Origin of the sequence: Heyndrickxia sp. MSNUG (assembly GCF_049532715.1) — a bacterium.
Classification (GTDB): Bacteria; Bacillota; Bacilli; order Bacillales; family Cytobacillaceae; genus Mesobacillus.
Map to the genome: position 1 here is coordinate 1,856,932 of NZ_CP150978.1, position 461,373 is coordinate 2,318,304.

Sequence of the window (461,373 nt, forward strand, 5' to 3'; positions counted from 1 at the left end):
GATGAGGTATTACAATTATCGGACCGTATTGCCATTGTTAACAATGGAGAACTCGTAGGTACAGTAATCGCTTCTGAAACGAATGAAAATGAAGTTGGTTTGATGATGGCAGGCGTGGCTAAGGAGAGAAGCATATGAGACATACCATCGTATCATTAATTTCCATTATTTTAGGACTGATAGCCGGGGGAATCCTGATGCTTTTCATCGGCAGCAACCCGATTGAAGGATACACCTATTTGCTTCAAGGGGCACTGAAAAATCTTGAACGTATCGGGAATACTCTTGCAACTGCTACTCCTTTGATTTTCACTGGTCTTTCCGTTGCTTTTGCCTTCCGTACAGGACTTTTTAATATCGGTGCGTCAGGCCAAATGCTGATCGGCGGATTGCTGGCTTCAGCGGTAGGATTAACGTATGATCTGTCTAGGCCGGTTCTGCTCCTTGTCATGGTCATTGTTGGTCTGATTGGTGGAGCATTATGGGCATTCATACCTGGATTGCTTAAGGCAAAGTTTAACGTTCACGAGGTAGTTTCAACGATCATGATGAACTGGATTGCCTACTGGACAGTCTATTATGTCATTCCTTCTTATTTTAAAGGTGAATTCCTTGAAACTGAATCTAAGACATTAGCAGATTCAGCAACGCTGAAAGCACCGTTCTTAACAGAAATGTTTGCTGGATCTTATATTAACCTTGGTCTTTTCCTTGCAGTTATTGCTGTTATCATCGTATCGTTTATCATTAATAAGACAACTTTAGGTTTTGAACTTAAGGCTGTTGGTTTTAACAGACATGCTGCTGAATATGCGGGTATGAAGGTGAATCGCAATATCATCTTATCAATGCTGATTTCCGGGGCACTTGCTGGCCTTGGCGGTGTTGCATTATACACGGGTAATGCTTCAACGATCCAAATAGGGATTCTTCCTGCGCAGGGATATGACGGCATTGCCGTAGCCCTTCTTGGTGCTAATAACCCAATTGGTGTATTTTTTGCCGCTATTTTATTCGGTATCCTTTACTCAGGTACAGGCTTTATGAATGCCATGACTGAAATCCCGCCTGAATTGGCGAATACGATCATCGCGATCATTATTTACTTTGCCGCAACAAGTGTAATGATTGAGCGTTTGTTGAACAAATTCATGAAGAATAGATCACATAAAAAAGAAAAAAGTGGTCCTGTAGTCGAGAAGGGAGATTCCTAAGATGTGGTCAATTATAGAACAAATATTTCCTTACGCGATTATCTTTACAATACCTCTTCTTATTACAGCCTTAGGCGGTCTTTTCAGCGAAAGAAGCGGTATTGTTAATATTGCACTTGAAGGGTTAATGGTCATTGGTGCTTTTTCAGCCGCACTATCGATTCATTATATGAGTGACGTTATTGACAACAACACTTTGGTTCTTTGGCTTGGATTGCTTGTTGCCGTTGTTGCAGGGGTACTCGTTTCCCTCCTTCACGCTTTTGCGAGTATAAATTTAAATGCTAACCAGATCATAAGTGGTACTGCGATTAATATGATTGCGACTGCACTTACGATTTTCCTCGCAAGGAATATTACTGGAAGTGGAAACATCAGGATCACGAGCGGTTTTTCACCGTCAAATGTTCCTTTCCTTTCGGATATTCCTGTTATCGGTGATTTATTTTTCACGAAGACATATCCAACCACATGGTTTGTCTTGCTAATCTTATTCGTTAGCTCATTCGTTTTATATAAGACAAGATTTGGTCTTCGTTTAAGATCATGTGGAGAATTTCCTCAAGCTGCTGAAGCAGCCGGGATTAACGTTAGAAGAGTCCGTTACAGTGGCGTACTTATCTCGGGAGCGTTTGCCGGATTGGGCGGCGCATTGATCATCGTTACCTATGCAGGTGAATTTACTGGAACTGTTTCTGGCCTTGGATTCCTTGCGCTCGCTTCATTGATCTTTGGACAGTGGAAACCATTTGGTGTGTTGGCTGCTACATTCTTCTTTGGCTTTGCTAGTACAATTGCTAACGTATCACAGGTAATTCCAGAATTGGCTGTCATCCCGCCAATCCTATTGAAGATTTTCCCATATGTGGTAACATTGATCGCATTGGTCATCTTCTCTAAATCGTCACAGGCACCAAAGGCTGTCGGTGAAACATTTGATAGTGGAAAACGGTAATTACGATTACGACACAAACAAAGTAGAAAGAGGCACCTGGATCCCAGGTGCCTCTTTTTTGATTTGCCCATGAATAATTTCCATCATTTTATCTCAAATTAAGAAGTTTTGAACATATTATTTTTAGTAACTTTAAAACTATTATGATAAAATAAAGGGAAAGTTGGTTAAAAATAACAGCAGTAAGAGGTTAAATTAAATGAAACTTTCTTTATATATGGATGACCGTGAAACGGAGAAAATCTTTTCATATTTACGCTGGATCTTTCTGGCTGTCGGTCTGCTTGTGTTTTATTATCCGCCGCTTGCAGACAGACTTAATTTTACAAAAGAAACTTTTCCATTACTGCTGCTGGTTGGATTTGTATACATGGCAGCGGCCCAGATTGCTCTGATTAAAATTGCCCCCGGTAACCAGTACCTTAACTTACTGGCAAAGGCTGGTATCTTATTCGATTATGTTGCACTAATGTGGCTGTTGTTCCTGACAAATGGAGTCATGTCACCGCTTTTTCCAATCGCCTATTTGCTTGTCATGCATGCAACAATTTACTGGAGGACAATGGGAGCAATCATCTCATCTGCTGCTTTGACAGTTGGTTATTCTGCCATCTATATGGCACAGGGCCAACATGAATTTTTTACGACCTTTGTTTTTATTCTTAATATATTTTTTATATGGGTAGTCGGGGTTTTCGGATCAATGATCGTCATTAGGGAAAGAAAGCACTTTAGGCAAAAGGAAATTTTCCATGAACTTATGTTCACTGATTATTTAACTGGATTGTACAATCACCGCCATTTTCAGGAGCAGTTAAGGATCCTAACTTCATCACGACAAAAATTCATGTTAGTGATGGGGGATATCGATCATTTTAAACAAGTCAATGATCAATACGGCCATTTGACCGGGGATGAAATCCTGAGGAGGATAGGTGGGGTGTTCAAGGTGCTTGCCGAAAAGCATGGTGCACAGGCGTTTCGATATGGAGGAGAAGAATTCGCTTTTCTGTTACCCGAATTGAGTAGTAAACAGCAAATCAGCTTTTTTGATGCCCTCTATTCTACTCTTGATACAAATACATTCAGTGAAGAATGCGTATCTGTTACAATGAGTTTCGGCATCGTATCATCAAAAGACCAGGAATTACCCGATAAGCTTCTCGGATGCGCGGATCAGCTGCTTTACAGTGCAAAGGCGGCTGGCAAGAATCAAGCGAAGTTTGAGACGGGATATACATATTATTATTCAGCAGCTAATGCTGAAAGTGCAGCGGCAACTCAATAATAGGCTTCCCATCCGGGGAGCTTTTGCTGTATTTGAAAGGCCCAAAGTATCACCAATTTGGCTATTGCTTGAATTAGACAAAACGTGAAAGGTATAGTTAGAGTATATTTATAGGAATATTAAATATAGGCATCTCGACGTATACATAAAAAAAGATAAATGTTTTGTTTGCTTAAAAAAGTTAAGAAGAGTGCTGTAAGGCTTTATATGGCGTTAAAAATAAAGGAGGATTTCTATGGCTGTCATTTCAGAATCAATCAAAGATATGAAAGGCTACAAGCTCCATGTAGTAAAAACAGAAAAGTTCAAGACCAATACAATCGTCTGGAAGATGAAATCACCGCTCACAAGCGAAAACGTTACCAAGCGTGCTTTGTTGCCATATGTGCTGCAAAGCAGCTCTAAAGCATATCCAACAACATCAAAGCTTCGTTCCTATTTAGATGAGCTTTATGGCGCAAATTTATATGTAGATGTTTCAAAAAAGGGTGAATACCAGGTGATCAGCTTTTCACTTGAAATTGCCAATGAAAAATTCTTAAGCGACCCTGAACCTTTGCTGAAAAAGGGGATGGAACTAATAGCTGAAATCCTGGTGAATCCACTCGCGGAAAATGAAACATTTGACAAGGAAACTGTTGAAAAGGAAAAGCGGACATTAAAACAGCGTATCCAGGCCGTGTATGATGATAAAATGAGATACTCCAATTTCAGGCTTGTTCAAGAAATGTGCGCAGGGGAGCCATATGCACTCCATGTTAATGGTGAAATCGATGATATTGCTGAGATTAATGAGCAAAATCTTTATTCTTACTACAAACAGGCTTTTGCAGAAGATGAGCTTGACCTTTTTATCATCGGTGATGTAAATGAAGTTGAAGTACAATCCATTGCTGAAAACCTGCTGAAGTTTGAACAGCGCACACCGAAAATAGTAGAAACAACTCCGTCAGCAAATGTCGAAGAAAAAACAGTTAAAGAAAAAGAAGATGTGAAACAAGGGAAATTGAATATCGGTTATAGAACAAATATCTTCTATGGTGATCACGATTACTTTGCCCTTCAGGTGTTCAATGGAATTTTTGGCGGTTTTTCACATTCCAAGCTGTTTATAAATGTTAGGGAAAAAAATAGCCTGGCATACTATGTAGCAAGCCGCCTTGAGAGTCACAAAGGACTGATGATGGTGATGTCCGGAATCGAGTTCAATAATTTTGAACTGGCAGTGAAAATCATCCGAGAACAAATGCAGGCTATGCAAGCAGGTGATTTCACCGAACAGGAAATAGAGCAGACAAAAGCCGTCATTGAGAACCAGATGCTTGAAACATTGGATACAGCAAGAGGGATGGTAGAAGTTCTTTATCACAATGTCGTGTCAGAACAAAAGGTCAACCTTGATGACTGGCTCACAGGAATGGGCAAAACCACGAAGGAAGAAATCGTCGAAGTAGCCAACAAAGTGAAAATGGATACCATCTACTTCTTAACTGGATTGGAGGCGGATAAATAATGGATAAGATTATTTTTGAACAGCTTCAGGAAGAGATGTATTATGAGAAACTGGATAACGGACTGGATGTATACATCCTACCTAAAAAGGGCTTCAATAAAACGTATGCAACATTCACGACCAAATATGGTTCAATCGATAATCATTTCCTGCCGCCAGAAAAAGACGAGTTTGTCAAGGTACCCGATGGTATTGCGCATTTTTTAGAGCATAAATTATTCGAAAAGGAAGATGGGGACGTCTTCCAACAATTCAGTAAGCAAGGTGCATCGGCAAATGCTTTCACTTCTTTTACAAGGACAGCTTATTTGTTTTCAAGTACTTCAAACGTTGAAAAGAACCTGGAGACTCTGATCGATTTTGTTCAAGAGCCCTATTTTACCGAAAAGACCGTTGAAAAGGAAAAGGGAATTATCGGCCAGGAAATCACCATGTATGACGATAATCCTGACTGGAGACTGTATTTCGGGTTGATTCAGAATATGTACAAAAATCACCCTGTCAGCATTGATATTGCAGGGACGATCGAGTCGATCTCACATATTACCAAGGATATGCTTTATGAATGCTATGAGACCTTCTACCACCCGAGCAATATGCTTCTGTTTGTTGTCGGCCCGGTAAGCCCTGATGAAACAATGGGCATGATCAAGGGTAACCAGAGCAAGAAAGAATACAAAAATAAACCAGAAATTAAGCGTGAATTTGATGAAGAACAGGCTGGAGTAGCAGAAAAGAAACAGGTTCTCAAAATGAATGTCCAAACCTCAAAGTGTCTTGTGGGCATAAAAGCTGCCGATACAAATCAGGCTGGCAAAGAGATGCTTAAAAATGAACTGGCAACAAATGTGATGCTCGACATTATATTTGGGAAGAGCTCAGAGAACTATACTGAATTATATGGTTCTGGGCTGATTGATGATACATTCTCCTATGACTACACGCAAGAGCAAGGATTTGGCTTTGCGATGGTGGGAGGCGACACGAACGAACCGGACCTCCTTGCTGAGAAGCTTGAAGGCATGCTAATGGACGCAAAATCAGGTAACATGCTGACAGCAGACAGTCTCGAGAGGACAAAAAAGAAAAAATCGGTGCGTTTCTCCGTGCAGTTAACTCACCTGAGTATATTGCCAATCAGTTTACCCGCTATGCATTTAATGAAATGGATTTGTTTGAGGTTGTTCCAGTCCTTGAAAGTCTTACACTGGACGATATTAAGCAGGCTGCTGATAGCTTGATTGCGGAAGAGCGCCTGACTGTATGCCAGGTCGTTCCCAAAGAGAAATAAAAGCTTGTTTCAGCAATGTTGGAAGAGCATAATAATGTCTATGTATGCGCCGGTGCTGTCCGGCGCATTTTCAATTAGAGAATTAAGAGAGGAACATTAGAATGAAAAAGTTCGCATTAGTAACCGGCGCAAGCGGCGGGCTTGGGCAGGCTATTTCTTTGAGGCTTGCAGAAGCAGGTTATTCGCTTTACCTACATTACAATACCAATGAAAAAGGAATACAATCAATACTTGATCAGCTCCAACATTATCCAGGTGAATATATCCCTGTCAAAGCAGATTTAGCTTCAAAAACTGGATATACCGATTTGGCAAGAAATGTTTTTTCTTTGGATGCTATTGTTCATAATGCAGGGAACGCTGTGTATGGATTGCTTGAGGAATTGGAAGAAAACGCAGCTGAGCAGCTGATACAAATCCACGTTACATCCCCGCTTCTGCTGACAAAAATGTTAATACCTAAATTGGTCCGAAAAAAAACGGTGGCATCGTCATTGTGTCTTCTATTTGGGGACAGACAGGAGCTGCTTGTGAAGTAGCCTATTCAATGGTAAAAGGAGCACAAATTTCTTTTGCAAAAGCATTGAGTAAAGAGCTGGCACCCTCCGGTATCAGAGTGAACGCTGTTGCCCCGGGAGTGATCTCAACCCCAATGCTGAGTGACTTTACATCAGATGAGATTGAGGCCATGGCGGATGAAATTCCAGCCGGAAGACTTGGAGTACCCCGTGAAGTGGCAGAGAGTGTTGAATTCCTGCTCTCAGAAAAGTCCTCTTATATAACAGGCCAAGTATTGGCTGTTAATGGAGGATGGCACACATAAAAAGATTTTGTGACAAATTTTCAAAAGGTCCAGCTTGATGAATAATTAACGTCTTACGTATGCAAAATAACGTTGTACTATTTTAGACAAGGAGGTTGTCAATATGTCCGTACTGGATAATTGGAATCAATGGAAGGATTTCTTGGGAGACCGACTTAATCAGGCTGATGACCAAGGAATGAACAAAGAAGTCATGGGCGACCTTGCCTACCAAATAGGGGACTATCTTGCTAAGAATGTGGATCCAAAAAATGAGCAAGAAAGAGTTCTATCAGACCTTTGGTCAGTAGCAAGCCCTGATGAACAGCATGCTATTGCAACGATGATGGTAAAGCTAGTACAAAATAACGGAACCAAGTAATATATGCTTGGTATTGAGAGAGGGGAGATTGAGTTCCTCTCTTTTTTTATTGGCTCAGAAAAAGCGCATGAACAATTTCCTAACGCCAGTCTGCCTTGCTAAGGAGATGCTCGAGTTAGGTTGTAACAGGATACAGGACGTTATGTTGACAATCCAAACAAAAGGAACATCAGCTTTTAAAATCTGGCTTGTTTTTCCTTTCATCTTCAACCAAAATCATATATTATAGAAGCTAGATAATTCATGTCAAAATGTGTCGCAAAAAATAGCAGAGGAGGACAATGATGGAGAAAAAAGAATGGTACTTGGAATATGAGATTGTAATCAACCGTCCGGGACTGCTTGGCGATATTTCTTCTTTGCTTGGGATGCTATCAATTAACATTGTTACGATCAATGGGGTGGATGAAGGCAGACGCGGGCTGTTGATGCTTGCTAAAGACGATGACCAAATTGAGCGATTAGATTCAATTTTAAATACAATGGATACAATAAGAGTAATCAAGATCCGACAACCAAAGCTTCGCGACCGAATGGCAGTCAGACACGGACGATATATCCAGAGGGATGCGGATGATAAAAAAACATTCCGGTTTGTAAGGAGTGAGCTTGGACTCCTCGTCGATTTTATGGCAGAATTGTTTAAGCAGGACGGACATAAGCTCATAGGGATTCGTGGGATGCCGCGAGTTGGCAAAACGGAATCTGTTGTTGCTTCAAGCGTTTGCGCGAATAAAAGATGGCTATTTGTTTCTTCAACCCTGCTGAAACAAACCATTCGCAATCAATTGATTGAAGATGAATACAATGCTGAAAACTTATTTATCATTGACGGGATTGTTTCTACAAGAAGGGCTAATGAACGTCATTGGCAGCTGGTCAGGGAAATCATGCGGCTTCCGGCGGTAAAGGTAGTGGAACATCCGGATATTTTCGTACAAAATACGGAATACACATTGGATGATTTTGATTATATTATTGAGCTTCGCAATGATCCGAACGAAGAAATTGTTTACGATATGGTGCAGAAAAACCACATGTTTACTGATTCTGATTTTGGAGGATTTGATTTTTAACAGTATTGGAAGGTGTTATCGTGACTGAGTTAGGAAATATTTTAAAAGAAGCACGTGAAGCAAGAGGCCTCAGCCTGGACGAGTTGCAGTCCATCACGAAAATACAAAAGCGCTACCTAATTGGCATCGAAGACGGGAATTATTCTATGATGCCAGGTAAATTTTATGTCCGCGCCTTTATCAAACAGTATGCCGAAGCAGTAGGACTGGACCCAGACCCGTTGTTCGAGCAGTATAAAAACGAGATTCCCAATACATACAATGAAGAGCTACCTGAGCAGCTTTCGCGGGTCCAGTCTCGGAGAAGCATTTCACCAGACACCTCTAAAATCTTGGATGTACTTCCCAAAATTTTAATTGGTATATTTATAATCGGTGCCATCGCATTAATCTGGTATCTGATTGTCCAGAATGCTGGTGATGAAGCGAAAGAGCCATCAACAACTGAAAAAGGGAAACCTGCGTTAGAAGAATCAGAAAAAATTTCTGATGAGGGCAGCGGAAACGATGAAGCGGATCAAGCTGGTGACGTCGAGGATGAGCCTGCAGACGAGGAAACAGCGCCTGAAGAAACGCCTGCCCAGGAACTAACAATGGTCACTAATAGCGGCAGCAATACAACTTATGAAGTAAAGAATACAAATAAATTTGTTGTGAAGATCGTTTCATTAGGACAGACGTGGGTTGGGGTTTCAAATGGGACAGGCAAGACAGTATTCCAGGAAACGCTGGTAAAAGGAAAGAATGAGAACAAATCAGTGGATTTATCAAATGAAACGCAAGCAATTATTAATGTCGGATATGCGCCAGATACGGAAATTTATGTGAATGACCAAAAGCTGGAGTATGCGGTTTCCCCGCAAGAAGACATGACACAGAAAATTATCATCAACTTTGTGAAATAATTCTTATTGAACCTAAAGTAAGTTTGAACCGCCCGTATGGACTTATGTTTATACGGGCTAAAATTATAATGGATAGTAATTTTATCTACATATTGCATACAAAAGCGGAATGCAGATATCTGTAATTTGCTATTTTTCATCTTGGAGGATAAAGAATATGAACTTGCCTAATAAAATTACGATTTCACGGATTTTTCTTATTCCGTTATTTCTAATCGTGATGATTGTACCTTTTTCGTGGGGGGGAATTTCTCTGCTTGGTACAACAATGCCAGTTACCCATCTAATTGGTGCACTTATTTATATTTTTGCCTCAGTGACTGACTGGGTAGACGGTTATTTAGCCAGAAAACACAACCTTGTCACGAACCTGGGGAAATTTTTGGACCCGCTGGCAGATAAGCTGCTTGTCTCTTCTGCGCTTATTGTCTTAGTAGAACTTGGCTATGCAGCTGCATGGATCGTCATCGTGATCATCAGCAGGGAGTTTGCCGTTACCGGCCTTCGCCTTCTCCTCGCAGGGGGCGGTGAGGTTGTAGCAGCTAAAATGCCTGGCAAAATAAAGATGTGGGCCCAAACTGTCGCCATCTCTGCATTACTGTTGCACAATATCATATTCGAAGCGTTTTCTATTCCATTTGCGGACATCGCTTTATGGGTAGCAATGTTCTTTACAATTTGGTCTGGGTGGGACTATTTCGCGAAAAATAAGGATATTTTCAAGAACTCAAAATAATGGCAGCCATTGGGGGATTATGGAGATGAATGCTGAAATTATTGCGGTAGGATCTGAATTGCTATTGGGGCAAATCGTCAATACAAATGCTAGATTTCTGTCAAGGCAGCTAGCTGACCTCGGAATAAATGTTTTCTATCATACTGTTGTGGGTGATAATCCCGAGAGGCTGAAGCAAGCCGTGAAAGTAGCTCAAGAACGTGCCGAATTCATCCTTTTCACCGGAGGACTAGGGCCTACTAAGGATGATCTTACAAAAGATACGATTGCTGCACAGCTTGGGAAGCAGCTTGTAATGGATCAGGAAGCAATGGTATCAATTGAACATTATTTTAAAAAGACAAACAGGGAAATGACAGAAAACAACCGAAGGCAAGCACTAGTGATCGATGGATCGATTATTTTGAAGAATGATAATGGTATGGCTCCTGGAATGTTTCTAACAACTGAGAATCACAAATACATGCTTCTCCCTGGTCCGCCATCCGAGATGGAACCAATGTTCACAAAATATGGACAGGAAGCGATTGCGGGCATGTTTGGCAGGCAGGCAAAAATCGAGTCCAGGGTGCTCCGTTTCTTTGGAATTGGAGAGGCGGCACTTGAAGCAAAGATTGAGGATCTAATCGATGCCCAAAGCAATCCAACGATTGCACCTTTAGCCGGGGACAGCGAAGTGACATTAAGGCTCACTGCAAGAGATGATACCTCTGAAACAGCTCAAACGCTCATTGACAGAGTTGAAGCTGATATTATGGCACGTGTTGGCGAATTTTTTTATGGTTATGACGAAACTTCACTCATGGCTGAACTTTCGAAGCTTCTAAAGGAAAAAGATTTGACTTTAACAGCAGCTGAAAGTTTGACTGGAGGTATGTTCCAGCAGGAACTCACTTCTATTCCTGGGGTGAGCAGCATTTTCAAGGGTGGAATCGTTTGCTACTCAAATGAGGCCAAAATTGGATTAGTGAACATCCCGCCAGAAACCATCGGAACTTTTGGTGCCGTAAGCAGCGAATGTGCAAAGGAACTTGCAGTTAACGCAGCTTTAATCTTAAACGCAGACATAGGAATCAGTTTCACGGGCGTTGCAGGTCCAGATGAATTAGAAGGCCGCCCTGCAGGAACTGTATATATTGGGATATCGATAAAAGGCCAGCCGGCATATGCAGAAAAACTTCAGCTTGGCGGATCCAGGAAAGCAATCAGAACGCGTGCAGTAAAGTATGGCTGTTTTTTATTGCTTAATAGATTGGCAGGAACACGGAAGCGATGAGCTCCGTGTTTTTTTATTAATTAGGAAATTATAAATTTTTTCAGGTGTGGATTACTCAAGGCGGATTTGCTTAATCCAGCTCCAGCGCCTAGCCCCTCGAGTCGCTTCGGTCCTCCCAATGAAGTCAAAGAACGACTTCACTGGGCGGCCCTCCAGCGCTTGTCGGGGCTGACCAAGGCGCTTGCGCTTTTTGTTCTGGGCGTGAAATAGACAGATTCTTTTTGGAAATGGTGTTTTCAGTGGATTGGCAATTTGAAAATTAGTAAAAAAAGATATAGAAAATCAGTTTTGCCTAATTGAAACTGATGAAAAAAAACGAATAAATGTTCGATTTTTTGATGGACAAACTGCTATGAAAAAGGTATAGTAATAGTAGGAATTAAATAAGAGATTTGCGGGCAGGCAGAATGCCAGTTCGTTTTTATATAAAAGGAGGAAAATTGAGTGAGTGATCGTCAAGCCGCATTAGATATGGCGTTAAAGCAAATTGAGAAACAATTTGGTAAAGGCTCAGTTATGAAATTGGGAGAGAAGACTGACACTAAGATTTCAACTTCTCCAAGTGGCTCGCTCGCATTGGATGTTGCTTTAGGAATAGGCGGATATCCTCGCGGACGTGTTATCGAAATATACGGACCAGAAAGTTCAGGTAAAACAACAGTTGCGCTTCATGCGATTGCAGAAGTACAGGCTAACGGCGGACAAGCTGCGTTTATTGATGCAGAACATGCTCTTGATCCTGTATATGCTCAAAAGCTTGGTGTTAATATCGATGAACTTCTTCTTTCACAGCCAGATACGGGTGAACAAGCTTTGGAAATTGCTGAAGCACTTGTTCGAAGCGGAGCAATTGATATTATCGTTATTGACTCTGTTGCTGCACTTGTACCAAAGGCTGAAATTGAAGGGGAAATGGGTGATTCCCACGTAGGTCTGCAAGCTCGTTTGATGTCTCAGGCTTTGCGTAAGCTTTCTGGTGCTATCAATAAATCTAAGACTCTTGCCATTTTCATTAACCAGATTCGTGAAAAAGTCGGTGTAATGTTCGGTAACCCTGAAACAACACCTGGTGGACGCGCATTGAAGTTCTATTCAAGTGTACGTCTAGAAGTCCGCCGTGCCGAAACATTGAAGCAGGGCAATGATATGGTAGGTAACAAAACAAAGATTAAAGTTGTTAAGAACAAGGTTGCTCCTCCGTTCCGTACAGCTGAAGTTGATATCATGTACGGCGAAGGAATCTCTAAAGAGGGCGAGATCATCGATATTGGCTCAGAACTCGATATCGTTCAAAAGAGCGGTTCATGGTATTCTTATAATGAAGAACGCCTTGGACAAGGAAGGGAAAACGCGAAGATTTTCCTTAAAGAGAACCCGTCCATCCGCCTTGAAATCCAGAAGAAGATCCGGAATCACTATGGCCTTGATGGAGAATTTACTGTAACTGAAAGTGAAGAAGACCAGGAAGAACTTGAACTGGATTAAAACTCTAGCTTGAATATTAACACAAGGTCTCCTGTAACCAGGAGGCCTTGTTTGGTTTGTTTTAAACAGGATGTGTAAAAGCTCATTGTTGAATTTAGTACTCTGTTGATTGGATTGGGAGGTGAGATACTTGTCGACAACAGTATCTCTTTTCCTCCAAGCAGTATTGATTCAAGGAGCCTATTCAGTGTCATGAAAGATGATTGAGTAAGTCCCAGCAAGTGACCAGAGCAGAGGACCCTTCTGGCACTGCTGCCGAAAGCGAGTGCTTGGAGTGTAAATCAACAGCCAGCTCAATCAAAGTATCTGGATAAAAATTAGAAAAAAAAGAATAATGAATAAAAAGGTTTAGAATCCTTGGGGGACAAACCCTTGACAATAAAATTTAGCAGCTTTACAATTAAAAATGTATATTTTACATTTTCATGGTATTAAAAACGTTTAAAAGCATTAGAGCTGTATGTTGATGCTTGAAACAATGTACATGCCGACACTTTAAAAAACGTAACACAAGTTCATAGCAAGAGGAGGTGAAAATGATGGATCCTATTATTTTGATCATCTCCATTTTGCTTGGCCTATTCGTCGGTGCAGTTGTTGGCTATTTTTATCGTAAATCCGTTGCGGAAGCAAAAATTGCAGGTGCCAGAAACGCTGCTGAGCAGATTATCGAAGATGCGAAGCGCGGAGCAGAGGCTATGAAAAAAGAAGCCCTGCTAGAGGCTAAGGATGAAAATCACAAGCTGCGCACTGAAGCAGAGCGTGAAATTCGTGAGCGAAGAAATGAACTGCAAAAACAAGAAAATCGTTTATTGCAAAAAGAGGAGAATCTTGACCGTAAAGATGAGACGTTGAATAAACGTGAAAATCTTTTAGAGAAAAAAGATGACGCTCTTTCCAAAAGACAACAGCATATTGAAGAGATGGAAAGCAAAGTGGACGAGATGGTACGAAATCAGCAGGCTGAACTAGAACGCATCTCGGGCTTAACGCGTGATGAGGCTAAATCCATCATTTTGGAGCGAACTGAGCAAGAACTTGCTCACGACATTGCACTAATGATTAAGGAAAACGAAAACAGGGCGAAAGAGGAATCCGATAAAAAAGCTAAGGAAGTTCTTTCACTAGCCATCCAACGATGCGCAGCTGACCATGTTGCTGAAACAACTGTGTCAGTCGTAAACCTTCCGAATGACGAAATGAAGGGACGCATTATCGGCCGTGAGGGACGGAATATCCGTACCCTGGAAACGTTGACGGGAATCGACCTCATTATTGATGACACTCCGGAAGCAGTAATCCTATCCGGTTTCGATCCAATCAGGCGTGAAACAGCCCGTTTAGCTCTAGACAAGCTAGTTCAGGACGGACGTATTCATCCGGCTCGAATTGAGGAAATGGTTGAGAAGGCACGCCGTGAAGTGGATGAGCACATCCGTGAGGTTGGGGAACAAACAACCTTCGAAGTGGGCGTTCACGGACTGCATCCAGACTTAATCAAAATTCTTGGCCGTTTGAAGTATCGAACCAGCTACGGACAGAATGTTCTAAAGCATTCAATGGAAGTAGCGCAGTTGTCCGGCTTACTTGCTGCTGAGTTAGGTGAAGATGAGACATTAGCTCGCCGTGCAGGACTCCTGCATGACATCGGAAAGGCGATCGACCATGAAGTAGAAGGAAGCCACGTAGAAATAGGAGTGGAACTTGCTACTAAGTATAAGGAGCATCCTGTTGTCATCAATAGTATTGCTTCTCACCATGGCGATACTGAGCCAACTTCGGTCATTGCAGTACTCGTTGCTGCTGCTGATGCATTGTCAGCTGCAAGGCCTGGTGCCCGCAGCGAAGCGCTTGAAAACTACATTAGACGCCTTGAAAGATTGGAAGAGATTTCTGAATCATATGAAGGAGTCGAAAAGTCGTTTGCAATTCAAGCAGGCAGAGAAATCAGGATTATGGTTAGACCTGATCAAATTGATGACTTGCAGGCTCACCGCCTGGCCCGTGATATCCGTAAGAAAATCGAGGAAGAGCTCGATTATCCGGGGCATATCAAGGTTACAGTCATCCGTGAGACTCGGGCAGTTGAATACGCAAAATAAAGCGGTGCTTTTGCACCGCTTTTTTTATTTGATGTTGATGTTCTGTTTATACGCCCGCTTATAGATTTACTTAATGATATGTGAGTATGATACAATTTGATTTATACAGCTTAAATTTGAGACAGGAAAGGGAATTTTGATGCGGATTTTATTTGTGGGAGACGTAGTAGGTTCTCCAGGACGAGATATGGTAACCGAATACTTGCCTAAATTGAAAGAAAAATATCGGCCGACTGTGACCATCATCAATGGTGAAAATGCGGCAAGTGGAAAAGGGATAACTGAAAAGATTTATCGTCAATTTCTTGAAGAGGGAGCACAGGCTGTAACGCTTGGAAACCATGCCTGGGATAACCGTGACATTTTTGAATTTATTGATAATGCGAAATATCTAGTGAGACCTGCCAATTTCCCTGAAGAAGTACCAGGAAAGGGCATTGTATATTTAAAGATTAATCAGGAAGAACTTGCGATCATCAATTTACAGGGGAGAACCTTTTTAACCCCGATTGATTGTCCTTTTAAAAAGGCAGATGAATTGATTGCAGAAGCAAGGAAAAGAACGCCGCTGATTTTTGTGGATTTCCACGCTGAGGCAACAAGTGAGAAGCAAGCGATGGGCTGGTACCTTGACGGTAAAGTATCAGCAGTTGTAGGAACGCATACTCATGTACAGACAGCGGATCAGAGAATCCTGCCTAATGGTACAGCATTTTTATCCGATGTGGGCATGACGGGGCCATATGACGGCATATTGGGCGTCGAGAAAGAAGCTGTCCTAAGAAGGTTTTTGACAAGCCTTCCCACGAGGTTTGAGGTGGCGAAGGACGGTCGCTCTCAGCTATCTGCTGTCTTGATTGACCTTGACAAGAAAACAGGCAAGGCAGTGAAGGTACAAACGATCCTTGTCAATGATGACCACCCATTCTATACGTAATGAAAAGAATTAGTTTTTACGACTTTCTCCGCAGATTTTTTATTGCGGGTCATATGTAGGCTTCCTCCTGAATATAGTAGCAGTGGAACAAACAAACCTGGATGTCCTCTTATGGCATCCAGGATCGGGACAATATAAGGAGGAGCCAGGAATGGAAATATTAAAAGTTTCAGCAAAATCTAATCCTAATTCTGTAGCTGGTGCGCTTGCTGGAGTACTGCGCGAAAGAGGCGGCGCAGAAATCCAGGCGATTGGAGCGGGTGCATTAAATCAGGCCGTAAAGGCAGTAGCAATCGCAAGAGGGTTCGTAGCACCTAGCGGCGTCGATCTAATTTGCATCCCGGCATTTACTGATATCCTGATTGATGGCGAAGAACGAACGGCAATCAAACTGATCGTAGAACCCAGGTAACTCTGGCGGAAGTCCGTCATAAAGATAGAATTTGGTTTTTTAAAAGACTTATATGGTTCAGATAATCTGCCTGTTTGCTTTTGCAAGCAGGTTTCTTTCGTTTTTTGCCGTATTATCAATATAAATAGGAGGAGTTCTTATGAAAATATTCGATGCTCACTGTGATGTGTTATATAAGTTATTTATGAATCCAAACCTCGATTTCGGCAGTTCAAAGGAGTTGCAGGTAAATCTGGAGCATTTGATCACTTCAAAGACCAAAGTTCAATTTTTTGCCATCTATGTCCCGGAATCGGTCCATCCTGATTTAAAATTTCAGGCAGCGCTTAAGATGGCGGACTTATTTTACGAGAAGGTCCTCTCGACCTATCCGCAGATGAAGCTCGTAAAAAGCAAAGAGGAAATACGTGAGTTGGGAGAAAATGAAATAGGGGCGATGCTGACGCTGGAGGGCTGTGACGCAATCGGACAGGATCTGTTGAAGTTGCGAACATTGCTGAGGCTGGGAGTCAGAGCAGTGGGGTTAACATGGAATTATGGGAACTATGTTGCAGATGGTGCGTTGGAAGAACGAGGAGCAGGACTTTCAAGATTCGGCAAACAGGTAATAAAGGTGTTAAACGACACAAATACGGCTTGCGATGTCTCCCATCTATCAGAGCGAGGGTTCTGGGATGTAATTGAAACGAGCAGGTATATGTTTGCTTCACATTCCAATTGTCATTCTCTTTGTCAGCATCCGCGAAACCTGCGGAATGACCAGATCATGGCATTAATTGAACGAGACTCAGTAATGGGACTTACATTTGTGCCGGAATTTTTATCCGGAACTAAGGAAGCTGTATTAGATGATGTTCTCCGTCATCTGGAATATGTATGTTCATTAGGAGGAGAGAACCATGTGGGATTTGGCTCTGACTTTGACGGTACCGAATTTTCGGTTACAAAGCTAGCTAAAAACAACCAATACGAAAACTTATGGAATGAATTGCAAAAATACTATTCTGATATACAAGTAAAGAAGTTTTTATTTTCGAATATGGCGGAGCGACTTCCTTGGGGAAACGGTAAAACTCAATAGCATCAAGGGGTTTGCCTGTTTTTTAGTTAAAAGCGGAAGGCGATGAACTTATAATATTTTAATAAATAAAAAAATATTCATATTTTCGTCAATATTTCCTTATAAAGGGTTGCTTTTTTTTTCACATAGGTCTAGAATTGTAAGCGTTTAGTACCATCCTTTTGCTAGATTTCAGATGCGATTTTGTTTGAAAACCGTTAATTCTAGTGAATGACTAGGAAAAGTGCTACACTTAATAACGAAGCGTTTTTACATATTTTTTTACGTATCTAAAGGGGTGTAAGAGATGATCAATCAACTTTCATGGAAAGTTGGCGGACAGCAGGGAGAAGGAATTGAATCTACCGGGGAAATTTTCTCTATTGCATTGAACCGTCTAGGCTACTACTTGTATGGCTACCGTCACTTTTCATCACGTATCAAGGGCGGGCATACAAATAATAAAATTCGAGTAAGCACTACAGAGGTTCGATCTATTTCTGACGATTTAGATATTCTTGTAGCCTTCGACCAAGAAACAATCGATGTTAACTACAAAGAATTGCATGAGAATGGCGTAATTATTGCTGATGCTAAGTTTGACCCAAAGAAGCCAGAGGATACTCAAGCTGCGATGTATGCGGTTCCATTTACGGAAATGGCTACTGAACTGGGAACATCTCTTATGAAAAACATGGTTGCCATCGGTGCGACTAGTGCTATTTTAGACTTGGATATCCAGGTTTTTGAAGAAGTCGTCCAGGAAATCTTCGGACGCAAAGGACAACAAGTTGTCGATAAAAATATGGAAGCCATCAAAGCGGGCTACGAATATACGAAACAACAATTAGGCGATTCAGAGACTATGCAGCTTGAAAAAGCGGATGGTCAAAAACGCCTATTTATGATTGGTAACGATGCGATTGCACTTGGTGCTGTGGCAGCAGGCTGCCGATTCATGGCTGCTTATCCAATCACACCTGCATCAGAAATCATGGAATATTTGATCAAGAAACTTCCTGCTCTTGGCGGAACAGTTATCCAGACAGAAGATGAAATTGCGGCCGTTACGATGACAATTGGAGCAAACTATGGTGGCGTGCGTGCGCTTACAGCTTCAGCAGGTCCTGGTCTTTCATTGAAGATGGAAGCAATCGGTCTTTCAGGTATAACTGAAACTCCGCTTGTTATTGTTGACACTCAGCGTGGCGGTCCATCAACAGGTCTTCCTACTAAACAGGAACAATCCGACCTTATGGCAATGATTTATGGAACTCACGGTGAGATTCCTAAAATTGTTATGGCTCCAAGTACTGTTCAGGAAGCTTTCTACGATACAACAGAAGCTTTTAACCTTGCAGAAGAATATCAGTGCCCGGTTATTGTGCTGACTGACCTTCAGTTATCATTAGGAAAGCAGACTGTTGAACCGCTTGAGTTTGACAAAGTTGAAATCCGCCGCGGGAAATTAGCTACAGAAGCACTTCCTGAAATTGATGACAAGGGTTACTTTAAGCGTTACGAAGTGACTGAAGATGGTGTATCACCACGTGTCGTTCCAGGAATGAAGAACGGTATCCACCATGTTACTGGTGTTGAGCATGACGAAACTGGTAAACCTTCAGAATCTGCAGCGAACCGTATTGCCCAGATGGATAAGCGTTTCCGCAAGATCAGCAATCTGAAGTTCGATACTCCAATCCATAAAAACGCTCCACATGAGGAAGCTGATCTATTGATCGTAGGTTTCAACTCTACACGTGGTGCGATTGAAGAAGCAATGGGTAGACTTGAGAAGGACGGTTTGAAAGTAAACCACGCACACGTGCGCCTGATCCACCCATTCCCAGCTGAAGAAATGATGCAGCTCGTTAAATCTGCAAAGAAGGTTGCAGTTATTGAAAATAATGCAACAGGACAGCTGGCAAACATCATGAAGATGAATGTGGGAAGTCACGAGAAGATCACCAAGATCCTCAAGTATGACGGAAATCCATTCTTGCCGCAGGAAGTCCACACAAAATGCAAGGAGTTGTTCTAGGATGGCGACTTTTAAAGAATTTCGCAATAATGTAAAACCAAACTGGTGCCCAGGCTGTGGTGACTTCTCTGTACAGGCGGCAATTCAGCGTGCAGCAGCGAATGTTGGACTAGAGCCAGAAGGTTTGGCCGTTATTTCAGGTATCGGCTGTTCTGGCCGTATCTCCGGATATATTAACTCTTACGGATTCCACGGGATCCATGGTCGTGCCCTTCCTATCGCGCAGGGCGTGAAAATGGCGAACCGTGATTTGACAGTTATCGCTTCAGGTGGAGACGGTGATGGATTCGCGATCGGAATGGGACATACTGTCCATGCGATCCGCCGTAACATCAATATTACTTATATCGTTATGGATAACCAGATTTACGGTTTGACAAAGGGACAAACATCCCCTCGTTCTGCTGCTGGATTCAAGACGAAATCAACTCCAATGGGCTCAATCGAACAAGCGATTTCTCCAATGGAATTAGCATTGACAGCTGGCGCTACATTCGTGGCACAAAGCTTCTCAACTGATCTTAAGGATCTAACCGCTCTTATCGAAGCAGGAATCAATCATGAAGGTTTCTCTTTAATCAATGTATTCAGCCCGTGTGTAACTTACAATAAAGTCAACACATATGACTGGTTCAAAGAAAACCTGACAAAGCTTAGCGATATCGAAGGATATGATCCATCAAACCGCGAAGCTGCAATGCAAACTTTGATGCAGCATAATGGACTTGTAACTGGCTTAATCTATCAAAACACCGAGCGCAAATCATACCAGGAGCTAGTAAGCGGCTACTCAGAAACTCCGCTTGTAAATGCAGACCTTAAGCTTGATCAAGCTCACTTTGATAAGCTAGTTGCAGAATTCATGTAATTAAATTGTCTCTAAATTCTAAGAGGTACTTAGAATGGACAATTTTAGACCCCAATCATTTGATTGGGGTTTTTATTATCGTTTATTCGTGACAAGCATCACACCTAAAGATAAATTGTTGAGGTAATATTGGATATTAGACAGGCATTTTTCTAAAGGAATGCTGTATTTCCAGTGCCTACTATTGTTTTCATTGATTGAAGAGTTTATACTATTATAATGTGTATATTTAATATTTTCAGGGTTTCAAAATTCATTAGCCCTGTTTTTAAAAATGCGGCAGTGTTCTGGTGTTACCCTCCAGTGCCGGACCGTTTTTAGTCTGAATGAGCTGCTAATAATACCCTTATTCATAGCAGCGGATTAAAGCAATTCGTAGCGGCTCAAATCGCTCACGCTTTTCTAACGAAAGGGGATCTACAATGAACGAGAAACAACGCTTGGAAAGCCAACAAGTACAAAATGCTGATTCTTCGGACAAAAAATCCGATAAGGATTACAGCAAGTACTTTGAAACAGTTTATACAGCTCCTTCCTTGAAGGATGCGAAGAAACGAGGCAAGGAAGAAGTATCGTATCATAAGGACTTTGCCATTCCTGAGCAGTTTCATGGAATGGGCCATGGGCGTAAGTTCTACATCCGCACGTACGGGTGTCAGATGAATGAGCATGACACAGAAGTAATGGCAGGTATCTTCTTAAACCTTGGTTATGAACCGACTGACACGGTGGAGGACGCAAATGTCATTCTTTTAAATACTTGTGCGATCAGAGAAAATGCTGAAAATAAAGTTTTTGGAGAGCTTGGACATCTAAAACATTTGAAAAAAGAAAAGCCCGACCTCCTGTTGGGTGTTTGTGGATGTATGTCACAGGAAGAATCAGTCGTTAATAAGATTTTAAAAACATATAACCAGGTTGATATGATTTTTGGAACACATAATATCCACCGTTTGCCAAACATCCTTCATGAAGCATATATGTCGAAGGAAATGGTAATTGAGGTTTGGTCTAAGGAAGGGGATGTAATTGAAAACCTTCCTAAAGTTCGCCGGGGCAATATTAAGGCATGGGTTAACATCATGTATGGATGTGATAAGTTCTGCACATACTGCATCGTTCCTTATACTCGCGGCAAGGAACGCAGCCGTCGTCCAGAAGATATCATCCAGGAAGTACGCCAGCTTGCTGCACAGGGCTATCAGGAAATTACCCTGCTAGGGCAGAACGTAAACGCGTATGGCAAAGACTTTACTGATATGACGTTTAGTCTTGGTGACCTAATGGATGAAATCCGTAAAATTAATATTCCTAGAATCCGTTTTACAACAAGCCATCCTCGCGACTTTGATGATCATTTGATCGAAGTGCTCGCTAAAGGCGGTAATTTGATGGATCATATCCATCTGCCGGTACAATCAGGTTCCACTGATGTATTGAAGATTATGGCACGTAAATATACACGTGAACAATATCTTGAGCTAGTCCGTAAAATTAAGGCAGCAATCCCTAATGTTACTATGACTACAGATATAATTGTAGGCTATCCGAATGAAACCGACGAGCAATTTGAAGAAACAATGTCCCTTGTTCGTGAAGTTGGCTTTGAAGCAGCATATACGTTCATTTATTCTCCAAGGGAAGGAACACCTGCTGCGAAGATGCAGGACAATGTCCCGATGGAAGTAAAGAAAGAGCGTTTGCAGCGGTTGAATGCACTTGTTAATGAGCAATCTGCACAGTCCATGAAAAGATATCAGGATCAGATTGTTGAAGTACTGGTAGAAGGCGAAAGCAAGAACAACCCTGATGTCCTTGCTGGCTATACAAGCAAGCTGAAGCTTGTGAATTTTGTCGGTCCAAAAACAGCGATTGGCAAAATTGTGAAAGTGAAAATTACAAATGCAAAAACATGGTCATTAAACGGGGAAATGATCGAAGAATTTGAACCAGTTGAGGTGAAGTAAGTTGGCTAAATACAATAAAGATGACATTATCAAGCGTTCAAGAGAAATAGCATTAATGATTGCTGAGACGGAGGAAGTTGACTTTTTCAAGCGTGCAGAAGCTCAGATTCACGAAAATGAAAAAGTAAAAACCATTATTTCTTCTATCAAAGGTTTGCAAAAACAGGCTGTTAACTTCCAGCACTACGGAAAAACAGAAGCTCTACAAAAGACTGAAGAAAAAATTGCTTCCTTAGAGCAGCAGCTTGATGAAATTCCAGTTGTACAAGAATTCAAGCAATCACAAATGGAAGTAAATGATCTGCTTCAATTAATTGCTACAACGATCTCAAACACCGTTACAGATGAGGTGGTTGCTTCAACTGGCGGAGACGTTCTTCGCGGGGAAACTGGTGCAGCGATCAAAAATGGTGAGAGCTGTGGCAGCGGCTGCAGTCATTAAACAATTAAAATTTTATTGGAACATGGCATCTATACAAGATAGATGCCATGTTTTTTTATGTTCTTGCCTACACTTTTTCATCAATCGGGAACATTCACCGCGAATGGGCATACAATGAACTATGCCTAAGTTTTTACTAGCTGTTCTAAAATTAATCGCACACTAGTCTAATATCACGCATAGGATGAATTGAAAAAGATTGAGGAGGTTTCGCTCGCAATGGGAGATTACAGAGAGATTATCACGAAAGCCGTCGTAGCGAAAGGACGCAAGTTTACACAGTCCAATCATACGATCAACCCAGCGCATCATCCGAGCAGCATTCTAGGCGCTTGGGTCATAAACCATAAGTATAAAGCAAAAAAGGTCGGGAAAACGGTTGAAGTGAGTGGGTCTTACGACGTCAATATCTGGTACTCATATGATGATAATACAAAAACAGAAGTAGTCACAGAAAAAGAAACATACTGCGATGTCATCAAGCTAAAATACCGCGACCCAGATTGCATGGATGACCACGATGTACTTGTCGAGGTGCTTCAGCAGCCTAACTGCATCGAAGCAGTCATCTCGCCAAATGGAAATAAGATCATCGTGCATGTAGAGAGGGAGTTCTTGGTTGAAGTGATCGGAGAAACAAAGGTATGCGTTCTTGTTCATCCAGGAGGCTGCGACTGTGACGATGATGAATGGGGCCATGGTGTCGATGACGACGAGTTCGAAGACTTGAACCCGGATTTCCTTTTAGGGACTGAAGAAGAATAACATCGAACTAGGAAGCTCGCACTTCCTAGTTTTTTTTATTCTTGACATAGGAATTATCTTTTCTGGACTGATGAAATCGTCAAGTTAAGGGGGTGGCCCCTCGATGAGTAGCAGTAGCAGATTTCTTGATAAGATGTTTTTTTGTTTTGTGGTGTGTTAAAGGTCAATGTTTCCTTTTGGCATTTATTGAATGAGCAGAGGGTAGTGGGATCTTCCGTAGTGCTTACACATTTCCAAAGTGCATAGACAGATGAGACGCAGAATTGCAAAGTCCTACATAATTACACTTGCGCCGCAAAAAAGCGAATACATAGAATGAAAATGTACAATGAAGGTTTAACACAGCCTCTTAGCCTTATAGTAAAAAATAATTATTGCTTTGTTGGTAATATTCCAGCGTTTAAGTAAAGGAATGCACTAAATAAAGACGAATTAGATAATTAGCAAAAAATGTGGGTGGAGGAGATGAAATGTGGAGGTACAATTTACTGTACCATGGTTTACTTTTGATGAAAATCCGACTTATCCATTGCCAGAAAACTATAATTATTGGGTGCCATTGACTCAATATTATTTAAAGAAGACTAACTTGATTGAAATACATTGCTGGAATGAGGAAAAAGAAATTTTGACTGAAATAAATTCCTTATTCGGTGCGGTCATTAATGTGGAAACAAACTTAACAATATTTAAATTTAGTAAAAATAGAAAAATAGAAGATTATTTGACGCAGCAGTATAAAGTAGCTGAAAAATTCAAATGGTTTACGGTTAATTTTTATAGTGGCAGTAACGTAATCTTCCATTCCGGCCATTGGGCTACAGAATTTGTCGTTTTAGACCCAGGGAAAGCTGATATGGATTTTATAAAAGCAGTCACTCCGAGCGATACAAATTTCCTTCAGTACTAAAAAGAAGTATAGATACAGAATCTAAATCAAGCTTCGTATACTCAAGAGAAACTCTATTCGAGAGAGAGGAAGAAGTAACAGAATGAACATTTTCGGTTTCAAAGAGGATGACGTGGATTATATTTTCAGGCCTGGTGTCTATGGTTTGATTTTCCATGAACATAAGGATAAAATCGCCGTAATTCAAACGGATGATGGCAATTATTTTTTGCCTGGCGGAGGCCTGGAAAACGAAGAATCACATGAACAATGTCTCTTACGAGAAGGTATTGAAGAAATGGGTATGACACTCGAAATAGGATCGTTTATTGGCAGCGCCCTACGTTACTTTTATTCAGCAAATGATAGGAGTTACTATTTAAGTGAGGGGTATTTTTACTTCTGTAATATATTAGGAAAGTCAGGGGAGCCGACAGAAGGAGGACACTCCCTGAGGTGGTTGGAACCAGCTAAGGCTATGAATTTTTTGTTTCACGAACACCAAAGTTGGGCAGTAGGCAAGGTTTTGAAAAAGGATGTATAAAACATACAAATTGATTATCTTTAAGAAGCGGTCCGACAGTTTCAACATGGATGATGAGCCCTTTTCATTGGGAAAATTAAATAAACCAAATTACCTCTTCCAATGGGTCACTGCTTAATGTTAAGGTAAGCTTAACATCCCCCTCGAAATAAAATTTGTTTGACTCAAGGAAAATATGGGAAGATATTTTCTAGAATAGTCAATGATAATGAGGGCGATTATGAATAACAACTTTGAATATCTAATTTTTAGTGAGGAACTTAGACGGCTGCATATTGAATATCAAAGGTGTAATGATGTCAGGATCAGGAACGAAATCTCTAAAGACATCGAACTATTGGAGAATGCGATCAAAACGATCTGAAAAAAGTAAATTAAGCAGGAGATTTTTCTATGAATAAACTTTTAAATGACCAAGACTTCCTTCAATTCTGCGAAACTGCCTTGCCAATAGAAGTGGTGGAGAAACTAACAAATAACAATATTCGCGGGCTTGAAAATATAGCTCTAAGATCCATATCGACACGTAAAAAGCTGCCGGCCAATGTCGTCAATGTTTTATTGGTATACTTCTATAGCGCATTCGCTAATCAAGTATACAATCGGAATGATTTAGCAAGATTATACGATTATTGGGCATCAAACGAAGTTAGGACGATGCAGCAGGCAGTAGAAATGACGAACGAGAATATAGAGCAAGTATTGAATTCTTTAAAATAATTTATTTTGTAAACAGGCTGATTCTAAGCCTGTTTTTTTTGATTAGGAAATTATAAAATTTTTCAGGTGTGGATAACTCAAGCCGGATTTGCTTAATCCAGCCCCCGCGCCTAGCCCCTCGAGTCGCTTGTCCAGTGTCGCCTCCTAGAAACTCCGAAACTTCAACTCCGCCGGCAGAAGCAAAAAACGCTTCTTTGTCGGAGTCTCCAGTTTCTGCGTTTCTGGGCAGTCGGCTATACATTTCGATTTCGGTCCGCCCAATGAAGTCAAATAACGACTTCACTGGTCGGCCCTTCGACAGACACGATGTCTTAGTGCCGACGGTGCCACAGGACGTGGCGGGTTTCGTCGGCCAGCGCTTGTCGGGGCTGACCAAGGCGCTTGCGCTTTTTGTTTTTGCAGGGATAACTTGTTTCTTATAGAAATAGTAATTTAAAACGAGCAAAGGGGGCCGATTATATGGAAGGGGACTTTCAAATAAGATTAGCAGCAAAAGAGGATACAAATGACGTAATTGCTTTTCTTAAAAAGATTGCTCAATGGATGGAAAATAACAAGATTAATCAATGGCAATATCTTTTAAGCGGAGGGGATGATGAGGAAATTAAAGAAGCCATTTTACATAAGGAAACGTTTATTCTATTGAAAGAGGATAACGTGATCGGAACTTTTACAGTTTCCAGCCGCCAAAGTGAGTGGGACCACCATGTTTTTGGTTTCGACTTCAATTCTGAGTCACTCTACTTGCATAGACTTGCCATCAGTCCAGAAAATATGGGCAAGGGGCTGGGAAAGGAAATAATAGATTGGATTCATAAGAATGTTAAAACTGAAAAAAAATACATTAAGCTTGATTGTGTTGCCCATAATCGTAAATTAAATCAGTTTTATAAGGATAACGGCTTTGAATATATTGGAGAAAAAGATCAGCATAGTAAATATCAAAAGCCCTTTACTAATCAAATAACCTAATTTTATTGGACCTTTATCAGGTCTTTTTTTATGAAAACATTCACTCAATGTTAATAAACGCTGCGATATTAGGAGAAGTATCGAGTTAAAATGGAAGGGTAAAGAGAGCAGAAGAAATTGTAAGCGAAACGTGGGAGAGGAAGAAAATGAATGTATTGATCATCGACGACCATGAAATTGTGCGAGACGGACTAAGCGTGCTATTAGAGCAGTCGTTTTGCATCGATGAAAGAATTTGTGCATGTGATGGTTATGAGGCGCTAAAGGCTGCTGAACAGTTTCCAGCTGACCTAGTGTTGCTTGAAGTTTCGATGCTAACACGATTCGATGGTCTGAGTACATTAGATAGATTGAGAAAAATACTGCGGGAGGCCAAAATTGTTATATATTCATTGCATGATGATATTGGATTCCAGAAAAAAGTATATGAGGCAGGAGCGGATGGATATTTAATTAAGCTGCATAACCGGGACGAACTTGTTCAATCACTCGATCGGATTTTAGCTAATCATAAGGTATTCAATTCGCATGAATTAAACGACGATAGTAGAGTTGAGCATTTTCGGCAACTCGATTTGCCGATCACCAAGCGGGAACAGGAGGTCTTCATCTTGACGGTCATGGGCTTTTCACAAAAAGATATTGCTGAAAGACTCAGTATTTCCGTCAAAACAGTCGAAAACCATCGCCAGAAAATCGGTGAAAAGCTGAAAACACATAAACGTTACGAGTGGGTCCAACTCGCACGTAAATATAATGTCTTCCAAAACTAACAAGCAGGACTGAAAAAGTCCTGCTTTTATGCGTTAAAGCACCGGGGGTCAGACCCCCGGCACGGTGACGCTTTGGTGCGGTGATTGGGGATTGGTAATACTTTTTAAGGGTATTCTATCGAAAATTAACTTTTGTCGAGTTATAATAGATATTTAGAGTATAAGATCGAATTATAGTGAATGTTGGAGGATAATATGGCTACATATACCCCTATGATAAAGCAATACCTGCAAGTTAAGGCAGACTACCAAGATGCCTTTTTATTTTTTCGCCTTGGCGATTTTTATGAAATGTTCTTTGAAGATGCACTGAAAGCATCTCAAGAGCTTGAGATTACTCTTACCAGCAGAGAGGGTGGCGGAGAGGAACGGATTCCGATGTGCGGAGTGCCTTACCATTCTGCTCCAAATTATATTGAACAGCTTATTGCGAAAGGATATAAAGTAGCAATATGCGAACAAACCGAAGACCCTAAAACAGCAAAAGGTGTTGTGAAGCGGGAGGTTGTCCAGCTGATCACCCCCGGTACGATGATGGAAGGCCGCGGACTTACAGATAAAGAAAACAATTTTATCGCGTCTGTTTCCATTTTCCCTGGAGATAAGTATGGATTTGCCTGCAGCGATCTGACAACTGGAGAAAGCAGGGCCACGCTTTTAACAGGAAACATCGAGGAACTGATCAATGAACTGACAATGTCCGGTGCAAAGGAAGTAGTCATTGAAAGCTCGCTCTCTCCTGAAATCGAAAAAAAGCTGAAGGAACGTTCAATTCTTGCTTTATCGATAGAGGATAACACGGAACTTAACGAATCTTTCAAGGAGCTTTTTTCAGAGCTTGAAGGTTCTGAATTAAGAAAAACAGCATCAAGATTATTCAATTATTTATTCAGGACCCAAAAACGCAGTCTGGATCATTTGCAGAAAGTATCTGTATACAAAGTCCAGCAATTTATGAAAATAGATTATTTTTCAAAGCGAAATCTTGAACTGACCGAAACAATCCGTTCCACTGCCAAAAAAGGCACGCTTTTGTGGCTGCTGGACGAGACGATGACGGCTATGGGCGGAAGGATGCTCAAGCAATGGATCAACAGGCCGTTAATCGAACAAGAGGATATTCGCCGCAGGCAGGGAATGGTCGAGCTGTTTGTAGGACAATTCTTTGAACGGCAGGAACTAAGAGAAAAACTAAAAGAAGTATATGATCTTGAAAGGCTTGCCGGCAGGGTTGCTTTTGGCAACTTGAATCCACGGGATCTGATGCAATTAAAAAGGTCGTTATTACAGGTGCCTTCTTTAAAGCATATTTTACAGAGCCTTCCACTTGAAGAAGCAGCCCGTATGTCTGATCGCTTAGATCCTTGTGAGGAAGCCGCGGATTTGCTCGAGCAGGCTATCGTTGATAATCCTCCTATGTCTGTCAAGGAAGGCAATATCATACGGGATGGATATGATGAGCAGCTCGATCAATACCGGGATGCAAGCAGAAACGGAAAAACATGGATCGCGATGCTCGAGCGCCAGGAGCGTGAGAAAACGGGCATTAAATCCTTGAAGGTCGGCTACAACCGAATCTTTGGTTACTATATTGAAGTGACACGCGCCAATCTGCATTTGCTTCAGGAAGGCCAGTATGAACGGAAGCAGACCCTCTCGAATGCCGAGCGATTTATCACTCCTGAACTGAAAGAAAAGGAAGAATTGATTCTTGCAGCCGAGGAAAAAAGCGTCGAACTTGAGTACCAGCTATTTACCGGCATCCGCGAAACAATCAAAGAATATATCCCAAGATTGCAGGGACTTGCGAAAGCACTCAGTGAATTGGACGTCCTGCTTGGATTTGCCGAGCTTAGCGAACAGCGTCGATATGTAAGGCCATCGTTTTCTGTCCACAGGAAAATTGTCCTCAAAGATGGCCGTCATCCTGTAGTAGAAAAGGTTATGAATGCCCAGGAATATGTTCCAAATGACTGCTCTATGGATTCGGAAAGGGAAGTTCTCCTTATTACCGGGCCAAATATGTCTGGTAAAAGTACGTATATGCGCCAAATTGCGCTTACGGCAATCATGGCGCAAATAGGCTGCTTCGTACCTGCATCTGAAGCAGTGATGCCAATCTTTGACCAGGTATTCACGAGGATTGGTGCGGCGGATGACCTGGTATCAGGACAGAGTACGTTTATGGTCGAGATGCTTGAAGCGAAGAATGCGATTACGAACGCTACGGAAAACAGTTTGATTCTGTTTGATGAAATTGGCCGTGGAACATCTACTTATGACGGAATGGCACTAGCCCAGGCAATGATTGAATATATCCATGATAAAATTGGCGCAAAGACGCTTTTTTCAACGCATTATCATGAGCTGACAACGCTTGAAAATGAGCTGTTGAAATTGAAGAACGTCCATGTAAGCGCAGTTGAACAAAATGGGAAGGTTGTTTTCCTTCATAAAATCAGGGAAGGCGCAGCAGATAAAAGCTACGGAATTCATGTTGCCCAGCTAGCTGAATTGCCTGCAGAGCTAATAGAGCGTGCTGCAGAAATCCTGCAGATCCTCGAGCAGACAGACGCTCAAATTTCAACTGAACTTCATGGACAAAGAAGCTCAGGCTATGGAACACCGGTTAAGACTGAGGAACTGCAGGAATCTCAGAGGCTTCAGATTGCTGAAACAGCTGCCGCTGCCCAGCTGTCGTTCTTTGATGAAGACCCAATGCCTAAAAAAGAAAGTACAATTAGTAAAAAGGAAAAACTTGTACTTGATAAATTAACGGGGATTGAAATTCTTGATATGACTCCGCTTCAGGCGATCAATGTACTGTATGAATTGCAGAAAAAGCTGCGCAGTTAATGAATAAAATGGAAAGCTGGAGGTGGAAATATGGGGAAAATCATTCAACTCGATGATGCATTATCAAATAAAATCGCAGCCGGCGAGGTAGTAGAGCGTCCTGCTTCTGTCGTGAAGGAATTGCTTGAAAACTCGATCGATGCCGGCAGTACAGTAATCGAAGTCGATCTTGAAGAAGCGGGGCTTGCGAGGATCAGGATTACCGATAATGGGGATGGCATTGAAGAAGACGATGTTCTTACAGCCTTCCAGCGCCATGCGACCAGCAAAATCAAAAATGAGAACGACTTGTTCAGGATCAGGACGCTTGGTTTCAGAGGAGAGGCTCTGCCAAGTATTGCATCTGTTTCTAGATTGGAAATGAAGACCTCAACAGGGGTCGAAGGAAACAAGATTACGATCGAAGGCGGCAAAGTAGACTCGCTTGATAAGGCGGATGGCCGCAAAGGAACAGATATCACGATTACCGACTTATTTTTTAACACACCGGCTCGCTTGAAATATATGAAGACAATCCACACGGAGCTGGGGAATGTCACGGATGTCGTAAACCGGCTTGCACTTGCTAATCCGGATATCAGCTTCCGGCTCGTCCATAATGGCCGCCAGTTATTAAAGACTGCGGGCAATGGAGATGTACGACAGGTACTCGCAGCAATCTATGGAATCAATATGGTTAAAGCGATGGTCCCGATATCAGGAGAATCACTGGATTATAAAATCAGCGGATATATCTCCATGCCTGAAATAACAAGGGCATCAAGGAATTATATTTCAACTATGATCAATGGCCGGTTCATTAAAAACTATGCACTGGTAAAAGCCATTCAGGAAGGGTACCACACATTGCTTCCGATAGGAAGATTTCCTGTGGTCCTGTTGAATATTGAAATGGATCCACTTTTGATTGATGTTAATGTCCATCCATCAAAAATGGAAGTGCGATTGAGCAAGGAGCAAGAATTGAATGAGCTGGTTTCCAGGGTTATCAAAAACGCATTTAAAACGAAGGAATTGATACCAGCTGGCTTCATAGCTCAAAAAATTGAAAAGCCAAAGTCGGAACAGACATTCATGGATCTTGACCACCTCCCTTCTTCTGAAAAAAGTACACCTAGTACTCATTCAAACAGCATGATTGGCAATGGGCACATCATCGAAGAGAAAGCAACTGAATTAAGCCAGCGTTATACAGCTGCAGAACAGAAGGATTTCACTAGAACTGATGGTCCAGACTGGCGGAATGCTTTTATAGCCGCAGAACCATTAATAAGGCCGGAAACGAATGAAAGGGAACAGAGCATTCAAGGAAATGTGCTGGAGAAAGAGGCACCTGCAGGAGAAACAGAAATAAACGTTTCTCCCGTTTCAGGACTGGGTTTGGAGGTCCATTTGGATGAGCCTACCTTTACAAAGGCTGAAGGCAATCCCTCCCGTGTCCCGCCTCTTTATCCTATTGGCCAGATGCATGGCACTTATATTCTTGCTCAGAATGAGCGTGGCCTTTATATAATTGACCAGCATGCTGCCCAGGAGCGGATTAAGTATGAATACTTCCGTGATAAGGTAGGCCAAGTTGCGACAGAGCTTCAGGAAATGCTAGTACCAATCACACTTGAATATTCTGCTGATGAATGCATTAAAATCAATGAACATCAGCAAGAACTTGAAAAGGTCGGAGTCTTCCTTGAGCCATTTGGCTACAATAGCTTTATCGTGCGCTCACATCCCCAATGGCTGCCGCGCGGGGAGGAACAAGAGCTGATTGAAGATATGATTGAACAGCTGCTGGCGATGAAAAAAGTAGATTTAAAGAAGCTGCGCGAAGAAGCAGCAATCATGATGAGCTGCAAGGCATCGATAAAGGCAAACCATCATTTGCGGAACGATGAGATTCAGGCATTGCTCGATGAATTGCGGCGATCTTCTGACCCGTTCACATGTCCACATGGAAGGCCAATCATTGTACATTACTCCACTTATGAAATGGAAAAAATGTTCAAGCGTGTTATGTAAAAATAAACTCAAATGCAGTGCTTTCATCCATGGGAGCACTGCTTTTTATTTTTGTGTAAATTCAAAAAATGGATAGTAGAAAGCTGATTTAAGCAGTATATTTAAAGTAGAAGAGAAGAATGGAGGTGCTCCATTGTTTGTTTTTTCGCTATTATTTGCCATCATGCCAATTGTCATTATTATTTTCTTCGTAGCTTTTGCAATGAAAAACAAAGAAAAAGGGGGAGAGAGTGTGGTCAGGCATCTATATATTTATCTCGTTTTATTCGCAACGTTAATGATGGTCATTGGCGGAGGTGTATCAATTTTTATGGCAACAGCCGACCTAGTCAGTCCATCTGGCTATTATCAGAGCTATACAGAATATAAACAAATGAATCAAAATGGGAAAATTGAAGGTTCAAAAACTGAATTGAGTGAAAAAGAACTTCGCAGCAACTATGATGATTATTTAAATGAAGAAAAGACTCGTCAGAAGGATCGTGCCCTTAACCAAATTATAAAAAGTCTTGGATTTATCGTCATCCCGCTGCCAGTATTTTTATATTTTAATAAACTTCGTAAACAGCAGGTGGAATAGTTAAATTGGCGCTGTATCTCCATAGTGGTACGGTGCCTTTCTATATAAGCTGCCAAACAGGATTCTTCTAGCAATAAGCCGAATTAATAATCTTTAGAATGATGGAAAAGGAGAGACATATAATTGCTTAAACGTCCATTAATTGAAGAATATCCCGAATATACAAGAAGCTATATTTCTTTAGTTCCAGATGGAGATATAACAGATATTCTTGCTTCACAGTCGGATAACACTTACACACTACTTTCAAACCTATCAGAAGCAGAAGCCAATTTCCGGTATGCTGAAGGAAAATGGTCACTAAGTGAAGTCGTTGGCCATTTAACCGATACCGAACGGATAATGGGGTACAGATTGCTGCGTATTTCTAGAGGAGATCAGACCGTGCTACCCGGTTACAGTGAAAATGACTATGTAAAAGAGGCGGCCTTTCATTTGCGGTCCCTTACAGATCTGCTTGAGGATTATAAGTTAGTCAGAAGGTCTACAATAAGCTTAATGAAGGGTATACCTCAACATGCATGGGAGCGGATAGGTTCGGCTAATGGATATGAAATTACAGCGAGAGCACTTCCTTTCATGATTGCAGGACATGAGCTTCATCATATGAAAATCATTAAGGAAAAATATTTAAAAGGTGACAGTGTTAAAGGCTGATGTTGGTATTTTGCTCCTGTTGATGGGAGGGAATGGTACTTGATACCTCGAAAATGCTACCGCATTTCCTTCGTGAGTGGGTAATTTTGAAGGTTCTTTTCTAAGCCCTGCGGGATCAGCGGCCACCGCGTAAAAAGCGAGAGCCTGGTGTAAAAATTAACAGACTAATAGAATATAGCCTGATATGGGAAGCTGACCTTCACAAATTTGCATGTAATTATGTATGTTTAAACAGCAAAAAACTCGTCCTAAAAAGACGAGTTTTTTCACGCAGGATTATCTCACTGCTGGCTGAAGCTTATGAATGTACTGAAGCGCTTTTCCAGTACCGATTGCAACAGATTCCAAAGGATTTGGAGCGATATGGACAGGTACGACCATCTCGCCGCCTAACCAGTCCTGAATACCATTAAGCAATGCTCCGCCACCTGAAAGAATAACACCGCGGTCTACGATATCACCACTTAGTTCCGCCGGGCAATCTTCAAGAGTTGCACGGATTGCTTCCATAATATGAAGAAGGGATTCCTTTATGGCATCTCTGATTTCATATGAATTAAGCGTAACAGTTTTCGGAAGACCCGTTACAAGGTCACGGCCGCGAATATCCATTTCCATCATTTCATGGTCAACGAGCGCATAGCCGATTTCCATCTTGATTTTTTCGGCTGTTCTTTCACCAATTAAAACATTATACTCTTTGCGTACATATTGAATGATGTCTTCGTCCAATCTGTCGCCCGCAATACGAATCGAATGGCACGCTACAACACCGCCATAAGAGATGATCGCAACCTCGGTAGTACCGCCGCCGATATCCACGACAACGTTTGCTACAGGCTCATCAACAGGAAGGCCTGCTCCAATTGCTGCCGCAACAGGTTCTTCGATTAGATGCACCTTTTTTGCGCCTGCATTTCTGACTGCATCCTGAATCGCACGACGTTCAACACTAGTTGACCCAGAAGGTGTACAAACAACTACATCTGGTTTGCGAAGACCAAACCCGCCTGTTTTGGCGGCCTTCTTCATGATATGCTTAAGCATTTCTGTCGTCACGTCAAAGTCCGCAATCACTCCATCCTTCAAAGGTCGGATTGCGACAATCTTTCCAGGAGTTTTCCCGATCATTTCTTTCGCTTCCTTGCCGACAGCAAGAACGTTTTTTGTTTCAGTATCAATCGCCACAACAGAAGGCTCATTTAGAGCGATTCCTTTATTTTTACTATATACAAGTGTGTTGGCTGTTCCTAAATCAATTCCAATTTCTGTAGTAGATAACATTCGTTTTCACCCAGTTCTCTATAAATTAGTAAATCCATCATAGACTTCTACTAAACTACCATGAATTTGGGGGTGAAAGGGCTTTTGTTACGTAAACGTTATCTAATTGTAAAAGTACAGGAAAATTTATTCAAAAATTCTAGATTTAAGAATACAGTTGCTAAGTTAGGGGTATAATGCATAGATGTTCAACTGCTTTCTATTTAATGGTAAGATAAGATTATATGTTGGGGCAACAACCCAACAGCTTCAAAGAAAAGGCAGTGTGAAGTTTTTTGAATCAAAAACAGAAATTGATTGTGTTAATTGGGCCGACAGCTGTCGGTAAAACCAAGCTGAGCATCGAGCTAGCAAAGAAATTTAATGGTGAAATCATCAGCGGAGATTCAATGCAGGTTTATAAGGGCATGGATATCGGGACCGCCAAAGTCACCAATGAAGAAATGGAAGGTATTCCTCATCATTTGATTGATATTAAAGAGCCGGATGAAAGTTTTTCAACAGCGGAATTTCAGGAACTAGTCCGTACGAAGATTGACGAAATCAGCTCAAGAGGAAGGATTCCAATGATAGTCGGCGGCACGGGGCTTTATATTCAGTCCGTCATTTACGACTATCATTTTACAGATGCTCCATCAGACCTGAGCTTTCGCAATATGCTGGAAAAAGAAGCCGAGGAACATGGCCAAGATTATTTGCATGAAAGGTTGAGGGCTGTTGACCCGGAAAGTGCTTCGCGAATTCATCCGAATAATCTCCGACGTGTGATCAGGGCGTTAGAAATCATTCATTGCACAGGAAAAACAGCAGCAGAGCTTCAGGAGAAACAATCCCCAGAGTTATTGTATGATACTGCCATTATTGGTTTGACGATGGATAGGGAATTACTCTATAATCGCATCAATTTACGCGTCGACCTAATGCTTGAGCAAGGTCTCCTGGAGGAAGTTAAATATTTTTACGATCAGGGGCTGAAAGACTGCCAGTCTATCCAGGCAATTGGCTATAAAGAGCTTTATGATTATTTTGCTGGTAAAATCGACCTTGAAACGGCGGTTGAAAATTTAAAACAAAATTCACGCCGCTATGCAAAAAGACAGCTAACATGGTTTCGAAACAAGATGAATGTGGAATGGTTTGATATGTCAGTGTCAAATGATGCTGAAAAAAAATTCGCTGAAATTTCTAAGTTCATTGAAGGAAAGCTTGAGATAAGAGCGAATACATAATAATAGAGATAAAAGAGGAGGATCCGCCCATGAAACAAGTGAACATTCAGGACCAATATTTAAACCAGTGTCGTAAAGACAACATTAATTGTACCGTTTTCCTATTGAACGGATTTCAATTGAGGGGCCAAATTAAAGGTTTCGATAATTTTACCGTTCTTTTTGAATCTGATGGAAAGCAGCAACTTGTATATAAACATGCTATTTCAACCTTTGCCCCACAAAAGAACGTCCAAATCGATTATGAAGGTCAAGCTTAATAATAAAATGATCAGGAAACCCGCCAATGGCGGGTTTTTCTTTTGGAGAGGGACAGTTGAAGCTTAAGGTGTTGAATTCGAATACAACTTAAAAATTTATTGGAAAAAGATTAAAAAAACTTTTAGGGCATCAGAATGATTTTAAAAATGAATTCCTACTTACTGGAATACATATAAATATATGAGTATTTCTTGGGAAACCGCAGATTCTGACAAATGGAGAAAATTGCTGTGGCAATATGGCGTATGGTAAATAATCAAAAAGTTACTGAGATAAAGTACAAAGATTATACGGCATCCCTAATTTAAATTATGTAAAATTCTATCCTAACAGGGCATATGCCTTATAGTAGGCAAAACGGAAAGATCAAATAGGTAAGTATACTGTTTCGAGAATGAGAGGTGAAATCTTTGGACCAACCGCTTCGAAAGAAAAACAACGGTCAAATCAGTATTGTTTTGAACGCACAGAAAAGGAAAACATTAACGAAAGAACTGCCTGATTCGCAGCTGGTTCCAAAGTCGATCCCGCAAGAGCATGCTGCCTTGAAGGATATTGAGGAAGAGCTCGGGACGCTTGTTGGCATGGAAGAAATGAAACGAATGATTAAAGAAATATATGCCTGGATATATGTGAATAAAAAACGAGAAGAATTGGGGCTGAAAGCTGGCAAGCAGGCTTTGCACATGATGTTCAAGGGGAACCCGGGAACCGGCAAAACTACAGTAGCGAGAATCATTGGAAAGCTGTTCCTGAAAATGAACGTCCTTTCAAAGGGGCATTTGATTGAGGCTGAAAGGGCCGACCTTGTGGGGGAATATATCGGGCACACAGCACAAAAGACACGGGATTTGATTAAGAAATCAATGGGAGGCATTTTGTTTATCGATGAAGCCTATTCTCTTGGCCGTGGCGGGGAAAAAGACTTTGGCAAGGAAGCAATTGATACCTTGGTGAAGCATATGGAGGATAAGCAGCACGATTTCATTTTAATCCTAGCCGGATATTCTCGGGAGATGGAGTACTTTTTGACGTTGAACCCAGGATTGCATTCCAGGTTTCCTCTTGTCATCGATTTTCCAGACTATTCAATTGACCAGCTGATGGAAATAAGCCAGCGGATGCTAAAGGAAAGGGAATACAGTCTAAGTCATGAGGCAGAGCGAAAACTTCGTGAGCATCTCGTTGCAATAAAATCTACACTTGGTCCCGCAGCTTTTTCGAATGGTCGGTATGTACGCAATGTGATTGAAAAATCAATCAGAGCACAGGCTATGAGGCTGCTGATGCAAAACCAATATGACAGGCATGAATTAATGACTATCCGCAGCAATGATCTTGTTTTTTCAAATGATTAAAAGACATTGGGGTATATGAAACTAAAAGGGTTATTCCAAAAAGATTGTTGTTTAAATGAGCTAATTAAACTCAATAAAGTATAGGAAAACAGCCATCTCAAAAAAAAGTAGCAAATTATTTAGTAAGTGAAAATAATGTCAGCAGCTATTGTTGACATTATTTTTCGTATTTGTTAATATACCCTTAAGGGTATATAAAATATGATAATCGGGGGAGTTTAAATGAACAATATTACAGTTTACACAACAAATACTTGTCCTTATTGCACAATGTTGAAGAATTTTTTAGATGACAAGGGAATTGCCTACAAGGAAATTAATGTTCAGCAAAATCCAATTGAAGCTCAAAAGCTTGTAGACGCAACTGGTCAAATGGGAGTACCTCAATCAAATGTTAACGGTCACTGGGTTTTAGGTTTCGATCCTAACTCAGTTATGGCTCATTTGAAATAAGATAATCAGTAAAAGGATTCCAGCAAAAGTGGAATCCTTTTTATTTTGAAATGAGTACCTCTTCCTGCCACATCTGGTACAAATAGATCAATAAAGCAAAGATAACAAAAAGGGTGAAGCGGCCTAATGGGGTAATGTTATGAAGCTGGTAAATTCCCAGCTTCTCCTGAAATAAATAATGAATAGGAAAGATCGCAAACATAAAGTCAGCTACTATGTTTGTTATTAGATATTTCCAGAAATACCCATAAGTATAATAAAAGATCCAAATAGTCACAATTAAAAAACCGCCAAATAAACCTGATACGAATAATGGCTTAAGTAAGGGGATAATCGTAACTTTAATCTCCCAGTGTTTTTGATTATAAGCAAACACATTATAAACCGTCATCAAAAGGGAGGCGAAGATGGCAACCGGCATGTATCGTTTTATTCCTTCTTTTTTTAAGAAAAACAAAGTAAACCAGGGAAGTATGAGCATGCCCCATAAAAATACTTTATTAAACAAAATCAGGTCCTCCCTATTGGATTGGTTTGTTTTAGTATTTCTTGTCATGAAGTTTTTATCCATTTGCTGGGTGTAAGTCTTAGTAAAGTTCATCGTGAAAACCTTCTTTGTTTAACCGCCATTTAAAGCCCATTTGAAGTGTTTTTACAGATAAGAAAGGAACAGGAGTGTATGTTTCAATAATATTCGACCTATAAAATGTCACTTTTTTTTGCTCTTAGGTTTTGGTTATGTTTATTTTGGGTAAAAAGAATCGGGGTTTCACTACTTAATTCTTATAATTAGGGAGAAAATAACGAAGCTTATTAAAAACTTCGTGCTTTACATAACATACATAGATAGATAAAGGAGTTCTTTTATGGGGTCTGAAATGAATTATAAAATCGGTGGTATTGATTTTGGCTGGGATTTAGATAAGGGAAGATTCATATTTGAAGGTGAGGATGCTGTCCTTTTTTGGATTTCGTCAGCAATGAAGACTTTTTTTGATACAATTGAAGAAATTTCAGGGGAAGAGGCTTCAAATCTTGTGTTTGAATCCACTGGATTCCGGCAAGGACTTGTTGTGGGACAATACTTTGAGAGAATTAAGGAAATCAGTGTCTCAGAAGCAGCAGACATGATCACCACCACTTACGCTTCCGCAGGCTGGGGTCTTACACGGATAGAAGATTTGAATTTTGAATCGAAAACATTTACAGCGATAATGAGGGATAGCTGGGAGCATAAAGTGAATGTTGCTCAGGGGAAAACAAAAGGGGGAGTTTTCTTCCCGCCCATTATGCGGGTGTATTTACCGGTCTTTTTGGCACGACAATTTGGTATAAAATCAAGCAGCACCAGCTTGAAGGACACGAATACAGCATCATTGAATATTTCCCTTCAGACATTAAAATATCAGAAAATATTCATCAGCTTGCACGTAAAAAAGAGTCAGAACAAATCAGACAGCTTGAAGGCCTTGTGGAGGAAAAAACAGCTGAATTAAAAGAACTGGTTAACAGGCTTTCCTCTCCAATCATCCCTGTTCTTGATGGAGTAGTAGTAGTTCCTTTGATCGGAAAGTACGAGGAGGATCGCTCTGAACAGCTTATCATTAATACATTAAATAAACTTCCCTCGCATAAAGCGAGCTACCTTGTTCTTGATTTGACAGGTCTGGATCAAGAAATCGGGCAGCATACTGTCAGTCTGATCGAAAAAATTGGCTCAGCAGCGAAATTAATAGGAACGAAAACGATACTTGTAGGCATCTCATCCGCACTTGGAATTGCCATTACTCAATCAAGTATCAACCTCTCAAAGTTTGATTGCTTCCAAACCTTGCAGCATGGCATTCATTATGCGATTGGTCAGATGGGGCGGAAAATAATATAAAGAAAAAAGGCTTCGCACTGAGTGTGAAAGCCTTTTTTGGTTCTTTTTATATAGCGGTGCTTCAATCCAGTCCAAGTTTCCTGACAGGCAGGTGCCATTTGAAGGTGTAAGACATGACACGGAGTGTGGTGATGACTAGAAACAATCCGTACAATTCCACAGCTTGATCAGCCATTCCCAGGCCGATGACAAGGCCAGCAAGTACGGCCCAAACAGCATAAATTTCGGCTTTCAATACAAGTGGTTTACGGCCTGCGAGCAAGTCACGGATGATCCCGCCGCCGCTCCCTGTGAGCACGGCTGCGACGATGACTGCACTTAAAGGGTGGCCCATGTTAGAAGCATAGATGGCACCTTGTATCGCAAATGCAGCCAACCCTATTGCATCAAAGAAATTGCCCCATCGCTGCCAGTGTTTTAACAGGTTGCTTGGAAAGATAAAAACAATCGTAATGGATAGTAAGGCTAGGTTAAAAAACAGCCCCTGATCCCATAAAGCTGATACAGGGACGCCAATCAGCAGGTTTCGGATGGCCCCGCCTCCAAACGCAGTCACAATTCCCAATATATAAACTCCGAAGATATCATATTCTTCTTCCATCGCAATAATCGCACCGCTGATCGCGAATGCTACTGTTCCAATCATGCTGAGTACTTCCCATGTCATTTTATCCTTTTGCTCCTCTTGAGAAAATAATCTTTTAATACTAAAATAGGAAAATGAAAACATATTGATTTTATCACTTTCCTCCCGATTTACAACCACTTTAGCCCAATATTGCAAAATTTTTGTTTACCTATAATATTTGGTATGATGTTTTTAGCTATATAATGAAAGAAGGGTGTTATTTGGAACGAGAAAATGTACTTGAGAAAGTAATTCTTGTAGGCTGTCAGACGGCTGATGAAGACGATCTCCACTTTCAATATTCAATGGAAGAACTTGAATCTCTCACTGAAACAGCGCAGGGGACGGTAATGGTGCAGGTTGCCCAGAAACGAGTTAAGGTTCATCCGGCTACATACATAGGAAAAGGAAAGGTAGAAGAACTTCAGGCGCTGGAAGAGGAACTTGAGCCCGACATAATTATTTTTAATGACGAATTATCTCCAAGCCAAAACCGAAATCTTTCTGCCGGGTTAAAAGCAAGGGTAATTGACCGGACACAGCTGATTCTTGATATTTTTGCCCAGCGAGCTCGCTCAAAGGAAGGGAAGCTCCAGGTTGAGCTTGCACAGCTTCAATACCTATTGCCTCGTCTTGCCGGAAAAGGGATTGAAATGTCACGGCTTGGTGCTGGTATTGGAACGAGAGGGCCAGGGGAGACGAAACTGGAATCCGATCGCCGACATATCCGCAGAAGGATTGATGATATCAAATCGCAGCTTGCTGTAATTGTTCAGCATCGCGATCGCTACCGCGAACGGCGCAAGAAAAACAAAACGTTCCAGATTGCACTTGTTGGTTATACGAACGCCGGGAAGTCAACGCTGTTTAACCGGCTGACAGAAGCAGATTCTTATGAAGAAAACCAATTGTTTGCGACGTTGGATCCGATGACGAGAAAAGCGATTTTACCAAGTGGTTTCACAGCCTTGCTGACAGATACTGTTGGGTTTATCCAGGATCTGCCAACAACTTTGATTGCCGCTTTCCGGTCGACTCTTGAAGAAGTCAGGGAGGCAGACTTGCTGTTGCATGTAGTCGATATGTCCAATCAGGATTATTTTTCGCACGAACAAACAGTAAATAAATTGCTTGAGGACCTCGAGGTTCATCATATTCCGCAAATCACTGTTTATAATAAACGGGATATTGTACACCAGGATTTCGTCCCGAACGCAAAAAACGAAACTGCTTTTATCAGTGCATTCAGTGAAGAAGACAGGAAAAATCTGCTTGCGAAAATGGAGCAAACCATTATCGGCATGATGGAATCATTCCATGTTATTGTTCCTTCAGATGAAGGCAAGCTGCTGGCGCAGCTGAAAAATGAAACGATCCTGCGAGAGCTTTCTTTTGATGAAGAAAAGCAGGGGTATGTTTGCAAAGGATTTTCTTTGGCTGACCATCAGATTACCGGGCAGCTGAAAAGGTTTTCTTTATAAATCTGAATATTATTTAAGTATTAAAATAGATAGGGGATCAACATGTTTACACAGCTGAAAAATGGTCATAAGCTGCAGCCGCTCGTAAGTGAGATCGAGCAGCAGATTGCCGGAGTGCATAAGAAAATAGATGAGCGAATTGATACGAATCAATTCAGAGTACTGCAAAGCTTCCAAAGTAACCGAGTGAGCGATTCGCATTTTATCCCTACGACAGGCTATGGTTATGACGACGCAGGCAGGGAGACGCTTGAAAAAATTTATGCAGAGGTCTTTGGCGGGGAAGCTGGGCTGGTCCGCCCGCAAATCATTTCGGGAACACATGCGATTTCTATTGCACTGTTCGGAATTCTTCGACCTGGAGACGAACTCTTATATATTACTGGCAAGCCGTATGACACACTGGAAGAAATCGTTGGCATCCGTGGCACAGGGAATGGATCTTTAAAGGAATTTGGCATTTCCTACAATACTGTCAATCTGACAGATAAAGGGGAAATAGATTGGCAGGCTATAGAGAAGGCGATTAAGCCAGAAACTAAGATGATCGGGATCCAGCGTTCAAAGGGATATGCGACAAGGCCATCGTTCACAGTTTCGGAAATTGGTGAAATGATAAAGTTCGTAAAAGAAATCAAAAGTGATGTTGTCGTTTTTGTTGATAACTGCTATGGAGAATTCGTCGAGGAGCTTGAACCATGCCATGTGGGTGCTGATTTAATGGCAGGATCATTGATAAAAAACCCTGGAGGCGGCATTGCTAAAACAGGCGGGTATATCGTAGGGAAGGCAAAATACGTGGAGTCATGCTCTTACAGAATGACCTCACCCGGTATAGGGGCAGAGGCTGGCGCGTCGCTTTATTCACTTCAGGAGATGTATCAGGGATTTTTCATGGCCCCGCATATTGTGGCGCAGGCTTTAAAGGGTGCAGTTTTTACAGCTGCGTTGCTTGACCGCCTTGGAATGAACTCATCGCCAAAGTGGGATGCTCAGCGTACTGACCTGATTCAGTCAGTCCAGTTTGATGATAAGGATAAGATGGTTGCTTTTTGCCAGGCGATCCAATTTGCTTCACCAATTAATTCTCATGTTACCCCATATCCTGCTTATATGCCTGGATATGAAGATGATGTAATAATGGCAGCTGGTACATTCATCCAGGGAGCAAGTATTGAGCTGACAGCAGACGGCCCTACCAGAGCCCCGTACGTTGCTTATGTCCAGGGGGGACTGACCTATTCGCATGTGAAAATGGCTGTTTGCCTGGCGATTGATTCTTTAATAGATAAAGGTTTAATTAATTTAAAATAGGAAAATATACAACAGGACAGTTTGATTTAAATGTCCTGTTATTTTTTTGTGAAATTTCATGTCAGATAATCTAACATATGTTTGACAACATATCTTACATTGAATATAATGAGATTATCTTAAGAGGGAAGGAGGAGAAATCAAATGGGCGGAAGCGAAATTCGCCGGAATATGCCGCTATTCAGTATCGGAATTGTCATGCAATTAACAGATTTAACAGCAAGACAAATCCGTTATTATGAAGAGCACGAATTGATTTCTCCGGCAAGAACTGAAGGCAATAAACGGCTCTTTTCCTTAAATGATATTGATAAGCTTCTTGAGATCAAGGATTTGATTGATCAGGGAGTAAACATGGCAGGCATCAAGCAAATTTACAATGTGAAACAACAGACAGCCATAAGTGCTGCTGAAAAAAAACAAGCAGAGAAAACAAGGCGGGAACTTTCGGATGCCGATTTGCGGAAATTGTTGCGCAAGGAGCTGCTCCAGGCAGGCCGTTTCAACAGATCATCCAACAATGGAGACATGTCGAGGTTTTTTCATTAAGTACTTTTCGTATTCATGTAGGCTTTGCATGATAGTATTCATAGATAATGGCCAAAAATTTTGCGAAAAGCAATCATTTAAAATCTAGGAGGAAATTAAGAATGGCAAAGTACACAAGAGAAGACATTGTAAGATTATCAAAAGAAGAAAATGTAAAATTCATTCGTTTGCAGTTCACTGACATCCTAGGAACAATCAAAAATGTGGAAATTCCTATAAGCCAGCTTGAAAAAGCGCTTGATAATAAAATGATGTTCGATGGTTCTTCAATCGAAGGCTTCGTCCGTATTGAAGAGTCTGATATGTACCTTATTCCTGATTTAGATACTTGGGTAGTGTTCCCTTGGACTGCTGAAAAGGGTAAGGTTGCCCGCTTAATCTGTGATATCAACAATTCAGACGGAACACCATTTGCAGGTGACCCGCGTGGAAACCTTAAGCGTATTCTAAAAGAAATGGAAGAGCTTGGCTTCACAAACTTCAACCTTGGGCCAGAACCAGAATTCTTCCTTTTCAAGCTGGATGCAAATGGCGAGCCAACACTTGAGCTAAACGACAACGGTGGCTACTTCGACCTTGCACCAACAGACCTTGGTGAAAACTGCCGTCGTGATATCGTTCTTGAACTTGAGGAAATGGGCTTTGAAATCGAAGCATCTCACCACGAGGTTGCTCCAGGACAGCACGAAATCGACTTTAAATATGCAGATGCTTTAACAGCTTGTGACCAGATTCAAACGTTCAAACTTGTTGTAAAAACAATCGCACGTAAGCACGGCCTGCATGCTACATTCATGCCAAAGCCATTGTTCGGTGTGAATGGTTCAGGAATGCACTGCAACATGTCACTATTCCGTAACGGCGAGAATTCTTTCTACGATCCAAGTGATAAAAAGCTAGAACTTAGTGAAACAGCTTACCAGTTCATCGCTGGAACACTTAAGCATGCATCAGGCTTTACAGCTGTTACAAACCCAACTGTAAACTCTTATAAGCGCCTTGTACCAGGCTATGAAGCACCTTGCTATGTAGCGTGGTCTGCAAAAAATCGTTCACCATTGATCCGTATCCCGGCATCACGCGGACTGAGCACACGTGTTGAGGTTCGAAGCGTTGACCCTGCAGCAAACCCATATCTTGCTATGGCAGTATTGCTAAAAGCCGGTTTGGACGGAATCAAAAACAAATTGACTCCTCCAGCTTCAGTTGACCGTAACATCTATGTGATGAACAAGGAAGAGCGTGTCGAAGAAGGCATCGACGATCTGCCGCCAACATTAGCTGCAGCTCTTGACCAGCTGAAGAAAAACGAAGTCATCTGCTCTGCTCTTGGTGAGCATATCCTTGAACACTTCATTGAAGCAAAAGAAATCGAATGGGATATGTTCCGCACGCAAGTTCACCCTTGGGAACGCGAACAATATATGAGCATGTATTAATAAATAGAAAGAACTCCTTGAATTCCTTCAAGGGGTTCTTTTTTGATGCAACTGGCAGGTGAGGAGAATATCTGGACACAAACAAAAGATGGCTTTTTTTTTACTAAAATTGAAGGCCAATCAATACGTTTTACATGTTATTATCAAGGATTCCTTACACTTACATTGATTGAAATTACAGTCACTACACTGGGATACATAAACGCTGCGAAAATCAATGGATTCCCTACGCTTCGTGACATAATTGCTACGTAAGTCTTCAGTTTCTCTATGCCTTGCTACATAATCACTACGAAAGTCTTCAGATTACCTACGCTTTGCTACATAATCGCTACGGAAAAGCCCGGATTCACTCTGATTTTAACGAGAATCACTACTTTACCCATTAGCTGGTAAAAAGAAAGGAGTAAATATTAAAATTTTCAGAAAAATAATTGACTTTTTACTGTATACACGGTATCTTTGTTTTAAAATATATAACACATTTATTGTGTTACGGTAATATAACGTTATATAAATAAAATTTTATGTAATGCAGGGGGCGAAATCTTGATTTTACATGAAATCGAAACAAAGAGCCGTGAGTTTATTGAAGAAATTCAACTTCAGAGGCTTAGAGCTACCTTAGAGAAAGTTGCCCAGTGTGTGCCTTTTTACCATGAGAAGTTTGAAAAAGCCAATTTTTCTCCAGAAATGCTTAACAGCTTGGAAGATTTGGAAGCGCTTCCGTTTACCGAGAAGCAGGATTTGCGTGATAACTATCCATTTGGATTATTCGCAGTGTCGCAAAATGAGATGGTAAGGGTTCATGCTTCATCTGGAACAAGCGGAAAGCCGACAGTCGTCGGCTATACTCAGAATGATATTGAAATGTGGAGTGAGATTGTTGCCAGGGCAATCGCTCTTGCAGGCGGGGAGCCAGGCAAGTTCCTTCATAATGCATATGGATATGGACTTTTTACCGGAGGTCTGGGGCTTCACTATGGAAGCGAAAAGTTAGGAATGGTGACGGTTCCTGTCTCTGGAGGAAATACCCAAAGACAAATCATGCTGATTGAAGACTTTAAGCCTGAAGTCATTTGCGGAACGCCATCCTACATTTTAAATATTGCCGAAACGATGGAAGAGATGGGGAAGGATCCGCGGCAAACATCATTAAAATACGGCATATTTGGCGCAGAACCTTGGTCTGAAGAAATGAGAAAAACTCTTGAAGAAAAATTGAATATCAAAGCTTGTGATATTTACGGTTTGAGTGAAGTCATTGGACCAGGTGTCGCAAATGAATGTCACGAAGCACAGGCAGGTCTGCATGTTGCAGAAGATCATTTTTACGTCGAGGTCATTGATCCTGAAACGATGAAACGGGTACCTGATGGTGTGGAAGGGGAGCTCGTTTTCACGAGCCTTACGAAAGAAGCTTTTCCGATCATTCGCTACCGTACTGGGGATATTGCATCGCTGACCAGGGAGAAATGCAGCTGCGGCAGGACGACCGTGAGAATGTCGAGGGTTAAGGGACGAATCGACGACATGCTGATTATCAATGGTGTCAACGTTTTCCCATCGCAAATTGAACACTGTCTGCTGACTGTTCCAGAACTAGCTCCTCATTATCAGATACAGATTTTACAAAAGCGGACCTTAAAAGTGCTTGAGCTGCATGTTGAGATGAATGACGAATTTTTCACAGCAATAGGCGAAGATCCTATTTCTGACACCGTGTTTGTTCTTGAACAAAGAATTCAAGCATTGCTTAAAAGCCAATGTCTGATCTCTATAGAAGTTCGTGTGCATCGCCCGAAAACGATTCCGCGTTCGGAAGGCAAGGCAGTCCGGATTGTCGATAAAACGAAAGAACCAATCGGAACATAATTGTGAAGGAGGCCAACAGCATGGTAAATCCAATTTCCTATGACCAGCTTTCTGAGGAAGCGAAGTATTTGCATTTCATGGAGCGGATTGAAGCTGGCGAGAAAATTGAAGCAGATGACTGGATGCCAGATGAATACAGAATGACGCTGATCAAGCTGATTTCGATGCATGGCATCAGTGAAATAATGGGTGCTCTCCCAGAAAAGGAATGGGTTCCTAAAGCCCCTTCATTAAAGAGAAAGCTGGGTATCATGGCGAAGGTGCAGGATGAGATGGGCCATGGGCAGCTGCTTCTGCGCGTCGCGGAGGATTTGATGAAGCCACTTGGAAAGTCGAGGGAGAATATCATTCAAGACTTGCTTTCTGGTGACTTGAAATTCCATAACGTCTTCCACATGGAAGCAAAAACATGGGGGGACGCAGGGCTGATAGGCTGGCTGGTCGATGGTGCTGCGATCATTACACAGACGAATATGCTGGATGCCTCCTATGGACCATATGCGAGAGCATTGAAGCGGATCTGCGCTGAAGAGGTTTTTCATGCACAGCACGGTGAGGCAATCATTATGGCACTCGCTGAAGGAACGGATGAGCAAAGAGCAATGATCCAGGATTCCATTAATCGGTGGTGGGAAGCATTGCTGATGTTCTTCGGGCCAGGAGACGCTACAACAACCGGAACATCAAAACAGGATACAACAATTAAATATGGAATCAGGACGAAAACAAACGAAGAGCTCCGCCAGGATTTCTTCACAAAGTATATACCAAGAGTCTTATCACTTGGCTTGAAACTGCCAGATGAAACGATGCATTTTGACCAGGAAAGCGGATTGTGGAAATACAAGCAGCCAGACTGGAGCAAATTCAAACAAATCATCAAAAACAACGGACCAAAATCAAAAGAACGGCTAAGACTAAGAGAAATCTCATACAGCAACAACAAATGGGTAATCGACGCACTAAGCCAATAACGCATTAACGTAATGGGGGTCAGACCCCCAACAAGTTAATACGGTGAAGCGCTGGGGGTCTGACCCCCGGCGCGGTGAAGTGTTGAAGGGAAGGGGAGAGTTGGATGTCTGGGAAGGGTTTTTACCAGGAGTTTGAGGTGTTCAGCAAGCGGACGGATACTTCGCCTTTGCAGTACCAGTTTTCGCTGCTGGCGCCGAACCATGAGTTAGCGCTTGTGATGGCGCAGGAGAATTTCATGAGGCGTGAGCCGGTGGCGGATATATGGGTTGTCAAACGGGATGATGTCCGCAAGATGACGCTTGAAGAACGCCAGACCTTGCAAAGGCTGGACAATAAAGATTACCGGAATACTAAGGGCTATGGCTATCTGAAAAAGAAATGGCGTCATTATGAACAGGGCATGCTTGATGAACAAGAAATTATGTCATGGGGAGGGAAGCAGGAGAAATGAAATGGACACTTGAAGATGCTATGAAAGATGAATCTTACCGCCAGGCAGCGGTAGAGCTCCTTTTCCAGCTCGCTGATGATGATTTCATCCTTGCTTACCGTGGTTCTGAGTGGCTTGGGCTTGCTCCGCACATTGAGGAAGATGTCGCGTTTTCTTCAATCAGCCAGGATACCATGGGACATGCGGCGATGTTTTACCAGCTTCTTCACAATCTCGGGGCAGGTGATCCAGACGAACTCGCTCATGCCAGACCGGCAGCAGACAGAAAGAATGCTATTTTGCTAGAAAAAGTGAACGGACCTGGCACCTACTTGACTGAACCGCATTATGACTGGGCGTTCGCTGTAGTCAGGAACTATTTTTACGCACAAGCTAAGAGGGTTAAAATTGAGTCGCTAAAGAACTCGTCCTACCTGCCATTGGCAGAGGCGGCTGTAAAGGTGAACATGGAACTTTACTACCATCTGCTGCACTGGAAAACCTGGTTCTCTCAGCTTGTCAGCGCAGGTGGTGAAGCAAAGACGAGAATGGAAACAGCGATGGCGACTGTTTTTGAGGAACTTGACGGCCTGTTCTCCTTTGGAACCAAAGGCAATGAGTTTACACAACATAATTTAATAGAATCAGAGGAAGCCCTGAGAACTAAATGGGTGCAAATGATGTCACCTGTTTTCGAATCACTTGACCTAAAGCTGCCAGAGAAATTCGGCATGAAGAGCGGCAATGGACGGAATGGTGATCATACTTCAGAGTTGCAAGATGCACTGGATACATTAGGTGAAGTGTATAAAATTGATGCGGCAGCAAGCTGGTGATGGATGATGCTAAAAGATAAGGTCATGGCGGCGCTACAGTCAGTCAAGGATCCAGAAATCGACAGTGTATCGATCATCGAACTGGGGATGCTTGAAGAACTGGAAATCTCACCAGATAGAGTTTTGATAAAACTATTGCCGACTTTCATGGGATGCCCAGCTTTGGACATTATAAAGAAAAATGTAGTGAATGCAGTCGAGGCAATTGTAGAAATCAAAAAGGCCGAAGTCCAGTTCGATTTTCACCCGCCATGGACTTCAGACCGGGTATCAGATATTGGCAGGGAACGTTTGAAGGAATTCGGAATCGCCCCTCCGCCAAGGCATATTGCTGAAACTGGAGAATGGCAGGCGGATTGCCCTTATTGCAGTTCGACTTACACAACGCTGGAAAACCTTTTTGGTCCTACAGCATGCAGAAGCATTCTATATTGCAAAGCCTGCAAGAATCCCTTCGAGGCGATGAAACCAGTATCTACTTTGATGTGACAAGTTTGTCTAAAAAATAAACTAGTATTTCACATTAAATGATTAATAGCTTCAAGAATTACAGCATATATTCACTTTGGTGAAAAAAAGGTTTTTTATTAATGGAACAAGGTTTAACTACTAAAAAAACACGTATGAAAAGGGAGAGATTTTTTAATGGTAAAACTAATCGCACTTTACAAGCATCCACAAGACAAAGAGGCATTTGACAAGCACTATTTCGAAACGCATGCTCCACTGACAGCGAAAATTCCAGGACTTCGTAAAATGGAAGTAACTCGTATTGTCGGCAGTCCAATGGGCGGAGAAGGCAAATATTATCTAATGTGTGAAATGTACTATGATGACCATGAAGCATTAAAAGCTGGAATGAAATCACCTGAGGGTAAGGCTTCTGGAAAGGATGTAATGAGTTTTGCTGGTGATCTGGTCACATTGATGATCGGTGAAGAGCAAGATGAATAGAAACTATGAACTGATCGAAACCTCTGTCAAAGGGGAGATTGGACTCATTGAGCTTAATCGCCCCAAGGTTCTTAACGCGCTGAACAGGCAAATGGTTTCAGAGGTCCTTTCTGCGATGGAGGATTATGATAATGACGCTGCAATCAAAGTCATTTTTTTAGCAGGCAAGGGCAGGGCGTTTGCAGCAGGTGCTGATATTGACGAAATGATGGATGCCGATGCTATCAGCATGGAAACGCTGAACCAGTTCACCGATTGGGATCGTCTAGCGTGGATCAAGAAACCTGTGATTGGAGCGGTACATGGCTTTGCTCTCGGCGGCGCTTTTGAACTGGCACTTTGCTGTGACATGCTGTTTGCTGCTGAAAATGCAGAATTCGGCTTTCCGGAAGTGAACCTTGGCGTTATGCCTGGTGCCGGAGGAACTCAAAGGCTGACCAAGCTTGTCGGGAAAACAAAGGCGATGGAGTGGATCCTCAGTGGAAAGCGCATTTCTGCAAAGGATGCACTGCAATATGGCATTATCAATGCGACTTTCTCTGAGGAAGTCTTGATGGAAGAAACTCTTAAATTTGCATCCACGATAGCGAAGCAGGCCCCTATTGCAGTGAGACTGATTAAAGAATCAATCTTAAAAGCAGTTGATTATCCTTTATATGAAGGCATGCAATATGAGCGTAAGAATTTCTATATGCTTTTTGCTACAGAAGACCAGAAAGAAGGCATGAGGGCTTTTAAGGAAAAAAGGAAGCCGGAGTTTAAAGGGAAATAAGGGGGTACATAGCTGTGTTTGAAACCGTTTTGTATGAAGTGCGGAATCAGGTAGCCTACATTTCCCTGAACCGCCCTAATAAATTGAATGCCTTCACTGAACAACTAAACAAGGAAATCCAGATCGCAATCAAGAATGCTTCTCGGGATAAAAGTGTCCGTGCCCTTGTCCTGACTGGATCTGGCAGAGCATTCTGTTCAGGTGAAGACCTGTCTGGTGTTTCTGAAGATATGGACCACGGGGAAGTACTTAGGAAGCGATATAACCCAATGCTTCTTGAGCTTGACCGTTGTGAAAAACCGGTAATCGCAGCTGTTAACGGAGTTGCGGCAGGTGCAGGAATGAGCCTTGCTCTTGCATGTGATTTCCGTATTGCCTCAGAAAAAGCTAGTTTCGTAGAAGCCTTTATCCATGTTGGCCTGGTACCAGATGCCGGAAATTTATATTACCTGCCTCGGCTCATTGGTCACGCAAAAGCAATGGAGTTAGCCGTTTTTGGTGAAAAGGTTCCGGCTGAAAAAGCAAAGGAGCTTGGCCTTGTATCAGAGGTCATTCCACTGGAAGAGTGGGACGAAAAGGTAGCAGCTTTTGCAGAAAGACTTGCCAACATGCCAACGAAGGCCATCGGATTAATAAAAAGAAGCCTGAAAGCAAGCTGGCACTCCAATTTCGAAGAGTTTTTGGAAAGAGATGCCCAAAGCCAAAGAATCGCAGGACAAACAGCTGACCATACGGAAGGCGTCCAATCATTTCTGGAAAAAAGAAAACCAGTTTTCAAAGGCGAGTAATAAAATTAATCAATCTACTAAAGGAGATGGTACGCGTGACAACAGTTAAAGAACAAAAATTCGAAACAATGTCAGTTAAACGCGAAGCATATCAGCTGATTATTAACGGAGTTCGCCAGGACAGCACGAACGGCGAAACATATAAAGTCTTTAATCCGGCAACAGGTGAAGAGGTTGCTACAGTTGCGAAGGCATCCAAGGAAGACGCTGAACTGGCAGTACAGGCTGCAAGAAATGCTTTCGATTTTGGAAAGTGGCGCCATTTCCCTGTTAACAAGCGCTCTCGTACTTTGAATAAAATTGCTTCGATCATGAGATCCCGATTCAACGAGTTGGTAGAGTTGGAGATTCTTGACACAGGTAAATCTCTTGCTGCGGCTCAAGGGCAGGTCATGCAGGCAATTGAAGATTTCGAGTTTTACGCTGGTGCAATTGTCAGCCACCGCGGTTCTGTCAACAGTATGCCAGGAGCTTTCCAGAACATCACCGAAAAAGAACCTGTTGGCGTATGTGCACAAATCATTCCTTGGAATTATCCATTAATGATGGCTGCCTGGAAAATCGCTCCGGCAATTGCTGTTGGATGTTCGGTTATTGTAAAACCTGCATCACTGACACCTTTAACAGCAATCGTTCTTGGTGAAATCTGCATTGAAGCTGGGGTACCTGAGGGTGTCGTAAACGTCATTCCAGGATCAGGTTCAGAAATTGGAAACTACCTTGTTGAACATGAAAATGTAGATAAAGTAGCTTTCACCGGTTCAACGCCAATCGGAAAAGATATCATGGCAAGAGCCTCTCAAACTCTTAAACGCGTAACACTGGAGTTAGGCGGAAAATCTCCAAGCATCATTTTTGATGATGCAGACATAGATGCTGCGGTAGATGGATCATTGTTTGGAATCTTCTATAACACTGGCCAATCGTGCGAAGCGCGCTCCAGACTGTATGTTCAAGAGAAAGTTTACGATGAATTCATGGAAAAATTCGTCGCAAAAACAAAGCAGTTGAAGCTTGGCAATCCGTTTGATAAAGAAACCCATGTCGGTGCTATTATCAGCGATGATCAGCTAAATGTAATCGACGGCTATGTAAAATCGGCACAGGCAGAAGGAGCAGAAATTTTAACAGGCGGTAAAGCTGCTACTCTTGAAGGCTATGAAAATGGCTACTGGTATGAGCCGACAATCATCGCTGAAACAAACCACAGCATGAAGGCTGTAAAAGAAGAAATCTTTGGGCCAGTAGTAGTTGTCATGAAATTTAAAGATGAAAAAGAAGCTGTCAAGCTTGCGAATGACAGTGAATATGGTCTCGGTTCAGCCATCTGGACGAAGGATTATGGACGTGCGACAAGAGTGTCTAAGCTAATCCAGGCTGGTATTGTTATGGTCAACTGCCCATTCTCTGCATTCCCTGGAACACCATTCGGCGGCTATAAGCAATCTGGTTTTGGACGTGAGCTGTGCATTGAAACGCTTGATCTATATACTGAAACAAAGAGTATTGTCTCTTACTATGGCAGCCGCCCGCTAAACCCGTTTAATCTGTAAAAACGTGGCGAGCACTCATTATTGCGGGTGCTCGCCTTTGATTTTCAGGCATAAATAAAACTCATTGGAGATAGTATTTCAAGTGTTTAAGTGGAGCGGAAAACAACAGACAGGTATAGCAGAGTCAATTTTTTAAAAAAGGAGGACAAATATAATGAAGAAACTCGTCGTAATCGGTTCTGGCGTCATGGGCAGAGGCATCGCCTATGTCAGCTGTTTAGGCGGCTTTGATGCAGTTTTAATCGATGTAGAAGAAAAGCAGCTGCGCAATGCAGAACAGGAAATCAACAGCATTTTTGAAAAAGGATTGGCGCGGGGAAAAATTACTGCAGATGATATGGAATCAGCAAAATCAAGACTTAAATACTCAAATTTTCTTGTAGATAACGTCAAGGATGCTGATTTGATCATTGAAGCGGTACCGGAAAAAATGGATATCAAAAAGACGATTTTTGAGGTCATCGACCAGCATGCACAAGCACACTGTCTGTTCGCATCGAACACATCGACGATGAGTCCCACTGAGATCGCATCTTTTACCAAGCGTCCTGAAAAAGTGATTGCTATGCACTTTTTCAACCCAGTCCATAAAATGCCGCTCGTTGAAATTGTCCGTGGCCTTGAAACAAGTGATGAAACAGCAGAAGCCATTAAGCAGGCTGCCATCCAAATGGGCAAGGAAACTGTCACCGTCAATGAATTCCCAGGGTTTGTGACAAGCAGGATCAGCGCGCTTGTAGGCAATGAAGCATTTTACATGCTTCAGGAAGGCGTCGGGACACCGGAGGAAATTGATAAGGCAATCAAACTGGGGCTAAAATTTCCGATGGGCCCATTTGAACTAGGAGATTTAGTGGGATTGGATACTCGCCTCAACAATTTGAAATACCTGCATGAAAAGCTTGGTGAAAAATACAGGCCTGCACCGCTCTTGGAAAAATACGTGAAGGCAGGCCGGCTTGGCAGGAAAACAGGCCGAGGCGTTTACGATTATAGAACTTCGCCAGAAACAGCTGGTTCGACTAAGTAAAGGAGGATGACGATGAGAGAGGTTGTAATTGTTGACGCAGTCAGGACTCCGATTGGTAAATACAACGGCAGCCTGCGCCAGATCCGTCCTGATGATTTAGGGGCAGTTGTCATTAAGGCACTAATTGAGAGAAACCCTGGCGTTCCTCCAGCAGGAATTGAAGAAGTCGTGCTTGGGAATGCAAACCAGGCAGGTGAAGATAACCGCAATGTTGCCAGGATGTCAGGTCTTTTGGCTGGCCTTCCAGTAGAGGTTGCTGGGACGACCATCAATCGTTTGTGCGGGTCGGGGTTAGATGCGGTAAACTATGCGGCCAGGGCAATTTTAGCCGGAGAAGGTGACATCTTCATCGCAGGAGGAACCGAAAGCATGACACGAGCACCATTTGTCATAGCAAAGCCGCAGGCAGAGTTTCCAAGAGGAAATATGGAGATGTTCGACACAACGATTGGCTGGCGATTCGTGAATGACAAGCTAAAGGAAATGTACGGTACGGACAGTATGCCGGAAACAGCCGAAAACGTTGCGAAAAAGTATGATATTTCCCGTGCGGCTCAGGATGAGTTTGCTGCTGAAAGCCAGCTTCGCGCACAAAAGGCTATGGATGCAGGGCGATTTGAAAACGAAATTGTCCCTGTTATATATGCGGATAAAAAGGGTAATACAATGATCATAGATCGGGATGAGCATCCGCGACCAGGTACGACAGCGGAAAAATTGGCAAAGCTGAAGCCGCTCTTCAAGGATGGAACGGTCACTGCCGGCAATGCATCCGGTGTAAACGATGGTGCTTCTGCATTACTGTTGATGAGCCGCGAAAAAGCAAACGAACTTGGAGTGAAGCCGCTGGCCCGTTATGTTGTTTCAGCGACGGCAGGCCTGGAGCCATCACTTATGGGAATGGGGCCGGTTTATGCTGTGGAAAAAGCGTTAAAACGAGCGGGATTATCTGTTGCAGATATTGACCTTATCGAGCTGAACGAGGCGTTCGCCGCCCAGTCACTCGGCTGCATCCAGGAACTAGGGCTCGACCAGTCACGTGTCAATGTCAACGGTGGTGCTATCGCTTTTGGCCATCCGCTCGGCGCAAGCGGTGCAAGGATATTAACGACTCTTTTGTATGAAATGAAAAAGCGGGATTCCAAATACGGTCTTGCGACAATGTGCGTTGGAGTAGGCCAGGGAATTGCAACGATTATCGAAAATATAGGAGAGAACTAAATGAAAAATATCAAATTCCAGAAAGAACAGCATATCGCTTATATTACGATCGATCGTCCTGAATCACTAAACTGCTTTAATTTTGAAACGCTGCAGGAACTTGGCAGTGCAGTAGAAAGTCTGCACACCGATCCTGATGTCAGAGTGGTTATTTTTACAGGAGCTGGAGACAAGGCATTCAGCGCCGGTGCAGATTTGAAGGAACGGAAAAATCTCTCAGAGGCTGAAGTACGAAGAAATGTGAAGAAAATCAGAGATGTATTCAGTGCGGTTGCTGAATTGCCTCAGCCAACAATTGCAGCAGTAAACGGTTTTGCATTTGGCGGCGGATTCGAATTGATGCTAGCATGTGATTTTAAAATCGCAGCAGAAAATGCCTTGATGGGCATGACTGAAGTGAGCTGGGGAATCATTCCAGGTGCTGGTGGAACACAGCGGCTATCAAGGCTGATCGGCGAGATGAAGGCGAAGGAATTGATTTTTACAGCAAGGAAAATTTCTGCGGAAAAAGCTCTTGAGCTTGGGATTTTAACTAATGTCGCAGCCAAAGAAAATGTCATGCCAGCTTGCAAAGAACTAGCGGAAGAAATCCTCCAGAATGCACCCATAGCAGTAAGGCAGGCGAAGTATGCGATCCAGCATGGCAGCAGCACTGATCTGCAGACTGGGCTTGCAATTGAGTCAAAGGCTTATGAGGTAACAATTCCAACAAAGGACCGCGTCGAAGCATTAAATGCTTTCAGTGAAAAACGCAAGCCAGTTTTTACAGCAGAATAAAAAAATCCATAGGGAAAATTTCCTATGGATTTTTGCTATTCAAGCAAATTGTTTTTGCAAAATAATGATAATACTGTAAAATGTTCTATAACGGATTTTATCCGTTCAACTAAAAAAACGAGGATGACATAAGCTTGAATACTAGATCAATGATTTTTACACTTTATGGTGACTATATATCCCATTATGGGAGCAAGATTTGGATTGGCAGCTTGATTAGGCTGCTTAACGAATTCGGGCACAACGATCAGTCTGTCAGAGCCGCCATTTCCAGGATGAACAAGCAAGGATGGGTCCAGGCTGAGAAGATTGGCAACAAGAGCTATTACTCGCTGACTCCCCGCGGCCAAAAAAGGATTGATGAAGCGGGTAAGCGTATCTTTAAGCTGAAGCCTGAAGAGTGGGATGGCAAATGGAGAATCCTGATGTATACGATTCCTGAGGAAATCCGGAATGTCCGTGACGAGCTGCGGAAGGAATTAATCTGGAGCGGATTTGGTTCAATGTCAAACAGCTTTTGGATCTCTGCCAACAATCTCGAAAGGCAAGTAAATGATTTAATAGAAAAATACGAGATTAAGCAGTATGTTGATTTCTTTGTGGCAGAATACAATGGTCCCCATGAAAATCAGAGATTGGTAGAAAAAAGCTGGGATTTACATGAAATCAATGCAAAGTACCAGGATTTCATCAGTGAATACAGCCAAAAATACATCATCGATAAAAACAAGATCCAAAAGGGAAGCATGTCAGACGCAGAATGCTTCGTGGAGCGGACAAAGCTTGTCCATGAATACAGAAAGTTCCTGTTCTTCGATCCGGGACTTCCGGAGGAGCTTTTGCCTGAAAAATGGCTCGGAAGCCACGCAGCCTCACTTTTCAGCGAATACTACAAGGAGCTGGCCGAGCCCGCATCCCGTTTCTTCGAGTCTGTCTTTAAAGAAGGCAATGAAATTAAGCACAAAGCCGTTGATTATGATGTAATGGACCATCCGTATATCATGGAATAATGATTAGAGGCATAAACCTGCTTGGGTTGTGTCTCTTTTCTTTTTTTTACAGGCAAAATCGTCATTGTCATATAAAGGGGCAGATCATACGGGTTAAAGAAAACAATAAACGCCCAATAACAATCCAGAGTGAAAAATTCGAAGCGTGATGATATGTGAAAGGGCACGAGAACAATTGGAAGAGAAAAACGCTCGCAGAGTTGTTATAGGAAGAGGTACGAGAACAAATGCAAGAGTAAAAATCGGTGCCGAGTTGTTATGGGAAGGGGTCCGAGAACAATTGAAAGAGAAAAACCGGTGTCCGAGTTGTTATGGGAAGGGGTCCGAGAACAACTGAAATAGAAAAATCAGTGTCCGAGTTGTTATGAGAAGAGACACCAGAACAATTAGAAGAGAAAAATCCTTACAGAGTTGGTTTAAGTTCAGAAGTATCCACAAACCTTCAACACTCCAAAATGATCATCAAAAATGTACTCGTCAAAGGGAAAAATCAATATATATCGAATATGTACAAGTGTAAAAGGAGGAGTGAAGAATGAAAAAAGTTTTAGCGCTCATTTTCATTCTGTTCCTAATATCAGGCTGTAACGGTTTAAATTTGCCTGGTAATGCGTTTAATGGTAATCCATCAGCTGAGGACATCCTGGCTGACAACCCAGATGCGGATATTTTTGTCATGGATGATTACGTTTTTTCCAAGGCTGAGCATGTAGAATGGGTAAAGCAGCAGGAATATGAATTAGGTGAACAGGTTGGTGAAATTACCAAACAAACATCTGATTCATGGCGTTTTAAAGAAGGCACGGCTAGTAAACTTCCAGTTGGAACAAAAATATACGAAACGGATGCTCCGTTTTATATCGCAATTGTAGATGGAGAAGAAAAGGCCTATATAAAACTAGTAGAGGGTTAAGACCTGACGTGCGTCTATTTTTTCATCAAAATAGGACAATGTACGTTCGATGAAGAAGTATGATTTTTAAAACAATTTTATAAGGTGGATGTTTTATGGAATTCAGAGAAGTAACGAAAAATGCGTTTGTTCTTGTCGGCTACAGTGCGGCGGGCAAATGGGGAGCTGAAATGGATTATCCTATTCCAGATTTATGGGGAAAAGCTGAGAGGTTTATTAAAGATGAGAAGGCAGATAAGATTGTTGGAGTTTGCCTGCCTCCAAGGAGCGATGATTATTATTATACTTGTGGCCTCGAATTTGCAGAAGTCGATTATCATAAAGTCGAAAGCGGAATGACTCTGCATACATTTCCAGCACATAAATATGTAGTGTTCAAACATACTGGCCCTTCTGCAGAAATACCGAGTACATACGGGAAACTATGGGAAACATTTGACCGTGAAGGATACAAGATCATGAAAGGAATGCCAGAAATAGAGGTTGTGGAAGCTGGGATGTTTGGAAAGGAAGACTTGGCGGAATACGAGATGGAAATCTGGGTTCCGGTTGAATCATAGGAAAAAGCCTGAAATTTCTTCAGGCTCTTATTTAACGAAATAAACTAAACCCTCTTTAAGTGCTCTCGGTATTCCTTGCCCTTTTGGACATATGTATCGATCGATAACTGAATCAACTCCAGATCTTTTTCGCCAATTTCCCTGACGACCTTTCCAGGTGCTCCAACTACTAAGGAGCGCGGTGGGATTTTCTTCCCGGCAGGTATCAGAGTATTAGCTCCGATGATACATTCCTCGCCAATTTCTGCGCCATCAAGAATTGTCGAGCCCATGCCAATGATGCATCTTTTTCTGATGGTGCAGCCATGAAGAATGGCGTTGTGGCCAACGGTCACTTCATCTTCAATGATCAGAGGAGAACCTTCATACAAGTGGCAAGTGACATTGTCCTGAATGCTGCAGCTTTCCCCGATAGCAATCGTATCCTCATCTCCGCGCAAAACAGCATTGAACCAGACACTTGAATTTCTGCCAATTTTCACGTCGCCAATAATATAGCTCCCTGGTGCCTGGAACACAGTTTCATCAACTGAGGGTTTTTTATCCAGATAAGAAAGAATCATGTAACCACTCCTTTTCTTTATTGTCTAGCTGCAGCGCCTAGCCCCTCGGGTCATACGCCGTCTCTCTACAGAAATCAGGATTTCTTGCGAGAGCCGTCTTATGCCTATCGGGCTTGCCTAGGATGAGCTGACGTCGATGTTGCCACAGGCGGTGGCGTATTTAGTCGACGTTCCTTTATTCAAGGCGCTTTCGATTTTCTAAATTGTCTTAATTTTAAAATTAGTATAACATTATTATAACGAAGGGGGAATTTTTGTGAATGGTATTACTTCTGTTCTGGGCATAAAATATCCAATCATCCAGGGTGGAATGGGGAATATCAGCAATGCTGCTTTAACCGCTGCTGTTTCAGAGGCGGGTGGTCTTGGTACGATTGGTGCTGGAACGATGTCCGCCGATGAAGTGGAAAAGATAATGGTGGAAACAAAAGCCAGGACATCCAAGCCATTTTCTGTGAATGTGGCATTAAGTGTATCTCCTAATGCGGTGGAAGTGCTGAGACTTGCTGTCAAACATAAGGTTTCTGTTGTAACCCTTTCAGCAGGCAATCCAGCACCATTTATTCTAAAACTGCATGAAGCAGGTATAAAAGTGATTGCTGTTGTTGCTTCAGTAAAACAGGCGAAGAAAGCGGAAGCAGCCGGAGCAGATATTTTAGTAGCTGAAGGATATGAGGCTGCAGGTATCAATTCAAATCTTGAAACTACTACTCTGGCACTTATTCCGCAGATTGTCGAACAAGTTAACATACCTGTAGCTGCAGCTGGAGGGATAGGGGACGGCAAAGGTCTTGCTGCCATGCTGGCATTGGGAGCTTCTGGGGTCCAAATGGGAACAAGATTTATCGCTACCAGGGAAGCTCCATTTCATGAAGCCTATAAGCAAAAATTATTGCAGGCAACCGATCATGAAACGGTCATTGTGGGGAGGTCTGTTGGAAGAATCCGCAGGCTGTTGAATACACCATACGCAGAGAAGCTGCTTGAGGCTGAAAAGCAGGGAATCACCGCAGATGAGTTTGCTGAGCTGACTTCGGAAGAACTGCATAAAAAAGGTGCGCTCGAAGGGAATACAGAGCGAGGTTTCATGAATGGCGGACAGGTCTCCGGATTGATTTCCGATATACCAACTGTTCAGGAACTGCTGGATCGCATGGTTAAAGAGGCGAAGGAACGGCTGCAAATTTCACTAGAGTTAATATGAATGATTAAGCATGCTTCGAAAAGGGGCGTGCTTTTTTTGTCTATGAAAAAAGTTTTTATTATTTTCGTAAAACATATTGCTAGTTGAGCCAAGTGATGGTTTAATTAATAATTAAAAATCGAAACATACTAAATGTTCGGAATATTATTGACACTATTTTTGCCCGGTGTTAATATAACGTTATATTTACGGTATCTATAGTGAATATCATACGTTTTGAAATCGTTTTCAAATACTTTCCAAGTTTAGTACAACTCATGCAAAAACTGTTTCAAAATTGGTGCGTTCCGGCTGCCTGCAAGTCTTAAGTCTACATAGTAGTTTTTGCCGGTTTATAAAAATATCAAGGGGGATCTTTATGAAAAAATCATTAAAAGCTATTTCTCTTGTCTTAGCCAGTGCCCTATTAATGGCTGGATGCGGAGGAAAGGAAGCATCAAACGGCGCTTCTGACAAAAAGCAGTACAAGATTGGGTTGACGCAATTTGCAGAGCATCCATCACTTGATGCTGCAACAGAAGGGTTTAAAAAAGCTCTTGAAGATAAGGGATTCAAAGAGGGCGACAATGTGAAGTTTGACTTCCAGAATGCACAGGCTGATATGAACAATACAGCAACGATTGCAAACAATTTTGTCGGCGACAAAGTAGACCTCATTTTTGCAAACGCAACTCCTAGTGCAGTTGCAGCACTTAATGCAACAAAAGATATACCGATTATCTTTACTTCGGTAACGGATCCTGTAGGTGCAGGTCTTGTCGAATCATTTGATAAGCCAGGAGACAACATTACTGGTACGACCGATAATCATCCAGAAGCAACTAAAAAGACGATTGATTTTATGACAAAGGAAGTCGGGGCGAAGAAGATCGGCGTCATCTTCAATGCTGGTGAGCAAAACTCTGAAGTCCAGCTGAAAGAGGTCAAAAAACTGGCTGAAGCAAATGGTGCGAAGGTTGTTGAAGCGTCTATCTCAACATCTGCTGAAGTAAAACAGGCAGCTGAATCTCTCGTTGGCCGTGTAGATGCCATTTATGTACCGACTGACAATACAGTCGTTTCTGCTCTTGAATCAGTCATTTCTGTTGCGAATGGAAAGAAGATTCCTTTATTTGTAGGAGAACTTGATTCCATGAAGCGTGGAGCGGTTGCGGCAAGCGGATTTAACTACTACGACATCGGTTACCAATCAGGGCTGATGGCTGCAGAAATTTTATCAGGCAAAAAGAAAGCATCTGAAATTCCTGTTGAGCTTCCTGATTCATTGACACTGACAATCAATAAAAAAGCAGCTAAGGAACAAGGCGTCGAAGTGAAGGAATCTTGGGGAGAAGACGCTGAGTTTTACGAAGAATAAGAGAAAGGATGATACATCTTGTTTACTGCAATATTCGGAGCATTTGAGTCAGGTATCATTTATGCGATTATGGCTCTCGGCGTATATTTATCCTTTCGGGTACTAGATTTTCCAGATTTGACGGTTGACGGCAGTTTCGTAACAGGAGCTGCGGTTGCTGCCATTATGATCGTGAACGGAGTAAATCCATTTGTTGCGACAATGACCGCGCTGATTGCAGGCTTCATCGCTGGCTGTTTAACTGGCATTATCCATACAGTCGGAAAGGTCAACGCACTGTTGTCAGGTATCCTGATGATGATTGCCTTGTATTCTATCAACCTCAGAATTATGGGTAAATCGAATGTGCCTTTGTTAAATACAGATACTGCAATGACTGCTGTAAGAGACTTTTTCGATAAAACGGGCATTGATTCATTTTTCAACGGTATTCTGACAGCAGCTGGACTTGGTGACAGCCTGCCAAGAACATGGGGAATCCTTTTGTTCATGGTGATTGTAACTTTTGCTCTAAAATTCATTACCGATGCATTCCTAAAAACTGAAATCGGTTTGGCCATTCGTGCTACAGGTGATAACAAAAGGATGATCCGGAGCTTTTCTTCCAATACGAACTTAATGATTATTCTCGGCCTTGGCCTTTCGAATGCGATGGTTGCTTTTTCTGGAGCATTGATTGCCCAGCAAGGGGGCTTCGCGGATGTTGGGATGGGTATTGGGATGATCATTATAGGCCTTGCTTCTGTTATTATTGGTGAGGCACTTTTCGGGACAAAATCGATTGCAAGAACTACACTGGCTGTCATCGGCGGTTCGATCATTTACCGAATCGTTGTAACGCTGGCACTAAGGGTAGAATTCCTTGAGCCAGGAGATATGAAGCTGATTACAGCAGTCATTGTTATCCTTGCGTTGACTGCACCTAAAATGATTGATAGCTACAAAGAGAAAAAACGGAAGGTCAAAAGGCAGCTTGAAGGCTTGCAAATGGTAAGCTTACCTTCTGAAGGAAAGGGTGAGGCTGGTGCTGCACTTAAATCAGATTCATAGAGTCTTTAACGAAGGTACGCCAGACGAAAAGATTGCCCTTGATAATATCAATCTCACTTTGAAAAAAGGGGATTTTGTTACGGTAATCGGAAGTAACGGCGCCGGTAAATCAACGTTGATGAATATCATTTCCGGCGTAATGCTGCCTGATCATGGGCAAGTATCACTGGATGGAAGAGATGTCACGTATATGTCTGAGTACAATCGCTCAAAAATGATTGGCCGTGTATTCCAGGATCCGATGGCTGGTACCGCACCAAGCATGACAATTGAGGAGAACCTCGCAATTGCCTATTCAAGAAACAAGCGCCGTTCACTCGTGCCGGGTGTGACGAAAAAGCGCCGTGAACTATTCAAAGAAGTACTGGAATCACTGCACCTCGGTCTTGAAAATAGGCTGAATGCTAAAGTAGGATTACTGTCTGGAGGAGAGCGGCAGGCTTTGTCACTGCTGATGGCGACATTTACAGAGCCATCGATTCTCTTGCTTGATGAGCATACTGCAGCCCTTGATCCATCCCGTGCTGAGCTGATCACGAATTTAACAAAGGAAATTGTCCACAAATACCATTTGACGACTTTGATGGTCACGCACAATATGCAGCAGGCATTGGATCTTGGCAATAGACTCATTATGATGGATAAAGGACAGATTATCTTTGAAGTGAATGAGGAACAAAAGGCAAAGCTGACAATCGAAGACTTGCTCAATGAATTCCAGCGCATTCGCGGAACGAAGATGGCAAGCGACCGGGCATTGCTCAGTTAACAGAAGAAGGATTAAGCAGCTATATGGCTGCTTGGTCCTTTTTTTGTTCACTTTTCAGGAAGGCTCTGTTAAAGCTGAATGTTGATTTTAAACCCTGTTGATTGTAGTGGAAGGCGCGTAGACTCCTCCGAAAATGCTAACGCATTTCCATCGTGCGTGGGCAGGTTCTAGGAAGCAAATCAATGTCCTGCCGGCTCAGCGCCAGCCCCGCGGAAAGCGAAGCGCCTGGAACGTAAATCAACAGCCTTGTTTAACAGAGCCTTCAGGAAAAAGGAGAAAATTATATCACGATTACTTTTGAGAAAATACCAAAATTTCTTACAATTTATTGACCGTTTATTTAACGAAATGTTATGATAACGTTAAATAAACGTTATACATATTTACAACTTGGAAAGGTGGGATATGATGCACGATGGCTTAACAGCAGGGCAATCGGCCACCATCAATGTCATCGTTACATCAGAAATGTTTGCTAGCTTTGAAGGAAAACTTATTCACCCGGTATACTCTACAGTATCAATGGTCTATCACATGGAATGGGTCTCAAGAAAAATTATCCTTCCGTATTTGGAGGATCATGAAGAAGGGATGGGCGGAGCAGTGACTGTGAAGCATATTGCCCCATGCATTGAAGGTGCAGAGGTATTGATTACTGCGACTGTTACTGATGTGCATGCGAATATCATTATCACGAACGTGAAGGCTGAAAGCCGTGGTCGGCTCGTTGGGGTTGGAGAAGTGAAGCAAGTCATCCTTTCAAAAACGAAAATAACTGAATTGTTAACAGGAAGCTAAAAATTTTTGCACTAAAATGAAAGCGCTAACACGGTTTAACGGAATAAAGGGGGAAAGAGAAATGGATATGTTTGAACAAATCAGGGAGCACGAACAAGTTGTATTTTGTAATGATGAAGCAACAGGGTTAAAGGCGATTATTGCGATTCACAGTACAAGGTTAGGACCTGCCTTAGGCGGATGCCGCATGTATCCTTACAAAACAGTCGATGATGCATTAGAAGATGTGCTGCGCCTTTCAAAGGGAATGACCTATAAATGTGCTGCTGCAGATGTAGATTTTGGCGGAGGAAAAGCGGTGATTATCGGTGACCCAACTAAAGATAAGAGTCCGGAGCTATTCAGGGCATTTGGACAATTTGTTGAATCGATCCAGGGCCGTTTTTATACAGGTACGGACATGGGAACCGATCCAGAAGATTTTGTTCACGCATTAAAGGAAACAAACTGCATCGTAGGTGTGGATGAAGTATATGGTGGCAGCGGGGATTCTTCCGTTCCGACCGCACAGGGCGTTATATATGGATTGCAGGCAACCAGCAAAGCACTTTGGGGAACGGACGATTTATCCGGAAAAGCCTACGCGATCCAGGGTTTAGGGAAGGTTGGCTACAAAGTGGCAGAATACTTGCTTGAGAATGGTGCCGATCTATTTGTGACAGATATCAACCAGAAGGCAATCGACCAGATTGTGATGAAAGCCGGGGAAATGGGTGCAGGAATCAAAGTAGTAGGCAGTGATGAAATTTACTCCCAGCCAGCTGACATATTCATTCCATGTGCAATGGGAGGAATTATTAATGATGATACAATCCCGCAGCTTCAAGTCAAAGCAGTTGTTGGATCTGCAAATAATCAGCTGAAGGAAGTGCGTCATGGCCTTGTTCTTCAGGAAAAGGGGATTCTTTATGCTCCAGACTATATCGTCAATGCCGGGGGCTTGATCCAGGTAGCCGATGAACTCTATACGCCTAATAAAGAGCGTGTCCTGCAAAAGACAAAAGCGATCTATAATTCCCTTTTGAATATATACAGCCAGGCTGAACGTGAAGGAATCACAACAGTAGAAGCGGCTAATAAATTCTGTGAAAACAGGATTGAGGCAAGAACGCGACGCAATAGCTTTTTCTCTCATATGAAGCGTCCAAAATGGGCAGTGAGAATGTAATAGATTCATAGTATTTTCAAATAGACTTTACAAAAGGGTGAGCCGATGGATAATCTTTTTCCGATTTTTCAGGTAATGGATCAAAACGGAAATATCGTGTCCGAGGAACATAAATATTTAGTTACAGAGGAGCGTGTGAAGAAATTCTTTTCAGAAATGATCAGGATCCGTATGTTTGACCGAAAATCAATCAGCCTGCAGCGCCAGGGAAGGATCGGTACGTACGCTCCATTTGAAGGCCAGGAGGCTTCTCAGGTGGGTACAGCGCTTGCGCTGAAAAGTGATGACTGGATGTTCCCGACATATCGTGACCACGGCGCGGCGATGGTTTTTGGCCATTCACTAAGAAACATTTTATTGTTCTGGAATGGACGGAATGAAGGCTGCGTGCCGCCGGATGGTAAAAAGATTTTCCCTCCGGCTATACCGATCGCAACACAGATTCCGCATGCTGCGGGTGCAGCGTTTGCAGAAAAACAAAAGGGAACGAAGAATGCCGCAATCTGCTATTTTGGTGATGGTGCGACTTCCGAGGGCGATTTTCATGAAGGCTTGAATTTCGCAAGCGTCTTTAAGTCTCCTGTTGTTTATTTTAACCAAAATAATCAGTATGCGATTTCTGTTCCAATCAGCAAGCAGATGAATTCCGCAACGATTGCCCAAAAGGCGATTGCTTATGATATCCCGGGTGTAAGGATTGATGGGAATGATGTATTTGCCGTTTATCTTGAAACAGAGAGAGCACTTGAACGTGCTCGGACCGGGGAAGGTCCTACATTGATCGAATCGGTGACGTGGAGATATGGTGCCCACACGACAGCTGATGATCCGACAAAATATCGAGACCAGGGAGACAGTGCCGTTAGGCGGATGGAAACAGACCCTTTACTTCGACTTGAACGCTGGATGAAAAATGAAGGCATATATGATGAAGCATGGGTTAAGGATATCGAAGCGAAAGCGAGTGCAGAAATTGATGCTGCTGTCCAGGAAATGGAGGACTTCCCGTCAGCCGATCCTGCAGTGATTTTTGATTATGTATTCGAAAAACCGACATGGACGATTGAGAAGCAAAAGCGGGAATATCTTGAGCTGATCGGTGGTGAAGCGAAATGAATACAGCTGTTCAATCAAAGACATTAACGCTCGTTCAGGCTATCACGGATGGTCTTGATACGATGCTGGCTGAAAGCAAGGATGTCATTCTTCTAGGAGAGGATATCGGAAAAAATGGCGGAGTGTTCCGCGCTACAGACGGACTTCAGGAGAAATACGGTGAAGAACGTGTGGTCGACACTCCATTAAGTGAAGCCGGCTTTGTCGGAGCAGCAATCGGCATGGCAGTGAATGGCTTCCGTCCTGTCGTTGAAATTCAGTTCCTTGGTTTCATTTATCCTGCATACGAACAAATCATGACCCACGCATCAAGGTTGAGGATGCGCACATTGGGCCATTTTACAGTGCCGATGGTCATTCGCGCTCCATATGGTGCAGGAGTTCGTGCTCCGGAAATCCATTGTGACAGTACTGAATCACTTTTTACCCATATGCCGGGAATAAAGGTCGTATGTCCATCAAACGCTTATGATGCAAAAGGTTTGATGATTGCGGCGATTGAAGATCCGGACCCTGTCTTGTTCCTTGAACCGATGAGGAGCTACCGCTCTTCCAGGGATGAGGTACCTGAGGGCAAGTACATCGTGGAAATCGGGAAGGGCAAGAAGCTTACCGAAGGAGAAGATGTCACCGTCATCGCATGGGGAGCAATGATACCTGTTGCCATGAAGGCAGCTGAAGATATGAAAAATAAAGGGATCGACTGTGAAGTGCTTGATTTAAGGACTCTTTATCCAATTGATAAAGACCTGGTCATTGAGTCTGTCCAAAAGACAGGTCGCACAGTCATCGTCCATGAAGCACACGCGACCGGAGGAACAGGCAGCGACCTGATTTCCCTGATTAATGATGAAGCTTTCCTTTATCAAAAAGCTCCTGCAGAACGGGTGACCGGCTATGATACGCCCGTGCCTTACTTTGGATTCGAAGACCATTATCTGCCGACCCCGAAAAGAGTCGCAGCTGCAATTGAGAAAGTGATGAAGTTTTAGGAGGCGTGCCAATGGTTGAAGTTAAACTCCATGATATTGGGGAAGGGATGACGGAAGCGGATATTAACTGTTACCTCGTTAAAGCTGGTGATTTTGTTAAGGCTGATGACCCCTTGGTTGAGGTTCAGACAGATAAAATGACCGCGGAAATCCCTGCTCCTAAATCAGGAATAGTAAAAAAAATCCTTTTAAGCCCAGGTGAAACCGTAAAGGTTGGAACCACGCTATTGATTATGGAGGATATGCCTTTAAACGATGCAGAAACCTCTGTCGAAAAGCTTGATTTGAAGGATAGCCATATCAAAGCAGAAGCTCAGCCCAAGCAAGTACTGAATTTGCCGAATCAGCCTATGAAGGGTGTTTTACCAGAAGGTGATAGCAAGAAGCCAAATCGTATTTTAGCATCACCTTATACGAGGAAAATTGCCCGGGAAAATAACATCAATATATTAGATGTTGCCGGTTCAGGACCTGCCGGGCGAATTGTTGATGAAGACATCTTTACTTTTATTAAAAGAAGAGATTCAAAGGTTGCGAACCATTCGGAAGCTGCTTCTGAATTATACGTTCCGAAGGTTTCAGAATATGGTTCCGAAGCAAAGGTTCTGAATGATTCGGAGGTTGGTTCTGAACTGACTAGGAATGAGGTTTCGAAGCCTTCAGAAGCACTTCATTCTGATACATTGCCATTTAGAGGCCGAAGGAAGCAAATCGCGAAGAAAATGGTCCAGTCACTTTACACGATTCCGCATTGCACTCATTTTGAAGAGATCGATGTAAGTGATCTGATCAGCTTCAGGCAGGAACTTAAGGAAGTGGGACATTCGATTTCGGCCACTGCTTTTTTCATCAAAGCCTTGTCAATCGGCTTAAAAGAATTCCCTGTATTCAATGCGAAACTTGATGAAGAAAACGAAAGCATCCAGCTTTTGCGTGAGCACCATATCGGAATCGCGGTCGATACCCCTGATGGACTGATCGTTCCAGTCATAAGGAATGTTGAGCAGAAAAATGTAAAGCAAGTCCATGAAGAAATGAAGAGGCTGACAAAGCTTGCATTAGACGACAGGCTTACGGTCAAGGATATTTCTGGTGGAACTTTTACGATCAGCAATGTTGGACCGTTTGGCGGAAGCATAGGTGCGACACCGATTATCCAGCATCCGCAGACAGCTCTCGTTTCCTTCCATAAAACAAAGAAGCGTCCGGTTGTGACTGAGCAGGATGAAATTGCAATCCGTTCGATTATGAATCTATCAATGGCGTTTGATCACCGGGTAGCGGATGGGGCGACAGCTGTTGCTTTTACAAACCGCTTTGCCCAGCTGATTGAAAATCCGAAAATGATGCTGCTGGAGTTGATGTAAATGGTCGTGGGTGAACTTGCACATGAAAAAGATCTAGTCATCATTGGCGGAGGACCTGGCGGATATCATGCGGCAATCAGGGCAGCGCAGCTTGGAAAAGATGTCACTTTAATCGAAAGAGACCAGCTTGGCGGCATTTGTTTGAATAAGGGCTGTATACCTTCGAAGGTGATGGCCCATGGCGCTGAAAGGCTAATGGCTGCCAAGCAAGATGCGATGCTTGGTATTGAATCTTCCGGGCTGCATTTTGAGATTCAAAAGCTTCGAAGCTATAAAGATCAAGTCGTCAAGCAGCTTCGTGATGGAGTCGAAGCATTATGTAAGGCGAATAAAATCGAAATTGTGAAGGGCAGCGCCTTTTTCCTGTCGGATGATAAAATCGGCGTTGAAAATGAAGACAGCTATGAGGTTTATCGATTCAACGAAGCTATCATCGCTACTGGAGGTACTCCAGTGAACTTGGACGGTGTACCAGGTACTGATGAGAGAATAATTGATATCTGGTCCATCGCCGATCTCGCTGAAGTACCGGAAAACTTCATTGTGCTTGGAAATGACTGTATCGCATTGGAAATGGCGATGGCGTTCCAGGCATTTGGTTCAGACGTCACACTCGTTTTAAATGAAGGAAAAGAGGGTTTTTCATTCGACTCAAGCATTAATAGAGAATTGAACAGAGTGTTAAAGAAGTCTGGTATCTCAATTGTTAAAGGCTTCTCGTTTGTTGGAGTCAAATTAACAGAAGAGGCAGTTACGGTTAAACTTGAAGGATCAAAGGGTCATAAAACGGTTGAAGGCAGTCATTTGTTTTATTCTCTTGGGGTCAAGCCTCAAATCGATCACTTGGGTTTAGACAGGCTTGGAATGAAAAGATCCGCAGACGGTTTTATTTTAACAGACCAAACAGGCCGGACCTCGATCGAGAGGATCTTTGCAATCGGCGATATTACAGAAGGACCACAGCTTGCAGTCAAGGCAATTAAACAAGGCAAGGTGGCTGCGGAGACAATTTGCGGCAGACCTAGTGAATATGACCTTACTTTTATTCCACATATTGCACGGACACTACCGCCGATTGCCTGTGCTGGGTTGACTGAGCAGGAAGCTGAGCTGCAAGGATATGAAGTTGGCGTTGGTGAATTTTCAATGTCTGCCAACGGGTTCGCGACGATTCTTGGTAAAAAAGAAGGCCTTGTGAAGGTAGTCTTTGATAAGGAAAGCGATTTGCTGTTAGGCGTCCATTTGATCGGCAATGGTGCAGTTGAATTGATTTCAAACGGGATACAGGCTTTGGAGATGGCAGCGCGTGATGAGGATATAAAGTTCCCGTCATACCCGCATCCAAGCATAAATGAAGCATTGCTTGAAGCTGTTGAGGCGTTTAAAGGGGAAGCGATTCACTGCGTGCCGAAGAAGCAGAAGATGAAGGTGTAGAGTTGTTTTTTAGAGACTGACCTTGTAGCAGGTTTTTCCCTGGGGATTTGGCTGTCCAACTAATCATTTCAATTTGTAAAAAAGATCTAACTAGTTAAAACCTGCTCAACAAGTAATAAATTCGTTTCTACTGGTAATAAATCCGTTCTTACTGGTAATAAAATTGATTTTACTGGTGATAAATTGAATGCAACTGGTAATAAACCAAATATAGTCTAGGATCAAGCCAAGTTTTAACTCAATAGATTAACATTACACTTATCCGAAGATTCCATCTGGAGAAAAAAGCACTTCGAGTAATGAAAAAACGACTGCAGCTAGTGTGTAAATCAATCAAACTGGTGAAAAAAGCTCTCGATTGGTGAAATGTTAAAAAAAAGATAAAAAAGTATCTCTTTTACCAAAATCAACTCGCTTTTCTCAATAATTTGAAATGATTAAATAATAAGCGGTCATTAACCTGATTCATGGTCGATCTTGTCACCTACGATAAGTTTCCTTCACCGCGTAAAAGCATTATAGCTTTACATCGTGTTCTTGAGAGCATGGCAAAAGTTAATGTAAAATAATTTTTAATATTATAAATATTTTAATTGGAGGTTTTAGGATGCAAGAGAAAGTAATGGTTTCTGGCCAAACGAATGAAGATTTTTTTCCTGTTAAGGATGTAGATTATCTAGAACTTTATGTAGGGAATGCAAAACAGACGGCTCACTTTTTCCAGACAGCTTTTGGCTTCAAGGTTGTAGGATATTCGGGGCTTGAAACGGGCAATCGTGAAACGACATCGTATGTCCTTCAGCAGCGTAAAATTCGCCTTGTGGTGACGGGCACTTATAGTGACTCCTCTCGTGTTGCTCAGTTTGTAAAAACTCATGGCGACGGCGTTAAGGATATTGCGTTGGCAGTTGATGATGTCGAAAAGGCTTATCAATCTGCAGTTAGCCGAGGCGCGATTGAAATCCAGCCTCCGCATGAGCTTTCAGATGAGCATGGCACTTTGAAAAAGGCAATCATCGGAACTTATGGTGACACGATCCATACACTTGTTGAAAGAAAAGATTACAAAGGATTTTTCATGCCAGGATTCGTAGAGCATGAATCGAAGGTACCTTTCGAGGATGCTGGCTTCATCGGCATTGATCATGTTGTTGGCAATGTTGAGAGAATGGAAGAATGGGTTAACTATTATGCAAATGTCATGGGCTTCAAGGAAATGAAGCATTTCACAGATAAGGATATTGTGACTGAATATTCAGCGCTTATGTCAAAGGTTATGCACAACGGCGGAAGAATCAAATTCCCAATCAATGAGCCGGCTGAAGGAAAGCGCAAGTCACAGATTCAGGAATACCTTGAGTTTTACAATGGTCCTGGCGTTCAGCACCTTGCCATCCTGACCGAGGATATCGTCAGCACTGTATCAACTCTGCGCAAAAACGGCGTAGAATTCCTAAGCACTCCTGATTCTTATTACGAAATGCTGTCAGAGCGCGTTGGGAAAATTGATGAAGAAATCGATAAGCTTAAAGAGCTTAGCATTTTAGTAGATCGTGACGATGAAGGCTATCTGCTGCAAATTTTCACTAAGCCAATCGTAGACCGTCCAACCTTGTTCATCGAAATCATCCAGCGTAAAGGCGCAAGAGGATTTGGTGAAGGAAACTTCAAAGCCCTATTTGAATCAATCGAGCGTGAACAAGAAAGACGCGGCAACCTTTAAAGCCGGAACAAAAGGGGGCAATCGCTCCCTTTTCGTCTTATTAAAGAGTGCTATCAAATTAGGGGGATTAACATGAATGTAAAAGCACGAGCAGAGCTAGAAGGAATTACACCATATGCCCTCGGCCAGACAATAGAGGAAATCAAAGAGCAATATGGAATCACCACAGTAAGAAAGTTATCCGATAACGAGAATGTGTATGGTACTTCACCATTGGTCCGACAGGCGATCATTCAAGAAACAGCGAATCTTTGCTTGTATCCGGATGGGTTGACCTCGAAGGTAGTTGGAAAATTATCCTCACATTATCAAATAGAACCTAAGCATTTTCTTGTATCAAATGGTTCAGAGGAAATCCTCAGACTTCTTACAAGAGCGTATATCGATAAAAATGATGAAGCCGTAATGGCTGAGGTGACTTTCCCGCGTTATAAAACGAATGTGTTGATCGAAGGCGGTAAGGCTGTCACCGTGCCAATGAAAAATGGCAGGCATGACCTTGAAAAAATGCTGGAGGCAATCACTGATAAAACAAAATTGGTATTTGTCTGCAATCCGAATAATCCAACAGGAACGATCGTGGCCAAACATGAGCTGTTGACTTTTATCGACAGTGTTCCTTCTAATGTATTAATCATCATGGATGAAGCTTATTTCGAATATGCAGATTCAAAAGACTATCTTGATACAATGTCACTGCTTGGTCAATATGAAAACCTTGTGATCCTCAGGACTTTTTCGAAAATTTATGGTCTTGCAAGTCTTCGCATCGGCTATGGAATCATGCATGAAAAAGTAGCAGGGGAACTTCATAAAGTACGTGATGTTTTCAATGTTAACCAGCTGGCGCAAGCGGCAGCTGTGGCTGCCCTCGAAGACCAGAAATTTGTAAAAGAATGCTCAGCTAAAAATAGCATTGAAAGAGATTTTTTGAGCGCTAAATTCAAGGAGCTGAAAATTGACAGTTTCCCATCACAATCGAACTTTTTATATGCGTTCACGAACAAACCAGTTATCCAGAAACTTACTGAAAATGGCATACTTGTGCGCCAGATGCAATTGCCTGGCTATAAGGAAGCGTTCAGGATTACGCTCGGAACTCATGAGGATCATGAATTCATTTTGCAAGTTGTCGGCCAGCTTTTTCATGAAAGGGCGGTGTAGGCTTTGGAAATCAAAACGGACTCCCTTGAATGGAGAGACGCGTATAAACTGCTGCAGGGCTCAATTCTTCCTCGGCCGATTGCTTTCGTATCAAGCCTGGATGAGAACGGCAATGCCAATCTTGCTCCATTCAGTTTTTTTACTGCGATCAGTGCCGATCCGATGATGGTCTGCTTTTCGCCGATGAGAAGAGGGACGGATGGCGCGAAGAAAGATACGTTGAAAAATATTGAAAAGACAAAGCAATTTGTCATCAATATTGTCGGTGAGGAATTCGTTGGGCAGATGAACGAGTGCGCGACAGAGTTCTCTTCAGAAGTGGATGAATTCGAAGCCTCAGGTCTTACAAAGGAAAAGAGCGCAGCAGTCAAGGCGCCTAGGGTCAAGGAATCTCAGGTGCATCTCGAATGTGAATTGGATCAGGTCCTCCATTTCGGCGGGGATCATGCAGGTGCCGGAAGCCTGGTAATTGGCAAAGTGATTCATGTCCATGTGAATGACGATTTATATGAAAGCGGCAGGATTAACTCAGAAAAATTAAACCCTGTCGGCAGGCTTGCTGGTGCTACTTATACACTCCCTCTGGCAAAAACGTTTGAACTGCAAAGAAAATAGGTGATGTCATGAAATTCATTACGTTTATGAAAAAAGATGGCTCGGTCAGTGCGGGCTGGATTATTTCCAGAAATATGGCAGTGGATATGCACGAAGCCTCAAATGGCACATTGCCGGATAATATGCTTGCCTTCATAGAAAACCATGGAAAGTACATGGAATATATTGAACAATATAAAGGGTTAATTGAAACGGGGAACGGCTCTTATCCATTGGAGGATGTCTCGTTAAAAGCTCCGCTGCCAAATCCAAAAAGCGTCCGCGATTTTTACGCGTTTGAACAGCATGTAAAAACGGCACGTGAGAACCGCGGCCTGGAGATGATTCCAGAATGGTATGAGATTCCTGTATTTTATTTTACCAACCACCTTGCAATCAAGGGGCCAGAAGAAGAGATCAGAAGACCTAGGGCCTGTGAATGGCTCGACTATGAGCTTGAAATTGCCTGTGTCATTGGCAAGGAAGGGCGGAATATCAAGGCTGAGGATGCTGAACAGCACATATTTGGCTTTTTTATCATGAATGACTGGAGTGCCCGCGATTTGCAAAGGAAGGAAATGACCGTTGGACTGGGCCCTGCAAAAGGGAAGGACTTTGCGACGTCCTTTGGTCCATATTTGATTACAAAGGATGAACTTAAATCGCTTAAAGATAAAAAGGGCTATGATCTCGAAATGACTGCAAAAGTAAATGGCAAGGTGCTTTCAAAAGGGAATATGAGGGACCTTTACTATTCCTTCGGAGAAATGATTGAGCGCGCTTCTGCAGGCACGACCCTTTTTCCTGGGGAAGTCATCGGATCTGGTACTGTCGGGACTGGCTGCATTCTGGAGCTTGGAACGGATGTGCACCGCTGGCTTGAACCAGGTGACGAAGTTGAACTAGAGATTACTGGACTTGGTGTCCTGAAAAATAAAATCATAGAAGATTAGAAGGAAGGTGTTTTCATGTATTACCGCCAGCTTGGAAAAATCCCGAAGAAACGGCATACCATTTTCAAAAAAGAGGATGGTTCGCTTTTCAGGGAGCAAGTGATGGGAACGAAAGGATTCTCTGGATCTCAATCAATCCTTTATCATCACCATATGCCGACAGAAGTTGCGAAAAGTGAATTGATCGGCAGTTATCTTCCTGAATATGAAGAGCAGGAATCTTTGAATCACAGGCATTTTTTAACCGATCAAATCACGAAAACCGGGGATGCCCTAAATGGAAGGGAGTATATTCTCGGTAATGATGATCTGTTGATTGCAACTGCGAATATCACGGAGCCGATGAAGCAGTTTTACCGCAATGGTGATGGGGATGAGATGCTTTTCATCCACCATGGTTCGGGACAGGTGGAAACAATGTTTGGAACATTGGACTACCGCCCTGGCGATTATGTTGTGATTCCGATTGGAACCATTTATCGAGTTGTGCCTAATACAGCGGAACTCACCAAGGCTCTAATTGTTGAATCGTTCAGCCAGATTACGACACCTCGCCGCTACCGGAATGAATATGGGCAGCTGCTTGAGCATAGCCCGTTCTGTGAACGTGATATCCGTGGACCTGAGACGCTTCAAACATTTGCGGACAAAGGCGAGCATGAAGTCATTACCAAGACACGCGGATATCTTCACCGCCACGTTTTGAACCACCATCCGCTTGATGTAGTTGGCTGGGATGGCTATCTGTATCCATGGGCCTTCAATATCGAGGATTTTGAGCCAATAACGGGACGGATCCATCAGCCCCCGCCAGTACATCAGACATTCGAAGGCAATAATTATGTTATTTGTTCATTTGTACCGAGGCTTTACGATTACCATCCAGAAGCGATTCCGGCACCTTACTACCACAGCAACGTCAACAGCGATGAACTTCTGTACTATGTGGAAGGCAATTTCATGAGCCGCAAAGGAATCAAGGAAGGATCGATCACTCTGCACCCAAGCGGAATCCCGCATGGCCCGCATCCTGGTAAAACAGAAGCGAGCATAGGCAAGAAGGAGACGTTGGAGCTTGCTGTGATGATCGATACCTTTAAACCGCTAAAAACAGTAAAGCAAGCGAAAGATATTGAAGACGAACAGTATATGTATACATGGATTGAAAAATAATTCATAATGCGCACACCCTTAAGATAGGGTGTGTATTTTTTATTCTGGAATTGGTTATTTTCACCTGAACGGAGGGAAATCCATAAATAAACCATATTATCTTTGGAAACACTAACAAAATCCATTTCGGTTTAGGAGGATTTGACAGTGACTTTATCTATATTTGCCTTAGGCGGCATTAATGAAATCGGCAAAAATATGTATGTTGTTCAGTATGATGACGATATTTTTGTCGTCGACTGCGGTGGTAAATTTCCGGATGAAAGTTTGTTAGGGATTGATTTAATTATCCCGGAATTAACCTATCTTGAAGAAAATAAAGAAAAAATCCGTGCTCTTATAGTGACACATGGGCATGAGGACCATATTGGCGGGGTTCCATATTTCTTTAAAAAATTAAATGTTCCTATTTATGCGACTGATTTTACATTAGGACTAATCGAACTGAAATTAAGCGAACATAGGCTTTTAAGAGATACTGAACTCATTAAGGTTCATTCTGATTCAAAGATCGATTTCGGCCAGGTCAAAGTTTCATTTTTCAAAGTTAGCCACAGCATTCCAGATTGCCTGGGAATTGTATTCCACACACCAGAGGGAAATGTTGTACATACGGGAGATTTCAAATTTGACCTGACACCAGCAAATGATGAGCAGTCTGAGATTCATAAAATGGCCCAAATCGGGACGGAAGGCGTAACGGTTTTATTATCAGAAAGCACAAACGCAGAACGGACAGGATTGACACCATCGGAACGGATGGTTGCAGGCCATCTGGAAGAAGCATTTATGAAGGCGGACGGAAAAATCTTTGTTTCTACTTTTGCATCGAATGTAAATCGTGTACAGCAGGTTGTTGAAGCTGCAATCAAGACCAACAGAAAGCTTGCATTACTTGGCCGGAGCATGGTGAATGTTGTAGATGTCGCAATCGAACGCGGATACTTGTATGTACCAGAAGGCATGCTGATTGAGCCAAAGGTCGTCGACCAACTGGATCCTGAAAAGGTAGCGATTTTATGTACGGGAAGCCAGGGTGAACCAATGGCTGCTCTTGCTCGGCTTGCGACCGGTAATTTCCGCGATGTTTCCATTTACCCTGGTGACACAGTGATCATGGCAGCTTCCCCAATTCCAGGAAATGAAAAAGATGTATCGCGAATTATTGATAATCTTTTTAAACTAGGCGCTAAGGTCATATACGGTTCCGGCAGCACGACAGGAATGCATGTTTCTGGCCATGGCTACCAGGAAGACTTGAAGCTGATGCTTACGTTGATGAAGCCGAAGTATTTCATCCCGATACACGGGGAGTATCGTATGCTGCATCATCACCGCTTGCTGGCTGAATCGGTCGGAGTGGAGAAGGGAAATACTTTTATCATAAAAAATGGTGATGTAGTTGATATAGAAAATTCAACTGCGAGACAAACTCGCAGTATTCCAGCTGGGGATACGTATGTAGATGGTGTAAGCGTTGGTGATGTAGGGGAAATTGTCCTGAGGGACAGGAAACAGCTGTCTGAGGATGGTATGCTCGTCATCGTGTTAACACTGAGCAAATCAGAACGGAAAATCATTTCAGGACCTGATACCATCTCGCGTGGATTTGTCTTTGTTAAAAACTCAGAGGATTTAATGAGAGAAGTAAACAGAATTGTCACTAAAACAGTTACGGAAATGCAGGAAGATAATATATACAGGTGGAACGTAATCAAGCAAGGAATCAAGAAAGCAGTTGGCCAGCATATATTCCAGCAGACAAGAAGAAAGCCGATGATCCTGCCGATCATAATTGAAATATAATATGAATTTCCAAGTCCACATCGAAAATGATTTGGACTTTTTTTCTTACCATGTTGTTATTGGATTTGCTACGTATATGGTCGATGCGAAACTCAAAAGTCTAAATAAACACAGCATTAAATTAACATAATTTAAATAATGTCTTTGGTGTTGACATAACACTAAAAGGTGTTACAATTTCATTATGACACTAAAAGGTGTTATTAAAATTTGGAGGTTTTCAAATGCAAACATTACCTGAAATCCGCAAGACGGTTTTACTCAATGCACCAATTGAAAAAGTATGGAAAGCGGTTGCTACATCTGAAGGGATTGCTGGATGGTGGATGCCAAACACATTTTCACCTGAACTGGGCAAGGAATTTATTCTTCATGCAGGTCCATTCGGAGATTCTCCTTGCAAAGTAACTGAGTTGGATCCCCCAAACCGTTTAGGCTTTGACTGGGGTAAGGATTGGCATCTTGTATTTGAATTGAAGCAGATTGATGAAAAAACGGAATTCACTTTGATTCATTCTGGCTGGGATCCTGAAAAGGCTACTGAATTCGGACAGCCTCATTCAATTGTTCAGGGTATTATGGACAGTGGCTGGGATAAGATTGTGAAAGAAGCGCTTCCAGCCTACCTGGAGGCGTAGCATGGGTGCCGCTGAGGCAAAGCATGATGTCTTTCAGGCAATAGCTGATCCAACCCGCCGCAAAATATTAAAATTGCTCGCCGACCAGGAATTGCCGATCGCTTCCATAACTGATAGCTTTCCAATCACTCGAACCGCTGTGAACAAACATCTTTTTGTTCTGTCAGAAGCAGGGCTGGTTTCGAGCAGGAGGATTGGAAGGGAAACTCGTTTCTCACTTCAGCCGGAGCCGCTGCAGGAATTAAAAGAATGGTTATCCTTTTTTGAACTTTATTGGGATAACAAACTTACTGCACTGAAGAACTTCGTAGAGTCTGATGAATAATCGAAAAAGGAGCTAGGTGAATATGGAGAAAGTAACCCCGTTTTTAATGTTTGAGGGTCATGCTGAAGAAGCGATGAAATATTATACTTCCTTAATAGAAGACTCGGAAATTACCAGCATTGCACGATATGGTGCTGAAGGACCTGGCAATGAAGGAAGTGTCATACAGGCTACCTTCACTCTTAAAGGACAGGAATTCATGTGCATAGACAGCAATATTTCGCATGCATTTACCTTTACACCGTCGTACTCCATGTTTCTGACCTGCAGCAGCGAACAGGAAATTAATGATCTATATGAAAAATTATCCGAAGGCGGAAGCACCTTGATGCCTCTTGGGGATTATTCCTTTAGTAAGAAATTTGGCTGGATCGTGGACAAGTTTGGCGTTTCCTGGCAGCTTACTCTCCCATTTTAAAAGTAAAGCATGGAGTCATCTCCATGCTTTTTTTGTGCTTTCATACTTAACAAAAGTTGAGATAAAGTCTACACTATTAACATTGATTCTTTTAAGTTGTTTTCTCATGACTTTTCAACATGATTTATATCACCTGCTTAATCGATATTTAGAAAAGAGTTTAAATAAAATAAAGCATCCTTTGGAAGGAGCAGACCATGGACATAAAATTAAACCATAAAATGATAAAAGATTTGTGCGGAACTGTTTCCTTCAAGCGTGGGGATGCTTTTTTTCGTGCAGATAAGGTGAAATTTGTAAAATATACCCATGATCAAGTGGAAGCGACTGTAACAGGTGCGGATGAATTCCATGTCACTGTAATAGCCAATGAAAATGGTGGATTTGTCACTTCTTGTACTTGTCCAAAATTGGCTTCCGTGAAAAATGAATGCCAGCATACCGCAGCTGTTTTATTGGCTATAATGGATCAACAAAAGCAACTCCCTACAGCTGCTCCTTCTTATCATGATTCATTAAATGGACTTGCAGATGGCCTGCTGTCAATTTTCAGTGAGCAGCCACGCAGGTCCAGCGGGCACCAGCTGCATTTCGAAACAAGAAAAGTGTTAAATGCAGAGTTCCTATTACAGCCGATTGAGACTAGCGACAAGCAAAGCATCATGAGTATTTCCATGAAGATTGGTTCTATAGCAATAAAGGGCATAAGTGCGTTTTTAAAGGGTGTAAAAGAAGGGCATGTGTATCCACTTTCAAGTTTGTTCACATATGATCCAATGCTGCATTGCTTCCAAAATGAAGCGGATGCCATCATTCAAAAGTTGATCCATGTTGCAATGGATTCCGAGTCATTGCCAAATGGCATAGAAAGAAATGATGAACATTTAGTAATAACGCCTACTATATGGACTCAACTGCTGCCTTTGCTAATAAAGGCACCCCATATAAAGCTTGTGCATAATGGTGAAATATTTGATGGACTTTCTGTAACCAAGGGGAAATTGCCATTAACATTTAATTTTGAAATAACAGAGCAAAAGGATTATCGCCTGAAAATAAAAGGAATCAAACTGCTTACAGTAATGAACTCATATGATTCTGTTTTATTTAATGGCCAGGTTACACAGCTTGAGACTGCTGATTGTGCCCGTCTGTTTGAGCTAAAACAGATGATTTTGACAACAGGTACGGAACAGATTCCGATTACGAAGGATCAAATCGGATTCTTTGTTGAAAAAGTGGTTCCTGGTTTGAGAAGACTAGGTGAGGTACAAATTAATGGCGATATCTCGAAGCAGTTTATGAAAACACCGCTGGCTGCGAAATTGTACCTTGATCGTGTAAATAATCGCCTGCTTGCGGGACTGGAATTTCACTATGAGAATATCGTTCTCAATCCATTTGATGGCAGGGAACCAAAGACAGGATCATTGTTGGTCAGGGATACGGAGAATGAAGATTTAATCCTTGAAATGATGGAAGAGAGTTCGTTTGCAAAAACGGAAGGCGGATATTTCCTGCATAATGAAGATCTTGAGTATGAGTTTTTGTATCATATGATGCCAAAGCTTCAGAAGCTAGTGCAAATATACGCCACCACTGCGGTGAGGAATCGGATATTCAGGGAACCAGCACGTCCGCAAATCAGGGTCAAAGTGAAAAAAGAGCGGACCAACTGGCTGGAGTTCAAATTCGAAATGGACAGTGTCCCGGAGAGCCAGATTCGTGAGCTTTTGGAAGCACTTGAGGAAAAACGGAAATATTTCCGCTTGCGTAATGGTTCCCTGATGTCACTTGAGACAAGGGAATTTGAAGAAATCCAGCGCTTTTTAAAAGCTGGCCCCATCCAGAATGAGGACCTAGAAAAGGGCTTGAACCTCCCGCTGATCCGGGGAATGCAGGTCCTTGATTCAGTCGATGATCAAGCTGTTTTTATGCTAGAGGAATCATTCAAAGAATTTTTAGCCGAAATCAGTCTTCCAGGAAGCAATAAATTCAAATTGCCAGAAAAACTTGATACGATTTTGCGGGATTATCAGAAAGAAGGATATCAATGGATGAAAATTCTCGCAAGCTATGGCTTTGGCGGGATCCTTGCCGATGATATGGGACTGGGAAAAACATTACAAAGCATTGCTTACATTGCCTCAGTGCTTCCAGATTTAAAGAAAAGGAAGCTCCCAGTATTGATTGTTTGTCCATCATCTTTGACGTATAACTGGCTAAGTGAGTTTATGAAATTTGCCCCGGAAATTCAAGCTCTTATCATGGACGGAGAAAAACAAGAACGGGCAAAGCTGTTTAAAGAAATTAACGAAGTGGATGTTGTCATCACTTCATACATGCTTTTGCGCAGGGACATTCATGTATATGAAAAACTGTCCTTCCATACGATCTTTTTTGACGAAGCGCAAGCCTTCAAGAATCCTGTTACTCAGACGGCCAAGGCTGTACTTAAGTTGCAGGCTGAACATCGCTTCGCTCTCACGGGTACTCCTGTTGAGAATTCAATAGAAGAATTGTGGTCTATATTCCGGGTTGTATTCCCTGAGATCTTTAAAGGGTTGAAAGAGTACAGCCATTTGCCAAGAAAAACAATCGCACGGCGGATCCGCCCCTTTTTACTGCGGAGGATAAAGGAAGACGTTCTTGGAGAGCTGCCGGAAAAAGTAGAGTCCATTGACACGGCCGAATTGCTGCCTGAACAGAAAAAGCTTTATGCGGCATATCTTGCGAAGCTTCGCCATAAAACCCTGAAGCATCTGGATAAAGATACAATCCGGAAAAATCGGATTAAAATCCTGTCTGGCCTGACGAGATTAAGACAAATTTGCTGCCATCCCGCTCTGTTTGTTGATGGGTATAAGGGGAGTTCAGCTAAATTTGAGCAGCTTCTTAAAATCATCGAAGAAGCAAGACTTTCTGGCAGAAGAGTCCTTATTTTCTCGCAGTTTACAAAAATGCTTGGACTGATAGGGAAAGAGCTGACATACCAGGGCATACCCTTTTTTTATCTGGATGGGCAAACTCCTTCTGAGGAACGAGTGGAGACATGCAATCGATATAATGAGGGAGAGCGGGACTTTTTCTTGATTTCGCTGAAGGCTGGCGGGACCGGTTTGAATTTGACAGGTGCCGATACAGTGATTCTCTATGATTTATGGTGGAACCCAGCGGTTGAGGAGCAGGCTGCAGATCGTGCTCACCGGATGGGTCAAAAAAATACAGTACAGGTAATTAAGCTCATTGCCAGGGGTACAATCGAGGAAAAAATGAATGAACTTCAGGATCGAAAAAGAAATATGATTGAAGAGATTATAGAAGAAAAGGGTACGGCAGCACTGACTGAAGAAGATATCCGGGAAATCTTGATGATTTAGAGCTCATAGAGAGTTGTAACTTTAAGAATAAAGAAAATAAGCCGATAATAATTCTGATATTCTTTTAAAGACTGAATGCATAAAGAGGAGAGATTTTATTGGCTAATAAAGGATTAAATGTGGGGAAACAGGCGCCGGATTTTACTTTGCCTGGCACGAACAATAAACTATATACATTATCAGACTACAGTGAGCAGCCGGTCATTCTCATTTTCTTAAGGGGAACGTGGTGACCGAATTGCCGGAATCAGCTGGTCCAGCTGAACGAATTTTATGATGTTTTAATGGAAAAAGGGATCCAGATCCTGGGGATTGCCGGACAGAACTTAAATGGAATTCAGGCATACGTGGAGAAGGAAGGAATCAAGATACCGATCCTTTCGGATGAAAAAAGAGCAGTCATCAAAGAATACGAGGTATTCGTCCCAATTAAATGGGATAGCTTCCGAATCGCGATCCCAAGTACATACGTTTTGGATAAAAACCATACAATCCAGTACAGTTATATTGGAGATTCTCAATTTGACCGTCCTGCGGTAGAAGAAATTATCCAGATAGCCAAAAATCAAGAGGCCACATCTGAAGGATTAGAACAAGCTGCAGATATGAGCCAAGCTTCGGTTTTTGTTGGAGCGATGAAGGAGACATTCAACGACATCGTTTTCTCGACCCAAACAATCAAGCAAAGCGTTAACCACAATTTATCTTCAATTGACGAGCTGGCTGCTCAGTTCGAGCAGAACAATGAGGCACTTTCACAATTTTTCTCTGTCTTCGAGCAGATGGAATCCAAAATAAATACGTATAGTGATACGATTCGCAGAGTGGTAGAGGATACGTCGGCTATCTCTGCCGATAATAAACAGGCTTCAGCGCATATGGCACAGACTTCTGAATTGCTTAAGGAGCTTGTGAGCCTGACGCAAATGGTAGGCAGCATCAGTTCAACGATTTCTGGGATTGCCGCGCAGACGAAAATCCTGGCCCTTAATGCATCAATCGAGGCAGCACGTGCCGGTGAGCATGGAAAAGGGTTTTCTGTAGTGGCAAAGGAAGTTGGAAAGCTTGCGACTGCATCAGCCGAGGCTTCGCAAGATATTTCAGCTCAGCTCAATGGAATCGAAACTAAAATTAACTCGAGCTTCGATTCATTTAAGGATTTTGATGGTTTAATGCATCAAATTGATGCCAAGGTTCAAGGTCAAAACAAGGAATTAAATGATGTATCTTCAGGAATCCGGTCCATTCGCAATGAAAGCTCTGAGCTTGCTGAAAGCCTTAGAAAGATGACAGAACAGCAGCAGATGCAACAGAAAAGGATTTTGTCTGTTAAAGAGCAGGAGTATACAATTGCGTCTGAAATAGAAGGAATCCACAAGGACATAGAGGAAAATAATAACCTTCTCCTAGAATTGGATAAAAGGGTTTAAGATTTATTGGCGGAAAATCATTTAGTGAACTTGAATTAATCGATAATTTTTCTCCAAAAACCCCCTTGTGCTATACAAGGGGGTTAACTTGTTTCTTTTAACTTACATCATTTTTTCAATATCAAGATAATGCCTTAGGGTTTGTTGCAGTGTTCCTCTTGTCTCTGCCTTCTGGACAAAGTTAATTCCTGTATGGATCATATTTCTCACTAGCTCAGGACGCATTCCTGTAATCACAGCCTTTGAGCCCATCATGTTGATGCCATTCAATACTTTTTGGAAATGGTCAATGACGTTTTTTTCCATGTCAGCAATACCGGATAGATCCATAATCAGAGTTTGGACTTTAAGACGGGAAATATCCATAAGGACTTTTTCTTCGATAATCTGCATACGATATTCATCAATCATGCCAATCAAAGGCAATACTGCCACTGAAGTGCTGATTGGAATGATCGGAACAGATAAATGTTCAACTAATTTCCTCTGAGAGTTCAAAAGCTCATCCTTATATTTGGTATAGCTCAGGAAGAATGTATTTAAAAATTGGTCAACCTGGTCGTTTATTCTCTTTTCCAGCTCGAAGAAATCGTTTTTATCACTAAATGTCCCGTTCATAATTTCAAACTGATTCAAAAATTGCCATAATGTACGTCTGATTGCCTGTACCCATTCCAATTTGAAGGCAACAGTCAAGGAATGTTCTGCCCAAGCAAAGCCCTCTATCTCAGCAAAAGCAATTAAACTTTCTTCATCCTGTTCTACAATATATCCCACTAATTTTTCAGCGTTTTTTAATAGGTCGATGTTGCCTCTCTGCAAAATATCATGGATTTTGGAAGCTACATTAACAGCTTCTGATAATAACTTCTTTTCGAAAATTTCCCTGTTAGCTCTAATGAATTCGATTACATCATCTTTTTGAACATAGGTAGCTTCGGCTTCCATTATGTGCACTCCTTAGAAAAAATCAATTTTATAAGTAAATGAGGAAATATTAGTTTACACCATCAATATAAGGAAAACCTTCCTGTAAGCTACTTTAGCAAAGCCCGTTCGCAAATTCAAATATTTGCAGGAGCCATGATTTAAAATAGTAGTTTGGAAGGAATTCAGCTGTCTTTCAGCGAAATGAAGAATGAATAAATTATATCGTAAATTTAGGTGGAATAAAAATGATACTAACTGTCAACGTCGAAAAGATCATTTCCAGGGATTGTGACGATGTCTTTGAAGCCATATATAACCCAGCACAGATGCGCCATTATTTTATTTCAAGCGGCAGCGGCAAGCTAGAGGCCGGCAAGGAAGTAATCTGGAGATGGGAGGATGTTGGCGCTGAATTGGCCATTAAAGTTTTACAGGCAGACAAGGAAAGGAAAACCATCGAATTTCATTGGGATGCAAGTGGAAGTGAAACCAAGGTTCAAATCATATTAGAGCAAGCTGGGAAGAAAACAGTTGTCAAAATACATGAGACAGGCTGGGAAAGTAACGAGGAAGGGATTCAGCGTTATGGACAGCAAATCCAAGGATGGGTTGACATGGTTACATGCATGAAAGCTTATTTGGAGTTTGGAATTAATTTAAGGGCAGGCAAAGTAGTTGAGGAATGAATGAGTGGTTATTTTTATATTGATGTAATCTCGGTCGGCCACGATTAAGGAAAAATAGTTAAAGATCTTGTAATGAACTTGATCTGCTGGGGATGGTTTCATCTAAAAAGAGAATAGAATGGGAGATTTTAAATGAAAGTCACACTTAAACCAATTACAAAAGAAAACTGGGAAGAAGCCATCGATTTAACCGTTAAGGAGGAGCAGAAGCATTTTATCGCTTCAAATTTATATTCGATTGCGGAAGTCCAGTTTCTTGGAGATTTTAAAGCATCGGGAATTTATTATGATGAAAAGATGATTGGGTTTGCGATGTATGGCATCGACCCGGATGACAATAATTTTTGGATTTACCGTTTAATGATTGATCAGGCATATCAGGGTAATGGTTTTGGAGCAGCAGCAGTAAAATTAATTGTCGAAGAGATTAAGAGCAACAACTCAGCTTATATTCCTTTTATCATGATTGGCTACCATCCAGAAAATGAAGGGGCACGGTATGCATATAAAAAGGCTGGATTTGTTGAAACTGAAAGGGCACCTTGGGGTGAGCAGCTTGCTGCGTATAATTTAGGTGAATCAATAGTATCAGCGGAATAAGATGCAGGATATAAAGAAAGCCAGCATATGGTTTTTACCAAGCTGGCTTTCTGTTTTAATTATGAAGCTTTATTGATAACAGATGAAGATTTTCCTGGTTTGAAGACGCCTTCCCATTTTGCAATGACAATTGCAGCAAGAGAATTTCCCACGACATTCACAGCAGTTCTTCCCATATCTAGGATTCTGTCAATACCTGCTATGAATGCCAAGCCTTCAACAGGGAGTCCTACTGTACCGAGTGTTGCTAAAAGAACGACGAAGGAGACACCAGGAACTCCGGCAATCCCTTTTGAGGTCACCATTAATACAAGCATTAAGGATACTTGCTCACCGATACTCATATCGATACCGTACATTTGGGCAATAAAAATCGCAGCCAGTGCCTGGTACAGTGTGGAGCCATCCAGATTAAAGGAATAGCCAGTTGGAATGACGAAAGAAGTAATATGCTTAGGTGCTCCTTCTTTCTCCATTTTATCCATAATTCTTGGCAATACCGTTTCGGAGCTTGCCGTCGAGAATGCTAAAATTAATTCATCTTTTAGAGTTAAAATTAATTTAAAGATGTTGTAGCCTGCGATTCTAGCTACAAGGCCCAGCACACCGATTACAAAGAAAATCATGGTTCCATATACTGTCAAGACCAGTTTGCCGAGAGGAATCAAGGATTCTAGGCCAAATTTAGAAACAGTTACACCAATTAGGGCAAATACACCGAATGGTGCGAACTTCATGATTTGGTTTGTTGCATAGAACATTGCATCAGCCGTTCCCTGGAAAAATGCGATAACAGGCTTTCCTTTTTCACCAATTGCAGAAATCCCTAGTCCAAATACGAGGGAAAAGAAAATGATTGCCAGCATGTCGCCTTCTGCAATCGCTGCAATCGGATTGGTTGGCACGATCTCAACCAATGTCGTAATCATCGATTTTGTTTCCTGCGTTTCCGCAGTATTTACATAACTAGCAATATCGGTTTTATCGAGTTCGCTCATATTTACTCCAGCACCTGGATGGAATACATTTGCAGAAATGAGCCCTACGATAATCGCAATGGTAGTGATGATTTCGAAATAAAGGAGCGTCTTACCGCCAATCTTTCCTAACTGCTTAATGTCGCCGACACCCGCTACAGCCACAATGATACTGGCGACAACGATCGGTACGACGATCATCTTAATCAAACGGAGAAAAATATCTCCAATTGGCTGCAGGTATGTAGCAACCGCAGGATTTCCAAAGAATACTGCCCCCGCAATAATACCAAGAACCAGTCCGATAAAAATTTGACCAGCTAAACTGATTTTTTTCATCTGTATTTCCTCACCTTCTGTAAAATTCTATGCTGAAAAAGCAATTGGCAAGGGAAACATGATTTTTTCCTCCGCAAAAAAAGACACTTTGGGTGCCTTTTACAGAGTATTCTCCTCTGTTCCCTTAGTCGCTTACGAGGTTAGCTGCCGGGTTAGGAATTGGAAACACAAATCCCCTTCGTAAAGAATTCACCCCTGGCGGAAACCGCCGATTGGTTCCCCCGTTCTTATAAAAGATTAAGCGGTAAATATATTGAATTTATATTATATCAATATTATTAATATGTAAATGTTAATTGATTTCCAGAGTATAGTTTTCTATTGAAGAATTAGAAATCATTGGGTAAGTTTGATATTCCTTATGTGTACTTTGAAGGCAGGAAACATTTAAGCATCCGCGAGATGGCGGTTGTTGCTGACTGTGTAGATAAAGTCGATAGGAAGAGAGAAGCTGAAGCGAGAGGTATAGAGGCTTAATTACGGGTGAAAATCATTTATATTGATAACAAATATGCTAAAAAGATATATTAGCAGAAAATAGATTATGTATGAGAAACAAATATTTCTCTGATTTGGCTATCCCACTCAGCTCCAGCGTATTTATTGAAAAAAACATGGATGAAAGTCAGGTTTGTAGGTGGACTCAAGCTACTAACTGTATTGATTCAACAGGAAAAATGGTGACTTTAAGATCTCTTAATAAAATGGTTCTGTTAAAGCAGAATGTTTATTTATAAAGCCAGTTGATTGTAGTGGAAGGCGCGTAGACTCCTCCGAAAATGCTAACGCATTTCCATCGCGCGTGGGCGGATTCGAGGAAGCTATTCAGTGTCCTGCGGGCTCAACGCCAGCCCCGCGGAAAGCGAAGCGCCTGGAACGAAAATCAACAGTCAGGTTTAACAGAGCCAATAAATACTAGATCTTTTTCAGCAGCCAGCTTTGTTCCAGCCAATCAAAAGTACGTAAAATAAATAAAAATTTGTCTACTAGGAGATATGGAAAATGAATAATCAAGTATATTTGGTCAAACCAACAGTTGAAATGGAAAAGGAATATTTAGATTTTTACCTTGAATGGAAGGAAAGCGGGGAAGTGATGATTCCTTGGGTGATTGAAAAGGATCCAACTGATTTTCATGGCATGATCGAGTTTTTGCGGAAAAGTGAGAAGGGTGTAAATCTTCCAGAGGGCTGGGTTCCAGACTCTACTTATTGGCTGGTAAATGGAGAAAATCGGGTCTTAGGAGCAGTGAACATTAGGCATGCACTTACAGAAAGACTATTTAATAGCGGCGGACATATTGGCTATGGAATCCGACCGTCTGAACGCCGCAAAGGCTTTGCAACTGCAATATTATCATTAGCATTAGAAAAGACAAGGAAACTAGGGATTGATAAGGTCCTAGTTGTCTGCGATGCGACCAATATTGCATCAGAGCGGACAATTTTAAAAAATGGCGGTCAACAGGATGTGAGTTTTACAGAGGAAGATGGCAATATTGTCAAACGGTATTGGATAGAACTTTGATGGCCAGCTGTCAACAGAAGAAAAAACGAGGCGAACTGCTGAAAAAATGAGTGCAATTGGAAATAAGCGCCACTTACTGGTGAAAAAGAAATATTTTTCGGATTTCCTAATTATAGTTCCAACTGGTTTTTGGCATGACAGGAAGAAGTAGCGAGCAATATTTGCAGGATTCATAATGAGTCCACATAAGTAGGCAATAGTTATCGTGAACATGATATTTGCTTAATAAAAAGGAGAATTTTAATGCTGTTTCAAAGCGGAAAGTTAAAAGTGCGAGAATTAGAAAATAAGGATGCTGCTTTATTGGCTAAGTGGCTTTTGAATCCAGCAGTACTTGAGTTTTACGAAGGACGAGATTGTTCTTTTGATTTGGAAAAAGTTAGGGATGTGTTTTTTACATCCGATTCTGGTGAAACGCGATGCATTGTTCTATTTGAGGACCAAGAAATAGGCTACATTCAATTTTATGAATTGGCAAAGTCGGACTGCTATAATTTCGGTTTAGACATATCTGATATCATATACGGAACAGATCAATTTATTGGGGAACCGGAATATTGGAACAAAGGTATCGGACAGATCTTAATGCGCTCAATGCTTGACTATTTGCTGGGTCAAAAAGGAGCGGACCTTGTCGTTGTCGATCCGCAAACCTGGAATGAAAGGGCAATAGCCTGTTATGCAAAAGTGGGTTTCACAAAGTACAAACTCTTACCAAAACATGAATGGCATGAAGGAGAACTTCGGGACAGTTGGTTGATGCAATATAAAGCAAAAAAATGTTAATTTTCCTGTCCAGAATTTTTACCAGAAAGTATGTGTGTAACTACGCCGGAAAACGAGCCTAAAAACGCGCTGCCAATTATATCGGACGGATAATGATGTCCAATCCATATCCTTGAGAATCCTGTTAATCCAGACATGCTGAACATGAAGATTCCCAGTGTTCGATGATACAAGAAAATGGTTGTAGAGACAGCAAAGGCGAGCAGTGTATGTTTGCTTGGGAAGGTTGAATCCATCTTTGAGGGGATGAGGATTCCCACGCGTCTTTTCTTAAAAGGCCGGGGTTTATAAACAAATAACTTAAATAAAAAATGGATAAATAATGCATATAAGATTGAGCCGCCTGCTTCAACAGTTAGTCTCTTCTTAAATCGGTTTTTGATCAAAAATACAACTAATAGCGAAATATATAGATAGCGTATTCTATTAGAAATGAGAATCATCAATTTATCAACGATCCAATTGTGTCCTGACAGCTGATTGATTAACTGAAATAGTCTAAGGTCCATAGGAGAACTCCTTAAGGTTATTTTAGTTATTTTTTCCGCTAAGATATGAAACATGTATGGAAATAACCTTAAATAGCTGGATAAATCAGGATAACATCTAAAGTTTTAGGAGGGGGCGAGCAATGGAGCAATTATGGAATTGAAAAGGGTAAAAGACATTAATGAAAAACTGATCTTATCGCAAAATCATAGCAGCCAACTATTCAAACATACAAAAAGGCTGGAATTAGTGAAAGACATAATCTAACTTTTAATTTTTGTGAATCCATAGGAATTGAAGATAGAAGAGGATTTTTTGAAGAGGTTTAAAACTTTCCCAAGTTGATTTTCACCAAAAAAAAATCAAGCACTCGTGTAGCTGCTTGAACAATAATGCAGCAAACTTCTTTCTGTCATGCTGAGGTATTGGTTTTTTCATTGCCGATATCCTCCGCGCCTCGGTTACTGTTGTCTACTCTAAACAATTCAAGCCCCCTTAGTAATGCATCTCCACCAAAGCCAGCCATAATTGACATCAAAAATACTCTCAAAAGTGAATCAGCCTCTGACGATACTACGAGTAATGCAGCAGTTAAGGACCCCGTAAGAATTTCTTCTAAAAAACCAAGATAGATGAACTTCTTCGTTTTTCTGGGCATGATGATCTTGCCTCGTTTTCTTACATGGCCCGTCAATCCTACAAAACCACCAATCAACATTGCGAAAATAATGTTTTCTGACATTCTTCCTCACACTCCTAAAGTCTAAATTTTTGTGGCTGACCTTAGGTAACTCTTGGTGTATTACTATTATACATATTTCAATAGGAGAAAAGCATGTGTAAATTTAACGAATTTTCAGTACATTAAAATTAGTAAAATCTATGTGTAACTTTTTCTGGTAATGCTTTTTTAATGTAATAATTGGACGTCCTGAAAAAGTTACAGGTCCTTAGACTCAAAGGAGGATTTAATATCAGTTGAAGAGAAGATGTATAAAACAAAATATAAAGGAGCCAAACATGTTCATAATTAATGTTGAGGGTGCCATATTTCGCAACGGAAAGTGGCTTATCATTGAAAGAAGTCAAAAAGAGAAACACGCAGGAGGCCAATTATCATTAGTAGGCGGTACTGTGGAGAAGGAGGGCAATACAAAGGGCTTACTTGAAAGAACACTAAAAAGAGAACTGTATGAAGAAGTCGGAGTTACGATTAAGGAAAAAGTTCAGTACGTTCGCAATACAACTTTTATGCTTGTGGACGGTAAAGAAGTAATGGATTTTGTATTTCTTGCTGAGATCGAGTCTGGTGAACCTTTTGCCAAAAGCACGGAAGAAGTTGAAGAGGTATTATGGCTTACAGCCGATGAAATTTATGTCCATCCAAAGTCACCAATCTGGCTGAAGGAAAGCATTCAAGAGGCTGAGGTAATAAAACATAGCAAAAAAGCAACAAACCTTTAGCTGCCTGGTTAGGCAGCATTCTTTATAAAAAGGAAATATAAGCCATTATAGAGAAATATTATATTAATAGTGTCTGCTAGCGTAATTCATAAGAAAATTTAGTGGTGAAAGGTGAGGGGTGCTGCAGTGGATGTAATGCAACAATTCACATCACTATTCAAGTCAGTAAAACGAGGAGAGCGGTTTGTTTTAGGAATTGATGGCTTGAGCAGGTCAGGGAAAACAACATTTGTTAAAAGGCTCGGCAAGGTATTAGAGAACCTGAACATTCCGTATCGCATTCTGCATATAGATGATTTCATTGTAGATAGCTCAAAACGTTATAATACCGGCAAAGATGAATGGTATGAATATTATTCTCTCCAGTGGGATGTACTCTGGCTTAAAGAGCATTTATTTGAAAAACTTCCTATTTCGGATACTCTATTTCTGCCTTTTTATAATCATGAAAAAGACCAGCAAGAATTGAAAGAGGTAGGGCTGAAAGATGCATCAGTGGTTATTGTAGAAGGCGTTTTCCTTTTAAGAGAGGAATGGAGAAGTTTATTTGACTATACTATATTTCTTGATTGTCCAAGGGAAGTCAGGTTTTCCCGTGAAAATAGTGATACACAACGAAACCTTCAAAAATTCGAACAGAGATATTGGAAGGCAGAAGATTATTATTTGGAGACCGAATCACCGAAGGACAAGGCGAATTTTATTATTCCCTTTCAGCTATTATAGAGTAACTTGAGATAGCATCAAAAATAAAGCCGAATTTTGAGGATATATTTACGTTTCAAATGAGTTTAAATCAGTGTCAAGAATCGTCGGCGAAAAGCTAAATGAGTTGGAAGCGCTGGCATGCTGGATGTCAGCCGTACAGAATTATAAGCAAAAAAACTTAATAGATTAGCAGGGTGATGAATAATTGGGCTGGAAGAATATATTTAGTTTTACTAAAAGTCAGGCGAAGAAAGTGAACGCAGAAGAATTAGCTATTCAGTCAGGATTTACAGAAGAAGTGATAATCGTTATAAAAAGGATTGCAAAAACAGATTTAAGGTCTTTTTATAGTAAAGATTTATATTCAGAAGGTGCTGCCAAAGCAATTGGATTATTCTTTAATACTAAAGAGGAAACTGCGGAAGGTCAGCTTTATAAACTGCAAACAGAATTAAAGCCATTGGGCGCCTTAGCATTTATAACTGAAAGGGAAAACAAAAAAGCCAGTGTTGCGATTGTAATGGGGAATGACCAGTTTGACATCCTTAAAATCCAGCAGACGAATGGAGAAAACTACGACATTAGTAATAATGATGTAGTAGTTAAATTGAAGGAGTGGCATAAGCGATATTGTTTTACCATTATTGGGGCGGATTATGATTGGGTCGAAGTCGATTTTTCCGAGTTTCCTACGAGTAATGACTTGCGGCCTTTCGCAAAAGAATTGTATGAATTTTGCCCAGACATCGTCGATCAGGGAACTGGGAGTATAGATGGTTTTATTGAAGAGCTGAAAGAATATAGAAGATTGGTTTTGTGGTGGGATTAGCGGTGTGAGAAAAATAACAATAAAAGGTCATAAGCGCTGGTTATTCATTTCTATTGCTTTGGGATGGATAGGAGTTTCAATTACACCCTTCTTTGATTCCGTTCCTGTTACTGCAGAATATGATTTAACCAAGCACAAGCTGGGTTATCCCTTGCCGATAATTGAACAGCATACATCGTTAACGCCTTTAGATGATGCGATTCCGTTTCATTTGGGCCTGGTTAATCCACAAGAGCATCCAACTTCCCTGCTAATAGGAAACTATTCATTGCAGGTCATTTTAGCAAGTATCATCTTTTATATTTTAATTATGATTTTTGCATATTTAATTAGAAATTATAGAAATTGAAAATGGGTAAAAGGGTGGCGGGTAATTTGAGTGCTAATTTTCTAGCAGAAAAATTTAGGGATTTCGCATTGAATGAGTGTAGAAATTCAAGTCCTTTATATGAATTCCTGGCAATGAAAATAGCTGAGGATAGGGAAATTCTTGACCTAGCTTCAAAAGCAAGGGATGGTCAGCCTATTCCGAATCTGCTTTTTGGGGCAGTTCACTATCTATTGTTAAAAGGTAATGAGCATGAATTAAGAGATTTCTATTCAAGTCTAGTAAAAAACCCCCGAGAGTTAGACGAGTCCTTTGAGTATTTCAGGGATTTCTGCATACAAAACTCCGTAGATTTGAACGAAATACTAAAAAGCAAGATTGTGCAAACAAATGAAGTCAGAAGGTGCTCCTATCTTTATCCAGCTTTTAGCTATATATACAGAAACACTCAAAGACCTCTGGCTTTAATTGAAATAGGCACAAGTGCCGGGCTTCAGCTCTTAGTTGAGAAATACAGATACTCGTATGGTACTGAGCAGAATTATGGCTCTGAAGATTCAAGTGTACATATTTCAGCTGAAATAAGGGGTGAACATTATCCTTTAGATCAGTTAGGCAAATTCAAGGTGGCTTCTAGAATAGGAGTGGATCTTCATATAAATGATGTATCAGATGATGAAGATTTTTTATGGCTTAAAGCCCTGATCTGGCCTGAACATCAGGAAAGACGCGAGCTTTTCGAAACGGCAGCAAGCTACGTAAGGAATAACCCTGTGAAATTGATCGAGGGTGATGGAGTCGAAGTACTCAACAGCCTTTCAAACGATATTCCGGATGATCAGATTATTTGTGTGTTCCATACTCATGTTGCCAATCAAATGCCTTTGAAAACGAAGGAAAGACTCCTTCAGAACATAAGAAATATCGGAGAGAAGCGGGACATTTTCCACCTTTATAACAATATTCAGGACAGGGATCTGCACCTTGATTCCTACCAGAATGGAAAAGAAAGCTTAAATAAAATAGCAGAAACTGAAGGACATGGCAGATGGTTTAAATGGCTGATGAGGGAATAGTTCAGTAAATTTTAACCAATGGAGGGTTTATCATGATGTTAAACGCGAGTATGATTTTCTGGACACTGGTTAGTGTGGCAGGTATTTTATTTGTTATCGGTATAAGAAACAAATCGTGGAAAGCATTTATGTGTAGTGGAATCACCATTTTTCTGCCTGCCATCTATTTCTTTGGGGCAGAGAATTGGTTCTTGCTGCTCGGATTCGTGCCCTTGATTCCGCTTGGGATTGCTTTTATCATAGCAAAATATCGTATAACAGATTGAGGTGGTTTTGTGCTGGAGACAGAACGATGCGTGCTTTTTGATTTAAAGCGTGCTGATTTTAATGATATTAAAAAACTGTATTTTAACCATGATGTCAGAAAATATTTAGGCGGCATTGTTGATGAAGCATATTTGCTGAAAGCTGCAGAAGTTATGCTTGAAAATGAGGGAGAATCTCATTTCTGGGTAGTAAGAGAGAGAATTTCTGATTCATTCATGGGCTTAGTTTCTCTCACTCCTCATCATGATGGCGAGTATAACGAGGTGTCCTACCAGTTTATGCCGGAATGGTGGGGGAAGGGTTACGGGAGAGAGGCCGTACGAGTGGTCATCAAATACGGTTTCATGGAATTGAATCTTCCAAAAATAATCGCAGAAACACAAACAGCCAATGAGGCTTCCTGCAGACTTCTAGAATGGGCAGGCATGGAAAGGGAAAAAACGCTATTACGGTTCGGAGCAGAACAGGCTGTTTATTCAATCCAGAGATGATAATCGGGGGGAAGATTGTGAAAGTAAGATTAGCACAAGAAAAAGATATAGATCAGCTTATTAAAATGAGATGGGATTTTACCCTTGAGGATTATCCTGAAATGGGAGAGAGAACCGAATACAGCACTTTTCAAGAAGAGTGCGAAGATTTTCTGAAAGAAACGATTGGCAGTGGCGATTGGTTTATTTGGATTGCAGAAAACGACGGTAGAATCGTTTCTCACATTTATATTGAATTGATAAGAAAGGTACCGCGTCCAGGTAGAATCACGAATCCTTTTGCATATATGACAAATGTCTATACTGTGCCAGAATACAGAGGCAAAGGTGTTGGCAGCAAGCTTCTATCTAAGGTGAACGAATGGGCAGCGGATATGAAATATGAATTCATTATCGTATGGCCGAGTGAAACCAGTATAGAATTTTATGGCAGGAACGGATATACACATTGCAAAGAGCCTATGGAGATACATTTTTAGATCATTCTCAGCGATTCTTCTGTATAGGGAATCTTTTTTTGTATAAATGCGAAAAATTCCAAAGTTTTGAATCCTAATGACCCTACAATCGTATAAATAATTAACCTGATCATTAGGAGAGTGTAACATGGCTCGACTTACCTTCAATTCAGAAAGTACTTCTAAAATACTTTTCGTTTCAGCAATAATTATGTTGATCAGCAGTCTATTCATGCCTTTTGTATTGGTCTTCATTATTCAAGATTATTTATATTTGTCCAGCGAGAAATGGTTTTATGATACTCCAGCGACTGCCTATGTCCTTTTTATTATTGGCATGCTATGGATACCCATAATGATGCTGATTCATCTATTTATTCAGTGGAAATTTGAACTTCGATGCTATAAGTGGATAACCATTCTGCTTATGACATTAAGTATTCCCTTTTTTATGTTCGGAATATCTAATTACTATTACCTAGATGATAAGGGAATCCATTTTAACGATGTAAAAACATTCAACACAATCACATCATATGAATGGGCTGATTTTAAAAATGCAAAGGAAGTATATACGAAGAGTAATAATGTCACCGTAATGGATCACTATGAATTTGAAACAAAAAAAGGTGAAATAATTGACCTTCCTTCAAACCATAAGGTAAGTAGCTATAAACTCAGGATATTGGAAAAACTGGAGGAACACGGTATAGAGATAACGAATAATCTTGCTGATTTATATGAATGATGGGCTTGAACAGATGATAGGACTTGTTTGGAGGTAACGATGTTAAAAAGAAAATATGGTGATCGTGCCGAATGGACCCGTGTAACAGACAGAAGGTTTACTCAAGCATATCTTGATGAAGTTGAGTTTAAAGGATATGTAACCTATCTGAAGGTATTAGAGGTTACCGAGCCTCTATTTGTCCAATATGGAGAGAAGAAAGTATGCATTGTAGATAATGGTTTTACCTGGCTGCAGCATTTCCCGCAAGATGAGCAATTTTCTGTTACAACTATGTTCGATTCAAATGGAGAAATCGTTCAATGGTATATCGATATTTGTCATCAAATTGGAATTGAAAATGGAAGGCCATGGTTGGATGATCTGTTTTTAGACATTGTCGTGTTACCAACTGGGGAGATTTTTCTAATAGATGAAGATGAATTAGAAGAGGCGTTAGTTAAGAGAATGATTGATCTACCTTTATATGAACTAGCTCGTTCGAAGTCAGAAGCTATTACGAGATTGATTGAGGTAAAAGAATTTCCTTTACTAGAATTAACAAAGATCCATAAAGTGCATTTGCAAGGATGGGTAGAAAAACAGAATGTATAGTCGTTTTACAGTGGCCTACATAGGAGGATCATATGTTTTTTAAAGTTTATACATACCACGTAAAGCCTGAAAGAGAACAGGATTTTTTTGAAATACAAGCACAAGCTGAAAATGTATATTCAAGATTTGTAGAAAAACAATCTCTTTTTTTAAGAAGTAAAGATGACAATGCAAAGTGGATGGAAATCCAGATCTATAAGGATGAAAACAGTTTTAATGAGAGCATCAAAATCATTGATCAACAAAAAGAAATCATTGATCTATACACCAGGTTTATGAAGTTGATTATTTCAAAGGAAGAATTAATCGAAGAAAATTATGAGCAAATATTAATTACGTAAGTAAGGAGTGATATTTTGAAAAAAACTGCCGTATTATTATATCCGCAGTTCAGCGAATATGAACTGAGTGTCGCGTTATCCGTTCTGATGCAAGGTGAAAAGCCTGTCATAACAGTTAGCTTAGATAAGTCGCCAATCAAAGGTGAGTCGGGTTTGTCTTGTATACCAGATAAGTCTTTTGAAGACTTGAATACGGATGAGATTGATAGTCTTTTATTGCCTGGTTGCATGGATATTAATTCACTGCAAAATAAAGAAAAATATAGCGAGTTTATCAATCAAGCTTCAAAGAGAGAATGGGTGATTGCGAGTATTTCGAGCTCTCCTATGCTTTTAGCAGAAGCGGGTGTACTCGTAGGACGAAAGTATACTGTTGGCCTCATTAAAGAGTTCATGGAGGAGTCAGGAGTATTCGAAATGGAAAATTACTCAGATGAGCTAGTCGTTCAGGACGGAAACATTATTACTGCACGCGGAAGGGGCTTCATCCGATTTGGCTGTTGTTTGGGTAGTGCCTTAGGTCTGGAATTTGATGAGAGATGGTACAGGGAATAAGCGGCAAAAAAGAAATTTAATCATTTTTACTATATTTAGATCTGAATCGAAACTGCTAGAGGACAAGCAATTCGATGGAAGGTCAATCAGCAGCACGATAATATTTACGATGAATGGTTTCGCGATAAACCCAAGACCAATACCAATAAGATAAGTGAAATCCGGATCGAGTGATCTCTTGTTACGGTCTTTAAAAGAGCAACAAGGGCGATTCCAATCAGCGGATTTTCCTCTATCTGCAAAATAACCATTATATCTAACAAAGCCAGGACCATGTCAGCTGCAAGTTCCTTTAAGGAATTATCCATTCGTCAATCTCCTCCATTCCAGGCTAGCCTATCTTATGCTGTCCTGTGGATGCATGTGTGTGAACAAAGGAGATTTCGTACCAAATTCCTGAAAAAATTGCAAAAGTATTGATAAAAAAATAAGAGGTGTGATCTAAATGGAAAAGATAAAGGAATTGACCAATCAGGAACAGTTACTTGAAGCATACCCAGTTATGAAACAGTTGAGGACTGATATGACAGAGGAAATGTATGTTGAGCTGCTTACTCAAATGAAAAAGGAAGGGTATCAATTGTTCGCCTTGTATGATGAAGAAAAAATAGTCTCTTTGGCTGGACTTAGCTGGAGGACAAATTTTTACAATAAAAAGCATATTTATATTTATGACCTTATTACAGATGCTTCTGGTCGTTCCAGAGGTTATGGTGAAAGGCTGCTAAAATTTATCCATGACTGGGGAAAAGAAAATGGAGCTGAATTTGTCGCTTTGGAGTCGGGCATTCAGCGAAAGGATGCTCACCGGTTTTATGAAGAGAAATTAAACTATGATAAGTGGTGCTATTCATTTAGGAAGACATTGTAGGAAGGGTTTTACGGATTAAAGGATAAAAAAGTGCCTTAAAGGCACTTTTTCAACCCACTTTCTATGATACAGCGTTAAATGTACTGATTTTGTTTTTCGATTACATATTATTTCTCTTAAACTAGTTCTTGTTTATGGGATTTTCTTCTGTAAACTGCATAAACCACTGTCTTTCATTGTCTCCGAAAATTCATAAGAAATAATCTACATTCATTTTAGCTGTAAAATCCTTATGTTGAATCGAGGAATTGAAAAAAGATGAATTTTGTTTCATCTTTTGAGCGAAATGTTTATTTTTCTGTTATGATAAAAGCTGGCTTTTTTGTGCCAAGAATGAAAATGCGTATTTTTTGAGGAGAAGAATGCATGACGAATACACTTCCATTTACCATTACCAAGGATGATACCTTTTTTGATTTATTAGGTGATTATATTGGTGATGTTTTTTATGATATTTTGCCTGAAAAAGGCTATGAACTGCGTGATGAACAAATTTACATGGCGTTTCAGGTAGAACAGGCTTTTAAAAATAAGGGAATTATTTTTGCTGAAGCGGGAGTGGGGACTGGCAAAACATTCGTGTATTTAATATATGCCATCCTTTATGCCCGTTATATGAGAAAGCCGGCGATCATTTCATGTTCTGATGAAACACTTATTGAACAGCTTGTTAAAGAAGGCGGAGATATTGAAAAGCTTGAGAAAGCACTTGGGCTGAATGTCGATGTCCGTTTGGCAAAAGCCAGAGAAAATTACGTCTGTGTTAAGAAGCTGGACAATCTTTCTAATTCAACGAATGAAAAAGAGATTCTTGATGTCCATGATCAATTGCCAGACTTCATTTTTGATGAAGGAATATCCATGAATTCCTTCAGCCGATACGGTGATCGTAAGGAATATCCATGGGTTTCGAATGAAAGATGGTCAATGATGGCTTGGGATCCACTGCAACAGTGTTCGACTTGTGAATGGCGCCATCGTTGCGGCCAAACATTGAATCGCGATTACTACCGCCATGCTGGCGATTTAATCATTTGTTCCCATGACTTTTATATGGAACATGTCTGGACAAAGGAGTCTCGTAAAAGAGAAGGACAAATGCCGCTTCTGCCTGAAGCGAGCACGGTTGTTTTTGATGAGGGTCACCTGCTTGAGTTTGCAGCCCAAAAAGGACTTACTTATCGGTTTAACTCCCAAACGCTGACGACCGTCCTTACAGGATATATGCATCAGGATGTTAGGGAAGAGTCGCTTTATTTAATCGAAGATATATTAGAGCTTCACGATGCATGGTTCGATCTCCTTGTTGACAACTCAGTGGCCGTTGAAGGATCTAATCGAAAAGAGGTTCCGCTTCTCGCCAGTATCAGGAAAACTGCTGAAACCCTTGAGAAAAAGGTAAGTGATTTGATGGATCAGCTCGTTTTTGATGCTGAATTATTCGTCATTGATGATTACCATTTGAAAATCATGGAAGAGTATTTGGAGTTCTTTGCATATGGTTTAGGAATTTTCCTAAAAAATGATGAAGGGATCTTCTGGCTTGAGGAGAATGAGGTTCAAACGTCATTGGTGATTATGCCGCGATTAGTAGAAGAAATTTTGAAGAAGGAAGTCTTTTCGCAAAATATTCCTTTTGTTTTTTCTTCAGCTACATTATCCCAGGCTGGTGACTTTAGTTATATTGCTAAAAGCCTTGGTATAGAACAGTTTTCTTCCTTTACAGTGGCTTCTCCGTTTGATTATGAAGCGCAGATGAAGATGGATGGACATATTCAGACAGATGAAACGAATAAATGGCAGCAGATTGGCGCTGACTTATTAGACCAAAATGGAAAATCTCTTGTGTTATTTTCATCCACTCAGGAAATGGAACGCTTTAGGTCATGGTCTGCTCAACGGCAATGGCCATTTTCCATTCTTTTTGAGGGAGACAGAGAAATAAGTGAAACCGTAAAGGCCTTCCAAAGCGAGTATACAACAGTACTATGTTCTTATAGTCTGTGGGAAGGTTTGGACGTTCCAGGAGAATCATTAATGCAGGTGATTATTTCTTCCTTGCCGTTCCCTCCACATGACCCTGTTTTCCAAGCGAAGCGGAAGCATGCAGCGAACGTATCTGCAGAGATAGATCTACCCTATATGCTGCTGCGTTTAAGGCAGGGAATGGGCCGTTTGATTAGGAGCAGCCAGGATTCGGGAATTATACATCTGTGGCTAAAAGCTGACCAAAAGGAAGCCTATTTAAATGAAATCGTAAAAGTTCTTCCTGTTCAGAATGTAAACTGGCACGAATAAATATCAAAATGAAAAAGAATCCCGGAAGAAGAATATCACCGGGATTCTTTTCAGCTAATTAGGTGTAGTTAAATTAAAACAAGCATCCACATCTTCTGTGGCGGCGGTGATCACGATCGTCACGATCATCACGATCACGATCACGATCATCCTGAATTCCTTCTAAGTCCTCGATAATACAACGGCGCACTGCACGGCAAAGATCATCAAAGTCAATTGTTGCTCTTACTTGGTTACGGTCCCTATCCCTGTTAGGGAAAAAAACATTAGAAACATCGTTGTTATTTCGGTTGCATCCCATTTGTTTCAACTCCTTCCCTTGAAGATACAATATGTTATGTAATCATGGACAAGATGCTAGGGGTTCTGCCTACTTTATCTCAAAATGTGCTACTCTCACAGGGAGAGATCTTTTATTTGAAGAAAAAAGTATGCCTGAAGAGGCCTTGAGACATAAAATCGTTGTAGCGGACAATAGTAATAAATACATGCACCATAAATACTGGAATTAGAATGAAGGAGTTGATAAACATGAGTAAAGCGAAGAGTAAAGGCGGAACAGGACGAGGTACAGGTAAAAAGGGATGGAACAGATGGCAATCAAGCGCGAATAAAGCCAAAAGTGCTAAGCCTTATAAAAGTAAAGGTGTAAAACACCAGGATAAAACAGAAGAATAATGAAGAGGCTAACCTGCAATTGACAGGATTAAGGGAGAATCAGAAGGTTCTATTATCAGCAAAACATCTATTTTAATAGATTCATATGCATGAAAAAAGCAAGCGGAAAGCCGCTTGCTTTTTTTAATGCATATGACGGTATACTCCGATCACTTTGCCCAGGATTGAAACGTTGCGGAGGATAATTGGATCCATGGATGAATTTTCTGGCTGAAGCCTGAAATAATCCTTTTCCTTGAAGAAACGCTTAACTGTTGCTTCGTCTTCTTCTGTCATCGCAACAACGATATCCCCATTGTTGGCTGTTTTTTGCTGCTTAACTATGACATAATCGCCATCAAGGATACCGGCTTCGATCATACTGTCTCCCATGATTTCAAGCATGAACACTTGTTCATCATGAGGTACTAGACGATCAGGAAGAGGGAAATACTCTTCAACATTTTCGATTGCCGTAATCGGCATACCCGCAGTTACTTTACCAACGACCGGTACGTTGACAACATTATATTTAGGGATACGGCTATCATCTTCTATTTCAAGGATTTCGATTGCGCGCGGCTTTGTAGGATCGCGCCTGATCAAGCCCTTGCTTTCAAGTCTAGCTAAATGTCCATGGACAGTGGAGCTGGAGGCAAGGCCCACCGCTTCGCCAATTTCGCGTACGGATGGTGGATATCCTTTTTTCTTGACTTCACCTTTAATGAACTCAAATATGTCTTGTTGCCGTTTCGATAACTTCGTCATATTCACGCACCTCGTATATTTTCTTGTCCTTATTATACCATGTCCTCTATTTAGATACAAACATAAGTTCGAATAATTAGTTGACACGAAACAAACGTTCGTTTTATAATAAAATCAAATAAACGAACATACATTCGCTAAGAGGTGCTGAACATGAAAAAACTTTGGGAAAACTATTCATATGCCATCATCCTGCTTGCTGTCAGCTTGATTTTTTCGCTTGTGGCGAAAGCTCATTTAAATAATACCGACGATGCATACATAACTGTTACTATAGAAGAAGGGCAATCGTTATGGGAGATTGCCGAAACATATGCAGATGAACATAATCTTTCAGAAAACGAGTTCGTTAGCTGGGTTCAGAAAAAAAATGGAATTGCAGGCGAAGTAATCTATCCTGGCGATGAACTTGTGATCCCTGTAATGGCTGAACAATTAGAGCCTACACAGATTGCAGGAGCAGAAAGATAAACTAAGCAAAGCGAAATAAGGTGACATCATGAAAGCAATTATTTATTGCCGCGTAAGTACGACTAAAGAAACACAGGAAACCTCATTGACGAGGCAGGAGGAGGAACTGATCCGCCTTGCTGACAGCTGCGGCTTCGAGGTAGAAAGAATCATTAAGGAACAGGCAAGCGGATATGATCTTGAAAGAGAAGGTATATTGGAACTTCTCGAACTTATAAAAGATAAATCAATCGGAGCACTTTTGATCCAGGATGAAACCCGTCTTGGCAGAGGAAATGCTAAGGTCGCCATTCTACACTGCATTTTAAAAGAAGAAATTAAGCTTTACAGTATTTCGCACAATGGTGAGCTTCAGCTTTCAGAATCAGATTCGATGGTGCTTCAAATTGTGAGCATGGTCGAAGAATATCAAAGAAAAATCCACAATATAAAAATTAAAAGAGGGATGCAGCGGGCTATTGAGCACGGATATAAGCCCCAGCGGAACTTAAAAAATCAAGGTGATCATTCTGGGAGAGAACGGAAAGATATGCCAATCGAAGAGATTGTCAAGCTCAGGAATAATGGTCTTACCTTTGCCGAGATTGCAGCAACATTAAGAGGCTTTGGATTCAATGTTTCAAAAGCAACTGTTAATCGCAGATACCTTGAATACATAGAGTCAATCGAGGAGGAATCTCCTTCCTTGTAAAAATCACTTGTTTCTAGTAACATGACTGTTAACGTAACTTTTTTACAAAGGAGCTTTACCAATGCTATCTAGTGATAAAATTGCCAGAATTAATGAATTGGCACGAAAAGCAAAAGCATCAAAGTTAACTGAGGAAGAGGCAAAGGAACAAACGAAGCTTCGTGCAGAATATCTGCAATCTTTCCGTTCTTCCATGCTTAATACATTAAAGGGTGTAACTATTGTTGACCCAGCTGGGAATGATGTTACTCCTGGTAAGTTAAAAGAATTTCAAAACAAAAATAAGCTTCATTAATAGAGGTCATCCAAAGGGATACATATTTTTGTATCCTTTTTCTTTTTTAAAGGTAGTAAGAACAGTATGTTAAACAGTGTAACTCCGTGGGTTTTGTTACATACTTTATGGCATTTGTGTCAAAATAAATAACTATACGGCCTTTTCTGTCTCCTTCAGGCACAATTTGTTGTATAATAATTATTCTCGCTATAATATTAAGATTGTAGTCAGTACTTATAGAAAGGATGTATTTAATGTTTAATAAAATTGATATGCTTTCAATTGATTCAATTCGTACTTTATCGATTGACGCAATTGAAAAGGCAAATTCCGGACACCCTGGCATGCCAATGGGAGCAGCTCCGATGGCATACACACTTTGGACACGATACATGAACATCAACCCTAAAAATCCTGAATGGTTTAACCGTGACCGTTTTGTATTATCTGCAGGACACGGATCAATGCTGTTATACAGCTTGTTGCACCTTGCAGGTTATGACCTTTCAATGGATGACGTTAAGCAATTCCGCCAGTGGGGCAGTAAAACACCTGGACACCCTGAATTTGGCCACACAGCAGGAGTCGATGCAACTACAGGTCCACTAGGGCAAGGGGTTGCTATGGCAGTAGGTATGGCAATGGCTGAACGCCACCTTGCAGCTGTTTACAATAAGGACAACTACAACATCGTTGACCACTATACATATAGCATTTGCGGCGATGGGGACTTAATGGAAGGTGTATCAGCAGAAGCAGCATCTCTTGCAGCTCACCTTAAATTAGCCAGATTGGTCGTTATGTATGATTCGAACGACATTTCATTGGACGGAGATTTAAATAAGTCATTCTCTGAAAGTGTTGCTGACCGTTTTAAGGCATATGGATGGCAGTATATTCGTGTAGAAGATGGCAACAACCTTGAAGAAATCGCTAAAGCACTGGAAGAAGCAAAGACAGATGAGAATCGTCCTACATTAATTGAAGTTAAAACAGTAATCGGTTATGGTTCACCTAACCTATCTGGTAAATCTGATGTTCACGGTGCACCTCTTGGCGCTGACGAACTTAAGCTTACTAAAGAAGCATACAAATGGACTTTCGAAGAAGACTTCCATGTCCCTAGCGAAGTGTATGACCACTTTAAACAGCAAATTGCTGATAAGGGTGAACAAACTGAGCAGGAATGGAATGAACTTTTCGCTAAATACAAGAGTGAATACCCTGAACTTGGTGCACAGCTGGAAAAAGCAATGAATGCTGAGCTTGTAGAAGGTTGGGATAAGGACATTCCGGTGTATGAAGATGGAAAGAGTCTTGCAAGTCGCGCATCTTCAGGCGAAGCTCTTAACGGCATCGCAAAAAACCTTCCTTATCTAGTTGGTGGATCTGCTGACCTTGCTGGATCTAACAAGACGATGATCAAAGGAACAGGCGATTTCTTCCCAGGTTCATTCGAAGGCCGCAACATCTGGTTCGGAGTGCGTGAATTCGCGATGGGAGCAGCAATGAACGGAATGGCTCTTCATGGCGGATTAAAAGTATTCGGCGGAACATTCTTCGTATTCTCCGATTACCTCAAGCCTGCAATCAGACTTGCTGCATTAATGGGATTGCCTGTGACATATGTATTCACACATGACAGCATTGCAGTAGGAGAAGACGGACCAACACATGAACCAGTTGAACAACTTGCTGGTCTTCGCGCAATGCCAAACCTGTCAGTGATCCGTCCTGCTGATGGAAATGAAACTGCAGCGGCTTGGAAATTAGCTGTTGAATCAACAAAATCGCCAACTGTGCTTGTGTTGACTCGCCAAAACCTACCTACCATTAAAGATACTGCTAAGAATGCTTATGAAGGCGTATCAAAAGGTGCATACGTGATTTCACCTGCAGGAAAAGAAACAGCAGATGCAATGCTTCTTGCAGCTGGTTCAGAAGTAGGCCTTGCTGTTCAGGCTCAAGAAGCACTTGCTTCTGAAGGCATTAATGTGTCAGTTGTCAGCATGCCTTCTTGGGATCGTTTCGAGCAGCAGTCTAAGGAATACAAAGAAAGTGTCATTCCTAAATCAGTGAAGAAACGCCTTGGAATCGAAATGGGATCTTCACTTGGCTGGCACCGCTATGTTGGCGACGAAGGTGAAGTATTAGCCATCGATACATTTGGAGCATCAGCACCAGGTGAAAAAATCATGGAAGAGTATGGCTTCTCTGTGAACAATGTAGTAGCTCGTGTGAAAGCATTATTAGAACAACACTAAAAATGATATGAAAATAAAAAAAGAGTATGAAACCGAACAGGTTTTATACTCTTTTTTTCTTTAACTGATTCATATTAAAAGGTAATTTATGATTCAGGATTTTTATGATTTTTTTGGGGTTTTGCAGCTAATGCACGAAAGAGTTTAAAAAATTGAATAAGGATATTAGGTTATTTACTAAAAACTTAATGTCCAGCATCTTGTTCCAAATTAAAAAGCTTAATTGATAGAAGTTTTTTGATATTTTTATTTTTAAAGGGCAATATAATTTATTGTTGTATTAGGAAATATATAGTAAAATAAAAACGAACATAAGTTCTATTAAAAACGAAGAGGTGCTGTCATGGTTACAGGAATTGTCCCTTATTTAGTTACGAATGGCAACGGTCAAGAAGCAGTGAAATTCTATCAGCATTCATTAGGAGCAGAATTGCTGAGTCTTTCCACTTTTGGAGATATGCCAGAAGATCCTAATCATCCCACTACTCCAGAAATGAAAAATCTTGTAATGAATGCTCAAATGAAAATCGGGGACGCACTTCTGATGCTTTCTGATAACATGCCAGGCCAGCCTTATCAGCTAGGATCCCACGTGACAGTTGCCCTTATGGTCAGCAGCACAGAGAAGGCTAAAGAAATATTTGAAAAGCTGCAGGAGGGAGGAGAGGTAACAATGCCTCTTCAAGAAACATTTTGGAGTCCCGCCTATGGCCAGCTGACAGATAAATTCGGTGTAGCCTGGCAGGTATCGACTGATCCAGAAAAATAAAATAGAAAGCCAGGCTGCAGGAGCAGTCTGGCTTTTAAGAGTTCATTAGAGTGAATCATTGATGACCTTTTTAGAATAAATCACTGAAAGTACACCGAAAATCGAGTAAAGTGCTGTGTAAAGTACCATGACAATCAGCATTGGCCACCATAATTCTGTGCCAAAAAAGAACCACCCAGATTTCACTGCAAAATAACTATGCATCAGGCCAATCACTAAAGGGATGCCAAAATTAAAGGTTTGTTTCGCCTGGATGCCTTTAAGCAAATCTCCCTTTGTAAATCCAAGTTTTCGTAATATCGTATAGTTGGGCTTTTCATCCTCGCTTTGATCCATTTGTTTAAAATATAGGATGCAGCCCGACGTGACCAAAAAGGTCAACCCAAGGAAGCCTACTATGAACATGATTAGGCCCATTTGGCTTTTTTGTTGATTTGTTAAATCAAGTCTGGATTCATTTCCATCCACTTCACCTAACTTCAGATCATTAAACAATCCATTCGCTTTTTCAAGATTCTTTTCATCCTTAATATCAATACCTATATAAATAGATGATTCATATTGTATGGAAGGATTGAAATCTTCCTTTAAGGTATTAAATACTTTTTGATGAACGACTGCTACTGGAGAACTGCCAAAATATCTTGAAACAGGATATTCCTTTTTCATGCCAATATAATTCAATGGGATGACAGTTTTTTTTCCTTTTATCTCAATAGGGCCTGAATCCTTCATCGATATGAACTTCATCATTATATCACTGTAGCCTGTTAAATAAGCCTCATCTTTTGCTACATCATAATTAACAGACTTTTCGCTGATAACCGAAACACTCATTGATTCGGGGTCCTGGGTATAGTCCTCCATTTTTAATCCGATGATTTCCTCAGCGTTCATTAATGCTTGAATAACTTCAATTCTATTTTCACTAAAAGCGATATCATCCAACACTAAAACTGCTTTAAAATCCTCAGCAGATTTTGTGTTTGTAAACGCGAAATTAGCAGGAACATTATTGATCGCCATCTTTTCAGCTGAATAATAGGAGATGTAGCTTAATGATAATAAACCGATTGCCAGCGCTGATACGGTCGTGATAACAGTTAATAAAACAGCGTTTGATTTCATCCGGAACATAATTGAGGACAGCGATAATACTTCATTTATATTTAAATAACCATTCTTCTTTTTTCTAATCAAATTGGCAATGAAACTGACTGATCCTTTATATAGAAGGTAGGTCCCGATAATTACTGAAGCCAATATGAATACCATAGCCAGGAACAATTCATTCATCGTTGTAAAATCTCCTTCAAATAACAAGGAGGAAACATAATATCCAGAACAGATAAGAGCAACACCTAAGATTCCAATCAATATTTCCCAGACAGATACCTTCTTTATTTTGCCTTCAGCAGATGAAATGACTCTGAACAAAGATAAAATGCTTTGTCTTTTAATGAAAAAATAGTTCACCAGCATGATTATTACATAGATAACTGAAAATACAATCAGTGTTTGAACAAATGCTGTTCCAGAGAAATGAAGAGTTGCGATTCCGTCAACCTGTGTAATCTTAAACAAAATCATAATCATTAGCTTAGAGGCTGAAAAGCCAAGGAAAACTCCAAGGATTAAAGAACTATAGTAAAGGATGAAATTTTCGGCACTAAGAATGCGGAAAATCTTGTTCTTAGTCATTCCTACCAATTGAAATAAGCCGATCTCTTTGCTTCTTCTTTTGATGAAAATATTGTTGGCATACATTAGAAAAATGGAGACAATGGCCACGAGCAAAACGGAAGCTGCCTTTATGGAGGCTGCTCCTTTTATTCCATTCTTTGTTTGATCCAATGCTGGATCATATTGAAGTGTGACAAAAGCGAAATAAAGAGCGATGCTGAATACAAGCGCAAATACATACAAGTAATAATTTTTAATATTCTTTTTGAGATTTCGCAGCATGAGCTGATTAAAGTTCATTTTGGACACCGCCCAGCACACCTTGGGTTTTCATTATATCTTTGAAGAACTCCTGCCTTGATTGGTCACCTTTATTTAATTCTGTGTATATTTGTCCGTCCTTGATAAAGATGACACGGCTGCAGTAACTAGCTGCTACAGGATCGTGAGTGACCATGACGATAGTAGCCTTTAATTTTAAATTTAATTCGCTCAGCTTATTCAGCAGGTCAGAAGCCGACTTGGAATCAAGAGCACCTGTCGGTTCATCAGCGAAAATGATGCTTGGCTCGTGAATGAAGGCTCGCGCGGCCGAGGTCCGCTGTTTTTGACCACCGGATATTTCATTTGGATATTTATTTTTAATATCAGAAATGCCGAGTTCACTTGCTACCAAGTCGAATTTTTGTTCCGCTTCTTTTTTCGGCGTTTTGCTGACAGATAACGGTAATAGGATATTTTCCTTTACTGTCAATGTATCAAGCAGGTTATATTCCTGAAAAATAAATCCTAGATGGTTCTTGCGAAATTGTGCAAGCTGCTTTTCCTTGAGATCAGTAATTTCTTGTCCTTCAATTTTAATGGAACCGTTACTTACTCGATCAATGGAAGAGAGGACATTCAGCAAAGTCGTTTTGCCTGAACCAGAAGCACCCATTATGCTGACAAACTCTCCTTTGTGGATTTTAATATCTAGGCCTTTCAGTACCTCTTGCTTATTAAATTTATTGCCATATGTTTTATGGAGTTTATTTGCTTCCAAAACGATCATATCAGCACATCCTTTCTTTGATAGCTTCATTATAGAATCAATGCTCGATGCGATTCCTTCGATTCACCGAACAATCAGCAAAGGCATGTGACATTTTTGTCACATGCCTGTTATCCTGACAAATTCATTCGTTTTTGGGAAGGTAAGAATAAAAGTCGTGCCATTGCCAAGGACAGACTCAACACTAATTTGGATCATTAGTGCTTTAGCAGCTTTTTTTGCTAGATATAATCCCATCCCGGTAGCAGCGTTATCATGATGGAAGGCAGTTGAAGTGAAGCCTTTATCAAATATGCGATGAAAATCTCTTGGATCAATCCCTCTTCCCGAATCTTCAATTTGCAAGATTGTCTGATCGTTTACTTGAAAGCTTCTAACGATAATATCTGAAGCGTCACTATATTTAACCGCATTTGTCAGCAGCTGTCTTAATATAAAGGCGCACCATTTTGCGTCAGTTAGTACATCTTCAATCTCTAACTCAACTTCAAACCCGACACCCTTTTGTATGCACCATGATTGCAGCGTTTTAATCTCTGAAAAAATCAATCCTTCTAAATCAATTTTTTCAATATATAAGTCATTTTCCATATAAGGAATCCGTTTTTGATGAAGCTGCTGATCGAGTAAGAGATGAATTCTCAGCCATTCATATGTCATATCTTTTTTCAATGATGGATTTTCCATTCGGTCAATCATTAAGCTAAGTGCAGTAAGGGGAGTTTTTACTTCATGAATCCATGACAACAGATCGTCCTTTTCCTGCTCAAGCTTGATCTCACTGGCATCAGCCAATTTCTTCAGTCTTTGTATATGAAGATTGAAGCTCTCAGCAACAATTTCTACAAAAGGGGAAACAGCTTCAGCAATACTTGTAATGTCTAAGTCATCAGCACGTTCCTTTAGTGCATAGTAAAATTTCGTTTCTTTTAAAAAGCGAATAGCTAGAAAAATGGTGAAAATGATAGTTGATAAAAAAATATAATAGAGAATAGGGCGGATGGAAATGGCTGAATCTATGTAGGTGATAAAGACGATGAGGCCTTGCAGGACTAAAAATAAAAAAATCCAGCTTCGTCGCTCTTTCAAATATGTGTTAAACATTTGAGATGTCCTCTTCAATGGCCATATACCCTTGTCCGACTTTGGTGATAATTTTTTTGCCTAAGCCTATCTCTTCCAATTTTTTTCGAAGACGGTTCACATTAACGGTAAGTGTATTATCACTGATGAACCTTTTATCATCCCATAAGCTGTTGATAACCTCATCACGAGTGACAATCTGGTTTTTCTTTTCGATCAGCAACTTTAATATAAAAATCTCATTCTTAGTTATATCAATATAGCCTGTTTGATTTGAGACGGTGTTTTTATCATAATCAATAGTGGCTCCGCACCATGTTTTAAGCTTATTTTGGATGGTACTGTAATTATAGACCCGACGTAGAATTGCCTGGATTTTGGCAATAAGCACATCAAAGTGAAAGGGTTTTTGAACGAAATCATCTGCGCCAAGCTGCATCGACATTACCATGTCAGTAGGGTGATCGCGCGATGAAAGGAAGATAATCGGTACATTTGAATGGGAACGAATCATCCGGCACCAGTGAAAGCCATCAAATTTAGGCAGCTGGATATCAATAATAATCAAATCAGGTTCAATTGTTGCAAATTCCTTTATTACATTGGCGAAATCTGATATGCCATAAACTTCATATGACCATTGCGTCAGCCGGTCCTTAACTTCATTATATAAAGATGTGTCATCTTCGATTAGCATAATCTTAAACATAACCTACACCACACTTTTTTCATTATCTATAAATATTGTAAAGGAAAATATTGCTACATGCCATAACCCCAAAAGTTTATATTGATTAAAGGTTGAGCATATTTGAAAAAAGGTATAGTAATAAATAGAAGATTTAAGAAGGGATTGAAATGTATGATACAGAATTTCACAGGGAAAACAGTCATCATTACCGGTGGTTCCAATGGAATTGGCAAGGGTATTGCAAAATCCTTTGGAAAAGAAGGAGCCAATGTTTGTATTGCCGACCGTGAAATGGAAAAAGGAAAAGAAGTTGTGGGACTGATTGAAAAGGCTGGAGGAAAAGCGGCATTCTACCAAACAGATGTCAGGGTAGAAGATGAAATAATTAATCTTTTAGACAAAGTGCTTAAGGATTTTGGAACCATTGATATCTTAATCAATAATGCAGGAGTTTCAAGATTTAAGCCTTTATTTGAATTATCAACCGAGGAATGGGAGGATGTCGTTTTTACCAATCTCCGGAGTGTGTTCATAGGGTCACGTGAAGCAGCGAAAAGGATGGCCCAAGGAGGAAGGATCATTAATATGGCATCGACCAGAGCGACTATGTCGGAACCAAATTCAGAAGCATATGCTTCTTCTAAAGGTGGGATTGTCGCATTGACCCATGCACTGGCAGCATCCCTTCAAGAAAAGGGAATAACAGTTAACTGCATTAGTCCGGGCTGGATTCAGACAGAAGATTATCAAGAACTTCGAGAAAAAGATCATCTTCAGCACTGGTCCAACCGGGTAGGAAAGCCAGAGGATATAGCGAAAGCCTGCCTATATCTGGCTGACCCAGCTAACGATTTTATCAATGGCCAGAATTTGATTATTGATGGCGGCATGACAAGGAAAATGATTTATGAAGAATAATCACTTACAAGGGAGCTGCTGGAATGTCGGCAGGTCCCTTGTAATTTTCCGCCATTCTTTTATAAAATAGAGAAAAGAGAGTTTGTAAATTGGGAGAGAACTATGAAATACAACACTAAGAAACCCAAAAAGAAGAAACAAATCCAAAGAAACTTCAATATTGTCATTCTGCTGTTATCAGTTTTTGTTGGATTTTTCCTGCTTGATAGATTCCTAGATTTATCCAATCAAAATTTATTAAAGATAAACAGCGGGGTAAATAGTTCAATCGGTGAAGTGGCGAAATATACTCCCTATATTCAGGAAGAATTAAAAAAGGTAGGCCTTGATGAACATACTGTCACGGTTGCTGCCTTAATGATGCAAGAGAGTAAGGGTAAAGGCGGAGATCCGATGCAAGCCTCGGAATCCGCGGGACTTTCACCCAATGCTATAAAAGATCCTAAACAAAGTATTCACCAGGGGGTTAAATACTTTCAAAGAGCTTTAAATTACGGAAATCAAAAGCAAGTGGACTTTCCGACGGTCATTCAGTCCTATAACATGGGGATTGGGTACATTGATTTCATTGCAAAGAATGGCGGTAGGCACAGCGAGGAGTTAGCGAAGAAATTTTCGATGATACAGGTGGAAAAAAATCCGCAAACCTACGATTGCGGTGGAGATAAAAATAACTTTCGCTATCCATACTGCTATGGTGATTTTACTTATAGTACAAAAGTAGCGAAGCATATTGAATCGATCACAGTTAGCAATCAATCGCTCCTATCTGCAAAACGATCATTTTAAAATGGTTGACTTTTCCAATATAAACAAACAATGATTTCCTTATTAAAGTGGAGGAAGTGAGATGTCGCAATTCCTAATATAAAGGAGATAACCTTAGGAATTAAATGCTTGCCACTCACTCATACGGAGAATTGCCAATCAATCACTTATATTTGTTAGTATGCAAACTGGAGCCACGAGGATAGTAAAAAATCTCGTGGCATTTTTTATTTTCAGAAGTGCACAAATTTTTATCATGTAGTCAAATGCCATGTTCCCACTGATTTACTTGTAAGGAATGATGGTCAATTACCAGAAGCATATTTGTTCCTTCTTCATAAAGTAAATCAATTGAAGAGGTGAGGGGCATATAATGTGAATGTTACGGAGATGATTATCGATTAAGTTCGGGATTGAAGGGTTTTTGCTCTCTTTTCGAATAAGGAAATCTTTATTTTAAATTAAGGCTATATTATGATTAAATAATGAATAGGTGATAGAGTTCGCCTTTAACCGCCATTTGGCTTATGACTCTTGTCAGTAATTTTAGCTGGCAGGAGTTTATTATTTTTTAGTTGAGATTCGGAGGCATTTTTAATGGCTTACTTATGGATTGGGATAGCAGGTTTCTTAGGGGCAATATTAAGATATAGTATTGGGCTTTTTTTGTTCGATGAAAGTCAGGTTTTCCCATTTGCTACACTTACAGTCAACCTATTAGGCAGTTTTATTTTAGCCTGGTTCACCACGGTTTTTGTAAAAAAATTTACAATTCCTGACCATTTGAAGGCAGCCATTGGAACGGGATTCATAGGTTCTTTTACTACTTTTTCTACGTTAAGTGTAGAAACCGTGACTTTAATTCACAATAATGAACTATTATTAGCCTTTATTTATGTACTTGTTAGTATATCAGGTGGACTCATAATGAGCCGGTTAGGATATCGTGCAGTAAAGGAGGAAGCGAACCAATGAGCATGCTTAATGTCTTTTTAGTGGGGGTTGGGGGATTCTTTGGGGCAGTCTCTCGTTTTTCTGTCAGTCAATTCATTAATAAGAAGTTTACTTTTAAATTCCCAATAGCTACACTATTTATCAACTTACTAGGCTCCTTTCTTTTAGGTTTGATAATCGGGGTGGGGATTGGGGGCTCTGCTTTCTTATTAATGGGCGCTGGCTTTATGGGAGCATTTACAACTTTCTCAACCTTTAAACTTGAAGGAATTCAACTCCATGTAGAAAAAAGAAAAAAGGATTTTTTTATTTACAACGCAGCTAGTTATGCAGGCGGAATTTTGCTAGCTTACATAGGGCTCGAAATAGGACATTTATTTTTATTGTGATTAATTTTATAAAGGTATTTTTAAAAAATGTATAGCTGCGAAAAGGCTTTGCAATTTCGATAAGAATCCATAACCTTTAAAACGACAGAGATCTGTCGTTTTTTTATTTTTATTAATTAGCCAAAATAGCGAAGCATATACTTTAATAAGTATTTCCTCGTTTGAATTTGCTTTATGTAAATAAAGTTCGAAAGTTAGCAGGAAAAAAGTATTATTAATGGAAATATATTAGTAACAAATACCCATACTAATAAGCAGGAGGTGTAATGGATGTTTGAATATGGTAAAGATATTCCATTAGAAGGTGCAGTTGGCCAGGTGAATCAGCAGGTAAATGAGGAGCAGGCAAAAAAAGAAGGAACTGTTTTCAGTTTTGATCATCGCAAGGATATCCCGCTGGATGGAGTTAATAAATGAAAAACAAAAAGCCTGGAGATTCCAGGCTTTTTTGGTGGATTAAAATTGTCTTGCGAATTCCTTTGCGCGATCAATTGCTTTTTGCTTAATATCTGCTGCTTGATCTGGAGTTGCTGCCATACCTTCAACTGCGATTGTTTCAATTTCAGGGACTCCCATGAAGCCAAGGATTGCACGTAAGTAGCTGTCGCCAAATTCAAGCGATTTTGCAGGTCCTTCGGAATATACTCCGCCTCTCGCCTGGATGTGCAGAGCTTTTTTATCTGTCAATAAACCAACAGGGCCTTCCGCACTATATTTGAACGTCTTGCCAGCAATCGCGATGTTATCGATATAGGACTTCAATTTTGGAGGGAAGCTCAAATTCCACATTGGAGTTACGAAAACATATTTATCTGCAGCTACGAATTGATCTGTCAGCTGATTGATTGAACTTACTTTTTGCTTTTCATCTGGGCTTAATTCATCAAATGCTGTTCCTTGCTGCAATTTACCCCAACCGCTAAATACATCTGTATCTATGTAAGGTACATTGATTTTGTAAAGGTCCAGTCTTACTACTTCATCATTCGGATTGTTTTCACGGTAGGCGTTAATAAATTCCTCTCCAACAGATAAGCTGAATGCTTCCTCAACCGGTTTAGGATTAGCTGTAATGTATAAAACTGTAGCCATCTTTTTCATCCTTTCTCTTCTTGAATAACATTGATATATTCCCCCGATTACACCGAAGTATACCTATTTGACAGAAAAATTTGCCTAACTCATGAAATTAGTTCTTTTTCCGTGACAAGAAATTTTTATGAATTTATAATTAATTGTAAGAAATTTTTGAATTCGACATAATTAGTGGATTTTTACGGCATCTTTAGACAAACGCAGATAGAATGTTTTTCTATAATTAAGACAAAAGCTTGTCTGCAGAGGAGGGGATCATATGAGATCCTACCAGCTATATTTAATAGAAGATGAATTTGCCTCCCATTATTTCGGAAGAGAACGGATGTTTTACCAATTGTTTTTGGAATACAGTCGAGCAAACGGTCATTTAAAATCAATTATTTCAAAGCAGGTAGATTTTGTAACAAGACCGATCCCAGTACTGCGCATTCATCAACTCCTTCATCAGCAGCTTTCAAAGGTAAAGGGATTTAAAGTTGAGGACGGAAAATATATTTTTGAGAATATAAATTCCTCAACCTCTGCAACATTGATGGTCCATGAAAGGTGGCTTGAGCTTCATTCACATGGCCAAGTCGACGCTGAAACAGTATTTTTTGAGATTTTACGCAAATGTGAGACGTCATTTCTGGCGATCGACCTTGCCGCAAATAAATACGGCTGGCTTAAGCCTATTAAAGAACGAAAATATATATAATAAATAGAGAAAAAAATCTGCAGATATTGTATAATAGCTGTTGGTTTAGTACACTGTATGTTAGACAACATGAAGGAGGAAGTTTTTATGTGGACGTATATTCTAGTTGGTATACTGGCATTGGTTGTCGGTGTAGCACTAGGATTTTTCATTGCTCGTAAATACATGGAGAGCTACTTGAAGAAAAATCCGCCAATCAATGAACAAATGCTTAAAATGATGATGATGCAGATGGGAATGAAACCATCCCAGAAGAAAATCAATCAAATGATGTCAGCAATGAACAAGCAGACAGGTAAATAATAGAGGACAAGCACTCATTCTTTGAATGGGTGCTTTTCTTATGGGCTGTTATAGTAGTTTAAATTGGAACGGAACAAAAACTTATTGCGAACGATAACGATGGAAAGAAAATTCAGTTGTAAACTCTAACATATTCAATAAATACGGTTTGTGGTATTATTTTCTTATCAATTTTATACTTTGAGATAACTATTTATTGTTAGAAACAGAAATGGGGAGATTGAACGTGGGGAATAAGAGTGGGGATGCCGCTGCATTAGAAGATCAGCCAGCGTGGCTGCAAAGTTATGTAGAGTCACCTGAAAAGCAGCGGGCATTATATAAACGGACTTTGATCATTGTTGTACTTTCCCAGATTTTTGGCGGCGCAGGTCTAGCTGCTGGAATCACCGTTGGGGCATTGCTTGCTAAAGACATGCTCGGAACGGATAGTGTTGCGGGATTGCCGACTGCGCTGTTCACATTAGGTTCAGCCGGGGCGGCCCTTATTGTTGGGCGAATATCTCAGCGTTTAGGCAGGCGAGCGGGCTTGGCAACTGGTTTTTTGGCAGGTGGAATTGGTGCGATTGGGGTCATCCTTTCAGCTGTGACAAACAATATTTACATGCTTTTTGCTTCCTTGCTGATTTATGGTGCCGGAAGTGCGACAAATTTGCAGGCGAGATATGCAGGAACTGATTTAGCTAATGCAAAACAGCGGGCCACGGCAGTAAGTATCGCTATGGTATCAACTACCTTCGGAGCAGTGGCAGGGCCGAACCTTGTTGAAGCCATGGGCGAATTTGCACTTTCCATTGGGGTGCCGGCTTTATCGGGACCATTCATTTTGGCAGCTGCTGCCTATATGATTGCAGGATTGGTGTTATTATTTTTCCTTCGTCCAGATCCGTTCGTAGTTGCCAGGGCAATTGCTATAGCAGAAAGAAAAGCGGTTGAAGGCAGCACTGGGATACAGGCAGAAACATACTCTACAGACAGGCGTGGAATTGCTGTTGCCGCTCTTGTTATGGTACTAACTCAACTGGTCATGGTGGCAATCATGACAATGACTCCTGTGCATATGGGACATCATGGTCATGGATTGAGTGCAGTGGGAATGATCATTGGATTCCATATAGGAGCGATGTATCTTCCGTCTTTATTGACTGGTATTCTCGTTGATAAAATTGGCAGAACGGTGATGGCAGTGGCTTCCGGTGTAACTTTATTAGCTTCTGGCGTACTTGCAGCTTTCGCACCAGGTGAGTCAATGCTCCTGCTGACGATTGCTCTTATTCTGCTTGGGCTTGGCTGGAACTTTGGGCTGATCAGCGGGACTGCATTGCTTGTGGATGCTACAAATCCTGCCAACCGTGCCAAGATGCAAGGAACTATTGATGTCATGGTTGCGCTATCCGGTGCAACAGGAGGCATGCTTTCAGGGGTCGTTGTTGCTCATTCAAGCTATGGATTCCTCTCACTTGCAGGCGGGATTCTATCATTAGTGCTCATTCCGTTTGTAATATGGTCAAGCAGAATGAAGTGACATAAATGATTGCAAAAAATGCAGAGCCTGGGGAATCCCCAGGCTTTTCCTATAGGAGCAAGATTTCAGCCGAGATGTAAATAGATGTATGAACGCTATAGAGCACAAGTCATCTCAGACTAAGGGTAAAAGTACTCCCTTGAAGCACCAAGGAGAAGAAAAATCATATCAGCTATGTGAAAAAGTGTCTCAATGTAAAAGGAAGAAAACAAATTTGCCATTCTGCTCTTACAAAAAAGGGTACAGCTTGAGTACTGTCGAATATTCATATTGGAAAATTAGAATGAAGGTGAATCAGTACTATGGCTAATCTTGTAATGCTAAGTGACTTGAGCAAGAGTAATGATGCTTTAATTAATAAAATTAAAGAGTTAATTGGTAATAAACCTTTTAAACTTGCATACATACCGTCTCAGACGGATAAGGAAAGAAAATACTTTAATGCGGCAAAAGATTTTTTCTTCTCACTGGGGATTCAAGATTTTCTTTATTTTGATATCGATCAGGAGTTTGATGTATCCACAGTTGTTCCATTAACAACGTGTGATGGAATATACCTCTCTGGCGGGAACACTTTTTATTTTATGAAAAAGCTTAAGGAAAGAAAGCTCGACTTTCTTTTAAAAGCACTCGCGGAAAAAGGTATGCTTATGATTGGTGTCAGTGCAGGAGCGATTTTGATGTCAAACTCAATAAAAATAGCAGAATTCATAGACGAGAACGAGATTCAATTAAAAGAATTTAATGGTTTAAAGCTGGTGGATTTAGAATTCATGCCACATTGGGACATTCATATGTCAAAGTCGCAGGAATTACTTGATTATTCATTGAATCAGGAAGGCAGCATTTTTACTTGTTCTGATGGAAGTGGAATTGTGATTGCGGGAAGCAGGGTAGATTTCTTCGGTGAAATTCACGAAATCCGAAAGGGTGAAATAACAGATCATATTGGGAAGTAAAATGTATAAGTGAGGTGGATTATGTCAGACTGGCAAATAGCATTAACTAAAATTTGCGAAATTTATTCAAAGTCAGATGTTGAAATTGAATGGATTCTAGTAGGCTCAATTGCCTCTGTTTTGCAAGGGTGCGAAATGACCCCTGGTGATATAGACCTTTATGTAAAAAATCAAGAAGGAGTAAAACAATTCGCGCTGTTACTCGAACAATTTTCTCTTCGAACAAAGTGTGAAGAAGCTGATCGATCAAATTGGTTTTCTTCGATAGAGGAGCCTGCCTATACTGAAACGTTTCCATCAGGTTTTACCTGGACTAAAGGCAGATGGATGATCGAAGGCATGGAAGTTGAGGTAGTCAACATATCCCAATCTGCTGGGATACCAGATTCCGTAGATGGTGACGGAATATGGGAAGGTGGGAAATATATTTGGGGGCATTCAAAAAATGTAGACTTTGGTACATTTACAGTACCTGTTGTTCCGCTCGAAATCCAATTAGAATCAAACCTAAGGAGGAAAAGGAAAGAGAGAATCGATGCGATTATGAAGAAATTAAAAGTGAACGGATACAACGAGGAGTTAATTTTGAAAGCTCTCTCAATAGACCATTTATCATTTTTTATCTTGGAGATGAGAAAAAACAGCCTTCATTTAAAGTGCTAAAAAAAACCCCTGAGTTTTTTGAGCAGACACAAAAAGCATGTTCCTATTATCGATAAGTCTTTAACTAAGTAATAAGCTTATTTTTAGGTTGGAAAAGCAGTAAAGAGGCATTGCAGATGTTCAATGCCTCTTCTTTTACACATGTAATAGCATCTTAATTTTAGAAATGACTTCTCGTGGACTGAAGGGCTTTAATATATATTCGTTCGCACCTAATTCTTGTCCTCGCCTTAAATCATTTTCTTCCCCTTTTGCTGAAAGCATGATAACAGGTGTTTTTATGGTTTTCCTAATTTCTTCGAGAATGGTGAATCCATCCTTGCCAGGCATTAAAATGTCTAAAATGATTAAATCAAATGGTTCACTCAAGGCTTTTTCCAGCGCATGATCCCCGTTTGCCACTAATTCAACTTGAAAGGATTCCCGTTCCAAATACATCTTTAATAAATTTCCTATTCTTAGTTCATCTTCTGCAACCAGAATTTTTTTCGCCATCTTTTCCCCCCGAGATTGTTGTATATAGTTAGTATACACTACCGAATACGTGTATTCCTTCTGATTTTTTTGCAGCTTCTATATAACCATCAATGAAAATTTTTCTGTATAACAAAACGGGCGATAATTGATTTCGAATTATTTATATGCTACTATGTGACCTATAAAGTTTTAATTCATACTATACTTATAGGAATTATACAAATTAAAAATACGGAGTGAATCAAATGGGCAGAGAGTTTATTCCTTTATTTGATGATTGGGCTAACTATTATGAACAAACTGTTTCTGGACAGGATGAAGAATATAAAGAAGTATTCGAAGATTATGATAATATATTAGAAACAGTGGCTTTAAAATCCCTGGGAACAGTTGTGGAATTTGGAGTGGGAACTGGTAATTTGACAGAGAAACTTATTGCTGCTGGAAGAGAAGTATATGGAATTGAGCCTTCGAAGGTAATGAGGGAGATATCTAAAGCACGTTTTATGAACTTGGAATTGTTTGATGGTGATTTTTTAGACTTTCCGGATTTGCCTGGGTGCATTGACTCGATCGTAAGTACTTATGCATTTCACCATTTAACAGATGATGAAAAGGACTCGGCACTTGCTATATACAGCAAGCTGCTGCCTGAAAAAGGGAAGGTGATTTTTGCTGATACAGCTTTCATCAATGAAGAGGATCGTCAAGAGCGGTATCGAACTGTAACAAAGCAAGGCTATAAGAATTTGTTGGAGGATCTTCAAAGAGAGTACTACACAACTCTTGAAGTGCTTGATCAGCTATTTAAGAAAAATGGATTCCAGGTCAAATTTGAAAAATTGAATTCCTACGTCTGGCTGATGGAGGCCGTTAAAAAAAATCGCAATTGAATTGATTGGAGAGGTGTACCTATGAGAGTTGGAATAATCGGAGCAATGGATGAAGAAGTTGAATTATTGCGCAGCAAGCTTAACGATCGGAAGGATACGAGTCTTGCAGGTTCAGAGTTTTATGAAGGCAAGATTGATAGCTTAGAAGTTATCCTCCTTAAGTCGGGAATTGGAAAAGTGAACGCAGCAATGGGTACCGCCTTAATGATTGAAAAATTCAAACCTGATGTCATCATCAATACAGGATCGGCTGGTGGTTTCCATCGGGATTTAAATGTTGGTGATGTCGTCATCTCAACAGAAGTGCGCCATCATGATGTGGATGTCACCATCTTTGGCTATGAATATGGTCAGGTTCCAAGAATGCCTGCTTACTTCTCGCCTGATCAAAGGCTTGTCAGCGCTGCTGTAAAAAGTGCCGAAAAAATAAATGGCATCCAGGTTGCTGAAGGGTTGATTGCTTCAGGTGATTCCTTTATGAATGATCCTGAACGAGTAGAGTTTATAAGGTCAAAGCTGCCTGATCTATATGCTGCAGAAATGGAAGCGGCAGCGATTGCTCAGGTTGCCTACCAGTTTGAAGTGCCTTTTGTCATTATCAGGTCACTTTCCGACATTGCCGGAAAAGATTCAAATATTTCATTTGACCAATTTTTAGAAACTGCTGCAAAAAATTCTGCAGAATTGATTTTACTAATGTTAGAGGAGCTGAAGTAGAATGGTTAAAAAAATGAATGTAGAAAGCTTCAATCTCGATCATACAAAAGTAGCAGCACCTTATGTCCGTCTCGCAGGCACAACTCAAGGCGCTAATGGGGATGTCATCAAGAAATACGATATTCGCTTCTGCCAACCGAACAAGGAACATATGGAAATGCCAGGCCTTCATTCCCTTGAGCATCTTATGGCCGAGAACATCCGCAATCATCATGACACTGTTGTAGATATCAGTCCTATGGGCTGCCAGACTGGGTTCTATCTGGCTGTCATCAACCATGATGACTATGATGATATTCTTGTAGTCTTAGAAAAAACACTGAAGGATGTCCTTGAAGCGGATGAAGTTCCGGCATGCAACGAAATCCAGTGCGGCTGGGCGGCAAGTCACAGCCTTGAAGGCGCGAAAGAAATTGCGGCTAAGATGCTGGCGAAGAAGGATGAATGGCGCCAGGTGTTTGCTGAATAAGGAGAGTCTTTGGAAATGACCGTGTACCGCAGTATTCATGAAATGATAGGACAGACACCGATGCTTGAGCTAACTCAATTTCAACTGCCAAACAATGTCCGTTTATTTGCAAAGCTTGAATACCTGAACCCTGGGGGCAGTATCAAAGACCGCCTGGGACAGGAATTGATTGAAGAGGCATTTAAATCCGGCAAGTTAAAAGCAGGTGGAACAATTATCGAGCCGACAGCGGGCAATACAGGGATTGGACTTGCTTTAGCTGCAATTAACAGGGACATTCATGTGATTTTTGTGATCCCTGAAAAATTCAGTATCGAAAAGCAGGCAATCATAAAAGCTTTAGGGGCTGAAATTGTTCATACACCCACTGCTGAAGGAATAGAAGGGGCAATTCGTAAAACAAACCAATTGCTTGAAAAAATTCCTGACTCTTATTCTCCTTCACAATTTTCTAATTCTGCAAATCCTGAAACATACTACAAAACTTTAGGACCAGAGATTTGGAAAGAACTAAATGGTAAAATTGATATTTTTATAGCAGGAGCTGGGTCTGGTGGAACCTTTATGGGGACCGCTCGATTTTTAAAAGAAAAGAATCCGATGATCAAAACCGTAATCGTTGAACCGGAAGGATCAATAATCAATGGCGGTGTTTCTGGTCCTCATAAAACGGAAGGAATTGGCATGGAATTCCTTCCTGACTTTATGGATCCTGCTTATTTTGATGGAATTCAGACCATTTTAGATCGAGATGCATTTGAACGTGTAAAGGAATTGGCGTGCAAAGAGGGAATCCTTGCTGGCAGTTCTTCTGGAGCTGCTCTTCACGCAGCGATGATGGAAGCAGAGAATGCCCCGCCAGGCTCAAAAATTGTAACGATCTTCCCTGATGGAAGTGATCGTTATTTAAGCAAGAAAATCTATGAAGGGGGCATTTAAATGAAACGAAAAACAAAATTGATTCACGGTGGAATACCAGGAGACAAAACGACTGGAGCCGTTTCATTTCCTATATATCAAGTAAGTACGTATAAACAAGATGAAGTGGGTGTGCATAAAGGTTACGAGTACTCCAGGACAGGGAATCCTACCCGTTTTGCGCTGGAAGAATTGATCAAGGACCTGGAAGAAGGGAAGAGGGGATTCGCATTTGGATCGGGGATGGCTGCAATTACAGCAGTAATGATGCTGTTCAATTCTGGTGATCATATCATCTTGACTGATGATGTGTATGGCGGAACCTATCGTGTGATGAATAAGGTATTAAACCGGGTTGGAATACAATCCACTTTTGTGGATACGACTGACCTTGAAGCAGTAAAATCAGCGATCAAACCTAATACGAAAGCATTATATATCGAGACACCTACCAATCCGCTTTTAAAAGTAACTGACATTAAAGCATCTGCCCAGCTGGCGAAGGAACATGACCTTTTAACGATTGTCGACAATACCTTCAGCACCCCATACTGGCAGACTCCGCTGACTCTCGGTGCGGATATCGTTCTGCATTCAGCAACGAAGTACCTTGGAGGACATAGTGATGTTGTGGCTGGTCTTGTTGTTGTGAATGATGAGCAGCTAGCAGATGATCTCCACTTTGTCCAAAACTCTACGGGCGGAATATTAGGACCGCAGGATTCGTGGCTTTTAGTTAGAGGGATTAAGACCCTTGGCTTGCGCATGGAAGCTCATGAGACCAGCACAAAGAAAATCGTAGAGTTTCTCTCAGAACATGATGGGGTGAAGAAAATCTACTATCCAGGTCTTGAAACGCATCCTCAGCATGCAATTGCAAAAGAGCAAGCTGGCGGATTTGGCGGCATGGTAAGCTTTGACGTAGGCAGCGCGGAGAAAGCGGCAGAAGTTTTAGATAAAGTAAAATACTTTACCTTGGCTGAAAGCCTTGGAGCAGTTGAAAGCTTGATTTCTGTCCCAGCTAAAATGACACATGCATCCATACCGGCAGAAAGGCGTGCTGAGTTAGGAATTACTGACGGATTAATCCGTATTTCTGTAGGAATCGAAGATGTTGAAGACTTAATTGAGGATTTAAAGCAAGCACTACAATAAAAGGCTGAAGCTCCCGGTTTAACTGGGAGCTTCTTTGTATGTATATTCGATTAATGTGTATCAACGATCAAGTGCAAATATTATTTTATATAAAATAACCCACTTTAAAAATTATAAAAATCTTCCCCATTTTACAAATATTTGTTAAACTATTTAAGCATTTGAGGGGTTTGGGGGATATACATATGAGCGTATTCAAGGATTTAATGTGGTATTTCAAAGCGGAGAAGAGAGCCTATTTAACAGGTATTTTCCTGTTATTGTTTGTCGCGCTGCTGCAGCTTGTGCCGCCAAGGATCATTGGGATTGTTGTCGATGAAATTACAAATGGGACACTAACTGTAGGCGCACTTGGCAAATGGATATTTGTGCTTGCTGTTTCGGGGCTGGCAATGTACACATTGCGCTATTACTGGCGAATCATGATTTTTGGATCGGCCGTGAAATTGTCCCGATTATTAAGAAATCGGCTTTATGCACACTTTACGAGCATGTCTCAGTCGTTTTACCAGAAAAGAAGAACCGGAGATTTGATGGCCCACGCGACAAACGATTTATCTGCAATCCAGCAGACCGCAGGTGCAGGGGTGCTTACCTTTGTAGACTCGCTGGCAACAGGCGGATTTGTCATCATCGCGATGGCGGCTACGATCAGCTGGAAGCTGACATTGATTGCACTGATTCCAATGCCGCTAATGGCGATACTTACGAGCTGGTACGGAACAATGCTTCATCAGCGCTTCCATAAGGCACAGGAAGCCTTCTCAGATTTAAATGATAAAACGCAGGAAAGTATTACAGGAATCAAGGTCATCAAGACCTTTGGGCAGGAAAAGGAAGACATAGAGGACTTTCGTAAACAATCTGAAGATGTGGTTAATAAGAATATCGCGGTGGCGAAGGTGGATTCTCTTTTCGACCCGACGATATCAATCATTGTGGGGATTTCCTTTTTTTTATCGATTGCTTTTGGATCAAGATTTGTTTTAAATGGTGAATTGACGATCGGCCAGCTTGTTGCGTTCACATCCTATCTAGGATTGCTGATTTGGCCGATGCTCGCATTTGGCTGGTTTTTCAATATCGTCGAAAGGGGCCGCGCTTCCTATGACCGAGTATCCGCGCTTCTTGACGAAAAAATAGAGATCCAGGACAAACCAGATTCACTAGACGTTGTCCCGCAAGGCAGTATCGATTACAATATTCATTCATTTACCTATCCAAATGATCAGGAGCCCATCTTAAAGGATATTGTTTTTAGACTTGGCAAAGGTCAAACACTCGGAATCGTTGGTAAAACAGGAGCAGGTAAAACCACTTTGCTTAAATTGCTGATTCGCGAATTCGATTTGAAGGATGGAAAAATCAGCATTGGTGGACGGAACATCCAGGATTATAAAATGGAAAGATTAAGAGAGGCAATTGGGTATGTCCCGCAAGACCATTTTCTTTTCTCAGCGACCGTACATGAGAATATTGCCTTTGCAAACCCTGCAGTTAACAAGGAAAGAATCTTTGCTGCCGCGGAAATAGCAAATATCCATGATGATATCCTCGAATTTACCGATGGATATGAAACGGTTGTAGGAGAGCGTGGAGTTTCGCTTTCCGGAGGGCAAAAGCAGCGGATTTCCATAGCAAGAGCTCTAGTGATGAATCCCGAGATCCTGATATTGGATGATTCATTATCGGCCGTTGACGCTAAAACAGAGGAACAAATCCTATCCGCATTAAAAGAAAATAGAAAAGATAAGACAACGATCATCACAGCCCACCGCTTAAGTGCAATTCACCATGCTGACCTGATCATTGTCCTTGGTGAAGGTAGAATCGCTGAACGTGGTACGCACGATCAGCTGATGGAAAAGGACGGCTGGTATAGGGATATGTATGTAAGGCAGCAGCTTGAAGAGCTTGTCGAGCAGGGAGGGTGACAATATGGAAAAAACACCTGTATTAAACGCAAAAGAGCAGCGGTTTGTACTGTTTAGGCTTCTTGCTTATGCAAAGCCACATTTGAAAATGATTTTTATCGCATTTGGCTTCTTGCTGCTTGCGACAGTTGGAGATGTGTTAGGTCCAATCCTTGTAAAGATTTTTATTGATGATTACTTAAGGGAAAGCTATTTGCCCTTCAAACCCCTTCTTATGCTTGGAACTGCTTATATGGGGATTCAGGTGCTGAATGTTTTAGTTTCATATTTCCAGCTTCTGAAATTCCAGGAGATTGCCCTTAAAATCATCCAGCAAATGAGGATTGATGTTTTTACAAAGGTACAGCAGTTAGGATTGAAGTACTTTGACAAAACACCTGCAGGATCGCTTGTTTCAAGAGTAACAAATGATACAGAAGCGATTAAGGACATGTTTGTCAGTGTCATCGCTACGTTTATCCAAAGCGGTTTTTTATTAGCAGGGATCTTTGTGGCGATGTTCATTCTTAACGTAAAGCTTGCTTTATTCACGATGTTGATTTTACCGCTGATCGTGTTCATTATGAGCATGTACAGAAAGCTTAGTTCAAGGTTTTACCAGGATATGAGGGAACGCTTAAGCCAGCTGAACGCTAAATTAAGCGAATCCCTTCAGGGAATGGGGATTATCCAAATGTTCCGCCAAGAAGAAAGACTGAGGAAAGAGTTTGGCGATATTAATGATAAGCACTTTGAAGCAGGCATGAAAAATATCAAGGCAGACGGACTTCTACTAAGACCGGCTGTGGACCTTGTATATGTATTCGCACTTATCATCGTACTGAGCTTTTTCGGGATTACATCCTTTAACAGCCCAATTGAAATTGGTGTCCTGTATGCTTTCATCAATTACCTTGACCGTTTCTTTGAACCGGTTAACAATATGATGATGCGACTGTCGATGTATCAACAGGCAATCGTAGCAGCATCAAGGGTGTTTAAACTCCTCGATGAGGAAGAACTAGCGCCAGCTCAAACTGGTACAGAATCCAAGGAAATTAATGAAGGTCAAATTGAGTTCAAGGACGTTAGCTTTTCTTATGATGGGAAGCGTGATGTTCTGAAAAAGATCAGCTTTACTGTAAATCCAGGAGAAACACTGGCTTTTGTCGGTCATACAGGAAGCGGTAAAAGTTCGATCATCAATTTGTTGATGCGATTTTATGAATTCAATCGCGGGGAAATCCTGATTGATGGTTCATCGATAAAAAATTATCCGGTAAATGAATTGCGTGAAAAGATGGGGCTGGTTCTCCAGGATCCATTCCTGTTTTATGGGACTGTAGGCGATAATATCAAGCTGCATAACAGTGATTTGAAAGAGGATCATATCAGGAAAGCTGCAGAATTCGTCCAGGCTGATTCGTTCATCGCAAAGCTTGAGGATGGGTATGACCATAAGGTAACGGAGCGAGGTTCTACTTTCTCAAGCGGGCAGCGGCAACTGATTGCCTTCGCAAGGACGATTGCCGCAAATCCGAAGATTCTTGTCCTGGATGAAGCGACTGCTAATATTGATACAGAAACAGAAGAGGCGATTCAGACGGCACTCGCAAAAATGCGCCGAGGAAGGACAACGATTGCGATTGCCCATCGTCTGTCAACGATACAGGATGCAGATCAGATTATTGTCCTGCATCATGGAGAGATCGTAGAACGTGGTACACATCAGCAGCTGCTGGCACATCAGGGGCTTTACCATAAAATGTACTTGCTGCAAAATGGTTCAGTTGAGAGACTGGAAGATGTAGTAGGATAACATTAAAAAAAATGGCTCTATTAAACCCAAAGTTGTTTTTAAAACCTGTTGATTGTAGTGGAAGGCGCGAAGACTCCTCCGAAAATGCCACGCATTTCCATCGTGCGTGGGCGGATTCGAGGAAGCTATTCAGATTCCTGCGGGCTTAGCTGGTCAGGTGAGACCCCGCAGGAGCGAAGCGAGGAGGAGGCTCAGCGCAAGCCCCGCGGAAAGCGAAGCGCCTGGAATGAAAATCAACAACCTAGGTTAACAGAGCCAAAAAAATAAAACAGCTACAACGCCCGATGCGTTTAGCTGTTTTTTAATGGGTTGGAACTTTTTTTATGTATGCCCGGTTATATTCGTTAAGTAGTTCATCAAGCTCCTGGCTATGATGGATTGCAATGTTAGAGCTGAGGCCGTTCTTCGAAGCGATTTGGATCAATTCTTCACGTTTCTTCTCAATGAGGGTGATCAGTTGCTCTTTAGACAATGTGAAAATCCTTTCCTGTTTTATCTCTTGGCAGTCTATCAAACTACATTTATGTAAAAAGGTTATAAATATAGAAATAATTTCAAGTGCTATATTAGTATATAGCATATGCTGCCAGATTTCAAAAGAAACATTTGTAAAAAAATTCCCTGCTAAAATAAAACACCATCTTCATTTACCCAGATATTTTAATGTTAAACATCGTTTTTATAGAATTAATAAATTGTTCACAGCTTATATATTATAATGGGCATGAAATTTTGTTAGAATAGGAACAAATCGACTAATTATTGGAGTTGTGATCATGACAGATATAAATATATTTATAGCTTTGAGTGCTGGCTTCCTGAGCTTTATTTCTCCATGCTGCCTGCCGTTATATCCTGCCTTCTTATCATATATTACCGGGATGTCAGTCGGGGAACTGAAAAGTGAAAATGCAATGCTGCAGAAACGCAGCCTGCTTCATACACTATTTTTCCTATTAGGCTTCTCAATAATCTTTATTGCAATTGGTTTTGGAACATCATTCGTGGGCCAATTTTTTATCCAATACCAGGATTTAATCCGTCAGCTTGGCGCAATTTTTATCATTGCATTTGGTTTGATGGTCATTGGCTTTTTTAAACCGGAATTTCTGATGAAAGATCGAAAGTTCGAGTTCAAGAACCGTCCCTCAGGTTATTTTGGTTCTTCCTTGATCGGAATGGCGTTTGCAGCCGGTTGGACTCCATGTACCGGTCCCATTCTCGCGTCTGTTATTCTTTTAGCGAGCTCAAACCCAGGGTCAGGAATGCTGTATATGATCGCTTATACACTTGGATTTGCCATTCCTTTCTTCATTCTTTCATTTTTCATAGGAAAAATGCAGTGGATTCGCAAGCATAATGCCAAGATTGTTAAAGTTGGCGGCTATATCATGATTTTAGTCGGGATCATGCTGTTTTTTGATTGGATGACAAAACTGATTTCGATCCTTTCTATGCTGTTTGGCGACTTTACAGGGTTTTAAAAAACAATATAAGTTTCGATTGCTCTTGGAGATATATGTCCATAATTGAGATTTTTTCATAACATATTTTTTCCAGTACAGCACATTGTTCTTGTATTTACATTGAAATTAATTTGTAAATATAGTTATATTGTAATATAGGGAAAATATAATAGATTAATACTTGTTTGGATTGTCGGGGAGGATACAGCGATGGCCAGAATTTTGATAGTTGACGACGCAAAATTTATGAGAATCACTTTAACCAATATACTAAAAAAAGCGAATCATGAAATCGTAGGGGAAGCAGAAAACGGACGTGAAGCAGTGAGGCTATATCGCGAGTTGAAACCCGATCTTGTGACAATGGACATTACGATGCCCGAAATGAGCGGACTTGATGCGGTAAAAGAAATCAAAAAGGATTTTAAGGACGCAAAAATCATTATGTGTTCCGCAATGGGACAACAGAAAATGGTCGTCGATGCTATTGAAGCTGGAGCAAAGGATTTTATAGTCAAACCGTTCGACGGTTCTCAGGTAGTAGATTCAGTTTCAAGGGTATTAAGATAATAACCAGCCATTTAAGTCTATCTTAAATGGCTTATTTTCATTATAATAATAGTGGAAATCTACAAATAAAGGATGGAACTGTGAATGAATTATGTTGTGGCTTCAACAATTGGTGCTGTCGGTATGGCCGTTTTTGTTACTGCCGTGCGCATGAAAGCTGCCAAAAAACCAGCCAGCGCAAAAAAAATCATTTTACCGCCAATCTTCATGAGCACAGGAGCGCTCATGTTCATTTTCCCGATGTTCAGGGTTCATTATTTGCAAATCATTGAAGCTTTGTCAGTCGGCATGCTTTTTTCTATCCTGCTGATCAAAACTTCCCAATTTGAAATTCGCGATAGGGACATCTATCTCAAAAGATCAAAAGCCTTTATATTCATTTTAATAGGCCTGCTGATTGTACGTGTTATCGCGAAGCTTTTGCTTAGCAGTACAATTGATGTTGGCGAGCTCAGCGGTATGTTCTGGATCCTGGCCTTCGGAATGATCGTTCCGTGGCGGATTGCGATGTACTTGCAGTACAGGAAGCTTCAGAGCGAGCTGAACGGACTTCGATAAATACGAATATGTAAAAAAGTTATTCCTCTTGCCTTATGGGTGAGAGGTTTTTTTAGGGAATTTTTTAGGAGATTTGATTTAAAGGGAAATAACACAATTTTATTGAATTAAAAAGAGATGGAAAATAAGTTTTTAAAGAACGGGTTATTTGAAGTGTTGGAGGTATTTTTGGGAGGAATTTGGATATGGAAGAGTTTGTTTATTTGATTAAGCCGGTAAGGAAGGATTTTATTAAAACGATGACGGAAGAGGAAAGCGGAATTATGGAAAAACATTTTCATTATTTAAATGCGCTGCTTTCTGATGAAAAACTTATCCTTGCTGGCCCTTGTTTGGATGGTGCTTTTGGGATTGTAGTATTTAGGGCGGAAACAATGGATGCTGCACGTGAAATCATGGTAAATGATCCAGCGGTTTTGCATGGACTCATGAGTGCTGAGATTCATCCTTATCGTGTTTCATTAATACAACCAAGATGATTTATGATTAATTGGTTCAATTTACGAAGAGGTTTGTGGATCTTCTACACTGTTTGCTCTACTGATATCAAAGATCGCTCATAAATACTGTCAATCGATTAAAATAAGGGGAATCTAATGGGAAATGACAAAGGAACTCTTAATTTAAAAATTTTAGATGAAAGTGATATAGCGGGTTTAATAGCTTTATCAGCATCAATAGGATGGGATTACGATGAACATGAAATCCGTACGGTAATGTCTTCTGGTAAAATAGTGGGTCATAAAAGTGAAGAGGGCCAAATTGTTTCTTGTGCAGCAATCATACCATACGAAGGTAACTTAGCCTCTATCGGAATGGTCATTGTCAACCAAGAATACAGAGGGCAAGGCCTTGGTAAAGAAGCGACTCAAATGTGTATTGACTATGTGACAGAAAAGACATCTACCATGCTAATTGCTACTCCTGAAGGAAAACCTTTATATGAAATTATGGGCTTTAAAGAAGTTACATCGGTACATAAATTCATTTGTACTACGTATAAACCTGCAAATTTGAAACCACCGGGTGATTTTTCTTTCAGAGTTTAAGAATTAAAAGAAATTGATATAGATGAAGTCATTAACATAGATAATAATGCGTTTGGTGATTCCAGGCGAAAATTACTTACTGCTCGTGTAAGGCAAGCTCATCAAGCTTTAGTGATAAAAGATTCTACAGCTCGGATTATAGGTTATGGACTCTCAATATTAGGGCCAGTGAATTTACTTTTAGGTCCGATTGTTGCACCAAATACAAAGATAGCAGAGTACCTGATAAATGAACTGGCTAAGAGCCATCATGGAAAGTTGAGAATAGATGTTCCAGATGGAACTGAAGGAATTATAGACTTTTTAATAAATAGGGGATTTGACAATGTCAGCAACCCTCCTGTCATGATTAAAAATTCTAATGATATGCCTAAAAGAAACGGTCACCTATATGGAATTGCGGCTCAAATTTTCGGCTGATAGAAAAGGGGGATAATACTAATGTATATACCGAAGCACTTCACAATCGATGATGAAACCATTATATACGACGTAATCGAGAGTTTTAGCTTTGCAACCCTAATTTCCCAGCATGAGGGAGAGCCTTATGCTACTCATCTTCCACTCATATTAAATAAAGAGGAGAGGGTATTGTATGGACATTTTGCTCGAGCGAATGAACAATGGAAGGATGCTCGAGGTCAGAAAATCCTGGTAATTTTCCAAGGTCCGCATAGCTATATATCTCCGTCCTGGTACGAAACGAACATGGCAGTTCCTACCTGGAACTATGTTGCAATCCATGTGTACGGTGAGCTGGAAATCATCGAGGATAAACAAGTCATTTTCAACACATTGGAGGATATGGTAGAAAAATATGAGAGACCCGACAGCGGCTACAATTTAAATAGTGTGGAGCCAAGTTATATAGAAGGAATGGGCAAAGGGATCGTATCTTTTAAAATTAAAATCTCAAAAATTGAAGCAAAGGCTAAACTTAGCCAAAACCACCCTGTTGAACGGCAAAAATTAATTGTCGGACAGCTCGAGAACTCCTCCTCAGAAAATGACCAGCTTACAGCATCCCTTATGAAGAAGAACCTTGATAAGCTTAGCTAATCACGATGCATAATCATTTCGAATTTTCATCTCATCGTCCCATCTATTACCATTAAAGGGAAGTGGTTAGTTAGGAGTTGAATGTATGAAAGCAATATTAGTGACAGAATTTGGCGGTCCTGAGTTTTTAAAATATGAAGATGTGGCTATCCCTGAAATTAAAGAAGATGAAGTTTTAATTAAGGTTGTTAAAACAAGTGTTAACTTTGCAGATATTAAATCAAGATATGGTAAAAAGGGAGCAAAGTTTCCGTTTATCCCTGGTCTTGATGCTGCAGGCTATATTGAAAGAACAGGAGAAAATGTGAGGGTTTTTAAAGTAGGGCAAAGGGTCATGGCATTTCCAAAGGACGGCTCATATGCAGAATATGTGGTTGCTTCTGAAAAACTGGTTTTTCCGATTCCGGATGAACTGGATTTTCAAACGGCTGCGGCAGCACCAATCGTTTCTTTTTTGTCCCATAGACTTCTGAAGGATGTAGCCAGAATTCAAGAAGGTGAAACTGTATTGGTACATGCAGCAGCTGGGGGAGTTGGTACGACAGCCATACAGCTGGCAAAGATCATGTGCGCGGGTAAGGTAATCGGCACTGTAGGAAGCATAGATAAAATGAAAACTGCCATAGAAAGTGGAGCAGATCATGTAATTTGTTATCAGGATGAAGATTTTGCGGGGAGAGTGAACGAGCTTACGGACGGATACGGTGTAGATATTATCCTGGATTCTGTATCTGGTTCCGTAACTGAAAATAGTTTGAAATGCCTTGCACCGTATGGAAGATTGGTTCATTTCGGAAATTCCAGTGGGTATAATGGCAATGTAAAAACGACTGATGTACACGCCAGCTGCAGGTCGCTGCTTGGCTTTAGCTTGGGGACTACGAGAAAACTAAGGCCCCATTTATTAAAGGAAACGGCAGAGCAAGTAATTCCTTATCTAGTAAACAAGGAATTAATGATAAAAATAGGACATGAATTTGATCTGAGTGAAACTGCGGAAGCTCATCAATTAATAGAGAACAGACTAAATAAGGGTAAAATCATTTTAAATGTTCAATCGCAATAAAGTCTTAATGAGAGAGGAATGTAATGCAAAATCTATTAAAAAAAGCGCTCCTTCCTTATTCACTTGGAAAGGAATCACTAATCATTGAAAAAGAAATTAAAAGCTGGAGCAATGATTTGCATTTTAAAATCCGGGCGGATGGAAGAGCATATTCTGCCAGGTTTTTAAAAGAAGACCGATTCCCTAATAATGTTTTTGGAGAAATGAATGCTGATATTTTATATGAGCAAACTGAATTTTGCCGCTACCTCGTTGATCAGCAGATTCCATTTATGAAGCTAGTTTCAGATAGTGAGGGTAATCCGTTTACTGAAATCAAATGGGTGTATGAAAACCACTATTTTATTCTTTTTGAATGGATTGAGGGCAAGCATTTTACACTCGGTGATGAATATATTTCCCGTGAATTTGGACAGATGGCAAGGACGTTTCATGATGTTTCGAATCCTTTCACCAGTAGTGTTTTTACAAAAAAGTCCCACCTGGTAGGATATGAAGAATTTGTTGGAAAACTTCGTAATAAGCTTCGTACATCTAATATCTCTGCAAATAATATAACCATGGTTGATCAATATATAACTGCCGCAGAAGAACATATTGAATTGGCTAGGACTGAAGAGATGGATTATATTATTCAATCAGATTTAAATCCACTTAATGTCCTCTGGGATGAAAAAAGGAATGTAATCGGGATTGTCGACTTCGAGTCTATCGGCTATGACGACCGAATTGAAGGTTTAGCATGGCTGATCAAATGGTATTCGAGAACTGAGGGTATCCATTCTTCAGAAGTTTCTCCAGTACTAACTGAAGCTTTTTTACAAGGCTATGGTGCTGCTGACTTTCTTGATGAAAAAGACTATAAGAGGCTTGCTTCACTTGTGTGGTTATCAGGCTGCATGAACTGGAACTTTGTGAAGGATACCTTTTCTATATTAGAAAATAATGATATTGAATTACTTAAATCACACATTGATTTTTATAAGCAACGCGGTGAAAAATTATTATCACTTATTCCAAAGGCGCTCTTATAACAAAGGGAGCGCTTTTTAATTTTTTAAAAATAGTAGGAGTTTTTACGTTTAAATAGAATTAATATGAGTTGTTTATTTTTCCAAATTATAGAAGGAGGATATAAGGAACTTAAATTTACTCAAATTTCGATAGAAGAATTAACGATTCATGATATACAACTTGCGATGGTAAATGGAGAACTTACATCGAAAGAATTAGTGATGCATTACCTTTACAGGATTGCAAAGCTTGACCAGGATGGACCAAGGATCAACTCCATTCTTGAAATAAATCCTGACGCAATATTTATTGCGGAAGGCCTGGATGCAGAACGAAAGGCGAAAGGTCCAAAGGGGCCTTTGCATGGCATTCCTGTTCTGCTAAAAGACAATATTGAAACAATGGACTATATGCATACAAGTGCAGGGACGCTCGCTCTGGAAAACCATATAAGCGAGAGGGATGCATTCCTTGTTAAAAAACTCCGTGATGCTGGAGCTGTCATATTGGGCAAAACGAATATGACTGAATTGGCAAATGGGATGTCTCGGACGATGTGGGCAGGGTACAGTGCCCGGGGCGGACAGACATTGAATCCGTATGGGCCTGGTGAATTTTTTGTAGGAGGATCAAGTTCGGGTTCTGCTGCTGCAGTTGCCGCAAATTTTACAGTATTGTCAGTTGGTACAGAAACAGATGCTTCCATTTTAAGCCCGGCTGTACAAAATTCAGTGGTTGGCCTGAAGCCAACAGTAGGTTTGATCAGCCGTTCAGGCATCATTCCTTTTACATATACACAGGATACAGCGGGACCAATTGCAAGGAATGTTACGGATGCAGCCGTTTTACTTGGAGCTATGGCAGGTTATGATTCCAATGATTCAGCGACGGTTAAACTTGGAAGCAAACAACTGGAGGACTATACTAAGTGTTTAGATGCAAATGGCTTAATAGGTGCGCGAATTGGGGTTTATAGGGGGGCGGAAAAGGATTTTCGTGAACCAAGTGAGTATGATGAAACCCTGTTTAGCAATGTTATTTCCGTCCTTGGAAGACAGGGAGCGGAAGTCGTTCAGGACATAGAGATTCCATCATTCAAAAGAGAATGGAGCTGGTCTGTGCCTTCTCATGAAATGAAACATAGTCTGGATAATTATCTTGCAAAACTGCCAGCATACGTCCCAGTCCATTCGGCTGCTGAACTGATTCTGTATAACAGGAAGCATGAAGAGAAGGCCTTAAAGTACGGTCAAAACATGCTCGAATACAGAGAGAAGTTCCCTAATACGTTAAAAAGTCCTGAATACCTACTATCCAAATTGGAGGACCTCTATTATTCTCAGGAACAGGGGATTGATTATGCCTTGAAGAAATATGGCCTTGATGCAATAATATTCCCAGCATATATTTGTTCAACAATTTGTGCCAAGGCAGGGTACCCAGCCATTACGGTACCTGCCGGTTATATGGAAAACGGAAGACCATTCGGCATCACCTTCGCAAGCACTGCATTCAGCGAAGGCACTCTAATCAAATTAGCATACGCCTACGAACAAGCAACAAAACACCGAAAACCACCAAAACTAAATGCACATTATACACAAAATGCATAGAAACTGCATAAAGGGGTCTGACCCCCAACGCTTTAAAGGGATGAAGGGGGATTTGAAAATGGATGCGACGTTTTATTTGGATGGTGCTGTATTTAATTATAGGGTTGCGGCTGTTATAGTGAAGGATGGTCACGTGCTGATTCACAGACAAGGAACGGATTCTTACTGGGCTTTGCCTGGAGGAAGAGTGGAGGTTATGGAGGATTCTAAGACTAGTATCATCAGAGAAGTGAAAGAGGAATTAGGACTTGATGCGAAAGTGGAGCGCTTGCTTTGGTTTACGGAAAATTTCTTTGATTACAATGATAAAAATTATCATGAAATCGGGCTATATTATCAGGTTGAAATCGTAGATGATAGATTTACTTTTAGCACCGAACCCTTTTATGGTGAAGAGGGCGAACGATTAATATATCAGTGGGTTCCAGTTGAGAAGCTTGAAGAAATAATACTTTATCCTGAATTTCTTAAAGCCGCCCTTCTAGAACTGCCGTTAATTCCACAGCATTTGATCGTCAGAAAATAAAACATATAGAATCGAGGAGACAAATGTGATCTTACATATTATTTCAGAAGATGAATGGAAAAGAGCACAACTACAAGGGGCTCATACTCCGTCGAGTTTGGACGATGAGGGGTTTATACACTGTTCTACTCTAGAGCAGGTAAATTGGGTAGCCAACTCCTTTTTTACAGGACTCACTGATTTAATGCTTTTATATATAGACGCTGAAAAGGTAAAAGAGAGAGTTATATATGAAGACACAGCCAATACTGGCATGTTGTTTCCCCATATTTATGGTCCTTTGAATTTGGATGCGGTAATAAGGGCCGTGGCTATAAAGCCATCAAAAGATGGTTCCTTTGAGCTGCCTTTAGAAATTAATAAAGGATAGAAAAAATATGAAAGCAGCTTTTCACAGGCTGCTTATTTTTATGTGAAAAATGAAAGGAATTGTAATCCATTTAGCGAATTGTTAAATCTAGGTAATGAAAGACGGTAACTTATGATTATGAAGCAAACCGAATTAGGTTGTTTGGAGGTCCCGAATGGAATTTTATGATTTTCGAAAAGAAACAGGTCTGCATATTACAATGTACGAATCAGATTTTATCCTGTCACGAATAGCAAGGAATCAAACTCCGACCTCCATTGGAGTCATGCATTTATATAAAAATGGTCTTATCGGCTACCATCAGGCTACAAAACTTCAGCTTCTCCTGATATTGAGCGGAGAAGGATATGTTTGCAGTGAATCAAAAGAATTTTACAAAGTGAAACAGGGTGTGGCGGTGTTCTGGAATAAAGATGAGTGGCATGAAACGAAAACGGAACATGGAATGACAGCATTAGTGATTGAAAGTGATGAATTGAACCCTTCGGCATATATGGCTGTTGCGAATATGGATCTATGAGGAAATGATGAAATGAAACTTGTTCTGAAGATGGATGAGGTTAGGTTAGAGTTGTTCATGAAAAGTAAAAGGGGGTCTAAATAGCGGTGCGTAAATATCGTTCAAATACCTATTATCCTGATTTAGTTCAGGTCGCCAAGTCATTGGCAGAGCGAAGCGATTTCAGTCATTCGTGTACCGATGAAGCAGGAAGATTATTAAGGGTTTTGGCCGGGCAGGTGAAAGAAGGGAAAATCCTTGAGGTAGGAACCGGGCTTGGAGTAGGAAGCTCTTGGATGCTATCATCCATAGCGCCAGAAGTCCGATTTACATCAATAGATATTGATATAAAAAGAGTGGATTCAGTAAAAAAGCATATTAGGCATCCACAAGCAGAGTTCACTAATGGGGATTGGAAAGAAATCAGTGATAAAGGTCCGTTTCAGTTTATTTTCGCGGATGCGGCTATCGTAAAATCTGTAGAAGGGGATAAGCTTATTGAGATTTTAGGGATTGGCGGACTGTTATTTATGGATGATTTTACACCCGAAGAGCACTGGCCGGAAGAATGGCGGGGGGAACATGATCCAGTTCGCGAGTTCTGGCTGAATCATCCAAGCTTATCCTCCACCGAAATTTATCTGACTTCAACGACTGCGGCTATTTTAGCTACCAGGGTAAGATGAAATTACTCAAATCTATATGAAGGAGGCGATAGCTGTATGAACTGTAAAGAAATTCTTGTAGCTCAATTGAAGGCTTGCCATGAGCATGATACATGGTTTGTTTCAATCCAAAGTGCTCTCAGGGGACTAACTGCAGAATTGGCATCAGAAAAAACGAAGAACTCGGCCAATAGCATCCACGAAATCGTGAATCATTTAATTTACTATAATGAGAGATATTTAAACCGCTTTAATGGGATTACCAATCCTAAAGGGGTAGAAAGCAATGATGATACCTTTACTGAAAATGCCCATAGGAGCTGGCAGTCAACTGTAGAAACGATTGACCACATCATGTCTGAATGGATCATTTCTGTAAAAGACTCGCAGGAAGACAAGCTGCAGCAATGGGTCGCAGATCTTACCCATCTAACGATTCACACAACCTATCATATTGGCCAAATAGTCCATATTCGAAAAGAGCAGGGTTCTTGGAATCCTAGTAATGGGGTTCATTGAAATCTTAATACTTAATGAAAGCATTAAGGAAATAACACAAACTAACATGAAGAATCGGGTTGTTAGGTTAGATACTGTAATAACTCTAATGTATAGCTACTATCTTTTACATTTCAAGGTTCCCTTTTAGGGATTTTGGAGGTTATTTTAATTAGTATTTTTCTCTTTAATGATCATTGATCAAATTACTAAGAGAATTTAAAGGCGTTCCAGGAAGAACGCCTTAATTGTGTGTTAAAGATTCTTCAGGCACCCAAAGCCTGTCATATGAAATCAATTCAAATTGGTCATTAATTGTCAACCTGTATATATCTGGCTTGGTGGTCTGTTTCCAAAATTCATAATCATAACGTTGGTCAAAGAATTGCATGATACAAGTCATAATGTTCCCGTGGATGCCTATGGCTATTTTTTTACCCTTATATTTAGAAACCACATCACGAAGCGCTGAGACACCTCGCTGCTGAACCTCTGAATTGATTCTCCTCCAGGGAATTTGAAATGTGGCTCAGCAAATACCTTTTGCATCGCTTCAGAGGGGTTTTCAAAATAATGGTCCCTTGCTGCTAAATCACGTTCACGAAAACGTGAATCGATTTCAATATTCATTAGTAGATGTCTGGCAAGCCCTTCAACTGTCTGCCTAGCTCTTACGTAAGAACTTGAGATGATATGATCGATATCCTCTTTTAGTAAAATTTCCGTAATTCGTTCCGCATCCTTCCAGCCTTTTTCAGAGAGTTCGCGTGTTTCTTCATGCTCTAAAGTGAAGATGGAATGTGCGTGCCTAACCATATATATTTCCGTTGCCATAGTTTTATCTCCTTACAAAATCATAAAGCTATTTTCATTGCTTCTATCACTCTTGAAACATGTAAATCTTCCTTCATAACTACAATTGGAAACCATTTTACCTCCGTAAGCGTTTGTTCATCAGCGGTAAACTCAGGGTCGTACCCCAGCTGAGGCGTTTTATCGTCCAAAGGGCGAACTAAATAACATCTTTCTTCACCGCCGTTGTATTGCCTGGTGAATAAAAAACTCACGACTTCTACATCCAAATTCACCTCTTCTTTTACCTCGCGAATAACCGCGTCCTTAAAACTTTCTCCTTCCTAAGTCCTCCTCCGGGAAGAGTCCAAAAGGTTTTATCAGGGTAGATATGCTTTGTCATAAGGATAAGGTTATCTTTTATAATCGCTGCAAAGGCTCTTGGTCTGTCCATATTAATAGCCCCCTAAATGTAGTTACCATATTTTAACACTGTAAGCTGTGTTATTCCATGCGAATTTAAATGATTAGATGATATATTAATATTAAACTAGAAAGCCATTCATTGAAGAACGGCGACAAAGCAGACAACCTTTAACAATAAAATGTATAAAGATACAATTCACCTCAAATAGGGGGGATGACCATGGTGAAAACTGTGAATTTGCCGAATACGATCATTATTGGAGGAGGAATCGGCGGGCTTTCAGCTGCCATTGCCCTCGAGCAGCTGGGCGGGAAGGTTAAAGTATTCGAGAGAGCTTCCGAGCTAAAGGAAATGGGCGCAGGGATCGTGCTGGCTGCGAATGCCATGAAAGCATTGCAAAAGCTCGGAGTGGTAGATCAGGTACGCAAGGCTGGTTCTCCTGTAAAAAAAGCGGAAATCAGAACATGGGATGGCAAGCTGATCGTGAATGTGCCGACCCATAAACAGGCAGAGCAATATGGATCTTACAGTTATTTAATTCATCGATCAGAACTGCAAAGAATTTTATATGAAAAATTGAACCCTGGCACACTTGAACTAGGCAAGAAGTTAGTTCATATAGAAGAGAAGGAATCCTATATAGAAACAGCTTTTGGAGATGGCTCGAAATTTCAAGGAGATTTTCTGATCGGAGCGGATGGAGTCCATTCAGAAGTGAGAAATAGCCTATTTAAATCAATGCCTCTGAGATATTCTGGTTTTTCAGCTTTCCGCGGCATTTCACATTTCGAGGATCCCCGATTTCCCGTTGAATTGGGCGGAGGATTTGAAGCATGGGGTAAGGGTAAAAGATTTGGTTTTTCTCATCTGGGTGAAGGGCGAATATTCTGGTTTGCTGCCATCAATGCGCCGCAAGGTACACTGGTCCATTCTCAACAAAGAAAAAAGACAGTAATGGAATTATTTAAGGACTGGTGGCAGCCTATCAAAGCGGTTATCCGTTCAACAGAAGAATCGGACATACTTACTCATGATATCTTTGATCGAAGACCGCTCAATACATGGAGCAAAGGAAAAGCAACCTTGCTTGGAGATGCAGCGCACCCTATGCTGCCAAACCTTGGGCAAGGTGGAGCGCAGGCGATGGAAGATGCAATTGTTCTCGTCCGTTGTCTTAAAGAAAATCCTAATGATATTCGGAAAGCTTGCAGCAAATACGAAGAAATAAGAATTCCCCGAACCACAAAAATAGTACATGGATCGAGAATGATGGGCAATGTTATGCAGCTGGAGCATTCAGCTGCTGTTGCGAGCAGGAACATGTTTTTGCGTATCGTTCCGGATTCTATCCAAATTAAGCGCCTTAAATGGGTAGTTGGACATGAATTGTAGAGAGGCTGCAAAGAGTATAATGTCATGATTACTCAAATAGACGGATATAGATTTAACTTGTAAAGATTTATTTTTACTGTAAATAGTTTACGAGTTTCTATATAAGGAATAAGTACTAATTATAGAATCATAGAATAATTTCAACCGAAAAATGCTATAATACATGGTAGTTGTTATGTAAGGGGATAGTTTTTATGGAGAATTTTCTGGCAGAGCTTATGAAAGATCTTGAAAAGACGAATCAGGGGCATATTTTTTATCATTTTAGTGATAAGGAGAAATACCTCCAAAATGCCTTGCATTTCATTGTGTCTACCGTTAAAAATGGTTCTCACGTCTTTGTGGTTGAAAATGATCGGAATATCATTAGCTTGCATTCGAATTTGAAAGATATCTTAAATGATGAACAGTTTGAAACTGTACACTTTATTAACAACTTTGATTTTTACTATGCAAATGGGGATTTCCATGCTCAGACCATTTTTGATTATTTCAAAACAACTATAGAGCCTTATTTAGAATCACAAGTTCCAGTCTGCACATGGGGACTGATTGAATGGTCTGACGGTAATGATATTACGAATAGCATCGAACAATATGAAAATGATGTTGATATGCATATAAAAGATAAAGGGGTCATTTCAGTTTGTGCTTATGATGCGAACAGGACACCACGAGAACTAGTAGAAATCCTGATTAGATGCCATGGAATCATGCTTACTGATGATCAAGTACATTATTTGAGGGACCAAAAAACCATTTAAATAAAATGTTGAAGCTGCCGATTGGCAGCTTTTTTTATATGGAAATGTTGGATTTTGGAAATATAGCAGGAATTTACTACTCTTTTTAGAATAATTGAAAGAAGGGGGTGTTTAATATGAACCTAGAGCAATTTGAAGACTCTATAAAAAGATTATTTCATCACGATTTATTGGAAAGATTAGATGACGACTTTGGTTTCACCAATAGGTCGAATAATACTATATCGGTAATTGGATATTCTACTAACTTATCGATGGAGATCATTGCGAAGGCTGCGGAAAATAATGCAGATCTGTTGTTAACGCATCATGATGCCTGGGATTTTGTTTATGGATTAAGAGAGGAATGTATGAAAAAACTTATTGAGCATAATATCAGCCATTTTTGGATTCACGGCCCATTAGATTATATAGATTTTGGGACATGCACATCGCTTATGGACAAATTAGGTGTTGACCAATTATTGAAACCTTCTATTTTTACAGAGGGCGGTGAAACTCCCGGAATAGGTGAGTTTAAGGTGCCTCTGGGTTTCGATCTCTTCGTGGACAAAATGTCCAATGAATTAAGTGAGCCCATCAGAGCATGGAGAAATAATGATAAAGAGATAAAAAGGGTTGGTGTACTGACAGGGGCAGGTCATGCAACTAATCATCTAAAAACTGCCTTTGATGAAGGCTGTGATACATATATTACGGGTGAAGCAACCCTTTATACAATCCAGTACGCTCAATTCGCAGGAATAAACCTTTTGGTCGGAAGTCATACATACACAGAAATTTTCGGCGTAGAAAGTTTAGCGAGGAAAATGCAAGATTTAAATGATGATATCAAAATTGTTAGATTGAATGAAAGTCATTTTGAATTAGGCCCAAACGATTAATTACAATTGAAATCGCTCATAACCACGTTTTTGAAAGGAGGATATTCTATGATTTATGAGATGACTTACCAGTTACGGGTATCAAACTTTAGCGAAGGATTAAACTGGTATAAATCGTTACTAAATAAAGAACCGGATCTTACTCCTCATGAAGGCTTTGCAGAGTGGGAGCTTTTGCCCCAATGTTGGCTTCAAGTGGCTGAGGGTGCACCATCTGAAGGAAGTGGACCTCTTCGGTTAGGCGTATTATCAATAGAGGAAACCAGAAACAGAATGATAAATGAGTTAAATGTAGATTACTTTGAGATTTTCACTAGAGAAGATGTACCTGTTAAATGGGCAACATTCACTGACCCTTGGGGAAATCGCCTAGGTTTCTTTGAATATAAAAAGGAAGACACATTCAAAACGATCATTTTGTAGAAGGATAACTACATTTGGTTTGATAATTTTGGAGGTTAAGATCACTGATCGCAAACTCTTCAGAACAATCTAATTGGAAACTAATAAATTGAAATTTATAAATACCCTTGGATAGTTCCAATAAATGCTGTTATAAGATGGGGTGAATTAATGGCTGAAAAATCGATTGTTTTAGTTGCGAGTGTATCGATATTTAAAGAAAAGAAAGTATTAATGATCAAGGAAAAGAAGCCAAGTGCGTATAATAAGTGGAATTTTCCATCAGGTCGTATTGAGTATATGGAAGGCATTCTTGATGCTGCCTGCAGGGAAGTAAAAGAGGAAACTGGTTATGATGTTAGTCTTACGGGCACAACCGGTGTGTATAATTTTATAAGCAGTTCTAATGATCAAGTCATCCTATTTCATTTTACTGGTGAAATTATCGGAGGTGCTCTAGAGCTCCAAGAGGATGAGATAGCAGATGCAAAATGGGTCGCTATTGAGGGAATATTAACTAATGATTACGGCGAACTGAGGGATGAATCTGTTATTAGGAAAATTGCGAACAGTTTATTGAAGAAAGAAATCTACGCATTAGATATTTTTAGTAAGCAGCTTTCAGGAAACAGAGAAAACTAGAAGTCCTGCTGACAAAATGGAGGAGAAACCATGGGTAATGCCATAAATTATAAAATTTGGACAGTTTGTATGATTCAAAATGAAGATATGGTTTTGCTTCTCGATCGTCAGCATGACCATTTTAAGGGATATATTCCCCCGGGGGCAAAGTTGTATTTTCAGAAAGTATTGTTGAAACTTCTTAACGATCAATTCATAAGCATTGGGGAGTAAAACAGTTATGTCCATTACTGAACAGGAATCTGTTTCATTAGATTTTTTCAAGCCAGAATATACTGCTTTATTAGAAGATTACGATCTGCATGATAGTCAGAAAAAATATACGGCGATGCCTCTTGAAGCTTTAATAATGTGTAAAATGGATCGTGAACGTCATCCTGTCGTCATTTTTTATGGCAATGAGCTGGCGGGTTTTTTTGTACTTCACGGCAGGGAGGGAGCGAAGGAATTTAGTGATAATAAGGATGCAATTCTTTTACGAGCATATTCCGTCAATGCAACTTTTCAGGGGAAGGGAATAGCAAAAAAATCAATGAGTTTATTGCCGTCATTTGTAAGAAAGCACTTCCCAACAAAAAATGAAATCATCCTGGCTGTTAATCATGCAAATGAGATTGCTCAGAAGGTGTATTTGAACGGCGGTTTTATTGATAAAGGGATTCGAGCACTGGGAAGGGAAGGAGAAATGTTTATCCTTCATCTGAATCTCTTTGCGGAATCTAAAGGTATCAGAATATCAATTTGCGAATAAAATTTTAACAATTTATCTTTTTACCTGGGGGAATTAAATAGATGTCCAAAACTGTCTTACTAGTGATAGATGCACAAGTGGGGATCATTGAGGGTCCTTCCATCGGGCCTGTTTATAAAAAAGAAGCGCTAATGCAAGTGATGACAAATGTGATTAAAAATGCCAGAGAAAGTAATGTGCCGGTTGTCTATATTCAAGATCTAGATGTTGGAAGTGATAATCCTGAACAGCATAGCATTCATCCTGACATTCTTCCATTAACAACGGATACTGTCATAAAGAAGAAAGCTACAAATGCATTTTTCATGACTTGTCTCAAAAAAACCTTGGACGAATTGCAATGTGAACATTTAGTGGTCATTGGGGTGAAGACTGAGTATTGTGTGGACACCACTGCAAGAAGCGCGACCACTCTTGGCTATGATGTTACGTTAGTGGCAGATGGTCATTCAACAACAGATAATAAGGTTTTGAGAGCTGAGCAAATCATCTCTCACCATAATTGCAATTTGCACGGACTCGATAATATTGATCATTTTGTATTTGTAAGGGATTCACATGAGGATATATTTGAACATAAGCATTTAGAATACAAGTAAGGAACGAAGAGTTAATCAACGAATAGATGAAATAAATCTTTATCATCTGAAATGATCTTGAAAATGTATGAGTAGTACTATGTTACACAGCTGCTGCTTTGTTAATAATTGAGGTATACGGTAAAAAAGAGTGAATCTTTTCCCAGCCTGGTAACGTAAATTTACTAAGTGCATTTCTAGTTGGTTTAATCAGAATGGGGGAATTGGAGATGGTGGAAGCACCAGGTGACTTTATGTTTACAGCTGTACCTATTTTTATAGGGGTTATCTTTGTCATTGTGATTGGCTTCTTTATTTTTGCGATCATTAACGGAATCTCAACTTGGAGTAAGAATAATAATCAGCCGCGTTTAAATGCAAATTCAAAAGTAGTCACAAAAAGAACGAGCATTCATGGCGGCGGAGAAACGAATGCACACAATAGTTATTTTGTTACTTTTGAGTTCGAAAGCGGGGACAGACTGGAGCTTCTTGTGAATGGCCGCGAGTATGGCCAGCTTGTAGAAGGCGACGAGGGAGAACTTCAATTTCAGGGCACAAGATATTTAGGATTTACCCGGTATCGGTATGAAGAATAATGATTAATCAATGAGTTGCTGAGCAGCTCTTTTTTTTATGTCTTAAATTGTTAATGAATTCCTAATGGTTTGAGATATTTAGGAAATACTATTTACAAAAATCAACAGAGGAGGAGAAACCTTGCCACGAAAGTCAGCAGTAATCAATGAAAATACAGAGAAGCAACGAGGTGAGGAAGTACCGCTTGAAGATGGAGACGAGGAAACCAAGGAGAAAACTGAAATTCACAATCTCAATCGCCTGCTTGCGGCAGTTCTGAATTATTTATCTGACGATGAAGTGGAAGTAATTGATATTGAATACCTTCTCCAAAATACTGAGGGTTTGCAGGAGTGGTGGGATCAATATAAAGAGAAGAACAGGAAAAAAATTGAAGAAGAAATAAAAAAATCCCTAGGTAATCTGTCTATGGAAGAGCTAGAAAGCATCCGAGAGAAGATTAAAGGGAAAGACAAATAATATATATAAAGGATTTGCCTATGGTCGGACTATTAATTTCAGTAATCATATTTAATCTTATAGCAGTTAAAGTAAACAAAAAACTTACATTGAGCCAGGTTGTCCAGATTTGGACCTTTACAATCGCATTTCAAAATGTTTTTGATTTAATTGTGGAGTTCAAATTTCATAGCTACTGGTACTTTACACCTGGGGTTGATTGGGCAGGTTTAATCCCGAGAACTATTTTAATCCCCCCAGTGAATATTATTTTTCTGAATTTATATCCGTTTGGAAAAAGTGCCATTAAAAGAATCCTTTTTGTTGCTTTATTTGTCGCTGTCATCCTTCTATATGAACTTGCAGCTTTGCTTCCCCAACCATGGGGATACTTCCATTATGGGTCGTGGAAAATAGAGTATTCACTAATTGCGGATCCTATTATTTTATATTTTTTGCTTGGGTTTTATAAATGGATTAGTTTTCTCGACAGCAAGAGTAACGCATAAGGTGGTTTACAATATGTACTGGTTACCATATCTGACACTTTTTATTAATCTTGTTATCATCTTGGTGATGCCAAAGAACTTAACGAAGCAAGAAATATATATAAGCTGGTGTGTGATCGCTTTAATCAATCTAAGCACGGATGTTGTTTTTAGTTTTTATTTTAAATTGTATGAACTTGCAGGTCCTGGAGTGCAGCTAGGCGTGCATATGATAGAACTGACTCTTGGGGCATCCTTTGGCATTATTTTTCTCAATTTTATGCCTGAAAAACTCAGGCCCTTTCTTCTGTATGCGGCCGCATGGAGTGTTATTTCAATGATTTTTGAGCTTGCGTTTGTTAAAGTCCATTTTCTAAATTATTTCACCTGGAAACCTTGGTATTCTCCGCCATATTACTTTGGGGCATTGTTGTATATGCGCTGGCATCTTTGGTTTTTGAGGAAGCCTGGCAGCTAAAAAAGCTATGAACAGCCGTGTCTAAAATGGTAAAATGAGGGAAACTATTTTGGAGCGGATGCTATGATCAATGAAATTAAAGAAGAATTAAGAAATGCGGCCTTATATTTAACAAAAGAACACCTGCAATTATTCGTCAAAGCAATCGATTTTGCGGAAGAGGCCCACAGTGGACAGAGAAGAGAAACTGGCGAACCCTACATCATTCACCCCTATACAGTCTGCAAAATATTACTGGATTATAAAGCTGATGCGACTACCTTAATCTCCGCCTTACTTCATGATGTTGCAGAAGATACCCATTTTTCCATCAAAGATATCGAAAAAAGATTTGGTCACAAAGCTGCTGAGATTGTAGATGGATTAACTAAGCTGGAAAAAGGCTTACTTGAAAAGGGAAAATATAGTGCAAGCAACTTTGAAAAGCTTTTGACTGCGTCTGCTAGTGACATCCGAGTTGCAATCGTGAAGATAGCAGACCGATTGCATAACATGAGAACCCTTGATGTTAAAAAAGTAGAAAAACAAGTACCCTATGCGAATGAAACATTAGTGTTTTTTTCACCAATGGCCGAACGTTTAGGCTTATTTAAAATGCAAAAAGAATTGGATGAATTAAGCTTTAAGTATTTGAATCCCACAAAATATAAAGGAGTTAGGCAGCTGCTTGACAACTATAGCGTGATTTTTGCGGATTTGTTTGAATTTAGCATGAGCAAAATAAAGGTGTCCGCCATGCAGGAGCTGCAGCTTAACTTTGATTGGGTCGATACACCAATCTATAAAGCTTACTCATTTTTACAAGGAGGATATTCGCTTTCTGATTTATATACTGTCGAAGTCATCGCGGATTCTCCACTCCATTGTTATTCAGCACTCGGAATCATCCATGGCTTATTTCAGCCTGTGGAAAATCAGTTTCAAGACCAAATCGCCATTAAAAAAAGTCCGTTCCAACGACATTTAACAACCAAGGTGTACATCAATAACATAGAAGTTAAATTTGAAATTAAAACAGAAAGTGTAAAACAAACACAGCAATACGGGGTTTTTAGTTTTTTGAACAGAGAATGCAGGGATGAGGAACTTCGAAAATTAAGTTCAGAGCTTCTGCGTGATACAATCCCCTCCGTCAAATCGGTATCGAATGATCCGATAGAGTTTTACGAATTGATATCCTTTGAATTACTGCAGCGGGATATTACAGTTTTCACTCCTAAAATGGATGCAGTTTTCTTGCCTGAAGGTGCATCAGCATTAGACTTGGCATTTAACCTGAATCCCCAGCTTGCAAGGAAAATGTCCGGTGTGAGGATTAACGGTGAGCTAAAATCGTTAAGTACCCTAGTTAAAGACATGGACATAGTTGAAGTCATGCTAGAAAGTTGGGATATGGTGAATGAAAATTGGTTAAACCACGCACATACTTCTAAGGCTCGGAAAGAAATCTTGGAATTACTTTCATAAAATATTGTTTATACTTGTTCATTGTGTTACATTAAATGGAAATTAGGAGTGGTAAAATATGTTTGGATAAATTAATTTAACTTCAGTTTCCAAATTCCATCTTCATATCAAGTAGCCTTGCTATTCGATTTTTTTAAATCGAACATAGGAAGGCTATTTCTCATGAAACCGCATTGATTAAGTTTTTAACTTTAATCAGTGCGGTTTTTATTTTAAATAACGAAATGGAGGAATGGCAAATGAAAAAAATGGATTATCAAAATGTTAAAGGTACACAGGATTACTTGCCAGAAGCAGAGATTTTGCGACGGAAAATCAGAAGAACATTGGAGGATTTATTTATTCAGTACGGCTGCAAGCCACTTGAGACTCCGATTTTAAATTATGCTGAGCTGCTAGCCTCCAAGTATGGCGGCGGTGCGGAAATTCTCGAGGAGATGTATACATTATCTGACCGTGGAGAAAGAAATTTAGCCTTACGATACGATTTAACAATTCCGTTTGCAAAGGTTGTTGCGATGAATCCTACGATAAGAATGCCTTTTAAAAGATACGAGATCGGTAAGGTGTTCAGGGATGGACCGATCAAGGCAGGAAGGTTCCGTGAATTTACCCAATGTGATGTGGACATTGTGGGAGTGGAATCACAAATTGCAGAGGCCGAATTGATGCAGATGGCTTTTGACGCATTCAAAAAACTAGATATGGATATAACCATCCAATACAACAATCGCAAATTGCTGACTGGAATACTTGAAGCATCTGAAACACCTTCTGAAAAAATCAATAAAGTAGTTTTGATTCTGGATAAGCTCGAGAAAGTCGGATTGGAGGCAGTTTTATCTGAACTGGAAGAGCAAGGACTGCCGTCATCAACGGTCACTTTTATCAAACAATTTTTAACGAATGGAAATAATGCGTGCTACAGATATTTTGACCAATACTTGGAGAAAAGTGAGCAATTAAAGCAAGGTTTGGCTGAATTAAAAGAGCTAGAGGAGTATTTGAAATTCCTTGGAATTGACGGGGAATGTGTATTCAATCCATTTTTAGCAAGAGGTCTTGAGATTTATACAGGAACGATTTATGAGATTTTCTTAATGGATAAAAGGATTAAATCAAGTATTGGCAGCGGCGGCCGGTATGACAATGCAATCGGTGGATTGATTGGCTCAAATGAGAGCTTTTCTACTGTAGGGATCTCGTTTGGATTGGATGTCATATATACGGCGATGAGTCAGTTGAATGAGAGGGCTGAATCTGATCTGGATTTTTATATAATCCCGATTAATACCCAAAAGGAATGCTTACTACTTGCAAAATACTTACGTGACAAGGGATATAAAGTAGAGCTGGAATTGGGAAGCAAAAAGCTGGGGAAAGCGCTGGAGAAAGCGAACAAGGAAAAAGTGAAGCAGGTAATAATTATTGGAGAAGAAGAAGTGAAAAAGAATGTAATGAAAATTAAAGATATGATTACTGGGGAGGAAAGAACTGAGGTAATTCCATTTTAAAATAATCAAGCACTCTTCTTATTAAAAGAGTGCTTGTTGTTTAATTAGTCGTGAATGTATGCAGCAGCATTGTTTCGTCTTTTTGAATGAATTCAAAATAATATTCAATGCTATTTTCTGCAAATCCGACTGTAATCTTTTCGTTTTTCCTATCATGGAAGCGATATTCAAGTTTGCTGTAATCCATTCCGTTGATAAAGTCTTGGTTATGGCGGCCTTCGAAGTGAAAGGAATTTGTAGCCCTATTAATGGTAACACCCGAATCGGAAATGGATTGTAAATAATTGTAATCTTTTTTGATCATGGCATTAAATGCTTCCAAGGATAGATTCATGGATTCTCTTAATTGATCAGCACTTAGATTCGGCCTTTCTGCCAATTCATCTTTTAGCTTCTGAATTTCCTGGATAAGCAACTGGGTATCGTTTGTGCTCTTCGTTTCTGCCTCTTCACTGGTGCAGCCAGTTAATAAGAATAAAAGAACAGCCGTGAAAATCAAATTCTTCATTGGATTACCACCTTCCATTAATTGGATTTTAACATTTCTTAGGTACCTTAATCAATCTATGAATTGGAAAATTATAGTTAAGTAGAAAGGGGAATTTCTATTTAAGTCGAATCCTTTAAATGAAGGGTGGTAGTGAAAATTGAGCAAACAATTATTAAGAGTAGGTACCATTTACATTCCGGTAAATGATGTGGAAGTTTCTTCAGATTGGTATGCAGAAAAATTGAATGCCGAGATCAGCTATCAGGATAATGAAAAAGCAATCCTAAACATGGCAAGTATGAGTTTCTTTTTAGTAAGGTCTGTCGGGCAGAGTGCGAATTTTGTAGATATCCATGGTGAAGAGCATTTTATTTTAACTTTTGAAGTAAATGGTATAGAGGCACTTACCGAATTACATAATGATTTTCTCGAGAAGGGCTTAAACGTGGGAGAGATTGAAGACAGGGGTCATGCAGGGAAAAACTTTGTTTTTTACGACTTGGATGGAAATAAGTTTGATGTTTGGAGTGAACTGAGCCCGGATTTTAAAAAGAGGTATTTGCTCTGAATTCTTGACATGAAATTGTTGTTAAAGGATAAATATACGGGGAATATCAAGTAGAATGTTTAGCTTTTATAAAAAATGATACATCGTAGAAATAATATAGTAGTAATATCAGGAGGATATATGAAGTTAGTATTAATATTTGGACCGCAGGCAGTTGGTAAAATGACTGTTGGGCATGAGTTAGAAAAAATAACAGATTTAAAGCTTTTTCATAATCATATGACAATAGATTTAGTGAATCCGTTTTTCAATTACGGCACTAAGGAGGGAAAAAGGCTAGTTTCCTTATTTCGCCGGGAGATATTTGAAGCGGTGGCGAAAAGTGATTTATACGGTTTGATTTTTACATATGTCTGGGCATTCGATTTGCAGGAGGACTGGGATTATGTGGAGAGTCTCTCCCGGATTTTCGAGTCTAAAGGTGGGACGGTTTATTTCGTAGAGCTGGAAGCGGAACTATCAGAAAGACTCGTTCGTAATAAAAGCCCTCATCGACTAGAACATAAGCCATCAAAGCGTAATATTACTTGGTCTGAAAATGACTTAGTAAAGTCAATGGATCAATACCGTTTGAATTCCTTTGAAGGTGAAATCAAAAAAGAAAACTACATGAGGATAAATAATACAAAAATGAGTGCGGAAGACGTGGCGAAAAAGATCAAAGAGATTTTCGAATTATAGATTTTTAGAGGAAAAGGAAGAATTGAAAATAAGGTGAGAGTATGGAGGAGATTTTGGAGATGAATTTTGCAGCAGGGCAATAAAAGCTGGAACGAGAAATCGAGAATAAAGAAAAAGAATTCATGCAAATCAAAATGGAATTGGCGGAGGTAACATTAAGGTCTTTATACCTTTTCTGACTACAGGAGGCAGGATGATGTTTATGTGCAAAGTAGTTACAAAAGATTTTAAAATAATTGGCATGAAGCATAAAGGCTATTTTAATGACTATGGAGAAACAGTGCCAAAAGCTGCACAGCAATTTTTAGAATATGCAAAGGATATTCCGAATAACACAGGACTCGAAGTGACGGTCTATGAGCCTCCAAAACAGCCAACTCAGCTAGAAGGAATATTTCTCGTTGGTATGTTGGTGAATGAACACAACGATTTTGTTCCTGAAGGTATGGAATACATGCATATTCAGCATAGCTATGCCGTTATTAAAGGCAAAGGCACAGAGATGGGAAATTTGTATTCGGTATTAGATAAATGGATTCTTGAACAAAGCTATGATCGTGCCACTCCTGAACAGTATATCATTGAAGTTTACCACCCTGTCCAGGATGATGTAGAGGATGTTGAGGTTTATATTCCATTAAAAATAAATGAATAACAAGATAGAGGATTTTTATAGTTAATCTAATTAAACTGCAAATATTTTGCGGTTTTTAATTTTTTTCGTTGATACAATTCTGAATTATGATAAGATATTAAAGATTTGTCATTCTTTTTAATTGGAGGAATATGGATGGAGTTCAGAGGGTCGTCTGCCTATGATGAAGGGGAATTTTTCGAGAATTACATGAAGCGGAGAACAAGACCGGAGAGTCCTAATAATGTCATCGAAAAACCTGTTTTACTCAAGCTTATAGGAAATGTAAAAGGTAAAAGGGTATGCGACTTAGGCTGTGGGGATGCAGAAATTGGTCTAGATCTTCTCCAACGAGGATGTCTAAGCTACACAGGTGTTGAAGGGTCAGAAAATATGGCTCAATTGGCGGCAAAAAACCTCGAGGGTCAAGCGGGGAAAGTTGAACTGTCACCTATGGAAGAATGGCAACCTCTGACAGAACAATTTGATTTAGTTCTTTCACGCTTCGCTTTGCATTATTTAACTGATCTAGATACTGTTTTTCAAAAAGTTCATCACACTCTAGTGGATGGCGGAAAGTTTGTTTTTAGTGTCCAGCACCCCGTCCTAACTTCTTCTGCGAAAAGTGCAGAAGCTTCGGGCTCCAGAACGGACTGGATTGTCGATGACTATTTTAACCAGGGAGAAAGAGCTGAGCCATGGATTGGCAAAAAGGTAATCAAATACCATCGGACTACCGAAGAGTATTTTCGATTACTGAAGCAGGCAGGCTTTAAAGTCGAGGATCTGAGGGAAGGAACTCCAAATGCTGAAAACTTCAGCAGCGAAAGCGAATATCAGAGAAGAAAGAGAATCCCTGTAGTCCTCATGTTTTCATGTGTTAAATAAGGAGTCTGGACCATGAGAATCACGTTAGCAAACGCGGATGATTATAAGAAACTTGTATATGTTTTAAATGAGACTGCTCTAGATTTACATAATAAAGGAATCAAACAATGGGAATATCCATGGAATGAGAATGAGATTTTGAACCAGATAAAATCCAGCTATTTATACACCGTTTCAGTCGATGAGCGGATAATCGGTACCTTTGGCATCAAAAATATTGATAGTCTAAGTGTTTGCGAGATCCAACCCAACAGCCAATATTTATATCAACTTGCTATACTTCCTGAATATCAAGGTAATGGTTATGGTCGAGCGATTATCGAGTGGGCATGTGGATACGTGAGAGAAAAGGATAAAGCATTGTATTTAGATTGCTGGTCAGGGAACGGAAATTTGAAGAGCTTTTATCAGGAGAATGGGTTCCATTACGAAGGTGATTTTCCTGAAGAGGATTATTATATAAGTGTTTTTAAAATGAACTAAACACGAATCAGGAGGAGTAATATGGAAGATATTTTTAAAGAAATTGTCCATATTCTGCACCATGATTATGCCGGATGGAAGGACAAAGAAGGCTGGGATGACCCAGCCTATTTTTTACAGAAATTGAAGAAAACAAGTGAGCTTAATAATGATAGCTTCACCAACCTCGTCAAGGAGTATTTATTGGACTTTAATGACCAGCATATTCTTTTTTATGATTTAAAAGCCGCTAAAGAGAATCCTGGTGATCGTGGATTTCGCGTTAGAAGGTATGAGGATAGGCTTTATATAACAGAGATAAAGACCGAGAAAAGGCTTAAAAAGGGGATGTTTTTTAAGACACTGGGAGGATTTACGATTCCAGAGTTAAAGGAACGCCATAACAGAATGTTAAATGAAAATCATGCCGAACGTGAAAATTGGACCCCGATTCTCTCTTTATATTCATCTGGTGAAGTGGAGGATGTCTCCGGCAACGTGTTAAAGATTGATTTTCAGCATTATGAAAAAGGCGAGTATAAGCCAGTTTACTCTGTTAAAAATTTGGAACAATCCACTTTGCTGATGACAATGACAGACTTTTGTGATCCTGATGCCATCAGAAAAATGGTGGAGGAAAATCAAGAATTAATCAATTCAACTGATAATTGGATTATTGATGTCAGAGTGAATTATGGGGGAAGCGATGCCAGCTATTACTGCTTACTTCCATACTTAATGCCCGAAGAGGGAGCTGAGCTTGCGGACAAAGAGGAGCGAATGTTATTTAATTGTACTGCAGCTAATGCAGAGAGACAATTGGCTGGGTTATCTGAACAAATCAAAAAAACGCAGGATGAACAGAGTCAAGTTTTCTTGACTGCATGGAAGCGGAAGTGGGAGAAAAACTGCGGGAATGGCTTTGTGGAATTTGATTTTGCTGAGTTTATTCCAGATACATTTGTAAAAGGTTTCCCTTATCCGAAATCTGTCATTGTTATGACCGATGTTTTTTGTGGTAGTGCTGGAGATTCGTTTGTCGAGCATTGTAAGAAATCAAGTAAAGTAACCGTGATCGGAAGACCAACCAAGGGGTTGAATGACTATGCCAATTTGGCAGTAAAAAGGTGGGAGCAAGGGTTTGAGCTTTGGTACCCAACTTCCAGGCTTTCCAGGATCGATCACGGACTTGGCATGACGGGAAAAGGGATTGAACCTCATATCCTTATTCCGTGGACTCCGAAGCATATAGAGATCGATGTTGATATGCAAGCAGCCTTAAATTTGTTAGAAAAGAAAAAATTTACAAAATAGACGATTTTGTTTTAAGTTAGCTTAACAATCATTTGTTAAGGTAGAGATGTAAACGGACCATGTAATTGACTCTTACTAAATAAGGAGTGTGTACGATGGTTTACAAAGTTATCATTAATTTCTTATTGGTGATCACGCATTTCTACATTCTTTAACATTCTTTCAGAAAACACAAAAAGAATTAACAAAATCAAGCAATGATCTTAATATTCGTTTTTTATTATAAATAATAGGCAGGATAGCAAGTGTGGCTATCAAGGCAAATGGCGAAGGCGGGGCCGTTGCCTTTTTTTATGGAATTGAATAATGACAAGCTTTCACTAATATAATGACTAAACCATCTCATTTGAGACAGGAGGAGAAGGTTTGGCATTGAGACATACTGCTGTATTTTTGAAAGCCTCAGGGCTCTCCCTAATCCTTGTGCCCTTGTTCATGAAGGGCATGGGGTTTATCCGAATCCTTCCAAAGGCAGGTATTTACATATTGGTTGGGATTGGGTTCATCATGCTGCTTGTCGGCATGGTGTATGAAGTAAAAGCTTTGAGAGCAGGGAAGAGACTGGGTAGGAAAAAAGCCCGCCCAGAAAAATGAAAACGAGTCCTGAACTTTAGGACTCGTATCTTTGTTTAAGTTATCCTTTTTAAACTTTAATTTAACATTTTATCAGAAAATTCATTGTCATCGATAAATGTACTGTTATATTGTGGTAAAATTTGAGTGGTAGGCTTTTAATTTATTTTAATTGGTCAGGGTGGAAACATTGACGAAAATACATATCATTGGCGGTCCCGGCAGCGGGAAAACCTACATAGCAAATAAAATATCAAAAATATTAAAAGTACCTAAATATGAATTGGATCATCTCTTTTGGGATCATGATTCAGAATATTTTGGGTCACAAACTCTTCCGGCTATCAGGCAGGAAAAGCTGGGCAAAATTTTAGCACAGGAAAAATGGGTTATTGAAGGCGTCTATTATAGCTGGCTCGAGGATAGCTTTCATCAGGCAGATTACATACTCGTGCTTAAAACAAATGTGTATGTAAGAGATTGGAGAATCGTAAAGAGGTTTTTATTTAGAAAGTTCAAACTGCAGAAATCTTCTAGAAAAGAAAATTTACGAACCTTGTTTGACTTAATAAAATGGAACCACAATTATGATGGGAATAATCTCGTCCATGCGATAAAACTAATGAAAAAACATAAAGACAAGGTCATTATCCTTACAAAAAATGAAGATGTATTTAAGTTGTTCAGGAAACGAAAAAAAGGATGATGTTCATAAATAAAATGATAGGCACAAGGAGCATATGAATACCGCTCATTGTGCTTTTCTTTTTAAAAATTTTTACATGAAATAACACTAATTGGCAATCCTATGGTTGATAAATTATAACCTTAGGAGGAAAAATCATGAAGTATATCAAAACCTTGTCTTTTGTTTTATTAATAATTGCCTTCTCAGCAGGCTGCACAATGAACAATGGGGCACGAGAGGATGTTCGTGACCGGGAAGATGCAAAAATCCAAACTTATAATCATGATATCGATAAGGTCGATGATGGTGTAAGAATTCAAAATGATAATATGGACCAAAATGATAATCAATTACGATTTGGTGACGAAGCGAAAGCAAAAGTTGAAGATCTGGATGAAGTGAAAACAGCACATGTCATTATGACAGACAGAGCAGCTTATGTTGCGGTGGTTCTCAGCAACGATGAAACAGGGAATGTGAGAAAAGATCTTGAGAAGAAAATCTCAGATCGAGTAAAATCCACGGATAGTAGTATCGAGAACGTCTATGTTTCAAGCAATCCTGATTTCGTTGACCGTATGAGAGATTATGGGGATAAAATCCAAAATGGGGAACCAGTTCGCGGTCTGTTTGATGAATTTAGCGAAATGGTCCGAAGGGTTTTTCCAACAGCTCGATAAACGTTAAAAAGGGAACCTGATTCAGGTTCCCTTTAAAAATTAATCGTTTTCCGAAAACTATATCGTTCTTTAGAATAACGTCTCATATGGAGCAGTGCTAATTTGTTTCTCGGCAAGCCTTTTGCGCAAAAACTTATGATCCCGCTTTGGCGTTGCAAGGATGTAGCCGCGAATCACTAACTCCTGGTTGATTATATCGGCTTTTTCCTTAAGTGCCAGCTCACCAATTTTACCGGCAATTTTGTGCCGTGCCACATCCCTGAACAATTCAGGAACGGGACTGACAAGATCCTCAAGCAATGCCTTCTGGTCATCAGGCCATAAATGCCTCGTTTCGTTCACATAATACTCTTCCCAATCCATATCCGATTTTCCATCATTCTTCGGCAGCTTCTTCAAGAACTTCCGGAACATGAAAAATCCGCCTATCGCAAATAATCCAATTAACACAAGAACCCAAAACATAATAAACCATAAAAACCAACCTTCAAGCTGATACATTAACCTTCACCCACACAATTCTTATATCTCCCTATATTATAGTATTGGCGCGGGGCGGAAGACAAGTCATGTGACAAATTGAGTAACTCTCTTGTAAAAAAGGCAGCTTGTAAGTATAATAGACCTTGTTCTTAAAACGGGGCTGAATGGGGTACTGGTGTCCTCCACGGTCTTCAAAACCGCTTGTGACCTGCGTGCCAGGTTAGCTGGGTTCGATTCCCAGGCGGTCCCGCCAATACGTCTTACTCTCGCAAAGGTTTCCGCAATTTGTGTGCGGTGATTGTGTGCGATGATAGTGGCGGATTCCCACACGGTTTTCGGCCGGTCTAAAGAAAGACCGTGTAAGACTGGCGAATAAAACCGTTTGTATAGTCGGCTAAAACCGTTTGACCTCTTACGAATTTTTCTTTCGGAAGGGGTTTTTTATTTATGCGAAAAGGATTAACGCGCAAGTATAAACGCAATACCAGCGCAAACATTAACGAGTTATCTATGACTGAAATGTTCGAAGAGTTTATGCTGATTAAGAAAGGCGAGGGGCTTGCGAAAAGGACAGTCGCCGAGTATTACACGAATTACCAGTATTTCGTTGATTTTATCGGAAGGGAATTGACGGCCAGCGAAATGACCTCCGAACTATTCGCAAGCTGGATAACGTATATGAGTGACGAAATGTCATACGCGCCAGCTACGATCAATATTCGCGTGAGGACAATGCGCTCATTCTTGCGCTATGCATACGAGGATAAACAATGGATAGATGAACCGATACATAAACGTTTCAAGCCAATTAAGGCGCCAATAGATGTCGTAGAATCGCTAACGCCTGAAGAGTTTCGCCGGCTGATAGGGGCGATTGATGATTCGACCTATACCGGATTCAGAACGCAAGTGATTACGTATGTACTCCTCGATACTTTGATTCGCGTATGTGAGCTCGTTGATATTAAGCGCCAGAATATCGACTTTAAAACGATGTCGATTCGCTTAGAGGCTGCGGATACCAAGACGCGAGTCGGCCGCGTTGTGCCTATATCGACCAGGACTGCGAAGTTACTTAGCGAATATCTAGCCGAAACGGAGGAATTCGGAAGTGATTACGTGTTCTTAACATATGAGGGTGAACCAATGAGCGAGGCGACTGTACGCGAAAATTTGCGGCTATATGGCGCCGTGGCAAAGATAACGAATAAGCGAGTCAGTCCGCATACACTTCGGCATACTGGCGCTTTATTCTACATTATGAACGGTGGTGATCCGTTTAGTTTGCAGCGCATACTCGGCCATTCGCATATGAATATGGTGCGTCGATACGTGCAAATGACGAACATGGACGTTCAGAATCAGCACAGCACATACTCGCCGCTTAATTACGTCTTTAAATAAAGGATTAACGGTATTTAAGGCGAAGTAATAAGCGAAGGTGATAATATGCGAAAGGGAAACCAAATAATTGGTAAGCTGGAGTGTGATGAGTGCGGTCGGATAAACGAATGGTATTACGTTATTCCAGACAACATTAACTCGCCTCAATACCATACATTTATTATTGATTCTTCGAAGGCAGGAGCGACTCTAATTAAAGGCGACCGAGATAAGCCGGAAGAGTTGATGATAATTTGTAAGGGATGCGACAAGGATTTATTTTTTAAATATCAAGGATAACAACGGCCACCTTTTGCGGGTGGCTTTTTCGTATTTAACGCTATTATTACTGATTTAAAGCCTTTTTTACTACTCCTATATAAATATATAAGTTATTCGTACCGCTTTTGTACACTTTTTTGCCGAGAACTGCCGATAGAAGGGATTTACAAGGGTTAAAAAAGTCTTTTTACCAGCCACATGCCTCCGACGCGTGCGTGCCTCCGGATTCCCAGGGTTGCCAATCGTGCACATTACCGGTCAAAAGGCGCTAATTTTCCGGTATCAAAAACGATTATTTATGAAACGGTAAGGTTGCGTAATGCTATTCCGTTGGTATGTCACTAGTAAACCGTCTCAAAAAACAGTATCGTTTCATAGTTGCTAAATAGTACCGTTTATGATACGATTACTATAACGATATGAAACGGAGCTGATGCGAAATGAAAATCGGATATGCCCGCGTAAGTACGCAGGATCAAAACCTCGATATGCAAATCGACGCGCTGAAGACGGCTGGCTGCGAACGGATATACACGGAGAAACAAAGCGGTAAACGTGACGATCGGCCGGAGCTACAACGGTGCCTGGATGCGCTCAGAAAAAGGCGATACGCTCGTTGTCTATAAGCTAGATAGGTTGGGGCGATCAACGTTTAAACTGCTGGAATTGACCGCAGGGTTCGAACGCGAAGGCATCGATTTCGTTTCGATTGTGGACGGTATTGATACGACTACGCCTGTCGGTCGCTTCTTCTTTCGAACGATGGCCAGTATCGCAGAACTAGAACGGGATATAATCGTCGAGCGAACGCAGGCTGGACTGAAGGCAGCACGGGCAAGAGGTCGCATAGGTGGACGCCCTAGCACGCCGAAGAAGGACGTTGAGCGAGCGCTTAAGCTATACGATAGCAATGAGTACAGCGTGCCAGAGATCGTTGATATGACTGGCGTTAGTAAGCCAACGATATACAGGGCGTTAAAGAAACGTGAGGGGTCGGCGCAATAATGCCGGCTTTTTTTTCGATGCCGGGGGGGCCGTCTGCGATTCTGACCCGCTCTCTGGTGATGAAACACTGCGAATACGATTTTATTTTCCTCGGAGTAAACAGGAACACATGGCAAAAATGAAAAATCTTAAGAGAATTACTTTTCCAGTATTTTCTATAGTATAATAAACACAAATAATGGAAAAGGAGAGTTGGGAATGAGTATCGAACCAAATGTGACTTTGTACTTAGAAAAACAAGATGTTGAAACTCTAAAAGATGGTGGACAAGTTAACGCATTTATTTCTTCGGATTATGCGGACTTAGCAGTGCAGGTATCTGTTCCGTTATCTTGGATTGATGGAACATTCTATGATAATAGCAATTTCCTTAAAAAAGAAGGATTCATAGTAAAGCAACCTAGATAGTGTTTGTTTCTCCGGTAACCATGCCGGAGTTTTTTTTATGACAACTGAATCGGAAAAAATTTTCCGATAATAAATTTAATTCTTAAGGGTTCAAAGTTGACAATTCCGGAAAGAATTAGCGTGAGGTGAGACGTATGAAAGAATACAAAACCGGAAACAGCACGGTTATTGTACATTCGCCATTATGGGCCTTGTCAGATGCGGAGCAAGAGCGCTGGGTTAAAGAAGAAACGGAGAAAGGCACCGTTGTGTTAGCGGAAATCAGAAAAGCGATAAAAGACTGTTATAAACGATAAAAAGGCGTAGAGGTGATCGTATGAATACGAAAGAATATAACTTCGACGGCACACGTGTTATTATTCATTCGCCATTAGCGCATTTAACAGACGAGGAAAGAGCCGAATGGATGTTGCGCGAGCAAGCGGCTGACAATCCAGTTATAAAAGAAATCGAACGAGTCATCAACGCCTGCTATAACGACAAAACAAAAAGCCGCGGCGATTAATCCGTGGCCTTTTCGTTCAAAATATCCTAAAACGCTCCAAACGCTTCCTTTACCCATCAATTATTGATAAAATGGAATTCATTTGACCTGAACACCATATATAGTGTTGTCGAAAATTAAAAATACACTATATATTGTTTTTTTATGTATCGTTATGATAACGTAAGGGTAATTCAAGAAAGGAGGTTAATAGTATTGGAATTTAGAATAATAATAGGGGGATTTCTCGAGAATGGATTGGGACGTAATAGTTGTGGTGGTTAGGATCGTTCAGATTGGTGTATCTTTATGGGACAAGTTGGTTAAAAAGAAAAGGCCCGTCTCCAAAAAGAAGAAACGAGCCAAGAAAAAGAAATATAGTTGAACCGATGTACTAAACCGTTAGTGTTGCGACCACTAGCGGTTTTATTGTTTTCAGTATACACAACATATATGTAAAAATCCACAGTGAACTTTTTAAGAATTCCCACGGACTTCCTTTTCAATCTTATCCAAAACGTAATGCAATCCACGTGTTATCTGACGTCCGCTAAAACGTAGCACCTTCCAGCCGTTCTTGCGCAAAAAAGCATCCTTACGGCGATCGTGTGCCTTTTGTTCGGGCGAAGAGTGGTATGCTTTGCCATCGCATTCAATCGCTATCCTTGGCCCTACAAGCGCCAAATCAATACGGTATTTACCGCAGGGAACTTGAGTACTCACAGTGTAGCCTCGAAAAACCAGCGCATCAAATAGCCGGCGCTCGATTGGACTTTCGCACTTCATACGCTGCATTGTAACGGTATCAAACATCGGAGGCTCTTTGCGCCGGAAAACGAACATAAGTACACCAGCAGCCAGCATTGAAAAGAAAATGATATACTCAATCATCGCGTCCGTCGCTCCGATTCTTTTTCGCCGCGGTCTTCTTCTTCGCTTTTTCTTCCTTTGCTATTCGTATTAACCCCGGTAATATTGCGTGATAAAAATCCTGCAATGCTTTTTCTGAGAATTTAAACATTACCGAACCATCTCCGCTAATTTATCACGGTCGATTAAACGAACTTTGTTTACTTTCGCAAGCTCAATCGCAGCTGGCGTGAAATACTGATTTGTAACAACGATAGCGCCACTTGCTCGGTAGTATCTTATCGCACCAACGACTTGTTGTACTGCGCCGACTCCAATGTTACTGCTGTATCTCTTCGCCTGGACTACGTACTTTTTATGGCCTTTGCGAAGGATTAAGTCAGCTCCATAATCGCTAGATCCTTGCGTGACAGTAGTGACGTAACCTTGCCGCTCGAATATCGGCTTTAGAAAGTGTTCGAATTCAAAGCCGTCCATCTTATCTATTTCCTCAATATCCACTGGTATTCCGTTTCGGAATTTCAGTGATTTAATAAAAACCCTTATTACTTCGAACAGTTTCTTGCGTACTGGCTTATAAGTAAGCAAAACAAAAAATGGTATTAAAAGCATAAATATGCCTGTTGCTATTTCTTTAGGATTTTCTTCAATGAAATTAAAGGTACCCGCAAACCAGCAATAGATAAAAATCGTGGCTAAAGAGTAATTCGAGAAGTTCTTTTCAATCTTGCGAATAAGTTTTAGCATATGAAGATTCTTCCTTTTTATCTTCATTTTTAGCATTTGGTTCGCAAGCTATACCCACGAGTTAAATGTCAAAATAATCGTCCGCTTTTGCGCCTGGATCGAGTTCTCTTATCGCTTTCATTAACTTCCGCATAACACTAGGCGAAGGCACATAGTCCGATTCATTGCACGCCTTACTTACCGTATTTCTACTAACGCCAGATGCCTCGCGTAATTCCTCTTGCGTATAGCCATGCCGGTCTATTAACTTGCCGAGCTTGCTGCGCTTTTTGCCTCCGAAATTAAAGAACGAAAATAACACGTCGATAACCTCCTATTAAACTTGTCTAGGATCATTCTCGTCCATCTTTCCCAAAATTATACGAAAGTTTCGCAAAAAGTTGGTAACTCTGACAAGCAGCATCTCATAGGCTATTAACACGAAAGCGACAGTGTAGTTTAACGAATGCTAGCACACTTTCGGAAGTGTTTCGTCATTCTATCGTAATCACACTCGTACAAGTAGAAACGGCAATATAAAGCGAATATAGAAATCTGTTAAGAATGAGCGAAGCGGGAAGGGGAAGGAGGGGAGCGCGAGGGGAGGAAACCAAAAAAGCCATGCGGTTGGCATCGCATGACTAATTCGGAGGTAATTCTATGAAGATAAGAACGTTGTATCTTTAGTATAGCCGAGCTAACTCAAAAGCGTATATAGGGGAAATGCCTAAAAATAATGAACGTTAATTGAACGAGGAGGAATCATCATGTTATTTACACCAACGTTATTACTGGCCGGTGGGGCAACAATCGTCCTGGCTGCGGTCGACAAGACGCTCGAAGATACGGGCTACCATTTGGTCGGTACTATATTGCGCATTGCTATACCGATTGCGGCGTTTGCTGCCGGTATCTATTTCATCGAAACTAATCCGCTGCTTCATTGGTTAGGCCTATGAACTGGCGCATGACATTGGCTAAACTGAACGCTCGCCGTAAGCTAATTAGGACGTTTAAGACTGCCGGTATCTATCGCACGATTGAAGGCACCGAACACGACCGCTTTATCTATCCGAAAATCCACGACGTAATCCTTTCCGATAACTGTACTCGACTAGTATTCTCGCTACCTAACGGCCTCGATCCGAAACTTATAACGAAAAACTTCTTCGCTTTCCAACAGTTCTATGGCAAGAATATCGAAATTAAAGGCGAAATCAAGACGTTCGAATTAATCGTCTATCAGCACGCACCTTCTAGCGACTTACCTTACGACTATGAAGCAATCAAACCGCATATTGACCGTCACAGGCTCGGAATTATTTGTGGTCAGGATAGGAACGGGCGTTATGTCGCTTTTGACCTTCTGAAGCAGCCACATATTTTAATAGCTGGCGAAACGGGCAGCGGTAAGTCAACGCAGCTTCGCTCTATATTAACAACGTTCATAATGACGAAAAAGCCGAGCGAGATAGAGCTTTATCTCGGCGATTGTAAGAGGCAAGAGTTTCATATTTTCCGCAAGGTCGAGCACGTCCAGGCGGTTTATAGTAGCGCCCGGGACATCAGCTCTATGTTGCGTAAAGTCAGCGTGGAAATGGATCGGCGGAGTAAATTAACGGAAGTTTTCGAAGTCAGCCACGTCGACGACTTGCCGGCCGACCAGCGTGTGCCTTATATCGTAGTGTGTATCGATGAATTCGTAATGCTTCGGAATGATGCCGAGATTATGGACATTTTAACGGAAGTCGTAGCAATAGGCAGGTCGCTTGGTGTGCTCGCTATTCTGTCGATGCAGCGGCCGAATGCAAAGGTGCTCGATACGACTATTCGCGCGAATCTGACCGTCAGCATGGGTTTTAAATTGCGGGATGCCATCGAATCCAAAATCGTTAATACGCCTAACGCTCATTTAATCGAAGCGCCTGGCCGGTTTGTAATGAACAGCGACAAACTTTACGAGCTTCAAGCGCCTTACCTTGAAATGGAAGAGGCGAAGCGATTGTTAAATCCGTTTATGATTTCAAAAGGAAAAGTGAAGGACGTAACGCCAAAAGAAGAAGCGCCAAAACAGTTAACCGAGGAGGATGTATTCGGATGTTAACGAATAGAGATAAAGCGATAATAGAGGACTTACGAAGGTTTCGATGTTTAGACCGTGATTCCATTGCTGAATTACATTTCGCTGGCTTAAAAAAACCCGTGCATAGTGCAAATAACGTCTTACTTCGGCTATTACGCGACGGCCAAGTAACACGCTCGAATATTTACACGCCTTACGTTTACTTTCCGGCCGACACACCTATTAAGAAGACTTCGCAAAAGGTCGGTCATTTCCTCGCTATCCTCGACGTATATAAAGAGCTCCGCAAGCTGGGCGACCTAGGAACGTTTATGGTTGAGCCGAAATACGGTAAGAAGGGTGTCGCCGAGCCAGATGTTTATTGCCAGTATCGACGCACAGGTTTTTTCGTAGAGGTTCAGCGAACAGTATATAGCGAAAAGCAGATGCGCGAAAAACTCGATCGTTATGTCGACCTGTATAACTCCGGAATTATGGCGTCGCCTTTCCCTCATGTATTAATTCTCGGCAATCATCGGTATACGATTGATGGTGATTATTCTTTTCGCATATTCCAAGCGAATTCATTTACGGAATTTGTTCAATCGCTAAAGCAGCAGCAACCGGTCAAACAGGTGGAAAGTAAAGGCGTCAAAATTAAAATCGGATAATAAAAAAGCCGCCGAAAGGCGGTTTATTTCGTTTCTATGGCGATCAGCTCGCGAATGTCTTCTATTCCTAAAGCATCGGCAATTTTCTCGAGGTGTTCTTTATTAATTGATTTTCGTTGATTATTGTATAACTCGCTGATAGCTGCTGGCCTGATTCCGGTTATTTCAGCTAGTTCTTTCTGCGTTTTATTTTTCTCCGCAAGAACCTTATCTAATGTGATTAAAATTCGTTTCATCCTCACTCACACCCCATAGTTTATAAGCCCATTATAATATAAGCGGAAAAATTTCGCAATTACGGAATTTTGTAGTTGACATTACGAAATAACGGAATTATTATAAAGACAGGCATAAAATTACGAAATAACGGAAAGGTGGTGAAGCGATGGGTTACTTAGTGGCCGCGAGCATTACGGTATATATCGGTCTAGTTATCATGGGTATTTTTGCGATAGCACCAAAGCATGTAAAAGCTGAAGTACAGGATTTTTTGCAAAATATTTAAGGAGGTAATGAAATGGTTCAGAAAATCAAAGTGATTTATGTAGCAAGTGGCGATCCTGATTTCGGCACTCTGGAAGATACGGCGATATTATTATCCGAGGGTATGGTGCTCGATAATAAGTACGATGAAAACGAAGCTTTAATTTACATCATAGAAGAAACAATCAAGCCATGCGAAACACTTACGATAGACCGCTCTACATGCAAAAGATTCTACATTAACTTTTTCGGACGCTATGACGATGTTGATTTCGAGTTTCTTGCGAAATGTTCTTTTGTCGAACTGGTGCGTCATTTTGCCAAATAAAAAGCCCGGTGGAATGGCAGTTCCGACCGAGCCTCAAAAAATTATATCGATAAGGAGAATTATAACATGATTAAAGTTACGGTTCAATATGTTTACGAAGGAATGTTCAGTGCTAACGAAAATGAAATCGGCGTTTACTTCCCGGCAGAAGGTCGCGTCTTAGTCGCTGATAATAACGGCATGGTTTCGATTCATAACTGCAAACCGACGGGCCAGCCTAACGTTGTTCAAATCGATTTAGATAATGACGGGGACGATTTTAGCGAAGACAATCCGGAATATGTAGTATCGCTAATTATGTCATCGGTCGAATAAACCGGCAGCGCACGCGGCAACGTGCGAACGCTTTATTTCCCTCGACGGCGGCGGCAACCGGTAGGCAACGTCGAGTTACTTTAAACGAAGAGGGGAAACGAAAATGAACTTATCAGAAATCTGTTTCGATAAATTAGAGGCTTTATGTAAGGAAGTCCGCCAATCACATGAAAAATTAAACAAGGCGCAGTCGGCAGTTGACCGCCATATTAGTGACATCTATCATCAAATCGAGCGAAGTGAAGGTTTCAATATGAGTGAAGGCGACGCATACGCCAGGAAGTTAAAAGAGGCGCTACATAAACGCCGTTTAATAAAGGATGAGCTTGCAAGGCTGTATCCGGTATATGATGTATTCCGTAATGGTATCGACGAAGTAGACGATCACTACCGCCGAGCAGTTCGGAAATCATTTAATCGCGAGTTAGCGTTGAAGGAAAAAGTGAACCTCAGTGATATATTCGAGGAATTTGGAATCGAATATTAAACGATAGCCGCTCCGTGCATAATAAAGGCGGAGGTGACGCGGATGAATATCAAAGAAATAAAGCCGTCAAAAGAGCAATGGGATAAAGTCTATCCGATAATTGAAAAAGAAATTGAGCGTATAACAAAGGAACAGCAACAAAACGTCAACCGAAAATAGGTTGGCGTTATTTTTTTTTGTGAAAAAGTGCGCCGATTAGATAGTTAGCGGGACATACGTATTGAAAGGGTGTCCGAGATAGCGATTAGCATCGACATACGGGTAAGGACAAAAATATTTTTTTCGCCAAGAATGTCCGAAAACACTGGCTAGGTATGTATCATCGGTTGAATGGTGATGCGCAGATTGACTTAGTTATTCCTATGTTTTTATATAAGGTCAATTTTTCTGCGCTGTTTTGCAGTCAGGCCGTTATTATTATGTGTTGGTATCTCCGCGGCATTGTCCGCGTTCAAATAAAAAATCGGAGGGGTCAAAGTTGGAGGAAAAGTATAAATGCGTTTTGAGTATTAAGGTTGCGAAGGAACTGGTCACAAAGGATTTTAAATTAGTCGACATTGAGCCTAGCCGACGCTACCCAGGCAAATTAGTTTTTGTATTTTTGAATACGTCAGAGTTGGACGCTGAATTAGCGAAATTTGAAAGGAAGTGATAATTCGATGCCAAAACAGCCAAACGCGAACAGCCGGAAATTGCTTTACGCAAAATTTAACGATCTGTACATTCAGACGCGCAGCAAGTACCTCGTTCAATTTCCTGACCGCTACGTAACGGTAAACAAGAAACACGGCGGCAGGGCGGTCGCCTTAAACGACAGCATGCTCGTTACGCATCTTGACGGCAAGCTGACTTACGGAATTTTCAACGGAGGCTATTTCAATAAGTTCATAACGTTCGACGTCGACTTTAATGACGCTGGCAATGCCCGCTGGGCTGCACTAAAACTAATCGACGTGCTAGTCCGAGAGTTTCGTATAAACCACCAGGACATTCACGTTAGTCTTAGCGGCAGTAAAGGGTATCATATCGATTTGTTCTTCGATAAGCCGGTGCCAGTCCGTGAGATACGCGCCTTTTTCGAACAAGTTATCGCGACAGTTGGCGCCTTACCTGATGGGCAAATCGAATTCCGGCCAAGTTGGACGCAAGGTGTTAAGTTACCGCTCGGGATTCATCAGCGCACGGGCAATCGCTGCTGGTTCGTTGATAATGAAACGCTGGCACCGATTAAGTCTTTCGGCTACTTGCTCGATGTACAGCCGATGGATGCCTCGATCATAACTGACGCAGACTTCGGATTGACGGAGGAACAGGCGAGCGAGTTTGAGGCGATAGCGACTGAAACGAACATTATGGCAAACGTCGTCGACCAATCTGCGGCATTGCAAAAAGCTCGCCGAATACTTGAAGCCGGCCGACTGACCGAAAGCAATACGCGCCATTCTGTGACGTTTGCGCTTGCGTGCTTTTATAATTCGCAAGGATTTGAACAGGTAGACGCGGTTGAAGCGATAATGGACATTTTGACGGCAACTCCACGCGAGTATTTCAGCGCCGACAGCAAGCCGGAATATTGGTTAAAGGAAGCAGAAAGACTCGTCGCCTATGCTTACGAAAAGGACATAAAACTGGGCAACGCCGACAAGCCAGTCCGAATCTATAAATCGGAAATTCTAGCGGTCTTATCCTGCGGTGCTTTCAAACGTAAGCAAATGCTTTACTCCATGCTGGTAACGAGTAAACGATATGGCTCGACGTTCTACCTTACGACCACGACAGCGATGAAAATGATCGGCACAACATCGCGCGACACCGTGCAAAAAGCGATAAAAGACCTCGTTAAAGACGGGTTCGTTGAGTATCGGCGCAAAGGTGAAATCGATAAGGCGCAAAGTCGCGAAACCGGCCAGGTGCGTTGCAAGCCTAATAAATATCGATTGCTACTTCCGGAAATCTCCGAAGGTGAGCCGTATGTAGAAGTTTCAAATGAGCAGTCCGTTGTAGATGTGGCGCTAATGCTTTGCGATGCAAAGGAGATTCGTAGATACGTTAAGCGGCGTGAATACGACAGTAAATGGCGGGATAAAGGCGCTGTTTAATACTCCTATATAAATATATAAGTTATTCGTACCGTTTTTGTACAAAACAAAAAACAGCCAAAAAGGGGAATGAAAATGACAGCCAAAAAGGATCGGGATTATGGAAAAGGGGCAATCGAATTTGCGCAACAGTATATAAACGGGTTAAGTATGGCGGAAGCGCTGCCGGTTTTACAAGCGTTAAACAGAGGTGAATTACACGACCGGTCAGACAAACGTATTAAGCGGTGCGAATTTTGCGAACATCTTTGGCGTGATGATAGCTTACGTAATACTAAGCGGACATGTTCGAACGAATGTAAGACCGGAGTAAAGACGTTGCAAAGGCGCCAGCAAAGGGCTGACGATGCGTTATTAAATCCGAAGCCGAGAAAGCACACATTAATGGACGATTATATCTGGTGGTTAGAATACCCGTTTTGGATTCACGAATATTCGATGATTAAAATTGGATGGAAATTCGAAAGGCCGTCAGGTGTAGCGCTAATGGATTACGTAGAAACGAGCCGAGAAAGAATGTGCGAAGGTAATCGTAAGAAGCCCAAACGACACGTTAATTATCACGGTGATGATCGCGATTTATTTTAAGTGGCGACAAAAAGGTATTAGTAGGAAGGCCGTGACAGGCCGGTATTTTTTAGCGGCGAAACGGAATAAAGGAGGGGAAAACGAAATGAACGGAATGAAAGCGAAGGCAATCCGCTACTATCTGGGTGAGTCAATGGAGAAGTTTTCAAAGAGAATCGGTGTTGCTGCATCTACTATTTGTGCCATCGAGAACGGTCAGCGAGAAGTTTCTGATTATGTACGTGCTAAGTTGGTGCGCATTGAGTCGGGATTGCCTGGGGATTTTTCTCTTTTTTACGAAAGGTTCAGAACAAGCGCGTAAGTCTCCAAAATAAGTATATGTCAACTATCCGATGATGTTAAGAAAGCGAGTGAGAAAAGTGAGCGGAGAAAAAGCAATACACGTAATTTTTTGTGTTCCAGGACGCGACTATCCGCATCCCCAGAAACATTACCGCGCGTGTCACCGACGGTACTGAAACGAAAATCTTTACGTTTGGCCCGCATTGTAGCCGTAGACACATTAACGAAATGATCCCGCGGTTATGGCAAGACTTTCACTTTGATGCTCGACGAAAAAAGAGGTGAATTGAATGAGCGACAAGAGAGAAACGATTGCTTCATTAGTGTCCTATCTACAGGCGCTAGTTGAAGTAAGTAAGCACACTGACGTTCGTGTGTTTAGTGAAGTAAAACGCACTATCGGACAGATTGAAAAAATAATAAACGAATAAGGGAGCGAATGAACGAATGAATGGGCTAATCAAGAATGAATTAGACGAAATTAGAGAGTTACTGAAAAGTATAAACAACAAAATCGATAAAACATTGGAAAAAGGCGGAACGAAGTAATGGAAAAACAAACTTGCCGTATTTGTAACGAAACAAAGGAAATTACAGCGTTTGAGGTCGATCGAAGATACACCGGTACAGGACATCGAACAACAAGGTGTAAAAGTTGTAAGATGAAATCCTATGATAAAGCTGCGCATGCATATAAGAAACTATGTCAGCGAGCAGAACGCGACGGCCAAAAGGTTGAAGTTACTTTAAATCAAGTAAAGGCACTATTTTCTGCATACGATGGGCGCTGCGCTTATTGTAACGCCATTGAAAGCGAAGAGACTGGTACGTTTCATCTGGAGCATGTAATTCCGAAATCAGTCGGCGGTCGCCATCATATTAGCAATCTCGCAATTTCATGCGGAAAATGCAATTGCATGAAAGGAAGCCTTCCGTTAGTCACTTTCATGTTCAATAACGAGGATCGTTTCGTCCGGGATAACTTCGGCATGATTGCACAGTTTGTCGCGATTACATCGAAGCAACCAGTCCAGGACGTCGTAATGAGTATGGCGCATGACCACGTTGAATATGAGTATAAGCGAATTATAGGTGATATGGATGCAAATTTACACGGATAAACGTGGCGCTCTTGAGAAGCTAATCGATGACGCAAACTATGAATCTATCGCAGAGATTTACGACTTTGATGGGCGCCTTATTGGCGGACTATTTCGCCCGAAAGAGGTGAGTGAATGAGTCGTAAAAACGCAAAGGATACGCGCTTTGATGGTATGAGCCAGCGAGAACAGCGAAAGCTTGAACGCATTAAAAAGAAGAAGAATCCACGCAAAGACAACCTCGATTGGACGACACGCCTGTTTGCGAAACTTAACCAAGCGGAGGACGAAGCGAATGAACAGAGTAACGATTGATATGACCGTCAAACGATTCGATGATGGTTTCGGTGTCGGTGCCGAATACAAAATCGATCGCCAGGCCGTAAAGGTCGCAAGCCTGTTTTATCCGATTAACGAGTACGAATCGACTTACGCTTGTTTGCGTGCTGCCTTGCCGGAGTTATTAAAGCACGCTGAACGGCCGTTAGTAATATTTCGGTCGGGTATTTCACAGTTTGCGAGTCGTGACCGGTTAAGTCGATCGCTTGAAATACTAGCAAATCAAGACGAGAAGACGGTCGTTTTTAAGCGGTGGTATAAGCCGTCGAGTGCAAGCGACCTGGCTGACGATGCAAGGGCACGGCGCAGTTCAATCATTATCGACGTTTAAAAAGGTGTGATAGGAAATGGATTACAAGCAGGAGTATGAGCGTTTGCTGGCTGAAAACGAAAAGTTAAAGGAGTCAGCGACAAAGAAGAATGAAGAAAACGAAAACCTCGGGCGCGAAACATACTTGCGTCTAAAACAAAAAGGGAAAATTAGAGGGGGAAAATTATAATGACATATCAACCTATTAAAAAAATGTTTGGACAAACAAATATGCACTTTGCTTCAGTTGAGGAGTTTGAGAAATTCAAGCAAGAAAACCCTGACTTTGACGTTGCTGGAATTTTCGGCAGGAATCGTGATGGATTGAGCGTTATGTTTAACGAGATGAAGTATATCATCCATTTTGCGAATGAGTTTGACCGCTATGACTTCGTTAAGAACAATAAGGATTATGAAATCGAAGGAATAACAAATTACAATGGACGTCCTTCTGCTTGGGTGAAACCTAAAAAATAAATAACTTTCCATCCGCTGTCGGCTTGGTCATCCGATATGATGGAACGCGTTTCTTTGTTGGACTGGGTCGTTGTTTGACGACTAAGGGAGCTGCCTTTCGGGTGGCTCTTTTTATTTTCAAAAAATCAAAAGGAGGAGTCGAAATGAACAGTTTACAAGATGTCGCTGCGATACTCACCGAAGTAAAGCGCATTGGCGACAAAATGGCAGCTGATTCCCGAACTGGCTCAACGATGGAAGATGCGAAAGCAATTTTCCGGCAAGCAGAGCGCAGTTTCAGCGAATTACAGACGCGAGTAAATGCGCTAAAACTTAGTCGCGAAGATCGGCAGCATATGAGGTTATTGCGCAAAGGTTTAGCGATCGCTATTAAGGCGAATCAGCTTGGCGTTAAAGGGAAGTACGGCCAAGCACAACTAAAAGGCGACGAGGCAGCGGGATTAATTGTCGAGTATACAAGGCGGGTGATCGGTAATGTCTAATATGAACATTTCGTTCACGATATCGGCTCCGAAATCGTCTGGGCCAGTTGCGGAGTAATTCGCTTCTAAAAATACCGCGTGAATTCGGGGAAGGCTCAGCGCATAATGGCGGTGCTAATCCCGAGCCAAGCCGTTAAGAAATCAACGGAAGGTGTAACGACTAACGCAAGGAGCCGTAACGTAGAGACGACGGCGGTAAAGCGACACGAGCGCGCGGCGTCCCAAGCGGACGATGATATAGTCTGAACTTGCGGGAAACCGTAAGAGGTAGCGGATAAAGAGCCGTTACGTTAACAGTTTTGATAGACAATTTTTCGAATACAATGAGTCAACTTGAAGCATCTACGCAAAAGGCATTTGACGCTCTTGGAGGTGCCGGAAAAGCGATAACAGGTTTTGCGCTTGCTGGCGCCGGAGCTTTAGGACTTGCGACTAATACGGCGGCTGATTTCGAGGCCCAGATGAGCAAAGTTGGCGCAATCGCAGGCGCTTCATCAACGCAATTAGACGCGTTAAGGAAATCAGCGTTAGACTTAGGCTCGTCAACATCTATGAGCGCATCTGAAGTTGCAACTGCGCAAAAGGAATTAGCAGCCCTCGGTTTTACAGTCGAAGATATTTTGGGTAGTATGCCCGGCGTTATTAGCGCAGCAGAAGCGGCTGGTGCTGATATGGCGCAGACGGCCGAAGTTATGGCATCGACTCTAAATATCTTCGGATTAGAAGCGAGCCAGGCGTCAAAGGTTGCGGACATACTAGCACAGACGGCGAACCAATCGGCGGCTGATATAACTGATATGCAGTACGCGTTGAAGTATGCCGGCCCACCAGCGGCAGCGTTAGGCGTAAGTCTAGAAGAGTTATCGGCTTCTATCGGAATTTTAAGCGATGCAGGCATGGGCGGAGAACAAGCTGGTACAACGCTGCGAGGCGCATTATTGGCGCTATTAAACCCATCGGAAAAGAATTCGAAGCTAATGGAATCGCTTGGCATTGCGGTAACAGACACGAAAGGTAACTTCGTAGGGCTGTCAGGTCTAATCGAAAATATTTCAGCATCAATGGAAGGTATGACCGACACACAAAAGGCGGCTAACTTAGCGTCCATCGTTGGAACCGAAGCAGTTTCCGGTATGTTATCGCTGATGGCAGCCGGGCCAGATACGATTGATAAAATGACGAAATCACTTCAAAATAGCGCGGGAGCTTCGGCCGAAACAGCGGCAAAGATGAAAGACAACCTAAAAGGCACAATGGATCAACTATCCGGAGCGGTAGAAACGGCGAGTATATCAATCGGTACTGCGCTTATTCCGACCTTCCGTAGCGTCGCCGAATCTTTAAGCGGGATCATCGAAAAGTTTAACGGACTATCACCGCAAATGAAGAACTTTATCGCGATGGCTGGGCTTGCGTCGGTTGCATTCGGCTTATTCCTCGGGCCATTATTGATGCTTATTCCGTTGATTCCGTCCATTACAACCGGTTTGGCAGCGATTGCGGGTCTATTGAAGATTACGACGGCGCAATTATTAATCGGATCGGCAGTTGTTGCGGGCGTAGTCTTAGCGATTGCTGCACTTGGAGTTGCTTTTTATCTTGCTTATCAGAAGATTGATTGGTTTAGAAACGGTGTAGACTCTGCCTGGGCGTGGATAAAAAGCGCATTTAAAACGTCGCTAGATTTCATTAAAGGCGTTGTTGTTAGTGTAATGTCATCCGTTTCGCAATTCTTTGGCGAGCAACTAGGCGCTATTAAAAAGTTTTGGAACGATAACGGCTCGTCAATAATGCAGCTTGTAAAGTTCTACTTCACATCAGTAAAAGCAAATATCGAAGTCGCCATGTCGGCAATTAAGGCGGTATTTATGACCGTATGGCCGATTATTTCTGGCGCTGTTCAAATCGCCTGGGGCGTCATTAAAGCGGTCATTGCAGGCTCGATTCAAACGATTCTAGGCATTATTACGGTCGCTACGAAATTGTTACAAGGCGACTGGAAGGGCGCATGGAATGCTATCAAAGATACGACGAAAAACATCGGCGAGAGTATTATCGGCTATCTCAAAGACATTAATTTGCGTGAGATTGGGCGTAACATCATTCAAGGTCTGGTAAACGGAATCAGCGGAATGATGGGAACGGTAAAAGCAAAAATCCAGGAGATTGCTTCGATAATTCCAAAAGGCATTAAAGACATGCTCGACATTAATTCGCCGATTAAAAAGACGTCAGCTAAGACGAAGAAAAAGGCGGCTGCTCTAGCATTAATTCTGACAAATAGCACGCAGAAAAAACCGCTGGCACTAAAGGCGGTGGCATTAATTTGACGCTCATACAGGGCGCCGAGTTAGGTGGGGTGTTGGTTGCTATGACTTCCGACACTCGCCAGGCTTTGGCGTTTAAAACAGGTAACGACGTTAAATATGTTCCGTTTTTGGATGCAGAAAAGAGTAAGGTAGAGCGCATAGCACCTTACGTTATTTACGGCGGTGGTGGTTTGACTGGCTTCGTCAACGAAGTAAAGAAACGTCTAGCGGCCGAAGTGCCTGGCGGACAATTTTTGCTGGACTTCCGAAAGCCTTTCGAAAAGGTAGTCGAAGATTTAAAAACGCATAAACGATTCGGCAAGCTATTGGACGACGACACGACAGCGCAAATAATGATTAGCGGCTTTAACGAAGACGGCTCGACCGGTGTGCTAACGTTCAATACTGGCGAAGGTTGTTCCGTTAAGTATAAACAACACGATCATGGAGCGCAGGACATGCGAATCATCGCACCTTCAGCCGATCAACTAGACGCCATTTTAAAGGCGGTCAAATATCCGGAAGTGTCTGATGTCAGTGAAGTAGCTGCGGCAACGTTATCGTTCTTTATTTCGATTCAAGCTGCGGCATTTGAAACGGACGCGGAAACGGTATCTGAAACGTGTAACTATTGCGTATTGTACCGTGATCCTCAGACGGGCGAGTTTGCGTGCTTCGAAGATTCGATTAAGGTGAACGAATAGATGGCCTGGCTTTCGAGCCGGGCTTTTTAATATGGAGGTGTTTATATGGCGGACAGTATTGATAAGATTCGCAGTGATATTGCAAAGATGAAAGAACAGATTGAAGAAATGAAGCGCGAAAGAGTGGCACGAGGGTTACCCGCGGAGAGACCGGCTAAGTTCGTTCCGCTAGAAATTGGTTACTTGCTGAAAGAACGAAATAGATATGTTTTTGATTTTTTGGCAAAGTACACAAAGCTTTGTGATGACGCGAGAGAAATCATTCCAGTGGATTTAAGCAAATTAAAAGACGCTAAAAAAGAAATTAAATTACTTGCTGAAACGGTTGAAGGTCGATGGCTAGGTATAATTTCGGGGTCTATTTTATCAGCTATAAAATTAATACAAAATCCCGGAGATGTAAATCCAAGAGAATATGTGCGTAGGTTATTACTTCACTTAGAAATGGCTAAACATGGATTCGATATACGTCTGGGTCAACTCACATACGATTCAAATTTAACTACACCGGAAAATTATAAAAAGTCTGATGAAGTAAGAGCAAAATACGAGAGGTATAAAGAGGATGAATCGTTATTCAACGAAGAACTTTCGAAACTATACAATCATTACGAATCAATTAAACACTTACATTAAGGGGGAATTAAAATGAGAACGATTGAAGAATTAGAACTTGAATTATCGCCAGTTCAGAAGAAAGCCGCATGGCTGCTTGTTCAAAACGACCTAGCTACGAATATGAAAGGCGAAAAGAAAACGCTTGAAGAAATCGCCAGTGAATGCGCCATTGATACGAAAACCCTTTACAACTGGCGCAAGACTGATCGGAACTTTATCGACTATAAAAACAGTATTACCGACATGACTCTCGATGATTTCTATTCGGAAGCTATGGCGATGCTAATGAAGCTCGTTCGCGGTACGTCAAATAACGGAATGGGATCGATTAAGGCGCTTGAACTTTACCTTAAGACGACCGGCCGACTCATTAACCGTTCGGAAATTTCAACGTCTGAAGGTGAGCGCAAATCTAAACGCCTAACTGACGCAGAAGTAAGCGACAAACTCGCGGAACTTAACGAAATGCTTAACTAAAATGCAACGGTCGCCTGCGCTTTTTATGCGGGCGGCTGACGAATAAAAAAGAAATAGACACCTAGAAAAATTTTACAATTCACGAATCTTCTATACTATAATGGTGGTAGAATCATAGTGGAGGTGTTTCGAAATGGAAAAAGTGAAGAAGCCGTTTTATAAGCGTTGGTGGTTTTTCGTTATCATTGGATTCGTTATTTTAACCGTCATTTTCCAGCCGAGTGAAGAGGAACGCGCTGAAATGAAAGCGCAAGAGGTGGCCGCACAAGAAAAGGCGGATACAGAGGCGAAAGCTAAGAAAGAAGCAGCAACGAAGAAGAAAGCAGAAGCGGAAAAGCGCCAAAAGGAAGCTGAAGCCGAAGAAAAGGCGGAAATTGAGGCGCTTATTGCTGCATTTCAAATCGCTGGCGGTGAAATGGTCGAGAAATCCAACGGGATTATTTCTGATGTAAATATCGTTTATAATACGAATCACTTTAAAGTCGACGTATTCGTTGACGAGGGAACCTGGGCGGCATCGAACGAAAGCGAGAAAATGAGCTTTGCAACAACGGCTGGCACTTCAATCGAAAACGCGCTTGCTCCGCATAGTACATACGTGGATATTCGAAGCGCCTTAAATAAAGACGTCCTTGCATCGCAGAAACTATTCGGTGGTTGGAAGATTAAACGATAACATACCGCCTCGACTACGGTCGGGGCTTTTTCCATTAACTTACTGGTATCCGAAAATAGTACATTCTACCTAAATCGTGATAAAATTAGCGGTGAGGTGAATTCGTTTTGACGTTTATTTCTCCGATGTTACTACACAAATCGGATCAACCGTTTGACTCAGCCGATTACATAACCGAACTGAAACTCGACGGCATCCGTTTGATATATTCGGTCGACGACGCAGGCAAAGTCCGCCTGTACTCGCGCCATAATAATGAAATAACCGCTAAGTTTCCGGAACTACATTCGCTCGACATTCCGTCTGGTACTACTCTGGACGGTGAATTAATCGTCAGCGATAACGACGGTAAGCCGGACTTCGAGGCGGTAATGAGTCGCTTTATGAGCCGGAAAGATAAGACGCCCGTTTCATTCGTTGCCTTTGACGTTATCCAGCGCGAAGGCAAGCGCGTTACTAATCTGCCGCTGCTAGACCGGAAAAAGCTACTTGCGGACTTAGTACCGACTGATTCCGCTTTGCTTTCGAAAGTTCAATTCGTTGAAGGACATGGCACTGCTTATTACGATGCTGTATGCGATCAATCGCTTGAAGGTATCGTGCTGAAGCGTAAGGACAGCCGTTACCAGGTCGGTAAACGGTCAACGAATTGGTTAAAGGTAATAAATTATCAATACGCTGAAGTTTTCGTTACTGGCTACCGTAAGAAAGACTTCGGCTGGTTACTCGCTGATAAAGACGGGCGTTATATGGGCGTTATGGAGCTCGGTGTGCCGTCAAAAGAAAAAGTGAGGATATACCGGGGGGCTATCATAAAGGAAACTGAAGACTTTGCGCATATTGATCCGATGGAAATACGTGTGAAATTTCGAAACTACACAAAGGCAGGGTTATTGCGCTTGCCTAGTTTTTATAGCTGGTGTGATTAAGCACCAGATTAAGATAAGATGTGTCCTCAGTTAACTGCTGGGGATTTTTTTGAAAAACACCATAAAAATAAGTGGATAGGATATATGTACATAAAGGAGGCAAAACATTTGACCAAATTTGACCTTTGCCTTTATAATTAATCCAATAAATAGAAAAGGAGGTAATTTATAGTGTCTAACACTAAAGTTATCATTAATCGTCTTGAAGAAATTCTTGAGAAAATCGATGAGGCAGTTTTCACTGAGGCTGATTACCCAGCTAGAGGCAAGTACATTTCTCCATATGCATCGCTCTCAAAGAAATTGCTTGAAGATTTACGAGAAAACGTTGATGAATTAAAGGAAGATGAAGAAGTCGACGATGAAACTTTGAACAAAATTTCTGATTTAATCGAAGAAGGTGGCTCGATTGACCAGTTTGCATCGTTCGATGAGAGTCGTGAAGCTGGATCAATTTTACAAGACCTTCCTTATGATGAAAATGTAGATGCAGGAGAAGTTGCTGGACAACGAGCGGCTGAAAAACGCTCCGAGTTAATTGACCACGCTGCACCAGACTTGCGTGAGCTCGTTGAAGATTTATTACCAGGGCTTTTGAATAAGTAAGAATAATTATGGCTGCTTTCAAAGGGCCATTATTTTTTTGTGTTTTAAAGAACGTTTGTTCGTGTATAATAACCGTAAACACTTCGAAAGGATTGACGGTATGAAAATTCGCGATAGAGGGAAAATCAAGTGGCTGGGCGCTTTGTTTGCGCCAGAGCACCGGTCAATGCTGCGAGAATTAGCGCGTGATGAAATGCGCAAGGCTAAACCGATACTCGATGAATACGAAATCGAAGAGTTGGAAAATCGAATATGCGAGGCGATGGAATTTACTCTTCCGGTCGTTATTTCGAAATGGGATGACGGATTTACATACGAAGAAAGAGGCCACGTTCATTACCTCGATCCTATTCGGAAGGAGGTTCGGATAGTTTCGGAAGACGGCGCAGTGCTACGGATTAAGTTTAATGACATAGTAATGGTAAAGATTATCGACTTATAATATTTCCCAGGAAGTTACCAACCTGTAAAAATAGTAGATTCTTAACGAGGTAAATTAAATGCCGTTTATTCCTCCCATGTTTCTGCATAAACAGAAAAGAGTTTTATCCCAATAAAATTGATATATGAATATTTAATATTTTTCAAATTTTGGTAAACCATGATAAAATATTAATATATTAGTCATGGGAGATAACAAGATGAATGAAATGATAACAAAGAAAATTGAAAACAAAATATTTTCAAAAGATAATATCATCAAGATTGCAAATATGATTTATTCAATTTATGAAGACAATTATAAACAATTCATCGCCGATCCTCTAAACGAAGCAAGTCACTATCGAGGCAGATTTAAAGTTGAACTTGTTTGTGATGATGGTACTCAATACACTAATGAATCCTTAGATTTACTTACTAAAAATGACATTATCGATTATAAAAAAGTTATTTCTATTAATATTACTTTTTGGGGTCACAGAAGAGAAGAAATTCGGTTCATGATAAATGAAGGAAAAGGAAATCACTTTTATATAAATAAATTAGAGGTGTCTGGTGATAACGGTTTACCGAAATTATGGTTTCGTGAGTTAGAAGAAGTAATTGAACATGTAAAACCTCAGAAAAACTTTATTTTAAACCACAAGGGGATCGTAGCTACAATCTTTTCTTTTGTACTTTCATTCCTCACTTTCCTTACAATTACTTTATTTATTGGCGTATTAGGAAAAATTGGTTGGATAACTTTAAACAGTAAACCTCAGACTGAAAATGTGTGGATATATATAACTTTCCTTTTAGTAATGATATCAGCCGTATGGAGATTGGAAATAAATAAATGGATTAACGAACTATGGTGGGATATTGAATTTCAGTTTGGGCCTGAACATTTACAAAGAAGTAAAGCAAAAAGGAAAGTCACATGGATTGCATTTTCTACAGTGATTCTTCCTGTTATATTATTTTTCTTAAGCATTCTATAATTTATTATTATATTTAAAGAAAAGGTTTGACCACCAATGAAAGTTCTTCAGAGATTAAATAAAATGTTAAATGTTAATTTCGCAATTTGGCAGAAAGTATTATGTACGAGTATGATTTGTCAAAGGTTGACTGTATTCGTCGGTTACTACTATAATAAATCCGTAAAGGTCAAACGAAAACTGTACAGGTGATTGATCGAAAACCGTGTGAGCGCTGAAGTGAACGTTGATGTGACGCTGATTGTGTCCGTTGATAGTAGCGTTAAGGGTAACACGGTCTTCAAAACCGCTTGTGACCTGCGTGCCAGGTTAGCTGGGTTCGATTCCCAGGCGGTCCCGCCAAAATATACATAATTTTACCGCACAGTTATCAAGCTGTGCGATTTTTTTGTATGCAGTATTTATTGCGTTATTATGAGTAGGACAGGCCCCCTCACTAATCTGCTCTTTTTTCTGCAAAAACAAAAAGTCGACTACGATCTCTAGGACCGGAATCCCTCAAAGTGAATTGAAGACCTAGTAAAAACGCTCTAGAATGGGAACCACCTTTTAGATAGTACTAAGAATAACAGTAAAATCTTTATTTCGAATAACGAAATTTTTTTAAAAAATTTAAAAGGAGATTGCCTCATTTTGCCGAAATAGGTACTTTATACGAAAATTTTCTACAGGAGGATTCTTTCATGCAGTTTAACGATTATCCATATACAAGACCAAATATTGAAGAGGTGGAGGGGAACTTTAATCAATTAATAGAGAGGTTCCAATCTGCTGAGTCCTTTGATGTTCAGGACCGAGTAATGAAAGAAATCAATGAGTTACGCTCTGAGTTTGAAAGCATGAGACAAATTGTTCAAATTCGTCAGACGATTGATACCACGGATGATTTCTATAAGAAAGAAAAAGATTTTTTCAATGAAGTAGGACCAGCCTACAAGGGTCTAATCACAAAATATTACGAGGCGCTTACAGGTTCTAAATTCCGCTCTCAGTTAGAAGAAAAGTGGGGGAAACAGTTATTCTTATTAGCTGACGGTCAATTAAAGACATTCTCTCCTGATGTGTTGAAAGAAATGCAGGAGGAAAACAAACTAGTTAGTGAGTATGTTGATTTACTTGCTTCAGCTAAAATTCCATATGATGGGGAAGTTAAAAATCTTGCTCAGTTAGTTCCTTATCACCAATCACCTGACCGTACCATTAGGAAGGAATCAAACGAAGCGAAGTACAACTTTTTCGTTGAGCATGCTGATCAATTGGATGATTTATACGATAAGCTCGTAAAAGTGCGTACTAGAATTGCTAAGAAGCTAGGATTCTCTTCTTTTAAAGAGTTAGCCTATGCCCGACTTTCTCGTACTGATTATGATGCTGAAATGGTAGCAAAGTTCCGTGATCAAGTGAAAGAGTACATCGTTCCTTTAGCAACAAAACTAAAACAAAGACAGCAGGAACGTATTGGTGTAGATACATATAAATATTTCGATGACAGCTTCAGCTTTAAGACAGGAAATCCTGATCCTAAAGGAGATGCGGAGTGGATTGTCGATCAAGCGAAGAAAATGTACGAGGAAATGTCTACTGAAACGAATGAGTTTTACACCTATATGGTAAAAAACAACCTAATGGACCTATTAAGCAAAGCGGGTAAGGCTGGCGGTGGATACTGCACTTATATTAGCAAACATAAGTCACCATACATATTCGCAAACTTTAATGGCACAAAAGGTGATGTTCGTGTATTAAAGCATGAAGTGGGACATGCGTTCCAAGTATATGAAAGTCGTGTATTTGAAATACCTGAATACGCGTTCCCTACACTAGAAGCGTGTGAAATCCACTCGATGAGTATGGAATTCTTGGCTTGGCCTTGGATGGATCTTTTCTTCGAGGAAGATACCGATAAGTACAAGTTTTCTCATCTAAGTGAAGCGGTTCTATTTATTCCTTATGGTGTAGCAGTCGATGAATTCCAGCATTTTGTGTATGCCAACCCGGAAGCAACTCCATCTGAGCGCAAGCAAGCTTGGAGAGAAATTGAGAAGAAGTACTTGCCACATCGCGATTATGAAGGAAACGACTTTTTGGAAAATGGCGGTTTCTGGCAGCAGCAGGGACATATATACAAGGTTCCTTTCTACTATATTGATTACACACTAGCTCAAATTTGTGCGTTACAATTCTGGAAACGTACTCAGGAAAATACAGAGGATGCCTGGAAGGATTATCTACATCTATGTAAGCAGGGAGGAAGCCTATCATTCACAGAGCTTGTCCGTGAAGCGAACTTAATTTCTCCATTTGAAGATGGTTGTGTGAAATCTGTGATTGGTGAAATCGAAGCTTATTTGAATACAGTTGATGATAAGGCTCTTTAATAAAGAAATATAGCAAAAACTAAATAAGTATATATAATGGGATTGGCCGCTATCGGAGGGCCAATTTCTTTTTTTCCTCAACAACAACCCAAGTTTTATCCACCATTGTGAAACAGGAATTAACTTGTATTTTGGTGCCATGCTAGGTGCCGGATTTGTTGATATCTCATGAAAATACTAGAAGTTAAGAAACCTTAATTTATCAGTATTTTTGGTTATATCGGGGTACTAGAAAACATATGGCAGCAAACTTCAAACCGTTTTGACCTGAGTGCCAGATTCCCAGGCGGTACCGCCAAATTTATATACAACTGTTCGAAGTGATTTTCACATGTGTTTTTATGTTTTTGTAATAATATATTTCACCCTACGCACTCTCACCAACTATAATTGTGCGTTTTTTATTTTATGAGATAAATAAATAGGGATATAACCCCGGCTTCTTCCATTAGCAACTGTGATGTAGAAGCATAAGGTACGTCCCTATGCTTCTCCCTTTTGGACCAAATAACTGAAAACGTATTGTGACGTTTTCTCCATTCATTCGTCTATTTATTAAAGGATGTAATTTTTATCCAAAATAGGTGTCTTGTACTAAAATTATTGAATGGATGTGAGGGTCAAATGAAAAGAATATCGAAATTCCTTTTTTATTTTATTTTAATCTTTTTGCTAGCTTCATGTAATTCTCAAGTTAACAAAATTGGTAACCCTAATGCCAATGTAGAGTCTCTAGCAACAGGCAAAGAAAGCCCAAAACCTTATGTGAAGGATGTGGGGAATGTTGATGTCTTGAATACTCATGGAGGCGTTGAAGGGATTGAAAGGATGCAGCGTTTCTATGACGATATGAAGAGTGGGGTGGTTTCTGATTTACGAATCGTTTCCTACACGATTGAAGGGGATCCGATTGTAACGGATTTGAAATACAATGGGGAATCTCTTGTGGTGAAGAATGACAACACCCGTGATGAATATGGGAGTGGAGAAATTCGAACGATTAAGTGCGGCCATTTAATTGAAGAAATAAATCCTACCAATACCACTTACATAGCAACTGATTGTAAAGATCTACCGACCGGAATGAATCAAATCCTAAAACTTGAATATAACATGAGTCAACAGGATTTGTTTGAAATCGATCTAAATTATGGAGAGAAGCTGGAGAACGAAATAAATACAAAAACCGGCGAGATCAAAAAAGAAAATGGTACGACTGAACCGTTTCAGATGGCCGATAATGTAAAGCAAGAGCTGTATAAAAGGCTAGTCTTTGCGAATTATTTGGATGATAAAGAGACCTTTACATCATGTGATCGCCCTAACGCCATAAAGTACAATTTAAAGGTATATATCAATGGAGGGGATCGGGAAATTAGCTGGAAGGATTGTGACGAAAGCTTATATGGGTTGAAGTTTACAAAGATTGCAAATTACATAATTGCGCAAACTGAGCAGCTACAAACGGAAAAGCCTGATGTTATCGTTCAAGGATATGTGCTAGAACGAAAAGACAACACTTTGTTAATTGGAGAAGAATTAAATAAAATGGATTATGAATGGATGAAAGATGAAATAAAGCAAATGGACATGAATTCATTCATATTTGATTTTACCGAATTAGAAGGAGTTCCTATTGAAGATTACCAGCCTGGTGATAAAATCCGGGCAACGATCGACGGCAGCATCCGCGGATCGAAGCCAGGAAGAGCCAAGGTGAAAGAAATTAAAAAAATAAATTAGCGGTAGTGGAAATGCAAATTTAGGAATGTTTCATACCATACAATATTGCTAGCTTGATTTTTGAGCTTTTTATAAGAATTACTCATTTTGTATCTTCGAAGTATTAATACAATTTCTAGCTATGCTTGGAGCCCCAAATATAAAATATAGAAATCAAAAGTAATCATTAGTATGCAAGAAACCTTGTTTAACATACTTTGGGGTACATCAAGATAAAGGATAAGCAGGTGTCAGTATACTTCAAAACCGCTCGGAACCTGTGTGACAGGTTATTGTGTTCGATTCCCAGGCGGTTCTGCCAACTCCACATAGTTAAACCGCACGGTGAAATTCACACGTGCGGTTTCTTTATTATATTTGTTGATAACTACACGAAAAAGGATGAAAAGGTCCGTAGGAAGAATCCAACTTTACTTTTCTTCTTTTTCTAAAAAACGATCAAGAGCCATTTTATTTTGATCTAAATCGACATCTAATACTTCTCCGATGCCATCATAACGTTCATTTGTGAAACTGCCATCTTCAGGGATTCGTATGCTTTCGATATCTCCACTTTCATTAGACAAAATGTCTTTTCCAATCGTCAAGAGGGTGGAGGTTTCAATGTTTGTATCGATGTAAGTATTTAAAAGTTCCAATAGTTCAGGAAGCTTTACAACACTTTGCAGACTTACAGCTTCATCCTTTAATTTGGAGATAACTTCTTGTTGTCTTTGTACTCGTCCGAAGTCACTTAAACGATCATGTCGGAAACGAACATATCCTAACAGCTCTTCACCATGAAGTTGCTGTTCGCCTTCCTCCAACGTCATTCCTATACCATGAGACATTTCATAAGGTATATTTACTTCAATTCCTTCGGGAACGAGGAGGTCGACAGCTTTTTCGAAGCCTTTAAAATCGACAATCGCATAATGATGGATATTCAGTCCTAAATTTAATTGAATGGTCTTCCTTAGTAATTCAGGTCCTCCGTATGTATAAGCTGCATTTAATTTTTGCTGGCCATGTTCAGGTATTGAAACATACATATCACGCATAAGTGAAATAATTTTCACCTTATGAGTTTTTGGATTATAATGCGCGACCATGATTGTATCCGTTCGAGCTTGTTTTTCTCCCCTGGAGTCACTACCTAATAAAAGAACATTGATTTCGTCTAGTTTATTTTCCTCTCCTTGAAAGGAATCGTTTGCTTCCACTTTTTTTAATGGTTGATTGAACGTTTTTAATGTTCCTTCTATGTACTCAAATATATTCATTAGACCTACTAAAAAAATACTTAAAAGAAGAAAGGCGGTCCATACTCTACTCCATTTTACCCTTATTCTCTTTTTTGTTCCCGACATACTTGCACCACCTAGGCTGAATAATAATTAACATAATTACATCCTTAATTTTTGATAGAAGAAAAGAACTGAAAGAGGTCCAATTTTTACTTGAGGAAGTCATTATCCCATATTTAGATTTCAGGTTTTTGAAAATTAGGTTACATTTGTTTGAAAATCTGTTAACACTAATTTCTTTATTCGTAATACCCAAACTAGATAGTAGGTAGTCTAATTTTCCGTAATTAAAATATATTAATGGAGACGTCATCTTTATTGTGGCGATTACGTACATCGACCAGATCATATCTGACTTTAAAGGGGCAATGGAAAAGTTATGTATAATCCTTAATTATTATCAAGGTGAAAAGTAGTCCCCCTTTATATAAGTTAATAGAATAGGTTTGCCTAGTTCGATCCCCTTGCAGTCACTGCAAATAACATACAAAACCGCACGGTGACTTCACTCGTACGGTTTTTTAAGACTGTTGTATTTAGTTAGAGTGGGGCAATCCAATTAAATTGATCTTAATGGTCGTGATCTCCACCAGGATTTACTGGGAAAGAATACTCTGGTATGGCATCATATACAGCTGGATCTGCCTTTTCTATAGTTTCATCTGCCAGGCTATTTAGAACGGCTAGGACAGGAACTTTTGCCGTTTCTTTTAGCATGCCGTTTTGTTTTTGGCCTAAGGTTTGCGTTTGGCCTTTTATTTCAATGAGCATGGTTGCTGTACCATTTAACTGGATGGCACCCAAGCCTGAGCCAGGGTAGTTAACAGTCGGATATTTCTGAATGGCACCATAGGATGAGTTGCCGCGCTGCAATGATTCATAAGCAACTGCGTTTACTTTTTTGCTCAAGGTCAATACTTCTGGGTCGAGATCATATGTTTTACCACTGAAAGGGTCTGTGTATGGTTTTGTTGTAAATTGAGCTAAAAGCTGGATCGATACTGACCGGCTGTCTTCTTCTGATAATCTATTGAAACCTCGGTGATGAAGGTCAATCGCTACATCAGGATCAAACTCTTTTACTAGTTTTGTAAGTGCACGTGTTTCAGGAGAAAAGACTAAGGAAGCCTGGGATCCATTGTTTGTACTCTTTTCGTTCAAAATACTCGCTACTTGAGCTGCATCCTTTTCAATTTCGTCATTGACATCAAAATCGTAGTTAGGATGGAAATCACGATTCAAGTCAAAACCAGGAATTCCATAAACAACAGTTCCTTCATTATTTTGTCCTCTTTCACTACCATCTGCATTGTAATACCAGGGAGCTTTTGTATCAGCTGGTAGCCCCAGTTCTTCTGGCTTCCATGTTTGATGAGAGTATCTAGTCGGATATGGCTTTCCTTCGTATTGATTGGCTGTTCCATCAGGGTTAATACGTGGGACAAACCAAACACTGACCTTGTTCAGGATATTAGCGGCTTCAGTTCCTCCAGCAGCCAGTTTTTGCATTAATTCTACTGCTGCTTCCGTACCCAGAGTTTCATTGCCATGGATTTGAGTATAAATGAGAACACGCTTCTTATTGGGATCATTGTCACCAAATTTAGCAGCATAAAGAGGGTAGCCATCGTTGGAAGTTCCGAACTGTTCCAGTACCATCTTTCCTTGTGATGACTTTTCAATTTGTTTTAGTTTGGCTTCCAATTGTTCATTAGTCATTAGGCCAGCAAAAGAAAGGTTCTGTTCATCCTGTACCCAGGGACCGTTTGGGGTGGTGGTTGATTCGGCAAAAATGCTGGTCGAGCTGTAAAGAAGAGAAGTTGCCAAAAAACCGCTAGAAATTATGTATCCTAGTGCTTTTTTCTTTTTCATATCATTTTCCTCCTTTTGTTAATAGTTTCCAAGACATTTTATCATGATAGAAACTATTAAAAAACTAATAAATTGATAATTTCGAATATTAGGAAAATATACTCTTAAATAGATAGGAATATTGACATGTAAAATCAAGGGAGGGAATCCTTTTAAGGAAAAATGGCTCAGAGTAGCTAAATGATTTTACTAATTTTCTGAATTATCATTTTACTTATTTTAACAATATGTTAGTTTGTTAAATAAGAAGTTAAAAGCGAAAAGAACAGTATGAAAAACTAAATGGAGACCACTTTTTTATACAGCCAGGAGGGAAGGTAGATTGAAAGAATTCCTGCAACAGCTTGAACCAACAATTAATTCAATCTTTGAACATCAGAATTCTGAAGTCAGCTGGAAGGAATGCAGACAATGGAGTTTCTGAAGGATTTTTTAGAAGGAAAGGATTTTTAAAAAAACTTGTCCGGTTTTATTGTTTAGCGCAACTCGAATAGAAAGTGCAAGTAGTGTTGGCAAAAGTACAAGATGTAGAGAAATAGAGGAAAGGTATAATTTCTATTCAGTTCCAGTAGTTCATTTTCTTTTTGAGCGTCCAGGACAGAAACGATAGGATTTTTAAGTTGAAGTGTTTATTATGCTTTGAGTAGGAGGGTTTGAATGAGAATTGCTGTTTTATCAGATATTCATGAAGGTATAAATCGTAAAAATACAAAGGCTGATCTAATGGACGTCTTAAAAAAATGGATTGCTAAGAATTCCCCGGATGTTTTTATCATTAGCGGGGATATGACTGCTGGTCCTGAAAAGAGTCTTGCATTATTGAATCAAATTCAAAATGAATCTATGGGAACAAGGATATTCTTTGTTCATGGAAACCACGATATCTATCATGAAGATTCAGAATTAGCTTATCAAATACTACTTAAGTTTCAAGGCAACCTCGGAAATGGTCCTGTCGAATTAAATGAAGAATGGGTGATCATCGGGGATGGTGGCTGGTACGATTACTCTTTCGGCATAAAGGAGTACACTAAAGAACAATTCCAAAAGGGTTCTTACAATGATTTTACATGGCCTGATAAAACTTATGCACACTGGAAGGTGCCGGACCACGAAGTGACTGATCATTATATTACGAGATTAGAGACCTGGTTAAGCGAATATCGCGGAAGAAAAATTATTATGGTAACACATTTTGTTCCCTTTTCAGAGTATGTAGTATGCAAGGACGATCCGAGCTGGGACTTTTTCAATGCGATGATGGGCAGCGCTCGGTTTGGTGAATTAGCTCTGAAATATGGTGTTGAAAAATATATCTTTGGTCATATTCATACCCGGTATCATGATCACTATAAAGGAATTGAAATGATATGTAATCCATTAGGCTATTATCCACACGAATGGAACCTCAATTCTCCAGAAGAAGAAATTTTCTCCTGTATAAAAATAATTGAGATTTAAAATTCAAAGTTAACTGCAAGGTGATTTACACTCCTGCGGTTTTTGTTTTCTTATGAAATGAAAAATACTTTAGATACTTAGAGGTGCTAGTTTTTTTCATGAACAACCGAATAGTTATCCAAAGGCTGCTGGACCGTTTGAATGGTAAAGCGGCCTTTTGAATCTATTGGTTTAACTAAAATGCTTTGGTTTGGAATGCATAATTTGCTGTTGGTTCACTCAATTTGCCAAAAAGATGCATCCTTGAGCCAACAAGCAGAAGGATGTGGGAAATGAATAGGGGGTCTGTATTAGAATTTCGTCTCGAAACATATATTTTTTGTAGATAATGTTTTGGAACAGAGGGGTGCTGAGATGAAGTTCCAGATGCAAAAGGCGAATTTGCTTGCTGAAAATATTAGGGTTTTTATCAATTTTGTTTATAAAACTCTGGATAATAAAAATAACCCTAGGTCTTATTCAGATAAAGTATATCAAATAAAACTGTGGATTGAGGATTTTAAATTTCAATCATTAGCCAATGAACTTACGAGAGTAAATCAGGTTACTTGTGATGAAAAGTACACCCAGCTATTAGTGGAAAGACTTATAAAGGGAATTCAAATTATAGATGAGTACGCAGAAAGAAATTATGAGGAATTATTTATTTTTACTGGTAAGCTTTATACGTTGAAGAATCAAAGTTCTTTTTTTCACGGAGAAGAATAAACGACTTTTTTCTATAATGGAATTGTTAATCCAAAAATATATACTGAGTGAATAATAAATTGACTTAATATTCATTTTCCATTGCTGGAAATTCTCCCAATGATTCACTAGTGAGTTTACCTTGTAAACCTGTTAGCCTTGTAAATGGCCTGTTTTTATCCTAAAAAACTACAAACAGGAGGTTTACAGATGAATAAACTATTTCTTTTTGCGGTCACAATATCACTTATAATTGGTTCATATAGCGTGTTTCCTACGCACCATTTCAATGCTGAAACAGTCGATCAGAAGGCTGCTGATACTTTGACTTATAAAAAAGTCGAGGTGAATACGAAAGTATCTACATCAACTGACAACCGGTTCATAAAAGAAGATGAAAAGAAACTGCTTGCCCGTCTTGTTCAGGCAGAAGCAGAAGGTGAACCATATGAAGGGAAAGTTGCTGTTGCTGACGTCGTACTGAATCGCGTGGAGCACGAACAATTCCCTGATACAATCAAGGAAGTCATCTATCAAAAGAATGCTTTTGAACCAGTTCAGAATGGTTCAATTAACAAACCAGCAAGCAAGGAAGCAGTTAAGGCTGTTGAAGAAGCTCTAATCGATCAGGATAAAAACGAAGAACTTCTTTACTTTTATAACCCGGAAACTGCGACAAGTGATTGGATCTTTTCCCGTGAAGTTGTGAAAAAAATCGGCAACCACTCATTTGCTATTTAAAAAGCGCGAACAGCAAAAATGCTGCGCGCTTTTTTGTTTGCAAAAAATCATAGCTGCTTCTATTTAAAATTTCCTTTTGAAAACATACTTATACAGGATCAGAGGGTCAAATTGTTGATTAGCACATTGAAATTTTGAAATGACAGTAAAATCATTTTTAATAAGAACACAACTAATATAAAATAGCATTACATATGTGATTCCAAAAAATCTTGATACTGAGATTTCGTGTAGATTTTAACTATAAAAGGAAGTGATGAAGTGAGGAAGCATTCTGTTAAATGGGCATTAATTTTATCAGTTTTTTCTTTTTTAATGATGCTTATAGGGCTTGGTTGGACGATTCAAAACCAATTTTTCAACAAAGATGGGGCTTCAAATATAATAAAGAAAGTTGAACCAGCTGAGGAAAAGTCAACCAAAAAGGGGAAGGTTGTCGTCGCGTTGGGGGACTCATTGACTCGGGGTACAGGAGATGAGAGTGGTAAAGGCTATATTGGTTATTTAGTGGATGAGCTTGAGGAAAAATCGAAAGAAAAAATCATGATTCATAACTACGGAGTAAAAGGTTATCGCTCCGCACAGCTGTTAAATCAAGTGAAGCAGGCGGAGATCCAAAGGCAAATCAAAAATGCCGATTACATACTGATTACGATTGGCGGCAATGATCTTTTTCAAAGCGGGCAAACGTTCATGAATCTGGACGCAAAAAAGATTGCACAGCTTAGACAGGGCTATATTAAGAACCTTGAGGCGGTATTAAAGGAACTGAGATCAATCAATAAGGAGGCAGTGATCTTCCAGATTGGCCTTTATAACCCTTTCATTGACTTGAATGATGCTGAAGCCACAACAAAAATTGTCCGCGAATGGAACTTTGAGACAAGCAAGCTTCTGGATATGGATCAGAAGACCATCTTTGTTCCGACATTTGATTTGTTTCAGATTAGTGTGAATGATTACTTGTATACAGATAAATTCCATCCGAACGCAGAGGGCTACAGGCTGATTGCTGAACGGGTTGCATCATTGATTTCATGGTAGGGGGATGGAGAATGAGTGAGATTACACTTTCGGTTAAAGGGCTGAAAAAGAGAATTGGCAAAAAGGAAATCATTAAAGGTCTTGATTTTGAGCTGAAAAGAGGGGAAGTCTTCGGATTCCTTGGACCAAACGGTGCCGGAAAAACGACGACGATCAGGATGCTCGTCGGATTGATCAGGCCAACGTCAGGAACGATCGAAATATGCGGATATAACGTTGAGAAGGATTTTACAAAAGCGATGACCCAAATGGGGTGTATCGTCGAGAATCCTGAATTGTACTCCTATTTGACTGGCTGGGAAAATCTTGAGCACTTTGCCCGGATGCTGCCGAATGTGGAACCTTCTTATATCGATGAGGTTGTAAAACTTGTCAGGCTGGAGGAAAGGATTCATGACCCTGTAAAAACCTATTCTCTGGGAATGAGGCAGAGGCTTGGAATTGCCCAGGCACTTCTTGGAAAACCGAAAGTGCTGATCCTTGACGAGCCGACAAACGGATTGGATCCAATGGGGATCAGGGAAATGCGCAGCTTTATTCGATTCCTTGCTGAGGAAGAAGGGTTGACCGTTCTCGTATCTAGCCATCTGCTAAGTGAGATTCAGCTGATGTGTGACAGGGTTGCGATCATTTCGAGGGGTACTGTGATTAAAGTGGACACCGTAGACTCTCTTCTTGCCCTGCAGGAACGGGTCATATGGCGGATTGAGCCCCATAAAGAGGGGAAGGAAATTCTAATGGGCCATACCTCTGTAACGGATGGAGCGGATGGGACATTGATCACGCCGTACAGTGAGAGTGAGACCTCTACATGGAACAAGGAGCTTGTTGATCATGGAATATTGGTAAAAGAAATGAATCGAAAGCTTCCTGCCTTAGAAGATCTCTTTCTTGAACTGACTGGAGGTGAATCGATTGATTAACCTCGTAAGAAATGAAATGCTAAAAATAGTGCGGAAGAAGAGAATTTTGGTGGTTGCCGCCATTATTGCTGCCCTTGTCGCTATGTTCACCTATTCCCAGTACAGGGACATTGAAAGAAGGCTGGAGCGCTTTGGTGATGTCGATTGGAGGACAACGCTTCAACAGCAAATTATCGACACTCAAAACCGGATCACAAGCAGCGGGATTTCAGATGAATGGAAGAGTGAGCTGCAGCTGCGCATCCAGCAGCAACAATACTACCTTGACAATAATATCAACCCGATGGAACCAGGCGCACCGACCTTCATGCGAGTGTTTGCCGAGTATTCGATCAATCTGCTGATTCCGTTGATGATCATGGTAGTTGCTGCTGATATAGTGTCCTCAGAACGGAGTGCGGGAACAGTGAAACTGCTCCTGACAAGGCCAGTAAAGCGCTGGAAGGTACTGATGAGCAAATACATTACCCTTATCCTTTCTGTTTCGGTGATTGTCGTGTTGTTCGGTTTATTGTCCGGCTTAATCTCTGGGATTGTTTTTGGCTTTCAGGGCTGGTCAGCGCCTGTTATAACAGGCTTCAGTGCTGAAGGGAATGAACTGAACACAAGCGCAGCACAAATGATTCACCAGTGGCAATATCTGCTGATGGAGTTCAGTCTCGTATGGTTTGTTGCAATTGTTGTTGGAACCCTTACATTCATGCTCTCCGTCTTGATTAGAAATACACCTGCAGGAATGGGTGTCATGCTCGCTGCCCTGATTTCCGGCGCCATTCTTACGAACATGGTTTCATCATGGGAATCAGCTAAGTATTTATTCATGATCAATTTGAACTTAACAGGCTATTTGGCAGGGCAGGCACCGCCAATTGATGGAATGTCATTAGGATTCTCACTTGTGATTTTAACATTGTGGGGTCTTGCGGCATTAGCAGTGTCCTTCATGGTCTTTATCAGACAAGATATATATTAAGGAAAAACGCAAACTTTTGGGTAAAATCGTCCCGAAGCTTGCGTTTTTTTATATTTGAGCTGCTTTTTCTGTTAAAATTGAAAAAGCAGCTATTATGAGGAACGTGGATTATTGCAGTGGGTCTTCTTTTCGCTCGAGTACAATAAATGGGAAGATTGATCAACTGTTATTTATTATTGAGTGAAAAAGGTCTGTTAAAAGGATGTTTTATATATGAACATGATTCAGAGGTTATTTTCGAAACAAAATAAATTAAAGATTGAACTCTGCCAGAAAAATATTCAGCAGTTTTTGAAAGAAGAGGATATTGAAGAGTATCAAAAGTTTTTCTCACAAAAAAATATAACGCTGCAAGAATATGAATGCCAAAGCCGCTGTAAGGAATGCAGGATTTCGCCATATGCAATCGTAAATGGTGAAATGATAAAAGCGGAGAATTCCGCTGAGTTATTAGATAAAATGAAGCAGCAGATATAAAACGAATGACTGCACAGTGTTTTACTTTTGCGGTTACTCTTGTCTACGGCACAATATGATCCATGGTTATGAAAAGGTTTTTGTGATGACTCGTATGCGATGATAATAAAGGTAGCGTAGCTGGTATTAAAATAGTCAAAGGACACTTCATCTCGTAATGGGAGTGTCCTTTTTTGAAGTGGCTGGAATACATAAGTGAATTAAACTTTTAATGAAACAATAGATGCTTTAAGTCGTAAATATGATAAAGTTATTAGCATTAAAAACGCATATGAAGATTTCAATTTTTATGTTGAAGATTAAAAAGATTGAAAATCTGAAATAACAATAACTCTGGGGAATGAAATGGTGGCGAGAAACAAATTTAAAATTCTTAAAGCCTGGTCTCATATTTAATGAATAATAAGGAGTATCGTATCATGTTTATCGAAAAACGTGCGGAAAAAAGAAGGAAGAAAAAACAAGAAAATAACTATAGGCTATGGGATTTTGTAAGTGATGTCCTGTTCTGGGTACCGGAATTGATCATTCTTCCGTTTCGTCTGTTGTTTCTCCTTTTCAGGTTTCTGGTGAGATCGGTTTTTGATTCCTTTTAAACTTTAAAAAACCGCGAAAAGATTTTAAGGGGCTCGTTCAGTTATGGGAAGGAAAACTAAGTTTATTACCATCAAAAACTACACATTTATCAGTTAATTTAACATTGGAAACAGCAAACAAAAGCATCGGTCATTAAAACCGATGCTTATTAATGTGGTTCTGATTATGGATTTACTGAGTTAGCTATTTCTACTAAAATTTCTGGTGTTACTTTGTCAGATACAGCTTTATTAATGTTTAAAACATACTGCCAACCATTCTTTTCGAATACAAGTAAATTAAACCTTCTTGCGATTTTGGTACTATAACTCGCTTTGGTTCCATCTTTAAGTTCGAAGGTTTGGTCAATTTGCTCCTTTCTAATTGGTAAACCGTGCTTTACTGGTTTAACCCAAATCATATAGTGATTTTTGGGATTATTTATATGTCTGTATTCAATTTCAAACTCATCGTTACTGTCACCATCCAAATCACTAAGCCTTCCGAAACTGTGTGTAAATCCAATTGGAGGTATTTGCACCGGCAAAGCAATAACCCGTTTGAAATGCTTATTACTTTCTTGTAATGCGTAGTAAACCTCTTTGTAGCCAATATTGAAAAATGACTTTTGGAATTTTTCGCTTGTATAGTTAGCTTTAACACCGCAGGAAATTGAGAAGGAAAAAATAATGCACAAAACGGGGATTTTTAGTATTTTGATGATTACCACATCCTTAACATTTCATAAAACATACTTACGTTATTATCTGCAATTTTTTCCTTAGTTATAAAAACCTCTTATATTCGTTGTTATTGAAACAACTATTAGCCCTTATTTGCAGGATTTATCCTGTCATTTTTTCCTGACATTTAAACATTGTGGTGGCACTTACAACAATTTTATTTAATTATTATCAATGTTCAAGTGGATTGCAGAGAATGAAGGCATAACCATCAGAAAGGTATCTTTTCAGAAAATTAAGAAAAAAGGGTATACCTTTTTCTGAAAATGTATATAATAGAGAGAAAAACTATTAGGCAAAAGGGGAAAAGGTATGGTAACATATGGCACTTTTTTACGTTTAGTAGAAGAGGCGGAAAAGTTGAACTGCAAGGTGATTCTCGATTCTAAGAAAAAAATCAATTTTAATCCTAACATGTCCATTACGATTCCATTATCAACGACTCTGGAAAATATTTATGCTTTTGCCCATGAAATCGGTCATCTAATAGACTTTGTTAATGGTGAACTTAACTATGATTTATGGTTGAATGATTGGTCTTACCGAATAACGGCCGAAATGAGTGCATGGGTTCATGCTTATAAGGTGTTACAGGACCTGGATGTTCCGCTTGAAGACTGGAAATCTCATGTTGAATCCAAATTATCAACTTATTTTAAATATCATGAAGTAATTGCTTGATTTTGGAGACCGGCTATTTAGCTGGTCTTTTGTATTTACATTAAAAAAGTGATTAATTTTTACATTCATTCTTTCATTTGTCTAATTAATAACCCAAAATTAAATAGTTTAAGAACGTGTGTTCGGGTTATAATAACAGCGAAGGCAGTTGAAGGGAATGATACATATGAGAATTCGTGACAGAGGAATGCTGAAGTTTTTACCTGCACATTTTGCACCTGAACACCGGGCATTATTGCGAGAACTTGCTCGCGATGAACTTCGCCAGACTAAACCCTTACTGGACGAGTATGAAATCGAAGAGCTGGAAAACCGCATTTGTTACGCGATGGAGTATACATACCCTGTAGTTCTTTCGAAGTGGGAGGACGGATTTACACAAGTAGAAGAAGGATTGGTCCATTATCTTGACCCTATAAAAAAAGAGGTCAGGTTTGTTAGCAAAGATGGGACAGCAATGTCCATAAAGTTTACGGATATTGTTGGGGTTGAGGTGATTGAATGATAAAGGTAAAAACATTTCTGAAAGTGAATATGAAAGGAAGCTGTGCGGAAAAAGGGGAAATCGACTTTTTAGCGAATTATTTTAGGAGGGAAGAACGGGGGCTAGAGAAATGAGTATTAATATTAAAATCATGCCAGTCACTCAGGATAATATAAGAGCCTGTGCGCGACTGGAAGTATCTGAAGATCAAAAGAAGTTTGTCGCAAGGAATTTGGCTACGATTGCCTGGGCTTATGTAGATCCCAAATTCACACCGTATGCTATTTGTGATGGTGAAACGATAGTAGGACTGGCTGCTGTTGAGTATATTCCCGAAAATGATGACTATGATCGGCACTGGGTACCAAGGTTCATGATTGGGGAAGAGTATCAGGGCAAAGGGTATGGAAGGACCGCGATGAAAAAAATCATTGAAATGATTATTTCTGGGCATCCCGATTGTCAGAGAGTCCGTCTTTCAGTAGTCCCGGAAAACGCGGGGGCTATTCAATTTTATAAAAGTCTTGGCTTCGTAGAAACGGTTGAAATGATAGAGACCGAAAAGGTTATGGACTATTTGGTAAGAGTAAATAGCTTGTAAAATATATTGGTAAGTGGGAGTGAGGAGCATGGTCTCTCAGGCTCTAATAATTCGCGATGGCAAACTTTTAATGGTCAAACAATACGTTTCTAGTGGCCGGATTGTCTGGAATTTTCCTGGTGGAGGAATGGAAGGGAATGAAACTCCAGAAGAAGCATGTATCCGAGAGGTAAAAGAGGAAACTGGCTATGATACAGTTGTTATAAGGCTCCTTAATAAAGATGAATTCAAATATACCTTCATAGCAGAAATTATCGGCGGGGAACTTGGCTACGATCAAAGGATTGAAGACAATGACGATTTACTTGCCGTTTCCTGGATCTCACTCGATGATGTTGATAAATTTGATGGTTACATTACTCCTTTATTGGAACTTTTCTTGGAGCAAGAAGACTCCGTGGCAGCAATCGATTAAAGTTAGAGTTAATTTATCATGGATTGAGATCAATCGTACCTGATGGTCTATTGAAAATACTATTATCTTCTGATAGGCTATTTTAAATTAAATGATATCATTTATCTTAATTAAATAATTCATTGCACTCATTACATAAAATTGCTAAAAAAAGGATTTTTTAAAAGTCGGGAAACTGATAGTATCACATAAGAAATATTTGGAGGTCATTGTTTTGTTACTTTACAATTGATATATCATCTGCCTAATAGAAAAAAACTAGGAGTTGATATATGATGATATACAAAAGTTGCCTTGATGAGATTTCGTCTGATATGTTGAAAGGTTTTTTTGTGGATTGGCTCAATCGCCCAAATCCAGAAACTCACTTAAAACTGCTAAAAAACAGCAGTCTGGTGGTCATTGCGTTAGATGAACATACCAATCAAGTAGTTGGATTTATAACAGCAATCAGCGATGGAGTTCTATCTGCCTACATTCCGTTCCTTGAAGTTTTACCAGAGTATAAGAATAAAGGCATTGGCAAAGAGTTACTAAAGCGAATGTTAAAAAAGCTTGATGATATATATATGGTGGATTTGTGTTGTGATGATGACTTAGTTGGTTATTATGAGAAATTTGGAATGCTAAAATCAAATGGAATGCTCGTAAGAAATTATGAAATTCAGTCGCATATATCAGACAAATGAATATTAGAAAAAACGCTTGGATAATCTCCAAGCGTTTTTTTATGCTAGATTTTTTATTAAACTCATTGAAATCAAATGCAATTTCGTATGTAAATTGGTCTGCCTTCTTCACTTTTCTCCACATTAACTGAACATTTTACATTTTTGCGAATGTCTTTTTTATGAATCAGAGAAGATTTTTCATAGAAAAGCACATAATAAATTCAATGAAGCTATGTAATAAGAGATCATTGGCCTTATATGTTCATCACTAAGTAAATAACAGGTCGAGGTGCAATAATGGAAGCATTTCCTATTATCCATACAAATTTTTGGGATGCAGTTGTAGCGGTGCCAGTAATCATTTTAGCGACTCAGCTTCTTAAAATCTTGATGCATATCCGTAAACCATTTGTTCCGGCGCTGGCTAATCTAATAGGGTTAGTCATATCCATTTTCATTGCTCATCCAAATAATCTTTGGGCTGGCATATTCATGGGGTTTTTCTACGGAAACGCTGCAGTAGGTGTTTATTCCTCATTAAAGACACAAATAAGAGCATATAGAAATGAAGAAAGCTAAAGCGGAATGAGCACGGGTATTAAATGATCCAGCTACCGAATCTCTCCCTAATAAAGGATATCTTTTGCAAAAAGAAGAATATAGAGAGATACTGACAACGGGTAAGGGAGGGGATTTTACATTGTCAGATTCTAGAGTTAATAGGACCATTCATCCAGTACTTTTTGGAGTGCTTGTTGTAGCAACGACCTTTCTTATGGGATCTTCTTTTACCGTGGGAAAAATCGGCTTAACATATGTTTCCCCGTTATTGCTGGTCGGCTTAAGATTCACACTGGCTGGATTGATAATGTCTGTACTGGTCAGGAGAAAACAGCTGCCAGTAAATTTTACTGAGTGGGCAAAGGTATTCGTAATTGGTATGTTCCAAACAGCTGGTGTAATGGGATGCATTTTTCTAAGCTTACGAACAATAACCGCTGGAGAGTCTTCCATTCTCACTTTTAGCAATCCACTGATTGTTGTCATTATGGGTACAGCGTTTCTGGGGATACGTTACAGATTCATGCAATGGCTAGGTGCGATCATTGGCTTTATTGGTGTTTTTGTCACGTTGGGATTTCATTTGCAGTTGACTTCTGGCACGCTCCTGGGGTTAGGGGCGGCAGTCTCCTGGTCGATTGCGACAATTCTGATCAAACAATGGGGCAGCCAATTTAATGTCTGGGTGTTAACGGCTTATCAGATGCTCTTTGGCGGGAGCATCTTATTAATAATGGGAATAACAATTGAAACTCCGAAGCTGTCTATTAATCTAATGTCAGTATCGATTATCTTATGGCTCGCCATTATGGCTTCGATTGTTCAATTTGCGATATGGTTCTACCTGATCAACGAAGGAGACCCGGGAAAGACAAGTGCATTCTTATTCCTCGCACCGTTTTTCGGTGTACTGACAGGCTGGATGCTGCTAGATGAAGTGGTGAATTGGTATGTCTACGCCGGAGGAACACTCATTTTTATAGGAATCTTCCTTGTTAATTGGACATTTAAAAAATCCAAGGTAAACCAGGATGAAGCATTGGACAAAGAACAAAAGAAAAAAGAAGTCCTTTAGCACACCACCGCACTGGGGGTCAGACCCCCAGTGCTTTAGAGTGGTAAAGTGGCTCGTGCAATCGAAGAAACTGCTCAGCAATGTGACTGAGTTAAAAATTATACATAACATCAGATCTGTGTAGTTCCTCATATAATGCTTGAAAGGGAAGTAGGATTATAACTTTATCTTGTTTTTTGAAAAAATTTTTTCAGGGCGTATCTTTTTCTCTCCCTTCATTCGTTTAAGGATCAGAGAGGTTTAAAGGAGTGAACAGAATGCAAACCAAAAAGCGTTTGGAGGCCGTTGACATACAGGAGGAGACAAGGGGAAACAGCGAGATTTAGCAGTTTTATCCCCGCCTGCAGCAGTATTGTCAATTCCTGGCTCAAAATGGCTGGGATGGAGATGATCTGTTTCAAGAGACGATCATTAAGGCAATTAGACACTATGAATCATCCCAAATTAATTCTGCCTTGCTGAAAAAAATTGCGTACCATCACTGGGTTGACACGATCAGAAAGCGGAAGCATGAGGTACCAGGGATTCCAGAAGATTTTTCAGTGCAAGAGGCTTCTTTCAAACAGAACAGCGCGGCTGAAACGGTTGAGCTGTTAATGGAAAAAATGACACCTAAGCAGTCCGTTATTTTTATCCTTAAGGAAGCATTCCGATTTCAATCAGCGGAGATTGCAGGTCTGCTGGGGATGACTGAAATGGCAGTTAAAGGCTCGCTACATCGTGCGAGAAAACGGCTTGAAAAAGAAGGGACTATTCGTGATGTGGACTCGTTACAGGATGAAGGGGAAGAAAAGCTCCTTTCCAGCCTGTTGAGCGAATCTCTTCAAGCTCAAGATCCTGCGGTCCTGTTAGAACATATACGTGAAATCCCATCTCTTTTTGCTGCTCCAAAAATGGCTATGGCCATGCATTCAAGTTCTCCTCTCTCTTCTTTCAAAATGGCAGCCTAACCAGAAAAGGGAGGGAATATCATGGGTACAATTCCATATGTTATCGAGCAGTCAAACAGAGGAGAAAGGTCTTACGACATTTATTCTCGACTTTTAAAAGACCGCATCATCATGCTTGGTGATGAAATCAATGACCAGGTAGCGAACAGTGTCATCGCTCAGCTGTTATTCCTTGAAGCGGATAATCCCGAAAAGGATATTTCGATTTACATCAACAGTCCTGGAGGTTCAACTTCAGCTGGTTTCGCCATCTTTGATACAATGGAATATATCAAGCCTGATATCAGTACGATTTGCATTGGAATGGCAGCCTCATTTGGAGCGATGCTTTTGCTCGCAGGTACAAAGGGAAAGCGTTACGCCCTTCCAAACAGTGAAATTATGATTCATCAGCCGCTTGGCGGAGCTAGGGGGCAGGCCACAGAAATCGAAATCTCGGCACGGAGAATTCTCAAGCTTCGTGAGCATATAAACTCCATCATATCTGATCGAACAGGGCAGCACATTGAAAAAATTGCGAAAGACACGGACCGTGATTATTTCATGAGTGCACAGGAAGCCCTTGAATACGGGATTATTGATAAAATCATCTCGAAATAGTTGCTGAGTCGTATAGCACCCCAGTAAAAAAATGAGCTGTTCATCGGCTCATTTTTTTACATTTAATCTCTAAATCCATTAAAATGGAATTGTTGCCATCAGGATGAGTGTCATACTAGAGATCTTAGTAAATCATAATTTAGTAAATCATTGTCTAGGAAAATCCTGAGAAGTAACGAACGAACATAAAACGGAGGAAAGTGAATGAAAGTAGAGATCAGGCAAGCCGTAGATAGTGACAGAGATATTTTTATCGAGTATGCTGTTAAATTAAGCAACTTCAATCGAAATAATCATTCAAATGAATGTACATACGATAATTATGAAAGCGTTATTCATACAATAAAACAGAATGCATATGAAACATTTAATAGTAGAAATGACGATACGCTAATCTTAATAGCAGAATTAGAAGGAACACCCGTTGGATATGCCTTAGGCAGAATTTTTGAAGAAAATGAAGCAGCAGATAATGGAACAGGCAGGATGGGTCTTTTTGATGAACTATTTTTGGAGGATGCTGCTAGAGGACATGGTCTGGGACAAAGACTATTAGACGAGACGGTAAATTGGATGAAAGATAAAGGGATTAATAGAATTAAATTACATGCTTATTCATGGAATGATCATGCGAAAAAATTATACGCCAGAAATGGCTTTAAGGAATATGCAGTATCCTATGAAACATTTATTTAGAAAGTCAATTGACCTTTGATTTGTTATCGTAACGCAAAAACGTGTCACAAAATAGGGTATTATTTTCTCTTTGTATTGCCAAGAAGTAATACCCTAGTCATTTTCCTTCTTAATGCACCAATGATGCTCTCAAATTACTCATGCCATTTTCCAAATATCCTTTTAAACAAGTTAGCATATACACCCAACCTTCTTTTTGCTGGATCATTTTATTTACTATTTCAGGGTCATCTGCTCTCAAACCAGATTCGCTCACCTCAACAACGGTACTCGTATCGTCCATCTCTTTCAGTGTGATTGTAACAATTGTTTCTTGATTTTCTGCTCCCCATGAAAACACGATTTTCTTATTTTCTTCGACCTCCAGCACATGGACGGAACCTTCTGCATTGTATTCATCATACCTCCAGATTATCGTCTTTCCTGGTTCCATTCTTCCTGTTCCGGATGAAAACCAGAAATTAGCCATCTTTTCAGGGTTTACAAATGCTTCATATACCTCATGAGCAGGCTTTGAAATTTTCATTTTTGTAGTAATTTGAGTATCCATAATTATTTTCACTCCTTCTAAATATTTAACATTTTTTTCATTTTACCATTAATATAAGCTTGGAACCTACCATTGCAATAAGATGATCATCGCATGCCTTTTTGAAAACCTATTAAAAGAGTGGCATGGGCAGAGGACTTTATTAAGTCAAAAATTCAGAAGAATAACAAAAGATTCTGGAACTGTAAATGTGAGACTGTTATAATCGAATTTATATTTTAAAAAATTAGAATTCTCAAAGAACAGCAACATGACGCAAATTCACAGTAAAGGGGAATGTCCATGAATCTCTACGGATCAGAAAAAATTAGAAAAATGACTTCCAGCATCTTTCAGGAGGTGGTAGACCGAAAGCAGGCTGCTGTTTTGAAAGGGAAAGATGTGATCGATCTTAGCATCGGGAGCCCGGATTTCCCGCCACCATCATTTGTAGTTGATACCCTGGTTGAATATTCGAAGGATCCTGAAAGATACGGGTATACATTGAAAGGGATCAGTGAATTCAATGAGGCAGTTAAGTATTTTTATCAGCAGCGTTATGGTGTTGAACTGGATGATGAAAATGAAGTCCTGCAGCTTATGGGTTCTCAGGATGGACTCGCTCATCTTGCCACAGCGATCATTGATCCAGGTGATTATGTACTTGTGCCGGATCCCGGGTACCCAATCTATGAAGCTAGTGTAACGATTGCTGGCGGGCTCATCCATCCAATGCCACTGCTTGCAGAGAATAAATTTCTCCCTAAACTTAATGAAATTCCAGAAAACGTTTTACATAAGACGAAAATGATGGTTTTAAGCTACCCGGGAAATCCTGTTACTGCGCTTGCTGACCATAGCTTTTTCGAAGAGGTTATCCAGTTTGCCAAGCTGCATAATATCCTGGTTGTGCATGATTTTGCATATTCTGAGCTTATCTATGATGGAAACCCGCAAATCAGTTTCATGTCAGTGCCTGGTGCTAAGGAAGTGGGAGTAGAGTTCAATTCGCTTTCGAAAACGTTTAATATGGCAGGCTGCCGAATTGGTTATGTGGTAGGCAATCGACAAGTCATTGACATTCTGGCTTCTTTTAAATCACATATCGACTATGGGATCTTTTATCCGATTCAGATGGCAGCAGTTGCTGCCTTGACTTCTGATTATTCGTTTCTGCAGGACCAGGTAAGGCAATATGAAAGTCGCAGGGATGCTTTAGTTTTAGGATTAAGAAATAGCGGGTGGCAGGTCGCTAATTCCCCAGCAACGATGTTTGTCTGGGCAAAAATTCCTGCCGGATGGAAATCCCGTGATTTTGCCTTCGAGTTGATTGAACAGGAAGGAATTGCAGTCGTCCCGGGTGACGCTTTCGGCAATCAAGGGGAGGGCTATGTTCGTATCGCGATGGTACAGCCGCCAGAAAGACTTACAGAAGCAGCCGAGCGTGTGAACCGGTTTATGCTTGAGCATTCCTTATAGTATTGTAAAATATTTCGGTATACGAATTGACTTTTATATAAATTTAGAATATTATCACTTTATTGAACTAAAATTTAATACATATTGTCTTCTTATCAAGAGAGGTGGAGGGAAAGGCCCTGCGAAACCTCGGCAACAGGTTCACATGAACACTGTGCCAATTCCTGCGAACTTTTTGTTCGAAAGATAAGGAGAGAGTTTGCGAAAGCTCTCTTCTTTGTGAAGGGAGCTTTTGTTTTTTGGGGGCTTTGTTAAGTCTCTATCTTATTAATACAATACCTACTTAATGGGTTGGTAAAGTAAGGATTATGTGAGCAGAGGAGAGATCAGGGATGAAATATGGATTTTGGCTGCCGATTTTTGGCGGATGGTTAAGGAATGTTGAGGATGAAAAGATGCCACCAACTTTTGAATATGCCAAGACAGTGATTCAATCAGCAGAGCAATGGGGTTATTCTACAACACTAATCGCTGAGCTCTACTTAAATGATATTAAAGGTCCTGAGCATGATTCACTTGAAGCTTGGACAACGGCTGCCGCACTTGCTTCTGTTACGGAAAAAATAGAAATAATGGCTGCCGTCCGTCCTGGTTTTCACAATCCGGCTATCACTGCAAAGATGGCCGCGAATATTGATCAGATCAGCAAAGGACGTTTCACTCTGAATGTCGTTTCTGCCTGGTGGGAAGAAGAGGCACGCCAATATGGAGGCATTTTCACCGAGCATGATGAGAGATATGAAAGGACCACTGAATTCATCGATGTTCTAAAGGGACTTTGGAGCGAAGAAAGTTTTTCGTACGAGGGAAAATATTATCAACTGAAAGATACAAAGCTTTTCCCGAAACCGGTTCAGCGCCCAAATCCAATTTTGTACGCTGGCGGTGAAAGTGAGAAGGGGAAACAGACGATTGTTGAGAAATGCGATGCTTATGTGATGCATGGAGGAACGGTTGAAGAAATTCAGCGGAAAATCACCGATATGAAAATCCGCCGAGATGCAACCGGGAATGCAGAACTGTCAGAGTTCGGAATGGCAGCGTATGTCATTTGCCGTGATACTGAGGAAGAAGCCCGCGCTGAATTAGAGCGAATCACGAATGTGAAGGAATCCAGCGCCTATGCTGGATTTAAGGATTTTACGAGCAAATCCCAGCTCGAACAGCAGATCCAGCTTCAGGATTATTCCGTTTCCAATCGTGGTTTGAGGCCGAATCTGGTGGGCACGCCAGAGCAGATTGCAGAACGCATTTTACAGTATGAGGAGGCAGGACTTGGATTGCTTCTCCTGCAATTCTCACCTCAGTTAGAGGAAATGAATCGTTTCGCGAAAGATGTCATGCCTCTTGTCGAGGAGAAAAGAGAACGTTTGACAGTTTGATGAAATCTAGATTTCCTTTTTTTACTGAATGTAAAACAATTTCGTTTTTTGGTTAAACTGCTCTTTTTAGAGAGGCTATCGAGTGGGAAAAAATGGCTCGAAGCTTAGTAAGAACGGAAACAATGGTTAAAGGATCTTTTCTGCCTTATATTTGAGATGGATTCTACTAAATAAAACGAGTGAATTTTTCACTCTTAATCTTTAAAATGATAGAGAGTAAAAAGGAGAGAAAGAATTTGAGCAAAGTTTATGTCATACATGAAAATAGCGAATGGACGATCCATTTAACGAAGAGGTTGGAGGAACTGGGTGTGCCATTTGAGGAATGGCATCTTGATGAGGGCTTGCTGGATTTATCAACTGAGCCGCCCGAGGGGATTTTTTATAGCAGAATGAGCGCGTCCTCCCATACAAGAGGCCATCGCTATGCACCTGAATATGCTTCGCAGGTTTTAGCCTGGCTGGAAGCCCACGGACGGAAGGTGCATAACGGAACACGGGCTCTTGATTTAGAGGTAAGCAAGGTCAAGCAGTATTTGGAGCTGAATAAACATGGGGTCAGGACGCCAAAGACGGTTGCGGCTGTTGGCAAAAATCAGATTCTCGAGGCAGCTGTCGCTTTTCAAGGAAGACCGTTCATTACCAAGCATAATCGCGCGGGGAAGGGCCTCGGTGTCCAGCTGTTCCAATCTGTAGAAGCGTTGAGGACATATGTTGAGGGACCTGCTTTTGAAGAACCGGTTGATGGTGTTACACTCATCCAGGAATATATTTATTCACCCGAAAGCTATATCACTAGATGTGAGTTCGTTGGCGGCGAGTTTGTATATGCGGTAAGAGTGGATACATCAGAAGGGTTTGAATTATGCCCGGCGGACGCTTGTCAAATCGGTGACGTATTCTGTCCGGTGGGAGAGGAAGCAGAAGAGAAGCCGAAGTTCCAGATAACCGAAGGATTCAATGACCCGATCATTGAAAAATATAAAAGGGTACTTGAAGCAAATAATATCAGCGTGGCTGGAATCGAATTTATCCGAAATGAACAAGGAGACATTTTCACTTACGATATCAATACTAATACGAACTATAATGCAGATGCAGAAGCTATAGCAGGCAAATACGGGATGCTGGAGCTGGCGAAATTTTTAGGAGAAGAGTTACTGCAGAATGAAAAGAAGGTTAGAGTAATGTTATTAGCGTGAAATTCTTAATTTATCAGTGTTTTATACTATTTAACATGCTCTGAGGATCGTTTGAAAAGTACTAAAAACATTGCCCTGGTATTGGACCGCGGTATTTTGTTTAGGATATTATCCCGTAGTTTGTTGCTTTTTTCATACTATTTAATCCTTGATACAATTCGTTATATATTTTTAACTAGTTAGGTTTTTTAAAATTGAAACCTAACTAGTTAAAAACAGGGTATTATTCCTCTAATTGATCACAAATAACAGCTAATCGTCTAATTTCTTTACACATATTTTGATTCAGAGGATAAGCTGCTTCTAAATAATCCAAAATTTTAAGAGCAGATTCCGAAACTCGCTGATATCCTTGTAACATTTCTCCCACCATTCCTGCGAATCCTGGAAACCTTTTCTCCAGGCGTCTCTCATTACCAAAAATATCTGGGTAATACTCTACTTCCTTTTCAATTAGATGGAGCACGGATAGAACATTATCTAATGCGTGGTTTTGGATAAACTTCATAGCGGATAGCTTTTCACCTCTAGCATACCTGCAAAGTCCCACATATAAATTAGTCAGGGCTTCGTTTATAGCAAAGCTTAGTGACTCTTGGCGTACCGATGGGGCTTCTCTTAAAGGAGATACAATTTCTAGATTATTAAAGGAAGGATCTTTCCATACAATACGTCCAGGAGAAAAAAGAATTTCTCCCATTTCCTCTTCTTCGAATACCGCAAATTCACCATATATTCCATCATCAAATAAAATCTTATAACCATCTTTTGTATTTTTAAATGAATAAGCCAAAGGGTGAACAGATTCAAGCCAATCTAATTGGTCAATAAATCTTGTTTTCAAAGTGGGCTTTACGATAACAAAAAAGTCTAAATCAGAATATTCATCTAAACGGCCAATCTCATTTCCAACTGAACCAAGTCCTAGTAAAAGTAATGCATCATCAGTTTTTTCTAAACTTGTACCAATCTGGTTGAGTCTTTCTAATAAAAGGTTTTTTTTCACTTTTGCATCCCTCTTTCACTTAACCCGTTTTACGAAAGGTTGTTACTATTGTTTTACAATTAACTAACTTACCCTTTAACGGAATATCCATTATTAATAACAATATCATAAAAGCCCTACTAAAACGCTGAAGTTCAATAAGTCATCCAACGATAAAAATGATGATTGGCAAACCAATTATCACCTTAAAGAGCACCAACATTTTATTAAGGACTATAGCTATTGTTCTTCAGCTAAGAAAGCTGATAATTAGTTGACTAATTTGGCTCAAAAATAGTTTGAAATCCTTGCTGAATAAATTACCCCTTGTCTAAATAAAAATTACTATCTTTATTAAGTAGCCTTTGTTTACAATGCTTACCGGGGCTGTTTCTTGATATGTGAAGGAAGTGTTAAGCTATTTGTTGAATACATAATCTTATAACATCGTATTTGTATGTTTTAAGAGGAAGTGAAAGTATTGCGTAATCAATTAAAAGTTGAAAAATTTAAAGATTTACGCGCTGACTGCAGAAATTGTTTTGGTTTATGTTGTGTAGCGTTGCCTTATGCGAAATCAGTCGATTTTGCTTTTAATAAAGAGGGTGGTACTCCCTGTCAAAACCTGCAAGCAGATTTTCGCTGCAGCATCCATAAAAACCTTCGCAGCAAAGGATTCAAAGGGTGCACGGTTTATGAATGCTTTGGAGCTGGCCAAAAGGTTTCCCAGTTCACATATAACGGGATGGATTGGCGTGAAAATCCTGCATCTGCTAAAGAAATGTTCGATGTATTTCCCATTATGCAGCAGATTCATGAAATGTTTTGTTATTTGCATGCGGCGCTTTCCTTTGTGGAAGCGAAGCCGCTTCATACCGATTTTTTGGTTGCTCTTGAAAAAACAAAAGATCTTACCACTCTGGAACCTTCTGCTATACTAAGCCTTGATATTCAGGACCACAGGGCAATAGTGAATGATTTGCTTTTACAGACCAGTGAAATGGTCCGTTCAAAAGTGAAAAATAAGAACAAAAGGGTAAAACGGGGAAGCAGTTTTATAGGTACAAAAATGCGAAGGGAGAACCTTAGAGGTGCTAATTTGCGTGGAGCTCTCATGATTGCCGCTGAATTAAAGGAACCAGATTTAAGAGATTGTGATTTTATCGGAGCCGATTTGAGAGACACCGATTTAAGCGGTGCTAACCTTGCAGGAAGTTTTTTTCTGACCCAAGCACAGATTAATTCAGCAAAAGGTGATAAACGTACAAAGTTGCCGGTAGGTCTGAAAAAACCTGATCACTGGTAAATGATACATGATGAAACATGGTAACATGATTATTTTTAAAGATAAAGGAATGAAAAAGCTGACGCAGAATACTAATGATGTTGGAACATTATTCACTTAGGGGGAAGGGACATGTTTAAAACATTGAATCGGTTTATGGAATCATGGGAATTTGAAGCAGCTTCTACTCAAAAAGCCCTTAATCAATTAACGGATGAATCGTTGTCTCAGGAAATAACTTCAGAGAATTGGAACTTGGGTCGAATCGCATGGCATATCGTAACAGCGATAAAAGTAATGTCCTCCCAGTCCGGACTTTCGTTTGAAGCACCTGCGAAGGACTACCCTGTGCCTGATTCTGCAAGATTTATTGCTGAGTCCTATGGGCAGGCAAGTAATGCTTTTGCTGATGCCTTAAAAACGCAGTGGACTGACGAAAATCTTGATGAAGTGATCGATTTCTTTGGAAATAAGATGACAAAAGGAACACTTCTATACTTCTTAATTCAGCATCAGATTCACCATCGAGGACAAATGACCGTATTAATGCGCCAGGCAGGATTACGTGTACCAGGGATTTATGGTCCATCCAAAGAGGAATGGACTCAGATTGGGATGGAAGCTCCCCAGATGTGAGGCAATTTTTTATGGAGTGAGGAAGGGCATGACACCAATTATCATAAGCACCGAACGATTAATACTTAGAAAAATGGAAAAGAACGATGCAGGCAAGCTTCTCGAGATTTTTTCTGACCCTGTGGCGATGGCGTACTATCCTTCTACTAAAAACGTAAAAGAAACAAATGCCTGGATTGAATGGACATTAAACAATTATGAGGATCATGGGGTAGGTCTTTGGATCGCAGAAGACAAGGAAACAGGAGAGTTTTTAGGGCAATGCGGAATTGTTCGTCAGATAGTGGATGAAGAGTCCAGAATGGAAATCGGATATCTGTTTGCTAGACGAGTGTGGGGAAATGGCTATGCGACGGAAGCGGCAACAGCTTGTAAAAAATATGGCTTCGAGCATTTGAATCAAAGTGAAATGATTTCATTGGTGGATGTTAACAATCATCCCTCTGCAAAGGTTGCGGAACGAATTGGCATGACGATTAAAAAGAAGATTATTAAATGGGGAAAAGAGATACTTGTTTACTCTGTGTCAAAATAAGCTCGAAATTAAAGTGTTAGTTCATGCAGCCGCAGTGAATATCACTGCGGCTAATTCTGATGCCACATTTCTAAAATCTCCACAATTCTTTTCCTGGTGCTGACTCCCTCGTTTTTAAACATCAAGCGAAAATATAAGGCTTTCAAGAAATTGCTTGAGTTGGTCTTTTTTCTAAAAATGGATAAAGAAAATCCATTTGGATTTTGCATTTCACTGAGATGATCAGGTAGGCTTGTAATCCATTTTTCTAGTACACTCTCATCCATTCCCTTGTCTAAAAGAGCTTCGACTGCATAAATAAGTCGTTCATCCTCTCGATCAGTGTATGCTGCTTCCTTAAGTATGCAGCCAATAATCGTTTTAAGGCAGTCGTCTGCCAAATCCATTTCAAATAGGGGGTGCTTGATCGCTTCATCCAATAGATCCGCACCATGGGCAATGCTATGCGCCCAGCCTTTTCCTTCCACAAATCCCCGAGTATCCTTTTCTTTATTTAAATAAAGCAGACTGCTTTCAATTGCGTGGAGGACTAACGCATCGGAAAGAAAACGTTCACTGCTGTCTTTTCCTAAAATAAGCGCAACAATGAGGGAAGAAAACGCTCTTGTGAAAACTGAATCATCATTCGTGCTGCCAATGCTTAAAAACAAGTGATTTTCGTCAAGACAGGTTTCCAATAAATGAGTCAGCTGTCGTTCATTAAGATAATCTTGTTTAATTAAATAGTAAAAAGAAGTATAGATCAGCTTGTCTCTTAACTCAGAGTCAGTGGAACCGATATGGTCTGCCATTTGCTGAATAAGTTGATTGAGATCCTTATTTTTAATGGTTTCAGGCTGCTTAAAATCAAGATCTTTCAGTTCTTCTTTTAATAAAAGAGCTGTATTTTCCATAATCACCAATCCTAGTTTTTGTTTAAGTATACTTTAACATAATTTTCCTGAATCGACTCTCTAAAGCATTTCATTTTTAATAGTTAATATATCCGCAATTAAAGAGGAGATTTTGTAACGGCTGAAGCAAGAACGGGTACATGTGTGTTCAGGGAATTTATACCAGCTGTATTTGCAGATGTACACGATCATGGTTTTAATACGATCACGGAGGATGATCATCGCTTCGTACCAATCCAGGTGGCTGCAGTAGTAGCGGATCCTTTTCCAGATCCATTCAGTGGTAAACAATATAAAGTGATAAAGATGTTTTAAACCTTGGAAAGCAGGGGGAGACCGGCAGTAAAGTTGTTAATGATTAAAATGCAGTTCTTATCCATAAGCTAAGCCCGGGTGATAAAAATGGAAAAAATACTTTCCATCCTTCTATGGATTGGCTGTATTGGAATGTTATCTTTTGCGTATGAGGATTACCTTGACACTGAATTTTCATTTCATGAAGAAGAGGGAATCATAGCGGGCAAAGGTGTGGGTAAGAATGTGAAAAATATCTATGGCAATTACGATATTGAAAACGAATATTGGCTGCAGATTAATGGTGAAAAAATAGTTGTACGAAAAGAGCTTTACGATTCTGTTGATGCCGATGAAGCAGTAAGGGTGAACAGAACGAAATACGGAACAATGATCGAAACCCAATAAAACGAGGGAAAAGAAACTCCTTTATCGCAGGAGTTTCTTTTTTAGATATAAATAGTTAGCTTACGATTGTGACTTAACATCCTTGCCAGCGCTAAGTAAAAAAAGGAAAGTCCATTCGATACAAAAGAGGGTCAACCCTAGCAGAACATCAATCAATTTATCTCTCATTGCTGCCAACTCCTTGTTGTTAGTACAAGAGTAATTATAATTCCATTGAGGATACCATGATCATTTCGAAATTGATCATTTGATGAACGAAAAGGGGACAATATGTGAACAAAATGAAATGGTTTTCAAATTCTGAGATCCATCTGCTCATTTACCATGTATCGCCGCGTTCCTTCTTTAAGGCTCGGATTTTTCCAGTCCATTCATCGACTTGCTGGCGAATTTCTTTGCTTTTTGCGTCTGCTTTTTCTTTATTCCTTTTGGAAAGAGCATGATGACGGACAGTTTAAAGTGAATACAAGCCTGTAAATCTAGTCGACTGCCTAAAATAATAAGGAACCCAACCTTTTTGGGTGGGTTCCTTCAGCAAGTCAGTTGAATGGGATGCTTTCTACTACCATGGAAGCTCTATATCCATTTTCTTAGCAAGTTCCCTGCTTTTTTTCCTTCTCTTCTTCCTGTTTTCGGCTCTCTCAGCGGCACTTTCATGAAGCATGATTTCTTCTTGTGTACTAGGGATGACTTTTGGAATAGATACAGGCTTGCCTTCTTTTGAAAGGGCAACAAACGTCAAGAATGAAGTAGCTGCAAGTTTTCTTTCACCTGTCATCAGGTCTTCAGATATGACTTTTACAAATACCTCCATTGATGAAGTTCCCACCCATGTCACAAATGATTCGAGGCAAACAGAATGATCCTTTTGTATGGGAATCAGGAAGTCGACTGAATCAGTGGATGCCGTGACAATGTCACACCTTGCATGGCGGGATGCAGATATCGAAGCCACATCATCAATCATACTCATCAATTTTCCTCCGTAAAGCGTTCCATGGTTGTTCGTATCTAGGGGAAACACCCTGCTTGTTTTTATCACTTTTGAAGCAGAACACATCTTTGTTTCTTCATCCATTCCTTTTTCCTCTTTTCTTTCTTTTTTTTCTATTATATGTTTTTTCGTCTGACGTAGCCATTTAATACGTTAATAGAATTCATTGTCTATTTCCTGATTTTATGTAAATGAAGTTGAAGTACCATGACAGCTGCGGGTAGTTGCGTTAACAAAAAATTGTATCGAAGAAATGAAAAATTTATATCCGTTATCCAGAACCGCATAGGCATCCTCTTTTTTTCTTGTTAGGAGGTATTAGAAAATAATGGTATATAGAGGAATGGTTTTATATTAAAATGAGAGCAACAATAATTTTGTTGAATAAAAGTGGGGCAGTTAGGTTGGGTCAGGTTTTTGGGTTATTTTTTATCGTAATATTCGCAGCTATTTTATCTTTACTGTTGGTACGATATTTCTGGAAAAATAAAATTCTGCGTAAAAGTCAAAAGGCGATCAAGGAGGGAGGTATAGCGGAGTTAGTTGAATTACATGTGAATGGAACAAAACAATATATTCTCCTTGAAGGTAAAAGTGCAGCTAAGCCAATTATTTTGTTTTTACATGGAGGTCCTGGCCAGCCAATCCCATTCGGGGTAAGTTCAAGAGGCGTCTATCCGGAAATTGTCGAGAACTTCATCGCGGTTTATTATGATCAAAGAGGCTCTGGCAAAAGCTATCATAAGGATCTTCCAATTGAAAAAATGAATGTACATCAATTTGTGGAGGATACAAAACAAATTATTGATTACCTGACTGAACGGTTCGGTCAAGATAAGATTTTTTTATCTGGAATGTCCTGGGGATCCATCATCGGAATGAAGTGTGTTGAAGAACATCCCGAAAAAATTAAGGGCTATTTTGGCATATCCCAGTTTGTTAATAATACTGAAAATCAAAGATTATCTACAAAGTGGATAAGTGATATTGCGGTCAGTAAGAATGACAAGAAGCTTAAGGAAGATCTGGCATCATTTGGCCAGCCGCCATACACGATAGAAAAAGAAGAGAAATACAGCAAGTATATCAGCAAATATGGCGGAGATAATTACAGCGATGAAAAGATTAAAAAGGCAAACATCCTGAGCTATTTAAAACCTATATTCTCAAGTCCTGACTATACCTTGAAAGATATTTACAGTGTCCTCGTGAGCGGTGCGAAATTCAGCTTGTTTACAGCGGGGAATTTGCAAAAAGAGATTCAACAAGAAGTGGATTTACAAACAATAAGGAGAGTACATTCACCAATATATATATTCCAGGGGAAACATGATAAACTCACCAACTATGATTTAGCACTCGACTTTTTTAACAAATTAGAGGTACAGGGAGATAAAGAGTATATTACACTTGAAAAATCTGCCCATTATCCTAATGAGGAAGATTTTAAAATCATTATCGATAAATTGATGAAGGTTTCTAAAAGAAGATAACCGTTATATAGGAAGCGGTACGTACTTCCGCGGGTCTTTTGTATATTCTAATGAAACAATAAATCTTTTTTGTTTTATTATCATTTTAAAGGATAAAGGATATAGTAAAGGATTTAACCAAGTCTGATACTAGGAGGGATGTTCGATGCATCCTGTTATTCTGTTTGACGGAGTATGCAACTTCTGTGATGCGAGTGTCCAGTTTATTTTAAACCGCGATCCAAAAGGGATTTTCCAATTTGCTTCGCTGCAGAGTGAAGCTGGGCAGAATCTGGTGAAAAAGCACAATGTACCTGCTGATGTCGACAGCATGATTTTAATTGAAGATGATAAGGTATATTATAAATCGACTGCGGCGCTGAGAATCAGCCGCCACTTGCAAGGGGCATGGAAATGGCTGTACGGCTTTATCATCATTCCAAGTCCGATAAGGAACATCGTTTACGACCTGATTGCCAAGAATCGATACAAATGGTTTGGGCAAAAGGAAAGTTGCATGCTGCCACCGCCAAATATTAGGAAACGGTTCTTATAAGAGCCGTTTCTCTTTACGGTGAACCCTGGCCGTATTGATGAATAAGAAAAAGAACGGAAAGCTACTGGATGCTTTTCCGTTCTTTTTTGATTATGAGGTAAAAGTGGAGTAAAGCCAATATTGGTTTGCAAGTGTACTAGCCATCATCTCCAGTCCTTTGCTCTCGGCTTGATGGATGGGCTGCCAGTCTTCAGTACCTGCTTCTTTTAAATAGATTTCATGATGCGGTGCCTGGTCGTGGATGCCAACAAGATCGAATTGCCCATCTTTGTAAAACGTTCCGCATACTATATAATCGATTGCCGGTGACATAACTAAAGGGTTACTGATGGAATGATGCAATTGAAACATAATTTTATCATCATCAGAAAATACCTTTTTAAGTTTGATTCCTTCATCTGAAGCATCCGCTTCTTCAATGAATTCTTCGTTTTTGTTAAACGCCTCTGTCTTGCCTACCTCCTTGCTTAACAAAGCAGAAGGGTTCTCTGAATCGATAAAGACGTCGGCCCTGGTGCGAAATTTAGAGGACTCAGGGTCAAAGCTGCGGTTGTCGCCTTTGAAATAGTGATCAGCAGAAGCAGGATTCGGATTTTGCAGCCACTCATCATTTAAAAAAGTGGTATAGCGCAGCTGCCACAGCCGTTCCTTATTACCTTCCGATTTTGCACCGACTGGTTTTAATAGCTGGTTGAGCGGACCAATCTTCTTTGTAATCGAAAATTCTTCTTTTGCTGCCATTTCAGTGGAAGAATCATTTTTTATGGCACCTACGGCATGAGCCACTAGCGATTTTATTTCCCACTTGATTTGATCTGAACGCTGCAAGGGTCTTTTTGCTTTTATCGTGTAAATGATTTCCTCATCAGATTTCAAATCAGCATCTGAATAAGAGCAGCAGTCAATTGTTTTCATTCTCACGCCATTTTTAAATATAGTGTACTCAGATACACCCTCTATCGGTTCCCACTCAAGACTGACCTGATGATTAGCAACAACAGAAGTCATGATGAGATCCTGAAGGACATTTTCTCTTTCTTTATAATCGACCGCCGTTCTTGTCTGGATTTTCAGTATTTCCTCTACATGATCATTCTCGTCCATTTTTTCAATTGAGTAAGTATAAAGCGTGCCTGGAATAAGGTTTCGGTCCATCAGTTTTGTGGCAGGTCCATTGTAAATGAGTTTATGATCGCGGTACACACGATATCGGCCAACACTCTCTGGCAAGGCAACTGAAATACTTGTAGGCTTTTGTTTTATAAGATCCATAATCCGTGAATGAGAGATGGACGCCGTTTTCCTCCGTCGATTAACAGAAGCAGCATAGAGTGTCCCGGCGATTCCAATAGCGGCAAGAGGCAAAATCCTTTTCGACATTTTCGATGTATTTAAAATCGGGTTATCGGACTTCATAAATTAATCACCTCTTTATTGAAAATTTGATCCTGCTATTTGTTTACCCATTATAAGTGTATAGAACGCATTTAAATGTGCTGTGTAGCAGAATGGCTTATGAAGAAAAGGGTATTAAGTTAAATATCTTAAGGCTAGTAAGCTGTTCTTACTTTTGCTAAAGTTATAGGGTCTTCCCATTAGAAAATGAATGTAGAAGCCAAAACCATAAGACATTTAATTAACGTTTAAAATTTTTATACATAAAGGTGAAGGTTATATGGAACTAAATATTCGTGCAGAACAAATGATAGAGGCAAACAATGTTTTAGCTAGACCAATTGAATTTTATATTTTATATGTATATGAATGCGTTTTGGATGCGGTTAAGTCAGAAAAACAGCCTGGTCTAGCTCAACAATTGATAGAGAGGAGTCTCGAGTTGATTGAACACAATGCTTTTGAAGACATAGAAAAGATAGAAAACAACTTCAATCATATTTTTATTAAAGAAGATGAGGAGCAAGACTTCGCCAATGATATAGAAATCTATTTTTACAAAGCGTATCGACTTGGAGGAAAAGCGTTATGTGGAAGGAGACTGAAATCAGGAGAGATAATAGATTTACAGAATAATTTCTTTATTAAACATCCCAACTATTCTTTTCTGTTAGAGTATCAAGAACTGTATAAAGTTTTCTACGAACAACTTCAGGTCGTAGATCATTTCAAGCTAAGCGTATTGTATTATTATCAGAATCAGACAGGATTATAATTCTAGGTAAATTTTTAAGGGTTTTGAAATGTAATAAGCGGAGAACACACCTTATAGATAGTGTGCGATCTCCGCTTTCATTTCTTCTTTCTCAAATTTTATATTGTAATAACAACTTTTCCTCGAGCGTGACCTTCACCAAAATACTTGAAAGCTTCTCTAATTTCATCTAAGGTATAGCTTCGGTCAATAACTGGTTTTACCTTTCTGGCTTCTATTAATTCTTTTATATCTTTTAAATCTTTTTGGTTCGGTCGTTGTAAGAAGGTGCTTATTTTCTTATTTCCTGTCATTGAAATCCAAGGTCCCTTAATCATGGCTTGAAACATTTGAGTTTCGGATCCTCCGACGTGGACAAATGTTCCATTTGGATTTAATGAACGCTTATATGCGGAAATTGGCTGATTTCCATTCACGCCAAGTATCAAATCATAACGCTGCCCGGTTTGGGTGAAATCTTCCTTTTTATAGTCGATGAGATGGTCTGCTCCTAAGGATTGCAAGATTTCTAAATTACTCGTGCTGCATACACCAGTTACCTCAGCCCCGAGCGCTTTGGCAATTTGAACAGCGAAAGTGCCGACGCCTCCAGAGGCTCCATGAATCAATACCTTTTGCCCAGGCATAATCTTGCCTTTCCCTCTCAAGGCTTGCAATGCCGTCACACCTGCCATAGGGACAGAAGCCGCTTCCTCAAAGGAAATATTGGCGGGCTTTAATGCTAAAGCACTTTCAGGCACCGATACATATTCTGCAAAGCCACCCCAGCCACAGCTGGCAAGGTCTCCAAATACCTCATCACCTGGTTGGAACTGCTTAACCTCTTTACCAACTGCTTCAACCCTGCCTGCTATGTCACCGCCAGGTATCGAATATTTTGGTGTGAAAAGACCGAAAGCAAAGCGTGCTAAAAATGGTTCCCCCTTCATTAGTACGAGGTTTCCATAGTTCACCGAAGATGCGTGGATTTTCACCAGCACTTGATGATCATAGGGAGTAGGTTTTTCCACCTCAGTTAATTCAAGAACTTCAGGAGAACCATATTTCTTACATACAATAGCCTTCATAAGCATTCCTCCCGATATTTTGTAGCATAGATCCGACTAACTTACTGAATAATTAATCATATCGCGAAACAAACGATATAAGACCAATAATAGAAAAAAGAACTTCACAGTAGATGTTTCGCCTTGCCGAATTAACGTGCCGGGGGTCAGACCCCCGGCACGTTAATTCGGTAAAGCGTATTTATTTATAAATTCTATGTAACACGACTTGCAATTTCTTATAGGATTTTATGGTAATATAATATTTAATATTTAATGTGATTAATAGATTAGGTGGACTAGTTATAGATTAGTTAAAGACTTTAGCACACTAACGCACTGGGGGTCTGACCCCCAGTGGTTTAATGCGGTGAAGGGGAGCTGAGCATAATGCTGCGTCTTAAAGGGATTTTGATGATTGTGATTGGGTCGATGTTATGGGGGACTACTGGTTCACTGACGGAATGGGTGTTGAGCAATACGGATTTGACGGTGCCATTTCTGCTGACTGTTCGTTTGATTGTTGCGGGATCTGGCATTTTGCTGTTTCTGGCTATAAAAAAGGAAGATATATTTGGGGTGGTAAAGACGCCTTACTGGCGCAATCAGCTGATTCTTTTTAGTATTTTTGGGATGGTTGGTTTGCAATTTACCTTTTCTTATGCGATCGAAACGAGCAACGCCGTCGTAGCAACGTTATTGCAGTTTTCTGCGCCAATTTTTGTCGTGCTTTATGTTTCATTATCACATAAGAAATTCCCTCCGCAATATCAAATCCTAGGAATAGCAGGAACGTTGGCCGGTCTTTTCTTCCTCCTTACAAACGGCTCGCTTGGGAATCTGCTCGTCAGTAACGAAGCCATGCTCTGGGGAGCAGCTGTAGGATTAACATTCGCTTTCTATACATTATATCCAGCTCGTCTGATGAAGGAATGGAGCGTACTAGCCATCGTTGGGTGGAGTATGCTGATTGGCGGGATTGTTCTCGGTCTGATCAACCGTGTATGGCAATCTGACCATTGGCCATTCCTCGTTCAGCCACAAGGACTTCTCATCATGAGCATACTGATTATATTTGGCACGATGGCATTTCTCTTGTTCTTAGCCAGCATGAAGTATATAAGTGCCGTTGAGACCAGTATTTTATCAAGCGTGGAACCACTAACCGTCATGGTCATTTCAGTCATCTGGTTTGATACAATGCTGCATAACATCCAACTGCTTGGCGTCGGTCTCATGCTCGTGTTCGTTACGTGGCTGTCGATAGGCGGAAATAAAGCAGCAGTGGAGAGTAAAAGTATAAAGCGGAAGAGTGCTTAAATCATAAAAAACTTTATTACGATAAATTAAAGTAGCCTCGCACGGAAACAGGTTCGGGTACTTATCACAAAAATTGAATGTACATTATAAAAAGTACTTTACTTTAATTATAAAAAAATATTATTTGTTTTGTGGACCAAATTGCTATGCTAGAGCTTTGGTCCTTTTATTTTTTTACATTTAATAAATCTTTTTACTTTGAAAGGATATATGTTTCCTTTTATTGGATTTTCTTATTGAACTACCGGTGCAGCTTTGTTACCAAGATTAGGCTTCCTCGGCCTTTTTCTTATAAGAAGTGGAGTGTATCTAAATCATAGTGATTTTCATTAAATAAACAGTAAAAATAATGGGAATTTATGTTAATATAGATAGAAGGTTATTCAGCTAAAGAGACAGGAATAAAGAATGTGATTGGTTTTTTAAAATGAATTTAATGATGGAAACGGAGATGGGAATAATGGATTTTCTTAGTTGGTATGATTGGATTACTCCTACTAATCCTTTCGCTTCATTATTTTTCGGTGTCATCTTTACAGTTATTATTGGGATAACTGTTTGGATCGATACTAAAAAACTTAAAACTACAACATTAGCTATGATAGTAGGGGTTTTTGTCACTATTTTCGGGGTTACAATATTAAATTTTATAGGCTTTTATAATTAAGTAAATTTACGGGTGCGTTGATCCAAGAAGGATTAGCCACCTTTTTTGTTGAAGAAGAAATATAACTTATTAAACAAGAATGTTAGAAACTAGATATTTAATTTTTAGAGGTGATACTGGTGAAATTTCATATATTAGGGGATGATGCCAAAATAGAGATTCTAGTAATTTCTAGAAGCCACCCAAACTGTACAGATTGTTGGGATGGTAATTGGATCAAGTCAACAATAAGTATGAAATCCCAGGATATAAAGCTCAATTTAATGCAGATTTAAGAACAGACGAATTAAGGGATTTTGTAAATGAGATCATACGGATGGATAATAAGTTAAAAGGAAAAGCTTGCCTTGTCAATTTAGATGGGTATCTTGAACTTGAAGGTGAAATTAACAATAAAGGCAATATTCATTGGACAGTAGAAACTTGCTATCCAGCAGGAATTGGGGCTGTTTTAAAATTCGATTTCTGTTCCGACCAATCCTATTTAAATGGAATAATAAAAGAAATACAATCAATTCTATCTGTGTTCCCTGTACTCGGAAAACCATAATTCATACCGATAGGCTTTTACAAAGGCAATCATCGTTATTTAACTTTATTAACGTTAAATAACTATGCCTTAATATACTGTATTTAAGATGCAGCTTAATTAAAGAAGGATATTATTTTTACTTATAGAAAATAGAGTGAAATTACATATGTTATGGAAGCGGTGAGATTAATCGGACAGAAACTTAACCAATTCATAGATTATAAAACTGAACAAAGCATAATCAACAAACTTCGGACCGAGGGTTGTGTCTTTGCTGAAGAGGAAACACAGTTACTAACTTCTGAGGCCAGTAATATAGAAGTACTGATGAGTATGGTGGAAAAACGAGTAAGTGGTTTACCGCTTGAATACGTGCTTGGATTCACGATGTTTTGTGGTATACGAATCGAAATTGAACAGGGTGTTTTTATACCTCGCAGACGAACAGAGTTTCTGGTTGAACAAGCAAAAGTTTTAGCTTGCCCAAATGATATTGTTTTGGATTTATGTTGCGGGTCTGGTGCTGTTGGTGCTGCAATAGCTACAGACCTTAAAAAGATTTTATTACACTCCGTTGATATTGACCCCGTTGCTGTACGATGTGCTTCACATAACATAACTAAGATTGGTGGTCATGTTTATCATGGTGACTTATATGATGTATTACCCCATTCATTGAGAGGTCAAGTAAACATGATAGTGGCAAATGCACCTTACGTTCCTGCTGAGTCAGTAAAACTCCTGCCGCGAGAAGCACGTTTATATGAACCAAAAGTGGCACTTGACGGAGGAAAGGATGGACTACACCTTCACCGTATTATAGCGGAAAAGGCACCCCACTGGCTTGTTTCTGGGGGACATCTTTTGATAGAGACGAGCGAAAGGCAGGGTGCAAAGACCTTTGAACTCTTTGTTAAAGCTGGACTAATTACCAAAATAGTTAGAGAAAAAGAATTAGATGCAACAGTTGTTATTGGAACAAAACCTTGCTAAGAGTATGATCAACTAATGGGGCAATGATCCATTAAAGGATTAAGGCTCTTTTTTGCAGAATAATTACGAAAGGTACAGATTAGTTAAAGAAGAATTTAAAAATGAAGGGAACATTCTTACGAAATGGAGTTGCCATTAAAATGATAATTAGGGCTGTAAAACAAGAAGAATATAGTTTTATAGAAGATTTTGTTTATGAAATTTTCAAGAATACCAACTATTCAGATGGTGTAGTTGAAAAATCACTTGTAAGAGAGATTCGGAAAAAACAATATTACATCCCAGAACTTGATTTAGTTGCTGAGGAGAAAGGGGAAATTATAGGACACTTTATACTTTCAAAACTTCCATTAAATAAAAAATATGAAAATGAAATTTTACTGTTATCTCCCGTCTCTGTGGCAATTAATAAGCAACGACAAGGTGTTGGTAAGTTTATGTTACAGGAAGGTATTAAATTAGCTTCTGATAGAGGGTATAAGGGAATTATTGTTGAAGGAGATTTTAGGTATTATCGACGCTTTGGATTTAAAACATCAACTGAGTTCGGTATATATGCTTCCAAGAAAAACTTACCACCATCCGAGGAGAACTTAATGGCAATGGAGTTATGTGAAGATGGGTTGAAAAACATCTCCGGTGAAGTGGACTATACAATTTATCATTCATTCAGATTGTAATTATGTATTTTAACAAGTTGGTGCGTTGACCTAGCAGGATTAACGGCCTTTTTTGTTGATTTCTTATTGAACAAACGCAGCAGGTTCGTACAAGAAGCAATACTGTCTTGCGTCTGGAATAACTGTAAAAAAGGAACCTTTTTGAAGTTGTCTCGTAGTATTAATTAAAAAAGGAGGGACAACGAATGAAGAAAGTCATTTTGTGGTCAATTATTACAGCAATCATAATTGGGTTAGTCGTGTGGGTCGTAAGTAAAATCATACCTTTTTCATATGCCGAATGGAGCTTTTTCATTGGTCTAGGTCTATCTGTCATACTTTTCTTTTTTAGCAGTAGCGGAGGACTTTCATCAAAAGGAGCCACTTTCGAAGCGAGTCAAGCAGGTTGGAAAATACAAAAGGACGACGAGTTAAAAGTCAATGTAGGTGGAGTGTTTTATGGCGCAGTCCTCTACACAATTGTCAGTTTAGTTATTATGATTGTCATTTACTTTTAACTGCACTTTTCTGGTAATCCTTATTATGCTAACGAAGCAGGTTGAAAAAACAGATAAATTCCATACCCGAAAGAAGTGATAATTCTTGGAACTACAACAGCGGGAATTTTCCGAAAAGGTCCTTAAACAATTATTTATAGGAAGTCAATTAGACGGAGTGAAATTCGGTCCGGGCCCGGGTTCCACGCTGATTAAATTTATGCATTATACTAGTAAACAACCTGATGAATTATGGGTTAACATTGAATCAAAATGGACCGTCTTTCCTTCTGCAATAAATGAATTTCCTAACTCTGAGGATGAAATGGATGATTCGACTGAAGAGGAAGAATATTCATTATTAATTAAATTACAACGAGAAAAAGTCATTGACATAAAATTGGGCGAAACTGTGCCGCACCTTAAAATTGGTTTTAGCTCTGGTTTAACGATTTTTGTAAACGGCCACCACGATATGTATGAATGTTGGCAAGCTGGAGATGGTGCTGGGTATACCGGAGAAGAATGGCTGATAGTTGCTACCCCAGGGGACGATATCACGACGTGGGCACCTAACGACTTTAATTGAGGTAATTAATCATAAATGAAAACGGAATAACGGCGTATCCCATTTTTTGTTTCATATGGTAAGGGTGAGGCACCTTTTTGCTGATATCCTTATTGAATAAAAGGTGCAGATTTGCTTAATTAGGAACCTAAATAGGAGCTAAAAAATAAGGGGTAGGCATTGTTGAGAAAACTATTGATGCTTTGTATTGTACTTGTATTGACTGCTTGTACTTCTGCGGAAAGAGAAATGGACATTATCCAACAAATTGAGAGAGACTTGGAGAAAATAGTAACTTCAAGTGATGTTAGCAAATTGTCTTCAAATCCTAATGATTATATAAAAACTCACAAAAAAGAATTCAGTAATATTGTTGGACAAAAGCAAATCACTCTTAAGCATTTTTTAAACAAGTTTGCCAAAAGCAATGGAGATGGATTGGAAGAGTATATAATGGCATCGGCTTGTTCAGAAATTTTAGGCGAAAAAAATCCTGTAAACGAGTGGTCAACGGAAAAAGAATGGTATGAGCAATACATTGAAGCAACTAAATAATAGGTAGGAGGGATTCCCTGAAGTTTCTTAGATTAGTTTTTCTTGTATTGGTGTTGCTCTTGACAGCTTGTTCAGCTGAAGAGCAACCTAAGACATATTCAATAATTATTGTATCTGGGTAAGAGAATAGCGAGACATTTGCTAAATATGTTGAATTTCCTGTTATTGAATATGAGCACTTAACTAATCTGAAGACAGCACAAGAAAAATATCCAAAATACGATATCAATCGAGCACCAGCAATTTTAATATTTAGAGAATGGAGCTGAATTAAAAAAGTTACAGTTAAAAACATATAAATCGAAGAAGCGAAGAAAGGGTTAGAAGACATCGATATTAGATACTATAAATGAGCAATATATCATAATACCAAACAGCAAATAAAAAAATCATTCTTAACCTAAACTTAGGCATATTTAAGCAAGCTCTTTCTTCACATCTATTAATATTTCTTCAATTAAGATTTTTTCAATTAACGCCGTATCATCTGGGTGAAAAATATGAGAAGATTTCTCTGACCAAATCACTCTTGGCTTTTGATTCATCTCAAGGCTATGAATGTATTCTAATAGTAGCTCATCATGAACATGGACATCCTTTCGACCATGTATAAAGGTTACAGGTACTTTTAGCACCCTAATATCCTTTTTTACATTATAAGTGGGAATATCCTTAATAAATTCATCGGTATAAATAAGCTTATGTCCTTTATAAAAGGCATTCATAGCATCCTTAAATCGATAATCCTTTGATATCAGCATATCCAGGGTAATCTTAAACAGTCCTGGATGTTTCACTTTATGATCTGAGTAAATCATTGAGCTATACTTAATTTGATATTTCCGTAATACACCCCATTGCTTATAGCTATTCACATATGGTGGTTCCCCAATAGACTCCAATTCTTTTAATGCTTTAACATCATTTCGTCTATTAGCCTCATCCTTAGCCCACTTAAAGCATAATTTATCGTTTTCTGTCCAACTAATAATCTGAGACATCCCCACATATGAATGTAATTTTTCTGGAGACTGATGAGCTAAGTAAATGCCAATTAGCGAGCCATATGAATGACCAACCAGATAAATCTTATCTTGGTTAAATTTACTTCTTAAATAGTCTATGAGCTCATCAGCATCATGTACATATTGCCGAAAATTCATTGTTTCCTTTGGAATATCATCATGATAAGACTTTCCTGTTCCTCTTTGATCCCAAAATACAACCGTATAATGCTGAACTAATTTTTTCGTATTCGTAACAATTGTATAATCCTTACCTCTCGATGATACACCAGGCAATGGCATGGAAGGACCACCATGTAAAAACAAAATAACAGGATTGTTCTTATTGTAAGATTGTATTAGGATTTGCTGTTTCACACCACCAATTGTAACTTCATCAATCTGGTCAATCCCATCTGGAGGAATTTTATAATCAGGCTTATAAAAAAAATGAAACAAAATGAACCCCCCTTATGTAAAATACGACTTTAAAAATCGATCTATGTCAACTATACATTGACTATACTTAATTTGGTAACAAAATTTGCCTATAAGTTATACTATGGTGGGGAAAATTACTATTGGAGGGAAATATCTGAAGATAACAGATTCATTTAATGCGTAATACAACGATACTGCGCATTTAAACAACATCTATTTGTACTTGATTTTAAGAAAGATTCAGAAGAAAACTGCTGTTAATACAAGTAATGCCCATATTATACTCACCTTTAATTTCCCCCCGAAACTTGTTGAATTCCTTATTGAACATACGGGGCAGGTTAGCACAAAATCTAACTTATTTCACTAAAAGGTACCGTATTCTAATATGACGATATTAATAAAGCAAAAATCGCTTAACGATTACGTTAAGCGATTTTTTATTCTTTTGTTAGCTAAATGGGCGGTTAAAATGTACCGTAATTTGCAAGACTCAAAAAGACCCGTTACTCTCACGGTTCCTTTTTTCATTTCGAAACAAAGTTTTTTGACACAACCTAATAAAAAAATAAAGACTTATAAGCAAAAGAATTTGTGTGTAAAGTTACAGGTACATAATATTTTTCGAGAAAACGATAAGAGGTGAACCGAGTTGAAAAAAATAAAAGTTGATCAACCGAAAATTCCAGCATATTTAGAGAAAGCAAATTTTCAAGATATTTACTATGAGGAAGATCCTGAGTTAGTGAATTGTGAAGTGGAGGGTGCGGTGGTTGATCATGAGGTAATGGATAGGGTATTTTTCTCAAAGGTCCATTTTAAAAATACAACATTTATTCATTCTTCATTTAATAAAATTGATGTTACGGATGTCATTTTTGAGGATTGTAATCTGTCGAATGCCAATTTTTCCGGAGGGGTCGTTCATAGAGTCGTTTTTAAGGATTGCAAATTATTAGGGATAAATCTTTCAGAAGCGAACCTGGGTAACGTTTCATTTGAGAACTGTGATGTGAATTTAAGCGACTTTTCTGAAGCGAAATTAAAGCAGGTAAGATTTGATCAATGTTCTCTGGCAAGTGCTAATTTTTATGAGTGTAAACTGAACAAGGTGGAATTTAACCTTTGTGATCTTAACCAGATTGATTTTACGGAAACTGAGCTAAAAGGTATTGATATCAGCACTTGTACATATGAGCAGCTTAATGTTTCATTGGAAAGCTTAAAGGGCTGTGAGGTCTCTGCTAATCAGGCGATAGGGTTTTCAAAATTGCTGGGATTAATCGTTAAAGATTAAGTTTCTTAAAAGTATCCTTGCTTTAAAATTGTAGAATACCTAGGAATGATCATTAATCTGGAAAATGAAGATATTGCGGATTATATAGTTTACAAGGAACATATATTGTATCAGGAAAACGGTTTATTAAACTCCAAGGAAAAAGAGGGATGTTTCTTGTTTTCTTTTCGCAATATTGACCTTTTAACTGACTCTGAAACCATAATAAAGTTCAGAAGAGATGCGTTTGTCATCAGTTTTGGTGACGAGAATTTATTTGGGGATAATGACGTTTACCTAATGAGGATAAATGATCTCCTTCAAAAGTTTCCAGGTGGGCTGGTTATTGTAGAGAATAATAGTCAGCCAGTTGGACAGATGGAGCTGCAAATCATGCGTTATGAAAAGAAAGAGATCGGTTATGTTAACCTCTTTTATTTAATTCCTGAATATCGAGGAAAAGGGTATGGAACAGCCTTGATGGAATACGCTGAGAATTACTTCCTAAAAAATAAAATGAAAAAATATCAGCTGCGAGTGTCAAAGACAAATAGAGGGGCGATCTCCTTTTACGAAAAAAACGGGTTTGAATTGGTTAGGCTGGAAGAGGAAGAAGGTGTTCTTTTGTATAGAATGCAAAAGAACTTAATATAAATGACATTTCTCTTGAAGCAAACGTCCATTCAGTCTCCCATTCTCTTGAATATAGTGATAATGACACTAATATAGGAGAGGATTGGAATGATGAAAAACTTCATTGAATGTTGTGTAGGCGTGGGGTTGGCCCTGTTAGGATTTTTAGGGATTGGTTTAGGGATTGGGATATCAGGTGCGGCAACTGTAGAGAGCATTGCTAGACAACCGGCGGCAGCAGAAATAATAATTAGAGCGCATTTTCTATTCGTTGTCATCCCTGAGCTGATTTTGGCCTCATTATTAGTAGGCGTTGCATGGCATCTTATGAAAAACAATAGTCGCCAAGTTTGAGTTTAAAGTAATGGATGAACGCCACTACTTTTATAATTTGGCCTGACACACGACAATCATAGTAATGTGATAATTATGGATGGTTTAATCTAAGTTGCTTTAATTATCTCATTGATATCTTTTTTTAAGTGATGCTCCATAAAGTTGTAATGAGATGGTACTTTTTAGGTGTATACTGAAGTAGATTATCACCTAATATAAGGAGGATTACACGTATGGAGGTTACATTTACAGTAAGCAAATGGGATGAAAAGCCGGTCGATGACACTAGAAAAGATTTCCCTATTAATATTGCACATGTCGAATATGATCTTGACGGTGAATTAAAAGGAAAAGCTTTTGTTGAGTATTTATTCTATTATTTAGAATCAAATATTGATGATGGCCACTTGGCTACTGCGAAAATTTCTGGTTTTCTTCATTTTGAAGGGACTTATAAGGGGAAAAGAGGGACATTTACTGCTGTAGAACAAGGATTATTTGATAAAGGGAATTTAGATTCTCCAGGAACCATTATTAAAACGACCGGTGACTTAGAAGGCATGAAAGGGTCCTATAATTACAAGTTTTCAAATCAAAGCAGTAAAATGATTCTTGGCTTTGAATTTTAATTAAATACCCTTATACAAAAAGGATACTGTAACAAATAGCGGGACATCGAAATTGACCAACCATATACCATCAACTCCACCATACGAATAACAATCTATAACATACAAAAAAGCTCAGAGTCTCTGAGCTTTTCTTCTTTTAAGCGCATTCCTAAATTCAAATGATCCAGCCATTAAAAACCATACCCAAGTTGATTACAATGTGAAAAACGATGGATGGATATATACTATTCGTCTTTAAAACAACGATCGCGTAGAATAGTCCTCCGAAAGAAAAAAGTAAACAGACTATAAAAGGAATTCCAATTGATAAATGCAATAGACCAAATCCGATACTGGTTATGACAACAGCAAAATAAGTGGAAATGTTTTCTTTTAAGTTTGATAACAGAATACCTCTCCAAAGTATCTCTTCAAGTGTAGCATTTATAACCGCGAACAATATGCCGAATAGTAATATTGATTTTACATAGCTCATTTCTTGATGGAAAAATATTGGTATAAGTATTACGCTCGAACCCATCAAACCAATAAGTAAAAAATAGGGTAATTTAATTGTATGAAATGGCATTTTGATACTACTTTGCCAATCAGGCAAAAGGGCAAAGATAGAAATTTTCTGTTTAAATAACAATAGTGAAAATGCAGTTCCAAAAATGATTAATAGAAGGAAACTTCTGTTGATAAGGATTTTCATTTCTGCGGATATATTCCATACCCCGATGTAAATGCTTCCTAATTGAAACATCCATGTACCTAATAAGAAAAACAGAAACAAGGAAACGGATGAACGGTATTTATTAGTGGAGATGCAGATAAAGAGCAAGAATAATACCGGTATTATTCCCCATACAAACAACCTATAAGAAAAGAGAATAATACCTGCGAAAAATAAAATTGCCAAAAATAAGAGAAATATATTTGAACGTAAATGATTTATACCAATCTCCCCTTAGATATCATTACCATTTAAAATGCTTTAACTTTTTCTGAATCGATGAAACATAAATATATCTTTGTAAAAGTGGCAAAGGTTCGCGAATTGGTGATACTGTCCTCATTAAAAATAACCCGCGCAAATCAATCCAAAATAGGTAGGTACTTCATAAGATAAAAATTCAACATTTCGTTCTTCAATAGGAATGGCACCTGCAAGAATCAATGTTTGCCAAATTCCATCAGGTTTTGCAGCATCGATATAGTCAGCTTCAAACTCAGCCATTTTTTCTAATTGGTTCGATTTGATTAGTTCAACGACTTGTTCATCAAACTGTTTGGCGGCAGGGTGATAGCCATAGGGGCCACTTTCATCGTGAGCATGTGCCCAGTCGCAGCTGGCAATTAATCCAACTCGCTTATCCATTTTTGCCACCGCCTTTTGAAGCATCCTTCCGAAGTCAATATGCTGCTGGAAGCTGAGGTCTCTCGATGGCGTAATGACAACAATCGGAACGTCTGGCATAAACCGAAGTGGTACAATCGCACCCCAATCCAATGGCAGGCATGAAATGGGTCCTTCTGAAGTTCCGAAATTGATTGTGGAAGCTGGTACATTATTTTTCTTTGCTTCTTCGTTAATTGCACGGGCTAAATCACGGGCAACTTGTTTTTTCATTCTGAAGATCCTGTTGTCTTCCTCCCAAGAACCCTCCATTCGTTCAGAATCTGCAATTGAAAATCTCCCATTAATCCTAGTCCCATGCGGCGTAAGGACAATCAGGTAATCCGGATTAGCGTCCTTCATGTTCTTTCCAAGCTTTATCATACTCTCTCGCGTTAAAGCCATTCGAGCAGGATCAGAGCCTTGCAATTCAGGAATAAGCTCACCGCCATGAGGAGCAATACAAGCAAATACAAATGAATTCATCACTTTTAACCACCTTTTTTTCCTCGTTAATCTATTAATTTGATTGTTCGTTGCGGTATTCCTTCTTACAAGTGACTATTCTTTTAAAAGATGAGCTTAAGTTCCATTTATTTCCCAACTTCAATTAGGTCCTTCCACACTTACCCATTTTTAGAAAAATCTTAATAATGGATTAATACTAGATTAATAGTCTTTTAATAAGATGGAAGATGTATTACATAACATTGAAAACATACATAGGAGGAGAACGATGAAGAAGCATTGGAAGAAGAGAATTGTACCAATTGCCGTATCTGTTACCTTAGCCGCTAGTATGATTTCTCCAATTTTGACATCTGCACTTGGCAGTTTCGATTTAAAATCTACCATTGTCCAACTTCCGATTAACCAGTATCAGGCTGATTTAGCCCCTGGTGTGAAGGAGAAGCATTATAGCTTCGAGGGAAAAGAAGGAAAAAAGATTGAAAGTTTTGTGGTGGAAGTGGATATGCAAAATCCAACTGTAACCATTGAAGCTGGCACACCGAATGACGGAACAGCTTTTGGGCTGCAGCCTGTCAGGCAGCAGGCAAGTGCCGCTAATAAAGAAAACCATCAGGTAGTGGCTGCTGTAAATGCGGATTTCTACAATATGGCCACTGGTGAGCCCTTAGGCTACGTATACAAGGATGGACAAGCAGTAAAAGATAAGTCCTCGTCTGGACAGGAGTTTTTTGCAATCAAAAAATCCGGGGAAGCAGTCATCGGTACTCCAGCAGAATTTGAAGCAATGAAGGACCAAGTCGATGAAGCTCTAGGTGGTAATGCAATTCTCGTAAAAAACGGCCAAGTCTATCAGACTCCACAAACAGGGGCAGATAAAGAACCGAGAACTGCAGTTGGAATCAAGGCAGACGGTGATGTGTTTTTCGTCGTGATTGATGGACGGCAAGAGCCATATTCTGCGGGAATCTCTATGCCTGATTTAGCCCAGCTTATGATCGACATGGGTGCAGTTAGTGCATTGAACCTGGATGGCGGCGGATCGTCGACCTTCACGACTCGTCAACTGGGCGGCGATCAGCTCGAAGTGGACAATAGACCATCTGACCGTACAGAAAGAAGTGTGGCAAATTCATGGCTAATCGTCTCAGAGCAGCCGTCAGATCATGTGTTTGCTTCTGCTCATATTGAACCTTACGACAAATCGTATACTCCTGGTTCTACCATCACTTTCAGCGCAAAGGGAAGGGACAAATCAATGGCCCCAGCACCTTTGCCTGAGTCAGGGCTAACGTGGGAAATATCAGATCCAACATTCGGTGAAATCGCTGAGAACGGAACATTTGTATCGAACGGGAAAACAGGTCAATTTAATGTCCTGCTTAAGTTAGATGGTAAAGAGGTAGGCAAAAGCATCATCGAAATCGCACAGCCCGATCAGATGGCTTTTTCAGCATCTGAATTAACGGCAGCCAGGAACAGTGCAATTCATTTAGGTTTGGTCACCAAGTTTGAAAAGCGGGAAGTTGTCTGGAAATTAGAGGACATAGAATTTGAAGTCCCTGAAGGAATGGGAACGATTGATGAGGCTGGCATTCTTCATACTGGAGAACAAAATGTTACAGGCATGGTTACGGCACGACTAAAGGGGACAAGCCTTTCGACTCAAATGAAGGTTTCTGTGGGGAAGCTTCCTGAGGTGATGTTCGATTTTGAAGGAAACCTTGGTACATGGAAAACCTCTACAGCAAACCGCGGTGAAAAAGGGTCACTTAGTTTATCAAAATATCCTTCCCCAGTACGGTTTGGAAACCAGTCGTTAAAATTGGATTTCGACTTCACGAATTCGCCGATTGGAACGACACTTGGTGTTTACGCAGGTCCAGGTGTAAATACACCAATCGAAGATAACCCTACAGGAATTGGAATGTGGGTGTATGGAACACCAGAAGCCCAGGGTTACTGGCTAAGAATGATGATTATCGATGGAAATAATAAAGCACAAACGATCAATCTGACACAAGAAATTCCGGGGATTGATTGGTCTGGCTGGAAATATATCGAGGCAGAAATTCCGGGAACTTTTAAAGGACCATTTAAGATTTCAGGCACCCAAGCAGTTCGCATGATGTCCACGAAATCAGGAATCACCGGACCGATGACTAAAGGGTCCATCTATATTGATAACATCAGGGCCGTTTATGGTGAGAAAATGGATGATTTATATCCACCGGAAATCAGTTCGATAAACGTGGAGGGCAAGAATTTTACAACCAATGCGGTCAACCTAAAGGCAGAAGTTAATGAGTACCAAGATGATCCATTTAAAACGGGGATTGATTGGGGAAAAATCAATCTCTATGTTGATGGGAAAAATTATTCCAATGCAGAAGGCCATTTTTCCTATGACATGGACGGATCTATTTCACTAAGCGGTTTGAAATGGGCAGATGGTACTCATAAGGTCACATTGATGGTTCCAGATCAATTTGGAAACCAGGCGATCAAGACGGTTTATTTTACCGTGAATTCGGGCTCGGGAAAAATTGATCTAGCAGGTGAGGAACAGTCATTTCTGGGAGATGTGTACAGCCTTAGTGTCAAAGCAACGAATCCAGCTGAGATTTCAGGATCCAAAATGAACATCCAGATTGATGAAAACTACCCGGTGGAGGCTGTTCAGTTTACTGAAGAATTCAAGAATAGTTCATCCAGTTATGATGCAGAAACTGGAATCCTATCGCTGAATTTAGTGAATAGCACTGCAACTGGAGCTTCAGCCGAGGCAGCTGAGATTAAAATCAGAGTTCCTGCTTCTACAAAGGAAGGCAGCAAGCTAACCTATGAAATGATCGATGCAGAGCTTAATTACCATTCTCCTAAAGAAGAAAGCTTCGTTTCCACCTATTCAATGGTGCCTGCAAGTGTCGAAGTAAAGGGAGCCTTCCATGTCGAAGGAGATGCGATCCTGATTGGCAAGCCATCCGTTTTCACTGTTAAAAATAATGAAAATGAAGCCTCAAAAGACGTGGAAGTCTATGCGACAATCGACGGCAGCGAAGAACCATTATTTTTAGGAAAAACGGACACTGAGGGCAAGATAACCGTGGATTCGATTACGAGTGAAGTGAAAAAACTCGCGATTTATGCAGTAAAAGATGGTAAATATTCATTCAAATGGAACACACAAACATATCCGGCATTACTGGCTGCTGATGAAATTAAAAACCTACTCTCGACACCAACAGCTGACCCTTATAAGGAAAAGGCGTTAACCTGGATGTCGAGTCCATTAGCTAAGGAAAAAACGGTTGTTCAATATGCGAGAAAGCAGGATTATGACAGAAAGGGCGAAGGTTCGCTGGAAACAGCCACAGGATCTTCGAGTCGCCAGGTTTTCTCTGGTGAACAGGATATCACAAAGAATGGAATTGTCAGAGTGAATGAAGTCTTATTAAAAAAGCTGCAACAGAATACAACTTATGTCTTCCGTATTGGTGATGGTGAGACTTGGTCAGAGCTTCAGGAATTCACCACATTACAAAGAAAGCAAAGCTTTGAGTTCGCCGTTCTGGGGGACACTCAGTCGCCTTCAGACTTAAGCGATTTAAATAAAATCATGGGACAGCTAAATAAAAAAGACTTATCGTTCATGATCCATGTAGGGGATTTTATTGATGAATCTTCTAAATTCAGCCAGTGGAACGATACTTTAAAATCATGGAATCAGTACGATAACATTCGTAATACTGACATGGTAGCTGCATTAGGGAATCACGAATACATGGGAGATGCAGATGCAAGTTTGGCTAAAGCCATCTTCAACTCACCGGAAAACGGTCCGGCAGCAGATAAGGGTGGTACGTATTCAGTCGATTATAACAACATGCACATAAGCGTATTAGGCTATACAAGTGAGACTGATGTTTTAGAACAGCAGCTCGAATGGCTAAAGCAGGATATGAAAAATTCAGATAAGCCATGGAAAATCCTTGTGACACACAAACCACCTTATTTCACGAATCCGTTTGGAGGAAATGAAATCATGAGGGAAAAGCTGCCTCCAGTCGTCGATGAATTAGGAATTGATATTGTATTCTCAGGCCATGACCATTCATACGGCAGGACGAAAAAGCTGAAGGCAGGACAGGAAGATTCAAACGGAACCGTTTATGTCGTTGCCGGAACAACTGGTAAAAAGCATTATGATGCAGTGGCTGATGAAAAGTTCGAATATGTCAATATGGATAACATTGCTGTCTCAATAAAGGCAACGGTTGATAAGGATCGAATTACGTTTACAACCTTAACTTCTGACGGGGAAGTGATAGATGAATTTTCGGTTGTGAATGAGGATTATTTTTTTGAAGAGGAAAAATAAATAAAATGGAGTGTCAGGTTTCTCCGCCTGGCACATTGGCTGTAGAAAAACTCGAAAACAGGGTTGTCTACAGCCTTGTTTTTTTGTTAGGACATTATTTTTATAAAGGCTCTAATGACCATTCAGGGGAATCAACTCCAGACGTATGGTCTTTATAAGAGTTCTCATGACCATTCAGGTAAATATCTCCCGACGAATGGTCTTTATTAGCAGGGCTCTCATGATTAAGCCGCTTTCCTAGTTACTCTTTTAGGCTGGAAATCAAAAATAAGGAAAATGCTGGTTAATATAACGATAAGACCAGCGATCAGCCCTAAACTAATTTGTTCATTCAGGAATAGTACGCCCCATAACATACCGAAAAAAGGGATCATGAATGTCACACTTAAGGTTTTCGTCGGACCTACACTTTCGATCAGATAGAAATACAGCAAGTATGCAATAGCGGTGCAAAGAAGAGCAAGGCCCACAACTGAAAATGCTGCGATGGGCGTAATGACTGCAGTTGATTCTGGCAAATGGAATAAGGTGAATGGAATGAGAAGCAAGCTTGCACCGAATTGTTGACCAAAAGCAACTGACAAAGGAGGGACTCCTCCAAAATTTTTCTTTGCATACACACCTGCAATGCCATAGGATACTGTGGAAAGAACAGATAGGATGATCGCAATTAGCACTTCTATTGTTAGGGGGACCGGGCTCCACCCTACGAGAATAATGACCCCAATTGTACCTGTTAAAATCCCCAGCCATTTTCTCATAGTTAGCTTTTCCTTTATCCATACCCAAACGACAAGCGCTGTAAATAGTGGTGTCATGGAATTGATAATTGCCGACATGGATGCATTTAAATGAAGGGCAGCGTAAGCAATCAATGTAAATGGCAATGCTACATTCAATGCACCAATGATTAGATATTGTTTCCAAAGTCGTTTAAATTGTGTTGATTGCCCGATTATAAATATGTAAAACAACAACGCTAATGCTGCAATGGTTACACGGCCTTGAATCGTGAAAATTGGGCCAATTACTGGTGAAGCGATCCGAATAAATAGAAATGACGCTCCCCACAAGGCAGCAAGTGCAAACATCGCTCCAATATCTTTTACCTTCATCAATTTACTCCTCTTGTTTTTCTAACGTCAGTAAGCTATAAATCAGAAACTTTGCAAAAAGAAATATGAATTCTCTTACATTAGTTTTACCATATATCGGCTCAAAGTTTAATTCGAAATCTTGCTCTTTCACTCTTTTGGTTGTTATTTGTTTGTCCTGTCATTTCTTATATGAACTAAAAAAAATTTCAAAAATGGTCTAGCATTCACGTGAAAAATAAGTGACACAGCCATGAACTGATGATAATATATAAATCCCTAATAGGAAATAAATGTATAAAAATAGACTGATAGGAGAAAACGAAATGAGAATAGAACCAAAAGAGTTTCTTGTTCGTGAAGTGCACTATTACATCAGGTCTGCAGAGGAAAAAGATGCGAAAGTATTGTCTGAAGTCCGTTTGCAGATTGATGGGGAAACGGAAAATATGGATCGGGAACGCGGCGAGGCATACATAGATGAAGCTGGATTTATGAAAATCATAAATGCTGATTCCGAAAATGAACATAATCTATTTTTAGTTGCTGAAGTGAACGGAAGAATTGCTGGTTTTTCAAGATGTGCAGGCAATACTTTGAAAAGAAGCTCCCACAGAGTGGAATTCGGGATCGGTGTTCTTAAAGAATTTTGGGGATACGGGATTGGAAAAAAGCTTTTAGAAGAGTCGATTAACTGGGCAGACTCAAATGGAATTAAGAAAATTTGCCTGCATGTTCTTGAAACGAATGAGAAAGCGTGCGAGCTATATAAAAGATACGGATTTGAAGTAGAAGGGGTGTTGAAAAAAGATAAGCTGCTGTCAGATGGTAACTACTATGACACGATTGTAATGGGTAGGCTTAACTTATAATTGGGGTCAAAATCAGCTGAATATAAAAAATAACAGACGACAATAAATTTATCCTATATTAAAAACACTTTTAGTACTCTATAATATTAATTAACGTGTCTATATAGTAATCTCTTTTGGAAGTGTGAATATGATAAATACCAAACTTACGAAAAAACGTTATTTTTTAAAAAGAAAAGCGGATCATACACTTCAATTGGAGAGTATGAGCTGGTTGGCTGAGCATTATAAAATAATCATGAATTTTGCCAAGGAATGCAGTAAAACGGTAAATGAAGAAGCTCTGTTGAAAAAGGCCTATGAAATGGTCTCAGAGGTCATTCCAACCGACTCTTTTTATTTGGCTGTTCCTAATGAAGCGGAAAATAACATAGATTTCTTAATATTAATGGAAGATGGTCAACCCTTGCCAAAGTTTTCAATAGAATATGGGGAAAACAATACGACTCGAGTAATCAAGAGCCGCAAAATCATTCATCATCGTATTCAAGAAGATGATGATATGAAGACAATGGTCGGAAGAGTGGACACGATCTCGCATTTGTTTGTTCCGATCATAATCGATGATCATGTAAAAGCTGTCATATCCGCTCAAAGTTTCAAAGAGTTTGCCTATCGAAAAGAACATGAGGAACTTTTGCAGCTGATTGGAGCCCAGGTGATGACTTCGATCGAAACGGCAAGACTTTATGAAGAAATACATACCCTTTCTAATACGGATGAATTAACCGGGTTGAAAAACCAAAGAGCGTTCAATTCTCATATCACGAAACGAATTGAAGAGAATATTTCCTTTTCGTTAATCATGCTGGACCTGGACAATTTGAAGGGCATCAACGATTTGTATGGTCATGAAAATGGGGATTTATATCTGAAAACCTTCGCGGAGGGAATAAAGAGTATTTGCTGTATGGGAATAGAAGGGTTTCGATATGCCGGTGATGAATTTATGTTAATCATCAACACACAAGACCCTGATGTTACAAAAGATGTATACACTAGATTAAATAAGTATTTATCTTCAAACCCCATTTGTACCCATGGCAATAAAATTGGTATTACTTATAGTTCCGGTCTTTCAATTTATCCGGATCACGGGTCAAGTGTTGAAAAATTGAAGAAGACCGCGGATCAGGCTCTCTATTCGGCTAAGCAAAATGGTAAAAATCAGAATGTGATTTTCAGATGTGAATTAAATTAAGAGGGTATTTTGAATATCTGATAAAAGGGTTGCTCTGGCAGCCCTTTTTTTATGGAGCAGAAAGGAAATAAACTAGCCATAGAGATAAAATCTGTCTTCATTATAAACCCTTTTTTGAATCTCGGTTGAATCCTTTGATTAAGTTTGGCGCTTCAAGAATCTTCCTTTGCTTTTCATCCGTTTTTGTATCCCAAATGCTGTATTTAATTTTGTTTGGACTTTCATTTTTTTCACTCGGCAATGTATTCACCTCCACTTTTATATAGTTTGATTTGAACAGGAATTCTATACAGAATGAATTTATACTCGATACCTCCGTTTTTTATGGTAGTATTTTTTACCTTAATAAAAAGAACATCAAAGTTCATGATATAGGGGTAGTCAAAAATTAAAAGAGAGATACTCATGACACAAATTGATGTGAATCAACTAAATCAAGCAAAAGCAAATGTAACACTAACGCAGGATTTGTTAACAAAAGCGATTGAAAAAGCAAATGCCGATCCGATACTTGCTCAGGAAGCAATTAAACAAGCATCGAACGAAATTTCATCCGCTTTAAGTGCTGTAAACCTGGCTCAAAATGCTTCAAAAGCTCAGCCAACAGAGTGAGGTAGTAAAAATAAATCCCCTTAGTAATTAAGGGGATTTTGTTATGGATTTAGACTGGGGTTTCTTTTTTTATCTAACAATCGAATCCATTCAATGAAAACCTTGACTAACAAAAAAGTAAAAGAGAGAACAGAAAAGGTATAAAAGCTGTTCCAGCCTTTTCGATATCTCACTAATCTGGTTTTCTTTTCAAGCCAATTTTCAATGAGTGTCATCGGACCGCTAAAAAGGAAAACACTTAAAATCGATTTTATTGGCTTCATTTTATAGGTGAATTGGTTGTACATGACACATGATAAAGGAAATAAAATATATAGAAATACAATGTTTGAGTCAAACAAATGCGGGAAGTACCGGTGCGGATACTGCAAATATTTTTTCTTTATTACTGGTCCGTCAAGTAAAGTTGAAATTAACGTTTTAAATAAATAAATGAGAAACCAGTCTTTTAATGCACCTTTTTTTCTGAATAGAAAAAATATGCTAGCACCTATTCCGAAGATGGTTATTATATTTAATATTGTCTTATCCTTCATATTCTCACTCCTCATAAATAACATGTTCCTTTTCGGAAAAATTATGAGGATAATATGAATCCTTTAAAGTTTAATAATATTTGTAGAAGCAGGGAAGTTCAGAAGGTACAAAAAAGGATAGATTAGGCAACCAATGTTGTTTAATCTATCTTTTAATCTTTAGAAGGCCATTATAGAAAAATTCCATTTTGGCGCTAAATATTCTATTAGCATTAATTTTTCTGGCCGGTATAGATATGAACAGCGTCTCTAAGAAATTTTGCTGCACCAGGATGCTTTTTATCGTAGTATTTTGCAAATCGCTCGTCATCAACATACATTTGTGCGACACCTGCATGTGCTTCCTTTGAGTAGTTTCCCCAATAAATCGTCAGCCACTTACGATGCAAATCAGCTGTTTTTTGTGCGAGTTCGCCTGCCGGATCACCAGTCAGGAATGCTTGGTTTAGAGCTTCCAGAATATCTTCACCAAGCTTTTCCGCCTCTGCAAATTGAGTTTTTGACATATTTTTCAGCTGTTGGTTCGATTTTTCGACCTGAGCTTCTCCATATTTCGCCCTGATTTCATCGCCGTAGTTCTTTTCATTATCCTTTATCAAATTTTCCTTGAAAGCTTCAAACTTTTCATCGTTACTCATATGAACTCTCCCTTTTCTATATGCTAATGTTTTCTCAACATTGGCAATCAAATGATCCAATTGTTCTCTTTTTGTCAGAAGCTTTTCGCGGTGTTCTTCAAGTGCCTTTGTTTCATTAAAAGATGGGGAAGTAATAATCTTTTTAATGCTTTCTAAATCAACATCAAGCTCTCTGTAAAAGAGGATTTGCTGCAGTCGATCAACCTCTGCTTCACCGTAAATACGGTATCCCGATGAATTGATTCTCGCTGGCTTTAGAATGCCGATTTCGTCGTAATACCGCAATGTCCTGCTCGTGATTCCTGCCATTCTTGCTAGACTTTGAATCGTATATTCCATGCTTTCACCTCCTGACACCTTTACTTTACACCTTGACGCTGCGTCAATGTAAATAGGTGTTTAGAAAAATATTTATAAGAAGAAAAACATATCGTTAGAGCAGAATATGGGTCGTCGATTAATGACAAAAAAAAGCAATGGAAGTCCATTGCTTTCTAAACTGATATACTTATTAATTTCTGCTCAATCCTCTTCTAAAAGCCTGTAAATGATTTTTTGAAGCATCGCCGAGCTGCGTGAAGACCATCCTTACGTCTTGCGGAAGGGCAGGGGCAGCAGCAAGCTTTTCGTACATGGCGATGTTGTCGATTTCGCCCTCGACTCCCTGCTGGAAAGCTTCTTTTAAAGTAGCCGGAGCGGAAACGTATTGTTTGGCTGTGTCCGCAGGTATTTTCACATTGTATTTTTGGAACAAACTGAGCAATGCTGTGATATGCCGCTGTTCCGCTGCCTTAATGTTGCTGAATGGTCTGATGGAACCGAATTTGCCGATTATGGCGTCATATCTTGCCTGGGCAAGGTATTCGTCCTGTATCGCATATACAAGAGCCTCCTCCATGGTTATGGAGGTATCCTGAATTGCTCCCTTGGCTCCAAAGTCGGCTGGAACTGCAGTTTGAGCCTGGACATTTCCGGATAAAAGCGAAAAGAGGATCAAGCCAGTTAAAAATAGGCCAATCGAATATTTTTGGATCATTCTATATACCTCCTTAAATTGTAAAATTCTCTTATTCATTTTTTACCCAAACCCTTTAAAAAATGCGGAGAAATAAGATATGGGTTCATTTTTAAAAGATTATTCGCTATAATGGACATATCTTTTAATTAGGAGACGATCGCATGCTTTCAAATATAGGATTTCCAGGATTAATCCTCATCCTCGTCATTGCGCTGATCATTTTCGGACCTAATAAGCTGCCTGAAATTGGACGTGCAGTAGGAAAGTCAATGAGGGAGTTCAAGAAGGCTACTGAAGGAATCACGGATGATATCAAGAAGGAATTCAACGAAGATAGTAACAAGGATACGAAGAATTAATTTTTAAACTGCCAATGATATTGGCAGTTTTTTTGTGCAACATTTGCCACTTGGTTTAATACTTCAACCATTTATAAAAATTAATTCGTCCAGTCATAATATCGACCCAACTGGTATTAAGTTTAATCCAACTAGTAATAAAATCGATTCAACTGGTATTAAAAATAATTCAACTGGTATTAAAAATAATTTCAACCAATGATAGTTAAAATCTTTAATAAAATAACGCAGCAATACATAATAAGTGTTCCTTTTTGAGAAGGTTGCTATTAAAAAAACAAAAAAAGGACCAAAATGGCCCCCGAAAAAATTATTTGCTATGTTTTATTCGATAAACAATGGAAGCAAGGATATTAGCAAGAAAAAATAGACCATTCCCCTGAACATTTTCATGTAAAACTAATTCGCCAGGATTCATTTTGTCATACATGTCGCTTTGCTTCTTGCCATTCGATTTTAATTTATTCTCTTCGGCCTTAATGGCTTTTATATATCGATATTGAAATGGCAATATCAAAATAGATAGTAAAATATAAATCATCAGTATTCCAGAGAAAATATAAAGTGTCATTTTGGCTTCCTCCATCTAAGAAAAACTGTTATTTATTTTACGAAGAAGCTTGGGAAAAGTTTCATTTAACTAGGTTTCTTAAAATATATGTGAATGGATGACAGCAGCATAATCATTCCATTCAAAATATAAAGACCCGTAAAAATGACAGACATAATTCCTGCACCCCACCCACCTTCATCAAAAATCCCAACGAAAAATAGTGTGCCGAAAAAGATAATAGGGGTAAGCAGGAGGAAAACGATTCCTCCCCAGATCCGTTTTTTAACATCTCTCAATGAAAGTTTTACAGTGAAGTAATTGATTAAGCCAAATAGAATAATCTCAAAGATAAACGTCAATGCCATTCCTAAACCATCGGACATTTGTTCTATCTCCTCTCATTACGCTTTTTTTCTATAAAATTTGATTCCGAAAGCAAACAGAAAGGATGCAAGTGTGCAGAGCCACATTCCAACTGACATCATTCCGACTCCGATTCCCATCCAAGGATCAACCATAGCTGCCACAATAATGCTAGCAGCAATTGAAAGAACAGCAATTGCCAGGCTGATGAATGATGGTAAAAATACTTTCTTTGGCTTCATATACAATGTTAACAAGAAGAGCAGGATGAAATATAACAAACCAATTGTCCAGCTGTTTATTGTATAATCGACTGCCTGCATCATGACACTGCTCGCTTTGGAAGCAGGAAGATCAAGCGAAATCTCAGACGTTTTTTTAGAATCCAGATTGACTGTCATCAGTTTGAACTTATTTGGGTCCTGTGGCCAATTGGTATGTTCTAGCAAGAGGATTTTATCAACCGAGTGAAAAAATACTGGGGAAACAACAGCTTTTTCCAGGTTAGTCAATCGTGTGATTTCGCCATTTTCTAAATTCTTAAGGAACAACTCATACTCAAATAGTGAGGAGTTTTTGGATTCCTTAGAGACTGCAGTATAGGCAGCTGCGTTGCTCTTAGGGGAAAGCGTGAGATAGAACGGCTCTGATGGCATCAACTTTGTAAACTTTGAAAAGGAAACCTCTTCTTTTTCGATGTTGAAGTTATAAAGGTCCGTATTATCCTTAAAGAGAATTTCCTTTCCATTCGGAGAAAGGGCAATGCTCTCCATGGCTAGCCGATTATCATCCGTTAGCTGTTTGAGATTCTTACCGTCGAGATCGACTGAAAATAAATCAAATCCTTCATCTGTACCAGCTTCCCATTCTTTAAAGTCCTTTGCAGGCATGCTGGAAAAGTAAATTTGACTTCCATCCTTTGAAAAAATGGCTTCAGAAACATGCTGAGCATCACTAGAAAGTTTTTTTAGATTATTGCCATCCTGGTCGGTGATAAAAAGCGATTGAATACCTTCAGCATTTCTTGATAAAAATAGAAGCTTGCTGCCATCCGGTGAAAATTCAGGGTCCCGGTGCTGACCCTTAGTTGGTTTAGTAACTTTTTTTGCGTTCTTACCGTTTGCCTCAGAAACATAGATCGCTTCGCGGCCGTCCTGATAATAGGAAAAAGCCAGACGCTGATCATCTTCGGAAATTGAAAGACCGCTGCCGAGTCCGGTGTAATACTGATAGCTATCGCGGTCACTTAATAAAATATAGCTGATACTCGCCACTAGCAACAGAGCTGTAACTGCGAGACTAGTCAAAATTCGCTTCTTATTTTTCATGTAAAGGCCTCCTCAAGGATTACCAAACTCCACTTAATTATTTACCTATTAACTAATATAGTGTAAAATTACACCAATTAAAAGGGTTTTTTAGGAAAAAGATAAAAATATTTCCGACAAGCTTAACTGGAGAATAATTGAAACCTTTTTGCAGCTGATTCGTTAATAATCTAATAGGGATATTAAGAAGGGATGAGGAAAATGAAGGAAATGAAATGTGTAAAGTGTGATGGAACTGATTTTGCAGAAGGAACGGACTTTATGGCTATCAGGCCAGTGGATAAAAAATTTTCAATAGGGTCAAATAAGATTTATACTTTTTGTTTAAACTGTGGTGAAGTTCGTTCGACTCGGATTGAAAATCCGGCAACATTCAGGAAATAATAAAGTTTACATAATGACTATAATAGTTAATAAGGGAGGTAACAGATGATGAACGAACGTAATTTAGCGATATATATTGCCACAAGTTTAGATGGATACATCGCCAGGGAAGATGACTCTTTGGATTGGCTTTTCAAGGTTGAGGGCGAAGGGGATAACGGCTATTCCGACTTTTATGAAACGGTGGATACGATTTTAGTTGGAAAACGGACTTACGACTGGGTGATGGAACATGAAAATGGAGACTTTCCATACAAGAATAAGGAATGTTATGTATTCACAAGGACAGCGCAGGAAGATACTGAGTTCGTAAAATTCATCAGCGGAAATATTGTTGATTTTACGATGAAGCTGAAAAGAGAAGAAGGAAAAAGAATCTGGCTTGTCGGAGGAGGCGAGCTGATTCATTCGTTTTTAAAAGAAAAACTAGTAGATGAACTAATTATGACCGTAGCCCCCGTTTTAATCGGAAAAGGCATTCCATTATTTAAAGAGCTTGATTTTGACCTGGAATTTTCCTTGAAAGGGTTGAAGCAGTTTAACCAATTTGCGGAGCTGCATTATGTAGTTGAAAAATAGATCTTAATACCTAGTTTTTGAGTTCTATTTACATATTGAAAGATTGGATGAGTAAACTGATTGGATCACTCTCTTAGTTCCCGTAAAGCAAGCCTTCAATTAATGAACTAGGAGTAAATTTTTGAAACAATTTAATCTTTGGATCGAAGTGTTATGGAGCATACAGAACAAACTATAAAATATTAATGATTTAAGAAGAGGAACTGAATTAAATAAACTTTTTCACAGTGATGTTGAGTAAGTTTCAAAATATATTAAAAGCAATTGATTAACACATTTACACTTAAAAATAGCGCAATAGATTAGATGCTAATATTCCCACAAGTTCAATTTAGTTTTTTTATTTATTTCTTGTAGATAATCAATGTATAGTTATTATAGAATAGTTAAATATACCAAAAGATAGTAGGGGGATACTGATGAGTGAATTAAACATCAATACAAATCCAGGTTTTTTCACTAGAACAAGTGCAGCTATGTCAAAACTTCGCGAGTCTGAGAAAAAGATTGTAGAGTTTATTGAACATAATCAAGAAGAAATTATACATCTTTCCATAACTGAGGTAGCAGAAAGAAGTGAAACGAGTGAATCGTCGGTCGTACGCTTATGTAAGCGGCTTGGGTATAAAGGGTTCCAGGATTTAAAAATTCACCTTGCTAAAGAGGTAATAGCACCTGAGAAGCAAATTCATGAAGTGATCGAAAAAGGTGACGATGTTGTAGTTATCAAAAAGAAGGTATTCCAATCAAATATTCAAGCATTATACGATTCAATCGAAGTGTGTAGTGATGAAGAAATTCAGAAGGCTGTCGATGCCATCGCTAAAGCAAGATTAATCGAATTTTACGGAACTGGTGGATCGGGAACTGTTGCCCAAGACGCACACCATAAACTATTGAAATTAGGGGTTAAATCATTTGCTTATAATGATTCAGTACTTCAAGCAATGTCAGCAAGTGTACTAACAGAAATGGATGTTGTAATTGGCATATCACATACAGGCTCAAATACGGATGTTTTAACTGCAATGAAACTGGCAAAAGAAGCAGGGGCTACTCTAATTTGTATTACGAATTCTTCAAAATCACCAATAACAAATATCTCAGATATCGTCTTACAAACTGCTTCAAATGAAACGTTATTTAGAACAGATGCCATTTCTTCAAGGATTGCTCAATTGACAATAATAGATGTTTTAGTAGCGGCTGTAGCGAATCAACAGTATGAATTGTTCTACAATAATCTGCAGAAGACCCGTAAATCCACAATTGATAAAAAGCTATAGATTAACCCCTTAATGATTATTTGAATTAATAAGAAGAACCTATAACTATCATTCATGAAAAGAATATTCATTTTTTTTAAAATATTCTTGAAGGAAATTACCACCCTGTGATATGATGGTTTCACGGACAAAGTTTTCAGAAAATTTAATCGATAACGAATATTCTTTTTTTATAATCTACAAAGAAAGCGTTATCAAACAATTTAAAAAATAAGGGGGAAACAAATTGAAGAAAATCTTATCATTGGTTTTGACAGCAGGATTATTGCTCGGTATTTCGGCATGCAGCAGTGCTACGAGTGGAGAACAAAAATCTGACTCGGGCAAAAAAGTAACGTTAACACTGTCTACTCCAGATCCTGATGCAGCATCAGTTTCAGTAGCTGCGAAGGAGTTTGCGAAGGTTGTGGCGAAAAAGAGTAATGGATCTATCGAGATCAAGGTTCATCCAAATGGAACTCTTTATGGCGGAGATCCATCTGCTGCGGTTAAACAGCTTGGCGCTGGAAGCCTAGATATGCTCGTTCTATCAACATCTCTCTATGCAAACTTTATCCCAGAATTTAGTGCAATTAGTATCCCTTATTTATTCGATAACAAAGAACAATTTGTTTCCTTCTTAAATGGTGAACTTGGTGATGAACTTTTAAGCTCGGTTTCAGAATTAGATATTCATGGCTTAGGGTATTGGACTCGTGACTTTAGACAAATTACGAACTCTAAGCACGCGATCACAAAACCTGAGGATTTAAAAGGTGTAAAATTACGTGTTCCAAACAATCCATTATGGGTTGAGTTCTTCAAGGGAACAGGTGCGGTTACTACTCCAATGGATTTTGGTGAAGTTTACAACGCTTTACAATTAAAAACCATTGATGGTCAAGAAAACCCAATCGGAGTTGTAACCTCTGCGAAATTATATGAAGTACAAGAATACTTAACGATTTCAAATCATATGGCGGATGGTTGGGTAGTAGGGATCAACCAAGCTAAATTTGATAAATTAACAGAAGATCAACAAAAAATCTTAACGGAAGCTTCGGAAGAAATTCAAGGTTGGGCACTAGATTATGATACAAAAGAAGCCAAGGCAGCGATTGAATTACTTGAAGGAGAAGGAGTTAAAGTTAATGAATTAACGAGTGAGCAGCAAAAGCTTTTTGTGGAAGTTTCTAAAAAAGCGTATCCAACATTTAAAGGCTTGGTAAAGGACGACGAATTCTTTGGAAAAATATTGGAGTTCGTAGGCAAAAGTGAATGATTACTAGTTTTATAGGAGGCGGCCAAGTTTACTACATGGCCGCCTCACACTGAAATAAGGGAGTATAGCGATGGTTAAGGGTGAAAAAAGTAAATTAAAAACCTTCTTTCGAGTCTTTAATAAAATTACTGATACGTTAGCTTCCTTGTCTGCAGCGGCCATTTTCATCATTGTAATTTGGCAAATTATTGGTAGGCTAATAGGACATCCGGCACCCTGGACAGAGGAATTAACACGTTTTACTTTTATATGGTTGATCTATTTGGGAATAGGAATTGGTTTTCGAGAGGCAGAATCAGCAAGGGTCACCCTTTTATTGAATTATTTTCCTGAATTTATCCAAAAACACTCTATTTTGATTTATTCGATTGCCACGATTGGATTCTTTCTTTTCATGTTCATCTTAGGAATTGAGTTGCTTTCACAGCAGATAAATACAAATGAAAAAAGCTCGGTTTTACTACTGCCAATGTGGTTAATAGGACTCTCTGTTCCTTTTGCAGCTGTGACTGGGATAATTAATACTATCCAATCATTATTATACAATCGTTCACTACTACAAGAGGAGGTGAAGTAATAAGGTGTCAATCTTTTTATTAATCGTATTTTTCATTTTGATGTTGATCGGTGTTCCTATTGCTTCAGCCCTTGGAATTGCAGTAGTGGGCACAATTCTAGTTTTCACTGATGTACCAATAAGCATTGTAATTCAGTCGATGTATAGTTCTATGAATAGCTTTCTCATGGTAGCCGTTCCATTGTTCATTTTAGCAGGTCTTATAATGGATGAAGGTGGAATAGCAGAGAAAATTTTCGACTTCTCGAAAAGTATTGTTGGTTGGATGACAGGTGGGCTGGGTCAGGTCAATATATTAGCTAGTTTAATATTTGCAGGTATGGCCGGATCTTCTGTAGCAGATATCGCTAGTACTGGGCGCCTTACTACTAATGCAATGACAAAAAATAATTACCCATTAGGCTATGCCGCGGCGGTAACCCTTATCACTTCAGTGCTTGCAACCATAGTTCCACCTAGCATATTGATGATTGTTGCTGCTTCTACAGCGGGGGTTTCAATTGGGGCTGCACTAGTAGGCGGGCTTGTACCAGGAGTGATCATTGCTGTAGTTTACATGATTTTTAACTATTATTATTGCAAAAAGCATAACTACGGAATAAAACAGAAATTTGAGTGGAAAACACTTAGAAAAGAACTTATAGGAGCATTTCCAGCTTTACTTGCCCCATTGATTTTACTTGCAGGTATATTAAGTGGTTATTTTACACCAACAGAAGCAGCAGGAATTTGTGTGTTGTATATGTTATTTATCGCTCTCTTTGTTTATAAAGGGTTGACATTTAAGAAACTGCCTGAAATATTCTTTAAAACAGCTAGCCTTACAGGAACTATCCTTTTCATAGCGGTAACGGCAAAGGCTGCTGGCTGGGTTTTTGAATATGATGGATTGCCATCGAGAGTTGCAGAATTTATTGGTGGGGTTAGTGACAGTCCGCTTGTAATCATGCTAATGTTGTTTGTTTTTCTAATAATTGTTGGAATGTTTATGGATGCGACTGCAGCAATCTTTATCCTAGTACCAATTTTGATGCCAACAGTTTTAACGGTTGGGATTAATCCAGTGTTTTTTGTTGTATTCTTAGTTGTTCTACTTTCAATTGGTTTGGTTACGCCACCAATTGGTGTTTGCTTATATGCAACTTGTAATATTACCGGTCTTAAAATTGAAGAACTAAGTAAAGCGTCATTACCCTGGTTAGCCGTTACGTTCGCAATCCTTTTGGTTTTCGTATTTGTTCCAGAGATTATTACAGTACCTATAGGTTGGTTTGATTTATAAAAATACAAATAACGTCATGGAAATTTTCTTCTATTTTTTTTATTAAATAATGAAGGAAATTACCACCAGATATTGTATACTATAAACACTTGGAAAGATTGGAGAGTGAGGTATTAATGAAAGCAGCGATATTTCTTGGCCCAAATGAAATTAGACTGGAAGAAGTAAACAAACCGCTAATTAACGAGCATGAGGTGCTTGTAAGAGTTAATGCAAGTGCTGTCTGCGGCACGGATGTCCGAATTTTTGAAGGGAAAAAGACTAAGGGTATAAGAACACCGTCAATTATTGGTCATGAACTTGTTGGTACAATCGAAGAAGTGGGTGCCCAGGTGAAAGGTTTTTTCGCAGGGGATCGGGTAGGAGTTATGCCGGTTATTCCTTGTAGAAAGTGCTATTACTGCCTAAATGGTCGAGAAAATGTTTGTGCGAACCGTACAGCTATTGGATATGAATATGATGGTGGGTTTGCGGAGTACGTAAAAATACCTGGTATTGCAGTTGAAGCCGGTAATTTAGTGAAAATTCCTGATCATGTTTCGTTTGAACAGGCTGTTGTGACCGAACCACTTGCTTGTTGTATCAATGGCCAAAGAAAAGCAAATGTGAAAATGGGAGATGTAGTTGTTGTTATCGGTGGAGGTCCAATCGGACTCATGCATGTTCAGTTAGCAAAAATCGCGGGTGCTAAATCCGTTATTCTGAGTGAGCCAATTGAACATCGACGTGAAAAGGCTCTGCTTGCAGGTGCTAATTATGCTGTAAATCCGGATTCGGAATCTTTACACGATATTGTGTTAGGCGAATCTGATGGGCATGGGGCAGACGTTGTTATTATGGCAATTGGTGTTCCGTTCCTTGTAAAGCCAAGTGTAAATCTACTAAAAAAAGGTGGCACTTTAAACTTATTTGCAGGATTTACAAATGGAGTTCTATCTGAAATTGATCCGAACATTATTCATTATAATGAAGTAAATGTAAATGGTACATCTGCTTTAACAAGAGCCGACTACTATAAATCACTCTCTCTCATTGCTTCTGGTCAAATTAATACAGAAGTGTTAACTACGACCGGATATACATTAGATGACATAGAGCAAGCAATCATGGATGTGCGAAACGGAAATGGAATGAAATCAGTTATTACACTATAAAACAATAAATTAGAATTGGAGTGCTTGATATGGCATTTTTAGGAAAAGAAATTCGTATGAGTCGACTATTAAACCAAAAGTCTGGAAAGTTACTAGCAGTTGCGGTTGATCAAGCTATTGCCCGCGGTATATTCGAAGAGTTAATGCCAATAGAGCGTAAGGTAAGTGAAATTGTAGCAGGTGGTCCTGATGCCATTACGATGCACAAAGGTATTGCAGATTTGTGCTTTCGTCCTCATGTTGGTAAAGCTGGCTTTATTCTAAAATGTTCCTCATTCTCTCCATGGCAGCCAAACTATGATGCATGGGTTACAGAAGTAGATGAAGCCGTTCGATTGGGAGCAGATGCGGTATCAATGGGTTGTATTGTTGGTGGTGATGATCAACCAGAACAGCTTCGTAATCTTGGTATTTTATCTGGTCAAGCTGCAGCACATGGACTTCCTATGATTGCTCACATCTACCCAAGAGGAAACCAAATTCCTGAGGATGATAAAAATAATTGGAGACACATTGCTTATGCTGTTCGTGCAGGTGCTGAACTTGGAGTAGATATTGTTAAAACGAAATACACGGGAAATCCAGAAACGTTCAATAAGGTTGTTGCTTCTACTCCAGGTAAGGTTGTAGTTGCTGGTGGTGATAACGGAAATAATATTGAGGACTATTTCCAAATGGTCTACGATGTAATTGATGCTGGTGGAACAGGAATTACATTTGGTAGAATAGTATGGAATAATCCTAACCCAACAGCAGTTGTAAAATCGTTTAAAAACATTATCCATGATAAAGGAACAGTAAAAGAAACAATGGAACTTTATGAAGAGTTAATCAATACACCAGCAAATGTATAAAAATAGGTGATGAATTATGTCTCACGTTATTGGAATTGACATTGGAACAAGCGGGATAAAAGTCGGGGCCTTAAACAAAGAAGGAGTATTGGGATACCTGGAATTTCAACCATACTCCTTACTTTATCCCAAAAAGGGATGGGTAGAAATCGACTTAGAGGATATATGGAATAAGACGAAAAATTTACTCTTAAAAGTATGGCATCAAGTAGAGACCGTGGGATCTGTCGATGCCATTTCCCTTTCAACTTTTTGTAATACCTCTGTCTTTTTGAATGAAAAGGGAGAACCGTTATATCGAGGGATTATGTATTTAGATCAAAGAAGCAAGGTTGAAGCAGACTGGATTAAGAATGAGGTTAGTGAAGACCTATTGGACCAAGTAACAAAAAACCGTTTAGAACCAGGAATGTATACGATTACAACTTATTTATGGTTTAAAAATCACCATCATGAGCTCTATTCACAAACATATAAATGGGGAAATCTTGCTACTTTTATTTTGCATAAGCTGACGGGTGTATTTGTGATGGATTGGACCCAAAGTTCCTTCTCTGGAATGTATGACATAGAAAAGTATGAATGGTCTGAAGATATTTATATAAAAGCAGGCGTCCATCGATCCAAACTACCAGAAGTTGTGGATCCCTGTTCAATTATTGGTGATTTAGATCTACCTGAGATGTCATTCGAAGGAATCCCAGTAATTGCTGGTGCTGCAGATACTGCGTGCTCCGCACTCGCATTAGGGATTGAACCAAACAAAATGTTTGAGTCAGTTGGAACCTCCAATGTGCTGACCGTTTGTACTGATCAGCCTGACATTTTAGACAAGCGTTTTTTAAATCGATGTCATGTAATTAAAAATCGATGGCTTTCCCATGGTGCCATGTCATTTCCTGGTGCTTCCATCCAATGGTTTTATGAAAACTTTTTAAAGCCTGAAGGCCATTCTAAAGCAATATTCGAAGAATTATATAATGATTCAGCAGCAGGTGCAAACGGAGTATTTTTCCTCCCTTATATGCAAGGGGAAAGGTCGCCGATCTGGGATCAAAATTCTAGAGGTGTATTTGCTGGCATTCATTTAAATACATCAAAAGCTGATATGTACAGGGCTGTATTAGAAGGCTGTTCTTTTGGACTTAGACAAATCTATGAAATTATTGAGAAGAAATACAAACTACAAGTTGAAAGCTTCCCGTCCATTGGTGGTGGAGCTAAAAACAGGGAATGGGCCCAAATTAAATCAAATGTTTTAAATAAGCGTATAGAAATTAAGGACATTTCTGAAACGGGTGTTTTAGGAGCTTGTTTACTTGCAGGTACAGCTATTGGATATTTTTCTTCATTAGAAAACGCCACAAAGAATATTAGTAATCTTTCAGTTAGTACCGTCGAGCCAGAATTAAATCAGCTACATACGTACTATGAGTTATATAAAGTCTTTTGTGAGTTGTATCCTTCGTTAAAACAATTCTTTGCTATAAGTGCTCTGCAAAGCTTGAAAGGTGGAGAATGAAGTGAAAAGTACGGTTTATATAACTAGAAAACTACCTGATAACGTGGTTGATAAGCTATCATGTCATTTCAATGTGAGAATGTGGAAAGAGGAAAGTATCCAGGTTCCTAGGGAAGTATTATTGAAGGAAATCGAGGATGTGGAGGGCCTGTTATGTCTATTAACGGATATAATTGATAAAGAGGTTCTGGATCTTGCTTGTAACTTGAAGGTGATTAGTAATCTAGCAGTTGGCTATAACAATATTGATTTAGATTCGGCTGTATGCAGGGGAATTGTTGTGACGAATACACCTGGGGTACTGACCGAAACGACAGCTGATTTAACTTTTGCTCTTTTAATGGCAACAGCAAGAAGATTAGTCGAGTCTTCTGATTTCCTGCGTAAAGGAGAGTGGGGGGCGTGGTCTCCGATGCAGTTAACAGGACAAGATATTAATAATGCAACTATTGGAATTATCGGATTAGGTCGGATTGGTGAAGCCCTTGTTAAGCGTGCAAAGGGTTTTGATATGGAAGTATTGTATTTTAATCGCAAACGTAAAACAGAACTAGAAAGAGAACTTGGTATTCAATATGCTGAATTAAAAGATTTATTAAAACGCTCTGATTATGTCTGCCTTCTTCTTCCATATAGCAATGAGGTTCATCATCTTATTGGAAAAGAAGAATTGAAACAGATGAAAAAAGAGGCTATCTTAATTAACACAGCCAGAGGTGGATTAGTTGATGAGGATGCCTTGTATCATGCATTGGTTGAAGGGCAAATATGGGCTGCTGGTATGGATGTTTTTGAAAAAGAACCAGTATCTGTTGATCATCCTTTACTTACCTTACCAAATGTTGTTACCTTACCCCATATTGGAAGCGCAAGCATAAATACGAGAATTGCGATGGCGAATTTAGCGGCTGATAATATAGTAAACGTATTGAATGGAGCAGAACCCCTTACACCGGTTATGCTAAAATAAAAAATATGACCATGGTACAAAATCATTAAAACGACATGGAGGACTAACATTGGCATATCAATTAAATGATCGTTTTAAAATGTTTACGTTAAATTCTAATCCTAATCTAGCGGCTGAAATGGCACAGCTTTTAGGATGTGAGTTAGGGAAAAGCTCTGTTACTAGATTTAGTGATGGGGAAATTCAAATTAATATAGAAGAAAGTGTTCGTGGAAGTGAAGTTTATTTGGTTCAGTCGACCTCACAGCCTGGCAATGAATATATTATGGAGCTTCTCATCATGATCGATGCATTGAAAAGAGCCTCAGCTAAAACAATCAATGTTGTAATTCCATACTACGGGTATGCAAGACAGGACCGAAAAGCTCGTTCACGGGAACCAATTACTGCGAAACTATTTGCAAACCTTTTAGAAACGGCTGGAGCGAATAGAGTGCTAACAATGGACCTTCACGCACCCCAAATACAAGGTTTTTTTGACATACCGGTTGATCAATTAATAGGTGTTCCTATACTTTCTGAATATTTTGAGAATAAGGGATTAGAAGATATCGTGGTTGTTGCTCCAGATAATGGTGGAGTAGTCAAAGCAAGAAAAATGGCGAGCCGATTAAATGCGCCTATTGCATTCGTCGATAAACGCCGTCCAATGCCAAATGTTGTAGAGCTTATGAATATTGTTGGTAATATTGAAGGGAAAAATGCGATTATAATTGATGATCTAATCGACACAGCTGGAACGATTACTTTAGCAGCTAATGCATTAATCGAAAAAGGAGCAAAGGCAGTGTATGCCTGTTGCACGCACCCGGTGCTCTCTGGGCCAGCTATTAGTAGAATCGAAAACTCATCAATTACCGAATTGGTAGTTACAAATACAATTGAGCTGCCAGAAGAGAAAATGATCAATAAAATTACCTCAATATCAATTGCACCATTGCTTGTAGACGCAATCGACCGTATTCATAATGAAAAAGCAGTCAGTCCTCTTTTTGAATAATGATTTTCTAAGCCAATTAAGGTAGTTGTTGTTGGCGAATATTTTAGTGTATACAAAGCTTGTTTTGCATATGGCTACATTTGTATAAATGTCCTTTGAAAAGAAAATTTATTTTCCATTGCATGAGTAGTTTGTAAATCTTAATCGAGCGAATAAATTGAAAAAGCCCTTATGAATTTGAAGGGCTTTTTCTTGTCAATTACTTCACGTTAACCGTTTTCTCTGTATGATCGTGGATATTACCTTTCTCTAAGTGAATTTTCACGCTGTATGTTCCAGATGAAGGAAAAGAATAGGTTAATGAATAAGCTCCATTGGCTCCTTCGATAGCCGGGATAAAATCATGCTTGCTTTGGTTCTCACCCCAGATTTCTAATCTCACAGTGGCACCGGTAATCGGTTCGCTTCCTTGTTTCAGCTGAACGGTCAGATCACTTTTCTGCTTGCTTTGGACTGGTTGGTGCACATGGAAATCAAAATCAACCTCGCTGTTATGGTGATCATCATGTTCATGTTCTGAGCTTTCGGATTGGTGATCATCATGTGAATGCTCCGTACCTTCTGCTTGTTTTTCAGCTTCCGCAGTTTCAACGGTAATTTCTTTTTTAGGCATGCTGTGCATGTGTCTGGCCGTCGTATGAGCTACGATGAAATAGTTCCCGCCTTCGGTGAAAGTCTTCTTTACAGAATAAATCCCATCCTGATCGTGCTTAGCTTCGACCATTTCATGGTCATCCTGGCCAGCCTTCCAAATTTCAAACTTCACCTCATCTGCATCAGTGACCTTTTCTTTTCCTTGAAGAACAGATGCATTGATTGTGGTTTCCTCTTGGGCTTTTATTTTTTCTGTGGTTGTTATGGTCACCTCTATCATTTCTGGTGCCTTTTCCTGCTGTTTTGCTTCTTCTTTCGAACATGCTGATAAGATCAGCAATGTGAACAACAGGATGATAAGCTTTTTCATAAACGTTAGCTCCATTCATTGTAAAATGCATTTTAATCTATATTAAGATAGAATTGTGATAAAAGGATGAAATAACACAGGAAATAAACTATAACATTGAGAAAAGGTAATATGAAACTAGATCATTGAAAGTGTCGTCTTTTATAGATATAAAGTCATTTTTAATGAGGTAGCTACATGAAAAGGATCATTTTTTTAGTTATAGTGATTGGAGTCGTATGTGCAGTTATTGCTCTACAATTTACGGATAATGCGGGATTTGATGTGATAATCCAGAATGAAACAGAAGTGGACGTTGAAGGTTTATACCTGACGTATAATAACATTCATTCTGACATTCAAATTCCTACTGTTAGGCAAGGAGATAAAATCACGATAAATGTTAATCCAACAGAAGAATTCGGTGAGAATTCAATGAGTTTATATTACAAAGATCATAATGGGAAGATTCATCAAGAAACTGTTTTTGGATATTTTGAAAAAGGATATTTTGGTCATGCTGTCGTTACCTTTGAGGACATCGATGAGGACGGTTTGATCAAAATGAAAATGGTAGAAAAAATGTTTGAATGAATAGATCAAGCACTCAAATAAATATTCGAAATCGTGGATACTCATTAATAAAGAATCCCCCTGCAATTGGCAGAGGGATTTTATTTTGGGTTTGATTTATCAACATTAAGTATGAATCCTTAGAATGAATTAACCTGCTGCTGGGGCAGTTGTATTTGTTCTTGCACCTAATTCCTGATCTAATAATAAAAGAGCAGAAGGGTTATTTTCAGCTAGTTTGAGTCGATCCACAATCTTTTTCGCTTGAGCTTCTTCGTCAATTTGTTCCCTTAAAAAATCTTGAATGATCAGTGCAGCCTGGGGATCAGCTTGTAGTGCATAATTATAGGCTTGGCGGTAAGAATTTGTAACGAATTGTTCATGTGCTAATACCTTTTGAAAGGTCTCTAATGGTGTACCGAAATCACTTGGTTGAGCAGGCAGGCTTCCGATTTGGACAGTACCATCCCGGTCCACAACAAAATCAATTAATGTCAGCATGTGCGTTCTTTCTTCCTCTGATTGCAATCTTAGCCAATTTGCCATACCTGTAAAATTTAATTTACCCATATGAGCGGACATAGCAAGATATAATGTTGTTGAAACATGTTCGATTTGAATTAACTGGTTAAATAATTTTTGAAGTTCCTCATTCATTTTTCTTCACTCCCAATTACAAAAATCTGTACATTTCAGTGTATAAAAAAAGGAAAGTTTCGTACCTTGTTTATATAATATTTCGCCTAGAAAAAATTGCCTTTGTTTACATCTATAAATAAAATCAAGCCTTTTAAAGATTGCGTCGTTTATAAGTATGAAGGGGAACGGTTGTGGATAACTTGAAAATGGATAATAGGGTGAAATTACCTTAAAACAAAGATTTAGAAAAAACGAAAATTTATTGGTTAAGAAGTATTGACAATCAAAGTGAATATATGATAAATTTATCTTGAATTAAAGATAATAAAATTCGAGATAACGTTGGGCTTTATTTTTTTACTGTATTATCTCGAATTCGAGATGAAATTCACTAATATATTGGGGGAATTGTAAAATGGCTAAATGGACAGTAGATCAATCGCACTCAGCAGTAGGATTCGAAGTGAAACACATGATGGTATCAAAAGTAAAAGGTCAATTTGATTCTTATACAGCAGACGTTGAAGCGGCAGATCTTTCAGATTTAACAACAGCTTCCATCGCTTTCAAAATTGAGGTAGCAAGTATTAACACCCGTAATGAGGACCGCGATAATCACTTAAAATCAGCAGACTTCTTTGATGTAGAAAATAATCCATCAATTGATTTTAAATCAACAAGCATTACAAAAGACGGGGACGACTACAAGGTTACTGGCGATTTAACAATCAAGGATGTAACAAAATCAGTAACGTTCGATGTTGAATTTGGCGGCAAAGGTACGAACCCATGGGGAGTAGAAGTGTACGGTTTTGAAGCTGAAGCAAAAATCAACCGAGAAGATTTTGGTCTTACATGGAATGCAGCACTAGAAACAGGTGGCGTTCTTGTAGGCAAAGACATTAAAATTAAAGTTGAATTAGAAGTAAATCCAGCAGCTTAAATCCTTTAACGTGCTGGACAGTTTCAAAAAAAGAAAATAAAAATAGATGAAAAACTAATCGGGACATATCCGGTTAGTTTTTTGGTGTTGTTCTTACAGCTCTTTTGTCTAAAAACAATCTCTTTTCAATTTTTGCTTTTTATGTAGTTAAGTGGTTTTATTGATGACCTTTTTTCCAATTTATGTTTTTTTAAGTAACCAATAGGCTTTATTGGTGGACGAAGTGATACTTCTGTAGAATGAACATATACCTTTTAGTAATAATGGTTTCCAGAAGGGAGTTTTATGGTTATGCAGCGGATAAAATTCATGATGAATCAGTTCCTAAAAGAGCCCTTATGGTTTAGAATACTAATCTCAACAACTTTGATTATTACAATAGTTTTTAGTAGTTCATTTTTTGCGAGTACTGCTTATTTTCAAAGCTTTTCTAAATTAGCCGCAGCTATCTTCTTTTGTGCTTACGGAATTAAATTTAGGAGAAATTTTAAAATAGCTGTAGTCTTTTTTGCTTGTTCCATTATTTGTATTTACCTATCCATCATGACAATATATTAGTACTAACAAGGCATTTTGAGTTAGATTAGCTTCATAAACTGTATTTTTATGAGTGCGTTAACCCAGGAAGGATTAAAGCTATTTTTATTGAATTATTTATTGTGTTGAAGAAGTTGCTGGTATTTCAAAGAAAAAAATCATGTTGCATTCTTGATGTTAACTGAAAAAGTGGAAAACAAAGGAGCCTGGATTTGGTACTGCACCCCAGAAGTTAGAGTTACAATCTAACTTCTGGGGTGTTTTTGTATGGCAAAGTATGGTGGGAAATTTAAATTAAAAATCGTAAAGGAATATCTAGAAGGTACTATAAGCTATATATCATTAGCTAAAAAATATGGTATCCCTGCTGAATCTCAAATTAGGAGATGGGTTCGTGCTTATAAAGAATTTGGCGAAGACGGACTGCGTAGGAAGCATTCTAAAAAAGTTTACTCTGTCCAATTTAAGTTAAATGTACTAAACTTTATGAAACAGACAGGTGCTTCTTACCAAGATACTGCGATTGTTTTTGAGATGAACAACCCTTCATTAATTAACAATTGGTACAAAACCTTCTTAGAGAAGGGTATAGAGGGCCTGCAAGAAAAAGCGAAAGGGCGGCCTTCTATGTCTAAAAATCATAAAGGAAAATCACTAAAAAAAGAAATAGAGTTATCTCGTGAAGAACTATTAGAACGTGAAAATGAACTTTTACGTTTAGAGAATTCATATTTAAAAAAGTTAAACGCTTTTCAGGAGAATCCGAATGCCTTCCTCGAAAAGCACAAGCAGCGTTGGCATTTGAACTCAAAGAAGAAGGATTCAGATTAAAAGATATATTAGTAGTAGTAGATATTCCAGAAGCAACTTATCATTATCAAGTGAAGCAATTGAAAAAAGATGATCCAGATAAAGAGTGGAAGGAACTAATTACTGATCTATTTCAAAAGCACGAGGGTAAATACGGATATCGTCGCATTTATTTAGAGTTAAGAGGACAAGGGTATGTGATTAACCATAAAAAGGTTCAACGAATAATGAGTGTATTGAATTTAAAATGTGAAAAATTCACACGTAAATCTCGTTATAAATCATATAAAGGTACAGTTGGTAAAGTAGCCAAAAACCGCTTGAATCGTAGATTCAATACATCTATCCGCCTGCAAAAACTAGTAACGGATGTGACCGAATTTAAATGTACTGATGACCAAAAGCTATATTTAAGTCCTATAATGGATTTATACAACGGTGAAATTATCTCTTTTGGTATATCCAACAGACCAACATTGGACCTGGTTTTAGAGCCATTAAATAAAGCTATTGAAATCATTAAGGACGAAGCAGAATATCGTACAACGATACACTCGGATCAAGGTTGGCATTATCAACATAATACCTGGGTAAAAACATTAAAGAGAAATAAAATCTTTCAAAGTATGTCTAGAAAAGCAAGCTGTGCAGATAATGCGGCAATGGAAAACTTCTTTGGGATTCTCAAACAAGAAATGTATTACGGAGAAGACTTAGTGCCTTATGAAGAGCTGAAAAGGAAAATAGAGGAGTATATATATTACTACAATAATGAACGTATTAAAGTAAAACTGGCTGGTTTAAGTCCAATACAATACCGAACTCAAACCAGCCAATTAGCTGCATAATAAAAACTCTAACTTTGTGGGGTCACCACCTTTTCAAGCTCCTTATTTTTATTGCACTATAAAGGCTTTAAATTAGGTGTTTAACCGAATTTAAAATAAATCTTAAATGATATTTGTAAAAAGTGAAATAAATATTGCTCTATTTCGACTAATTTATGAGTGTGAAAAATCGGATGGAAAATGGAGTTGACCAGCTGATGATGAGTGACATAATTTCGGAGTGGTTTTATTTGTACAATAAAGATATATATCATTTTTTGGTCTATTATATCGGGTCAACGGATGTAGAAGACCTTGTTCAGGAAGTTTATATCCGAGCCATTAAAGGGTTTGATACTTATCAGAAAAAATCAAGTCCAAAAACCTGGCTTTTTTCGATTGCGCGCAATGTGGGGATCGATGAAATCAGAAAAAGAAAGCGTGTTAGGGTGAAGCAAATGATTTGGTTGTCGGATGAGCAAACGAATAGGGAAACACCGGAGAAAATTCTCCAACTAAATGAAGATAACAAGCTGCTGTATCAAGCTATTCAATCTTTAAAAACAAACTATCGAGATATCATAATCCTAAGAGGAATTAAAGAATTCTCTGTATCTGAGACAGCATCCATATTAAATTGGAATGAAAATAAGGTTCGAATAACCTATCATCGCGCGTTAAAATCACTGCAGAAAATAAGGGAGGAATTTCTCAATGAAAAAGAATGAGGAATTTGGTGGTTTAGAGCGAGAAATTCGATCATTACCAGAACCTGATTATAATCAAAAGTTTCCGAAAGATACCGAAAATAGAATTCATGAGAACCTGATGCAATTTGCAAGTTTATACGAAAAGAAGAAAAGAAGATCAACAATACTGAAAAAGATTTCAGTAGGTATAGCGAGTGTTGCAGCCGCAGTGTTATTTGCGATTCTTGCTATTCCGCTAAATGAAGACCATCCATCAGATTCAAATGGTCAAGGGCAACAAAGTAATACAAAAGGTGAAAATAAAGTCGACGATGATAAAGAGCCAATTAACCAGAACGAAACTGATGATAAATTAACAGATAGCATACTTTATGAAAATACAGATTATGGATTTACCTTTGCGTTACCAAATAGTTGGAAGGGATACGAGATTGTATCGGATACGTGGGAAGGAATCTCGAATGATCAGCAACAAAATGCAATAATTGAAAATGGTCCATTGCTTTCAATTAGACATCCGGAATGGACAGAGGATAAACCTAGACAAGATATTCCGATCATGGTGTTTACTCTTAATCAATGGTCCTCCCTTGAAAAAGAGGAATTTCATATTGGGGCAGCACCAATTGGTCCTAGACTGCTGGGACAAAACAATCAGTATGTTTTCGCACTTCCAGCTAGATATAACTATGCATTTCCAGAAGGATATGAAGAAGTCGAAAAAATTTTAGAGGCCAATCCACTTCAACCGCTAAATGTAGAAAAAGATACATCCAAAATGGATGAAGGATCACCAGATCAACTGAAATCCAGTCTAATTCAAGTTGAAGGTAAGGATTATTCATTCAAATATATGGTCAAAAATAATTCATCAAACCAAGTGAACCTAACGTTTAATACAAACCAAGAGTTTAATTATATCCTTTGGAGAAAAGATGCGAAAGGAACCATGGTTTATGATGGTAGTAAAGATAAATCATTTAAAAATGAATTTCATACAAAAACTTTAGAGCCAGGTCAAGAACTTACATTTGAGATTGAGTTAAGTAACCAATATGAAGCAGCAACATATATTTTAGAAGTTTATCTGACTTCAAATGAACCAGAAGAGGGCAGTCCAACGAAATATCATCAGAATTTGGAGTTTACGATAACTAATGCGCAGTAGTGTATATTTGTAAACAGATGCTAGTACTTGCAATCGACATTTTATAAGAATGTTGTGTATAAACCTATCGGTTTGCGTTAATCCAAGACGGATTAACGCTTTTTTTAAAATTTTCTTAATCAAATGGTGGAAGAGATGTTTACATAAATTATACAGAATATGGAATGATAAAGGGAGGAGGTGTAGAATGTCCAATCCTTTAGAAGCAATTTGGAACATGCTAAAAATATCAATTGATACAACCAACGAACCAAAATCCCCTTTACATATTATTGAAGCAGGTGACGTTTGGACGTATCTTACTTTGATGGTTGAATTCATTCGGTATGAGGAAACGGGATTAAACACGACAACTGATGATGAAGTCAGAGAAATGCTAAACGATGTCATTCAATTATGTGAATCACAAGTGCAAAAGTTAAATGAATTTATGAAAAAAGAAGGCATTCCTCTGCCGGATGCAACAGCAGCAAAACCAAACTCAGATCCAAATGATATTCCTTTAGGCGTAAAGTTAACCGATGATGAACTTGCAAATGGTGTTGCATTTAAGTTAGTTACATGTTTGCAGGCTTGTTCAAAAGGACAAGCGGATTCGATCAGGGATGACGTTGGGGTCATGTGGTTGCAATTTTATCTTGAATGGGCAATGTTTGGTTCAACGTTAAAAACGCTCATGCGTAAAAGAGGATGGCTTAAAGTTCCACCATATTATTATCCTCCAGGTTCACCCAAATAACAAAAACCAACTCACACCTTGGAGTTGGTTTTTGTTATTTGATGAACCTAACGGGATTTTTCTTTGTTATATCCCCGTACCCCAAATGGCTTAAGATGTTCTAGCCACTTCTCCTCAAGTTCCTGCAGAGCTTCTTTTTCGTTATAGTATGACGAGTCTTTTTTGGTCAATGGTTCTAGTACTTCAATATGGAAGGAGTCTTTTCCAAAGTGCTTGCATTCTTCCTGGAGGTTTCTATTAAGATGTGTGCCTTACTCATGCTGGAATTTTACTCCGTTTAATGTTTTTACATTTCTTTTGGATCCGATAAAAATCTTTCCGTTTTGAACAGTTTGTTCTTGATATACGCCTGCTTTGAATTCACTTTCCCCAATAGTACAGATCATTAAGACATTGTTATTTTTAATTTTGGAAGGAATATAACTTGAAGTTACAGAATAGTCAAACCGTAGTAGGGAATTTTAAAGGAGGGATTCACTTGTCGATAAAAAAAAATGCAGAAAGCTATATTGTTCGTACAGGAGAATTAAATGATGCAGAAGCCATATTGAACATACATAAATCAGTCGTTTCAGAAGGGGAGTACCTAATTTCACTTTCGGATGAGTTTACTAAAACACCACTTCAGTATACAGAATGGGTACAGAGTGTGTTGGAGAACGAAGGTGAAACATTAATGGTAGCTGAAAAAGACGGAGAAGTTGTCGGGTGGATTGTGTTTGAAACTACCCAGAATAGAAGACGATTGTCGCATACTGGTACTTTCGGAATGATGATAAGTGATAGACACAGAGGTAAGGGGATCGGCAGCATGCTGCTGGGGGCCTTATTAGATTGGGCAGAGAAGAATCCTTTCATTGAAAAAGTAAGTTTAGGAGTTTTCTCAACGAATCAAAGAGCAATATCTTTGTATAAAAAGATGGGATTCCTTGAAGAAGGGCGTAAAGTGAAAGAATTTAAGATGAATGACCATGAATACGCAGATGATATTTTAATGTATAAATTCGTTAAGTGATTTTAATTGGTATTTTACGTGTGAAAAAGGGGCGGCAATCAATTAAGATATGCCGCTGTCTTTGGTAAACTTATAACCTTATTCACTATTTTTAGGCATTCAAAATCCCATCAATTTTTTCTAGTATTTCATCAGGCAATTTTACACCTGAAGCTTTAACATTTTCAGCAAGCTGTTCTGGTCTGCTTGCGCCAACTAGGGCACTTGATACGTTTTGCTGCCTTAAGATCCAGGCGAGGGCCAGCTGTGATAATGTGAGCTCCACTTCATTCGCAATATCCTTCAATTGTTCGACCTTATCAAGATTTTGTTCTGTAAGGATATGTGACATGTTCATATTTTGTTGTGCAGCACGGCTTCCTTCTGGTGCAAGCTGGCCTTTTTGATATTTTCCAGTAAGCACTCCTTGAGCAAGAGGCGAGAAGACTACCTGGCCGATTCCGTGCTTTTCGCTGACAGGGATGATTTCATGTTCGATTTTTCGGTGAAGCATGCTGTAATTCGGTTGGTTAACCACAATCCGATCCAATAGTTTTTTATCTGCAAGGTGTACAGCTTCTGAGATTTGTTCAGCCGTCCATTCGCTGACGCCCAAGTAGAGGACCTTACCTTGTCTCACAAGATCATTCAAGGCTCGAAGCGTTTCTTCCAATGGTGTGTCGTTATGATAACGGTGGCAATAATAAATATCAATATAATCCATCCCAAGTCTCTTCAGGCTGGCATCACATTGCTCCATAATATGTTTTCGGGATAGTCCTTGATCGTTTGGTCCATCACCCATCTTTCCAAAAACCTTCGTGGCGAGAACATAGGAGCTTCTAGGATATTTTCGTAATGCCTTTCCAACCACTTTCTCTGCTTCTCCCCGTATGTAAACATTTGCAGTATCGAAAAAGTTAATTCCTGACTCGTAGGCTAAGTCAATGGATGATACCGCATTTTGCTCTTCGACATATCCTCCATATGTAAGCCAGCTTCCAAGACTAATTTCACTTACTTTTAAACCGGAATTCCCTAGACGGCGATATTGCATGATAAATCCCTCCGTATTTTTTGAATTGACTCAATAATCAAACTATACATCAGGTTAATGACGATGGTCTATAATTTTACTCGATAACCGAAATAACGTGAGGTTTTGGTAACCTTTTAAGTTAGCTTCTTTGGTTATAATGATAAAAATAACCAATATTGCCGGTTCGGCTGCAAAAAAAGAAATGCTCAAAGCATAAAAAGCTTTGAGCATTTCTAACATTTCATCATTCGATGAATAATCCCGTCCTATCTTATTTTTTTAACCCAGAGCGACATCAAGGATCATCATAATGGCAAATCCGAACATCAGACTTAAAGAGGCCAAATCGCTGTTTCCGTTCTCCTGTGAGCCAGGGATTACTTCTTCCGCAACAACGAAAATCATTGCACCTGCTGCGAAGCTGAGTGCATAGGGAAGGAGAGGCTCAATAAAAATAACTGATGCTGCACCAATGACCGCAGCTATAGGTTCAACCATACCCGAGAACTGGCCGTATAAAAAGCTTTTCCTCCTGGACATTCCAGTTGAGCGTAAAGGAAAGGATACGGCTACACCTTCAGGGAAGTTTTGAATTCCGATGCCGATTGCGAGGGCGATTGCACCCATTAATGTAGCGGATGGGAAGCCTGCTGCAACCGCACCGAATGCAACACCGACCGCCAATCCCTCTGGTATATTATGAAGGGTGATCGCCAGCACCATTAAAGTACTTCTTCTTTTCTTTTCAGGATGGATCCCTTCTGCCTTTTCCAAAGATAAATTCGGATGCAAATGGGGCATCAGTTTATCTACAACCATTAAAAATAATCCGCCAAGAAGAAAACCTGCAGCGGCTGGAAACCAGTTCGGCAGACTGCCGCCTCCGCCCATCTCAATGGCAGGTGCCAGCAGCGACCAGAAGCTTGCAGCAATCATTACACCAGCTGCGAGCCCCATCATACTATCCAGGAATTTCTGGTTCGGGTTCTTCGTTGTGAATACCAGTGCTGCACCGAGCGCAGTCATTCCCCATGTGAACAAGGTTCCAATCAGTGCCTGGACTACCGGATTCAACTCCATAAAAAATTCGAGCATAATGTCACTCCCTTATAGACCTGTTATTGTTACCAGACGAATTCAGGTTCTTTTTTAATGTATTATATTGCATCTGGGTGGGTGAATGTATTTATATATATATTCATCTTTATGAGGTATAAAATGTATTCTAACATTAATTTGGTTTCTGCAAAGCTAAACATATAAAATGTTTTGATCGGTAAAGTTATCATGCCAAGGTAGAACAAAAGTAAGCGGAAAAACAGAGCATAGTTTAAAGAACAGAGCGAATTAATTGAAAAGCCTACGGTACAACTAAGAATTTTTATAATTAAATCATTCTTATTCCTTATTCGGCTCCGAATGAACACTCTTAAATAGATTTAGTATAAGTATAAGCAGGAGGCGAGTCCAGGTCATCCATAACAAAATTTGGTGACACTTTTTCTGTTTCTGGGTGTGCGGGCAATTCCCGGTTCCTCTTGCGTTAACGGAAAGTATGCAGCAGTTCAACGTTTAACGAATTGGCACCGGGGTATAGGCTAATGGGAGTTCGTCTTGCACTTAGAGGGACATTGCTTGATAGTGAATTTTTTTTAAGAAAGCAGTGATACATCTTGAATAATACCGAGGAAAAAGTGAAAAAAGTAGGCTTTCCATTTTTGTTCATGGGAGCCGGGATTGTCATTTCGATTTTATTTATATACTTGTTTTCAGAGGTTGCAGAAGAAATGCTGGAACAAGAAGTAAAAGCGTTTGATGACTCAATCATTACCTTTTTTAGAAACATTTCAACACATACCCTTGACCAGCTGATGACCTTTGTGACTGAGCTTGGGTCGTTATGGTTTTTATCCTTGATGACAATTGTTACTCTTTTTACCCTCTGGATCAAAAAAAGAGATAAATGGGGAATGCTCTTTTTCTTAATTGGCATCGGAGGGGGTGGGCTTCTGACTAAGGTTTTAAAAGTATATTACGCGAGAAGTCGGCCTTCGATTAATCCTGACATCGATGCGGTCGGTTATAGTTTCCCAAGCGGCCATTCAATGGGCTCGCTTATCTTTTATGGGTTCATTGCCTATTTTATTGTGCGTTCAGATATTTCCAAACCATTAAAATGGACTGTAGGTGTAATATCGGGCATATTAATTATCTTAATTGGAACTTCGCGTATTTATCTAGACGCTCATTATCCAAGTGATGTCATAGCAGGGCATTTAGCTGGAGCGATATGGCTGATTCTCTGTATATTGAGCTTAGAATGGATCGCATGGCAGAATGTCAGCAATGCAAGGCCGCTCAAAGTTGTCAGGAGATTCATGGAACAGCGGTTTTGAGTATTACCCCAATCGGTAACGCACTTAATGCAGTGCGTTTCTTTTTGGGTAAAATAGTGTTTACATAAATAATCTTATTATAACAACAATGGTTATTCATTAGGTTCTTTAAATGGAATCATGAACAAAAGATTCAACAGTAAAAATTTGAGTTGTTACATGTTTCGTTGTATGATGTAACTTGTGGTTTAAGATAGATTAATAATAAAGGTTGAAATTTATCTGCCAATTAGTCAGTGTTTGTTCATAATTTGTTCATAATTAGGATATATAATTTGCTTGGGGTTAAAATAAAGCCGAAAATATGTTATAATATATTTTATCGATTTTTCCTAAGCTTATTATTTGGTGAGAGGAGATTAGTATGGAAAAAATGAAGCTACTTAAAAAATTTGAAACTAGCAATATAGCATTTTTTGCTGTTGCGGTTATATTATTCTGGATCAAAACATATGCAGCCTATCAAATGGAATTTAAATTAGGCATTGATAATAATTTGCAAAAGTTTCTATTATTGATTAACCCGCTTAGTTCCGCATTATTCTTTATAGGACTGGGATTGCTTTCTGTAAAACATGCTAAAAAGTGGATGATTGGAATCAGCTCTCTGCTGTCATTTCTTTTATACGCCAATATCGTGTATTATCGATTTTTCAATGATTTCATTACAGTTCCTGTTCTGATGCAGGCAAAATCAAATGCTGGGCAGCTTGGCGACAGCGCGAATTCCTTAATGTCCATAATGGATGTTTTTTATTTTACAGATACGATCATCCTTATTGTTCTTGCATTAACGGTATTTAAAAAAGCGGTATCGAAAAGCCGCAAATCCTATCGAGTTGTTCTCGCATTAGCAGTTGCAGTATTTTTGTTTAATCTTGCATTAGCAGAAAAGGACCGCCCAGAATTATTGTCCCGTTCTTTTGACCGAAATTACCTGGTTAAATATTTGGGAGCATACAATTTCACAATTTATGATGTCATTCAAAACGCCAAGGCATCCAGCCAGAGGGCATTGGCAAGTGATAGTGATATTACAAATATCGAGAACTACAGAACGGCTAATTATGCAAAACAAAACCCAGAGTATTTTGGAAAAGCAAAAGGAATGAATGTGATCTATGTATCACTCGAATCATTCCAGAACTTCATGATTGATTATAAAATGCCGGATGGACAGGAAGTAACACCGTTTTTGAACTCATTGGCACACGATGGTAACACCTTCTACTTTGATAATTTCTACCATCAAACTGGACAAGGTAAAACATCTGATGCTGAGTTCCTGATGGAAAACTCTATCTATCCATTAGGCCAAGGCGCCGTTTTTGTGAACAAAGCACAAAACACTTATCAGGCAACTCCTGCTATTTTGGGACAGAACGGCTATACTTCTGCGGTATTCCATGGAAACTATAAGACGTTCTGGAATCGAAATGTAATGTACAAAGCGCTTGGCTACGATGAGTTTTACGATGCCGAATACTACAAGATGACTGAAGAAGACACAAAGAATTACGGCCTGAAGGATAAACCGTTCTTCAAAGAGTCGATGCCGATGCTAGAAGGCATGAAGCAGCCTTTCTACACTAAATTTATTAGCTTGTCTAATCATTTCCCATTTGAAATGGATCCACAGGATACTGAATTCCCAGCTGGTGACTTTGGCGATCCAGTGGTGAATCAATATTTCCAGTCGGCTAATTATATGGATGAAGCAATAAAGCAGTTTTTTTACGATTTAAAAGCGGATGGTTTATATGACAATACCATCGTTGTCCTTTATGGAGACCACTATGGTATTTCAGAAAACCACAATAAAGCGATGGCGGAAGTGCTTGGTGTCCCAGAAATTACACCAACGATTAATGCGCAGCTTCAGGAAGTTCCATTATTTATTCACGTACCAGGTGTAAAAGGTGGAGTTCAGCACCAGTATGGCGGACAAGTAGATGTACGTCCGACAGTACTTCATTTACTAGGAATCGATACAAAGGATTACCTTGAGTTCGGTTCAGACTTATTATCAAAAGATCACCGCAACTGGGCATTGTTCAGGAATGGGGATTACGTTTCACCTAACATTACACAAGTAGGCGAAAAATTCTACAACCCTGCAACGGGTGAATTATTGCCAAATCAAAATGATTATAAAACAATCATGAATAAGGTAACAACAGAACTTCAAATGTCCGACGAAGTGGTCACAAAGGATTTATTGCGTTTTTATACACCAAGTGGTTATAAACCAATTGATCCAAATGATTATCAATATTTAGGTCCTGACGGAAGCTCGAAAGAATCTGAAGGGAAGTCAACTGAAGAATAATAGAACAGTTGCAAAAAGTCACTCATTTAAGCGTGAATTCTCATACGAATTCACGCTTTTTTTATATGGAAAAACAAGGTTCAAGCTCTCTTTTGGGAGTAAACGGGGAAGAAGTCAGTTCCAAAGAGAAATAAATCCTGATGAACGAAGAGGGTAACACTCATTTTCATCTACTTCTTTTGGATGTAATAAAAACGTCATTGGTTTCGAAAAAGAAATTGGTAATAAAATTGGTAATTACAATTCTGTATTAGCATTTTAAACGAAGATTTTAAAAACTGAAGAACCTACAAATATAGGTTTTATTATTATTGATAAAGGAGTGGAGAAGGATGGGTTGAGGGAGAAGATAAAAAACGAGTTTACTTAAAAAGTGGTGAAGGTGTATTTTGGAGCAAAGGTGAAGGTCATATTAGTGGAAGTGACGAGGGACTAACAGCTTTGGTTTTGCAATCCGAACAATTAAAATTGCTTTAATTAAGCTAACGGGGTGCGATTATAACATAACAAATGATCTAAACAAGCCAATAGATATACAGGTTTTTATTCATTACCTGTATATCTATTGGCTTGTTTGTTGCTTAATTAGGTAATGACAAAATTTTAGTGACATAATAAGTGTGAAAATAAAGGGAATATTATCCAACAAATAGAATTAAATAAAAAGATAACATTAGGAGGTGAAATAAAGTTTTTAAAGGAGGCTAAAAATGTGATTACTAGAAAATTAGTTTTAGTTTATTTAATAATAGGAATATTGTTAGGATGCACGTCAAAAAATGATATTGATATTCTAAAACAAGTGATGTCCAGTGTTACTAGCCAATTAATTCTGTCTCAAGAAAAAGCAAAAGATTTAGAAGCAAAGAATGCTGAGTTAACATTAGCAATGGAAGAATTTACAGATCCAAGGAACTACGAACGTAATATAGAAATGCAGGCAGTAGCTTTAAAACTAAAAGCAAAGAGTTTTTCTTCTAACTATGAAACTGGGGAAGGTCTACCCCTACTACATTCCCTAATTTTCGCTGAACATATATCGCCTTATTTTTCATATGTTAAGGAAGCCACGATAAAAAAATCAGACCCGAAAATTAGTAAATACTTTGAAATTCCAGATGGACTAATAAAAAATTACTTTTTATACATAAAATTCACAAAGAGTATTGAAGTACCTATATATGTAATCGGTGAACCCAATAAAATTGTATCTGATGAAGTCCTTTTAATTATAGACAAAGAAAAAGAACTGCCAATCCTTTATATTAAAATCGATACTGACTTGTACAACAGTTATCAGGTTGATACAAGAGGAATGCGTACTTACCAACCAGCTATTTGGATTAACCCTTTAGTTGAGCATATGCAATTATTAAAGACAGAGTGATTAGAACAATCTAAAACTGGTACTTATGCATTTAAATCGTACTAACTTAAGAGGGATTAAGGGAGGAATTTTATGGTTTTCATTATGTTGTTGTACGGAATTATAGCGGGAGTTTTTATTTCAAAGAAAAAAATGAAAATGTCTCAAGCAGTAATACCAATGATTGCATTCGCAATTCTCTCAAGTGTTGCTTTAGGTCAAAATTACACAACAAGTTTAATTCCTGAAGTGAACGATGGTATAGGAATCTCCAATTTTTTAGCGGCATTTTTATTGCCAGAAGATAGTTGGACAAAAGAAATGCTTTTATCAAAATTCGAATTATATCTGGGTATTTCTGTCGCATTCATTTTAATATATTTTTTACTCGTAATTGTTGAAAATATAAAATCAAATGTTAAAGAATAAGGGGTCTTATTGTGCTAACGGGTGCTTATGTTAAAGATCATAAGCCTGATTTCTCGTTAAAATAATGAGGGATTATGCTTTTATTATCTATCAAGATTCTTAATGTTATAACCTACATTTCTTGGCGATCCATCCATTGGTAAAGGCGTTGGCAACTTGTGGTAAACATCGTGTCAATCGCTGGTAATAAACTTGGCAGAAGTGGTACATTCTTATGGCCGTAATCAATTTAATAGGAAACAAGGAATTAACTCCCGTACAATAACCTGGCATAACAAATAAACAATATATTTTGAATGATATACTGTATTTGGAGTAAAACCCAATTTTAGGGTTTGATTCTTCTGTAATATTCCCAATATTTCGAACAAGGTTGAATATTATGATAAAATTAAAAAGAGATTGTGGAGTGTGAATACAGTGTCGGAAACAAACTTCGTTGAACTTCAAAAAGAACTTTTTAGTTTATTTGAGTTGGGGAAATATAATGAAGTTCATTCACTAATTGAGAGAGCACAGGTGGAATTTCCTGAAAGACTAGATAAAACAATCTTTTGGAGAGCTTGTGTTTATTCTAGACAGGGAAGCCAAGAAAAAGCCATCGCAGTTCTGAAAGAAGGATTAAAAAAGGGAATATGGTGGAACCCTTTGACTTTAATTCGTGACCAAGATTTAAATAACCTTCAAAACAACGAAGAATTTAAAATGATAGTAAATGATTGTCGGCAAATTTTGGAAAATCAAAAAAATATAACTAAACCTCAACTTTTTACTTATGGAAATGATAAATCAAATACAGGATTATTTTCTTTGCATTGGCGGGGGTCTAATGTAAAAGATTTCGCTCCTTATTGGTTTGACAATGGTTTGTTAGACGTTTTTCATTTTGCATTTCTGCAATCATCTCAGGTCTTCGGATACAATTCTTATTGCTGGGACAATCAAAATATTGCCGTTAAAGAGATATCGGTATCATTCAGCGATTTTAAAGAAAAATATAATACTAAACAGGATATTATTGCAGGTGCATCACAAGGCGGGAAATTAGCGATTGAACTAAGTTTAAATGGAAATATTCTTGGAACCAAAGGATTTATAGCAGTTATCCCAGCCATTCAGGATGTGGCTTCCTTAGAAAGTTTACTAATGGGAAATGGAAATAAAATTAAGGGCTGCATTATCACTGGAGATAAAGACCCTTTTTATAATAAAACCGTTGAATTAGTAAAACTTTTTGAGGAAAATAACTTTCAATGCAAATTGATAGTAAAAGAGGGTTTAGGTCACTTTTTCCCTGCTGATTTTACTGATTTGTTAAAAGAAGCCGTTGATTTCATCCACTCATAACCTGAAAAGTAAATATTAGATAACTGAAAAGAGTTTGATAGCACCCAAGCTCTTTTCTTGTAAAATATATGTGAATTTTACTCCAATATCCTTGTGATATCATAGAATTAAAATAATTTATGAATAGAGGGAAATTGTTAGTGGATAGACAGAGAGCACTTTTTTACGGATTTATAATTGGATTGGTATTATTAATCGCCCCCATACCCCGTGTCTTTTATTGGATGGATGATAACGAAGCAGTCTTCCGTTATCTTGGATTAGTTATTTGTGTAACCTGTGCTATACCATTAATCATTGATGTAATTGAAGTATTTAAAAATATTTTCAAAGAAGAACGATAAATAGAATGAAAGCTGTCATTGTGGTAGCTTTTCTTATTGTGCTAAAGATGCAGGTTAGTGTAACAAGACATGAAAATAAAGCTTTGGACATCTGAGGTCAAGTCCAAAGCTCTTAAAATTATAATCTTTTAACTTGCTCAATTTTTAATCCGAAAATTTGAGGAGGTTCAATATTGTTTATCTGCAAATAAGTGGAAATTTGTCCACGATGATGGGTTTCATGTTCTGGAATTGCCATAAGTATTCTCCAAGCACTAACATCATGACCATGAAGGGTTAAAACCTTTTTTGTCAATGCATCATTGCCAACTTTTAATAGACCCTCTGTAAGTTTAATCTGACATGCCTCTAAATAATTTGAAATATCATCAAGAGAAGCTCCCTTATCAGTATAATGTCCTGTGTATATCCACGAACCATGTTCAAATATACCTAGAAACATCAATCGAGATGATGCGATATGTCGTAATAAATCACCTGTAGAAAATTTATCTTCAGAAGGCTTCCAATCTAGTAGTTCATTAGGTATTACTTTCACATATTGCATCGTTCGTTTATTAATCCCATCTAAATATTTTACATATTCCTTTATATCATGAATCATGTTTCCACTCTCCAATTCTTTTGTCTTAAATTACTTTATATTCTTAATTGAGTGGAAATAATCCTTTAACGACACTATTAACGACTGATTTTGTTATTCAACTAAAGATGCAGGTTTGTTGAAGAAGGAAATTTTTTGTTTTAAGCGAATTAGAATTTCAGACAAGCATTACACGAATACAGGTATTGAAAATAACAGGAACATAGGAGGTATGAAATATGAGGATCAATAAAATAGATCATGTGAGTATAAACGTAAATAATCTTTCAGAGGCTAAAGCGTTTTTTCTTGATTTAGGACTTGAAGTGCAAGCGGAATGGGAATTGGAAGGAGAACAGCTGGACAGAATTGTTGGGCTTAATGATGTTAAAACGGCATGTGTAGGATTAGGGATACCAGATGGTCAGGCATGGATAGAACTAGTCAAATTTTATACGCCATCCGATGAAAAAGGTATTCAGCAACCTTTTGCAAATACGCTGGGTATTCGACATATTTGCTTTGCTGTTGAAGATATTGAAGCTATTGTTGCAAAATTGAAAAAGAGGGGCACCGAAATCTTTAGTGAGATACAGCAATTTGAAGGAAGTTATAAGTTATGCTACGTTCGTGGTCCAGAGGGAATTATTTTAGAGTTGGCGGAGAAAATCGGATAAATCTTTAAAAGTTTTTTTCTTAAACTATCGAGTGCGGTGATCCGGGTAGGATTAACCGCCTTTTTTGTAAAATTCTTTATTGCACAAACGAAGCAGGTTAGTTCAATAAGAGACCGTATTATATAGGTATTATTGTGAGGAGACCGTTGAATGAGAAAGGTACGGTTCGAATATGAAACTGAACAAAAAGTATTAAGATAATAGTAAAGGAAATATACTTTCAATAAACTTCATTCATCGCCTTTTTATATGTATTGTTCAGTTTTATCAGTATTAGTGTAAGCAATTTCTCCTTTTTTGTTCTTACAATATGCGGTGGATGAGTATAAACTAGAAAACAAAGAAAATTTAACGCAAATGGCAGCTATTATTGGACAAAGGGGGCAGGTTAGCTGGATGATGTACTGATTTATATTTAACTTCACTGGAAGAATCTGAGATACTAAATATAGGATGTTTTTTGTAAAAAATACAAATAAAGAAAATAGTTAGGGTGGGAATATGAGTTTATTTAAGAATATATTTGTTACTTTACCAATTCATATTTTGACAGGCGGAGTCTCTCTATTTTCTTACCTCATTTTCCTTAAATTTTTTGATCATCTATATTCAGTTACCACGATTTCTTTCATTCTATTTTTGTTTAATGTAATAAGTTATTTTTTATATAGCTTTTACATTTTAAGTAAATTTAATTTCAAAGTAGTTGTTAGTTCGATTTTATTTTTTTTAGCAGTAGGTTTAACACTTTGGTTAATATCCTCTTCTAGCCCTAATAATGTCATTGACAATATCTTTGGGATATATCATACAGCTGGCTATACCTCAATTATTTGGTATAGGGAATTATATATTGACCCATTCCTTGCAACATTTCATTATCATTACTCTGGTTATTTATATTCAGTTATACCATCAGCCATAATGTTTTTTTCCTATTGCTTAGGCAAATATTTTAAGAGGAAATCAGGTACCAATATTACATTAATATAAAGGAGGAATTAAACTGAGCGAACTTAAACTAATTAAGACTTACAAAAACGAGCTTCAAAATTATTCATTAGCACAGTTAAGATATATATCGGAAGAAGGGGTTTGGTCTATTGGGCAAATGTATGACCATTTAATCCTTGTTGCCCATGAGTATCTAGATAATATGGAAACATGTTCTACCTTAAATGATGAACAGGCCCTTGGGAAAACGGAGTTTGGTCAGCATTTATATAAGAATGGAGGGTTTCCACCAATAAAAATTAAATTACCGGATGAACTAAATGCTCCACCTAATAATTCAGATGGCAAAGACGATCTTATCAGCAGAATGGATCAAGTAATTCTAAGGTTAAGTCAATGGGAATCGAAAGTGGATAATATAAACCCAAATTATAAAGTCGAGCATGGAGGGTTTGGATGGTTGAATGCAAGGGAATGGTATGATTTGGTTGGTATGCATTTTCGTCATCACTTGCGTCAAAAAGATGAGTTAGAACAAAGGCTTGTTAAGTGACTGGTGTGTAAGTTGAGGATAGTTGTTTTGGCAAGGCTGTTTTCTTATTCAAGTAAAATGTACCCTATTGAGTAGACACTTAAAAAGGTCTGCCCTAGTGTACTTTATTTGTCATGATGAAGGAATAAAAGCTGGATGAGCCGAATAAGTCATAGTGATCATGGTTTTGTTGTATTCTCAAAATAAAAGAATGGAGCATTTCATTGAGAATATTTTTTCGTTTTATGGTCGACAGTCGAAAATGAAGGGTATTTTATGCTTTGAATGGCTTTTTTCGAAATTGATTGAGGATTATTGTTTATCGTCACCCGAAAATTTTGGATTTCCCTGCTATTTCGAATATGGAAAGGACCACTTGGATTTGGTTATTACCTTTTTAGGACTATAGTCAGATATTTTCTTGTCTTTTAACTTTGAAATATTACACTAAACAGTGAGGAGACTGGTTGTATGCAAGATGTAACCAAAATGTTTTTAGAACAACTCGACATGCATTGCCATGAGAATGAGTGGTTTGCATCCATGGATCAGGCGCTTCAAGGAGTCATCGCATCTGAGGCAGCTTGGACAAGTCCGGGCAGCAATTCAATTTGGCAGATTGTCAACCACTTGATATTTTGGAATGAAGACGTGATCCATCGAATTATGGGTACAGAGAATCCGCATTATCCAGAAACCAATGAGGAAACCTTTGGAAAACCGGGGGATCCAGAAGACGAAATTGGGTGGACCCAGACAGTGCAGCGCCTTAATGAAGTCATGAATAAATTAAAAACGGTCATCGCAGACCTTGACGATGAAAAGTTAAAAGCTCCGTATGCAGCTAACAGGTACTCTATTGAGCGTTTACTCAGCAATATCATGATGCACGATACGTATCATCTCGGCCAAATTGTTCTTTTGCGAAAGTTGCAATTCTCTTGGGGTGGCGTTGATTGGTCCTAAAGCACCATAATTTAGCGACCTTCCTCGCCCAGCCGAAGAAGCAGTATTGACGGTGTGCAGCCCTTTTAATTTTCTTTGTTGAAGCGGATGATTTTCCTGCTTTATGGATGGCTAAAGGGGTGTGTTAGTCAAAGAAATAGAGTGATCTTTCGCTTATTTCATTGTTCAACAGTCGGGTGCTTTTCTTAAATGAGAAGGCGTCTTTTTGCATTTACAACACATTTTGGGATTGAGTTTAATGAGATGTAAAAAAAGATTGTGAAGTCCTGTACTTTAAGTAGAGGGTTCGTTGATCAAGGAGGGATAACCGCCATTTTTTGTTGAAATCCTTTTTGAACGAGGCAGGAAAGTGGAGGGAAAAATTTAAATTCTTTTTAAATTTTTATGATAATTTAGTTGGTTTTAAATACAGCAAGGGGGATTAACAAGAACACATACATTTTATTTACAAAACTTAAATTAGTAAAATATGATTTTGAATTAATGTACTTAAACAAGCGGGTGCTTTGATCCAAGAAGGATTAAGCACTTTTTTGTTGAATTCCTTATTAAACAGGCTTGGCAGGTTAGCGGAAAAAGAAACTGAAAATAAAAGTATAATTGTTTAAAGAAAGTAATTGTGCTTCCGGTCAGAATAGATAAGTAAAGATTGATTAATAGGGAGATAGAAGATGAAAAGTAAAAAAAAAAACAGAGACGGTTTTTTTAAAGATTCCCTAATTGAGCTAGCCGGTGAAGTCGTTTGGAACATATTAATGTTTATACCAAGAATGATAATTCGCTTAATAAGTAACATTTGGTGAAGCGATTAGCCAAACTTGAGCTATGAGGGTGATTGTAAAAAGAACAATCGATTTTATACAAACGGATGCGTTGGTTCAGAAGAATTAACTGCCCTTTTTTGTTGGAAGTCTTCCTGAACAATCGCTGCAGATAGTTTTTAAAATGATGGTTGTGAAGGCTTCAAAGGACTCTGAAGAAGGAACAATGTCAAAGGATCAGATGGAGCAGATGTTTGCTGCGATGAAAAAATACAATGTAGAACTGAAGAAAGCTGGAGTTCTGGTGTCAGTCGGTGGACTCCATCCAACCTCTAAAGGCATTCGTATTACTTACCCTGTTCTGGGAGAACCACCGACCATTACAGAGGGACCTTTCGCAGAAGTCAATGAGTTGATTGCAGGATACTGGTTCATAGATGTGAAGTCTCGCGATGAAGCCAACGAGTGGGCGATGGGTGCGCCTGATCCCCATGGTCTTGGAGAAGGACAGATTGAGCTTCGCCGGGTATTCGAATAGACAAATAAGCTGAACATGGATTAACTATAATTCAATTGAAGTGTTCTAATCATTCATAAAGCTATGGTTGCTGTCTTAGAAGTGTGAAAAAACTAAAAAGTACCACAAAAAGACAAGGAGTGAAGTTATGAAATTTCTGCTCACATCTGCAGGCATTAATAACAAAAGCATACACGACGCGCTGGTTGACATGCTGGGCAAGCCGATCGCTGAATCCAACGCACTTTGCATCCCCACTGCGATGTACGGGCACCCTTGGGTTGGCCCCGGCGTCAAAACCTGGCAGTTCATTAGTGGAAAATCTGAGAATCCCATGGTCGACCTGGGTTGGAAGTCCGTCGGCGTGCTGGAGCTCACAGCGCTGCCAAGCATCGACGAAACCCGCTGGATACCGCTGGTTCAGGAGACGGATGTACTGCTTGTGTCGGGCGGCGACGCTCTTTACTTGTGCCACTGGATGCGTCAATCCGGGCTGGCAGACCTCTTGCCGTCCCTGAACTTAGTCTATGTGGGAATGAGTGCTGGGAGCATGGTGATGGCACCTAACATCGGGGAATACTTCGTTGGCTGGACTCCTCCAGGCGGTGGTGATGAAACACTGAGACTGGTTGATTTTTCAATCTTTCCGCACCTAGATCACGAGATGCTGCCGGGAAACACCATGGCTGCCGCAGAGAGATGGGCAGCCGGGATGCAGGGACCTGCGTATGCGATTGACGATCAAACTGCAATCAAAGTGATCGCCGGAGCGGTAGAAGTTGTATCTGAAGGAAATTGGAAACTATTTACACTTTGATCACACTATACGCTAGTTTCTTATGTATATCTTATGGGAAAGTGGGATAGTTTGTAAATTTATAGAAACTTAATGGCGCGATTCTTCAATATAGAAGAATCGTTTTTTCTTATTCCACTGAAGGGAGCGATAATCCAAGAAGGATAGCGTTTCTTTATGTTGAACTTAGTGAAGTAACGGTGCAGGTTAGTGTAAGAAGAGCATTTACCATTTTGGGTTTATTATCATTGACAGATAATTTCACCGTATAAGGGAGGAGATTGGTAATGATTCAGTATATTAATTACTTGAAATCAAATGAGAAGGCATTGGTCCCAAAATTGGAGTTTCTCCTTGCAAAGTATAAAGTACAACCCGTTGGTAGCGGTTATTTTGATTGTATTGTTATGAAGGCAAACCTTGAAATGTTTATTAAAGAAATAACAGATTTAGGGATACTTATAACCGAAACTTCTTGATGGTGTGATGTAAATTACTCTGATAATGGAGATAAAGAATGTCCACACGGTTTAGGAGGCCCAGAGTCTGAACATTATGAAGGTTGGTTTAGCGAATTGCAGAATAAGGTTTTTTCAGTAGATAATGAAAAAATAAGTTCGATAATGGCTTCATATGATAAGGACTTAATTTATACAATAAATATGCAAACATTAGAAGGCATAAAAACAATGCTAAAAACCCCTTTCAAATACATTCCTACATATTATATCGATAGTAATAAGTGTGTAATGCCAGGTTTATGGTTGCTAGTTCCAGATGATTGGAAGCGATGTTAACAGAGGATTTTTTGTTATTGAGCTAACGATACAGGTAGTTTAATAAATAGGAAGGGAAAAGGGATATGAAAAGGGAATTACTTGATAAACCATACTATATAAAGGAGAGGTAGTTTATGAGTAATTCATTTATTGAACAAGTACATTATATTAGAATTCCGGTAAAAAATTTAGAGCAGTCTGCACAATGGTATAGAGATATATTAGGGCTTCAATTATTAACCATTACTGAGGACCCTTTTGCTATTATAAAAGTTAATGAGGGCCCTTTTTTACTCATCTTAGTTCCTACTGAAGATGATACATTTGCACATTTTACAATTGGTAATGTCCCAGCCTTTAGCATTGGTTTTACAAGTCCAGAATTATCTAAATTTCATACACACCTTATTGAAAATGGTGTTAAGGTTGAGGATATAAAAGAGGATAATGGACATGCTTTTTTTCACTTTTTTGATTTAAATGGCAATAAACTTCAAGTACACTGGTAAGAAATATATAGATAATATTCAGTGGAGGTCACACTTAAACTAAAAGGGGCATTCTTTAATTAAGAATGCTTTTTTCTTCTTGAAGTAAAGGAGCAGGATAGTTGAAGAAGGAGTTTACTTTAAATTGCTGAATTAATATAAAAAGTAGATATATAACTGAGAACAAGGGAGACTTTGGATGTCTAATAAAGGATTAAAGGTTGCAATTGAATATGGAAAAAAGCTCCGTCAATTTGAGGATATTATAGAAGCAGAGACCTTTTTTATTAATTATAAAGCTGAGTTATTAAAACAGCTCGAATTCGTTAGCCGAGATTTCGGTATTTTCAAAGCTGATTATAAAGTTGAAAGCTTAAAAAGCTTAGAAAAATGGTACTTTGAGCTATACGAAAAGAATGAATTTATAAAGGTTGGATTAGATAGAAATGAATTTGAAATAGTAATGGCAATATATTTTGGAGAAGTAGTTGTACAAAATAAGAAAGATGCAAAATGGGAAGTAGAGGAATATCCTTTTGTCCCTGTATCATACACTTTTGGGGTAAATGAGGGAATGGGGAGAATATCTTTAGATAGTGGGTTTACAGACCATTATAAGGAACCAAGTAATAAAAGAAGAAACTCTTTGTTTAGAAGGTACAATCATCTCTTTGGCAATTAAAGAGTGCATTGATCCATAAAGGATTAGGCACCTTTTTTGTTGAATTCCTTATTGAACAAACCTGGCAGGTTAGTTAAATAAGGAATTAATAAATGAAATATTTAGACCAGACAAAGGGGATGGTTTTGGTGGAGCTTAAAGTGTTTATTCAATTCCTAAATAAATTAGAAGACAGTAATATATTTTATAAGTTAACTAAAGTTAGAATGAAGCTATTATGGTTGAAATGACTGTACCGGGGCAGCGTTGGGAAGTAGAATTTATGGAAGATGGTACAGTAGAAATTGAGAAGTTTATAAGTGATAGCTGCTACTATGATGTTAAAGAATTAGAAACATTATTTAAAGATTTCAGTGATTAGTTTGACGTTAAACGGGTGCGTTGATCCAAGAAGGATTGGCGGCCTTTTTTGTTGAATTCCTTATTGAACAAACGATGCAGGTTAGTGGAAGAACGAGTGAAATAATATTTAAAAAGTCACTTGAGAATGCGAGGAAAGAGAATGTATTTTTCAAAACTATGCTATGAGGGATTATGCAAAGTAGAGGGTAAATCTATAAACTTTGGTGGAGATATATTCTTTTCACTGGAGCAGATCAAACATTTGCCAAGTATTATAAAAAAGCTAAACTTTACGGGTGATGATTTAGGCATTTTTCCATATTACGTAGCAAATAATCAAATGATGGATGTTTACTGGTGTTCTTTATCCATAAGAAATGTTGAATTCGTTCAAGATAAAGAAAATGTGATTCTTTCAGAAACAGGGAAAAAACATATAAATCAAGTACCTAAAGATATTATAGAACTATGGGATAACACATATTATGAAGTCCAAAATGGGGATATTGATAAACTTATCGATTATCTAGATCGTTATATCAGTTGGATGGAAAAACGCGAAATAATTACTTTAGAAGAATGCAGAGGGGACAATATTATTCTAAATGAAGAGGGGATATTCTTCGAAATAATGGATTAATGTTAAGTAAAACGCGTGAGATATAAGGGGGATTAAAGTTTTTTATATAACTTACTTATTAAACAAACGGGCAGGTTAGTTGAAGAAGGATTTGAAAGATAACTAACGATAAGTGGGGATTTAATGAAAAGTTTTAAAGCGTTTTTATACTACTTTGTATTGTTTGGATTATTCGGATTAACAAATACATTTTCCAGAGAAAGTAAAATTTTCGATAAACCTTTCAGTGCTTTAGACTCTATAGATGTTTACAGGGTAATTATGCAATTTTAATTCAACTAATTTGTTTGTTTTTGATTTATGATACTTCTTCAAGATTTAAGGAACTTTCTAAATTAAATAGGAGTGCTTTAATTTTATTTGCAATAATTATTTCAATCGTATACTTCTTATTCCTGATTGGCGTTTTTCTTTAATAACTAATAATCTTACTTAATAAACGAAGCAAGATAGTTGAAGAAGGTTTGCCACTTAACACCATTGATATTGTTATGATTTTATCTATACAATGAAGAAAAACACACTTTGAGAGAGTGAAAAACTTGAAACATAATCCACTTACAATCTTGTCGTTAGTTAGTAGTATATTGGTTATTTTAGTTGCGTTTTTTCAATGGAAGTTAATTGATATAATAACTGAATTTTTAATATTACCCGTTTGGTTACTGGTGTTCGGATTTTTTATTGTCATTACAGTAAGGACAATTATCAACTTATTTAAAAATAAGGAATGGACGCCGTTTAGCATCCAGTTATTAACCTTCTTATTTTGGCTGCTCTTCCCTTTTACACAGGTTATGTTAGATTTGGATTTCAAAATGAATAAGGCTCAAAGAGAAGAAATCGTTGGAATGGTGGAAAATGGTGCTCTTAAACCGAATGTTTCACACAATTCATCACTTATCCTATTACCTGAAAAATACGCCCGACTATCTAAAGGGGGTGGAGAAATTGTTATTGAAAAAAACGGTAACTTGGTTTTATTCTTCACATACCGTGGAATGTTAGATAATTTCTCTGGTTTCGTGTATTCGCCAAATGATAAAAAGCCAAGTAAACGTGACTTTGATGGAGATTTTAAACAAATAGAAAAGTTAGATGAAAATTGGTATTTTGTAGGTTCTTCTTAAACTAACGGGTGCTTTGATCCAGGAAGGATTAAGCACCTTTTTTGTTGAATTCCTTATTAACGAAACGAAGCAGGTTAGTTGAACAAGAGACATTCAAAAAAACCGCAAATAATTTGCGGCTCACAACTGGCAATTTGTTTTTGACTTATACCCATATAAATAATGAAAAAATCACACTCATTGACTGGGGAAAGTATCCATTAATTTAAATAAAAAAGACCGCCTAGGCGGTCAAGGAACTATCTATTGTTGGTTGGAGTATTGTTAGAATATGTGTGTATATAACAGTTTGACTGGGTTTTTGAGCAAGTTTTTTTTGTGTTAAAATTGGTTGAACCTTGCCCCAGTTTTAAATTATCTCCTTTGAAAACTTGTCATAAACATTATTTAAGTCCTTATTTTTTTTGGTGCGTTAATCCTCTATTGAGCTAACGGTGCAGGTTAGTGCAATATGAATGACCAATTTTTATCTAAAGTTATAAAGGAGTGTTTTCTGATAAACTAAATTGAATCAAAAACCCTAAGAACATTGATTGGAACTATCACGAAGAACAAGCAAATATTAAATGGTTAGGTGAGAATACGGGTTATAATTAATGATCACAAATTAAGAGTATCTAATGAAACTTTTGATTATCGAAGATAGTAAGTAATTCATATTCAACAAACGGTGCTTTAATAAAAGATGGGGGCTAATTTATGAAAATTGAAGTGAAAGATGACGACAAGGTAATAATTAATGACTTTGAATTTTATGGTCATATTGACAAAAATCACAGCTGTTCTGATTGCAAATTTTATTTAGTATACTATGAAGATTTTGATGCTTATTTTTGCCCTCAATGTAATAACTGGACTGAATCCCAATGCAGTGACCCTGATTGTACATGCTGCCCTAATCGCCCTGAAAAACCTTTACCACACAAACAATGCTTTCACTAATAGGGGCGTTGATCCAGGAAGGATTAGCGGCCTTTTTTGTTGAATTCCTTATTCAACAAACGGGGCAGGTTAGCTCAATAAGACAGGAATAAATTCCGATATATCTAATAAAAGTTTCAAAGGTAGAAATCAAATGCCAAGTAAGGATTTTAAAGAAGTTGGAGTAGATAGTCAATTAGTGATTGTCCATTTTGATCAAGTGGTGCAGTATACCTGAACAAGGAAAATCCTACTGTCTCATTGAAGTAAAAAAGCAACAAATGAAATAGTCAGGGGGTGGGGGAATTGAAAAAGTTGGCAACAATTATTATAAGCGGCATATCAAATTTTATTATTTATTGGGCATTGCTAATAATTGCGCCATTTTTAGTTCTTGACCTGTTTATGGATGTAGATGAAGATAAAGCAATGGTTATCTATATGTTTCTGGGGCTAACGGGCGTTCCGCTAGTGGCGGCCTGGCTGTCAGGTGTTACGACAAAAAGAATCGATAAACTTAATCGCCAGAAAAAATTTATAATACTCTCGGTACAATCTTTATTAGCAATATCTATATTCATCTTTTTATTTAAAGGTTAAGTGAATACTTATTTATATTCACTTTTTTTAAGGTGAATTCCTTATTAAACAAACGGGGCAGGTTTGTTGAAATACGCTTAGCATTCTCACTGAACTCATAGGTATCAATGGATACTCGACCTTGCCGTTTACATTCTTGACATTCATAGTTATCACTAGTTGCTTCCATTCGCCACTATCATAGAACTTACGCTTTTGCTCTTTGGTTTTATACTCAGCCATGCCTATATCACTACCAAGAACCCCACAGGAATTACATTGTGCATATACGGATAATAATTTGTTTTCAGCGAAGAGTTTGTTAGTCTCCATGATATCCCCACATCTTGGACATTCCTTGCTATTCTCGATTTCTTCAATTCTTCTGCTAAAGCTCCAGCATGTTTCGCGACAGCTTTTAATTTAGCAATCGACTTCTTATCAAAGACAATTTCAATTGTTGGCTTCATCTTCTCCTCACAGCTCCTCTCATTGGTTTGATTTTCTTATTGGTTTTTATTGCTTCAAAAATAAAAAGTTAATTACTGCATTAAAAGTATCTATTAATTAGTCAATGCTATAGTCTTAGAACCAGAGGGAATTAGATTATGCTGTTACAAACTAGAGGAGAATGTTCATTGGAACTCGATGAAATAGAAAGAGATCTTTTTCTAAATGAACTCAGAAAGTTAGATGAAGAGTTCAAAAGGTGTGAAGATAAATACCTGAAAGATTTAATTTTTGAACATATGCTCCTGATAGTTATGGTACTAACCGAAAAATAAGTAGACAGCTAATCTAATTCCTTCGTCTTCTCACAGCTCCTCTCACTCGCTTGTAAGTATCCCTGTTCTTCCCCATGCTTTCTTCCCAATCTTTCTTGGTCATTTGATTTGGAGGCTTCTCTCTCCTGGGGCCAATTCGGTTAAGCTGTTGTTGTTCTTTGGTTAGACAATCGGCTATTTTCATTTCTCTCACCCTTTTATTTCATATATCTTCACTTATCTCTGCTGCAATTGGTTTTTAAGGTAGGTAATGTCAATATGGCAACGATGGGATTTAGCGGCTGACTACGCAAAAATGCTTGCAGAAATTGGTTTGTTAGCTGAAGATGGTATGAATCTTTTAATAGAAAATGAGTGGTAAGTAATTGCAGATACAGACTATGACACTATTGAAGAGGCAAAAGAAAGTGCACGTCTTTTTAAGAACTTAAAACCAGGAGACTGGATTTTTTCACTAAAGGGTAAGGTAAGCTCAACAAAAATTAGTAAAACAGAGTTGTTAAAAAACTGAAACTCCACAATTAACACTGTTTATTATTGGTATAATTGGAAAATGTGCGAGTGAGTGAGGATTATTATGGAATTTCAGTTTGCTTGTCATCATTGTGGCGTTAGGGGGATGTTCAAGTTCTCCTAAGGCAAAAGGCGTTGGATATCAAATAGTAGACAAGACTCACTCTGCGGAAAAGGAAGGATTGTAATTATGTATCAAGGAAAGTTACGAAAACTAACGATTGTGTTGTTAACATTATATACAGCTTTAATCCTCTATTTCTTGTATCTTGGTTTCAATAGAGGTCCCCTAGGGCAAGACTCTAGCTTACGATTTAACCCAATACCTGGAGCGATTCAATTGCATTATCCAATGGGAAGAGACTTTCAAAATTGGTTTTTTCAGTTCGGGAATTTTGTAGCGTTCATACCTTTTGGGATTATCATTCCACTCCTGTTTCAATGTAGTTTTAGACGTTTTATACCCTTTTTTATTTTGTCTATAACAATACTTGAAACTCTACAAATGTTTTCTGGTTTAGGAGCTTTTGATATAGACGATATCATAATTAATTTATTTGGTGCTTCGGTAGGATTTGCGGCACAGCGAATAGTCACCGGTGACCGAGATAAACCAAAAGGGATTTTCAAAATATTCATAATGGCTATTGTACTTGCCCTTTGTACAATTATAATTATTGGCGGTATCAATAATTATCTAGAAAAAGGGAGAGGTGAAACCGCAGCTCTGAATGAACTGACCTTAAAAGATGGGTCTGTACAGTGGGATGAAAGCTTGTCCAGCTTTACAGTAGACCGAAAAGAGGTTACGCCTCAAATAAATCTGTATAGTAGGAATAATACGAAAAACAATGAATTCACGTATTACTTAGATGGCAAATATAAAAACATAACAGGCTATGTCGCCATACCGGACGATGTAATTAACGCTGCAAGAACAGAAGGTAGTGACATAGAATTCATCAGTGGCGGAACAGTCATTTATTCGTTAGGGTTATCAATCACAGGCGAGGAGGATTTTCAAATCCCTTTAGATGGCGTAACTGACCTTACCATAAAAGTAATTAACAAAGACCCAAACCCAATTACAAATGCTGTGATGTGGGATATTACTCTTACAGAGGTAAACACAGGACAAAAAGTTATAAACAATATAAGAGAAAAAATAAGAGCATTATTCTAACAAAAACCTCAACAAAGAAACGAAAATAAGCTACATACGAGAGGGGTACCTTATTTTCGTTGTTGTATTGTGATTAATTTCTTAAACTAACGGGTGCTTTAGTTTAAGATGACCATATGACAAAACCAAAAAACGCTTAACAATGACGTTAAGCGTTCTTTATTCCTTCTATTAATTTTTAGCAATGTTGCGGGTTAAAATGTACCGTAATTTGCAGGCTTACATAAGGGTCTATTAGACTGCAAAATGAAACGCAAATTCTATAACAAAAAATAAGATTTTGGCAAAATCATTTTGCCTCTATATAAAAAATAGACCATCAAATTTAATTACATTTCGATGGTCTATTTGCCGGACATATATTAAATTTGTGACTAGTAACAGAATCTGCCACAATAAATTGCTGCTTCTTTCAGTATTATAGGGTATGAATTAATCGATCATTATTTTTCAGCCAATCCGCGATTCGTTCATAACCATTCCTGGCATCATTATAGCCGAGCTCGTACAGTTGAGTCAGTTTGACTGGATTGCGTTCTGCCCTGCCGATATTCATGCTAACGGATGGCCTTATGACAAAAAGCTCTTCCTTTTCTTCTAGCTCCTCGATAAAGTCGAGAGTCTCGTTATATAGCTGATACCGAGTTGTTAGAGCTGTAATTAAACCAGGATATTGTTTAAAAGCGTATTTTGGCACCCATGAGAACGAGGACTTCTTTTTTCTGTATCCTTTTGGTTTGGTAAGGACAATCACATTTTTTTCAACTTGATCACTTAGGGCTTTCCGGATTGGAATCGGGTCGGCAATCCCTCCGTCCATCAGTGTCCTCCCTTGAAACTCAATTGCTGGAGCCATAAATGGAAGGGTGCTGGAGGCTCTGATCAGCTTGAGAACATCCTCAGGGTAATCATTCTTTTCAAAGTAAACGGGTTCTCCTGTCATGCAATCCGTAGTTCCGATGAGGAACTTGTCTGTTGAACTGTTAAAGGTGGTAAAGTCAAAGGGAACAAGCTCATTAGGAAGCCTGTCAAAAATAAAATCCATTCCGAACAGTTCCTTTTTTAGGAACAGGTTACGGTAGGAAATGTATTCAGGATGTCTCACAAAATCGATAGTAACCTGTCGATTACGTCCATGCTGCCTCGATACGTACGACGATCCCTGGCACGCACCAGCCGACACGCCTATAATATACGGAAAAAATAATTCTTTTTCCAAAAAATAATCCAAAACACCGGCAGTATAGACCCCGCGCATGCCACCGCCTTCTAGAACTAGACCACTTTTATACATGCTCAATCCCCCCAAAAAAACAAAATCTCCATTATTTGTATACGAATAGATTGAATAAAGAATAGTCTACCACACATGGATGACCAAAGGGAGAAGAATGCTCAAGAAGAAGCTGGCTAAACAAAAAATCAACGAGTGAAAATTGAGATCAGGGGCCGCTTTTTTAGTCATGCTTAAATATTTCATCGGAATTCAATATCAGCAAATTTATAACAAGAATCAGATCTGTATGGTATATTTTGGTGTAAAGGAAGAGGAGTGAAGGGAATGCTTTTAAAGAAAAGATCAACTTTAGGCGAGAAAAATGGTGTTTTCTATGTAAATGGACAAATAAGATTCCAAAGTGTTTCCTTAAATGTTTACAGTTATTTAGTTGATGGAGTTTTAATTGATACGGGCGCACAGTCCTTACATACATTTTTCGAATCATTTATTGATGAAGCGGATTTTGATCAAGTCATGATCACTCATTTTCATGAAGACCATACAGGCTGCGCGGCTTATATTGAGAAAACCAGGAATCTTCCTATTTTTTTAGATAAAAAAACAATTGAGTATTGCGGAAAGAAGGCGGATTATCCACTTTACCGGAAGCTGTTTTGGGGAAGAAGAAAGCCTTTCCATGCTCAAGCAATGTCAGAAACATTTTCATCCAGAAATGCGGGTTGGGATGTGATCGATACCCCTGGACATGCCCATGATCACAAGGTGTTTTTAAACCGGGAAACAGGTCAATTGTTTACAGGGGATTTATTTGTAAGCGAGAAAACAAAAGTCGCATTAGCAGAGGAAAGTATCCCGCAAATTATTCATTCATTAGAAAAGGTATTGATGTATGATTTCCAGGATGTCTTTTGTAATCATGCAGGATTTGTTGAGGATGGCCGAGAAGCTCTTAAGCGTAAACTTGATTATTTATTGTCCATACAGCAGCAAGTATTATCCTTACACAAAGAAGGAAATCAAGCAGAGCTAATCTGCGATAAACTCTTTCCGAAAAAATACCCAATTTATAAGTTATCGAGGGGAGAATGGAATTCACTTCATATTGTCACATCGATTTTAAAGGGGAATACAATTTAACAATACAAACTTTTAAACCGGTAAAGCATAGAGTTGGAGCTTTACATGAAAATTTTTGAAAGATGAATATTTAATAGTTGAATTTGACCTCTAACTCCTATATTATCTAGTAAGACAATACGATATATTGTGTTGTCTATCAATTTAACGACTACATATTGAATATGCCGGTAAATATGGTGCCTGAAAAAGGCTTAATAGGGAATCTGGTTGAAGTCCAGAACTGTTCCCGCAACTGTAAGTGCTGACGAAATAAGTGATGACCACTGTCTAAAAAATAGATGGGAAGGACTTAAAGTAGGATGAAGGCACAAGTCAGGAGACCTGCCATGTTTATACGTGTTATCTTCTTCGGGAATTGGGAAGGTAAAACGAGGATCAACTAGCAGACTCTCCATATCTATGTGTCTATTAGTGATCAACGTTTACAAAACCCATCCTTAGTGATGGGTTTTTTTATTCCCATTTTTTCTCCTGGAGCAGTGATTCAATTGAAAAGGAGCAGGAAAATGGAAGCAATATCATCGGACGTTTCAAGAACGATTCAATCGCACCTAGTTTTACCGCCGGATACGAACCATATGGGTACCATTTTTGGTGGGACAGTCCTCGCGTATGTGGATGAAATTGCGGCGATTGCTGCAATGAAGCATAGCAGGAAGGTAGTTGTGACAGCCTCAATTGATTCAGTGAATTTTTTATCCTCAGCGAAGGTCGGAGATATTTTAACACTTGAAGCCTTTGTTATCTCGACAGGCCGGACATCGATGGAGGTCTTTGTAAAAGTGGAAAGTGAAAATCTCGAGACCGCCACAAAAACGTTAACGACCACTTCAATTTTGACGATGGTGGCAAAGGGCTCCAATGGCGGACCGATACCTGTTCCCGGTGTTCTACCAGAAACAGTTGAGGAACGGGCATTGCTAAAAACTGCTGAAGTGAGAAAGCAGCGACGTCTGGAAATGAGGAACTCAAAAGCTTAGGAGGAGATATAAATGATTGCCACAATGAAAAAAGAAAACACAATACATTTAATAAGAGAAGTTGTAAGAATACATCCTGATCTGGATTTTACAGAATTTATCGTAAAGGTCCTAAAAAATTTGGAAGTTAAAGATATGTCTCAAGATCAACTTGAGAACATGTTCATTTTAACCGCGATAGAAAGAATCAGCAGTCATGAACCGGACTGGACCTATGTTGCTGCTCATTTTTATTTAAAAAGGTTATATAGACTCAGTGCGGAGACTAGAAAAACCAGTGAAAACCGTGGCTATGGTTCTTTTTATGGATTGATTAACACACTAGTTGAAGTGGGGATTTATGATAGACAACTGCTAAAATCGTATTCTAGGGATGAAATTGACTGCTTGGAAAAAATAATTAACCCTGAGAAGGACCGGTTATTTACTTACATAGGCCTTTTGACAATGGCTGAAAGGTATTTGGCCAGGTCCCATAAAGGTGAATTTCTTGAATTGCCTCAGGAACGATTCATGATCATCGCAATGACATTATTGGCGAATGAGCAAAAAGAGAAACGAATTGAGCTGATTGAGGAAGCGTATTGGGCTCTTTCCAATCTCTATATGACAGTCGCAACCCCTACGCTATCGAACGCAGGGAAAAGCTATGGGCAATTGTCGAGCTGCTTCATCGATACGGTCGAGGATGATTTAAGGAGCATTTATGATTCGAATACCGATGTATCGACACTGAGTAAAAATGGCGGAGGAATCGGGATTTACCTTGGGAAAATCAGAAGCAGGGGCAGTGACATCAAGGGTTTTAAAGGAATCAGTTCAGGTGTGATTCCGTGGATGAAGCAACTGAATAATACGGCAGTCTCTGTTGACCAGTTAGGGCAAAGACAGGGAGCGATCGCTGTATATCTAGATGTTTGGCATAAAGATATTTTCCCATTCCTTGACGCGAAATTAAACAATGGCGATGAGCGGCAAAGAACACATGACTTATTCACTGGTGTTTGCATTCCTGATTTATTCATGGAGCAAGTGGAGAAGCGGGGAGACTGGTATTTGTTTGATCCGCATGAAGTAAGGCGAGTAATGGGATATTCGCTGGAGGATTATTACGATGAAGAAAAGGGCGAGGGATCTTTTCGAGAAAAATATTGGGAGTGTGTGTACCAGCAGGAGTTGTCTCGCGAGGTGGTGCCTGCAATCGAAATCTTTAAGTCAATTATGGTGTCGCAGCTAGAAACCGGCACACCTTATATGTTTTACCGGGATACAGTTAACCGCCTGAATGCCAATCAACATAAAGGGATGGTATACTGCAGCAATCTTTGTACGGAGATTGCCCAAAATATGAGTCCTACCGTTCTGGAAGAGGAAAAGGTCAAGGATGGAAAGATCATTATTTATAAAAAGCCAGGCGATTTCGTCGTTTGTAATTTATCATCCATCTCACTGGCAAAAAGCGTGATGGATGATGTGCTGGAAAGGCTGGTTAAAATCCAGGTAAGGATGCTCGACAATGTGATCGAGATCAATGAGATTCCTGTTTTACAAGCTCAAGTGACCAATAAGAATTATCGCGGAATTGGGCTTGGAACATTTGGGTGGCATCATTTGCTCGCTTTAAAAGGGATCAAATGGGAAAGTGAAGAGGCGGTTTCGTATTGTAATTCCTTATATGAAGAAATTGCCTACTTCACCATCAAGGCAAGCCATGAACTTGCAAGGGAAAAGGGAAGTTACCCATACTTCGAGGGATCAGACTGGTGTACTGGCAGATATTTTGAAAAGAGGGACTATAGTTCTGAAAATTGGCGGGAGCTAATGAGTGAGGTAAAAAAAGATGGCATTCGGAATGGGTATTTAATGGCTGTGGCTCCGAACTCTTCCACTTCAATCCTTGCTGGTTCAACGGCAAGTATTGATCCAGTCTTCAGAATCGAATATTCCGAGGAGAAAAAGGATTATAAAATACCAGTCACAGCACCTGATCTTTCACCAAGGACGACATGGTTTTATAAATCTGCCTACAATATCGACCAGCATTGGAGCATCAGGCAGAATGCCAAACGCCAGCGTCATATTGACCAATCCATTTCCTTTAATTTGTATGTGAGGAATGATATTAAAGCAAAGGCCCTTCTGGATCTTCATATGGATGCCTGGAAATCGGGACTGAAAACGATATATTATATACGCTCTACTTCAGGTAATGAAATAGATGAATGCGAAAGCTGCCATAGTTGATTAGGAGGATAGAAAACATGATAAAAAAACGATCTATTATTGATGTTGATGCTCCAAACGCCTCGACAGGCCTTATCAATGGCCGAAGCTCAAATATCCTGAACTGGGATGATGTCCGCTTTCCATGGGCCTATCCAAAATATAAAAGAATGCTAGGTAACTTCTGGACACCCTTTGAGATTAATATGTCTAAGGATATCAAAAAGTTTCCAGCACTAACAGAAGATGAAAAGGATGCTTTCTTAAAAACGATTGGGCTTTTAGCTTTACTGGACAGTATCCAAACGGACTATGCCGGGAAGGTGGCAGATTACTTAACCGACTCAAGTCTGAATGCCCTGATGATCATTTTGGCGCAGCAGGAGGTCGTCCATAATCATTCATATAGTTATGTATTATCAAGCATTGTTCCGAAATCAAAACAGGATGAAGTGTTTGATTACTGGAGAACAGAGCCGAGTTTACGGGAAAGAAATGATTTTATCACTGACGGCTATAAAGGATTTGCTGAAGAACCAACTGTTGATAATCTATTACGATCCATCGTGTATGACGTGATCTTGGAAGGACTCTTCTTTTATTCAGGATTTGCCTTCTTCTATAACCTGGCCCGCAATCAAAAAATGGTCGGAACCAGCACGATGATCAATTATATCAATCGTGACGAACAGCTTCATGTGGGATTGTTTGAAAAGATTTTCAAGGAGATTTTAACAGAGAATCCTGAATACGATACCCAACAGCTAAAAGACTTCGGAACCGCTGCCTTTTATAAAGCAGCTGAACTTGAAATCGAATGGGCAAGTCACATCATTGGCAACAAAATCGATGGACTGCTCATGCCAGACCTTGAAGCGTATATCAAATTCATGGCCAATAAAAGGGCCGAACAATTAGGCTTCGAGGCACCATTCGAAGGGCATCGCTCCAATCCATTGAGATGGATCATCGCGTACCAGGAAGTCGACCTCGGAAAAACGGATTTCTTTGAGCAAAAATCAAGACAATATACGAAAACGTCAGATGCAAATGGGTTTGATGAGCTTTAGGGAAATCATAACGCAGATCAATGGGAGAGTTGCCAAGATATTTGGAGAACTCTCCCTTTTACATATGAGGATTTACTATTTTTATGGCTATGTTGAAAAATGGTATTGATTTTTTTAAGAAAAAAAGACCTCTTTTAAGGTCCATTTTTTGTTTATAAAAAGTATATAAAATCAGCAATCCCAAGAGAAATTAATCCAGCCAAACCAGAAATCATTGCTATTTTTGTTCTGAAATTCCTATGGTCTTCTGTTTCTGAATGAAAATTAGCTCTTTGTTGTTGTCCATCCGTCCAAGCCCCAATAAAAATACCGGAAATAATAATGCCAATGAAACCAACAATAAAAAACAATTTCAACATTTACGTTCCCCCTCTAAGTTCAATAATTCACTTACTTTTTGAACATAAATTTGTTTCGTGAAATTTTATAGATTTTGCTCTGGTAATCTTAGGCTATTGTATGGGACATCTGTTCAGAACAGACAGCTATCAATGATCATTTAACTTAATCGTAGTAATTTCACTAGCGTCCCTTTTTACTTCCAGAGAACAAATGTTCGTTTTATTTGAATGTCCACAGTGTGATCGAACATAGCGTTTTTAAAAAAAGTATACTATCTATTTTTATAGATATTTCTGTATAATTATTATGTTGCTATTTAGATAAATAAACTAATAATCTAGCTGGTTTTCAATTTAAGGGGGTTCCAATGGGATGACAACGATCAGTGAAAATTTATATAAGCAGGCTGTAGAAGACCGCCGCGTTCTACATCAATATCCTGAACTGTCTGGACAGGAATATGAAACATGTAAATATATCCGCAACAGACTTGAAGCATTAAACATAGAAATACTAAATTTTCAGCCTCCAAGCGTGATCGGCTTTGTAAAAGGACGGGTAGGAGAGAAAACGATCGCATTGCGTGCAGATATCGATGCACTTCCAATGCAGGAAGAAGGGGACAAGCCATATATCTCTATGAATCCTGGTGTTGCACATACATGCGGGCATGATGGGCATACGGCCGTGCTGCTCGCAGTAGCGGAATGGATTGTAAATAATAGAGAAGAAGTGAATCATAATATTGTTCTCATTTTTCAATCCTCTGAGGAAATAACACCGAGCGGAGCAGATCAATTGATAAAAGAAGGTGTTCTGGAAGGCGTGGATTCCATCTATGGACTTCACTTATGGCAAGGCATGAAAAAAGGTAACCTTGGTTTGGCACCTGGTCCGATGATGGCTTCCTGTGATGATTTTGAAATTACAATAGAAGGCTATGGGGGACATGGAGCTTCGCCGCATGAAACAGTCGATCCTATTTACGTAGCTTCACATGTTATGCAGGCATTGCATGGCATTGTCAGCCGAAAGTTGAATCCAATTACACCAGGTGTCGTAACAATCGGGAAAATGGAGGCCGGTTCCACCTACAATATTATTCCTGGCACTGCATCGCTTCATGGAACTGTCCGCGGACTGACAGTTGAAGCAGTAGAGACCATGCGAACGCAGATCCAAAAGCTGACTGAAGGAATATGTAATGCTTTTGGAGCAGAGGGGAAGGTTGAGTTTATTTTAGGAACACCTCCGCTCGTGAACGATGTAAAAGAAAGCAGCTTTTTAGAAGGGATTATCAAAAGTGCCTTTGGAAATGAATGTTTTGAATCAGTCACGCCAGTAATGGGGGCAGAGGATTTTTCGCATTATTTGCTGCATAAACCGGGGGCATTTGTATTTGTAGGAATGGGCGGAGAAAAGAGTCAATACCCGCATCATCATCCCATGTTTGATATCGATGAAGAGGCTTTGCCGATTGCGATTAAGTTATTTATTGAGATTATTAAAGCGTAAATATTCTTATTAAAGTGAAAAAAATAACGTGAATATGAATCTTTTGCACAGTCCCCTGTTGGATGGTGCTTTCTTTCTATTGATGATTCCATTCCTTGTTTAACAAATGAGTTCAGCATAAGATCATATTGGTTTTAAAAGATAGTAAGGGAACATAAAGTTTATCATGAACCAGTTACAGGTATATGGATATAACCAAAGTAATCGTTTTGTCGAGAAACTCTTCATTTTTAAGAAAATGAAAGTAGCTTTTAAAATAACTAAAGCAATGTTCTCCGGGATTTCTTGTGATTTATTTGGTCATTCTATTAATAGCGAACTTTTTTAAGACTTTTTAGTTAAGAAAGGTGAGAGGCAGATGGACTCAATTTGGCTGGAGTATGCCTGGGCATTGCTCATTTTAATTGGATTAGAGGGGCTGTTATCCGCAGACAATGCTCTTGTACTTGCTGTAATCGCTAAGCATTTACCTGAAGAGCAGAAAAAACGAGCGATCACATACGGAATTATTATGGCATTTGTTTTTCGTTTTGCTGCGCTTTTTGCCATTTCTTTCATTGCAAATGTTTGGCAGATACAGGCGATTGGAGCAGCTTATCTTCTTTATTTGGGCTTAAAGCATGTCATTAAAGCCCGTTTCGGTAAGGAAAATGAGAATGTTCACGAGGATGATGAAGAAAAAGCCGCTGGGAAAAGCTTTTGGCCAACAGTTGGAAAGATTGCTCTGGCAGACCTGGCTTTTGCGATTGATTCGATTCTCGCTGCCGTTGCTCTTGCGCTAGGACTTCCAGATTCACCGCTTAAAGACTTTGGAGGCATGGATGGCGGCCAGTTTATCGTTGTTGTTCTTGGAGGAATAGCTGGACTTATCTTGATAAAATTTGCTGCAACGTGGTTTGTGCAGCTGCTTGAGAAACGACCTGCGTTGGAGACAACAGCATACGCAATTGTTGCCTGGGTTGGTGTGAAACTTGCTGTCATTACTCTTGCACACGAGGATATCGGTGTGCTGAATCATGATTTTCCTCATAGTACAGTTTGGACTTTGATATTCTATGGAGTATTGATTGCGATTGCTCTATTGGGCTGGTTTGCACCGGGCAGTAAAACCGTGCAGAAAGAAATTCCCTAAAAAAATTAATCTTAATTAATGAAAAATGGGACGATGATGTGCATTGGAAGCACACCATCGTCCCGTTCTTTTTTCAAATTACTAATGATTTTCAACTCGCTTAGCATTATTTGCTGCATATCCAAGGATTGCTCCAGCTAGGGCACTTGCAAGCATCATGACAATGGCTGGGTGAATCACCGTGTAAAATGGACGAAGTATGTCGATAAGAAATCCCCAAATCCCAAAGCCGATCATGCCAGCAGGGATGAATACTTGCATATTCTTATAAGCATAACCAAGCAATCCACCGCCGAAGAACCCCATGATTAAACCCACGAAAAGCAAGCCTAAATCTAGAACGCCTAATACAACAAACATTGGAATCGTGAAGCCGAAGAAAAAGCCTATAGAACCTAATAAGGATGATAGAATTGTGAATTTAATATCACGTACTGGAATGCTTAGGAAAGCACTGCCAATCATACCGAAAAAAATGAAAGCAAGGATCATGTAGTCACCTGCTAAGCCAGCCATTAAACCACCAACACCAAAACCAATCGCTCCATAAAGTTTATAGGACACGATCATCATCTCCCTCATGAGTATAGCTGCATTTTTTTTCCAAGGAATTGAACTATTCTTTTATTATATGAAGGAAATTTCACGGTTGTTGTTAGCTATAAGCCCATTTTAAAAAAGGATATTATATTTGTGCTCTTTAGCGCACTTGATTGATACATTCAGAATTAGTAGCCGGATTTTTTGAAAGGGTGTAAAATTTGGTATTATTGATTGAAGAGAATGGAGAGTTTGGTCAATAGAGGTAAAGAAAGTTCCTATGTATACACTAAATCTGCAGGGGCAGAATCTTAAATTGGAAAAATGATAAACGGAAGAGGTACAGCGAGATGAACAAACAGGAAAGTAGCTATAGATGGGTAGTGTTTGGTACCGTTTTGTTTGCTTACTTTTTAATGGTAAGCCAAAGAACTGCTCCAGGACTCATTACCGATCAATTAATGAAAGATTTTCAAGTTTCAGCGGCAACGATTGGCCTTATGAGCAGTATCCAATTTTTAGCCTATGCCGGATTACAGATTCCGGTTGGTTTGTTATCTGACAAATATGGTCCCAATCGGTTTCTTATTATCGGCACGCTTCTTACTGGGGTCGGAAGTCTGCTCTACAGTCTTGCTCCTAATGAATATCTTTTGATTTTCTCGCGATTTATCGTTGGAACGGGAGATTCAATGATTTTTGTTAACTTGGTAATAATTTTAAGCCAGTGGTTTAAGGCAAAAGAGTTTGTTGGATTGCTCGGTGTGGTTTCGATGGTAGCGAGTCTTGGTTCCTTATCAGCGACTGTTCCTTTTTCCTTGTGGATTACAAACGCAGGCTGGAGAATACCATTTCTCAGCATTGCTATCATTTTAGTGGTTTCATCATATCTTCTATATACTGTTCTTGTATCAAAACCGAGAAAAATATTTATCGACGATACGAAACGAAAGAAAAGTTCAGTGAAGGAAAGAGAAAGTGTTTGGAAGATTCTGCGCAGAATGCTTTCGACCCGACAGGCATGGGCAACGTTCCTCTGCCATTTTGGTGTGGTCGGCACTTATGTTGGTTTTATCGGGTCATGGGGAGTACCATATGGAATTCACGTGTTTGACTTGTCCCGATCAGTGGCAAGCCAGCTGATCATGTATGGACTTTTTGGAGCCATCATTGGAGGCCCTTTAATTAGCTGGATTTCAAGCCGGCTCGATGCTATAAAAAAGATATATTTCATCATTCACTTGATTGTCTTTTTTAGCTGGATCGTGTTGTTTTTATCCGGTGTGGAACCTCCATATATTTTGGTGGTTGTTTTACTGTTTATCATTGGTTTCGGTAATGGGGCGAGTTCATTAACCTTCGCAGTGGTACGAAAATCCTTTCGTATAGAAGAGGTCGGTGTGATATCGGGCTTTGCCAATATGGGAGGCTTCCTCAGCGCAGTTTTATTGCCAATCATATTTGGAAAAGTGCTGGATTTATTCCCCCAGAACTCATTAAACCTTGGTTATCATTATGGGTTTACCATTCCCGTCCTGTTTTCATTATTGGGATTAATAGGAGTTAGTTTGATACAAGAAGAGAAACAAAGGGAAACAGAGGGACGGTTCTGATGTTCCTGCTTCAGCGGAAAGTTTGTGAGGCTGGGGAGCATGTTGCGTGGGATTGAGAGAATAGTTTGAGTATAAAAGAGATAAATGACGGTTTTTTAGCGGCTGGCCTTGGAATCGAGGCTGGCTTTTTGTATTTTAATCGTGACTTTGCAATCATAACTTCAACCGTAGATAAAACGAGGTTAACCGTTAATAAAATTCGTTTAACCGTTAATAAAATTATTGCAACCGTTCATTTATTCTCTTCAACCGTAGATATAATTGAAAATGGTTATTCAGACATAAAAAAATCATTATAAAACAGTTAGATTAGCAGATCATTTCTATGTAAGCAATGAATTCATATGAAAACAATAAGGAAGTGACCAATAAGATTGAAAAAGAAAGGATATACTTAATCTTCCAGACTGTTAATGCCGAGTAAAACAGAGGGACGGTTCTCTTGTTCCATTTTGGAACAAGAGAACCGTCCCCATGTTCATGGAAAGAGCATCTTTTCTGCCAGCTCCGGAAAATCGATAAAGGGATTCCGGTTTCCTTGTATATAGTAGATGGCCTGGTTGCGGTGTTTTTCGTACAGGGTTGGTGGGAACTCTTGCACCCATCGTTTGAGCAGGTCGATATCGACTTGCACTTTAAATTCCTCTTTAATCATCTTTGGATAGCGAAGTAGAAAGTAAAGCATAGCTCTGGCGCTAGTGCCTTTTCCGTGTTCTGGCTCAAAGAGGAGGCCTGAGCATACACCGCAATTATTTTTAAGCTGTTCATCCGGTGATTCGGGTGTGTAAAAATCGAAATCTGTATACGGAAAGTTGGAACGTTTGATATTGCATTTCGGGTGGCAGACAAATAGATGGTGCAAGTCGCCCTTCATCGGTTCTGTTCCCTCGAACCAAGATTGAGGAACAATATGCTCGGTATTCATCTTGAAGGTTTCCTCAAAGAGCTTTATTGCTTTTATTGATTGAAATCCATGCTGCTGTAATTTCCTGGACCGCTTTCTGAACTCATCATACTTTTTTCTAAGTGTTTCCTGGTCCTCTTTTATCAGTGTCTCTGGATCTTTTTTCTCGCTGGAATAGATACTTTTTGCGGAGCCATCTGGATACAAATCGACCCATGTATACAAATATAAGTCCTTACTTAAGAAGTAGGGAAGCTGGTTTTTATGCGTTTTTGAAACAACAGTGTGAAATTTATAAAAAAGAGCCATCTCCGAAAGGTCCATTTCCTCTGCACCGCGGTAATACTCCTTTATATCCGCCTCATCCTGCTGTGGATCGTAATAAAGCTGCTTGTTATTTTTGATTTTCCGTCTGTTTTCCCGCAAAATCGTTAGCAGCTTCTTAAGATCAATGGGATCATGAGGACTATTCCACTGCTTATTTACCCTATGCTGCTTTTGGAAATCTGACATAGCTTACTCCTTATCCGTATCATTTTTATATAGTTTACTACCTTGGAGGGAAGAACTTCAAACAAAAGCAAGCCTATTTTTCACATGGATGTGTACACAAGAAGAGCTATACAATGGAAGGATGGAAATAAATAAATCAGCAGTTTAGGACATATGTCCTTTCCGACATGCCTGTATTTATCATTTAATGGATATATTACATTCAGGTATTAGGGAGAGATAAAATGAGAGGCATTATTTTTGCGTTATTAGGAGGGGCGTTTATAACCCTTCAAGGTGTAGCGAATTCTAAAATCAGCCAGGATATTGGAACATGGCAGACAGCAACGATCACTCAGTTCACAGGATTCCTGGTGGCTTTTATCATACTATTGTTTGCTCGTGAGCGAAAATGGCAAGGGATAAAGACAGTGAAGCCATTATATTTAATTGGCGGTACATTTGGAGCCATTGTTGTATTTGGAAATGTCACTGCCATTCATTTTATCGGAGTAACGCTTACCGTTTCAGCCATGTTGATTTCACAGCTGGGAATGACAGTATTGATTGACCGAAACGGATGGTTCGGCATCATGAAGCAAAAAATGAAGATGCCGCAGCTAATTGGTATTACAATGATGATAACAGGTGTTGTGATTCTCGGATTGTAAGAACATGGGGACGGTTCTCATGTTCCACTTTGGAACACGAGAACCGTCCCCATGTTCACAGGAATAGAGGGATAATATTTATGAATGAAATAAAAGATCCAGGACGGCTGATGGAGTATTTGCAAACCTACGGGATTGAAGCCATATTTAATGATGAGATTATTCCATTTTTATCACTATATTCTTTTGAACAAGGTGAGCTGATCTTTTCGCAGGGAGAAGCTACACAGTACCTTTATGTACTTGTAAAGGGGAAAGTGAAGATTTTTACAACTTCGGAAGAGGGAAAGACCCTGATTCTTTCTTTCAAAACTCCATTAGAGGTAATCGGGGATATCGAATACGTTAGGGGGATTGACACGATCAATACAGTCGAAGCAGTTTCTCCCGTCTTGATGATCGGTGTCCGTCAGAGCGTAATTAGAAAATATTTAAAGGATCATTCTCCGTTTTTGCAATTTTTACTTGAAATTATTACAAAGAAGTTTTATGTGAAATCAAATTCGATGCGTCTCAACTTGATGTACCCGGTCGAGACACGTTTAGCAAGCTATCTGGTATCGATCGCCTATGATGAAAATGAATTATTGGTTAATGGGCAGTTAAGCACATCCCATCTCCCGGATATAGCTAATTTAATTGGAACAAGCTACAGGCATCTGAATAGGGTCATCCAGCAGTTTTGTGAGCAAGGATTGGTTGAGCGCAACAAGGGAACCATCCTGATAAAAAACCTTCAAGGGCTAAAGCACCTTGCTAATGACAATTTATATGAGTAAGACGATATGGAGGAAATGGTATGCTTCTTGGATTAGTAAGTGCAATCATCGCAGGGACGCTTGTTGGCCTGCAGAACATCTTCAATAGCAAGGTCAATGAAAAAGCCGGTTCATGGGCCACAACGGTATTGGTATTAGGCTTGGGCTTCCTGGCTTCCTTCATCCTCGGCCTCTTCTTTGAAGGCTCGCAAATGTTCAATTTGCAAAATATGAAACCTTGGTACTGGTTCAGCGGCTTATTAGGAATCGGCGTCATAACAGGAATCGTTCAGGGCATCAGATATCTGGGCCCCACGTTCGCGATCTCGATTGTGTTAACCTCACAGCTAGGGTTCGCGGTGTTATGGGATTCATTAGGTTTGATGGGACTTGAAAAAGTACCGTTCACGACCAAACAATTAGCAGGTGTCCTGTTCATAATTGGTGGAGTAATCGTGTTTAAGTGGAGTGAATTCAGAAAGGTCGACCAAGCAACCAAACTTAATCAAAATAGTAAAAAAGCAACAGCATCTTGATACATGGGGACGGTTCTCATGTTCCAATTTGGAACACGAGAACCGTCCCTTTGTTTTACCTTTGTTTTACTGTTTCTAATAAGTGCGATAGGTGTATGGGTCTCCGGGTTGGTCAATGTTATCCCACTTTTCTACTTTTAGGACGGGTATATTGGCTTTGAATGGCTGGTAGTACTTGGTTGTTAATTTTCCTTTTACATGGAGCCACTGGTCATCCTGGATCTTTGTTTCTTCAGGGAACTCGACGAGCATCCCGAATGCTCCTGAGTCTGCGATGCAGTGGATGACACCAAATCGAAGGACGAAGATTTGCTTTTTACTGATTGATTCTCCCTTAAAGGCGAAGCCATCAAATTCGATTGTTTTATCTGTGAACTCCCCGGGGAACTGATAGATGGTTTCCATTCCCTTTAGAAAATCTTTATCTTTCAAGGCTATATTCTCTTTGTCTATATAATTTTTGAGCTCTTGGTTCATGAGCTCATCATAGCCTTCTTTCCCATAATAAACACTGGTATCGGGTTTTAAATACTGAGTCTGGGCATATTGATCATTCGTTTCCAATGCTTTAAAAGAAAAACCTTTAGATTTGACAATAGTAGAATCCAAAGTTGCAATTGGAAAAAAGAAACCCGAAATAAGCGGGAAAATGAAAATAGTGTAAATGAAAATTCGTTTATACCATGGCTTATTCTGCTCATGGTCATGGTCATGATCATGGTTACAACAGCCCTCTGATGAACAGCCTGTTGAATCAGAATCCTTTAAATAATAATAAGCCTGTACTACAGTCAGCACGCCGAGAATCCACATCGCCGTATAGGATAAATAAGAATATTTCATATTTATATATTTTGTGAGATTCCCAGATGCATGCAGATGGAAAAAGAAATACGTAAACAGCATCAAAATAAGAGTCCGGATCATACCATCACCCCAATGAGCAAGGACCCTGCCAGTACTAAAATGGCGATATATAAAATCAATTGTCCGACGAAACGTTTCTTGAACACGGCAAGCATCATCATTGTATTTTTGATATCTACCATTGGCCCGAACACCAGGAACGCTACTAATGACCCGGTAGAAAAAGTACTCGAGAACGATGAGGCGATAAATGCGTCAGCTTCTGAACATAGGGAAAGGACGAACGCCAAACCCATCATTACGAGTGAAGAAGATGCCTCATTCTGGCCAATTTGCAATAAAGTAGAAGTCTTAATAAAGGTTTGCATCGCGGCTGCGACGAATGCACCCACAATCAGATATTTTCCAACTGAGAAAAACTCCTCCACAGCATGACGAAGGGTACCCATTATTTTCCCCCATATTGTTTGTTTCTCATGACTGTTGTGACGATGTTGGTTAACAGCCAGCTTTTCCAATAGTTGATTATCCTTGTACTGATACGAAAGAATGATCCCAACGATGAACGATATGATAAGTGCAAGCCCACCGCGGTACATCATCATCTCCCAGTTATTTCCGAATGCAACATAAGTTGAAAAAAGAACGATAGGATTAATAACTGGTCCTGTCAGCATAAATGCGATACCAGCGTGCAAAGGAACACCCTTTTGGAGAAGCCTTCGTACGATTGGAACAATCCCGCATTCACATGCAGGGAACAAGGCACCTAGTAAGGTCGCATAGATTACAGCAAGAAACCGGTTCTTAGGTATGACTTTTGCCAGCATTTCTTCCGTGACAAAAATCTGAATGACACCAGCAATCAGAACACCAATTAGCACAAATGGAATGGCTTCTATTAATATACTAATGAAAATAGTATTCAACTGCAGAAATGATTGAGAAAGCATAATGTCCCTCCGTAATTTTGAATCAAAATCATAGTATAACACATGAACGGAGCACAATTACTGTGAAATATTCATGATAAAGTGAACCAATTTCATACATGGGCATGATTTGTTTGTTTGCCGGAATTAATAGATAAATGTACTCGATTGCAGTATGTATTGATAATTTTTATATGATAAAGATTTGCTAAAAAACGACATAGTCATGTTATAATCTATAAAAGAATGAAAGCGTATAGATTATTTTAGACATAGGAGCTGGAAACAGTGAATCCGATCGAGAGATTTTCACAATATTTGATAGAGAATGCTGAAACGATCAGTAAAGAAATTGTTGCTTATAATTTAGAAAAGCTGGAAATGAAGCTGCCTGAAGAAATCATCGAACGATCCATAAACACAAATATTGATTTTTTAACGTTTCTTGGCAACACGTTGAATCAGTCGAACGAAGAGGTAACCGAAAAGTTTATAGCATGGCATAAACAGCAGCAGGCAAATCAAAGAGATTATCAATTCAGCTATGAAGAAATCGCAAATATGTTAAAACCATATGCAGAGACTCGCCTTCAATTGATTAATATGCTGACCAAAGTATCAATGAGAGAAGGGCTTTCTACGGAGGAAGCCGTTTATGTCAATAGCCGCATCAGCTATTTGCTCGATTTGAGTATTACGGAATCAATGTTAGAACGTGAAAGATTGGCTCATGACATGAATAGAAAGAACCAAAAAATCATTACCGAGCTTTCTTCACCAGTCGTTCCTCTGCAAAATGGAATGGCGATTCTTCCGTTAATCGGGGAATTCGATTTTGAGCGCAGCGACCATATTATGAACCATGTTATCCCAAGAATCAGCGAACTGAAAATCAGGCATCTGATCATAGATTTTTCTGGAATCGCGAATATTGATGCGGAAGTGGCTTCAAGGATCTTCAATGTAAATAAGGTACTGGGCTTGATTGGAATCAAAACGATGCTGACAGGGATTCGTCCAGATTTGGCTATTAATGTGATCACCGCAGGTATCGATTTTTCTAAATTAAATACGTATGGAACAGTGCAGCAGGCGATTCTTGCTCAGGCTTAAATGAAAATAAACGATGAAACAGCGGCAGTTTGCGAACTGCCGTTTTTTGCATTTCACGATTTGTCGAAAGCTTAATCTTATATATTTATCAGAATTCTTTTAAAATGAAAAAGGAGATTACCTATTTCTTCCTCCATTGACTGCTCATCGGGAAAATACTCCTTAATCTTGTGGTATTGAAATTACTATTGGATTGGCACTCTGTTCATTGGAGATAGCTTTCACATAACCATAAAAAAGGAGTGAAATAAAGATGGAGTTCCAGCTAATTAGACATTCTACTTTGAAAATCAAATTCAATAACCTTACTATTCTGGTAGACCCTATGTTTAGCCAAAAGGGAAGTCTTGCTCCAGTTTCAAATGCTGCAAATGACGATCGTAACCCTTTGGTAGATCTTCCAGTTACAGTGGAAGAAGTCATTCAAGATGTAGATGCTCTCATTGTCACACATTTACATAGAGACCATCTGGATGATGCTGCTATACAAACCCTGCCTAAGGATCTGCCAGTCTTTTGCCAGCCTGAAGATGATTTGAAGCTTCTCGATTTTGGTTTTACCAATGTAATGAAGGTGCAAAAGGAATTGGAATGGAGCGGGATCAAGCTTTCAAGAACCGGTGGACGACATGGCTCTGGAGAGCTGGCAGAGGCGATGGGCCAGGTATCGGGATTTGTTTTAGCGTCTGAAACTGAAGAGACACTGTATATTGCCGGTGACACTGTGTGGTGCGATGAGGTAGAAGATGCAATAAAGACCTCAAAACCTAAAGTGATCGTTTTATATGGCGGGGAAGCTCAATTCCTGTCAGGAGATCCAATCACAATGGGCATTAATGACATAGAGAAAGTCAGCAGCTTTGCACCAGATTCCACGATTGTAGTTGTCCATATGGAGACATGGAACCATTGTTTATTGAAACGAAGCACCTTAAAGGAGTCAGTTGAGGCATATGAATTAACGAATGTCATTGTCCCTGAGGATGGGGAGAAAATCAACTTTTAAAATGGTTAAGAAAATGGTGTAGGAGCAGTCATCAGTTCAAGCTTTTTCAACACTTCAGTAATCAGGAGGAATAAATAAATGATCGCCACCCAATATAAGATTGCGTTGCCAAGTGATTATAATATGGAAATAATCAGAGATCGGGTAAGAAACAATGGTCATAAAACAGACGGATTTGAAGACCTGAAATTCAAGCTCTATCTAATCACCGAAAAGGGAATAAATCAAAATTTGCAAAATAGTTATTGCCCAATCTATCTTTGGAAAGGGAGCAATGGACTAAACAAGTTTTTATTTAACGGTTACTACGACAATATACTCAATTCCTTTGGATGGCAAAACGTAAATATTGGTGTCCCGCTCATTGATAAAACAACCTCTAGAATCAAAGAGAATAAATATCTCTTTCAAACCAAAGGAGATATTAAACCGCAGGAAAGTCTAAATAATTTAAAAGATAAAATAGAGGAGAGCATTCCAGCAATCGCAGATACTGAATATATCGTGATTTACAACCCAGATAAATGGAAGTACGAAGCGTTCTACTTTATAAATGATGTTGACCAAGTAAAAGAATTAGATGGAGAGATTTATCAAATCCTGTACGTATCTCAATAAAAACGCAGGGACGGTTCTTGTGTTCCTTATGGAACACAAGAACCGTCCCCATGTTCATGGGGGTTCCTTGATGACAAATAATAGATTGAATCCTAAGGTTGATGAATTTTTAAGTAAGGCTGATAAATGGAAGGAAGAATATGAAACGTTGAGAAAAATCGTTCTCGACTGTGGCTGTGAGCTGACCGAAGAATTTAAGTGGATGCATCCTTGTTACACGTTTGAGAATAAAAATATCGTTTTGATCCATGGATTTAAAGATTATTGTGCGCTTTTGTTTCACAAAGGTGCCTTGTTAAAGGATGCGAATAAAATTTTAATCCAGCAGACGGAGAATGTGCAGGCGGCGCGGCAGATTCGGTTTACCAATGTTCAAGAAATAACTGAAATAGAAACCGTTTTGAAAGCCTATATTCTTGAAGCCATTCAAGTTGAAAAAGCTGGTTTGGAAGTCAATTTTAAAAACACTACAGAATACATAGTTCCTGAAGAGCTACAAGTTAAATTCGATGAAATCCTTGATTTGAAAACTGCTTTTGAAGCGTTGACGCCGGGTCGGCAACGAGCATACCTTCTTTATTTTTCTCAACCCAAACAATCCAAAACACGAACTTCGAGGGTTGAAAAATATATAGGGCAAATTCTCAGTGGAAAAGGATTGAATGATCAGTAAAAAAACAGGGACGGTTCTGATGTTCCTTTTTGGAATATCAGAACCGTCCCCATGTTTACGATCAATCTCCATCTAGCATTCTGAATACTCCGCCGAGGACACTACCTTCTCCTCTGTTTTGGCCTCCTGCTTGTGGGGCTGCTGCAAATACGCGGCTTGCGAGGCGGCTGAATGGAAGGGACTGGATCCACACTGTTCCTGGTCCTCTTAGGGTTGCAAAAAATAGACCTTCCCCGCCGAATAACGCTGTTTTGATTCCTTTGACCATTTCGATGTTGTAATCGACATTGCTCGTCATCGCGACAAGGCAGCCTGTATCGACCTTAAGAACTTGACCTGGTAAAAGTTCTTTTTTATGTATCGTTCCGCCGGCGTGAACAAAAGCCATTCCGTCTCCTTCAAGCTTCTGCATAATGAAGCCTTCGCCACCAAAAAAGCCTGCGCCAATCTTCCTTTGAAATTCGATGCCAACAGAAACCCCCTTTGCCGCAGCAAGAAACGCATCCTTCTGGCAAATGATTTTGCCCCCAAGCTGATTTAAATCCATCGGGACAATTTTGCCAGGGTATGGTGATGCAAAGCTGACATGCCTTTTGCCATGGCCCGCATTCGTAAAAGTGGTCATGAACAGACTTTCACCAGTCAGCATACGCTTTCCCGCTCCGAACAATTTCCCCATCACTCCACCGCTGCCGCCAGAGCCATCACCAAAGATGGTTTCCATTTGGACCTGATCATCCATCATCATCAAACTTCCCGCTTCAGACACTACCGTTTCATTTGGGTCCAGCTCGATTTCCACGAACTGCATGTCATCTCCATAAATCTTGTAATCAATTTCATGGTTTTTCATAGGCTTTAGCCTCCTAAAAGATGTTCGAATACACTTTTATTTTACATCTTTGGCTGGTATGTGACTATTTTAGATTCAATTATTACTAGTAAAATATTTTAACAAGACATTTGTAAAATCATTTTCTATTTTATTGATGGGGAAATGTGCAAACAAGAAAAGACAAGTGACGGGTGGATGCTCAGCGATTGTTCTGATGTTTTTGGAACAGGAGAACCGTCCCCGTGTTTACATTTGGAACAAGAGAACCGTCCCCATGTTCACCCATGTTCTTACGAAATTAGGCTTTTGTATCAGTGGCAATACCCACCCACTGTACATAAATTGTTGGGGAGTGTTCTCAATTATTAATGTATTTACTTTGTATACAGAATTGTTTGTTGAGAACTCGACTTTTTTTGTTTCTAGTTTCTAGAGCCATTGGTAAATTGTTTGGGAGGTTATGTAGATGATGAATGATTTTCACAGTGAACTACAAAGGCTGAATGTTGGTGATTTCCAGGCTACTCAGCCGGTTACATGGGATCAAAATCAATATAATGCTGGTGACGAGCGAATTTTCGGCTTAGGTTTTGGCGGATTTGGAGGATGTTTTGGCTTCGGTTTCGGTTTCCCATTCTTTAGCTGCTTTGGCTGTGGTGGCTGTTTCCGTTGTGGAGGATGCTTCCGTTGTGGCGGCTGTGGCCGGTGCGGTGGATGCATGCGTTGTGGCGGCTGTGGCGGTTGCGGACGCTGCCATCGTTAAGTGGATGAATGAACGGTAAATTCTAATATGAATAGCCCCTGCCGGCAGTCTGCGCAGGGGCTATTATTTCTTCGTACCATATGACATAAGGGACAAATTGAGTTACATACGATGTAAATGACAGTCATAAAACAGGTGAGGTCAGCAGGGGCAAAGGAGGAGCGGCATGGAAAAATTGGACCCTTCTATGCGATTAAAAGTTAAGAGGGACACGTTTTATCTCCCTGAACCAAATAGCGGCGTTTACTTACGGAACAATCAATGTTCCTTCCGGGTTGAAGGAAGTGGAATCGATCAATGGGTCGAGAAGCTGCTGCCGATGTTCAATGGGGAGTATTCACTTGAGTATTTGACAAACGGTTTGCCTGGGCCTTATAAGGAGCGGGTACTTGAGATTGCTGAAGTATTGTATCGGAATGGTTTTGTGCGAGATGTGAGCAAGGACCTTCCACATCAACTGCCTGAACATGTGGTGAAAAAATTTGCGTCTCAAATTGAATTTGTCGACAGTTTAGCAGATTCAGGTGCTTTTAGGTTTGAAGCCTTTCACAAGAAGAATGTGCTGGCAGTGGGGTCTGGTCCTTTTTTGACTTCATTGGTTTCATCACTGATTGAATCTGGATCAAGCAAGCTGCATGTGCTCATTACCGATGAGGTACCGACGAATAGAGGTCGGCTGATGGAACTTGTTGACCATGCACGTAAAACGGATCCTGAAGTGGAGTTACAGGAGGTTATCATGAATGAAGCTGGATGGAGGGAAACTTTAAAGCCCTTCGATTCGGTTTTATATGTCACGCAAAAGAAAAATTTAGGGGAGCTGGACCTCCTCCATGCGATTTGCAGGACAGATAAGAAATTGTTTCTTCCTGCTGTTTGCAACGAACAGGTTGGGATTGCTGGTCCAATCATTCATCCTGATTCAGAGGCTGGATGGGATTCTGCATGGCGGCGCTTGCACTCTTCTGTATTATTGGAAGAACGGCAGATTCCTGTTGGATCAGCAATAACTGGAGCGATGCTTGCGAATATGATAGTCTTTGAGTTTTTTAAAGAGGCTACTGGAGTTACAAAGCCAAATCAGAGAAATAGAATCTTTCTGCTAGATTTGGCTACTCTTGAAGGAAGCTGGCATTCCTTTTTACCACATCCACTTGAGACAGGAAACATAACAGCTGAAAAAGTTGAAAGCCTTGAAATGCGGCTGGAACTACGCTCAGAAAGAGTGGAGCCAGAAAAACTTTTGTATTTCTTCAGCCTGCTGACATCAAAAGAAACTGGTCTTTTCCATATTTGGGAGGAAGGAGATTCGGAGCAGCTGCCATTAGCGCAGTGCCGTGTTCAGCCTGTCGATGCGCTGTCCGAGGGGCCGGCAGAATTGTTGGATGAGGTGCTTTGCAGCGGTTTTACCCATGAAGAAGCACGGAGGGAGGCTGCGCTCATTGGAATAGAGGACTATGCTTTAAGGCTGGGAAGAATGATTGTTCCTCATCATAGTGAAGAATTTGTCGCAATCGGAGCAGGAGGAACGTTTGCGGAAAGTGTTGGCCGCGGGCTGCAGAAGTGTTTGACTGAGCAGCTAAGAAAACAACAGCAGAATCGAACGACTACTATTTTCAGTGTGCAGCTGGATAAGATTCAGGATGAAAGGTGCGGTTTTTATTTAAAGGCACTCTCCACGATGCAAGAAGAGCCAATGATTGGAATAGGAGAAGAATTGGTTGGTTTCCCTGTCGTTTATGTTGGCACCAGAGATGGATGGTATGGAAATGCTGATTTGAACATAACAATGGCGCTGAGGAAATCTTTGCAGCATGCGCTCTTCAAAGCTCAGAACGATTCCGATGCGTTCTCTGCAATTTCCTTAGAGGAGACATCCGTGTTTTTTGATGAGAGGGAAGTGCAGAGGATCGCCATTCCTGTTTGTGGAGAAAGAATACAACCGGAGGATTTGAAGGAAGCGATCGAAATCTTAAGAAGAAATCAAAAGCAGTTGGTGGTGTACGAATTAGACCTTGAACCAGTTTTTAAACAGGAATTAGAAGGGGTGTTTGGTGTTCTGCTGCGAGAGGAGGAATTACAATGAGTTCCTTCGTGGTAATTGTCGGAGAGGGATGGCTGGCAGACCGGGTATGTGCAGAACTATCAGCGAGCTATCCAGTCTTCCGTCAGATTGATTTTGAAAAAAGCATCCCATTAAATACTGATTTAGTTCTGGCATTGCATGATACCTGGAATCCAGCGGTTCATCATATGGCAGAAGAAGTGATGAAACAGGCATCCATACCGTGGCTGCGAGGTTTCGTTTCATTTGGAGAGGGAATAGTCGGTCCTCTCGTTCGACCTAACACACCGGGATGCTCTCAATGTGCGGACTTGAGGCGCCTTCTTGGCGGGCAGGAACGGAATGAAATGCGCGAGGTACAGCAGAAACTTGCTCGGGACGGAGGAATCACAAGAGATCCGTGGGCTTCGAACACCGGTTTATTACAGATGACGCACATAATCGTTACCGAAGCCAGCAAAATCTTAGAAGGTAAAGAGGCACGTTCTGAAGGAAGAGTGTTTTTAACCGATTTAAAAACTTTGAACAGCTCCTGGCATTCCTTTGTGCCCGACTCGTTATGCCCGATTTGCAGCCAGGTACCGGATGATTCACCAGAATTGGCTTGTTTTTCACTTCAGCCTAGCCCGAAAATCCATGCTGACAGTTTTCGCTGTACACCGCTGGATGAGCTGAAGAAAGTCCTTGTAAAAGATTATCTCGATAATCGGACCGGCCTTTTCAACAGCAAGATGTATGACCTGGTGACACCATTTGCCGATGCGAGTGTCAATCTGCCGATGTTTTCCGGGGACGAAGGGACTGCGGGCCGGACTCAGGTCTATGCAGAGAGTGAATTGACAGCCATTCTAGAAGGACTGGAGCGACACTGCGGCCTACAGCCGCGCGGCAAACGGACGGTGGTCCATGACAGTTACCGGAATCTCAAGGAACACGCACTAAACCCATTGAAGGTTGGAGTACACACTGATGAACAGTATGAATTGCCTGGATTCCCTTTCCAGAAGTTTGATCCTGACCGACCGATTGATTGGGTATGGGGTTACTCGTTAATAGAAGATCGGCCGATCATCGTACCTGAGCTCCTTTCCTATTACAGTTTGGGCTGCGGATCAGCCGGTTTTGTCTATGAAACTTCCAATGGCTGCGCACTGGGGGGCAGCAGGGAGGAGGCCATTTTTTATGGAATCATGGAAGTAGTCGAACGAGATTCATTCCTGTTGACCTGGTATGCACAAATGAACCTGCCGCGTCTTGACCCACTTTCTGCTGATGATCAAGAGTTGGAACTAATGGTCGAACGGATGCGGGCAGTCGCAGGATATGATTTGTATTTGTATAACTCCACTATGGAGCATGGAATTCCAAGTGTCTGGGCGATGGCGAAAAACAGGAAGGAGAAAGGACTGAATTTAATCCTTGCTGCAGGAGCCCATCTGGATCCGGTAAGAGCTGCAAAAAGCGCGATACAAGAGCTGGCGGGGATGATGCTGAGCCTTGATGAGAAATTTGAGGAGAACAAGGAGAAATATGAAAAGATGCTCCACGATGCTTCACTCGTGAGACAGATGGATGACCACGGCATGCTGTACGCGTTGCCACAGGCAGAGGAGCGATTCAAGTTTTTGCTGGATGACCTGCGTCCAATGCGAAGTTTTAAAGAGGAATTCAAGTGGAAGTCAGAGAACTCAGATCTGACTGATGACTTAAAGGATATCCTTCATGTATTTCGCAGCCTGAATCTCGATGTGATTGTCGTTGATCAAACAGCACCGGAATTGTTACGGAATGGACTGCACTGCGTCAAAGTGTTAATTCCTGGGATGCTTCCTATGACGTTTGGTCATCATCTTACCCGCCTGACAGGATTGGATCGGGTTCTTAAAGTCCCAATGGATCTAGGGTATGCCGATCACCCATTGACATTTGAGCAGCTTAATCACCATCCGCATCCGTTTCCTTAAAGATACTAGGAGGTTAGGAGGATGAGTCTGGAAGAATTTTTGCATAATCTGCAATTTGATATTAATCGAGCAAATCAGCCAAACTGGGAAGTGGATTGGGAAGATGCGCCTCTTGCCTATAAGCTCTACCGTGGTTTGCCTGTGATTCCTTTATCTGCGGAAGTACCACTGAAACTTGCCGAGAGTCCAGCGCCTGCAAAACCGGACCTGAACAGAATCGGTCATTTCCTTTGGTACGTATATGGCATGAGCCAGGTGAGCCAGTCTGTTTATCCAGAGGATGCTCTAGAGAACGAATCTTACCCAATGCAGTCTTATCGGAGGTTTGCAGCTTCGGGCGGCGCGCTGTATCCTAATGAATTGTATATGTATTTAAAGGTAGAGGGTTTGCCAGATGGAGTGTACCATTATGATGCAGCCCACCACCAGCTGGTATTACTCCGGGAAGGAAATGTTGATTCATATCTAGAACGTGCTCTCGGTAATCGCTGTGAGATCGCGAACTGTTTTGGCACAGCATTCGTATCAACAAGATTTTGGAAGAACTTTTTAAATACAATAACTTTTCCTATCGATTGCAGGGACTGGATGCTGGCGTCCTTATGGGCCAGTTATTAGAAACAGCAAAGCGGTTTGGATTTGAGTCAGGAGTATACTTTCAATTTCTTGATTCCGCAATAAACCATCTTATTGGACTCTCTGAAGAAGAGGAGAGTGTGTATTCTGTTATCCCACTGTCGGTTGCTGCGACCAATTGGGCTTATAACGGAAGAGGATACGAACGAGAAATCACCGCAGAAGAATTATGCAAGGAACTGCCTGTTATTTCTCTCGAACACTATGAACGGTCTGGCAGTATTAGAGAGTTTCCGATGTTAATAGAGGTGAACGAAGCCTCGAAAATGCATTCAAGCAACGATTTTCAGAAACTCCATGAACAACCTGGTATAAGGAGCGGGGAAAAAGAAATACATCTGCCTGACAAAGATCCATTGACGTATGATTTCGTGGAAACATGCAAAAATCGTTATTCACCAGAAATGGATTTTATGATGGATAAGGTGAGCCAACATCATCTGGCTGCACTATTGAAAGAAACAACTCAGTCATTCTTGTACCGCAATGACTTAGACGATGTGATTTATACCAATGAACCTCGTGTATCTCTATATGGCTGCTTATATAATGTAGAGGAAATACCGAACGGAGCTTATTTTTACGACCATACTTCACATTCTATGAGAGTGATTAGCCAGGGAGATCATCGGCTTCTTTTACAATCAGGTCTGTCAATGGATAATGTCAATTTACTTCAAGTACCGCTTTGCCTGCATGTCGCGGGAAACAAGGATTATTACAAAGATACATTTGGATACAGGGGCTACCGAATGATGCAAATGGAAGCAGGCATGCTCGTACAGCGATTACTAATCACTGCATCAGCACTCGGAATGGGAGGACATCCGCTTCTTGGTTTTGATACAAATAAAAGCGATGATCTTTACAAAATGGATTCAAGTGGGCAAACTAGCTTAATACAAATACCGATTGGTTTTTACCGGCCTCGGGCTTGGTTGAAGGGGAGTTTGGAAGCATAGGGACGCTTCCAGTGCTTCTTTTTTTAGAACGTAGGGACGGTTCTTGTGTTTCTTTTTGGAACGTGAGAACCGTCCCCGTGTTTCTATTTAAAATAAAAATCCTCTACCTTTTACAAAAGCATTTTGATATAATGATAAAAAAGTAAATAGACTGGGTGAAGGTGCCTTTTCTGAATGAGCGATGAAGCTTATTCAGGATGGCACCTTTTTGTTTTCTCAGGGCAGTAAGCGCTTTCTTATTTTTGGAAGAGGAGGGAGTACATAATGTATCAATGCACATTGAAAAACCAAACCTTTACGTTTGCCTCTATTAAAGATGTATTGGCTAAGGCTAGTGAAGAAAAGTCTGGCGATAAAATGGCTGGGCTGGCTGCTGAATCGTCTCTTGAGAGAATGGCAGCAAAGGTTGTTCTCAGTGAGACAACGCTGGAAGAAATCTATAAGAATCCAGTGATTCCTTATGAAGAAGATGAAGTGACAAGGGTGATCTATGATGACCTGAACGAATTCATCTACAATGAAATCAAGGCCTGGACAGTTGGTGAGCTGCGAGACTATATCCTTTCTCACGATACAAAGAGCTCGGAACTGCTGCGCCTCAGCAAAGGCTTAACAAGTGAAATGATTTCGGGTGTTGCCAAGTTAATGTCCAGTATAGATTTGGTCATGGCGTCACAAAAAATCAGGCCGACCGCGCATTGCAATACGACGATTGGAGAAGAGGGAAGACTAGCATTCCGCTGCCAGCCAAACCATCCTACCGATAAGCCGGAAGGAATCATGGCTTCCTTGATGGAAGGTTTGTCTTATGGTTCAGGGGATGCGGTCATCGGCATCAACCCGAATAATGATACCGTCGAATCCGTCACACGCCTTTTAAAAATGTCTCATGATTTTATTCAAAAGTGGGGAGTTCCGACGCAAAACTGTGTGCTTGCACATATCACCACTCAGATGGAGGCATTGAAACAAGGTGCTCCTGTCGCGCTAATGTTCCAGAGCCTTGCAGGAACAGAATTAGCGAATAAAGATTTTGGAGTGTCGAAGGAAATCATCGATGAGGCCCACGCTTTGATGGCGAAGTATGGTACATCAACAGGACCGAATCAGCTGTACTTTGAAACGGGACAAGGTTCAGAAGTCTCTCTTGATGCACATCTAGGTGTGGATATGCAGACGCTTGAAGCTAGAACATATGGATATGCCCGCCACTGGAAGCCGTTTATGGTCAACAATGTTTCAGGTTTCATTGGTCCGGAAACGGTTTATGACGGAAAGCAGGTAATCCGCGCCGATCTAGAGGATCTTTTCATGGGAAAAATGCATGGTCTGCCAATGGGAATCGCGCCAACGTATACAAACCATATGCAAGCTGACCAGAATGACCAGGAAATCGCTGGTATGCTGACAGCACTAGCTGGCGCAAACTTCTACATGGGTGTTCCTGGCGGAGACGATGTGATGCTGAGCTACCAGGATACAAGTTACCATGACGACGCCAGCTTGCGCGAAATGTTGGGTTTAAGACCGCTGCGTGAGTTTGAGGAATGGCTTGAAAAAATGGGAATCATGAAAAATGGCCGTTTGACTGATAAAGCAGGCGACCTTTCGATTTTTAAATAAGAAAGGAGGAAGCACATATGGATATATCTGCAATTGTAAAACAAGTAATGGATGAGCTTGAGAAAAAGGGTGCACAGCAAACGAATAATCCAAAAAACTTTAACCAAACTCCAGAACCGAAGATCAATTATCCGACCAGCGAAAAGGTGATTGATTACAAGAAAGATAAAAATGTTGGGGTAGATAACCCGGTTGATCGGGAAATGATCCAGCGAGCTAGATCGATAACACCAGCACGAATTGGGATTGGACGAACGGGAACGAGGATGAAGACAAAAGACTATCTCGATTTCCGAATTGATCACGCCGCTGCGCAAGATGCCGTTTTCCGAGATGTGTCGGATGAGTTCTTAAAAGAAATGAATCTGCCAATCCTTCATTCTAGATCAGAATCAATGGATGATTACCTGATGAATGTTGACAGCGGCCGAAAGCTTGCTCCCGAATCGGTGAAATGGGCTGAAAATAATCTGCAAAAAAACAAACAGGTGCAAATCATCATATCTGATGGACTTAGCTCAACGGGTGTCGAGGCGAATATTGCCGATATCCTGCCTGCGTTAATCCAGGGACTAGAGGTGAAAAACATCTCGGTTGGACAGCCTGTTTTTATCAAAAGAAGCCGTGTTTGGATTCAGGATGAAATCGCTAAAATTACCAATTGTGACGTGGTCATCTCATTGATCGGGGAGCGTCCTGGACTCGCGACTGCAAAGAGTATCAGTGCATACATGATTTACCGTCCTGGGAAAGAGTCGGTTGAAGCAGACCGCACGGTTATTTCGAATATCCATGATGGCGGTATCCCGCCGGTAGAAGCAGGAGCTTATTTGGCTGACTTGCTAGCAGATATTATCGAACATAAAGCAAGCGGCGTGAAATACGCCCGGATGAAATAAAATATATTTTTTAAAAAACGCTCCAAAGAATAGTTCATTATCTAATAGAATCTCAGCCAAGATACAATGATATAAACCTAGAATTATCTAAAATTTCCAAATAATTATCGTCAAACCCTTCTAAGCTTTGTTGACAAATGCTAGAGTAGGTAAATATAATGGCTTATATACAAGCAGGCCTTATATTGTCTAGGTTTATGGGAGATAGTGGATGTATGAAAAACTATTCTTTGGAAACGCTTTGCAGGCAGCATACGAATTTAACAGCAGAAGACATCAGCAAGCTGAAGGAAGTGGCAGGGAATATACAATTGATTGCGGATTTGAATCAATCGAATATTTTCATAGATTGCCTAACCAGCGAGGGAACACATGCCATCGTGGTGGCTGAAGCTGCACCTTCAACAGGAAAGTCGATTTACAAGAATACTGTCGCCGGTAAGTTTGCATATGATGCATTTGAACCTGGAGTCATGTTCACCCTGAAAACCGGACGGTATATTTCCACCAATCGAGCACTCACGCAGGAAGGGAAAACCGTCGAACAAAGTGTTGTGCCAATAAAGAATGAGAATAATCTTGTCATCGGGTCACTGATCATGGAGAAGGATATAAGTGACAGGGTCCAAACTCAGCTAAAAATGGAAGCGTTATCAGAGGCAACGGAAAAATTGAGCGGAATGCTCATCGGGATGGCAGAAAGCCGGCCAATCATCTCCGAGGTAATTGAAGAGTCTCTATTTTTCCTCGATCACGAGCATCGGATACTGTATTGCAACCCTTCTGCGACTACGATGGTCCACGAACTTTGCTCAGCAGATTGCTGCATGGGCAATTTGATCACTGATTATCTGCCAATCTTAAAAGAGATGATTGATAGTGATGATGAGCTTCTTGTCAAAGAAGTGAAGGTAGCCAAAAAAACGATTCAAGTGAAGAAAATTAAGCTTGGACAGGGGGAAAAGTCTTCAGGAACATTTATTATTCTGAAGGACTTGACCGAGCTTAGGGAAAAAGAGAGAGAGCTGATTGTCAAATCGGTTGCCATCAGAGAGATTCATCACCGGGTAAAAAATAATTTGCAGACAGTCGCGAGTCTTTTGAGACTTCAGATGCGGCTCGAAGTACCAGAAGAAAGCAAAAAGCATTTTGTTAAAAGCTTAAATCGTATCCTCAGTATCGCGTCTGTTTACGAAATCATCCTCGCCAATTCCAGTGAAGATGAAGTAGACCTGTACAGCTTAATACAGAAGATCGGTAATATGCTTGTCTATAATGATGAACAACAGCAGAAAGAAATATCGATCCATTACGAAGGTTCACGGCTTTTGATCAGTTCGAGCAAAGCAGTTTCAATGGCGCTTGTCATTAATGAACTGGTTCAGAACTGTCTAAAACATGCTTTTCAGGGACGTTCCTCAGGACACATTGAGGTTTCCTTCAAGAATGACGAATCTGAACTTGAGGTCCTGGTCAATGACGATGGCATAGGGTATTCGGAAAATGCCAAGCATTCCTTTGGACTGGATATTGTCAAAATGATGGTCGAGCATGACCTTGGTGGTCAATTTGCCATTATAAGAACAGAACAAGGAACAATGACCTCAGTTAAATTTCCGATTGAAGGGCAGGAAGTCCAATTATGAAGAAAAGAATCATGGTTGTAGAGGATGAATCAATCGTAAGGCTTGATGTCTCCCTAATGCTGGAAGATGCAGGCTATAGTGTTGTTGCCCAGGCAGGTGATGGGGAATCAGCTGTTGAGCAAGCCTTTGCACATAAGCCTGATTTGATCATTATGGATATCAAAATGCCGAAGCTAAATGGGCTGAAGGCCAGCCAAATTATTTCGAATAAAATGAATACACCGATTTTGCTGCTTACTGCATACAGCCAGAAAGAATTCATAAATAAAGCAAAAGAATCCAATATATATGGTTATCTTGTCAAACCCATCACTGAAGCAAGTCTGATTCCAGCGGTTGAAATCGCCCTCCAGCAGGCTGAAAGATCGAATGAATTCCGGGAAAAAATCAATTCGATGGAATTAAAGATAAAAAGCCGCAAGATTATTGAAAGGGCGAAAGGATTGCTGATGGATAAGCAGAATCTCTCAGAAGACACTGCATTTCAGAAGATGCGGAAAATCAGTATGGATAAACAGGTTCCACTGGAAAAAATCGCAAAGCGCATCATTTTGAAATACGAAGCACAGTAAGCCACACCTAACAAGTGAATAAACCCTGGCAAAGGTGCCATTCGGAATCGAAAATGATTCCGGGTGGCACCTTTTTGCCTAAAAATGGTGTGATTTGCAGAGCATCTCATGGTTCCGGTGTTGAAAGCCGATCGTGTGTGTTCTCCCTCCTCGAGGGGATATTTTCCATTAAAAATAAAAGAACAAAGGACTTGGAGGGGTAAGTATGATAATGGTTGGCAAGATTGTGATTTACATTATCATGGCATGTGCTGTGATCGGTGCCTTTGCTGCAATCAGGAACAGCGATGAGGGCTTAGGTAAGCAGTTTATGGAAGGTCTGCATGCTATCGGGCATATTTTTGTGCCTGCAGCAGGGATTATGGCTTCTATTCCGTTTTTATCATGGTTTATTGACAAGGTGGCAGGTCCATTCTTTGCTGCCATCGGGGCAGACCCAGCAATTGCTGCAACAGCGATTCTGGCTACCGACATGGGGGGCTATCAGCTTGCTCAAGTGTTGAAGGAGACGCAGGAAGGCTGGATCATGGCAATGATCGTTGGTTTCATGGCCGGAGCAACAATTGTTTTCTCCATTCCGATGGGCTTGGCTATGCTTGACAAACGAGACCATAAATATATGGCTCTTGGAGTCATGGCAGGTATTTTGTCCATTCCATTCGGTGCATTGATTTCAAGTTTGATTATTATGTTCACAAATTCTGAAGTGCGTGATTTTATCGCAACAACAGGAGACGCAAACTACGTTTTCAATTTAGGAATCACGCAAATACTATTAAATTTATTGCCATTATTAATTTTCGTCGTCGTCATCGCACTAGGACTTTACTTCTTGCCTGATCTTATGATTAACGCTTTTATGTGGTTTGGTCGCATCCTTGACGCAGCAATCAAGCTAGTACTTGTATTCTCGATTGTTGAAATTTTCACTGGATTGTTCTCGACAGTATTTGGCGCATGGGGCTTCCACCCAATCATGGCCGATAAGGAAGATCAGTTCCGAGCGTTAGAAACAGCTGGATACATTGGAATCATGCTTGCAGGTGCATTCCCGATGGTATACTTGCTGCAAAAATACGCAGGCGGACCGCTTGAGGCGGTGGGACGCAAGATTGGTCTCAGCAAGGAAGGCAGCGCGGGTATTGTCGCAACAATCGCGAATATCTTGGCGATGTTCAAGCTAGTTAAAACAATGCCGCCAAAGGATAAGGTCATCAATATCGCTTTTGCTGTCGCTGCAGCGTTCCTTCTTGGGGACCACCTGTCATTCACAGCGAATTTCCAGCCTACATTAATTCTTCCAATCATTGTCGGCAAGATCTCCGCGGGTGCAATTGGGATCGGGTTAGCTTACTGGCTGTCAGTTCCGAAAGCCTTGGAACTTGAAAAGAAGGACCGGGAAGCAGGAGTGATCGGGAAAGACGAATATTTGGATCTGCAAAGCGGAACAAAAACGAATAACAGACAGGTAGGATAAACAAGTCTGCACCAGGGAGGTACATCTGATGAGTGAAGAAAAAAAGAGGTTTATACAGGAATTCGTTCCTGGAAAACAGGTGACGCTGAGTCACATGATCGCCAATCCCGATCCAGACATGTTTGAAAAACTGGGTATCGAGCAGGCAGGTGCGCTTGGAATCTTGACGTTGACTCCAAGTGAAACGGTCATCATCGCAGGTGATCTGGCAACAAAGGCAGCGAATGTGACGATTGGTTTCCTCGATCGATTCACAGGCAGTCTTGTCATTGTCGGAACTGTTTCCGAAGTGTCGGCGGCGATGGAGGAAATCAACCGTTTCCTGTCTCAAGTATTAAAATACACACCAGCGGACATTACAAAATCTTAAGACAAATTGATGGTCTCCGCCATCATGATGGAGGGAGAACATGGCGAAACAGAATAGAGCAATGCTTATTGGCGCAATAGGTGCCGGTAAGTCGACCTTGACCAATAAACTCCTTGGGCGAGATGTTCAGGCAGTTAAGACACAGGCATTGATTTACAGAGACTGGATTGTCGATACTCCTGGTGAGTACACTGAAAATCCTTTGTTCTATAAAAACATTATGGCAACTGCTTTAGAGGTCACACATGTCCTGTACCTTCAGGACGCGACCAAGAAAAAGAATATCTTTCCACCAGGATTCAGCACTGGGATCAACAAGATTCCGATTGGAGTCATTACTAAAAGTGATGCGGAAGCAGCTGATATTGAAAGAGCGAAGAAAAAGCTTAAGTCAGTAATTCCTCGAGGGGTGATGATTATCACCTCGTCGGTAACTGGTAAGGGAATCGAGGAAATCCGTAAGCTCGTGCAATGCAACTCGCTTGATGAGGTGAAAAGCGCAGCGAAAGAGATGGATCCGGAGACGGTCATTTTCTAGAAAATATTCTCGTTTTTAAAGAGAAAATGGAACACAAGAACCGTCCCCATGTTCTTGCTATGAAACCCTTTACAATTTTAAGAAAATAAATTATAATCAAATAACAAATTAATTTTTTTGGCAATGGCGCCGCTTACGAATCATCTTCGCGATGATTTGTATGTGGCGCCTTTTTGTTTTTATGCAGAATTTTTACCAGTGAATGAGGTGAGGCATATGAAGCGTTACCAGCCGCAAAATGAAGAAATCATTAGCGCTGGGATTGATATCGGCACGAGTACAACGAAGGTCGTGATCAGCCGTTTTTCCCTGATGAACATGGCGGGGGGAACACATATGCCGCGAATTGAAATCATTGAAAAAGAAGTGCTATACCGTAGTGAAATACATCGTACGCCGCTACTGGATCCAACGACGATTGATATCCGGGCAGTTGAGAGTCTTGTGAACGATGAATACAACAGGGCCGGCATCAAACCGCAGGACATCAAGACAGGCGCTGTCATCATCACCGGCGAAACTGCAACGAAAAGCAATGCTCAGGAAATGGTGCATACCTTGTCCGATCATGCTGGGGAATTCCTCGTTGCAACTGCAGGGCCTGATTTAGAAGGCATTATTGCTGCAAAGGGCTCGGGTGCATACGAATATTCGAAAAGAACCGGTAAAGTGATTGCCAACATCGATATTGGCGGCGGTACTGCAAATGCTGCTGTCTATAAATCAGGCCGGCTTTGTGGAACATGTACACTTCACATAGGCGGCAGATTAATAGAATTCGTAAATGATGAGATCGAGAGCATTTCTCCTCCGGTAAAAAAACTGCTTATGCAGCAGGGGAAGACAATTAGTGTTGGCGAAAGCCGAAATACTGCTGAAATTAAAGCGCTTACAGACTTCATGGCTGAAACCATTGCCATGATGCTAGATAAAACCATCCCGGAAGGTAGCCCGCTCTTGCTCGGGCACAGTCCTAATTGGGAAGAAAAGATTGATGCCATCATGTTTTCAGGCGGAGTCGGCGAATGCATTTATCGCTATGAACCGATTTCTGAAGTTGCTGTCTACAACGATATTGGTGAAACGCTCGCTCAATCGTTAAAAGAGAGTCATAGCTTGACGGAATGGCCGTGGATACAACCAGAAGAAACAGTGAGGGCGACCGTCCTCGGTGCTGGGACACAGACCACGGAAATTAGTGGTGCAACCATTTCAGTTGAGGATGGAGCGCTGCCGCAGAGGAATCTCCCGGTATATCAAATAGATTTCGGACAAGACTTAGAAAATGGTCTTGGACGATTTTCAGATGAAATACTGAAGGCGCTGGAAATCTATGATCCTTATCGAGAAGGACATAATTTCGCCCTTTACCTTACGGGGATGCCCTACCTTGGTTTCAAGGCTGTCCAACAGCTTTCCGCAGCTATCCTCGCTGGAGTGGAGCAAAAGCCGGATCCGCAGCAGCCAATCGTGATCGTACTTGAATCCGATCACGCAAAGGTTCTAGGTCAGACCCTGATTTTACAGGATAGCCGAAAAACGATCGTTTGCATCGATCAAATCAAGGTCGAGCATGGAGATTACATCGATATCGGGACCCTTCTCCAAACGAATGTTGTCCCAGTTGTCGTAAAAACATTGACGTTCGAACATTGAAAAAAGTAGGTGCTACAGATGAAGCTGCAAACAACCTATTTAGGTACTGTCTATCAATTTGCATCCCTAAAGGATGTTTTTGCAAAAGCGAATGAAGAGAAATCTGGCGACAGGCTTGCTGGTATTGCTGCAGAAACAGTGCAGGAGAGGATTGCCGCAAAAGAAGTGCTCAGCCACCTGACGCTTGCGGATATCCGTGAAAATCCGCTGCTGCCTGGAGAACAGGATGAAGTAACCAGAATCATTGAGGGCCAGGTCAATGAGCCAATCTATCAATCCATTAAGAATTGGTCCGTGGCTGAGCTGAGGGAATACATCCTTAGCGACGATGTCACTGGCGAGGATCTGAAAAGACTGAGCAGGGGGCTGAACAGTGAAAGCATCGCTGCCGTTGCCAAGCTTATGTCAAACCTGGATCTTGTTACAGCGGCCAATAAGATAGAAGTATTGACGAAATCAAATATCACCATCGGACAAAAGGGAACCTTGGCTTCAAGGCTCCAGCCGAACCATCCAACAGACAGTGTCGATGGAATGATCGCTTCTTTAAAAGAAGGGCTCTCTTATGGAATAGGAGATGCGGTCATTGGAATCAACCCGGTTGATGACTCGGTTGAAAGTGTGAAACGACTGCTCCATGCAACGCACGATTTTATCAAGCATTGGGAGATTCCGACGCAAAACAGCGTACTCGCGCACGTCACTGCTCAGATGAAAGCAATCGAACAAGGTGCGCCAGCCGATATGATTTTCCAGAGTATCGCCGGAACCGAGGCGGCCAATCGCTCATTTGGAATTACGACGTCTATGCTTGCCGAAGCAAATGATATGGCAAGGCAGCTTGGCACAGGCACAGGCCCACAAAGGCTTTATTTTGAAACTGGTCAGGGCTCAGAGTTAAGTGCAGAAGCTCATTACGGTATTGACCAGATGACGCTCGAATCACGAAACTACGGCTTTGCCAAGTATTACGATCCTTTCATTGTCAACACCGTTGTCGGCTTCATCGGACCTGAATATCTATACAACAACAAACAGGTAATCCGTGCCGGCCTTGAGGACCATTTTATGGGTAAAATGCATGGCATCCCGATGGGCGTTGACATCTGTTATACGAATCATATCAAGGCAGACCAGAATGATATGGAAGATCTTGGAGTACTGCTGACTGCGGCAGGAGTCAATTTTATCATCGCAACTCCTATGGGTGATGACTGCATGCTCAACTACCAGTCCATGAGTTACCATGATGTGGCCACCTTAAGACAGACCATGAACAAAAGGCCAGCTCCGGAGTTTGAAGCCTGGCTTGAAAAAATGGGGATTTTTGAAAATGGCAAGCTAAGCAAAATTGCTGGAGATCCAACGATTTTCTCAAGGTAGGAGGTGAGGCAAATGAATCAGGAACTTGTAGAGAAGGTTACGAGATTAATAGTTGAAAAGCTTCAAGACTCGAAGTTGAAGGAAACAACAGATTCGTCCTCTTCCGAACCTGTTCAAAAGGTAAAGTTCTGGAACCACGCAGAAACGCATCACCGCAATGAAGCTCCACCGCATTGGGGGTCAGACCCCCAGCGGGTTAATGCGTTAACGTATCAGTCTGAGACTGCGAATCCAGCTGAGGGCAATTCGGTTACCTTTTGGGATCATAAGAACAGCTCGGTGAAGGATGAGACGGGAAGCAAGACGTGTTCAGTCGTGAAACCCACTGGCGGAAAACAGGAAGCCGGCCGCTCTCTTCAGGAAGGTGTCGAGAATCCGTTCGACGGAGATGAGTTGAAGCACCTGAAGGAGAAGACGCCAGCGCGTATTGGTGTCGGCAGGGCAGGGACCAGACCGAAAACGAGCACACTTCTTAAATTCAGGTATGACCATGCTGCGGCTGTCGATGCAGTGTACGGCGAGGTGAACAAGGATTTGCTGAAGGAGCTTGACTTATTCACGGTCAACACGAGAGTTCAGGATAAGGATGTGTACATCCGCCGTCCTGATTATGGCAGAAGACTTTCAGATGAAGCGATCCAGGAAGTGCAGCAAAAATGCAAGAAGTCACCGACTGTCCAGATCATCGTATCCGATGGCCTGAGCTCAAAGGCGATTGACGAAAACCTGGAGGATGTCTACCTTTCCCTGCAACAATCCTTAAAATCAATGGGATTGGAAACAGGAACACCTTTCTACATTGAAAAGGGCCGGGTTGCGGTCATGGATGATGTCGGTGAAATCCTCAAGCCAAAGGTCATCGTACTTCTGATTGGGGAACGCCCTGGTCTTGTCAGCGCTGAGTCCATGAGTGCCTATTTATGCTACGAACCGCGAAAGGGAACGATCGAAGCTGACAGAATGGTCATTTCCAATATACATAAAGGTGGGATTCCACCGGTAGAAGCGGGTGCATACTTGGGTACGGTCATCCAGAAAATTTTAAAGTATGAAGCGAGTGGAGTCACGCTCGTTCAAAAAGAAGAGTAGGGGGTGGAATTATGGCACTCGGACGAATACATGCTGATATCCTGGCAGTCAGGGTCATCCCGAATGTCGACGGTGCACTGGCGAAACAGTTCAATCTGCAGCCAGATCAGCGAAGCCTTGGGATTTTTACCAGTACGGTTGATGATATTGGATATACAGCACTCGATGAAGCAACGAAACGAGCCGATGTCGAGGTAGTGTATGCTCGATCATTCTACGCTGGTGCAGCCCATGCATCAGGACCGCTATCTGGTGAGATGATTGGGATCATCGCCGGCCCAAGTCCTGATGAAATCAAAAGCGGACTGGAAGCAATCATTCAGACTGCAGAACAGGATGTCTATTTCGAAGCTTTGAATGAAGATAAAAGTCATGCCCTTTTTGCTCATGTGGTGTCGAGAACAGGCTCTTTTCTCTCCAAGGAAGCTGGAATCAGGCAAGGGGAAGCTATCGCTTATTTGATTGCTCCGCCGCTTGAGGCAGTATATGGTCTCGATGCAGCATTGAAAGCAGCCGACGTCGAGCTAGTGAAGTTCTTCGGTCCGCCATCCGAAACCAACTTTGGCGGCGGTTATCTGACAGGTTCACAATCAGCCTGCCAGGCAGCTGCTGATGCCTTCAGGGATGCCATAATGGATATTGCCAGAAGCCCTGGCACCTATTAAAGAAGGATGAAATCAGCAAGAAAGGAGTGTGCAAGCATGAATTTTGATCAGGATCTTCAATCGATCCAGGAAATGCGTGATGCCGTTCGCAGAGCGAAGGAAGCGCAGGCAAAATACATGAACTACACCCAGGAACAGGTGGATGCAATCGTTAAGGCGGTCGCTGAAGCTGCTTATGCAAAATCACTGGACCTTGCCGTGATGGCGGTCAGTGAAACAGGCATGGGAGTCGTTGAACATAAAAAGATCAAGAACGAAGTGGGCTCGATGGCCGTTTATGAATCGATTAAGAACGAAAAGACGGTCGGAGTCATCTCTGAGGACAGAGAGCTTCGAGTAACTGAAATTGCTTATCCGTACGGTGTTATCGCCGGGATCATCCCGACAACGAACCCGACATCATCAGCCATTTTTAAAACATTGATCGCCCTTAAGTCAAGGAATGCGATTGTCGTCAGCCCTCACCCTCGAGCAAAGAATTGCAGTGTGGAAGCATTGAAGATTTGCAACGAGGCGGCTGTCAAAGCAGGGGCACCGGATGGGCTGATTGGCTGGATTTCCAATCCATCGATGCAGGCAACGAATGAACTGATGAAGCATAGAGATGTCAATCTCATCCTCGCGACTGGAGGAGGCGCACTTGTCCGCGCCGCTTATGGTTCAGGGAAGCCCGCATACGGAGTAGGTCCTGGGAATGTTCCGGTATATATCGAAAAAACAGCCCAGATCCCAAAAACAGTCAAGATGATCATGGACAGCAAATCGTTTGACAACGGGACAATCTGCGCAACCGAGCAATCGATTGTCGTCGACCAAAATGTCCGTCAAATGGTTCTCAGGGAGCTGCGCAACAACGGCGGCCATCTTCTTACGAAAGAAGAGAAGGCGAAAGTGGAGAAACTGATCTCCCCGGCGCCAGGCAAACTGAATCCGAATATCGTCGGCCAGGATGCCGTTAAAATCGCCAATATGGCCGGAGTAACAGTACCACTTGGAACGAGGGTGCTGATTGCTGAAGAAACAAGGGTTGGCAAGGATGTACCATTTTCAATCGAGAAGCTATCCCCGATTTTCGGCTTTTACACAGCTGAGAACTATGAGCAGGCAAAAGACTATTGTCTTCAGCTGCTAAGGCTTGGCGGAATGGGACACAGCCTGTCACTCCATACAACGGATGACAAGGTGGCAAATGATTTTGCGATGACGATGCCTGTATCCAGGATGATGGTCAATACTCTTTCATCCATTGGCGCAGTCGGAGCCACGACTGGACTGAAGCCATCCCTGACACTGGGATGCGGTTCATTCGGCGGCAATATCACATCTGATAATGTGACAGCCAAGCATCTGATCAATATCAAGAGAATGGCATATGGCATAAAAGAAGTTGATATTCCCAAGCCGGGAACAGCTTCGATTCCGGTAAGCAATAACAAGAAAAAAGAAGAGGACCTGGAAGCTATTGTCGATCAGGTTCTGAAGCAGCTGGAGCCGAATGGCCTGCCAGATCCAAAAGTAATCGCTGAAATGGTGAATCAAGTAATTAAACAATATAACTAACTATTAGGAGGAAATTAAAATGGCTAGAGAATTAACTGCACTTGGAATGATTGAAACTAAAGGACTTGTAGCTTCTGTTGAGGCTGCTGATGCAATGGTAAAGGCTGCAAACGTACACCTTGTTGGAAAAGTACATGTTGGCGGCGGAATCGTAACTGTATTGGTACGCGGTGATGTAGGTGCTGTTAAGGCAGCAACTGACGCAGGAGCTGCAGCAGCTCAGCGTGTTGGCGAATTGATGAGCGTTCACGTCATTCCACGTCCACACAACGAGCTTGAAAGCATCCTTCCAAAGATCGATGTTGAACTTTAATAGAATCAGATTTTACAGTCTAGCAGCATAAAAGGTTAGGAGTTTTTCATATGAACCAGGATTCCATCCAAGCAATTGTAAAGGAAGTAGTCGCGCGTCTTTCAACGCTGGCTGCTTCCGAAAGGACAACGGTTCCGATGGCCATTTCCGCGCGCCATTGCCATTTGAGCAAGGAAGATGTTGAAGCCCTGTTTGGACCGGGTTATGAACTAACAGTAAGGTCAGAACTTTCTCAGCCTGGCCAATTTGCTGCCAATGAAACTGTCATGATCGCAGGACCGAGGGGAAGCATTGAAAAAGTGCGAATCCTCGGTCCTGCGCGCAGCATGACCCAGGTAGAGGTCAGCCAGACGGATTCCATCAAGCTCGGACTGAAGGTGCCCGTCCGGATGTCAGGCGATATCGCTGGCTCTGCCCCAATCACCATAATAGGACCGAAAGGAAGTCTCTTCAAGAAGGAAGGCTGCATAGTCGCAAGGGCGCATATCCATATGACACCTGCTGATGCTAAAGCTTTTTCCGTAGAAGAAGGCGAGTGGGTCCGGGTGGTAGCTGACGGTGAGCGACCAGTATCATTTGAGAAGGTGCTGATCCGTGTGTCGGATCGCTACAAGCTGGAAATGCACATTGATACAGACGAAGCGAATGCAGGACTTATTTTTCCTGCCAAGGAAGGTCGTCTGGAGAAATATGGTGAACGCCGATGATCGATCGCAGCATGATTGAAACGATCGTACTGGAAGTCATACGCGCGCTCGAAAGTGAAGGGAAAACGGAGGTCACATCTGATCAGCCAAAACTGCTGATTGTTGGTGATGCCTCGTGGATTTTTGAAAATACATTAGAAAAATTAAAGCAGAATTGGGACCTGAATTTTGCCAGGGAACCAAAGATAGAAGATTGTGAGTCTGTCGAACATATCATCTTCTTTAGAGCCAGTCAGGACCTGATCGTAAAAGGGGCTTTAGGTATCGCGGATACTCCTGATAGCATCCTCCTTGCTCACTGTCTATTGACAGGGAAGAAAGGAACGATTGTACCTGAACCGACACTTGAAGAGCATCTGTTGGCAAAAAAGGGACCGTCTTCAGAAAGCAAGTACATCCAGAAGCTGCTTAACTATATCGAAGAATTAAACAGCTTTGGAGTCAAGGTTGAAAGTATCGACGATTTTGCCAATCTCGGCAAGGGCAGTCAGAAAGCTGAACCAGTACCCCAGCTGATGCCAACGTCAGCTAATGCTGGCAAGAAAAAACTTCTGACACAGCGGGATGTACAAGATACAAAGACAGAACAAATCTTTGTCTGCAAAAATACGATCATCACTCCCTCTGCACGGGACGCTGCGAGAGAGCTGGGCAAAAGCATCATCGTGGCAGAGTAAAAGGAGCAATGTGAAATGCAAATAGGTACTGTAGTAGGCAATGTATGGGCCACGAGAAAAGAAGATGAATTGACCGGGTTGAAATTCCTTGTAGTCCAGCCAGAATATCCGGATGGATCAGCATGTGAGATTCCGTTTGTCGCAGTAGACAAAATCGGTGCGGGCGTTGGCGATAAAGTGCTTGTCACAAGAGGAAGCGCAGCAGCCAATATGTCACCTGATAAAAAACTGCCAATCGATGCCCTGGTAGTTGGAATTATAGACTCGATTGATGTAGAGAAAGGTGGTTGGACACGTGGGTAGAGCATTAGGAATGATTGAGACACGCGGACTGATTGGTTCGATTGAAGCAGCAGATGCGATGCTGAAGTCAGCGGACGTCACCCTTTTAAGACAGGAAAAGGTAGACGCAGCGCTTGTAACCGTGTTAATCAAGGGCGATGTCAGTGCCGTTCAGGCAGCAGTGGAAGCAGGAAGTGCCGCAGCAGCAAGAGTAGGAGAGCTTGTTTCTGCACACGTCATTCCCCACCCTGATGAAGAAGTAGGAAAAGTTTTATTTACGGATAAAAAAGAGGAAACACCAAAGCCTGCAGATCCTGTAGTCAAGCAGGAAGAGACGGTAAGCACTGAGACTGCGATCGCGCAGCCGGAAGGAAATACAGTCGAAGAAAATACGTCTGCAGCTCAAAAGCCAGGAAAAAAGAGCCCTCCAAAAGAATAATGTGGTTCTGGTAATAACAACAGAGAGCTTCATTCTCCATAAGAAAAGATAGGCAGGGGGAAGATCAAATGGGATTCAAACGGAAAAAGATTGCTGTTATCGGCGCTGGTTTTACCGGAGCGACAGCAGCACTTATGCTTGCCCAGAAAGAGCTTGGCGATGTCATCATTGTCGACATCCCGTCTCAGAGCAATCCGACGAAAGGGAAGGCACTGGATATGCTAGAAGCGAGTCCTGTCCAAGGATTCAGCGTCAATATCACAGGCACATCCAGCTATGAGGACATTGCTGAGGCAGATTTGGTATTGATCACCGCTGGATTGCCGCGCAAACCCGGCATGAGCCGTGACGACCTTGTGGCAACGAATGAAAAAATTATGATCGATGTCTCGCAGAATATTAAAAAATATGCGCCAGACAGCGTGATTATCGTGCTGAGCAACCCGGTGGACGCGATGACCTATGTATGCCAGAAAACGACTGGCTTTCCAAAGAACAGGGTCATTGGCCAGTCAGGCGTACTCGATACAGCGCGATTCAATACATTCGTCGCCCAGGAGCTTAACGTTTCAGTCGAGGATATCTCGGGCTTTGTCTTAGGCGGCCACGGCGATGATATGGTTCCGCTCGTGCGCTATTCTTACGCAGGAGGAATTCCACTTGAAAAAATCCTGCCTGCTGAACGCATCGAAGCGATTGTGGAAAGAACCCGCAAAGGCGGCGGAGAAATCGTCAATCTCCTCGGGCAAGGAAGCGCGTACTACGCACCTGCAGCCTCCATGGTTCAAATGGCAGAAGCCATCCTGAAAGACAAAAAGCGAATCCTGCCATCGATAGCCTACCTTGAAGGTGAATACGGTTATCAAGGACTCTATCTCGGAGTACCAACCATCCTCGGCGGAGAAGGCATCGAAAGCATCATAGAAATACCACTCACAGAAGAAGAAAAAAGCGCCTTAAACCGCTCCGCACACTCCGTTAAAAACGTTATGGAGCTGCTCGCGACTAAGTAATATGTGTAAACATGGGGACGGTTCTCGTGTTCCGAAGTGGAACACGAGAACCGTCCCCATGTTCCTATTAAGTAGGATGATACTTCAATGAAACAGATTAATGATGATCTTCTTTGAAAGAAGCACAAGATACGTCCCTTTGCTTTTGAATGCCGCTACTAGTAATAAAATTGATCTTACTGGTAATAAATCCACTCTTACTGGTGATAAATCCACTCTTACTGGTGATAAAGGAGGTTTCTCTAGGATTCATAAGCTTTTTAGTTCGAAAAAAACGATATTTTAGATTAAATAGAACCAAAAACTTATGAATAAATAGGAGAACAGGTGCGGAGGTAACTTTTTTAGAAGATCTAATGGAATTTCAGTTGTTTTTTATGTGATTACAAAATTCTTTATTAGATTGAAGCGCATGCATAAAATCATATTGACTTCTTGAACTGTAAAGATTAATATTACAGTAAGGTATAAGCAATCTAAACTTAAGTCAGTTTTCAAATATAGTGAGATTTTTTTTACCGTAAATGTAATTTTTTTTATTACAGTTAAAAATCTATTTTCATCTAAGGAGTTGTAAATTCATGGTCACTTTATATATCACACCGAGCTGTACTTCTTGCCGGAAAGCGAGGGCGTGGCTTGAGGAACATCAAATTGAGTATGTTGAACGGAATATTATTTCGGAGCCACTTACAGAGGAGGAGATTAAATCGATTCTTCGGCTTACTGAGGACGGCACTGAGGAGATTATTTCAACGAACTCAAAAACGTATCAGCAATTAAATGTGGATATTGATTCACTCCCGCTTAAAGAATTATATGAATTAATCATTGAAAACCCGACCATGCTGCGCCGTCCAATTATCCAGGACCACAAAAGATTGCAGGTTGGTTATAACGATGAAGAAATTCGCCGTTTTCTGCCGCGCAGTCTTCGGACATTTCCGGTCATCGAGTGGGAAAGCAAGGCTAACTAATCTTTAAAAAAAGGAAGGAGGAAGGTCAAGATGAGAGAGGTATTCCTTACAGTACATTATAAAGGTAAAAATTATCAAACCAATGTGATCGTAAAAAGGGAAATGGAACGGGACCAAATCAAACGTGTAGCCGAGGAGCAAGTGGAGAAACAGTGGAGGACTTAGCGTGTTTCAGTAGAAACAGCAACTTTGACAAAATAATCTGTAACATATAATATTACAGTAAATTAGTGGATCTGCTATTGATCCTCATGTTGGGAGCCCAGGCTATGAACAGTGACTTTACTCTTGCCATTCACAGTTTAACTTTTCTTGCACTGCAGCCGGACCGAATGTCTACGAGCGATGCGATTTCAGAGAGTGCAGGTGTCCACCCTGTACGCATCCGCAAAGTGCTGAGTTTGTTAAAGAAGCACGGTTTTATAAAATCGAAAGAAGGTACGGGCGGAGGATTTCTTTTTGCGATCGATCTCAGCGAAGTGAACCTTTGGGATATATATAAATTAACTTCTGAAGGCGCATTGCAGCCAAAATGTCCTGATTCAAATGAGCGGTGTGTCGTTGGAGCAAATATGCAGAGAGTCCTATTTGCCATTTTCCTTGGTGCAGAAGAACATTTAGGGGAATATTTAAAGAACTATTCCTTAAAAGAAGTGGTCGACCTGATCAATAAAGAAGAGTAATTAGAAGAGTGAAGATCTCTTCATGTTGAAAGTGTAATAAAAAAAATTACAGTTTAGCAGGAACTTTTTAAAGAGGTGATTAATATGTCCACAAATAATGCCATTTTAAAAATCGGCGACTGGATTAAAGCCCAATCACGGGATGGAGAACTAATAATCGGTTATGTTGATTCATTTGATCTTCTTGAAGGAATGACAAAGGTAACCGTCACGACAAGTGACAATCAAGAATTAGTCGGCAAAACCATTCCTATTATGAATAATAAGGTTAAAATTTTGCCTAATTCGAATGTGAGAAATAAAGAACAAATTCTTAATCTAATAGATTTGGCACTAGCTACTGGAGATGAAGATTGGTTTTTGAAGCTGTCTTCCAAGCTGAATGCCATGAGGGAGCTTGTTAGGAGCGTAAAGTAACGTTGATAAAAGAATTGAGGAACTTGTTTGATTTGAAAAGACTGCTTCTGTTTAATGGGTTCTTTTTAAGGGTTAAAAACGGCAAAATCCAACGCTAAAAGGGTGCGAAATCTCAAAGATTTTCGTACCCTATTTTTTGTATATCGATGTTTTGCCATTCAGCATTCAAAAATTACGAATAGAATCGCATAGAAATAATGATTTTATGATAAACTTCCATTCCCAAAAAAGTCATTGCCTCGTTCTATAGAATATTACTTCGGCAATCATAATGTTGATTTAATTGAATCGATTAGTTGAATTGGGTTTATAAGGGTGCTTCTTTTCAGTAAAGTTGGAAAGCCAAATGTTAGCGGTAAATACAACCAAATAAACTAAAAAGGATAAATACAAGTTCCAACCCCTATATGTAAAGACATGAAACTTCACTGAAATCCATTCTAGAGCGATAGCTATCCCTGCCCAAAAAATAATATAAAATAGAAGCTTTAAACCCTTGGGTCTACTCTGTTGATAAAAGTTTACTACAAAGTAAGGTAGTGTAGGGTAAGTTACAAAGTGCAATAATACATCAAATAATTCATGTGTTTTATGATCGATCGTAAAGTAAAATTCATTTGGTTTTACACCAATGGTAATATCGGCCAACAAAGCAAGAAAGACATTAAATGTCCAAATAATAGTGATGGTAACGGCAGATAAGTGTCTAGGCAAAATAAACATGAGGGGCCAAGATAATAGTGTGGAAATAATAATAAATATTTCATTTGCATCAAATTGTATAGGAAGAGGTAAAATCATCTAGTTGTATTCACCCCATTGCTTCTATTAATAAGTTTTTCTAAATAAAAGGAGTAAATAGCTAATAATATAATAATTAGACTGTATCTCAAATATCCATAAAATACATTCCAATTTACCCATTCCAAATAACCAATTTGAACGAAATATAACTCTATAGAAATAAGTGCTGTTAAGAATATGAAAAGATGAATAAGTTTACTAAAAATTGAACGTTTAGAGAACAAAATATAAATTAACCATAAAAGTAAGGCTGGCTTGAGAGACATCTCAGGAATTTTTTGTGTCCAAAAAATTAATTGACTTGATGGATCTTGCTTCGTTAATTTTAAATTTAAGTTAATGATTATTCCTGTATTAGTAATAAGTATATTGGATAAAAAATAACAGCCCAAGACGTTAGTGACGTTCATTTTCTTCATCAAAATATACAAGGATATTATCGAAAAAATTGCTAATATAAGAAAAAGCCACAACGTTTTCATGGTAGTCACCTTCTTTATTTATATGTACAGTATTTACCTAAAGTAATTTTTTATTAGTTGATTAACAGGAATTCAATTGATGCTCATTAAATAAAGCAATAAAGGCAAGGGAAACTGGGGGAAGTCCAATCTTACCTGCCTTTGTTTAAGATAAATAATCGAATTATCATGTTTTTTTGTGTGTTAATTAAACTGTCATTTTACTTTACACCTCAAAACAAAACCCGTATATCTTTGCTAGGACTGTTTTTTCTTGAGGAATTCAAAGGAGATTGCTCCAAAGGCAAAGAATAATAAAAGGGTAGAAATTGAATCGGGTCAGAGGAGTGATGTCGATGGCGGAAACAAAGTTTTCCAACGAAAGTTCCATTGGATATAAGCGAAAAAGATACTCTCATAGAGGCCTCAACTTCCTGCACATGCTCCGCTTTACCTTCTTAGTATTCATATCTTTGGTATTGGTCTACATCTACTATTTATATTCTAAGGAACTCCTTCAAAAAACGATTCTTGATCTTTGGAAAAAACATCAGAACATCATCGTAAGCCTATCGATATTCATTACCTATACAGCTATCATTTTTCAACTGGGTGTATGGAAAGGGAGAAGATAATAGAAGAATTTGGATTTATCGGACATGACCTAAAACCGATCACTTTTTTAAAAATTAGGGTTCAAATTCCACGGATTTTTCCATAATGGTAAAAAGGAGTGGGAGTGTTGAATCATTATTTATCAATTGCAGTAGAGCTTACCTGTGGATTTGTCTTTTTATTTATCGCCACAAAGCTGCAAGGAAAAACGCAGTTTTCACAGATAACCCCTTTCGATTTTATCTCAGCGGTTATCTTGGGCGAGCTGCTCGGGAACGCCATCTATGACCATGAAGTGAGACTCGGAGAAATTGCTTTCTCAGTTGCAATATGGGCGGTACTTGTTTATGTAACCGAAATGGTGACGCAAAAGTTCATCGGTACACGGAAATTATTAGAAGGTGAACCCAACATTGTCGTACATAAAGGCCAGATTAAATATGACGCATTGAAAAAAGCAAAGCTGGATATCAATCAGCTCCAAAGCTTAGTCAGACAGCAAGGATATTTCTCCCTGAGAGAAGTTGAATATGCAATCATCGAAACAAATGGGATGATCAGTGTCCTTCCTAAGGCGGATTACGACACACCGAAAAACAGTGATTTAAAAATCAAAGCAGATGCCCCGAGCTTACCAATTAATTTGATCATCGACGGAGAAGTAGTCAGCGAAAATTTAAAAGAAGCCGGGTTTGATGAACAGTGGCTGAAGAAGGAGTTGGAAAAGCAGAAGATCCATCATTATGAAGATGTGCTGTTTGCAGAATGGATGCAAAATGAACCGGTTTTTGTGATTAAATATGAGCGGAAGGCACAATAATTTTAATACAAAAAAGGCTGAACCCTCTAAATACCGCTTCAGCCTTTTTCGCATTTCCCCAACGTAAACGGTGGGACGGTTCTTGTGCTTCATTCCGGAGGCGAATAGTAAAGGAGCATGAATTAAAGTAAATGGTTAAATAAAGGGGGTTTATGTTATTAAAGTCCCGATTTTAGGTCTCAACTACTAGTAAGAGTTTGTTATATAAGGGTAGTGAATTGGTATATTACTTTGTTTTAAGATATTATAGAATTAATTCAGTTTATCAAGGGAGAGAAAAATGGGGAATTCAAACTATCAGATTAGAGTAAACAAAAATGAGTTCGTATGGAATGACCAGGAGGGTGAACTTACATTTGATGGGGCCCCTGCACTGCTTTTCTGGGATTCAGCAATCGAGCTGTTTTTAAATACAATTGAAGAAATTTCTGGAAACGATGTGTCGAAGACCGTTTATGAAGTGACGGGTTTTCGCATGGGACAACTCGTAAGCACTTATTATGAAGGCAGAACTGATGTAGTTCAGCTGTTGAATGAGTATAGTGATATATACAGAAGCGCTGGCTGGGGAATCTTTGAGATTCATGAGTATTCTTATGAGGAAAAAAGGGCTGTCGTGCGTATACGGAATAGCTGGGAACACCGCATTTTCAAGCTTGCCGATAAAAATAAAGCTGGAGTGTTGCTTCCAAGCCATTGGGCAGGCATTTTCAGCGGACTTTTCAAACAAAACATGTGGTATAAAATGGTGAATAGCCAACTTGAAGGCCATGATTATGATGAAATAGAGATTTTTCCATCTGCAGTGACCATTTCGCAAAACATCCATGAATTAGCGAGAAAAAAAGAGCAGGAAAGCATTATGGAATTGGAGAAAAAGGTGGAATCACGTACGGAAGAGCTTTCCTCTTTGATCCAAGAACTCTCCTCCCCAATCATCCCGGTTCTTAAAGATATTCTTGTCATCCCTTTGATTGGCAAGTACAATGATGAGCGGCTCAGCAATTTAATTGAAAAAGCTTTAGTTGAACTTACCAAATTAAAAGCAAAATACCTATTAATCGACTTAACGGGTATTAAGCATGTCGATTCATATACCATTCATGGCATCCAAAAATTGATTCAGTCGATCCGACTGATCGGAGGCCAATGCTTTATTGTCGGCGTGTCAGCTGAACTGAGCATCCAAATATTAAGTTCAAAAGTAAAAATAGAAGGAATTCAATCCTTCTCCAGTCTTCAGCAAGGCGTAGAATACGCCATCCAGCAGAATGGGTATGAATTAGTTAAAAAGAAATAATCATGAGGCTGAACAGGAATCTTCTTGTTCAGCCTTTTTTTGTGGACATGGGGACGGTTCTTTTGTTTCATTCGGGAGGCGGAATGTGAAGGGGAATAAGGTTTTGAGGATAATGATAAAGAAGTAGATAAAGTGAAAAATGAAAGTTGTTCATCGATTAACATTTCGCACTTTTTAATCATTGAAGCAAAAGAAACGGCCCCGCGTTTTTCTAACTGGTATTAAATGAAGGCTAACTGGTATTAAAATCGATCTAGCCGGTATTAAATAAAGACCAACTGGTATTAAAATTGGTTTAACTGGTATTAAATGAGATCCATCTATGAAACTAGGATAAAAAGTAAAGGAAATGGGATTAAGACCTACCAAACTATGATTAAAAAGCTTTTGGATTAAAATGATAAATCGATTATGTCCTTGCAACTGGCCCCAGGAGTTGAGTTCAAGGATAAACGCGAGAAAAGATTTTGTTAAGAATGTAAATCAATTTAATTCCATATGCTTTATAGAGCTGTTTTTAATTGAAAAACTAAAGGATTTTAATGCAAATGTAAAGAATAGTAAGGGGTAGGAGATGAAATCGTTCTGTGGACTAAAATTGATGATTGAAACAAAGTTTTCGAAGTGGCGTTCAGCTGCATAAAAAAGGAAAGCGGTTGTGAAGGAAGATCATTAGCTGCCAGGGGGGAAGTAATGTATGAAAGCGAATCTAGAAACTGCGAAGACTTATTTAACAGAGACGGAGGAAGTGCTATCGTCCTTGTATTGTCAAATAGATTTGGGTTATATGTGCAGGTCGGGCATTTTGGCAGCGACGGATGAGAAGCTTTTGTTTTGCGCGGACGCCATGTTTGGAAAAGGCATGAAATGGGAGTTTCAATATGATAAAATTTTAAACTTTAATGATAGTGACGGAATTGTCTATGGTACTATTCCATTTATCAAAAAGATAATGATGCATTATGAGGATGATTATATCGTTTTTGAAAATTTTTCGAATTCCCATAAAGTAAATGACTTTTCAACATTAATTAAATCAAAGGTGAAAAATGCAGGTGCTGTATAAGGTTGAGTATAGGGGTTGAACGGTGTGTCGATGAGAACTGACTAAATATGAAGTGAGAAAGGAAGCACAAGAAACGTCCCTGTGCTTCTGATGGGAGGTTGTTAAGATGGGGCAAAATTATCAAAATCATAGAAAAATGGATCCGATATTCCATGGTGGGATCATGTTAATTGGACTTATTACGCTTATTTTATCGGTTGTGTTTTTCTTACAGCATCTTGGCAGTGAGTGGCTGCTTAGTGTGATTGTGTTAGGGTTTGCGCTGATGCTTTTATTAATAACTGTGAGGCTGAGAGGTTATGCACTTCAGCTTCAGGATCGTATCATTCGTAATGAGGAAAATTTTCGTTATTATCGATTAACTGGTAATCAATTAGACTCCGAACTTTCCTTGAAGCAAGTGATAGCTCTGCGATTTGCCGGAGACGAAGAATACTTGGAGTTAGTTGAGCGGGCGAAGTCAGAGAATCTTCAACCAGATGACATTAAAAAGGCAATTCGGCATTGGAGAGCCGATTATTATCGCGTATAAAGAAAAAGAAACAGCTTCTTAATGTAATGGATCGGATACCTTTCAAAAAGTTTAATTTTCTTTAAAAAGTAATGTTTATTGTATAGGGATGTCATTGGACTAAAGGATCAAATTGCTATGTTTGCGATTTGATCCTTTAATTTTTGCATTTAATAGATGATTTTCTTTTGAAGGATTTACGGCCGTTTTTTGAATTGCCTTATTAAACGAACAGGCAGATTAGTTAAAGAAGGAGTTGGAAAACAAAGGAGTTATGAACGTAATTCTCGAACTAAAATAAAGGATTAATAAAAAAGGGGAGAGTAATTTGGGTTCAAGAATAATGCACTCGATTATTGGTAAAAAAATTTCAGAGGCTTTATCGATCGAAGGAAAAACATCATTTTTGCTTGGCAGCATTGCTCCAGACGCAGTTTTTTCACTCGAAGAAAAAAACTTATCCCATTTCTTTATAGGAGAAGTGCAAGATTATTCAAGAAGCGTTGATTATAAAGGTTTTTTACATAAATATGGTTCACAAATAGAAAATCCTTATATATTGGGGTACTTTGCACATTTAATTGCTGATGAAATATGGTTAAGAGGATTCTACCTTTCTTGGTTAAAGAACAGAATGGATGCTGATGAAGGGTTATATAAGTTATACCATAATGATTTTGGATTACTAAATGGAAAGTTATTAGAACACTATGGTTTTACAGATGAATTGAAAAAATCATTTAGTCATTTTCCTGCAATCATAGATTTGGATGTGGTAACTTCCAAAGATGTTGAAAAATTTGTTCCTTATGTATTAGGAGATATGGAGTACGATAAAGAAGTACTAAATGACAAACTTAATGTTTTTACTATGAACCAAATAATTGGTTATATAGAGACATCAGTTGAACTTGGGATACAGAATATAAAACCAATTCTTAGAAAACAAATCTTCAACTAATGTCACTGGCAAACAAGGACCGAAAAATATAAACAGCGATGGGTTGAATACGTTAAGTAATAGATATGACATTATTGGTTCTATTCTTATTGAACAAATCTCAATAAGGAATTTTGGAATTAAGGGATTTAGGAGGTAATAATGAGTAAGGTTCAATATCTTTTGTTACTGATAAGTTTTTTGGGGTTTTGTGTTGTTGGAGGAATATTACATATTGAATATATAAAAGCAGATGAGTATGCAAAGTTTGACGGAAGTCTACAGGCAGCTAAAAAAGCATTAAATTTAGAAATTATCAATACAATCTATTTTCCCATTATACTGATCATTCATCTCACTCTATTTATTATCTTTAAATACAAAGGTACAAGGAAATCACTTACAAATAAAATTACCACCAAGTTGAAATGATAGAATGTCTCTCTTCTTGAACTTACGATGCAGGTAAACACAAGAAGAATTTAAGATCATAATAGCCATTTTGAGGAACATTATTGGACTCATCGTAATAAAAGGAAAGGACTGACTCAATTAATGGATATTAGAAAACCGAATGAAACTGAACTGAAAAAGGTGTTATCTCTGTCGCCACAAGCTGTTTATGATGGCACATTGGGTGAAGTAGAACCTACGAAAGAAAAAATTGACCAACTTATTAAACCACTTTTAGAAAAAGGAAGTTATTATTTAATAGCAACAGAAAACAATAAATTAATGGGCTGGATTCTTATAGGGACCAGCAAAGACCCATTTACTGATAGGATGAATGGATTTATTTACGAATTATATGTTCTCGAAGAATTTAGAGGGAATGGGATTTCCAAACTATTAATGAGAGCTGGTATTGACCATCTAAAACAAGACGGATATGCAGAAATCCGCCTAAGTGCATTTGCAGGGAATCAAGCAATTAAACAGTATGAAAAATTGGGATTTAGCATTAGGACTATTACTATGAGTTTGCAGTTATAAGAAACTAACTTATAAATACTATAATCATTGCCTGATTATTAATAATTATTACGTTTCGATAATCTACTTGCCTTACATAATTTAAGTTTGTGAAAGGTAACAGACCTGTAATTCCTATTGGCTGTTTCCTATTTTGGTTGAGTTTTTCAAAATGAAAGATCATAATTTCCTTCTAAGGAGGCTTGTCATGCATAATGACATAATAGTAGATGTAAAAGGGTTAAAAAAGCGATATGGCTCCTTTACGGCGGTTAATGGAGTATCGTTTCAGGTGGAAAAAGGAGAAATTTTCGGTCTTCTCGGTCCGAATGGAGCGGGGAAAACGACCACCATTGAAATGTTAGTCGGTCTGAGAAAGCCGGATGAAGGAACTGCAACTCTTGCAGGCTTTGATGTGAAAAAAGAAGTGAACAAGGTCAAAGAGGTCATTGGGGTACAGCTGCAGTCCACCTCTTTATTCGAGCTATTAAAAGTAGAAGAGATCCTGAAGTTGTACGGAAGCTTTTATCCAAGTCATGTGAACATTGATGAATTAATCGGTGATATGCTCCTGACAGAGAAACGGAACGACCGTATTAAAGGGCTGTCTGGTGGACAAAAGCAGCGTCTCGCCATTGCGCTAGCACTGATCCATGACCCAGACATTGTGTTCCTGGATGAACCGACTACTGGCCTTGATCCACAAGCAAGAAGAACCCTATGGGACATCGTCTTACGTTTAAAGGAGAGAGGAAAAACGATCATTCTCTCCACGCATTATATGGATGAAGCTCATGTGCTCTGTGACCGTATCGGTATCATGGATCAAGGAGAACTGATTGCTCTTGACACGCCGGACAATCTAGTGAAAAAACTCCAGTCTACTAGCACAGTAGAATTCCATTTGAGCAATCCACCTGAACAAGAGTGGTTTTTGAAAATGGATGGAGTGAAAGAGGTGTCCATCAAGGAAACGTTTGTCCAGTTATATACGGATGATCTGCAGACTGCCTTAACGTCCTTAATCCAAGCTTCTGCGGAACACCAGTTCAAGATTGAGGATTTACAAACACGCTTCGCAACATTAGAGGATGTATTCATTCATATGACGGGAAGGAGCATCAGGGAATCATGAGAGCATACTGGCAATTAACAATCGCGCAATTACGGATTTTTGCTCGAAACAAACAGGTCTTATTCTTTACCTTACTATTCCCGATCATCTTAATGCTTGCGCTTGGAACCTTTGCCGGAAAAGGCGACAATCTATCGTTAACAGTAGGTGTGATTGATTCTGACCAAACAGAAGCCTCGAAGGATTTAGTAGAATTATTTTACAAGCATGAAGGTCTAAAAACAAAAAAATATCAAAAAGTTAAAAGCGGAAAACAAGCGGTGAAAAATGGAGACATCCAGCTTCTCGTTGACATTCCAAAAGGCTATGAAGCAAACGTGAAGAATGGGAAACAAACCTTTTCACTTCCTGTTTATTATAATGAGAAAAACCTTGCAACCTCCGAGCTTGGCCTAACAGTTGTGAACGGAATTATTGATCAATACAGTAAAGACCTTGTGGACTACAAGCCTTTAGTAACAGTTGAAAAAGTGGGCATTGAAGCTATGAATATTCGTTATGTGGACTTCCTCGTACCAGGAATCGTCGCCATGATGATCATGAGCAACAACATGAACGGAGTTGCTGGCCAAATTTCTGCCTGGCGTGAAAGAGGGATATTGCGAAGAATGCAGGGAACGAGACTAAAAGCTTCTACCTTCATTGCTGCGCAAATCACGGCTCGTTTACTGCTCAATGGAACCCAAGCCATGCTGGTCGTGCTTATTGCCCATTTCGTCTTTAGCATCGAGGTCGCTGGTTCATGGCTAGCCTTGATATTTTTCATTGTACTTGGCACCCTTGCTTTTATGTCACTTGGATTCATTATTGCCGGAATTGCGAAAAACCCTGAAAGTGCTGGGCCGATTGCAGGATTTATTACGTTTCCGATGCTGTTCCTTGGAGGCGTGTTCTTCCCGATCAGTAATATGCCAGATATCATTCAGCCAATCGTTAAGATCCTGCCGATTGCGCATTTGAGTTCTGCTTTGAGGGAAACGATGAACCTTGGAACACCATTCCTTCAGTTAGGGACAGAAACTCTTGTTTTAGGGTGTTGGCTAGTGGGCGGGTTTGTGCTGGCTAGTTATGTGTTTAAGTGGGAGTAGGTTGCAATTGGTATTTTGTGATTTCCTTGAGGACTCTATTTTAATGATGATAAAAATACGGAAAATGGCATGGTTAAAAGTAAATGTGAACAATTACAGTTTAATGAAAAAAAGGAGTGCCAAAAAGATGGCGCTCCTTATTTCTATTTTTTCTCCATTTAGTAAGGAGAGTATGGAACATTATAATTTGGATATTGTGAGTATGGATATGGATACGGGTAAGGCGGATAAGCCGGGTATGGCGGATAATATCCGAATCCAGGACCTGGAGCCAATAATGCACCAGTTGCAAGACCTCCTAAGAAACCTAAGCCTAAGCCAAGGCCAGATCCACCAAATCCACCGAAACCAAATCCAGGTCTTCCAATACCAAATCCAGGTCTGCCTATGCCAAATCCTGGTCTCCCACCGCCGAAGCCAGGGCGTACACGGTGATAATGATGTGTCAAAGCAATTCCCTCCTCTATTATTTAAAATCATTAAAGGATATGCTTCATTAGCCTATTTTGCTTGGGCATCTTGCCCACAAGTATGAATTTATTCAATTGCTAATCATGGGGAAGTATCTTTTGCTTTCATTTATTTTTAAAGGCTTTCATCGTATCCTTTATTATTATACTACAAAATCCTACTGTTAAAGGAAGCAAAGGGAACGTCCCTCTGCTTCTAGCAATAAAACGTTACATATTTTTTTTGCTAAAAATGAAACCATTATGCACTGTCTGATCGACATACTAGTGAGAAAATTAAATGGAGGTTGCCCAGTTGAGTGAGGAACAGAAATTATTAAATCAAATAAGGGCAGGGGATGGGGATGCGTTCAGCAGACTGGTCGAACATCTGCTTTCTTCTGCTTATAAGACGGCTTATCTCATCCTTGGTTCGAGGGATCTGGCTGAGGATGCTGTCCAGATTGCGCTGGAGGACTGCTATCTCAGTATTATGCGGGATGTGGAAATCCGCCATTTTAAAGCATGGTTTTACCGACTCGTCTATACCCGTTCAATCGACGTGTATCGGAAGCAAAAGCGAAACCAGTTTACGGATCTAGAAAATAATCCAGAAGCGGTCTCCAAGATGATGTCCGAGTCAGCTCATGAAAAAGCCGTTGAAAAAGAAACAAGGCAGGAAATGCTTCAGCTGATTACCTATTTAAAGGATGAACAAAGAGTCCCGCTGCTGCTGTATTACTTTGAAAACTTATCCGTAAAGGAAATCAGCATGATCCTCAATGAAAACAGCAATACGGTAAAAACAAGGTTGTCACGCGGCAGGAAAAAGCTTGGAGAACTCATGAAAAAGCAGACCCACTTTCAAATGGAGGAAAAATCTTATGGGATATGAAAAGGATGAATTGCAGGTCCCGGTTTCACTTGAGAAGTTTACAAAGAATTTGCCAGAGCGATTTGCGGCTGGAGAATTTGATGAAAACAGGATGGAGAAGGTTGGCAGTGAGCTTGTAGATTTTAATAAAGCCTTGAAAAAGCAATGGACCGTTTGGAAAAAGGCAGGGGTGGCAACGGCCGCAGTTGCTGCCAGCTTCATGCTATTTGTTGGGTCAGGGTTTGTATCACCAACGATGGCCAAGATGGTTGCGAAGATTCCGCCGTTAAGCTCGATCTTTAACAGCCAAGAGCAAAACCTGACGGAGCGCTTAACTCAAGCTTTGAAAAAAGAAGGATATCCTGTTAAGCAAGTGAACCAGCATGTCGGGGGTAAAAAAGAAGGAATCCTCGTTACATTGGATGCATCCGAAAAGCAGGTCAAGGATATGGAAGATGGAGTGAAAAAAATCGGTCTTTCCATTGTCCAGAGCGAGGAGTTCAAAGGGACGAGAATCGAGGATTATTATATCAAGGTAAGAGAACATCATGAACCATCTGAAGAGTGGAAGCAGGAGCAGGCCGAAAACGAAAAAGAAAGTGAAGAAGTGTTCGAAATCGTCCAGGCTGCCCTTGAGCCATTTGATTTTCAAAACAGCATTGGTTACAGGCAAGATCTGGTTGAGCTTGAGATCCCGAGCACTGAAAAGCAGGAAAAAGTGGATGAAATTAAAAAAGCTGTTGAAGATGCACTCGCTGCAGGCGACAAGGATTATGTTGAAGTGAAGATCATAAAGTACAATCTGGCGAAAAGAGAACAATACGCACGCTGGAGTAACGCAGTATCAGGCATCGCCCATGAATTTAAAACATATAAGAAATATAAAGTGTCTGGTGTCGGTTATCAAAGCAAAGAAGGATTGATGAGAATTTTCATCACAATGAATATGAAGAGCACGGACAAAGGGGCAGTAGAACACGCCAGCGACCTCTATTCAATGGCAGAGGAATTTATCAAGTCAGATGAAATTTGGCCACAGGTGAAGGAAGACCCTTATAAGATCATCATCAGGACCAAGGATAAAAAGGAATTTGTTATTGAGAATGGAGAAAAGCGTTTTCAATAATATGTGTAAGATCAGGAGTGCTTGTCCTGGTCTTTTTAGTTATCGATGCCTCTCGTATAACGACAGTAGACTCAATTAAGATGGTGGTAGCTTTTCTGAAATTGTTAACAGACAGGCGTTATTACTTTTAAATATTGAACACTAAGTGGGACAGTACCACATGCTTCTATCTATTATGCTAAATCGGATTTAATTGCTGAATCCGTCATTTATTGGAAAATTAAGAAGCATAAGGTACGTCCCTGTGCTTCAAAACCGCCCTTTAAACAGGTGCGGGGAACCTTATCTTAAGTAAATGAGGTTTTTAAAATTAGAATCATAATATGCCAAGAATATATAAGTTCTTGAATAAAAACTTGTATATTCTTGGCTTCTATTATTTGTACATGTTGTATTAAATCTCATCGTTAGTCTAGTTAAACGCTATTATCCATCCTGGAAAAACTACTATATTAACACATATATTTTCATGAATATTCCTATAATTTTTATAAAATGCAAATGTACATAAAATGTTCACAATACAATAAATCTATGTTAAAGTTAAAAAGATTTGTAGAGAATGGAAAATTCATTGATGCTGGTTAATGAAGATTGACTTTAAATCCTGTTTTTCCATTGTGTCTGTGCGGAAGGATTGCTAGTATAAAACAATGCTTAGCTTTCAGCCCACTGTAAAACGGTACATGTATTGGCATGTGAACCGATTTATAGTGGGCTTTTTTGCGTTCTCATTCTCCCGCGGCTTTCAATTTACATTTAATTTTAAAACTGTGAGCAAAGAGGTGGATTATTGTCCTTATGTTTTAAAAAACACTATAAAATCAATTATTGGAGGATAAGTATATGGCGTTTCACAGTTCACAGCAGATCGCGGAATTAGCGGTTGAAGCTGGAATGAAGAAGGCTTCAATGCGGCCTGCTCATACACTATTATTAGGGTTTTTAGGTGGAGCCTTTATTTCATTTGGTTTCTTATTAGACATTCGAGTTATTGCAAACTTACCACAGGAATGGGGTTCCTTCAGCTCGCTTTTAGGTGGAGCAGTTTTCCCAGTGGGTCTAATGTTAATCATTATCGCAGGGGGAGAATTGTTGACGGGAAATATGATGGCACTTCCGATTGCCGTTCTAGCAAAGCGCGCCACACTAAAGCAACTGGGTAAAAATTGGCTGTTGGTTTTAGTTAGTAATTTTATTGGAGCAATCTTTGTTGCTTATTTTTTTGGACACATTGTTGGATTAACGGAAACAGGTGTATTTCTGACCAAAACTGTTGCGATTGCAGAAGCGAAAATCGATGAAACATTTTTTAAGACCTTAATTTCCGCTATTGGTTGTAACTGGCTCGTTTGTTTAGGCGTTTGGCTGGCTTTTGGGGCCGATGATATCGGTGGAAAAATACTTGCTATTTGGTTTCCAATTATGGCGTTTGTAGCGATTGGTTTTCAGCACGTTGTGGCCAACATGTTTGTCATCCCTGCAGCAATCTTTGCGGGGCACTTCACCTGGGGGGATTATTTAGCAAACTTTGTTCCGGTTTTCATTGGAAATGCGATTGGCGGTGGTGTCTTTGTAGCTTTAATCTATTGGATGGTTCACAAGGATTCCCTTCAAACACTATCGAACGCAAGGGTAAGTATAAAGAAAGCAAGTTAACAACTATTCAATAATAGTATTCTTCTGTTTTGAAGTACAATAGATTTCTTTGTTTTTTACTAAGGAGGATTTACAGTGAAGGAAAAAGTGGACGTTCTTATCAACGGAACAGCACACCAAGTGGAAAAAGGGACTCGTATTATAGATTATTTACTAAAACAAGATATGGAGCATCCGCACATTTGCTATTCTGAAGTTCTTGGACCGGTACAGAGCTGTGATACGTGTATGTGCGAAGTAAATGGCAGCATCATGCGTGCATGTTCCACTGAGATCGAAGAAGGTATGGACATTTTGACGTCATCGGAGCTTGCGACGAAGGCTCAAGAAGAAGCAATGGATCGTATACTGGAAAACCATTTATTATATTGTACTGTATGTGACAATAACAATGGCAATTGTCGTGTACATAATACAGCAGAACTAATGGGGATTGAACACCAGACACGACCTCATCGTTCTAAGGGCTATGGAGTAGATATATCTCACCCGTTTTACCGCTACGATCCCGATCAATGTATTTTGTGCGGGCGATGTGTGGAAACCTGTCAGGATCTTCAAGTGAATGAAACGCTAACCATCAACTGGGAAAGCGGGCAGCCGCGCGTATTATGGGATGGAGGAAAAAGCATTAATGAGTCCTCATGTGTATCCTGCGGACAATGTGTTACGGTTTGTCCTTGTAACGCATTGATGGAAAAATCAATGATTGGAAATGCAGGATTCATGACAGGGATTTCCGATGACTTGCTTACACCAATGATTGACATCGTCAAAGCAGTAGAGCCTGATTATCAAACAATCATGGCCGTATCAGAAATAGAAGCAGCCATGCGTGAAACGAAAATAGAGAAAACAAAAACGGTTTGTACGTTCTGCGGTGTTGGCTGTTCCTTTGAAGTTTGGTCAAAAGACCGTGAAATCCTTAAAATTGAACCATCTGAAAACGCTCCTGTAAACAGTGTTTCAACCTGTGTAAAAGGAAAATTCGGCTGGGATTTTGTCAATTCTCAAGAACGAATTACATCGCCTTTAATTCGAAAAGGTGATGTGTTTGTGGAGGCAAGCTGGGATGAGGCTCTTTCTTTAGTGGCGGAGAAGCTCGGCGGTATTAAAGAAACGTACGGCAGTGATGCCATTGGTTTTATTTCTTCATCAAAAATTACTAACGAGGAAAATTACCTCATCCAAAAGCTGGCACGTCAAGTATTTGGTACGAATAATGTGGACAACTGCTCTCGTTATTGCCAGTCACCGGCTTCATGGGGGTTACAGCAAACTGGAGGCATTGGCGGGGACTCTGGAACGATTCAGGATATCGCAGGTGCGGGGCTTGTCATGCTCGTGGGATGCGCACCTGCAGAAGGACATCCTGTACTTGCCACTCGTATTAAGCGGGCGCAGAAACTTCACGGTCAGAAATTAATCACCGTGGATGTGCGCAGACATGAAATGGGTGACCGTGCAGACTTGTTCGTTCGTCCAAAACAAGGGACGGACTATGTATGGCTTTCTGCTATTACGAAGTATATGATTGACCAAGGCTGGCATGATGAGAAATTTATTACAAAACATGTGAATCACTATGATGAATTTTTGGAGATGATGGAGCCTTATAGTTTGGCAGAGGCCGAGAATATTACTGGTATTCCGGAAGAAACCCTAATACAAATGGCAGAAATGATCCGGGATGCGGATGGAACCGTAATTTGCTGGGGAATGGGTGTAACGCAAAATATCGCGGGTTCACACACTTCTGTGGCCATTGCGAATTTGCTTCTTGCAACAGGCAACATGATGCGTCCAAACGCTGGTGCTTACCCATTACGCGGACATAATAATGTCCAAGGTGCGGCAGATATGGGAACAATGCCAAATATCTTCCCTGGCTATCAATCCGTAACAAATGTTGAATTCCGTGAAAAATTTGAAAAGGCTTATGGGGTGAAAATCCCTGAAAATCCTGGACTTGACAATATCGAAATGCTCGGTGCTGTCGATAAAGGTGAGATGAAGGCGATGTTTATAGCTGGTGAGGATATGGCATGGGTCGATGCGGACTCGAACCATACACAGGCGATGCTTGCGAAGTTAGATTTCCTTGTTGTTCAAGAAATCTTCTTAACGACAACCGCTCAATTTGCAGATGTTATCTTGCCAGGTGCTCCGTCACTTGAAAAGGATGGAACGTTTACCAATACCGAGCGCCGTGTACAGCGTTTGTACCAAGCATTACAGCCTCTGGGCGATAGTAAACCAGACTGGTGGATTCTGACACAGCTCGCTAAAAAGATGGGCTTTGATTGGAATTATACGCATCCAAGTGAGATTTTTGATGAAATGGCAAGCTTAACTCCTTTCTTCAGCCAGTGTAGTTATGATGTTCTCGAAGGGTGGAACAGTTTCCACTGGGGTTCACTTGATGGATCCAACACGCCGCTCCTTTTCGAAGACGGCTTTAATTTTCCAGATAAAAAAGCACGTTTCGGTTTGTTTGATTATATTCCGCCAATGGAATTCCCACAGGAATTCGATCTCGCGTTAGATAATGGTCGTCTGTTGGAGCACTTCCATGAAGGAAACTTAACTCAGAAATCAGAAGGACTTAACTACAAATTCCCAAAGGTGTTCGTGGAAACATCACCGGAACTAGCGAAAGAACGAGGCGTAAAAGACGGTTCACTTGTTCGTCTTGTATCACCGTATGGAGCGATTAAGCTGCCAGTTCTTGTAACAGATCGTGTGGAAGGAAAAACGGTCTATGTTCCAATGCATTCCTCAAGCCACGAGAGTGCGGTTAATCTTCTTACGGGTGGGGCAGTGGATGTCGTGACACATACACCAGCATATAAACAAACAAAAGTACGGATGGAGGTCCTTGCAATCAACGGAGAAAATCCGCTGCCAAGGTACAATCCGCGTAATGCCACTCGTACGCCGCAAAAGGGGCTTGAAATATACCGTAAGTGGGAACGCGGTGATTACGTTCCGATTGCTAGTACCAATGAGCATATTGAACCTGGTTTCTATGACAGGAGGGATGCGTAATGGCAAAGCCGATAAAAATCGTTCAAAAGACAGAACTGACAGAAGAACAAAAGAAAATGCAATCCCTGGACTATCTTCTCTCCGGGGTTGCGGATAACAAGGATTCTTTGCTCGAGACCTTAAATTTGCTTCAGGAATTACACGATAGTGGGATCATGGACGCGTTAGGAAGCTTGCTAAAAACAAAAGAAAAGGCAGCAAAAATTGCTGTCGGTCAGCTTTCGCGCGAGCCAGTCACAAAAATGATTAATAATGCGATGGCCGCTGGCGGTATACTTACTGAATTGGACCCTGAAACAACAGGTAAGCTCGCTAAAGGTCTGACGAATGGATTGCAAAAGGCACAGCAGGGGTTAGCAGAAGATTCCAAAGTCGGACTTTTTGACCTAATGAAGGCTATAAAGGATCCAGATATAAATCGGGCGATAGGATTTGGATTTAATCTTTTAAAAGGTATGGGCGAAGGTTTAAAATAGTATATACAAAGAAAAAGCAAACCCATTCGTTCATGTAATGAATGGGTTTCCTCTTTAGAATCAAACTAAATGGCAGGATAAGGAGGATCATGAAATGGCAAAAAATATGGAGCATCAATTTAGTATGCTTATTCGCGAAATTAGAAAAGAATATGTTGGAAATGGCCCAAAGGAAATCACCACCAAATTTATCGGTTCTTGGGCGGTCACTGAAATGAAAGGGAACCTGACAAATGTGGAGAAGTTCATGATTACTTCAAACCATGGTGAAGAAATGGTACATGAAACGAGAACAAGATTTGTTAAGGAAATATACAAAAAGCCAGAAGTTCTCTTAAGATTTGAAAACTTAATGGGTGCAAAAGTACTTCGGTTATTTTCTGATATTAATATTAAAGAAGATATTGCAATGACTGTATTCGTTTTTGACCAGCCGATTGAAGGAACTGGGAATTAAGTACGAATCAGACAATAAAAGTGAAAAGCAGCATTTGTGGGTATGAAGAGGGAGTCATAAACAGAGAAACGGATTGCATTGTCACTGAATATCCAATAACCATTGTCCTAAATGGCCAACTCCCTAACGATTGAACATGCGAAAGAAATAGCCGATGCCCAGATGCAATCTGGGAAAAAACATATAAAAATTACAAAGTCTCAGGTGTCGGCTATCAAAGTAAAGAAGGATTGATGAGAATTTTCATCACCATAAATTAAAGCACGGGGACGTATCTTTTGCTTCCAGCAAAAGATACGTCCCCGTGCTTCTTTTAGTTTATTTTCCAAAGTTCATATGCTGATAGCGTCCGCGGATGATTTGGTAGACGCCATATAAAATTAGTCCAACTGCCACGATGGCCAGTAAAATCTGGCCAAATGGCTGGTTGGCTAATTCTGTTAGAGCACCACCAAGCCCTTTTGATTCATTGGGATTATGTGTGTAAGCTGTGCGGATGAAGAAAAATCCGACCATACTTAGAACAATCCCTCGTGATATCAGACCGATTTTACCTGACCAGCGTGCAATCTTCCGTTCCTGATCATTCATTTCATAGGTTTTGAATTTAGACATGAATTTCTCTTTAATACCACTATAAAGTTCGTGAACACCGTATCCAATAATAATGGCGCCTAATAATCCGACTAGCCATACGCCAAATGGCTGTTCCATTAACTTAGCGGAAATCGTTTTGTGCGAGTTTTCACTGCCAGCGTTCCCCGTGTGACTAGCTAATTTTATTGCACCAAAGGCCAGGCTTGTATAAATGAATCCACTGATGAAATAACCTGCTCTTTTAATCAGACCTTTAGCATCTCTTCCTTCATTTTCCGGATCCTTAATCGCTTTAATAAAATTCCATAAGATATAACCGATTAAACCTATTCCAATGAACCATAATGCAACTTCACCAAATGGCATTCCGGATAGGGATTGAAGAGCACCTGAAGTCCCAGTCGTATCTCCACTCGGTCCGATTGCTGCTAAAGCTGCGAGAACACCAATCATCACGTACACAAGCCCTTTAGCCCAGTAACCTAACCGGCCAAAACGGCGTACCCATGGCTTCGCTTCTCTCAATTTATCATTTATTTCTATTGTTGAGGGTGAATTCATATAATATTCACTTCCTATTCATTCTCTTATTATATGAAGTTCCCGTTTTGCTGGAAAAAGAAACTACTAATATCTACAAGCACGGAATCTCCAACAGCACTAATTAGAAAAAGGTAAAACTCTGTTTACCAATTTCATTAAAAAGCAGAGCTGATTCAACTAGAATCACTCTTTTCTTTTACTCTGGAAAGTTGACCTTATTAAATGTATAGCCAAATCTTGAATGGAAAGAATTAAAATCTTAACAGATAGCAGTGCACCTATATATAGCCAAAAATGAGCTGGTGTAATTTGCCGGTGAAAAAGTAAATGTTTTAAATAGATAGGAACCGCTTTCAGGAATTATGGTAAAATATTAATTGAGTTGGTTTAAATCATAGATCTTGGAGGACTTACATTGGCTTATCAATTATCAAACCGTTTTAAAATGTTTAGTTTGAATTCTAACCCAAAATTAGCATCAGAAATGGCGAGACTTTTAGGATGCGAGTTAGGGAAAAGCTCTGTAACTCGATTTAGTGATGGGGAAATTCAGATTAATATAGAAGAAAGTGTTCGCGGAAGTGATGTTTATTTGGTTCAGTCGACTTCTCAGCCTGGCAATGAACATCTTATGGAGCTGCTCATCATGATTGATGCATTGAAAAGAGCCTCAGCGAAAACCATTAATGTCGTCATTCCTTACTACGGATATGCAAGACAAGACCGAAAAGCACGTTCCCGGGAACCAATTACAGCAAAACTAGTAGCAAACCTTCTCGAAACAGCTGGAGCGCACAGAGTTCTTACAATTGACCTTCACGCCCCGCAAATACAAGGTTTTTTCGATATACCTGTTGATCAATTAGTAGGCGTCCCGATCCTTGCTGAATACTTTGACCATAAAGGGTTAGAGGATATTGTTGTTGTTGCCCCAGACAATGGCGGGGTAGTTAGAGCAAGAAAATTGGCGAACCGTTTACATGCACCAATCGCATTAGTAGATAAACGCCGTCCTCAGCCGAATGTTGTAGAAGTGATGAACATTGTTGGGAACATTGAAGGGAAAAATGCCATTCTAATTGATGACATGATCGATACAGCGGGCACAATCACTTTAGCAGCTAATGCATTAATGGAAAAAGGAGCAAAAGCGGTGTATGCATGCTGCACTCACGCTGTGCTTTCCGGAGCAGCCATTAGCAGAATAGAAGCATCAGCAATAAAAGAATTAGTAGTCACGAATTCAATTGAGCTTCCAGAAGAGAAAATGATCAATAAAATTACAACCTTATCAATTGCACCATTGCTTGTGGATGCAGTCGACCGTATTCATAATGAAAAAGCAGTAAGTCCTCTTTTTGAATAGAAAAACAGGGACGTGTCTTTTGCTTCCAAGCAAAAGACACGTCCCTGTGCTTTGTTCATGCTTTTAGATCAATAGAATAAAGCTTCAATTCTTCCGTATCATTGGGAAGGGTCACATATCCTTCAAGGGCCATGCCGAGTTTTTCCAGCAGCTTAGAAGAGGACATGTTATCTTTCGTCGTGATGGCAACGAGCCTGTTTATATCCAATTTCCTCGCGTATTCCAAAGTACCTTTAGCCGCTTCATAGGCATATCCTTGTGATTGATGCACTGAAAGGAAGGCAAAGCCAAGATCCACATCCTCAAGCCCATCCCGTTTGATCAATCCGCATAAACCTAATGGAATATGAGTTTCTTTCGTTTCAACGACAAAGAGCCCAAACCCATGCCGTTCATACATACTCCTTGGACCGGACAAAATATAATTCTCCGCATCATCAGTAGACCGAATTCCTTTATCCCCTATATACTGGAGCCATCCCGGTTCATTCAATAAATGTAAAATAAATTCCGCATCACGAACCTCCAGCCAGCGGACATTCAAACGCTCCGTTTCAAAAACCTGCACATTTCATCCCTCATTTCGGCGAATAATCGGTGGTGACCCTATAATGATTATAGAAGAAATTTAAACTTTGTTAAACAATCTTGGAGAAAGGCGGTTTCACAAAATAAGAAACGGGTATTTTTAATTTAAAACTGTTTCCCTCCATGTAACACTCAGCTCATATTATTCTCATCCATCAAAAAAATCCCCATAAAATCAACTCCTTAAGCGAATCTTTATAATTGGTCTAAAAAATATTATTCTATATAATTGTTTGGTGCATTCGTTTAATGTCATGCACCTATTAAGTTAAAAAACTTATTAACAACTAGTTCGTCAACATAAGAAAACAAGGTGGGAATGACAATTGGGGAGAATGGATAGAAGGCAGCAAAGGAAAAAATCAAGAATCGATTGGAATGAAATTAAATCCAAAAGCACGGTGAAGAAAGTCATCGCCATTAGTGGGGCTTTGGTTATTCTGGGGTTTTTGGTTCTTAATATCATGATCTGGAGCACGGATGTGAGCAAATTAGAAGATCCTGCGCCGCAGCCAACGATCATTTTTGATCAACATAACAAGGTTGCAAGTAAGGTTGCGGCTTCGAATATTGAAGGAGTCAGCATAAAGCAAATCCCTGATCATCTGATTCAGGCTGTGATTTCGACGGAGGACCAAAGGTTTTACAAGCACGACGGAATCAATTATTTCGCGATTGCCAAGGCGTTCGTTCAGAATACAGTGAGTGGTGACATTGTTGCCGGCGGCAGTACACTTACACAGCAGCTGGCGAAAAATGCGTTCTTATCACAGGAACGTACGTATAGCAGAAAGTTTAAAGAATTGATTGTGACGAAGAGAATTGAACAGAAATATTCGAAAGATGAAATTATGGAACGGTACCTGAACCAGATTTACTTTGGTGAAGGTGCATGGGGAATTCAGAGAGCTGCACAAACCTATTTTGGCAAGGATGTCAGCGACTTAAACTTAAGTGAATCGGCGATGATGGCAGGGTTAATCAAGGCTCCGTCCGTCTTATCACCGTTTAAAGACATGGAAAAATCGGTTCAGCGGAGAAATGTCGTTTTGTCATTAATGGAAAAGGAAGGCTACATCAGTAAAAAGGAACTGGAAAAGGCTAAGGAACAGCAAATTGTGTTACAAGGCAAAAAAATCGACGATTATGAAGGGAAATACCCTTATTACATTGACCATATCATTGACGAAGCCATTCAAAAGTACGACCTGACCGAAAATGAAATTCTTTCAGGCGGGCTGAAAATCTATACGGAGTTGAATCCGGAAATTCAGGGTGCTGTTGAAGAAGTTTACAAGGATGATAGGTTGTTTCCGAAAAGCCAGCCTGATCAACTGATTCAGAGCGGGGCTGCGTTTATCAACCCTTCAACTGGAGGGATTAGTGCACTTGTTGGCGGTCGCGGGGAACATACTTTTCGAGGATTCAACCGTGCTACACAACTAAAAAGGCAGCCAGGATCGACGATGAAGCCCCTCGCCGTGTATACTCCTGCCCTGGAACAAGGATACGAGATGTTCGATATGCTGCAGGATATGCCAATCAATCTCGGCGGCTACCAGCCGATGAATTACGACCGCCAATTCCGCGGTCAGGTATCTATGTATGATGCGGTCATCCACTCCTATAATGTCCCGCCTGTATGGCTGCTGGATCAAATGGGATTGAAGTATGGGATTAATTCAGTCGAGCGTTTTGGGATAAAACTCGAGGAAGAAGACCAAAACCATGGCCTGGCACTCGGTGGGATGAACAAGGGGATCTCTCCTTTAGCGTTGGCACAGGCATATTCCGCATTCCCGAACAAAGGATTAATGACAGAAGCTCACGCGATTAAAAGAATAGAGGATGCTGAGGGAAATGTGGTCGGAAAGTGGCAAAACAATGCGACGAAGGTTACGGATGAAAAGGTAGCAGCTAAAATGACGTATATGCTCAAAGGAGTCGTTGAAGAAGGTACAGGTAAGAATGCCAGAGTAGATGGCTGGGAGATTGCTGCTAAAACGGGCACGACAGAAGTTCCTTTTGCAAATGAGGCAGGAACAAAGGATCATTGGTTTGTCGGATATACGCCTGAAATAGTCGGTGCCGTCTGGATGGGATATGACCAAACAGATGAAAATCATTACCTGACACAATCCAGCGGCAGTACCGTTACCGTCATATTTAAAGAAATCTTCTCTAAATCAATCAATCAATTTTCAAAAAAACAATTTGATCTTTCCTCCATTAATAAGCTGGTGGAAGAGCAAAGGGAAAAAGAAGAACAGCAAAAAGCGTTAGAGGAAGAGAAAAAGAGAAAAGAGCAAGAAAGAATGGCTGAGGAGAGGAAGAGAGAGGAAGAGAAGGAGAAAGAAGAGAAGAAGTGGGAGGAAGAGCCGAAGGAAAAAGAGAAAGGAAAAGGGAAAAAGAAAGAAAAAGAACATAAGAAGCATTGACGTCAGACAAATGCATTGAGTCAAAATGAAGGCAATTACTGAAAAGGTAATTGCCTTTTCTGCTTTTAGATGACTATTTAAAGCACAGTTTTTTCCCCATTTTCATCAAAAACGTGCTTAAAATCAAATGCCAAAGGACCTGGTCCATGTTTTAGGTATAATTCGTATCGCTTAAAAGCTTCTTTCCATGATACATCTGTAATCTTATCCGTCCACCAGACCACATAATTTGGCTGTCTCTCTTCAAGAGTGCCAAACCACTTGTTTCTATTCTGTAGAGCTTTCTTATGCAGGCCGGAATAAGAGAAAGTATATAATGCTGAGAGGCTTTTCCATACTGTCAAGGTGAGAATAGGTGTCCCCTGGCTTATGCTTTCTTTTTCATGAAAATAACTTCTATTTGGGTTGAATTCTTTTACTAGATGACCCGTTTTGGCAGCCTCCCGCATCACTTTTTCACCAACTTCAAAAAATTCACGTGAAGCGGGGTGGTCAGCTGAATATTTTAGCCTGCCGACTGTATAAATCGCAACAAAAGCCACGTTTATCCCTCATTTACAGTTTTACCTACTTATATTCTTTTAAGAGGAGACTGATTCCTATCTGTATAATATTTATTGGTTGAATACTATTTTTTGTCTTTTAAAGATCACAAAGAAGACCAACAGTTTTGCAACGTTGGTCTTCTTTGATCAGTTTTGCATTTCTCGTTCTAATCGTAAAATCTTTTCCTGGATCTTGATGAGGTTTTCTTCTGATTCACGAATTTGTTGGTGAATCTTCATCTCTTGTTGTTTCATCATGTCGATCCGCTGAGGATTCGTTTCTTTCCCGATCATCGACCATTCTACAAACCGTTTTATGTCCTTGATCGGCATACCGGTATCTTTTAAACATAGAATGAAATCCATGAATTTCAGGGCGTCCTCGTCAAAAACCCGATCGCCTTTTTCCGTTCTTTTTAGGAAAGGGAACAGGCCCTGGTTATCATAGTAACGTAATTGTGAGATGGATAAATCCTTCATTTTTGCGACTTGACCAATCGTATAGTTCATCATATTATCCTTTTCATGATTACCATGGAATGATTCCACTGTTGTTTAGTACTTTTCCATTATAACCGTTTTCGCTTAATGCATAATCAACAATGATCTTTGCACCTTCGGCCGTTGTTTTGCCTCCTGGAGCGTTACCGTTTAGGTCAGTAGAGGTAAAGCCAGGAGTTACGCTGAAAATCTCTAGCCCATCGATCCCAAATTCTTTCCCAAAGGATAAGGTCAAGGCATTTGCAGCCGTTTTAGATGAGTTGTACCCTAATAAATTCAGATGCCCCGCCTGTCCATTGTCGAACATCGTTTGCGAAGCCATATCTGTTGTCACATTCACAATTTTTCCGCGTTGAGCATTTTTTACGAGCGGTAAAAACGTTTGGATCATCTGAAACGTACCAAAGAAGTTCACATTGAATTCTTCACGCAGCGTTTCTATTTTTAATTCAGTAGGGGAGATTCCGAAATCGAGGGCAATCCCAGCGTTGTTAATTAACAAATCTAAGTGATCTGTCACTTCAAGGATCTTATCCTTTGCATTTTCAATGGATTCAGTGTCGGTTACATCTACTTGTACATACGAAACATTTGATTTACCAAGGGATTCTACAGCTTTTAATCCAAGTTCCTCATTCCGAGCTCCTAAAAATACGGTGTAATTCTCTTCTGCCAATTGTCGGACAACTTCATATCCAATCCCTTTATTCGCTCCTGTTACAAATGCAAATTTCATCATATTTTATTCCTCCAAGATTCTTTTTAATAGGTTCAAATAAAAAGATACAACCTCAACCTAAGTTGAGGTCAAGGTTTTTTTTATGAAGTTTTTATCGCTGCTCAATCTTTGATGGCTGAAGAACGAATTCAACATATTTCTTAGCATTCTCAGCAAGTACTTTGTCTGATACATGCATAACGCCATTCAGTACAAATAAAGGTGAAAACTTTCCGTTCTTCCATCCAAGTTCTCTTAATACAAAATTGCTCCAAATTTGGGTGAGGGACGTTGACACGAGTTTTCAAAGATTAGGTAATCCCACACTTGTACATGCAAATGAAACTTTAAAAAAATTTACTTTTCCTCAAATTCAACTTCTGTTTCCGTGCGATTAACGTACATACTATAAAACGCATTCGCAATATTTTCAGCTGAGAAATAAGTACCTTCTTGGACAAACCCTTTAATCGTCAATGTTCCAACATAGATCCCTTTAGGGCTCAGTTCCTGTTGCAGGCTGTAAGCCAAATTGCGGATACCGGCTTTCCCAATGGCCAATGAAGCGTAGTCAGCGTATGGATAAAGGGCTAATCCGCCGCCTGTTAAAAGAATAGTTCCATTTTCCATATGTGGAATCACGGCTTGAACGCTGACAAGAGCTCCAGCTACACTGATTTTAAAATCATGTACGAGTTGATCTGCGTTTAATGTAGTTGGTTTTCCAGGTGTTCCAGCAGCAGCGTTGTATAAGAGTACATCAATTTTCCCATAAGCTTTGATTACCAGATCAATTGCCGCCTTTAATGATTCTTCCGATGAAGCATCGCCTGTAAAACCTTCTGTAGCAATTCCTTCATTCTTTAGTTCGTTCACATGTTTCTGTAATGACTCCATACTGCGGGAAATCAAGGCAACTTTAAAGCCTTCTTTTCCAAATTTCCTTGCTGTATTTAAACTAATCCCTGGTCCAGCACCGACAATGAGTAATATTTTTTCAGACATAGTTATAGCCTCCTATTTTATTTGTATATGCAAATGATAGGATAAAAAAAATGATAGATTACTTTCTGGGTTGTTGAATAGCTCTTCATTCATAGGAAAAAATCCTAAAATCCTTTAATTCATTTGCATATACAAATTAAAACGAAGTATTTTATAAGTCAACTTAAAATAAACCTATCCCAAGTTCACTCAATTCCTTCCTGGATTAGAACACCAGAAAGTCTCAGAGGTGATCAGAGAAGACGTGCTCAACACAGAACTGGCATAGAAACGATTGGAGCAAAATAAGAAGGGGCTGTGTTGATGCAATAAGAAGCTAACGATTCGTCCTTTACTATAATTGCAACACGGAAGCAATGAATCCAAACGGTCACCTTTTTGCACGAACAAGTTAATGATTCGCTCATGTTCTTGTATAATAGAAAGAACTAGTTCATGTAGTAAAGGAGTCAAAAAAATGGCCAATACACATATATTCTCCAAACAAGAGGAGATTGCAAACGCGATTATCCATGGAATTGGTGCTCTTCTAAGCATTGCTGCACTCGTGATCCTAATTGTGTTTGCATCCCTATACGGAACGGCTTGGCATGTCGTAAGCTTTACCTTATTCGGAGCGACCATGGTCCTGCTCTATACATCCTCAACACTCGTCCACAGCTTTCCTCCCGGTAAAGCAAAGGATGTCTTTGAAATCATGGATCATTCATCCATCTATTTTTTCATTGCGGGTACATATACACCTTTTCTATTCATTGCCGTAAAAGGAGCCCTGGGATGGACTCTTTTCGGAATCGTATGGGGCCTCTCGATTGCCGGAACAGTGTTCAAATCGTTGTTTGTTAAACGCTTTTTGCATACATCCACAGGATTATATGTCTTAATGGGATGGCTGATCGTGTTTGCCTGGGGACCGTTGAAAGAAAACGTATCAGCTCAAGGCTTAATGTTCCTGGTAATTGGAGGAGTTTTGTATACAGTAGGAGCCATTTTTTATGTATGGCGGGGATTTCAATATCATCATGCGATTTGGCATCTATTTGTGATTGCCGCTTCGATTATGCACTTTTTTGCGGTTTTGAGTTTGTTGCCTTGATTATAAAAAAGCTAAATAACTCTGATAGTGGCAGTTCTTGGACTGTCGCTTTTCTGTGTGAATTATTAAGAGTTGTATTAGGGAAACAAATGGTCATTATCGTGCGTGGTCAATCTTTTTCAACAGGTATCTAATGGTGGTAAAAAGGAGAATCACCTTTGGAACAGAAATTGACCATCCTGATTGGTGAACCATTGAGAAAAATACGAAAGCAAAAACTGCAATCACAAGAAGATTTAGCAGACTACAGCAAATTAAACCGAAAATACATAAGCAACTTAGAGAGAAATTCACAAAGCCCAACATTAGAAACAATCATAAAACTTGCCATTGCATTAGAAATTAAGCCTTCTGAATTCATAAAAGAAATAGAAGAATATGAAGCAAACGCAAAATATTTGTTAGAGGCTTCAAAAGAAGTAGAAGAGATTAAGGCGGTTTATAGACAGAGCAAAAATAATTCGAAAAACGACTAATTCCAAATGGAGGGTCCCATGAATCCTAATGACTATATTAATCGAAGGGTATCCCGGTTTTTCAATGAGTACAATGATGAGATTGAAATGGAGATTATAAAATATCAAAGTCATTATAAAGTAGTTGTGACGATATGCCAGGAAGAAGCTCCTTTTAAGGATTATATTGGGATTGGCACAGATCGGCAGAGTGGGAGGAGAGCGGCAAGGATAGCTTTAAAAGAGATATATTCGAAGGCATATTGGAAAGAAAAAAATATTAACCATTAGCCAAATATATACACACTCTACGCATAGTGAAGCTGTTGCGAGGATTGTACTAACATAAATATATAAATATGAGAGCCATATCCTTTTGTGGATAAGGCTCTTTTAGCAGCAAGAATTTTACTAATTCATTTGATGTTCCGGTTCTCGAATAATAAGAAAAGAACCGTCCACATGTCTCTTTAGCATCAATCATCATAATCTTCCTCAATATAGAAATTATCTATTTCTGCATAACTAGCTTCAAACTTAATCATTTCAAAGAGTTTCTCCGAAATAGAATTTAAATCTAAAAAGAAGAAAGGTTCAGTAGAATCTTGGTTCCACATTTCCTCAGTACCGGCATATAAAATTCTTTTAACAGGGTCACTTTGCCTTTTCAGTATAGAGACAATATGGTCAAATATTTCGTTATAATAACTATAATAGTGAAGATGGGATTCTTCTTGTACAATTATACAAAATTCATCCCAATAATTATCGACTAAATATCCATCTCCGAACACTCCTATAAGTGAAAGTGACTTTAAATTTTCAATAAGGACCTGTGTCATATCTTCATATTTTTCTTCAGCTAGACTAGCGATAATTTCAATCGTTTGATTGCTAATAATTTTCATAATTTCATTAGATATGTAACTATCAGTCCTTGTGTTTTTATCTGAATTGACTATGTCTATATCCTTTAATAATAAAAAATCGAGTTCACTCCTTGAAAGTTTATATAAATATAATTTTATCTCATCTAGTATATATTTCTCTAGAATATTGGAAGATGTCGGATCATACAAAGTAACAAAAACCATTTCATCTAGCATATTATCAAAGTTTATATTAAAAAATTTATAATCAAGTTTTTTATGGTAGTTTATCTTTTTAGATAGTAATTCGTTTGTAATAGAATAATATCTTTCTTTAATAAAACATTGGAGTTTCTTATTACGATGTATTAAAGTAGTTTCCATATTACACCTCATACATAAGTTAATGAACTATAGATTTTTATATATGCTTGAATTTACCTACCTTGCATCTTTATTATATAACTAATTACATATTATGGGATAAAATTGTTGATGGGAAAAGTTAATAAAACAATTCTAACCCCATTTTCTGCAAATTCGGGTAAAATCCTATCCTTTACTAATTCCAATTAGTAAAGAAAATAATGGAGGTTTAAAATGGACAATATTATAAAATTTGAGGCTCTAACAAATTCAGATTTGATAGTAGATGCATTATACGAAGGTGGTCCACAAGATAATGTAGCTGCGGATCCTATTAGTAAATTGTTGAAATGTGAGAATATGGGTGGTTTCCGTATTTCTGGGTCTAAAACCAAAAATATATTTAAGCTATGTGCTTTATATACGGATTTAATAAATGCTGACTGGCCAGATATGATTGAAAAGGAAACTGGGAAATTCATTTATTATGGGGATAATCGGATTCCTGGGAGAGACCTTCATAATACTCCAAAGGGAGGAAATAGGTTATTGAAATTTGTATTCGATAAGTTGCATATTGGAAATAGAAAAGAGATTCCACCTTTTTTTATTTTTAGTAAATCCGGGAGAAGACGTGACGTGTTTTTTCAAGGTTTAGCTGTACCGGGTCACCCGGATATTAATGAATATGAGGATTTAGTTGCAATATGGAAATTGAAAGATGGGAAACGATTTCAGAATTATAAATCGTTATTTACTATATTAGATGTCCCCACAATAAGACAAAGCTGGATAAGTGACATTCATGCTGGAAATCCTTTTACTAATAACGCTCCAGATGCATGGATAAAATGGATAAATAATGGAGCTTATAAAGCATTAACTGCAGAGAGGAGTCTAGAATATAGAACCAAACTCGAACAAATTCCTTCTACTCCTTCAAGGGTGTCAATTATTAATACAATCACTGAATATTTTAAAAGTCATCCCAGAGGGGAATATGCTTTTGAAGAGTGTGCTGCTTTATTAGCAAAGATGATGGATAGTAATATAGTTAACTATGATCTTACCAGACCATGGAGAGACGGAGGGAGGGATGCCATAGGAAAATATAAAATAGGTTTGAACCAAAATGCGATATATGTAGATTTTGCCCTTGAGGCAAAGTGTAAATATATTACTTATGGTTCTGGCATTAAAGAAACCTCTCGGCTAATAAGTCGATTAAAGCATCGTCAATTTGGAATATTTGTTACAACATCATATGTGAGCCAACAAGCATATGAGGAAATAAAAGTAGACGATCATCCAGTGGTAATCATAAGTGCTGATGATATTGGAGCTATATTAGAATTACACGGAATTCGGACAGTTCCAACTTTAAACAAATGGTTAGAAACGAATTTCCCTAAATATTAGGCATATCCTTGATTCCCTCTACTTTCCTCAATGATTTGTTTATGAGAATATATGACACTGTAAGGTTGGAACATCATATTTTATTAAGTATTTTAAATTTGTTGGGGAAAATGCAAACAAAGCAGACAATGCTACTAATTAGAAGGGGGATGGGAGAAGAAAAATGTCACAAACTTTTGATTCCTATCAAAAATTTATTGATACCTTTAAGATAGATAAGGAAGAACTCTATTCATTTGGAATTAGGGAAACGATATTGCCACCTGTTGAGAAAGTAGAGCAGGGTTGGGAAGAGCTAAAGAAAAGGATTTATAATAACGAAAGAGTAACAATAAGAGGGTATGGCCGAGATGCAAAAGGAACTGGTATGTATTTAGGCTTATATAGGAATCTGTTTGGTAACGACTATGTAACTAAAGATCCTACTAACAATGCCGAACCACAAAAATTAATCTCAAGGCTAACTGGATATAAACGTAATAGAAATGTTTATAATTACCAGGTATCTCATATCTTTGGTAAGACCAAGAATGTCTTTCTTTTTGAAGCTCCTTGGAATATTGCACTTGTACCTAAAATTATAGACCCTTTTACAGGACACGAGACAAAAGGTGTTTGGCCGTCGGAATATCAAGAGCGTTTTTCAACTTTTGCAAAAAATCGATATGCTGAATACATTAATGAATACAATCAGATAATTACCAGACCCGAAATAATGGAGGGTATTTTAGAGTACATAGATGGAATGAAAAAAAAAATGGGGTAACAAAGGAGATTCTGCAGTTTGAAAAAGACGTATTAACTGAATTATCTACTATAAGATGATTTTGTAACTGAATTTCGATAGAATTTGCAAACTGGATAAATGGATTTTAAATCCTAAACACAAAGGACTTTACAAAGTCCTTTGTGTATTTTTATTGTTTGGTGCCTTAAAAGGAACAAAATTTCCAAATAACTATTTCAAACTTTCTTTAAGCTGACTCAAAATATAACTATTATTTATCCAAAAGCTCTGCTTCTGCATCCACCTGCCATCTGGCAAAGGTTCTGCATCTGAATAGGAACCATCACCGATTTGTTCTCCATTTTCAAGAATGTAAAACCTTTTTTGACTGTGGGGTCTAATATGAATGATAGGGTTAGCGTTTTTCTTCGGTAGGTTATTTTTTATGATTAGGCCAGAGGCTGTTTCTTTCTTTGTAAGTATAATGCCATTGGCGACGATGGAGCGAATGTTTTCCCATCCGGCTTTTACTGTTTCGTCCAAATCTTTACGAGGCATATTCCATAGCTGACAGCCTTTTAGCTTATAGTATTGGCCTACTTTTTTGTAAACAACAAAAAGGAATTTTGTCTCCTCAAAGTATGAATAAAGTGTTGATTCTTCCCAATCCTGATTAACAAACTCCATAAGTTTCATTTGTGGTAATGGACTGCTTTCCCTCATTGAACCATTTTCCTCTAAACGGATTGCCTTGACCACTATATTAGCTTTTATGAATTCTTTCGCTCGATTGGATTTTATACCTAGCATACGATAGGCTAAGTCTATCCACTGAGCTTTGTTATTATTGAAATCCCTGACAAATAATTCACACAGTTCCTTGTCCGTTTTTCCAATGAAGGAATTGATTTTTGAAACGATCAATTGGTCCAAGGTGGTATGTTCAAGTTCTGTTGTGTCAGTGACAATAGGCTCATATGTATCTATGTTCTTAACAATATAGTTGTTCAGAACATAAGTCATATAAGAGTTCTTGAAGCAAAAAGCTCTTTTACGTGCGGGTGTATATGGCGAATAATATTGTGGGACAGTGCTTTTTAAAGCTGTAGAGCCTTTTGTGCAAGCCCCTAGGTACATTGTATCTCCCTCAGAAAGTTCATGCGCTTGGCCATTTTGAATTTTTTTTACAATCTTTTCATAATCATCCTTTATGATTTTCATATCTTCTTCTGGAGGGGAGAATAGCTTAACAAAATCGATAGGATATAGAAGGTTATTTCCTAATTCTTTATTGCGTAAATAGTAAACGAGCAGGATTATCCTGATTTTGTCTATGACATGGGAATTATCAAAATCGATTTCAATTGGCTTATCATAGCCAATCATTGTGATAACCAAACGTTCGCCGGCTCGAAAAGTTCCTTTTTTCGATTTCTCGTATGCTGAAACTTTAAGCTCGACACCAGCTTCATAGAAATCAGCTCTTTGGTCGCTATTTGCTTTGTAGCCGAAAAAAAGCTCTTCTAGTAGATTGCCCAGTCCACCTTTTCTTTTTGGATTACCATATTGTTCTATCAGTTTCGCTTTTGAATATTCATCTAATTCAGCTTCTCTTATGACATCCATATATGTTTTTCCAATTAACTGCTGACCATATTGCTCAATACTAACCGGATTTGCTGCATTGTATTCTAATTTGCTTTCCACCAACTACTCCAATCCTTTCATACTAAACCAATTTCCTTTCCTTGATATCATTTTACCAGAAAAATCCCAGAAGTTAATAGTCATGTTTATGAAGATTATACTGAATAAAAAAATATCCTTATATAAATGGTAATTCAATTATTTCTTTAAGAATGCTAGTTTGTTTATATACAATAATATTTTAGTTGTAAATAATACGTTACTATAATGTTCAAAATTCATAAGCGAAGATTAAAGCACTATCACTAGCCAAATTGACTAATGATGAAAGTCTTCACAAGTGGTAATTAGAATTTTCCAATTTCATCTATTTATTAACTATAGTACAATAGTGCTAAGAGTTAATAGATGGAGTGGAAGTAATGAAATCAAATTTCACAAAGGATTTACAGGTAGAAGCGGAAATTTCAAACTTTGTCGATAGATTTTTATATCCTTATGTAGGAGATCGATTTGAAAGACAAAATTCTCGGGAGCAACAGAAAAAGGGGATTGATATAATCCTACAAAGTGATGGGGATACCATGCTTATTGATGATAAGTGTGCTTTTTATTATGCAAATAAAAATCTTCGAACATTTACCTTTGAGTTATCTTATGAAAATAATGGTGTAGTGCGAAAAGGGTGGCTGCTGAACCCTTCTATGTCCACCACACATTACAATGTCATGTGGTTAAATACGAAGAATGATAAAATCGTTCCAAAAAACATTACATTCGATGACATCCAAGAAATAGAGGCAATGTTAATCTCAAAAGAGAAACTATTATCTTATCTTAATCAGTTGGGATTCAATTTAAACACACTTGTAAACATGGATTCAGAAATTAGAAGCTCCAGTACAACTAGGAGACGATTGACTCCCCATATTGAACTAATTTTATCATCTGGAATTGCCGAGCAACCAATAAACATAAAAATTAATAAAACAGAACTGTCCCAGCTTGCTGAATTTCATGTGAAAGTAACAACAAATCAGGTTTTGGATATGATAACAAAGTCTGTGATAAAAACAAGAACCAAGAGCATTATCAAACCTGCGGGACTTGAGGCTGAGTTAACTGTACTGAGTGCAATAAAAAAATTATCTAGCGGAAGTGGTGGCCACACTTTTCTGCATTACCCATTACATAAACATGGGTATCAAGGAAAACATGAGATTGATATTTTAACAGTGGATCGCCATAGCGGTATCTCTATAATCGAGGTAAAAGGGATAACAATAAATAACATTTCTTCTATTCAGGGAGGAGATTGGTATTATACTGATTATGTTGAAAAGAAGGGGAACCCGTACAAACAAGCAGAAACACAACTGAATCTGCTTTGCAAACAATTGGAACAAGATCCGCGTTTGTTTCGGAGATTCACAAAAAGAATCGTTGTTGCATTGCCGTACATTACCCGTTCTGAGTGGGAAGGAAAGGGATTCCAGAGTCAATTTATTAATGTTCCTCCTATTTTGTTTAAGGACGATTTAGAAAGCATAGAAAAGTTAAAAAAGATTGAGGAGTATTATCTATACAAGCCTACTGACGCTCTTGAAGATATTCAATGGAATTTAATGAAAGATTTCTTTGGGATTAAAAATGACGGTTTTATAGCTTCAGATGATTCCTATTCAACTCTGTATGTGTTTCCTAATAAAGACTTCTTCCAACAAAGAATAACAGAGATTGAAAGAAAACTGAAAAATGGAATTAAAATAACAATTCTTAGTTATTTTGAGATTGATAAAATTTGGCTAAGAGAATTTAAGGAGTATGTTGATAGTCACCAATTACAATGTTTTTCTACCGTTCTCCATGCACAGATTAAAGACCAAATTGAAATACAAGATGGGGAAGAGAGTCTCCCTCAATCCATATTGAATCATTTTGAAAAGTTTAACTATGAACAATATCAAGTAGTTCATGCCCCTATTACCAAACACCTAATGGTAAGGGCTGGAGCAGGGACTGGTAAAACACATGTTATGATTGACCGGATTCTGTTTTTATTAACCCGTAAAATTGAATTAGAAGATATAATAATGATTACTTTTACGAATGAATCCACTAATGAAATGAAAAAACGTTTGCAAGGAAAACTTACAACATTATCAAAGCTAACAGGGAATATAAAATATGGAATGTATGCAGAGGACGTAAAGGAGATGCAAATCAGTACAATTCACTCCTTCTCTAAAAACATACTTACTAGCTTGGCTCATGAGATTGGTTATGGAAAAAATGTCCGGCTACGTAGCTTTATTATGGAAAAGAAAAAAATCGTTGGTGGATTGATTGATGAGTATTACCGGTCTAATTCCATTGATTCTAGTATCCATTTATTGAAACATTATGAATTAGTCAATATTATTCTTCAATTCTGGGAAGAAATGGAGAAGAAGGGACTATCTAAAAAAGAAATCCAAGAGTTGGATTGGGGGAAACCTCTAAATAAAATTCACATTTCTTTACATGAGCTATTTAAATATGTTTTTGAACACTGCGAGAACAGGTTGGATGAAATAAAAAAAGAAGAAAATGCATTTTCTATGAACGACTTAATTCGAAAAATTAAAGAGTTCAGCAATGATAAAGAAAAAATCACTCAAATTGACCATAATAAATATCTATTTATGGATGAATTCCAGGACAGTGACAATGTGCAAATCGATCTAGTCGCAAGCTTAGCCAAACTTTTAAATTACAAGTTATTTGTTGTGGGGGATGTAAAGCAATCCATCTATCGTTTCCGTGGTGCCGACTACAAATCATTTGATCTGTTGGATGAAAAAGTGAATGGGCAAGAAGAGAACTCATGTTTCCTGGGTATGTCCCTACAACAAAACTACAGAACTGCTTCTAGCATTTTAGAAAAGCTTGATTCTCTATTCGTCAAATGGGGAGAGAAAGATTGGCTTACCTATGATATGAAGCTTATAGGAATGAACAAACGTAAGGAAAGTGTAAATGAATTTCAAGTTATTAGTATCAATAGTAAACAAAACAAAGATGCAATGATTTCTGCAATCCAACACTCTTTGGAAGTAACTAAACATTTACCTAAAAAGGAAAATCGTAAAATCGCCTTGATAGTAAGAACGAATTCCCAGGCACAAGAGGTGGCTGAATGGTGCCGCCAAGCTGCTATTCCGACGATGCAAAACTTAGATGGTACCTTTTACAAGAGTGATGCTGTACGCGACTTTAAAGGATTACTAGGCGGATTACTGTTTCCAGGTGAAGCAAAGCATGTGTTAACTGCATTGCAAACCCCATACTTCCGCTATAAAATACCTTATCGAGTTTTGCTTCCGTTTAGCGGAAATAATGAAGCCATTCTTTCATTTATCAATAGTAAAATTAATGGTGACTTCACAAGGTATGTTTATCAAATAAAAACCTATCCTGTCATGGCGGTTATTCAGAAAATCATCTCAGAGAAAGCTGTTTTTCATCATTTAGAGGAATTTTATCAAGATGCATTTGAAGATGAAGAGCAATTAAAAATTTTTCTACAGAAATATAACAAGAATTTATTTCATTTACTGAATATTATCCAGCAACAGTTTGATATGATGAACACCAATTTGTATACGATATATAAATGGTTAACATTACAGATGCGAACAAATCGCAAGGAAAATGAACCGATGGTACAAGCAGCGGAGAATTCAGTAGATATTACCACTGTACATCGGTCAAAAGGTCTGGAATACCATACCGTTATCATTCCGAAAACAACAAGTCCATTTGATTTCAAGCGGACCACTTTTTATATCGAAGAAGAAGATGAAAAGAAGCCGGAAGAACAGAGAGTTGCTTGGTTTATTAAAGAAGTTAACTCTCAGAGTAGTCATTTTGATGACTTAGAGAAGATTGATCATCAAGAGGTATATAAAGAAGAAACAAGATTATTGTATGTAGCGATGACACGGGTTAAGGAGCGATTGGTCGTACTTGTACCGAATGCGCCTAAACAAAGAACCTGGGCGGAACTCATCGAGAGTACAGGAGTCAAGGTGGTGCCTTATGGCCGTTAATGTAGAGACATATTTTCATCCTCAACAGTGGAAGAAACATGAAGCCTTTTCAAAAATCAAAAGTGAGATTCATATTTGCGCTACTAAAAATATGGCAGAAGGCATCAAAGAACGTTACCGAAATGATGATGACAAAGAATTTCAATATATTTTTACCATTCATCAAATTATTAATAAAATCTTTCAAAACTGGCATAAGCCCGAACGATCGTTAGAGCAGTACTTATCGTTATCAAGAATCATTAGTTCCATACCCGGAAGTCAAAATCTAAAAGATGCTTTTCGTAACAATACATCAGAGTTACTTGATACCATTCGATTTCTTGTATTCTGCGGTGTCCAACCAGAGAGCCTTAAGAAAGTCTCTGGATTAACTAAAAAAGAGGAATTCTTTTTTAATGTATGGTACATGCTGGAAAAGCAGGATTCCATTTATGATGATTTTCGCAGACTACTTCGGGGGCAGTGGAAAGTAAATACAATTCATCAACACCTCAATGCTATCTTACAACGTAGATTTAAAAGGGAAGAAGATATCTGCCTTGAAATTCCGGAATTTAAGCAGAAAATTATACTCCATGGTTTTTACTTTATAACGCCGGAGCAGCAGGTGTTTTTGAAGCTTCTAGAACGAGCAGGGTTTGAATTAGTATTTTTCCAGTTTTATGATGGACGTTTTCCGAAAACTTTTGACTTTTCGAAAGCATTTATTTCCCAGAGGTTTGGTTGGACTGATCAATGGAATATCCCAGAAAGAGAGAAGACCCAAGAAACAATCGCATCTCGTTTTTTACAGTCGTTTGAAGAGGGTACGCATGATAGTTGGCGTGAGGAAAGGAAGGTTATTGCCTATGAATCGTTTTTTGATTTCCTTCATAATGTCATCATGAAGCATTACCCTGTCGGGAATCAAAATAAAGAAGACAATAATGGTGCTCAAATCATTGCGACCAATGCCGATATTCTAAATGAAATGCTTGTGCAATATTATCCGGAACGGTTTGCAGAGAGTAGGAATTTCCTGAATTACCCTGTTGGGCAATTTATCGTAAAAATTCACGATATGCTGCAAGGGAAGCGATTAATATTGAATGTGGAAATTTTAATGGTCTGTTTTTCTTCTGGATGGCTAACTGATAAACGTACAAATCAGAATGCAAGAGACTATACTTTTGATTTAGAACAATTATTACCCTTCTTTTCAGATTGTGTGTTTAGCGATGAATGGCTGCAAAGAATTGAGGATCTTCTTACTCAATACAATAACATTCTTCCGTTATTTGAAAGTGAAGGGGATAATCGTGTTGTAGAGAGTATCCGAAGTCCTTTCTCGAAATTAGGACATCTTTCCCTTAAGAAGGAAAGGGTAGAACAAATCTTAAGTTTCTTTTTATTACTCCAGGAGATGGCAGAAAACCTGTTCGATTTTTCAAATAACGGGGCATCCATCCACGAACATTTCCAACGACTATCCCGTTTGATGAAGGAGCATAACCCTGTTGCGAATAATGTTCTATTACAAAAGGAAGAAAAAGAACTTATCCAAAAAATCAATAAAAAGATTTCTTTGATTGATGATACTCACCAATTCTTATATCAGGATATTGGGAAAGCCATTCAATTTTATCTAAGCGGAAAGTTTTCAGATGAGGAAGATTTTTTTATCAAGCCATTTATCGAAGTTGATGGCGAGGCTTTCAAGCAGCATAAACGTAAGGTTTATCTTACTGGTTTGGATGAACAAGGTCTTCCGCTAAGTGAGTTCACTATTCCATGGCCTTTACAAGAGCAAACTTTTTCTTCCATGGCGAATATACATCAAGTGTTAGAGATGAATGAGCTCAGAAACAATTCGGTTAAAGCTATTTCAAGATATTTGCTTTTTATCACCTTAGAATTTTTATGGGATGGGGAAATGGAATTATCGTGGATTCGTAACTTCCTAGACCGTGAGAATTTACAACCGGCAGTGTATGTTCAATACCTAAATATGGATGTCGAACCACATAAGTTCCAAATGAAACAAGGGGAAATCAGTCCATTTAACAACTTTGATTTCAGCACTTATAAAACTGATGAGATAGCAATCAAAAATGCTATAGAAGAATTAAAATATGAGGACATTTTAGCTGAATATGAGTTATGTCCACGGCGTTTTTATTTCGGCTATGTACTTGGTCGTTATCCGGTTTTTTCTGATGAGTTTATATATCAATTTATTTTTTCTGAAATCATCCGCGTGGTAAAACGATATACTCGAGATACCGATGAAGTGGTAATCGAAATGGTGAGCGAGTTATTCCCTCAATGGACGACCTATCAAAAAGAAAATATGGCTACAGCAAGTCTCGGATTCGTGAAAAAAAGCAGAGATAAGAGGGACCAATTAGTTGGGAATATCACTATAAGTGAAATGAGGAAAAACTTTCAGTTTCCAGGATTAACCATGAAGAGACGTACCGAAATATACGAGGCTGTAAGTTCCAAGAAAGAGAAGATGATAGAAGAGATTCAAGAGCAGAATACTGCCATTTCAACCATCATGGAGGCAAAACCAGATTATCATTGCCGATATTGTCCATTTCTCGATCTTTGTCCTGATGGAAACTATGCTGTTGATGGGAATGGGAAAAACAAATGAATATAAAAGCATGGGAAATTGTAGCGAAAAATTGGCGAACTGTCGAAGACACCGTGGAAAAACTATCAATTGTTCAAAAGGTAACTAAAAAAGCGATATTTGATATTAAGGACAGAGGTTTACTTGTTTCAGCAAGGGATTTTTTAAATGCTCCTGCTGGAATAGATGAGGATGATGATTTACCTTAGGATACTAGCCTACTAAATTCATTAGGAATGAGAGATAAAAATGTCTGGGATTAATCATAAGTTTACAAAACAACAAGAAGAAATAGTGAACTTTCAAGGGGATGAAATTTTAGTTCGGGGAATTGCTGGTAGTGGAAAGACTCTTGTGATGTTGCGAAAGGCAAAGCTGACTGCAGAAAAATATCCTAATCAGCAGGTTGCGGTTTTTACCTATGTGGGGACCTTGGCCAATGCTACCAAGCAATTAATGGAGGAACAAAACCTGCCAAATCTCCATATTAAAACTTTTCATAGTTGGGCCATGAGTACCTATTTTAAAGTGTTGAGAAAGAAATCTTATCTTGTAAATGAAAGATACGATGACTTCTTGGGAAGTGCAATGAAAAAATTGGCTAAATCTCAAAAGCATCGCTTTGTAACTGAGGAGACAAAATATAAGGAATTCCTTAAAGATGAAATTTGTTGGATAAAGGGGAAAGGAATCGATTCCTTGGAGGAATACCTTGAAGCAAATCGTCGTGGTCGAGGAAGTGAGGTCCGTGTAACGGAAAAGGATAGGCAATTAATATTCAAAGTGTATGAAACCTATAATAAAGAAAAAGATTATCGTTTGGATTATGATGATTTTGGCCTCATCCTTTCAAAGAAATTAAATAAAATTCCCGATGAAATGAAATTTGACCATATATTCATTGATGAAGGGCAAGATTTACAGCAGGTTCAATTACTCATACTTAGGGCAATTGCACGTAAATCCTTTTTTGTCGCAGCTGATAAAGGGCAAAAAATCTATAAAACTTCCTTTACGTGGAAAGACATTGGCCTAAATATTACAGGCGGCCGTACCAAGATATTAAAAGAATCCTTCCGATCTACGAAGGAAATTATACAGCTTGCAGCAAGCTTACAACAAAATGATTCCGTAGTTCATGATGATGAATACACGCCTGTAGAACTACCAACAACCTCCGGACCGATTCCAGCGGTTATTCAATGCTCATCAAGGGATGTACAGTTTTACGAAATAGCTAAAACTATCAAACAATTCCGGGAAGAGACCCCGGAGGCCACAATAGGCGTACTTGCTCGACATGGTTGGAGGTTCAATAAGTTAAGACATGTGTTAAGAGAGTATAATATCGAGCCAGTTGAAATAAATAAATCTGAAGGTAACCCCTATTCACCTGGCGTAAAGTTCTGTAAGCAACATTCCTCAAAGGGTTTGGAGTTTGATTATGTAATAGTGATTGACTTGATTGAACCTACTTTAAGTGAGGATATGGATACAGAAGAGTATTGGGAATTGGAGCGACGACTTTTATATGTGTCCATTACTAGAGCTTCTACTTATCTCCAGCTTTACTACTATGGTAAAGGGTCAAGATTGATTAATGAACTTGATGAATCACTATATGAAAAAGTAACAATTTGATGAGAATCCTTTTTATAGGATTCTCTTTTTTTCTTTTTTATTATAGAAATTTCCCTAATGAATATCAATTTTAACGACTTTTTGCCTATCTATCACTTTGCAACCTAGGATATGGAAAAGAAGTATATTATAATAATATATAAGTGTTTTTTCGACAGTGTTTTTAAGAAAGGGAGATTCATTGTGAATCATCAGATTGTATACTCGTATGTCCTATTAAGTGATTCAAAAGAAATTGAACAACAATCGGACTATATTTACCATCTTTTGAAACAAGGAAAAAAAGTCCTTTTGTTTACAAATAAAGAAATTGAATTGGCTATTCCCGAACAAAGGTTAAATGCGTTTATGAAGGCAAAGTTATTAGGCTTAATGATCGAGGATGTTGTTATTCATGAATCGATTTCCATTATTGATGGGCAGGATCATAAGGCTGGATTTGATAAAATCCTACACTCATTTCCTAGCTTCAATATTGAACAGTATAAAATAGAACATGCGCCATATCTTGAAAACATCATGGTAAAAGCGGGTGCAGGTACTGGAAAGACTACAGTTATGGTTGATCGTGTCCTTTATTTATTATTAAAAGAAAAAGTAAGACCTTCAGAGATAGTCATGATTACTTTTACAAGGGACGCAGCACAAAATATGTATAAAAAGCTGAGAGAACAACTTTTTCTCCGTTCAAAAGCGACTGGTGCTCCGCAGTTTCTTTCCCTTCTTGAGCAATTAAATGAAATGAGTATCAAGACGATTCACTCATTCTCCAAAGCTTTATTAAAAGAGCTAGGTTCTTTAAGGGGATTTGGATTGAACCTTCAGTTACGAAGCTTTAAATCTGATAAGAAGCGTTGGGTTGAGGAGGAGCTGAATCAATATTTTAAGGAAGAGCTCTCTGAGAAGAATGGAACGATAGAAGCTTTAATTAGTCCTTTGAAATTTTATGAATTGGTTGAAACTATTTATGATTTCTGGGAAAAGTTTGAGCAGAAAGGCTTTTCTTCAGAAGAAATCATTAAGAAGGTCGATTTTGGCTCGGCTCCACTTGGGAATGAGCGCATGAACAATCTCATACAAACAGTGATCCGGAATGTAGAGGAGCGCTTTTTCCAAGAAAAAGAAACTCTCAACGCAGTTATGATGAATGATTTAACAAGACAGATTGATTTAATAAGGAAAAATCATGGCCCTAAGGCTTTTAGGACCCTCTCAACGAAGATATCCTATTTGTTTGTTGATGAATTTCAGGATAGTGATGATGTCCAGATTCGTCTGATTGCTACAATACAAGAAGCATTTAGCTCTAAGCTTTTAGTTGTTGGAGATACGAAGCAATCTATTTACCGATTCAGAGGAGCAAATCATACAGCGTTTGATATTTTGAAGAAAACTCTGAACGAGCGTGAGATTTCCATTAATGATCAAGACTATTTTTTAAATAAAAACTATCGGACCACTAAGGAACTATTATATGAAATGGACCATTATTTCACATGGTGGGGGGAACAGGAATTCCTTCAGTATGATGGGGAACAAGACCGTCTTTTAGGAATGAAGCATGGCCGAGTGGAAAGACCGCTTGTGATACTGAACAAGCGAGAAGACACAAAAGATAACATGCAGACAAACATTATGCCTTTTATCAGAGAGCGCTTTAAGCAAATACAGATGATTAATTCTTCCCTACAACAAGGGGAAGAGCCTGAAAAATTGGCAGTACTAACAAGAACCATTGAAGAAGCGAGAATGATTAACACCTGGTGTAGTGAAGGCGCCTTGCCAACGAAGTTGAAAGTTGGAGGAGCGTTCTTCTTATCAAATGCTGTTCGAAACTTCCATTCCCTTGTATTGGCGTTGCTTTTTCCAGAGAACAGCAAATACATCGCGAATCTTTTAGACGGCCCTTTTGGCCAGGTCGAAGCCTACTTGTTTCAGAAGATGCTTGAGGTTGGGAGATACTCGTCTGTTACTTTAGAAACGCTCAAAGGAGCGACGAGTTTCCCGTTCGAAAAGTATCAAAAGCAGTTGTCTTATCAGCCTGTAATGGCTGTACTCCGAACCATCATAAAAGACCGTCAACCATATAATTGGGTTTTTTCACGAAAGCTGGATGAACTCCGAAGAACTTATGCCCAAGAATATAACGAGGATCAGCTTATCAAGGAAGCACAGGATGAAACTCGCAAGTATGAGCTAACTGTTGGTAAGTTATTTGAGCTGCTTCATCTTCGATTTTCCGAGGACTTTGTTTCATTGAACCAAATTGCTGATTGGCTGCAGATCCAGATTGCCACAAACAGGGATGAAGAAGAAGTTTCGTATGAACCAACGAACGGTGGTCTGGACCATGTTCATATCTTGACTTCTCATCGCGCCAAAGGATTGGAGTATCATACCGTTATTATTCCATTTACTGAACGACCTTTTACCTCATCCTTTAGTAAAATTATATTTGATGATAAAAAAGAAAGGGCAGGCTGGTCAATAAATAAGCCTGGCTATGAAATGCGTCATAATGACTATTTTACAAGCCTTACTTCACAGGATGAAATAGAATCAATCAGGGAAGAAACAAGGCTACTATATGTGGCAATGACTCGAGCTAAAAACGAACTGGTCTTAATCAGAAATATGAAGAATGATGCTTTTCAGTGGACTTGGTCGAAATTATTAACTCAATATAGATAGGATGATGAATATGATGGGGAATGTCAGTGTTATAACATATGAAAATCCATATACCTTCCATCAAAAACCTGATTTCCAGCCATATGTCGACATTCCGCATATTTGTGCGACACGTTCGCTGGAAGTCGGTGTTAGGCAACGGCATCAATTGCCACTCGTACAATCTATCGGAACACTAGTTGATCGTTTCTACCCTGGCTGGAATCTCCCAGAGAATCGATTCATTCAATATACCCAACTTTCCGATTTACTTAGAAATTGGGATAACTCGCTGGAACCGAAGGTCATTCGTTCATTCAAGCGGAATAAACTGAATTTGTTAATCACCATGAGGAACTTTACTGAAATCGGTTTAAATCCACGCATCTTGCGACAGAACGTTACGAAGGTTGAGGAAGAGTTGTTTTGTGATATTTGGGAAGAGATGCTACCTTATTTCAAGGATTATATGGATAAGGCAGTAGCAAAGGTAAAAGATTTAGAGTGTATTCGGAATGTATTCCATGAAGCGGAAATATCCCTTAAAAATGATACTGTTGTCTTGCATGGCTTTTACTATATTTCACCGGTACAGCATTATTTGTTCACCAAATGGAAAGAGCTTGGAATTAACATCATTTTTCTGAATCTCTATCACCGTGATTATCCCTCTGTGTTTTCTTTTTTAGATGAGAACTTCTCTGAAAAATTCGGTTGGGCAAATAAGAGAGATTGGAAAATTACAAGAGACGAATCAGTGCTAAATGGAATCCGATTCGCTTCAAGATTTGACGGAACGGAAAATAATTTTGAAAACCTTACGGCAGTTACCCAAAAGCCATATGAGTACATGGTTGAATTTGTTGAGGATATAAAAGCGGGCGTTCGTTATGTATCGCCAAACAGTGATGAGTTAAAAGAAAGAATTCGGGAATTTCGTCCTGATTCTTTCCTTGAAGAAAGACATTTTCTTGCTTATCCGATTGGCCAGTATCTTTTCCATTTACATTCTATTTGGGACGAAGAGAAGCAGGATTACTTTTTAACGGATAAAATTTTATTGGAATCTTTTGCATCTGGTTGGTTAGAGGATGAAGGCGAAAATGCGCGTGAGTATACCGAAGAGCTAAAGGCAATATTGCCTTATTTCGAGAACTGCCGTACTGCTGTGCAATGGGTCACACAATTTAAGACCTTAATGGCTGCAAAAAAATCCTCTATAAAAGCATTTAAAAAATACGATTTAAAGAGAAATGATTTTCTAGAAGCAGTAAGGGTAAGCCCAGTTCTGCGGTTTTCTTTTTTTCTGTCCCCTATCGCACATTAAAGAAATTACAGCAATTCCTTGAAAAATTGGTGAAGGATGCGACCTGGCTAGTCAATATAAAAGAAGAGCGAATTACCATTAAAACCCATTTCCAGCGCATCCAACAACTACTTGATGACACAAACCTGAAAAGTTCATTGGGAGATGAAATCGAAAGAAAATTAGTGAACCAGTTGGAGGACATGCTTACTAGTCCAATTTATGATGAACAACAATATCATATTGGTGACCTTTCAGACGCTATTATCGTCTTTTTGAAAAACGGTTTGGAAGAACCGGACCAGGATCTTATTGGTTCGCTAGATAAAACCCCCGATCAACTAGGAGGCACTAATTATTCAGAAACGAATCCTATGAAGAATAAGCTACACCTTTACAAGATGGCTGATCTTGATGGACTTATATTAAGAGAAGATGTTGAAGAATTGCATGTGTGTGGTTTGGATGAAAAGCATTTCCCAGAAACCAATTCACCAATGCCTTGGCCTTTATCCCTTGAATTAATCACTAAACTAGATAATCCTTCAACAAATATGTATGTTTTTCGCAAGGAACATTCTTTAGCGTTTTCGCGGTACCTGTTCTTTGTCTCTTTGTGCTTTGAAAAAAATATCTCTCTATCTTGGGTTAAAAATTGGAATGAGTATCAAGAACTTGATAAATCGATTTATATGGAGATTCTTGATCTAGGTTCCGATTTAGAAGAGAATGAAAGAAATTATCAATATATGGAACCTGGATTTTTCCCAGAGGATTATAATGTTGCTCATATACAGGAAAAGTTATCCCAGCTGCCCCAAGAGGAATTTGCTGAGATGAGTTTGTGTAAAAAGCGTTTTGTCTACAGCACGATTGTTAATGGCTTTTCTAGCTATCGATCGTCTTTCCATCAAGGGTTTTTAATTGGAAACCTGGTTAAAGTTTACGCTTCTATTGGAAAGACGAAAACTGAAATCATCCAGATGCTTGAAGATATGTTCCCGTTTTTGACTGAGATAACCTTACGAACGATTATTGATCATAACCTGAATGAAGACTATGTCATGGGGATGCGGAAGTATGGACTTAGTAAAAGACGCAAATTCAATGGAATAGACTATCCTGAGAGTATGATTTATTTTCAATTTCTGACCCATCGAGGAGCATTTCAGAATGAGCTTTGGCAGTCAGCATTTACTCCACCTGGTGGTATAAGAAGACAGAAGGCTGAAATGATTCAACAAATGGTAACACAATCGGGGGTACTGCCTAAGGCGAATCCTTCTGTGTTCTGTAAGTTATGTCCACATTCTGAATATTGTGAAGACGCCTATTATACAGTTGATATTTTAAAAAAGGGATTTGATGACAATGACATTGATGCAGACGGAGTTTGATTTTAATAAAAATAAGTTCGATTATGCTTTTTCTGTCCTTTCTGATGCTCTTTCACAAACTCCTAGCACAGAGGACGATATATCGGATCAAACAGCCCTATTTCTTCGCAATATTGAATTAAGCGATGAGCAACGAAAAGTGGCGAAAATGAACTCAACACATCTGCTCGTAAAAGGGACTGCCGGGAGTGGAAAAAGTATTACCCTTTTAACGAGGATGATGCAAAAAATGTCAGAGGATTTCGGTAAAAGGTTCTTGTTTGTTTCTTTCAATCAGGAACTTGTCAAGGACGCTGAAAACCGATTTAAACAGTCTGAGTTTTATGGGATGCTTGAAAAGCATAATCATACAGTTCATTTTTATACGTTCCATGAGCTTGCCCATCACCTATTAAAATCTATAGGCAAAAAGGTGAAGTTATTTCGAACCAGTCACTCTAACTTAAATAGAAATGAAGATAATGTGAAGGGGACCATGTTACGATTGATGAATCTTCTTGAAACAGAGGAATTCAAGAACTTACCTTCCATTCATACAATTAAAAAAACCAAAAATACAGCATTTCTGTTTGATGAATTTTCCTGGATGAAGGGCAACGGCTTTATTACATTAGAGGACTATTTGACCTGTGACCGGGTAGGCCGTGGAAAGCTACCAAGTATTTCTGTTAAGCAAAGAAGAACAATATTCAGGTTGTTTGAATACTATCAAAAAGATCAACGGCGAGATTTCTTTAACCGAATTGACCGTGAAGATTATGCTTTACTTGTTATGGAAAACATTCACCTTCTCTTAAAGAAGGAAAAGTATGACCATATCTTTATTGATGAGGTTCAAGATTTGCAGCCAATGCAATTGAGAGTTCTTGTCAATATTAATAAAGGAACGCTCACTCTAAGTGGGGATGAACGTCAGCGGATTTATAAAAGTAGCCCATTTTCCTACAGAGCACTTGGAATTAATGTTCAAAGTGGTCACAACGTAGTGTTGAAGCGTAACTGGAGATCTACCTATCAAATTATGAAACTAGCGAACTCTTTGCAGTTTTCAAAGTCACAAGAAGACTCGAAGTACGATGATGAAAAGTACTTTCCTCGTCAAGGGGAAAAACCAATTATCCAGGCGTACTCAGGCCACCAAAGAATGATGAAGGCAATAGCAGATGGAATTACCGAACTCCATGCTCGGGATCCAAAAGCAACTTTTGCGATTATACACCGCCAGCATGATGTTCAAAAAGAAAGGGATATGAAAACCTTCCTTGGCCAATTTTTTACTTTTAATACTTATATAAAAAGAGACGAAGGAATCCAAGATGCTAGGAGAAGAGGACCTGAAATCTACTTCCTAGAAGCGAAAACAACAAAAGGCCTGGAATTCGATTTTGTGTTCATTGTCGATTTCAGTAAATTTTACTACCCCCATAAAGATGAGATTGATAACTTGAAAAAGAAAAAAACAGCTACGTCTAAAGACTTTGACGATGATAAAAAAGAAATCGAGGAAAAGGAAAAGCGAATCCTTTACGTTTCTTTAACAAGGACAAAGCAAGCAGTATTCCTGTACTATGTAGCAGAAGAGAATCCTGAAGAAAGAATTTCTCCTTTTGTGAAAGATTTCAATCCCAGGGACTTTGAAGCAAAAGGTTTTCGCAAGACTCTCATTTGATTCATAAAGAGAACTTAACATTTGTTAAGTTCCTTTTTAGTTTATTTTTATTGTTTTTTTTACACTGACGATACATGATTATAGAACAAACGTTCTGTATGTGGTATTCTAAGGATAGGTTGGTAGAAGAATATTTATATTCTGAACTCTAGGGAACTACTTGTAATTTAATTAATAATGTTTCATGAACACAGATTTATGATAAGATAATCTAATCGATATTTTAAAATTTTTTCCCGTGTAAATAGAAAAAAATTATAGTAATCGTTGATCTTTCTATGAGAATTTACTATAATATTTCATAGGTCTAATGGATACCGAGAGGATGTTCAATATGTTGAAAGTAGCTGAATTATTTGCTGGTGTTGGTGGATTCCGGCTTGGACTAGAAGCAACAAATGGCTTCGAAGTGGTTTGGGGGAACCAATGGGAACCCTCCAAAAAAGCACAAGATGCATTTGATTGTTATTCTAGACGTTTTGAAGGGAAAGGAATCCATTCAAACGAGGATATCGCAAAAGTAGATGCAAACACATTTATTGATTTAAATGTGGATATGATAGTAGGAGGATTCCCTTGCCAGGACTACTCCGTTGCTCGAACGCTTTCTGGTGAAAAAGGAATCCAAGGAAAAAAAGGTGTTCTTTTTTGGGAGATTATAAGATTAGCTACTGATTTACGCCCAAAATACTTGCTTCTGGAAAACGTCGATCGGCTTTTAAAATCACCATCTAAACAACGCGGCAGGGATTTTTCTGTCATGTTAGCCAGTTTTCGTGACCTTGGCTATTCTGTTGAGTGGCGGGTGATCAATGCAGCTGAATATGGACAAGCACAAAGAAGGAGACGGGTGTTTATTTTTGCGATTCGTAATGAATCATCATATATAAAGGCAAGAGGAAAAATCGAAGATGGACAAATGATAAAAAAAGACGGCTTCTTCGCCCGTGCATTCCCTGTCTTGGACGAACCTTCAAAATATAAAACAGATTCCTTCATTCTGCCAGAGGATTTGGTTGAGATATCTGAACATTTTTATAGCAAATATAGGAATGCTGGAATTATGAGGGATGGTGTGGTATATACAGAGGAAGTCATCCCTGAAATAGAAGTTCCAATAACATTGGGAGAAATTATTGAATCCAATGTTGATGAGAAATATTACTTAACAGAAGCTCAAATTGAAAAGTTTGAGTATTTGAAAGGGCCAAAAAAAATAGAACGAACATCTGCTAGTGGTCATAGTTATATCTTCTCAGAAGGTGGTATGGCTTTTCCTGAACCTTTGGATAAACCGGGTCGCACAATGCTGACAAGCGAAGGAACCACAAACAGAAGCAGCCATGTAATCGAGGATCCGGAGACTAAGAGGATTCGAGTATTAACTCCTCTGGAATGTGAGCGATTGAACGGTTTCCCAGATAACTGGACCAACGGAATGACTGATAGGATGAGATATTTCTGTATGGGTAACGCTCTAGTTGTAGGCTTGATACAGCGAATGGGTGAACGCATTCTTGAAATAGAAAAAGAAGAACAAGAGGCTATAAAGAATCAACCTCAGCAACTGAGCTTTTTTTAAATAAGTTAATGAGTTAGGCCTTGACTGTCAGTCAAGGCCTTTTCTTATCATGATGCTTCGGTTGCTTTTGCTTTTTCAATGAAAGTTGCTATTTTTTCAATTGTATTATTGAAATCTTTCCGTATCTCATGTTCCCATATTCTTAAAACGTGCCAATTTCTTTGAAGATAATATTGCGTGTGTTCCTTGTCACGCTCCTGGTTGCGGTGAAGCTTTTTTTTCCAAAACTCGATATTACTCTTCGGCATCTTTCCATGTATAGGACAGAAATGCCAGAAGCAGGAATCTATAAATATAACTACTTTATATTTTTTTATTGCAATGTCAGGGGTGCCGACCATTCCACGTACATTTCTCCTAAACCTAAATCCTTTTTTCCATAGCTCTTGTGTCACAAGTGATTCCAATTTGGAGACTGCCCTAATCGAAGACATGATCTTGCTTCTTTGTTCGTCCTTCATAGTTTTTCTCCTTTCTGTTCAGCGTTATTATCATCTACCATTTGTACAGGAGATTAAACCTGAAAGAGGTAGTGGTTAATTAGAATAGAAAGGAATGAAAGATAAATGATATTGAATGTCTAACATAAAATTCAATCTTATAATCTCTGCAATCAAAGTGTTATTAACCAATTGTTGTTGATTTTTGTTAATCCGGTTTGACGATTTTATCTTCACCAATAAACCCCTGTTAGTTTTAATCAAATTATTCAAGAAAAGTATAAAGAAGCAATCACTTTCTTTATAGTGATTGCTTCTTTGTGTGCGCCCGGCATGGGTGCAGTCTTTAGGGTGCAAGTCCCGAGCCATGAAGGCAGTAGTAGTGGTTAGCTTAACGCAAGGGTGTCCGTGGTGACGCGGAATCTGAAGGAAGCGAGCGGCAAACCTCCGGTCTGAGGAACACGAACTTCATATAAGGCTAGGTACCATTGGATGAGTTTGCACATCAAAACAAAATCCTTACTGCCGAAGGTGGTACAGAGTAAATGGAGCAGATAGATGGAGGGAAAGATTGTAACCTTACCCGGGGAGGTCTGGTTGAAACGCCAAGTACACTTGGTAACCTATCTAGCAATAGATAGCTGAACAATCAGAAGTCAGCAGAGGTCATAGTACCTTACCTACTCGAGACGGTAAGGGAAGGACTGAACAATTAGGAAGAACGAGAACTAGGCATACAATTCCTGTGTAGAAGCAGACAATCCGAAAGGACTTACTTGAAGGAGGAAGTGGTGAATCCACAGGGGACTTCAGGAGGGTGGAGCAGGAATAACATAATTAGATTTCTACGTTCACGTCGAAAGGAAATATCACATGTTAATGGAACTGATTCTGTCACGGGAAAACTTAATAGAAGCACTTAAACGTGTGGAGAAAAACAAAGGGAGTCACGGCATAGATGGAATGTCCGTAAAATCCCTACGAAGACATCTCTATGAGAACTGGGACACCCTTTGTGATTCTTTAAGGAAAGGTACCTATCAACCTAACCCAGTCCGTCGAGTCGAAATCCCGAAACCGAACGGTGGAGTAAGGTTACTAGGAATACCTACCGTGACAGACCGGTTCATCCAACAGGCTATCGCCCAAGTTCTAACCCCGCTTTTTGACCCAACCTTTTCAGAACATAGTTATGGATTTAGACCAAACCGAAGAGGTCACGACGCTGTTCGTAAAGCTAAGGGATATATAAGTGAAGGTTATAGATGGGTGATTGACATGGACTTGGAGAAATTCTTTGACAAAGTGAATCATGATAAATTGATGGGGATATTGGCAAGTAAAATCCAAGACCGATTGGTCTTGAAATTGATACGGAAATATCTTCAAGCAGGAATCATGATAAATGGTGTAGTCTATGATGCAGAAGAAGGAACACCACAAGGAGGTCCACTGAGCCCTCTTCTTTCGAATATCCTTTTGGATAAGCTCGATAAAGAGTTAGAAAAGAGAGGTCATAAGTTTGTCCGCTACGCCGATGATTGTAATATTTACATGAAATCGAAGAAAGCTGGAGAACGAGTGATGAACTCGATTACATGCTTCATTGAGTGGAAATTAAAGCTCAAAGTAAATAGAGGAAAATCAGCGGTTGACCGCCCGTGGAAACGAAAGTTCCTCGGCTTTAGCTTTACGGTTAACAAGATACCGAAGGTTCGTATAGCAAATGAAAGTATTAAAAGGCTTAAAGCTAAAATACGGGAGTTAACCTCCCGTTCTAAACCAATTCCTATGGAAGTTAGAATCGAGAGACTAAATCAATATCTAACGGGATGGTGTGGATATTTTGCATTGGCTGATACACCAAGTAAATTTAAAGAATTCGATGAGTGGATTAGAAGAAGACTTCGTATGATTGAATGGAAACAATGGAAGAAACCGAGGACAAGAGTAAGAAAACTCAAAGGTTTAGGTGTCCCTGACCAAAAGGCATACGAATGGGGAAACTCCAGGAAGAAATATTGGAGAATAGCCTCTAGTCCAATCCTACACAAAACCCTCGACAACTCTTACTGGAGTAATCAAGGGCTCAAAAGTCTATATCAAAGATATGAATTTCTACGTCAAACTTAGTTGAACCGCCGTATACCGAACGGTACGTACGGTGGTGTGAGAGGTCGGGGGTTAGTCACCCCCTCCTACTCGATTCTTTTGCTAATATGAAATATAAAAATTCCCATTTTATTGATAATATAAAAGTATAAGTTACTTAATTTTGTTAATTCTATTTTCAGATCAACTTCCTATTCTTTTAGAAAAGCTTAAATATTAGCTTCAAGGTTTAAAATAGTGCGGAATATATGGTAGAAAATAAAGATATTTATTTTAATTTACAAAATATAGATGAAATAAGAGGGGATAGTAAGATTGCCAATTTATAAAAACTAGTGCGTAATCAGATTCCTGAAATAATAAAAAATGACGGAAAAATACCGAACACAAGAACTCTTAGAGAGGAAGAATTTTTAAATGAACTAAGGAAAAAAGCTTTTGAAGAATTGAATGAATATATGGAAGCTAATACTAATGCAACTGCCATTGAGGAGCTTGCGGATTTACTAGAAATCATACATATGCTTTATGAATGCCATGGGGGTAATATCAATGAAGTAGAAGAAGTTAGAATAGATAAATTTATGGAACGTGGAGGATTCAAAGAAAAGATATTTTTAATAGATGTTAAAGAAAAGAGCATCGATTATGAGCCATAAATTACAATATGGTGAAATGAAGGCAAAATATTTATCTGACAAAGAAATCCAAAAGATCATCGCTAAATGAATTCTATATCCTACTTTCATCATTTTATAGTGGTAAATACTTTTATTGTGGAAAAGAAATAAGGAAAAAGGAATCTGCACATGTAGACCATTTTATTCCTTGGAGTTTTGTGTAATCGGATTAATTATGGAACCTGGTAATTTCTTGTACCACTTGTAATTTATCAAAAAGTGATAAATTGGCAGTGGAACCATTCTTGTATTCCTTAATTGATAGGAATGGTGAATTAATAAAAAGTAACAAAATAATGCAAAGGATTGATATGAAAGTATATACCGAAAAGAAATTATTAGAGCTTTATCGCTATTCTATTGATAATGGATTTACTCATTATTGGGCTCCAAGAAATAATAATTCATTATAACTTTGTCATTAGATATGATTCATCATGAGAGTCTGGATATATCCAGACTCTTTTAATATTGACCATATTGTAATATTCATTTTAGAGCTTTATTTATTATATGGGTACAATCCACAAAGTGAAAATTCAATTCATAAAATTAATTTTCATAAATCTTTCAAGAAGTATTCGTTTTGCCTAGTTTATGTAATACAATTGAGATAAACTTGCCAAAAAATAGGGTTTAATAAGGAGCTGAGTAAGTAAGATTCTATCAAGTAAAATATATGTTGTTAAGGGTTTACTTCCCCACTGTCTATAAAAACCACAAAATTCTAGGAGGCTCATCATGAGTACATTTTTCACTTCCCCTCTTTTTTACGGGATATATATTTCCATAATGATTAGTTTGTTTTTCTATTTTTTATTTAACAATTTGCTTCCATACTATAGGGCCAGAAAAGAAGTGAATATTTTAACTGATTTCATATTTAGTTTAGAAAAAGATTATACGATTTTGCAAAAAGCAGAGGCATTAAATCAATGGCTAAATCAACCAGAACATAGTAACTTTATAAAACAATTTGTTAAACCATCTTTTTCTACCTTTAACCATAAGCTCAGCGAAAACCATAAACGTGGGATAATGTTGGTGCCTGATATCTACGATTACTTTCTTGAAGATAATCTTATGCAAAAAATCGGAAAGCGAAAACTAGTTGATACTATACCTGGATTATTTTTAGCGATGGGAATAATTGGGACCTTCTTAGGGATTGCAGTAGGTGTATCACAATTGGATCCTGGCGGTGATGCAGAATCCATGAAAAACGGTATTGGGGTTTTACTAAATGGGATGCAAGTAAAGTTTACTTCTTCAATTGTTGGTATTTTTCTTTCAGTAATCTGGCAATTTCTTGATAAGATGGCATTCTACCCTATGCTCTCTGACAGTTACTACAAATTACGTCAACATCTTGATGAATTATTTCCTACACAAGAACAAAATACTGTTTTATACCAGATGCTAACAAATCAAGTGAAACAAATGGATAATTTTCAAGGGTTTATTACTGAAAAAATGATTCCTCAAATGATAACGGGTATTAATAATGTGGTTGATCATAAAATATCACCTCAAATACTTCATAGTCAAACATTAATAAATAGATTGATTGATAGTTCGGAGGGAACAAGAGACTACCTCGGTTCATCATTGATACCCAACATGGTAGCGGAAGTGCAAAAATCATTACAAGATATCATTACCCCTGAAATGCGGAAAAATCAGTTATTGATAAAAGAATTGATTGATAGTCATAAAGAAACCAAAGAATATTTAACACAATCCATATTGCCTAACATAATGACAGGAATGATCAGTGTATTAAATGAAACAATTATCCCTCAGCTAGAGACAAGTCAGTCCCTGGTGAACAATCTGAATGAGAATACCAAAGAAACCAAAGAATTTTTCGCACAATCTCTAGTTCCTAAAATGGTTTCAGGAATGACTGATGCATTTAATCAAACCATATCTCCACAGCTTCAGCAATCGCAGAAAATGATGGAAGAAATGATTAAGAATACACGTGAGACTCAGATGGAAGGTATTGGCATAATGGTGGATCGCTTTGTTGATTCCTTAACTGAGATTACTGGAAACCATATGAAAGATTTAGGTGAAGCTTTAAAGACAACAATTCAGTGGCAAGAAAAAGTACAAGATGGAATGAGCACACTTGTAGAGTCTATGGAGAATTCTGCAAATAAACAAACTGTCATGGCAGAATCAACTACTTCATTAGCTGCAGAAATCCATAAATATACTGAGAAAATAGTAAGTTATGAAACAGTTATGGAAACCAATATCTCAGTACTCAATGAAATGCTTGAGAAGAGTACTAATGTCCATATGAATATATCTGAATTACTAGAGATTATGGTTAAGGAAAGAGAGACTTTCAGCGAAATATCAAAAAATCAGAGTAATGTTATGGATAAACAGGTTAAAACCTTTATTGAGCAAACTAACAAACAATTCGACGTTAATTCCAAGATGGAAATTAATCTTGAGAAAATTAATAAGCTATTCGTCTCACAGCAAGACCTTTCAGATGATTTCTTGAACTATTTAAGCTTGTCCAATAAGGCAAACAAAGATTTGACCAGTATCGTGGAAAACATGAAACAAAATGGTGTGACACAAGTATCTATTCAAAAGGAACTAAATGCTACTATGTCACTACTTATGAAAGAAAAAAATAATGTGGGTAATATGGTAACTAGCATAAATAGCCAATTAGTAGCACAGTTATCAGAAATGGATCAGAGAATCAAGAGACTAACTGAAGTATGGCAAACAACTTCAGCTACTTTCACTACTGCAAATAAACATTTGGCTACATCGATGAATCAATTCACAGCTGATATGCATCAAGGACTTGAATACACATTTAAACAGTTTGATGACGAACTATCAAAATCAGTAAGTTATCTATCAAAGGCTGTTCATGCTATTCATGATGGGATTGTCGATTTACCTGATTCAATCCAGGTACTAAACACCTCGGTTGTTGAATTGAATAAACATGCCAAATCTATGGTAAAAATGATATAGGGGTCCTGTGAATGTCTAGAGGAATTAGGAATACAAGGCGCCACTATGTAAGTGGCCATGAAGAAGAAAAAGAAAGTTTCTGGGTTTCATACACAGATTTAATGTCTGGACTAGTAATAATATTTGCATTGGTTTTAATGGTATCAGTGTTTACAATGCAAGGTGCGTATGAGAAAGCTGAGGCTTCAATAAAAAAGAAGGAAGCTACCATTCAAGAACAAAATAAAATGATTGATGAAATAGTAGGAGTCAAAGGTGAGATTATTGATGAACTTGTAGAAGCATTTCAAGACTCTAATCTTGACTTGCAGGTTGACAGACAAACCGGAACTATTAAGCTATCTGGTGGCGTCCTTTTTAAAAGTAATAGTACTGAGATGTCACCTGGTGGTGAACAGTATTTAAGAGAATTTATACCTAAATATGTTGGAGTTTTAATGTCGGATCAGTTTAAGGGTGAAATTTCACAGATTATCGTAGAAGGACATACTAACAAAGTTGGGGATTACCTATTTAATCTTAACTTATCACAGGGACGAGCCCTATCTGTCGTAGAATTAATATTTTCTCCTAGTTTTCCTAACTTCGAGCATAAGGAAGAACTGACACATATTATTACAGCAAACGGGCGCTCACATAGTGTTCCGGTGTTAGATGCAAATGGAAAGATAGATGCGGAAAAGTCTAGAAGAGTGGAGTTTAAATTTCGTTTGAAAGATGAGCAACTATTGGAAAAGATTCAAACGTTAGTAAATGGAGTTAAGTCATGAGTAATACAAACCGATTCCTTCATTTTAAGTTCAGGCCACAACAATTAAATAAAGTAAGAGAAATAATTGAAAGCGATTTTAAAAATTATGAAGATGAGATTTTGAATCTCCGTAAAAAATATAAACTCCCTCGATTGTTGGAAACTATTAGGAACATAAAGTTAGAAAAAATTTCTGAATTAATGGAATCACTTAGTAAAATGGATGTTTTGCTCTTGATTTATGAATATCCTTTCCATAAAGAGAATAAAGAAACAAAGAAGAAAATCAATATAATCCTTGGAGAATTATACATAAGTATTGTTGGACGAACAGCTTGGAACTTATTTCAACATGATACTGAAGATTTTTTTCTACAAGAGTTGCTTTACCTATCATATGAAAAAGATAAAACTAACTTTATAGGCATTGAAAGTGAATTTCAGAAACCAATGGATAATGCATTCCAATCTAAAAAAGGAATAATTAAAGGATTAGTACCTTATCTTAAGAAAACCAAAGTGAGCACAAAAATAATTTTTAAAAAGTGGAAAGTTAAAGATAAATCAAAATTAGAAACGAGACTATTGTTAGAATTGTTAGGTTCTAGTTTAGGAGAAGATCACATCATTAGAAAAGATGGTATAGAATTCGTTGCAAATTTCTTCGAACAGATTCCTTCAAACCAATATAAAAATCTATTAAAGGTTTATTTGGAAGCAAGGAAGTATAAACAATATCATTTTCGAATAATGGAACAAGCTATACTTAGATTAATGGATCCTAGAGAAAAAGAAGCTGAATGGAATTTTTTAAATCAAGACGCATTGGGTCAAGTGGAAAAATGGCTATATGTCAATGAGTTGAAAAAGTTCTTTGATTCAGATATAAATAGCGAAAGATTTGAATATTGGAAACGATATATAGACTATATGGATAATGTTATACCTATGAATAATCCCTTAGTTGCCTTTATTTATTTTGCTGATTTCGTAGTTGTGGAATTTGGAGAAATGGGTGCTGCTTATTTTTATAAGCGAGAAGGATTTGAGAAAATAATTTTACCAAGGATTAATAGTTATAAATTCAAAAATACAAGAAGTAAATCGACTAAAGAAAGTATGTTGAAAGATCAATCTCCAATATTGAAAGAAATCCCTCTATTTCTAATTAAATTGGATCACAGAGGGAATTGGCAGAGACGTTTTAGTGAACATATGTCCAGTTATAATAGATTAAAATAGTAATATAGCTTGATGTATAGAAGCGCAGGGAAGTAACCTGTGCTTCTTTTTTATTTATTTTGACATATAAAGTTTCTACGAATACCTTTTACTCTATTACTCTAAAATTGTAGTAGCCAGTTTTGGTTTTGAATTTTGCTACATGACGGTCATACCAATCATTACAAAGAAAATATCTTTCGCCATTTATTATATATACCTTACTCCAATACCGTGGATAGCCACTAATTTGACGTTGTACAATTAGTGATTTATCTGATGTGATTTTTTTGGGAAAATGGATAATTCACTCCGAATGTTTCCTTACTAAACTTTATCATCAGGCAAAAGCTTAACCTTTTCGGGAGTTAACAATTTCAGACTAATTAATTTAGCAATTTCGTTTCGCACGATTTCTCTGATTTTTATTTCACTTACATAAGTATCAGGGTGCGATACAATTGGCTCTCCGGCTTCTTCTATAACATCAGTAGATGGTAGAGAATGCGATGGTAATGTTTAAAAAAAGTTATACATCTGGATGCTTCGAAGGAACAGTTCTGAAGTGTCTGCTACTGATTTTGTTGATATTACAATTTGCTCAAAGATTTCTTCCATAAAGCTACGATTAGCATAAAGAAGAAAAGTAAAACCGAAGCCCGTTTCGTAAAAAGTTTATTTAATTCTTTAATTGCAGATGAATTGGAATCTCAAGTGACTTATGTATTGAAGCGAAGATTTTTGCATTTCAGACATGTTTGTTGATAAACGAATTCGTTATATATAGAATACGAACTTAATTTTTAGAAAATTTAGATAAGTGTAAACTATTTTACATCATTCCAATTGAATAAGCCCGTATAATGAAAAAAAAATACCTGACAAGTACGAGGTTGATGCAATGGGAATTAACTGGAATGAAATAAAGGAGATGGCTGCGGAGTTTTTAAGTGAACTTATCCAAATAGATACAAGCAACCCAACTGGAAATGAATTACTTGCGGTGAATTGGTTAGCTGAAAAAGCACAATATTTTGGTCTACATTATAAGATCCAATTAACTTCGACTAATCGAGCAAATATCATTATTTCTAATAAGCCAAATATTAATACTGCCAAGAAACCTATTATTCTACTATCACATCTGGATGTTGTGCCAGCTATAGAAGCGGATTGGGATGTACCTCCTTTTTCGGGAAAAATTCTTAACGATGAATTGTGGGGTAGAGGAACTATAGATACTAAGCAACTTACCGTAACTCATCTAATGTTATTGATTCTTTTAAAATGGAATGACATCACATTAGAAAGAGATGTTCTGATGGTGGCAACAGCCGATGAGGAATGTGGTAGTACATTCGGGTTACTTGCCCTCTTAAAGGAATATGAAGAGTTGTTTATCGATGCTACCGTATTTAATGAAGGTGGTGGTTTCCCCATTCACATTGGCCAGAATGAATACTATTTATGTGAAATGGGTCAAAAGGGTATTGCAAGAGTTAAAATAACTTCCTCTATGACAAGAAATGAAAACCCATATTTACCTAATGAAAACTCTATTCGCACGATGGTCAAAGTTATTAATAGACTCCGTAAAGTTAACTTAAACGAACCAATTCCCACAGCAACGTATACTCTCTTACAAACAATCGGAAAAGATTTAAATATTGAATTCGATGATAAGGAACTCAACAAATTTTTAGAACATATTCCACTCAATCTTCACAAATTAGTTCAATCAATTAGTCAAACAACTTTTTCAATCACGAAATGGAAAGGAGGAAGAAAAAATACAGATTTAAAAGGTATGTCTGAAATATATATTGATAGTCGTCCCCTTCCAAATATGTCTGAAGAACAGTTTTTTAATATCTTAACAGAATTGTTAAAAGGGCTTCCTGTTAAATATGAAATTATGGAGTTCTCTCCAGGCTATGAAACTGATTTGAAAATAGCTGATTTAGTTTTATTCGAACAAGAAGTTCAAAAGCAAGTCAAGAATGCGCGAGTTGTTCCTTTCTTATCCATTGGAGCAAGTGACTCAAGGCATCTTAGAGGTCTTAATAGTCAAATATATGGTTATTGTCCGATGCTTCCTGATATGTCCTTCGATAAAGTAATAAAACTAGTTCACGGTAAAAATGAAAGAATTCCATTAAGCTCTTTACTTTTTGGAATTCAAAATATGTATGGAATTGTATTAGAGAAAGGAGCCAAACCTTGTGAACCCACTTAAAGAAAGAATTCAAATAAGTAAATTAAAACAAGCAGAAATTCTTTTGCAAAAACACAATATTGATACCTGGCTCATTCTTACCAGAGAAGGATCTGACCCTTGTATACCACTCTTGCTAGGAATCCGTTCGGTTCATCAGGCAGCTATATTTATTCGGCATGATGGAAAGCATATTGCAGTCACGTCAGTGAGTGATAAAGGTAATTATGAAGCAACCGGATTGTTTCATCAGGTAAGAGTATATGAGGTCAGCATGGAAAATACGTTTTTAGAAGTGTTAAACACTTTAAAGCCTGAAAAGCTCGCTTTGAATTTTTCTGAATCAGATCATTTATGTGACGGATTAACTCAAGGCTTATATGAATGGTTGGAAGCTACAGTCGGCTCTGCTCATCTAAGTTTATTAGAAGTAAGCAGTGAAGAAATTCTGAAGTCTTTAAGAAGCATTAAAACCCAGAATGAAATTGAACGAATTCAAACGGCAATTAATTTAACAACTGAAATATACGACAGTGTCTTTCCGCAAATAGTATGTGGAATGACAGAGATTGAGATAGGTGATTTGTTTATACAGGAAATGAAGAAAAGAGATGTATCAAATGGCCTTGGTCATCCTTACGATCCACCTCTAGTCTGTACTGTTCGAAATGGTTTGGCACATAGAAAACCTGGAAATCATCGAACCCAGCCAGGGGATATCATTATCATTGATTTTAGTCTTAAGTACGATGATTATGTATCAGATATTGCCAGAACATGCTATATCCTTAAGCCGGGAGAAGAAATGGCACCAATTGAGATTCAAAAAGCTTTCGATACAGCCATAAATGCCATTACTCTTACAATTCAACATTTGAAACCAGGAAAAAGAGGATACGAAGTGGATCAGGTTGGAAGACAGGCAATTGAAGCAGGTGGCTATCCAACGATCAGGCATTCTGTCGGCCACCAGATTGGAAGAGCTACACATGATGGAGGAACAATTCTTGGACCCAAAAGAAATCCTCCCCGATTAGAAGTAGAGGGGATTATCCAGGCGGGGGAAGTGTATGCTGTGGAGCCAACAGTGATTCAAGATAAAGGTTTGCCTTGTATTTTAGTCGAAGAGAATGTTCTTGTAACAGATACTGGTCCCGTACTACTTAGCAAAAGACAGTCCCAGCTTATATTAATTAAATCAGATTAGGTGAGGTTTTTTATGAAAAAAGAATTTGAGGAAAAGGCAATTGCACTTTTTCGAGAATTAATAAAAATCAACACGACAAATGAGCTTTGTAATGAAATTGAAGCTGCTCATTATCTTAGAAATCAACTTGAAGAAGAAGGTATCGATTCAAGAATTATATATAGTCCTGAAGGACGGGGGAATTTAATTTCGAAACTCAATTCGGAGACAATTCAAAAGAAGGAAACTCTCATATTACTTTCCCACCTGGATGTTGTTAGCGCCAAAGAAAAGGAATGGCTTCATTCTCCTTTCTCTGGAGAATTAACTGATGGGAAGATTTGGGGAAGAGGGACGTTAGATACAAAACAACTGACAGCCATGCATTTATTAGCGTTTATCAACTTGAATAAATACAAAAATGAGCTTAATAGAGACATATATTTTATTGCTACTGCAGATGAAGAAAATGGCAGCCAAGAAGGTATGAGTTTCTTATCCGAAGAATATCCAAATATCTTCAAAAACGCCATTGTTCTAAGTGAAGGTGGTGGGTTCACCTTCAGAGATCAGTTTGGTCAGGAATATATGTTTTATGGTTCAGGAGAAAAAGGGACTGCACGAATTCGAATTAGTGCGGAAGGTGATGGCGGGCATGCTGGAAGTCCACCGGAAAACCAAGCTATTTTTAATCTAGCTGAAGCAGTAGAAGCGCTTACGAATAATTCTTTTTTTAATGAAGGTGACCAAATTGTTACAACGTTCCTTTCTCATATTTCTAAAGAAATTGAGTCAACACCGGGTAGTTTTGTAGATCAACTTTATAACTATATGAAGTATCCAACTATCCAAGTTGATTCGATTGATGTTGGAGATAAAATAAATGTTATTCCGTATTTGGCAGAAGCAATGGTAGAGGTAAGATTATTACCTAACGACTCAGAAAATGATCTTGAATACTTGCTGGAACAAATATTGTCTCCTTATCAAGTTAAATGGGAAGTGGAGTTCTTCCAATCCGGTTATATTAGCGATACCGATTCAGAGATAATAAGGTGCTTCAAAGATAAGGCAAAGAAGCTGAATTACCACGGTGAATTCGTACCCTTTACCATGTTCGGAAAAACCGATGGCCGATTCATTAGTAAAATAGCACAAAATATTTACGGACTCTCACCCTTACTTACCCCTTTTACAGAAGTACTTAAACGAGTCCATAACAAGGATGAGTGTGTAGAACTAGATTCCTATCTTTTTGGAGTAGAGTTAATGAGTGACGTTTTAAACCAATTTTGTAAAAGTAATGGAGGTGAATAAGTTGTACGAAGTGCAAAAGGAGAAACTCGCACAAGCATCACAATATTTACATGAATCCAATATTGACTTATGGCTTATTCTAACATCAGAAGGGAGTGATCCTTGTATTCCATTAGTTACTGGTGTTGCTACAGTAGGTCCAGGAGCTTTTCTCATCTCGAAAGAAGGTAAAAAGCTCGCGGTTTGCAGTAGCATTGATGCTCAAGATATTGAAGAATCTAGTTTGTTTGATGAGGTATATAAATATACTAATTCCTTAAGTGAAACGCTGACAAGACTAGTTGGAGACCTTTCTCCCAATACCATTGCTGTAAATATATCTAAGGAAGAACATTTAGCAGACGGTCTAACGGTTGGAAGGTATCGTTGGTTAAAAAGAATATTGGAAAATGTATATCAAAATGATTTTGTTTCCTCTGAACCATTTCTAAACAAATTAAGAGCGATTAAATCAGACGCAGAAGTGAGAAGTATTCAAAAAGCGATAAAGGTTACTGAAGAAATATATGATTCTGTATTCAGTCAATTAAAGCCCTTCATGAGTGAAAAAGAGGTGGGTGCTCTCTTCGTTAAGGAAATGGAAAAACGAGGAGTGTTTAATGGTGTTGACCGAAAATTATCCATGCCCATAGTAATGAAGGAAAATATTGCTCATCGGCCACCAAGTGACTCTATCATTGAGCCTGGCGATGTAGTTATTATGGATTTTAGTGTTGATGTGGATGGATATGTATCTGATATTGCTAGAACTGTATATTTTCTTAATAAAGGAGAAGATAAAGCTCCTGATAGAGTAGAGGTTGCTTTCAAAGCTGTACATGAGGCGATAACAAAAGCGGCTGCAACTATTAAACCTGGGATAAAGGGACACGAAGTGGATCAAGAGGCTAGAACTTATTATGTTTCCAATGGTTATCCTGAAATAACCCATGCAACAGGACACCAGATTGGTAGAGCCGTACATGATGGAGGGGCGCTACTCGGACCAAAGTGGAAGCGATACGGAAACGCACCTTATAAAACGCTTGAAAAAGGAATGGTGTTTACTATTGAACCCACACTTTTTCTAGATAAAGGGATTCATTTTATAGTCGAGGAAAATGTGTTAGTAACAGAAAGTGGGATGGAATACTTGACTAAGCGTCAAAATGAGCTAATTTTAATACCATTCACAGGGTAGGTGATATTCTTTTGAAAAAATACTTATTCAAACGCCTTTTTCAATCTATTCCCATTCTTTTAGGAATTACCATTATGACATTTTCCATTATGCAGCTTGCACCAGGAAATCCGATGCAGACAATGATTAATCCGAAAATTACATCAGAAGAAATGGAAAAAGCCCAAGAGAATTTAGGCATGAATGATCCAATCTACATTCAGTATTTCAATTGGATGAAGGAGGTTGTTCAAGGGAATCTAGGTTATACCATAAAAACAGGTCAGCCTGTCGGAAAGGTTATTATAGAAAGGCTTCCAGCTACTTTATTGTTAACAGGTACTGCTTTTATTATGGCCTTTGTTATAGGGGTTCCACTTGGTGTTTACTCTGCAACTCATCGTTACAGGCTCCCAGATTATATCTTAACTGTTATCTCATTTGTAGGGATATCTATCCCTTCATTCTTCTTTGGACTTGGTATGATTTTTATCTTCGCTCTCCAACTCGGATGGTTGCCGACTTCTGGTATGGTCACAATAGGAGCAGATTATCAGGGTTTCGCCTTGTTTATGGATCATTTAAAGCATGTCATAATGCCTGCAAGTGTACTGGCCTTACCAACAGTTGCAGTTGTCATGAGATTTACAAGATCAAGTTTGCTTGAAGTTCTTAATCAAGACTTTATTCGCACCGCTGATGCAAAGGGCCTAAGTAAACGAGTCGTTTATTTAAAACATGCTTTGCGAAACGCTCTTATTCCTGTAATCACAATTTTTGGATTATCTATTCCATTCCTCTTTGGTGGCGCATATATAACAGAGCATATTTTTAACTGGCCAGGTATGGGAAGCCTTGGTATTCAATCCATCGTTGCTCGTGAATATCCAGTTATTATGGCTCTAAATTTATTTACCTCCATGCTAGTTATGTTTGGGAATTTATTGGCGGATGTGATGTATGCCTGGGCAGACCCGAGAATCCGATATTAAGAAGCCTTTTATAGCAAACTTAAAAACTATATCAATCCTATTCTATTGAGTATAAAGGGGGGATTCTATGAGTGAAAATATTACCATAAAACAGGAAGGGCCAGGATTATATTACAGTAAAAAAAAGAAGTGGAGAAACAATGAGGCTTGGAAGAGATTCAAAAAAAATAAATTAGCTTTATTTGGCTTAATTTTTCTTGGACTATTTGTTCTGGTTGCTGTGTTAGCCCCTGTGATATCACCATACAATCCGTATAATTCCAATGAAAACAATTTAGGATCCTATAATGTATATGCACCTCCATCTAGTGAACATCTATTGGGAACTGACAGTCTTGGAAGAGACATGTTAAGCAGGATTATTTATGGTGGAAGAGTATCACTAAGTGTTGCATTTATTGCTGTTATGATCGCAAGTGCTATCGGGATTCTGCTAGGCGGGTTAGCAGGATATTACGGTAAATGGGTTGACACTCTTATTATGAGAATTACCGATGTGGTCATCTGTTTTCCGGTTTTATTTTTAGCGATTACGGTTGCTACGATTTTAAAGCCAAGTTTATTTAATGTGATGATTATTATTGGACTTGTCAGTTGGACTACAATGACTCGATTAGTTCGAGGTGAGGTACTTCGCCTTCGAGAGATGGAATATATTGAAGCTGCTAAAGCTATGGGGCAACATAATGCTATTATCATTCTAAGGCATATATTTCCAAACATATTGGCACCGATTATCGTTCAAGCAACACTTCAAACGGCAGAGGCTATTTTAACAGAATCCGCACTGAGTTTTCTAGGTGTTGGGGTCCAGCAGCCCGTTCCAAGCTGGGGAAATATGTTGAATGAAGCAACGTCTATTATGGTCCTTCAATTTAAACCATGGGTATGGGCTCCAGCAGGATTTGCTATATTAATTACCATTCTTTGTATTAATTTCGTTGGTGATGGGTTAAGGGATGCATTGGATCCTAAAGTGAAAAATTAATCGAGGGGGAAATTAGATGAAAACTTGGAAATTAGCATCGATAATTTTCTTAATTTTCACACTATTAATCGGTTGTAGTTCTAAGGAAAGTGCAAAACCAGAAGATAATGGAGTGGATAATGGAAATGAAACGGCAAAAGATGGAGGGTCATTGACGATCGCATCAACAAGTGAACCAGGGAATTTAAATCCAGTCATCTGGGCAACTACTTCTGATACTAATGTTACACATATGATTTTTGATTCATTGGTAATTCCTGATGAAGAGCTTAAAATGGTCGGTAGTTTAGCGGATGACTGGGAGATTTCAGAGGACGGGAAATCTTATACATTCAAGCTTAAAGAGGGTGTCAAATGGCATGATGGAGAACCTTTTACTGCGGAGGATGTTAAATTCACTTTTACAGCTTTAGCTCATCCAAATTATGATGCAGGAGCTTATTGGCGCGTAGAGCCTGTGGTTGGAGCGGAGGAATACAAATCTGGAAAAGCAGAAGAGGTATCGGGTATAGAAGTTGTAGACGAAACGACCATTAAGTTTACAACTAAGGAACCATTCGCACCATTCCTGTCAGGGTTATTTATTGGAGTTTTGCCTAAACATGTTCTAGGAGATGTAGACCCTGGAGAGTGGGAAAAACATGAATCAAATCGTGCTCCGATTGGAACAGGACCTTTTAAGTTCGTTAAATGGGAAACAGGACAATATATAGAAGTTAAGAGAAACGGTGAGTATTTCGGAGGGAAACCAAATTTAGATAAAATTATTGTACGCTTTGGTGATGCCAACTCTATGATTGCTTCTGTGTTGAGTAAAGATGTAGATATCTCATCAGTACCTGTCGCAGAAGTACCATCAGTAAAAACACTAGATTTTGCAAGTTTAGTCACACAAAATCAATTAAGTGTCTATTATGTTGGTTTCAATGCAAGAAATGATCATTTCAAGGATACTAAGGTTCGTCAAGCGCTAGCCCATGCCATTGATAAGGAATCTATTGTGAAATCCATTTTGGGAGAATACGGGCAGATAGCAGATGACATCTTCCCTTCATCACATTGGTCCCATAATCCTAATCTTCCAATCTATGATTACGATACTTCAAAAACAGAAAAACTCCTAGAGGAAGAAGGATACTCTAAAAATAAGAATGGGATTTATGAAAAGAATGGAAAGGAACTTAGCTTTATGTTGGAGGTGCCAACTGGAACGAAAGAGAGAGAAAAGTCTGCTGTATTATTAAAACAAATGTGGGAAAAAGTTGGTGTCAAAGTTGAACTACGCTCATTAGATTTCCCAACATTAGTCACAAAGTTACTCCCTAAAACAGACGATGGAAAGCAACGCGAGGTAACTAAAGATGATTATGATGCTTACATTCTTGGTTTCGGAATTGAAGCTGATCCAGACGAATATCGAAGCTATTTTGGATCTAGTTATATGCCGCCAAATGGGTATAACTTTGTAGGCTATTCAGATTCAAAGGTCGATAAATTATTAGAAGATCAAGCAAGAGAGATTGATTTACAAAAACGTCAAAATTTAATATGGGAAGTTGGCAATAAACTAGCTGAAGATGAGATTTGGATTCCTTTATATGAGCAAAACACTCCATATGTTGTTAATAACCGCGTATCAGGATTTAAACCAGATTTTAGAGGAGTTACCTTTAAAGCAAAGGACTGGAGTGTTAAGTAATAGTAGTCGCCTATGACCAAGGAATCCTTAGTGATTCCTTGGTCTTTAGCTAAACCTCTTTAAATTGATGGAGTGTGATGTAATTGAGTACCAGATTAAAAAAATTAAGAAATTGGATGGAAAATAAAAATATTGAGTCCCTCTTTATCCAAAGCTATGAAAACAGACGTTATTTCTCTCAATTTACTGGAAGCAATGGATACTTATTAATTACCAGTGATTCAGCAGAAATAATAACCGATCAACGTTACCAACATCAAGCAAAGGAACAGTCCATGGATTTTGAAGTAATATGCCATGGGTTAAATCCATTTGAGACAATCCAGAAAGTAATAGATAACCACTCCATAAAGACAATTGGTTTTGAATCTAATGAAATGACAGTTAATCATTTTAAAAACCTGGTTAACATGTTCCCAGACACTGTGTGGATTCCTCTTACAGAAGAGTTTCTGTCTATGCGTAAGATCAAAGAGAAGAAAGAAATAGATTTTATTAGAGAATCAATTTCATTATCAGACCAGGCATTTAAATCATTGTTACCGCTTATCAAACCGGGCATGACTGAAAAGGAAGTACTTATTGAACTTGATTATCTCATGGCTAAGTATGGGAATGAAGGTCCAGCTTTTGGAACGATCGTTGCATCAGATATTCGCGCAGCGTTTCCACATGCAGTACCCACAGAAAATACGGTTAAAAATAACCATTTTTTGTTAATCGATTTTGGTATGAAAGTAAACGGTTATATGTCTGATATGACCAGAACAATATGGGTAGGAGAGCCACCTTCGGATTTGATTTATTACTATAATTTAGTATCTCTGGCACTTGAAAAATCTATATCGGCTATTAGGCCAGGGGTCACTGCTGGAGAAATTGACCAAGTTGCGAGAGATGTATTCATAGAAGAAGGATTGGAGGAATTTAGTTTAAGAGGGTTAGGGCATGGAGTAGGCTTGCAAATACATGAAAAACCAAGAGTTGTAATGGATAGTAATGAAGTAATAGAGCAAGACATGTTGTTTACAATCGAGCCAGGTCTCTATTTACCAGGAAAAGTAGGCGTAAGAATAGAGGATATTGTTTTAGTTAATGAAAATGGTTGTGAGGTTTTAACAAAAACTAAAAGACACATACAAATCTAGGGGGGGTATATTTGGAGAACTTATTAGAAGTTAGAAATCTTAAAACTTACTTTTATAATGATGGTGTCGAGACCCCTGCTGTAGATGGTGTTTCCTTTGAACTGAAAAAAGGAGAAACTTTAGGAATTGTTGGTGAGTCTGGTAGTGGTAAAAGCATTACTTCATTATCCCTTTTACAACTTATACCTAAACCATACGGGAAAATAGTAGAGGGAGAAATAATATTTAAAGGACGAAATTTGAGAGAATTGAATGATAAGGAAATTCGGAAGGTTCGCGGTAATGAAATCTCAATGATCTTTCAGGAACCAATGACTTCTTTAAACCCAGTATATACAGTGGGAAACCAAATTTCAGAAGTGATTACTCTTCACCAGCACCTTAATCACAAGCAGGCTAAGGAAATAGTAATTAAACTTTTAAAAACAGTTGGAATACCAAATCCGGAAGACAGATTCAATCAATATCCTCATCAACTTTCTGGTGGGATGAGACAAAGAGTAATGATTGCAATGGCAATAGCTTGTAATCCGGATTTATTAATTGCAGATGAGCCTACAACTGCTTTGGATGTTACGACACAAGCTCAGATTTTGGAGTTAATGAACAATCTTAAGAAACAAACCAATACTTCAATTCTATTAATCACTCATGACTTAGGGGTTATTGCAGATTCTGCAGAAAAAGTAGCAGTCATGTATTTAGGGAGAATCGTTGAATATACAGATGTAGAAACATTTTTTGAGAACCCTAAGCACCCTTACTCGAAAGGGTTAATAAATTCCATTCCTAGTTTAACAAACAGGGTTGAACGATTGACCCCCATTCAGGGACAGGTGCCTCATCCTTCTTCAGTAAGGAGTGGCTGCCGATTTGCAGGTAGATGTGAACATGCTGTAGAGTTATGTCACAATTCAGAACCTCCGTTACTCTCTATTTCAAATCAGAAGGTGCGCTGTTGGATTTATTCAGCACAATGGGATATTGAGGAGAAGGGAGAGAAAAGTAATGGAAGAGAGATTGCTGCAGGTCGAGAATCTTAAGAAATGGTTCCCAACTAATGATTCATCCCTATTGTCTAAAGAAAAAAAATATGTCAAAGCCATAGATGATGTGAGCTTTTTTATCAATAAAGGTGAAACTTTAGGGTTAGTAGGTGAGTCAGGTTGTGGGAAATCTACAACGGGCAGAGCAATTCTAAGACTTATTGAAGCAACAGAGGGAAAGATTTATTTTGAAAACGAAGATCTAGGAATGCTGTCTTCGAGAAAGTTAAAAAAGCGTAGAAAAGATATGCAAATCGTTTTTCAAGATCCATATGCCTCATTAAATCCCCGTCTAAAGGTAAAACAAATTATCGAAGAACCAATGACTCTTCACTTAAAGATCTCAAAAAATGAAAGAATGGAAAAAGTGAAGCAGATTATGCATGATGTAGGTTTAAATGAATCATATCTAGACCGATATCCTCATGAATTTTCAGGCGGGCAAAGACAAAGAATTGGAATTGCCAGAGCTCTAGCGGTCAACCCTAAATTAATCATTATGGATGAACCAGTTTCTGCTTTAGATGTTTCAGTACAGGCGCAAGTATTAAACTTAATTCAAGATTTACAAGTGAAATATGGTTTGACTTATCTATTTATTACTCACAATCTTAGCGTTGTAAAGCATATTTCAAATCGAATTGCAGTGATGTATTTAGGTAAAATTGTTGAAGTGGCTGATCGCGAAGAGTTCTTTAGAAATCCCAGACATCCTTACTCACAGGCACTTATTTCTGCTATTCCAGAACCAAACCCTAAACTAAAGAGAGAAAGAATCATCTTAACAGGAGATATACCTAGTCCTATTGATCCGCCGAAAGGTTGCCGGTTCCATACACGGTGTCCATTTGTGATGGAGCAATGCAGATTGGAAGAACCCAAACTAGTTGATATAGGTTCAAATCATTTCGTATCGTGCCATATTTTAGAAAGCTAGAAATGGAGGGATTTTGTGAAACATTATGATGTGATAATTATAGGAGCTGGGATTATAGGAAGTTCTATTGCCTATTTTTTATCTAGAAAAGGCTGTTCTAATGTATTAGTAATTGATAAGGGAGGAATTGCTTCTGGCATTACAGGAATTTGCCCAGGTGGTATCAGGCAACAGTGGGGGACAGATATAAATTGTAGGATGGCTAAATATTCTACTGATTTTTTTCAGGAAATCAACGAGAATTTAGAGCCGATTCATGAAATAATGTATCGAAATGTTGGCTATTTATACACATTTCATTCAGAGGATGCAATCGATAATTATAAGAGCAATATTGTACTACAAAATTTAAATGATATTCCAACAAAGCTTATTACTCCAAATGAGGCAAAACAAATTATCCCTGGGATCAATGTAAATAGCTTTATTGCTGCCTCTTTTTGTCCAACTGATGGTTTTGTAGATGATGCATACCATGTAACGAATAGTTTTGCTGATGCTGCGAAAAGAAAAGGAGTAACTTTTATAAGTGATGAAGTTGAAGAGATTGTAGTAGAACAAAATGTAGTTAAGGGTGTAAGTTGTATAAACGGAAACAAGATTAGCAGTGATATAGTCATTAATGCCGCAGGCTTAGGGTCTAAAAGGATAGCAAAAACTGCCGGAATTGATTTGCCGATAGAGTTCGAGGTTAGGCGTATACTTTATACAAATCGTGTCGAAGAAAGAATTTTAGAACCATTGCTTGTTTCCTTTGAGAAAGGGTTTGCAGCAAAACAATTAACAGATGGCACCCTTTACCTTAGTTATTTAGGTAAGGATTTGAAGCCGCCGTATAATATGTTTGATTTTCAATATAAAGCAGCTGAAGTGGGTATGGAAATTTTTCCTCCATTAGAAAATGTAGTTTTTAAAACCCATGTAGACGGAACTTATGATAGTACACCAGATCACCAAGCTATTCTTGGAGATGTAGATGGACTTGTCGGATATTATCAAGCAGTAGGAATGAGTGGGCATGGATTTATGATGTCGCCTGCAATTGGTGAGGCCGTATCTTCAATTGTGTTAGGAAATCCTCCAATAAACAATATTGAAAGTTTGAATTATGGACGGTTTCAAAAAAACCAATTAATATTTGAACCAAGTGTTGTTTAGGAGGGGAAAAATTGAGTACTTTTTCTATTACATTTGTAGATTCTGATGTTACTTTAAGAGCCAAACTATTAACGGATCGGGCACCTGCAACAAGTATTGCTTTTGACAGTATTATAAAAAATGGCGTAATTGAAACTAGTGGTAAACATGCAATGTATACAGGGAAGGAAGTTTCGATTCAGTTACCGACTGATCAGTGCGAACAAACCCCCTTACATGATCCTGTGAAAGAAAATTTGACCTGCTTTCCACAACCAGGAGACATACTTTTTACATTCATGCCTGCATATTCATGGGGCGGTCTGCCGTCAGCTATCTATGATTTTGGGTTGTTTTATGGTAAAGAGTGTCGAACGTTTTTCCCGGCTGGATGGATACCAGGTAATTTATTTGCAAGAATTGTGGATGAAGATTTAGAAGAACTTGAGGAAATGGGCAGAATAATTCATTTAAAGGGTCAACAAAATATTTTAATCAAAAAGTAATGAATAAGCACTTCCATTGGTCGCCTAGACTGATAGAAGTGCTTATTTTTTATTCATTACCTAAAATAAGACTGACTATGAGTACAGTCAGTCAAATTATATAAATAGGGGGAACCCAAATTAAGGTGTTAGAATATTTTTTAATGATAATAGGGCAAGTTTAAGATCGTCTCTAGTGTTGTATATATGAGGAGCGATTCGGATGACATCCTTCCTAGCAGAAACAATAAAGCCAGCATCTTTCATAGTAGATTCAACTATATGAGCATCTTTAACAAAAAACGCGGTATTTGGTCCTTTTGCTGTTATGGAAGATGGACTCATTAATTGTAACCCTAGCTCTTCTGCCAGTTGTAATACATATGAGGATAAATCCTCCAGGTATGATTCGATATTTTTAATCCCCACTGTATTTATCATTTTTAAAGCTGCTTCAGCAACGTAAGCATTTATCACAGGAGGTGTACCAGTGTTGAACCTTTGTGCTGATTTAGCATAGTGTAACTCTGATAAGTTAAAATCAAAAGGTTTTTCCTGTCCGAACCATCCTGTGGTAGAGGGTTCTAATCTTTCAGCTATATCTCTCTTAATATATAAAAAAGAAATGCCAGGTACTCCTAATAAATATTTTTGCATTCCGGTTACTAATATATCAATGCCCATTTCTTCAACATTGATATCCAAACTTCCAGCAGATTGATAAGCATCAACAAATAGAAGAGCATCGTTTTGGTGTACAACATTAGAGATTGCTTTAATATCTTGTTTGAAACCATTATAGTAGGCGACATGTGGAATACAGACTAATTTAGTTTTATGACTAATTAAGTTATCATAATGATCCAGAGGGATTATATACTGTTCATGAGGAACAAATTTAATTTCAAATGACTTTTTCCTTTGTTGTGCTAATACTGCATGGCCAACACATGGGAAATCTAGTTCAGTTAAACATATTTCATCATTGTTTTTTAAATCTAGCGAGTGTAAAATAGATGAAATACTATCTGAAACGGATGATAGTATTGCAACCTCATCTACATCACAGTTTATCAGTTTGGCAAATTGTGTTTTTGCATTTTCTACTTTTTCCATCCACAGATCCCATGCCATCCCATAATCCAACAAGCTTTGTTTATACTCATCCATTGCATTTAAAACATCCAAAGATAGAGCACTTTGAGAGCAACTAGATAAAACAATCTTATTTTGTAAAATTGGGAATTGCGATCGTAATTTAGTTACATCGATATTCATAGGCTTACTTCCTTTCAATTCAAAATGGGGTGATTTTAAAATGAATAGTGACATCGTCCAAGAGTTTAATTTACTAAATCCGTGGTTTGATAACCTACCGTATAATTGGGTAGAATTATTTGATAAAGCGGAAGTATTAGCTTATAAAAAACATGAAATGATCTTTCGCCAAAATGAATATGGGGACTACATATTTTTGATTGAAACAGGAAGAATAAGACAGTTTCTTATTTCACCAAATGGAGAAGAAAAAGCCCTATCTATTATTGGTAAAAACGGAATTATTGGAGAATGTGCGCTTAACAGTGATTCACGATATGCTACAAATGCTATCACTGCCTCAAAGGTATTATTAAGGAAAGTTAGAAAACAAATATTCATAGAATTCCTCTCTCAAAAGCCTGAATATATCTTCCAGACTATTGATTTAATAACAAAAAAGTATAGGTTATTATGTTCCCAATCTCTTCAAGTTAGCTATATGAAAGCACTACCAAGAGTATGTGCAGCATTCATTCAGCTATCTGTACAATATGGAGAGGTACAGGAAGGAAACAAAGTAAAATTAACTCTTAGCTTTACCCACCAAGAGATGGCCAATTTACTCGGTACAACGAGAGTTACTATAGCAAATAACATTAGATGGCTTGAAGAAAGAAATTATATTAAGAAAGTCGGTAAAAATTACTGCATTAATAATCTGGATGATCTTGCTAAACTTGCAAATAACCAAATGATTCAATCTTAAATTCATTATAGATTGAAAATTCAGAAAAAGATGTAAAGTATTTGACAAATTTACTAATAACATTAACCTTACTAAAGTTTTATAATAAAATTGGTCAGGATTTAAGTCCCATTATTTAAGATGATGGGACGTTTTTAATAAACGAAAATGATTTTATCGTTACTGAAAAGATTATTAATTTACGTGAAATTTGTAATTTTCCAATGTTTGCTTTTTGTGTCCTAAGGAAATATGTAACACTTTTCGAATAAAATCCTGTATAAAATGAATTGGGCTACTTTTTGTCGCTGGGCATAAAGGAGTGGGTTATTAATTTTGTAGTTTTTAAAGTGAAATGTCATATATAAGAAGTAGTAGGGGTAATGAAACGGCTAGAGATTATATTTTATGATTTTATAATACGGTCCGATCCCTATTTCCCTTCTAATTTAATCGTCTTGCTGCCCATTCTCTTTATCTGTGGCAAAGCTTTCTCGAGTTCGAGAATTTTTATTTCCTTTCTCTTGGAACGAAGGCCAGTCCTGCTCTAGCTCAATTCCCGCTTTGTTAAAAACGGAGAAAATCACTTCTCCAACCGTTTTCGTAAACGTGTCACTAATTTCAGTCAAGATATTCCTCATGAAACCACTTCTAGAAATAAGCAATACTTTTAGTATTTGAATAGGGCGGAGGTTTATACCTATGTTGTTATGGACGCGCAGAATAGTATCATATAATTCGTAAAAATGCTGGTGTAGTTGTCAACCTATTCGTTTCACTGAAGATTTTATTAATTTATATAAAGATAGTTTACCAGTGAATTATTGTGGTTGTTCTTAAAGGACTTTTTGAACTATCCTAATTATTTTGATCATTTGGTATTATTCCTAAGGAGCATATTGGGAAATTTCTCTCCATCATTTACTCTTTTTTGAAGGGAAACGTCTATTTTTTTAGATGAACACTGGCCGGTAGTTAAATTTTTTTTGATAATCTCGGTTTTATCGACTCTTTTCCCTAAAAATCCTTCGTAAAATGTTTACACCAAGTGTTAGATAGTCCCCTTTCAACAAAACCTTTCAAAATATTCATACAAGGTTTTACAGAACGAATATTTTCCCAATGTTATAGTTTTATTTGCATAAAAAAAGGAGGAGTTATATGAAAAAGCTTAGATACGTTTTATTGGTTATTCTATTACTTTCATCATTGTTGCCTGCATCTTTGAGCCTTGCAAGTGGTAAATCCAGTTCATTGGTGATGACGGTTGTGTTATCTAACAATAACGATCTACATAAGGTTAGAGCAGATATTGAAAAAAGTGGCGCTAAGGTAGTGAAACAAATGAACGAAATTGGCGTTCTTCAAGTTAAAGGGAGCGCAGATTTGCTAGAAAAACTTCAAAGAGTTAAAGGTGTTCAATCTATTGGTCCTGCGATTATGATTAAGTATCCAGTGACGAAAAAAGTTTCACTAAACCAAGCTATATTGGATAAGCGAGTTCAGGAAAAAATGAATCCAGATCAGTTAGAAAAACTTCTGCAGCTATCTTCTTCATCAGGAAGTTCCATACTTTCCGGTACTAAACAGGATAGTGGAATTATTAAACCTGATCCTGAAGAACCTGAGGAGACAGAACCTTTCTTATACGAAACGCTTCAATGGGATATTAAGCGTGTCACCAATAATGGGAAAAGCTTTGAGACTGAAAAGGGAAATCATAATGTTGTTATAGGCATTATTGATACTGGTGTGGATGTAGACCATCCTGATCTTAAAGCTAATTTGCTTGGGGGGCGGAATTTTGTCCCTGCGTATGATGGAGGGATTCTGCAATCTGACCAAACAGAGACAGGTGATCCACTAGATATTAATGACAGGAATGGACACGGGAGTCATGTAGCAGGGAGTATTGCTGGTAAAGGGCTCATTCTTGGTGTTGCCCCGGAGATTGGATTTAAAGCATACCGTGTATTTGGTGCAGAAGGCGGTGCTAGCACTGCTACTGTGTCAGAAGCGATTGTGGGTGCTGCTGACGATCAAGTTGACGTGATCTCGATGAGTCTTGGAGGTTACTCTGTTCTAGGTAAAACATTATGGAAGGACCCTTCATCCGGTAAAATCTATAATTTAGGTAATGAAGTAGCTGATTTTCAAATGTATAAAAGAGCTGTTAAATATGCTGTTTCCAAAGGTGTAACAATCGTTGCAGCTGCAGGTAATGATGGCCTGGATATTACAAACCGGAAGGAAGTTACTGAGTTTCTAAATCAAGAATACGGACCTGATGGATATGTTTTTATCGGTGCAGGAGTAGAGACGCCGGGTACAATTCCAGGTGTCATCACCGTTTCGGCAACAGGTCCACAAGATCAGATTGCTTCATATTCAAATTATGGTGAAGGAACAATTGATGTAACGGCACCGGGTGGTGATTACGGGAGATACCCTAACGGTGACTGGTACTTGGATATGAACCTAAGCTCAGACAATCAAGGTGGATATATATTTATGGCAGGCACCTCAATGGCTACTCCGAAAGTGTCTGCTGTGGCTGGATTATTGATTGCTCAAAATGGAAAGATGTCTCCAAGTGAATTGTCAACGATGCTTAAGAAGCGTTCAGAGGATATTGGGAAAGTAAGTGAAGATCGATTTTTTGGTGCAGGAATGGTTATAGCTCCAAACCAAGGTGTTGAAATGCCGGATTTTGTTGAGTGGCAAAAGAATTTTGGTGGAGTCGACCAGGAAAAAGGAACGAAGATGATCGCTACTACGGATGGTGGAACCCTTGCGATAGGGTCCTCTATGTCTTATTCAACAGGAGGTTTTCCCGACTATGATATCTTTGTTGTGAAGACGGGACCAGATGGACGGGTTGAATGGAGACATGTGTTTGGAGATTATTTATTGGATTGGGGTAATGATATTGTTGAAACAAAGAATGGGTATTATGTAACAGGATATAAGGGGACACCTGCAGAAGGTGAAACACAGTCAAAAACGGATATTTTCCTGGCCAAAATTAATAAAGACGGCTCCATCGCATGGGAGAAAATGATTGGCGAGCAGGAGAAATATGAAGGGGCGAATAGCCTGATTGCTACACTGGACGGCAACTTGATTTTTGCTGGAAACAAGGAGGGAGAATCTGAAGGAGAAAATATGGCCTATGTAGTCAAGGTTGACACAAATGGGCTTGTTCTCTGGGATAAAACATTCGATAGCCAAACCTCCATAACCACTGACCGCATTATACAAACCAAAGACGGAGGCTATATTATTGCGGGAGACATCATGTCAAATGATCCATCTAGGAAAGAGGAATTTTTCTTAATGAAAATTGATTCACTAGGGAACGAGGTATGGAGAAAGTTTATGGGAACAGAGGCTAGAGATTATTTATATGATCTAATCGAAAACGAGAGCGGCGAGATTTTAGTAACAGGGGAGCACTATACATTAGAATGGAAAGGTTGGGAGATTGAAGAGAGCCATCGTGGATATTTGGCCAAATTCACTCATGATGGACAGCTGGTTTGGGAAAAAACAATCGATAATGGCGGAAACAATATTCTGCATGAATTCATTAAAACTCCAGATGGTCATTATAGTGTAGTTGGATCTATCCAGAATGAAGAAAACTATGATATCCATGTAATAAAGGTAGATGAAAATGGAGAGATCTTAAAGCAAGTGAGCTTTGGCGGAATTGGGTACGATCGTGCAACGTCGGTTGCAAAGTCCACAAATGGTGGATATTACATTTTTGGAGATAGCTCATCATACAGTGCAGGCAATGAGTATGATGATGATTTCTATTTAGTAAAAGTAAAAGCATCTCTTTTAGAATAGAACTAACTTGCAGCGAAGAGATGATGACCCTATTGAATCATAATGGAGTGTATAAAGTATTACTATACTAAAAAGAAAATAAGAACTATTAAAATCGGAACTGAAATCGATGTTTCACAAATGCAAAGCGATGTTGAAACAGAGAATCTTCCATGGTTAATTTTATAATTATGTCCCGGCAAAAAATCAGAAAGCTGTAGAGAAATAAAAAAAATGAATATTACCATTTGAAAGCACATGGTAGCTTGTCTATCATGTGCTTTTTTTTGGTACAAATTTAGTTATTAAGTTATTAAGTCTATCTTAACTATTGCAAAATATGTCGTTTAATATCATATCTTGAATCTTCAAATAACTCAATTTGCATTAGCATTTACACCGAAAGTTCTACTAAAACTTAAGGGTTATGGCCGTGAAGTTAAAAGGGTTTAAAATTTTATTTAATTTATTTGTTTTTCAAACAGTTTTCGGAGTCAAACATACAAACTTATTCAGTATATCAATTTCAGAAGGTGGACTTTGGGTTTAATCATACTTCTGATCATTCAAAGGTATCTCAAAATAACACTAAGATTATTAGAGAGTAATAGATTATATATAGCTAAATAATATTGTTTTTATAATATTAAAAATACTCTAAAAATAAACTTTACAACCTTTTCGCCCTGTTATATAGTGTTACCAATATCTAGCGGATAGTGAAGGGGTGGTATTTTGATTCAAAGTGTTAACAGTTTACAATCGACATTTTTTACGGGAAAGGTAGTTTTAGTTACAGGTGCAGCTCATGGGATCGGCAAAGGGATTTGCAACGCTTTCCTTAGGCACGGAGCAACAGTAGTTGGTACGGACATATTGGATCAGGAACTTGCGGAAGTGAAAACGGAGCTCAATGAGTTGCTTGAGTTGAATAAAAAAAGCAACCGTTTTGATACATATACATGCGACATTACAGAAGACAAAAGAGTGAAAGAGCTGGTGAAGTTCACGGTTCAAAAATTTAAGAAGATTGACATCCTGGTCAATAATGCTGGAGGTGTATGTGGGCAAATCCATCAACCAGTGGAAGAAGTGACGCCTGAGCAATGGAGAAAGATATTTGCGGTTAACCTGGATGCCGCGTTCTATACGACAAAAGAAGTTGCTCCATATATGAAAAAGCAGAAATATGGGCGGATTATTAATATCTCAAGTGGAGCAGGGAGAAGCACTAGTCTGACTGGAATACAGGCATACGCCAGTGCCAAGGCTGGCCAGATTGGCTTTACAAGACAAATGGCTCAAGAACTCGGTCCATATGGAATAACGGTCAATAACGTAGCGCCTGGATTTGTCATTTCCAATCCCTCAACGAAGAAGCAGTGGGAAAGAATGACAAAGGAAAAACAAGCAAATCTAGTCGAATCGATTTCAGTTAAACGTCTCGGGGAACCTGAAGATATTGCTCATCCGGTTCTGTTCTTTGCCTCAGACTTTGCAAGCTATGTAAGCGGGCAAACTATATCAGCAGATGGTGGACAACAACTTTTTTAGGAGGGGTCGAATGGAAATCACAGTGATTGGTGCAGGCGCGATTGGCGGCGTGTTGGGAGCTCACCTAGTGAGAGCAGGCAACAAAGTAACTTTTTGCGATAAAGATCAAGAACATGTTGATGTGATGAATCGTCGCGGTCTTAGAATTGAGGGGCCAGATGAAACGTTTACCGTAGAATGCGATGCTTATACGCCAGAGCAACTCGTGCTGAAAAAGTCTGTTTTAGACACGGTTTTCCTTTGTGTAAAAGCACAGCATACAAAAGAAGCCCTAAAGCCATTCATACCATTGATTGGGGAAGAAACTAAAGTTGTATCCTTCCAAAATGGACTTTGTGAAAACGAGATTGCCAGCCTGATAGGAAGAGAAAAAACGATTGGCTGTTTTGTAAATTTTTCGGCAGACTACTTAGAGCCGGGCAGGATTCTTTATGGAGGAGTTGCAGCACTATATCTTGGAGAGTTGGATGGGAAAATCAGTCAACGGGTTAAGGATTTGCAGGAAATCCTCCAATGTTGGGGGCCGGCTCAGGTTACGGATAACATTTGGGGCTACCTGTGGGGGAAAATGTCCTACGCTGGACTTTTATACGCTACGGCATTAGTTGATGAAACAATGGCAGCTGTTGTTAGAAAAATGGAGCTGAGGGAAACATTGATGGAACTTTGCTCAGAAATACTAGAGGTTGCGGATAAAGAAGGTGTTAAGCCAATCGGTTTCGATGATTGGGTCCCAGAGTTTGTCTATCCTCGAGATACTCGGGATCAAACAGTTCTCGATCATCAGCTGGAAAAGCTAGCCCAAAGAATGGCTGCAAACAAGAAAACGAAAAGTGGAATCTGGAGAGACTTGGCTGTCAGAAGAAGAAAGACAGAAATTGATTCGCAATTAGTCCCTATCTTAGAAATAGGAGCTTATCATCGTATTCCGATGCCACTGACAAGTTTGCTTGTGTCTCTCATCAAAGAGATAGAAAACGGTACGATTCAAATGGATTGGGATCACTTATACAAATTAAAAGAACAGTATGAAAGCGGAGAAAAAATATGCATTTAAACCATGAAAATCTTTCCGACCATGTAGCTAAAATCATCAGGAAAATGATCCTGAACGGGTCCTTGAAGCCTGGCGAAAAAGTGAATCAGGCCCAGCTTGCAGAAAGCCTCAATATATCACGCGGACCGATAAGAGAGGCTCTGATGTTACTGCAAAATGAAGGGTTGATCAAACATGAAACAAATAAAGGCACACATGTAACCACACTTTCTTCTCAGGATGCATATGAGATTTATACTCTTAGGGCTTTGCTGGAAGCAAAGGCAGCAAGCCTTGCAATTCCTCATTTAATAGATAAGGATTTTAGCAGGCTGGAGTCGCTATTGGAAGAGTTCCAACATGCTATGGAAGAGAAGGACTTAGAAACAGAGGCAAAGTGTGATATAGATTTCCACCGTGTGATCGTCAGTGCTTCCAGGCATAAAAGATTGATCCACATGCATCAGCAGCTGGATACGCAGGTAGGGGCCATGTTTTTGACAGTTGCTAACAAGCTTCCTGCGAGGGCAGCTCTTGTTGTAGAAAACCATAGAAAACTACTGGATGCTTTGAAGTCAAAGGACACAGATAGAGTCAGCAGGGAGTTTTCCGATCATTATGTTCACGCACTGAATGAACTAAAAGGGGTCAAGGGCCTTCTGACTATATAAGGGTGGTGTTTTTATGTTGCTAGAACTGCATGATGTATCACTATCTCTTAAGAGAGATGGGAAATACGTGAAAATTTTAGATGAGGTCTCTCTCCAGGTAAATAAAGGCGAGACAGTAGGTATTGTCGGTGAGTCAGGCTGCGGAAAAAGCATGACCGCTTTATCGATCATGCGCCTTTTACCTGAAAAGGCAAAGCTTGAGGGTGTCATTAATCTTGATCGTGATGATGTAACTTCCTTTTCGAAAAAGAAAATGGAGAAAATCAGAGGCAATAAAATGGCGATGATTTTCCAGGATCCGCTGACGTCATTGAATCCTCTTCATACTGTCGGCAGGCAAATTGAAGAGACGCTAATCCTTCATACGGATTTAAATAAGGAGCAGCGTAAAAAACGTGTCATAGAGCTGTTAAATGAAGTCGGCTTGCCGAGAGCAGGGGAAATCGCTACAGAATATCCACATCAATTATCTGGCGGTATGAGACAGAGAATCATGATTGCTGTTGCCATGGCATGCAACCCGAGCCTATTGATTTGTGATGAACCAACAACTGCTTTGGATGTAACCGTACAAGCACAAATCCTTGATCTAATGAACCATCTTAAAGAGGTTAACGAGATGGGGATTATCATGATCACCCACGATCTCGGTGTAGTTGCAGAGGTTTGTGACCGTGTTGTTGTGATGTATGCTGGCAAAATTGTAGAGCAGGCAGAAGTTAAGGAGTTATTTTTGAATCCTAAGCACCCTTATACAAAAGGTCTGCTTGAATCAATCCCGAAATTAGGGGTTAAAAAAGCAAAGCTTGGATCCATTCCTGGAATGGTTCCATCACCAGATAAAATGCCAACGGGCTGCCGCTTCTTTGATCGTTGCAGTTCAGCAATGGAAATCTGTAAAGGTAAAACACCTCCATTGAGCAGTGTAGGAGAAGATCATACAGCAGCTTGCTGGCTATACGAGGAAAAGGGGGGAGAATTGAATGGCTCTTCTGGAAGTGAAGGACTTGAAGCAGCACTTCACAATTAAAAAGGGGTTTCTTGGTGAAAAGAAAAAAGTTAAAGCCGTTGATGGAGTAAGCTTCCACATTGAGCAGGGGGAAACATTAGGGATTGTTGGTGAATCTGGTTGCGGGAAATCAAGTTTGGGCCGTACAATCCTCCAGTTAATAAAACCAACATCCGGTGATATCTTTTTCGGCGGAAAGAATATTACCCATCTACCGAGAAAGGAAATGAAGGAGTTGCGGAAGGATATGCAAATTGTCTTCCAGGACCCTTATGCCAGCTTAAACCCCAGGAGCACGGTTCGTTCGATCCTTGAAACCCCGCTGATCGTTCATGGTGTAGGAAATAGACAGGAAAGGTTGAAAGTTGTTGAAGGCCTGATTGATAAAATCGGCATTCGCAAAGAACAGCTCGACCGCTATCCGCATGAATTTTCTGGCGGACAGAGACAAAGGATCGGAATTGCAAGGGCACTCACTTTGAATCCGAAACTAATTATCGCAGATGAACCTGTTTCTGCACTTGATGTATCGGTCCAGTCGCAGGTTCTGAATCTTATGGTGGATCTTCAAAAGGAATTTAACTTGAGCTATATGTTCATCTCGCATGACCTTTCTGTTGTACAGCATATTTCCGACAGAGTAGCTGTTATGTATTTGGGGAAAATCGTCGAAATTGCGGACGTTGATGAGCTATACAGGAATCCGCTGCATCCTTATACCAAGGCACTGCTAACAGCCGTACCATTTCCGGATCCAACAAAAAAGCGAGACAGAATCCTTTTGCAAGGAGACCTGCCAAGCCCGATCAACCCTCCGACAGGCTGTGCATTCCATACTCGCTGTCCAGTAGCAACACCTGAATGTAAAGTGGAAACTCCTGAGCTCAGGGAAAAAGTGATGGGACACTGGGCATCATGTATTCATGTGCACGCAGAGCAGATTACGAAAACAAAAATTCATATTTCATAACCAAAAAGGAGGCGGGATAGGTGGACGCACTTCGTTACACGGTAAAAAGGATTCTGCTCATGATACCAATATTGATTGGTATAAGCATTTTGACTTTCTTCATCTCGAATACCATCCCAGGTGATCCAGCTCGTTTGGCTGCAGGTCCATACGCAGATGCGAAGGTAATCGAAGAGCTGCAGGAAAAAATGGGCCTGAATGATCCTGTATATGTTCAATATTCCAATTACATGAAAAATTTGCTTCAAGGTGATCTTGGAAACAGTAATTATTCTCATCAGCCCGTGATGAAGGATATCAAACAATATTTTCCGGCAACTTTAGAGTTAACTTTTTTTTCAATGTTTATCACGATTTTAATCGGCATTCCTTTAGGGGTCATAAGTGCAAGCAAGAAAGATAAAGCAGCTGACCAATTTGCCAGGGTCATGGCACTCATAGGTGTGGCCATGCCGGCATTCTGGCTGGGAATTATCTTTCTATTATTCTTCTATTTAAAACTTGGGGTTTTACCTGGTTCAGGACGGTTAGATACAGGACTGGTTCCTCCAGAGACTATCACTGGGATGTACACAATTGATGCTCTTCTGACTGGGAACTGGACGGTGTTTAAATCAGCTGTGATCCATTTAATCCTTCCTGGGATTACGCAGGCTGCCGTAACAATCGGGATGATCACAAGAATGACGAGATCATCAATGCTAGAAGTGTTAAGAAGTGATTATATTAGAACGGCCTTTGCCAAAGGTGGATCAGAAAAGCGAGTACTTTACGGCCATGCATTAAGGAATGGGATGATGCCGATCATGACGCTTCTTGGCATGACCTTTGGCCATTCGCTCGGCGGAAGTGTGCTCGTTGAGTCGGTGTTTTCGTGGCCAGGACTTGGCAAGTATGCAGTCAATGCCATTACATATCTGGACTTTCCAGCTGTGATGGCCGTCACCATTCTGATTGCCGTTCTGTTCATTCTCGTAAACCTTATCATCGATATACTCTATCAGGTTGTCGATCCTCGACTTAACTATGATTAAAAGGAGGCAATATAAGTGGTTAGACGGATTTTACAAAGTCCTTTAACAGTGTTAGGGATTTTCCTGGTAGTAATGATTATTATTCTAGCCATATTCGCTCCATGGATTGCCCCTAAGGATCCGCTGGAGGTAAATTTGGGACAAAAATTACTTCCTCCCAGTTCCGATCATTTGTTCGGTACGGATGAAGTAGGAAGGGATATACTAAGCCGGATTATCTTTGGAACTCGGATTTCTTTAAAGATTGGATTAATGGTCGTTTTGATTTCTTTTCCAATCGGCACCATCCTTGGTGCAATAGCTGGCTATGTAGGTGGTATGGTCGATCAGGTAATCATGAGGCTTACTGACATTTTCCTCAGCTTTCCAGGTATCATCCTGTCGATGTCCATTGCCGCAGCCCTTGGACCATCGATTGAAAATGTCCTCCTGGCATTAGCGATCACATGGTGGCCGTGGTACACAAGGATTGTCCGGTCGTCTGTCCTGTCAATCAAGAACTCTGAGTTTATAGAATCAGCCAGGGCGATCGGAGCCAACCCTTTTAGAATTTTATTTAAAGAAATCATTCCAAACGCGATTGCTCCAGCAAGCATCCAGGCGAGCCTGGACTTAGGATTCGTCATCTTGGCTGCAGCTGGTCTAAGTTTTATCGGCCTGGGAGCACAGCCTCCATCTCCTGAGTGGGGAGCTATGCTATCATCGAGCAGGGAAATTCTGCGGGATGCCTGGTGGGCAGCTACCTTTCCCGGTTTGGCGATCCTGCTGACTGTCTTAGGTTTTAACTTATTGGGTGATGGCATGAGAGATTTGCTTGATCCTAAGAATAGGTAATTATATTTCTTTGAAAGGGGTGATTCCTGCTTTTAAAAGCTTTGCAAGTAAAAAAAATTCCACTAAAAATCTGGGGGGAAAATAATGAAAAGGAAGAGTATCTTATTTAAAGTGATGACCATGGCGCTGATTCTGTTACTTGCTTTGACTGGATGTAATAAGTATAACCAGGAGACGACAACACCGGCAGAAGGAAAGAATGAAGAAAAGAACGAAACGCCAGCGGAACCACAGGGTTCGGGAAATCCAGAAGTCTTCAATTTCGCCACCAACCAGGATATACCTCACCTTGACCCACATGGCACTGCTGCTAATACATCGTTTCGTGTAACCTACATGCTTTATGATCGTCTCGTTACTTATGATGGAACAGATACTGAAGTCAAGCCTCAACTTGCTGAAAAATGGGATGTTTCGGATGATGGCTTGACCTACACATTCTACTTGAATAAGGAAGCTAAATTCCATGATGGTACCCCTGTTACGTCGGAAGCTGTTAAGTATTCCTTCACTCGTGCGATTGATATTGGAAAATCTGCTGCTGGTCAATTTAATAAGGTTATCACAAAGGATAGCTTTGAAATAGTGGATGATCATACAATCAAAATTACTCTCGAGAAACCATTTGCCCCATTCATCAAAACACTTGGAACTGTGTTTGCCAATATCGTCAATCCGAAACTTGCTGAAAACCATGGCACTGATTTAGGTGAAAGTTACCTTGCTGATAAGGAATTCGGCTCTGGTCCATACATTCTTGAAAGCTGGGATCGCGGCCAGAAAATGGTTTTAAAAGCAAATGAGAACTATTGGGGAGAAGTACCTAAATTAAAAACTGTCAATATCATGATTGTCAACGAACCTTCAACTGCAAGATTAATGCTGGAAAAAGGCGAAGTAGATTTGCTGGATTACTCTATGCTTTCTCCTGATGTAATGAAGCAGATGGAAGGTACAGAAGGTATCGATATCATCACACAGCCTGGATACCAGATTGATGATATTGCGATTAATATGGAGAAGAAACCTCTTGACAATGTGAAGGTGCGACAGGCATTGGCGCACGCTGTAAACTACGATTCTATCAATAATGATATTCTTCTGGGTGCTGGAAAGCGTATCGGCGGAATCATCCCTGAAGGAATGTTTGGTTATAACCCTGATGTGAAGCAATATGATTTTGACCTTGATAAAGCAAAAGCACTTCTAGAGGAAGCGGGACTCGGTAAAGGTTTTGAAACGGAGATCCTGATTTCTGAGAATAATGAAGTACGTAAGAATATTGCGGTCATGATGCAATCAGACTTTAAAAAGATTGGTGTTGACTTGAAAATCAAGACACTTGCATGGCCGACATTCCTGGAGACTGTTACTTCAGGAGGTCATCAGTTAGCACTCGCAGCATGGACACCGGATTATGCTGACCCGGATTACAATCTTTGGTACTTTGCACATTCTTCTAGTAAGGGCCCTGGATTCAACCTTGCATTCTATGAAAATAACAAAGTCGATCAGCTATTGGAAGAAGGCAGAAAGACTGTCGATGAAGGCAGACGAGAGGAAATTTACCAGGAAATCCAGGCAATCATGAGTGAAGAGGTTCCGTATATCTTCCCTGCACAGCGTCTTGTTCAGGCTACTCAAAGAACCTGGGTAAAAGGGTATGAAATCAATCCGATGAACACTTGGTATGTACCGTTCCAAAAGATGACGAAAGAATAATTTCATTAAAGCGACCGCAGGACTTTATCGTATGCGGTCGTTTTATTCAATCAGATTCACGAGGAAAGACAATTTGGAATTTTGGGTACCTGGAGGATGGCGAGATTTTCCTCTTCTCCTGGTGACAGAACAGGCGATCAAAATAAAAGAGTCTATCTGGCAATAGGTGATGAATGATGAAAAAGTGGTCTGAATAGTAAGCTTCCGATTGGACTGAAGCTTGTTGGTAGACGTTTTGAGGACAAAAGACTGATTGAAGCAGCAGTGAATTTAGAAAGGCTGCTAGGAAAATCAATGAAGGGAATCAAAATCAATGTCTGATATTTTAAAATACCTTAAAGAGCACAGCAACTACATCACTGACACTTTGATTAGGTTGACAAAGGCTGAATCTCCATCCCATACAAAAACTCTCGTGGATAAGTGTGGTGAAGTACTGCAACAGGAATTTGAGAGTCTTGTAGGCGGTTCCGTTGAAATGATTGAAAAAACGGAAGTTGGCAACCAATACAAATTTACATATGGAGCAGGGGATGAAGAAGGGCAGATTTTGGTGATTGGCCACATGGACACTGTGTGGGATGTGGGCGCACTGCCAATAAGGCAGGAAGGAAACCTTCTTTATGGCCCAGGGGTTTTTGATATGAAAGGCGGTCTCGCTATTACACTCTGGGCATTAAGGGCATTGAAGGAAACCGGTTCCCAGCTGAACAAGCAAATCACCTTCCTTGTATCAACAGATGAAGAAGTGGGAAGTGCCCATTCGAAGGAGATCATCCTCAAGGAAGCTGGAAAAAGCTCGTTAGTATTGGTTCCGGAATCAAGTATCGGACCGGATGGGGCAGTAAAAACCGAAAGAAAGGGAGCAGCACAGTTCCTGATGAAAATTGAAGGGATTGCTGCGCATGCGGGGATCAATGCCTGGGATGGTGCCAGTGCAATTGAAGAGCTGGCTCACCAAATACTAGATTTGAAGAAGCTTGAGAACCGCGATGAAGGAATTTCAGTGAATATCGGGGTAGTGAAAGGCGGAACCCGCGGGAACGTCATTGCCAAAGAAGCTGTAGCAGAGATCGATGTTCGCATCACCAAAAAGGCACAGGCGGAAAAGATTACTGAAGCAATCTTGAACAGACCAGTTTTTGTAAAAGGAACAAAGGTCGAGGTATTTGGGGAAATTGACCGCTACCCTCTTGAACGGACAGAGGCAGTGATTCAATTATATGCAGAGCTAAAGGGAATTGCTGCCTCACACGGATACGACCTTAGGGAGGGATCATCCGGTGGAGCAAGTGATGGCAACTTCACCGCAGGTCTTGGCATCCCAACTATTGATGGCCTCGGCCCTCTTGGGGATGGAGCCCACACAGAGAGGGAACATGTTAATCTAACAAATCTTCCGTACAGGGCAGCTCTGATGGCTGAAATTATCCTGAAATATGCAAACAAATAAAAGGGGTGTTTAGAAACATGTACATGATGGATTTAACAGCCTCAAAATTCAAAGAAATTAAAGCATCCGTAGACACTGTTTTATTGCCTATTGGAATGATTGAAATGCATGGACCTCATTGTTCGCTTGGAACGGATGTGTGGATTCCCCGGGAGTTTGTCCGCCGGCTTGATGGCATGATTGGAGACAGGGTATTAATGGCACCTGAAGTTGCTTATGGTCATTCTTGGGGTCTTGCCCCATTTGAAGGGACAATTGATATATCGGCGGAAGCTTTTTCCCAATACGTCTACGAAATCGGAAAAGAGTTTCACCGGAATGGTTTTGAACAAATTGTTCTGTTCAATGGACATGGAGGAAATATCCCGAGCTTAACGACTGTTGCCGAAAAGCTTGCTGACTTAGGGATGAAGGTTTTAACTATCAATTGGTGGGTGGATTACCGTGAGCAAATCTTAGAAATCACCAATGGACCCGGCCATGGAGGAGAAGATGAGACTTCATTGATTCTGGCCATTGATGAAAAACTTGCTGACCCAAGTCTTGCTGGTGACCACCAGGTAAAAATGAATCCGAAAATCAAATTTGAAAAATCAGGGAAGAAGTTATTTAAGGATGGCTATTTAGGAAATGCAGGCGCAGCGACAGCCGAAAAAGGCGAAAGATTATATGAAATGATGCTGGAACTAGTTTTATCCGATATTGAAGATCTATGGAGGGTGGCATATGAACCAGTCAATTAAGGAGGAAAAGAAGATGATGAGATGGACGGACGAACCAGTTGGGGAAAAAATCGTTGATATTGTTGTCAGTTTGAATAAACAAGCACAAAAATTACACAGCCAGGAGGTTGCAACAGCAAGTTACAGTCAAGTGAAACCAACGCTTACCAGCTTTGATGACATTTCTGATGCTTTGGATAAGGCAGAAAGCGAAATCAAAGCGAAAGAAGGGCATGAAGGAGAATATTTGAGAGCAATGTTGAACGGATTTCGTTATTTTACTCGGAGCCTGCAGGGCGACAACGTTCCATATGAAGAACTGATTGCGAACATTCAGGAGTTGCCTTCCACCTTAATTACAGATCAGCAGCTCGAACATGCCAGGGAACTCGTTGAGAAAGGATTGACAGACCTGGGGTACAAAGGAAGCTTATTTGAAAAGGCAACAGCCTGGCGTTCTGATACATTGATTTACCCTGAACAGGTGACAACAGTAGCTGAAAACTTCCGTGAAAACAGCAAGCAAGGGACATTGAAAAGGGTTATTGGACTTCCAGAAGAAGATGGAATTGATTGGATCAAGCCGATCAGGGGAGTGTTCTGGAGCGGATATTCCAAATATACCGGCAGCTTCCGCGGAAACTTAACCTTCAATATTGACCGCCCCTGGACAGAGCCCATCCTGGCACAAATCATGACACATGAAGGTTATCCAGGGCACCAGGCGTTCTACTGTCGCTGGGATTACTTGTTCCAGCAGGGAAAGCTTCCACTTGAAGCTTCGTATTACTTAATCAACAGTCCTACCAATGCATTGTTTGAAGGTGGTCCAGAAACAGCCCTGAGCTTTCTCGGCTGGGACGATTTAAATGAGGTAACACCTGGTGTAACAGATGAGCAAAAGCAACAGTATCTGCTCGCAAGGAATTATCTAGACTATCAAAGGATGTTTACCACTAATGCCTGCTTTATGTATAACCTTGGCCAGGTATCCAGGGAGGAAGCGATAGATTATTTAATCAACAAAGGCGGAATTACCGAAATTGAAGCAAACAATGCCTTCCGATTCTTCTCAGATCCTATACAGAAAACCTATTTCCCTTGCTACTACTATGGTCGTTGGATGGTAGGAAACGCCTATAAAGAAACTCCCAAAGAAAAACGATCAGAATATTTTTCTATTCTGTATGACACTCCTCATACTACAAAAACCTTTATCAAAGCGATCAGCAAGCTGCACGGTGTAGAATTTGATGCTTTTAACACATTGAAACAATAAAAATGGAAGGTGAGGCTTTTTAGGAGCTTCACCTTCTCTAAATTTAATATTTTCCTCAAAGGGAGATCGTCAATATGATCGAATTAGAATACTTTACAGAAGAGGACATCCCACAACTTATAAGCTGGATTGATAGTCCTGAATTCTTACTACAATGGAGCGGGTCAGGATTTTCCTTTCCGCTGACGGACCAACAGCTCATTAAGTATTTGAAGGAAGCAAATAAAAAAGGGTCAGAGGTACATGCTTATAAGGTTATTCACCTTGAATCATCGAGGGTAATCGGGCATATTTCCCTTGGTTCTATCAATCTGCATAATAGGACAGCAAGAATGTGCCGAGTTCTAATTGGTGATTGCGAGATGAAAGGCAAGGGGTTAGCTCCCTTAATGGTCAAAAAGCTTTTAAATATAGCATTTGTACAATTTGGACTTCATAAGGTAAGCCTTGCTGTATATGATTTCAATACTCCAGCTCTTAAACTCTATCAGAAAATGGGTTTTCAAAGTGAGGGACTTATAAGAGAAGCTTCCAGGATTGGTGAAAATTATTGGAGTTATTATGAGATGAGTATTTTGGATCGAGAGTGGCATTCAGTAATAAATAGTAATGGGAGGGAGAACATTGGAAAGGTTGACAGGGATTGAAAGGGAAATAATATCCCAAATTGATGCTAATCAACTAATGGAATATAACAAGGAAATCGCCGAAGAGGTAAGGTTGTCAGGATCTGAAGAAGAGCTACGAGCCTTCAATTATGTCCAAAAGATTCTTCAGAGCTTTGGATTAGAGACTGAACTCTCTTTTCACGAAGCGTTTATTTCTCTTCCTGGTAAGGCGAGCTTAAAGGTGGGAGATATCAATCTGCCTTGTATTACCCACTCCATGGCACCGTCCACTGAAGTAGGCGGGTTAATTGGAGAATCTGTTTATATTGGTGTGTTTTCGGATGATAAACTTGATCTTTGTTACGGCAAAATTTCTGTTTTAGAAGGTATTGCGAGTCCAGTGGTTTTAAAAAAGCTCTGGGAAGCGGGAGCTATTGGAGCCATCTTCATTAATGGACCTTTTACACATGAAATGATTGTTTCGACTGTCTGGGGGAGTCCGACTGCCGATACTATTACCCAAATGCCGAAGATTCCTGTCATTTCAGTAAATGATGATTCTGGTGAAATCCTAAAAACGTGGATTGACGAAGGGAAGGGCCAGGTAGAACTACATACCGAGGTTGAAACGAAATGGACAAAAATCCCCACGTTAATCGCCGACATTAAAGGTAAAGAGGAACCAGAGCATTTTGTTTTATTCAGTGGACATATCGATTCATGGCATTACGGAGCCATGGATAACGGGTCTGCGAATGCGACTATGCTAGAGGTGGCAAGAGTGCTTTCAAAATATAAAGAGCAATTGAAAAGATCGATCCGTTTTGCTTTTTGGTCAGGACATTCACATGGAAGATATGCTGGATCTCAAAACTACTGTGATCATCATTGGGAAGAAATCAACGAAAATTGTGTCATGCATTTTTATATAGATTCTGTCGGAGGCAAAGGAGCTACCATCCTGAGCGAAAGTAACTGTATGAGTGAAACGAAGGAGATAGCAGCTCTCTATGTGAAGGAGATAGCCGGTCAGGATTATATTGGAAGCAGATATGGGAAATACGCTGACCAATCTTTTTGGGGAGCAGGAGTTCCTTCCTTATTTATGGGAATGTCGGAACAACCATTATCTAATGACCCTTTATCCCAAAAAGTGTTTCAAGTATTTGCAGGAAAGGAGGCAGGAGGCTTTGGCTGGTGGTGGCATACAGTTGAGGACACAATCGATAAAATCGACCCTGCAAATTTAAAGCGAGATTGTGAAATCTATGCTCTCTCAATCTATAAAGTTTTGACCGATCCTATATTGCCAATTAACCAGTTGGCTGCGGTACGAGAAATTAAAGATACTATCAAAGAGTATCAGGCGACTGCAGAAGATAAAGTCGATTTGGTTGTAACTTTGGAACGCTTAAACGAACTTGAAGAAGTTCTTTTGAAAGCTCAATCTACTCTCTTGCCATCTGAAATGTCGGTAGTAGTTCAGAAAGAGATTAATAAAAGAATTATGGAAATCTCGCGCAAACTTGTTCCTCTTAATTATGTGTGTACTGATATTTTTGAGCATGATGCGGCTATTGGTTTATTGCCAATTCCCGCACTTTCCTCAATTAATAGAATTGCTGCATTGGAGAGGGGAACACATGACTATTTTTTGCTGAGCACATCAATAATTAGACAGATTAATAAAGTGAATTATCTTTTAAAAAGTGCACTAAAAGAAGCTTACAACTTATTGACTGTTAATGAAAAAAGGAGTGAAAATTATGTCGGCAATTAAAAATAAAATCGTTATTATTACAGGTGCCAGCAGTGGGATCGGTCGTGCAACTGCTGTGAAATTAGCAAGTGAAGGAGCGAAAATTGTTCTTGCTGCAAGAAGGGAAGAACGTCTGCAGGAGCTTGCACAAGAGATTAAGTCACAAGGAGGTACTGCGGTCTATAAACTGACAGATGTAACATCACTGGAAGAGGTTCAAAGTTTAGCGGAATTCGCACTTGAACAATTCGGCAAAATTGATGTGCTGTTCAATAATGCAGGAATTATGCCACTCTCCTATATGAAAAATAATAGAGTCGAAGAATGGGATCAAATGATTGATGTCAATATAAAAGGAGTCCTTCATGGTGTCAGCGCTGTGCTTCCTTATATGCTTAAAAGTAACAGTGGCCATATTATTACGACATCATCAGTTGCCGGTCACGGTATTTTCCCTTCAGGTACTGTTTATTGTGCTACAAAATTCGCAGCAAGGGTGATTATGGAGGGGCTGAATAAAGAACTGACTAAAACAAATATCCGGACGACCACGATTTCGCCTGGTGTTGTAGACACAGAGCTACCAGATCTTATAAACGATGAAGAAGTTAGGCCAATTTTTGAGAACCCCGATCTCCCTTCCATAAAAAGTGAGGATATTGCCAACGCCGTTTTTTATGCACTATCACAGCCTGCTTCCGTTGCGGTTAATGAAATCATTATCCGGCCGACTAATCAGGGGTAAATAAGACATCATAATTCTTCCTATGCCGTTCTGTTAAAACATAAACAATATTTTCATCTCTGGTTGATAGCAATCATCCAAAATAAAGACAGAAGCGCAGGGCTGTTTCCTGCGCTTCTTTCGATCGTGCATTAATACCCGGGGGAAAACCGTTATTCTCCATTCATTTATTATGGAATTAATTTCGAAGATTTTGCCATCAATGCAGTCTTTTCGATCCAACGACTCAAAGGTTTTTTCAACACGAGTGCGAGAAGCAGGCTGATTCCGACAAAGCACAACAGGGCAAGCATGTCACTTATGACGATTTCCTGAATCATGCCGCCAACTGCTTCTCGAAGCATGCTGATTACATAGGTGAACGGCATGAAGGGATTCAATGCTTGAAAGAAAGCAGAGGTCATACTTACAGGAAAGGTGGATCCTGAACTGGAAATTTGCAATACCAAAAAGATGATGGCCAAGCCTTTTCCGATATTGCCAAAAACTGCGCATAGAGTAAAGGTAATGATGACAAATACGATGCTGATGAACACACTTAGTAAGATAAAGGCAAGCTTGTCGACGACATAACAATGCAGGAGATATAAGTCCCCTAAGGTGACGATTACAGCCTGGGTGATCCCGATCGTTAAAAAGGTGAGTAGTCTTCCAGTATATTTTTGGTAATCTCGATAGGAGAAGGAATCTTCGACATCCACTTTTAAAGAGGATATGAGCAGGGTTGCGCCTACCCATAATGCCAGCATTGTATAAAAAGGAGTCATCGCAGAGCCATAATTAGGGATAGGGAATATCCTTTTTGTATTCAGTACAATTGGTTTCGAGAGAAAGTTACTTTCCTTTTCAGGGTCATGTGTTAAAAACTCGATAAGATCCTTCATATTGACATTCCTATTAAGGGTTCGGATCTTCTCGGCTGCTTTATGGATGTCTGTTTTAAAACCGGGTAGATCATTTCGTGCAAAGTCTGCAGCCCGGTGGATGACTTTTCCTGCTTCCGGCAGCTTGTACTTCACGAATGCTGCTGACTCGTGGATTTGCTCTTTCAAACGGTCTAAATCGTTGCGGACAAAATTGGCAGTCTGATGGATTTTTTGCTCTAATAAAGGGAAATCGTTTTGGTAGGCATCAGCAGCTGAAGAAATCATGTCTGTAATTCCCTCTGTTTGTGGCAGAAGGTTCGCTTTTGTTTCCGCTAAACTTAGTTGAATGCTTTCTAAAGTTTGTAAAAGCCTGGTCATATTCTCAGTGTTTTCTTGATTGTCCGGCCCATTTTCTGCTTTCATGATATCGATTGCCTGTTTGGTGTTCCTTTCAACCTCGGACACATTCCCAATGAGTTCCTCCAGAACGCTGTTGATTTGCTTGATTTCCTCTATCTTTTGGTTTAGATCTGTGATGGCAATGCCGCCGTCCTTAATCAAAGGCAAAGCTTCTTCCACTTTTAGAATGCGTTCGCCCATTTGATCAAGCTCAGATATATGATTCTCAAGCTCAATTATTTGTCGGCTTGTAGCTTCGATCCGATTCCATTTTCCTTCTAATTCAATCGCCTTGCTGCCCATTTTTTCAATCAGTGGCAAAGCCTTCTCTAGCTCAAGAATTTTGCTTTCTGCCTTTTGAATGGAAGGCAGGTCCTTCTGAAGCTCAATCCCCGCCTTTTTAAAAACAGTGAAAATGACGTCTCCAACCGTTTTTGTAAAAGTGTCACTAATTTCAGTCATGATGCCTGAAGCGCCTGAACTGGTAATTTTCGGAGCAATGGCATTGATTTTTTCATTCACCCCGAAGGTAATTTCCGGTTTCTGAGGATTCGCTTCTATAATACTCGTTAGTTTTTCAGAGAAATCTTCCGGAATGATGAGATAGGCATAATAATCCCCGTGATTCACTCCTCTAATCGCTGCTTCCCGGTTCATAAACCTCCAGCCCAGCTTCTTATTCTTCTTCAAACTCTTCACCAATTCCGCACCTGCATTCACCGTATTCCCAAGAGCAACTGCTCCTTCATCCTCGTTCACAACTGCCACAAGAATGCCAGATGTATTCCCGTATGGATCCCACATTGATTTTATATTGATCCACGCATAAGCAGAGGGCAGAACCATGAGACCCAGCACCAATAAAAGAACTGGACGTGTACGGAATATATTTTTCCAATCATTCACATAAATGCGCCAGATATTCGTCATGAACCCACCTCTAAAAAGAAACAATAGGATTAGTATTTGGAGGAGGAAAGGGAATATACAAAGATTGTTGTGGAGTGTTTAAATGGGGGAGATGAATTTTCCCTTAAAAGAAAAGCAAACTAAGAATGATGGGTGGGCCGGTCAATAGACAGGATCACTTTATCATGAACATGACTCGTGACAACCTGATAGCATCATAAAATAACAAAGGTGGAGAAAACATGGCTAATCATAAAAATAAGCAAGAAAAACACAATACTGCCCTGCCAAAAGCAGATGAAGAATTTGCAAAAGAAAGAAACAATGGCCTAGAAAAAGTCGCGTTAAAAGCTATGAAAAAACAAAATAAGTAACAAATGGAAGCACAAGTACGTTTCTTGTGCTTCTTTTTTATCTTTATTATAAGAGCTGTTTTCCGCAAAATCGAAGCAACCTCATAAGCAGATTGTCAGCAATTTAGGAATGGAGATAGCCAAATTTTTTTAGTGGTGAGCAACTTGTATAACTTAGGAGCTTATCCAGTGTTTCAAAAGATCCACCCTTTTAGAGTGATCCAGGTTACCGTGTATTCATGCTCCGAATTAAATAAGGACACCCTAATAAATGAATAAAATCTTAACGAAGAGGAGGAGGGGTTGAGATTGAAAAAAATGATCTTACTTTTTGCTCTACTTTTTTCATTTATCCTATCGGGAAGCGCTTTGGCATCAGAAAAAGGAGTCTATAGCATAAAGTTGCTTGAGTACGGAGGCATTAAAGATTATCCCAAATCTGGATTGGTTTATGGGGCTCATAATCAAGGAACGACGTATCTGCCATTCTTTTATATTTTAATTCAGAACAAGGATCACAATATTCTTTTTGACATCGGTTATCGAAATGATGCAAAAGATGGCCAGAAGGATTGGTCCAAATTATTTGGTGGAACGAATATCGAAGCACCAGCCGAAGTATTGAAAAAAGTAAATTTAACTCCAAATGACATTGATATCATCATATTAAGCCATCTTCATTTTGACCATGCCGGGAATATTGATCAGTTTCCAAAGGCCCAATTTCATGTCCAAAAAGAGGAGCTTGATGGCTGGGTGTCTTCCTTATCACTGCCTGAAAAGGTCCGTGATTGGGTTTGGCAGGCAACCGATATGGACCATCTTAAAGATCTGATAGAAGTGGCTGCAGAAAACAGGTTGACGCTGATCGAAGAGGACAATTATGAAGTAACAAAAGGAGTAAAGCTCCATCAAGCCAAGGGCCATACATTTGGCACGCAGGCTGTTACGGTTGAGACAAAGAAAGGTATGTATGTGCTTACCCAGGATGTGGTGTACACATACGAAAATGCGATCAACTACAAACCGCTGGGACTTGGACTTGATAATGTTGAACAACTCTTGTCCATTCATAAAGTAAATAAATTGGTCGGAGGGAATGTTGATTTCATCATCCCGGGACATGATATTGCAGTATTTGACAAATACCAAACAGAGCAAGTTGGCAAGAATCGCATTGTCACGGTTGTTAAGTAATATTAGACAGACGGATTGCCGGATAAAGTTTCAACACTCTCTGGCTAAAAAACAGGTGCAAAGCTGTCAGAAACGGAGCACTATTCGGACAGGAAAAGCGTGAACAGGTGCAAAGCTGTCAGAAACGGAGCTCTATTTGGACAGGAAAAGCGTGAACAGGTGCAAAGCTGTCAGAAACGGAGCTCTATTTGGACAGGAAAAGCGTGAACAGATTTAAAGCTGTCAGAAACGGAGCACTATTCGGACAGGAAAAGCGTAAACAGGTGCTAAGCTGTCAGAAAGGGAGCTCTATTTGGACAGGAAAAGGGTGAACCGATTTAAAGCTGTCAGAAACGGAGCACTATTCGGACTGGAAAAGCGTAAACAGGTGCAAAGCTGTCAGAAACAGAGCACTATTCGGACAGGAAAAGCGTGAACAGGTGCAAAGCTGTCAGAAACGGAGCTCTATTTGGACAGGAAAGGCGTGAACAGGTTCAAAGCTGTCGGAAGCGGAGCTCTATTGGACAGGAAAAGCGTGAACAGGTTCAAAGATGTAACAATGAAACTCGCACTCTGTTAAACACTAGAAAACACATGTTCAAAAAGGGCACCCTGAAAAGTATGTTGGATCTATTTATAGTGGGTATCACGTGTATGTCCAACGCTGGTATAGTTTTTCTTTAAAACTCTGGAAATTGTTCTTTTACTCAAATTCACTTTACACCATTCATAAATATTTTGAGTAGTGACCATCCTGTCAGGAAAAAGTTGTTTAAATTCCTCGACATTTCTTTTAATAGCATGTTCAATCTTCTCATGACTACCACACCTGCTGCACACAATGTCATAATTTATAGCAGAAGTTGCAAACGACTTGCAATCTTTACAATACAAACCTTTCTCTAGTTGGTCATAAGTATATGTTGGCAGGGAAGTATGAGGGTTCTTTGTTATGTGCAACGAAATTAATTTCTCAGCCAGTTTCTTGTGGCTATCACCTAACTTGGATGGGTTTTGATTTAAACCTCTTAAAAATCCAGGTACCTGAGTAGGTAAAATATAGGGTTTGTCCATTGGGGCTTGATATAGAGTGAATTCAGGATTAATGTAGATTAGGGAGGATTCAACGAGAAAATTAAACTTGAGGTTTTGCAAAAGGAGACGGAAGAGACCTTCACTTCTTTCCAATTGATTAAGTGGATTCTTATATTCTCGCCCCGTGGTCACATTGTAAAGCTTGTCATCGGCTAAGTAGCAATTCCCTTCATAATTTTTGATATCTAATAAATGAATCATTCCTTGTGAAATAATCAACGTGTCAATTTGAAAAAAAGAATTATTAATCTCTAGCAGCAAGTCATTGATGATATATCTCTCTTCATCAATTCTTTCTGCCATGAGGTCAAATTTAACTTCTCCTTCAAATCCTTTTTCCAGGTTTGATAAATAATACTTTTCCTTAATAGTTAATTGTATTCGTGTGTTCAAGTAACGTAGAAGGACTAGCTCTGCTGGTTCGTGCCGTTCTTTGAGTAACATAACCCACATCCTTTCAATATAGTTAAACTCATTCTATAAAATTTTCCTAGCAATTCCTTATGTGAGTTTTAACATTTTATTGAACTTTTTCATTACCAGTCATTCATTAATTAAGTCAAGTATGGAGGATGTTCTTAAACGAACTAAAAAGAGCCTGCTAATAAACAGGCTCTGTTTTTTATTAACGCTCACACGCAAAATCATCCTTATCCCTGTCCATCTTAGGTTGATAAGCTGGATGAGTCGAAGGTACTCCATTCGGATACACTTTCCTAAGTTCGGTACAGTTTGCAAAGTATTCTGGCTGGCTGCTCCTTGCAGGTGCTGTTGTAGTTGCAGCTGGCTTTGTGGTCGTAGTGTTCGATTTGCTCGGTGTTGTTGCTGGTGCTTTTGCGACGGCTCTTGGATCAAGATCTCCTTTGGTAGTACCGTCTGTTCCATATGCCCAGAGGCCGGTGCCTGATTCGCGTGCTTCTCTTGCAAACATGACGAAGTATTCACTGTATTTCACATCGGGCGGGTAGGTTGATGGTTCTGCATATCCATTAAGAACCAAATCCGCATTGAACATTTTTGTGCGGATTTCGGTTTCATTCGTGTCGTCTGTTGGGATGGCTAGCCAGATGATTCGCAGCAGTCTTCCATAACGGTCGGTTTCACTGACGTCTTTCTGGATCCAGACTTTTTGGCCGTCTAGCTTGGAAGTCGTATAGTTGCTTGCTTCTTTTCCGAACGGTTCTGTCTTTGTAGTTGATTCGGGTGTGTTGACACCAATGAAGCGGATTTTTTGGCCATCGGTTGTTTCAATCGTATCTCCATCTACGACACGGCCAACAGTGACTGCCATCAGACCTAATTTTTCAAGTGTGGCTTCCTCTTGAGCTTTCGCTTCTGCCTCAGCTTTCGCTTTTGCCTCTTCTTCAGCTTTTGCTTTCGCTTCGGCCTCTAATTTAGCTTTTTCTTCAGCTTCTTCCTTTGCTTTCTGTTCAGCTAATTCTTTTGCTTTCTTTTCTTCTTTTTCTTTCTTTATCTGCTCATTTTTCAGTTTTTCGGCATCTTTCTTTGGTAGCTGTTCCGATTTTACATCGGCCTTTGTCTCTTCAGGAGCAGGCTCGACGAAAATCAAAACCAATATAACTGTGATAATAGCGCCTGCTGTTAAGAACATCCACGGTTTTTCGGAATAGCTTTTGCCTTTTAGCTTAAGGAAAAAGAGCCACATGCCGGCAAGATAAATGGCAACGCCGATCAGGCCGATGGGTGCAGCAAATGATGAGAACAACAGGAATAAAAGAACAACAATCATGATTACTAGTTTTACAATCTTAATTTTCATTTCCCCCTTAATTTATCTAATGAAATTATACCAATTAAATGGAAAGGGAGGTATGGAAAATTAAGTTTTCTTATAAAAACTAAGTATTCGAAAAATAATTCCTTTTGTGAGTGTTGAGTAAAGGTTATACATTCAGAAGCGAGCAAAATAATCGTTGAAAGCTAGACTGCTATTTTTATGGTAAAATTAGGATAACTAGGCAAGAAGGGATGTAAAGAGTTTGATTTTAATAAATGGCAGTTTTTTTATTTTCATAGGAGTTCTTTGTTATGTTGTGCTGCGGGGGCTGTTCATTGGGAGGCGATACAGAAATCAGTTAAATGTCCAATGGATAAGGGAAATCATTATATTCCTTTTTAATCTCTCTCTTGTCATGGTTATTTCTGTCACTTTATTTCCTTTTCCAATAGGATTCCAATATCAAAACGGAGATTTTTTACAATCTATGAATATCGTGCCGCTAATCAGCGTTATCGAAAATATCAATCAAATAGGGACGGCTTATGACGGAGATGTGCTTTTTATGGTTTACCTGATTATCAGAAATGTAGGGGGCAATATTTTATTGTTGATGCCTTTGGGATTTTTGGCACCGATTTTATGGAAAAGGCTCAGGAGTTTTAAAGCTGTTTCATTATTAGGCCTGTCTGCATCAGTAACCATAGAGCTCTTACAACTCTTCCAGAGATTTGGAGGTGGTTGGGGACGAATCACAGATATAGACGATGTAATTTTTAATGTATTAGGTACAGTAATTGGATATCTGGTTTATGTAGTTATTTTTAAAATTGGAAACAAATTAGACATTAAAGTATTGAGGAAGCTAGGGACGTATCTGATGCTTCCATAATCTATATAGATTCCCTCATTAGAGTTTCAATTAAAACCCTTTATTCAATTAATATTAAAAAGAAGCAAAGGGTACGTCCCCTATTTTTTATACTTTATATAGTCAAAGTTTGAGGTGGGAACTTGTTTTCTGATGTTTCCATACTTATCCTTGTAAATTTCATACTCTCTGTATGTTTCTACGATATATCCGTCCACTTCTTCGTCTTCATCTTTTTGGTGGATATATTCTAACTCAGGCAGGAGGAGCTCGGAGACGTCACCATTTGCATTTTGATCGTCTTGAACAGGTGCATCTGTTTCTATGGATTCAATGTTAGAGTTTTTCTGAGAAATGGCGGAGTTATTAAAAACCAAATAAATACATAGTAACATTAGACTTAACAACCCGAATGTTTGTTTCATAATTTACTCCTTTGATTGAGATTACATTAAAACAATATGCCTGTCCAAGGATGAATATAACTAAGGAATATACTCCAGATAGGTTCAGAAGGAGTTTTAAGCTGAAATAAACTCATTTTGTGTACCACAATGGAGCAGAATCCTACTTTGCCAACAGTGGTTTATGTGGTTGGCTAAGAGTCTTGAATTTTGAACAGACAACTAATTTTTAAATAAAGAACGGGTTAGCTGTGGAAAGTCTTTAGTTTATATCTGGTTCGTCGCAGAGAAACCATTTTTTGAAATAATTGATCAAAAGGGGCAGTTAAATTGAAATATAAAAAGAGCAGTAATTTTACGTTGGTACCGTAAAATTACTGCTCTTTTTTACATAGAGAATCACAGAATTACATTGAAATAAATCTGATCCTATGGTAGATTTATATAGATATACGTTGTGTAATTAATAATAAATATAGTTTTCCTTATTTTAATTATACAATGAAATTGATTCGTAAGTCAACTCTAATATAAAAAAAATTTAGGGGTGTTGCTATGAATTCGGAATTTAAGCAGGAGCAAAAACGAGTGAACAAGGTTATTGGGACCATTAAGGCTGATATGAACCGATTGGAGGAGGAAACGGCCAGACGCAGGAATGAGGTTGTCCAGATTCGCAGGCATTTTTGGGATGAAGTCAAGGTGAATACAGATACATTTGATGATTTCCTTGAGACCATCATCGGCTTAAGGCAGGAAGCACAAGCTCTTTCAGTAAGCCAGAGTACTCACAGACATGCATCCAAGCGTTTGGCCACGCTGCGTCGAATGCAGAAAATTCCCTACTTCGGGCGGATCGATTTTAAGGAAGAAGGTACTTCCACTCCAGAACAAATCTACATTGGTATCTCCTCGTTAACTGATCCTAGTGGCGAAGATTTCCTGATCTACGACTGGAGGGCTCCGGTCTCAAGTGTCTACTACGATTACCAGCCAGGTCCGGCTATGTATACAACACCCGGGGGCATAGTCCAGGGCGAATTAGAGAAAAAGTGGCAATATCTTATCCGCGGCGGCGTTCTTCAATCAATGTTCGATACGAGTCTTACGATTGGAGACGAGATATTACAGGAGGTTCTTGGTAAAGGTACTGACAAACAAATGCATAATATCGTTGCGACCATTCAACAGGAGCAAAACAGGATCATCCGTCATGATCGCGGAAGGCTGCTCATTGTTCACGGTGCGGCTGGAAGCGGCAAGACATCGGCTGCCCTGCAGCGGATTGCATTTTTACTCTACAAATATCGGGATCATCTGAATGCGGATCAAATCATTCTTTTTTCGCCTAATTCGATGTTTAACAGTTATGTGTCGAATGTGCTTCCGGAACTTGGAGAAGAGAATATGCAGCAGGTCACATTTCAGCAGTACTTGGACCATCGCCTGAGTAAAGAGTTTCAAGTTGAAAACCCATACGACCAATTGGAATATGTTTTAACTGCAGTGAGTGCACCGTCTTACAAGTCGAGGGTTGCCAGCATTCGCTTCAAGGCATCTGCCGATTTTTTTGAGGCGATTCAATCATACAGGAAGTCGCTTGAGTTATCCGGCATGTTATTCAAGAGCATCCGGTTTAGAGGAGAACAGATTGTTACGTCTGAACAAATAGCAGACAGATTTTATAGCAGCGACACCTCGCTGCGTTTCCATAGCAGACTTGAAAAATTGAAGGATTGGCTCATCAAGCAAATAGATGAAGCCGAGAAGCTCGAACGGAAGAGGCCATGGGTTCAGGAGGAAATCGAGCTGCTTAGCGATGAGGAATATCATAAGGCATATACCCACTTGGCGAAAAAACGCGGCTTTAGTGGAGAGGCGATTCATGATTATGAAATCGAGGATGAAGCGCTAGCCCGTTTGATTGTTCGCCAGAAGTTAAAGCCTTTGAGGAAACGGATCAAGGCATATCTTTTCGTTAACATTAAAGAGATCTATAAGCAGTTTTTCACGGAGGCTGACAAAAAGTGGATGGACCGGGAAGTACCAAAGGAATGGCCGGAAATTTGCCGATCAACAGTGGAAATGCTTGATGAAGGGAAGCTGTTTTATGAAGATGCTACTCCTTTTCTGTTAATGAAAGAGCTGATGTTAGGCTTCCAGACGAACAGTTCGATCAAACATATCGTTGTTGATGAGGCACAGGATTATTCACCATTTCAATTCGAGTTTTTGAAGCGTTTGTTTCCAGCGGCACGAATGACCGTGCTTGGCGACTTTAATCAGGCGATCTTCGCCCATGCCAGCGAAATGGGAGATTTTCATACACTTTCCAGCCTTTACGGACCGGATGAAACCGAAGTGATTAATATGTCACGCAGCTACAGATCCACAAAACCGATCATCGAATTAACACGAAGTCTTGTTCCGAACGGCGGAAGGATTATCCCTTTTGAACGCGAAGGTGAGCGCCCTGTGCTGACACAATTGGCACATCACACAGAACTGCACAGCCACATTGCCTCCAAAGTCGCGGAATTAAGGAGTCTTGGTTATCAAAGCATTGCAATCATATGCAAATCTGCTGAGGAAAGTATACGTGCCTACCAGTCCCTGTCCAGCATCGATGATATTAAACTCATAAAGAGCGGCTCGATAGAATATGAGCAAGGAGTCGTTGTCATACCGTCGTATTTGTCAAAGGGCATAGAATTCGATGCCGTCATCATTTATGATGCATCGGAGGATGTGTACGGTGATGAGAGTCTGCGCAGAGTATTCTACACCGCCTGCACAAGAGCCATGCATTATCTGCAGCTATACAGCGTAGGGGAACCGAGTCCGTTTTTGCGTATTGGTTTGCGGGAAGGGTTTGTCCAAGTGTGAGCAAAGGGACGTATCTAGTGCTTCTTTTTTCTAGATAGAACCATTCAGTGGATATTAAGCTCAAAACCTTTAAGGTAAACCTAAAAAAGAGATCAATGCCGGTTCATTTGCATATAATGTCGAGCATATTTATTTGTATCAGATAGATGGAGATTCAATTTTCAATTTCCTATTTAAAAAAATTGAATCAGACCAACCCTTATCGAACACCGATAAAGTTAACTTGATCTTAAGTCCCCTGATGAATACAAAAGAGGACAGGGAACAAAGGGCATTGCAATCAGTAGAACTTGCCAGCAAACTAAAGGAAGACAGAGGATATATAATCGGTGCTATAATTGGTTTAACCAATATGATTGTTTCGAAAGAAATGCAACAAAAAATGCTGGAGGTGTTTATATTGACCGATGCGTTCAGGGAAATACAAGAAGAAATTAAAGAACAAACAAGAAGAGATATGCGGAGAGAGGATATTTTCTTTTTGCTTGATAATGAGGGGTACGATGATAACTCATTAAAGCAACAGGTATCTAAAATTAATTCATTTGAGTACCTGGATAGAATCTATCGCCTTATTATCTCAAAACACCCAAATTCAGACGAATTACAAAGGAAAATAACTGAATTCGTAAATATATCAAAACACAAAATATAGGTAAATAGGATGCCTGCCCTGTTGGATACAAGGCGGGCGTTTTTTTATATTTAGTATTCGGCTAGTTTCTACGAAGGGATAGGAAGTGAAAGGTTGCAAGGGGACGTATCTCGTGCTTCTAAATTATTTTAGAAATCATAAGCAACAATGCAGTTCTATGGAATCTGGGAGAATGAGCAAAGGTTACGTCCCTTTGCTTCTAGTGTTTTTATTTATGATTATAGACTAATGTTAGAAGGTAATTGTTTTCCTATGTAGAATAAAAACTAAATTGCCTCCGTGTGAAATAGGGTAGTGAATTACACCTAATACTCGGTTGAAAAAGGGGAGGGATAGATATTGATCCAAAGACTTAGCAACGCCCCATATTTACTCCTAGTTGTAGCGGCCCTATTCTGGGGAGGGAACGCAGTAGCTGGTAAGTTCCTTGCGACTTCTCTTCCACCAGTGACGATTTCGTTCATTCGATTGTCTATTGGGGTCCTGATTATGTCACCGGTGATCATAAGGCTTTTCAAGCGGGATATGACTGTGTTTCGGGCGAATTTTAAGCTGTTGTTATTCCTGGCGGTAACAGGAGTGATTGGTTTCAATTTGTTGATTTATTGGGCGGTCCATTACACGTCGGCAATCAATGCCACCTTGCTGAACAGCACGAGTCCTATGTTCATCTTTCTTTTATCTGCGCTTTTGCTTGGAGAGAAAATGGAGCTGAAATACTGGGTGTCGATGGCGGTTTCCTTTATTGGTGTACTATTTGTCATCACGCAGGGCTCATACGATCGATTGATGGATTTGCATTTTAATATAGGTGATTTGATTATGGTTCTGGCTGTGATCTCATGGGCTTTATATTCTATTTTTATCAGAAAGATTTCTGGTAAAATGCCTTCGATGGCGATTTTTGGCTTTACCTTGGCGATTGGTTTTGTGGTGATGATTCTTCCTGTCGCTATTGAGCTGTCGATTGTTCCGGTTAAAGCGCCTTCGATAACTGATTGGAGTGCTCTTATTTATATTGGGATTTTCCCATCTATCTGTTCGTTTTTGTTATGGAATCGTGCCGTTGCTTTGATTGGGCCATCAAAGGCATCGATTTCATTAAATTTGATTCCTGTCTTTGGTTCGATTGCAGCCTTCCTTGTTCTCGATGAGGTTATTACCGTTCCGCAAATTATTGGAGGCTGTCTCGTTTTTATCGGGGTTTTTATCACTTCTTTTACCAAAAAGAAAGCGGTTCAATATGCAAAAGAAGTATAATCATAGATAGTTATACATAAGGGGGATATTGGAATGTACCAAGATGGTTTTGTTGAAGTAACGGGAGGGAAAGTCTACTACGAAATTTATAATCTAGAAGCGACAGGAACCCCAGTGATTATTTTACATGGAGGACCAGGTTCATCGACTTATTCGTTGAAAGGGTTAAAAGCGCTTAGCGAGGATCGTCCGGTCATTATGTATGATCAATTGGGCTGCGGGAAATCGGACCGTCCGACGGACACTTCTCTTTGGAATATTGACCGGTTTGTTGAGGAGCTTGGCCAGGTGAGAGAGGCATTAAAGCTGGAAGAAGTGCATATCCTTGGTCATTCTTGGGGTACGACGCTTGCAGCTGCTTATATGCTTACGAAGCCGAGTGGTGTGAAGAGTGTGATATTCTCTAGTCCTTGTTTGAGTGCTCCTTTATGGGAAGAGGATCAGAAACGGAATATTGCGAAGCTGCCCGATGAAGTGCAGGAGACAATCAGACGCTGTGAGGCGGAGGGTACGACGGATTCTGCGGAATTCAAGGAGGCTATTGGGGCTTTTAGCAAGGAGTTTGTGTACCGTGGGGAGCCTGATTTTGAGTGGATCAAGGCAGGTGCTGGGATGAAGAATCCAGAGGTCTACCAAACGATGTGGGGTCCTTCAGAATTTACAGTGCTTGGGAATCTTAAGACGTTTGACTGCACCTCCCAATTGAACGAGATTGACTGTCCAACGCTTTATACTTGTGGCCGATTTGATGAGGCTACCCCTGAAACGACGGAGTATTATAGCAGCGTGACGCCAAATTCTAAGTTCCACGTGTTTGAGAACAGTGCGCATATGGCATATATGGAAGAACGAGAAGAGTTCATGCAGGTCATTGGTGGTTTTCTTAAAAAGGTTGAAGAGATCGAAGAATAACCTTCATTTATGATTGAGTTTTTTAGAGGGTGATATGACCCCTGCTTTATAAGATTGATTAAAAGGTAATGCAGCTGTTTGCATTGCCTTTTTTTACTTGGAAAATGAAAGAGCACTGAGATTTGTAATGGGAAATAAAATCTGGTACGATTAAATCGCCCACGATATAATTAAAGGTTTTTACCATATAAGAGGAGGACATAAAAATGACATCTATATACGATTTTACTGTTAAAAAAACGAATGGTGAGGCGAAAGCAATCAGGGATTTCGAGGGAAAGCCAATGTTAATCGTTAATACTGCAAGTAAGTGCGGATTGACGGGTCAGTTTAAAGGTCTGCAGGAGCTGTATGATAAATATCAGAATGAAGGGTTGGAAATACTCGGGTTTCCATGTAGTCAGTTCAACAACCAGGAGTTTGACGATATTGCGGAGACAACGGAATTTTGCCAGCTGAATTACGGTGTATCTTTTCCTATGTTTGCAAAAATCGATGTGAATGGTGAAAACGAAGAACCTCTTTTTACTTTCCTGAAGGATCAAAAAAGCGGTCTGCTTTCTAAGGATATTAAATGGAATTTCACGAAGTTCCTTGTTGATCAAAATGGAGAAGTGGTAAAACGCTATGCTCCAACTACTGAACCGGATAAAATTGAGAAGGATATCGCGAAACTAATTCAATCTTAATGAAGGATGAGTCATTTGAAGGATTTTTTAACCCTGGAAAATCAACTGTGCTTTGCTGTCTATGAAGCAGGAAGCCAGTTTAACAAATTATACACTAAAGCGCTCGATTCATTCGGGCTGACCTATCCACAGTACTTAGTGTTATTGGCTATGTGGGAGAAAAATGACCTTACCGCAAAAGAGCTTGGAGAAAAGTTGAACTTAGGCACAGGCACCTTGACACCTATGATCAAAAGAATGGAAGCGAACGGTTGGGTGAAAAAGGAGCGGTCTGCAATAGATGAAAGAAAAGTGAGTATTTCTCTTCAACCTAAAGCCATGGAAGAGAAACAGGCAATCGTGCAAAAAATTGCCACCCAAATGCAAACATGCAATATCGAGTATGAAGAATATGAGCAATTAATGACTCAGTTAAGAGTGCTTCGAAATAAATTGAATAGACAGAAGCTCGGGGACGCTTCTCGAGCTTCTAATTAGTTTAGAAAACCCATGCAATGATGCAGTTCAGCGGCATCTTGTGAGAAAGAGCAAAAGATACGTCCCTCTGCTTCTGTGTGACTTTTCACATATTAGCTGGTGATTATTTATGCTATTTTAAAAGTAATTTAAGAATGGCATAAAGGGGTTTTTATCATGAGTTGTGGATGTTCACGTCTGGAAGATGGCAAGGCGATTGTTGATCATGTAAAAAGTAAAGGGAAGAAGGATCTTGCTCCAAAGATTGCTCATAACATCGTTTGTGAGTGCGGTGAGATGTTCATTCTGGAAACGGTCGTAATGGATTGTCCAGAATGCGGAATGACTTATGGGGTGACTCCTTGCAGTTCTGGTGATATTAATAAAGTGAAGGCTGCTGGAATTCGATATGCTTAATGATCAACCGCTCAATGTTGAAACTCGTTCGAATACCTATCAAATTGCAAAGTAAAATGTAATGTTTGTTGAATGAAAAATGTTATTGGCTTTGTAGACCAAATTGCTGTGCCGGCGATTGGTTCTTTTCTTTTCTTTTCTTTTGTGAACATTAATAAACCATTTTACTTTGAAGGATTTAAGCCTCTTTAATAAATACTCTTTCTGTTGAATTGGTTGATTGATAGAAATATCTGAGTTTAATTAACGGGTGTGTAAATGCTTATCAATAGTTTTTTGAAGAACTTCTTATTAATGATAAGATGCAGTATGGAATAAGAAAGTAGCGCTTTTAAATGTGTAGTAGACACAAATTGAGAAAGAAAATTATAGATTTAAATACTTTTCCTTAATATGAACATGGTATAATATAAGAAAGAAATCGGAGCCGGAGTGGTTTTAATGGAAGAAACTCTAAAGTTAATTCTCAATGAGTTAAAAGAACTTAAAGAAGGACAGCAAGAATTAAAGAAAGACGTTTCGAGTATCAAAGGTAATCTTATCAATGGTCTTGGACCATACTTTGAAAGTGTTGAGAAGCATATTGATGAAAAGACAGAGGAACTTAAAGACACATTAGAAGACCAACAAAGGGTCATTGATACTTTAGCAGCTAGGTCAGTGAAGCAAGAAAGTGAAATCAAAGACTTTAAACGCATACTGAAAAACCAATAAGGAGCGATTTAGCTCCTTTTTTTGATCCCCAATAATCTCTAAATCGCATTTATCTATCATCATATTACACAGTAAGAGGACATTTTATGTACTAACTTTGTGAAATCATATACTTAAAATATCGAGTACTTTAGTTAATGATGGACTCGAACATAAATAAAAATCGCTTAACGCTTCTGTTAAGCGATTTTTTTCATTCCCCAATTTATTTCTGTAAGCAAAAATTTCCGTTTAAAATGATGTGAGGTTTTTTCTTTTTGTCTGCCAGTTTCTTCTACCATCATCTTTTCAATTAATCTTATGATAAAATTTAGATAGACTATTACCGGGGGATTTAGGATGAACACAAATACATATTTCTATCAATTTTTAGAGCCGATTTCCAAGGAGCTGGCGCTGCTGGCGAAGGAATTAGAGAACAGTATTTTTACCAGCCCGAGGACAATGCTGACGCACTCAAGGGTTTTTATTGAAAATATTTTGCAGCAAGTAAGTCAGGCTGAGGAGCTTGTTGAAGATCCGAGAACGAATTTGAAGGAACGGCTGGATATGCTGAATGATAACGGGTACCTGATTCCTGATATTCGCGATGCGCTTCACCTGGTGAGGAGACTGGGGAACCAGGCGGCACATGATGCGCGTATGTTCCGCTATTCAGAGGCTCTTTTATCATGGGAGGCTTTGTACAGTATCGTTCGATGGTATGTTGAGGTATACGGTCCTGTTGAGGTCATCGTTCCAGAATACCAGGATCCATCGCCACAGGTGGAAAAGGTGTTTGATATGTCTGAGCTTGAAGTCAGGCTGAAAGGACTGGAGGAGCTGCTCAAGAATTCGGGGCAGAAACCAGCAGAGAAAACAGCGAAGCAAGAAGTGGCTGCAGCTGTGGCAGCTCCAGTTGTCGATGTACAGGAAACACCAGGCTTCACGCCAATCCGCACGATTTCTTATAAAGGCCGAAAGCTTGATGTTCCTTATTTCCTGCGAGATGCTTTTCTTTTGCCGCAGCGCTTTGATAAATCAGAGACTTTCCTCATTCGACTTGGTGCCGAACAGGAAGCGCGGATCATGAGTGAACTGCCGAATAATCTTGAAGGCCTATATAAAAATGTGAAGCGTTACAGTGAGAAAAATGATGAGCAGCTGTTCGAGGAGCTGCATACGTTTATCGAAGAGGAAAAAGCACGCAGAAACCTAACCTTAAAGAGGCCTGGGGAACTGTTCTTCTTTTACAAAGCGAATCATCTAGTCGTAACGGAGGAATTATCGAAGGTGCCGTTGACTGCTGATGAATTCACTGGTATTCCAAGTCTGTTGAGGCAGCTAAATGAAGACCAGATTGAAACTGTCGGACAGCTGCCGAAGGAGCTTGTGATCCTGGCAAAGTACGAGAATGTTGGGGTTGGGACAGTGGAGAAGCTGTTTGAGCAGCTTAAAGGCAAGCTGAATGAAAAAGCTGATGCGAATAATGAGGACCATTTTAACGAAAGTCGGAAGAGCTATAAAAAGTGGGAATCCTTATATGTGAATGTGAGACAGGGAGATGGCAGCGGAGTGATTCGCGGTGATAGTGTACCTGCTATTTGGAAGGAAGCACTTAGATGGTTAGAAGAACGCAAGCTGCCACTTCATGCTCTTGTGAAAGAAGGAATTGTACTTGGTTCGACTGATAACGGAAAGCGGTATGCGATTGCATTGCAGCCAATCCATCCTGACAACAGACCGTTTGCACAGCTGCATACTTATCAGTCCCAATTGACAGGGGACATCTATTATTTGGAGACTAAAATCAATCCTAAATCAGGGCTTGAGACACTTGGGAAGATATTGACTCGTCTGGGAGTGGAAGTGGATATTCCGCTTTTACAGGGTGAATAACGAAGCATGGGGACGTACCTTATGCTTCTTTTTATTAAGGGAATTTTTCGCCGGGATTCAATTTTGTGCTGAACACTAGTTATCAAAGGAAGCAAAGGGTACGTCCCTTTGCTCCTACAAAACTAATTACATTCAGCTTGATTTCCTTCTGTTATTAAATTTCTTTTCCATCCATAAGAACACATTTGTAATGAACTTAGCAATTGCTATTACAATAAGATAACATACGAATAGATAAAAATAATTCGTGTTACCATATAGTTTGAATAGTCCCAGACCTACTAAAAGGGGCTTGAAAACAAATGCCAGAATGGCCGAAGTCAACACCATATAGATATAGTAATTTTTTTGATGATTTAATGCCCATTGATAAACGAGCATAAATGTAACAGGAACGAAACTCGAATCAATGGACAAACCCGGTAACATCGGAATAACCGGAAATGGATAATTTACTAATCCTAAATTCCTACTGAACAAGTCGATATAGCCGAAAATCATATGTATACTGTATCCGAAAAAGCCCATGAAAAAAATTTTGCCTTTATCAATTTTGAAAAAAAGAATAATTAAAGGAGCAATTAGAAGCGTAACCATAATCCAATATTCTAACGAAGTATAAAGTGCGTAATCCAGCCAGTAATGATTTAATGCTTCTTGCCCTTCTTTTCCCATTTTCAAAATTTTATCGAATTCTTTAATACGGCGTCCGTCCACTATTCGTTCATCCTTTAAAAAACAAGTTTCCTCCTTTTATCGTTCCAAATTTCTTATATTTTATGTGTCCTTTTACTTTCCTTTTATGATAGAATCTTTCAATGGATTCCCTGCTCTTGTCCATTTAACCACTTCTATAGAAAAACCAAGGTCCATTGATTAGTTTATCAAGTTGTGGAAAAAGCGGAACCTTGTAATCGTCCTTAATCTTAAATGGGAGCCTGTTCTTTTTAGGAGTGAATTCCAAAAAAGGAATGCCATCATTTCTCAACTAACTGGCACTGACTAATATCTAATGACCAAAGTCCAGAATTCAAAACAACTCTGGATTCTGTTAAACTCACTTTCTTTTGAAAAATCGGTCCGTCTAATACGAATGTGTGATATTCTCCGAATTCGCCCATTACACATATGTCTTGTTTCTGGATTTCTTCGAAAAAGCTCAAGTCAAGCATTCTACCGGGCCAGGTACGATCAAAATTTTTAACAGAAGCACGACAAACTACCGCTGAGAAACCGAGTGAGATAAAATCCTTCAGGAGCTTTGATGATACCTCTGGAGAAATCCATACAGGAAATAGGGGAGCCAGCCCAGATTTATACGCTACCTCTTCATTCCATTTTCGATCTTCACCGGCATATAAACTGCCAAATGCAATCTCCTCAATACCATGCTGGTCCTTTAATTGGGTAAGCGAATTAATCAAAGACCGTTCATAATCACCTGCAGAATCCACTAAAATCAATGGCAATCCCAAAGCTTCCGCCTGTAATCTTAAGATTTCTAGTTTTATCCCATGCGCATGATTCCTGGCATCATTTTCAGAGACCATCGACACTAGACAAGCGACATTCTTGTTTTCTTGCAGCATTCGATATAAAGCAAGGCAGCAATCTTTTCCGCCGCTCCAGCTTACCGCAACTTTTTTCTCATGCATTGTTTTTCACACCCTTACCGAATAGTGATCAATTTTATTTCTTTTTGCCGCCATCCCGTTCATTTCCTCTTTTAAAATTCCCGGTCACCTTGGCCATCATTAATTGTGCAGCCTGAGTATCCGCCGCACCATTCAATTTTTCTAAGAATTTCTCCGCTTCTTTGCCTTTCAAGATTTTTACCTGATTTCCGTAATAGTCGATAAAAACTGTATTGTCTTTATTTACCCGATAACTAAAAGGTTCCTCTTTCAAACGATTCCTTTTATCGATATTATCCATTTCAGCCTCCATTTTAACAAAATCCATAGTCAGACACATTTTATGTTTCTACAACTAGCATTATGGATCATTAAAGCCTGCCAAAGTATTTTAATTAAAGGTTGTATCAAAAAACATTCTCTTAACTAATGTTAGTTCCTTTTCGATTGTTCGTAAATACTCGTAACGGTTTAAGGGGGGCAGACGCATAGGGACGTACCTTATGCTTCTGTTTTTTTAATGGATTTTTCACCGGTGTTCAATATTCTATAATGAGCACCAGTCTTCTGAAGGAGCAACGGATACGTCCCTTTGCTCCCTGCAAAATCCGATCGCAAATAGCTCCTCAAAATAGATCTCCTGGAACTTTTTGTTCAGGATTCCGGTATAATAGGCGATTGGATTCTTGACTGGTGTTTTTAATTTTAACTTACGGACAAGTTGTTTGAACGAGTCGAGTGATACGGATAATTTAGTTTCCTCATCATTTTCGAGATGGTTGCGGTAGGCAGCTATGGTTGTCATTCTCCAGAATTCTTCAATGGATTTTGCAGCAGGGAAGAAGTATTTTGCCAATTCGACAAATGGTTTTGGAATTCTGTCACTTACAAATAGATGGTCTTCTGGTGCTTTTTCAGGAGCTGCAGCTATGGTTTTTCCAGGTCTTGTTGCTTTTTCTACAGGTTGAGCTATTTGTTCTGCAGGAGCTGTTTGTTCACGTTTATTATTCTTTTTAATGTTAGTTTTTAAAAGACTGATAGTTTTATTATGGTGGTCCATTATTTTGTTCTTAGGTGGTTCGTTATTATTATAGAACCAATTGAACACATAAAGATTGCTTGATTGTGAGCCGTTTTTTCGCTCGGTTTCATGTACAGTGAAAATGCCAAGCTTCTTTGCTTTTATGATCATTCTTTTAAAAGTAGAACGGGAGATTCCCAAGTCCTTATATTCCTCATGAATCGCCTTTAATACCGTGCCAATCTTCGCATTGCATACTCCTGGAACCTTAGCGGAAAAACGAGCGAGGCGTTTCAAACCAACTAATTCTCCCTTCGTGAATTCCTTTTTGAATTCCACCATCCACATTTCTAAATGGCTGTTGAACTCTCCTATAGTAGCAAACTGTGAATACTGTTCAAATCCTTCAATGACACCTGATTTAATCGTCATTTTAATGCACCACCCTTTCACAGTCTATATAAGGAAAAGGAGGGCGAAAGGACATGGTGATAGGATAAGAGTTTTGTCTAATTTGTGAATGTTTTAATAGAGATCTAAAGGATTTTTTAATAGCATCTTTGAAAGTTTTCGTTAGACCGTTATATCTATTGAAGTGCGATCATATTTTCAGTAAAATTTTGCTATTCCGTATATTATGTGAAGATACTCACGTGAAAAGATTCACATGATATAATGAAAGCGTAAACAATCCATTAACCCTATTGGGAGGAATCATGATGTTATCCGATTTAATTTTTGAATTTAAAAACTGGTGGATGGGCGCTTCATATCATGGGATGGAAATGGATGAATTTGAACGGATTGAATCAAAGCATACTCGAGTTCATCATGATGAAGATTTTTATGAGGAAATTCGGGTGCATTAATATACATTTTATTGAAGCCTTAGATGATAAGGCTTCTTTTTTATAGAAAAGGGTAATTTGGTGATCTTGTTGAATCAGTATATAAAAATACTTTTACATAGTGTAAATAAGCTGGAGGAACAGCATGCAAACTTTTGTATACCTTGTGAGACATGGTGATTCACCTAAAAACCGCGAAAATGAAAGAACGAGAGGGTTAACGGAAAAAGGAATGCGAGATGCCAAGGAAATAACGGAGCTGCTAAAAGAAGAAGAGATTGAGGTTTTTGCTTCGAGTCCATACAGCAGAGCGGTCCTGACGATTCAGGAGTTAGCTGAGCTTTCCGGAAAAGAAGTGTTACTTTTTGAAGATCTTAAAGAGAGAGTTTTTTCAGAAGGAGACAAACGGCTTTCCGATGAAGAATTATATCCGTTATTAGAAAAATCCTTCGTAGATGCTGAATATGCGCTGCCAGGAGGGGATTCCAATAAGGCTTGCCAGGAACGGGCTATTAGGGTTTTAAAAGAAATATTAACGAGCTGCCAAGGGCGGAAAGTGGCAATAGGCACTCATGGGGCCGTCATGACCTTGATGTTGGCGTATTTTGATAGCCGGCACAATTTAAATTTTTTACATCAACTATCAAAACCTGATGTATACAGAATGACATTTGAAGAAGAAAAATTGATGGAGGTCAATAGATTGTGGGGAAGCTGATTAAAGTGTTTTGGTTCCCGAATCAAATCTCGTGTAAATTATTAGGTTAACACCTATACTATAGTAGAAATACTGGATAGGAGTGATTTACATGTTGCACATTGAAATGTGGACGGACTACGCTTGACCATTCTGCTATATTGGCAAAAAGCGTCTGGAGGACGCTATTCAGCAGATTGACCATCCAATCGAAGTTACTTACCGATGCTTTGAATTGGATCCAACAATGGGGAAAGATATAAAAGAAGACATGCCGGAATTATTGGCGAAAAAATATGGAATGAGTATCGATCAGGCAAAAGGCAACCTTCAAAACATGGAACAAATGGCGAAGGAAGCTGGGTTGGAGTATCATCTGGATACGGTTATTTTAACCAATACCTTTGATGCTCACCGCTTAACGATGTTTGCTAAAAAGCATGGATTGATGCATGAAATGACTGAACGCATCTTACGTGCTTATTTTACTGATTCAAAACATATCGGTGATCATGAAACCTTGACGGAATTAGCTGTGGAGGTTGGATTAGATCGGGAAGCTGTTGCGAAAATGCTCGCCAGCGATGAGATGTCAGATGAAGTCCGTGCCGATGAGCAAACCGCACAGCAGTATCGCATCACCGGTGTCCCATTCTTCCTCATCAATAAAAAATACGCCCTCACAGGTGCACAGCCGACTGAAGCATTTGTCCAAGCATTGACAAAGGTCATCGCAGAAAATCAAATCACAGTTCTAAACACCCAGGACGGCGAACTGTGTGATGAAAATGGGTGTGAAATTCCCAAAAAGTAAGAACGGGGACGTTTCTTGTGCTTCTGTTTATTAAGAGAAGCACAGGGACGTATCTTACGCTTCTGTTTATTAAGTTGAGTTATCACAGAGTTTTGATGTTTTGTATTGAACACCCTACATTAAAAAGAAGCAAAGGGAGCGTCCCTTTGCTTCTATCCAATATATACTCCATCACATGTGTTAGGCTTTGGTTCGTAATAGCAATGTTGTTTAAATTGACCTGCAAATGGCTGATCGTACCATGTAGGCGGGCATGGAGCATAGGGATTGAAATACCAAAGGGCATACTTGGAAGGATGTTCTCTCCAATAGTCCAGGATTTGTTTTGCTAATCTTTTTTCTACACTTCTTGCTCTGTTGTAAAACACATTCCCCTTTTGTACTGCTTCAAAAGAATAATTTCCTCCTTGAATTTGAAAAATTACTTGAGGTATTGTCCTTAAATCTCTGAAATCCAAACAATTGGCTTTTAATCTGTTTACTACTACATTGCCAACCATCATCATCCCGAGTCGACCTTCGCCTTCAGCTTCTGCCCGCATCATCCTAGCCACTAAAGCAACATCACTATCGACATATTTCACTCTTGGCACTTTTCATCACCTCTAAAAGAATTGTATTAACCGATGACTGCAAAAATGTTAACAGGATTGGAACAGAGAAAAAGAAGCATGGGGACCTACCTTGTGGAAACAGAAAGGCATTTATAATCGATGGAAATAAAGCGATTGAAATAGGAGGTTGTTCGCTTAAGAAATCGAGGCCTGACAAATTTCGTCAGGCCATTTTTCCTTGCATAAAAGAGTCGTACCATTCATCCCAGTCAAATCCGAGCGAGTAGGAAACGGATTTAGACTCAAGCTTTGAACAATCACGGATGCAGTTTCCTCCAACAATGAATTTAAGGGCTGGATTCGTTTCGAGACATGACTGAATCCAGCTTTCCACCTTTTTGACAGGGGCAGGGTTTGTCATGGAAATCGCCACCACGGAAATGTTCTTCATTTTAATTAAATCGGTTAATCCTCCAAGAGGGGTATTCGGACCCAAATAGATGACTTCATTTCCTTTTTTCTTTAAAAACAGGCTGAATATCATCAACCCAATTTGGTGATGCTCACCTTCTGGACAAAATGCCATTACTTTCGGGAGCGACGGGTTCACTGGGAGAATCCTCATGAACTGGGTGCAGCGGTTGATGATGAACTGTGAAGAGAAGTGCTCCTGGGCTACACTGATGGAGCCATTCTCCCATTCATCCCCAACCTTATACAAAAGCTTAACTAATATTTGTTGAAACACCTCTTCATAATCATACAAGGAAAAAGCGAGGTCAGCGATCTGGTTCGCTTCATGGGTATCAAGGTTAATTAATGCATGATAAAGCTTTTCCTTTAGCTCTTCGTATTTATTAGTCTCAGTGGCAGGTGTGGCAGGGGCTGGAGTCTTATCCTGCAAGAGTCTGACTGCATCACTGATTTTCATATTCTTTTCGTGCACTTGTGTCTTGATCCACTTAAGGGTTTGTACATCTTTCTCACTATATAAACGGTGACCGCCGTCTGTCCGTGTAGGAGTTACAACGTTGTATCGATTTTCCCATGCCCTGATTGTTACCGCTGGGATATCCAATGATTCCGAAACTTGCTTAATACTATACAAAATTAACACCTCCACTCCTCATTATAGATAAGTTATACAAAAATTACACATCTAAAATCCATTGATATAGGGATTTAAAGTAAAAAATAAAAAATATTTGCTCAATTTGTATAGGTTTTGTATAATTAAATCGAAAGGTTATACAAAAATTATACAATGGGTGGTGTAATAATGAAAACTTTAAATCTGGTATCATTAGTATTGCTTATTGTCGGCGGTTTAAATTGGCTTTTGGTCGGCTTGTTTGAATGGGATCTAGTCGGTGGACTCTTCGGAGGCATGGACAGCCCGATCGCAAAAGTGGTCTACATCCTCGTAGGTCTTGCAGCCATCTACAGCCTAACACTCTTATCGAAAGTCAATAAATAATCTCGAAAAAAGCGTACAGACATTGATCTGTACGTTTTTTTTGAAGCATGGGGACGTTTCTTGTGCTTCCGTTTAGTGAGAGAACCTTTAATCGAAGTTCAATTTTTATTGAACCCACACCAGTGATCAATATAAGTAAGAAGGAAAAATAGATGTTACACGGGAATTTAATATTATAGTTTTTCGGGAAATGAAAAGAGAAAACCAGGGGGAATATCCCAATGAAAAAAGTCATCATCAAAGTATGCTGGGGAATTATTTTGATTTGTTTTTTAATACAACAATATTTTGATGAGAATATAATCTCATTTATTGCGATTGTTATAGGATTTTTTAGTTTTGCTACATATGCAATAACCGTTTTAATAAAAGGGGAAGATAAGGTGAATTAAACGCATGGGATGGATTAGTATGGTGTTTGTCATAATCCTCAATGAATTTTTAGCCGCGACTGATCTAAGAGTCAAATTGTACTCCGAATTTTCTTTCATCACTTTTTCATTTTACCTCACAACCTCAATCTCCATTTAATGACTAAGCTGATCAAACAGGAAATCATTGAAAGTGAAACTTATGTGTAAATCGTATATTTAAAGGGAAGATAAACACAGTGCAGAAAAAGAGGAGGTTATTTATATGGCAAAAGTGTTAGCAGTACTATCAAGTGGACATAAAGATGAGAAAAATAATTATGAAACTGGCTGGTGGGGAGAGGAATTATTTGCTCCGATGCTGCTTTTAGAAAAGGCAGGACACCAGGTTGATTTAGCTTCTCCGCTTGGAGGAAAGCCGGTAATTGATCAGATGAGTATTAGTGAGGATTATGATCCTAATGGTACTTATAAGAAGCTTTACGAATCCGGAAAAGCCGATGACACATTGAAGCTTGCAGACGTGAATCCAGCAGATTATGATGTCGTTCTTGTTGTTGGCGGCCATGGTGCGATGTACGACCTGGCAAAGGATGAGAATTTGCATCAGATTATGAATCGCATTTATGACCAGGGTGGGATTGTTGCAGCGGAGTGCCATGGACCTGCGCCTTTAGTTTTTGCAAAGCGTCCCAATGGTGAGAGTTTTGTTGCTGGTAAAAAGGTAACCGGTTATCCTGACGTCATGGAGCCTGCAGGGTTACTGGATATCCTGCCATTCAGCCTTGAGCAGGAGCTGCGAAAAATAAGCAATTATGAAACTGGAGACCTTGAAAAAACGGGACATGCAGTATGGGCGGATGATCAAATCGTCACTAGCCGTGACCCGTTCTCATCTGAGCTGATGGGGGAAGAGTTAGTTAAAGCATTGGAAAAGAGGAAAAATGAATAGGATTTTAATCGAGCACCTGAATAGGGTGCTTTTTTATTTAGATGAAATAGACGATATAAAAGTGAAACTCAAAAACGCCAGGAGAGAATAACCACCTGGTATTTTTGAAAAATTCTATTGCTTATATAAAGAGGATAAAGAGAAATCATCATCCGTCATAATATATTTATGATCTTGTTCTAGTGCATCATTCAAGCTTGAAGATAAACTAGCTGAAGAATATGCACAAACGGAAACCATTCGTTCCTGTATAACAAAATTATTTGCCAGGAGTTCAATGTTCGTAATTAACTGGGCATTGCATTCAGTCGACACCCATTCTACGTGAGCCCAGGTGCGAATCGATGAATGACTATTATTATCAAAGGGAAGATCCTTTTCGAAATGCTCAAGAATGGTTTGGGTGTTAAAGTCACCATTTGAAATATAATAATCATAATTGTTCACTAAGTGGATTGAGGATTGCTGTTCAACAGTAAATAGCGAATTCATTATTGCACTAATCTTAGGGAGGTTTCTCATGCTCTCAAGAATTAGGATCTGCTCGTTTCGATCTAATCCCGTTTTTATAAAAGAAACCAAATGATCTAAATAAGCCTCTCCATCCTCAAATCGATAGAAGACATGACCTTCGGTTACATTTGTGAAATTTGATTGTAATAGGGTTTCCATGAAGCACACCTCCATACAAATTTTGATTCTACTACCTGAATTTGGTATCGGTCTTAAGCCTAACATGCATACAGAAGGAAGTATATGGGAATATAAGGATAGAAGCATGGGGACGTATCTGATGCTTCCTTTTTTCGGTTAGAATTTTTTATTGGATAATCAGCTCTCACACCTTAACTGACTACTCTTACTAAAACCAAGGGTCCGTCGTTTTTTTAAAGATGATTGTACAGAAAAACAGAGTTGGAAAGAATCATCGATGACTTAAAATCATACCTGAAGAAAAGTTCAATTAATGGATCGCCAACATAAATCGAAAGCTATTTAAATAGCTTTTTCATCAGTTATAAGTCATTAAGTTCATTAAAAATAGACATGAATAAGGCAGGAACTAGCTTCCTGCCAAAAAAACCTTCATTTGGTGTAGTTACTTCCTTTTTTGAGCCTTCATTTTATTCGCTTCAAGTTCTGCCGCATATTCTTCCTGTGATTTACCTTGCTTAAAACTCTCTGATTGAATTTTCCTGAACTTGTTATCATTTTGATTAGGCATTTAGACACCTCCTTTTGAACATAGATATTTTGTACAAAGCTAGGAGGATTATTCTTTTTAAAGGAACATGGAGTTTATTTTGAGAAACCATGGGAAGTATCTTATGCATCTGTTTATTAAGAGAATCTAACACTGAATTTAAAATTTATACTAAATACCAGTCATCAAAGTGTGCATCCTTACTCTTTTTAGTACGTAAAAATAGCTCGGTTACTTTCCGAGCTATTACTTGTAATAGTATATTGTTTAATTTCTCAACTCTGTTGATAATCCGCCGTCGTCTAAATAGCTAATACTAGCTATTTTGCCTTCCTTGTTGAACTTTACTCTACCAGAAACCTCAGCAGATCCTTGATTAGTTCCCTCAGTATCGTATAAGACAACCACTTTAAATTTATAAGTACCTTCTGTCGTTTTATCGCTTTCAACACTTACCTGATCGACCTTTAATTGTTGTTCACTATTATGGGCCATAAGTAAATAATCATAAGCATGGGCTGAAATAAATTTCGTGTACATATCTTCAGTAAAAAAAGACTTATAGCTTTTTTCATAATATTGTTCAAGTTTTTTGGTATTGTCTAATCCCTCAATAAATTCTGCAGTTGGTCCGGTGAACTGATGCTTTAAAACTGTTTTTATAGCGGTGATGTTTTTATCTTCTGGTGTAGACTTTACGGATGAAGAGCAGCCGCCAGCAAGTAAAATAAATCCTAATAAAAGCAGTGACATTGATCTCCGTGAAATGATAAATACTCCATTGATGAAATGATTTTTATTAATTTTTAACACCCCCATAATCCTAATACGAACAAAATGCAAAAAAGTTCCGAGTAATTTCAATTTAAGCACTGGGACGGATCTTATGCTTCTGTTTAGTAAGTACATCTTTTATTGTGTGTTCCTTAAAAAGATTCGATAATAGCAAAAGGTGTGTCCTTTTTGATTCCTATTTATTAGAAGCACAAGATACGTCCCCTTGCTTCCACTGATGAGAAGCACAAGAAGCGTCCCCTTGCTACCACTGATGAGAAGCACAGGAAGCGTCCCCATGCTTCACCTGATGGGAAGCACAAGAAGCGTTCCCATGCTTCCAATTTACATAGTGAACAGTACATGCTGTACATTTTTTTACATTGTGTATAATGAAATGGCATTTGGGAAATTGTAAAATGAATATAAGTTTCTAATTATTCAGAAAACGTATGAAAGGGGAATAATAGAGTACATACGGTATAATCACCTGAGAAAAATGTCGTTTAAACAAGAATCTTGTAAGCGCTTACAAAATACGACATATACTTCACTTTAATATATAAGAGGGGGAATTGAACATGTCGGATACTGTGAAAATTGGTCTTATCCAGGCTTCGAATGATGTTGATGGAAATGAGCCGGTTGAGGTTCATAAGCAGAAGGCGATCGAGAAGCATATCAAGCTTGTACGGCAAGCGAAGGATAAAGGGGCGCAAATTATCTGCCTACAGGAGATTTTCTATGGTCCATATTTCTGCTCTGAACAGAATCCAAAGTGGTATGATGCGGCAGAAGAGATTCCGAACGGTCCGACTACGAAGCTGTTTCAGGATCTTGCAAAGGAACTGGGCGTGGTCATCGTTTTACCTATTTACGAAAGAGAAGGGATTGCCACTTACTATAATACTGCTGCCGTAATTGATGCGGATGGTTCGTATCTAGGAAAATATCGAAAGCAGCATATCCCGCATGTTGGTGTAGGCGACCAGGGCTGCGGCTTCTGGGAAAAATACTATTTCAAGCCGGGCAATTTAGGCTATCCGGTATTCGACACGGCTTTTGCCAAGGTAGGAGTTTACATTTGCTATGACCGCCATTTCCCTGAGGGTGCTAGATTACTAGGCTTGAAAGGTGCGGAAGTCGTTCTGAATCCGTCTGCCACAGTCGCCGGTTTGTCTGAATACCTGTGGAAATTGGAGCAGCCGGCACACGCTGTGGCGAATGGCTATTATGTCGGCGCGATCAACCGAGTTGGCATGGAAGGTCCATGGAATATGGGTGAATTTTATGGCCAATCGTATCTAGTTGACCCAAGAGGCAATTTTGTTGCAATGGGCAGCCGGGACAAAGATGAAGTCATCATTGGTGAAATGAATAAGAAAATGATCAGGGAAGTACGTGATACCTGGCAGTTCTATCGCGACCGCAGGCCAGAAACGTACGAGGAAATGACGGCACTTTTACCATAACAATCATGACTGCAGAGGGGCTTTACAGAAGAAGGACGTAAAGCCCTCTTTCTGTCGATTTTTTAAAAAGGGGGTTGTTTCATTGACGACGAAAATTTCGTATGAGGATTTGCAGGTGAATTTTCAGGAAGTGCATCCAGGTTTGACGAATCAAGAAGCGGTTGAGGAATCGAATCGTTGTTTGTATTGTTATGACGCTCCATGCATTCAGGCTTGTCCAACGGGAATTGATATCCCGACTTTTATCAAAAAGATTGCCTCTGGAAACCTGAAGGGGTCAGCAAAAACAATCATGACGTACAACCCGATTGGTGCAAGCTGTTCACGTGTCTGCCCGACTGAGGAGCTATGTGAAGGTGCATGTGTACTCAATCATTCGACGAAACCGATCATGATTGGAAATTTGCAGCGATATGCCACTGACTGGGCGATTAAGAACGACCAGGTGTTGTTCCAGGCTGGTGAGAAAAATGGTAAAACGGTTGCGATTATTGGAGGAGGACCTGCAGGTTTATCTGCGGCTAGAGAGCTTGCGCTGTTAGGTTATGATGTAACCATTTTTGAAGCAGAAGAGAAGGCTGGCGGATTGAATACTTATGGTATCGTATCGTTCCGTTTGCCTCAGAACATTTCCTTTTGGGAAGTAAAACAGGTTGAAAGCCTCGATGTGAAAATCAGGACGAATACAAGAGTTGGTGTTGATGTTTCCGTCGAGGAAATCATGGGACAGCATGACATCGTTATTTTAGCTGTAGGGATGTCAAAGGTTCCGAACCTTGGCATTGATGGAGAAGATTTGGATGGCGTGTATGATGCGATTGACTTCGTTAAGGCGACAAAGACTAAGCCGATCGACCATCAATTTTTAGGTAAAAAAGTCGTTGTCATTGGTGCTGGAAATACGGCAATTGATGGTGCAACCTGCTCTGTTCGGCTTGGTGCTGAAAACGTCAAGATTCTTTATCGCCGGACGGTAGATGAAATGACTGCTTATGATTTTGAATATGAATTTGCCAAGCAGGATGGAGTTGAATTCCGCTGGCTGACTGCTCCTGTAAGAATTATTGGGGATGAGAATGGCAAGGTCAATGGCATTGAGTGTGTAAAAATGGTGCTCACTGAGCCGGGAGAAGATGGACGACGTCGCCCTGTTCCTTTGGAAGGGTCGGAGTTTATTTTAGAAGTCGATGCCGTCATCAAGGCGATTGGCCAATCGAGATATGTCGATCTGCTCAAACAATTTGGACTGGACCATCGAGGCGGCGTCGTGAAAATTGACCCGAATACGTATCAGACATCAAATAAAAAAGTCTTCGCGTGTGGAGATGTTATTTTTGGCAAAGGACAGGGAGAAGCCATGGTCGTTTCAGCAGCCCAGCAGGGTAAAGATACGGCCTACGCGATCCATCAGCTGCTTTCTAAGCCAGTTCCAGAAACAGCCTAACAAACAAAGGGAGGTAAGAGTATGGCAGATTTACGTATCAATTTGGCAGGAATCAAGTCACCGAACCCGTTCTGGTTAGCTTCTGCTCCTCCAACCAACTCGGGCTACCAGGTCCAGCGTGCCTTTGATGCTGGCTGGGGCGGGGCGGTTTGGAAGACGCTTGGGGACCCAATCCTGAATGTTTCCTCACGCTTTGCGGCGGTTAGTTTTAACGGCCAGAAAGTGGCAGGCTTCAATAATATCGAATTAATCACTGACCGACCGCTTGAGGTCAATTTAAAAGAAATCTATGAAACGAAGAAGAAGTTTCCGAATCACGCAATCATCGCTTCATTGATGGTCGAACCTAAGCAAGAAAAATGGCATGAGATTGTGAAGCGGGTTGAGGACGTGGGCGTCGATGGGCTTGAGCTGAACTTCGGCTGTCCGCACGGGATGGCTGAGCGCGGCATGGGTGCGGCTTCTGGCCAGGTCCCCGAACTTGTGCAGAAACAGACTTATTGGGTAAAGGAAGTTGCACAAACTCCGGTTATCGTCAAACTGACACCGAATATCACGGATATTACCGTGACGGCTGAGGCTGCGGTTGAAGGCGGAGCCGATGCGATCAGTATGATCAACACAATTAACAGCCTGGCTGCTGTTGATATTCATACGTGGGATACGGTGCCTCATGTTGGCGGAAAAGGAGCACACGGCGGTTATTGCGGACCTGCTGTAAAGCCGATCGCACTCCATATGGTCGGCGAATGTGCGCGGAACCCTCGCATTAACGTTCCGATTTCAGGCATTGGCGGAATCTCTAATTGGCAGAATGCTGTTGAGTTCATGCTGATGGGCGCGACGGGTGTCCAAGTTTGTACAGCAGCCATGCACCACGGCTTCCGGATAGTCGAGGACATGATCGAGGGCTTAAATAATTACCTTGATGAAAAAGGAATAGCATCGGTGATGGATCTTGTCGGAAAGTCTGTTCATAAATACTCAGACTGGGGTGACCTTGATCTTAATTATAAAATCGTCGCCCGTATAAATAATGATACATGCATCAACTGCAACAAGTGCCACATTGCCTGTGAGGACACCTCGCACCAGTGTATCGATATGCTGAAGGATGCGAGCGGGAACAGCTATCTGAAGGTGCGCGAAGAAGATTGCGTCGGCTGTAATCTATGCTCAATTGTCTGCCCGGTTGATGGCGCTATTGACATGATCGAGCTGAAGAGCGAGCTGCCGCCAATGACATGGAACGAGCGCCAGGCCGCACTAGGTGTGCTGGCTTGCGGGGTGGATCCGGTTGTGAAGTAAGGTTGGATTGTTGTGGCTTGTATAGTAAAAGGGTCATAGAAACTAGTTTCTATGACCAGAATTAGGAGCCTGATCTAAAAAGGGAACAGCTTTTTAAAAAGGAGGAGAACACATGAAAAAGGTAATAAAAAACGGAACAATCGTGACAGCAACGGATACGTACGCGGCGGATGTGTTGATTGAAAATGGTGTGATCAGCTTAATTGGCGAGAACCTTTCAACTCAGGGGGCGGAGGTTGTCGATGCGAAGGGATGCTACGTGTTCCCAGGCGGTGTCGACCCTCATACTCATTTTGATATGCCGTTCGGCGGGACAGTTACGAAGGATGATTTCGAAACGGGGACGATTGCCGCTGCATTTGGCGGTACGACGACCGTCATTGATTTTTGCTTAACGAATAAGGGTGTTCCGTTACAGGATGCGATTGATACATGGCATGCAAAGTCAAAGGAGAAGTCGGTGATTGATTATGGCTTCCACTTGATGATTGGCGAAATCAATGATGATGTTCTGAACCAGCTTCCTGCGGTCATCGATGAAGAGGGAATCACCTCGTTCAAGGTGTTCATGGCTTATAAAAATGTCTTGCAGGCTGATGATGAAACCTTGTTCAAAACGTTGCTGGCAGCTAAGGACCTTGGTGCGCTTGTCATGGTTCATGCCGAAAATGGCGATGTTATTGAATATCTCACAAAGCAGGCGCTGGCACAGGGCAACACCGATCCGATTTACCATGCGTTAACTAGACCTGCAGAGATAGAAGGAGAAGCAACTGAGCGTGCTGCAACGTTTACAGGGCTTGCGAACTCACAACTTTATGTTGTTCACGTGTCTTGTGCGGATGCTGCCAGAAAGATTGCCGAAGCAAGAAATAAGGGGATCGAGGTATGGGGAGAAACGTGCCCGCAGTATTTGGTGCTCGATCAATCCTATCTTGAGAAGCCTGATTTTGAAGGAGCTAAATATGTCTGGTCACCGCCGCTGCGCGAAAAGTGGAACCAGGATGTGTTATGGAACGCCCTGAAGACTGGTCAGCTGCAAACAGTAGGTTCTGACCAATGTTCGTTTGATTTTAAAGGGCAGAAAGAACTTGGCAGAGGGGACTTCTCCAAGATTCCAAACGGAGGACCGATCGTCGAGGACCGAGTATCGATTATGTTCTCAGAAGGAGTACTGAAAGGAAGAATCTCGCTTAACCAATTTGTTGATGTAACGTCAACAAGAGCGGCAAAGCTGTTTGGCTTGTATCCTAAAAAAGGTACAATTGCTGTTGGAGCCGATGCTGATCTTGTGATTTTTGACCCGACTGTTGAGAGAACGATTTCTTCGGAGACACACCATTTGGCCGTCGATTACAGTGCGTTTGAAGGTATGAAAGTGACAGGTGAGCCGGTATCTGTGTTATCTCGGGGGGAGTTTGTCGTCCGCGATAAAACTTTCGTTGGAAAGCCAGGGGCCGGACAGTTCCTGAAGCGTGCAAAATACGGTGAAAGCAAGACGAGAAATACGAAGGAGTCACTTACTTTCTAATCTGCCAGATGGTGAAATGTATGTGATGATCTAACCTGCCGGACAGTAAAAAGAATTTAATAATCTGATTTGCCAGACAGAGAAATGTCTGTAAAGAATCTAATCTGTCAGTCAGAGAAAGTGATTTTAAGAATTATTCTGCCAGACACCCTGCAATAGATTTGAAGAATTAAAGGCAGCCATCCTGAAAAATGAATCATTCCATCGACCACGGCGAGGGGGATTCCCCTTGCTGCTGGTTGTGTACTGATAGGTACCTTTTATTGTTTTTGGATTTGATTTTAAAAGGAGGTGGAAAAGAGGAGTCATCAAATAGCTCATTGTGAATCAATTTCCGTCTTTTGAATTCAGAAAATTTTGTATATTTTACTTTGGGGGTGTCTGAATGAGTAAAAAAGGAAATTACTTAAAGTCGCCTGATTTGCTTCCGATTTCGCATGATGAAAGGAAGATTAGTCCGTTTGGTTTTTCGGTA

General features: G+C 39.5%; 487 protein-coding genes, 1 tRNA gene, 7 pseudogenes and 4 riboswitches (2 of these 499 cut by a window edge). Of the genes and pseudogenes, 406 read left to right on the plus strand and 89 right to left on the minus strand.

Annotation, left to right across the window (positions count from 1 at the left end; all coding sequences use genetic code 11):
- From AABM38_RS09080 to AABM38_RS09205, 26 genes and pseudogenes are all read left to right on the plus strand, one after another.
- Positions 1-138 carry the end of an ABC transporter ATP-binding protein gene (locus tag AABM38_RS09080; protein WP_423410076.1) on the plus strand. The gene continues 1,386 nt to the left of window position 1, outside the view, so only the last 138 of its 1,524 coding nucleotides appear in the window; its start codon lies off the left edge, out of view; its stop codon occupies positions 136-138.
- Positions 135-1,214, plus strand: coding sequence for an ABC transporter permease (locus tag AABM38_RS09085; RefSeq protein ID WP_423410077.1), 1,080 nt, complete (start codon positions 135-137; stop codon positions 1,212-1,214). The genes AABM38_RS09080 and AABM38_RS09085 overlap by 4 nt, the downstream gene beginning before the upstream one ends.
- A gap of 1 nt (position 1,215) precedes the next feature.
- The gene (locus tag AABM38_RS09090) at positions 1,216-2,169 is read left to right on the plus strand and encodes an ABC transporter permease (protein ID WP_423410078.1); all 954 of its coding nucleotides are present in this window, start codon (positions 1,216-1,218) and stop codon (positions 2,167-2,169) included.
- A gap of 199 nt (positions 2,170-2,368) precedes the next feature.
- Positions 2,369-3,457 carry a GGDEF domain-containing protein gene (locus AABM38_RS09095; RefSeq protein ID WP_423410079.1) on the plus strand — a complete coding sequence of 363 codons (1,089 nt, stop codon included), beginning with the start codon at positions 2,369-2,371 and terminating at the stop codon, positions 3,455-3,457.
- A 235-nt stretch (positions 3,458-3,692) separates the two neighbouring features.
- Entirely contained in the window at positions 3,693-4,970 is a 1,278-nt protein-coding gene (gene yfmF, locus AABM38_RS09100; RefSeq protein ID WP_423410080.1) for an EF-P 5-aminopentanol modification-associated protein YfmF, read from the plus strand.
- Positions 4,970-6,261, plus strand: a pseudogene (gene yfmH / locus AABM38_RS09105) (EF-P 5-aminopentanol modification-associated protein YfmH). The gene yfmF and the pseudogene yfmH overlap by 1 nt, the downstream one beginning before the upstream one ends.
- Positions 6,262-6,362: 101 nt before the next feature.
- Positions 6,363-7,084: pseudogene (gene ymfI / locus AABM38_RS09110) on the plus strand (elongation factor P 5-aminopentanone reductase).
- Positions 7,085-7,187: 103 nt separating this feature from the next.
- Complete coding sequence (locus AABM38_RS09115; protein ID WP_335374917.1) at positions 7,188-7,445, plus strand: DUF3243 domain-containing protein; 258 nt, start codon at positions 7,188-7,190, stop codon at positions 7,443-7,445.
- A 284-nt stretch (positions 7,446-7,729) separates the two neighbouring features.
- Positions 7,730-8,521 (plus strand): DUF3388 domain-containing protein, encoded by a 792-nt coding sequence (locus AABM38_RS09120; protein WP_423410698.1) that lies wholly within the window; start codon positions 7,730-7,732, stop codon positions 8,519-8,521.
- Between the two features lie 20 nt (positions 8,522-8,541).
- Entirely contained in the window at positions 8,542-9,426 is an 885-nt protein-coding gene (locus AABM38_RS09125) for a RodZ domain-containing protein (RefSeq protein WP_423410081.1), read from the plus strand.
- A gap of 157 nt (positions 9,427-9,583) precedes the next feature.
- The gene (gene pgsA / locus AABM38_RS09130; RefSeq protein WP_423410082.1) at positions 9,584-10,162 is read left to right on the plus strand and encodes a CDP-diacylglycerol--glycerol-3-phosphate 3-phosphatidyltransferase; all 579 of its coding nucleotides are present in this window, start codon (positions 9,584-9,586) and stop codon (positions 10,160-10,162) included.
- 25 nt (positions 10,163-10,187) lie between these two features.
- Positions 10,188-11,438 carry a competence/damage-inducible protein A gene (locus AABM38_RS09135; protein ID WP_423410083.1) on the plus strand — a complete coding sequence of 417 codons (1,251 nt, stop codon included), beginning with the start codon at positions 10,188-10,190 and terminating at the stop codon, positions 11,436-11,438.
- 444 nt (positions 11,439-11,882) lie between these two features.
- Positions 11,883-12,923: a recombinase RecA gene (recA, locus tag AABM38_RS09140; protein WP_423410084.1), complete on the plus strand. Its 1,041-nt coding sequence runs from the start codon at positions 11,883-11,885 to the stop codon at positions 12,921-12,923.
- A 539-nt stretch (positions 12,924-13,462) separates the two neighbouring features.
- On the plus strand, positions 13,463-15,025 hold the full coding sequence (gene rny, locus AABM38_RS09145; protein WP_423410699.1) for a ribonuclease Y: 1,563 nt from the start codon (positions 13,463-13,465) through the stop codon (positions 15,023-15,025).
- A gap of 139 nt (positions 15,026-15,164) precedes the next feature.
- Entirely contained in the window at positions 15,165-15,962 is a 798-nt protein-coding gene (locus tag AABM38_RS09150; protein WP_423410085.1) for a TIGR00282 family metallophosphoesterase, read from the plus strand.
- Between the two features lie 151 nt (positions 15,963-16,113).
- Positions 16,114-16,374: a stage V sporulation protein SpoVS gene (gene spoVS, locus AABM38_RS09155; protein WP_010193268.1), complete on the plus strand. Its 261-nt coding sequence runs from the start codon at positions 16,114-16,116 to the stop codon at positions 16,372-16,374.
- Positions 16,375-16,513: 139 nt separating this feature from the next.
- Positions 16,514-17,455: a dipeptidase gene (locus tag AABM38_RS09160; protein ID WP_423410086.1), complete on the plus strand. Its 942-nt coding sequence runs from the start codon at positions 16,514-16,516 to the stop codon at positions 17,453-17,455.
- Between the two features lie 286 nt (positions 17,456-17,741).
- Positions 17,742-19,475, plus strand: a complete 1,734-nt coding sequence (locus AABM38_RS09165; RefSeq protein WP_423410087.1) for a 2-oxoacid:acceptor oxidoreductase subunit alpha — start codon at positions 17,742-17,744, stop codon at positions 19,473-19,475.
- 1 nt (position 19,476) lies between these two features.
- Complete coding sequence (locus AABM38_RS09170) at positions 19,477-20,343, plus strand: 2-oxoacid:ferredoxin oxidoreductase subunit beta (protein WP_423410088.1); 867 nt, start codon at positions 19,477-19,479, stop codon at positions 20,341-20,343.
- A gap of 422 nt (positions 20,344-20,765) precedes the next feature.
- Positions 20,766-22,310, plus strand: a complete 1,545-nt coding sequence (gene miaB / locus AABM38_RS09175; protein WP_423410089.1) for a tRNA (N6-isopentenyl adenosine(37)-C2)-methylthiotransferase MiaB — start codon at positions 20,766-20,768, stop codon at positions 22,308-22,310.
- A 1-nt stretch (position 22,311) separates the two neighbouring features.
- Positions 22,312-22,752 carry a RicAFT regulatory complex protein RicA family protein gene (locus AABM38_RS09180; RefSeq protein ID WP_423410090.1) on the plus strand — a complete coding sequence of 147 codons (441 nt, stop codon included), beginning with the start codon at positions 22,312-22,314 and terminating at the stop codon, positions 22,750-22,752.
- Positions 22,753-22,971: 219 nt separating this feature from the next.
- Positions 22,972-23,517, plus strand: a complete 546-nt coding sequence (locus AABM38_RS09185) for an outer spore coat protein CotE (RefSeq protein ID WP_423410091.1) — start codon at positions 22,972-22,974, stop codon at positions 23,515-23,517.
- Positions 23,518-23,989: 472 nt separating this feature from the next.
- On the plus strand, positions 23,990-24,427 hold the full coding sequence (locus AABM38_RS09190; RefSeq protein ID WP_423410092.1) for a hypothetical protein: 438 nt from the start codon (positions 23,990-23,992) through the stop codon (positions 24,425-24,427).
- Between the two features lie 82 nt (positions 24,428-24,509).
- Complete coding sequence (locus AABM38_RS09195) at positions 24,510-24,950, plus strand: NUDIX hydrolase (RefSeq protein WP_423410093.1); 441 nt, start codon at positions 24,510-24,512, stop codon at positions 24,948-24,950.
- Positions 24,951-25,170: 220 nt separating this feature from the next.
- Positions 25,171-25,314, plus strand: coding sequence for a hypothetical protein (locus tag AABM38_RS09200; RefSeq protein ID WP_423410094.1), 144 nt, complete (start codon positions 25,171-25,173; stop codon positions 25,312-25,314).
- A gap of 29 nt (positions 25,315-25,343) precedes the next feature.
- Positions 25,344-25,670 carry a hypothetical protein gene (locus AABM38_RS09205; RefSeq protein WP_423410095.1) on the plus strand — a complete coding sequence of 109 codons (327 nt, stop codon included), beginning with the start codon at positions 25,344-25,346 and terminating at the stop codon, positions 25,668-25,670.
- A 1-nt stretch (position 25,671) separates the two neighbouring features.
- Here the strand turns inward: AABM38_RS09205 and AABM38_RS09210 are convergent, their stop codons facing one another.
- The gene (locus tag AABM38_RS09210) at positions 25,672-25,953 is read right to left on the minus strand and encodes a hypothetical protein (RefSeq protein ID WP_423410096.1); all 282 of its coding nucleotides are present in this window, start codon (positions 25,951-25,953) and stop codon (positions 25,672-25,674) included.
- A 176-nt stretch (positions 25,954-26,129) separates the two neighbouring features.
- Between AABM38_RS09210 and AABM38_RS09215 the strand changes: the two genes are divergently transcribed.
- From AABM38_RS09215 to AABM38_RS09240, 6 genes are all read left to right on the plus strand, one after another.
- Positions 26,130-26,642 carry a GNAT family N-acetyltransferase gene (locus AABM38_RS09215; protein WP_423410097.1) on the plus strand — a complete coding sequence of 171 codons (513 nt, stop codon included), beginning with the start codon at positions 26,130-26,132 and terminating at the stop codon, positions 26,640-26,642.
- A 146-nt stretch (positions 26,643-26,788) separates the two neighbouring features.
- Positions 26,789-27,415, plus strand: a complete 627-nt coding sequence (locus AABM38_RS09220) for a response regulator (protein ID WP_423410098.1) — start codon at positions 26,789-26,791, stop codon at positions 27,413-27,415.
- A gap of 195 nt (positions 27,416-27,610) precedes the next feature.
- The gene (gene mutS, locus AABM38_RS09225; RefSeq protein WP_423410099.1) at positions 27,611-30,271 is read left to right on the plus strand and encodes a DNA mismatch repair protein MutS; all 2,661 of its coding nucleotides are present in this window, start codon (positions 27,611-27,613) and stop codon (positions 30,269-30,271) included.
- A gap of 30 nt (positions 30,272-30,301) precedes the next feature.
- Positions 30,302-32,287 carry a DNA mismatch repair endonuclease MutL gene (mutL, locus tag AABM38_RS09230; RefSeq protein ID WP_423410100.1) on the plus strand — a complete coding sequence of 662 codons (1,986 nt, stop codon included), beginning with the start codon at positions 30,302-30,304 and terminating at the stop codon, positions 32,285-32,287.
- A gap of 133 nt (positions 32,288-32,420) precedes the next feature.
- The gene (locus AABM38_RS09235) at positions 32,421-32,867 is read left to right on the plus strand and encodes a hypothetical protein (protein ID WP_423410101.1); all 447 of its coding nucleotides are present in this window, start codon (positions 32,421-32,423) and stop codon (positions 32,865-32,867) included.
- 123 nt (positions 32,868-32,990) lie between these two features.
- The gene (locus tag AABM38_RS09240; protein ID WP_423410102.1) at positions 32,991-33,524 is read left to right on the plus strand and encodes a DinB family protein; all 534 of its coding nucleotides are present in this window, start codon (positions 32,991-32,993) and stop codon (positions 33,522-33,524) included.
- A 276-nt stretch (positions 33,525-33,800) separates the two neighbouring features.
- Here AABM38_RS09240 and mreBH read toward each other — a convergent pair whose 3' ends face one another.
- Complete coding sequence (gene mreBH / locus AABM38_RS09245) at positions 33,801-34,808, minus strand: rod-share determining protein MreBH (RefSeq protein WP_335429968.1); 1,008 nt, start codon at positions 34,806-34,808, stop codon at positions 33,801-33,803.
- Between the two features lie 275 nt (positions 34,809-35,083).
- On the opposite strand from mreBH, the gene miaA reads away from it, so the two are divergent.
- The 4 genes from miaA (at position 35,084) to AABM38_RS09265 (ending at position 38,109) form a co-directional block, all read left to right on the plus strand.
- On the plus strand, positions 35,084-36,037 hold the full coding sequence (gene miaA, locus AABM38_RS09250; protein WP_423410103.1) for a tRNA (adenosine(37)-N6)-dimethylallyltransferase MiaA: 954 nt from the start codon (positions 35,084-35,086) through the stop codon (positions 36,035-36,037).
- 29 nt (positions 36,038-36,066) lie between these two features.
- Positions 36,067-36,297, plus strand: coding sequence for an RNA chaperone Hfq (hfq, locus tag AABM38_RS09255; protein WP_207498257.1), 231 nt, complete (start codon positions 36,067-36,069; stop codon positions 36,295-36,297).
- A gap of 411 nt (positions 36,298-36,708) precedes the next feature.
- Positions 36,709-37,656, plus strand: coding sequence for a stage V sporulation protein K (spoVK, locus tag AABM38_RS09260; RefSeq protein WP_423410104.1), 948 nt, complete (start codon positions 36,709-36,711; stop codon positions 37,654-37,656).
- Between the two features lie 222 nt (positions 37,657-37,878).
- Complete coding sequence (locus AABM38_RS09265) at positions 37,879-38,109, plus strand: glutaredoxin family protein (protein ID WP_423410105.1); 231 nt, start codon at positions 37,879-37,881, stop codon at positions 38,107-38,109.
- Positions 38,110-38,149: 40 nt separating this feature from the next.
- Here AABM38_RS09265 and AABM38_RS09270 read toward each other — a convergent pair whose 3' ends face one another.
- Positions 38,150-38,710 (minus strand): hypothetical protein, encoded by a 561-nt coding sequence (locus AABM38_RS09270; RefSeq protein ID WP_423410106.1) that lies wholly within the window; start codon positions 38,708-38,710, stop codon positions 38,150-38,152.
- Positions 38,711-38,975: 265 nt separating this feature from the next.
- On the opposite strand from AABM38_RS09270, the pseudogene AABM38_RS09275 reads away from it, so the two are divergent.
- Positions 38,976-39,994: pseudogene (locus AABM38_RS09275) on the plus strand (STAS domain-containing protein).
- A 61-nt stretch (positions 39,995-40,055) separates the two neighbouring features.
- On the opposite strand, the gene AABM38_RS09280 reads toward AABM38_RS09275, so the two are convergent.
- Positions 40,056-40,661, minus strand: coding sequence for a trimeric intracellular cation channel family protein (locus tag AABM38_RS09280; RefSeq protein WP_335377486.1), 606 nt, complete (start codon positions 40,659-40,661; stop codon positions 40,056-40,058).
- A gap of 164 nt (positions 40,662-40,825) precedes the next feature.
- Here AABM38_RS09280 and hflX point away from each other — a divergent pair, with 164 nt between their 5' ends.
- The 20 genes from hflX to AABM38_RS09380 all read left to right on the plus strand — a co-directional run bounded on the left by hflX (position 40,826) and on the right by AABM38_RS09380 (position 59,099).
- The gene (hflX, locus tag AABM38_RS09285; protein ID WP_423410107.1) at positions 40,826-42,103 is read left to right on the plus strand and encodes a GTPase HflX; all 1,278 of its coding nucleotides are present in this window, start codon (positions 40,826-40,828) and stop codon (positions 42,101-42,103) included.
- A 42-nt stretch (positions 42,104-42,145) separates the two neighbouring features.
- Positions 42,146-43,417: an aminotransferase class I/II-fold pyridoxal phosphate-dependent enzyme gene (locus AABM38_RS09290; protein ID WP_423410108.1), complete on the plus strand. Its 1,272-nt coding sequence runs from the start codon at positions 42,146-42,148 to the stop codon at positions 43,415-43,417.
- Between the two features lie 144 nt (positions 43,418-43,561).
- Positions 43,562-43,966 (plus strand): MerR family transcriptional regulator, encoded by a 405-nt coding sequence (locus tag AABM38_RS09295; protein WP_423410109.1) that lies wholly within the window; start codon positions 43,562-43,564, stop codon positions 43,964-43,966.
- Positions 43,967-44,067: 101 nt separating this feature from the next.
- On the plus strand, positions 44,068-45,405 hold the full coding sequence (gene glnA / locus AABM38_RS09300; protein WP_423410110.1) for a type I glutamate--ammonia ligase: 1,338 nt from the start codon (positions 44,068-44,070) through the stop codon (positions 45,403-45,405).
- A 42-nt stretch (positions 45,406-45,447) separates the two neighbouring features.
- On the plus strand, positions 45,448-45,660 hold the full coding sequence (locus AABM38_RS09305; RefSeq protein ID WP_423410111.1) for a hypothetical protein: 213 nt from the start codon (positions 45,448-45,450) through the stop codon (positions 45,658-45,660).
- Between the two features lie 294 nt (positions 45,661-45,954).
- Complete coding sequence (locus AABM38_RS09310) at positions 45,955-47,280, plus strand: phenylacetate--CoA ligase family protein (protein ID WP_423410112.1); 1,326 nt, start codon at positions 45,955-45,957, stop codon at positions 47,278-47,280.
- A 20-nt stretch (positions 47,281-47,300) separates the two neighbouring features.
- Positions 47,301-48,254 (plus strand): 1,2-phenylacetyl-CoA epoxidase subunit PaaA, encoded by a 954-nt coding sequence (gene paaA, locus AABM38_RS09315; protein ID WP_423410113.1) that lies wholly within the window; start codon positions 47,301-47,303, stop codon positions 48,252-48,254.
- Positions 48,255-48,358: 104 nt separating this feature from the next.
- Entirely contained in the window at positions 48,359-48,706 is a 348-nt protein-coding gene (gene paaB, locus AABM38_RS09320; protein WP_335377479.1) for a 1,2-phenylacetyl-CoA epoxidase subunit PaaB, read from the plus strand.
- Positions 48,703-49,521, plus strand: a complete 819-nt coding sequence (gene paaC, locus AABM38_RS09325; protein WP_423410114.1) for a 1,2-phenylacetyl-CoA epoxidase subunit PaaC — start codon at positions 48,703-48,705, stop codon at positions 49,519-49,521. Before paaB ends, paaC begins: the two co-directional genes overlap by 4 nt.
- A gap of 6 nt (positions 49,522-49,527) precedes the next feature.
- Positions 49,528-50,010 (plus strand): 1,2-phenylacetyl-CoA epoxidase subunit PaaD, encoded by a 483-nt coding sequence (paaD, locus tag AABM38_RS09330; protein ID WP_423410700.1) that lies wholly within the window; start codon positions 49,528-49,530, stop codon positions 50,008-50,010.
- 156 nt (positions 50,011-50,166) lie between these two features.
- Entirely contained in the window at positions 50,167-50,475 is a 309-nt protein-coding gene (locus tag AABM38_RS09335) for an EthD family reductase (protein WP_335377477.1), read from the plus strand.
- Positions 50,468-51,247, plus strand: coding sequence for an enoyl-CoA hydratase-related protein (locus AABM38_RS09340; RefSeq protein WP_423410115.1), 780 nt, complete (start codon positions 50,468-50,470; stop codon positions 51,245-51,247). Before AABM38_RS09335 ends, AABM38_RS09340 begins: the two co-directional genes overlap by 8 nt.
- A gap of 14 nt (positions 51,248-51,261) precedes the next feature.
- On the plus strand, positions 51,262-52,035 hold the full coding sequence (locus AABM38_RS09345; RefSeq protein WP_423410116.1) for an enoyl-CoA hydratase-related protein: 774 nt from the start codon (positions 51,262-51,264) through the stop codon (positions 52,033-52,035).
- Positions 52,036-52,070: 35 nt separating this feature from the next.
- Positions 52,071-53,588 carry an aldehyde dehydrogenase family protein gene (locus tag AABM38_RS09350; protein WP_423410117.1) on the plus strand — a complete coding sequence of 506 codons (1,518 nt, stop codon included), beginning with the start codon at positions 52,071-52,073 and terminating at the stop codon, positions 53,586-53,588.
- Between the two features lie 154 nt (positions 53,589-53,742).
- Positions 53,743-54,618, plus strand: coding sequence for a 3-hydroxyacyl-CoA dehydrogenase (locus AABM38_RS09355; RefSeq protein ID WP_423410118.1), 876 nt, complete (start codon positions 53,743-53,745; stop codon positions 54,616-54,618).
- 12 nt (positions 54,619-54,630) lie between these two features.
- Complete coding sequence (locus AABM38_RS09360; RefSeq protein ID WP_423410119.1) at positions 54,631-55,839, plus strand: thiolase family protein; 1,209 nt, start codon at positions 54,631-54,633, stop codon at positions 55,837-55,839.
- The gene (locus AABM38_RS09365) at positions 55,840-56,616 is read left to right on the plus strand and encodes an enoyl-CoA hydratase-related protein (RefSeq protein ID WP_423410120.1); all 777 of its coding nucleotides are present in this window, start codon (positions 55,840-55,842) and stop codon (positions 56,614-56,616) included.
- A 134-nt stretch (positions 56,617-56,750) separates the two neighbouring features.
- Positions 56,751-57,626 (plus strand): phenylacetic acid degradation operon negative regulatory protein PaaX, encoded by an 876-nt coding sequence (paaX, locus tag AABM38_RS09370; protein WP_335377471.1) that lies wholly within the window; start codon positions 56,751-56,753, stop codon positions 57,624-57,626.
- A gap of 535 nt (positions 57,627-58,161) precedes the next feature.
- Positions 58,162-58,539: a hypothetical protein gene (locus AABM38_RS09375; protein WP_423410121.1), complete on the plus strand. Its 378-nt coding sequence runs from the start codon at positions 58,162-58,164 to the stop codon at positions 58,537-58,539.
- A gap of 95 nt (positions 58,540-58,634) precedes the next feature.
- Positions 58,635-59,099, plus strand: coding sequence for a GyrI-like domain-containing protein (locus AABM38_RS09380; RefSeq protein WP_423410122.1), 465 nt, complete (start codon positions 58,635-58,637; stop codon positions 59,097-59,099).
- A gap of 44 nt (positions 59,100-59,143) precedes the next feature.
- Here AABM38_RS09380 and AABM38_RS09385 read toward each other — a convergent pair whose 3' ends face one another.
- Positions 59,144-59,662 carry a gamma carbonic anhydrase family protein gene (locus AABM38_RS09385; protein ID WP_423410123.1) on the minus strand — a complete coding sequence of 173 codons (519 nt, stop codon included), beginning with the start codon at positions 59,660-59,662 and terminating at the stop codon, positions 59,144-59,146.
- A 256-nt stretch (positions 59,663-59,918) separates the two neighbouring features.
- On the opposite strand from AABM38_RS09385, the gene AABM38_RS09390 reads away from it, so the two are divergent.
- The 21 genes from AABM38_RS09390 to AABM38_RS09490 all read left to right on the plus strand — a co-directional run bounded on the left by AABM38_RS09390 (position 59,919) and on the right by AABM38_RS09490 (position 84,521).
- Positions 59,919-60,866, plus strand: coding sequence for an NAD(P)H-dependent flavin oxidoreductase (locus tag AABM38_RS09390; RefSeq protein WP_423410124.1), 948 nt, complete (start codon positions 59,919-59,921; stop codon positions 60,864-60,866).
- A gap of 358 nt (positions 60,867-61,224) precedes the next feature.
- Positions 61,225-62,223 (plus strand): ABC transporter substrate binding protein, encoded by a 999-nt coding sequence (locus tag AABM38_RS09395; RefSeq protein WP_423410125.1) that lies wholly within the window; start codon positions 61,225-61,227, stop codon positions 62,221-62,223.
- 18 nt (positions 62,224-62,241) lie between these two features.
- Positions 62,242-63,273 (plus strand): ABC transporter permease, encoded by a 1,032-nt coding sequence (locus AABM38_RS09400; RefSeq protein ID WP_423410126.1) that lies wholly within the window; start codon positions 62,242-62,244, stop codon positions 63,271-63,273.
- Positions 63,248-64,042, plus strand: coding sequence for an ABC transporter ATP-binding protein (locus AABM38_RS09405; protein ID WP_423410127.1), 795 nt, complete (start codon positions 63,248-63,250; stop codon positions 64,040-64,042). Before AABM38_RS09400 ends, AABM38_RS09405 begins: the two co-directional genes overlap by 26 nt.
- Positions 64,043-64,450: 408 nt before the next feature.
- On the plus strand, positions 64,451-64,840 hold the full coding sequence (locus AABM38_RS09410; RefSeq protein WP_423410701.1) for a thioesterase family protein: 390 nt from the start codon (positions 64,451-64,453) through the stop codon (positions 64,838-64,840).
- A 61-nt stretch (positions 64,841-64,901) separates the two neighbouring features.
- Positions 64,902-66,008, plus strand: coding sequence for a Leu/Phe/Val dehydrogenase (locus tag AABM38_RS09415; protein ID WP_423410128.1), 1,107 nt, complete (start codon positions 64,902-64,904; stop codon positions 66,006-66,008).
- Between the two features lie 45 nt (positions 66,009-66,053).
- The gene (pdhA, locus tag AABM38_RS09420) at positions 66,054-67,124 is read left to right on the plus strand and encodes a pyruvate dehydrogenase (acetyl-transferring) E1 component subunit alpha (protein WP_423410129.1); all 1,071 of its coding nucleotides are present in this window, start codon (positions 66,054-66,056) and stop codon (positions 67,122-67,124) included.
- Positions 67,121-68,116, plus strand: coding sequence for an alpha-ketoacid dehydrogenase subunit beta (locus AABM38_RS09425; RefSeq protein ID WP_423410130.1), 996 nt, complete (start codon positions 67,121-67,123; stop codon positions 68,114-68,116). The genes pdhA and AABM38_RS09425 overlap by 4 nt, the downstream gene beginning before the upstream one ends.
- An 11-nt stretch (positions 68,117-68,127) precedes the next feature.
- Positions 68,128-69,483 carry a dihydrolipoamide acetyltransferase family protein gene (locus AABM38_RS09430; RefSeq protein WP_423410131.1) on the plus strand — a complete coding sequence of 452 codons (1,356 nt, stop codon included), beginning with the start codon at positions 68,128-68,130 and terminating at the stop codon, positions 69,481-69,483.
- The gene (lpdA, locus tag AABM38_RS09435; RefSeq protein WP_423410132.1) at positions 69,484-70,917 is read left to right on the plus strand and encodes a dihydrolipoyl dehydrogenase; all 1,434 of its coding nucleotides are present in this window, start codon (positions 69,484-69,486) and stop codon (positions 70,915-70,917) included.
- 607 nt (positions 70,918-71,524) lie between these two features.
- Positions 71,525-72,640 carry a 4-hydroxyphenylpyruvate dioxygenase gene (gene hppD, locus AABM38_RS09440; RefSeq protein ID WP_423410133.1) on the plus strand — a complete coding sequence of 372 codons (1,116 nt, stop codon included), beginning with the start codon at positions 71,525-71,527 and terminating at the stop codon, positions 72,638-72,640.
- Between the two features lie 72 nt (positions 72,641-72,712).
- A complete protein-coding gene (gene hisC, locus AABM38_RS09445; RefSeq protein WP_423410134.1) occupies positions 72,713-73,804 on the plus strand; it encodes a histidinol-phosphate transaminase in 1,092 nt (363 codons plus the stop codon).
- A 3-nt stretch (positions 73,805-73,807) separates the two neighbouring features.
- On the plus strand, positions 73,808-74,419 hold the full coding sequence (locus AABM38_RS09450; protein ID WP_423410135.1) for a flavin reductase family protein: 612 nt from the start codon (positions 73,808-73,810) through the stop codon (positions 74,417-74,419).
- An 8-nt stretch (positions 74,420-74,427) separates the two neighbouring features.
- Positions 74,428-75,351 carry a fumarylacetoacetate hydrolase family protein gene (locus tag AABM38_RS09455; RefSeq protein ID WP_423410136.1) on the plus strand — a complete coding sequence of 308 codons (924 nt, stop codon included), beginning with the start codon at positions 74,428-74,430 and terminating at the stop codon, positions 75,349-75,351.
- Between the two features lie 15 nt (positions 75,352-75,366).
- Positions 75,367-76,524, plus strand: a complete 1,158-nt coding sequence (locus AABM38_RS09460; protein WP_423410137.1) for a homogentisate 1,2-dioxygenase — start codon at positions 75,367-75,369, stop codon at positions 76,522-76,524.
- Positions 76,525-76,722: 198 nt separating this feature from the next.
- A complete protein-coding gene (locus AABM38_RS09465; protein ID WP_423410702.1) occupies positions 76,723-78,330 on the plus strand; it encodes a ribonuclease J in 1,608 nt (535 codons plus the stop codon).
- Between the two features lie 224 nt (positions 78,331-78,554).
- Positions 78,555-78,968, plus strand: coding sequence for an SRPBCC family protein (locus AABM38_RS09470; RefSeq protein ID WP_423410138.1), 414 nt, complete (start codon positions 78,555-78,557; stop codon positions 78,966-78,968).
- Position 78,969: 1 nt separating this feature from the next.
- Complete coding sequence (locus AABM38_RS09475) at positions 78,970-79,293, plus strand: ArsR/SmtB family transcription factor (protein WP_423410139.1); 324 nt, start codon at positions 78,970-78,972, stop codon at positions 79,291-79,293.
- Between the two features lie 22 nt (positions 79,294-79,315).
- Positions 79,316-79,711, plus strand: a complete 396-nt coding sequence (locus tag AABM38_RS09480; protein ID WP_423410140.1) for a VOC family protein — start codon at positions 79,316-79,318, stop codon at positions 79,709-79,711.
- Positions 79,712-79,908: 197 nt separating this feature from the next.
- Positions 79,909-83,091: an SNF2 helicase associated domain-containing protein gene (locus AABM38_RS09485; protein WP_423410141.1), complete on the plus strand. Its 3,183-nt coding sequence runs from the start codon at positions 79,909-79,911 to the stop codon at positions 83,089-83,091.
- 119 nt (positions 83,092-83,210) lie between these two features.
- Complete coding sequence (locus AABM38_RS09490; RefSeq protein WP_423410703.1) at positions 83,211-84,521, plus strand: methyl-accepting chemotaxis protein; 1,311 nt, start codon at positions 83,211-83,213, stop codon at positions 84,519-84,521.
- 102 nt (positions 84,522-84,623) lie between these two features.
- Here AABM38_RS09490 and AABM38_RS09495 read toward each other — a convergent pair whose 3' ends face one another.
- Positions 84,624-85,469, minus strand: coding sequence for an STAS domain-containing protein (locus tag AABM38_RS09495; protein WP_423410142.1), 846 nt, complete (start codon positions 85,467-85,469; stop codon positions 84,624-84,626).
- Between the two features lie 227 nt (positions 85,470-85,696).
- On the opposite strand from AABM38_RS09495, the gene AABM38_RS09500 reads away from it, so the two are divergent.
- On the plus strand, positions 85,697-86,137 hold the full coding sequence (locus AABM38_RS09500; RefSeq protein ID WP_423410143.1) for an SRPBCC domain-containing protein: 441 nt from the start codon (positions 85,697-85,699) through the stop codon (positions 86,135-86,137).
- Between the two features lie 132 nt (positions 86,138-86,269).
- Complete coding sequence (locus AABM38_RS09505; RefSeq protein WP_423410144.1) at positions 86,270-86,737, plus strand: GNAT family N-acetyltransferase; 468 nt, start codon at positions 86,270-86,272, stop codon at positions 86,735-86,737.
- A 59-nt stretch (positions 86,738-86,796) separates the two neighbouring features.
- On the opposite strand, the gene AABM38_RS09510 is transcribed toward AABM38_RS09505, so the two are convergent.
- Complete coding sequence (locus AABM38_RS09510) at positions 86,797-88,053, minus strand: cation:dicarboxylate symporter family transporter (protein ID WP_423410145.1); 1,257 nt, start codon at positions 88,051-88,053, stop codon at positions 86,797-86,799.
- A gap of 114 nt (positions 88,054-88,167) precedes the next feature.
- A riboswitch (cyclic di-AMP (ydaO/yuaA leader) is annotated at positions 88,168-88,307 on the minus strand.
- A gap of 85 nt (positions 88,308-88,392) precedes the next feature.
- Between AABM38_RS09510 and AABM38_RS09515 the strand changes: the two genes are divergently transcribed.
- The 3 genes from AABM38_RS09515 to AABM38_RS09525 all read left to right on the plus strand — a co-directional run bounded on the left by AABM38_RS09515 (position 88,393) and on the right by AABM38_RS09525 (position 90,366).
- The gene (locus AABM38_RS09515) at positions 88,393-88,530 is read left to right on the plus strand and encodes a hypothetical protein (protein ID WP_423410146.1); all 138 of its coding nucleotides are present in this window, start codon (positions 88,393-88,395) and stop codon (positions 88,528-88,530) included.
- Positions 88,531-89,055: 525 nt separating this feature from the next.
- Positions 89,056-89,580 (plus strand): GNAT family N-acetyltransferase, encoded by a 525-nt coding sequence (locus tag AABM38_RS09520; RefSeq protein WP_423410147.1) that lies wholly within the window; start codon positions 89,056-89,058, stop codon positions 89,578-89,580.
- A gap of 243 nt (positions 89,581-89,823) precedes the next feature.
- Positions 89,824-90,366 (plus strand): GNAT family N-acetyltransferase, encoded by a 543-nt coding sequence (locus AABM38_RS09525; RefSeq protein WP_423410148.1) that lies wholly within the window; start codon positions 89,824-89,826, stop codon positions 90,364-90,366.
- Here AABM38_RS09525 and AABM38_RS09530 read toward each other — a convergent pair.
- Positions 90,363-90,875 carry a phosphatase PAP2 family protein gene (locus tag AABM38_RS09530; protein ID WP_423410149.1) on the minus strand — a complete coding sequence of 171 codons (513 nt, stop codon included), beginning with the start codon at positions 90,873-90,875 and terminating at the stop codon, positions 90,363-90,365. The genes AABM38_RS09525 and AABM38_RS09530 overlap by 4 nt on opposite strands.
- A gap of 392 nt (positions 90,876-91,267) precedes the next feature.
- Positions 91,268-91,597: a DUF4257 domain-containing protein gene (locus tag AABM38_RS09535; RefSeq protein ID WP_335377439.1), complete on the minus strand. Its 330-nt coding sequence runs from the start codon at positions 91,595-91,597 to the stop codon at positions 91,268-91,270.
- Between the two features lie 278 nt (positions 91,598-91,875).
- Here AABM38_RS09535 and AABM38_RS09540 point away from each other — a divergent pair, with 278 nt between their 5' ends.
- From AABM38_RS09540 to AABM38_RS09595, 12 genes are all read left to right on the plus strand, one after another.
- Positions 91,876-92,319, plus strand: a complete 444-nt coding sequence (locus AABM38_RS09540; RefSeq protein ID WP_423410150.1) for an NUDIX hydrolase — start codon at positions 91,876-91,878, stop codon at positions 92,317-92,319.
- 135 nt (positions 92,320-92,454) lie between these two features.
- Positions 92,455-93,045, plus strand: coding sequence for a kinase (locus AABM38_RS09545; protein WP_423410704.1), 591 nt, complete (start codon positions 92,455-92,457; stop codon positions 93,043-93,045).
- Positions 93,046-93,232: 187 nt separating this feature from the next.
- On the plus strand, positions 93,233-93,856 hold the full coding sequence (locus tag AABM38_RS09550; protein WP_423410151.1) for a DUF4253 domain-containing protein: 624 nt from the start codon (positions 93,233-93,235) through the stop codon (positions 93,854-93,856).
- Between the two features lie 4 nt (positions 93,857-93,860).
- Positions 93,861-94,205, plus strand: a complete 345-nt coding sequence (locus AABM38_RS09555; RefSeq protein ID WP_423410152.1) for a hypothetical protein — start codon at positions 93,861-93,863, stop codon at positions 94,203-94,205.
- 26 nt (positions 94,206-94,231) lie between these two features.
- On the plus strand, positions 94,232-95,260 hold the full coding sequence (locus AABM38_RS09560) for a DUF2332 domain-containing protein (RefSeq protein WP_423410153.1): 1,029 nt from the start codon (positions 94,232-94,234) through the stop codon (positions 95,258-95,260).
- Between the two features lie 32 nt (positions 95,261-95,292).
- Positions 95,293-95,526: a hypothetical protein gene (locus AABM38_RS09565; protein WP_423410154.1), complete on the plus strand. Its 234-nt coding sequence runs from the start codon at positions 95,293-95,295 to the stop codon at positions 95,524-95,526.
- Positions 95,527-95,535: 9 nt separating this feature from the next.
- On the plus strand, positions 95,536-96,018 hold the full coding sequence (locus AABM38_RS09570) for a GNAT family N-acetyltransferase (RefSeq protein ID WP_423410155.1): 483 nt from the start codon (positions 95,536-95,538) through the stop codon (positions 96,016-96,018).
- 17 nt (positions 96,019-96,035) lie between these two features.
- Positions 96,036-96,497 (plus strand): GNAT family N-acetyltransferase, encoded by a 462-nt coding sequence (locus tag AABM38_RS09575; RefSeq protein WP_423410156.1) that lies wholly within the window; start codon positions 96,036-96,038, stop codon positions 96,495-96,497.
- Between the two features lie 127 nt (positions 96,498-96,624).
- On the plus strand, positions 96,625-97,224 hold the full coding sequence (locus tag AABM38_RS09580) for a hypothetical protein (RefSeq protein ID WP_423410157.1): 600 nt from the start codon (positions 96,625-96,627) through the stop codon (positions 97,222-97,224).
- A gap of 39 nt (positions 97,225-97,263) precedes the next feature.
- Positions 97,264-97,818: a DUF402 domain-containing protein gene (locus AABM38_RS09585; RefSeq protein ID WP_423410158.1), complete on the plus strand. Its 555-nt coding sequence runs from the start codon at positions 97,264-97,266 to the stop codon at positions 97,816-97,818.
- A gap of 32 nt (positions 97,819-97,850) precedes the next feature.
- Positions 97,851-98,159 (plus strand): hypothetical protein, encoded by a 309-nt coding sequence (locus AABM38_RS09590; RefSeq protein WP_423410159.1) that lies wholly within the window; start codon positions 97,851-97,853, stop codon positions 98,157-98,159.
- Positions 98,160-98,174: 15 nt separating this feature from the next.
- Complete coding sequence (locus AABM38_RS09595) at positions 98,175-98,714, plus strand: DJ-1/PfpI family protein (protein ID WP_423410160.1); 540 nt, start codon at positions 98,175-98,177, stop codon at positions 98,712-98,714.
- Between the two features lie 104 nt (positions 98,715-98,818).
- On the opposite strand, the gene AABM38_RS09600 is transcribed toward AABM38_RS09595, so the two are convergent.
- Complete coding sequence (locus AABM38_RS09600; protein ID WP_423410161.1) at positions 98,819-99,022, minus strand: hypothetical protein; 204 nt, start codon at positions 99,020-99,022, stop codon at positions 98,819-98,821.
- A gap of 137 nt (positions 99,023-99,159) precedes the next feature.
- Between AABM38_RS09600 and AABM38_RS09605 the strand changes: the two genes are divergently transcribed.
- Together AABM38_RS09605 and AABM38_RS09610 are read left to right on the plus strand one after the other, a co-directional pair.
- On the plus strand, positions 99,160-99,585 hold the full coding sequence (locus AABM38_RS09605) for a GNAT family N-acetyltransferase (RefSeq protein ID WP_423410162.1): 426 nt from the start codon (positions 99,160-99,162) through the stop codon (positions 99,583-99,585).
- Positions 99,586-99,951: 366 nt separating this feature from the next.
- Positions 99,952-101,883, plus strand: coding sequence for an ATP-dependent DNA helicase (locus tag AABM38_RS09610; protein ID WP_423410163.1), 1,932 nt, complete (start codon positions 99,952-99,954; stop codon positions 101,881-101,883).
- A gap of 73 nt (positions 101,884-101,956) precedes the next feature.
- On the opposite strand, the gene AABM38_RS09615 is transcribed toward AABM38_RS09610, so the two are convergent.
- Complete coding sequence (locus tag AABM38_RS09615) at positions 101,957-102,184, minus strand: hypothetical protein (RefSeq protein WP_423410164.1); 228 nt, start codon at positions 102,182-102,184, stop codon at positions 101,957-101,959.
- 230 nt (positions 102,185-102,414) lie between these two features.
- On the opposite strand from AABM38_RS09615, the gene AABM38_RS09620 reads away from it, so the two are divergent.
- Positions 102,415-102,561 (plus strand): DUF3934 family protein, encoded by a 147-nt coding sequence (locus AABM38_RS09620; protein WP_207498161.1) that lies wholly within the window; start codon positions 102,415-102,417, stop codon positions 102,559-102,561.
- Positions 102,562-102,684: 123 nt separating this feature from the next.
- Here AABM38_RS09620 and lexA read toward each other — a convergent pair whose 3' ends face one another.
- On the minus strand, positions 102,685-103,308 hold the full coding sequence (lexA, locus tag AABM38_RS09625) for a transcriptional repressor LexA (RefSeq protein ID WP_335377424.1): 624 nt from the start codon (positions 103,306-103,308) through the stop codon (positions 102,685-102,687).
- Between the two features lie 153 nt (positions 103,309-103,461).
- Between lexA and yneA the strand changes: the two genes are divergently transcribed.
- From yneA to AABM38_RS09650, 5 genes are all read left to right on the plus strand, one after another.
- Positions 103,462-103,779 (plus strand): cell division suppressor protein YneA, encoded by a 318-nt coding sequence (gene yneA, locus AABM38_RS09630; RefSeq protein WP_335377423.1) that lies wholly within the window; start codon positions 103,462-103,464, stop codon positions 103,777-103,779.
- A 28-nt stretch (positions 103,780-103,807) separates the two neighbouring features.
- Entirely contained in the window at positions 103,808-104,470 is a 663-nt protein-coding gene (locus AABM38_RS09635; RefSeq protein WP_423410165.1) for a YneB family resolvase-like protein, read from the plus strand.
- A 61-nt stretch (positions 104,471-104,531) separates the two neighbouring features.
- Positions 104,532-104,765: a DUF896 domain-containing protein gene (locus tag AABM38_RS09640; protein ID WP_335429890.1), complete on the plus strand. Its 234-nt coding sequence runs from the start codon at positions 104,532-104,534 to the stop codon at positions 104,763-104,765.
- 236 nt (positions 104,766-105,001) lie between these two features.
- A complete protein-coding gene (gene tkt, locus AABM38_RS09645; RefSeq protein WP_423410166.1) occupies positions 105,002-107,011 on the plus strand; it encodes a transketolase in 2,010 nt (669 codons plus the stop codon).
- A 343-nt stretch (positions 107,012-107,354) separates the two neighbouring features.
- Positions 107,355-107,780 carry a VOC family protein gene (locus AABM38_RS09650; RefSeq protein WP_423410167.1) on the plus strand — a complete coding sequence of 142 codons (426 nt, stop codon included), beginning with the start codon at positions 107,355-107,357 and terminating at the stop codon, positions 107,778-107,780.
- Positions 107,781-107,825: 45 nt separating this feature from the next.
- On the opposite strand, the gene AABM38_RS09655 is transcribed toward AABM38_RS09650, so the two are convergent.
- The 4 genes from AABM38_RS09655 to AABM38_RS09670 form a co-directional block, all read right to left on the minus strand.
- Complete coding sequence (locus AABM38_RS09655; RefSeq protein ID WP_423410168.1) at positions 107,826-109,763, minus strand: FtsX-like permease family protein; 1,938 nt, start codon at positions 109,761-109,763, stop codon at positions 107,826-107,828.
- On the minus strand, positions 109,753-110,514 hold the full coding sequence (locus tag AABM38_RS09660; protein WP_423410169.1) for an ABC transporter ATP-binding protein: 762 nt from the start codon (positions 110,512-110,514) through the stop codon (positions 109,753-109,755). The genes AABM38_RS09655 and AABM38_RS09660 overlap by 11 nt, the downstream gene beginning before the upstream one ends.
- A gap of 99 nt (positions 110,515-110,613) precedes the next feature.
- Positions 110,614-111,618 (minus strand): sensor histidine kinase, encoded by a 1,005-nt coding sequence (locus AABM38_RS09665; RefSeq protein ID WP_423410170.1) that lies wholly within the window; start codon positions 111,616-111,618, stop codon positions 110,614-110,616.
- Entirely contained in the window at positions 111,611-112,306 is a 696-nt protein-coding gene (locus AABM38_RS09670) for a response regulator (protein ID WP_423410171.1), read from the minus strand. The genes AABM38_RS09665 and AABM38_RS09670 overlap by 8 nt, the downstream gene beginning before the upstream one ends.
- A 153-nt stretch (positions 112,307-112,459) precedes the next feature.
- On the opposite strand from AABM38_RS09670, the gene AABM38_RS09675 reads away from it, so the two are divergent.
- The 5 genes from AABM38_RS09675 to AABM38_RS09695 all read left to right on the plus strand — a co-directional run bounded on the left by AABM38_RS09675 (position 112,460) and on the right by AABM38_RS09695 (position 115,734).
- Positions 112,460-113,206: an SDR family NAD(P)-dependent oxidoreductase gene (locus tag AABM38_RS09675; protein WP_423410172.1), complete on the plus strand. Its 747-nt coding sequence runs from the start codon at positions 112,460-112,462 to the stop codon at positions 113,204-113,206.
- 102 nt (positions 113,207-113,308) lie between these two features.
- Complete coding sequence (locus AABM38_RS09680) at positions 113,309-113,995, plus strand: lysozyme family protein (protein WP_423410173.1); 687 nt, start codon at positions 113,309-113,311, stop codon at positions 113,993-113,995.
- 462 nt (positions 113,996-114,457) lie between these two features.
- Positions 114,458-114,518, plus strand: a riboswitch (Fluoride riboswitch).
- 53 nt (positions 114,519-114,571) lie between these two features.
- Positions 114,572-114,949, plus strand: coding sequence for a fluoride efflux transporter CrcB (gene crcB, locus AABM38_RS09685; RefSeq protein WP_423410174.1), 378 nt, complete (start codon positions 114,572-114,574; stop codon positions 114,947-114,949).
- Positions 114,946-115,317 (plus strand): fluoride efflux transporter CrcB, encoded by a 372-nt coding sequence (gene crcB, locus AABM38_RS09690; protein ID WP_423410175.1) that lies wholly within the window; start codon positions 114,946-114,948, stop codon positions 115,315-115,317. The genes crcB (AABM38_RS09685) and crcB (AABM38_RS09690) overlap by 4 nt, the downstream gene beginning before the upstream one ends.
- Positions 115,318-115,587: 270 nt before the next feature.
- Positions 115,588-115,734, plus strand: coding sequence for a hypothetical protein (locus AABM38_RS09695; protein WP_423410176.1), 147 nt, complete (start codon positions 115,588-115,590; stop codon positions 115,732-115,734).
- A 39-nt stretch (positions 115,735-115,773) separates the two neighbouring features.
- Here the strand turns inward: AABM38_RS09695 and AABM38_RS09700 are convergent, their stop codons facing one another.
- Entirely contained in the window at positions 115,774-116,409 is a 636-nt protein-coding gene (locus AABM38_RS09700) for an FMN-dependent NADH-azoreductase (RefSeq protein ID WP_423410177.1), read from the minus strand.
- Positions 116,410-116,671: 262 nt separating this feature from the next.
- Between AABM38_RS09700 and sirA the strand changes: the two genes are divergently transcribed.
- From sirA to AABM38_RS09725, 5 genes are all read left to right on the plus strand, one after another.
- Entirely contained in the window at positions 116,672-117,112 is a 441-nt protein-coding gene (gene sirA / locus AABM38_RS09705; RefSeq protein WP_335377407.1) for a sporulation inhibitor of replication protein SirA, read from the plus strand.
- Between the two features lie 87 nt (positions 117,113-117,199).
- Complete coding sequence (locus AABM38_RS09710; RefSeq protein WP_207498145.1) at positions 117,200-117,415, plus strand: YneF family protein; 216 nt, start codon at positions 117,200-117,202, stop codon at positions 117,413-117,415.
- 211 nt (positions 117,416-117,626) lie between these two features.
- On the plus strand, positions 117,627-118,940 hold the full coding sequence (locus tag AABM38_RS09715) for an MFS transporter (protein WP_423410705.1): 1,314 nt from the start codon (positions 117,627-117,629) through the stop codon (positions 118,938-118,940).
- A gap of 302 nt (positions 118,941-119,242) precedes the next feature.
- Positions 119,243-119,899: a Type 1 glutamine amidotransferase-like domain-containing protein gene (locus AABM38_RS09720; protein WP_423410178.1), complete on the plus strand. Its 657-nt coding sequence runs from the start codon at positions 119,243-119,245 to the stop codon at positions 119,897-119,899.
- 21 nt (positions 119,900-119,920) lie between these two features.
- The gene (locus AABM38_RS09725; RefSeq protein WP_423410179.1) at positions 119,921-120,562 is read left to right on the plus strand and encodes a hypothetical protein; all 642 of its coding nucleotides are present in this window, start codon (positions 119,921-119,923) and stop codon (positions 120,560-120,562) included.
- Between the two features lie 135 nt (positions 120,563-120,697).
- On the opposite strand, the gene AABM38_RS09730 is transcribed toward AABM38_RS09725, so the two are convergent.
- Positions 120,698-121,057: a response regulator transcription factor gene (locus AABM38_RS09730; RefSeq protein WP_423410180.1), complete on the minus strand. Its 360-nt coding sequence runs from the start codon at positions 121,055-121,057 to the stop codon at positions 120,698-120,700.
- Positions 121,058-121,284: 227 nt separating this feature from the next.
- Between AABM38_RS09730 and AABM38_RS09735 the strand changes: the two genes are divergently transcribed.
- The 7 genes from AABM38_RS09735 (at position 121,285) to AABM38_RS09765 (ending at position 128,923) form a co-directional block, all read left to right on the plus strand.
- Positions 121,285-121,932 carry a class I SAM-dependent DNA methyltransferase gene (locus AABM38_RS09735; protein ID WP_423410181.1) on the plus strand — a complete coding sequence of 216 codons (648 nt, stop codon included), beginning with the start codon at positions 121,285-121,287 and terminating at the stop codon, positions 121,930-121,932.
- A gap of 21 nt (positions 121,933-121,953) precedes the next feature.
- On the plus strand, positions 121,954-122,649 hold the full coding sequence (gene mtnN, locus AABM38_RS09740) for a 5'-methylthioadenosine/S-adenosylhomocysteine nucleosidase (RefSeq protein ID WP_423410182.1): 696 nt from the start codon (positions 121,954-121,956) through the stop codon (positions 122,647-122,649).
- 1 nt (position 122,650) lies between these two features.
- Positions 122,651-123,118 carry an S-ribosylhomocysteine lyase gene (locus AABM38_RS09745; RefSeq protein WP_423410183.1) on the plus strand — a complete coding sequence of 156 codons (468 nt, stop codon included), beginning with the start codon at positions 122,651-122,653 and terminating at the stop codon, positions 123,116-123,118.
- A gap of 15 nt (positions 123,119-123,133) precedes the next feature.
- The gene (locus tag AABM38_RS09750; RefSeq protein WP_423410184.1) at positions 123,134-124,057 is read left to right on the plus strand and encodes a PLP-dependent cysteine synthase family protein; all 924 of its coding nucleotides are present in this window, start codon (positions 123,134-123,136) and stop codon (positions 124,055-124,057) included.
- On the plus strand, positions 124,058-125,191 hold the full coding sequence (locus tag AABM38_RS09755; protein ID WP_423410185.1) for a bifunctional cystathionine gamma-lyase/homocysteine desulfhydrase: 1,134 nt from the start codon (positions 124,058-124,060) through the stop codon (positions 125,189-125,191).
- Between the two features lie 185 nt (positions 125,192-125,376).
- Positions 125,377-127,125, plus strand: a complete 1,749-nt coding sequence (locus AABM38_RS09760; RefSeq protein WP_423410186.1) for an ABC transporter transmembrane domain-containing protein — start codon at positions 125,377-125,379, stop codon at positions 127,123-127,125.
- Positions 127,126-127,129: 4 nt separating this feature from the next.
- Positions 127,130-128,923, plus strand: coding sequence for an ABC transporter ATP-binding protein (locus AABM38_RS09765; RefSeq protein WP_423410187.1), 1,794 nt, complete (start codon positions 127,130-127,132; stop codon positions 128,921-128,923).
- Positions 128,924-129,224: 301 nt separating this feature from the next.
- Here the strand turns inward: AABM38_RS09765 and AABM38_RS09770 are convergent, their stop codons facing one another.
- Positions 129,225-129,395, minus strand: coding sequence for an aspartyl-phosphate phosphatase Spo0E family protein (locus tag AABM38_RS09770; protein WP_335429856.1), 171 nt, complete (start codon positions 129,393-129,395; stop codon positions 129,225-129,227).
- A 304-nt stretch (positions 129,396-129,699) separates the two neighbouring features.
- Between AABM38_RS09770 and AABM38_RS09775 the strand changes: the two genes are divergently transcribed.
- From AABM38_RS09775 to AABM38_RS09845, 15 genes are all read left to right on the plus strand, one after another.
- Complete coding sequence (locus AABM38_RS09775) at positions 129,700-130,407, plus strand: cytochrome c biogenesis CcdA family protein (RefSeq protein WP_423410188.1); 708 nt, start codon at positions 129,700-129,702, stop codon at positions 130,405-130,407.
- 192 nt (positions 130,408-130,599) lie between these two features.
- On the plus strand, positions 130,600-130,959 hold the full coding sequence (locus AABM38_RS09780; protein ID WP_335378873.1) for a response regulator: 360 nt from the start codon (positions 130,600-130,602) through the stop codon (positions 130,957-130,959).
- 84 nt (positions 130,960-131,043) lie between these two features.
- Complete coding sequence (locus AABM38_RS09785; protein WP_423410189.1) at positions 131,044-131,517, plus strand: CcdC family protein; 474 nt, start codon at positions 131,044-131,046, stop codon at positions 131,515-131,517.
- A 185-nt stretch (positions 131,518-131,702) separates the two neighbouring features.
- Entirely contained in the window at positions 131,703-131,996 is a 294-nt protein-coding gene (locus AABM38_RS09790; protein WP_423410190.1) for a YciI family protein, read from the plus strand.
- Positions 131,997-132,113: 117 nt separating this feature from the next.
- A complete protein-coding gene (locus tag AABM38_RS09795) occupies positions 132,114-132,566 on the plus strand; it encodes a GNAT family N-acetyltransferase (RefSeq protein WP_423410191.1) in 453 nt (150 codons plus the stop codon).
- Between the two features lie 36 nt (positions 132,567-132,602).
- Positions 132,603-132,986, plus strand: a complete 384-nt coding sequence (locus tag AABM38_RS09800) for a hypothetical protein (RefSeq protein ID WP_423410706.1) — start codon at positions 132,603-132,605, stop codon at positions 132,984-132,986.
- A 21-nt stretch (positions 132,987-133,007) separates the two neighbouring features.
- On the plus strand, positions 133,008-133,625 hold the full coding sequence (locus AABM38_RS09805; RefSeq protein WP_423410192.1) for an FMN-binding negative transcriptional regulator: 618 nt from the start codon (positions 133,008-133,010) through the stop codon (positions 133,623-133,625).
- Positions 133,626-133,710: 85 nt separating this feature from the next.
- Positions 133,711-134,691 carry a quinone oxidoreductase family protein gene (locus AABM38_RS09810; protein ID WP_423410193.1) on the plus strand — a complete coding sequence of 327 codons (981 nt, stop codon included), beginning with the start codon at positions 133,711-133,713 and terminating at the stop codon, positions 134,689-134,691.
- Positions 134,692-134,714: 23 nt separating this feature from the next.
- Positions 134,715-135,725 carry a phosphotransferase enzyme family protein gene (locus AABM38_RS09815; protein ID WP_423410194.1) on the plus strand — a complete coding sequence of 337 codons (1,011 nt, stop codon included), beginning with the start codon at positions 134,715-134,717 and terminating at the stop codon, positions 135,723-135,725.
- A gap of 63 nt (positions 135,726-135,788) precedes the next feature.
- Positions 135,789-137,318, plus strand: a complete 1,530-nt coding sequence (locus AABM38_RS09820; protein ID WP_423410195.1) for an amidase family protein — start codon at positions 135,789-135,791, stop codon at positions 137,316-137,318.
- Between the two features lie 58 nt (positions 137,319-137,376).
- Positions 137,377-137,844, plus strand: coding sequence for an NUDIX hydrolase (locus AABM38_RS09825; protein WP_423410196.1), 468 nt, complete (start codon positions 137,377-137,379; stop codon positions 137,842-137,844).
- A 25-nt stretch (positions 137,845-137,869) separates the two neighbouring features.
- Complete coding sequence (locus AABM38_RS09830) at positions 137,870-138,214, plus strand: DUF952 domain-containing protein (protein WP_423410197.1); 345 nt, start codon at positions 137,870-137,872, stop codon at positions 138,212-138,214.
- Between the two features lie 154 nt (positions 138,215-138,368).
- Complete coding sequence (locus AABM38_RS09835) at positions 138,369-138,734, plus strand: cupin (RefSeq protein WP_423410198.1); 366 nt, start codon at positions 138,369-138,371, stop codon at positions 138,732-138,734.
- 86 nt (positions 138,735-138,820) lie between these two features.
- Positions 138,821-139,399 carry an O-methyltransferase gene (locus tag AABM38_RS09840; protein WP_423410199.1) on the plus strand — a complete coding sequence of 193 codons (579 nt, stop codon included), beginning with the start codon at positions 138,821-138,823 and terminating at the stop codon, positions 139,397-139,399.
- Between the two features lie 36 nt (positions 139,400-139,435).
- On the plus strand, positions 139,436-139,897 hold the full coding sequence (locus tag AABM38_RS09845) for a DinB family protein (protein WP_423410200.1): 462 nt from the start codon (positions 139,436-139,438) through the stop codon (positions 139,895-139,897).
- A gap of 405 nt (positions 139,898-140,302) precedes the next feature.
- Here the strand turns inward: AABM38_RS09845 and AABM38_RS09850 are convergent, their stop codons facing one another.
- Genes AABM38_RS09850 through AABM38_RS09860 form a run of 3 tightly spaced genes read right to left on the minus strand, consistent with a single transcriptional unit; the run spans position 140,303 to position 141,122 of the window.
- The gene (locus AABM38_RS09850; protein ID WP_423410201.1) at positions 140,303-140,710 is read right to left on the minus strand and encodes a histidine phosphatase family protein; all 408 of its coding nucleotides are present in this window, start codon (positions 140,708-140,710) and stop codon (positions 140,303-140,305) included.
- A 20-nt stretch (positions 140,711-140,730) separates the two neighbouring features.
- Entirely contained in the window at positions 140,731-140,958 is a 228-nt protein-coding gene (locus AABM38_RS09855) for a hypothetical protein (RefSeq protein WP_423410202.1), read from the minus strand.
- 14 nt (positions 140,959-140,972) lie between these two features.
- Complete coding sequence (locus AABM38_RS09860; protein WP_423410203.1) at positions 140,973-141,122, minus strand: hypothetical protein; 150 nt, start codon at positions 141,120-141,122, stop codon at positions 140,973-140,975.
- A gap of 192 nt (positions 141,123-141,314) precedes the next feature.
- Here AABM38_RS09860 and AABM38_RS09865 point away from each other — a divergent pair, with 192 nt between their 5' ends.
- From AABM38_RS09865 to AABM38_RS09930, 14 genes and pseudogenes are all read left to right on the plus strand, one after another.
- The gene (locus AABM38_RS09865; protein WP_423410204.1) at positions 141,315-142,487 is read left to right on the plus strand and encodes an FAD-dependent monooxygenase; all 1,173 of its coding nucleotides are present in this window, start codon (positions 141,315-141,317) and stop codon (positions 142,485-142,487) included.
- A 194-nt stretch (positions 142,488-142,681) separates the two neighbouring features.
- Positions 142,682-143,251 carry an MEDS domain-containing protein gene (locus AABM38_RS09870; RefSeq protein ID WP_423410205.1) on the plus strand — a complete coding sequence of 190 codons (570 nt, stop codon included), beginning with the start codon at positions 142,682-142,684 and terminating at the stop codon, positions 143,249-143,251.
- 116 nt (positions 143,252-143,367) lie between these two features.
- Positions 143,368-144,135, plus strand: coding sequence for a Nif3-like dinuclear metal center hexameric protein (locus tag AABM38_RS09875; protein WP_423410206.1), 768 nt, complete (start codon positions 143,368-143,370; stop codon positions 144,133-144,135).
- 48 nt (positions 144,136-144,183) lie between these two features.
- Positions 144,184-144,558, plus strand: a complete 375-nt coding sequence (locus tag AABM38_RS09880) for a VOC family protein (RefSeq protein WP_423410207.1) — start codon at positions 144,184-144,186, stop codon at positions 144,556-144,558.
- 150 nt (positions 144,559-144,708) lie between these two features.
- Entirely contained in the window at positions 144,709-145,179 is a 471-nt protein-coding gene (locus AABM38_RS09885; RefSeq protein ID WP_423410208.1) for an NUDIX hydrolase, read from the plus strand.
- Positions 145,180-145,209: 30 nt separating this feature from the next.
- A pseudogene (locus tag AABM38_RS09890) lies at positions 145,210-145,338 on the plus strand (DNA mismatch repair protein MutT); the annotation flags it as partial.
- A 61-nt stretch (positions 145,339-145,399) separates the two neighbouring features.
- On the plus strand, positions 145,400-145,930 hold the full coding sequence (locus AABM38_RS09895; RefSeq protein WP_423410209.1) for a GNAT family N-acetyltransferase: 531 nt from the start codon (positions 145,400-145,402) through the stop codon (positions 145,928-145,930).
- Positions 145,931-145,971: 41 nt separating this feature from the next.
- Positions 145,972-146,529 carry an isochorismatase family protein gene (locus tag AABM38_RS09900; protein WP_423410210.1) on the plus strand — a complete coding sequence of 186 codons (558 nt, stop codon included), beginning with the start codon at positions 145,972-145,974 and terminating at the stop codon, positions 146,527-146,529.
- A gap of 209 nt (positions 146,530-146,738) precedes the next feature.
- On the plus strand, positions 146,739-147,107 hold the full coding sequence (locus tag AABM38_RS09905; RefSeq protein WP_423410211.1) for a DUF2500 domain-containing protein: 369 nt from the start codon (positions 146,739-146,741) through the stop codon (positions 147,105-147,107).
- Between the two features lie 121 nt (positions 147,108-147,228).
- Positions 147,229-147,567 carry a hypothetical protein gene (locus AABM38_RS09910; RefSeq protein ID WP_423410212.1) on the plus strand — a complete coding sequence of 113 codons (339 nt, stop codon included), beginning with the start codon at positions 147,229-147,231 and terminating at the stop codon, positions 147,565-147,567.
- A gap of 20 nt (positions 147,568-147,587) precedes the next feature.
- Complete coding sequence (locus tag AABM38_RS09915; protein ID WP_423410213.1) at positions 147,588-148,055, plus strand: hypothetical protein; 468 nt, start codon at positions 147,588-147,590, stop codon at positions 148,053-148,055.
- A gap of 13 nt (positions 148,056-148,068) precedes the next feature.
- On the plus strand, positions 148,069-148,512 hold the full coding sequence (locus AABM38_RS09920) for a hypothetical protein (protein WP_423410214.1): 444 nt from the start codon (positions 148,069-148,071) through the stop codon (positions 148,510-148,512).
- A gap of 63 nt (positions 148,513-148,575) precedes the next feature.
- Positions 148,576-149,979 (plus strand): HD domain-containing protein, encoded by a 1,404-nt coding sequence (locus tag AABM38_RS09925; RefSeq protein ID WP_423410215.1) that lies wholly within the window; start codon positions 148,576-148,578, stop codon positions 149,977-149,979.
- A gap of 239 nt (positions 149,980-150,218) precedes the next feature.
- Positions 150,219-151,493 carry a histidine--tRNA ligase gene (locus tag AABM38_RS09930; RefSeq protein ID WP_423410216.1) on the plus strand — a complete coding sequence of 425 codons (1,275 nt, stop codon included), beginning with the start codon at positions 150,219-150,221 and terminating at the stop codon, positions 151,491-151,493.
- A 40-nt stretch (positions 151,494-151,533) separates the two neighbouring features.
- Here AABM38_RS09930 and AABM38_RS09935 read toward each other — a convergent pair whose 3' ends face one another.
- On the minus strand, positions 151,534-152,001 hold the full coding sequence (locus tag AABM38_RS09935) for a hypothetical protein (protein WP_423410217.1): 468 nt from the start codon (positions 151,999-152,001) through the stop codon (positions 151,534-151,536).
- Positions 152,002-152,140: 139 nt separating this feature from the next.
- Between AABM38_RS09935 and AABM38_RS09940 the strand changes: the two genes are divergently transcribed.
- From AABM38_RS09940 to AABM38_RS09980, 9 genes are all read left to right on the plus strand, one after another.
- Positions 152,141-152,551, plus strand: a complete 411-nt coding sequence (locus AABM38_RS09940; protein ID WP_423410218.1) for a VOC family protein — start codon at positions 152,141-152,143, stop codon at positions 152,549-152,551.
- Positions 152,552-152,671: 120 nt separating this feature from the next.
- Complete coding sequence (locus tag AABM38_RS09945; RefSeq protein ID WP_423410219.1) at positions 152,672-153,232, plus strand: shikimate kinase; 561 nt, start codon at positions 152,672-152,674, stop codon at positions 153,230-153,232.
- A 193-nt stretch (positions 153,233-153,425) separates the two neighbouring features.
- Positions 153,426-153,887, plus strand: coding sequence for a GyrI-like domain-containing protein (locus tag AABM38_RS09950; protein WP_423410220.1), 462 nt, complete (start codon positions 153,426-153,428; stop codon positions 153,885-153,887).
- A gap of 135 nt (positions 153,888-154,022) precedes the next feature.
- Positions 154,023-154,754 carry a class I SAM-dependent DNA methyltransferase gene (locus AABM38_RS09955; RefSeq protein WP_423410221.1) on the plus strand — a complete coding sequence of 244 codons (732 nt, stop codon included), beginning with the start codon at positions 154,023-154,025 and terminating at the stop codon, positions 154,752-154,754.
- Between the two features lie 12 nt (positions 154,755-154,766).
- Positions 154,767-155,237: a GNAT family N-acetyltransferase gene (locus AABM38_RS09960; protein ID WP_423410222.1), complete on the plus strand. Its 471-nt coding sequence runs from the start codon at positions 154,767-154,769 to the stop codon at positions 155,235-155,237.
- Between the two features lie 21 nt (positions 155,238-155,258).
- Positions 155,259-156,530: a S41 family peptidase gene (locus AABM38_RS09965; RefSeq protein ID WP_423410223.1), complete on the plus strand. Its 1,272-nt coding sequence runs from the start codon at positions 155,259-155,261 to the stop codon at positions 156,528-156,530.
- A 366-nt stretch (positions 156,531-156,896) separates the two neighbouring features.
- On the plus strand, positions 156,897-157,124 hold the full coding sequence (locus AABM38_RS09970) for a hypothetical protein (RefSeq protein WP_335378906.1): 228 nt from the start codon (positions 156,897-156,899) through the stop codon (positions 157,122-157,124).
- Between the two features lie 169 nt (positions 157,125-157,293).
- Positions 157,294-157,809, plus strand: coding sequence for a hypothetical protein (locus AABM38_RS09975; RefSeq protein WP_423410224.1), 516 nt, complete (start codon positions 157,294-157,296; stop codon positions 157,807-157,809).
- A gap of 137 nt (positions 157,810-157,946) precedes the next feature.
- Complete coding sequence (locus tag AABM38_RS09980) at positions 157,947-158,471, plus strand: YhcN/YlaJ family sporulation lipoprotein (RefSeq protein ID WP_423410225.1); 525 nt, start codon at positions 157,947-157,949, stop codon at positions 158,469-158,471.
- A gap of 69 nt (positions 158,472-158,540) precedes the next feature.
- On the opposite strand, the gene AABM38_RS09985 is transcribed toward AABM38_RS09980, so the two are convergent.
- The gene (locus tag AABM38_RS09985) at positions 158,541-158,972 is read right to left on the minus strand and encodes a DUF2621 domain-containing protein (protein ID WP_423410226.1); all 432 of its coding nucleotides are present in this window, start codon (positions 158,970-158,972) and stop codon (positions 158,541-158,543) included.
- Between the two features lie 138 nt (positions 158,973-159,110).
- Between AABM38_RS09985 and AABM38_RS09990 the strand changes: the two genes are divergently transcribed.
- From AABM38_RS09990 to AABM38_RS10015, 6 genes and pseudogenes are all read left to right on the plus strand, one after another.
- Positions 159,111-159,207, plus strand: a tRNA-Sec gene (locus tag AABM38_RS09990).
- A gap of 194 nt (positions 159,208-159,401) precedes the next feature.
- Positions 159,402-160,358 carry a tyrosine-type recombinase/integrase gene (locus tag AABM38_RS09995; RefSeq protein WP_423410227.1) on the plus strand — a complete coding sequence of 319 codons (957 nt, stop codon included), beginning with the start codon at positions 159,402-159,404 and terminating at the stop codon, positions 160,356-160,358.
- 701 nt (positions 160,359-161,059) lie between these two features.
- Positions 161,060-161,624, plus strand: a pseudogene (locus AABM38_RS10000) (recombinase family protein).
- Positions 161,625-161,822: 198 nt separating this feature from the next.
- Positions 161,823-162,032: a hypothetical protein gene (locus AABM38_RS10005; RefSeq protein ID WP_423410228.1), complete on the plus strand. Its 210-nt coding sequence runs from the start codon at positions 161,823-161,825 to the stop codon at positions 162,030-162,032.
- Between the two features lie 134 nt (positions 162,033-162,166).
- Positions 162,167-162,328, plus strand: a complete 162-nt coding sequence (locus AABM38_RS10010; RefSeq protein WP_423410229.1) for a hypothetical protein — start codon at positions 162,167-162,169, stop codon at positions 162,326-162,328.
- A 20-nt stretch (positions 162,329-162,348) separates the two neighbouring features.
- On the plus strand, positions 162,349-162,537 hold the full coding sequence (locus AABM38_RS10015; RefSeq protein ID WP_423410230.1) for a hypothetical protein: 189 nt from the start codon (positions 162,349-162,351) through the stop codon (positions 162,535-162,537).
- Between the two features lie 456 nt (positions 162,538-162,993).
- On the opposite strand, the gene AABM38_RS10020 is transcribed toward AABM38_RS10015, so the two are convergent.
- The 4 genes from AABM38_RS10020 to AABM38_RS10035 all read right to left on the minus strand — a co-directional run bounded on the left by AABM38_RS10020 (position 162,994) and on the right by AABM38_RS10035 (position 164,434).
- Positions 162,994-163,407 carry an endonuclease domain-containing protein gene (locus tag AABM38_RS10020; RefSeq protein WP_423410231.1) on the minus strand — a complete coding sequence of 138 codons (414 nt, stop codon included), beginning with the start codon at positions 163,405-163,407 and terminating at the stop codon, positions 162,994-162,996.
- On the minus strand, positions 163,400-163,537 hold the full coding sequence (locus AABM38_RS10025) for a hypothetical protein (protein WP_423410232.1): 138 nt from the start codon (positions 163,535-163,537) through the stop codon (positions 163,400-163,402). Before AABM38_RS10025 ends, AABM38_RS10020 begins: the two co-directional genes overlap by 8 nt.
- On the minus strand, positions 163,537-164,133 hold the full coding sequence (locus AABM38_RS10030; protein ID WP_423410233.1) for a restriction endonuclease: 597 nt from the start codon (positions 164,131-164,133) through the stop codon (positions 163,537-163,539). Before AABM38_RS10030 ends, AABM38_RS10025 begins: the two co-directional genes overlap by 1 nt.
- Positions 164,134-164,194: 61 nt before the next feature.
- Positions 164,195-164,434: a helix-turn-helix transcriptional regulator gene (locus tag AABM38_RS10035; protein ID WP_423410234.1), complete on the minus strand. Its 240-nt coding sequence runs from the start codon at positions 164,432-164,434 to the stop codon at positions 164,195-164,197.
- Positions 164,435-164,879: 445 nt separating this feature from the next.
- Here AABM38_RS10035 and AABM38_RS10040 point away from each other — a divergent pair, with 445 nt between their 5' ends.
- Genes AABM38_RS10040 through AABM38_RS10050 form a run of 3 tightly spaced genes read left to right on the plus strand, consistent with a single transcriptional unit; the run spans position 164,880 to position 166,845 of the window.
- A complete protein-coding gene (locus AABM38_RS10040; RefSeq protein ID WP_423410235.1) occupies positions 164,880-165,071 on the plus strand; it encodes a hypothetical protein in 192 nt (63 codons plus the stop codon).
- A complete protein-coding gene (locus AABM38_RS10045) occupies positions 165,068-166,216 on the plus strand; it encodes an FtsK/SpoIIIE domain-containing protein (RefSeq protein ID WP_423410236.1) in 1,149 nt (382 codons plus the stop codon). Before AABM38_RS10040 ends, AABM38_RS10045 begins: the two co-directional genes overlap by 4 nt.
- Entirely contained in the window at positions 166,210-166,845 is a 636-nt protein-coding gene (locus AABM38_RS10050; RefSeq protein WP_423410237.1) for a hypothetical protein, read from the plus strand. The genes AABM38_RS10045 and AABM38_RS10050 overlap by 7 nt, the downstream gene beginning before the upstream one ends.
- A gap of 23 nt (positions 166,846-166,868) precedes the next feature.
- Here AABM38_RS10050 and AABM38_RS10055 read toward each other — a convergent pair whose 3' ends face one another.
- Positions 166,869-167,081 (minus strand): helix-turn-helix domain-containing protein, encoded by a 213-nt coding sequence (locus tag AABM38_RS10055; protein WP_423410238.1) that lies wholly within the window; start codon positions 167,079-167,081, stop codon positions 166,869-166,871.
- Positions 167,082-167,362: 281 nt separating this feature from the next.
- On the opposite strand from AABM38_RS10055, the gene AABM38_RS10060 reads away from it, so the two are divergent.
- From AABM38_RS10060 to AABM38_RS10180, 25 genes are all read left to right on the plus strand, one after another.
- On the plus strand, positions 167,363-167,656 hold the full coding sequence (locus tag AABM38_RS10060; protein ID WP_423410239.1) for a hypothetical protein: 294 nt from the start codon (positions 167,363-167,365) through the stop codon (positions 167,654-167,656).
- A gap of 66 nt (positions 167,657-167,722) precedes the next feature.
- Positions 167,723-167,971, plus strand: coding sequence for a hypothetical protein (locus AABM38_RS10065; RefSeq protein ID WP_423410240.1), 249 nt, complete (start codon positions 167,723-167,725; stop codon positions 167,969-167,971).
- Positions 167,972-168,074: 103 nt separating this feature from the next.
- The gene (locus AABM38_RS10070) at positions 168,075-168,458 is read left to right on the plus strand and encodes a hypothetical protein (RefSeq protein WP_423410241.1); all 384 of its coding nucleotides are present in this window, start codon (positions 168,075-168,077) and stop codon (positions 168,456-168,458) included.
- Positions 168,459-169,117: 659 nt separating this feature from the next.
- On the plus strand, positions 169,118-170,557 hold the full coding sequence (locus AABM38_RS10075; RefSeq protein WP_423410242.1) for a TOTE conflict system archaeo-eukaryotic primase domain-containing protein: 1,440 nt from the start codon (positions 169,118-169,120) through the stop codon (positions 170,555-170,557).
- Positions 170,558-170,632: 75 nt separating this feature from the next.
- Complete coding sequence (locus AABM38_RS10080; protein WP_423410243.1) at positions 170,633-171,145, plus strand: hypothetical protein; 513 nt, start codon at positions 170,633-170,635, stop codon at positions 171,143-171,145.
- Positions 171,146-171,230: 85 nt separating this feature from the next.
- Positions 171,231-171,446 (plus strand): helix-turn-helix domain-containing protein, encoded by a 216-nt coding sequence (locus AABM38_RS10085; RefSeq protein WP_423410244.1) that lies wholly within the window; start codon positions 171,231-171,233, stop codon positions 171,444-171,446.
- 271 nt (positions 171,447-171,717) lie between these two features.
- Positions 171,718-171,858 (plus strand): hypothetical protein, encoded by a 141-nt coding sequence (locus AABM38_RS10090; protein ID WP_423410245.1) that lies wholly within the window; start codon positions 171,718-171,720, stop codon positions 171,856-171,858.
- Positions 171,859-172,089: 231 nt separating this feature from the next.
- Entirely contained in the window at positions 172,090-172,548 is a 459-nt protein-coding gene (locus tag AABM38_RS10095; RefSeq protein WP_423410246.1) for an HNH endonuclease, read from the plus strand.
- The gene (locus AABM38_RS10100) at positions 172,529-172,666 is read left to right on the plus strand and encodes a hypothetical protein (RefSeq protein WP_423410247.1); all 138 of its coding nucleotides are present in this window, start codon (positions 172,529-172,531) and stop codon (positions 172,664-172,666) included. Before AABM38_RS10095 ends, AABM38_RS10100 begins: the two co-directional genes overlap by 20 nt.
- Positions 172,663-172,842, plus strand: coding sequence for a hypothetical protein (locus AABM38_RS10105; protein ID WP_423410248.1), 180 nt, complete (start codon positions 172,663-172,665; stop codon positions 172,840-172,842). Before AABM38_RS10100 ends, AABM38_RS10105 begins: the two co-directional genes overlap by 4 nt.
- Positions 172,823-173,197, plus strand: a complete 375-nt coding sequence (locus AABM38_RS10110; RefSeq protein WP_423410249.1) for a hypothetical protein — start codon at positions 172,823-172,825, stop codon at positions 173,195-173,197. The genes AABM38_RS10105 and AABM38_RS10110 overlap by 20 nt, the downstream gene beginning before the upstream one ends.
- A gap of 16 nt (positions 173,198-173,213) precedes the next feature.
- Complete coding sequence (locus tag AABM38_RS10115) at positions 173,214-173,366, plus strand: hypothetical protein (RefSeq protein WP_423410250.1); 153 nt, start codon at positions 173,214-173,216, stop codon at positions 173,364-173,366.
- Positions 173,366-173,653, plus strand: a complete 288-nt coding sequence (locus AABM38_RS10120) for a hypothetical protein (RefSeq protein WP_423410251.1) — start codon at positions 173,366-173,368, stop codon at positions 173,651-173,653. The genes AABM38_RS10115 and AABM38_RS10120 overlap by 1 nt, the downstream gene beginning before the upstream one ends.
- 143 nt (positions 173,654-173,796) lie before the next feature.
- Positions 173,797-174,135, plus strand: coding sequence for a hypothetical protein (locus AABM38_RS10125; protein WP_423410252.1), 339 nt, complete (start codon positions 173,797-173,799; stop codon positions 174,133-174,135).
- A gap of 323 nt (positions 174,136-174,458) precedes the next feature.
- Positions 174,459-176,465, plus strand: coding sequence for a phage tail tape measure protein (locus tag AABM38_RS10130; protein WP_423410253.1), 2,007 nt, complete (start codon positions 174,459-174,461; stop codon positions 176,463-176,465).
- Positions 176,462-177,148, plus strand: coding sequence for a hypothetical protein (locus tag AABM38_RS10135; RefSeq protein ID WP_423410254.1), 687 nt, complete (start codon positions 176,462-176,464; stop codon positions 177,146-177,148). The genes AABM38_RS10130 and AABM38_RS10135 overlap by 4 nt, the downstream gene beginning before the upstream one ends.
- 45 nt (positions 177,149-177,193) lie before the next feature.
- Positions 177,194-177,784, plus strand: a complete 591-nt coding sequence (locus AABM38_RS10140; RefSeq protein ID WP_423410255.1) for a hypothetical protein — start codon at positions 177,194-177,196, stop codon at positions 177,782-177,784.
- A 12-nt stretch (positions 177,785-177,796) separates the two neighbouring features.
- Positions 177,797-178,243 (plus strand): phBC6A51 family helix-turn-helix protein, encoded by a 447-nt coding sequence (locus AABM38_RS10145; protein WP_423410256.1) that lies wholly within the window; start codon positions 177,797-177,799, stop codon positions 178,241-178,243.
- A 133-nt stretch (positions 178,244-178,376) separates the two neighbouring features.
- Positions 178,377-178,919, plus strand: coding sequence for a hypothetical protein (locus AABM38_RS10150; RefSeq protein ID WP_423410257.1), 543 nt, complete (start codon positions 178,377-178,379; stop codon positions 178,917-178,919).
- 107 nt (positions 178,920-179,026) lie between these two features.
- On the plus strand, positions 179,027-179,848 hold the full coding sequence (locus AABM38_RS10155; protein WP_423410258.1) for an ATP-dependent DNA ligase: 822 nt from the start codon (positions 179,027-179,029) through the stop codon (positions 179,846-179,848).
- A gap of 171 nt (positions 179,849-180,019) precedes the next feature.
- Entirely contained in the window at positions 180,020-180,454 is a 435-nt protein-coding gene (locus tag AABM38_RS10160; protein WP_423410259.1) for a hypothetical protein, read from the plus strand.
- Between the two features lie 100 nt (positions 180,455-180,554).
- Entirely contained in the window at positions 180,555-180,896 is a 342-nt protein-coding gene (locus AABM38_RS10165; protein ID WP_423410260.1) for a YolD-like family protein, read from the plus strand.
- Between the two features lie 199 nt (positions 180,897-181,095).
- Positions 181,096-181,878, plus strand: a complete 783-nt coding sequence (locus AABM38_RS10170; protein ID WP_423410261.1) for a hypothetical protein — start codon at positions 181,096-181,098, stop codon at positions 181,876-181,878.
- A gap of 683 nt (positions 181,879-182,561) precedes the next feature.
- Positions 182,562-184,256, plus strand: a complete 1,695-nt coding sequence (locus tag AABM38_RS10175) for a M3 family oligoendopeptidase (RefSeq protein ID WP_423410262.1) — start codon at positions 182,562-182,564, stop codon at positions 184,254-184,256.
- A gap of 624 nt (positions 184,257-184,880) precedes the next feature.
- Positions 184,881-185,999 (plus strand): DUF4362 domain-containing protein, encoded by a 1,119-nt coding sequence (locus AABM38_RS10180; protein WP_423410263.1) that lies wholly within the window; start codon positions 184,881-184,883, stop codon positions 185,997-185,999.
- A gap of 410 nt (positions 186,000-186,409) precedes the next feature.
- Here the strand turns inward: AABM38_RS10180 and AABM38_RS10185 are convergent, their stop codons facing one another.
- Both AABM38_RS10185 and AABM38_RS10190 read right to left on the minus strand, forming a co-directional pair.
- Positions 186,410-187,348 carry an LCP family protein gene (locus tag AABM38_RS10185; protein ID WP_423410264.1) on the minus strand — a complete coding sequence of 313 codons (939 nt, stop codon included), beginning with the start codon at positions 187,346-187,348 and terminating at the stop codon, positions 186,410-186,412.
- 507 nt (positions 187,349-187,855) lie between these two features.
- Entirely contained in the window at positions 187,856-189,157 is a 1,302-nt protein-coding gene (locus tag AABM38_RS10190; RefSeq protein WP_423410265.1) for a M14 family zinc carboxypeptidase, read from the minus strand.
- Between the two features lie 657 nt (positions 189,158-189,814).
- On the opposite strand from AABM38_RS10190, the gene AABM38_RS10195 reads away from it, so the two are divergent.
- From AABM38_RS10195 to AABM38_RS10225, 7 genes are all read left to right on the plus strand, one after another.
- A complete protein-coding gene (locus AABM38_RS10195; protein WP_423410266.1) occupies positions 189,815-190,618 on the plus strand; it encodes a metallophosphoesterase in 804 nt (267 codons plus the stop codon).
- A gap of 354 nt (positions 190,619-190,972) precedes the next feature.
- A complete protein-coding gene (locus AABM38_RS10200; protein WP_423410267.1) occupies positions 190,973-191,326 on the plus strand; it encodes a hypothetical protein in 354 nt (117 codons plus the stop codon).
- A 189-nt stretch (positions 191,327-191,515) separates the two neighbouring features.
- Positions 191,516-192,046 carry a cell wall hydrolase gene (locus AABM38_RS10205; RefSeq protein ID WP_423410268.1) on the plus strand — a complete coding sequence of 177 codons (531 nt, stop codon included), beginning with the start codon at positions 191,516-191,518 and terminating at the stop codon, positions 192,044-192,046.
- 261 nt (positions 192,047-192,307) lie between these two features.
- On the plus strand, positions 192,308-193,090 hold the full coding sequence (locus tag AABM38_RS10210; RefSeq protein ID WP_423410269.1) for an SGNH/GDSL hydrolase family protein: 783 nt from the start codon (positions 192,308-192,310) through the stop codon (positions 193,088-193,090).
- A gap of 11 nt (positions 193,091-193,101) precedes the next feature.
- The gene (locus tag AABM38_RS10215; protein WP_423410270.1) at positions 193,102-194,013 is read left to right on the plus strand and encodes an ABC transporter ATP-binding protein; all 912 of its coding nucleotides are present in this window, start codon (positions 193,102-193,104) and stop codon (positions 194,011-194,013) included.
- Positions 194,006-194,986 (plus strand): ABC transporter permease, encoded by a 981-nt coding sequence (locus tag AABM38_RS10220; protein ID WP_423410271.1) that lies wholly within the window; start codon positions 194,006-194,008, stop codon positions 194,984-194,986. The genes AABM38_RS10215 and AABM38_RS10220 overlap by 8 nt, the downstream gene beginning before the upstream one ends.
- A 213-nt stretch (positions 194,987-195,199) precedes the next feature.
- A complete protein-coding gene (locus AABM38_RS10225) occupies positions 195,200-195,463 on the plus strand; it encodes a DUF1450 domain-containing protein (RefSeq protein ID WP_423410272.1) in 264 nt (87 codons plus the stop codon).
- 760 nt (positions 195,464-196,223) lie between these two features.
- Here the strand turns inward: AABM38_RS10225 and AABM38_RS10230 are convergent.
- Complete coding sequence (locus tag AABM38_RS10230) at positions 196,224-196,769, minus strand: hypothetical protein (protein ID WP_423410273.1); 546 nt, start codon at positions 196,767-196,769, stop codon at positions 196,224-196,226.
- Positions 196,770-197,094: 325 nt separating this feature from the next.
- On the opposite strand from AABM38_RS10230, the gene AABM38_RS10235 reads away from it, so the two are divergent.
- The 10 genes from AABM38_RS10235 to AABM38_RS10280 all read left to right on the plus strand — a co-directional run bounded on the left by AABM38_RS10235 (position 197,095) and on the right by AABM38_RS10280 (position 203,516).
- Entirely contained in the window at positions 197,095-197,463 is a 369-nt protein-coding gene (locus AABM38_RS10235) for a hypothetical protein (protein ID WP_423410274.1), read from the plus strand.
- A 157-nt stretch (positions 197,464-197,620) separates the two neighbouring features.
- Positions 197,621-197,968: a YolD-like family protein gene (locus AABM38_RS10240; protein WP_423410275.1), complete on the plus strand. Its 348-nt coding sequence runs from the start codon at positions 197,621-197,623 to the stop codon at positions 197,966-197,968.
- Positions 197,969-198,077: 109 nt separating this feature from the next.
- Positions 198,078-198,548 (plus strand): GNAT family N-acetyltransferase, encoded by a 471-nt coding sequence (locus tag AABM38_RS10245; protein WP_423410276.1) that lies wholly within the window; start codon positions 198,078-198,080, stop codon positions 198,546-198,548.
- A 28-nt stretch (positions 198,549-198,576) separates the two neighbouring features.
- Complete coding sequence (locus AABM38_RS10250; RefSeq protein WP_423410277.1) at positions 198,577-198,963, plus strand: NUDIX hydrolase; 387 nt, start codon at positions 198,577-198,579, stop codon at positions 198,961-198,963.
- Positions 198,964-199,238: 275 nt separating this feature from the next.
- On the plus strand, positions 199,239-199,652 hold the full coding sequence (locus AABM38_RS10255) for a GNAT family N-acetyltransferase (protein ID WP_423410707.1): 414 nt from the start codon (positions 199,239-199,241) through the stop codon (positions 199,650-199,652).
- Between the two features lie 279 nt (positions 199,653-199,931).
- Positions 199,932-200,213 carry a hypothetical protein gene (locus AABM38_RS10260; protein WP_423410278.1) on the plus strand — a complete coding sequence of 94 codons (282 nt, stop codon included), beginning with the start codon at positions 199,932-199,934 and terminating at the stop codon, positions 200,211-200,213.
- 148 nt (positions 200,214-200,361) lie between these two features.
- Complete coding sequence (locus AABM38_RS10265; RefSeq protein ID WP_423410708.1) at positions 200,362-201,270, plus strand: DMT family transporter; 909 nt, start codon at positions 200,362-200,364, stop codon at positions 201,268-201,270.
- A 362-nt stretch (positions 201,271-201,632) separates the two neighbouring features.
- Complete coding sequence (locus AABM38_RS10270) at positions 201,633-202,220, plus strand: sigma-70 family RNA polymerase sigma factor (RefSeq protein ID WP_423410709.1); 588 nt, start codon at positions 201,633-201,635, stop codon at positions 202,218-202,220.
- A gap of 21 nt (positions 202,221-202,241) precedes the next feature.
- The gene (gene clpP, locus AABM38_RS10275) at positions 202,242-202,820 is read left to right on the plus strand and encodes an ATP-dependent Clp endopeptidase proteolytic subunit ClpP (protein WP_335378405.1); all 579 of its coding nucleotides are present in this window, start codon (positions 202,242-202,244) and stop codon (positions 202,818-202,820) included.
- A gap of 204 nt (positions 202,821-203,024) precedes the next feature.
- Entirely contained in the window at positions 203,025-203,516 is a 492-nt protein-coding gene (locus AABM38_RS10280) for a GNAT family N-acetyltransferase (protein ID WP_423410279.1), read from the plus strand.
- Between the two features lie 109 nt (positions 203,517-203,625).
- On the opposite strand, the gene AABM38_RS10285 is transcribed toward AABM38_RS10280, so the two are convergent.
- On the minus strand, positions 203,626-204,066 hold the full coding sequence (locus AABM38_RS10285; RefSeq protein ID WP_423410280.1) for an SRPBCC family protein: 441 nt from the start codon (positions 204,064-204,066) through the stop codon (positions 203,626-203,628).
- Positions 204,067-204,348: 282 nt separating this feature from the next.
- Here AABM38_RS10285 and AABM38_RS10290 point away from each other — a divergent pair, with 282 nt between their 5' ends.
- The 3 genes from AABM38_RS10290 (at position 204,349) to AABM38_RS10300 (ending at position 208,108) form a co-directional block, all read left to right on the plus strand.
- Positions 204,349-205,524 carry an LL-diaminopimelate aminotransferase gene (locus tag AABM38_RS10290; RefSeq protein ID WP_423410281.1) on the plus strand — a complete coding sequence of 392 codons (1,176 nt, stop codon included), beginning with the start codon at positions 204,349-204,351 and terminating at the stop codon, positions 205,522-205,524.
- 89 nt (positions 205,525-205,613) lie between these two features.
- A riboswitch (SAM riboswitch) is annotated at positions 205,614-205,717 on the plus strand.
- Between the two features lie 139 nt (positions 205,718-205,856).
- Positions 205,857-206,906, plus strand: a complete 1,050-nt coding sequence (locus AABM38_RS10295) for an LLM class flavin-dependent oxidoreductase (protein ID WP_423410282.1) — start codon at positions 205,857-205,859, stop codon at positions 206,904-206,906.
- 236 nt (positions 206,907-207,142) lie between these two features.
- Entirely contained in the window at positions 207,143-208,108 is a 966-nt protein-coding gene (locus AABM38_RS10300; protein ID WP_423410283.1) for an ATP-grasp domain-containing protein, read from the plus strand.
- A gap of 223 nt (positions 208,109-208,331) precedes the next feature.
- Here AABM38_RS10300 and AABM38_RS10305 read toward each other — a convergent pair whose 3' ends face one another.
- A complete protein-coding gene (locus tag AABM38_RS10305; RefSeq protein ID WP_423410284.1) occupies positions 208,332-209,114 on the minus strand; it encodes a hypothetical protein in 783 nt (260 codons plus the stop codon).
- Between the two features lie 460 nt (positions 209,115-209,574).
- Here AABM38_RS10305 and AABM38_RS10310 point away from each other — a divergent pair, with 460 nt between their 5' ends.
- The 3 genes from AABM38_RS10310 to AABM38_RS10320 all read left to right on the plus strand — a co-directional run bounded on the left by AABM38_RS10310 (position 209,575) and on the right by AABM38_RS10320 (position 211,549).
- Positions 209,575-210,399, plus strand: a complete 825-nt coding sequence (locus AABM38_RS10310) for a pentapeptide repeat-containing protein (RefSeq protein ID WP_423410285.1) — start codon at positions 209,575-209,577, stop codon at positions 210,397-210,399.
- A gap of 111 nt (positions 210,400-210,510) precedes the next feature.
- The gene (locus AABM38_RS10315; protein ID WP_423410286.1) at positions 210,511-211,014 is read left to right on the plus strand and encodes a DinB family protein; all 504 of its coding nucleotides are present in this window, start codon (positions 210,511-210,513) and stop codon (positions 211,012-211,014) included.
- Positions 211,015-211,042: 28 nt separating this feature from the next.
- Positions 211,043-211,549 (plus strand): GNAT family N-acetyltransferase, encoded by a 507-nt coding sequence (locus AABM38_RS10320; RefSeq protein WP_423410287.1) that lies wholly within the window; start codon positions 211,043-211,045, stop codon positions 211,547-211,549.
- Between the two features lie 50 nt (positions 211,550-211,599).
- Here the strand turns inward: AABM38_RS10320 and AABM38_RS10325 are convergent, their stop codons facing one another.
- Positions 211,600-212,442, minus strand: coding sequence for a DUF2785 domain-containing protein (locus AABM38_RS10325; RefSeq protein ID WP_423410288.1), 843 nt, complete (start codon positions 212,440-212,442; stop codon positions 211,600-211,602).
- Positions 212,443-212,586: 144 nt separating this feature from the next.
- On the opposite strand from AABM38_RS10325, the gene AABM38_RS10330 reads away from it, so the two are divergent.
- Together AABM38_RS10330 and AABM38_RS10335 are read left to right on the plus strand one after the other, a co-directional pair.
- Positions 212,587-212,757, plus strand: coding sequence for a hypothetical protein (locus tag AABM38_RS10330; protein WP_423410289.1), 171 nt, complete (start codon positions 212,587-212,589; stop codon positions 212,755-212,757).
- An 87-nt stretch (positions 212,758-212,844) separates the two neighbouring features.
- Complete coding sequence (locus AABM38_RS10335; protein ID WP_423410290.1) at positions 212,845-213,144, plus strand: hypothetical protein; 300 nt, start codon at positions 212,845-212,847, stop codon at positions 213,142-213,144.
- 562 nt (positions 213,145-213,706) lie between these two features.
- On the opposite strand, the gene AABM38_RS10340 is transcribed toward AABM38_RS10335, so the two are convergent.
- The gene (locus tag AABM38_RS10340; protein WP_423410291.1) at positions 213,707-214,222 is read right to left on the minus strand and encodes an acyl-CoA thioesterase; all 516 of its coding nucleotides are present in this window, start codon (positions 214,220-214,222) and stop codon (positions 213,707-213,709) included.
- Positions 214,223-214,542: 320 nt separating this feature from the next.
- Here AABM38_RS10340 and AABM38_RS10345 point away from each other — a divergent pair, with 320 nt between their 5' ends.
- Positions 214,543-215,631 (plus strand): alpha/beta fold hydrolase, encoded by a 1,089-nt coding sequence (locus tag AABM38_RS10345; protein ID WP_423410292.1) that lies wholly within the window; start codon positions 214,543-214,545, stop codon positions 215,629-215,631.
- Between the two features lie 145 nt (positions 215,632-215,776).
- Positions 215,777-216,166: a thiol-disulfide oxidoreductase DCC family protein gene (locus AABM38_RS10350; RefSeq protein WP_423410293.1), complete on the plus strand. Its 390-nt coding sequence runs from the start codon at positions 215,777-215,779 to the stop codon at positions 216,164-216,166.
- Positions 216,167-216,256: 90 nt separating this feature from the next.
- Here AABM38_RS10350 and AABM38_RS10355 read toward each other — a convergent pair whose 3' ends face one another.
- A complete protein-coding gene (locus AABM38_RS10355) occupies positions 216,257-217,582 on the minus strand; it encodes a DUF3238 domain-containing protein (RefSeq protein WP_423410294.1) in 1,326 nt (441 codons plus the stop codon).
- A gap of 259 nt (positions 217,583-217,841) precedes the next feature.
- Between AABM38_RS10355 and AABM38_RS10360 the strand changes: the two genes are divergently transcribed.
- On the plus strand, positions 217,842-218,336 hold the full coding sequence (locus AABM38_RS10360; RefSeq protein WP_423410295.1) for a hypothetical protein: 495 nt from the start codon (positions 217,842-217,844) through the stop codon (positions 218,334-218,336).
- A 98-nt stretch (positions 218,337-218,434) separates the two neighbouring features.
- Here the strand turns inward: AABM38_RS10360 and AABM38_RS10365 are convergent, their stop codons facing one another.
- Entirely contained in the window at positions 218,435-219,403 is a 969-nt protein-coding gene (locus AABM38_RS10365; RefSeq protein ID WP_423410296.1) for an NAD(P)-dependent alcohol dehydrogenase, read from the minus strand.
- A 369-nt stretch (positions 219,404-219,772) separates the two neighbouring features.
- On the opposite strand from AABM38_RS10365, the gene AABM38_RS10370 reads away from it, so the two are divergent.
- The 8 genes from AABM38_RS10370 to AABM38_RS10405 all read left to right on the plus strand — a co-directional run bounded on the left by AABM38_RS10370 (position 219,773) and on the right by AABM38_RS10405 (position 225,173).
- Positions 219,773-220,702 (plus strand): DMT family transporter, encoded by a 930-nt coding sequence (locus AABM38_RS10370; RefSeq protein WP_423410297.1) that lies wholly within the window; start codon positions 219,773-219,775, stop codon positions 220,700-220,702.
- Positions 220,703-221,162: 460 nt separating this feature from the next.
- A complete protein-coding gene (locus AABM38_RS10375) occupies positions 221,163-221,369 on the plus strand; it encodes a hypothetical protein (protein ID WP_423410298.1) in 207 nt (68 codons plus the stop codon).
- A 211-nt stretch (positions 221,370-221,580) separates the two neighbouring features.
- Positions 221,581-221,919 carry a WapI family immunity protein gene (locus AABM38_RS10380; protein WP_423410299.1) on the plus strand — a complete coding sequence of 113 codons (339 nt, stop codon included), beginning with the start codon at positions 221,581-221,583 and terminating at the stop codon, positions 221,917-221,919.
- Between the two features lie 153 nt (positions 221,920-222,072).
- Positions 222,073-222,894, plus strand: coding sequence for a putative protein N(5)-glutamine methyltransferase (locus AABM38_RS10385; RefSeq protein WP_423410300.1), 822 nt, complete (start codon positions 222,073-222,075; stop codon positions 222,892-222,894).
- A gap of 101 nt (positions 222,895-222,995) precedes the next feature.
- Positions 222,996-223,574 (plus strand): GNAT family N-acetyltransferase, encoded by a 579-nt coding sequence (locus AABM38_RS10390; RefSeq protein WP_423410301.1) that lies wholly within the window; start codon positions 222,996-222,998, stop codon positions 223,572-223,574.
- Positions 223,575-223,759: 185 nt separating this feature from the next.
- Positions 223,760-224,071 carry a hypothetical protein gene (locus AABM38_RS10395; protein WP_423410302.1) on the plus strand — a complete coding sequence of 104 codons (312 nt, stop codon included), beginning with the start codon at positions 223,760-223,762 and terminating at the stop codon, positions 224,069-224,071.
- 85 nt (positions 224,072-224,156) lie between these two features.
- A complete protein-coding gene (locus AABM38_RS10400) occupies positions 224,157-224,639 on the plus strand; it encodes a hypothetical protein (protein WP_423410303.1) in 483 nt (160 codons plus the stop codon).
- A gap of 162 nt (positions 224,640-224,801) precedes the next feature.
- Positions 224,802-225,173, plus strand: a complete 372-nt coding sequence (locus AABM38_RS10405) for a hypothetical protein (RefSeq protein WP_423410304.1) — start codon at positions 224,802-224,804, stop codon at positions 225,171-225,173.
- Positions 225,174-225,589: 416 nt separating this feature from the next.
- On the opposite strand, the gene AABM38_RS10410 is transcribed toward AABM38_RS10405, so the two are convergent.
- A complete protein-coding gene (locus AABM38_RS10410) occupies positions 225,590-226,636 on the minus strand; it encodes an alpha/beta hydrolase (RefSeq protein WP_423410305.1) in 1,047 nt (348 codons plus the stop codon).
- Between the two features lie 634 nt (positions 226,637-227,270).
- Here AABM38_RS10410 and AABM38_RS10415 point away from each other — a divergent pair.
- From AABM38_RS10415 to AABM38_RS10430, 4 genes are all read left to right on the plus strand, one after another.
- Complete coding sequence (locus tag AABM38_RS10415) at positions 227,271-227,915, plus strand: pentapeptide repeat-containing protein (protein ID WP_423410306.1); 645 nt, start codon at positions 227,271-227,273, stop codon at positions 227,913-227,915.
- A 45-nt stretch (positions 227,916-227,960) separates the two neighbouring features.
- Positions 227,961-228,548, plus strand: a complete 588-nt coding sequence (locus AABM38_RS10420) for a GNAT family N-acetyltransferase (RefSeq protein WP_423410307.1) — start codon at positions 227,961-227,963, stop codon at positions 228,546-228,548.
- An 87-nt stretch (positions 228,549-228,635) separates the two neighbouring features.
- Positions 228,636-228,881, plus strand: a complete 246-nt coding sequence (locus AABM38_RS10425; protein ID WP_423410308.1) for a hypothetical protein — start codon at positions 228,636-228,638, stop codon at positions 228,879-228,881.
- Positions 228,882-229,096: 215 nt separating this feature from the next.
- Positions 229,097-229,492: a DUF3224 domain-containing protein gene (locus AABM38_RS10430; protein ID WP_423410309.1), complete on the plus strand. Its 396-nt coding sequence runs from the start codon at positions 229,097-229,099 to the stop codon at positions 229,490-229,492.
- A 157-nt stretch (positions 229,493-229,649) separates the two neighbouring features.
- Here the strand turns inward: AABM38_RS10430 and AABM38_RS10435 are convergent, their stop codons facing one another.
- Complete coding sequence (locus tag AABM38_RS10435) at positions 229,650-230,240, minus strand: lysostaphin resistance A-like protein (RefSeq protein WP_423410310.1); 591 nt, start codon at positions 230,238-230,240, stop codon at positions 229,650-229,652.
- 312 nt (positions 230,241-230,552) lie between these two features.
- Positions 230,553-231,359, minus strand: coding sequence for an extradiol ring-cleavage dioxygenase (locus AABM38_RS10440; RefSeq protein ID WP_423410311.1), 807 nt, complete (start codon positions 231,357-231,359; stop codon positions 230,553-230,555).
- Positions 231,360-231,609: 250 nt separating this feature from the next.
- Here AABM38_RS10440 and AABM38_RS10445 point away from each other — a divergent pair, with 250 nt between their 5' ends.
- The gene (locus tag AABM38_RS10445; RefSeq protein WP_423410312.1) at positions 231,610-235,722 is read left to right on the plus strand and encodes a phosphodiester glycosidase family protein; all 4,113 of its coding nucleotides are present in this window, start codon (positions 231,610-231,612) and stop codon (positions 235,720-235,722) included.
- 224 nt (positions 235,723-235,946) lie between these two features.
- On the opposite strand, the gene AABM38_RS10450 is transcribed toward AABM38_RS10445, so the two are convergent.
- Entirely contained in the window at positions 235,947-236,837 is an 891-nt protein-coding gene (locus AABM38_RS10450) for a DMT family transporter (protein ID WP_423410313.1), read from the minus strand.
- 305 nt (positions 236,838-237,142) lie between these two features.
- Between AABM38_RS10450 and AABM38_RS10455 the strand changes: the two genes are divergently transcribed.
- The gene (locus AABM38_RS10455; protein ID WP_423410314.1) at positions 237,143-237,688 is read left to right on the plus strand and encodes a GNAT family N-acetyltransferase; all 546 of its coding nucleotides are present in this window, start codon (positions 237,143-237,145) and stop codon (positions 237,686-237,688) included.
- 130 nt (positions 237,689-237,818) lie between these two features.
- A complete protein-coding gene (locus tag AABM38_RS10460) occupies positions 237,819-238,889 on the plus strand; it encodes a sensor domain-containing diguanylate cyclase (protein WP_423410315.1) in 1,071 nt (356 codons plus the stop codon).
- 100 nt (positions 238,890-238,989) lie between these two features.
- Here AABM38_RS10460 and AABM38_RS10465 read toward each other — a convergent pair whose 3' ends face one another.
- Positions 238,990-239,130 (minus strand): hypothetical protein, encoded by a 141-nt coding sequence (locus AABM38_RS10465; RefSeq protein ID WP_423410316.1) that lies wholly within the window; start codon positions 239,128-239,130, stop codon positions 238,990-238,992.
- Positions 239,131-239,294: 164 nt separating this feature from the next.
- Here AABM38_RS10465 and AABM38_RS10470 point away from each other — a divergent pair, with 164 nt between their 5' ends.
- Positions 239,295-239,501, plus strand: a complete 207-nt coding sequence (locus AABM38_RS10470; protein WP_423410317.1) for a hypothetical protein — start codon at positions 239,295-239,297, stop codon at positions 239,499-239,501.
- Positions 239,502-239,542: 41 nt separating this feature from the next.
- On the opposite strand, the gene AABM38_RS10475 is transcribed toward AABM38_RS10470, so the two are convergent.
- From AABM38_RS10475 to AABM38_RS10485, 3 genes are all read right to left on the minus strand, one after another.
- A complete protein-coding gene (locus AABM38_RS10475) occupies positions 239,543-240,061 on the minus strand; it encodes a CBO0543 family protein (protein ID WP_423410318.1) in 519 nt (172 codons plus the stop codon).
- 188 nt (positions 240,062-240,249) lie between these two features.
- Positions 240,250-241,014, minus strand: coding sequence for a MerR family transcriptional regulator (locus AABM38_RS10480; protein WP_423410319.1), 765 nt, complete (start codon positions 241,012-241,014; stop codon positions 240,250-240,252).
- Between the two features lie 172 nt (positions 241,015-241,186).
- Positions 241,187-241,711, minus strand: coding sequence for a DUF2202 domain-containing protein (locus AABM38_RS10485; RefSeq protein WP_423410320.1), 525 nt, complete (start codon positions 241,709-241,711; stop codon positions 241,187-241,189).
- A gap of 143 nt (positions 241,712-241,854) precedes the next feature.
- Here AABM38_RS10485 and tatA point away from each other — a divergent pair, with 143 nt between their 5' ends.
- Complete coding sequence (gene tatA, locus AABM38_RS10490) at positions 241,855-242,052, plus strand: twin-arginine translocase TatA/TatE family subunit (RefSeq protein WP_335378439.1); 198 nt, start codon at positions 241,855-241,857, stop codon at positions 242,050-242,052.
- Positions 242,053-242,362: 310 nt separating this feature from the next.
- Here tatA and AABM38_RS10495 read toward each other — a convergent pair whose 3' ends face one another.
- The 3 genes from AABM38_RS10495 to AABM38_RS10505 all read right to left on the minus strand — a co-directional run bounded on the left by AABM38_RS10495 (position 242,363) and on the right by AABM38_RS10505 (position 244,296).
- Positions 242,363-242,623 (minus strand): DUF3949 domain-containing protein, encoded by a 261-nt coding sequence (locus tag AABM38_RS10495; RefSeq protein ID WP_423410321.1) that lies wholly within the window; start codon positions 242,621-242,623, stop codon positions 242,363-242,365.
- A 65-nt stretch (positions 242,624-242,688) separates the two neighbouring features.
- Positions 242,689-242,988, minus strand: a complete 300-nt coding sequence (locus tag AABM38_RS10500; RefSeq protein WP_423410322.1) for a hypothetical protein — start codon at positions 242,986-242,988, stop codon at positions 242,689-242,691.
- Between the two features lie 18 nt (positions 242,989-243,006).
- Positions 243,007-244,296: a TolB family protein gene (locus AABM38_RS10505; RefSeq protein WP_423410323.1), complete on the minus strand. Its 1,290-nt coding sequence runs from the start codon at positions 244,294-244,296 to the stop codon at positions 243,007-243,009.
- Positions 244,297-244,497: 201 nt separating this feature from the next.
- Between AABM38_RS10505 and AABM38_RS10510 the strand changes: the two genes are divergently transcribed.
- The 11 genes from AABM38_RS10510 (at position 244,498) to AABM38_RS10560 (ending at position 255,165) form a co-directional block, all read left to right on the plus strand.
- Positions 244,498-244,680: a hypothetical protein gene (locus AABM38_RS10510; RefSeq protein WP_423410324.1), complete on the plus strand. Its 183-nt coding sequence runs from the start codon at positions 244,498-244,500 to the stop codon at positions 244,678-244,680.
- A 45-nt stretch (positions 244,681-244,725) separates the two neighbouring features.
- On the plus strand, positions 244,726-245,259 hold the full coding sequence (locus tag AABM38_RS10515; RefSeq protein WP_423410325.1) for a dihydrofolate reductase family protein: 534 nt from the start codon (positions 244,726-244,728) through the stop codon (positions 245,257-245,259).
- A 419-nt stretch (positions 245,260-245,678) separates the two neighbouring features.
- Positions 245,679-246,545 (plus strand): MurR/RpiR family transcriptional regulator, encoded by an 867-nt coding sequence (locus tag AABM38_RS10520; RefSeq protein WP_423410326.1) that lies wholly within the window; start codon positions 245,679-245,681, stop codon positions 246,543-246,545.
- Positions 246,546-246,771: 226 nt separating this feature from the next.
- Positions 246,772-247,806, plus strand: a complete 1,035-nt coding sequence (locus AABM38_RS10525; protein WP_423410327.1) for a DctP family TRAP transporter solute-binding subunit — start codon at positions 246,772-246,774, stop codon at positions 247,804-247,806.
- A gap of 70 nt (positions 247,807-247,876) precedes the next feature.
- Complete coding sequence (locus tag AABM38_RS10530) at positions 247,877-248,383, plus strand: TRAP transporter small permease (protein ID WP_423410328.1); 507 nt, start codon at positions 247,877-247,879, stop codon at positions 248,381-248,383.
- A 4-nt stretch (positions 248,384-248,387) separates the two neighbouring features.
- Positions 248,388-249,665, plus strand: a complete 1,278-nt coding sequence (locus tag AABM38_RS10535; RefSeq protein WP_423410329.1) for a TRAP transporter large permease — start codon at positions 248,388-248,390, stop codon at positions 249,663-249,665.
- Positions 249,666-249,781: 116 nt separating this feature from the next.
- Positions 249,782-250,819: a zinc-dependent dehydrogenase gene (locus AABM38_RS10540; protein WP_423410330.1), complete on the plus strand. Its 1,038-nt coding sequence runs from the start codon at positions 249,782-249,784 to the stop codon at positions 250,817-250,819.
- A gap of 29 nt (positions 250,820-250,848) precedes the next feature.
- Entirely contained in the window at positions 250,849-251,673 is an 825-nt protein-coding gene (locus AABM38_RS10545; protein ID WP_423410331.1) for a class I fructose-bisphosphate aldolase, read from the plus strand.
- Positions 251,674-251,689: 16 nt separating this feature from the next.
- Positions 251,690-253,195 (plus strand): xylulokinase, encoded by a 1,506-nt coding sequence (locus tag AABM38_RS10550; protein ID WP_423410332.1) that lies wholly within the window; start codon positions 251,690-251,692, stop codon positions 253,193-253,195.
- A 1-nt stretch (position 253,196) separates the two neighbouring features.
- Positions 253,197-254,165 (plus strand): 2-hydroxyacid dehydrogenase, encoded by a 969-nt coding sequence (locus AABM38_RS10555; RefSeq protein WP_423410333.1) that lies wholly within the window; start codon positions 253,197-253,199, stop codon positions 254,163-254,165.
- Between the two features lie 49 nt (positions 254,166-254,214).
- The gene (locus tag AABM38_RS10560) at positions 254,215-255,165 is read left to right on the plus strand and encodes a ribose-phosphate diphosphokinase (RefSeq protein ID WP_423410334.1); all 951 of its coding nucleotides are present in this window, start codon (positions 254,215-254,217) and stop codon (positions 255,163-255,165) included.
- A gap of 199 nt (positions 255,166-255,364) precedes the next feature.
- Here the strand turns inward: AABM38_RS10560 and AABM38_RS10565 are convergent, their stop codons facing one another.
- Positions 255,365-256,129, minus strand: a complete 765-nt coding sequence (locus AABM38_RS10565; RefSeq protein WP_423410335.1) for a FixH family protein — start codon at positions 256,127-256,129, stop codon at positions 255,365-255,367.
- Between the two features lie 177 nt (positions 256,130-256,306).
- On the opposite strand from AABM38_RS10565, the gene AABM38_RS10570 reads away from it, so the two are divergent.
- Positions 256,307-256,702, plus strand: a complete 396-nt coding sequence (locus tag AABM38_RS10570) for a hypothetical protein (RefSeq protein WP_423410336.1) — start codon at positions 256,307-256,309, stop codon at positions 256,700-256,702.
- 129 nt (positions 256,703-256,831) lie between these two features.
- Here the strand turns inward: AABM38_RS10570 and AABM38_RS10575 are convergent, their stop codons facing one another.
- Entirely contained in the window at positions 256,832-257,338 is a 507-nt protein-coding gene (locus AABM38_RS10575; RefSeq protein WP_423410337.1) for a ferritin, read from the minus strand.
- A 397-nt stretch (positions 257,339-257,735) separates the two neighbouring features.
- Between AABM38_RS10575 and AABM38_RS10580 the strand changes: the two genes are divergently transcribed.
- The 7 genes from AABM38_RS10580 (at position 257,736) to AABM38_RS10610 (ending at position 264,069) form a co-directional block, all read left to right on the plus strand.
- A complete protein-coding gene (locus AABM38_RS10580; RefSeq protein ID WP_423410338.1) occupies positions 257,736-258,263 on the plus strand; it encodes a YceI family protein in 528 nt (175 codons plus the stop codon).
- A gap of 804 nt (positions 258,264-259,067) precedes the next feature.
- Complete coding sequence (locus tag AABM38_RS10585; protein WP_423407105.1) at positions 259,068-259,631, plus strand: helix-turn-helix domain-containing protein; 564 nt, start codon at positions 259,068-259,070, stop codon at positions 259,629-259,631.
- Positions 259,529-260,458 carry an IS3 family transposase gene (locus AABM38_RS10590; RefSeq protein WP_423410710.1) on the plus strand — a complete coding sequence of 310 codons (930 nt, stop codon included), beginning with the start codon at positions 259,529-259,531 and terminating at the stop codon, positions 260,456-260,458. Before AABM38_RS10585 ends, AABM38_RS10590 begins: the two co-directional genes overlap by 103 nt.
- 173 nt (positions 260,459-260,631) lie before the next feature.
- Positions 260,632-261,165, plus strand: a complete 534-nt coding sequence (locus AABM38_RS10595; protein WP_423410339.1) for an RNA polymerase sigma factor — start codon at positions 260,632-260,634, stop codon at positions 261,163-261,165.
- The gene (locus tag AABM38_RS10600; protein ID WP_423410340.1) at positions 261,152-262,315 is read left to right on the plus strand and encodes a BsuPI-related putative proteinase inhibitor; all 1,164 of its coding nucleotides are present in this window, start codon (positions 261,152-261,154) and stop codon (positions 262,313-262,315) included. The genes AABM38_RS10595 and AABM38_RS10600 overlap by 14 nt, the downstream gene beginning before the upstream one ends.
- Positions 262,316-262,502: 187 nt before the next feature.
- Positions 262,503-263,054, plus strand: a complete 552-nt coding sequence (locus AABM38_RS10605) for a DUF3231 family protein (protein ID WP_423410341.1) — start codon at positions 262,503-262,505, stop codon at positions 263,052-263,054.
- A gap of 478 nt (positions 263,055-263,532) precedes the next feature.
- On the plus strand, positions 263,533-264,069 hold the full coding sequence (locus tag AABM38_RS10610) for a GNAT family N-acetyltransferase (protein ID WP_423410342.1): 537 nt from the start codon (positions 263,533-263,535) through the stop codon (positions 264,067-264,069).
- 91 nt (positions 264,070-264,160) lie between these two features.
- On the opposite strand, the gene AABM38_RS10615 is transcribed toward AABM38_RS10610, so the two are convergent.
- Entirely contained in the window at positions 264,161-265,105 is a 945-nt protein-coding gene (locus tag AABM38_RS10615) for an aldo/keto reductase family protein (protein WP_423410343.1), read from the minus strand.
- 261 nt (positions 265,106-265,366) lie between these two features.
- Positions 265,367-266,182 carry a ZIP family metal transporter gene (locus AABM38_RS10620; RefSeq protein ID WP_423410344.1) on the minus strand — a complete coding sequence of 272 codons (816 nt, stop codon included), beginning with the start codon at positions 266,180-266,182 and terminating at the stop codon, positions 265,367-265,369.
- Between the two features lie 578 nt (positions 266,183-266,760).
- Between AABM38_RS10620 and AABM38_RS10625 the strand changes: the two genes are divergently transcribed.
- From AABM38_RS10625 to AABM38_RS10650, 6 genes are all read left to right on the plus strand, one after another.
- Entirely contained in the window at positions 266,761-267,483 is a 723-nt protein-coding gene (locus AABM38_RS10625) for a phosphatase PAP2 family protein (RefSeq protein ID WP_423410345.1), read from the plus strand.
- A gap of 364 nt (positions 267,484-267,847) precedes the next feature.
- The gene (locus AABM38_RS10630; protein WP_423410346.1) at positions 267,848-269,812 is read left to right on the plus strand and encodes an LTA synthase family protein; all 1,965 of its coding nucleotides are present in this window, start codon (positions 267,848-267,850) and stop codon (positions 269,810-269,812) included.
- Positions 269,813-270,524: 712 nt separating this feature from the next.
- Positions 270,525-271,199, plus strand: a complete 675-nt coding sequence (locus AABM38_RS10635) for a hypothetical protein (protein ID WP_423410347.1) — start codon at positions 270,525-270,527, stop codon at positions 271,197-271,199.
- Positions 271,200-271,271: 72 nt separating this feature from the next.
- Entirely contained in the window at positions 271,272-271,607 is a 336-nt protein-coding gene (locus tag AABM38_RS10640) for a hypothetical protein (RefSeq protein ID WP_423410348.1), read from the plus strand.
- Positions 271,608-272,027: 420 nt separating this feature from the next.
- Positions 272,028-272,954, plus strand: coding sequence for a DUF3089 domain-containing protein (locus AABM38_RS10645; protein WP_423410349.1), 927 nt, complete (start codon positions 272,028-272,030; stop codon positions 272,952-272,954).
- A 140-nt stretch (positions 272,955-273,094) separates the two neighbouring features.
- Entirely contained in the window at positions 273,095-273,298 is a 204-nt protein-coding gene (locus AABM38_RS10650) for a hypothetical protein (RefSeq protein ID WP_423410350.1), read from the plus strand.
- Positions 273,299-273,416: 118 nt separating this feature from the next.
- Here AABM38_RS10650 and AABM38_RS10655 read toward each other — a convergent pair whose 3' ends face one another.
- The gene (locus AABM38_RS10655; protein ID WP_423410351.1) at positions 273,417-273,902 is read right to left on the minus strand and encodes a DinB family protein; all 486 of its coding nucleotides are present in this window, start codon (positions 273,900-273,902) and stop codon (positions 273,417-273,419) included.
- A gap of 218 nt (positions 273,903-274,120) precedes the next feature.
- On the opposite strand from AABM38_RS10655, the gene AABM38_RS10660 reads away from it, so the two are divergent.
- The 13 genes from AABM38_RS10660 to AABM38_RS10720 all read left to right on the plus strand — a co-directional run bounded on the left by AABM38_RS10660 (position 274,121) and on the right by AABM38_RS10720 (position 284,666).
- On the plus strand, positions 274,121-274,558 hold the full coding sequence (locus AABM38_RS10660; RefSeq protein ID WP_423410352.1) for a VOC family protein: 438 nt from the start codon (positions 274,121-274,123) through the stop codon (positions 274,556-274,558).
- A 1,102-nt stretch (positions 274,559-275,660) separates the two neighbouring features.
- Complete coding sequence (locus tag AABM38_RS10665) at positions 275,661-276,065, plus strand: DinB family protein (protein ID WP_423410711.1); 405 nt, start codon at positions 275,661-275,663, stop codon at positions 276,063-276,065.
- Between the two features lie 450 nt (positions 276,066-276,515).
- On the plus strand, positions 276,516-277,010 hold the full coding sequence (locus AABM38_RS10670; protein ID WP_423410353.1) for a DinB family protein: 495 nt from the start codon (positions 276,516-276,518) through the stop codon (positions 277,008-277,010).
- A gap of 945 nt (positions 277,011-277,955) precedes the next feature.
- Entirely contained in the window at positions 277,956-278,309 is a 354-nt protein-coding gene (locus AABM38_RS10675) for a YciI family protein (RefSeq protein ID WP_423410354.1), read from the plus strand.
- 127 nt (positions 278,310-278,436) lie between these two features.
- Positions 278,437-279,105: a Type 1 glutamine amidotransferase-like domain-containing protein gene (locus tag AABM38_RS10680; protein WP_423410355.1), complete on the plus strand. Its 669-nt coding sequence runs from the start codon at positions 278,437-278,439 to the stop codon at positions 279,103-279,105.
- Between the two features lie 266 nt (positions 279,106-279,371).
- Entirely contained in the window at positions 279,372-279,563 is a 192-nt protein-coding gene (locus AABM38_RS10685) for a hypothetical protein (protein ID WP_423410356.1), read from the plus strand.
- Positions 279,564-279,997: 434 nt separating this feature from the next.
- Positions 279,998-280,372, plus strand: a complete 375-nt coding sequence (locus AABM38_RS10690; RefSeq protein WP_335431944.1) for a VOC family protein — start codon at positions 279,998-280,000, stop codon at positions 280,370-280,372.
- Positions 280,373-280,550: 178 nt separating this feature from the next.
- Positions 280,551-281,033, plus strand: coding sequence for a hypothetical protein (locus tag AABM38_RS10695; RefSeq protein WP_423410357.1), 483 nt, complete (start codon positions 280,551-280,553; stop codon positions 281,031-281,033).
- A 217-nt stretch (positions 281,034-281,250) separates the two neighbouring features.
- The gene (locus tag AABM38_RS10700) at positions 281,251-281,394 is read left to right on the plus strand and encodes a hypothetical protein (protein ID WP_423410358.1); all 144 of its coding nucleotides are present in this window, start codon (positions 281,251-281,253) and stop codon (positions 281,392-281,394) included.
- A gap of 141 nt (positions 281,395-281,535) precedes the next feature.
- Positions 281,536-282,015 carry a hypothetical protein gene (locus tag AABM38_RS10705; RefSeq protein WP_423410359.1) on the plus strand — a complete coding sequence of 160 codons (480 nt, stop codon included), beginning with the start codon at positions 281,536-281,538 and terminating at the stop codon, positions 282,013-282,015.
- 542 nt (positions 282,016-282,557) lie between these two features.
- Positions 282,558-283,145, plus strand: a complete 588-nt coding sequence (locus tag AABM38_RS10710) for a hypothetical protein (protein ID WP_423410360.1) — start codon at positions 282,558-282,560, stop codon at positions 283,143-283,145.
- Positions 283,146-283,844: 699 nt separating this feature from the next.
- On the plus strand, positions 283,845-284,087 hold the full coding sequence (locus AABM38_RS10715; RefSeq protein ID WP_423410361.1) for a hypothetical protein: 243 nt from the start codon (positions 283,845-283,847) through the stop codon (positions 284,085-284,087).
- Between the two features lie 285 nt (positions 284,088-284,372).
- Positions 284,373-284,666, plus strand: a complete 294-nt coding sequence (locus AABM38_RS10720) for a hypothetical protein (protein WP_423410362.1) — start codon at positions 284,373-284,375, stop codon at positions 284,664-284,666.
- Between the two features lie 73 nt (positions 284,667-284,739).
- Here the strand turns inward: AABM38_RS10720 and AABM38_RS10725 are convergent.
- Both AABM38_RS10725 and AABM38_RS10730 read right to left on the minus strand, forming a co-directional pair.
- Positions 284,740-284,888: pseudogene (locus AABM38_RS10725) on the minus strand (HNH endonuclease); the annotation flags it as partial.
- A 2-nt stretch (positions 284,889-284,890) separates the two neighbouring features.
- Positions 284,891-285,115, minus strand: a complete 225-nt coding sequence (locus tag AABM38_RS10730; protein WP_423410835.1) for a hypothetical protein — start codon at positions 285,113-285,115, stop codon at positions 284,891-284,893.
- Positions 285,116-285,283: 168 nt separating this feature from the next.
- On the opposite strand from AABM38_RS10730, the gene AABM38_RS10735 reads away from it, so the two are divergent.
- On the plus strand, positions 285,284-285,430 hold the full coding sequence (locus tag AABM38_RS10735; RefSeq protein WP_423410363.1) for a hypothetical protein: 147 nt from the start codon (positions 285,284-285,286) through the stop codon (positions 285,428-285,430).
- A 703-nt stretch (positions 285,431-286,133) separates the two neighbouring features.
- Positions 286,134-287,126, plus strand: coding sequence for a VanZ family protein (locus AABM38_RS10740; protein ID WP_423410364.1), 993 nt, complete (start codon positions 286,134-286,136; stop codon positions 287,124-287,126).
- Positions 287,127-287,544: 418 nt separating this feature from the next.
- Here AABM38_RS10740 and AABM38_RS10745 read toward each other — a convergent pair whose 3' ends face one another.
- A complete protein-coding gene (locus AABM38_RS10745; RefSeq protein ID WP_423410365.1) occupies positions 287,545-288,420 on the minus strand; it encodes a patatin-like phospholipase family protein in 876 nt (291 codons plus the stop codon).
- A 267-nt stretch (positions 288,421-288,687) separates the two neighbouring features.
- Between AABM38_RS10745 and AABM38_RS10750 the strand changes: the two genes are divergently transcribed.
- From AABM38_RS10750 to AABM38_RS10765, 4 genes are all read left to right on the plus strand, one after another.
- A complete protein-coding gene (locus AABM38_RS10750) occupies positions 288,688-289,503 on the plus strand; it encodes an MBL fold metallo-hydrolase (protein ID WP_423410366.1) in 816 nt (271 codons plus the stop codon).
- Between the two features lie 160 nt (positions 289,504-289,663).
- Positions 289,664-289,849, plus strand: a riboswitch (cobalamin riboswitch).
- A 163-nt stretch (positions 289,850-290,012) separates the two neighbouring features.
- Positions 290,013-290,486: an acyl-CoA thioesterase gene (locus tag AABM38_RS10755; protein ID WP_423410367.1), complete on the plus strand. Its 474-nt coding sequence runs from the start codon at positions 290,013-290,015 to the stop codon at positions 290,484-290,486.
- Between the two features lie 12 nt (positions 290,487-290,498).
- Positions 290,499-292,730: a ribonucleoside-diphosphate reductase subunit alpha gene (locus tag AABM38_RS10760; RefSeq protein WP_423410368.1), complete on the plus strand. Its 2,232-nt coding sequence runs from the start codon at positions 290,499-290,501 to the stop codon at positions 292,728-292,730.
- Between the two features lie 17 nt (positions 292,731-292,747).
- Positions 292,748-293,779 carry a ribonucleotide-diphosphate reductase subunit beta gene (locus AABM38_RS10765; protein ID WP_423410369.1) on the plus strand — a complete coding sequence of 344 codons (1,032 nt, stop codon included), beginning with the start codon at positions 292,748-292,750 and terminating at the stop codon, positions 293,777-293,779.
- Positions 293,780-293,931: 152 nt separating this feature from the next.
- On the opposite strand, the gene AABM38_RS10770 is transcribed toward AABM38_RS10765, so the two are convergent.
- Entirely contained in the window at positions 293,932-294,138 is a 207-nt protein-coding gene (locus AABM38_RS10770; RefSeq protein ID WP_423410370.1) for a DUF5316 family protein, read from the minus strand.
- Positions 294,139-294,493: 355 nt separating this feature from the next.
- Between AABM38_RS10770 and AABM38_RS10775 the strand changes: the two genes are divergently transcribed.
- Complete coding sequence (locus AABM38_RS10775; protein ID WP_423410371.1) at positions 294,494-295,636, plus strand: M20 metallopeptidase family protein; 1,143 nt, start codon at positions 294,494-294,496, stop codon at positions 295,634-295,636.
- 358 nt (positions 295,637-295,994) lie between these two features.
- The gene (locus tag AABM38_RS10780; protein ID WP_423410372.1) at positions 295,995-296,768 is read left to right on the plus strand and encodes a TerC family protein; all 774 of its coding nucleotides are present in this window, start codon (positions 295,995-295,997) and stop codon (positions 296,766-296,768) included.
- Between the two features lie 81 nt (positions 296,769-296,849).
- On the opposite strand, the gene AABM38_RS10785 is transcribed toward AABM38_RS10780, so the two are convergent.
- Positions 296,850-297,332, minus strand: a complete 483-nt coding sequence (locus tag AABM38_RS10785; protein WP_423410373.1) for a hypothetical protein — start codon at positions 297,330-297,332, stop codon at positions 296,850-296,852.
- Between the two features lie 326 nt (positions 297,333-297,658).
- On the opposite strand from AABM38_RS10785, the gene AABM38_RS10790 reads away from it, so the two are divergent.
- Positions 297,659-298,921: an MFS transporter gene (locus AABM38_RS10790; protein ID WP_423410374.1), complete on the plus strand. Its 1,263-nt coding sequence runs from the start codon at positions 297,659-297,661 to the stop codon at positions 298,919-298,921.
- A gap of 65 nt (positions 298,922-298,986) precedes the next feature.
- Complete coding sequence (locus tag AABM38_RS10795) at positions 298,987-299,220, plus strand: hypothetical protein (protein WP_423410375.1); 234 nt, start codon at positions 298,987-298,989, stop codon at positions 299,218-299,220.
- A gap of 179 nt (positions 299,221-299,399) precedes the next feature.
- Here AABM38_RS10795 and AABM38_RS10800 read toward each other — a convergent pair whose 3' ends face one another.
- Complete coding sequence (locus AABM38_RS10800; RefSeq protein ID WP_423410376.1) at positions 299,400-300,338, minus strand: endonuclease I family protein; 939 nt, start codon at positions 300,336-300,338, stop codon at positions 299,400-299,402.
- 224 nt (positions 300,339-300,562) lie between these two features.
- Between AABM38_RS10800 and AABM38_RS10805 the strand changes: the two genes are divergently transcribed.
- From AABM38_RS10805 to AABM38_RS10815, 3 genes are all read left to right on the plus strand, one after another.
- Positions 300,563-300,988, plus strand: coding sequence for a DMT family transporter (locus AABM38_RS10805; protein WP_423410377.1), 426 nt, complete (start codon positions 300,563-300,565; stop codon positions 300,986-300,988).
- A gap of 80 nt (positions 300,989-301,068) precedes the next feature.
- On the plus strand, positions 301,069-301,767 hold the full coding sequence (locus AABM38_RS10810; protein WP_423410378.1) for a Crp/Fnr family transcriptional regulator: 699 nt from the start codon (positions 301,069-301,071) through the stop codon (positions 301,765-301,767).
- Positions 301,768-301,787: 20 nt separating this feature from the next.
- Positions 301,788-302,282 (plus strand): DMT family transporter, encoded by a 495-nt coding sequence (locus AABM38_RS10815; protein WP_423410379.1) that lies wholly within the window; start codon positions 301,788-301,790, stop codon positions 302,280-302,282.
- 75 nt (positions 302,283-302,357) lie between these two features.
- On the opposite strand, the gene AABM38_RS10820 is transcribed toward AABM38_RS10815, so the two are convergent.
- The gene (locus AABM38_RS10820; protein ID WP_423410380.1) at positions 302,358-303,209 is read right to left on the minus strand and encodes a TIGR03943 family putative permease subunit; all 852 of its coding nucleotides are present in this window, start codon (positions 303,207-303,209) and stop codon (positions 302,358-302,360) included.
- A complete protein-coding gene (locus tag AABM38_RS10825) occupies positions 303,206-304,102 on the minus strand; it encodes a permease (protein WP_423410381.1) in 897 nt (298 codons plus the stop codon). Before AABM38_RS10825 ends, AABM38_RS10820 begins: the two co-directional genes overlap by 4 nt.
- Before the next feature lie 267 nt (positions 304,103-304,369).
- Between AABM38_RS10825 and AABM38_RS10830 the strand changes: the two genes are divergently transcribed.
- The 4 genes from AABM38_RS10830 (at position 304,370) to AABM38_RS10845 (ending at position 307,491) form a co-directional block, all read left to right on the plus strand.
- Positions 304,370-305,194, plus strand: coding sequence for an STAS domain-containing protein (locus AABM38_RS10830; protein WP_423410382.1), 825 nt, complete (start codon positions 304,370-304,372; stop codon positions 305,192-305,194).
- Positions 305,195-305,447: 253 nt separating this feature from the next.
- Entirely contained in the window at positions 305,448-306,200 is a 753-nt protein-coding gene (locus tag AABM38_RS10835; protein WP_423410383.1) for an MBL fold metallo-hydrolase, read from the plus strand.
- Positions 306,201-306,278: 78 nt separating this feature from the next.
- Positions 306,279-306,818: a DUF4865 family protein gene (locus tag AABM38_RS10840; protein ID WP_423410384.1), complete on the plus strand. Its 540-nt coding sequence runs from the start codon at positions 306,279-306,281 to the stop codon at positions 306,816-306,818.
- 70 nt (positions 306,819-306,888) lie between these two features.
- Complete coding sequence (locus AABM38_RS10845) at positions 306,889-307,491, plus strand: YdeI/OmpD-associated family protein (protein WP_423410385.1); 603 nt, start codon at positions 306,889-306,891, stop codon at positions 307,489-307,491.
- Between the two features lie 61 nt (positions 307,492-307,552).
- On the opposite strand, the gene AABM38_RS10850 is transcribed toward AABM38_RS10845, so the two are convergent.
- Positions 307,553-308,344, minus strand: coding sequence for a TIGR00266 family protein (locus tag AABM38_RS10850; protein WP_423410386.1), 792 nt, complete (start codon positions 308,342-308,344; stop codon positions 307,553-307,555).
- Positions 308,345-308,795: 451 nt separating this feature from the next.
- On the opposite strand from AABM38_RS10850, the gene AABM38_RS10855 reads away from it, so the two are divergent.
- From AABM38_RS10855 to AABM38_RS10980, 26 genes and pseudogenes are all read left to right on the plus strand, one after another.
- Positions 308,796-309,089 (plus strand): heterocycloanthracin/sonorensin family bacteriocin, encoded by a 294-nt coding sequence (locus AABM38_RS10855; protein ID WP_423410712.1) that lies wholly within the window; start codon positions 308,796-308,798, stop codon positions 309,087-309,089.
- A gap of 166 nt (positions 309,090-309,255) precedes the next feature.
- On the plus strand, positions 309,256-311,175 hold the full coding sequence (locus AABM38_RS10860) for a putative thiazole-containing bacteriocin maturation protein (protein ID WP_423410387.1): 1,920 nt from the start codon (positions 309,256-309,258) through the stop codon (positions 311,173-311,175).
- On the plus strand, positions 311,172-313,118 hold the full coding sequence (locus tag AABM38_RS10865) for a TOMM precursor leader peptide-binding protein (protein WP_423410388.1): 1,947 nt from the start codon (positions 311,172-311,174) through the stop codon (positions 313,116-313,118). Before AABM38_RS10860 ends, AABM38_RS10865 begins: the two co-directional genes overlap by 4 nt.
- Positions 313,119-313,139: 21 nt before the next feature.
- Positions 313,140-314,716 (plus strand): annotated as a pseudogene (locus tag AABM38_RS10870) (SagB family peptide dehydrogenase).
- Positions 314,717-314,980: 264 nt separating this feature from the next.
- Positions 314,981-316,339, plus strand: a complete 1,359-nt coding sequence (locus AABM38_RS10875) for an ethanolamine ammonia-lyase subunit EutB (RefSeq protein WP_423410389.1) — start codon at positions 314,981-314,983, stop codon at positions 316,337-316,339.
- A 17-nt stretch (positions 316,340-316,356) separates the two neighbouring features.
- Positions 316,357-317,238 (plus strand): ethanolamine ammonia-lyase subunit EutC, encoded by an 882-nt coding sequence (gene eutC, locus AABM38_RS10880; protein ID WP_423410390.1) that lies wholly within the window; start codon positions 316,357-316,359, stop codon positions 317,236-317,238.
- Between the two features lie 215 nt (positions 317,239-317,453).
- The gene (locus AABM38_RS10885; RefSeq protein ID WP_423410391.1) at positions 317,454-318,884 is read left to right on the plus strand and encodes a histidine kinase N-terminal domain-containing protein; all 1,431 of its coding nucleotides are present in this window, start codon (positions 317,454-317,456) and stop codon (positions 318,882-318,884) included.
- Complete coding sequence (locus tag AABM38_RS10890; RefSeq protein ID WP_423410392.1) at positions 318,881-319,456, plus strand: ANTAR domain-containing response regulator; 576 nt, start codon at positions 318,881-318,883, stop codon at positions 319,454-319,456. The genes AABM38_RS10885 and AABM38_RS10890 overlap by 4 nt, the downstream gene beginning before the upstream one ends.
- Positions 319,457-319,661: 205 nt before the next feature.
- Entirely contained in the window at positions 319,662-320,933 is a 1,272-nt protein-coding gene (gene eutH, locus AABM38_RS10895; protein ID WP_423410393.1) for an ethanolamine utilization protein EutH, read from the plus strand.
- A 28-nt stretch (positions 320,934-320,961) separates the two neighbouring features.
- The gene (locus AABM38_RS10900) at positions 320,962-321,303 is read left to right on the plus strand and encodes a BMC domain-containing protein (RefSeq protein ID WP_335430998.1); all 342 of its coding nucleotides are present in this window, start codon (positions 320,962-320,964) and stop codon (positions 321,301-321,303) included.
- 40 nt (positions 321,304-321,343) lie between these two features.
- Positions 321,344-321,841, plus strand: coding sequence for a EutP/PduV family microcompartment system protein (locus tag AABM38_RS10905; protein ID WP_423410394.1), 498 nt, complete (start codon positions 321,344-321,346; stop codon positions 321,839-321,841).
- A gap of 216 nt (positions 321,842-322,057) precedes the next feature.
- A complete protein-coding gene (locus AABM38_RS10910) occupies positions 322,058-323,497 on the plus strand; it encodes an ethanolamine ammonia-lyase reactivating factor EutA (protein ID WP_423410395.1) in 1,440 nt (479 codons plus the stop codon).
- Between the two features lie 18 nt (positions 323,498-323,515).
- Positions 323,516-324,880, plus strand: coding sequence for an ethanolamine ammonia-lyase subunit EutB (locus AABM38_RS10915; protein WP_423410396.1), 1,365 nt, complete (start codon positions 323,516-323,518; stop codon positions 324,878-324,880).
- Between the two features lie 12 nt (positions 324,881-324,892).
- Positions 324,893-325,969: an ethanolamine ammonia-lyase subunit EutC gene (eutC, locus tag AABM38_RS10920; protein WP_423410397.1), complete on the plus strand. Its 1,077-nt coding sequence runs from the start codon at positions 324,893-324,895 to the stop codon at positions 325,967-325,969.
- Between the two features lie 11 nt (positions 325,970-325,980).
- Positions 325,981-326,634, plus strand: a complete 654-nt coding sequence (eutL, locus tag AABM38_RS10925) for an ethanolamine utilization microcompartment protein EutL (protein ID WP_423410398.1) — start codon at positions 325,981-325,983, stop codon at positions 326,632-326,634.
- Positions 326,635-326,670: 36 nt separating this feature from the next.
- The gene (locus AABM38_RS10930) at positions 326,671-328,194 is read left to right on the plus strand and encodes an acetaldehyde dehydrogenase (acetylating) (RefSeq protein WP_423410399.1); all 1,524 of its coding nucleotides are present in this window, start codon (positions 326,671-326,673) and stop codon (positions 328,192-328,194) included.
- A 19-nt stretch (positions 328,195-328,213) separates the two neighbouring features.
- The gene (gene eutM, locus AABM38_RS10935; protein WP_423410400.1) at positions 328,214-328,507 is read left to right on the plus strand and encodes an ethanolamine utilization microcompartment protein EutM; all 294 of its coding nucleotides are present in this window, start codon (positions 328,214-328,216) and stop codon (positions 328,505-328,507) included.
- Positions 328,508-328,557: 50 nt separating this feature from the next.
- Positions 328,558-329,214 carry a phosphate propanoyltransferase gene (gene pduL, locus AABM38_RS10940; protein ID WP_423410401.1) on the plus strand — a complete coding sequence of 219 codons (657 nt, stop codon included), beginning with the start codon at positions 328,558-328,560 and terminating at the stop codon, positions 329,212-329,214.
- A complete protein-coding gene (locus tag AABM38_RS10945) occupies positions 329,211-329,891 on the plus strand; it encodes a hypothetical protein (protein ID WP_423410402.1) in 681 nt (226 codons plus the stop codon). Before pduL ends, AABM38_RS10945 begins: the two co-directional genes overlap by 4 nt.
- Positions 329,892-329,906: 15 nt before the next feature.
- Positions 329,907-330,194, plus strand: a complete 288-nt coding sequence (locus AABM38_RS10950; RefSeq protein WP_423410403.1) for a EutN/CcmL family microcompartment protein — start codon at positions 329,907-329,909, stop codon at positions 330,192-330,194.
- Positions 330,187-330,612, plus strand: coding sequence for a BMC domain-containing protein (locus AABM38_RS10955; protein ID WP_423410404.1), 426 nt, complete (start codon positions 330,187-330,189; stop codon positions 330,610-330,612). Before AABM38_RS10950 ends, AABM38_RS10955 begins: the two co-directional genes overlap by 8 nt.
- A gap of 68 nt (positions 330,613-330,680) precedes the next feature.
- Complete coding sequence (gene mdh / locus AABM38_RS10960) at positions 330,681-331,625, plus strand: malate dehydrogenase (RefSeq protein ID WP_423410405.1); 945 nt, start codon at positions 330,681-330,683, stop codon at positions 331,623-331,625.
- Positions 331,626-332,206: 581 nt separating this feature from the next.
- Positions 332,207-332,602 (plus strand): transcriptional regulator SpxA, encoded by a 396-nt coding sequence (spxA, locus tag AABM38_RS10965; RefSeq protein ID WP_423410406.1) that lies wholly within the window; start codon positions 332,207-332,209, stop codon positions 332,600-332,602.
- A gap of 30 nt (positions 332,603-332,632) precedes the next feature.
- Positions 332,633-332,767: a BA3454 family stress response protein gene (locus AABM38_RS10970; protein WP_423410407.1), complete on the plus strand. Its 135-nt coding sequence runs from the start codon at positions 332,633-332,635 to the stop codon at positions 332,765-332,767.
- 104 nt (positions 332,768-332,871) lie between these two features.
- Complete coding sequence (locus AABM38_RS10975; RefSeq protein WP_423410408.1) at positions 332,872-333,285, plus strand: RrF2 family transcriptional regulator; 414 nt, start codon at positions 332,872-332,874, stop codon at positions 333,283-333,285.
- A gap of 84 nt (positions 333,286-333,369) precedes the next feature.
- Positions 333,370-333,702 (plus strand): IDEAL domain-containing protein, encoded by a 333-nt coding sequence (locus AABM38_RS10980; protein WP_423410409.1) that lies wholly within the window; start codon positions 333,370-333,372, stop codon positions 333,700-333,702.
- Positions 333,703-333,981: 279 nt separating this feature from the next.
- On the opposite strand, the gene AABM38_RS10985 is transcribed toward AABM38_RS10980, so the two are convergent.
- On the minus strand, positions 333,982-334,503 hold the full coding sequence (locus tag AABM38_RS10985) for a hypothetical protein (protein WP_423410410.1): 522 nt from the start codon (positions 334,501-334,503) through the stop codon (positions 333,982-333,984).
- Positions 334,504-335,323: 820 nt separating this feature from the next.
- On the opposite strand from AABM38_RS10985, the gene AABM38_RS10990 reads away from it, so the two are divergent.
- From AABM38_RS10990 to AABM38_RS11035, 10 genes are all read left to right on the plus strand, one after another.
- Complete coding sequence (locus tag AABM38_RS10990) at positions 335,324-335,602, plus strand: hypothetical protein (RefSeq protein ID WP_423410411.1); 279 nt, start codon at positions 335,324-335,326, stop codon at positions 335,600-335,602.
- 107 nt (positions 335,603-335,709) lie between these two features.
- The gene (locus AABM38_RS10995) at positions 335,710-336,402 is read left to right on the plus strand and encodes a DUF421 domain-containing protein (protein ID WP_423410412.1); all 693 of its coding nucleotides are present in this window, start codon (positions 335,710-335,712) and stop codon (positions 336,400-336,402) included.
- Positions 336,403-336,682: 280 nt separating this feature from the next.
- A complete protein-coding gene (locus AABM38_RS11000) occupies positions 336,683-337,702 on the plus strand; it encodes an STAS domain-containing protein (RefSeq protein WP_423410413.1) in 1,020 nt (339 codons plus the stop codon).
- Positions 337,703-338,399: 697 nt separating this feature from the next.
- On the plus strand, positions 338,400-338,768 hold the full coding sequence (locus AABM38_RS11005) for a PH domain-containing protein (protein WP_423410414.1): 369 nt from the start codon (positions 338,400-338,402) through the stop codon (positions 338,766-338,768).
- A 106-nt stretch (positions 338,769-338,874) separates the two neighbouring features.
- On the plus strand, positions 338,875-339,300 hold the full coding sequence (locus tag AABM38_RS11010; RefSeq protein WP_423410415.1) for a DUF6526 family protein: 426 nt from the start codon (positions 338,875-338,877) through the stop codon (positions 339,298-339,300).
- Positions 339,301-339,607: 307 nt separating this feature from the next.
- Positions 339,608-340,240 carry a hydrolase gene (locus tag AABM38_RS11015; protein ID WP_423410416.1) on the plus strand — a complete coding sequence of 211 codons (633 nt, stop codon included), beginning with the start codon at positions 339,608-339,610 and terminating at the stop codon, positions 340,238-340,240.
- 141 nt (positions 340,241-340,381) lie between these two features.
- Positions 340,382-340,651, plus strand: coding sequence for a hypothetical protein (locus tag AABM38_RS11020; protein ID WP_423410417.1), 270 nt, complete (start codon positions 340,382-340,384; stop codon positions 340,649-340,651).
- Positions 340,652-340,774: 123 nt separating this feature from the next.
- Complete coding sequence (locus AABM38_RS11025) at positions 340,775-341,212, plus strand: GNAT family N-acetyltransferase (RefSeq protein WP_423410418.1); 438 nt, start codon at positions 340,775-340,777, stop codon at positions 341,210-341,212.
- A gap of 187 nt (positions 341,213-341,399) precedes the next feature.
- Positions 341,400-342,326, plus strand: a complete 927-nt coding sequence (locus tag AABM38_RS11030) for an ABC transporter ATP-binding protein (protein WP_423410419.1) — start codon at positions 341,400-341,402, stop codon at positions 342,324-342,326.
- Positions 342,323-343,414 carry an ABC transporter permease gene (locus tag AABM38_RS11035; protein ID WP_423410420.1) on the plus strand — a complete coding sequence of 364 codons (1,092 nt, stop codon included), beginning with the start codon at positions 342,323-342,325 and terminating at the stop codon, positions 343,412-343,414. The genes AABM38_RS11030 and AABM38_RS11035 overlap by 4 nt, the downstream gene beginning before the upstream one ends.
- 158 nt (positions 343,415-343,572) lie before the next feature.
- On the opposite strand, the gene AABM38_RS11040 is transcribed toward AABM38_RS11035, so the two are convergent.
- Positions 343,573-343,863, minus strand: coding sequence for a hypothetical protein (locus AABM38_RS11040; protein ID WP_423410421.1), 291 nt, complete (start codon positions 343,861-343,863; stop codon positions 343,573-343,575).
- Between the two features lie 316 nt (positions 343,864-344,179).
- Between AABM38_RS11040 and AABM38_RS11045 the strand changes: the two genes are divergently transcribed.
- The 6 genes from AABM38_RS11045 to AABM38_RS11070 all read left to right on the plus strand — a co-directional run bounded on the left by AABM38_RS11045 (position 344,180) and on the right by AABM38_RS11070 (position 351,503).
- Entirely contained in the window at positions 344,180-344,758 is a 579-nt protein-coding gene (locus AABM38_RS11045) for an RNA polymerase sigma factor (protein ID WP_423410422.1), read from the plus strand.
- Entirely contained in the window at positions 344,748-345,863 is a 1,116-nt protein-coding gene (locus tag AABM38_RS11050; RefSeq protein ID WP_423410423.1) for a DUF4179 domain-containing protein, read from the plus strand. Before AABM38_RS11045 ends, AABM38_RS11050 begins: the two co-directional genes overlap by 11 nt.
- Before the next feature lie 846 nt (positions 345,864-346,709).
- Positions 346,710-347,522, plus strand: coding sequence for a formate/nitrite transporter family protein (locus tag AABM38_RS11055; RefSeq protein ID WP_423410424.1), 813 nt, complete (start codon positions 346,710-346,712; stop codon positions 347,520-347,522).
- A gap of 75 nt (positions 347,523-347,597) precedes the next feature.
- Complete coding sequence (fdhF, locus tag AABM38_RS11060) at positions 347,598-350,570, plus strand: formate dehydrogenase subunit alpha (RefSeq protein WP_423410425.1); 2,973 nt, start codon at positions 347,598-347,600, stop codon at positions 350,568-350,570.
- Complete coding sequence (locus AABM38_RS11065) at positions 350,570-351,046, plus strand: DUF1641 domain-containing protein (RefSeq protein ID WP_335430639.1); 477 nt, start codon at positions 350,570-350,572, stop codon at positions 351,044-351,046. Before fdhF ends, AABM38_RS11065 begins: the two co-directional genes overlap by 1 nt.
- A gap of 94 nt (positions 351,047-351,140) precedes the next feature.
- On the plus strand, positions 351,141-351,503 hold the full coding sequence (locus AABM38_RS11070) for a DUF2294 domain-containing protein (protein WP_423410426.1): 363 nt from the start codon (positions 351,141-351,143) through the stop codon (positions 351,501-351,503).
- 318 nt (positions 351,504-351,821) lie between these two features.
- Here the strand turns inward: AABM38_RS11070 and AABM38_RS11075 are convergent, their stop codons facing one another.
- On the minus strand, positions 351,822-352,661 hold the full coding sequence (locus AABM38_RS11075) for a DUF1206 domain-containing protein (protein ID WP_423410427.1): 840 nt from the start codon (positions 352,659-352,661) through the stop codon (positions 351,822-351,824).
- A 397-nt stretch (positions 352,662-353,058) separates the two neighbouring features.
- On the opposite strand from AABM38_RS11075, the gene AABM38_RS11080 reads away from it, so the two are divergent.
- Positions 353,059-354,009 carry a ribose-phosphate diphosphokinase gene (locus AABM38_RS11080; protein ID WP_423410428.1) on the plus strand — a complete coding sequence of 317 codons (951 nt, stop codon included), beginning with the start codon at positions 353,059-353,061 and terminating at the stop codon, positions 354,007-354,009.
- A gap of 55 nt (positions 354,010-354,064) precedes the next feature.
- Here AABM38_RS11080 and AABM38_RS11085 read toward each other — a convergent pair whose 3' ends face one another.
- Entirely contained in the window at positions 354,065-354,577 is a 513-nt protein-coding gene (locus AABM38_RS11085) for a GNAT family N-acetyltransferase (RefSeq protein WP_423410429.1), read from the minus strand.
- A 355-nt stretch (positions 354,578-354,932) separates the two neighbouring features.
- Between AABM38_RS11085 and AABM38_RS11090 the strand changes: the two genes are divergently transcribed.
- On the plus strand, positions 354,933-357,035 hold the full coding sequence (locus tag AABM38_RS11090) for a transglycosylase domain-containing protein (RefSeq protein ID WP_423410713.1): 2,103 nt from the start codon (positions 354,933-354,935) through the stop codon (positions 357,033-357,035).
- A gap of 77 nt (positions 357,036-357,112) precedes the next feature.
- Here the strand turns inward: AABM38_RS11090 and AABM38_RS11095 are convergent, their stop codons facing one another.
- From AABM38_RS11095 to AABM38_RS11110, 4 genes are all read right to left on the minus strand, one after another.
- A complete protein-coding gene (locus AABM38_RS11095) occupies positions 357,113-357,577 on the minus strand; it encodes a DUF3291 domain-containing protein (RefSeq protein WP_423410430.1) in 465 nt (154 codons plus the stop codon).
- Positions 357,578-357,727: 150 nt separating this feature from the next.
- Positions 357,728-358,090 carry a MerR family transcriptional regulator gene (locus tag AABM38_RS11100; protein ID WP_423410714.1) on the minus strand — a complete coding sequence of 121 codons (363 nt, stop codon included), beginning with the start codon at positions 358,088-358,090 and terminating at the stop codon, positions 357,728-357,730.
- Positions 358,091-358,109: 19 nt separating this feature from the next.
- The gene (locus AABM38_RS11105; RefSeq protein ID WP_423410431.1) at positions 358,110-358,820 is read right to left on the minus strand and encodes an SDR family NAD(P)-dependent oxidoreductase; all 711 of its coding nucleotides are present in this window, start codon (positions 358,818-358,820) and stop codon (positions 358,110-358,112) included.
- Between the two features lie 336 nt (positions 358,821-359,156).
- Positions 359,157-359,804 carry an SDR family oxidoreductase gene (locus tag AABM38_RS11110; RefSeq protein WP_423410432.1) on the minus strand — a complete coding sequence of 216 codons (648 nt, stop codon included), beginning with the start codon at positions 359,802-359,804 and terminating at the stop codon, positions 359,157-359,159.
- 457 nt (positions 359,805-360,261) lie between these two features.
- Between AABM38_RS11110 and trhA the strand changes: the two genes are divergently transcribed.
- From trhA to AABM38_RS11125, 3 genes are all read left to right on the plus strand, one after another.
- Positions 360,262-360,900: a PAQR family membrane homeostasis protein TrhA gene (gene trhA / locus AABM38_RS11115; protein ID WP_423410433.1), complete on the plus strand. Its 639-nt coding sequence runs from the start codon at positions 360,262-360,264 to the stop codon at positions 360,898-360,900.
- 158 nt (positions 360,901-361,058) lie between these two features.
- On the plus strand, positions 361,059-361,376 hold the full coding sequence (locus tag AABM38_RS11120; RefSeq protein ID WP_423410434.1) for a helix-turn-helix domain-containing protein: 318 nt from the start codon (positions 361,059-361,061) through the stop codon (positions 361,374-361,376).
- An 18-nt stretch (positions 361,377-361,394) separates the two neighbouring features.
- Positions 361,395-361,646, plus strand: coding sequence for a hypothetical protein (locus AABM38_RS11125; RefSeq protein ID WP_423410435.1), 252 nt, complete (start codon positions 361,395-361,397; stop codon positions 361,644-361,646).
- Between the two features lie 185 nt (positions 361,647-361,831).
- Here AABM38_RS11125 and AABM38_RS11130 read toward each other — a convergent pair whose 3' ends face one another.
- Positions 361,832-362,608, minus strand: a complete 777-nt coding sequence (locus tag AABM38_RS11130) for a hypothetical protein (protein WP_423410436.1) — start codon at positions 362,606-362,608, stop codon at positions 361,832-361,834.
- Between the two features lie 216 nt (positions 362,609-362,824).
- Between AABM38_RS11130 and AABM38_RS11135 the strand changes: the two genes are divergently transcribed.
- Together AABM38_RS11135 and AABM38_RS11140 are read left to right on the plus strand one after the other, a co-directional pair.
- Positions 362,825-364,009 (plus strand): restriction endonuclease, encoded by a 1,185-nt coding sequence (locus AABM38_RS11135; RefSeq protein ID WP_423410437.1) that lies wholly within the window; start codon positions 362,825-362,827, stop codon positions 364,007-364,009.
- 163 nt (positions 364,010-364,172) lie between these two features.
- A complete protein-coding gene (locus tag AABM38_RS11140; protein WP_423410438.1) occupies positions 364,173-364,775 on the plus strand; it encodes a hypothetical protein in 603 nt (200 codons plus the stop codon).
- 192 nt (positions 364,776-364,967) lie between these two features.
- Here AABM38_RS11140 and AABM38_RS11145 read toward each other — a convergent pair whose 3' ends face one another.
- On the minus strand, positions 364,968-366,443 hold the full coding sequence (locus tag AABM38_RS11145; protein ID WP_423410439.1) for a Sau3AI family type II restriction endonuclease: 1,476 nt from the start codon (positions 366,441-366,443) through the stop codon (positions 364,968-364,970).
- A gap of 362 nt (positions 366,444-366,805) precedes the next feature.
- Between AABM38_RS11145 and AABM38_RS11150 the strand changes: the two genes are divergently transcribed.
- From AABM38_RS11150 to dcm, 9 genes are all read left to right on the plus strand, one after another.
- Positions 366,806-370,474: a UvrD-helicase domain-containing protein gene (locus AABM38_RS11150; protein ID WP_423410440.1), complete on the plus strand. Its 3,669-nt coding sequence runs from the start codon at positions 366,806-366,808 to the stop codon at positions 370,472-370,474.
- Positions 370,464-373,115: a hypothetical protein gene (locus AABM38_RS11155; RefSeq protein WP_423410441.1), complete on the plus strand. Its 2,652-nt coding sequence runs from the start codon at positions 370,464-370,466 to the stop codon at positions 373,113-373,115. The genes AABM38_RS11150 and AABM38_RS11155 overlap by 11 nt, the downstream gene beginning before the upstream one ends.
- On the plus strand, positions 373,112-373,303 hold the full coding sequence (locus AABM38_RS11160; protein ID WP_423410442.1) for a hypothetical protein: 192 nt from the start codon (positions 373,112-373,114) through the stop codon (positions 373,301-373,303). Before AABM38_RS11155 ends, AABM38_RS11160 begins: the two co-directional genes overlap by 4 nt.
- Before the next feature lie 40 nt (positions 373,304-373,343).
- The gene (locus AABM38_RS11165) at positions 373,344-374,735 is read left to right on the plus strand and encodes a UvrD-helicase domain-containing protein (protein ID WP_423410443.1); all 1,392 of its coding nucleotides are present in this window, start codon (positions 373,344-373,346) and stop codon (positions 374,733-374,735) included.
- Positions 374,736-374,918: 183 nt separating this feature from the next.
- Positions 374,919-377,426, plus strand: coding sequence for a UvrD-helicase domain-containing protein (locus AABM38_RS11170; RefSeq protein WP_423410444.1), 2,508 nt, complete (start codon positions 374,919-374,921; stop codon positions 377,424-377,426).
- 10 nt (positions 377,427-377,436) lie between these two features.
- On the plus strand, positions 377,437-378,732 hold the full coding sequence (locus AABM38_RS11175; RefSeq protein WP_423410445.1) for a hypothetical protein: 1,296 nt from the start codon (positions 377,437-377,439) through the stop codon (positions 378,730-378,732).
- Positions 378,733-378,761: 29 nt separating this feature from the next.
- Entirely contained in the window at positions 378,762-380,108 is a 1,347-nt protein-coding gene (locus AABM38_RS11180; protein WP_423410446.1) for a hypothetical protein, read from the plus strand.
- Positions 380,083-381,777 (plus strand): UvrD-helicase domain-containing protein, encoded by a 1,695-nt coding sequence (locus tag AABM38_RS11185; RefSeq protein WP_423410447.1) that lies wholly within the window; start codon positions 380,083-380,085, stop codon positions 381,775-381,777. Before AABM38_RS11180 ends, AABM38_RS11185 begins: the two co-directional genes overlap by 26 nt.
- Positions 381,778-382,111: 334 nt before the next feature.
- Positions 382,112-383,359, plus strand: a complete 1,248-nt coding sequence (dcm, locus tag AABM38_RS11190; RefSeq protein ID WP_423410448.1) for a DNA (cytosine-5-)-methyltransferase — start codon at positions 382,112-382,114, stop codon at positions 383,357-383,359.
- Between the two features lie 47 nt (positions 383,360-383,406).
- On the opposite strand, the gene AABM38_RS11195 is transcribed toward dcm, so the two are convergent.
- Positions 383,407-383,820, minus strand: coding sequence for a very short patch repair endonuclease (locus tag AABM38_RS11195; protein ID WP_423410449.1), 414 nt, complete (start codon positions 383,818-383,820; stop codon positions 383,407-383,409).
- Between the two features lie 852 nt (positions 383,821-384,672).
- Here AABM38_RS11195 and ltrA point away from each other — a divergent pair.
- The 17 genes from ltrA to AABM38_RS11280 all read left to right on the plus strand — a co-directional run bounded on the left by ltrA (position 384,673) and on the right by AABM38_RS11280 (position 405,905).
- Positions 384,673-385,932: a group II intron reverse transcriptase/maturase gene (gene ltrA / locus AABM38_RS11200; protein WP_423410450.1), complete on the plus strand. Its 1,260-nt coding sequence runs from the start codon at positions 384,673-384,675 to the stop codon at positions 385,930-385,932.
- Between the two features lie 314 nt (positions 385,933-386,246).
- A complete protein-coding gene (locus AABM38_RS11205; RefSeq protein ID WP_423410451.1) occupies positions 386,247-386,570 on the plus strand; it encodes a phosphoribosyl-ATP pyrophosphohydrolase in 324 nt (107 codons plus the stop codon).
- Between the two features lie 762 nt (positions 386,571-387,332).
- Positions 387,333-389,603 (plus strand): hypothetical protein, encoded by a 2,271-nt coding sequence (locus AABM38_RS11210; RefSeq protein WP_423410452.1) that lies wholly within the window; start codon positions 387,333-387,335, stop codon positions 389,601-389,603.
- A gap of 11 nt (positions 389,604-389,614) precedes the next feature.
- Entirely contained in the window at positions 389,615-390,373 is a 759-nt protein-coding gene (locus AABM38_RS11215; RefSeq protein WP_423410453.1) for an OmpA/MotB family protein, read from the plus strand.
- Positions 390,370-391,596 (plus strand): EH signature domain-containing protein, encoded by a 1,227-nt coding sequence (locus AABM38_RS11220; RefSeq protein WP_423410454.1) that lies wholly within the window; start codon positions 390,370-390,372, stop codon positions 391,594-391,596. The genes AABM38_RS11215 and AABM38_RS11220 overlap by 4 nt, the downstream gene beginning before the upstream one ends.
- A gap of 880 nt (positions 391,597-392,476) precedes the next feature.
- Positions 392,477-393,811 carry a M20/M25/M40 family metallo-hydrolase gene (locus AABM38_RS11225; protein WP_423410455.1) on the plus strand — a complete coding sequence of 445 codons (1,335 nt, stop codon included), beginning with the start codon at positions 392,477-392,479 and terminating at the stop codon, positions 393,809-393,811.
- Positions 393,798-394,997 carry a M24 family metallopeptidase gene (locus tag AABM38_RS11230; protein WP_423410456.1) on the plus strand — a complete coding sequence of 400 codons (1,200 nt, stop codon included), beginning with the start codon at positions 393,798-393,800 and terminating at the stop codon, positions 394,995-394,997. Before AABM38_RS11225 ends, AABM38_RS11230 begins: the two co-directional genes overlap by 14 nt.
- 12 nt (positions 394,998-395,009) lie before the next feature.
- Positions 395,010-396,293: a M20/M25/M40 family metallo-hydrolase gene (locus AABM38_RS11235; protein WP_423410457.1), complete on the plus strand. Its 1,284-nt coding sequence runs from the start codon at positions 395,010-395,012 to the stop codon at positions 396,291-396,293.
- A gap of 10 nt (positions 396,294-396,303) precedes the next feature.
- On the plus strand, positions 396,304-397,473 hold the full coding sequence (locus AABM38_RS11240) for a M24 family metallopeptidase (protein ID WP_423410715.1): 1,170 nt from the start codon (positions 396,304-396,306) through the stop codon (positions 397,471-397,473).
- Positions 397,474-397,484: 11 nt separating this feature from the next.
- Positions 397,485-398,444 carry an ABC transporter permease gene (locus AABM38_RS11245; protein ID WP_423410458.1) on the plus strand — a complete coding sequence of 320 codons (960 nt, stop codon included), beginning with the start codon at positions 397,485-397,487 and terminating at the stop codon, positions 398,442-398,444.
- 67 nt (positions 398,445-398,511) lie between these two features.
- Positions 398,512-399,432, plus strand: a complete 921-nt coding sequence (gene opp4C / locus AABM38_RS11250; protein ID WP_423410459.1) for an oligopeptide ABC transporter permease — start codon at positions 398,512-398,514, stop codon at positions 399,430-399,432.
- A 16-nt stretch (positions 399,433-399,448) separates the two neighbouring features.
- Complete coding sequence (locus AABM38_RS11255; protein WP_423410460.1) at positions 399,449-401,131, plus strand: peptide-binding protein; 1,683 nt, start codon at positions 399,449-399,451, stop codon at positions 401,129-401,131.
- Positions 401,132-401,214: 83 nt separating this feature from the next.
- Positions 401,215-402,279 (plus strand): M24 family metallopeptidase, encoded by a 1,065-nt coding sequence (locus AABM38_RS11260; protein WP_423410461.1) that lies wholly within the window; start codon positions 401,215-401,217, stop codon positions 402,277-402,279.
- Positions 402,280-402,290: 11 nt separating this feature from the next.
- A complete protein-coding gene (locus AABM38_RS11265; RefSeq protein ID WP_423410462.1) occupies positions 402,291-403,322 on the plus strand; it encodes an ABC transporter ATP-binding protein in 1,032 nt (343 codons plus the stop codon).
- On the plus strand, positions 403,288-404,262 hold the full coding sequence (locus AABM38_RS11270) for an ABC transporter ATP-binding protein (protein ID WP_423410463.1): 975 nt from the start codon (positions 403,288-403,290) through the stop codon (positions 404,260-404,262). The genes AABM38_RS11265 and AABM38_RS11270 overlap by 35 nt, the downstream gene beginning before the upstream one ends.
- A 15-nt stretch (positions 404,263-404,277) precedes the next feature.
- Positions 404,278-405,420, plus strand: a complete 1,143-nt coding sequence (locus tag AABM38_RS11275; RefSeq protein WP_423410464.1) for an NAD(P)/FAD-dependent oxidoreductase — start codon at positions 404,278-404,280, stop codon at positions 405,418-405,420.
- An 11-nt stretch (positions 405,421-405,431) separates the two neighbouring features.
- Complete coding sequence (locus tag AABM38_RS11280; protein WP_423410465.1) at positions 405,432-405,905, plus strand: DUF3830 family protein; 474 nt, start codon at positions 405,432-405,434, stop codon at positions 405,903-405,905.
- A 120-nt stretch (positions 405,906-406,025) separates the two neighbouring features.
- Here the strand turns inward: AABM38_RS11280 and AABM38_RS11285 are convergent, their stop codons facing one another.
- Positions 406,026-407,162: an aminotransferase class V-fold PLP-dependent enzyme gene (locus AABM38_RS11285; protein ID WP_423410466.1), complete on the minus strand. Its 1,137-nt coding sequence runs from the start codon at positions 407,160-407,162 to the stop codon at positions 406,026-406,028.
- A 40-nt stretch (positions 407,163-407,202) separates the two neighbouring features.
- Between AABM38_RS11285 and AABM38_RS11290 the strand changes: the two genes are divergently transcribed.
- Positions 407,203-407,910, plus strand: a complete 708-nt coding sequence (locus AABM38_RS11290) for a Crp/Fnr family transcriptional regulator (RefSeq protein ID WP_423410467.1) — start codon at positions 407,203-407,205, stop codon at positions 407,908-407,910.
- A gap of 428 nt (positions 407,911-408,338) precedes the next feature.
- Here AABM38_RS11290 and AABM38_RS11295 read toward each other — a convergent pair whose 3' ends face one another.
- On the minus strand, positions 408,339-408,518 hold the full coding sequence (locus tag AABM38_RS11295) for a hypothetical protein (protein ID WP_423410468.1): 180 nt from the start codon (positions 408,516-408,518) through the stop codon (positions 408,339-408,341).
- A gap of 532 nt (positions 408,519-409,050) precedes the next feature.
- Between AABM38_RS11295 and AABM38_RS11300 the strand changes: the two genes are divergently transcribed.
- From AABM38_RS11300 to AABM38_RS11370, 15 genes are all read left to right on the plus strand, one after another.
- On the plus strand, positions 409,051-411,744 hold the full coding sequence (locus tag AABM38_RS11300) for a S8 family peptidase (protein ID WP_423410469.1): 2,694 nt from the start codon (positions 409,051-409,053) through the stop codon (positions 411,742-411,744).
- Positions 411,745-412,458: 714 nt separating this feature from the next.
- Positions 412,459-413,277, plus strand: a complete 819-nt coding sequence (locus tag AABM38_RS11305) for an SDR family NAD(P)-dependent oxidoreductase (RefSeq protein WP_423410470.1) — start codon at positions 412,459-412,461, stop codon at positions 413,275-413,277.
- 10 nt (positions 413,278-413,287) lie between these two features.
- Positions 413,288-414,334 carry a ketopantoate reductase family protein gene (locus tag AABM38_RS11310; RefSeq protein WP_423410471.1) on the plus strand — a complete coding sequence of 349 codons (1,047 nt, stop codon included), beginning with the start codon at positions 413,288-413,290 and terminating at the stop codon, positions 414,332-414,334.
- The gene (locus AABM38_RS11315; RefSeq protein ID WP_423410472.1) at positions 414,325-414,984 is read left to right on the plus strand and encodes a GntR family transcriptional regulator; all 660 of its coding nucleotides are present in this window, start codon (positions 414,325-414,327) and stop codon (positions 414,982-414,984) included. The genes AABM38_RS11310 and AABM38_RS11315 overlap by 10 nt, the downstream gene beginning before the upstream one ends.
- A 13-nt stretch (positions 414,985-414,997) precedes the next feature.
- A complete protein-coding gene (locus AABM38_RS11320) occupies positions 414,998-416,014 on the plus strand; it encodes an ABC transporter ATP-binding protein (RefSeq protein ID WP_423410473.1) in 1,017 nt (338 codons plus the stop codon).
- A complete protein-coding gene (locus AABM38_RS11325) occupies positions 415,968-416,963 on the plus strand; it encodes an ABC transporter ATP-binding protein (protein ID WP_423410474.1) in 996 nt (331 codons plus the stop codon). The genes AABM38_RS11320 and AABM38_RS11325 overlap by 47 nt, the downstream gene beginning before the upstream one ends.
- Before the next feature lie 20 nt (positions 416,964-416,983).
- Positions 416,984-417,997, plus strand: a complete 1,014-nt coding sequence (locus AABM38_RS11330) for an ABC transporter permease (protein ID WP_423410475.1) — start codon at positions 416,984-416,986, stop codon at positions 417,995-417,997.
- Between the two features lie 15 nt (positions 417,998-418,012).
- The gene (gene nikC, locus AABM38_RS11335; RefSeq protein ID WP_423410476.1) at positions 418,013-418,831 is read left to right on the plus strand and encodes a nickel transporter permease; all 819 of its coding nucleotides are present in this window, start codon (positions 418,013-418,015) and stop codon (positions 418,829-418,831) included.
- 84 nt (positions 418,832-418,915) lie between these two features.
- Complete coding sequence (locus AABM38_RS11340) at positions 418,916-420,553, plus strand: ABC transporter substrate-binding protein (RefSeq protein ID WP_423410477.1); 1,638 nt, start codon at positions 418,916-418,918, stop codon at positions 420,551-420,553.
- A 313-nt stretch (positions 420,554-420,866) separates the two neighbouring features.
- Positions 420,867-422,006 carry a M20 family metallopeptidase gene (locus AABM38_RS11345; protein ID WP_423410478.1) on the plus strand — a complete coding sequence of 380 codons (1,140 nt, stop codon included), beginning with the start codon at positions 420,867-420,869 and terminating at the stop codon, positions 422,004-422,006.
- A 17-nt stretch (positions 422,007-422,023) separates the two neighbouring features.
- Positions 422,024-422,749 carry a creatininase family protein gene (locus AABM38_RS11350; RefSeq protein ID WP_423410479.1) on the plus strand — a complete coding sequence of 242 codons (726 nt, stop codon included), beginning with the start codon at positions 422,024-422,026 and terminating at the stop codon, positions 422,747-422,749.
- A gap of 13 nt (positions 422,750-422,762) precedes the next feature.
- Positions 422,763-424,007: a hypothetical protein gene (locus tag AABM38_RS11355; RefSeq protein ID WP_423410480.1), complete on the plus strand. Its 1,245-nt coding sequence runs from the start codon at positions 422,763-422,765 to the stop codon at positions 424,005-424,007.
- A 74-nt stretch (positions 424,008-424,081) separates the two neighbouring features.
- Complete coding sequence (locus AABM38_RS11360; protein WP_423410481.1) at positions 424,082-424,654, plus strand: GNAT family N-acetyltransferase; 573 nt, start codon at positions 424,082-424,084, stop codon at positions 424,652-424,654.
- Positions 424,632-426,395, plus strand: a complete 1,764-nt coding sequence (locus tag AABM38_RS11365; RefSeq protein ID WP_423410482.1) for a M28 family peptidase — start codon at positions 424,632-424,634, stop codon at positions 426,393-426,395. The genes AABM38_RS11360 and AABM38_RS11365 overlap by 23 nt, the downstream gene beginning before the upstream one ends.
- Positions 426,382-427,119 (plus strand): SDR family oxidoreductase, encoded by a 738-nt coding sequence (locus AABM38_RS11370; RefSeq protein ID WP_423410483.1) that lies wholly within the window; start codon positions 426,382-426,384, stop codon positions 427,117-427,119. Before AABM38_RS11365 ends, AABM38_RS11370 begins: the two co-directional genes overlap by 14 nt.
- Positions 427,120-427,289: 170 nt before the next feature.
- Here AABM38_RS11370 and AABM38_RS11375 read toward each other — a convergent pair whose 3' ends face one another.
- The gene (locus AABM38_RS11375; protein ID WP_423410484.1) at positions 427,290-429,314 is read right to left on the minus strand and encodes a YhgE/Pip family protein; all 2,025 of its coding nucleotides are present in this window, start codon (positions 429,312-429,314) and stop codon (positions 427,290-427,292) included.
- A 221-nt stretch (positions 429,315-429,535) separates the two neighbouring features.
- Here AABM38_RS11375 and AABM38_RS11380 point away from each other — a divergent pair, with 221 nt between their 5' ends.
- Together AABM38_RS11380 and AABM38_RS11385 are read left to right on the plus strand one after the other, a co-directional pair.
- Complete coding sequence (locus AABM38_RS11380) at positions 429,536-429,667, plus strand: hypothetical protein (RefSeq protein WP_423410485.1); 132 nt, start codon at positions 429,536-429,538, stop codon at positions 429,665-429,667.
- Between the two features lie 297 nt (positions 429,668-429,964).
- The gene (locus AABM38_RS11385; RefSeq protein WP_423410716.1) at positions 429,965-430,843 is read left to right on the plus strand and encodes an N-acyl homoserine lactonase family protein; all 879 of its coding nucleotides are present in this window, start codon (positions 429,965-429,967) and stop codon (positions 430,841-430,843) included.
- Between the two features lie 609 nt (positions 430,844-431,452).
- On the opposite strand, the gene AABM38_RS11390 is transcribed toward AABM38_RS11385, so the two are convergent.
- Positions 431,453-432,361, minus strand: coding sequence for a nuclease-related domain-containing protein (locus AABM38_RS11390; RefSeq protein WP_423410486.1), 909 nt, complete (start codon positions 432,359-432,361; stop codon positions 431,453-431,455).
- Positions 432,362-432,542: 181 nt separating this feature from the next.
- Complete coding sequence (locus AABM38_RS11395; RefSeq protein ID WP_423410487.1) at positions 432,543-433,697, minus strand: thermonuclease family protein; 1,155 nt, start codon at positions 433,695-433,697, stop codon at positions 432,543-432,545.
- Between the two features lie 220 nt (positions 433,698-433,917).
- On the opposite strand from AABM38_RS11395, the gene AABM38_RS11400 reads away from it, so the two are divergent.
- Positions 433,918-434,547 (plus strand): VanZ family protein, encoded by a 630-nt coding sequence (locus tag AABM38_RS11400; protein ID WP_423410488.1) that lies wholly within the window; start codon positions 433,918-433,920, stop codon positions 434,545-434,547.
- 80 nt (positions 434,548-434,627) lie between these two features.
- Here the strand turns inward: AABM38_RS11400 and AABM38_RS11405 are convergent, their stop codons facing one another.
- Complete coding sequence (locus tag AABM38_RS11405; protein WP_423410489.1) at positions 434,628-434,951, minus strand: hypothetical protein; 324 nt, start codon at positions 434,949-434,951, stop codon at positions 434,628-434,630.
- A gap of 534 nt (positions 434,952-435,485) precedes the next feature.
- On the opposite strand from AABM38_RS11405, the gene helD reads away from it, so the two are divergent.
- The 9 genes from helD to AABM38_RS11450 all read left to right on the plus strand — a co-directional run bounded on the left by helD (position 435,486) and on the right by AABM38_RS11450 (position 444,797).
- Positions 435,486-437,816: an RNA polymerase recycling motor HelD gene (helD, locus tag AABM38_RS11410; RefSeq protein ID WP_423410490.1), complete on the plus strand. Its 2,331-nt coding sequence runs from the start codon at positions 435,486-435,488 to the stop codon at positions 437,814-437,816.
- A 241-nt stretch (positions 437,817-438,057) separates the two neighbouring features.
- Positions 438,058-438,471, plus strand: a complete 414-nt coding sequence (locus AABM38_RS11415; RefSeq protein WP_423410491.1) for a hypothetical protein — start codon at positions 438,058-438,060, stop codon at positions 438,469-438,471.
- Positions 438,472-438,810: 339 nt separating this feature from the next.
- On the plus strand, positions 438,811-439,731 hold the full coding sequence (locus tag AABM38_RS11420) for a DMT family transporter (protein WP_423410492.1): 921 nt from the start codon (positions 438,811-438,813) through the stop codon (positions 439,729-439,731).
- 33 nt (positions 439,732-439,764) lie between these two features.
- Positions 439,765-440,643, plus strand: a complete 879-nt coding sequence (locus AABM38_RS11425) for a proline iminopeptidase-family hydrolase (protein ID WP_423410493.1) — start codon at positions 439,765-439,767, stop codon at positions 440,641-440,643.
- Positions 440,644-440,849: 206 nt separating this feature from the next.
- Positions 440,850-441,332: a glutathione peroxidase gene (locus AABM38_RS11430; protein ID WP_423410494.1), complete on the plus strand. Its 483-nt coding sequence runs from the start codon at positions 440,850-440,852 to the stop codon at positions 441,330-441,332.
- A 15-nt stretch (positions 441,333-441,347) separates the two neighbouring features.
- Positions 441,348-441,809 carry a MarR family winged helix-turn-helix transcriptional regulator gene (locus AABM38_RS11435; RefSeq protein ID WP_423410495.1) on the plus strand — a complete coding sequence of 154 codons (462 nt, stop codon included), beginning with the start codon at positions 441,348-441,350 and terminating at the stop codon, positions 441,807-441,809.
- A 156-nt stretch (positions 441,810-441,965) separates the two neighbouring features.
- The gene (locus AABM38_RS11440) at positions 441,966-442,205 is read left to right on the plus strand and encodes a hypothetical protein (RefSeq protein ID WP_423410496.1); all 240 of its coding nucleotides are present in this window, start codon (positions 441,966-441,968) and stop codon (positions 442,203-442,205) included.
- Positions 442,206-442,646: 441 nt separating this feature from the next.
- Complete coding sequence (locus tag AABM38_RS11445; protein ID WP_423410497.1) at positions 442,647-442,919, plus strand: hypothetical protein; 273 nt, start codon at positions 442,647-442,649, stop codon at positions 442,917-442,919.
- Positions 442,920-443,258: 339 nt separating this feature from the next.
- A complete protein-coding gene (locus AABM38_RS11450; protein ID WP_423410498.1) occupies positions 443,259-444,797 on the plus strand; it encodes a DUF4145 domain-containing protein in 1,539 nt (512 codons plus the stop codon).
- 132 nt (positions 444,798-444,929) lie between these two features.
- On the opposite strand, the gene AABM38_RS11455 is transcribed toward AABM38_RS11450, so the two are convergent.
- The 4 genes from AABM38_RS11455 to AABM38_RS11470 form a co-directional block, all read right to left on the minus strand.
- Positions 444,930-445,514, minus strand: coding sequence for a hypothetical protein (locus AABM38_RS11455; RefSeq protein WP_423410499.1), 585 nt, complete (start codon positions 445,512-445,514; stop codon positions 444,930-444,932).
- Between the two features lie 260 nt (positions 445,515-445,774).
- The gene (locus AABM38_RS11460; RefSeq protein ID WP_423410500.1) at positions 445,775-446,452 is read right to left on the minus strand and encodes a diphthine--ammonia ligase; all 678 of its coding nucleotides are present in this window, start codon (positions 446,450-446,452) and stop codon (positions 445,775-445,777) included.
- Between the two features lie 34 nt (positions 446,453-446,486).
- Positions 446,487-446,732, minus strand: a complete 246-nt coding sequence (locus AABM38_RS11465) for a hypothetical protein (RefSeq protein ID WP_423410501.1) — start codon at positions 446,730-446,732, stop codon at positions 446,487-446,489.
- 246 nt (positions 446,733-446,978) lie between these two features.
- A complete protein-coding gene (locus AABM38_RS11470) occupies positions 446,979-447,884 on the minus strand; it encodes a hypothetical protein (protein WP_423410502.1) in 906 nt (301 codons plus the stop codon).
- 284 nt (positions 447,885-448,168) lie between these two features.
- Here AABM38_RS11470 and AABM38_RS11475 point away from each other — a divergent pair, with 284 nt between their 5' ends.
- The 3 genes from AABM38_RS11475 (at position 448,169) to AABM38_RS11485 (ending at position 449,811) form a co-directional block, all read left to right on the plus strand.
- On the plus strand, positions 448,169-448,321 hold the full coding sequence (locus AABM38_RS11475; RefSeq protein WP_335377607.1) for a hypothetical protein: 153 nt from the start codon (positions 448,169-448,171) through the stop codon (positions 448,319-448,321).
- A gap of 124 nt (positions 448,322-448,445) precedes the next feature.
- Positions 448,446-449,018, plus strand: coding sequence for a histidine phosphatase family protein (locus tag AABM38_RS11480; RefSeq protein WP_423410503.1), 573 nt, complete (start codon positions 448,446-448,448; stop codon positions 449,016-449,018).
- Between the two features lie 139 nt (positions 449,019-449,157).
- On the plus strand, positions 449,158-449,811 hold the full coding sequence (locus tag AABM38_RS11485; protein ID WP_423410717.1) for a DsbA family oxidoreductase: 654 nt from the start codon (positions 449,158-449,160) through the stop codon (positions 449,809-449,811).
- A gap of 152 nt (positions 449,812-449,963) precedes the next feature.
- On the opposite strand, the gene AABM38_RS11490 is transcribed toward AABM38_RS11485, so the two are convergent.
- Positions 449,964-450,404, minus strand: a complete 441-nt coding sequence (locus AABM38_RS11490; protein WP_423410504.1) for a cell wall hydrolase — start codon at positions 450,402-450,404, stop codon at positions 449,964-449,966.
- A 184-nt stretch (positions 450,405-450,588) separates the two neighbouring features.
- The gene (locus AABM38_RS11495) at positions 450,589-451,473 is read right to left on the minus strand and encodes a MerR family transcriptional regulator (RefSeq protein ID WP_423410505.1); all 885 of its coding nucleotides are present in this window, start codon (positions 451,471-451,473) and stop codon (positions 450,589-450,591) included.
- Between the two features lie 171 nt (positions 451,474-451,644).
- On the opposite strand from AABM38_RS11495, the gene AABM38_RS11500 reads away from it, so the two are divergent.
- The 3 genes from AABM38_RS11500 (at position 451,645) to AABM38_RS11510 (ending at position 453,165) form a co-directional block, all read left to right on the plus strand.
- Entirely contained in the window at positions 451,645-451,842 is a 198-nt protein-coding gene (locus tag AABM38_RS11500) for a DUF378 domain-containing protein (RefSeq protein WP_423410506.1), read from the plus strand.
- Positions 451,843-452,063: 221 nt separating this feature from the next.
- The gene (locus AABM38_RS11505) at positions 452,064-452,234 is read left to right on the plus strand and encodes a hypothetical protein (RefSeq protein WP_423410507.1); all 171 of its coding nucleotides are present in this window, start codon (positions 452,064-452,066) and stop codon (positions 452,232-452,234) included.
- Positions 452,235-452,478: 244 nt separating this feature from the next.
- Positions 452,479-453,165, plus strand: coding sequence for a type 1 glutamine amidotransferase domain-containing protein (locus AABM38_RS11510; protein WP_423410508.1), 687 nt, complete (start codon positions 452,479-452,481; stop codon positions 453,163-453,165).
- 114 nt (positions 453,166-453,279) lie between these two features.
- Here the strand turns inward: AABM38_RS11510 and AABM38_RS11515 are convergent, their stop codons facing one another.
- From AABM38_RS11515 to AABM38_RS11525, 3 genes are all read right to left on the minus strand, one after another.
- Positions 453,280-453,837 carry an MEDS domain-containing protein gene (locus AABM38_RS11515; protein WP_423410509.1) on the minus strand — a complete coding sequence of 186 codons (558 nt, stop codon included), beginning with the start codon at positions 453,835-453,837 and terminating at the stop codon, positions 453,280-453,282.
- Between the two features lie 427 nt (positions 453,838-454,264).
- The gene (locus AABM38_RS11520) at positions 454,265-454,390 is read right to left on the minus strand and encodes a hypothetical protein (RefSeq protein WP_335377600.1); all 126 of its coding nucleotides are present in this window, start codon (positions 454,388-454,390) and stop codon (positions 454,265-454,267) included.
- A 246-nt stretch (positions 454,391-454,636) separates the two neighbouring features.
- Positions 454,637-455,122, minus strand: coding sequence for a hypothetical protein (locus AABM38_RS11525; RefSeq protein WP_423410510.1), 486 nt, complete (start codon positions 455,120-455,122; stop codon positions 454,637-454,639).
- A 602-nt stretch (positions 455,123-455,724) separates the two neighbouring features.
- On the opposite strand from AABM38_RS11525, the gene AABM38_RS11530 reads away from it, so the two are divergent.
- The 5 genes from AABM38_RS11530 to AABM38_RS11550 form a co-directional block, all read left to right on the plus strand.
- A complete protein-coding gene (locus AABM38_RS11530; RefSeq protein WP_423410511.1) occupies positions 455,725-456,615 on the plus strand; it encodes a nitrilase-related carbon-nitrogen hydrolase in 891 nt (296 codons plus the stop codon).
- 82 nt (positions 456,616-456,697) lie between these two features.
- The gene (locus AABM38_RS11535; protein ID WP_423410512.1) at positions 456,698-458,059 is read left to right on the plus strand and encodes an NAD(P)-dependent oxidoreductase; all 1,362 of its coding nucleotides are present in this window, start codon (positions 456,698-456,700) and stop codon (positions 458,057-458,059) included.
- Between the two features lie 21 nt (positions 458,060-458,080).
- Positions 458,081-459,367 carry an NAD-dependent dihydropyrimidine dehydrogenase subunit PreA gene (gene preA, locus AABM38_RS11540; protein ID WP_423410513.1) on the plus strand — a complete coding sequence of 429 codons (1,287 nt, stop codon included), beginning with the start codon at positions 458,081-458,083 and terminating at the stop codon, positions 459,365-459,367.
- A gap of 112 nt (positions 459,368-459,479) precedes the next feature.
- Positions 459,480-460,898 (plus strand): dihydropyrimidinase, encoded by a 1,419-nt coding sequence (hydA, locus tag AABM38_RS11545; protein ID WP_423410514.1) that lies wholly within the window; start codon positions 459,480-459,482, stop codon positions 460,896-460,898.
- Between the two features lie 385 nt (positions 460,899-461,283).
- Positions 461,284-461,373, plus strand: partial view of an NCS1 family transporter gene (locus AABM38_RS11550; protein ID WP_423410515.1) — the 5' end (the start) only. It continues 1,386 nt past the right edge of the window; only the first 90 of its 1,476 coding nucleotides appear in the window; its start codon is at positions 461,284-461,286; its stop codon lies beyond the right edge, outside the window.

Coding starts and splice junctions, on each gene's coding strand:
- AABM38_RS09085 (WP_423410077.1), top strand. CDS start 135: ATGAGACATACCATCGTATCATTAATTTCCATTATTTTAGGACTGATA.
- AABM38_RS09090 (WP_423410078.1), top strand. CDS start 1,216: ATGTGGTCAATTATAGAACAAATATTTCCTTACGCGATTATCTTTACA.
- AABM38_RS09095 (WP_423410079.1), top strand. CDS start 2,369: ATGAAACTTTCTTTATATATGGATGACCGTGAAACGGAGAAAATCTTT.
- yfmF (WP_423410080.1), top strand. CDS start 3,693: ATGGCTGTCATTTCAGAATCAATCAAAGATATGAAAGGCTACAAGCTC.
- AABM38_RS09115 (WP_335374917.1), top strand. CDS start 7,188: ATGTCCGTACTGGATAATTGGAATCAATGGAAGGATTTCTTGGGAGAC.
- AABM38_RS09120 (WP_423410698.1), top strand. CDS start 7,730: ATGGAGAAAAAAGAATGGTACTTGGAATATGAGATTGTAATCAACCGT.
- pgsA (WP_423410082.1), top strand. CDS start 9,584: ATGAACTTGCCTAATAAAATTACGATTTCACGGATTTTTCTTATTCCG.
- AABM38_RS09135 (WP_423410083.1), top strand. CDS start 10,188: ATGAATGCTGAAATTATTGCGGTAGGATCTGAATTGCTATTGGGGCAA.
- rny (WP_423410699.1), top strand. CDS start 13,463: ATGGATCCTATTATTTTGATCATCTCCATTTTGCTTGGCCTATTCGTC.
- AABM38_RS09150 (WP_423410085.1), top strand. CDS start 15,165: ATGCGGATTTTATTTGTGGGAGACGTAGTAGGTTCTCCAGGACGAGAT.
- spoVS (WP_010193268.1), top strand. CDS start 16,114: ATGGAAATATTAAAAGTTTCAGCAAAATCTAATCCTAATTCTGTAGCT.
- AABM38_RS09160 (WP_423410086.1), top strand. CDS start 16,514: ATGAAAATATTCGATGCTCACTGTGATGTGTTATATAAGTTATTTATG.
- AABM38_RS09165 (WP_423410087.1), top strand. CDS start 17,742: ATGATCAATCAACTTTCATGGAAAGTTGGCGGACAGCAGGGAGAAGGA.
- AABM38_RS09170 (WP_423410088.1), top strand. CDS start 19,477: ATGGCGACTTTTAAAGAATTTCGCAATAATGTAAAACCAAACTGGTGC.
- miaB (WP_423410089.1), top strand. CDS start 20,766: ATGAACGAGAAACAACGCTTGGAAAGCCAACAAGTACAAAATGCTGAT.
- AABM38_RS09185 (WP_423410091.1), top strand. CDS start 22,972: ATGGGAGATTACAGAGAGATTATCACGAAAGCCGTCGTAGCGAAAGGA.
- AABM38_RS09195 (WP_423410093.1), top strand. CDS start 24,510: ATGAACATTTTCGGTTTCAAAGAGGATGACGTGGATTATATTTTCAGG.
- AABM38_RS09200 (WP_423410094.1), top strand. CDS start 25,171: ATGAATAACAACTTTGAATATCTAATTTTTAGTGAGGAACTTAGACGG.
- AABM38_RS09205 (WP_423410095.1), top strand. CDS start 25,344: ATGAATAAACTTTTAAATGACCAAGACTTCCTTCAATTCTGCGAAACT.
- AABM38_RS09215 (WP_423410097.1), top strand. CDS start 26,130: ATGGAAGGGGACTTTCAAATAAGATTAGCAGCAAAAGAGGATACAAAT.
- AABM38_RS09220 (WP_423410098.1), top strand. CDS start 26,789: ATGAATGTATTGATCATCGACGACCATGAAATTGTGCGAGACGGACTA.
- mutS (WP_423410099.1), top strand. CDS start 27,611: ATGGCTACATATACCCCTATGATAAAGCAATACCTGCAAGTTAAGGCA.
- mutL (WP_423410100.1), top strand. CDS start 30,302: ATGGGGAAAATCATTCAACTCGATGATGCATTATCAAATAAAATCGCA.
- mreBH (WP_335429968.1), bottom strand. CDS start 34,808: ATGTTATCTACTACAGAAATTGGAATTGATTTAGGAACAGCCAACACA.
- hfq (WP_207498257.1), top strand. CDS start 36,067: ATGAAACAAGTGAACATTCAGGACCAATATTTAAACCAGTGTCGTAAA.
- AABM38_RS09265 (WP_423410105.1), top strand. CDS start 37,879: ATGAACAATATTACAGTTTACACAACAAATACTTGTCCTTATTGCACA.
- AABM38_RS09270 (WP_423410106.1), bottom strand. CDS start 38,710: ATGAACTTTACTAAGACTTACACCCAGCAAATGGATAAAAACTTCATG.
- AABM38_RS09280 (WP_335377486.1), bottom strand. CDS start 40,661: ATGACATGGGAAGTACTCAGCATGATTGGAACAGTAGCATTCGCGATC.
- hflX (WP_423410107.1), top strand. CDS start 40,826: ATGAAAGAAGGGTGTTATTTGGAACGAGAAAATGTACTTGAGAAAGTA.
- AABM38_RS09290 (WP_423410108.1), top strand. CDS start 42,146: ATGTTTACACAGCTGAAAAATGGTCATAAGCTGCAGCCGCTCGTAAGT.
- AABM38_RS09295 (WP_423410109.1), top strand. CDS start 43,562: ATGGGCGGAAGCGAAATTCGCCGGAATATGCCGCTATTCAGTATCGGA.
- glnA (WP_423410110.1), top strand. CDS start 44,068: ATGGCAAAGTACACAAGAGAAGACATTGTAAGATTATCAAAAGAAGAA.
- paaA (WP_423410113.1), top strand. CDS start 47,301: ATGGTAAATCCAATTTCCTATGACCAGCTTTCTGAGGAAGCGAAGTAT.
- paaB (WP_335377479.1), top strand. CDS start 48,359: ATGTCTGGGAAGGGTTTTTACCAGGAGTTTGAGGTGTTCAGCAAGCGG.
- paaC (WP_423410114.1), top strand. CDS start 48,703: ATGAAATGGACACTTGAAGATGCTATGAAAGATGAATCTTACCGCCAG.
- paaD (WP_423410700.1), top strand. CDS start 49,528: ATGCTAAAAGATAAGGTCATGGCGGCGCTACAGTCAGTCAAGGATCCA.
- AABM38_RS09335 (WP_335377477.1), top strand. CDS start 50,167: ATGGTAAAACTAATCGCACTTTACAAGCATCCACAAGACAAAGAGGCA.
- AABM38_RS09340 (WP_423410115.1), top strand. CDS start 50,468: ATGAATAGAAACTATGAACTGATCGAAACCTCTGTCAAAGGGGAGATT.
- AABM38_RS09355 (WP_423410118.1), top strand. CDS start 53,743: ATGAAGAAACTCGTCGTAATCGGTTCTGGCGTCATGGGCAGAGGCATC.
- AABM38_RS09360 (WP_423410119.1), top strand. CDS start 54,631: ATGAGAGAGGTTGTAATTGTTGACGCAGTCAGGACTCCGATTGGTAAA.
- AABM38_RS09365 (WP_423410120.1), top strand. CDS start 55,840: ATGAAAAATATCAAATTCCAGAAAGAACAGCATATCGCTTATATTACG.
- AABM38_RS09375 (WP_423410121.1), top strand. CDS start 58,162: ATGAAAAAAGTTTTAGCGCTCATTTTCATTCTGTTCCTAATATCAGGC.
- AABM38_RS09380 (WP_423410122.1), top strand. CDS start 58,635: ATGGAATTCAGAGAAGTAACGAAAAATGCGTTTGTTCTTGTCGGCTAC.
- AABM38_RS09385 (WP_423410123.1), bottom strand. CDS start 59,662: ATGATTCTTTCTTATCTGGATAAAAAACCCTCAGTTGATGAAACTGTG.
- AABM38_RS09395 (WP_423410125.1), top strand. CDS start 61,225: ATGAAAAAATCATTAAAAGCTATTTCTCTTGTCTTAGCCAGTGCCCTA.
- AABM38_RS09410 (WP_423410701.1), top strand. CDS start 64,451: ATGCACGATGGCTTAACAGCAGGGCAATCGGCCACCATCAATGTCATC.
- AABM38_RS09415 (WP_423410128.1), top strand. CDS start 64,902: ATGGATATGTTTGAACAAATCAGGGAGCACGAACAAGTTGTATTTTGT.
- pdhA (WP_423410129.1), top strand. CDS start 66,054: ATGGATAATCTTTTTCCGATTTTTCAGGTAATGGATCAAAACGGAAAT.
- AABM38_RS09425 (WP_423410130.1), top strand. CDS start 67,121: ATGAATACAGCTGTTCAATCAAAGACATTAACGCTCGTTCAGGCTATC.
- AABM38_RS09430 (WP_423410131.1), top strand. CDS start 68,128: ATGGTTGAAGTTAAACTCCATGATATTGGGGAAGGGATGACGGAAGCG.
- lpdA (WP_423410132.1), top strand. CDS start 69,484: ATGGTCGTGGGTGAACTTGCACATGAAAAAGATCTAGTCATCATTGGC.
- hppD (WP_423410133.1), top strand. CDS start 71,525: ATGCAAGAGAAAGTAATGGTTTCTGGCCAAACGAATGAAGATTTTTTT.
- hisC (WP_423410134.1), top strand. CDS start 72,713: ATGAATGTAAAAGCACGAGCAGAGCTAGAAGGAATTACACCATATGCC.
- AABM38_RS09455 (WP_423410136.1), top strand. CDS start 74,428: ATGAAATTCATTACGTTTATGAAAAAAGATGGCTCGGTCAGTGCGGGC.
- AABM38_RS09460 (WP_423410137.1), top strand. CDS start 75,367: ATGTATTACCGCCAGCTTGGAAAAATCCCGAAGAAACGGCATACCATT.
- AABM38_RS09465 (WP_423410702.1), top strand. CDS start 76,723: ATGTATGTTGTTCAGTATGATGACGATATTTTTGTCGTCGACTGCGGT.
- AABM38_RS09470 (WP_423410138.1), top strand. CDS start 78,555: ATGCAAACATTACCTGAAATCCGCAAGACGGTTTTACTCAATGCACCA.
- AABM38_RS09475 (WP_423410139.1), top strand. CDS start 78,970: ATGGGTGCCGCTGAGGCAAAGCATGATGTCTTTCAGGCAATAGCTGAT.
- AABM38_RS09480 (WP_423410140.1), top strand. CDS start 79,316: ATGGAGAAAGTAACCCCGTTTTTAATGTTTGAGGGTCATGCTGAAGAA.
- AABM38_RS09485 (WP_423410141.1), top strand. CDS start 79,909: ATGGACATAAAATTAAACCATAAAATGATAAAAGATTTGTGCGGAACT.
- AABM38_RS09495 (WP_423410142.1), bottom strand. CDS start 85,469: ATGGAAGCCGAAGCTACCTATGTTCAAAAAGATGATGTAATCGAATTC.
- AABM38_RS09500 (WP_423410143.1), top strand. CDS start 85,697: ATGATACTAACTGTCAACGTCGAAAAGATCATTTCCAGGGATTGTGAC.
- AABM38_RS09505 (WP_423410144.1), top strand. CDS start 86,270: ATGAAAGTCACACTTAAACCAATTACAAAAGAAAACTGGGAAGAAGCC.
- AABM38_RS09510 (WP_423410145.1), bottom strand. CDS start 88,053: ATGAAAAAAATCAGTTTAGCTGGTCAAATTTTTATCGGACTGGTTCTT.
- AABM38_RS09520 (WP_423410147.1), top strand. CDS start 89,056: ATGAATAATCAAGTATATTTGGTCAAACCAACAGTTGAAATGGAAAAG.
- AABM38_RS09525 (WP_423410148.1), top strand. CDS start 89,824: ATGCTGTTTCAAAGCGGAAAGTTAAAAGTGCGAGAATTAGAAAATAAG.
- AABM38_RS09530 (WP_423410149.1), bottom strand. CDS start 90,875: ATGGACCTTAGACTATTTCAGTTAATCAATCAGCTGTCAGGACACAAT.
- AABM38_RS09535 (WP_335377439.1), bottom strand. CDS start 91,597: ATGTCAGAAAACATTATTTTCGCAATGTTGATTGGTGGTTTTGTAGGA.
- AABM38_RS09540 (WP_423410150.1), top strand. CDS start 91,876: ATGTTCATAATTAATGTTGAGGGTGCCATATTTCGCAACGGAAAGTGG.
- AABM38_RS09545 (WP_423410704.1), top strand. CDS start 92,455: ATGCAACAATTCACATCACTATTCAAGTCAGTAAAACGAGGAGAGCGG.
- AABM38_RS09565 (WP_423410154.1), top strand. CDS start 95,293: ATGATGTTAAACGCGAGTATGATTTTCTGGACACTGGTTAGTGTGGCA.
- AABM38_RS09580 (WP_423410157.1), top strand. CDS start 96,625: ATGGCTCGACTTACCTTCAATTCAGAAAGTACTTCTAAAATACTTTTC.
- AABM38_RS09585 (WP_423410158.1), top strand. CDS start 97,264: ATGTTAAAAAGAAAATATGGTGATCGTGCCGAATGGACCCGTGTAACA.
- AABM38_RS09590 (WP_423410159.1), top strand. CDS start 97,851: ATGTTTTTTAAAGTTTATACATACCACGTAAAGCCTGAAAGAGAACAG.
- AABM38_RS09600 (WP_423410161.1), bottom strand. CDS start 99,022: ATGGATAATTCCTTAAAGGAACTTGCAGCTGACATGGTCCTGGCTTTG.
- AABM38_RS09605 (WP_423410162.1), top strand. CDS start 99,160: ATGGAAAAGATAAAGGAATTGACCAATCAGGAACAGTTACTTGAAGCA.
- AABM38_RS09610 (WP_423410163.1), top strand. CDS start 99,952: ATGACGAATACACTTCCATTTACCATTACCAAGGATGATACCTTTTTT.
- AABM38_RS09615 (WP_423410164.1), bottom strand. CDS start 102,184: ATGGGATGCAACCGAAATAACAACGATGTTTCTAATGTTTTTTTCCCT.
- AABM38_RS09620 (WP_207498161.1), top strand. CDS start 102,415: ATGAGTAAAGCGAAGAGTAAAGGCGGAACAGGACGAGGTACAGGTAAA.
- lexA (WP_335377424.1), bottom strand. CDS start 103,308: ATGACGAAGTTATCGAAACGGCAACAAGACATATTTGAGTTCATTAAA.
- yneA (WP_335377423.1), top strand. CDS start 103,462: ATGAAAAAACTTTGGGAAAACTATTCATATGCCATCATCCTGCTTGCT.
- AABM38_RS09635 (WP_423410165.1), top strand. CDS start 103,808: ATGAAAGCAATTATTTATTGCCGCGTAAGTACGACTAAAGAAACACAG.
- AABM38_RS09640 (WP_335429890.1), top strand. CDS start 104,532: ATGCTATCTAGTGATAAAATTGCCAGAATTAATGAATTGGCACGAAAA.
- tkt (WP_423410166.1), top strand. CDS start 105,002: ATGTTTAATAAAATTGATATGCTTTCAATTGATTCAATTCGTACTTTA.
- AABM38_RS09650 (WP_423410167.1), top strand. CDS start 107,355: ATGGTTACAGGAATTGTCCCTTATTTAGTTACGAATGGCAACGGTCAA.
- AABM38_RS09655 (WP_423410168.1), bottom strand. CDS start 109,763: ATGAACTTTAATCAGCTCATGCTGCGAAATCTCAAAAAGAATATTAAA.
- AABM38_RS09660 (WP_423410169.1), bottom strand. CDS start 110,514: ATGATCGTTTTGGAAGCAAATAAACTCCATAAAACATATGGCAATAAA.
- AABM38_RS09665 (WP_423410170.1), bottom strand. CDS start 111,618: ATGTTTAACACATATTTGAAAGAGCGACGAAGCTGGATTTTTTTATTT.
- AABM38_RS09670 (WP_423410171.1), bottom strand. CDS start 112,306: ATGTTTAAGATTATGCTAATCGAAGATGACACATCTTTATATAATGAA.
- AABM38_RS09675 (WP_423410172.1), top strand. CDS start 112,460: ATGATACAGAATTTCACAGGGAAAACAGTCATCATTACCGGTGGTTCC.
- AABM38_RS09680 (WP_423410173.1), top strand. CDS start 113,309: ATGAAATACAACACTAAGAAACCCAAAAAGAAGAAACAAATCCAAAGA.
- crcB (WP_423410174.1), top strand. CDS start 114,572: ATGGCTTACTTATGGATTGGGATAGCAGGTTTCTTAGGGGCAATATTA.
- crcB (WP_423410175.1), top strand. CDS start 114,946: ATGAGCATGCTTAATGTCTTTTTAGTGGGGGTTGGGGGATTCTTTGGG.
- AABM38_RS09695 (WP_423410176.1), top strand. CDS start 115,588: ATGTTTGAATATGGTAAAGATATTCCATTAGAAGGTGCAGTTGGCCAG.
- AABM38_RS09700 (WP_423410177.1), bottom strand. CDS start 116,409: ATGGCTACAGTTTTATACATTACAGCTAATCCTAAACCGGTTGAGGAA.
- sirA (WP_335377407.1), top strand. CDS start 116,672: ATGAGATCCTACCAGCTATATTTAATAGAAGATGAATTTGCCTCCCAT.
- AABM38_RS09710 (WP_207498145.1), top strand. CDS start 117,200: ATGTGGACGTATATTCTAGTTGGTATACTGGCATTGGTTGTCGGTGTA.
- AABM38_RS09715 (WP_423410705.1), top strand. CDS start 117,627: ATGGGGAGATTGAACGTGGGGAATAAGAGTGGGGATGCCGCTGCATTA.
- AABM38_RS09720 (WP_423410178.1), top strand. CDS start 119,243: ATGGCTAATCTTGTAATGCTAAGTGACTTGAGCAAGAGTAATGATGCT.
- AABM38_RS09725 (WP_423410179.1), top strand. CDS start 119,921: ATGTCAGACTGGCAAATAGCATTAACTAAAATTTGCGAAATTTATTCA.
- AABM38_RS09730 (WP_423410180.1), bottom strand. CDS start 121,057: ATGGCGAAAAAAATTCTGGTTGCAGAAGATGAACTAAGAATAGGAAAT.
- AABM38_RS09735 (WP_423410181.1), top strand. CDS start 121,285: ATGGGCAGAGAGTTTATTCCTTTATTTGATGATTGGGCTAACTATTAT.
- mtnN (WP_423410182.1), top strand. CDS start 121,954: ATGAGAGTTGGAATAATCGGAGCAATGGATGAAGAAGTTGAATTATTG.
- AABM38_RS09745 (WP_423410183.1), top strand. CDS start 122,651: ATGGTTAAAAAAATGAATGTAGAAAGCTTCAATCTCGATCATACAAAA.
- AABM38_RS09750 (WP_423410184.1), top strand. CDS start 123,134: ATGACCGTGTACCGCAGTATTCATGAAATGATAGGACAGACACCGATG.
- AABM38_RS09755 (WP_423410185.1), top strand. CDS start 124,058: ATGAAACGAAAAACAAAATTGATTCACGGTGGAATACCAGGAGACAAA.
- AABM38_RS09760 (WP_423410186.1), top strand. CDS start 125,377: ATGAGCGTATTCAAGGATTTAATGTGGTATTTCAAAGCGGAGAAGAGA.
- AABM38_RS09765 (WP_423410187.1), top strand. CDS start 127,130: ATGGAAAAAACACCTGTATTAAACGCAAAAGAGCAGCGGTTTGTACTG.
- AABM38_RS09775 (WP_423410188.1), top strand. CDS start 129,700: ATGACAGATATAAATATATTTATAGCTTTGAGTGCTGGCTTCCTGAGC.
- AABM38_RS09780 (WP_335378873.1), top strand. CDS start 130,600: ATGGCCAGAATTTTGATAGTTGACGACGCAAAATTTATGAGAATCACT.
- AABM38_RS09785 (WP_423410189.1), top strand. CDS start 131,044: ATGAATTATGTTGTGGCTTCAACAATTGGTGCTGTCGGTATGGCCGTT.
- AABM38_RS09790 (WP_423410190.1), top strand. CDS start 131,703: ATGGAAGAGTTTGTTTATTTGATTAAGCCGGTAAGGAAGGATTTTATT.
- AABM38_RS09795 (WP_423410191.1), top strand. CDS start 132,114: ATGGGAAATGACAAAGGAACTCTTAATTTAAAAATTTTAGATGAAAGT.
- AABM38_RS09805 (WP_423410192.1), top strand. CDS start 133,008: ATGTATATACCGAAGCACTTCACAATCGATGATGAAACCATTATATAC.
- AABM38_RS09810 (WP_423410193.1), top strand. CDS start 133,711: ATGAAAGCAATATTAGTGACAGAATTTGGCGGTCCTGAGTTTTTAAAA.
- AABM38_RS09815 (WP_423410194.1), top strand. CDS start 134,715: ATGCAAAATCTATTAAAAAAAGCGCTCCTTCCTTATTCACTTGGAAAG.
- AABM38_RS09820 (WP_423410195.1), top strand. CDS start 135,789: ATGAGTTGTTTATTTTTCCAAATTATAGAAGGAGGATATAAGGAACTT.
- AABM38_RS09825 (WP_423410196.1), top strand. CDS start 137,377: ATGGATGCGACGTTTTATTTGGATGGTGCTGTATTTAATTATAGGGTT.
- AABM38_RS09835 (WP_423410198.1), top strand. CDS start 138,369: ATGGAATTTTATGATTTTCGAAAAGAAACAGGTCTGCATATTACAATG.
- AABM38_RS09845 (WP_423410200.1), top strand. CDS start 139,436: ATGAACTGTAAAGAAATTCTTGTAGCTCAATTGAAGGCTTGCCATGAG.
- AABM38_RS09850 (WP_423410201.1), bottom strand. CDS start 140,710: ATGGCAACGGAAATATATATGGTTAGGCACGCACATTCCATCTTCACT.
- AABM38_RS09860 (WP_423410203.1), bottom strand. CDS start 141,122: ATGGACAGACCAAGAGCCTTTGCAGCGATTATAAAAGATAACCTTATC.
- AABM38_RS09865 (WP_423410204.1), top strand. CDS start 141,315: ATGGTGAAAACTGTGAATTTGCCGAATACGATCATTATTGGAGGAGGA.
- AABM38_RS09870 (WP_423410205.1), top strand. CDS start 142,682: ATGGAGAATTTTCTGGCAGAGCTTATGAAAGATCTTGAAAAGACGAAT.
- AABM38_RS09875 (WP_423410206.1), top strand. CDS start 143,368: ATGAACCTAGAGCAATTTGAAGACTCTATAAAAAGATTATTTCATCAC.
- AABM38_RS09880 (WP_423410207.1), top strand. CDS start 144,184: ATGATTTATGAGATGACTTACCAGTTACGGGTATCAAACTTTAGCGAA.
- AABM38_RS09885 (WP_423410208.1), top strand. CDS start 144,709: ATGGCTGAAAAATCGATTGTTTTAGTTGCGAGTGTATCGATATTTAAA.
- AABM38_RS09895 (WP_423410209.1), top strand. CDS start 145,400: ATGTCCATTACTGAACAGGAATCTGTTTCATTAGATTTTTTCAAGCCA.
- AABM38_RS09900 (WP_423410210.1), top strand. CDS start 145,972: ATGTCCAAAACTGTCTTACTAGTGATAGATGCACAAGTGGGGATCATT.
- AABM38_RS09905 (WP_423410211.1), top strand. CDS start 146,739: ATGGTGGAAGCACCAGGTGACTTTATGTTTACAGCTGTACCTATTTTT.
- AABM38_RS09915 (WP_423410213.1), top strand. CDS start 147,588: ATGGTCGGACTATTAATTTCAGTAATCATATTTAATCTTATAGCAGTT.
- AABM38_RS09920 (WP_423410214.1), top strand. CDS start 148,069: ATGTACTGGTTACCATATCTGACACTTTTTATTAATCTTGTTATCATC.
- AABM38_RS09925 (WP_423410215.1), top strand. CDS start 148,576: ATGATCAATGAAATTAAAGAAGAATTAAGAAATGCGGCCTTATATTTA.
- AABM38_RS09930 (WP_423410216.1), top strand. CDS start 150,219: ATGAAAAAAATGGATTATCAAAATGTTAAAGGTACACAGGATTACTTG.
- AABM38_RS09935 (WP_423410217.1), bottom strand. CDS start 152,001: ATGAAGAATTTGATTTTCACGGCTGTTCTTTTATTCTTATTAACTGGC.
- AABM38_RS09945 (WP_423410219.1), top strand. CDS start 152,672: ATGAAGTTAGTATTAATATTTGGACCGCAGGCAGTTGGTAAAATGACT.
- AABM38_RS09950 (WP_423410220.1), top strand. CDS start 153,426: ATGATGTTTATGTGCAAAGTAGTTACAAAAGATTTTAAAATAATTGGC.
- AABM38_RS09955 (WP_423410221.1), top strand. CDS start 154,023: ATGGAGTTCAGAGGGTCGTCTGCCTATGATGAAGGGGAATTTTTCGAG.
- AABM38_RS09960 (WP_423410222.1), top strand. CDS start 154,767: ATGAGAATCACGTTAGCAAACGCGGATGATTATAAGAAACTTGTATAT.
- AABM38_RS09965 (WP_423410223.1), top strand. CDS start 155,259: ATGGAAGATATTTTTAAAGAAATTGTCCATATTCTGCACCATGATTAT.
- AABM38_RS09980 (WP_423410225.1), top strand. CDS start 157,947: ATGAAGTATATCAAAACCTTGTCTTTTGTTTTATTAATAATTGCCTTC.
- AABM38_RS09985 (WP_423410226.1), bottom strand. CDS start 158,972: ATGTATCAGCTTGAAGGTTGGTTTTTATGGTTTATTATGTTTTGGGTT.
- AABM38_RS09995 (WP_423410227.1), top strand. CDS start 159,402: ATGCGAAAAGGATTAACGCGCAAGTATAAACGCAATACCAGCGCAAAC.
- AABM38_RS10005 (WP_423410228.1), top strand. CDS start 161,823: ATGAGTATCGAACCAAATGTGACTTTGTACTTAGAAAAACAAGATGTT.
- AABM38_RS10010 (WP_423410229.1), top strand. CDS start 162,167: ATGAAAGAATACAAAACCGGAAACAGCACGGTTATTGTACATTCGCCA.
- AABM38_RS10015 (WP_423410230.1), top strand. CDS start 162,349: ATGAATACGAAAGAATATAACTTCGACGGCACACGTGTTATTATTCAT.
- AABM38_RS10020 (WP_423410231.1), bottom strand. CDS start 163,407: ATGATTGAGTATATCATTTTCTTTTCAATGCTGGCTGCTGGTGTACTT.
- AABM38_RS10025 (WP_423410232.1), bottom strand. CDS start 163,537: ATGTTTAAATTCTCAGAAAAAGCATTGCAGGATTTTTATCACGCAATA.
- AABM38_RS10030 (WP_423410233.1), bottom strand. CDS start 164,133: ATGCTAAAACTTATTCGCAAGATTGAAAAGAACTTCTCGAATTACTCT.
- AABM38_RS10040 (WP_423410235.1), top strand. CDS start 164,880: ATGTTATTTACACCAACGTTATTACTGGCCGGTGGGGCAACAATCGTC.
- AABM38_RS10045 (WP_423410236.1), top strand. CDS start 165,068: ATGAACTGGCGCATGACATTGGCTAAACTGAACGCTCGCCGTAAGCTA.
- AABM38_RS10050 (WP_423410237.1), top strand. CDS start 166,210: ATGTTAACGAATAGAGATAAAGCGATAATAGAGGACTTACGAAGGTTT.
- AABM38_RS10055 (WP_423410238.1), bottom strand. CDS start 167,081: ATGAAACGAATTTTAATCACATTAGATAAGGTTCTTGCGGAGAAAAAT.
- AABM38_RS10060 (WP_423410239.1), top strand. CDS start 167,363: ATGGTTCAGAAAATCAAAGTGATTTATGTAGCAAGTGGCGATCCTGAT.
- AABM38_RS10065 (WP_423410240.1), top strand. CDS start 167,723: ATGATTAAAGTTACGGTTCAATATGTTTACGAAGGAATGTTCAGTGCT.
- AABM38_RS10070 (WP_423410241.1), top strand. CDS start 168,075: ATGAACTTATCAGAAATCTGTTTCGATAAATTAGAGGCTTTATGTAAG.
- AABM38_RS10075 (WP_423410242.1), top strand. CDS start 169,118: ATGCCAAAACAGCCAAACGCGAACAGCCGGAAATTGCTTTACGCAAAA.
- AABM38_RS10080 (WP_423410243.1), top strand. CDS start 170,633: ATGACAGCCAAAAAGGATCGGGATTATGGAAAAGGGGCAATCGAATTT.
- AABM38_RS10085 (WP_423410244.1), top strand. CDS start 171,231: ATGAACGGAATGAAAGCGAAGGCAATCCGCTACTATCTGGGTGAGTCA.
- AABM38_RS10090 (WP_423410245.1), top strand. CDS start 171,718: ATGAGCGACAAGAGAGAAACGATTGCTTCATTAGTGTCCTATCTACAG.
- AABM38_RS10095 (WP_423410246.1), top strand. CDS start 172,090: ATGAAATCCTATGATAAAGCTGCGCATGCATATAAGAAACTATGTCAG.
- AABM38_RS10100 (WP_423410247.1), top strand. CDS start 172,529: ATGCAAATTTACACGGATAAACGTGGCGCTCTTGAGAAGCTAATCGAT.
- AABM38_RS10105 (WP_423410248.1), top strand. CDS start 172,663: ATGAGTCGTAAAAACGCAAAGGATACGCGCTTTGATGGTATGAGCCAG.
- AABM38_RS10110 (WP_423410249.1), top strand. CDS start 172,823: ATGAACAGAGTAACGATTGATATGACCGTCAAACGATTCGATGATGGT.
- AABM38_RS10115 (WP_423410250.1), top strand. CDS start 173,214: ATGGATTACAAGCAGGAGTATGAGCGTTTGCTGGCTGAAAACGAAAAG.
- AABM38_RS10120 (WP_423410251.1), top strand. CDS start 173,366: ATGACATATCAACCTATTAAAAAAATGTTTGGACAAACAAATATGCAC.
- AABM38_RS10125 (WP_423410252.1), top strand. CDS start 173,797: ATGAACAGTTTACAAGATGTCGCTGCGATACTCACCGAAGTAAAGCGC.
- AABM38_RS10130 (WP_423410253.1), top strand. CDS start 174,459: ATGAGTCAACTTGAAGCATCTACGCAAAAGGCATTTGACGCTCTTGGA.
- AABM38_RS10140 (WP_423410255.1), top strand. CDS start 177,194: ATGGCGGACAGTATTGATAAGATTCGCAGTGATATTGCAAAGATGAAA.
- AABM38_RS10145 (WP_423410256.1), top strand. CDS start 177,797: ATGAGAACGATTGAAGAATTAGAACTTGAATTATCGCCAGTTCAGAAG.
- AABM38_RS10150 (WP_423410257.1), top strand. CDS start 178,377: ATGGAAAAAGTGAAGAAGCCGTTTTATAAGCGTTGGTGGTTTTTCGTT.
- AABM38_RS10165 (WP_423410260.1), top strand. CDS start 180,555: ATGAAAATTCGCGATAGAGGGAAAATCAAGTGGCTGGGCGCTTTGTTT.
- AABM38_RS10170 (WP_423410261.1), top strand. CDS start 181,096: ATGAATGAAATGATAACAAAGAAAATTGAAAACAAAATATTTTCAAAA.
- AABM38_RS10175 (WP_423410262.1), top strand. CDS start 182,562: ATGCAGTTTAACGATTATCCATATACAAGACCAAATATTGAAGAGGTG.
- AABM38_RS10180 (WP_423410263.1), top strand. CDS start 184,881: ATGAAAAGAATATCGAAATTCCTTTTTTATTTTATTTTAATCTTTTTG.
- AABM38_RS10185 (WP_423410264.1), bottom strand. CDS start 187,348: ATGTCGGGAACAAAAAAGAGAATAAGGGTAAAATGGAGTAGAGTATGG.
- AABM38_RS10190 (WP_423410265.1), bottom strand. CDS start 189,157: ATGAAAAAGAAAAAAGCACTAGGATACATAATTTCTAGCGGTTTTTTG.
- AABM38_RS10195 (WP_423410266.1), top strand. CDS start 189,815: ATGAGAATTGCTGTTTTATCAGATATTCATGAAGGTATAAATCGTAAA.
- AABM38_RS10200 (WP_423410267.1), top strand. CDS start 190,973: ATGAAGTTCCAGATGCAAAAGGCGAATTTGCTTGCTGAAAATATTAGG.
- AABM38_RS10205 (WP_423410268.1), top strand. CDS start 191,516: ATGAATAAACTATTTCTTTTTGCGGTCACAATATCACTTATAATTGGT.
- AABM38_RS10215 (WP_423410270.1), top strand. CDS start 193,102: ATGAGTGAGATTACACTTTCGGTTAAAGGGCTGAAAAAGAGAATTGGC.
- AABM38_RS10225 (WP_423410272.1), top strand. CDS start 195,200: ATGAACATGATTCAGAGGTTATTTTCGAAACAAAATAAATTAAAGATT.
- AABM38_RS10235 (WP_423410274.1), top strand. CDS start 197,095: ATGGTAACATATGGCACTTTTTTACGTTTAGTAGAAGAGGCGGAAAAG.
- AABM38_RS10240 (WP_423410275.1), top strand. CDS start 197,621: ATGATACATATGAGAATTCGTGACAGAGGAATGCTGAAGTTTTTACCT.
- AABM38_RS10245 (WP_423410276.1), top strand. CDS start 198,078: ATGAGTATTAATATTAAAATCATGCCAGTCACTCAGGATAATATAAGA.
- AABM38_RS10250 (WP_423410277.1), top strand. CDS start 198,577: ATGGTCTCTCAGGCTCTAATAATTCGCGATGGCAAACTTTTAATGGTC.
- AABM38_RS10255 (WP_423410707.1), top strand. CDS start 199,239: ATGATATACAAAAGTTGCCTTGATGAGATTTCGTCTGATATGTTGAAA.
- AABM38_RS10260 (WP_423410278.1), top strand. CDS start 199,932: ATGGAAGCATTTCCTATTATCCATACAAATTTTTGGGATGCAGTTGTA.
- clpP (WP_335378405.1), top strand. CDS start 202,242: ATGGGTACAATTCCATATGTTATCGAGCAGTCAAACAGAGGAGAAAGG.
- AABM38_RS10280 (WP_423410279.1), top strand. CDS start 203,025: ATGAAAGTAGAGATCAGGCAAGCCGTAGATAGTGACAGAGATATTTTT.
- AABM38_RS10285 (WP_423410280.1), bottom strand. CDS start 204,066: ATGGATACTCAAATTACTACAAAAATGAAAATTTCAAAGCCTGCTCAT.
- AABM38_RS10290 (WP_423410281.1), top strand. CDS start 204,349: ATGAATCTCTACGGATCAGAAAAAATTAGAAAAATGACTTCCAGCATC.
- AABM38_RS10295 (WP_423410282.1), top strand. CDS start 205,857: ATGAAATATGGATTTTGGCTGCCGATTTTTGGCGGATGGTTAAGGAAT.
- AABM38_RS10315 (WP_423410286.1), top strand. CDS start 210,511: ATGTTTAAAACATTGAATCGGTTTATGGAATCATGGGAATTTGAAGCA.
- AABM38_RS10320 (WP_423410287.1), top strand. CDS start 211,043: ATGACACCAATTATCATAAGCACCGAACGATTAATACTTAGAAAAATG.
- AABM38_RS10325 (WP_423410288.1), bottom strand. CDS start 212,442: ATGGAAAATACAGCTCTTTTATTAAAAGAAGAACTGAAAGATCTTGAT.
- AABM38_RS10335 (WP_423410290.1), top strand. CDS start 212,845: ATGGAAAAAATACTTTCCATCCTTCTATGGATTGGCTGTATTGGAATG.
- AABM38_RS10340 (WP_423410291.1), bottom strand. CDS start 214,222: ATGGATGAAGAAACAAAGATGTGTTCTGCTTCAAAAGTGATAAAAACA.
- AABM38_RS10350 (WP_423410293.1), top strand. CDS start 215,777: ATGCATCCTGTTATTCTGTTTGACGGAGTATGCAACTTCTGTGATGCG.
- AABM38_RS10355 (WP_423410294.1), bottom strand. CDS start 217,582: ATGAAGTCCGATAACCCGATTTTAAATACATCGAAAATGTCGAAAAGG.
- AABM38_RS10360 (WP_423410295.1), top strand. CDS start 217,842: ATGGAACTAAATATTCGTGCAGAACAAATGATAGAGGCAAACAATGTT.
- AABM38_RS10365 (WP_423410296.1), bottom strand. CDS start 219,403: ATGAAGGCTATTGTATGTAAGAAATATGGTTCTCCTGAAGTTCTTGAA.
- AABM38_RS10370 (WP_423410297.1), top strand. CDS start 219,773: ATGCTGCGTCTTAAAGGGATTTTGATGATTGTGATTGGGTCGATGTTA.
- AABM38_RS10375 (WP_423410298.1), top strand. CDS start 221,163: ATGGATTTTCTTAGTTGGTATGATTGGATTACTCCTACTAATCCTTTC.
- AABM38_RS10385 (WP_423410300.1), top strand. CDS start 222,073: ATGGAAGCGGTGAGATTAATCGGACAGAAACTTAACCAATTCATAGAT.
- AABM38_RS10390 (WP_423410301.1), top strand. CDS start 222,996: ATGAAGGGAACATTCTTACGAAATGGAGTTGCCATTAAAATGATAATT.
- AABM38_RS10395 (WP_423410302.1), top strand. CDS start 223,760: ATGAAGAAAGTCATTTTGTGGTCAATTATTACAGCAATCATAATTGGG.
- AABM38_RS10420 (WP_423410307.1), top strand. CDS start 227,961: ATGATCATTAATCTGGAAAATGAAGATATTGCGGATTATATAGTTTAC.
- AABM38_RS10425 (WP_423410308.1), top strand. CDS start 228,636: ATGATGAAAAACTTCATTGAATGTTGTGTAGGCGTGGGGTTGGCCCTG.
- AABM38_RS10430 (WP_423410309.1), top strand. CDS start 229,097: ATGGAGGTTACATTTACAGTAAGCAAATGGGATGAAAAGCCGGTCGAT.
- AABM38_RS10435 (WP_423410310.1), bottom strand. CDS start 230,240: ATGTTTCAATTAGGAAGCATTTACATCGGGGTATGGAATATATCCGCA.
- AABM38_RS10440 (WP_423410311.1), bottom strand. CDS start 231,359: ATGAATTCATTTGTATTTGCTTGTATTGCTCCTCATGGCGGTGAGCTT.
- AABM38_RS10445 (WP_423410312.1), top strand. CDS start 231,610: ATGAAGAAGCATTGGAAGAAGAGAATTGTACCAATTGCCGTATCTGTT.
- AABM38_RS10450 (WP_423410313.1), bottom strand. CDS start 236,837: ATGAAGGTAAAAGATATTGGAGCGATGTTTGCACTTGCTGCCTTGTGG.
- AABM38_RS10455 (WP_423410314.1), top strand. CDS start 237,143: ATGAGAATAGAACCAAAAGAGTTTCTTGTTCGTGAAGTGCACTATTAC.
- AABM38_RS10460 (WP_423410315.1), top strand. CDS start 237,819: ATGATAAATACCAAACTTACGAAAAAACGTTATTTTTTAAAAAGAAAA.
- AABM38_RS10470 (WP_423410317.1), top strand. CDS start 239,295: ATGACACAAATTGATGTGAATCAACTAAATCAAGCAAAAGCAAATGTA.
- AABM38_RS10475 (WP_423410318.1), bottom strand. CDS start 240,061: ATGTTATTTATGAGGAGTGAGAATATGAAGGATAAGACAATATTAAAT.
- AABM38_RS10480 (WP_423410319.1), bottom strand. CDS start 241,014: ATGGAATATACGATTCAAAGTCTAGCAAGAATGGCAGGAATCACGAGC.
- AABM38_RS10485 (WP_423410320.1), bottom strand. CDS start 241,711: ATGATCCAAAAATATTCGATTGGCCTATTTTTAACTGGCTTGATCCTC.
- tatA (WP_335378439.1), top strand. CDS start 241,855: ATGCTTTCAAATATAGGATTTCCAGGATTAATCCTCATCCTCGTCATT.
- AABM38_RS10495 (WP_423410321.1), bottom strand. CDS start 242,623: ATGACACTTTATATTTTCTCTGGAATACTGATGATTTATATTTTACTA.
- AABM38_RS10500 (WP_423410322.1), bottom strand. CDS start 242,988: ATGTCCGATGGTTTAGGAATGGCATTGACGTTTATCTTTGAGATTATT.
- AABM38_RS10505 (WP_423410323.1), bottom strand. CDS start 244,296: ATGAAAAATAAGAAGCGAATTTTGACTAGTCTCGCAGTTACAGCTCTG.
- AABM38_RS10510 (WP_423410324.1), top strand. CDS start 244,498: ATGAAGGAAATGAAATGTGTAAAGTGTGATGGAACTGATTTTGCAGAA.
- AABM38_RS10515 (WP_423410325.1), top strand. CDS start 244,726: ATGATGAACGAACGTAATTTAGCGATATATATTGCCACAAGTTTAGAT.
- AABM38_RS10520 (WP_423410326.1), top strand. CDS start 245,679: ATGAGTGAATTAAACATCAATACAAATCCAGGTTTTTTCACTAGAACA.
- AABM38_RS10530 (WP_423410328.1), top strand. CDS start 247,877: ATGGTTAAGGGTGAAAAAAGTAAATTAAAAACCTTCTTTCGAGTCTTT.
- AABM38_RS10540 (WP_423410330.1), top strand. CDS start 249,782: ATGAAAGCAGCGATATTTCTTGGCCCAAATGAAATTAGACTGGAAGAA.
- AABM38_RS10545 (WP_423410331.1), top strand. CDS start 250,849: ATGGCATTTTTAGGAAAAGAAATTCGTATGAGTCGACTATTAAACCAA.
- AABM38_RS10550 (WP_423410332.1), top strand. CDS start 251,690: ATGTCTCACGTTATTGGAATTGACATTGGAACAAGCGGGATAAAAGTC.
- AABM38_RS10565 (WP_423410335.1), bottom strand. CDS start 256,129: ATGAAAAAGCTTATCATCCTGTTGTTCACATTGCTGATCTTATCAGCA.
- AABM38_RS10570 (WP_423410336.1), top strand. CDS start 256,307: ATGAAAAGGATCATTTTTTTAGTTATAGTGATTGGAGTCGTATGTGCA.
- AABM38_RS10575 (WP_423410337.1), bottom strand. CDS start 257,338: ATGAATGAGGAACTTCAAAAATTATTTAACCAGTTAATTCAAATCGAA.
- AABM38_RS10580 (WP_423410338.1), top strand. CDS start 257,736: ATGGCTAAATGGACAGTAGATCAATCGCACTCAGCAGTAGGATTCGAA.
- AABM38_RS10585 (WP_423407105.1), top strand. CDS start 259,068: ATGGCAAAGTATGGTGGGAAATTTAAATTAAAAATCGTAAAGGAATAT.
- AABM38_RS10595 (WP_423410339.1), top strand. CDS start 260,632: ATGGAAAATGGAGTTGACCAGCTGATGATGAGTGACATAATTTCGGAG.
- AABM38_RS10600 (WP_423410340.1), top strand. CDS start 261,152: ATGAAAAAGAATGAGGAATTTGGTGGTTTAGAGCGAGAAATTCGATCA.
- AABM38_RS10605 (WP_423410341.1), top strand. CDS start 262,503: ATGTCCAATCCTTTAGAAGCAATTTGGAACATGCTAAAAATATCAATT.
- AABM38_RS10615 (WP_423410343.1), bottom strand. CDS start 265,105: ATGCAATATCGCCGTCTAGGGAATTCCGGTTTAAAAGTAAGTGAAATT.
- AABM38_RS10620 (WP_423410344.1), bottom strand. CDS start 266,182: ATGCTCGAATTTTTTATGGAGTTGAATCCGGTAGTCCAGGCACTGATT.
- AABM38_RS10630 (WP_423410346.1), top strand. CDS start 267,848: ATGGAAAAAATGAAGCTACTTAAAAAATTTGAAACTAGCAATATAGCA.
- AABM38_RS10640 (WP_423410348.1), top strand. CDS start 271,272: ATGGTTTTCATTATGTTGTTGTACGGAATTATAGCGGGAGTTTTTATT.
- AABM38_RS10655 (WP_423410351.1), bottom strand. CDS start 273,902: ATGATTCATGATATAAAGGAATATGTAAAATATTTAGATGGGATTAAT.
- AABM38_RS10660 (WP_423410352.1), top strand. CDS start 274,121: ATGAGGATCAATAAAATAGATCATGTGAGTATAAACGTAAATAATCTT.
- AABM38_RS10670 (WP_423410353.1), top strand. CDS start 276,516: ATGCAAGATGTAACCAAAATGTTTTTAGAACAACTCGACATGCATTGC.
- AABM38_RS10675 (WP_423410354.1), top strand. CDS start 277,956: ATGATGGTTGTGAAGGCTTCAAAGGACTCTGAAGAAGGAACAATGTCA.
- AABM38_RS10680 (WP_423410355.1), top strand. CDS start 278,437: ATGAAATTTCTGCTCACATCTGCAGGCATTAATAACAAAAGCATACAC.
- AABM38_RS10685 (WP_423410356.1), top strand. CDS start 279,372: ATGATTCAGTATATTAATTACTTGAAATCAAATGAGAAGGCATTGGTC.
- AABM38_RS10690 (WP_335431944.1), top strand. CDS start 279,998: ATGAGTAATTCATTTATTGAACAAGTACATTATATTAGAATTCCGGTA.
- AABM38_RS10695 (WP_423410357.1), top strand. CDS start 280,551: ATGTCTAATAAAGGATTAAAGGTTGCAATTGAATATGGAAAAAAGCTC.
- AABM38_RS10700 (WP_423410358.1), top strand. CDS start 281,251: ATGGTTGAAATGACTGTACCGGGGCAGCGTTGGGAAGTAGAATTTATG.
- AABM38_RS10705 (WP_423410359.1), top strand. CDS start 281,536: ATGTATTTTTCAAAACTATGCTATGAGGGATTATGCAAAGTAGAGGGT.
- AABM38_RS10715 (WP_423410361.1), top strand. CDS start 283,845: ATGAAAATTGAAGTGAAAGATGACGACAAGGTAATAATTAATGACTTT.
- AABM38_RS10730 (WP_423410835.1), bottom strand. CDS start 285,115: ATGAAGCCAACAATTGAAATTGTCTTTGATAAGAAGTCGATTGCTAAA.
- AABM38_RS10740 (WP_423410364.1), top strand. CDS start 286,134: ATGTATCAAGGAAAGTTACGAAAACTAACGATTGTGTTGTTAACATTA.
- AABM38_RS10745 (WP_423410365.1), bottom strand. CDS start 288,420: ATGTATAAAAGTGGTCTAGTTCTAGAAGGCGGTGGCATGCGCGGGGTC.
- AABM38_RS10750 (WP_423410366.1), top strand. CDS start 288,688: ATGCTTTTAAAGAAAAGATCAACTTTAGGCGAGAAAAATGGTGTTTTC.
- AABM38_RS10755 (WP_423410367.1), top strand. CDS start 290,013: ATGGAAGCAATATCATCGGACGTTTCAAGAACGATTCAATCGCACCTA.
- AABM38_RS10760 (WP_423410368.1), top strand. CDS start 290,499: ATGATTGCCACAATGAAAAAAGAAAACACAATACATTTAATAAGAGAA.
- AABM38_RS10765 (WP_423410369.1), top strand. CDS start 292,748: ATGATAAAAAAACGATCTATTATTGATGTTGATGCTCCAAACGCCTCG.
- AABM38_RS10770 (WP_423410370.1), bottom strand. CDS start 294,138: ATGTTGAAATTGTTTTTTATTGTTGGTTTCATTGGCATTATTATTTCC.
- AABM38_RS10775 (WP_423410371.1), top strand. CDS start 294,494: ATGACAACGATCAGTGAAAATTTATATAAGCAGGCTGTAGAAGACCGC.
- AABM38_RS10780 (WP_423410372.1), top strand. CDS start 295,995: ATGGACTCAATTTGGCTGGAGTATGCCTGGGCATTGCTCATTTTAATT.
- AABM38_RS10790 (WP_423410374.1), top strand. CDS start 297,659: ATGAACAAACAGGAAAGTAGCTATAGATGGGTAGTGTTTGGTACCGTT.
- AABM38_RS10800 (WP_423410376.1), bottom strand. CDS start 300,338: ATGTCAGATTTCCAAAAGCAGCATAGGGTAAATAAGCAGTGGAATAGT.
- AABM38_RS10805 (WP_423410377.1), top strand. CDS start 300,563: ATGAGAGGCATTATTTTTGCGTTATTAGGAGGGGCGTTTATAACCCTT.
- AABM38_RS10810 (WP_423410378.1), top strand. CDS start 301,069: ATGAATGAAATAAAAGATCCAGGACGGCTGATGGAGTATTTGCAAACC.
- AABM38_RS10815 (WP_423410379.1), top strand. CDS start 301,788: ATGCTTCTTGGATTAGTAAGTGCAATCATCGCAGGGACGCTTGTTGGC.
- AABM38_RS10820 (WP_423410380.1), bottom strand. CDS start 303,209: ATGATCCGGACTCTTATTTTGATGCTGTTTACGTATTTCTTTTTCCAT.
- AABM38_RS10825 (WP_423410381.1), bottom strand. CDS start 304,102: ATGCTTTCTCAATCATTTCTGCAGTTGAATACTATTTTCATTAGTATA.
- AABM38_RS10835 (WP_423410383.1), top strand. CDS start 305,448: ATGGAGTTCCAGCTAATTAGACATTCTACTTTGAAAATCAAATTCAAT.
- AABM38_RS10840 (WP_423410384.1), top strand. CDS start 306,279: ATGATCGCCACCCAATATAAGATTGCGTTGCCAAGTGATTATAATATG.
- AABM38_RS10845 (WP_423410385.1), top strand. CDS start 306,889: ATGACAAATAATAGATTGAATCCTAAGGTTGATGAATTTTTAAGTAAG.
- AABM38_RS10850 (WP_423410386.1), bottom strand. CDS start 308,344: ATGAAAAACCATGAAATTGATTACAAGATTTATGGAGATGACATGCAG.
- AABM38_RS10855 (WP_423410712.1), top strand. CDS start 308,796: ATGAATGATTTTCACAGTGAACTACAAAGGCTGAATGTTGGTGATTTC.
- AABM38_RS10860 (WP_423410387.1), top strand. CDS start 309,256: ATGGAAAAATTGGACCCTTCTATGCGATTAAAAGTTAAGAGGGACACG.
- AABM38_RS10865 (WP_423410388.1), top strand. CDS start 311,172: ATGAGTTCCTTCGTGGTAATTGTCGGAGAGGGATGGCTGGCAGACCGG.
- AABM38_RS10875 (WP_423410389.1), top strand. CDS start 314,981: ATGTATCAATGCACATTGAAAAACCAAACCTTTACGTTTGCCTCTATT.
- eutC (WP_423410390.1), top strand. CDS start 316,357: ATGGATATATCTGCAATTGTAAAACAAGTAATGGATGAGCTTGAGAAA.
- AABM38_RS10885 (WP_423410391.1), top strand. CDS start 317,454: ATGAAAAACTATTCTTTGGAAACGCTTTGCAGGCAGCATACGAATTTA.
- AABM38_RS10890 (WP_423410392.1), top strand. CDS start 318,881: ATGAAGAAAAGAATCATGGTTGTAGAGGATGAATCAATCGTAAGGCTT.
- eutH (WP_423410393.1), top strand. CDS start 319,662: ATGATAATGGTTGGCAAGATTGTGATTTACATTATCATGGCATGTGCT.
- AABM38_RS10900 (WP_335430998.1), top strand. CDS start 320,962: ATGAGTGAAGAAAAAAAGAGGTTTATACAGGAATTCGTTCCTGGAAAA.
- AABM38_RS10905 (WP_423410394.1), top strand. CDS start 321,344: ATGGCGAAACAGAATAGAGCAATGCTTATTGGCGCAATAGGTGCCGGT.
- AABM38_RS10910 (WP_423410395.1), top strand. CDS start 322,058: ATGAAGCGTTACCAGCCGCAAAATGAAGAAATCATTAGCGCTGGGATT.
- AABM38_RS10915 (WP_423410396.1), top strand. CDS start 323,516: ATGAAGCTGCAAACAACCTATTTAGGTACTGTCTATCAATTTGCATCC.
- eutC (WP_423410397.1), top strand. CDS start 324,893: ATGAATCAGGAACTTGTAGAGAAGGTTACGAGATTAATAGTTGAAAAG.
- eutL (WP_423410398.1), top strand. CDS start 325,981: ATGGCACTCGGACGAATACATGCTGATATCCTGGCAGTCAGGGTCATC.
- AABM38_RS10930 (WP_423410399.1), top strand. CDS start 326,671: ATGAATTTTGATCAGGATCTTCAATCGATCCAGGAAATGCGTGATGCC.
- eutM (WP_423410400.1), top strand. CDS start 328,214: ATGGCTAGAGAATTAACTGCACTTGGAATGATTGAAACTAAAGGACTT.
- pduL (WP_423410401.1), top strand. CDS start 328,558: ATGAACCAGGATTCCATCCAAGCAATTGTAAAGGAAGTAGTCGCGCGT.
- AABM38_RS10945 (WP_423410402.1), top strand. CDS start 329,211: ATGATCGATCGCAGCATGATTGAAACGATCGTACTGGAAGTCATACGC.
- AABM38_RS10950 (WP_423410403.1), top strand. CDS start 329,907: ATGCAAATAGGTACTGTAGTAGGCAATGTATGGGCCACGAGAAAAGAA.
- mdh (WP_423410405.1), top strand. CDS start 330,681: ATGGGATTCAAACGGAAAAAGATTGCTGTTATCGGCGCTGGTTTTACC.
- spxA (WP_423410406.1), top strand. CDS start 332,207: ATGGTCACTTTATATATCACACCGAGCTGTACTTCTTGCCGGAAAGCG.
- AABM38_RS10970 (WP_423410407.1), top strand. CDS start 332,633: ATGAGAGAGGTATTCCTTACAGTACATTATAAAGGTAAAAATTATCAA.
- AABM38_RS10975 (WP_423410408.1), top strand. CDS start 332,872: ATGAACAGTGACTTTACTCTTGCCATTCACAGTTTAACTTTTCTTGCA.
- AABM38_RS10980 (WP_423410409.1), top strand. CDS start 333,370: ATGTCCACAAATAATGCCATTTTAAAAATCGGCGACTGGATTAAAGCC.
- AABM38_RS10985 (WP_423410410.1), bottom strand. CDS start 334,503: ATGATTTTACCTCTTCCTATACAATTTGATGCAAATGAAATATTTATT.
- AABM38_RS10990 (WP_423410411.1), top strand. CDS start 335,324: ATGGCGGAAACAAAGTTTTCCAACGAAAGTTCCATTGGATATAAGCGA.
- AABM38_RS11000 (WP_423410413.1), top strand. CDS start 336,683: ATGGGGAATTCAAACTATCAGATTAGAGTAAACAAAAATGAGTTCGTA.
- AABM38_RS11005 (WP_423410414.1), top strand. CDS start 338,400: ATGAAAGCGAATCTAGAAACTGCGAAGACTTATTTAACAGAGACGGAG.
- AABM38_RS11010 (WP_423410415.1), top strand. CDS start 338,875: ATGGGGCAAAATTATCAAAATCATAGAAAAATGGATCCGATATTCCAT.
- AABM38_RS11020 (WP_423410417.1), top strand. CDS start 340,382: ATGAGTAAGGTTCAATATCTTTTGTTACTGATAAGTTTTTTGGGGTTT.
- AABM38_RS11025 (WP_423410418.1), top strand. CDS start 340,775: ATGGATATTAGAAAACCGAATGAAACTGAACTGAAAAAGGTGTTATCT.
- AABM38_RS11030 (WP_423410419.1), top strand. CDS start 341,400: ATGCATAATGACATAATAGTAGATGTAAAAGGGTTAAAAAAGCGATAT.
- AABM38_RS11035 (WP_423410420.1), top strand. CDS start 342,323: ATGAGAGCATACTGGCAATTAACAATCGCGCAATTACGGATTTTTGCT.
- AABM38_RS11050 (WP_423410423.1), top strand. CDS start 344,748: ATGGGATATGAAAAGGATGAATTGCAGGTCCCGGTTTCACTTGAGAAG.
- AABM38_RS11055 (WP_423410424.1), top strand. CDS start 346,710: ATGGCGTTTCACAGTTCACAGCAGATCGCGGAATTAGCGGTTGAAGCT.
- AABM38_RS11065 (WP_335430639.1), top strand. CDS start 350,570: ATGGCAAAGCCGATAAAAATCGTTCAAAAGACAGAACTGACAGAAGAA.
- AABM38_RS11070 (WP_423410426.1), top strand. CDS start 351,141: ATGGCAAAAAATATGGAGCATCAATTTAGTATGCTTATTCGCGAAATT.
- AABM38_RS11075 (WP_423410427.1), bottom strand. CDS start 352,661: ATGAATTCACCCTCAACAATAGAAATAAATGATAAATTGAGAGAAGCG.
- AABM38_RS11090 (WP_423410713.1), top strand. CDS start 354,933: ATGGATAGAAGGCAGCAAAGGAAAAAATCAAGAATCGATTGGAATGAA.
- AABM38_RS11100 (WP_423410714.1), bottom strand. CDS start 358,090: ATGAACTATACGATTGGTCAAGTCGCAAAAATGAAGGATTTATCCATC.
- AABM38_RS11105 (WP_423410431.1), bottom strand. CDS start 358,820: ATGATGAAATTTGCATTTGTAACAGGAGCGAATAAAGGGATTGGATAT.
- AABM38_RS11110 (WP_423410432.1), bottom strand. CDS start 359,804: ATGTCTGAAAAAATATTACTCATTGTCGGTGCTGGACCAGGGATTAGT.
- trhA (WP_423410433.1), top strand. CDS start 360,262: ATGGCCAATACACATATATTCTCCAAACAAGAGGAGATTGCAAACGCG.
- AABM38_RS11125 (WP_423410435.1), top strand. CDS start 361,395: ATGAATCCTAATGACTATATTAATCGAAGGGTATCCCGGTTTTTCAAT.
- AABM38_RS11130 (WP_423410436.1), bottom strand. CDS start 362,608: ATGGAAACTACTTTAATACATCGTAATAAGAAACTCCAATGTTTTATT.
- AABM38_RS11135 (WP_423410437.1), top strand. CDS start 362,825: ATGGACAATATTATAAAATTTGAGGCTCTAACAAATTCAGATTTGATA.
- AABM38_RS11140 (WP_423410438.1), top strand. CDS start 364,173: ATGTCACAAACTTTTGATTCCTATCAAAAATTTATTGATACCTTTAAG.
- AABM38_RS11150 (WP_423410440.1), top strand. CDS start 366,806: ATGAAATCAAATTTCACAAAGGATTTACAGGTAGAAGCGGAAATTTCA.
- AABM38_RS11155 (WP_423410441.1), top strand. CDS start 370,464: ATGGCCGTTAATGTAGAGACATATTTTCATCCTCAACAGTGGAAGAAA.
- AABM38_RS11160 (WP_423410442.1), top strand. CDS start 373,112: ATGAATATAAAAGCATGGGAAATTGTAGCGAAAAATTGGCGAACTGTC.
- AABM38_RS11165 (WP_423410443.1), top strand. CDS start 373,344: ATGTCTGGGATTAATCATAAGTTTACAAAACAACAAGAAGAAATAGTG.
- AABM38_RS11175 (WP_423410445.1), top strand. CDS start 377,437: ATGATGGGGAATGTCAGTGTTATAACATATGAAAATCCATATACCTTC.
- AABM38_RS11185 (WP_423410447.1), top strand. CDS start 380,083: ATGACATTGATGCAGACGGAGTTTGATTTTAATAAAAATAAGTTCGAT.
- dcm (WP_423410448.1), top strand. CDS start 382,112: ATGTTGAAAGTAGCTGAATTATTTGCTGGTGTTGGTGGATTCCGGCTT.
- AABM38_RS11195 (WP_423410449.1), bottom strand. CDS start 383,820: ATGAAGGACGAACAAAGAAGCAAGATCATGTCTTCGATTAGGGCAGTC.
- ltrA (WP_423410450.1), top strand. CDS start 384,673: ATGTTAATGGAACTGATTCTGTCACGGGAAAACTTAATAGAAGCACTT.
- AABM38_RS11210 (WP_423410452.1), top strand. CDS start 387,333: ATGAGTACATTTTTCACTTCCCCTCTTTTTTACGGGATATATATTTCC.
- AABM38_RS11215 (WP_423410453.1), top strand. CDS start 389,615: ATGTCTAGAGGAATTAGGAATACAAGGCGCCACTATGTAAGTGGCCAT.
- AABM38_RS11220 (WP_423410454.1), top strand. CDS start 390,370: ATGAGTAATACAAACCGATTCCTTCATTTTAAGTTCAGGCCACAACAA.
- AABM38_RS11225 (WP_423410455.1), top strand. CDS start 392,477: ATGGGAATTAACTGGAATGAAATAAAGGAGATGGCTGCGGAGTTTTTA.
- AABM38_RS11235 (WP_423410457.1), top strand. CDS start 395,010: ATGAAAAAAGAATTTGAGGAAAAGGCAATTGCACTTTTTCGAGAATTA.
- opp4C (WP_423410459.1), top strand. CDS start 398,512: ATGAGTGAAAATATTACCATAAAACAGGAAGGGCCAGGATTATATTAC.
- AABM38_RS11255 (WP_423410460.1), top strand. CDS start 399,449: ATGAAAACTTGGAAATTAGCATCGATAATTTTCTTAATTTTCACACTA.
- AABM38_RS11270 (WP_423410463.1), top strand. CDS start 403,288: ATGGAAGAGAGATTGCTGCAGGTCGAGAATCTTAAGAAATGGTTCCCA.
- AABM38_RS11285 (WP_423410466.1), bottom strand. CDS start 407,162: ATGAATATCGATGTAACTAAATTACGATCGCAATTCCCAATTTTACAA.
- AABM38_RS11290 (WP_423410467.1), top strand. CDS start 407,203: ATGAATAGTGACATCGTCCAAGAGTTTAATTTACTAAATCCGTGGTTT.
- AABM38_RS11300 (WP_423410469.1), top strand. CDS start 409,051: ATGAAAAAGCTTAGATACGTTTTATTGGTTATTCTATTACTTTCATCA.
- AABM38_RS11310 (WP_423410471.1), top strand. CDS start 413,288: ATGGAAATCACAGTGATTGGTGCAGGCGCGATTGGCGGCGTGTTGGGA.
- AABM38_RS11315 (WP_423410472.1), top strand. CDS start 414,325: ATGCATTTAAACCATGAAAATCTTTCCGACCATGTAGCTAAAATCATC.
- AABM38_RS11320 (WP_423410473.1), top strand. CDS start 414,998: ATGTTGCTAGAACTGCATGATGTATCACTATCTCTTAAGAGAGATGGG.
- AABM38_RS11325 (WP_423410474.1), top strand. CDS start 415,968: ATGGCTCTTCTGGAAGTGAAGGACTTGAAGCAGCACTTCACAATTAAA.
- AABM38_RS11340 (WP_423410477.1), top strand. CDS start 418,916: ATGAAAAGGAAGAGTATCTTATTTAAAGTGATGACCATGGCGCTGATT.
- AABM38_RS11345 (WP_423410478.1), top strand. CDS start 420,867: ATGTCTGATATTTTAAAATACCTTAAAGAGCACAGCAACTACATCACT.
- AABM38_RS11350 (WP_423410479.1), top strand. CDS start 422,024: ATGTACATGATGGATTTAACAGCCTCAAAATTCAAAGAAATTAAAGCA.
- AABM38_RS11355 (WP_423410480.1), top strand. CDS start 422,763: ATGATGAGATGGACGGACGAACCAGTTGGGGAAAAAATCGTTGATATT.
- AABM38_RS11360 (WP_423410481.1), top strand. CDS start 424,082: ATGATCGAATTAGAATACTTTACAGAAGAGGACATCCCACAACTTATA.
- AABM38_RS11370 (WP_423410483.1), top strand. CDS start 426,382: ATGTCGGCAATTAAAAATAAAATCGTTATTATTACAGGTGCCAGCAGT.
- AABM38_RS11375 (WP_423410484.1), bottom strand. CDS start 429,314: ATGACGAATATCTGGCGCATTTATGTGAATGATTGGAAAAATATATTC.
- AABM38_RS11380 (WP_423410485.1), top strand. CDS start 429,536: ATGGCTAATCATAAAAATAAGCAAGAAAAACACAATACTGCCCTGCCA.
- AABM38_RS11385 (WP_423410716.1), top strand. CDS start 429,965: ATGATCTTACTTTTTGCTCTACTTTTTTCATTTATCCTATCGGGAAGC.
- AABM38_RS11390 (WP_423410486.1), bottom strand. CDS start 432,361: ATGTTACTCAAAGAACGGCACGAACCAGCAGAGCTAGTCCTTCTACGT.
- AABM38_RS11395 (WP_423410487.1), bottom strand. CDS start 433,697: ATGAAAATTAAGATTGTAAAACTAGTAATCATGATTGTTGTTCTTTTA.
- AABM38_RS11405 (WP_423410489.1), bottom strand. CDS start 434,951: ATGAAACAAACATTCGGGTTGTTAAGTCTAATGTTACTATGTATTTAT.
- helD (WP_423410490.1), top strand. CDS start 435,486: ATGAATTCGGAATTTAAGCAGGAGCAAAAACGAGTGAACAAGGTTATT.
- AABM38_RS11415 (WP_423410491.1), top strand. CDS start 438,058: ATGAATACAAAAGAGGACAGGGAACAAAGGGCATTGCAATCAGTAGAA.
- AABM38_RS11425 (WP_423410493.1), top strand. CDS start 439,765: ATGTACCAAGATGGTTTTGTTGAAGTAACGGGAGGGAAAGTCTACTAC.
- AABM38_RS11430 (WP_423410494.1), top strand. CDS start 440,850: ATGACATCTATATACGATTTTACTGTTAAAAAAACGAATGGTGAGGCG.
- AABM38_RS11440 (WP_423410496.1), top strand. CDS start 441,966: ATGAGTTGTGGATGTTCACGTCTGGAAGATGGCAAGGCGATTGTTGAT.
- AABM38_RS11445 (WP_423410497.1), top strand. CDS start 442,647: ATGGAAGAAACTCTAAAGTTAATTCTCAATGAGTTAAAAGAACTTAAA.
- AABM38_RS11450 (WP_423410498.1), top strand. CDS start 443,259: ATGAACACAAATACATATTTCTATCAATTTTTAGAGCCGATTTCCAAG.
- AABM38_RS11460 (WP_423410500.1), bottom strand. CDS start 446,452: ATGCATGAGAAAAAAGTTGCGGTAAGCTGGAGCGGCGGAAAAGATTGC.
- AABM38_RS11465 (WP_423410501.1), bottom strand. CDS start 446,732: ATGGATAATATCGATAAAAGGAATCGTTTGAAAGAGGAACCTTTTAGT.
- AABM38_RS11470 (WP_423410502.1), bottom strand. CDS start 447,884: ATGACGATTAAATCAGGTGTCATTGAAGGATTTGAACAGTATTCACAG.
- AABM38_RS11475 (WP_335377607.1), top strand. CDS start 448,169: ATGATGTTATCCGATTTAATTTTTGAATTTAAAAACTGGTGGATGGGC.
- AABM38_RS11480 (WP_423410503.1), top strand. CDS start 448,446: ATGCAAACTTTTGTATACCTTGTGAGACATGGTGATTCACCTAAAAAC.
- AABM38_RS11500 (WP_423410506.1), top strand. CDS start 451,645: ATGAAAACTTTAAATCTGGTATCATTAGTATTGCTTATTGTCGGCGGT.
- AABM38_RS11505 (WP_423410507.1), top strand. CDS start 452,064: ATGAAAAAAGTCATCATCAAAGTATGCTGGGGAATTATTTTGATTTGT.
- AABM38_RS11510 (WP_423410508.1), top strand. CDS start 452,479: ATGGCAAAAGTGTTAGCAGTACTATCAAGTGGACATAAAGATGAGAAA.
- AABM38_RS11515 (WP_423410509.1), bottom strand. CDS start 453,837: ATGGAAACCCTATTACAATCAAATTTCACAAATGTAACCGAAGGTCAT.
- AABM38_RS11520 (WP_335377600.1), bottom strand. CDS start 454,390: ATGCCTAATCAAAATGATAACAAGTTCAGGAAAATTCAATCAGAGAGT.
- AABM38_RS11525 (WP_423410510.1), bottom strand. CDS start 455,122: ATGTCACTGCTTTTATTAGGATTTATTTTACTTGCTGGCGGCTGCTCT.
- AABM38_RS11530 (WP_423410511.1), top strand. CDS start 455,725: ATGTCGGATACTGTGAAAATTGGTCTTATCCAGGCTTCGAATGATGTT.
- preA (WP_423410513.1), top strand. CDS start 458,081: ATGGCAGATTTACGTATCAATTTGGCAGGAATCAAGTCACCGAACCCG.
- hydA (WP_423410514.1), top strand. CDS start 459,480: ATGAAAAAGGTAATAAAAAACGGAACAATCGTGACAGCAACGGATACG.